The sequence below is a fragment of the Paenibacillus sp. 10L310 genome (assembly GCF_056395745.1).
This window is the reverse complement of sequence record NZ_JBFTKC010000005.1, coordinates 1-381,845: the sequence shown is the minus strand read 5'-3', so window position 1 is coordinate 381,845 and position 381,845 is coordinate 1. Positions and strand designations below refer to the sequence as shown.

Here is a 381,845-nt window from a genome sequence, read left to right as displayed (position 1 = left end):
AGGGGTTCCACACGTACCCATCCCGAACACGACCGTTAAGCCCTCTAGCGCCGATGGTACTTGGACCGCAGGGTCCTGGGAGAGTAGGACGCCGCCAAGCAATCTAAAGACACACTTGATGATATCGAGTGTGTCTTTTTTATTTTAATGTAATTCAATAGTTGTGATTTGACTTGTTATATACATAAAATACTGGCGTTCCAATCCTTAAAGCTGTGATACAATAGGTGAGGTCTATATAGAAAACGGAAACACGCATAAGTACGAGGAGGAACAGTGAACACGATGAAATCAGCCCCGTTTATTGCTGTGGAAGGTCCGATCGGAGCGGGGAAAACAACGCTGGCAACGATGCTTTCCCATGAATTGAATCTTCCGTTAGTTAAAGAAATCGTAGAAGAGAATCCATTTCTGGCTTCCTTTTATCAGGATATCGACGAGTGGAGTTTCCAATTGGAAATGTTTTTTCTGTGTAATCGGTTTAAACAACTGGAAGACACGGGCGTTCATTATGTAGAGCAGAATACCCCAGTCATTTCAGACTATCATATCTATAAAAATATGATTTTTGCCGATCGTACCTTAAAGGGAACGAAACGGGATAAATATCGTCAAATCTATCATCTGTTAACAGATGATCTGCCAAAGCCCAACCTGGTGCTCTATATTGAAGCTGAACTCGATACGTTGATGTACCGCATTAACAAGCGTGGACGCTCATTTGAGCAGGATATGGACCCGGCATATATGGAACAACTGATCGTCGATTACAAAACAGGCATGGATTATCTGGCAAATAGCTCAAATCCGCCAGTAATCATTAAGGTCAATGCAGAGCAACTCGACTTTGTGGAACATCCTGAACACTTCAGGCAAATTGTTAATCAGGTAAAGGAGTATATCATATGAATAACTATGGCATTCCTACGAATGCATTAATTACAGTAGCAGGTACGGTTGGAGTGGGTAAATCCACGTTAACGGCTGCGCTTGCACAGCGTTTGAATTTCAAGACTTCTCTGGAACAAGTTGATCATAATCCATATTTGGAGAAGTTCTATCATGACTTTGAGCGTTGGAGCTTCCATCTGCAGATTTATTTCCTGGCAGAGCGATTCAAGGAACAGAAAAAGATTTTTGAACTGGGTGGCGGATTCGTACAGGATCGTTCTATCTATGAAGATACGGGCATTTTTGCACAAATGCATGCAGATCAAGGAACCATGTCTGCTACAGATTTCGAGACATACAGCAGTTTATTTGAAGCGATGGTAATGACACCGTATTTCCCACATCCAGACGTGCTGATCTATCTGGAAGGCAGTCTGCCTTCGATTTTAAACCGTATTACGGAACGCGGACGCGAGATGGAGATTCAGACGGACCGTTCGTACTGGGAACACATGCACGAGCGCTATTCCGTGTGGATTGATCAGTTTACAGCTTGCCCTGTGCTGCGTCTGAACATTGATGAGTATGATGTGCATGATCCGGCATCGGTGGATGCCATTTTGGCACAGATTGCAGCTGTCATTCAGCCTTCCAAGGAAGTGCAAAGGTAAGATAGAGAGAGCTTTTCAATGTAGTTTTCTCGGTTACATTGGTTATATCTATGATACAGATATGGACAACATCCCTTCTACGGCTATTATGCTGTTGGAGGGGTGTTTTTTTATGTGCCAAGGGAATGATTATGAGAGGTTTGTGGACAAAACTAAAATGATATTCGAGCGAATAAGGAAATGGATGCTTAATATATCTTTTCTATTATGTAAATACATGGCACCAAAAGTAGAAAAATGTTGAATAATAAGTCTTTTTGTGGTTTCATAGGAAAGGTGAATTCTGGAAAAGAAGCATATGCATGACTCAGGAGGGAAAGACAACGTGGAAGAGAAACAAGGAGTTAAAATCGGTATGCCGATCATTGGTGGCTTAATTGCAGCCATTCTGGGAGGCATCGTATGGGCAGCTATTGCTGCAATGACCGATTATGAGGTGGGATTAATTGCGATATTGATTGGAGCGCTCACGGGTTACGCAGTTGTGTTGTTCTCCAATAAACAAATTGCGACGGTACATAAGATTATTGCCGTACTGTTTGCACTTGTCGGTATTTTGTTGGGGAAATATCTGACGGTGGTTTATTTTACTTCCGAACTGTTTGGTGATGTAGGCGTGATGGAACTTGTGTTTGATAGCGAGATGATCAGTGCGTTTGTGGAAACCTTCCAGGAGTACTTCAGTCAACCGATTGATTTGTTATTCATCGTGCTTGCGATTGTGTCTGCATGGCAGATTCCTGGCCGGATGGCGAGAACCAGTCTAGCTACGGATGCATCCTCATCGGATCACGCACCAAGAGCTTAATCGGATAGACGGTGGACGCTTGGTAGTAAAATGAAGAACGGTTGACAGGAGAAACTAATGCTCATTATCCTAAGCATCTGGTGAAACGATTATATCGAAGGGCTGGGAGCAGAAGAAAAACGTAGTAAAGAGCATCTACTTTAAAAGATATTTATAAAGTACTCAGAGTGAGCAACAGTTAGGCTTGTTCACATTGCGGCTGAGATACTTACATACATAGGGACGATACGCCTGAGGGTGTACGTCCCTTTTGTGTATACACCAGGTAGGGGGATATTGCTCATAACTTTTGCAACAATTCGGATCGATTTAAATTACTTACCACATAACTCTAGTAAATATTCAGCATGTTCATAAGGTTAATTACAAGAACGATATGGTCACCTCAGGTGGTAGGTTCAAATATCCGAATGGTCATTTACAGCGAATAAAGCTGATGACGAGAGATTACTTTTACCACTAGAGGACAGAGCTCTAAGTTCCAGACTATCGTTTACAGTACACATCTGACGACAATGAGAGTTGAATAATACTGTATGTGGTTGAAGACAGGGCTATATTATTTGTTTTGGTCAGCAAATACAGCCATAGCATCTCTCATAAATACTGCCAAACCATCGCCAAACTGATCAATATTACGCGTGAAGCGTTCATCGTCCACGTACATCTGACCAAGTCCTCTGAAGGCTTCAGGCGAGTAGCTTCCCATCTGATTCAGCCAGGTGTACCATTCTTGAATACCGGCCTGTGCCTCGGCAGATGCTGGTTCTGTGTGACGAAGTGCGGCCAGACTCTTGTAGATTTCGTTCATTTTATCGGACAGAGCCTCTTGCTCTGTGGTTGATTTACTGTGCAGCTTCTGATTTGCGTGATCGACGGCATGGTCTCCCCAACGTTCCCGCGCTTCTTGTTCATACGGATTCTGGCTAAAATCAAATCCTTCGAATTGTTCTTTGGCTGTCATTTTAATTTCTCCTCTCACGTGTAAAACCGTTCTATCAATGGTAGCAATCATCTGGTCCAAGCGTTGACGCTTCTCCAGCAGTATAAGTCGATGCATTTTAAGTGCTTCTTCCGGATTGAAGGAGGGGTTGGTTATAATGTTTTTGATCTCCTTCAGAGAGAAGTCGAGTTCCTTGAAAAACAATATCTGCTGCAACCGTTCCAGGTTGGCATCTGAATATAATCGATATCCGGCAGAAGTTACTTCGTCCGGTGTTAACAATCCGATCTCATCATAGTGATGCAGTGTGCGCACACTGATCGAGGCAAGTTCGGCAACTTCTTTTACCTTCATGGCCATGTGTGAAACCTCCTTACAACACCGATTGTACAGTGTCACGTTACGTGAGAGTCAACCGTTGAAAATGAAAAAACAAGATGCGAGCATGGAAGCTGCATCTTGATCTTGGATTGATGACAGGATGTGACTGGATATGACTGAATTTTTATAACATTCAGTCACTGTAGGGGAGCGGCTGTGCTTCTATGTCGAAGACATGGGTTGCTGCCGCGCCGCGGGGGTGTTTTGAGGCTCCTCTGTTATGGAGAGGAGCGTGAGCAGTTGTGGGTTGCACCATGTATGCGGTGCAGCCCACGGGGCTGGCAGTGCAGGGAGAGCAGGGCTACGCCTGCATCCCGCGAACTGCCGCAGCGAACTGCGCAGCCGCTACGCGCACGTCGGCCGCGCCCGCGATGGCGGAGATGACGGCTACTCCGTCGGCTCCAGCCGCCATCACGGCGGTCGTGGTATCGGGCGTAATGCCGCCGATACCCACAATCGGAACTGCGATGCCTGCGGCGCGCAGTTCCGCCACCCCTGCGGGGCCCAGCACAGCGTGGGCATCCGCTTTGGAGCGCGTCGGGTACACGGGCCCGACGCCAAGGTAGTCGGCGCCCGCCTGCAACGCACGGCGCGCCTCATCCACGGAGTGGGCGGATACGCCAAGCATCCGCCCATCTCCAATGCGGGCGCGCACTAGCGCCGCGTCCGCATCATCCTGGCCGACATGCACGCCGTCGGCCTCCACCGCTACAGCCAGCTCCACATCATCGTTCACGATGAACGGGACCCCGTGCTGGCTGCACACCTCGCGAAGCCGCATCGCAAGCGTGATGCAAGCTTCGCCAACCAAGGCGCCAGTTCCCTTTTCACGGAACTGGAACAGCGTAATGCCGCCAGCAATGGCCTGGCGCAGCACTTCCACAGGGTCTTGCTTTGTATTGACGCTGCCCATCACTAAATACACCTGCATCGTGCGTCGTACCGCTTCTGCATCCCAAGGGTGCATCACTGCTCACCCCGCTGTCTGCGCTGATACGCAAAATGATTTGTCGGCCCATGTCCGGCCCCAATCCCCAGCTCATCTTCGATGGCTGCCTGAATGAATGCTCGCGCGGTCGTAACGGCAGCCAGAACAGGTGAACCCTTGGCTAACTCTGCGGTGATGGCAGCAGAGTATGTGCACCCCGTTCCGTGTGTATGACGTGTTACCACACGAACATTCTCCAGATAATGAAAAGACTGCCCATCGTAGAGCACATCCACGATCATGCCACTTCCTTCATCATGACCACCTTTGACCAAAGCATACGTTGAGCCCATCTGTACAATCCGTCTTGCGGCTTCTTCCCGCTGGCTCAGATTGGTGATAGACATCCCGGTAAGCAGTTCCGCTTCCGGGATATTGGGTGTTGTGATCAGGGCATGGGGCAACAGCTCCGTAACCAACGCCTTTACAGCTTCCTGCTGGAGAAGGGGGGCGCCACCTTTGGCTACCATCACAGGGTCGATGACCAGATTAGCCCAACGGTATTGCTGCCATTTCTCAGCGACTAGACGAATAATCTCGGCACTATATAACATGCCGGTCTTCGTTGCGGTTGGTTGAAAGTCTTCGCCGGTCGAGTCCAATTGCTGGGCAATGCCATCGTAAGGGATGGGAAAAACGCCCTGCACACCAGTTGTATTTTGGGCAGCAATAGCGGTGATAACGGTCATGCCGTATACACCAAGTTCTTGGAATGTTTTCAGATCGGCCTGAATGCCTGCGCCGCCCCCGTTATCGGAGCCTGCAATGGTTAGCGCTTGAGCAATACTCATACTGCACCTCCACGGATCTGACGGATCTGTGCGCGTTCTGCCAAGAGGTCTGGTGTTACTTGTGCCAGTTGATTCAACAATTCAATCTGGAAGCTACCCGGCCCCTGATGAGCTGTCCGCTCTGCCGCCAGTTCAGCTGCTACACCATAAAACGCTAGCGCTTCAACAACACTGCCTAGAAGATCGGCTCCTGATTCCGCTATGGCTGTAAAAGCGCCAATCACTGAACTGAGCAGACAGCCAGCACCTGTGACCTGAGTGAGCAGGGCATGACCATTACTCGTGAGGAATGTGGATTGTCCATCAGTAATAATATCTTCTTTTCCGGTAATGACCACGACACAGCCAAGTTTATGCGCTGCCCGCTCCGCAATGCCGATTCGGTCGCCCTCACCTGATCCTGCGTCCACACCTTTAATACTCCAACTCTCACCGATGACATTAGCGACCTCTGCCACATTGCCGCGCAGTACCGTGAGACGAAGTTCACGAATGAGCATCTGCACGGTTTCCGTGCGATAGGTGGTTGCGCCAGCTCCAACCGGATCAAGCACCACAGGCACGTGATGCGCATTAGCTGATTGGCCTGCCAGACGGATTGCCTGAACGACTTTGTCATCGAGTGTACCGATGTTGAGTACCACGGCTCCTGACATCTTGGCGACATCAGCGACCTCTTCATGAGCATAGGCCATAAAAGGGGACGCACCGAGTGCAAGCAGACCATTGGCTGTGAAGGGAGCCACGACAAGGTTAGTGATATTGTGTACCAGCGGATTTTGCGTACGAACACGTTCCAGATAAGACATATAATTTCCTCCTTGTTTTGAAGTAACCCGATCGGCGGAAGTCCGATATCTGGAGTCACTCAACAGAATAATTGGATATGAGTTCCCTTGTTGAGTTGGGGCGCAGAGTCTAACAACAGCCAGATGCATTAATGCGGGAAAAGCAGAAACGTAAAATCTAAATCAATTTCATAACTCACTAAAATGGATTTTTGGAACTGGATATAGACAAATTGAATCATTCTGATCGATATCTAGCGAAACAGTAAAAAACGAAACGATACAAAATACAGAAAGTGAACCCAGGGTATTTCTCCAAACTCAGGCAAGCAATACTGTGATGGATGTTAGCATCCAACCAGTGTCTTGAAGTCCAGGCTGGTCGATACCCAACTGATTGGGGCACGATCGATCGGGGCACGACTGGTCAGACGATGTTTCTAAAGAACACAGGACGTCTTATTTGGCTGTCAGGTCCTCCTTTTGAAATGTAAGGAACATCAGACACGTTATTCCCAGAATCTCCTGACCAAAACGCTGCAAACAGCTATTTATTCTGATATAACATGTTTCAGGTTCTTTAGATTTCTGCAACCGCTCCAAATCCCTGAATAGGACGCCTCAGATTCGTTAGCGGTCGTAGCATGCTCTGTTTCGATCAAGTTAAGGAGCGTTTCAGCTCCCAGTAGGCTTGAAGATAAGCGCTAATTACATTACCAAATACATATCAACAAGCCACCCAAACGCATATCAATCTGCCCAGATGCACATCAAGCCAGTCAAACGCATATCAATCTACCCAATTGCACATCAAGCCACTTAGGATTGTTATAAATAAATTCTGATACTCCGATGCTTGCTTCAGGCCAATTCCATTTCGCAAAACTTCATGCATTGGATCCTACGTTTTGCTAACTTTGCTTTTAATCCCCTTGCTTTCATTCCCTTTATGATCAATCACTTTTCCTTCATTTACGTTGCTCTCCTTTATTTACTCTCAGTGCAGATTAATAAACGCATCCTCGGCTTTCACCGATTCAGGAATCAAATCCTGTTCAACGAGCCATGCACGTACATTTTCCCACGATTCCATTTCCTGCCGACCAAATGGTTGGCCTTCTTCATTCATGAGTGGTAGCAGAATTGCCAGGCTTTTGGTTTCGATCTCCGGGTCAAGCGGTGATGTTTCATTCTCATGAGCGAGCAGAATACTCAAGGCTTCTTCTGGATGCTCAGTCACATATTTCTGTCCTTCCTGGACCGCTTTGACGAACCGGGTAAGTTGGTCTTTTTTCGCTTCAATGCCAGCTTCACTTGCAGTCAGGACCAATTCATAATAATCAGGCACACCATAATCGACGGGGTTAATCGATTTCATGGCATGTCCTTCTTTCTCCAAAATCAATTGTTCATGGTTAATAAAACCACCCATAATCGCATCCGCTTGTCCGGAAGCCAGCGAAGGAATCAGATCGAACCCAACGTCGACCAGATTTATGTTGTCGGGATTGCCGCCATCCTTACTGATCATCGTGCGTACCATCGCTTCGTACAGAGGAATGGAGGAATAACCAACAGTCTTTTCTTCAAGATCTTTGGGTGAACTTACGTTGCCATTCGCTTCGGTCAACAGATGCACTAGGGGGTGGCGAACAACAGCAGCAATGGAACGTACAGGAATGTTCTCGCCACGCGCGAGCAAGATTTGGGGCTGGTAACTTAGGGCCAGATCAATTTTTCCGGCAGCAACAAGTTTGAGCGAATCATTGGTATCCGCAGGCATCTGAATATCGACATCCAGATCTTGGTCTGCAAAGTATCCTTTTTCCTGAGCCACATAGATGAAGGAGTGTACTGCATTCGGGTACCAGTCGAGCATGATAGACAGTTTATCTTTGGTGTCTGATGCTGGTTCGGTTGCAGACGGATCTGTTTGCTGTGTATTGGTTGCCGAATCTGTTGTTGGCGTATTTTGGCTATTGTCTGTGGTGCTACATCCGCTAACGATCAGCAAAAGGCTAATGAGTATGATGGGAAGCAGGGAGTATATACCTTTGTTATTCATAAATGAAGTTCCTCATTTCATCGTTTTGATTTGTAGAAAATGGGCAACAGCATGTTAACGATAATGTGACAATGAACTGATTGAAGATGTTGCTGAAATTGTGCATAAGATATGTTTTGTTTTGAAGAATGTAACTCTTGTATTTACATCAAATTTCTATCTAAGTATTATCCAACTTTTCTGTTGCCTCCATGACGATGACGCCGTATGCTAAACCGTTTCTCCAGCCAGGCAATCAGTACAAACAAAACGATCCCAAGCAGGGATAACAGCACAATAGCGGCAAACATCGCATCCGTGTTCATGTTGCTGGACATGCGGCGGCTGAAGTATCCGAGACCTTTGCTGCCACCGAGCCATTCGCCAATCGTTGCCCCAACCACGCAGTACACCACAGACATCTTTAGCCCGGAGAAAAAAGAGGGAAGTGCCAGCGGAACCTGGAGTTTGCAAAAAATATCCCACTTGCTGGCGCCCATGGTGAGCAGCAGTTCACGCTGCTCTGGATCGCCTTGGCGGAGTCCATCGTAGGTACTGACCACAATGGGAAAGAATGCGATTAAGAACACCACGGCGACTTTGCTCCACAACGTGTAACCAAACCACAGGATAAATACGGGGGACAAGGCAATCAACGGTATGGTCTGACTGATCACGATGAAGGGATACAATGCCTTTTCAATCGATCGGTTCATATGCATGCCTGTTGCCAGCGTAATTCCAGTCACTATGGACAAGACAAAACCAACAACAACCTCCATAAAGGTAGCAGGCAGATGGATGGTCAACAGCAGACGGCGATGTTCAACCAGTGAGCTTGCGATGGCCGTGGGTGCAGGAATGATGAAGGAGGGCACCCATCCCATACGCACAATCACTTCCCAGATCGCCAGTAATAAGAACATGAGCATAATGAACAGACCATATTGGGAAAACGACCTCGAGAGCCACTTTAAACACCACGTCCAAACGCTAACCTCAGCTCTATCATTTTGCATGTAATTGTTCCTCCAGTTGTTGCCTCATCTGCACGAGAGCCAGTTCGTAGATCATGTCCGAATGCCTTGGGCGTGGTAAAGGAACCGTCATCTCCCGCAACTGCTGACCTTGCCCCCCTGGAGTTAACAGAATGATACGGTCACTTAACAGCAGGGCTTCTTCGATGTCATGTGTAATGAACAGCACGGTTTGGCCAAAGCCCTCCCACAGCTCCAGCAACCAGCGATGCATTTCTCGTTTGGTTAGTGCGTCGAGTGCACCGAAGGGTTCATCCAGCAACATGAGCTGCCCGCCTGTAAGCAAGGTACGCAGCAATGCCACCCGCTGCCGCATGCCGCCGGATAACTCATCTGGATAGGCCTGCTCATAACCGGACAAGCCGAACTTTGCCAATCCTGCGATGATATCGGCTCGTAGTTTGTCCTTGTCCTGTCGGCCTGGTGCCAGCTCGGCAGGTAGCATGCAGTTCTCCATGACGGTACGCCAAGATAACAGCAGATCTTTCTGCGGCATATAGGCGACTCGTCCGAGCCGTTGTCCGTGCGGTACATCAGCAATATCGATGGTGCCGACGGTTGGCTCATGCAAGCCTGCGAGTAGCTTGAAGAGCGTGCTTTTACCTGATCCGCTGGAGCCGATGAGCGAGACAAATTCTCCTTGTTGAACCTGAAGCGACACATTGGAGAGCACAGGGGAATCCTTTTTTTCGGGAAAAGCAAAGCTTACGTTGTGAATGGTTACATGGTTATCCATCTGATCCTCACCCCCTTGATGTCAGACTACTGCAATAACAACGGCATCCTATACTCTGCAAAAGGAACAAAAAAGACCCACCCATTTCCGGAGAAATGAGTGGGTCTGTAAGTTAAATCCGCAATTTATCTTCACATACATGAAAAAATTCCGCTTACTAAAAGGCCGCTCCACTTCCCTCCGCTGGTATGATCCAGATCAGGTTCAAAGGGTCCGAATAGTCATATTCGTCTCAGCCGCAAGGCTCCCCTAGTGCAAAAGTTCAAGATATGCAGTTGTGTGTTCAGCATATATCACTCGAACATGAACTGTAAAGAGGCAGCGTGATAGAATTCTTGAGATGAACTTGGAGTCAGACCCGAACAACTGAACAATTTACCTGGGCTCCCTAACCCGATATAATAGTGGTGGCGCATATTGGCCGGATCACAAATGCAGGCGGGATTGTTCTCCCTCCGAAGCAGAATGGGGACCCGAGTTGAAAACGTTCAAAAAAGTATATATTGAGATCACGAGTATCTGCAATCTGGCATGCAGCTTCTGTCCGCAGACACAGCGTGCCAAAGGATTCATTGACCCTGAAGTCTTCAACAATATACTGGATCAAGTTAAACCACACACCAATCATATTTATCTACATGTCAAAGGTGAACCCTTGTTGCATCCCAAAATAGATCTGTTGCTCGATTCCGCACATGAGAAGGGACTCAAGGTGAACATTACAACGAATGGTACACTGCTGCCCAAGACTCAGCATAAATTGCTTGGCAAACCGGCGCTGCGGCAGATGAATTTCTCCCTGCACAGCTTCGATGGGCATGAAGGTTCAACAGATCGTGACGGATACCTGCGTCATATTTTGTCCTTTGTACACGAGGCCGTTAAGCACAATGTCATCATCTCATTCCGACTTTGGAATCTGACGCAGGATAACTTCACAAATGCTCAGATGAATCGAAATCGGGAGACCCTTGAAGTATTGGAACGTGAATTCAATCTCGACTTCCGCATTGAGGAAAAAGTAGTCCCAGGCAGTGGGGTCAAAATTGCCCCGAATGTATACCTGAATCAGGACCATGAGTTCCAGTGGCCAAGTCTGGATGCACCTGAAGATGATGGCAAAGGCTTCTGCCATGCATTGCGCAGTCAGGCAGCTGTGCTTGTAGATGGAACGGTGGTTCCATGCTGTCTCGATGGCGAGGGTGTGATTAACCTGGGTAATGTGCATGAGAAGTCATTCTCGGAGATTATTGAGGGTGAGCGAGCAAACAATCTGGTATATGGCTTCTCCAAACGTGAAGCTGTGGAAGAGTTGTGTCGAAAGTGCGGTTATCGTCAGAGATTCGGAGCCTGATATCTTATATGAGCAACCAGGAAGCCATTCAAGATCACACATTTGGAGACAAATGTAGTGGTCTTTTTTTGTTATTGGGGATTAAGTGAGGGGTACAAACGTTACAAATGAGCATACCAGAGGTTGATATGAGCATATTGCTTGAGAGACCTAGCATGCAAAAAATGCCGATATGACAGGGATTGTACGATGTCATGATATATCTGATCTAATGATTATTCTAGTTACCTTCCTTATTTGGTAGGATTAGGTTGTTGGTCGGACAGAGGTGCACCTCTGGCAAACTTCCAGTACAAGCCCAGGCTGTACATTACCAAAAAACGAGAGAATAAGGGAGGAATAAAGTTATGAAAAAAATGTTGACGTTGTTACTGTCCGCTGGTTTGGTTGCTTCTATATTTGGTGCAGTTCCGGCTGCGGCTGCGCCTACGGTTGTAAATTCAACTATTATTGTTCCAAAGGGCACGACCTATGATGGTCAAGGCAAAACATTTGTAGCTAATCCTTCCACACTTGGCGACGGATCTCAAGCAGAAAATCAGAAGCCAGTCTTCCGTCTGGAGGCAGGGGCCACGCTCAAAAACGTAAACATTGGATCACCAGCTGCTGATGGTGTTCACTGTTATGGCAACTGTAATATATCGAATGTGGTCTGGCAGGACGTGGGCGAGGATGCACTGACATTGAAGTCTGCCGGAACGGTTAACATTACCGGTGGGGCAGCGTATAAGGCTTATGATAAAGTGTTCCAGATGAATGCAGCTGGAACAATTAACATCAAAAATTTCCGTGCAGATGATATTGGCAAACTGGTTCGCCAAAATGGTGGAACTTCCTTTGCAGTTAACATGACGCTGGATAACTCCAACATTTCCAATGTAAAAGATTCGATTATGCGTACAGACAGCAGCACATCACAAGGGAAAATTACGAATACCCGTTATTCCAAAGTACCAACGTTGTTCAAGGGGTTTGCTTCAGGGAAAACGAGCCAGTCTGGGAACACGCAATATTAGACAGAAGATTGAATCGCTGGAGTTGGTAAAAGTTTAAGCTCTGCTTGTAATTTGAAGTTAAAATATAACGCCAAAAAGAGCGTTCCAAGGTCATTGTTACAATGACTTTGTGGGACGCTCTTTGTAATGCAGATGTCATAGTATAGTTCTGCTGAGCAATGTTTTATAGAGGATGCTCAAATTATTGCTCTCCCGGAACTTCAACGATGACTTTGCCTTTCTCGGGGACAACAGAACCGGTATCAATAGAGTCCAATTTGTTCATGATTTCGTAAGAGGTTTCTTCAAGCATGCGAGAGTACTTAAATGATACGAGTGTTTGACCTGCTACGGAAGGACGAGTCCCTGCTTCAGCAACGGCTTTGTTTTTAATAAAGAACAGGTCACCGATGGTTCCGGCATTTTTGCTGATGTTAGCCTGCCATTGTAGCAGTGCACTTCCATTTTTAAGGATATAATAACTGATCAGATCGTTATCCTCAACAACGAAGAAACGATCTTTTTTGTCTTGTTCAAAAATGTATTCAATGGATGAATCCACTGGACCCAAAGGGTTGCGAATGTCCAGACGTGCTTGTCCCAGTTCAGAGAAGCGTGGCAGATGCAGTGCGGCTTCACGCGCCACAGTCAGATCGGAACTGTTATATTCTTTTACAATCGTAGCATCGGTAGTGTAAATGTAGGCTTCCTTGGCCTTCTGGTTCCACTGCACCTTGGCACCAAAAGCTTCACCGATGGCACGGAGCGGAAGCATCGCTTTACCATTCACCAGAATCGGCGCTGAGGATAATGTCGCATTCTGACCGTTTTTCTTCATTGTTTTGCTGTTAGGTGTAAGGACATACTTATCGCTGCCTGTGCTAATGCTGATCTCTTTTGTTTTGTTATTGTAACCAAACGTATAGTTGCCGAGGAATTGAAGCTCCGTCAATGCCACGTACGTAATACCCTGCCGTATGACAACATCATATTGGGCTTGAACATTGTTAATATAAGCTGTCGGTTTAGGTTTAGTTGTTGCGGCTTCCGCCACAGTGGATGAGAGTAAGGCAGGTGCCGTGCCTGCGGTGAGTATCGAAGCGGCAAGGACCATTTTCCATGTTTTAAGTTGCCAAACAGAATTGTAATCTTTCATCACTATCAATCTCCCTTCTAATGTTTAAGACGGACTACATAACCTAAATGTTTCATATTATGGGAAGTGAACCATCAGATACTTTCCCCTGTTACCCCAAATGAAGCATGATGATTTTTCTAGGGATTGCCACAAATACCCATCTGATGTACATTAGAAGCAATGAAATAAGTGAACCGGGAGCTCAATGAAGTTGGGCTGAGAGAGTGGCCTTGTGCTGCTGACCGTACATCTGATCTGGGTAATGCCAGCGTAGAGAACATGGATTTGCGATATGTAAGGGTGAATTGTGGGAATGAACGTGGATGAACAACAGACCTCTTTGAACTGTGGTGGTGTATCTGCCAGGGCGGAGGGGTGCTGGTTGATATTACGTATTTTCGACATCCATCCAATACATCATTGTGAAGATTGTCCACTGTGCGTGAGGCCTGCCCGGAACCGGGGAGGCTTTTTCGTTTATTTTGATAACCCCCACAGGGAACAAAGGAAGGACGTAGAGAACATGGCAACAACAGCAGGGAACAAGCGATTGAAACTAACGGATATTCTGGTAACCATCGTGATCGCAGTAGTGTTTGGGGTGATTTACAAGATATGGGGACCTACATATGACTTGATGAAACCATTTGGCGTTCATGCGGAGCAGATGATCTACGGCATGTGGTTTATGGCGGGCACGTTTGCTTTTGTTATCATTCGTAAACCAGGCGTGGCTATTCTTGCCGAAGTTGCGGCATCAACGGTAAGTGCTTTTCTGGGTAGTGAATGGGGCATGTCCACACTTGTATACGGTCTGTTGCAAGGATTGGGAGCCGAGATATTCTTCGCCGCATTTTTGTATCGCAAAACCAATCTGTTTGTCACCTGTCTTGCAGCCATAGGAGCCGCAGCGGCTTCGCTTTTGCTGGATTATCAGTACGGGTATATTGATTCACTCTCGGCCTGGAACTACACGTTATTTATCGGATTCCGCTTCATCGGAAGCATCTTGATTGCAGGAGTGTTCGCTTATTATCTCGCCAAAGCATTGGAACTGACCGGTGTGACACGCTCACTTAGACCGGTATCCAAACAAGATTATGAGGCGCTGGATTAGATGAGCGGAGAGGAGAATTCGCAAGCGGTAAGTGTAACTAATCTAAGATGCAAGTTCCCGGGAGAGAAAGCCTTGGTATTTCAAGGCTTGTCTCTTTCTGTGCGTCAAGGAGAGAAAGTGCTGTTGCTTGGCCCAAGTGGCTCCGGTAAATCGACGTTATTGCAAATTCTGAGCGGTCTGATACCACGTTCGGTTGAGATTCCGATGAAATGTGATGATATTCAGGTTCCCGCCCAAGCAGGAGTGGTCTTTCAAGATCCGGATACCCAGTTCTGTATGTCCTTTACGGATGAAGAGATCGCATTTGTTCTGGAAAACCGAAATATTCCGCGTGAAGAGATGCCTGCTCTGATTGAATATTATCTGAAACAAGTGGGGTTATCCTTTGAACAGAATCGTGTATTGATCCAGTCCATGTCTCAGGGGATGAAGCAGCGTCTTGCGATTGCTTCGATGCTTGCCATGGACCCGGAGGTATTGTTTTTGGATGAACCCACTGCACTTCTGGATGATGAGGGGACTTCCCAGGTATGGGATACCGTCAAACGGATCGCCAGTGACAAAACGATCATCATCGTTGAACACAAAATAAACAAGATTGTGGATATGGTCGACCGCATCATTGTATTATCACCTGAAGGAAAGATTGTGGCGGATGGGCCAGCACAGCAGGTATTTACAGATGAACGGGGCAAGCTGAAGGCTTATGGAATCTGGTATCCGGGTGTGTGGGATGAGCACGAGCAGGCAGCTAAGGAAGAAGAGGGAAGTACTTCTGGAGAGCTTCAAGTGTGTGTGGACCACGGCATCTCAAGTTTGGAAGCACAGCAATCGTCTGGCTTATCCGATACACCGGGTATATCCCTCATCTCTCACGTCTCATCCTTATCACCTGTATCACCCGGCTATCTGCCTGCACTGGACTTGCAACAGTTCACCGGATGGCGTGGGAAAACACCCTTCATTCAGGTAGAACAGGCCAAAGTATGGCATGGGGATTGGATTGGTATTGTCGGAGCTAATGGAGCTGGCAAGAGTTCATTGTTGTTATCTCTGATGAGTATCCTGAAAACAACAGGTCATTATGAGGTGGACGGTCAGCCTTCTGGCAAAACGGAGCAGCTTGCAGATCGAATTGCGTTTGTATTTCAGAACCCGGAGTTTCAATTTGTGACCAACACGGTCGCGGAAGAAGTGGAATTCTCATTGCTGGGGGGCAGGCTGACAACGGAAGAAAGACTTGTCAGGACTGATCATATGTTGAATCAATTTGGGCTAATAGCCCTCTCCGAGCGCCATCCCTACCAATTATCGATGGGGCAGAAACGACGCTTGAGCGTTGCCTCTGCACTGGTGAGAGAGCAGCGAATACTGCTGTTGGATGAACCTACTTTTGGACAGGATGCCCGCAATACGTTTGCCATGTTAGCACAGCTGGAGCAATTGCGGAGAGAGGGAACAGCCATTGTTATGGTTACCCATGATCGTGAAATCGTAAAAAGATATTGCACCCGAATCTGGATGGTAGATGAGGGGAGGTTATCTGATGCAACTGTCGTTTCCTCACCGTGAAACCTGGCTTCATAACGTCAATCCGGGATTAAAGATGATCATTCTGACGATGATGTTTGTCATCGTTATCCTCATTCACAATCTGAATGTAATGACCAACGTTGCGATGGCGATGATGTTATTACTGTGCTGGACAGGTCATCCGTGGTACAGATTGATACTGTACGCATCACCATTCATTCTGGTGTTTATCTCGACGTCTACAGGTATGATGATGTTTGGTAAGGGCGAGACCACATGGTATAAGTGGGGACTGATCCACATAACCGAAGAGAGTTTCTATCGCGGTCTACACTTGGGTTTTCGCTCGTTGACTATGGCCGCGGCTGGGTTACTCTTTGGTCTTACGACCAAGCCTGTCAGACTGTTTTATTCTCTGATGCAGCAGTGGAAGCTTCCGGCGAAATACGCCTATAGCTTTCTGGCCGCGATGCGCATGATCCCCATTTTGCTGGATGAATTCCAGACGCTCCGTTACGCGATTCGTATTCGTGGAACACAGCAACGTGGCTCTCGCTGGAATGTGTATCGTACACTCAAGCGTTACGCTATTCCGCTGCTGGCACAGAGTATTCGCCGTGCACAGCGAATGGCGGTAGCGATGGAAGCGAAAGGGTTCACAGATGGCGCGAGCCGCACGTATTACATTCAGATTGGCTATTCGCGAGCTGATCTGTGGTTTGTATTTTATTATATGCTCACCTTAACAGCGGCTTATTACATCGGGATTACCTTTCCTTATCATGCTACGATGGTGGATGTAAGGTAATACGGGCAGATAGATAGAAATATATTGAGGTAAACGGTAACTTTTTCCTTTTTACTGCGTCTCTATTGGAAATAACTTCTAATGAATGGGGATGAACGAGAGTGAAGACGGGTCCTGACTGGCAGAGAACGGGGTACAAATGGATTACCATGACTGGATTATCAGCTGTGCTGTTGACGGGCTGGATGCTGCTGGATTCCAAAATGGTCGCCCTTGAAGGACAAGCTTTGCCTACAACGCCACAAGCATTGGGGGCAAGTTCCCAAGTCTTAACTGCAAAGTTAGCTTACAAACAAGGAGACACCGTTACGCTTATTAATGACATCCCTCTGTTCAAAAACAGAAGGGACGGCAGTGTGGCTGCTGACAAGCTGGGGATTGAATACTATACAACAAAAAACGAAAAGTATACGTTGGCCTCGGTTCGAGGTGAGTGGGTGCAGCTTAAGTCAACCGATCATGGAGACTTTTGGCTGCCAAGTTGGTATGCCCTGAAGGAGAGCAGAAGTATGACGGAAACAGCTCCCCAAAGCTTCACACTCCAATCAGGCAGCAAGTTGTATCTGGTTCCAGATAGTTCTACAACTTGGTCTAGTGAGAAAGCGCTAACAGATAAGGCTGTTATTGTTGCAAAGTGGAAAGGCTGGTATGGGGTCTCCATTGCCCCACGAGTCTGGAATAAAGAATCTTTCACGTATCGGCCAGGACTCTTCTGGATCAAGGCACAGGCTATAGAACAGCGGATGAATGTGGCTGATGGCTGGTTCATTCAGGAGGCATCGTTGCCAACTTCGGTTATACGCCATCTGACAGATATGAAGCTGAACAATGCAATCACCTCCAAACAAGTGGCTGGGTGGTTAGGCGAACCGGATTGGAAAGAGAGTTCAAGCAATTTGAATGATACTGGTTATGCAATGAGTATTGGGCAGACCTGGAGATATGAGCGGGAAGATGCACAATTTCTGGTCACATTCAACAAGAATGGCAAGGTGGTCAGGACACGCTGGAATCTACCACAGGATGAACGAAATGTTGTGGTTTCTGATTGGAACATCAGTCGGGCCGATGAATATGGGTTCACGACAAAAATGTATGGCACAACACTGCCAACGACAATCCCTTGGAAACCGGTATGGACCAACCAGGGGGATATTAACTACACTTTTTTACAAGCAGCCACGGATGACGTGCTCCTGATGAAAGGCGATGACGGTGGATTTAGCGGAGGTTACTACGAAGGTTCCATATATGCCCTTGACCGACATTCCGGCCAGCAATTATGGGGGATTAACGGGGGTTTTGGAAGACAGCAGGCAGAGGTGGATGCAGAGCGCAAATACGTTACAATCTACACCGATTATGACCCTGATAAGAAAAAATACGTGGATCGTATTCGTCATCTGAACTTGAAGAACGGAAAGGTCATGTGGACGTACACTCCTAAGCAAAATTTTAGACTAAATGGCATCACCGCTGCTAAGAACGTTGTGGTTGTGGATAACCCGGTTGTTGAGAGCTCAAGCAACAGTTGGTTAACGGTTCTGGACAGTGCAAACGGAAAAACATTGTGGACGCGAAAACTGGCTACAGGTTATGAATTATTGAACAAGAGTGCAGATGACCCCTATGTGTTGTATTGGGAAAAGAATAAGCTGGTTGCAGCCGATCCGCAATCAGGGCGAACCGTATGGAGCTTAAAGGGCAAACGATCCACCATAGAACAATTTTGGAATGATCCATATACTGGTGGAATTGAACGTCTTGATCCCTTTGCAACCACGAATGCTGAAAGATGGCTATCACTAGATAATCAGTGGCTTCTGCTTGATCTGAACACGGGGAAAAAGCTTGCCCAATTCCCTGCTCGGGTAGGACAGAGATTTGAGGAGCTGAATGATGGCATGTTGTTGATCCGTGAGAACAAGAATGGCAATCATTACGGAGAATATGAAGATTTTATAACTACCCTGTATGATGCCAAGACAGGCAAAATACGCTGGACGCTCAAGGGCAAGATTGAACGAGGACTGGTGGAAGAGGATCAGTTGTATGTGATTAAGAACGGTTATCCAGCGGCTGTGGATTATAAAACGGGGGAGACGCGTTGGAATGCCAAAGATACGATTGCAACACTAAGGCATCCGACGAATCAGGGAAGTTATCTGGTCATTGATGATCAGTTGCTGTTGCCCATGGACGAAAATCTTCTCGTGATGAATAAAAAGAATGGAGCACTGTTAGGTCGTATACATGACGTTGTGATGGGAAACCCGGAGCACCGGGACCGGGATGCGAAGAATGGAATGATTAACCGGATCGGTAATGAAGTGTATGTGGGTTCGTCCAATGGACGTTTTCGTGTATATGAAGCCAGCCGCCTGCAGGAGGCAATCTCACCTTAAAAGCTTGTCTCGTAAGGGATGTTGATTTATTATAAATGAACAGGCTTGCTCGCGCTCCGGTTATCGGCTGTGCGGGCTTTCTTCATGTGTTCTTGAAGAACCATGCATGATCATTCACGGGAGGACTCTCCATGATCTCATTATATGGTGTAAGCAAACGTTATAACGAGCGCGGTTCCCGTGCAGATCAGGGATTCGAAGCATTAAGCTCGGTGTCCCTCGAAGTGGGACAAGGAGAAATACATGGCATCATCGGATCGAGTGGTGCAGGCAAATCCACGCTTCTGCGGATGCTCAACGGATTGGAAAAGCCGGATGATGGTGAAGTTGTTGTGAATGGGCAGCACTTGACCCAGATGAATGAACAGAGTCTGCGTCAGGCACGAAGATCCATTGGCATGATCTTTCAACACTTCAATCTTGTCAGTAACCGAACGGTGAGTGGCAATGTCTGCATGCCATTGGAGCTTGCGGGTATGCCCCGTGCGCAGCGAGTTGAACGTGGACTTGAGGTGCTACGGTTTGTTGGACTGGAAGACAAGGCGGGTCAATATCCTGCTCAGCTTAGCGGAGGACAGAAGCAACGTGTGGCGATTGCACGAGCGCTGGCCAGTCGTCCGGATGTGCTGCTCTGTGATGAACCGACCTCTTCGCTGGATCCACAGACCACGAACGGTATCCTGGATGTGCTGCGTCATATCAATGAAACGCTGGGCGTGACCATTGTTGTAGTAACGCATGAGATGGAAGTGGCTCGCAGACTATGTCACAGGATATCCGTCATGAAGGATGGGCGACTCGTTCGTACGTTGTCTAAAGCGGAAGTGAGCAGTATCCCTGCTCCGCAGCCTGATCTGTTGACCTCCTTGCTTGCGGGTGACGAATACGGGATGACAGGTTCGTCTCTGTTCCGTCAGGCAGAACAGGAGGACAAGTCATGAGGTTACCTGAGTCTGTGCTGAAATATCAGCATGAGATATGGCAGGCGATCGGAGAGACTTTTGTCATGGTGGGTATCTCCATTGCGGCAGCTGTTCTGATTGGGTTACCTCTGGGTACACTGCTGTACTTATTCCGGAGAGGACAACGGTATCAGAATCAAACGCTGTCCTTTGTACTCGGCAGTGTCGTTAACATCGTTCGTTCGTTTCCGTTCTTACTGCTGGTTGTATTCATGATTCCATTCACACGGATTGTTGTGGGAACGTCCATAGGTACGTTGGCGGCAACCGTGCCACTCTCGGTCATTGCAATTGCCTACTACGCCAGACTGGTGGAACAAGCATTGCTGGATGTACCGAGGGGAGTGGTTGAAGCTGCTGCTTCCATGGGGGCATCGACGATGCAACTTGTGGTGAAGTTTTTGTACGTGGAGGCACGATCTGGTCTTGTACTGGGACTCACAACAGCTACGATTAGCTTCATCTCCTACTCGACGGTGATGGGTATTGTAGGTGGCGGCGGGGTTGGTGACTTTGCCATTCGCTACGGTTATCAGCGCTTCGAAACGGAGATTATGGTATTTACGATCATCATTATGATTATCCTGGTACAGATGATCCAATTCACAGGTAGCAGACTGTCCCACTGGTTGGATCGCAGATCCTGAACGGTTGGACCGTGCATTGCATTATTAAGAATAACCAATACAGATTATACGATGAGGGGTAGACATGAAATGAAAGTGAAAATGATGCTTATGTTGCTTGCAGTAATGCTGGTTGTCGCTGCTTGTGGCAAAAAAGAAGAAACACCTGCGGCTGAAGGAACAAAAGAAGATACACAAGCTGCACAAGAAGTTACGCTAAAAGTAGCCACGTTGATTCCACCGATGACAGACGTACTGGATATTGTTAAACCGCTTTTGAAGGAAGATGGCGTCAACCTGGAAGTTGTTGTGCTGTCAGATAACGTTCAACCAAATACGGCACTCGCGAATAAGGAAGTGGATGCAAACTTCTTCCAACACGTGCCTTACATGACCCAGTATAATGAAGCGAACAATGCCAATCTGGTGGCTGTACAGCCTATCTATAATGCCATCTATGGCGGCTACTCCAAAAAGTACAAAACGATTGAGGAATTGCCCGAAGGTGCAACGATTGCAATTGCAAACGATCCTTCCAACATTGGTCGCTCTCTTGTGATGCTGGAGCAGAACGGGTTGATTAAGCTGAAAGAGGGCGTAGGTTTTAACGCCACACAGGCAGACATCACCGAGAATACAAAGAACTTCAAGTTTGAGGAAGTGGACTTGTTGATGCTGGCTCGGATGATGGATGATGCTGATCTGGTAGCCATGACACCGGCATATGCCAGTCCGCTCGGTCTTACACCGAAGAAGGATGCACTGTTAACCGAGAAGGATGATTCCCATTTTGCAATTACCATGGTTGCCCGTGAGGATAACAAGGACTCCGAAGCGATCCAGAAGCTGGCTAAACGCATGGCGGGTCCAGAGGTCAAAGCCTTCTTCGAAGAGAAATATGCAGATATTGCGATCCCGGCATTTAAATAGAGAATACGTTGGTCCAATGTAAATAACCTTTAGATCTGAGCGATAATGCTTGGATCTTTTTTTGTCATCCGAGTGCTTATTAACAAGTATTTAAAAATTTAACAATTTGGTCATATCCCCGGAACACTTTATTTAATAGTTTTTTCGTATAATTTGTTTGAAAATAGTTCTTTTGGATTATAAATTAAGAGATTTGTTCGAGTTTTGTAGTGTAAAGAGTGTTTTTCACAAGAAGTGAGACCTAGTTTTTTGAAAAGATGGTTTACAATCTATGAGAGCTATACAAGAGCTATATAAGTTGTATGAATCATTCAGCAAGTGGCAGGTTGTTCTGTCATCGGAGTGGCAAGTGTAAATAATCACTAGTTCAACTTATAAGTAGATCAAGTAAAACTAAAATTTATCTGGAAGAGGTAGAGAAATTTGTCCCGAAAAAATAGCAAATCGACCTGGTTCAACAAGATGCATAAGAACTTTAAGACCAAGCTGGTGGTGTCCTTTATTGCTTTCCTGGCCATTCCTTCGTTAAGTATTGGAGTTTTATCGTATAACAGTGCAAAAGATGAAGTGGAGAAGCAAATTTTACATAGTGCGATGGAAAATGTGAACCTTGCCAGTGCAACGATAGATCTTTCAGTCAATGCCAAGCGGAACCACATTGAATATTATGCGAGTACACTCGCGGAGCAATTGCGTCAAGAAGATGCCGAGGTTCGGGTTGTGAACGAATTGAAGGGGTATGCCGCACAGAACAAAGATATCATCACCATAGGTGTAGGCACAGAGGCAGGTGTGTATCTGATGTCCTCTGATGCGGAGATGCCTGAAGATTACGATCCGCGAACAAGACCATGGTACACAGAAGCGATGGGTACTCCACAGCAGGTCATTGTTACAGACCCTTATGTTTCTGCCGAGACAAAAGAGATTACCATTACGATTGCGAAGGCACTGGAAGACCAATCTGGTGTGGTCCAATTGGATCTCAATCTGGCGGACATTAGTCAATTAGTTAGCGGAATTAAAGTTGGAGAAAAGGGACATCTGATTCTGCTGGATGCCAGCGAAAAGTATATCTATCATCCGACGATGCAACCTGGAACAGATGCAACAGAAGATTTTTGGACACAAGTGTATACGAATGAATCCGGTAATTTCAACTATACCTTTGATCAGGTTGATAAGGTCATGTATTACGCCACGAATGCATCCACGGGATGGAAGGTCGCTGGCACCATGTTCTCCTCTGAAGTTGAGGATGCCGCTGCACCTATTCTGAATCGAACGATTATGGTCATCGTTTCTTGTCTTGTCATCGGAATTTTGATCATCTGGCTGGTGATGCGATCGATTGTTAAACCGATCCGTCAGTTGAAGGATCAGGCGATTCAGGTGAGCGAAGGGGATCTAACCCAGACCATAATAAGTACAAGCCATGATGAAATAGGTGAACTGAGTGAGGCTTTTGGCAAAATGCAGCACAATCTGCGTGTGTTGATTCAAAATGTGGAGAACAGCGCCAGTCAGGTAGTCATCTCATCGGATGAAATGACTCAGAGTGCGGAATCAACCAGTGCAGCCAGTGAGCAGGTAGCGCGAGCCATTCAAGAAATTGCGAGTGGTGCGGAGAAACAGACCGAAGGTATTGAACATAACCATCAGGCCATGAATGAAATTACGATTGGTATTACAAGAATCGCCGAACGTTCCATACATGTCGCTGATTTGGCGAAACATACAACCGTACAAGCAGAAGAAGGCGGCAACACCGTCAAGCAGACGGTGAGTCAGATGCAATCGATTCAAGAGACAGTAGAACAGACAAACCAATTGATTCAGGCGTTATATGAACGATCACACCAAATTTCAGCGATCACGGAGTTAATCGGAAATATAGCCAAACAGACAAACCTGCTCGCGCTGAACGCATCCATTGAAGCTGCTCGTGCAGGTACACATGGCAATGGATTCGCAGTTGTAGCAGCAGAGGTTCGCAAGTTGGCAGAGCAATCCGGGCAGTCCGTCAATGAAATCACCGTGCTGACTACGGCGGTACAGGAAGATATGGCTGCTTCCGTTCGCATGATGGAGAAGGTGACTTCAGAGGTTGGAGAGGGCATGGACATCTCTACAGAAGCGATTCGGAAGTTTGAACGTATTCTGGATAGCATGCGGGAAACGACACCTCAGATTGAAGAGATTGCTGCCACATCGCAAGAGATCACAGCAGGTGTGCAGGAAGTATCTGCTGTATCCAATGAGTTGGCAGGCATTGCGTCAGGCAACGCCGCAACTTCCGAAGAAGTGGCCGCTTCCTCAGAGGAGCAACTGGCAGCGATGGAGCAGATTTCTTCCTCGGCTCGTGGCTTGTCTACCCTGGCTGAAGAGCTGCAGCGTCTGATTAGACAGTTTAAGTATTAAACGGGATCGTAGAAGAGAGTATCATACAGGGACAGCATCACATCATGTTTCATTAGAGGGAGTGGACAACCATGCAACTGGAACTCAAAGCCTTCTTACTGCTAACGGATGCGGTCATGATTACAGATGAGGAGGGTGTGATTCTGGATGTGAATTCCGTTTATGTAACCAAAACAGGATTCTCACGGGAGAGCACCATAGGTCAGCCTGCCCGATTGTTAATGGATACCCACTGGAGAGGAAATCAGACCTGGTCCGGCGTAGCCAAACTGATGAAGGCTGATCAGGAAGTGTGGGAAGCCCAAGTTACGATTACATCGGTTCATTTGGATGATTCTCTTTTTTATATCAGCATATTTAATGATGAATTTTCATGAAAAAAAACGTTGTTTGGTGATAAGGGGATGTTAGCTGAAAGTAGTAATTATTTTCAAAAAAATGGTCAATATCGTCAATTGAATAAGGGAGCACGGCATACTATGATTTGTGTACTGAGGAACTGCGACCATGAATCTGACAACATTCATTGAATGCATGAAATCCTGAAGTCGTAATGTGGACGGTGACCATTTGCTACGCGATCTTGTATTAAATTTCACGCTAATTTTGATCTTTGTTTTCCTAATTCATCACTATCTGAACCATACAAATGCTACCCGTTCAACATCCATCACGACTCGGATCATTATTGGTATTACGCTGAGCATGTTGGGCACGGCGCTCTATTATTTCTCTATTGTGCTTGAGGATGGTACATTGTTGAATTTCCGGGCCATTGTGTATCTGCTTGCTGCTTATTTTGGTGGGAGTGGCTCTGCTTTCGTTACTTTTGCATTCATGTGGATGTTTCGGATTAATATGGGGCGTAATCCCTTGTTGGAGAACTGGCAGTATGCGTTGACAGAGTTATTATTTGTTGTAGCCATATGTCTGATCTTTAAGTATATCAGGGGATTTATACAGAAGTGGTTGTCCGGAGCGTTGCTGTTGATTACTGTGTATGAGTTTTCTGCACTAAAGACCAATTCCCCTTCTCTGCTAATGATGGGGCAGATTCTCTTTTTTCAATGTATCTGCCTGCTCTCCGTTATATTATTCCTGTATTATCTGAACCAAAATCATCGATATAGGAGATTGGTCATTCAGAGGGATCAGGAAATGCTAGAGATGCTTCGTATGCAGCCGGGTTTTACTTTTAAAATCCGAAAACAGAACGGAAAATTCGAGTATCTTGTGCTTGAGGGAGAGATGCTCTCCCGACTGGGCTTGGATATGAGTAGTCTGAAGCAAGATTACAAACTGGGCACATTGGATATTTTACCTCAGGAAAAGGTAGAATTTCTGCGAAAGCAGTTTAACCGGGCATGGGAAGGGGAGTCTTTCTTTTACGAGATTGAGCATGGAGGTTACTATTCGCTGGTGAACGTTCGCCCTCTGCGAGAAGAGGGTGTGGTGAAATATGTCGTGGGATATGGACTTGATATTACGGAGCACAGAGCGGTTAAACGAAGGATTCAAGAAAGTGAAGAGCGATATCGAACACTTGAGCGGGTGTCGGCAGACTGGCTTGTCGGTTTGGATAACAACAGATGTATTGTGTCGGTGAATCAGAAATTTCTGGATGTTCTCGGTCTCGGCAGGCAGGAAGTGATTGGGCGTCAGCTTGAAGAATTGTTGTTCATTGAGCAGCTGGAGAACTGGTTGTTCGTTTTCCAAAAAGCCTTACATCACAATGTACCTCAGGATACGGAATTGAGTCTCATTGTTGGAGAAGGTCATGAGCAGCATGTTCGGGTTCACCTATCCCCTGTTAAAGTATTAAACTCGAGTGAGAAAATTAAGGCAGTCATTCATGACATTTCGGATCACTATAGACGTGTTAAGGCCGACAAAGCAAGCCAGGCAAAGAGTGAGTTTCTCGCATTCATGAGCCACGAGATTCGTACCCCACTGAGCGGTATTATCAACTTTTCGTTGTTGCTTCAACGGACAGATCTATCTCCACAACAAAAGGATTATTTGAGTAAAATCAATGCGTCCTCCCAAACCTTGCTTGCCCTCGTAAATGATATTCTTGATTTTTCGAAAATTGAGGCAGGCAAGCTGATGTTGGAGAAGGTCTCTTTTTCACCAGAGGATGTGATCAAACGTGTGGCAGATCAGATCGGTGTGGCCATCGGGCACAAAGATATCGAAGTGATTTTTACAACCGATCCTGATCTGCCATTAACGGTGATTGGTGATCCGTTCCGACTTGAACAGGTGTTATTGAATCTGCTCAGTAATGCGATTAAATTTACGGAGCATGGATATGTAACGTTGCAGGCAGAGGTTCTTTCATTGGAGGCGGAGCGAGTTCATGTCCGTTTTGAGGTACAGGACACGGGAATCGGAATGTCACCCGAACAATTGGAACGGCTCTTTGTCCCGTTTACTCAAGCGGAACCCTCGACGTATCGAACATATGGTGGCTCTGGTCTTGGGCTGGTCATCTGTTACCTTCTGGTCACCTCTTTGGGAGGAAGCTTGCGGGTGGATAGTGTTTTGGGAGAGTACAGTCTGTTTTCATTCGACTTGATATTTGAACTTGCAGATTCGGAAGAAGAAGAGAGTTTCTCCCTGCAGACACACCCTCTCCTATATGGTGCGAATGATGTGGTTATCATTGAAGATGATGAACGGATGGGGGCAAATTTGAAGCAGCTGCTCTATTCATTCGGGATGAATCCGACGCTGTATACTTCCTTGAACCATATGATGGAAAGTGATTGGTATGTCCATCATGTAGATGGGGCAAGTTCCATGATCATGATGATGGATATGGATGCAGAGGAGACCGTCAACGGATCGTCATGGGACAGTTTCATGAAGCGAATGAATCAAACCAAATTTCAAATGGTGGGTTATACCCATGCTTTTAGTGAAAATGCCCTGTGGAGTGAGGAGAGATCCTTTCGCCCGGATCTCATGATGATCAAACCGATTACACGTCTGGGATTGTTCGAAGTATTACTTGCACTTCAGGGTGAAGGGCCATTGGAGAAAAAGCGGATGATAGAAGGTGATGAATCCTACTTGCTTAAATCCAAAGGGCACATTCTGGTCGCTGAAGATCATGAAATCAATCAACTGGTCATTCGGGCCATGCTGGAACATACCGGATTCAAGGTGACACTGGCAGACAGTGGCACAGAGGTTTTGAAGAAATTGGACGAACAAACATGGGAACTGATTCTGATGGATCTCTATATGCCAGATATGAACGGAATTGATGCAGCGCGACACATTAGGAAGATGAGGAAATATGATCGTACACCCATTATTGCGCTTACAGCGAATGGTTTAAAAAGGGACCATGAATTATATCTTGAAGCAGGTATGAATGCCATCCTGACTAAGCCCATACATGAACAACAGCTCGCAGACATTTTGGAAATATGGATTGATCTAAAAGGCATAAGGGAGATCAATGGAATTGATGCAGATAAGGCGATCAGACAGATGGACGGCAAACCGCATATTCTGCAATATGCGCTCACGAAATTCAGAATGGAGTATGGCTCGTTTCAGAAAAAATTGGCGATTCAGCTTCAGCAACAGCAGATTGCTGATGTAATTCGTAGTGTTCATTCTCTTCGAGGCGTAGCTGCGAATCTGCATGCAGTGGACCTGATGTGTGCGGTTCTCCAATTGGAATCGCTCTTGTCCCGTCCGTTATTCAAAGATGAGGAACAGCGTTCAGTATTGGAGAAGGTACAACAGGAAATTGATAAAATTACCGAGTCTCTTCCATGGTGATCGGAATGAAGCTATGTTGTTTTAAGGTGTGAACTTATATCCGACCCCCCAGATGGTTTGAATGTATTGGGGGTTTTTTGGATTGTCCTCAATTTTTTTGCGAAGCTTGGTAATGTGCACATCGATGGTGCGATCATTAATGTACGCATCAATACCACGAATGGCTTCGATCAGGGCATACCGACTGTAGACTTTGCCAGGATTGAGGATAAACAGCTTCATGATCTCAAATTCGGAGAACGTCATCTCCACGCGCTGGTTATTCAACAAAACAGTTCTTCGGGCCAGATCGAGAGATATTCCGGATTCCTGTTCAGTGACAACAGAGCTGTTCAATATAGAGTAACGACGCAATACGGCCTCAATACGTGCCTTCAGCTCCTGCATGCTGAAAGGCTTACATACATAGTCATCAGCCCCATCTGTTAATGATCGAATACGCTCAGAAACTTCGGTTAAGGATGAGATGACAATGATGGGGATTGCCGTATGTTGGCGCATGAGAGAACTAGGATTCTTATTACCCGAATCAGGGAGCATCAAGTCAAGAAGCAGGATATCAGGCCGCGCTTGAAGCTGTAGAAGACCATCTCTTGCGTTATCGACACGGATAACATCATACCCTTCACCTTGCAAATACAAGGATAATGTATCGCCTAACATGTTGTCGTCCTCTATGATAAGCACTTTCGTCATGATATTCCTTTCTGAACCCCCTTCTTGAAGAAGGACTAAGATCCATGGATTACTTAATATACCTGATATTTAAAACATGCAACATGAGGATGTCAAGGCTCTAACATGACTCCAAGAAGGTGAGAGACTCCGATTTAATGCTTGCCAAGATGTGGATCAGCTTCACGCTCGATCAGGCGCATCAATTTACGCTCGGTAGCGCTCTCTGGCGCAGGGGTGTAGACACTGCAACGCAGATCGGAACTACCCTGAACCTGCAACGAAGTCAGATCAAACAACATTTTGCCTGCTTTGGAATGCCTGAATTCGATTAATACGTCCGGGGCACTACTGACGCTGCTTTGTTTCCAAAGGGTATGAAAATCGGGATGTCTGTTCATCATGTCATCCAAAAATAAATTATACCATTCATCATCAACATACTGGCCATAGTAAGCACGAAAAATCGCCAGAAATCCGCTAACAAAATCCTCCCAGTTCACCGCGAGCCTGCGAAACTCCTTTCGATCAAATAACAGACTGATCATATTCCGTTGTTCGGGGGCAATCTGTTCAAAATCCATAAAAACATGCCGGGCTGCATCATTCCAGCCGACAATGTAACAACGCCGATCCGAGATCACGGTAGGACAGTGATGAAGCTCTTGCAAAATTTTCTGCAAAGAAGGGTGAAGTTGAACCGGTTCTTCTTCTAGTGTTGGCAGCTCCGTATGATGCTCCATGGCGAGCGAAAACAGATACTTTCGTTCATCGGCAGTAAGCCTCAGTGCCGAAGCAATGTTGTCCAACACGGAATGGGATACCTGAATATCCCGACCTTGTTCAAGCCAGGTATACCATGTTGTACTCACTCCTGCCAGTTGGGAAACCTCTTCTCTCCTCAGCCCAGGCGTTCTTCTCCGACTTCCAGTGGGTAAACCGACCGATTCGGGAGAAATTTTGGAACGCTGTGTTTTCAGAAAAGTGGACAATGCCTGCAACCTGACATCGTAGTTCAATCCATCACCTTCAATCATCGTTATCATGGTAGTCATTATACTATTATAATTGACAACTTGTAATAGGATATTCAAAAGTGCACTATTAGTGGCAGAGCGTAAGAGTAAGGTAGACAACAGCGCTGAAGGAGGATGGACATGGAACGAGTCGTGATTACAGGAATGGGAGTTATCTCTCCTTTGGGAAATGATGTAGATACATTCTGGAATGGATTAATTGAGGGTAGATCAGGTGTATCACCTATAGAACATTTTGATACAGCTTCGTACAAAACCAGAATGGCAGGAGTGGTCCGTGATTTTGATGGTGAAGAGCGTTTTGGACGCAAGGAAGCAAGACGTATGGATCGATTCGTTCAATTTGCTGTTGCTGCTGCGGATCAGGCTGTATCACAATCGGGTCTTGTGATGGATGAAATGGACCGTGAACGGGTAGGTGTATATATTGGTTCAGGCATAGGCGGCATCCAGACATTGATGGAACAAGGCAAGGTCCTGTCAGAACGGGGACCTGCGCGAGTCAGCCCAACACTGGTACCCATGATGATCTCCAATATGGCTGCGGCTATGGTCAGTATGAGGTTTGGTTGCTGGGGACCGACATTATCGCCAGTAACAGCTTGTTCCATTGGCAATACAGCCATTGGAGAGGCTTTCCGGTTAATTCGTCATGGAGGAGCCGATGTCATTATTGCTGGCGGGACAGAAGCGGCTGTAACGGAAGTGTCACTGTCAAGTTTTGGTAATGCGACAGCGTTGTCTACACGAAATGAAGCGTTCCAAGCAGCCAGCCGTCCATTTGATGCAGGGAGAGACGGTTTTGTCATGGCGGAGGGTGCAGGAATTCTGGTTGTGGAATCACTGTCTCATGCTCTAGCAAGAGGGGCGAATATTCTTGCCGAAGTGATTGGATATGGTGCCAGTTCAGATGCGTATCATATGGTAGCTACCCACCCGGAAGGACGGGGTGCATATCTGGCGATGAAAGCATCACTGAAAGAAGCTCAGATTGGACCTGAGGACATTGATGTAATTAACGCTCATGCCACCAGTACGGAAGCAGGTGATCTGTCTGAGACAAGAGCGATTAAGCAACTTTTCGGGACAGGTGCCTATGATATTCCGGTCACAGCGAATAAGTCCATGACGGGACATATGCTTGGTGCAGCAGGTGGAGCAGAGGCGATCTCACTTATTCAAAGTCTGCGGCATGGCATCATTCCTCCAACCATCAATCAGGAGCAGAGGGACCCTGAATGTGATCTGGATTATGTACCAAATGAGGCAAGAAAAGCAGAGTTGCGGATTGGGATGTCTAATTCCTTTGGTTTTGGCGGTCATAATGCGGTTATTGTTCTTCAAAAGTATTCATCTTAAGCAAAAAAGTAGCTTTAAGCAGAAAGAACAGCGTAGCCCCATCGGGCTGCGCTGTTCTTTGCTTACTTCGACTTCGGGATCATCCACATACACCGTACCATTGGTTAACGGCCGAGTGGTTGCTCAGGAAGAAAGGGATGTCGATTCCGTCATGCCTTTGTTACCTCGGCTCAACCAGCTCACACGCCAGCGGGATTGCATGAAGAGAACCAGGAACAGGGAAGCTGCTGCAATCAGGCTAAGAATGACAAAACCTGGTGTATAGGATTGATAGCTACTATACAGTTGACCGAGAATCAGCGGCAGTGCATACCCGCCCAATCCGCCAGCGGCACCTACAATACCTGTCATCAGGCCAATCTCATTGCCGAAACGTTGGGGAACCAGTTGGAACACAGAGCCATTTCCGGCTCCCAGACACATCATACCGAGGAACAACATGACTACTACAACAGGAAGCGGTGGCATGAAGGATACTCCGATTAACATGATGCAGGCTCCTGTGTACAGGAAAGTCAACATACGGGTTCCGCCAATTTTGTCCGCCAGATAACCCCCTACAGGCCGGAAGAAACTGCCTGCGATTACACAGAAGGTGGTAATGTCAGCGGCGCGAACTGGAGAGAGCCCATACTGGGTGTTGAAGAAGATGGTGAGATAGTTACATAATCCAACGAAGCCACCAAAGGTCACACAATAGAAGGCACAGAATACCCAAGCATCTTTTTGTTTAAGCAGACTTCCATATTGGGACAATTTCTTGGGTTCAGGCCGGTTAGGGCTATTCTTGGCAAAGATAGAAAAGAGGATGAATACAATAACGATCGGTATAATAGCAAGTCCGAACACAACTTCCCAGCTGCCAAAATGCGTAGCCAAGCGATTGGCAAACAACGTCGCGAGTACGGTTCCGCTGTTACCCGCCCCGGCAATACCCATGGCCAGACCCTGATGCTCCTTGCCATACCATTGGCCTGCCAGAGGTAGCGCAGCAGCAAAGGAGGCGCCTGCGACACCAAGCAAGAGTGCCACCACGTACAGTTGGCTTAAAGAGTCGACCCATAACCAGCCGAGTAACAAAGGAACTAAGGTGACGAGCATCCCGATCTGTGCGGTCAGTTTCGGACCAATATAATCAGACATGAAGCCAAGCACAAGGCGCAGGATGGAGCCGCCGAGAATAGGCAATGCGACCAGATTGGCCTTTTCCAGCGGAGTCATCGGATAATCCAACGCTATGACAACTGCGAGTGGACCAAGCATCCCCCATATCATAAAACTGATGTCAAAATACATAAACGCCCCGAAGAGGGTGGGCTTATGCCCGCTTTTCCAAAAACTTTTGCTCTCCATCATCCATCATTGCTCCTCATCCAATTGAGATCTTCGTGATTTGTCTATGTGCTTGTTAAGGCAGAAAAAGGCCGCAATTCGTCCAGATCTGAACGATTTGCGGCCCCGTTGCCGACAGGCGGTACACGTCATTGTGTTCCCGCATCTGAGTTGATCACAGCACTGTGATTTTGATTCAAATTATAATCAAGAGAAAATGTGTATGTCAATAAAAATTACATGAGATTTTAAATAATTCATTTTTTAATCGTCATTCGCATTTTTAATGTTAATTTAGTTGACATTAGATTGAGATTCCCTTAATCTGAATCTAATATGAATCCACACAAAGGCGTGTGGATTCCGGAGGCAACGGTGCCCTTTTCCGAATCATGGAGAAGGGATTTTTCTGTTTATTTTCAGGAGTGAGAGAGATAGGGGGCAGCCCATGAGCAGAAGCAAACTGGTGATTATCGGGAATGGCATGGCTGGAGTGAAGTGTGTCGAAGAGATTATCGCACTGGAGCCTGATACGTATGAGATTGTAATCTACGGCAATGAACCCCGTCCCAACTACAATCGGATCATGTTATCGAAAGTATTGCAGGGTGAGCATTCGTTACAGGATATCATTATCAATGATTGGACTTGGTATGCCGAGCATCATATACGGCTATGTACAGGTGAAACGGTACACCGCATTGATACCCGTGGAAAATATATAGAGACGGAATCCGGACTAAAAGAAACCTATGATGTCCTGATTCTGGCGACAGGGTCTTCACCTTTTATCCCACCGATTCCGGGAATTGATAAAGAGCGGGTCATGTCCTTCCGAACGATTGACGATTGTACGCGCATGTCTGATTATTCCAAAACCTATCGCAAGGCCGCCATCATTGGTGGCGGATTGCTTGGGCTAGAGGCTGCGCGCGGGTTACTGCATCTGGGCATGGAAGCTGTGGTGGTCCATAACGCACCTTACATTATGAATCGGCAGTTGGATCAGAAGGCTGCCGTGATGCTTCAGGAGGAACTTGAAGGGCAGGGTATGTCCTTTCTTTTGGCCAAAAATACGCAAAAAATCACCGGACGATCGCAGGCGCAGGGGCTGCTCTTCACAGATGGTTCCAAGCTTGAAGCTCAGGTTGTCATTGTCGCTGTAGGGATTCGGCCAAATGTGGATCTGGCCAGACGAAGTGGAATCGCAACCAATCGGGCAATTATGGTAGATGACTATATGCGCACCAGTGTACCGGATATCTACGCAGTTGGGGAATGTGCTGAACATCGGGGAATCAGTTATGGTCTGGTGGCCCCCTTATACGAACAGGGGAAGGTGCTCGCACGTACACTCTGTGGACAGGAAACACCTGAATACAAAGGATCTATTCCCTACTCACAGTTAAAGGTATCGGGGGTTGATGTTTTCTCAGCGGGTGAGATCAGTGGGGAAGGCATGCAGACCGCAATTCAACATCTGGATGGCATTCAAGGCACATATAAAAAAGTGCTGATGCAGGCTGGCAAAGTGCGTGGAGCCATTTTATTTGGAGATACAACCGAAGGAACGGCATTGCTTGGACTTGTGCAACGGGGTGCAGATGTGGCGGAATTGGCTCCGCGTGAAGGGGCTCGGGACCCGGCTGAGATGGCTGCTGCGGCATTACCGGCTCAGGAGACCGTATGTGCCTGCAACAATGTGACCAAGGCTGCGATAATGAAGGCCATTCAGGAACAGGGTCTCGAAACGGCAGATCAGGTGAAGGAGCAGACCAAGGCGTCAGGTTCATGCGGTGGCTGTCGCCCGATGGTGGCTGCTCTGTTGAAACATACGCATAACCTGAAAAATAACGGGGGTACTGGCGTGGTAGCCACACCAGACAAACCTGCTCCAATGCCTGTGTGCAGTTGTACGGCGCTTGGGCATGCAGAACTGAAGGAAATACTGGCTGACATCGATGTTCTGGAGACAGGGCTACCAGAGATATCTTTGATCTTGCAGAAGCTGGGTTGGGGTTCGGAGCTTGGTTGCACGGTATGTCGCCCCGTAATTCATTATTACTTACAGGTATCCGGTGGAACGATGGTTGTTCGAGATATCGAAGGTCACTCAGAGGTTCAGGTGCGCTGGGATGATCAGATCCCGATGTCATCCTATGCGAGAGATGCCAGGGGGTTGGCTGCACAACTTCGTGAGAGTTGGATCGGCGCTGCGATGCCGTCGCCGGTGAATATGGGAGTTGCACCAGGGCCCGGTTCGTTGGTGAGCGCACTGGTGCAGGATATTGGCTTGCTGGCTTCACCAGCTGGATGGGAGATCTACGCAGGCGGTAATGCAGAGCATCCGGTCAAACAAGGTGGCTTGATTGGGGTGGCTGAAACAGAGGTGCAAGCGGCCACACTCGCATCAGCCTGTCTTCAATGGTATCGCCAAACCGCTTGGTATGATGAGCCGTTATGGGCATGGACGGAACGATTGGGATTCATGTCGATTCGGGAAACGATGCTGGATGACCAGTTACAGAAGGAACTTGCAGCTACACTTCAAGCTGATATATAGATGAAAGGCGGGGATGGAAAGATGGGATTATCCGTGAGTTCAGAACCAACAGCCTCCAAGCTGTATGTAAAGGAAACCCAGTGTCCGTATTGCAGTGTGCAGTGCAAGATGACTGTTGAAGAACTGGCTGCACCTGTTCCAGGCCAGCGTCGTGGTGAGTATACGGTTCAGGGTGTCCCGAATGAAGCCTCTCAGGGCAGGTTGTGTGTGAAGGGTATGAATGCACATCAACATGCGCTCAGTGGTCAACGATTAATGCATCCGCTCATTCGTCGTAATGGCGAGCTTGAACCCTGTTCCTGGAAGGAGGCCATTCAGACCATCGCAGAGCGGTTTCAGGACTTGAGGGATTTATACGGAGCAGATACGGTCGGAGTATACGGAGGCGGATCTCTGACCAATGAAACAGCCTATCTGCTCGGTAAGTTCGCCAGAGTTGCATTGGGGACAAAATATATCGACTATAATGGACGGTTCTGTATGTCAGCTGCGGCTTCAGCTGGAAGTAAAGTGTTCGGGATGGATCGTGGGTTGACGTTCCGACTGTCTGATATTCCCAAGGCGGGCTGTATTGTACTCGCAGGCACCAATATTGCAGAATGCCAACCTACCCTGTTGCCCTACTTCAATCAGGCCAAGGAGAACGGGGCGTTCATTATCGTTATTGATCCACGCAAGACGGCAACCGCTGCCATTGCCGACCTTCATTTACAGGTGAAGCCTGGCATGGATGCTCTGCTGGCGGACAGCATGTTGAAGGTGATTATGGATGCCGGATTGGTGAAGCCTCATTTTATAGACAAACGAACGCATGGTTACGATCAATTGATACAAGGGTTGGCTGATCTGCAACTCGAACAGGCGGCACAAGCGTGCGGGGTTGATCTGGCGCTGATTCGTCAGGCGGCGATGGCATACGGTGAGGCAGAGACAGGCATGATCATGACAGCACGTGGTGTGGAGCAGCAGACGGATGGACATATGGCAGTGAGACACTTTTTGAACCTGGTGCTGGCAACTGGCAAAATTGGTAGAGAAGGCTGCGGATATGGTGCCATCACAGGTCAAGGCAATGGGCAGGGCGGACGGGAGCATGGTCAGAAGGCTGACCAGTTACCGGGTTATCGATCCATTGAAAATGAAGCCGATCGTGCCTATGTGGCATCCGTCTGGGGTGTGGACCCTGCAAGTTTGCCAGGCAAAGGGGTATCCGCCTACGAGATGATGGAGAAGGCCCATGATCAGGAGATTCGGGCGTTGCTTGTAATGGGCTCCAACCCGGTCGTATCCAACCCCAATGTGCGTTTGGTGGAAGAAGGTCTGCGCAAGCTGGACTTTCTGATCGTGGCAGACATGTTTCTGTCCGAGACAGCGCGAATGGCTGATCTGGTTCTGCCGGTTACATCTTATATGGAGAATGAAGGTACATTGACCAATCTGGAGGGGCGTGTTCTGCTCCGTGAACAGGGGCGGCCTGCGCCGGGAGAAACGCTTGATGATTGGGATATATTATGCCGGATTGCCGCGCAATTGGGTAGAGCTTCTTATTTTGAATATGACACTGCTGAGGATATCTTTAATGAGCTTCGGGTGGCGAGTCGTGGCGGAGTGGCTGATTACTATGGCATTACCTATGAGCGTTTGCGTAACGAGAAAGGGGTATACTGGCCGTGTTCTGCCCTGGAGGATCAGGGAGAAGGGCTGCTGTTCGGTGAACGATTCGCTCACCCGGACGGCAAAGCGGCATTCACATTTGAATCCAGCCCAGGCTGGAATGATATATCTTCCGAGTTCCCCTTAATTCTCACCAATGGGCGTGTGCTACCTCATTATCTTACAGGGGTGCAGACACATCGAAGTCCGGCACTGGCAGCTCGTGAATTGGAGAACTTTGTTGAACTTCACCCGGCTACCGCTGCCCGTTATCGTATTCACGATGGAGAGTGGGTAGAGATTCAATCGACGTACGGAAGCTTCACGGTTCGTTCGCGCATCAAGGATTCCATTCGGGAGGATACCTTGTTCGTGCCGATGCATTGGGGCGGCATTCAGAATGTGAATCGGGCCACCAGACCAGAGCTAGATCCGTTCTGTCGGATGCCTGGGTTTAAGACAGCAGCTGTAACCATTCGACCGTTGCGTCTGGCGAGATGACTCATAAAATTACAGGTTACCGGCGACATAAACTGTTCTGATGTTAGCTTAGCGGCTGCGCAGTCCATATTTATATGAGACTGTGCGGCTTTTTTTGCGTATATGTACGCAAGTAGGCCCTAGTTCCGTGGTTCCACGTAAACATGAGGATTGGCTCATGAATATGGATTGAATTTTAGTTATGATGTTCATTAGGGGTACATATGTACGTGTTTTATATTTTATTTAGAGGCAGATAGTCATTTCGAGTTTAGGTTATTCCGCATCGTGGTATAGATATCGGGGCTTATGGAAGCTTCTTCAAATAGAGCAGGATAAGGGAGGGAATGCAGTGAACGTATGGATAACGGTAAAAAGTCTGGGCAAGCGCAAGCCGGTACTTGCCAAGCAAGCTGCCGAACTTCCGGAAACAACTCATACGTTAAGGCAGCTCATTGAGAACATGGTGGCTGTACAAGTAAAAGCGCTTCAGGACAAGAAACAACAGGCAGAATTGTTCGCCTACCTGATGCCGGATGATATTGACGCGCAAGGAGCGGTGGGGAAAGTCGGGTTTGGCGCAGTATACAATGAGGGTGTTCCTGATCTGGAAGTTGCGATGGAGACAGCTATAACCGCATATGAGGATGGGTTGTACAAAGTGTTTCTCAACGATGAAGAATTGCAGGAACTGGATGAGTCACTTGTTGTAAAAGACGGAGATAACGTGGTGTTTATTCGTTTTACAATGCTAGCCGGACGTCTGTGGTAGAGAACGATGAAGGAGGAGAACAGGATGAATCAGGAAGAGCAAGTACAGGTGTATATGGATGGATTGCAGGAAAGAGCCAAGTCGTTAACAGGGGTACAGCTTGAGCTGGCAGGCTATGTTGTGGAGATCGCCGGGTCTACGTATTTACGTGGAGACGAAAAGATGTTTTTGAATACGGATAAGTTGCTTGGAAGGTTGGCTGCAGAAACACAGAAACCATTATTCGAGCCACTACTGGATGTGCTCCAGCATCTGGCGAGCGAGTCATTGGTTGCACGATTCCGTTATATCGCAGAGCGTGCGACTCGTTTCCCATACAGTAACAACTATGAACGCCGCCCTTTCCGCACATCCGATCCGGAGCAGCATGTAGAACAAGTCATCCGTAAACTGATGGGATTGTTCCGTATGGAAATGAAAAATTTCTCGCTGGAAGAATATGTGTCACTTCGTGAGTACAAGCTGGATTATTTGCATGAGATCCGTTGGGTCCTGGCGGATTGTATCGCTTATGAACTGGATCATCAGGGCGGAGATATGAAGCAGGCGCTACATGATATTATCTATGGTGACAATCAGACGGCGCTGTTAACCCATGAAATGATCAAAGGTATATTCATGAGCGATCAGGCGGATGCCTATCAGATGGTGGGTGAGCTACTCGTTGCAGCAAGGTTGCAGGAAGGGCTTCGCCAAAGCATTGTGGAGCGGATGGATGAAGGGACACTGGAAGCCTATATTTACATATTAAAAATCATTATCGACAACAACCTGATTCGTTTCAGTTCCGTGGTAAGAGCGCTTGCCGTATGGACGGGGATCGGTATAGAAGCAGCCAACCAGCGTGTTGCGGCACAGTTGATTGAACAGGCCTATCAGGCGCTTGTGCAACCAGAAGTACGCGAGGCCTGGCAGCAGGAAGCTAACGCCAACAAACTCTTTATCAGTCTTTGGGCGACAGCGGTCATTGAAGAGAATGAATTGAAGAGCAAGATAATCGAGATTATGGATCAAGGTCAGTTATATCAGAAGATTGTTGCTCAATATGTACTGGCTAACAGCCAGAACAGGGAGCTTCGTTTGGACATTGCACGTCGTTATCTGGAGGCGCAGGATACCGAGTTGATGCACTGGATTGTGACCAACTATGATGCGATGTATATGTACAACTGGAGTTTCGAGAATGGAGAGAATCAGCGTAGCGTCTATGTGTGGCCATTGCCTGCTCTTGGAGATAAGGGCTTGCGGCGTCAGGATTTTGATCGGTTCAAACAGATGCTGGCTGCCATTCCAAAAGGCGGGTCAGGTGGACCATCGGGTGTACTTGAGTATGTTCACTACCGGATTGATACGGATGATGTAGTCAAAAAAATGTTATATTTGGCCGCTTATGATATGGACCCGGAATGGATCGGGGAGGTCATCGCAATCAAGGACCGTTTAAGCCCGGAACTGCGCGGAGAACTGTTGTCCCAGTTTGTTCAGCATCCCGATAATGAGGTGCAAAGACAGTTTGTGTTTGAGAGTTTGTCTGATAAAAGCATCAGTAATCGGGAGAGTGCACTCGCCAAAGCGAAGCTACTCACGTTGACGGTTGATGAGATGAAACAGATGGAGGCGTTGATGAAGCTCAAAACAGGCTCACTTCGTCAGAAGGTCATCCATGTATTGTTACTGCAACCCGTGGACCAATTGGAGGTCTCGCTGAAGCGACTTTTGCAGGCCAAGAGTGAACTGCAGCGCTTGGGTGCGCTAGAATTATTGACCGAGATTGCGGCAGATCCAGAGCGGATAGATCAGCAGGAGCAATTGCAGCCATTGGCGCAGCTGATTGAGACACCCACTGCCAAGGAACAGAAACTACTGGATAAGCTGACTGATCAGGGGAGTCGTTACACAGTTTCTAATGGATTTGGTTTATTTGATCCGAAGCGACGTGAGCCATTGCTGGATGAGAAGCGTGATCTCAAGGGCCATAATCCGAAGGATATCTTTACACTCTCTCTGGATAAGACCAGACCATTTCTGGAGGGACTTAGTGAATTAGTGCATGAACACAGGGATTATGAGTATCAAGTGGAATACTACGCTGGCTATAAAGACACATTGTTAGTCGGAGCGAGTCTTCGCTCCAAGGTTCCGTATGGAGAGCGGATTGAAATGAAGCAGATGGAACAGTTCCCGCTTCATGACGTATGGGAGAACTATATTCAACATGCCGAGTTCAACAGTGTGGAACTGATGCAGCTATACATGGCTATACAGCTCGGGGAGTTCAATGGCAATTTGAGCGACCATTACAGTTATTTCCGTGAGCAGTATGACTATGACGAATTGCAGAAGATTCCATTATTGGAAGGCTGGCGCAAGTCGTTTGCCGAACGGATCTATCCTCTGGATGACATCGAAAAGCTGCAGCAGATGCTGGATTCGTTAACGTATAAGGATCAGGTAGTGGCACTGATATCGGCGGCATTTCAAGATAGCGATCCGATCGACACGTTTGAAATAGCTGAGAAAACCTGGGCCTCCATCATCGCAAGTATGCCTGCTGATCGACTCGAAAAAGAGTCAGGCATGCTTCATATTCTGACTGGACCTTGGAATTATGTAGTTCGTGGCAAAATCCATGACGATAACAGCTTCAAACGTTTCTTCCAGACAGCTTACCAGTTCACCAGTCTTGTAGAGAGTAGTCAACCGCTGTCTTTACTGTCACTTGAAGATTTCCTGCGTGCGTACCAGTTGAACCTGATTGATGATCAAGAGATATATCGACAGGTGCTGGTCGGTGGGAATCGTCTGTTGTTTATTCGGGACTTAACATCCACTCGTACAGAAATGATCGCGAGTGATCCGAAGCTTGTTCAATTGCGAGATGCGGTGGTCGATCGCATTCTGGAGATTGAGCTGACCCGGGGAGAACTCTCTACAGAAGTAAGCACACTTGCCATGAAACTGGATCGAATTGAAGGCATGGAACACTGGGTACATCTAGTCTCGGCGATGGATCAGGATACATTTGTCCGTGGATATATCTATAGCTATGGAGACAACACAACACGTAAAGAGACGTTTAGCTATTTAATTCAGAATTGTCATCCACGGAATGGAGAAGATGATAAGCGTCTTGGGGAGTTGCTCCATAAGTATCCGGTGAATGAGAAAAAATTGCTGGAAGCAGCCATGTACGCCCCGCAGTGGATGGAGATTGTAGCGAAACATCTGGGATGGGAAGGTCTTCGCAGTGCAGCCTGGTATTTCCATGCCCATATTAATGAACGCTTTACTGCCGAGAAAGAAACCATCGTGGCCCACTATTCTCCAATCTCACCACAGGACTTTAATGAAGGTGCGTTTGATATCGCTTGGTTTGAAGAAGCCTATGCTGCTGTCGGGGAGGAACGGTTCAATCTGTTATACGATTGTGCCAAGTACATTTCCGGGGGATCTAATCACCGCAGATCCCAATTGTTCGCAGATGCTGCACTGGGCAAGCTTCGATTGGACGATATGCGTGAGTCCGTGTCAGACAAGCGAAACAAGGATCATTTGTTAACCTACAGTTTGATTCCATTCGCTGTAAATCGCGAACAGGATCTGCGTGAGCGATACGACTTCATTCAGAAGTTCCTGATGCAGAGCAAACAATTCGGTGCGCAACGCCGTGCCAGTGAAGGTGTGGCATCACAGATTGCACTGGGCAATCTTGCTCGTAATGCAGGTTATGCCGATGTTACGCGGCTGATGTGGGACATGGAAGCACGTAAGTTGGATGAGATGAAATCCTTCTTTGAACCTCATGCATTGGATGCTGACACGACGGCACAATTGGTCATTGATGAGGAAGGCCAACCCGAGATGGTTATCGTTAGCAAAGGGAAGACACTCAAATCTGTACCTGCCCGGTTCAAAAAAGATGGATATATCGCTGAACTGAAAGAGCTGAAATCGGATCTGGTGGATCAGTATCGCCGGGCACGGCAGGAGCTGGAACGTTCGATGACTGCTGGAACGTCATTTACACGTGAGGAAATTGCCAGTCTGATGCAAAATCCGGTTATACAACCGCTGGTAAGAACACTTGTCTTCCAGTCAGGTGACAAGACTGGAAGATTCGATGTATCGTCCAGTGGTTTGGTTGCTCCAGGGCCGGAGGGTACGATCCAGGCACTATCGGAACAGGATCAACTGTTGATTGCTCATCCGCTTCATCTGTATCAGAGCGGAAGCTGGAGTGAATTCCAGCGGGATCTGTTCACCCGTCAGGAGCGTCAGCCGTTCAAGCAGGTATTCCGTGAGCTGTATCTTCCTAACGAGGACGAATTGGCTAATGGTACGGTGTCTCGCCGATATGCCGGGTATCAGATTCAACCGAAAAAAGCAGTAGCTCTGCTTAAAGGACGCCAATGGACTGTCAGTTATGAAGAAGGTCTGCAGAAGGTAAGTTATGAGCATAATCTGATTGCGAATCTCTATGCTATGGCAGATTGGTTCTCACCAGCAGATACCGAGGCACCTACCTTGGAGACGGTGCAGTTCTACGATCGTAAGAGCTACAAATCTGTAGCGCTGCAAGATGTGCCGCTGACGTTCTTCTCCGAAGTTATGCGTGATATCGATCTGGTGGTCAGCGTTGCACATGTGGGAGGCGTAGATCCGGAAGCTAGCCTGACAACAATCGAGATGCGCCACGTCATTGTGAACGAATCGTTGCGTCTGCTGAAGATCGACAATGTACGTTTGGACGGGAATTACGCACGAATTGATGGTGAATTAGGTGAGTATGCTGTTCATCTGGGGAGTGGTAATGTGTTCAAACAAGCCACAGGTGCACTTCATATCGTACCGGTGCACAGTCAGCATCGGGGTCGAATCTTCCTGCCATTCCTCGATGAAGATCCGAGAACAGCTGAGATTCTGTCCAAGGTGATGTTGCTCGCCGAAGATAAAAAGATCAAGGACCCGCAGATTCTTGCACAGTTACAGAACTAGAAGTGATTGAACAGAAGTGAGCCGTCCCTCTTGGGGCGGTTTTTTATTTGCTACTCCGATTTCAATGTAACTTCGAATCTCAATATAACGAGTGTAGAACAAGAATCATGGATGGAAAGTGAACAATATGGAACAATTCCAACATAAAGGCAGCTGAAGAACCTGTTAAAAGGGACCTCAGCTGCTTTTATATTTTTGGATATTTCAATGGACCGGATTGGTTCCGTTTACAAATAGACTTAGGACCCAGAGTGTGTCGATATATTCCTTAATCTGATAATTAATTGCATTAATTGGTTGATCGGGAGTGGGTCGAACCGACTGTTTTTAAAAGTAAAGAATTTGTTCGAAAGTAGTTACGGAAATGTAAATAATTCGTTTTCTTGTTTTGTTATCTGAATTGTTAATATGGTGATTCCAAAGAACTAGGCTTGTTCTAATCGGTCATTTACCAAATTTAAGGGGATGTAATTCATGATCATGTCGGCTATCGTTAGAAAGCGAAATCTGCTGACTTGCTTGCAGGCTGCAGTTTCAGAAGCCATGTGCAGGACGACCTGAATGCTTGAAAGACTGGGATCAAGCCAGTTCGCATTCCCTTGTATACATGTATTCAATATGTGCACAAGAAAAATGATCAAGAGAGAAGGAGAACTTACAACATGAACAGAAGACTCAATCTGATTTTCCTCAAACGATGGTTTATGTTATTAATCATCGTGGCGGTTGCGGCTATGCCGCTGCACGCCTTCGCCGCGGAGGCGGAATCTGGGGCCAATCGGCCTTGGATGAACAAATCCTTGTCTGCGGAGGAACGTACCGAGCTGCTACTCAAGGAGATGACGCTGGAGGAGAAAGTTGGATTCGTAACCGGTAAAGTAAATAACTATTATGGTTTCTATAATGATGGATTGGAGCGCCTCGGCATTCCGGCATTACAGATGGCAGATGGACCCGCAGGAGTACGTGTGGCTAACCCGGATGTGCAGGACAAAAAGTCCACGGCATTGCCTGCACCCATCGCGCTTGCCGCTTCCTGGGATACCAATCTGGCCAAGAAATATGGCGATCTAATCGGTAAGGAAGCACATGATACAACACATAATGTAGTGCTCGGCCCTGGGCTGGATATTGCACGTACACCATGGGGTTCCCGGAACTTCGAATCTCTCGGAGAAGATCCGCTACTGGCTTCCGGCATGGGTGCAGCGTATGTGAACGGGATTCAAAGTAATCCGGTAATCGCTACTGCGAAGCACTATATCCTGAACAACCAGGAGACGGAACGTTTCACGACCAATGCAACAGCAAGTGAACGTGCGATTCAGGAAGTCTATGCACGTCCGTTCCAGGCGATGGTCGAAAAAGCGGATCTTGGTTCAGCAATGTGTTCATTTAACCAGGTGAACGGTACATATGCTTGTGAGAACAAGGAGATGCTGACCAATGTCCTTCGGGATCAGTTTGGCTTCGAAGGGTTTGTCATGAGTGACTACGGTGCAAACTTCAGCACAGCCAAGTCCGCCAATGCGGGTCTGGATCTGGAGACACCGGGAGAGCCTTACGGCAAATGGGGAGACAAATTGCTGGAAGCCGTGAACAATGGCGAAGTCAGCGAGCAAACCATTGATGAGAAGGTTAGACGCATTTTGCTTCAAATGTTCGATAAAGGGCTGTTCGATAACCCTGTAACGAATACACAAATCAATGCCAAGAAAGACGGCAAACTGGCACGTGAAATTGCAGAAGAGAGCATGGTTCTTTTGCAAAACAACGATAATGTGCTGCCGCTGTCCAAGAAAAACGTGAAATCCATCGCTGTCATCGGTCCGGATGCAGATAACGCATCGGCTACTGGTGGAGGTAGCAGTCTGGTTAATCCGACGTATACTGTAAGTCCGCTTCAAGGCATTCGTAACCGTGCTGGTAACGGTGTGGATGTAAAATATGCTGCCGGAACGGATCCTATCTCCGCAGGAGATGCATTTAATGGACCATCCGCCGTACCTTCTACTCTTTTATCACCAGCGGATGCTCAGGAAAGTGAAAGAGAGTATGGTACAGATCGTGCGGAATACGGTCTGCGTGCTGAATACTGGACGAATAAAGATATGGAGGGTAATCCTTCTTTGGTCCGTACAGATCATCAGGTCAACATGAATCTTGGATTCTACAACTATGAAGGTTTTAACGCACAGTCTTCCAAGCTTCCAGTGACACCTACGAAATTCAATGCCAAAATGTCTGCTCGTTGGACAGGGGCGATCACAGCACCTCAAACGGGTGAATATAAACTGTCCCTGACCAGTCTAGGTTCTGCGAAACTGTATGTGGATGATAAGTTACTCGTAGACAATCAAGGTGAAACATTGAGTACAACGAAGAAAGAAATCACATTCAAAGAAGGTGAGTCCCACAATATTCGAATTGAGTATCGTACGGATTTCCCGGTACAGACTAATCATGATATGGGTGCACAGGTTCGTTTTGGCTGGGAAGCTCCAGACGACGCTGTGGATATTAAAATGCAAAAAGCAGTTGAGCTGGCGAAAAAATCCGATGTTGCCGTCGTGGTAACTCGTACGTATGACAGTGAAGGTTACGTCGACCGTTCCGACCTGGAGTTGCCGAATAACCAGGAGCAGCTGATCCGCAAGGTAGCAGCAGCCAACCCCAAAACGATCGTGGTGCAAATGAGTGGTCGCGCTGTTGAAATGGATTCCTGGCAAAAAGAAGTGCCATCCATCGTTCAGGCTTGGTATGCAGGTCAGGAACAAGGTAATGCGGTGGCACGTGTGCTGTTTGGTGATGTGAATCCATCCGGTAAGTTGCCGGTGACGTTCCCATCAGATGATTCCCAGACCCCGGTATCCACTGCGGAACAATTCCCGGGTATTAACGGGGTGGGCAACTATTCCGAGGGTATCTTTGTAGGGTATAAAGGATATGACAAAGAAGGCATGACACCGGCATTTGCTTTTGGACACGGACTGTCGTATACCGATTTTAATTATCGTAATCTGCATGTGAAAAACACTGGTAAAGGCGATAAGGAAACCGTAGAAGTATCCCTCAACCTGCGTAATACCGGTAAAGTTGACGGTGCAGAAGTTGTACAGGTCTATGTTGGCAATCTGCCAACCAAAGTCGAGACCCCGGAGAAACAACTTGCTGGCTGGGCGAAGGTTGATCTGAAAGCAGGCAAGCAACAACGGGTCAACATTCAACTGGATCGCAGCGCATTGTCCTACTGGGATGAAACATCCCATGAATGGGTAATGCCTAAGGGTAAAGTCCAAGTGTATGTTGGCAGTGCATCGGATGATATCCGTCTGACAGGCAGTGTGAATATCGGAAGCAAGTCCGGTAAATAAAAGTTCAATAAGGGAGATTGGAAGGTTGTTCTCCCAGTGAAGTTATTTCGTTAAATGCAGTTTGTTCTACTTCATATAGATTAGGAAAATGAGTCGTGGCCTAGTGGCCGCGGCTTTTTCCACAATGGAAGGAGAGTGAAGCATGATAAACATAGGTTGGCGAGAATATCCCAAACGATGGATGATCCTGTTGATCGTTGCTGTTTGTTTTGTCGGTATAGGAATCTGGCTTATCTTCAACCGAAGTGAACAACCCGCTCCGCCACCGGTTGTGGACAAACAGAGAACGGCCGAAGTTTGGTTAACCACGGGAGATCAGCAAAATCTGCTTGCACGACAGAAGCCCATTCCAATTACCGATCACCATGATGCAGACACAAGTTCTTCAGTTTCTTCAACGCAGGAGACAGACATTTCTTCGTCGGCGTTCACCATACAGATTGACCCGGACAAGACGTATCAGACCATGGATGGTTTTGGCGCAGCGATGACGGGTTCATCGGCACATCTGATCAACGAGCTCCCAGAGGAACAACAAGAGCAACTGCTGAAGGAACTGTTTACAACAGAAGGGCTGAACATGGATATGGTGCGTCATACGATTGGTGCCTCCGATTATTCGGTAGATGGAACAGGTGTGGCTTCGAGTTATACCTATGATGATATCGAGTCTGGCAAGGACTATGACATGGAATCCTTTTCGATCGAAAAGGATCAGGAAGTTGTGAACATGCTGGAGCGTGTAGCTGATTTGAAACCGGATCTTAACGTACTGGGCACACCGTGGACGGCCCCGGGCTGGATGAAGTATGGGGAGAAGACCACTAACGGTTGGTATCTGGATTACAACGATCCTCAGGTGTACGAAGCGTACGCAAGATATTTTGTGAAATATATCAAAGCTTATCAGACAAAGGGCATTCCCATCTACGGGATCACGTTGCAAAATGAACCGGAGTTCACCTCGGACAAATATCCCAGTATGAGTATGGGCGCCGAAGAACAAGCGATGTTCATTCGGGATTATCTCGGCCCGGCTCTACAGGATGCGGGACTGGATACGCGAATCATCGCGTATGATCATAACTGGGATCAGGCTGTTGAATATACCGGCAAGGTGCTTGGTGATGAACAGGCTGCTGCATATATCGATGGATCTGCTTTCCACTGTTATGCAGGTGATCCATCTGCCATGTCGGAAGTGCATGAGCGCTTCCCGGACAAAAATATCTATTTTACCGAATGTAGTGGTGGGGAGTGGAGTCCAGATTTTGGCGAGAATCTGAGCTGGCAGATGTCCAATCTCATCATTGGTGCACCTCGTAACTGGGCAAAAAATGTGCTGCTCTGGAACATCGCACTCGATCCGCAAGGTGGACCTACGAATGGTGGCTGTGAGAACTGTCGTGGGGTTGTGACGATTGACCCGGACAGTGATGAAATCACTAGAAACGTCGAGTATTATGTGTTAGGCCACATCAGCCGTTATGTACGTCCGGGAGCTGTGAGAGTTGCTTCCACGCAAGAACAGGGCAAGATCGAGAACGTAACCTTCCGCAATCCGGATGGAACGATGGTGCTGGTTGCAGCTAACACGGGTGAGGCAGAAGTTTCCTTTGATGTAGTCATGAGCGGAGATTCGTTTCGATATATACTGCCTTCCCAATCGGCAACAACCTTCCGTTGGAAGCCAAAAACGGGGGTAGAACGTTGACTCAAGATTGGAAATTATGGGTACAGATTGAATGATGGACATGGTAAAATAAACGTAGAGTTATTTCAAATTTGATGTATTAAACAAGTCCGATCCCAGGATCGGGCTTTTACATAACCTTTTACTTTTAATAGAAAAGGAGCATACGTTGGACATGTTAGTCGCTGCATATCGGGAACAGGATCATGACAAGTTGGTCGAGATTTGGGAGAGTTCTGTTCGGGCAACACATTGGTTAACCACGGGATATAAATGACCACGAAGAGGAGTGTGCAGGATGACACAGATCAAGGTGACACCGGAACAACTGGAGACGGTCAGTGGGCAGTTCGCTCAGGCACATCAGCAATTATCGGGCTTCATGTCCACATTGGACGGTAAGATGAGTGTCATGCGCAGCAACTGGGATGGCATGGAGCGTGAGCGTTTTTATAACGATTATTCAACGGCTCAAGGCACGATGAAATCTGTTCTGGAACTGGTTCTGTCCATTCAGTCGGAGCTTAAGAAGATTGCCGAGCGTTTCCGCACGACAGATGAAGAGGCGGTGAGCCAGGCAATCATGACGGCGCTGACCGCAGCGCGGGCGCTATCAACCATGGGCAAAAATAAAGGCGATGATCTGGACAAAACGCCAGGTCCACCAAAGAACATGGATGAATGGGATGAGAAGGATGCCGAGAAATACCAGAACTATGAGGAAATGCTGAAGAAAGCCAAAGAGATGGGTGATGAAGAACTTGCGCAACAGATTCAGGCCAGCATGAACATCATTCGGCTTCAGTATGAAGATGTAATCTATCAGACTGACCCCAATACGGGCAAGACGATGAAAATAACTGAGGATTCCATCGTAGGTACGTATCAGGTGAAAAGCGACAAGGGCGAAACAACCACCATCAGTCTGGATAAACAGGGCAATGTGGTGGACTATAGCAAGGATACGGAAAAGTATAGGTATTCGGAGCAAACGCACACGACCAGTCAAGGCGAGCATCTCTTTGGCAAAGCAGCACAAACGGCTACAGCCTACGGGATTGGTCTGCTGCTCACAAGCAAGACGGGCTCTGCCTTTACAGAACATGCCACTGGACTTGGTTCTTCCTTCGTCGCGGACAAATTCCTGTTCTCCGTGCCGGAAGAAGGCGAGACACGTACGATGATTTACCGTACCAATAAGGAGACGGGCAAAATTGAGAATATGATCGTGGTCACGCGCGGCGACAACGATATTGAATATACTCCGTGGCGGGAGTACTTCTAAGCCACGGATGGGGTTGGCAAGCGGGCAACACAGGGCAACCTGATTGCGGCCTGCTTGCCGACCCACCCCCCTGGAGCCATGTGATTGTGTATCACATGGCTATGCGTGTGGAGGGCAGGCGGCTTATCCGTGAGCCTGCCTATAGAGAAACACCCCGGCAACCTTCTCCCTGAGATGGGAAGGTTGCCGGGGTGTTTTGGATTCTTCTTACCGATTAGCCACGGTCGAAGGACCGGGCCGGAAGGATGGCTTTTTTTGCCAGAGATTAATGTGTCTCTTCATCCAGAAACGGTTTGTTCACCGCATAATACATGAAGCCCATCAGCAACACACCGCCCACGAGATTACCCAAAGTCACGGGAACCAGGTTGTGGATCACACCTTCAATTGAGATCGTCCCCGGATGATTCAGCACGAGTGCAATCGCGAACGTACACATATTGGCGATGCTGTGCTCGTATCCCGAGATGAAGAAGCAGAACACAAAGAGCATCATGGCAAACATTTTGGCTCCATTCTCCTTCATGAACATCGGGACAAAGAACGCCATACATACAAGCCAGTTACACAGAATTCCGCGGAAAAAGAGTTGCATGGTTGGAACTTCCATTTTGTGTTCTACCACGCTTAACAGAAAACCATTCACCTGAGACGAGTCGAACAATCCGGTCAGGTAGATTAACAGGGCAAACACAGCTGCGCCCATCAGGTTACCGCTATAACTCGCAATCCACAGCTTGATCACTTCGAACCAGCGCAGTTTCTTGCGCAGCGCCGCATACGTGTAATAAAACGTATTGCCCGTGAACAGGTCACCCCCGCCATAGGCGATCAGAATGATGGCCGCGCCAAACGTAATTGCCGCCATCGGATAGGTAAATGGGGACTGCTCCATATAAAAGAAGTTACCTGTCTTAAACGCCACGATGACGCCGAATCCGATAAACATACTGGCCAGCATGGAGCGTGCAAGGTACCTGATTAAACTTTGTTTGTAAATCTTGTGTTTCTTCAGAGCTAGTTGTTCCACGTTGCGTAAAGCTTCCGTTTCCATAATTCTCCTCCAATAGCATGGTGTCTTGCTTACCATTATAACGAAATTATGGAAATTGGGGAGGGTAAACTTGGTTTATTGATTATTACTTCCTTGTTTCGAATGCAGTACCCATATTGCAGAAGAGCCAAAATCAGGGTGTTCATTGTTGTTATTATGATTTAAATCAGACATGTCAGACATATCCTATTGTTCACCTCCTGAAGAATATTAAGATTGGGGTGGAAGCAGGATGGGACGGGCAGCCAAGGCTTCTTCCACAATCTGTTCAGGTTTCAGGTCTCGATCATCCCAGAAAATCAGATTACTGATCTCCGCATGTGGAACCTGCTGCTGTAGCTCCGTTAACATGTCATCCAACTCGGCTTCCGTTCCTTCAGAGTCCATCAGTTTGCGAACCAATTCTACCAAATGTAATCTATTGTCCATATCGATACCTCCTGAATGATTCATAGTGTGAACAAACTAGTCATTCCATGGGTTGATTCAATGGATCATACGTAATGAGCGCCGGAAAAAAATTGGGCTCAAGCATCAGACTAATGCGTTGTTCGTCTTGATCAGTATAAGAAATGATATAGTTTCCGAAATGAGACTCGTAGATGAAGTCTTGGAATTGAAAGGAATGTTCGGGATACTTTATCTTCACATATAACGTAGTAACTCCTCGGGCTAAGGTTTCTTTTAACATAGGAATTTGGGCCAAAATGATAATAGTAATAAGAACAATTAGTATACGTTTAGCGAGACGGGTCAGATGGATTCACCCCATTATCGTTAATCAATTTTCAACAATTCATGAAGGCCCATCTCAAAATAGATATCACTCCATAAGGATAGCGAGATTACCAAATTGCTCGCCTTTTTCCATACGTTCGAACGCTTTCGCTGCGTCCTGTAACGGATATACGCCATCAATTACAGGGTGTATGTCATGTTGCTCCACCCATTGCAGCATCTGGATAAACTCCTCACGGCTGCCCATAGAGGTGCCGATCAGACTGATCTGCGGGAAGAAGATAGAGCGAATGGGTAGGGTCAGATCATCCCCCGAACTTGCACCATACATCACGATACGTCCACCTGGTCTGATTATATCAAAATATTTTGGGAACATGGCTTGTCCGATGCTATCCAAGATGATGTCCACAGGTTCCAGATCGTTCTGCGTACTCCAATCGGCATGACTATCCAATGCATGGGTAGCACCCAAGCGCAGTGCCTCATTTCTTTTGGCTTCACTTCTGGAGGTGACGGTCACCTTGGCACCTGCCGCAACCGCCATGAGCAGGGCATAGGTTGCTACACCACCGCCAATACCGGGAATGAGCACATGTTCACCTTTCTTCAATACACCGCGAGTGAATAAGGCGCGATAGGCCGTCAGGGCTGAAAGGGACAGCACACCTGCTTCCTCCCAGGATAGGTGGGCTGGCTTAGGCAGGGCATTTTCAGCAGGCAACGTTATATATTGAGCCAGTGTTCCATCCATAGGGCCACCAACAATATCGGGTACGGTGGGCACTTCAGATGCATGTTCCCAACCGAGCGTAGGATGGATAATGACTTCATCTCCTATCGCGAACCCTCTTACGCTTTCGCCAATCGCTACGATAATACCTGCTCCATCGGAACCGGGAACGAGTGGGATGTCCTGAGGGCCGCGTCCTGCCATGATGAATAGATCCCGATGATTGATACCAGCGGATTTTAATTGAATCTGCACTTCCCCGGCTTCTGGTGCCCGAGAGATTGACTCTGTATATTGAAGACCTGCAAGGCCGCTCTGGGCCGAATGGACAATAGCTTTCATGTTCAATATTCCTCCTGTCTATGTAGCCAGACTTCACTACTGAGCCTCATTGTACAGACGGAGCAGATTCACGTAAAATGAACAAAAATGATTGTCAGTATCATTAAAAATAATAGATAAGCACTTTGCATGAATCGGATGATGCAGAATGCTGATATAACGACGAGCAGGTGATCAGAGTATGGATGCAGGTGATTTGAAAATATTTCAGGCGGTTGCCCGCGAAGGTAGTATCAGTAAAGCTGCGCTCTCACTTAATTATGTGCAGTCCAATGTAACAGCACGGATTAAACAGTTGGAGACCCAACTGCAAGTACCGCTATTTCATCGTTCCAATCGGGGGATGTCGCTTACACCAGCAGGCGAGAATCTGCTTGGGTATGCGGATAGAATATTAGAATTATTATATGAAGCAGAGCAGGCCACGCAAGTGGGTAACCCACCAGCTGGCATGCTTCGTCTGGGTGCCATAGAGACAGCAGCTTCTACTTTTCTGACGCCGCTCTTGGCTGAATATACTTCATGCTACCCGGAAGTACAGCATTCGCTTGTCACGGGTGGGACCCATGAACTGAACCAGAAGGTTATCCAACATGAATTGCATGGAGCCTTAATATATGGGCCGATTGATCATCCTGAGCTGAATTATATGAAGATGTATGACGAGGAATTGGTGTTGATCGCTGAACCTGGAGTACATGAGATGTACACGTTATTGTCCAGGCCGATGTTGTTTTTTGAGATCGGATGCACTCATCGCACTCAGGCGGAATCCTTTTTGAACGATCAGGGTATCCACACGCTTAACATCATGGAATATGGAACACTGGACACGATTCTGAATGGTGTATCTGCCGGGCTCGGCGTATCATTGCTGCCACGTTCTTCGGTTACCAAAGCAGAATTAAGAGGTGAGATCGCGGTGATGTCTTTGCCTGATCCCTATTGTCGGTTGGAAGTAGGATTTGTGTATTCCCGTGGTGAACATATATCTAGTGCACTCAGCGCTTTGGTTGAGATTATTACAGAACCAGACCTATAAGAGGTTGTTCAAAAGTCCGTTTATGAACATGCACTATAAAGGAGTGAGTGATCTTGAAAGAAACTGCGTTAACGTTGGGTGATGCATTTAATCAGGCAGACTTTATTGTAGGTGGTCATGGCAGTCGCCAAGTGAAGGTACTTCAGAACGTACTGGACCAGATCGATGGGGAGTTGTTCAGTGACCACTACGGGAACGGCCCACTCATTGAAGAATTTCAGCAACAGATGGCTGACGTTCTTGGCAAGGAATCGGCGGTATTTTTTCCAAGTGGAACGATGGCACAGCAGATTGCATTACGGATCTGGTGTGATCGTAAAGGGATAAAGCGAGTAGCTTACCACCCTCTGTGTCATCTTGAAATCCATGAGGAAGACGGACTGAAAGAGTTGCATCAGATTGAATCAATTTTACTTGCGGACAAGGATCGTTTGATTTGTTTGGAAGATGTACAAGCGCTTGATCAGGATATTGCCTGTCTGCTGCTGGAACTTCCGCAACGTGAGATTGGTGGGCAATTGCCAGCGTATGAAGAGTTGGAAGCGATCTCGGCCTATCGCCGTGAACGCGGGATTAAGCTACATCTGGACGGGGCACGCCTGTTTGAGATCACTCCTTATTATCAGAAAACGCCTGCGGAGATTTGCAGTTTGTTTGATACGGTGTATGTATCCTTTTATAAAGGCATTGGAGGTATTGCGGGGGCTATATTGGCGGGTGATCCGGATGTGATGCAAGAATCGAAAGTATGGAAACGTCGGCACGGCGGAGATCTGATCGGCCTGTATCCGTATATTCTGAGTTCTCAGTATTATTTCAATGAACGGATTGGCAAAATGGAGTTGTATTACAAGCAGGCTCAAGAACTAGCCTTCTTACTGAATGCGTGTCACGGGATACATACCTTACCCGAGGTACCGGTATCGAATATGTTCCATGTGCACTTTGCGCTCGCTGCTGCCGATGTTGAACCAATTCTTGTGCAAATGACTCAACAGTATGGCATAGGAATGACTTCATATCTGAACAAAACAAGTGGAAACAGCTGTGTCTTTGAACTGTCTACGGGTGATCGTTATGAGAAAGTTCCTCAGGACAAGCTGCGTGCAGCACTGGAATGGCTGGATCAAGAGTTGCGTAAACAGGTGAGATAAGAAGTTGATTTTAATGCTCGACTCTTGTTTGGGTAAGGTGTTGCGCTTCAAGGAGAACTATTGAATTCACAACGGCTGATCAGTGGAGAAAGGTATCTTAAGGGGGAGTTCAAGTGACGTCGATAGAATTGGAACCGATTCGTGATCTTTTGGTGAAGGCCTACGATACAACAATGGGAGATGGGTGTACTCCTGAGAAACAACAGAGCATTGAGGATTTTGAGCAAAAGCATAATGTAAAACTGCCCGCAGCGTATCGCGCACTTTTACTTGAGTTCGGTGCATGTAACTTCGGCGACCCTGCCTTGTATTCGGTGAAAGAACTGAGCTGGGCTTATCCGGATTTTTTGGAAGTATACCGTGAATATGAGAAAGAATACGAGCTGCCAGCTGACCTCCAGCCTTTCCCGATTGGTGGATTTGGTGAAGGAAGTATGGCTATACTGGATCAAAATTCAGGCAAGGTGCTGATGTTGATCCACGATGCAGGGGAAACTCCTCTGCGGGAGATTGCTGTGGACTTTAATGAATTGATGACGATGCTGGCTGAGTCGGCAATCTGGGTTCAGGAACAGATGAATTAACAAGGTAGACGGAAGGATGCGCAATCGGCTTATGGATATTCGGAAGTTAAGATACTTTATCACGGTGGCAGAAGAACTTCATTTTCACCGTGCAGCGGAAAAATTAAATATGACGCAACCACCGCTGAGCCAGCAGATTCAGAATTTAGAGGATGAGCTTGGCGTGAAGTTGTTGGAGCGCACCAGAAAAATGGTTCGTCTCACCCCGGCAGGTGCGGTATTTCTGGAACAGGCCAGGCTAATTATGGCCCAGCTCGAACGATCCATTCAGCTTACGCAAAAAGCAGATCAGGGCATCATCGGGCATATAACCATAGCCTTTGTGGATTCGGCTTCGGGGAGCATTATGGTGGATGTTCTTAGGAAATTTCGCGCTGCGTATCCTCAGATTGAATTGACGCTGCGTGAGATGACTTCATCCCAACAATTGCAGGCACTGGAAGACGGACAGATCCATATTGGATTTTTGCGATATCAGGAAGATACTCGTCATGTCTCGTTCCGCCCCTGCCAGATGGAAACGTTGATTGCTGTATTGCCAGATCATCACCCGAAGGCTTCTCAGACTCAAGTTTCAATTCGAGAACTGGCGGATGAAGATTTTATTTTATTCCCAAGGCATCTGGGTTCTCCGTTCCATCGTCTCGTTTTGGATTATTGCAGGGAGCATGGCGTAGACCCTCGAATTACACAGGAAGCGATCCAGATGTATACGATTGTGAATCTCGTTGCGGCGGGCATGGGCATTTCCATTGTCCCGTCATCGGTGGATGTGTTCCAGCGAAAGGGTGTAGTCTTTCTCCCATTAGAAGAAAATCCGCCCTCCGTACCGTTGTATACGGCATGGCGGACGGATATGAATCAGGAAGTAGTGTCCCGCTTTATGGGCATTGTTGATGAATGTGTTTAACCCGTCTTGGCTGGATCACGCTCAATCCACGGATTCAATATTTCATCAATACGAGTCATGATCGCAGGGTCCAGTTTCACACCAGAAGCTTTTACATTCTCCAATACCTGCTCCGGCCGGGATGCACCGATAATGACGGAACTAACATACGTATGCTGAAGAACCCACGCCACAGCGAGTTGGGGGAGAGTTAGACCAATCTCTTTAGCGAGTGGAACAAGTTGTTGCACAGCGGTAAGAACATCTTCACGTAACCACTGACCAGCCAGTTTATTGAAAAAGGGTGCTCCTGCCTCAGCAGCTGCACGTGATCCGGTGGGCAATGCTGCGTTAGGCGCATATTTGCCTGATAGTATACCCTGAGCAAGAGGAGACCATGTGATCTGTCCCAGTCCTGCTTGATCGCTTGCAGGTACGACTTCTTGCTCAATCACACGCCACAACATCGAATATTGGGGCTGACTTGCAATGAAGGGGACATGAAGTTCCCGCGCCAAAGCGGCTCCTCTTGCAATCTGATCTGCGTTCCATTCACTTACGCCAATGTAATGAACTTTGCCCTGACGCACCAGATCGGAGAATGCCAGAAAAGTCTCTTCCAGCGGAGTATTGTAGTCATAACGGTGAGCGTAATAGACATCGATATAATCCGTCTGTAGCCGCCGCAATGAACCATTGCAGGCTTCCATGATGTGTTTACGTGAAAGTCCGCGGTCATTATGACCTGTGCCGGTTGGGTGACAGACTTTGGTGCATAGTTCAATACTTTCTCTTCGTATATCCTTAAGAGCCTGTCCTAACACGGATTCAGCCTTGGTATTTGAGTATACGTCTGCGGTATCAAATGTGGTAATACCTGCATCCAATGCGGTTCGCACACAAGCTTCTGCTATTCCATCCTCGACTTGCGCTCCATGCGTAATCCAGTTGCCCAGTGAAATCTCACTGACGGTTAATCCACTGTTTCCTAATTTGCGATATTCCATTCATGTCGCCTCCCTAAGTCATCTGGACTCCATTGTAACAATGGCAGATTAATAGGTGAAATATCTTTTAACCTCATCTTTGATACGAAAAAAGTATCAGTGAATCTACATTTTCTCCTGGAGGTATTTGCGATAGAGAGCAGGCGTAATTTCCTCGAACTTTTTGAATATTTTGATAAAATATCCCGATTCATTAAATCCCAGCTCATCACTGATCTGTGAGACAGGCATGTCGGTGACCTCCAGCAATTGTTTGGCCCACTTAATTTTGAGTTTAGCCAGGTAGGTTGTGAAGTTTTCACCCGTTTCCTTGGCAAACAGTCTGCTGAAATAACTCGGACTCAGGTGGCATAGATCGGCCATTTGTTTGAGTGAAACTTGTTCACTCTTGTGACTGTGAATGTATTCAAAAGCAGGCTGAAGCACCGGGCTGGAGCTTTCCGTGTCACTTGGGCTGTTCTTCAGATAAGCATCCGCTATCGCATTGGTCATCTCTTTTTTGATCGACTCGATATTACGAATGGAGTAACCCGGCAGAATGGTGGAGAGGTTTAGAGTCTCCTGATTGCCTGAAGCTTTTTCGAACATTTCAACTAACAGATTTTTGTTTAGCGCTTCTTCCACAATGTAGTTGCAGAGCAGGGATAACATGTTAGAGATTTTCACAATCTCTTCATAGGTCATCACAGGTAGCTGGGCGTAATCATCCTTTAATTCCTCCAGCTTGGCTGCATGCATGGGTACGTTTTTGGACGTGACAATTTGCTCCAAGTCGCTACCCTTTTCCGGATCGGCGAGTTTCACTTGTCCTGCCATGACGGCGCCGATATATTTGCCATCAATCGTGATCGGAATCGCGATATCTATAATATTGAAATGGCATAAATACACATAAGGTTCATTCAATCGAACGGCTTCCAGACCACCGCGTGAATCACATTTTTGACAGTAGGGGAGAAGCTCCGGGTCTTTACGGACATTCTGGCAGAAAGCCTGACAGCTGCTGTGACTGGTTACGGGAATGCCTTTATAATCAACGGTGAGGATCGCCAGTTTGGTTACTGTTGCGAGAGAATCTTGTAGACGCTTCCATTTATTTAGGTCCAGAATTTTATTGATATGCAGATATTCTTTGATCATTGGTGCAACCTCCATAGGCTAACCAGATTCATAATTTAGGCCGTTAAAAGTTAGCAAGTTGTACATATTAAGATGTAATGATGACGGGTAATGTATAATGGGAGGTCAAAATTCAACCATCTCATGACAATAAGATACCATGATTGTGCCAAAAAGCAAAAAATTACGATTGTAAATTATAATAATTTGTTATCAAAGTCCACTGTAAACCTGTTGCTCATGCGTTATATTAAGGTCAATTGTAAGAAATTAAAATTTGATGTAATCACTACACTATTTCATATCCTTAGGAGGCATATAATATTATGAGAAAAGCATTTATCAGCCCAACCAAATATGTACAAGGCGAAGACGAGTTGTTGAACCTGGGGTACTTTGTTAAATCCTTCGGAGAATCTGCTTTGCTGATTGCACATCCAGATGATGTACAGCGTGTCAAAGCAAAGCTGGATGCAACAGCCGAGAAATTTAATATTACGTTTGTTGAAAGCGGTTTTAAAGGGGAATGTTCCCGTGAGGAAGTTGCTCGTCTGCAAGCGATCGCGAAGGAAAAAGGATGTGACTCTACCATCGGTCTTGGTGGTGGTAAAGCCATTGATGCGGCTAAATGTGTAGCTGAAGGCGAAGCACTGATCATCTGCCCAACGATTGCGGCAACAGACGCACCAACAAGTCACTCCGCTGTATTGTACACACCGGACGGTTCTTTCGATGACTATGCTTACTTCAAACAAAGCCCAAGTGTGGTTCTCGTTGATACAACTGTAATTGCCAATGCACCAACACGTTTCCTCGTATCCGGTATGGGAGATGCGCTCTCTACATACTTCGAAGCAAGAGCAACAGCAAAATCCTATTCCCGTGTAAACGCAAGTCTGCCAATGGGTTCCCGCGAAGGATATACCCCATCTGCAGTAGGTACCAATGCGGCGCTTGCACTGGCAAAACTGTGTTATGAAATGTTGCTGACTGACGGTGCAAAAGCAAAAGTAGCCAGTGACAGCAACGTCGTGACTCAGGCGCTGGAAAATATCGTTGAGACCAACATTCTGTTGTCTGGTCTTGGATTCGAAAGTGGCGGTCTGGCCGCAGCACATGCAATCCACAACGGTTTGACTGTTCTGGAAGGCACACATCATTTCTTTCACGGTGAAAAAGTATCCTTCGGTACAATCGCACAACTCGTCCTTGAAAATGCACCAACCGAAGAGCTCCATGAAGTCATGGACTTCTGTCTCGAAGTGGGACTGCCGATCAGCTTGGCGGATATCGGTGTAGATACGATTAGTCAGGAAGAACTGTTGAAAGTGGCAGAGATCGCTTGTATTCCGGAAGAATCCATTCACGCCATGCCGTTCCCAATCACCGTTCCTGAAGTAGCTGCTGCCATTGCAGCGGCTGACCGCATGGGCCGTGAGTACAAAGCAGCTCGCCGGGAGGTAAAATAATGAAGAAAATTATTAACCAGGCCGAACATGTTGTTATGGAAATGTGCAACGGGATTGCGCTTGCACACCCGGAGCTTGAATTTCTGAAAAAATATAAAGTCATTAAACGCAGAGAGATTCAGGCCGATAAAGTCAGCCTGATCAGTGGCGGAGGCAGCGGACATGAACCGGCTCACGCTGGTTATGTGGGTAAAGGCATGCTGGATGCAGCGGTGTGTGGAGATGTATTCGCATCTCCTTCCCAAATCCAGGTGTATCAAGCGATCAAGGCAACAGCCAGCAACAAGGGGACACTCCTGATCATCAAGAACTACAGCGGCGACATGATGAATTTCAAGAATGCAGCACATCTGGCTGAAGAAGATGGCATCAACGTACAGTATGTACGTGTTGAGGATGACATCGCTGTACAAGACAGTTTGTATACCGTTGGACGTCGCGGTGTTGCCGGAACTGTACTGGTTCACAAGATTGCCGGAGCAGCGGCCGAAGAAGGCCGCAGTCTGGCAGATGTGAAATCCGTTGCTGAGAAAGCAGCTCAGAACGTGCGCAGTATTGGTTTTGGATTCACATCCTGTACGGTGCCCGCCAAAGGCACGCCTACATTCGAAATTGCTGAAGATGAGATGGAATTCGGCGTAGGGATTCATGGTGAGCCAGGGATTCGCCGGGAGAAAATCGTATCGGCTGATGAATTGGCAGGACGTATGGTCGAAGCATTGCTCGCAGACATGAAGCTGGATAAGGATGCATCCGCTGAGATTGCGGTGCTCGTGAATGGTTTTGGTGCAACGCCACTGCAAGAACTGTATCTGCTCAACAATTCCGTTCAGCGTGAGCTTGCTGGACATGCAGGTCTGAAGGTCGCTACTACGTTTGTAGGCAACTACATGACAAGTATCGATATGGCGGGTGCGTCGGTTACGATCCTGAAACTGGATGATGAACTAAAAACGCTGTTGTTCAAGGAAAGTGATACACCTGCATTTAAAGTATCCGGCCCTCCAGCAGCACAAGTGGCGTATTCCGAAGCGCTGGAAGCTGTTGTGGGTGAAGACGCTCCTGTATCTTACGAAGTGGAGACGGATGCATCAGCTGCGGTCATCAAAGGCAATCAATTTTCACTGGACAATGTCGTCTATCTGATCGATAAAATGGGTGAGATCATCATCAAGAATGAAGTACCATTCTGTGAATTGGATTCCCATGCCGGTGATGGCGATTTCGGTATGAGTGTGGCAAAAGGCTTCCGCCAGTTGAAACGCGAATGGAATCACATCATTAACGAAGATAAAAAAGACATCGGATCATTCCTCGATGCATGTTCCTTGGTCATCATGGAATATTGTGGCGGCGCATCCGGCCCAATCTGGGGTTCGGCATTCCGTGCGGCTGGCAAAGCAGTAGGGGATAAACAGCAATTAAACGTTGCTGAATTTGCTGAGATGATCCATGCAGCGGTGCAAGGGATTCAGTCTACAGGAGAACGTTCCTTCGGACGTGGTGCCGTTGTAGGTGATAAAACCTTGATCGATGCACTCGTTCCGTGTGCCGATTCCTGGACTCAAAGTGCGGAGTCTGGCGATGACTTCAAAACAGCATTTGCCAAAGGTGCAGCAGCCGCCGTTGAAGGTGCGAAGAAAACCGAAGACATCGTGGCACGTATGGGACGTGCAGGTGCCGTCGGTGATCGTAGTCTGGGCTACCCGGATGCTGGTGCGTATGCGCTGGGTGTTATTTTCACAGAATTATCTGAGTCGATGAAATAAGAATGTTGGTGAAAAATCAGATCATTTCGATGAGAAATATAAAAGTATAAAGTGTTCTTACCGCAAAAGAAGTATCACACAGTGATGCTTCTTTTTTTGTATTGAAATGTCGATTTTTATGCATATAAATACATACAATGGAATATTTGGTTCATAATTTCGCCATGAATTAAAACAATTAGGTTGTTGAAAATGCCTTCTAACTTGTTATAATATAACCTATTGATATTGATAATCACTATCATTTGTTGTTTTGTTACTCAGCACTACAGTGAAAAGGGGTTAAGTTTTTCTCTAAAATTTACGTCTGAGGAGGTATATGATACTGAGTTTATCCAACACAGTACGCTGCGTTGGAATCCAAATTTTCTAAATCTAGGGGGATATAAATTAAATGAGAAAGTCTATTTATTCAAAATTAATGTTTATCATGGTTGCAGCTTTAACTTTGGTGTTGGCAGCTTGTTCAAGTAATGAACCTGCTTCGACGGATACTGCGAATACAGAGGCTGCAACTTCCGATGCTGCTGCTACAGCCACAACAGTTGAAATTACGGATGCTCATGGAACGGTAACTGTGCCTGTAAATCCAACGAAGGTCGTTGCTCTGGATAACAGAACATTTGAGACTCTGTCCACTTGGGGCGTCAAATTGGCAGCAGCGCCGAAGGATGTAATGCCTGCGGATTCACCATATGTGGCGGATGAATCGGTACAAAATATTGGGAATCACCGCGAACCAAACCTTGAACTATTGGCATCAATACAGCCTGATCTTGTCATTGTTGGTCAACGGTTTGCTAGTTACTATGAAGACATCAAAAAATTAGTACCTAATGCAGCAGTGATCGACCTTAATATTGAGCTTGAAGAAACAGCATCACCTGGAGAAAACTTTGTTAATGGACTTAAAGATGCAACAACCAATTTGGGAAAAGTTTTTGAGAAGCAAGAAGAAGCTGCCCAACTGATTGCTGATTTTGATAAAGCTATTGAAGAAGCTAAGGCCGCTTATAACGGTGAAGATAAAATTATGAGTGTTGTCGTTTCTGGTGGAAACATCGGTTTCTCGGCTCCTCTTACTGGACGTGTGTGGGGACCATTGTATGACATTTTCGGCTGGGTTCCGGCACTAGAAGTGGACAAATCTTCTTCTGATCATCAAGGTGATGATATTTCTGTTGAAGCGATTGCCCAAAGTAATCCAGATTGGATTTTCGTACTGGATCGGGATGCAGCTGTATCTGCTGAAGAAGGTGCCGTTCCGGCTCAAGACGTTATTGATAACTCACCTGCTCTGAAAAACACCACTGCTATTACTCAAAAACAAATCGTTTATGCTCCAAACGATACGTACACCAATGAATCCATCGAAACTTTCTTGGAGTTGATTAACAACCTTACGAAAGCTTTAGCTAAACAGTAAAAAGGAGTATGCTGCAGTGCAGAAAAATTTAATACCAAAATTAGCTGGGGTTGAGAATTCTCAACCCCAGCGTCATAATCCGAAAAAGCTATGGACTATACCTTTTATCATTGCGATTATAGCCACTATTATTTTAGGCATTACCTCACTGCTTATTGGAGTCTACGACATACGAGGACAAGCGGATGGAATGGAGATGTTCTTCATTACTCGTGTCCCAAGAACTGTTGCATTAATGCTTACCGGTGCCGCCATGGCAATGGCAGGACTGGTCATGCAGCTTATTACACAGAATCGCTTGGTGGAACCTACGACAACAGGAACAATGGAATGGTCAGGACTGGGGATCATGTTTATTTATCTGGTCTTTCCTGCTCCGAGCTTAACGCTAAGAATGACTGGTGCAATCATTTTTTCTTTTATAGGAACGATGATTTTTTTTATGTTTCTAAAGAAAGTTAAGCTCCGTTCGTCCTTAGTTGTCCCGATTATTGGAATGATGCTTGGAGCTGTCATTTCTGCATTTTCAACTTTCGTGGGGCTTGTGTTCCAAATGACTCAAAATATCGAAAGCTGGTTTGCAGGCTCCTTCTCATCTGTGCAAATTGGCAGGTATGAATATTTATGGCTTATTGTATTGGTGACTATTCTTATATTTGTTTTTGCTGATCGGCTGACACTAGCCGGACTAGGGGAAGATGTCGCTACCAGTCTTGGCGTAAATTATGACAGGATCATTCTTTTGGGTACTGCGCTTATTTCACTAGCCGTTGGAATCGTTGCAGCGGTCATTGGGAACTTGCCTTTTCTAGGGTTAATTGTCCCCAATATTGTCTCCATGTTTAGGGGTGACGATCTCAGGAGCAATTTGCCATGGGTGTGCTTATTAGGGATGGGCAGCATCATTGTGTGTGATATCCTGTCTCGTGTCATTATTATGCCTTTTGAAATACCTGTCTCGATGATCCTTGGAACAGTGGGAGCCGTCGTATTCATTGTCATTTTGTTAAGACAAAGGCGGTCAACAAGGAGGGTAAGATGAGCGACTTAGCAAGTAGAAATCCACTAAATATCGAAATCGATTCTAGCCGTCGTCCTAAAAAAAGATCAGCTAGAGCCTTCCGTACCAAGAAAGAAGAAAAGCGCTATTGGATTTTGCTGATAACATTAATTGTTCTGGGCGTTTTTGCATCAGTTGGACTGCTGATTTATAATAATCCGGTCCCAGTGTCTTCGCCTTCTTTCATACCTGTTGTTACAAGAAGGGTAGTTGCTCTGGTTTCAATGCTGATCGCTGCAATTTGCCAAAGTTTATCCACGGTTGCTTTTCAATCGATTACGAATAACAGAATTATAACTCCGTCTCTTTTAGGTTTTGATGCTATTTATTCAACCATTCATACGAGTACTATATTTTTCCTTGGTGCTACGGTATTTGTGAATTTTAGCGGTGTGGATTCCTTTTTATATCAAGTTGTTGCAATGGTCATCATGTGTTTAATCCTTTATGGATGGCTGCTTTCCGGAAAATACGGAAATTTACAACTTCTGCTTCTAGTCGGTATTATCATTGGGACCGGGCTGAGATCCGTATCTTCATTTATGAGAAGACTTCTTGCACCGTCTGAGTTTGATATTTTGCAGGCAAGAATGTTTGCTTCCGTGAATAATGCGGATTCTGCCTATTTCCCGATTGCGATTCCTATCGTCATCATTGCAGCAATTCTGCTGCTTGCTAATGCCAAGAGGTTAAATGTATTGTCGCTGGGTAAGGATGTCTCGACTTCTTTGGGAACTAAACATCAAAGTAGTGTGATTTATACACTGGTCCTGGTTTCCATTTTGATGGCCATTTCGACGGCTTTGGTTGGACCACTTACATTCTATGGATTTTTAGTTGCGATTTTGAGTTATCAGGCCGCGCAAACCTATGATCACAGATATGTTTTCCCAATGGCACTGGCGATAGGGTTTGTGATCTTAACCGGTGCATACTTTGTTATGAATCATGTTTTCAATGCCCAAGGTGTTGTTTCCATTATTATAGAATTGGTTGGCGGACTAACATTTTTAATTGTGATTTTAAGGAAGGGTTCTTTATGATACAGATCAATAATGTCAAAAAAACCTATGCAGCCGAGGTAGAGATAGGCCCTTTGAATATTCATATACCCAAAGCCGGTCTTACTTCTTTAATTGGACCCAACGGTGCGGGGAAATCGACGACACTTCTGATGATCGGAAGACTTTTGGATTTGGACGAAGGTCAGATCAAGGTTGCCAATATGGATGTTTCCACATCCAAATCAAGGGATCTGGCCAAGATTATAACGGTTTTACGACAAGAAAATCATTTTGTCACAAGGCTTACCGTTAGACAACTTGCCGGATTCGGACGTTTTCCTTATTCTAAGGGAAGATTAACGGATGAGGATGAAGCTATTATTTCTAAATATATTGATTTTCTAGACTTAACTGCTCTGGAAAATAGATATCTAGATGAGCTTTCTGGTGGCCAAAGGCAAAGAGCCTATGTAGCTATGGTGTTGTGTCAGGAGACGGAATATGTACTTTTGGACGAGCCTTTGAACAATCTGGATGTTGCGCGTTCTGTTCGAATGATGGAGCATTTGAGATATGCCGCTAATGAATTTGGAAGAACCATTCTGACGGTTATGCATGATATCAATTTTGCCGCCAAATATTCGGATCGAATATGTGCCATGAAAGATGGTCAAATCGCCGCTTTTGGAACCGTAGATGAAGTGATGGACCCCGAAATTTTAACAGATATTTTTGAAACGAAAATTGAAATTATTGATGGTCCTTACGGGCCGATAGCGATCTATTAGCTACAAGATTTAATGAAAAGTTGTTTGTTAAAATGGTTTTCAGAAAGTAGAGTGATTATTCACTCTTCTTTTTTTTATTAAAGTCGAACAAGACAGTTTGAAAGTTTATCTTAAAAACATCATAGAATGATAAGCCTTTACCAGAAGCATCTTCCTGCAAACGTTCCTTTCTCGATTAATAGCTATTTTCGCTCACAGAGTAATCTTTTGGATAGAAAAAGGGGATACTCTATGCCATAAATTGGCTTGAGGGTTCCAGATAGTGTAATCTGGAGATTATGAAAACCCATTTGAACGAGAAGGGATCGGGATGATTCAATGACGCAAAAAATCTATTATGACTCTGCTTATACAAGAGAGTGGCATACAACGATTACAGGCAGAGTAGACAAGGAAGACGGCGTATATGTCACGCTGGCGGAGACTGCTTTTTACCCGCATGGGGGCGGACAACCTTGTGATCTGGGACAAATTGGTGGCATCGCTGTTCTGGATGTGAACATTGAAGATGGCGAAGTATGGCATAAGCTGGAACGCACCCCTGAAGAGACTGAGGTACATTGTGAGATTGACTGGGAGCGCAGATTCGATCATATGCAGCAGCATACGGGTCAGCATTTGTTATCGGCAATCACTCTAAAGCTGACTGAAGCGATGACCCTCAGTTTCCATCTCGGTACGGAGTATGACACGATTGATGTGGCTACGGCTGAACTGGGAGCGAATCAATTAACCGCCATTGAACAAGAAGTGAATCGTCAGATCTATCGTAACGCTCGCATCAACACGTCTTGGGTTACAGCAGAAGAGGCTGCACAGTTACCATTGGTGAAGCAACCTACGGTAACGGAAGACATTCGCATCGTCGAGATCGAGGGTGTGGAGTATAACGCCTGCGGTGGAACGCATGTGTCGGCGACAGGTGAGATTGGGATCATCAAACTGTTGAAAACTGAAAAAGTGAAGGGCGGTACCCGCATTTATTTCAAATGTGGAACAAGGGCCCTGAATGAATTCACATCCACACAAAACGTGCTCAATAGCATCATGGTTAAATTAAAGACCAGCAAGGACGAATTGTTGGAGCGTATTGAGAAAATGGAACTGGAGCAAAAGCAGTTGCAAACTGAGCTGAATGCAGTGAAAACAACCAATGATGCCTATTATGCGGAGGAACTTCTGGCCGCTCGGCAAGGGCTGGTAATTGCTCAGGTCTTTGAAGACAAATCGCTCAAGGATATGCAGAGTCTTGCTACCAAGCTGACGGCAGACCATGAAGGCCTTGTTCTGTTCGCCAGCATCTCAGAGGCCAAAGTGGTTCTTGCACAGAACGGACAGCCGCCTGAATGGGCTTGTGGACCTTTCTTCAAAGGTAATCTTGGAGCCTATCAAGGCAAAGGTGGAGGTAGTGAAAAGATGGCTCAGGCAGGCTTTGCCAGCAGTGAAGATGCGCTTGCCTTTTACGAATTTACCAAGGACCAGTTGGGACATCACTGATTCGTATTTTCCTTTATGGTACACGCAGGTATTTAAATATGGAGTAAGGGACAAGCACGTCACGTTGTGGCGTGTTTGTCATGGCATGATGAAGCGAGCAGATAGTAGAGGGGGTGGAGGGATGACAGAACGAATTCCGTGTATACGGGAAGGGTGTGCAAATACCATTTTACCAGCAACAGCGTTGAAAACGGGTGGTTATTGTATGCCTTGCAAGCAGGAGATGGAAAGCGAGGAGCGTCAGAGATACATTGAAGCGAATCGACGTGACGTGAACTTGTATGCAGGTATTACAGACCCAGTCGAAATTTTGAAAATCATGCACAAACCTCAGGTTCGCGATCCACTAATTCGTTATACGCTCTATGAACAATCCGAGGAACAGGTATATCTATCTTTGTCTGTAGAGCAACAAGATCAGATGAAGGATTACGCGATGCAACGGATTTGTACAGGTGATGAAGATACGGGCAAAGACATTCTGGTATATCTGGTCTGCTACCATGATATATCGTTGACTGCCGAAATTCCTGAGGTGCTGGAACAAGAGATCTATTATCCTGCCATTTTGTATAAAAGTGCCTCGGGTGAGGTTCGTGATCATCTCTTACAGCAGGTGAATACCGATGATGAGAATCGGAACCACATATTGCTCATGCTGGCCCATATCGGAGATGATGTTGTCGTGCGGCAGTTCCGGCAGTGGAGACAATCTCCTCCATCTTGGGCGAACGAATTATACGTGGCACCTGAGCATTACACCACTGAAGCTGGTTGGGAGCTTACAAAAGACGGGCAGCGCAGGGAATTATTCATCACCCCAAGTTATTCACTCTATAAAGTAAAAGAGAATGAAGGACCTAACGTGGAGTTAACCGGAAGTTCACTATCGATGCTGAACCCTAGCACCAATTGCTGTCCATGGTGTGGCAATGCGTTAACCACCTTAATTAGTCTGGATGTTAAGCATCCAGCATTGAATGACGTTTCTTGGCATGCTCAGCAACTTCAGATACAGACTTGCGTGATATGCAGCAGTTACGGTGTGGTTTACATGGAGCTGGACGTAGCAGGAGAACCGTTATGGAGTTCACATAATGTCATGCCTGCGGGAATGGAAGAGATTGACCTGGACGACTATGGTAAACTTGCACCGGATGTTGGCCAGAAGTTTGGGATTGCGAATGCATCGCGTCATGCATTCCATGCCAGTGAGTGGGCGATGGAGCCATCGTTATCTCAGGTCGGCGGCCATCCGGGATGGGTTCAAGATGCGGAGTACCCAACATGTCCACGCTGTTCCACGAGAATGAAAGCTGTCGCACAACTGGACTGGGGCGAGGTTGAGAAATATGGTGAGGGTATGTATTACATGTTCATATGTGAGCCATGTCAGATGACCGCCGTATCGTACCAGCAATCTTGATGGTGGAAGCTAGTATAAAACATTATAAGCAATTATAAGCAGTCATCTTATTATGATATTACACCGCTTTTAAGGTTGGAATGACAGTAGTAGACAGACTATAACCAAGGGGCATCCCGAAGTTCTTGGAACTTCATGGGATGCCCCTTTGCCCTGCGCAGGATGGATGTGAGATATCTTTGCTATAGCCAGTCGTTTATGCTGTTTATTTAGCCGCCAGAGTGAGAATGGGTTATTTTTTCTACGTGCAGAGGCCGCTTGTCGTACTCACACAGTCTAACGAACCTAGCACATCTTATTGGGTGAATTTACAGCACTGTAGAATTCTAACGAATCATAGCCACTCTATTTCTCCAATTGTCATGGTTTTTCGAAGAAAATCGAAGGGGGTTTCTGTAATAAGACTGCTGAGATTCGTTAGAATTTCATATGTTTTTAAAACTGCGATATAAGGTATGTCCGATTCGTTAGCGCTTGCCACAAATCTAAACCTAACCCTAAACTCACCCCATACATACCACCCGCACATTACGGCCCACACCATACGTTTCGCACATTACTACCTAAGTTACTACTTCGGCGTATGTGCCTCTTCACTACACCCGTCTACAATTCCGCAGATGCCTGCTTTAACAAATCAGCCAACCATTCATAGTCCGGCGTATCTTTTTCCTTGAGTTTGATCGTTTTTCGTTCTTCCGGGCCTTCAAATATCCCATCGGGGAGATCGAGTCCAGTTGCATTGAAGATGGTGAAAGACATGGCTTGTTTGGAAGGCGAGATGACCGCAGCGTACTTTCCGTTTTTCAAAAAATGAGGTTTCTTGTATTGTACGCGTTCTTGTACGTCAGGGATGGTATCATGCACTAACTGGCGCAATTGTTCAGCGACATGTACTTGCCAGGGGATCTGAATCTGTTCAATAAACGCAGTAACTTCTGCATTTTTGGTCATACTTGTTCACCCTCCGTATGGATCTGATTGTGTGTTTCCCATTCTGGTCTTAGGATTCCCATCATCAAGCGGTCATAACGCTTACCATCACGATATACAGCTGAGCGTGCCCGACCTTCCAACTGAAAACCAACCTTTTCATAGGAACGGATTGCTTTGGCATTGTAGGCGATGACATCGAGACCAACTCGGTCCAGATTCATCTCATGGAACGCATATCGTAAAATAAGATTCAACGCTTCCGTGCCATATCCCTTGTTGCGATGTTTGGCAAGTCCGATGCCAATGGCAAGCTGTCCGCAGCGGTTGTTCCATTCAATGCCATGAATGACGACAAAACCAATCAGCGTATCCTCTTCATGCGTGCGAAGTCTGAAGTAAACTTCCTTGTTCTTCGTTTCGCCCTCATCCTCCAACTGTTTCTCCGAATAGGGAATGGCCAGGTCAGTATCCACATTCCGAAGGTACTCCGGGTCTTCGTTCCATTGCAACATGGTCTGCACGTCTTCAGAGCGTGGTGGCGTCATCTTTAATCGTTTGCTATAAAACAGGTTATCCGTAGTGAGTGTCATAGGGTTCTCCTTTAAATTAAGTTAAGCTTGCTTCACCTTAGTTCCACGTTTAACTCTATGTATATTTCGCAATAGACCTCGCCCCTTTGGCATATGATAGCCTCATCATACTGGAAATTATAGGTGAATCACAATAGCGTATTTCAGTGGATATAAGTAACCTCTTGTGATAAAACCTAACACGGTAGTAAGATAAAATGATTGATATACATTCAGTGATAAAACCAATAAAAATGTCGGCGGGAGTGGTACGTTATGGAGATCAAAGTGGATGATTTGAGTGGAGTCCAAGTTAAGGCTTTAATTGCGGAGCACTTGCAAGGGATGGCAGCAGATTCGCCTCCAGAAAGTATTCATGCGTTGAATCTGGACGGACTCAAGGAGCCCGAAATTACTTTTTGGTGTGCTTGGGAAGGGGACGACTTGCTCGGCTGCGGGGCTATCAAAGAACTTGATCCAGAGCATGCAGAGTTGAAGTCGATGCGTACCGCTTCGGCTCATCTGAGAAAAGGCGTAGCGAGAAAAATTTTGGCGCATATTATGGAGGTTGCCACAGACCGTGGTTATAAGCGAATCAGTCTGGAGACGGGTTCAATGGATTCATTTATCCCGGCACGGAAGTTGTATGAAGATTTCGGATTTGAATATTGCGAACCATTCGCGGATTATGTATTGGACCCGAACAGCACGTTTATGACGAGAGCAATTTAAATGGATTTACATGAGAAACCAGTATTCTGTTTTTTTACAGGACGCTGGTTTTTTAATTTTGCAACATATTGTACATTTTAAGAGATGGAAAAAGAGTAGAATAAACTAAATAATACAGCATTAAAGTAACGTGGCCTTATGACGAAGAATGTGGAGGGAGTCGTGCATGATATATTGGTGGTTCGATGATATGAATCCGCTTTTTGCTGTCTTGGTGTTATGTCCCATCATTGCAGCGGTGCTTGGAATATGCAGTTATTTTGCCAAAGGGTTTAGACTTTGGGGAGCGCTGATTATATCTTTTATGCTGCCTTTGTTGTATATCGCGAGTAGTCTTTCAACAATGGGTAGTAACATAGGCGCTTGGTTCATCTATGGGGCAGTGTACAGTTTGATCAGCTGGATTGTACATAGATTGCTTCATGCGATTGTGGGGTATAAAACATAGGTTATGTCCATATATGTTTGGGATGAATTGGCCATAAGGAACTTCTGGGCTGATTGATGGACAATAGGGTATACTGGACATTATGTCTATGAAACAAGACAGCATTACAGACGTTTTTTACATCAGGAGGACTTGAATTGGCTCAGACAGAAGGAACACTACAAAAGAAGCTTAAACCAAGACACATCAGTTTTATGGCTATGGGTGGTGTCATTGGAACGGGAATTTTCAAAGGCAGTGCAGAGACGATTGGACTCGCGGGTCCGGGCGTTATTGTCACATACATTTTTGCCGGATTATTGCTGCTGGTTGTTATGGCCGCGATGGCGGAGATGGCTACGGTGTACAAGAACAAAAATATGAAAGACTTCGTGCAGGAGGCATTTGGTAGCAGAGTTTCCTTTGTTATGGGATGGATGTACTGCTTTCTATGGTTATCGGTGTGTGTCATTGAGGTGATTGCCGCCGGGAGCTTTTTGCAGTATTGGTTCAGTGAAGTACCGCTGTGGATGCTGAGTCTGGCTTGTGCAGCGTTCATTATACTGGTTAATCTGTTAAGTGTAGGTGTGTTTGGGGAATTTGAGTTTTGGCTGGCCGGGATCAAAATTGCCATGATCATTATTTTTATCTTCCTGGGTGCAGGATTGATCTTTGGCATTATCCCAAGTGATAACACGCCATATCTGCAAAATTATACGCAAGCAGGCGGATTCTTCCCGAACGGATGGTCATCGATCTTCTCGGCACTGCTTGTGGTCATGTTCTCCTATGGGGGATCGGAGCTGATTGGTCTGACCCTGACCGAGACGGAAAATGCAGAAAAGGTTATGCCCAAAATCGTGGGCAATTTCATGCTCAGAATTATTCTGTTCTTCACCTTGCCGATTCTCATCATCTGTGGTCTTATCCCATGGAATGAGATCGGGCCGGAGAGCAGTCCATTTGTTCAGGTGCTTGCATCCACGGGACTGCCGGGAGCAGCACACATAATGAACTTTATTTTGGTGACTGCCGTTCTGTCTGCTGCGAATTCAGGGATCTATGGTGCATCCCGGATGATGCACTCCATGGCAGTGGGTGGGGAAGCTCCGAAGGCATTGTCACAGACGAATCGCAATGGTAGCCCTGTTAACACACTTCTGGTGTGCTCAGTGGTTTTGCTCGGAGGTTCCTTGCTTGGCCTGTTCGCGCAGGATCAACTGTTCCGCGTATTGCTCGCAGTTCCGGGGTTTGTCGTAATCCTTGTGTGGATCTGTATTGCCTCATCACAGTTGAAACTGCGGAAGAGATATCCGGTTCAACCGACCTTCAAAGTTTGGGGATTCCCTTATATAACCGGAGTCGTGGTACTATGTCTTAGTGTGATTGCGGTGATGTTTGTGTTTGATGAAGGGAATCGGTTCAGCATTAGTATCTGTCTTGCCGTGCTCGCGTTGCTGATTATCTGGTCCCTGATTCGATTCAGAAGGACGAATAAACAAACAGTTTAGTATGAATGGGTAGTATACAAATGTAGAACAACACGACATCTCGGCGCTTGTGCCGGGGTGTTTTTTTGTAGGCACTAAGGAAACGATTTTATTTTGGAACTAGAACCTCTGTTTTTGTTATAACTGGGACAAATTAGGGGTAATACGAACTAGATAAATAAACCGGCAGTCTCTACGAAATGATCTGTGTTCACTTTATAATAAAAGCCCATCTGTACATATGAATCTTATAGCATTCTAAACAACAAATGTTCGTATAACAACGAAATATATTTAGAACGAGGTCTCACATGACAACGATAAAAGTAACTCCTGAACAGTTGATATCTGTCTCGAAACAATTTACAACAGCTCAGAATCAGGTTTTTCAGATGAATAACATCTTGAAACAACATTTATTCGAAATCGAAAGACAGTGGGATGGTAGTACGAAGGAAAGGTTTTATGTTGATTTTATAGTTGCGCAGCGGGTGATGGATGACTTTGTCTCACTATCTTTATCCATTGCGAAGGAGCTTGAAGGGCATGCGGAGAAATTCAGACTTGCTGATCAGCAAGATGTACAATCCTATGATGCGAGTTGCGCACCACCACCGCCAGATGAATGCAGGGCACCAGCAACCGACACCCGTCATGCTTTTCAGAAGTCTGCTGATAGTTTAGTCGAATTGGGACAAGCCTTTATGCAATCTGCGGATGATCGATATCAAAAGCGTTATGATAGTGTAGGTGGTTTTCTGGATTATTGGACATTTGGTATTCCAAGTGGTCTTGTTCAGGGGTATGTAGACAGGGCGGATAAAGCATTCAACTCCCCGAATGATGCTGCCAACTGGCTCACGTTTGGTATCCATGGGACGATACGGGAAGCTACCTTTCCGACCAATGCCTGGTCCAGTGAACACTGGGCAAATATGATTGGGTTGGGAGGTCTAATGGTTGGAGGGGGTTATGCCTCCACGATGATCAAGCCGCATAATCTTCTGACTTCGTCGGGAGGCGGCGCGAAGATTAATTCATTCAATCGTCCGCCTGGTACAGGGCAGTTAACAGGTAGTTTTAATGGACATAAAGATCAACGCCTTCGAGTTCTGGATAACATTGCTGAGAGTAAAAAGGCGAGAGAATCCTCTAAGTTTTCCGACTATCTGGAGAAGGAAAAAGAGGCGGGGACAGGGGATTATCGACAAATTTCATCAGATGGTTTAAGAAATGAAATAGAACTAACAGATGCTCAGAAAACTGAATTGGTTAGTTACTCTGTAAGATTAGGTTTTCCGGAAGAGAATATAGTATTTCGAGAACATTGGAATACCGGTATGATGTATGACAGACTGTATATCAATACAGATGTTTTACCAGCAGAGTCTCTTGGAATAGGCACATTAAGTGCGAATACACGTGTTTCGGGTAGAGCTACTATAGCTCATGAGATTATTGGACATTATGAAGCGTTTAAAAGCGGAAAAGCTTTTGAACTATATAATCTTGATGATGCAACGTATGCGCGAAATTTTGCGTTGGACGAAGCACAAGCCAGTATAAGAGCAGCGAGATTTGCCCCAGAGTTAACTTCTATAGAGAGAATGACACTACTCAGAGATGCGATTACGAGATTGAAAAATGCAGATCTCCGTGTAAAGGATGTAAAAAACGAACTTTATATTCAACATAGATAGAAGGAGAAGGGATTGTAAATATGTATAAATTAATGAATGTTGGAGATATTTTTGAATCGTCAGAATATGGAACTATTTTAGTGGGAATCAATCCTGATCTTGATAATCTGAGCCATGATCAAATTAAAAAGCGAATCAATAATTATATTTTTATACGAACACCCGACAATAAAGAATTTTCAATAGAAGTGGTTTCAATACAAATCTCAAGTTCGTTAATGAATAAAAAAAGCATTGGTATATGTGTTGGTAAATCAATAAGCCAATCCGAGATCCCTATTAACTCAGTAGTGTATACACAAAACTCCTAATACTGATCCAATGAACAAAGCTACCACGGCCATGATAGCGTTTTTATGTAAACCCAATATTTTCTTGCCTAATTCGACATATTCGTTTACTATTTTCCCATACATAGTGCTTCAAGCATGCGTTTTTTGGGTAGCGCCTAGTCAAAAAGGCTTGGGTTCACGGGAGAGGAAGAGGAGCGGATGATTGGTTTTTTTAGAAAACGTTTGGTTGTGCGCATTGTTGCAGTAGTCACACTGGTCATTACGATTATAGCCGTTGGAAGCATGCTGTTACAGGTGGCCAATATGAAACTAGCTGCGCAGGAGGCCATTTCGAGTTACAACATCCAGATTGCTCAGAGTTATGTGAATCAGCTGGATACAGCATCTTATGCCGAGTTTGCCAAGGACCCCAAGGAGAATGACGAATTCTTGAAGATTCGTGATGAACTGGATGACTTTCGCGTAAGCATTGGTGCAATGTATGTGTATTTCGTCAAAATAGATGACAAAGGTACGCCACTTATTATGGTGGACGGTATGAAGGATACAGATAAAGCCTCACCGATTAATGAAGTTACGGATGTCCCTCAGGAGGCTGTTCAGAAGCTGTTGCAGGGGCAAACAGCCAGTTCTTCGATCATTAACAATGAGGAGTACGGCGACTATATTTCCTCTTACGCTCCCATGCTGGATAGTAATGGCGCTGTAACAGGTGTAATTGGGATCGATACGGCGGTATCGGTGATCGGAAGTATAGAATCGGATATTATGAAATCGAGTATCCCTTTCTATGCCTTGTTGCTACTAATTACACTTATAGGCATTGCTGTTGTCACGTGGTTTATCGTAAGAGGACTGCGGCCACTTCAACCGCTGAAGGCGAGTGTGGAAAAAATGGCACAGGGTGAGCTTGCAGAAGCGAACCAAATTTTGACGTCGTATCGTTTGCGCAGCCAAGATGAGATTGGAACAACATATCAAGCGATGATACATATGTCCGGTAACTTGAATAAGATTGTGAGTAACATGGTTGAAGGCGTAGTAGTAACCACAGATATTTTATCGGAATCAACGAAGGAATTTAATCGCAGTACCGAAGAGATGCTTGAGATGGGCAAGACGGTTGATCAATCTGTCGAACAGATTAGGCAGGGTGCACATACGCAGAAGCAGGGTGCAAGCGATAGCGCGCATGCGATGGAAGAGATCGCAAAAGGCATAACGGATATATCCGAATCCTCGATGGTTGTATCGGATGCGGCATCAAGTGCGCTTTCTACGGCGGAGTCCGGTAAACAGAGCATGACACTGATGAAAACACAGATGGAGAGCATCTCAAATGTCTCAAGTGAAGTTGTAGCGATGGTTCAGGTGCTGAACAACTACTCCCAGGAAATTGGTGGTGCCCTGCACACGGTTCGTGACTTTGCGAGTCAGACGAAGCTACTTGCGCTTAATGCATCCATAGAGGCAGCACATGCAGGAGAACACGGCAAAGGTTTTGCGGTTGTGGCGGATGAAGTTCGGAAGCTTGCTGAGGCCTCAAGCACATCCATGGAACGGATCTCCGACTTGCTGCTTCGTATTCAACAAGAATCACAGCAGATTGGCTCACAGATGGGGGTTACTGCAACCGAGATTGGAGAAGGGGTTACAATTACCGCAGAAGCGGAGCAAGCTTTCGCTCATGTAGTTGACGCGTTCCAACTGGTAACCAGTCGCATTCAGGAAGTCTCCGCTGCGGCAGAGGAAATCTCGGCAGGTTCGGAAGAGGCCGCAGCCTCCGTCAATACGATCTCGCAGATCTCAGCCGGGGTGTCGGATCATTCGGATGAAATCTATCGCTTAATGCGCGAACAGTCGGCCATGTTCAACAGGGTGGCACAGACCTCCACCATGCTGGAGCAGCAGACGAACGAGATGAGTGAAGCTGTACGTAAAGTTAAAGTATAGTTTGAGTAAGGTGTAGTAATAGTAACGCAAGAGATAGTCAGAAAAGTGTTCCACTCTTGGAGAAGTTGGTGTTCATCCCAAACTTCCTTCAAAGGGTGGAGCACTTTTTTAGATTTAAACTTTTAAATGATCCAGTTCTATCGCCTGTCTGAAGCGTTGGGCAAATCGTTCTGCGGCTACGGCGGACTCCTTGGACTCCGTCTGCACGAAGCCAATCTGCATTTTCGGTTGATCGATTCCAGCGATCTCTACCATCTTCACCAGACCTTCTTTCCATAAGGGATTTTGGTGAAAGGAAAAGTCGTGACCAATCGTGGCGGCAATATCGTTTCTTAACACCATGTTGATGGCTTCTGAATTATTTGTTTTAAACAGAATGGACAGAGGTCCATGATCATAGGTGAATTCCTTGATGAAGTCTTCGATGAAACCATCTCGATACAGTGCCAGCTTGTGTTCTTTTAATTGATCCGGTGTAACACGGCTGTGCTTGGCAAGTTCAGACAGGTGATGAGTACCAACTACCAGCTTGCCCGAATACATGGGACTGAAGTGAAGTCCATCGAATTCCCGCAATTGTTTGGCATAGATCGCGATAAAGCCCAGATGGGTTTTGTTGTTGCGAATATCTTCAATAATTTCCATGGACCCTTTCTCTTCAATGGAGATATTAAGTTGCGGGTGCTCACGCTTCATATCCGCAGCAGACTGGACAAGATAGGGCATAACACTTGGAAAAGTAGCCACATGAAGCTCTCCGCTAAGTGATGAGGCTTCTGCGTTCAGGGATTTCAATTCATCAATCCGCTGTAAAATATCCAGTGCCTTGGCAATGAATTGTTTGCCTTCGGGAGTGGGATGAGTTCCCTGCCGCGAGCGTTCGAATAGGATGATACCCAATTCTTTCTCCAGACGATGCACCGATTGGCTGATCGCCGATTGTGTGACATGTAGATGTTCCGAGGCGGCGGAGAATGATTTCGTTTTCGCAATTTCAACGACATATTCGAGCTGTTCCAGATTCATGATTTCATCTCCGTTTAGCATTAATACAACTAATGTTAACATTAGTATCTATAAATATGAATAATACATGAACAGCGATATAATATATAGACAATCATACAAAGGGGATGAACTTCATGAAAGCAGCAGTATGGTACGGCCATAAAGACGTGCGTGTGGAAGAGCGGGAGGTTCCGGTTGCTCAAGCGGGTCAAGTCAAAATCAAAGTGGAATATGCAGGGATCTGCGGCAGTGACTTGCATGCCTATCATCATGGTGTAGGAATTCAAGAAGGCGAGAATCATCCGCTCTCAGGACAGAAAGCACCGTTGACATTGGGTCATGAATTTGCAGGAACCGTAAGTGAATTGGGGAGTAATGTAAGCGGTGTCAGTGTAGGGGATCGAGTTGTGGTTGAGCCGTTGTACCATTGTGGAAAATGTGACTACTGTATCCAGGGGCGTTACAACCAGTGTACTCAATTTGGATTCGTTGGACTGAATGGTGATGGTGGTTTTGCAGAGTATGTTGTTGTTGAAGCATACATGGTTCATCCCATCCCGGATAACGTAACTTTCGAAGAAGGTGCGCTTGTAGAGCCTACAGCCGTAGCCTTTCACGCGGTTCGTCACAGCAAGCTGAAAGTGGGGAACAAAGTAGCCGTATATGGAGCAGGTCCAATTGGATTATTGACCATTCTGTCTGCCAAAGCAGCAGGAGCCTCTGAAATCTATGCAGTCGATGTATTTGAGGAACGTCTGGACCTGGCAGCCAAGCTGGGAGCGATTCCGGTGAACAGTGCCAAAGTCAATGCAACAGAGGTGATCCTGCAACAATCGGGCGGCATTGATGTAGCTTATGAAGCAGCGGGTGTGCAACCAACGATGGATAGCGCCATTGCGGTTGTCAAAAAAGGCGGAGAAGTTGTTGTCATCGCAGCGATTCCAAATCCGCTTCAAGTGAACTTCTTCGATCTTCTGGTCAAAGAAGCGAATCTAACGGCAACGCTGGCATATCGCCACATTTTCCCTGAAGTGATTTCATTAATTGCTGAAGGGTCGCTCGATGTGAAACAGGTCATCACCAAGAAAATCAAACTGGACGATATCGTGCAGGAAGGGCTTGAGCTGTTAATGAGCGACAAGAGCCATGCGAAGATTTTGGTGGAGATTGGCGGTTAAAAAATCAGTAGCGAAGTGTCATTTCAAATGTTGATTGATCATTTATAAATGTAAAACAGACCGTCATGAAGATGATCGGTCTGTTTTACATTTCATTCTCTGCTCCCTGATCCCGTGTTGCTGTTAACCTCCACTAGGAATCATAACGGTAGCAGATCGCCTTGCCCCCGCTACTCTCGGAGCTGAACTCCTTATCCTCTGTAAATCCGAAACGCTCATATAAACGGATGGCATTGACCATCTGACCGCCCGTATATAAATACACCGTATTTTTGCCCATTTCTTTGGCAGAGTCTACGCATTGCTGGAGCAATACTCTGGCAATCCCGTGACCTCTCCATTTTGGATCAACACCCAGCAGCCGAATAAACGGATAATCGATTGGCAATTCAAAGTTTGGATAAGCGTTGCGTGCTGTTTCGAATAATTGGACTGTACCGACAATCTGATCATCAATTTTCGCGATCCATAATTGTGTCAGGTACGGATTAACCACAGACTCTCGAATATCTTTTAGGTAGGCCTCCCATCGTTCATTTTGCTCAAAAGTCTCCCGATACTCGGCATAACTTGCAACAAGGATATCTACAATCTCTGGATGGTCTGCTTCTGTGGCAGGATGAATCGTAACGGCAGCCGTTGTCATCTTATAATTCCTCTTCTCTTATGGGTTAAGTATGGAATATAGTTTTCTTGCATTTTACCATAACGGATTCAATCCGATTCATTCAAATTTTCTATAGGTAACTCAGTCATTTCTATAGATCGTAGCGCATCAGCGATTGAGCTGTGTGGAATACAGATGATTGCGATATTCGGTTGGCGTATTGCCTTCGTATTGCTTGAACATGCGCAGGAATAGCTTGTAGTCGGAGAAGCCGCACTGTCCGGCGATTTCTTTTACACTGGCATTGGTGTTGAGCAGCAATTGTTTTGCCCGGCGAATACGTTCTGTGAGGATATAGGTTTTGAGTCCAGTACCTTTCTCGCGTTTCACCATTTTGGAGATATAGTCTTTGTTAAAATTAAAATTTTCCGCAATCTGACTCACCGTGATGTTTGTATGCAGATGAATATCGACCCACTTGCAGATATGGTCCACAATCGCATTGTGCGGACGATAATCCGCCTCTATATTCCGCTCCAGTTCTCTGAATAACAATAACAAAGCAGCGTTGGATTCCTCCGGTGAGAAGGATGACACATGCAGCAACTGCTTGAATAACTGATTGGCCATGGAAGGTACCTGAATGGTGGCATGTGTCCTAAAGCGACTGATTTCTGCCTGCAAGGCATCATAGTGAACCCAGTAGAAGCTCACGGGGGCGTCGCTGATCTGGTAGCCATAGTGGGTGCGACCAGCGCGCAGAAACAACAGATCGTTGGCACGAACTACATATTGTTCCTCTTCCTCCGCGATGTACATCTCACCTTCCAGCATCAAAATGATCTCATGCACAGGCATGCCGCGTCTCATGTGGCTCCAGTTGCCTTCGGATATGAACTTGCCGCACAGGTAATGTTCCAGTGGCTTTTGCATAGGACGGATTTATCCACCTTTTCTTGGATTATGAGTCTGATGTAATTGTATTTTATTTGATAATATGAGGATATTCAAGCTTTACAGTAGATTGATGAGTATTAGTCATATGGAACAGAACACGGATTTTACCCCTTAAGAATGAATGGATATCTATTACATCCCGAGAAGGAGTGAGTGTAATGATTGATACGAAAAAAGGATTTCTGGGACCGGAACATGTAGATCTGTTAAATGGTGTGTTTCAAACATCACAAGAGGTGGGGGAGCGTTACCTGTTATCGCTGGATATTGATCGATTCCTGGCTCCATGCTTCGAAGCGCATGGTTTACCTGCCCGAAAAGAGCGCTACGCGGGTTGGGAGGCACGTACCATCAGCGGACATTCTCTCGGACATTATCTGTCTGCCCTGGCTGTGACGTATCAGGCAACCGGGAATATCACGTTAAAAGAAAGACTGGATTATGCGGTCACCGAACTGGCGAGAATCCAGCAGACCACGGGGAGCGGGTATATCGGTGGTTTGTCCGAAGAACCTTTCCACATGGCTTTTCGAGCAGAGAATATCGGTGGATTCAATATCGGTGAATACTGGGTTCCCTGGTACAGTGTGCACAAAATCTATCGCGGCCTGATTGACGCCCATAAACTCACTGGCAACGGACAGGCACTTGATGTAGTTACTCGATTTGCAGACTGGGCGGTCGAAGGATTGCTCCCGATGACAGAAGAACAGATGCAGACGATGCTTCAAAGTGAACACGGGGGCATGAATGAAGTATTCGCACACTTGTATGGGATTACCGGTAAAGCCTTATATCTTGAGATCGCTAACAAGTTCACCCATCAATTGATCCTGAGACCCTTGGAGCACAAACAGGACGATCTTCAAGGCAAACACGCCAATACTCAGATTCCTAAAGTGATCGGTGCAGCCGAGATCTACAACCAGGATCACTCCCGCGAGAGTTACCGGACAGCGGCAGAATTTTTCTGGGATACGACCATTCATCATCGTTCCTATGTATTTGGTGCGACGAGTATTTCGGAGCATTACGAAGCAAAGGGCATGGAGAGTCTTGGCATCAAAACAGGAGAGAGCTGTTGTACTCACAACATGTTACATCTAACGAAGCAACTCTTCGCCTGGAATCACGATAGCGCCTACATGGACTATTATGAAAACGCCATCTATAATCACATCCTTGGCACGCAGGACCCGGATACGGGGAACAAAACGTATTTTGCATCAACGCTGCAAGGCCACTACAAAATCTATGGAACTCACGACACCGCCTGGTGGTGCTGCACAGGATCAGGTATGGAGAACCCGGGCAAATATGCCGAGGCGATCTATTTTGAAGATGAACAGGACCTGTACGTCAACCTGTATATCGCTTCCCAGCTGGATTGGACGTCTCAGGGAATATCCCTGAAGCTCGAAACCGACTTTCCTTATTCGGAAAAGGTGACCCTGACGATCACCGGAGGCAACGCCTCGGCTCATCTAAGATTACGCGTGCCCTCATGGCTGCAACAGCCAATGACGGCAACCGTCAATGGGGATACGGAACATCCGTATACACGGATGGAACCCGGCTATCTTTCCATCGAGCGCACATGGACAACGGGCGATGTCATCACCATCACACTGCCGATGTCACTCCGCCAGTACACTGCCCGGGATGATTCCCACAAAGTGGCATTCCTGTACGGCCCGATAGTACTCGCTGGTGCACTAGGAAATGAGGGTCTTCCGGAGGATACGATTGTGGACGAAACAGCTCTAAATCCCAAGACTGCACCTGTACCTGTGATCTGGACGGAGCAGGATGATGTACGAGAGTGGATCAAGGTTGTGGATGCAGACACGTTAACATTTGAACTTAGCAAAGATGTTACTTCCACAGGCGAAGCCGTGAAGCTCATTCCGTTCTATGATGTGCATCATGAGTTCTATACGGTCTATTGGCCGCTTAACGATGCGGGAGATGCACTGGAGAAGCAGTTAAATGATATCACCATCGACAGAGTACAGCCTGACGGCCAGCAGGATGAGATTGGACATCATCTGGATAGCAATTGCCGTGGGGAGCACCACAACGGTTCAACCACAGATGGCCGTAAGAAGTTGCATATGTGGCGAGAAGCTTTTGGCGTCAGTGGGGCTTACTTCAGTTACCAACTGGCAGTGGATCGTGAGGCAACCAATTATCTATGTGTGGCCTATTGGGGCGGAGATCATTCCGCGTTTAAACGGGAAGGTAAGTTATATGACAGACAATTCGCCATTACCGTGGATGGAACACTCATCGGTGAGCAGCGAATTCATATGAACAAGATTGGCGAAGTGTTCTATGTGACCTACGATATTCCTGAGGCCGTAACATCAGGTAAAGACAGCGTTAAGGTAATGTTCCAGGCGAAGGGCGACAATGGATGTGCCGGGAAAGTTGTAGAGGTGCGCACCACGCGAAGCAAACCGGAATCCATCTTTTCGTGATAAGAGGCATGGTGTGAAAAGGCGCAAACACAATGTTATAATGAAAACAAAAATACGGTTAGTTGGAAGAGGAGGATCGAAGTGTGGCAAAACCCGACAATAAAGGTACTTATAGCTTTCAGGATTGGTTAACATGGGAAGGATCATGGGAATTAATTAACGGCAGAGCTTTTAATATCTCGCCAGTACCTACTTCATCGCACCAGTTTATTGTGGGTGAGCTGCACTTCTCTTTGCGGACTTTTTTTCAGAATCGGAAATGTTTCGTGTTTGTTGCCCCTTTTGATGTGTATTTTAGCGAAAATGAACAATATGACCTACCAGATCAAGTTGTACAGCCTGATTTATCGGTAGTGTGCTCCAAAGACCAGATATCCAAAAGTGGCTGTCACGGTGCGCCTTCTTTAATTATCGAGGTGTTATCGCCTTCGACTGCGTTAAAGGATTTTAACGAAAAATTTAACTTGTATCAGAAATATGGTGTGAACGAATACTGGATTGTTGACCCCGGCAATCAGACCGTCCATGTATATACATTGGAAGAAGGCAGTTACCAGAACCGTCATCTGTACACAGAGCAAGAAACGATCCAATCCGTGTTGTATCCTGAACTGGAGGTTCCGCTTCAGCATTTGTTCAGGCTAAGCTCGCACGACATTAATATATAAACAGATCAAAAGCTTGTCCCTCGATTGATGAGGGGCAAGCTTTTGTTGTGATATGCTTTTGGAGGAAACATCACCGTTAACGAAGTTGAACATTAATTAAGATACATCTTCACCAGGTTAAGCAGCTCTTGTTCCGTGACATGGCCCTCCCACACGGAGACGGTATATCCATAGGTCTGACCTGTTTTTGCATCCTGGTTCACCCAGTTTATTCCTGAAGGAGAGCCATCAGAGTCCTTTGTAAAGATCATTTCAGTGCCCTTCACGGTAAACTTTTCTTTGATCAGATCAAGTTGATCGTCCCAGTAGGAGGTAGCTGTTCCATGTCCTACACCGTAATTTACAGTCGTCACCGCTATTTTTTTATCCCCCTGCTTGTAAAAGCTGCGGATATGGCGGAAATCGTCAGCGAATTCAATCGGCATCATTGCATAGTCCGTATTGGACGCCAGGGCTTTCTGGCGTAGTTTCTCTGCAATATCGGCCTCTTCTTCCGAGGTCAGGGGTTTCACATCCGTGATCGGTGACATGAAGGCTTCGGCCCATTCAAACGTGTAATCCCCTTCGATTTTATCCAATAGCTTAATATCTGAGTTGTTAACCTTTTTACGCAGGTCTGCTGCATTTTGGAAAATAAAAGGGGTAAAACGCATATCCAATTGATGGTCAGGGTTGTGTGATGCGACATAAATGAGCATGGCGGTTCCTTTATCCAACTTATCATAAGCCTGATTTGCTATGCTGATCCGCTTGCGTTCTTTATCTGAATAATTGGCTATAGCAGGAGCCTCTGATATTGATTTTTCCTGATAGACGACCTCTCCATGACTGTTCTTTAATGAATGATACTTCACTGCTGCAAAACCAGAAGATACCGTCAGCAGCATGCCAGCCAGCACCAATAAACTCACTTTATATTTCACGTAGAACCTCTCCTTTGGTTTGGATTCAGATTGTAGCCTGTGCATCACGCTACTCGTCAGATCCGTCTTGAAATTCGGTGTGTTATGAAAAAGTTCTCTCAGATCCTGATCGTTGTTGTACTCCGTTTTCACGGGGATCATCTCCTTTCGCCAGTGCGTAATAGGTACGGAATTTGGCTGCGGTACGCTCATATTTTTTCCGCAGACTTGGACTGTTCCGCTGAAGAATCTGACTAATCTCCTCATAGCTTTTATCCTCCACACATCTTAGAATCAACAGATTGCGTTCCTCAGCGGATAATCTCGACATCGCCTTCAGCACATATTCATCGAAATAGTTCGCTTCAATTGCCAGATCCACATGTGCATTCTCCTGATCTTTGCGGTAGAAGAGGGGAAGGTATCTTGTTAGCTTTCGTTTGCGTATGACATCAATGCACTGGTTATAGGCGATTTTGTATAGCCAGGCTTCCAGGGACAGGTCGGGTTTAAACTTGTCAAGTGAGCGATAGGCTTTGAGAAATACCTCTTGCCCACTGTCCTCAGCCTCTGTGCGGTGTCCCAGCATGTGATAACAGTAGCGAAAGATCGGTTTTTCATATCGTTGCACAATGATCTCGAATTTCTCTGTCCGCCCTTTTAGCACCTCAACAACGATCTGATGTATGTATGAATAATCCATTGGTTTAGTTTCACCCCCTTACACTCCTTACTACGTATCACCTATCAGCGAATGTGACAGTTGAGTATAAATAGATAGATACAGCTGTATAAAAAATGACACGCCCGCCAAATTTTCACGTATTACCGGATAACTTTTCTTTTTCTCCCACCGATGGTTCCACATAAACGGATCAATTTCCAGAGGTTACAAAATCGGTTCCACGTTGTCCCTGTAAAGATGAAATGGGATAAGCCCAAACCACGTATATTATGAGTATCCAAATATCCAATCATATCCACCTGAGAGCGTTAACATCATGTACAATAAGAATAAGTTGAACAGGAAAATTACGACATGAAGCACCAATATATAACATGAAAGGAGGTCGGATGATTGAACATGATTAAGTACATAAAATTGTTGGGGTTGGTCCTCGGTATTGTGGCTGTGAATGTTCTCGCATTCTCACCTGGCTTTATCGGGCTGAATTTCGAGGAGGGTGCATTCACAACTGCGCTATCCGTTACCCTTCTGTTTGGCAGTGCAATGGCACTCTTATATGGAAGTTACACCTTGCTGTTCAGACAACCGGTAGTGCTGCCCGTGAAGCATATCGAAACGCATGAAGATTATGTGGAAGCACTATCTTTTTATAGACGCATCAAAGTCCTCGAAGAAGATATTACGCTGGGGCTGTCTCAACTTAGCCGGATGAAAAAGAAAAAAGAAACCCTCCTGAACGTGCTTCATCAACGGTTTGATCCCGGAGAACTGAGCTACAAGAAATTTGCTTCGGTCACACTGGAAGTGGAGAAGCTGTTGTATCTGAACATCCGCAGTGTGCTGAACCGGTTGAATGTATTTGATGAAGCTGACTATGCCAACATGATGAAGTCCAAATCCTCCACACTTCCCCAGAAACTTTTTCAAGAAAAAACCAAGGTATACAACGATTATCTGTCTTATGTAAAAAATGCATTACACACCAATGAGGAAATTTTGCTCAAGCTCGATCAGTTGTTACTCGAGATTTCACGCCTCGACAGCTTTGAAGCCGGAGATATTGAACAGATGCCTTGTATGCAGGAGATTGATCAGTTAATCAAGCACACCAAATTATACAGACAGTGAGGGGTTGCTCGTATGGCCAAGAAGGGAAAGTTTTTTTTCATATCGATTGTAATGCTGGTACTTGTATTTGGTCTGGTCTATGCAGGGATTACACTGACGTCGAACTTTGGCAAGTCGACCACACAGGTGAGCACAGAGAATGCAGGTAAGGAACTGGGGAAACTGTATGCGGACATTGCGCCAGCGACGGCGGAACCGGTCAAAGGACAGATTGATCTCGACCCGGTCGATGTGGCAGAATCACTGCCGGATATCTCCAAATTTGCAATTGCCGTAGAGAATACAACAAATGATTACGTCGAAATCTTCTCTTCCCCAGAGAAGTCGGGTAGCGGGGTAGACGGCTGGTTAACCGAAGTGGGCGAGGAGTTCAACAAAGCTAATATTACCGTTGGTGGGAAACAGGTATCAGTCAAAATCCGCAACATTGCCTCCGGTACGGCCACCGATTATATCAAGTCTGGTAAGTATATGCCGGATGCATTCACACCTTCCAATGAACTATGGGGCGAGATGGTTGAGGCTAGTGGGGTGAAGACAGAGATGGTATCCGAGCGATTGGTCGGGAACGTTCCGGGTATTGTTATTTCCAAAGCGAAATATGATGCACTAGTTGATACGTACGGCTCCGTTAATGTAAAAACCGTAACCGAAGCCATTGCCAACAATGAACTCGCGATGGGATATACCGATCCATTTGCCAGCTCCACAGGACTTAATTTCCTGGTGACTGCACTGAATACGTATGACAGCGCCAACCCGCTTGGCGAGAAGGCCATTGAAGGGTTCGAAAAATTCCAGACGAATGTACCGTTTACAGCATCGACAACGATTCAGATGCGGGAAGCTGCCAAGTCAGGCAGACTGGATGCCTTTGTACTCGAATATCAGACGTATGTGAATACCGCTGATCTGAAGAGTGGATACGTCTTTACACCATTTGGTGTGAGACATGATAGCCCGCTGTATGCATTGGGACAATTGCCACAGAACAAACAGGAAATCATCCAAAAGTTTGCAGAATTCGTAACTCAAGCGAAGTACCAACAATCGGCAGAAGAGTTTGGCTTCAACGGTTTGCAGGATTACAAATCCGAGCTGGCTACCGTGGATGGCGGCACGTTGTTGTCTGCACAGAAAGTATGGAAAGAGAAGAAAAACGGTAGTAAACCAATTGCCGCCGTGTTCGTGACAGACGTGTCCGGAAGCATGGACGGCGAACCGCTTAATCGACTGAAGGAGTCCCTACGCAAAGGTCAGAAGTACCTGGGCACTGAGAATAGTATTGGCCTGGTTTCTTATTCTAGCGGGGTAACCGTGAATCTGCCGATTGCCAAGTATGATACGAACCAGCAGTCCATGTTTGTCGGTACAGTTGATAGTCTGCAAGCTGGCGGCGGTACGGCGACCTTTGACGGGATCGTGGTGGCGATGAAGATGCTGGAAGATTATATGGCCGCTAATCCAAACGTGAAGCCGTTGATCTTTGTCCTGAGTGATGGCGAGACCAACGAAGGTCATACCCTGAAGGATATCCGGGATTTGGTCGAGACGTACAAAGTACCAATCTATACGATTGGGTACAACGCGGACATCAAGGCTTTGGAGAGCATCTCCAGCATTAACGAGGCTGCAAGCATCAATGCCGATACCGACGATGTCGTATACAAGATCGGTAACCTGTTTAACGTACAGATGTAATCTAAAGGGGGAACTGTAGATGTCATTTTCAATGGAAATACCGAGCCAGAAGGAAATTCAGAAGGTGATCGAAGAAGAAGTGAAGCCCGTGCCCGCCGAGGTCGCGGAGCTTCAACAAGTGGCAAATGCCAACGTAGAGATGATCATGACACTGGATCTCGAATCCCTGGAGAAGCGCAAAGAAATTCTGCAATCCATTGACGGCTTTGGCATGAATACGATGAGATCCTCTTCTGAGAAAAACGCCTTGCTTCAAGTCTCTGTTGGACATCTGTCCAAGACGGGAGACGAGGGCGGTCAGGTCGCCAAAGGCTTGACCGAGCTGCATATGCAACTGAAGGATCTCGACCCAAGCGTGGTCGACTTTGCCAAGACCGGTTTCCTTGGGAAATTGTTCAATCCGCTTCGCGCCTATTTCCTGAAATACCAGAAGGCTGACGCAGTCATCGCTGACATCGTAACCTCTTTGGATAAAGGCAGATCTACCCTGCGTAACGATAATACAACGCTGGAGATTGAACAGCAGAACCTGCGGGAACTCACCAAACGACTGCAAAAGGAGATTCAGCTTGGCGTGCTTATGGATGAGTCCATCGATGGCCAGATCGAAGCGGCCAAGGTCCGCAATGAAGACCCTGAAAAAGTCCGGTTTATTACGGAAGAAGTGCTGTTTCCGCTCCGTCAGCGGGTCATGGATCTTCAACAAATGCTGGTCGTGAATCAGCAGGGCATCATGGCGATTGAAGTGGTCATCCGCAATAATAAGGAACTGATCCGAGGCGTAGACCGTGCGAAGAATGTAACCATCTCTGCATTGAGAATTGCCGTTACTGTAGCGAGTGCTTTATATAATCAGAAGATTGTATTGCAGAAAATTGAGTTGCTGAACCAGACAACCAATGATCTGATCGCCGGAACATCCAAGATGCTCAAGGATCAGGGAATTGCCATCCAAAAGCAGGCGTATGAAGCCAGCATCTCCGTGGATACGATGAAACAGGCGTTTACCGATGTGCTGTCGGCGCTCGATTCGATTAGTCTTTATAAGCAGGAAGCTCTGCCAAGAATGCGTGAGACGATTAACCAGTTCCGTGAACTTGCGGATACCGGCGAGCAACAGATTCAGCGGTTGGAGAAAGGGCAAAAGCTGGGGCTGTAGTGAGCAGATTAAGGCCAAGGACATAATCTGCCGGAAAAGACTCCCTCGGGAGTCTTTTTTTGATGTCAGCTTTGTATAATTCATGGCATTGCTCGCGGGTACCGAATTTCGACGAAAAGAATCATTCTGATCTACTTATTGCTGATGGGGAGTTGCTTAGTCTTTTAATCCAACAATTGATGGAATCTCCATATACAATTATAGCCAATTGAATTAAAATTAAGTAGGTTTGTAGTCGGGGAGTTGGACTAAATATATACAGAAATAGAGGGATACGATGAAGGGTCAGAAGGTGTTTGCCATACTGCTGGGAGCGTCTATTGTATTGAGCGGTTGTGGCGGGATTGAGATTACCATTAAGGAAGAAGGGAAGAGCCAAGAATTACAGGAGACAACCAAACCAGTTATACAGTCAGATGTAGTTCAAGGCGGAGAGCAGGTAGAGCTAGCGGTTGACTCGAAGAGTGAAGCTCAAACGGAAGTTAACAAGGTTCAAGAAGATACGGCTCAGGAAATAGCAGTAGAGAAGCTTAAGGAAGAAGCAAGCTACGCTGTGTCTGAGACGTCAGCAGAACAAAGTATTGATTATCTGAAGCCAACGTCTTCAGAAATAAATCTGCGCGTTGCACCTAGTATCAATGCAAGATCAGTAGGTATCCTATACCAAGACGATGAAGCTGTATATTTGCACCGCAAAAATTTTGACCCCTCGGACGGTCGTACCTGGTATCAGGTAAGTATTTCGGATGGAAGCATCGGATGGGTGAGCAGTAAAGTGGTGAAGCAATCGGATGGTCGTTATTACGAAGGAAATGCGTATTCCACATCTAAAGCGCAGTTCGTGACCGTATCGGTGGCCCATGCAAATATGCGAGATATACCTTCGATCAACGGATCTGCTGTTGCCGTTGTGGACAAAGGAGATCAATTGGAACACTGGGGCGGTTCCGTTTATGATCCATCGGATGGTCGTACGTGGTACGAAGTATGGACAAGTAGTGGGAAGTACGGATGGATTAGCGGCAAAGTAATCACTTGGTAGACGGGAGACTAGAATCTTTATATACCAACTTTACAAGAGATTCATATTAGCATTTTGCTACATTCACACAGTCTAGACGGACCAGAGCCTGAGGAGCACCAGCTTCTTTGCTGAATTTACTCACTAGGATATGAGAAATACATATATGGAAGATACATCCGCAAATTACGGTTGAACGCAGGGTAACCTGCCGATTCAACCGTTCTTTTTATTTTGACAATATGGATCAACGGCTAAGAAGGAGACTTCTATACAGGGGGACGCCTTAAAGTGTTATCCGGCTTGTAATGGATGATTTTGAACAACTCCTCGGCCATGTAGGTGGGGCTGTGCTTGAAATCCTGTCTGATCCACTCCATGATCATGCCAAATATCGCATGAGATTGGTAGCTTGCCAATATTTCATGGTTGATGTGCGGAGGGAAGATATGATTCAGATCCTGTAAAGCGAGATCCCGAAGAACATCACAGATCATGCGCTGGAAGTTGGAGGAGGCCTCAGATTTCACAACCAGTGTGTAGAATTGTGCGTGTTGGTGTACATGCTCAAATATAGTGATCGCCGAAGAGGGCATCAGATTGACTTCGAACTCTTCCTCATCCTGATAAGGTTTGCGGAAAGAAGTTACCAGATCCTGAATCACATCATCGATAATTTCGTTGAACAGGTCTTCTTTGTACTGATAATGCCTGTAGAAAGTTCCCCGATTCAGGTCGGCTCGCTGCACAATATCCGTAATCGATATTTCTTTAAAGGGATGTTTTTGCATCAAATGGATGAGTGCATCCTTCAGTGCAACCTTTGATTTCTTGATTCTTCGGTCCATCGAATTCATAGTTTCAGACATCTATTTCCTCCTCGCTATATAAGTTGAACTAAAAAATATTTACACTGGCCACTTCGATGACAGAACAACCTTCCGATCGCTGTTATCCCCAGATTTTTTGATTCCTATTATAAATGGTAAATCCGGGGATAGCATATGCTTCCGATGCAGCTTTCTTCCAGAAAGCTTTTAGGCGAACGCTTACGCTTCTTCAGGTTATTTCTGTCCTCTCCGTTTCGTGTAAATGTTTAGTTCAATTTATATCGTTCACTTTAAAGTACATTCGGGCTTATAAGTGTTGTTTAACGTACAACTGGACAAGCTTTTACTGATTGAAGTGAAACGCTATGACTTATTATACTAAGAGTAAGAGTTAATGAACATTTGTTTGTTAACTTATTGTAAACGAATACACAAAGGAGGATACATGGAATGAAACTTCAAGATAAAGTTGCAGTTGTTACAGGTGCTGGTTCAGGTATGGGGAAAGCAATTGCCACGTTGTATGCTCAAGAAGGCGCGAAAGTCGTTGTATCGGATATTAACGAAGAATCCGCACAAGCGGTAGTGAATGATATTAAGGCACAGGGCGGAGAAGCGATTGTCGTTCTGGCCAATGTAGCTAAAGAAGAAGATGTGCAAAATCTGATCGATACGACGGTGAGCACATACGGTACAGTAGATATTCTGGTTAACAATGCGGGAATTATGGATGGCATGGAGCCTGCAGCTGATATAACGGATGAGAAGTGGGAGAGATTGTTTGCTGTGAACACAACCAGTGTGATGCGGACAACACGTAAAGTATTGCCGATTTTCCTGGAAAAACAAAAAGGTGTCATCGTGAACATTGCTTCGGCAGGTGGATTGCACGGTGGACGTGCGGGAGCAGCTTATACGGCGTCCAAACATGCGGTCGTGGGCTTCACCAAAAATACAGGGTATATGTATGCTGAGCAAGGCATTCGCTGTAATGCGATCGCTCCAGGCGCTGTGGCAACCAATATCAGCACATCCATGACAGGTATTAGTCATTTCGGTGCAGGGCGGCAACAGCTTGGGATGGCAATCAACCCACGCATCGGGACAAGCGAAGAGATTGCCAAAGTGGCTTTGTTCCTTGGATCTGACGAGTCCAGCTTCGTGAACGGAACTGTCGTTACAGCAGATGCTGGCTGGAGTTCGTATTAATCCATTCAAGCACAGTCGAGCATGGAGTACGGAACTAGTGTGTGAATTAAGGAAGCCGCATGAGTATATGCGGCTTCCTTTTTTTGCACCTATGCACCTACGTACGGTGGATAACAGCATCATATTCCGTGTAGGACAAACGTTTGCATTACTACACGGAAACCCGAAATGAATCAATCTGAGGGTGGCCTTGGCTTGGAAAAGAGTGAGGATTCACGCACGATCAGACGATGGGGGATAATGACCGGATTATGAAGCTGTGGTTCCCCACTAAGAAGTTTTAACAATACCTGAACGGCTGTATAACCAAGCTGATAAGTCCCGATGTCGATAGAGCTTAGGGGTGGAGAAGCCAGTTCCGATAATGCAATATTGTTAAAACTGACCACACTGATATCTTCAGGCACCAGATAATGAAGCTCGGCAAGAGCTCTCAATACCCCAAAGGCCACGTTGTCATCGATGACAACAATTGCGGTGGGTCTGTCCGGCAAGGACATGAACAGCGACATCGCTCTGAATCCACTTTCCTGCAGAAATTCGCCTTCCACAATCCAATCACTATCCGCATCCAGCCCGGCTTGGGCAAGCGCTTTTTGGTATCCTAACATACGATCATGCGATAACGTAATGTCCGGAGGACCGCTGACAAATCCGATTCGAGTATGTCCCTGAGCGATTAGATGATGAGTCGCATCATAAGCGGTCTGCACATTATCGTTATCCACCATGGGGGCATTTGGATGAGCTTCACTGCGACCGATTAACACAAAAGGAAACTTTTCCGCTTCCAAAAATGAAATGATGGGATCGTCTCGCTTGGACCCAAGCAGCAAAATACCATCGACCCTTCGGCCGTGCACAAGGCGTGATATCGCATGCAGTTCATTGTCAGATGATGTTTCGGTTGTTAGCAGCAATTCATAATTCATTCGGGTGGCATGTGTGATAATACCTCGCAGCAGTTCCCCGAAAAAGTAATTTTGAAACAACTCTTCTGCAGGACGCGGAAGCATAATCCCAAGGGTATGTGTTGTTTTGGAAACCAGGCTCTTCGCGATGATGTTGGGATGGTAGTTCAATTCTTTCATAATTTGCTTCACTTTGAGAGACGTTTTGGTGCTGATTCTAGGATGGTTGGAAATCACACGTGACACTGTAGAAGGGGAAACACCCGCCAATTTGGCAATATCCTTGATCGTAATCATGTAAAAAAATCCCTTCTGAACAATCGTATAAATATTCTCCTATGGTAATCCAAAGGATACGAGAAATCAATTGCTAACTGCCGAGTAAGGGATGCACGTGAAGTGAAATTAAGGAAGAAAGAGTCAGAACAAGGAAACAGGAAATTACTGTAGGTAGAAGAAGTAAATTGGTTAAAATTGAGCAAATATGGCTTGTGCAAACGTTTGTGCAAATAAAGAACGTTATTGTATGATGTGATTGTTATTGTAGCGCTTACATCAGTGGATTTACATACTTCTTGACTTGTTTACCCCTACATATTTAACCGAGAGGTCATCTTGTCTCCCATTTGAGCAAACGTTTGTACAAAAGAGGGTATGGGATGCAAAACCTGACAACATACGCAGACAAAAGGGTGAAAAGCGCGAACTTTGTTGGACCAAGCAGAGGGAAGGGGACATTTTACATGAGAAAATGGCAAGGGGCAACATTGTCCGTCATGATGGCTTTTACACTGGCTGCGTGCTCTACGGGAGGCGGAAGCACATCTCCAACTACGACAGGTGAGAATCCGGAGGAAGTTGTTCAACTGACAGCCGAGAACCTTCAGCCTGAAGAAGGTGCAACCCTGGTCATCTGGGAGGACAAAAATCAAAGCAGCTTTATTGAACAAAGAGCCAAAAAATTCGAAGAAAAATATGGGGTAACGGTCAAAATGGAGGAATTACCTCCAACTGATCAGGTAACCAAGCTGACGACGGATGGCCCGGCGGGTCTGGCGGCAGATGTCGTTGTTTTCCCACATGATAAGATTGGTAGCGCTTCAGAGGCGGGACTTATTCTGCCCAATGACATATTCGAAGCAGAGACCGCAGAGAACACCAGCGACAACGCGCTGAAGGCAGTGACGTTCAAGGATATCCTGTACGGCTATCCGTACAGCGTGGAGACCTACGCCCTTTTCTATAACAAGGCACTCTATCCAGAAGCTCCGAAAAACTTTGATGAGATTATCAGTTTCGCCAAGACGTTCAATAATGTGAAGTCCAATCAGTATGCGCTGATGTGGGAATTGCAGCAATTCTACTATAACTATGCATTCCTGGCTTCACAGGGCGGTTATATTTTTGGAGACAACGGGATGGATAGCACGGATCTCGGTCTGAATAACGAAGGAGCCCAGAAGGGTGGACAGTTTTTGCAGACGCTGAAGTCGGAAGTGCTGCCGCTCAAGATGGGTGACGTGAACTATGATATCAAAAAAGGATTATTCTCCAGCGGCAAGCTGGCTATGGACATTAACGGTCCGTGGACCATTGCCGATTATCGCAATGCAGGTATTGATTTTGGCGTTGCTCCGCTTCCGGCAATCGATGGCAAACCGATGACCTCCTTCTCAGGTGTTAAAGCCTATTATGTAAATGCATTTACACAATACCCGAATGCGTCGAAGCTCTTGGCAGCGTTCCTTTCCAATGAAGAAGCTCAGATGGAGAACTTTGACCTGAACGGTACACTTCCTGCGAACAAAAACGTAGCTGCTGATCCGAAGTTGCAGGAGGACCCGATCAATAAGGCGTTTTTGGAACAGTTCAACAACTCAACACCGATGCCTTCGCTTCCTGCCATGGACAGCGTATGGGGACCAATCACTTCGGCCATTACGGATATATGGGATACCGATAAGGACGTGAAGGCATCGCTGGACAATGCTGTGAAACAGATCCAGGAAAGCCTTGCCACCGTCCAATAAGGACGAACGACGAGTGCGAAGATATGCATAAGAGCTGCATAATTGAACTTCATATTTACACCAAAACGTAGAGGACAGAAGAAAGCTGAAGAAGTGAAACTAAAAACTTTCTGAAAGAAAGCTACTTCGGAAGCATAGGCTCGCCTTTATCACCCATCGGAAGCTTGTTCTGTCATCGGAGTGGTCAGTGTAAGTACACTTTTGTTCAATGTATACAGGTTAGCAATAGGCAGGGAGGAGAGAGCGAATGCAACAGCAGCATGTCCCGGTGCCTGTTGGACCGAACAGGGAAAGACAGCACCGGATGACAGCGGCCATATGTTCCATCATACTGCAAGGTCTTGGACAGCTGTACAATCGACAATGGATTAAGGGAATTTGTCTACTGTTACTGGAGGGAGCGGGGCTTGCGTACCTGCTTCCTCGCCTGTCACAGGCTGTATGGGGCATATGGACACTGGGGGAAAATACACAGCGTTTTGTCAAAGTGAATGGGTCTACTGTACTTCAAAGGGGAGACCATTCCATCTTTTTGCTGCTTGATGGCATTATCGTACTACTGGTGTTTTTTGTGTTTATTCTGATCTACATCCTGAATATCCGGGATGCGTACGTCACGGGACTTGCCAGGGAGGAAGGCAAGCAGACCCTGGGCGCAGCGGCTTCGCTTCGGAACATGATGGACAAAAACTTTCCGTATCTGTTTCTGTCCATCCCGGCGCTGGGCATTCTTTTCTTCACCGTTATGCCCATCCTGTTTACGATCACGATTGCTTTTACCAACTATTCGGCCCCGGATCATATTCCGCCAGCCAAACTCGTGGACTGGGTGGGCTTCAAGACGTTCAGTGATCTGATTCAATTGAAATCCTGGAGCCAGACATTCTACGGTGTACTCACTTGGACGGTCATCTGGGCCATTTTGGCTACAGTCACCACCTATTTTGGCGGCGTACTTGTGGCACTGTTGATTGAACAGAGGGGCATACGCTTCAAAAAGCTGTGGCGGACGATCTTTATTTTGCCTTATGCGATCCCACAGATCATCTCCTTGCTGCTTATGCGTAATTTGTTCAATGGTCAGTTTGGTCCGATCAATACGTACATGAGAGCATTTGGGCTGGAGGGATTACCCTGGCTGACAGATCCGTTCTGGGCCAAGGTCACCGTTATTGTCGTCAACATGTGGATTGGTATTCCGGTCAGTATGGTGTTGATTCTGGGTGTATTGACGGCCATCCCTCGTGATCTCTACGAGGCTGCCGAAGTGGACGGAGCATCCGCGTTTCAGAAGTTTCGGATCATTACGATGCCGTTCATTCTTTTTGCCACAACTCCGGTACTTATCATGCAGTTCGCCGGGAACTTCAACAACTTCAATGTCATCTTCCTACTGACCAACGGGAATCCATTACGGGGAGACTACCAGTACGCAGGGGCAACGGACCTGCTGGTAACCTGGCTCTACAAGCTCACACTCGACAATAACAAATTCAACATGGCTTCAGCGGTAGGTATCATCATCTTCCTCATTATCGCTTCATTCTCTATCTGGAACTTCCGCCGCTCCAAATCATTCAAGGAGGAGGACATGATTCAATGAAGACACGTAATAATCCGCTGCGTTTGGCCCTGAGTTATGTGCTGTTGCTGATCATCGCCGTTGTCTCCATCTACCCGGTGCTCTGGATATTTCTCTCTTCTCTGAGACCTGGTGCGGCATTGTTCAGTGAACGGTTGTGGCCGGAAGCATTCACGCTTACTCATTACGGTGAGCTGTTCAATAACCCGTCCTTTATGTACGGCAGATGGTATATGAATACGCTGAAAATTGCCTTTTTCACGATGATCTTCTCCACGTTGATGGTGACACTTGGGATGTATGCCTTGTCCCGCTTCCGCTTCCGTGGACGTAAAACGATTCTCTCCACCATGCTGATCCTCGGGATGTTCCCGAGTTTCATGAGCATGATTGCAATCTATATCATTTTGCTGCAAATTAAATTGCTCGACACCCATGCTGCGCTCATCCTGGTCTATTCATCAGGAGCGGTACTGGGCGGATTTATCGTCAAAGGATTCTTTGACACCATCCCGCGTAGCCTGGATGAAGCGGCGCGTATGGATGGTGCAAGTCATCTTCGGGTATTCACCAGCATCATCCTGCCTTTATCCAAGCCGATGCTGACTTATGTGGCACTAACCAGTTTCACCGGTGCGTGGATGGACTTTATCTTCGCCCGGCTGGTGCTGCGGACGAAAGAGAACTGGACGCTTGCGGTGGGTATGTGGGATCTGGTCAACCGTTATCAGGACAGTAACTTTACGATGTTTGCTGCGGGGGCGGTACTGATTGCTATTCCAATTACCCTGCTGTTTGTTTTCCTGCAACGATTCCTGGTTCAGGGTCTGACGGCAGGAGCTTCGAAAGGGTAATCCTGTGCCATAACAGCATAGTCAGCCGCGATACCTGCGGCACGCCAACCAGGCACTTCCGTGATGTCATGTCTTTATCGACTGGCAATGCTGCGGAAGTGCCTGGTTCTGTATGGGCTCGAATGATGATAAGGGAGGAACGTGATGTATGGGCATGAACTCGTCCAGTGAGCCCGAGATTATCGGATACCAAGATGGACAAGCTGCATTGCATAATACCAAAGCTCCGCGAACACTATGGCGTAATGTTACCTTTCGGAGGATATTGTACGGCTATGGCATCTCGGTCTTTGGGGATTGCTTCAATGGGATTGCGATCAGTCTGTGGGTGTTACAGACCACAGGCAGTGCAAAGAGCATGGCGGCCATACAGATCTGCAATATGGCTGTCAGTTTTCTGTTTGGATCGGTGGCGGGTACGGTTGCAGACCGATTGGATCGCAGGAAGCTGATGCTGACCTCGGATGTATTCCGCGGTGTGATGGCTGTGCTGATTGCGATTAGCCTGTTCGGTTGGCATGCTCCGTTTCCGGTGGTGCTTCTGTTGCTTTCACTCTCCATGTTTTCAAGCCTGTTTCAGGCACCTGCATTCCATGCCTCTGTAGCAAGTATGGTTGGCAGAAAACATATTCAACAAGCAACTGGAACCATTCATATGGTGGATAATCTTGCCCGAATCAGCGGACTAGCGGCGGCGGGAGTGGCTGTTGCTGCTTTTGGCGGATTCGTTGCCATATTAATTACAGGAGCAACCTTCCTGTTGTCCGCAGTCTGTGTACTGATGGCAGGTCGCTTTCCAGAGGTACAGCGATCCGTTAGTCAGCAGACCACGTTTGCTCAGGAATGGCGTAGTTCGTTTGCCTACATCTATCGGAATCCTTTGATCCGATCCATCGTATTGCTCAATCCGTTGCTGATTTTATTTTTCATGTCGGCGATGATGCTGGTTCAAGTGATGGCGGTCAAGGTATGGGAGGCTAATCCGGTGCAGTTTGGATTAATTGAGACCTGTATTCCACTCGGATACATGATTGGCTCTGCGCTGCTGATTGCTTCGGGGAAACGATTGAAGCGAAGAGGGAGATGGGTGTTTATCGGTCTGATTGTGTTGGGGCCGATTTATATTTTTTTGGCGAATGTATCCTCTCCAATCATGGCGTTGCCGTTCATCGTGGGCGGAGGTGCGATGTTCGCGTGCTGTACGATGCTCACCCAGATTATGCTGAGGACAGCCGTTCCGGACGAGCTGCAAGGAAGGGTCTATGGTGTAGTTGGAACAATCACCAGTACGGCGCCCATTCTGGGATTGACGGTTGTCTCCGTATTGGCAGATCAATGGGGGGCAGCTTCTGTGCTGCAAAGCGTGGGCATATTACTGCTGGCGACAGGTATTCTGGCCGCTACAACATTGAAGTCGATCCGAACCTATCAATGACATGTATGATACATCAAATTGATATGAATTGAACCCACATGTACACATTCAACAGAGAGAGGATAGAAGCAATCTAAGCAACCTCGCTAGGTACAGCAAAACCCGGAGCATACGCTCGTTAGCGTAACTCCGGGTTAGCTTATAGACGGATTATCTTATTGCCAGTTTACATTGACTGTGGCTGTACCGCTGGTTGGTGTGGTGAACGTGTGGTTGGAACCACCTTCCCACGTGATGGTCGCTCCATTTTTCTTGAAGAATTTGAACTCCAGTTGTTTCCCGGCGGGTACGCTCACATCATAGTACCAAGTTGGGTAGGCGTGGATGACCTGATTGAAAGCAGGGCCGATAGCTGTTGTGCCCGTACTCCAGTTGCCCAGTTCTGCCACGTTACCTGTCAGATAGATGTTCTGACCCAGTGTGGTGGACGCATTATTAATGACAAATCGTACAGTGACCTGATCACCCGTAAGAATGGTAAAGTTGTTATACGCATTGCTGTTAACACCGTTCGCAGCTACTTTCACAGCATAATTGCCTGCGGCTACCGCTGGGATCGTCACTTTGATCTGCGTATCTTCCCAGGATGTGATCGCAGCACCGGTAACGGCTGTTGTACCGAAGTATACGGTACCTTTGGTGGAGCCAAATCCACGTCCGCTAATGGTAACGACATTACCCGGTTTGCCCATCACCGGACCCACATGCCCGATGGTTGGTGTTGTTTCGCTCGTTGTATACTGCCAGACCGCGGTTGCTCCGGCTGCCAATGTGAAGGAAGAGACGTTGCCATTGGTGGAAGTGATGTTATTACCGTTCAGTGCACCGCCCAGTACATCGGTGTAGTTGCCTGTTGGCAGTGAAGTGCTTAGATTCGCAATGCTTGCTGGTGTGGAGAGATTACGGTTCACCGCAACAACAGCTACACTTTTTCCAAATTTGCGTTCATAAACGTACACATCATTATTGATCCAGCGTTGCTGAGTAGAGCCATAGGCGATTGCTGGATTGGATTTGCGCAGAGGGGCCAGTTTGCTGATCACGTTGAAGGCAGTGGTTGTTTTGGAGAAGGAAGGCATTTTGGCACGATTATCAGGGTCCCCGTTACCAGTCAGATACTGCTCGGTACCATAATAGATGGCAGGTACGCCGCGTGAAGTCAGCGTGAAGGCCAGCGCTTGTTCCAGACGACGGTTGTTGACGGCACTTGTTTTGAACCGATCCATATCATGGTTGTCGATGAACGTGACCTGGTCATTCACCTGATTGTAATCTGCCGCTGTGCCTGTAATCATCGAATCCAGAGCATACATGTTGGATGTGTTATCCCGGAAGACGTCACGTACGGCAGAGTTAAAGCGGAAATCAAGCAGGCTCATCCCGGATTCGTTGGCAAATTCCGTGTTATCCGCATCAGATGCAGCAGATCCCAGGAACCATTCACCAAAGGTGAATACAGGTTTATGTGCATAGATGGAGGACATCCAGCTCTTTTGCCAGCCGAGGGGCATATGTTTGACCGCATCAACACGAATGCCGTCCACGCCCATATCAAGCCATAGCTTGATTGCATCTTTGAAATATTGATCAATGGTACTGTTATTGTGATTCAGGTCAGCGAGGTCATAGAGGTTTTTGTAGATACCATTCTCCAGGGAGGAAAAATCTGAGCCGCCGTTGTGATGGAAGTAACCATTCGTATCATTCGTGTATCCGCCAACAAGATTACCGTTATCGTATAACTTGCCATTCTCTGCAAAGGATGTATCGGTCTCCATGGCAGGAGATGTGTGGTTCGGTGCAAAGTCAATGACGATCTTGATACCTTTGGCATGAGCGGTTGTAATCAGATTTTGAAAGTCAGCCATCGTTCCGAAATACGGATTGGTCTTCTTGAAATCACGTGCCCAGTAGCCATGATACGCTGTGTTGATTACGCCGCCGTAGTTGATCGTGGCGAAGATATTTTCGACCGGTTGGGAGATCCACAATGCCGTAACGCCCAGATCGCTAAAATAGTTATCGTTGATTTTGTTGATCAAACCCTGCCAGTCGCCTCCGCAATACAACTTCAGGTTACTACAAGTAGCATCGTAGGCAGCTCCGGTAGGATTGTTGGAAGGATTTCCGTCCAGGAAGCGGTCCGTAAAGATCTGATAGATGACGTCTGTACTAAAGTTCTGCTTGTTGGTAACCGCGGTATCCGCATCGGCATAGATCGCTGAAGCAGGCAGATAGGGAAGTGCGCCCCCTGCAAGTAAACTGAGTGCCAGTGTTGTGCTGAGGAGTACACGTTTGGCCATTTGAAACATAGTAATCCACCCTTCTCGTGAATGTAGTAGTTTAGATAAACAACCAACCCGGCTCTTGAATAATAGCGCTTTCAATACAGCGAAGTGTTACGCAGTGGATTGAAGACTTCCCTCCTTTTGACACGCCAACAACCCCGGCATCTCCTTCGGGAGTTACCGGGGTTGTCCTAAACCGCTCAGGTTTAAAAGCATGGCCCTCGAGTTATGATCACAACGTTATCGTAAGAAATATTGGATCTTATGTCAATAACTTTTTTTGGAGCATTTATTTTCTATTTTTATGTTTACAAAAGCACGTCCGGGGATTTAAACTATTCGCAGATTCACAATATAAGGGCTATGTATCCCGGGACACTTACGTGTTTTCTAGGACAACCCCGTCTCTTCTGAGGCGGGGTTATTTGTATTATGCAGTCGAATTGGGAGAAGAGAGGCGGTTGATGATCGTTGAGTACCTATTCTGTCATCGAATGTTTGGAAGGCATTCAGGCGTCGCGGCTGGGCAATATCCGCAACATTTATGTGTACCTCCCGCCCGGTTACCATGAGCAGGCAGCTCGGCATTATCCGGTTCTGTACGTTCATGCGGGGCAGCGGGCTTTTGGTCCATCCGGGCCAGGCAATGAAACATGGAATATGGACCAGACAGCAGACGGTCTTATTTCCTCCGGGCAGATTGAATCACTGATTATTGTGGGCATTACGCATGTCCGTCCAGTCACGCACAACGAATTCTATCACTTCGTCGCTCCGGAGAGAGAGGCCGTGAGTGTGGGGTGTTCAGGCATCGCCTATGAGCATTTCATCATTCATGAGCTCAAGCCGATCATTGATCATCGTTACCGGACGTTCCCGGACAATCAGAATACCGGGCTGTTAGGTTCATCTGCCGCGGCGCTTTGTACATTGCACATGGGGATGCGAAATCCGGATGTTTTTGGAAAACTGATCATGATGTCGCCATTCTATGTAGATGTGCAGCTGGACGAAACATCGGAGAGCGGACTGTTGGAAGAAAACATGTATCGCTTGCCAGAAGAGGTACCCGACGTTCGAATGTGGATGGATATTGGAGATATGGAAGGATTGTTTCTGCCTTCTCAGGTCAGAAGGGTAGCTCATCAATTACTTGAACGCGGAGTAGGATCGTGTGAGGAATTGGCATTTCTGGAACAGCAGGGTGCCTGCCATCAGGAAGGTGACTGGGGAGCACGCGTTCACCTCCCGTTACTGTACATGTTCGGCCACGTGGGTAAGCCCTCCTCGCTCGAACTGCTTGGAAGGGATGTCATCGGACTACAGGGTGGAATAACCGTGTGTATCAATGCACAAATGCACTACGAGAGTGGGTTGGTTCAGAGTCTGCTGCATGGGAATTATACTTCGAGTGACCCGAATGTGCTTCAGGTTCATGCGAGTGGAGAGTTGGTTCCTGTCGGTATTGGAAGTGCATCCATCACGCTGACTGTGGGGGAACTGTCTGCTACACGCATCTATACCGTCGTTCCTGAATTGTCAACTCACGTAGAGGTCTGCATTCGTGCAGAGGTAGCTCCCGACGAAGACTCGGAGGAAACGATATATGGTGGGATGGGTATGAAGCTTGTCCGTTCTGGTAAAGGTCGATATGAAGGTAGTTACCGAGTCCCGCGTGATAGTGGGTTCTCCTTCCGGTTTACACGTGGTTTCCGCCGTTTCGAGACCGATGTGGATGGCAAACCTATTGCCAATCGGGTATTTCGAGCGACAGATGATATGTCTGTGCATTACCTAATCCAATCCTGGGGCAGTACGTCAGCCAAAACGGGAACAGGAGGCCCAAAATGATCATTCCTTCATTCGCTCCAGTGCTGGACATTCCTTATTATTATCCCTGCAATTTTCCTCTGATTCATGAAGTGCTCCATCGACAAGGATCCATCACAAGTCTTGCACTGCTGGCGGCAAGTCGGTTGTACAGCCTTCCTTCGTGCGGGGATAACGGACTGGTGAAGCCTTATTTTCACAAACTGGATTATGTAGAGCCAATCTGGGAGATGTATGGTCAGCGACAGCTGGAAAGCTTCGAGGAAGGCAAGACGCAGATCCGGCAGTATATTGGCGAAGGTGGGCTTTTTTTGGCTACAGGAACCAGTTATCACCTGCCTTACTGTGAGGATTATCAGAATCCCGAGTACATTCGCAAACATGTGAAGCAGGGCTCCCGACTACATCTGGTAGACCATTGGATTGCTGTATATGGTTTGGAAGATGAGCATGTTCACGTCTACGATCCCGTGCCCTCCAAGTATAAGGGAAAGGTTACTCAAAAGGCCTTTCATGACTTCTGGAAAGGTAACCAAAGCATACCTGAGCTTGCGCAGGCCAAACGCAAAGAAGAACTCCGAACGTATGGAACCATGGACATTCGGGCGACTGTGAAGCTGGACTCTGACGGTTACCGAGACATGTTGATCCAGGCGTTAACAACGCAGATTGAAGAATTTCTGACAGGCCGGACGATTACGCAAGGAAAGCGGAATTTTCATTTTGGACATGCGGTGTCTCTGCGACTCTTAGATGCACTGCATGGGGCGAATGAAGGGGATCAGGCCAAAGAAATGTTAATATCGGGTCTGCTGTTTGATATGCGATGGAGTCGATATTTTCTTCGAGATCTTCTTCAGGAGTCTGTCTTATGGCTCGGTTCTCCATTTGATCAATATGCGAGAGAATTCAGCGAGATCATTGTACGTTGGGAGAAGGCCTACAATATGCTTCAGGTCAGTCGGATAAAGCAGCGTGAGCAGTGGAAAGTACAGCTAACAAGTGTAATTAAAATGTTGGTCACCGATGAATGGCAATGGTATGAGTCACTTCGACAGTCCATACCTCAGGCAGATTGCTTCCCACGTCAGGCCGTGTTCATGATTGGACAAGAACACAGGGAGGATTTGCTCCGTATCGTATTGGATAGTTGCCGGGAGTTAAACGCGTACCATAATACAACGATTCCACTTGGTGAGGGTGGTAACGCTCCACTGTACGGACGAAGTGGGCAACTGGATTCGCTGGAACTCGTGTCATTGCTTGCAGTGGTAGAGCAGGGAATCGAAGATCGATGGGGAACGGGGATGGGAGCCGCACTGGCGGAGATGGCTGCTGCTTCCATGCCTGAAAGCCCATATCAGACCGTGGATTTACTTGTTGATTATCTCGCACAGCAATGGGCGCCTGACGGTAAGGAGGATGCAAGATGTTGAACCAATTCTTGCTTGAACGATTCGCGGAACAGGGACAGCAACCTGCGCTGATCTGGAAAGATCAGGAGTACAGCTATCGGTGGCTGCTGGAACAGGTTGGCATCATGAGTAAGTGGATTACAGCAGAAAAGCTGACTGGGCAACTTGTAACGCTGGAGGAAGACTATTCTCCCTATGCAGCGGCAGCATTGGTTGCTTTGCTCGGACAAGGGTGTATCGTGCTCCCCATGGATCGGAACCTGGTTGAAGCCAAACGAGAGGAATATATCCAGCTGGCACAGGTGAAGTGGCGTTTGGGCGTTGAAGAAGGCAAGTTGTGCATTCGGCAAACATGTGAATTATCTGGAGAGGTTCCTGTGTTGTTATCCTCGCTGGCACAAGTAGGCGTAGGCGGACTTGTACTCTTTTCATCCGGATCAACCGGAGTGAGTAAAGCGACTGTGCATCGTGCAGATCGGCTGTTACATGGTTTTCGGCGGCAGGTTCGGCCTTTGCTAACGATTCCTTTTATGATGTTTGATCATATCGGCGGTGTGAATACAATGCTACAATCCCTGTCCAGTGGGGGCTGTCTCTGTATCATTGCAGATCGATCTCCCGAAGAAGTGTGCCGAACGATTGAGAAGTTTCGTGTGCAGGCTCTTCCGGTCTCTCCAACATTTATGAATCTGTTGCTACTGGGTAGAAATGATGAGGGGTATGATCTGTCGAGTCTCGAGGTTGTGTCATACGGATCGGAAGTGATGCCTGAATCCGTACTGGCAGCCTGGAACCGGAGATTTCCACAACTAAGGACGATACAAGCCTATGGCATGTCTGAACTTGGCATTCTGCCAACCCGCTCCAAAGAGCCAGGCTCGCTACTGTTTTCCATTCAAGATGAAGGGGTCAAGTACCGGGTGGTGGAAGGAGAATTGCAGATCCATACCGAAACTGCGATGATCGGATATTTGAATGCGCCTTCACCTTTTACAGAGGACGGGTGGCTACGTACTGGGGATGAAGCTGTGCTGGAGCAGGGTTACATTCGTATTCTGGGACGTCGTTCCGAGATCATTAACGTAGGGGGACGGAAAGTGTATCCTGCCGAGGTCGAGGGTGTTCTGGAAGAGATGGAATGTATTGAAGCGGCTGTAGTTTCGGGAGAACAGAGTGGTATCACGGGTCAGAGGGTGAAGGTGACGATCCGGCTGGCTACAGAATGTACTCTCACCGATCTGCGGCGATCCATCTGGGAATATTGTCAGGACAAGCTGCCTTCATACAAGATTCCGCAGAAAATTGTAATTACACAGGGAGCGCTCGTAAGTTCAAGAATGAAGAAAATACGAAAACCAATGACTTCGACACCCTTCGCCTCGGCTGGGAAATAGGTCGCTGCCTCGAAGAGTATCATCTTGCTTGAATCGGTATCGCTAACGAACCTCAAACATCGTATTGAGGGGATAATCAAGAAAAGTAAAACCTAACGAATCTCAGTAACGTTATTGCTTCAAAAATACGGCTTCTGGTCTCGAAAATCGACGTATTGGACGAAATAAGGTCTCTCTGATTCGTTAGGCATTTAACCCGCGTATAATGAAGCGAATAAGGTGTGCTGGGTTTGTTAGAATATGACTTATAAGATACAGAAGAGGCTGTCCTTGGTCGTAAATATGACCTGGAGGACAGCCCTTTGAAGTTATTTTCCCTTGTTAGCTGTATTTATCTCAGGCCTCAGCTGGTTGTTTCACCTCAAGTTGCATCAGGGAGAATCCGTATGCTTCCAGATCGAGGGTCAGTTTATTTTGCCGAGCTTCCACGGTGTTTGATGTGAACAGATTTCGCCAGACGTTACGATCTCCCAAGGGGAGTTCAAGGGTGCATGGTTCATCACCCGCATTAAGAACAAGAAGCATACGCTCTCCCGTATGCGAATCCAATCGGTCGATGGCAAGACAAGGGTCTCCGGCTTTTGCATATACAATCTTCAGTTCTGTGCTGCGCAGGGCAGGGTGCTCTTTACGAAGGGCAATGGTACGGGTGAAAAATTCCAGAAGCTCGCGATTCTGCTTGGTCTCATCCCATTCCATACACTTGCGGCAACCCGGATCATATCCCCCATCAAGTCCCACTTCGTCTCCATAATAGATACATGGCACACCTGGATACGTAAGCAACAACGTAACGGCAAGTTTCATCTTGCGCTCGTCTCCATCACATAAGGTCAGCAGTCTGGGGGTATCATGGCTTCCGAGCAGATTGAAGGCCGCTTCCGTTACAGGCTGTGAATAGGCTGCGAGCAGTTTGCCGATCTCATTGGTAAATGCGAGTCCGTCGAGCTTGCCATGCACCGTATAGTCCAATACCGAATTGGTAAACGGATAATTCATCACGGCATCGAACTGGTCTCCCTGAAGCCACATGAGCGAATCATGCCAGATCTCACCGAGCAGATAGGCGTCAGGCTTAATGGCTTTTACCGTCTGACGGAATTCGCGCCAGAACTGATGATCCACCTCATTCGCCACATCGAGCCTCCAGCCGTCAATGTCCATCTCCTCTATCCAGAAACGACCTACCTCTAGCAGGTATGCCTTCACTTCAGGGTGTTCCGTGTTCAGTTTCGGCATGAGCGGTTCAAAGGCAAAGGTGTCATAAGTCGGTATGCCATCCTCCACACGTGGCGGCCAGTCCTTGATATAGAACCAATCTGCGTAGGGGGAAGAGGGACCATTCTTCATGACATCGACAAAAGGAGGGAACTCTCTGCCGGAATGATTGAATACCGCATCCAGAACGACACGTATGCCGCGCTGATGACAGGCATCCACGAACGCCTTGAACTGTTCATTGGTTCCAAAGTGAGGATCAACCTTCATGTAATCGCCTGTATTGTATTTGTGATTCGTCGTGGCTTCGAACAACGGACAGAAATAAATGGCATTGATGCCGAGCTGACTTATATGATCCAGATGATCCAGCACACCTTGGAGGTCGCCGCCGAAGAAGTTCACCGGTGTAGGTTCTCCTCCCCAGGGTTCAGCATTTTTGGGACTGAGGGATGGATCGCCATTGGCATAACGTTCAGGGAAAATCTGATAAAACACAGCGTCCTTAACCCAGGCAGGCGGTTCAAAAATGTCGACCGGATTCATAAATGGAAAATCAAAGAATTCGAGTGGATGATCAGGCAGCGCCTGCTCGAATCCACGCTCCGTCATCCAGACTGATTCCTCTCCCTGAATCAGTTGGAAACCATACCGTAATCGGCGATAGGGAGGTGAAGTCTCAGCTTCCCAATAATCAAACATTTCATCCCGGGCAAAGATGTGCATAGGGGTGTGTGTGATCGTCCGATCCCAAGCATATTTGTCTCCGGTAATCGCAATCACCGCATCCAGATCCCCACGTTTGGACCGAAGTCGCAGGTGCATGGTCGAGCGGTCATAAGCATAAGACCAATTGAGTTTGGGGCGGTGGTAAATGGCTTCAAGAATCACGTGAATCACTCCTCGTCAGATGATGAATTTCAGATAAAAGTGGCCATTAAACGCAAAAAAAGGCACAACCTCAATTGTTCACGAGGTTGTACCTTTCGGCAGCATAGCCTTTTGATTATAGTGCTATTATACGAACTAACGCAGCAAAAGAAAACACTTTTTTTCCTTAAATTTCAAATTGTTTTATTCGAAATGTAGGACGCACATCTGCAATTACTGTTTTTTATAAATCAAATCCAAGTTTATTGGCGTATGCAGAGAATTCTTTGTGAAATTTCTCGATATTTTTCTTGCCGGTAGCAATTTTGGCATTGGCTTGTTTCAGGACAGCGCTGTTTACCGTTGTTTTGGAGACAGATTTTTTTGCGAGTTGGAATCCTTCCAGCTGTGTATAGCTACCTTTGATCAAGTTGGCATGGATTTTTTGCAATTCCGCATTTTGCGGTTTGATCATCTTCAGCTTGGATACATATTTGGTGTAGTTAGGAATCGCTGTATTGGTCAGTTTCAGGAAAACGGACTTGCGATTGGATGATGTAATGTAAAATCCACCTCCCAAAGCATTGAAGGCTCTCTCCTCATATACCGATGCCATATCCAACTGATCAAGGTAGCCCAGGAAATCTTCTTCTTCGACTGTAGGGATCGGTTCTTGTTCTGACGTGTCAATTTCTTCATAGTATTCGTCTTCCGAATATGTAGTGGTTGAGTCATCCGCAGCAGCGGCATAGGACCCTACAGGTGCGAACACCCCGCCGAGCAAGACAAAACTCATAATGATTGATAGTACCCATGATTTCTTCACGTGTTAATATCCCCTATCTATAGATGTGATTTTATTCCAATGGATAATCTAACATAGTACAACAAGAAATTACAGGAATTGTTTTACAGTAAATTCATCAGTCAAACGCATATGAATGAATAATGAGTCACTAGCAAAAAGGACATGTATTAGATGAAACTAAAAGTAAAAAGAGAGATTTGTATATTTCGTAGGTAAGAAAAAAATTACATATATGGTTTGTGTGTAGGCGTATTGTATCGATATATATTGTATTGGTTTAGTTAATTTTTCTTTATTTAATGTTGTTTTATGAAGTTACAGAGTTCGACAGGAAGTGAGAAGTTTTTCCAAATAAAATGCTTGTATAATGATTTCATCTCCATTACAATACAATTGATAATGAGATTCAATATCATTTAGAAAAAAAAGGGGAGACGGATTTCATGTATAAAGTAAAGAAAAAGCTATACATTTATGCAGCACTTATTCTGATGATTTCATTACTTGCTGGTTGTGCTTCGGGTGGAAGTGCCGAGACTACGAATACGTCCAGCCAAGCTGCAAGCAGCAATGAGAGCAATAATGAAAGTGATACAACTGCCAGTGCGACTGAAGATCAGACCCGAGTGATCAAACATGCCATGGGCGAAACCACAATCAAGGGAACCCCGCAAAAGATCGTGACACTGTTCCAGGGTGCGAATGATGTCGTTGTTGCACTTGGCGTGAAACCGACAGGCGTGGTGGAATCCTGGGTTCAGCAGCCAGTCTATGAATATCTGAGAGCAGATCTGGACGGAGTTCCACAAGTAGGACAGGAATCGCAACCCAATCTGGAAGAGATCAACAAGTTGAAACCCGACTTGATTATTGCTACGAAGATCAGACATGAAGAGATCTATGAGCAACTGTCGCAGATCGCACCAACGGTAGTGACGGAGACGCTTTTTGACTGGAAAGAAACGGTGAAAACTGTTGGGGAAGCGATGAATAGGGTTGAGCAATCGGATAAATTGTTGTCTGATTGGGATGGCCGTGTAGCTGATTTCAAAGAGAAAATGGGGGATCGTCTGCCAATTGAAGCAACCATCACGAACTTTAGAGCCGATCAAGTTCGTATTTTCTACATGGGATATGCAGGTAAGATTCTGAATGAACTTGGGTTCACCAGACCTGCCGGACATGACGCAGACACATGGGGAGTTGAATTGACTTCCAAAGAAAACATTCCAGATATGAATGCAGACATGATCTTCAACTTCAATTCAGGCACAGAAACAGATGCCATTCAGAAAAATTATGATGATTGGACCAGCAGTCCACTGTGGAAAAACCTTGATGCAGTCAAGAACAACCAACTGGTTCAGGTCGATGAAGTGGCCTGGAACATGGCAGGTGGATACACATCGGCCAACATGATGCTGGACGATCTATATAAGCAGTTCAACCTGAACTAACTAACAGGAGCAGGACCTGCCATGCACCAGAACATTCGTTAACGAAGTGTATGGGCTGGCAGGTCTTTTATCATTTTACAGATGAAAGAGTGAGAGTATGTTTCCCCTTTTTACAAAGGCAAGCGCCAAGATCTATGGACTGGTTGGTTTATTCATATTACTTCTACTTGCTTGCCTAGCCAGTATGATTCTGGGACGTACGCATATCACGTTTCAGATGGCATGGGAAGCACTGCAATTCTATGACGAGAGTTCTGTGGAACATGTGGTTCTGCTGACGGAGCGGTTGCCACGTACAGTTATTGCTGCTGTTGTAGGAGCAAGTTTGGCCGTGGCGGGTGGGCTGATGCAGGCATTGACACGTAACCCACTGGCATCACCGAGTGTGTTCGGAATTAATTCTGGTGCGATCTTTTTTATTGTTATTGCCATTGTTGTATTGTCCGTATCTTCGCTCACCACCATGATGTGGTTTGGTTTTGCAGGGGCTGCTGTAGCCGCGGCAATTGTATATGGGCTAGGTTCCCTCGGTCGTGATGGCCTGACACCGATCAAGATTGTACTGGCGGGGACGGCAATCTCCGCGTTATTTGCCTCGTTCACACAGGCCATTCTAGTGCTGGATGGAACCGGATTGCAGGATGTACTGTTCTGGCTTGCCGGTTCAGTAAGTGGTCGGACATTGGATATGTTATATCCTGTTCTGCCGTACATGACAGCCGCAGCTATTGTCTCTTTGTTCATGGGCAGAGCCATCAATCTGCTGTTGACGGGTGACGATATCGCCAAAGGCATGGGACAGAATGTACTTTTAGTCAAGGTGCTCATGGGAATTGTTACGGTATTGCTGGCGGGTGGTTCGGTTGCCGTAGCCGGTTCGATCGGTCTTGTCGGACTGGTTGTCCCGCATATCATGCGTGCACTGGTGGGAAATGATTACCGCTGGCTCGTTCCTTACTCTATTGTAGGGGGAGCGATTCTGCTGCTGTCCGCGGATGTGGTTGCAAGGTTGGTGATCATGCCGCAGGAAGTTCCACTCGGTGTCATGACTGCACTGATTGGCGGACCCTTCTTCGTGTATATTGCCCGCAAGGGGGTGACGAAGATATGAGGAAGCTGTTGACTTTTCGCAACAAAAAAGACACTGTCTCAGTGCAAATGGAACGAAAATCACTGGTTGTCATCGGTGTATGTATCCTCTTGTTCCTGATGGCAGGAGTGGTCGGTACCAGTGTAGGCAGTGACTTTATTTCTCCGCTGGATGTGCTCAGAACGATATTTGGTCTGAATGCTGGAGAGCATGACTTCGTCGTGCTGACCTTAAGACTGCCACGGGTGTTATTATCTCTGCTCGTAGGAGCAGCCCTCGGTATGTCAGGCGCACTTCTGCAAGGCATTATCCGTAATCCGCTGGCCTCACCGGATGTCATCGGCATCACCGGCGGCGCGGCCGTTGCAGCTGTAGGTTTTGTTACGCTGTTAGGTGGAGCGGTAAGTATCAAGTTGTTGCCATTGTTCGCCATCGCTGGCGCAATTGTGACGGCTTTGATCATCTATGTGCTTGCCTGGAAAAAGGGAGTCAGTCCGATCCGTCTGGTGCTGATCGGGATTGGAGTGTCAGCCATTACCGGAGCTGGAACGACCTTTATGCTGATCCTGAGTCCATTCTACACGGCAGGTCAAGCCTATATCTGGCTGACAGGAAGTGTATACGGAGCATCGTGGACCGATGTCCGAACGATTTTACCGGTTATCGTAATTGTTATACCGCTGGCGATCTGGTTCGCTCGCAGCCTGAATGCACAGGAGTTCGGGGATGATCTGGCCACAGGGCTGGGTGTAACTGTACAGCGGCATCGTTCAGCGTTGTTGTTATGCAGTGTACTGCTGGCGGGAATCGCCGTTGCGGTTGCCGGAACCATTGGTTTTGTAGGCTTGATCGCTCCACATATTGCCCGAAAGCTGGTTGGACGGATGTTTGGCAGTATGCTGATTGTGTCTGGACTGGTTGGTGCTCTGCTTGTATTTGCGGCAGATCTGATTGCCCGCACTGCCTTTCTACCGCTGGATGTTCCCGCAGGGGTATTCACCGCAGGCGTAGGCGCACCATTTTTCCTGTATTTGTTGTTCAAGAATCGAAATCAGTTTTGAGGAGGAGAGAGCTGTGAGTATTCTGGAAGCCAAGGAGCTTACGATCTCCTATGGAGCAGATCCCATTATTGAAAATTTGAACCTGACCATTCCCAAGGGACAGATTACCGTCCTCATTGGCAGCAACGGCTGTGGCAAATCTACGCTGTTGCGTACGATGGCCCGGTTGCTGAAATCCAGCTCCGGTTCGGTGCTGCTGGATGGCGAAGAGATTGCAAAGCTGCCGACCAAGGAGATTTCAAGGCGCATGTCCATCTTGCCGCAGGGTCCGACCGCTCCAGAAGGATTGACAGTGAACCAACTGGTCAAGCAAGGACGTTATCCACATCAAACATGGCTGAAGCAATGGTCTCGTGAGGATGAGCGTATGGTCAAGCTGGCACTTGAATCCACACATCTGACAGAACTCGCGGATCGACCTGTGGATGCATTGTCCGGTGGACAGCGTCAGCGTGCCTGGATTGCGATGACACTTGCGCAGGGTACCGAAACGCTGCTATTGGATGAACCTACAACCTATCTGGATATGACACATCAGATTGATATCCTCGATCTGTTGTTTGAGTTGAACGAACGGGAAGGACGCACGATTGTTATGGTACTTCATGATCTGAATCTGGCATGTCGTTATGCGCATCACATTGTGGCTGTTCACAACAAGTCGATCTACGCAGAAGGCAAACCGGAAGATATTGTTACACAGGACATGGTCCGTAAAGTCTTCCAGATGGAGTGTGAGATTGCGGTTGATCCACTGTTTGGCACACCAACCTGTATCCCGCATGGAAGGGGAAGGAAGCCGAATGGAGAACAGCGTTATACACAACTGGCTTGAGGATCAAAAAGTTGGTTTTTGATTCGTTTAATAGTTATTCAAAACTCCACATCAACTCCATTGTATGATCATACAGATGACAAATAGGCAAGCCGTTGGTAAAACCATGTCCCAGGCTTGCCCGGTTTGTTGTGCCTATTATTCGATAAAAGCATACCTGCATCGACTCAAACCTACACTAAATTCAATCTTATTTTTCCTTAAAAGTTTATTATTGACAATATAACTCGAATTGCCATAAAATAGATTTTATATGATATTGATAATCATTATCAATATTGAATTACAATAAAAATTGATGAACGTATGAGCAATATAAGTTTAATTCAAATTTCACACGTTAACGGAGGGGGCAGAACAGATCTGAAGAAGCGTAGCGTGCGCCTTTATCACCGGATTTCCCCTTTGTAAAGGGGTTCAAAAAAATCTGGGGATAACAGCGATCGGAAGATGGTTCTGACCGCGCAGTGATTTCGTGTGAAAACTCTATTCAACTTATATAGGAGCGAGTACCTTCATTCGATCGAGGAGGATTTTCAGTGTTTCCGAAAGGGATTCATAATCTGCAAAACCGACTCATTATAAGCAAAGCGAGAGAAATGGGCATCACCTGTGAGCCACTTCTTGAGGGATGCGAAGATTTCCTGAAGCTGTCTGTAGGGGACCAAGAGATCATCATTAACAAAACCAGATCTCATCGTCTGCCGTTAATCGCTGGACTGCTCGCGAAGAACAAGCAGGCATGTAATATGTTATTGCATGAACAGGGCATGCCTGTACCGTCATTTATCGTGATCCCGGAGATGGGAAGCGAAGCAGCAGATTTTCTGGAAAGGCATGGCTCCATTGTAGTGAAACCGCTGGATGCGAGCAGCAGTATGGGCGTGACGCTGGATGTGCGTACTGAAGAAGAACTGGAGACAGCCATTCAGCTTGCGAGTGTCCACGGCAGCAGCATTATGTTACAGCAATATGTGACCGGGATTGATTACAGAGTGCTGATCATCAACGGAGAAGTGGCGGCTGTGAACCAGTATCGGCCTGTCTATGTCGAGGGAGACGGAACTTCAACCGTTCGGGCGTTAATTGAGCAGTTGAATCAGGAACGAATCGAGATGACGCACATTGGCGAGTATGAAGCGTTTCCCGAGGTTAATGCAGAAACGGAACGACTGCTGGAGGTATTACATGCACAAGGGACAACACTGGATGAAGTTCCTGCCGCGGGAAAAGAAATCGAGTTATACAATCTCCGCAATTCTGCCGCCGGAAAAATCAGTGAATTCTACAAGGATTGTACCGAAATCATTCATCCCGAAAATGCCCGGATGATTATTCAGGCGGCAAAGACTCTTCAGATCGATGTAGCAGGAGTTGATGTTCGTTGTCGTGATATCCGCACCCCGATCTCCAGAGATCTGGGAGGCATCCTGGAAGTGAACGCCTTGCCAGATCTGACACACCATGTCTTTCCCCATGGTGGAACAACTCGTGATGTGGTTCGGTTATACCTGGAATACCTGTGTCAGGAGCAACTTGAATATAAGATATATAGCTTATAACAACGTATAGATGACAATATATGACGGATAACGGAAAACAGATAACGGATACCATCATTTAATTCGGACCTCACCATGATTTTGAACCAATACCAGGTCATATGCAAAATGTAGAACAAGAATCACAGGCAGCAGGTTCAGCCTGAATCGATTATAAGGAGCGTTAGAGGGCTATGTCAGTAGAGATGCAGACGGAATATCTGAAGATGCAAAATGAGAAGGAATCCAATGCAAGATCGTACCCGAGACATTTCCCACTTGTCATTAACAAGGCCCATGGGGTGAAGATTACCGATACGGAAGGCCGCATATTCTACGACTGCCTGGCTGGGGCAGGAACATTGGCGCTGGGGCATAACCATGACACGGTGGTCAACGCCATTCGCGATGTCCTGGATCAGCAGATTCCGCTTCATACACTGGATCTGGCAACACCGCTGAAGCTTTCATATATGCAAGAACTATTCTCCATTCTTCCGGCAGAGATGCGAGACAAAGCCAAAATCCAGTTCTGTGGTCCAACGGGGGCCGATGCAGTTGAAGCAGCCATTAAGCTGGTCAAACATGCAACAGGTGGCAAGTCTATTCTTGCCTTTCAGGGAGGTTATCACGGTTCGACCCAAGCGACGATGTCGATGAGTGGCAACCTGAGCAAGAAACAACATCTGCAAAGCCTGCTGCCCGATGTACATTTCCTGCCGTTTCCTTATGAATACCGCTGCCCATTTGGTGTTGGTGAAGGCATGACGGCCCGGTTAAGTGCACAGTATATCGAGAACTTGCTCGATGATTGCGAGAGTGGGATTGCCGCACCGTGCGGAGTCATTGTGGAGACTGTTCAGGGCGAAGGCGGGGCGATTCCGGCAGACATTGAATGGCTGAGGGAGCTGCGTCGAATCACAGCAGAGCGAAATATTCCGCTCATCATCGACGAAGTGCAGACAGGCATTGGACGGACAGGCCGGATGTTTTCATTTGAACATGCCGGAATCATACCCGATGTAATTGTCTGCTCCAAAGCAGTTGGCGGAAGTTTGCCGATGTCTGTTGTCATTTACCAAGAAGAACTGGATCAATGGCAACCTGGTGCACACACAGGTACGTTCCGTGGCAATCAGCTGGCCATGGCTGCGGGACTTGCTACACTTCGCTATATCCGGGAACAGGATGTTCTACACAACGTGCATCTGCGAAGTGAGCAGTTCATGAATCAACTGAATGCATTGAAAGAGCGGTATGCAGAGATTGGTGATGTGCGAGGCAGAGGACTGATGATTGGCGTTGAGGTGGTTGATCCAATGGGACGCAAGGATCGTCTGGGACATTATCTGCCTAATGGTGCGCTGGCTGAGTCTATTCAGCGTGAATGTTTCAAGAATGGATTAATTGTGGAACTGGGCGGGCGTCATTCAGCTGTTGTTCGTTTTCTGCCGCCGCTGAATATTACGGAACAAGAATCGAACGCGATCCTTGCGATCTTTGAGAAATCGGTAGCTGAAGCGATTGCCTTAGCAACAGCCGCATGCTGAAGCTTTCCCTGATGAAGAGGCATGCAGTATTACTCGCGATTCTGATCGGTGCCTTTTCGCTGGTACTGACCAACAGTGCATTTAACCTGCTGCTGCCTTATTTTGTGCAATATTATCAGATCTCTACGACAGCAGGCGGGTGGATTATCGCGCTGTACATGCTGGCTATGACGTTAACGATGCCGCTGGCTTCCCTGATCGTAGACCGACTGGGGCGTAAGCAGACGTATATGTTGGGCATCAGCATCTATGGACTGTTCTCGGTGGCAGGTGCGTTGTTTTATCACTCTATTGAGGTACTGTTGCTGGTTCGTTTCATGCATGGCGTTGCCGCGGGGCTGATGATTCCGTTATCACTTGTGTTGCTGTTTGATGTATACGGACCGGAGGTACGAGGGCGAATTACCGGAGCGTGGGGCTTGCTGCTTATGTTGGCTCCGGCTGCCGGGCCTACGCTGGGTGGATTCATCATTCAGTATGGACGGCTTGAAATGCTGTTCTGGCTCAATGTGCCACTGGCTATATTCTCGTTGATTGGCTGCGGTCGAGTCATTCAGACCTATATCCCTGCCCGCAGGAAAAAATGGCATCCAACCAGTGTCATGCTGCTGATCTGTGCGGTAGGTGCTCTTAGTCTGGGAGTACAGTTGTACGCAAGTCCTGTCGTGGCAGTATGGGTACCGTGGATGCTGATTGCGCTCGGTGTGGTGTTGCTCATTCGTTTTGTCCAGACCGAGAACGGTCGGAAGGAACCACTTATCCGGTACCAGTTACTGCGACGTAACGCCGTCTTTCCGCTGACCGTATTGATCTCGACGATTCAAGATTGTGTCATGTTTGGCGTAATCTTTGCATTGCCACTATTGTTCCAGGATGTCTTCCACCTGTCGCCTGCCTTATCTGGTGCGTTATTCATTCCCTTGTCGATCTGTACAAGTCTGTTCATGTGGATTGGCGGCAGCTTGCTGGATCGTGGTCGGTCCATGCATTTTATCGCATGGGGGACGTTGCTGGTTTCGATATCGATCTTATCGTTTGCGGTTCTGCCCATGGGAGCGTCAATATGGATCATCGGGATGCTCATGGCGTGTCGGGGAATTGGCGTTGGTCTGTCAGGCATGAGTATCTCTGCAATTGGTCTGCAAGCATTACCGGACGAAGATATGCACGAAGGGTCGGTGTTATCAACCACGATTGAACGGCTGGCTTCTTCGTTTGCGGTGATGGGCTTGACCTTGTATTACGATATGCGTTGGCAATGGCTTGCCGGGGCAGGAACGTCCATGGAGATGGCAAAATGGGGAGCACTTAAAGAGATCTGTATCGGACTTGGCTGCGCCATACTGCTTACACTTCCCCTGGTCTTACTTATAACCCGAAAGAAGGTTGGCATCATTGTTCGAGATGGAAAACAAGCTCCGGTCTGAGGCTGAGCAGCAGGCCCATGAACATTCGTGCAAACTGCTGTTGAACTGTTACATCCGTGAGCTTGCGCTAGAAAAAGAAAGCGATATTCGGATTAATCCAAATACGCTGACGTACACTGTTGCTTTTCAAGCCAGTAGGGTGAAGGTGACAGGACGCTTGTCTTATTACTCTGCCATAGGGGAGCATGAATACCTCAGCATGGAATCTGGCGGGGAAGCGGTGCATTATGGCGACCTGGTTCGTTGGATCACATCTGAGCTAAGCGGAAATGGGGAACAGGGAGCGAGTTCGGATCAACATGGAATGAAGAAAAGTGTGATGGAAATGAAGCGTTCACTTGAGGTGGATATTGCACATCCAAAGGGCGAGAATACGAATCGTGTAGATGCGACGTATGCCAAAGATTTTGCACAAAAGGTAGATAACAGTGTCGGTAACCTTACGTTGTATATCGAACAAGCAGCCGGTCTCGACATCCATGACTATCGCACATCTGAACAGTCACTGTTGTATGGTCATCCGTTCCATCCGTTTCCGAAGAACTCCAAAGGCTTCAGCGAGGATGATGTGCAGAAGTACAGTCCGGAGTTACGGACATCATTTCAACTCTGTTATATCGCCGTGAGACAGGATGTCTACGTGCAGGAATGGGTCGATGACGAGGCGGCAATGGATTTGCATGACCTCCTGCGGAGCCTTGTGGAGCCTATTTTAAAAGAAAAGAGTGAAATGTATGGGCTGCTGCCTGTCCATCCATGGCAATACGCATACATATCACGGTTGACCGAGATACAGTCCTATTTTCGAGATGAAAAATTAATCCTACTCGGTAGTGCGGGGCCAACCGTCTACCCAACTTCTTCAGTCCGTACGGTTTATGTTCCCGAATGGAACTGCAATATCAAGCTGTCACTGAACATGCAGATCACGAACATGATTCGCACCAACAGTGCTGAGCAGATGCACAGAACACTGGATGCCTCCAAGTACGTCAGGCAGCATGACTGCTTCGGTGCTGAACCGAACACACATATTGCGTATGAGACGGGTGTAGCGACTTGTGCTTTTGAAGATGAAGAGTTAACCAGTCTGTTTACGATAGCTTATCGGCCCATTGAGTTTGATGTTGAGAATACGTATGTCTTATCCAGTCTGGTTGAAGCACCACTTCCCGGGATGCGTTCTAGGTTGATGACGATGCTGGGTGGTGGACGTGACATTGCCGAGCGTTGGCTGGAACGATATCTGGCATGTTCGCTGCTGCCGATTGTAAGGGCGGCGGGAGAGAAAGGTATTCATTTTGAAGCCCATTTGCAGAATACCCTTGTGACCTTAAAGGATGGGTTGCCTGTAGATTTTATCGTCCGCGATCTGGAAGGGGTCAGTGTGGATGAGGAACTTATAAGTGAGCAGGATCGTGCTACGTCCGATTTATTATTTTATTCGCGAGAGAAAGCCTGGGCGCGGACATCGTACTATTTTATCGTCAATCATCTGGGGTCTCTGATTCATGCGATGGCGCGAGATGTGAACGTCCCGGAGGAGCATTTCTGGAAACAGGTACGTGAGGTACTTGTGGAGGAGCTGGAACGAACGGGCAATGCATATGTACGACATCTGCTGACAACGGATGCATTTCTGGCCAAACAAAACTTGGTGAGTTGTGTAAGAGGGATCAGCCAGACCCCGGCCTACGTGCCGGTGAGCAATGTAATGAAACGAATGGGGAGTGAAGTGCGTGGGAGTCGTGAGATACAGGGCTGAAGCAGGCGGCAAGACAGAAGCAGTCTACTTGGGGGTACAGGAACGGATCATGCGGCAGACGCTGGAAGCGATGTGGTTCGAAGGCATCTTGGACAGTCATGTAAGTGGGAGCGAGTGGAGAACCAGCGGCCTTACATCTTCCGGCGATTCTGTAGCGTACACGTGTGAAGCGGAGCGGAAGTTTTCGTTCGGCCGGGTGAAGGTGAAGAAGGATTCGATTCAAAGGGATGGCGTATCCTGCACCGATCTGGATCTGTTTTTGGAGGAAATCGTACTGAACGCGTTGAAGGGTGCAAACGTCACGGCTTTTATCCAGGAACTACTCGAAACGATGGCAAAGGACAGCCAGTGCCAAGCTATATTGCCCTTGAACATTCCGAATGAAGATCGGCATTATGATGCGCTTGAAAGTCACATGACCGACGGTCATCTGTACCACCCGAGTTATAAGTCGAGGCTGGGATTTTCTTTGAAAGACAATCTGGCCTATGGCCCTGAATTTAACTCGAAGGTTTCATTAGTCTGGGTTGCTGTGAAAAAAGAATTTGCTCAGACCGCTGTATCCGCGGGTTATAGCTCGGAAGAACTGGTGGGACAACATCTGACCGCAGAGGATATGCAGCGATTTCAACAGATCCTGCAACAACAAGTTCGAACGGACATGGGCGAGAACGCCAACGCATATGTGGCGAGTGTAGATCAGCTTGGGAGCAGTGCCGAAGTTGGTGAGAGCGTTGGAGAGACAATCCAAGCGAAGCTTCATGGGGGAGTTCGTGAAAAGAGCGAAACAGTCCGTAGCTCGGGTAGGGAAGACGGCAAGGTTGGCATAGGAATAGGTTCTGACATTGGTGATCGATATGTATTCATTCCGGTTCATCCGTGGCAGTGGGAGCATCAGTTGGAGTCGGTATATACCCGTCAACGGATGGATGGGGACATCGTATATCTCGGTCCATCGTCTTCGCCCTATCGTGCACAGCAGTCGATCCGTTCACTGTCAAACCGGGTGAACCCGGAAGCCCCATACATCAAGCTGGCTCTCAGCATCACCAACACGTCGAGCACACGTATTCTGGCACAGCATACGACCCAGAACGCACCGCTGATCAGCGATTGGCTGGATGAACTTGTTCGTGAAGATGAGCTGTTGCAGCAGGCGCAGTTTGGCATTTTGAAAGAAATCATGGGACTGTCGTTCCGTTATGAGCAGTTACCTGTAACTCAGTATGGACGAGCTTATGGCACACTCGGTGCGATCTGGCGGGAGAATGTATCGGTTCATCTGAAGGAAGGCGAGACCGCATGGCCGCTGAATGCATTGATGTTGGTGCAGCCGGATGGTGTTCCATTTATTCAGGATGCTGTAGAACGACATGGTGTGGAAAAGTGGAGCGAGGCCCTTGTTCGCACAGTTACACTGCCGATTATTCATTTGCTCTATGCACACGGGATTGCGCTGGAATCTCATGCTCAGAATATCATTTTGGTACTGGAAGATGATCTGCCGAAACGAATCCTTATCAAGGATCTGCATGATGGCGTTCGCTATGTACCAGATCAACTGTTACACCCGGAACGGGCACCGAAGCTGAACCCGGAGCCAGAAACCCACCGCAAGTTCAATCGATATTCCTTCATTTATGCTGGAGATGTGTCGGAAGTCCGTGACTATACCTATGACGCATTCTTTTTTATCTGCATGACGGATATTGCGTTGGCTTTGGAGAAGTTTGGGTTGTCCGAGGAAGCGTTCTGGCAGCTGTGCGCAGGTGTAATTGTGGATTATCAGAAGAAGCACCCGGAGTACACGGAACGGTTCGTTGCATTTGACCTTTTTGCCGAAGATGCACTGATCGAAGAGATGACCAAGCGCCGTCTGTATGGGGATGCAGAGTTATATTTCCGCAAGGCGAGTAATCCGCTCAAGATATCAAAGGATACACTTGAATCAAAGAGGACACCCGAATTAAAGGGAATCGTCGAATGAGGATTAACACGCTGAAGGAAAAAATTGCACGCAAAAAGCCCGTATACGGCCTTTTTGTATCCATACCACACCCGGTCATCATTGAGATGATCGGACATGCGGAATATGATTTTGTCATTATTGATCTGGAACATGCCGCAACATCGATGGAATCGGTGGAAGAGTTGATCAGGGCGGCGGAACTGGTCGGCCTAACCCCGTTGGTACGTATCTCGAAGGTGGAGCGAGCGGAGATTCTTAAAGTGCTGGACTGTGGCGCACAAGGCATCGTCATTCCGCATGTCGAGCAACTGGAGCAGGTGGAAGAAGCGGTTCGTCACGCCTACTATCATCCGGTTGGCATGCGGAGCTTGAATAGTGGTCGTCCCGGTGTATTTGGGAAATATCCGCTCACAGAATACATTGAAGAAGCGAACGAACAGGTGATGGTTGTCCCTATGATTGAAAGTGCGGAGGGCGTGCGGCAAAGTACACAGATTCTGTCTCACCCTCAGGTGAGCTTTGTATTGGAAGGTGCGGCTGATCTGTCGCAATCTCTCGGTGTGCCATGGCAGACCGAGCACCCGGATGTGAGACGTGCACTGGATGAATTGCATGCTACCGCTCGGCAGTGCGAAGTACCTTATGCAACGGTCACTAGAGGCGTGGAAGACATGTCGCTCTGGGGTGAGCGGGGAGTACATATATACGTGCTTGGTGATGATCGGAATACGGCGTTTCGGGCGTATGCCCAAAAACGGAATGACTACAGGAATGCGGGTGGGCAGATATGAAACCTGGTGTATGGCATGCGATAGATGAACTGCAACGCGGAATGGAAGACCCGGTATGTGCGTATGTCTATGATCTGGCTGGCATTCAGGAACAGGTACATCAGATGTTGGATAACATGCCTGGGAACACACAGTTGTTCTACGCCATTAAGGCGAATCCTGATCCGCGGATCATTGAGGCGCTGCTTCCATTGGTGAAGGGCTTTGAAGTGGCTTCGATTGGAGAGCTACTCAAGGTTAGAGCGGTAAGTCGCGAGGTTCCAATTCTGTTTGGAGGTCCGGGGAAAAAGGAGAGCGAACTACGTCTGGCGATCGAGCAGGGCGTGAGCTACATCCATGTGGAGAGTCTGTTGGAACTTCGGCGCATCATTGCGATTGCGAAAGAGCGAGCGAAGGATCAAGAACATGAGCAAGAGCACGTGCAGGGGAGCAGGCAGAAGCAAGAATGGGAGCAGAAACCGGAGCAGAGATATACGCAAGCATACGGCGAGGAACTGATGCAAGAGCAAAAGCAAAAACAGGATCAAGAACACGAGCCGAAACACAAGCAACAACAGAAGCAAGCGCAGGAAGTGCGAATACTGCTCCGAATCAACCTGCGGAGCAGTACGTTACCTCGGACGAAGATTGTCATGGGCGGTGGGCCGAGTCCTTTTGGAATCGATGAAGAGGCGTTGGAAGAAGCCATTGAACTCATTCGTGTGGAAGGCGCGGGTGTGGTTCGGTTAAGCGGGTTCCATTTTCACTCCTTGTCCAACAATATGGATGCAAGGCTACACGCCGAGATGATCGAGTTGTATTTGCAAAAGGTGGAACAGTGGCAGCAGCAGTATGATCTTCCTGTGGAAGTAGTGAATGCAGGAGGTGGATTCGGTGTCACGTATGATGGCAGTCCCGGATTCGACTGGCCCTTGTTCACTTCCCTGCTGGAGCAAAGTGAAGCCAGAGAGCGCCTTGCTTCAAGCGGAGGTCAGCTGTATTTTGAATCGGGTCGACTGCTGGTGGCAGACCACGGGTATTACGCAGCAGAAGTTACGGATATCAAAACTTCTCATGATCAGTATTTTGCCGTGTTAAGGGGAGGTACGCATCACAATCGTCTGCCTGCTTCATGGGGGCATAACCATCCGTTTCAGATTATGGAGACGGACCGTTGGAAGCATTCATTTGCCCGTCCAGAGGTAAGAGATCGTCGAGTCCATATCGTAGGTGAGCTATGCACACCCAAGGATCGCATGCATTCTGATGCGGAGGTAGCACTGCTGCGCGTGGGAGATATTGTTTTGTTTGAAAAGTCTGGGGCTTATTGCTGGACCATCTCGCATCATGATTTTCTGGGGCATCCGCACCCGGCATTCCATTATCTAACGGAGGACAATAATCATGTCAACACTGATGAAACGTTCCAGTCTGCAATCCGCTGAACGCCGGATTATGGCGGATCTGATGAATTCATTTTTGTGGGAGCAATTAATCCCACTGGAGGATCACCCATTCATTGATTTTGCCGAAGCACCTGCACCGTTCCGTCGATTGTACAAGGGATATGACAGCGAAGAGCATAATCAGAATGGGGCTTCTCATGTCAGATTGCATACGCAAGGTGTACTGTGTCTGGTTGAAGCAGGAGTAAGACAGGGGACTCAGTGGATTCAGGGTTCACCGATCTACGAGGAGAAAACTGATGGAAGCTGGGTTCTCCTTGATACTCCGGCAGAAGTTGGACGTGCGGTGTTACAGAGGGCTTTGTCGGATAAGGCCTATGCGCAGCCTGGGGTGGCGGAATTCCTGGTTAGTCTGGACATTGCTGTGGAGCAGTATGCTTTGGGCTGGGAACAAGTCCAGTATCTGTACGCTAACGTCCCGGCTTCTGCGTATGAATGGTTTATCAAAGGTGAACGCGTTGCGGCATTGCGGGATCGTCCATTTCACCCATCGTCCAAAGCCAAGGTGGGATTCAACGCAGAAGATGTAACTCGGTATGCAGCGGAATTCGGGAAGGCGATTTCGCTGCGCTGGGTGGCTATACGGCTGGATGCCGTGCAGCAAGGGTGTGAAGATGGATTGTCCATTTTGGATATGTTAGACGATGTTCAGCGCGGAGTGGTGGAAGCCGAGTTTGCCCGTAAAGGAATCACGTTGGACGAATATCTACCGATGCCTGTTCACCCGTGGCAATTGGAACATGTGATTCTGGCCCGCTTTACTGGAGAGATCGAAGAGGGTAGCATTGTCGTATTGGACATAGAAGCGGGCGACGTACAGGCCACATCCTCTCTGCGCTCGATGGCTCCGTCAATTGAATCCACCCTAATGCTCAAGCTACCGGTTAGTGTGCTGTCTCTGGGGGCTGCTCGTTATCTTCCGGTAGTCAAACTTCTGAATGGTCTTGCTGGAGAACGCATGTTAAGGCAGGCCGTTGCTTGTGACGAGACGTTGAAGGACAAGGTGTATATGTGTGAAGAGCAGAACTGGTGGGGCTTCATGCCAGAATCCATGGGACTGTTCGATGATCATCCACGCCATCTGGCTGCACAGATTCGTGTGTATCCGGCTGAATTGCTTAATGAAGCCTACAAAGTCATTCCAATGGCCGCACTGGGTGTGAATCTGGAAGGGCATCATCTGTTGACGGAGATCCTGTGTGATAACTTGAACGGCGCGGATGTCCTCGACTTTTATACCAGCATAGCTACAACGTTTTATGACGTCGTGATGCGTCTGTTCAAGGTGGGCGTTGTACCTGAGATCCATGGTCAGAACTGTTGTCTGGTGTTGAAGGATAACGAGGTAAAAGGTCTCTTGTTCCGCGATCATGATTCCGTGCGTTTGCATCAGCCTTATCTGGACAAACATGGCATTGAAGACCCTGCCTATCATATTCGTCCAGGCTACTCGAACAGCCTGTATAACGAGACGATCCAGAAGCTGATCTTCTATGTGCAGTCTTTGGGGACGCAGGTGAATCTGGCTGCGATCATGGAGGCACTTAGCGAGGTGTATCACATCCCGCAAACGAAGTTATGGGAGATCACGGAGCAGGCTTGGAAGGAAGCGCTGCAACATGTGCAGCTTCCCGAATCCGACCGGGCCGCGCTCGCTCATGCGATATTCGAGAGCAAGGAGTGGCCCGTGAAGTTAGTTGTCCGTCCGCTGCTTGAAGCGGATGGGGTGCCTGGTGCGATGCCATCGGGCAAAGGCATAGGGTGGAACCCTTTTTACAAGGGATAGAATGCAGAAGGTGGCCCGCTTGATGGGTTGCCTTTTTTGTTTGTTGTCATCGAAAGTTACAATGCTTGGAGGGAATAAAACGTTCATCATTATGGCTAAAAATCTTATGAAAAGGAGTTACAGGAAAGAGACTGATGGTATAATCGGGATATGTGTTATAGTCTTACTTGTGTATTACCGAAAAGGTTTTCGGAGAAAGCGACATTTACTGTTGTAACCGCAATCATAATTTACTTCAAGAAAGTGAGAAACTAACATGAATCAGAAGAGGCTTTTTAATGATGGATGGCAATTTGCGAAAAGCAAGCTGGACGTTACGGAACCTGCGGTTCTGGTGTATGAACCTGTGGAGCTTCCCCATGATTGGCTGATATATAATACGCTTGAACTGTATGAGGACAGCATTGGATGGTACCGTAAGACGTTCCATTACACGAAGGATGAGCAGCAGCTTCTGCTCTGTTTTGATGGCGTATACATGGATTCTTCGGTGTATGTGAACGGGCAGCTGGTTGGGGAGTGGAAGTATGGCTATTCCGCTTTTGAACATGAGATCACGAATGCACTGGTGGAAGGCGACAATGAGATTGTGGTCAAAGTAGTACATCAGAGCCCGAACAGCAGATGGTATTCCGGGGCTGGAATCTATCGCCATGTGTGGCTGAAAACTAGAGACCGCAACCATATTGTTACGGATGGAATCTATGTATCCATCAAGCAACAGACGGATGGCTGGCAGGTGGAAGTAGATACGGAACTGAACCTGGAACAGAATCAGAACGCAGAGTTGGTGCATACGATCCGGAATGAAGGTCAGGTGGTGGCATCGACGAAGACGAATGTTACGGCTTCGCTGGGTGAGAATGCGGTCGCATTGGCAGATAGCCAACAGATCATTGTGGAGAGTCCAAACCTGTGGAGCCCGGATGCACCGCATCTGTATGAACTGGTGACTGAGTTGCGATTGATCTCGGAAGATCGGACAGTTGAATCGGTATCACAGCGCATTGGATTCCGGGATATCAAACTTGATGCCAATGAAGGGTTCCACCTGAATGGGGTCAAGATGAAGCTGAACGGCGTGTGTGAACATCACGATCTTGGGGCGCTGGGAGCTGCGTTTAACCTGACGGCATTGCGTAGAAGATTTGTTTTGCTCAAAGAAATGGGCGTTAACGCCATCCGTACCGCGCATAATATGCCTGCCAAAGAGTTCATGGAACTTGCGGATGAGATGGGTATGCTGGTTGTGTCTGAAGCCTTTGATATGTGGGAACGTGCCAAAACGCCATACGATTATGCGAGGTTTTTCCCGGAATGGGTTCATACGGATGTGAAGAGTTGGGTGAAGCGTGACCGTAACCATGCCAGTCTGATCATGTGGAGTATCGGGAACGAAATTTACGATACCCATGCGGATGAGCGTGGACAGGAAGTCACTCGCATGCTGATGGATTATGTGCTGGAATTTGATCCAAAAGGTAATGCTGGCGTGACGATTGGTTCGAACTACATGCCTTGGGAAAATGCACAAAAATGTGCGGACATCGTGAAGCTGGCAGGTTACAACTACGCGGAAAAATATTACGACAAACATCATGAAGAGCATCCGGACTGGATCATCTATGGTAGTGAGACGTCTTCGGTGGTGCAGAGTCGTGGCATCTATCACTTCCCGTTCGAACAGCCGATTCTGGCAGATGATGACGAGCAGTGCTCGGCTTTGGGTAACAGTACGACCAGCTGGGGCGCGAAGTCGGCAGAATACTGCATCTTGGCAGAACGGGATACACCATATTCGCTGGGTCAGTTCCTGTGGACCGGATTCGATTATATCGGAGAACCGACACCGTATCATACGAAGAATTCGTATTTTGGACAGTTGGATACGGCAACGTTCCCGAAAGACTCTTATTATATCTACCAAGCGGCTTGGACGGATTATAAGAAAAGTCCGATGGTTCACCTGTTCCCTTATTGGGATTTCAGCCCGGGTCAGATTATTGATGTACGCGTGTGCAGCAACGCGCCGAAGATTGAGCTGCAACTCAACGGTAAAACCATTGGTACGTACGATATCGATCATGCCAACGGAACACAGCTGTCTGGCTGGTGGAAAGTGCCGTACGAAGAGGGCGAGCTGAAAGCGATCGCTTACGATGAGAACGGCCAGATCATTGCAACCGATGTGCAAAGATCCTATACGGATGCGAAGAAGATTCGTCTGCAAGCGGATCGGGAGCAGCTACAAGCGAATGGCACAGACCTTATTTTTGTAGAAATTGATGTGGAAGATGAAGCGGGTAATCCGGTTCACAATGCGAACAACCGCGTGCAAGTTCAGGTGACTGGTGCAGGACGACTGCTGGGTCTGGATAATGGGGACAGCACCGACTATGATCCCTACAAAGGGTTGAGCAGAAGACTATTCAGCGGCAAGCTGATGGCGATCATCGGAGCGACAAATGAAGCTGGAACGGTACGGATTGAAGTTTCTTCCGAAGGGTTGGAAGGAGCTACGGCTGAATTTGAATCTCTACTTGTGGCGGCTGAACTTAATGATGAGAAACAAGTACAATCTGTCTTCATGAACAATGAAGAACGTCCAGTGCTTACGGGGAATGCTCAGGAAATTCCTTTGCGGAAAATCGAGATCATCAGTACTGCAGGACAGTTGCTCGATCCGTCCAACCCAGAGCTTACTGTAACCGCCAAGCTGTATCCAGAGAACACCTCCTACCGCGACATAGAGTGGGCTGTTGTGAACGATGCAGGAATTGAATCCAACATTGCCAAAGTGGAAGCTGTTCAAGCAGAAACCGGCGATAACGGTGGGCATCAACATGCGGTGAAGGTATCGGCTATAGGTGACGGGGAGTTCCGGCTTCGCGCAACCAGTACCAACGGTACGGATAAAACGAAACTCATCTCCCAGCTGGAGTTCAAGGCGGACGGTCTCGGTACAGCCTACAAAGATCCATACGGCTTCATCACGGGTGGACTGTACGATTACACCAAAGGTGAGGTTGGTAACGGCAATGAGCGCGGGGTAGCGACAAGTCGGGATGGAGAGACGCATGTAGGCTTCCGTAATATTGACTTTGGACCGTACGGCTCCGATACCATAACGATTCCTATCTTTACGTTGTCCACGGAGGACTACTTCATTCAGATCTGGGAAGGTATGCCGGATGAAGAGGGTAGCACGATGATCGCGGATGTGGTGTATGACAAAGAGTCCATCTGGAATGTATACCAGGAAGAGACATACCACTTATCCAAACGCCTTAGCGGGATCACGTCGATCTGTTTTGTACTGAAGCAGAAGATTCATATTAAAGGCTTCTCCTTCGAACGTCAGAGTCGGGCCTTTGAACAGAATGCGGCTGCATCCTGTGATCATCTCTACGGAGATACGTTCAAAATTGAAGCTGATCGAGTAGAAGGTATCGGGAACAACGTGTCGCTGGAGTTTGAAAACTTGGACTTTACGGCAGAAGGCACATCCAAGCTCGTGATCTACGGTCATTCACCAATTGATAAAAATACGATTCATATTCGCTTTGCAGGTGCGGACGGACAGAGCAACCAGCTGGTTGAGTTCACACAGTCGGGTGGATATGAGGAGCGGGTGTTTGAGCTTGAGCAAGTGACAGGTGTGCAAAAGGTAATCTTTATCTTCTTGCCGGGAAGTCAGTTTGACTTCGACTGGTTCCGATTCGAGAAATAAATGTGATCGAAATATAAAACCCCTTCAAGCAGGCATCGGTTCATGGGAACGTGGATCTGAATCGCTTGCGTGAAGGGTTTTTCTTGTATGTAGGTGTGAGAGAAAACATCAATGAAACTGCTCTGCTTCAACTGAGAGATCTAAGTGATGACCTATTCTGCTATAAATGTACAACTTAATATCCGTGTCTTGTAATGCAAGCAGGTTGATCGTTTTAACACTATTTCTGCTGATAGATGTTTCCATAGGTTCACTTCCTTCATCTACATACATCTTCACATATACCGTTTGGTTGCTGTTGTTTCCAACTGATATGTTGGCATGTGTCCCATTCGAAGCAACCATTGTGAAGCTGCCGTTGTATGCGGAACGACCTTCATGTTGAGTTGGGGCAATGAGCAGAACAGAAGTAGATGTTGGGACGGAGCGCTCCATTTCATGGGCTAGTCCGGTTGATTGCCACTCATTTGTTGAAGTTAGAGCCGCTGTACTTGCTGAATGAGTGGATAGTAGTACAGATAGAGCCAGTGCTACACCGAGCATTGTTTTTAAGGTCATTAAATTAACCCCCTACTGAATGATAAATCACTAAAATTTTAGTTCCTGTTTATACATTTCTATGATTCTAAACGTTCGGGACAACGAGGGAGTTACAGATAAATGACAAATTAAGCATAATCATGCAACAAAGGATAGTATTGAACCGTTTCATAGATGAGGTGTTGGAATGAGAAAAAGTATGCTTATCCTATCGTTAGCTTTAATGCTGTTAACTGCCTGTCAGGCAAATGATCCAACGACGGATTCTCCAGTAATCACGAAATCATTCCCAGAAATTATTGAGCCTCATAATCCAGAGCAAGCGGAGCAAAGCGGCGATGTGGTTGTGCTTCATGGAGGCATACGGAACGAAGATAAGTGGGACACATTTATGAAAAATGTGAAGAAAAAACAGCAGGATCAGGTTCGTGTAACGATGTATACCATTGAAGGTGGGCCCATTATCCAGGAATTGATCTATGATGGTACAGCTATTCAATCGACTTACGATAACTCAAGGGATGCCTACGGCTCCAAACAGGGAATGAAGACTGACACCTGCAAAGGGATCGGGACAATGAAGAGTGAGCAGGGACATATTTTTTACGTGTTAACCGGGTGTGAGAAGGAAGAGAACCCTTTTTGGATGCCTAAGTTGTAAATGAACCTTCTGGGCCATGGTATATACGATTGGCAATTTCGGCGTAGGCTAACTGTTCTCCATCGGTAAAATGATGGGTTCGATCTACCTGAGCCGAAGATGTTCATGGCTCAGGCATATGGGGTGGAGCTTTCCATTACCCAGGTGCTGGTAATGCTCGGCGTGCTGATGCTGATCTCCAAAGGCCGCTGCCGGAGTTACCGATTCCGGGTTCGTAACGTTGCGCGCAACGTTGAATAAGATTTATTTTGAGACAATCGGCTCCATGAGATTGCTTTTTACAATATTTGTTTGTTATGCTTAACTACATAGAATTGCATAGTAGGTGGTGTATGAAGCTGAGAAACGAAATGATTAAAGGATACATCGACGGAATTGTACTGTCAGTACTGAATAAGCAGGATGCATATGGATACGAAATATCCAGAACGGTGAATGACGAGACAAATGGTCAGTTTGATCTAAAAGAAGGCACGTTGTATCCGGCACTGAAACGTATGGAGGCTAATGGATACATAGAGGGTTATTGGGGAGAGCAAATTAGTGGACCACGGCGGCGATATTACCGAATCACCCCGGATGGCCAAACTCAGCTCAACACATTGAGGACATCATGGACGGAGAACATCAAGATTATTGATATATTCTTGGGAGGGGATCTGCATGGAAGTCATTGAACAGTATTTGGATCAAGTACTTCAATTTACGTTTTTAACGAAGAGGGAAAAGTCTGAATGGAGAGAAGAAATGGCCGCTCACCTCTATTCCTCGGTGGATCATCTAAAGCGTCAGGGGTTGGGAGAGAAGAAGGCCATCGAACGTTCCATTCAACAATTTGGCTCTATCTCAGAACTGCGCAAAACGGTAACCAAAGAAACGTATGGATTCAACATGAAAATGATTTTTGGCTGTGCCTTAGCAGGTTTGCTCCTATTCATTGTAACACTGGCGGGTGGACTAATCGCGAATCGATATGGTGTGCATAATCGGTATATCGAATTGATGCCTATTTTTTGGATTACGGTGTGTGCGTTAGGTGCCTGTCTTGTGTTTACGCGCAAACGTGTGGATCGCCTTTGCCTGTTATCTGTGCCCCTGTTATTCACTTTAGGGTATCTGCAAGCTTATTTTCAGGTGATGTATCATTATTGGGGTGAAGGACTTACGTTTAATATGTTTGAAAAGTTATTTTTTAGTGGCGTGCTCCATACGTCTGGTGGATTGGAGTCCACCTTATTCGCCTCTATGTTCTTGGGTGCACAGGCACTCATTATGTTTGCGATAAGTAAAAATAAGTATATATCCATTCTTCCTTTTGCCTTTTCCATCATGTATACCTTTGTTCATATGCTGATGTTTAGTCTCTATTATGTATTTTTCGCCTCAGAACAGTTCAGTTCCGCGGTGACTCAGGGGTACAGCGTTTTCCTGAGTGGGAATATGCAGCGAGTGGTGGAGATGGGGATGAGTTTGACCATGGCAGTAGCGTTGTTTGTAGTATTCCAAGGCTGGAGCTATTGGACGGCAAAAAGGAAATTGAGCTCCGCTTCATAAGGGGCTTCATCTTGCCTCATAATTAGACAATGAAGCCATGCTGGCAAGACAAAGGACAACTATAGCAGAACTCTTGTCTTTTTTATTGGGCTTCCCTCATAGTTATTCGCACACTCTCCGAATGTGCTAAGGACATAGTATAGGGCATATATACTGTGTGCCTTGGCCTAAGGAGATGACCACTTTGAAGTATCTGAACAAGAGGACAGCCACCCTCAACAAATTAAGGCCCAGTCGTTCTACGTCGAAATGCAGAAAAAAACACTTGGGAAAACGAAAGAAATGCCATATTATCCGCAGGTCTTATCGGAGAAAACGCTGCGCACTGAAGCGTCCATTAAGATCACAGAAAATGGCCCGTGACAAAAAAGTCATGGCATTACCGAGAGGAGGAGGCAGCAACCCGGTCTGTTGTGAGCCGGGCCCCCTGCTCGCTCCGTTGAAACAACATGAATTGGAGACTGTGAGTCTCCCTGGAACGCAAGGTGTGGCAGGTGCCCAAGGCCCCGCAGGCCCTCACGGCGGGCCGGGTCAACAAGGGCTTCCCGGAGCGCAGGGTCCTGTTGGTCCTCACGGCGGGCTGGGTCAACCGGGAGTTCCGGGAGCGCAAGGCCCGGCAGGTCCTCAGGGTGAATCGGGTCAACGGGGAGTTCCCGGAGCGCAAGGCCCCGCAGGCCCTCAAGGTGAATCGGGTCAACCCGGAGTTCCCGGGGCGCAAGGTCCGGCTGGTCCTCAAGGTGAACCAGGTCAACCCGGAGTTCCCGGAGCGCAGGGTCCCGCAGGTCCTCAGGGTGAGCCAGGTCAACCGGGAACTCCCGGAGTCCAAGGACCAACGGGTCCCCCAGGTGAGCAAGGTCCGCCGGGCACCGTACCCGGAATTGAAATCATTCCTACGGCAAACCGTTACTTCTATTTTCCGGATACCGATCTGGATTTGTCGGCCTCGGTTATAATTCCTGCCACAGAATTCACAAATGACGATGGCGACAGCATAACCGTATTTGCCGGGGTTGGACTTACTAGTTTCAACAATCTTTATATAAACGGGATTGTACAACCAGGAAACTCATACAGTGTAAGTGCGGAGAGGTTGTTTTTTTCGTCACAAAACGGTGTGATCTTTGCAGGGACACCTATCACTATAGAGATAATTATAATAACAGCCAATATCATAAATGGTTAAAATTGGTTGTAGTTGCTGGTTCCTTTGCCTTCACTACTCCCAAACCTACCACATATACTATGTTAGGTAGGAGGTGAGAAACATGCCACTTGTGACACCATTTCAGAACAGTTTAAGATTTGTTGCAACCATTGGTGATGGGACCGGCACTGGGGCAACGTTTGCCATTGCTGCGACTGCTTTTACAAACGACGCTGGTGTAGCTGCAACCGCATTTCCAGGCACCTACAACTACTACAATCTTTATATTAATGGCCTTATGCAAACAGCAGATACCTCCTCGGCTACGACGACTACAATTACAATTCCCGGTGGAGATGCATTAAATGATGGGACTCCAATTGTCGTACAATTTGTAGTGTCTTAAAGAAGATCTAATCATGCTGTATCGTTATCTTGTGCGACTTCTATCTGTGATAGAAGTCGTTCTTTTTGTACAAGTTACCCAGTCGGTTCAACGGCATTCATCCATGCATTAATGTGCAAAAATAGTTACCCAAGGACGTTGCCCAACTACCGGATAACCTCTGAGGAAATGATCCTTCCGTTTGATTCCAATCTTCCTTCCCACTTGTTAAAATTTAGGTGCATAAACTAAGGCCAGGTTGGCGGGTGATAAGGAAATGCAGCGAATCGAGGTACATCCCGATCTATTAGAGGAAAAAGCCCGGTTGGTCCAACAGAAGAAACAGGAACGAATGGTCTGGGAACTGGAGAAATCGATCTATATGTTGCAGTCCGATTGGTCTGGTGTGACAGGAGAGCGATTCTTTTGGGATTTTATGCAGGTGAAAGAAGTGTTCCCAACTACACTCGGACTGTTGGACGAAATCCAGAAAGAGTTTACGTTTATAGCAATGAACTTCAGAACAACGGACGGCTCAGGTGAGGTTGCGCTGTACATTCCAGAAGAACTAAAGCGAAATTTCGCTGTAGGGCTGCTTGATAAATCAGTAGGAGAAACAATAACGGGAATGGGCCAGACGGCAGAAGCTCTCTTCGAGAACCCGTTCAGTATATTAAGCAGTGTGGCATATGCCATGACAGTGGGCAAAGTTGTTGACGTTGGGCGTGGTATTCAATTTGCATGGGATACCGCCTGGGGCACGGGAACGGCAAGGTCTGACATCGAGCGGTTTATGGATGAGCAGAAGAAACAGATTGATGAGAATGGAGCAGGGTATTACGGTGGGGCGATGACAGGACAGGCTTTGGCGTATGTTTTGTTTGGCAAAGCTTTTCGTTCGAAGGACGACATTGGGTCGGGTGGAAATAAGAAGGAGCCTCAAAAGGGAATTGACAGTCCCAGAGATCTAATAAAGCCAAGTGGATCACCTAATCCAGAAGCCTTACCAAGTGGAGCGAGAACAAAAATTCCAAATAATGCGGATAAGGCGACTAAACAGTCTTTAGAACTAGAAAATGATGCTGCTGATCAATTGGCGAGAAGTGGATATCGGATTGAACAGAACCCTAAAGTTTTAGATAGTGATGGAATTGATTCCAAAAGAGATCCCGATTTTAGAATTGAAGGGCGTATATTTGACTGTTATGCACCAACTGAGAATAAAGGTATTAGAGGTATTTGGAGTGAGGTTCAAGAAAAGGTTGTTATTAAACAACAAACCAAGAATGTGGTGATTAATTTAACAAAGTGGTCTGGAGATGATTCTGCGTTGCTTAAGCAATTTAAAGAATGGGAAATCCAAGGTTTAGAAGAAGTTATCGCAATCAAAAAGGACGGTAAGATCATATCGGTATTCCCTTAAAGTAGAGGAGACAAGTTTATGGAATATTCACTGAAGTTGAATGGAAAACAAGATCCTTTATGGTTGAAAAGATTAATTGAAAGTAAGAATTTTGAAGTGAATTATATGAACCGACAACACAATGCATTGTTCATTCATGAGTTTGATCTAAGCGGTGGTTTAAAAATTACTGTTTATGATAATAATTTTCCAGCTGATCATCCAGCAGCTTCTTATGAAACTATGTTTCAAGAAGAGGATTTTATTTATCAACAAACAATATCTTTTGAATTGGAGAATAATCAACAATATGAATTATGGTATAAAACGATGTACGAGATTTCTTTTTCTGTTATCGGATCACTCAAAGTAGATGGGGTATTCTATCACACATCTGGAGAAGAGATATTTTTCTTTAAAAAAGGAAAGTATACGTTCAACGGAACATATCTTGAATTACTCCAAACGCATTACGGAGAACTTCTCGAAAATATTGAGTATTCAGTTTTTATGAAATCTCTCAACTGAATTACAGATAAATAATGCATAAAAGCAATTCTACCAGACAAACGTAGAGGTTCATTTTTATGGAATGAGGATACTAGCAAGTACTACGAATATGAGATTAATTGCTGAATGTTGGGGTGAAACAGAATGTTATTGGAAAATGCAGTATCCAAATTAAATAGTATAAATTGGGGTTCAGTAGGTACTGGTGTCTCTGAGAAGGATACTAACCTCGGCTATGAATTTCTCAGAAGAATGGCTCAGTTTTATAAAGCGGAGCAGCTGAAGCCTATGCCACCTGCATTTACAAATGTGGCGAAACTGCTAGGAGATCAAGAAGAGGAATTAGATATTTCAGCTTATTGTAGTTCAGAGGCTGTTGCTTATTTGAATCAAAACTCATATGTGAAAAGAATATTTGAATACTATTTACAGTTGGCGAAGTACGCAGAGAATAACACGGGCATTAGTCAATATCTAGACATTTATGAACCGTTAATTAAACTTTTTGAAAGGGGCGGCTCTTTTACCATCAAACCACTCTCTCTAGAAATTATACAAGTCTCACATTTCCCACTAAACAATTGGTATGAAAAATTTGTGGAGAAAGATCCGATTGATATTAATAATTAATTGTATTCATACAAACAGCACTCCTACCAAATTATAGTAGAGGTTTGTATGTAATAGTAGGAGGAGATTAAATGGCAACTGACTGCTCCTTGAAATGTGAAGAAGTTGTGTTGACAAAAGAAACTCTGATTGAGAAATTAACTAAGATCAATATTATTTGTGATGAAGTAATACAATTAGACAAAGGATTAAAAATTGAGGAAACAGTAAATAAAGTTGGATTTTCAATTGCTTTAATTGATACTTCAGCTAGTCCATTTGGTTACGATTCAGAGTTTCTTGCCAATGATTTTAAATATAATCAGAGTTTAAATTTCCGAATAGATAATGACTGGGATAGTATAGAGGCAATTATCCGCATTCTTGTACTTGTCTTTGAAATAATCGATTCGACGGAAAGTAACCTTTTGTTTCTTCTTAATGATAATGAATGTGTTTATAGAATTGATGGGATTCTAAGAATTAATAACGAAGACGGTTTTTGGGATCGAGTAGAGTACAGAAGGTTTATTGAAACCAGAGAATATAAAGATATGTAGAAGATTTTTAGTGAGATCAATTCAACAGGATTCTACTCATCGAATAGAGGAGGATCAGTACATGGATTACGAATTATTTCTACGATCTAATTTAGATCTTAATTCTTTAGGGAAGCTGTTAGAAAGATATACCATTGAATTTGTTAACGGATCAGTTTCATTTAATAGTAACGATGAAGAAATAGTAATTGGATCTAATTTTTTCTCTTTGACTCTTGAAATTGAAGATATTTCTGACATAGCTTTTGTTAGAAATCATTACAACTTAGATGTTAATGTGTGTATTAGGGTTCAGTTATTTGATAATACATTTTATGAAGGACTTGAGCATTTATTTAAAATCATAGGAAACCTTATAGGAAATACTAGTGGAAATCTTTTATTCCTAGAAGATGGTTCTACTCAACTACTTAGAATGGAGAATGGTCTGTTGGCGGTTAATAATCAGTTGGATGAATATCAAACTAAATACCTAACTCCAAGCCTTCTTCTTTTACTTGACCGTCCTTATATTGAAAAGGAATTATCAAGTTAAAAAAAGCAGCAGGTAATGAAATAATGATACTACTCAAAGGCACTTCTACCAGGCAAACGTAGAGGTGCTTCTTACTATTAAAAACTTAGGAGAACAAATTGCTATGATATCAATGAAACGATTTGTAATGATTGGATGCTGCATTGGCCTAGCATTATTGCTTGTTCTAACCTATAGCTTTTATAAAGAAAAAAGAATGTATGAACAGTATCTAACGATGAATGTACGACAAGATATGGTTGATACGAAAAGTGCGATTATAGATAATGATATTTTATTCGACCAAATACTTAAGAATGAGAAAATAACAAACGAGATGGTGGAGGATGGAGAACAAGGCAGCCAGCTCTATTACAACTTTACAGATATGACGCAGATTATGGATAAGTATAACTTAATGAATCTAAGTTTCAGCGAAGAAGCCAACTGGCTGGTAAAACCCCCAGCTTTGCTCACAAACGATCTAGGTCTAGATGACATATTACCCCCTACACTTCAACGTATGCGAATGACGTTCGAGAGGCTGGATGTAACCAGTTATCCTGTAACACCTGAACTTAAAGCCAGGATCGAGGAGTATCAGCAGTTAAACCAGCGATGGCTGAACATTGTTGGGGATTTTGAATCCAAGGAGACTAACGAAAATGATTGGCCCCAAATCTTGAATGATCTGGAGCAAGAGACCCGAAATTATTTTCAAGAGAATAATGTAGATTTCGTTGGTGATGACGTTTGGAGAGACGCATTAAATCCAAGGTACGAATGAAGAAATATCTGCAGAGCTGACCGGATCGAACGGGTGGAAGTCAGTTAATCGTTTCATCAGCTTTATACGCCGGCAAAACAGTCATTTTGCCTAAATACAAAGTGCACTAACACGCAAAATATCTGGCTAGTGAATGTTTCCTGCCTACTGCATCTTTAACGAGGAAATGATCCTTCCGTTTGATTCCAATCCTCACTCTCACTTGTTAAAATTTAGGTACATAAACTATGGTCAGGTTGGCGGTGAAGATAGGATGCAACGTATTCAGGTACATCCCGATGTGTTGGACGAGAAAGCTCGATTGGTCCAGCAGAAGAAACAGGAACTGGAGCGAATGGTCTGGGAACTAGAGAAATCCATCTATATGTTGCAATCCGATTGGTCGGGTGTGACCGGAGAGCGTTTCTTCTGGGATTTTATGCAGGCAAAAGAAGTGTTCCCGACTACACTCGGGCTGTTGGACGAAATCCAGAAAGAGTTTACGTTTATCGCAAAGAACTTCAGAACAACGGATGGCTCAGGCGAGGTGGCATTGTACATCCCAGAGGAGCTGAAGCGCAATTTCGCTGTAGGGCTGCTTGATAAATCAGTAGGGGAAACAATAACGGGAATGGGCCAGACGGCAGAAGCTTTCTTCGATAAGCCGTTCAGTACATTAAGCAGTGTGGCATATGCCATGACAGTGGGCAAAGTTGTAGACGTTGGGCGAGGTATTCAGTTTGCATGGGATACCGCTTGGGGTACGGGAACGGCGAGGTCTGATATAGAGCAATTTGTGGATGAGCAGAAGAAACAGATTGATGAGAGTGGAGCAGGATATTACGGTGGAGCGATGACAGGTCAGGCTCTAGCATATGTATTGTTTGGCAAAGCATTTCGTTCGATGGATGATAAGCATACCGATCTGGGTGGGTCGGGTGGAGGAAAGCCGGGGCATGGGGAAGGAAATAAAAGGACGGGTAGAACTCATTATTTAGAATCTGTTAATAAGTTTGAGGATCAAATTCGAAATAAACCCTTGGAACACGGGCAATTTTTTGATAAGAATGGTAATTTAATAGGAGAAACGGTTGTTGGTACTGAAAAGTCTATAAATATAAGTAACCATAAAGATGTAGCTAAAGATACGGTATTTACTCATAACCATCCAACTAACGGGCCTTTCAGTCTTGAGGATATAGCCACTGCAATAGATTTTAATATGGCTGAGATAAGAGCTGTTTCTCCAAATGGTACTAATTTGAGTATGAAACGAGGGGCAGAAGGTTGGAAAGAAAATGCAGAAGACATAGGAATTATATTCGCTAATATTCAAAAAGAGCTAAGAAGTGATCTAAAAGCACAAGAATATTTCAAAACTGGTAATAAAGATGCAGTGTGGGATATGCTATTTGACAGAGTTGCCAAAAAAATAGGTGGGGAATATACAAAACATTAAAAGGTAGGTTAAACAATGAATAAAGAATTTCTTTACACTAAGCCCTATGTTCCCGGGATAATAGACGATACACCAGTGGATCTCGAATCGTGGTTTCTAGATGATTCAAGAGAGAGGATGGAAGAGAAATTAAGAAATATTTCTCTGAATGACCTAATCATTGAGTTAATTAATATATTTAAAGACGGAGATCCGAATTATCAAGTTCTCTTAGGGTTATTAGGAGAAAAAGTGGTTAAGGAGGATAGAGAAGACAAGATTGTTTATTGTCTAGGTGATATTTTGCGTGCTGACGACGATATAAAGAGAATCGAGATTGAAATTGATGATAAGGGTCTGAATATAAAGAAAATGAACATTTTTGTTATTCCAGCCGCGCTTTTGGTACTTCAAAAGGAGATAACTAGCCTTTGTGCTGATATTCAAACTCAAAAAACAAGCGATTATTTATCAATCTTTATTAAAGATAAGATGGTAACCGTATTTTCAAACTAAGAGAGAAGACTGTCATACTAACTTATAATCCTAAGTGATACAGTGAAAAGATGATATGAGTTGCGCACATCTATACACGATTTAAAGTCACATCATTAAGCACTTCTACCAGACCACAAGTAGAGGTGCTTTTTCTATGAAATCAAACAATTAATGAAATCTTCCACAGATTGGTCGATAATATAGAAGAAGCAACTTTCAGCTACATATACATAGAGAACTATCCACAACCTTCCTAACTCTCGCGAGGTACATTCATGAAACAAGGCATATATGAACAGCTTATCAACACAATCACCAAGCATGAGATTTCGGCGCTGGACCCGGATGTGTATAACATTGGCACCGAGAAGCTGGATGCAGAGGAAGCACGTAAACTGCTGTTCACGTATTTGGCGGCGGTGACCCGGTGAGCGCTCAAGATTGTATGGGAACAGACGGAAGATAAGCCAGCAGTGTTGGCGCAGATCCGAACGTGTAATGAGATTATTGCTACCCTGAAAGGCACACTGGGGGAAGAAGAGTACAACGAATTGCAACTGGATGAGCAGGGGGAAGTGTTGACCCATGTGTATTCCAAGCTGAACAGCATTCGTGCGGGAGTATAAGGAAGTGCAAGACTATACGTCTCCATTTGTTTTCTTGGGCGAAGCGGATTATGTAATTCATGAGGGGAACAAACCGATGTGCATTGTGTGGCGGTTGCGGGAAGAGATACCTACGAAGATGGTGGCGGTGGCGAATAAGTGTATTGTTTGACAGAGTACTATAAAGAAATCGGACATGTTAAGCAGGCTTTTGTTCTAATCATATTCAAACATGCGTAGGCCGCTTGGAAATAATACCTATAAATCTTAATTTTGTACCTTAAGAACCATAAGTGTGGTATATTTATCCTATAAATAGTCATTTATTGTAGATTAGTGCTTCCTTTTTTAACTTTATGTATGCGGGACCAAAGCATGGTCTATTACACAGTAAACAGCGTATGATGACAGACATGGTTCCTACAGGAGAACTATGTCTTTTTTTGTGGAGATTTATAAAAATGTGTTTGGAGGATGGGGCATGTCTACAAATACTCATTTCATTGATGTTCTTAAGCGCTGTAAGCAGTCTTCGAAGGAAGCTGTAGAGAATCTTGAGGGATTTAGTGAATTTAAAAAATATATGCATGTTCAAAGACCGGTGGAAAAGGAACTTGAAAACTATATTTTAGAAGCCAATCAAACAAATGAACCACAGTTAATATTGGTGTGTGGCGGAGTGGGCGATGGTAAATCACATATCTTATCTTACTTAAAAGATAAGTATGATTTTTTAGCCGATCCAGAACGATTTTATTTACATAATGATGCAACGGAGAGTTTCTCTCCTCGGAAAACTTCAATTGAAACGTTGGCCAAGGTACTAAAGCCGTTTTCAGATCAAGAGATTGGAACGGGTCCGATTATAACCATTGTTTTAGCCATTAATCTGGGCGCTCTGAATAACTTTATTGATGCAGAGGAAGGAAAGGAGTTCACTCGGCTTAGAGAATATGTACATGCAAAGAGAATTATGGAGTCTGTAATTACAGAGGAAGTGTCTCAGGATGATCACATTTTCAAATATGTGAATTTCAGTGATTATCACATGTATGAGCTAACGGAACATGGTCCTCGTTCCAGTTACATTAGAGGAATTTTACAAAGAATTACTCAGGATACAGAACAGAATCCGTTCTATGAGGCTTATCTAAGAGAGAAGGCTGAACATCCCGAGGTTGTTTTTAAAAATCCTATTATTCAAAATTATGAGTTATTACAATATGAGGATATTCAAGACAAAATTATTGATTTATTGATTCAAGCGATGGTAAAAGAAAAGCTTATTATTTCGACTCGGGCTCTGCTGGACTTTATATACAATATAATTGTTCCCTCCTCAATGGATAATGTAGATCATGAGAAGTTAATGGAATTAATCACACATCAGGATTTTCAATCTTATACGTCATGTCTACTTCCTTTTCAGCTATTTGATCGTGAAGATGCATCTGCTATACATCAAGCCATAAATCATATCAATCCAACACAATATCGTACTGAGTTACTTGATCAGCATTTGATAGATTTTAAATCTAGAAGAGACGGTGCATATTTGTTTAGCCTATATATTGACGTTAATAGGGCGCCGTATTTTGCAAAATCTCTTGTTCCACACTCCCCGTGGAAAGAAGAAGACAAAAAGAGTATTCCATTTAGAAATGAGTTAGTTAAGTTATTTGTATACTTATACTATTTAGTTCCAAAAGAAAAACACGACTCATTTAAAGATCAGGTCTATGATCAATACATGAATTACTTATTTCATTGGAATAGAAGATCTTGGAATATGCTATCCAAGCTCTATAGAGAAGACGTTCGTGATGCAATATATAAATGGAATGGTGAGGGACATGGCGGACTTATATATGTTCAAATTGGACAACCACAGACGCATTATTACGCTTTACAGAAGCTCGAAATCGAACCAGCGCTTGAACGAGTCGAATCTAGAGTAGAAGAGATATTAATGAAATTTCTTCCAATGTTAACGATTGCTTTCAGACCCAAAGGCGGAACTCCGGTCGAAATCGATATTGATTTCTCACTATATTCCTTGTTGATTCGAATCAAGAATGGTTATCGACCGAATAAGAAAGACAAGTTCCAATATATCAAGTTTGTTGAATTCATAGATCAGTTGAGTAGTAAAGGAAACGACAAAAATGAGCTTATTTTTGAAAGTAAAAAGTTCGGCAAGTCCCAGCGTTATAGACTAACTTACGATGAGTTATTCGACCAATATTCATATACGGAGATGTGAAAATATGGAGTATAAGTTGGATTTAGAAACCATTAAGGACAAGTTCAAATTTGATTCTTCCATTAGGCATAACCCCAAAATTCCTGTTGAACTCTTACCTTACAACACAAAATTTAAAGATATGCAATTCAACCTTAAGGAAGTTGTAGGCGAGTTTTTGCGTCTGGTTGGGCAAAAGAAAATGTCCTCAGAAGCGAACCCCGATCAACTAGTCGAAGATGTACTAAAATCCATTGAGTTCAAAGATATAAATCAAAAAAATGAATTCAAGCAGATGATTAAAACTTTATTCATTGACGAAAACAATCAACTATTTTTATTCCATCCTCAGACACTTTATTATATCAATACAGTTGAGAACGAGAACAGAAAGTTGGCCGAGTTTCTTTATGCGGTTTTATGGAATGAAAAAGCTGCATGGGAAATCAGTAAAGAAGAACATCAGACGGATGATTTGATGAGTTCGTTAATATTCAAAGCTTTACCAGAGTTGAAAAGTGAGGAGGCACAATCACGAAAGTTTGCTGTGTTATTACCAGAAATCTCTGAATTATTTGCTGTAGATTTTGAATGGCTTTCTACGAAACAGGATTTATTCACTCAACAATTTGAGAAACTTCTATCTTACTATTATTTTTTCTATATGACTCAAATGTCTCGTAGAAATGAAACTCTGTTTGCCAAATACGAGAAGAGCATAGTGCCCATTTATTTTACATTTGAAGAAGAAGAAAGACTATCGAAAACTAGAGTTAGTTACGAATACGGATGGAAAAACATTGAGCGATCGATTAATCGTATGTTTACTCATGTGAATTTTCTGAAAATGCTTAATATTTCAGTTGAAGGAGTAGGGAAGTTACTTTCCTATCAAGAGATCTCCGAAATACTTCGTTCAGGTACATATGAAGAAACTCTTGCGGTCGAAGAAGATGTAGATAAGTTGAGTGAACAATATCGTGAGGGACTATCCGATGTAAAGTGGAGTCAAATGAACTTAAATCCTGAAACTTATGACCTGCCTGTATTAAATAAATTATCTGCTTTATTTCAAATGATTGATTACCAGTTTAATAATTCATTTCGTTCCAAACCGTATAACGAATATAAGACGTGGTTTACTCATTTTTGTCAGAGAACATTCCTCAAATCTAGGGGGAGATCAGGTAAGATGTTAATTCTGGATACAGATTATTTATTATTCTTTACTAAAGTTATCATTAAAGATGAGCCTAAAATCAGATTGAAGAAACTATTTGAACAATTCGAAGTGAGAGGAATTATTTATGATAGAGATACTCAAGTTTCCATCATTGAGTATTTTGAAAAGTTGAATTTGCTAGAGAAAAAAAGTGATAGTGGGGATGCTATTTATGTCAAAGCATTTTTATAGTTATCTTGCTCATCTCGTAGATCGTTTTTTGAGCGAGGTCAATATTCAGGCAGGAGAAAAATATCATATTCAATTTGAACGTGAAGAACAAGTCGTAAATCTAGTAAATCAAATTAAGGACATTAATCGAGTTAGTCCGTTCTCAATGTCAACTGAGGATGGATTCTATCAATCGCACACTTTAAATTATGATCAGTCCAAGGTATTAATCGCATCAAATATTGAGGAGATCACGCCAGACTTTCTTACAACATTACGGAATAAAGTTGGCACACATGAAGATCCTTTTAAAGATTTGGCTATGCTTTTAATCCACAATTCAAACTTAGATAGTTTGGTTCAGGGAATGACTTCGTTTGCAAAAGAAGGTATGCCGTTTCATATTGATTCAATTGAAAAAGATTTGCAAGAAATGATGAAGCAATCGAATCTATCCTCAGAAGAGAAGCAAATTCTTAACTTCTCGATTGAGTCCATGAAAGCTCAACAGGGACTTCATGAGAGAGTAAACTTGTTTGACTACGAGAATATACTTACTGTGCTGAACAATGAAAAATTGAATAAGCATGAATATAGAAACTTTGGGATTTTTTATGATGCAGAGCTTTTCAATACTCCTAGAACTCTTAAGGAAATTAAAGAAAGATTAAAGGAAAACCATTCGTTATATAGTGACGTTGAAATAGCCCATCAATATGGTTCTGCTGAGGTCAGCCTGGAGCGGCATTTTGATGATCAGGGGATCAAGGTTTTATCCGAGTCTGAAACGTGGCAGGATGTTGATTTTGGTTTGGTAAGAAGATCGAATCAGAAAAAATTAGAAGGAAAAGGTTTGGAGTATGTAGAGGCTGGTAAGAAGTTGACCTTGGAAGGGTTAGAGTATTGGGAGAGAGCCGATGGCGAGACCAAGAGTAAGCAACGTAAACGAAACATTATCGTATTCAATCCTGATCAAAAAGAACATATCTCATTAGAGTTTACATTTAATGATTTTATCAAAAATCAGTATATCAATGAAACTAAAATTAAACAGCCAATACAGGTGGAACAAGCAGGTAAGAAGATCCGCGTACACTTAAAACATGAAGTTGGACAGACTACATTTTATGGTGTGAAATACAAGACAGAGGTGTCTCCAGCCTATGAATTTAGAATTACAGTGGTTGAGACACAGTCCAAGCTTCTTCAGACGATACAAACGTCTTATGCCATTACGTTATCAAAATCCAAGGGTTCGTATCTTTTAATTAATTCAGATGCGGAACATTGGTTTTTCAATAAGGATGCTTCAGAAATCACCAAAGTTAATTTAACAGAATCGCACAGCACATTTGACATTACTGAGGAACAGGAATTAGTTGTTTCTCGCAATGATGAAAATAATAGTGATGAAGAAATGATTTATTTTAACATCCAGCTTCCTCATACAAGTATTCCATTTGCTGTGCAAGATTTAGTTGAACGACCTGTTCCTATTGGTGGTTTTAGCGTGTGGAAGCTGAAACGTGAAAAGCAAGAGCACTTTACCTATCGCATAGAGAATGAAAAGATGAAGATCGTGCAAGGAACGAGGGAGACTTTTGCTCAAGGAGAATTCAAACGTAATTTAGAGAGGGAACGCAAACTCTTAGAAACCAATCATTTGTTTTTTCTCGAAGATAACTTAGGAGAGATTGTTCCGCAAGCTATTTCAGTTTCTGAACCGTTAAAAGAGGCATATTGCGATTTATTACGATACTTTAGAACTAACGATTTACTCCCAAGTTTAGCCTATTTCGATGAAGATTATACTGTGCTAGCCCGTAACTATATAGATGTGTATTTACAGGAGCTTGAACAATTACAAAACGGTCAGTCATTAAACCAGACCCAAAGAGATCTTGTTTTAGTTGGAACGATTCAGAAAAATCATATAAACCCAGAATGGCTATTTACACCATTACATCCTCTACATTTGGCTTACCAATTACAATTAAATCAATTGGTTGGTGACGAGTCAATCAATGATGAGCTGTTGCATTCCATGAGATCTACGAATCTATTACCGTATGTTAATTTCACTTCCAAACTGTATAAGGCAATTGAGATGAGTGATTCGTATGAGTGGGCTTCTTACATGGATCAAAGTTTACCAAGATTCGAGTCATCCAAAACCTTTGTGAATAAATTGGTTCAAGAAAAAATTGAAGAATTTACTGGTCATTTTGGATATCTTTTTGAATTAGATCGTCGAGCCCCGCTTAAAATTAATACGATTAATATGGGAGACTGTCAGGAAATCCTTCAAGGTCTTTTTGAATACTACAAGAAGCAACTTAAAGATAACTTGGAAAAAGGGAACCTACTCCCTATTGAAATTCACATCTATGCTGAAAAAGGAATCAACAATGTTTTTGAGGAGATGTCACAATATACAGATGCAGAAGAGATTGCCAAACAGTTCAATCTCAAACTGGAATTGGATGGATATCACGCAGAAGAATTGTTAAATGTTTTCCGAGACAAAGTGAAGTTTTATTCTAAAAATGTGGATACGGATCGTTACGAGTACAGTCATGTTACTTTCTATCAGATGAATAAAATCGAGCAGATTGCTACAAGCAATGCTTCGGAGATTATTACGGGAGTTTCATTATTCGGACTTGTTTCAGGTATTCCTTCTGTATTCATCAACGAAGATTACAAAACGGGATTCGGAACGAGATATTATCCGACACAAGAAGCTCCACTATTGAAAATGGTACCGAAATTAAATTCTTTACTGAGAGTTGCCCGAACTCTTGATAATTACCAAGAGGATATTAATATTGTTACTGCGATCTCTGCAGATCATAAACAGCAACTAGATCAAGTCTACGATTCAGCCCATTGGGTTACTTTTATTGAGCCAAAAGTAGACTTGAGTTTTTTCAAGAATAGTGATGCTAAAAAAGAGTTGCTAGTTATTCATTACAGTGATCAATATACATCCTCTAGTGGTTTTGATGCGATAACTGTTACCAGAAGATCTAAACAATATCAGCGTTTAATTAAAGAATTCCTTGGACATCAGAGGCTGTATGTAGACGATCATGTGTTGCCTCCAATTATCAATTTCTTTAATGCTATTAATGGCAATTGGCTACTTCGTCTTTTGGCTCAGAAGAACTATTTTCCAAAGGAAAAAATCAGTATTCTTTCTGCAGTTAAACTATCCCTTGCTGCATATGCACACAGCAATATTATATGGATTCCAATCTCAATGGAAGAAATTCTTAGAATTTCAGGTGGGACTGGCCTAAGACAATCCGAAGGTTTATTTTCTGCTAAAAAATTGGGTAGATTCGGTTCTTATAGTGATGATCTGTTATTGATTGGTGTCGAACCTTCTGACCAAGAGATGTTTGTTCACTTTTACCCCATTGAGGTCAAAATAGGATATAACGGTGCTAACGTGCAAGATAAAGCGATAAAACAAGTAAAAGAAACTAAGCAGCTATTAATGGAGTTCTTAACAGGGGATGAGAAAAATTTTCAAGCTGTACTATATCGTAATTTCTTTATTCAACTAGCGATTGCAAGTGCGGAGAAAATGAAGCTCTATTCAGTGTGGCCTGAACAATCATGGAGTCAAATTACGGACCATGATGTTCGCGAACGTCTTCTTAATGATAACTATACGATTGTAGATACGTTAGATCAGTATATTGGTCAAGGTTCAGTAATCTCATTTAAGAAGGATGTCGTATTTACCGATATCAAAATGAACGATAATGTGATGGTTTATGACTATCCTGAACAGAGTGGTTATGAATTTATACTCAAGAGTGTTGAAGAGATGAAGGAATATATACAGAGTAATCAAGGGGATTTGTCCCCTGAGCAATTGCTGAGTAATTTATATAATTCTTCTAAACGTTATGAAATAGCACAAGATAGTGAGGAATCGATATTACTTGTTGCTGAAAATAGTGAACATTATGGAGCCGGATTGGATGAAGTGGCAGCCACTGCGCTTAAATCGGATGAGAACTTAAGTGATTTAGAAACAAATAATATGGATTCTCAGAGATTTGTAGATTCTCAAGAAACGACCAAACCACTAGAAGTTTTATTCGGACATAATGCAACTTCGAATGAAGATGTTAAATGGTTCCCTACTTCAACGGATAAGATTATGCACACCAATACAGGAATCATTGGAACGATGGGAACGGGGAAAACACAATTCACGAAATCATTGATTACGCAGTTAAGTCGTAATAGCTATGATAACGTGAATCAAACTCCCATAGGTATTTTGATTTTTGATTATAAAGGTGATTATATCAAGCCTGATTTTACTGAAAAAACAAATGCTAAGGTATATAATCTATATCATTTGCCGTTTAATCCCTTATCTTTGTATATGGCAGAACCAATAAAACCTTTATTGCCCCTTCATACAAGTAACTCTCTTACAGACACAATTGTAAGGTCTTTCAACCTTGGACAAGTTCAAGCAATTACGTTGAAGGATTTAATGATGGAGGCATACGCCAATAAAGGCATTATAAAAGGGGATCCCATGACTTGGAATTTACCCGCCCCCACTATGAGTGATATATACGAACTTTATGCTGGCAAAGAAAATTCTAAAATTGATTCCCTGTATGCGGCACTGAAAGAGCTATATGAAACCGAAGTTTTTGAAACGGATTCCTCCAAAACTATCTCATTGTTCGACATGATTGATGGGATCACGGTAATTAATTTGTCTGGATACAGTGAGAGTATTCAAAACCTTGTAGTATCCATTACACTTGATGTCTTCTACAACCAAATGCAAATGTTTGGACATAGTGCAATTGATGGAGCTTATCGTGAAATTACGCGAATGATCTTAGTTGATGAGGCGGATAATTTCCTCAGTAAAGACTTTACTTCGATTAAAAAGATTCTGAAAGAAGGAAGAGAGTACGGTGTAGGCACAATCTTATCTACACAGTTCTTGAGCCATTTTTCAACATCAGATAACGACTATGCGAATTACATTTTGACCTGGATTGTGCATAATGTGTCCGAAATGTCTGCCAAGGAAATTCGAATGGTGTTTAGCACTCAGAGTAAGTTAGAAGAGGATAATATTATGAGCCGGATTAAATCGCTTCAAAAACATTACAGTATTGTGAAGGCTGGATCAGGGCAACCGGTTTGGATGCGGGATAAGGCATTTTGGGAATTGTAATAATACCATGGAGTTGTGCTACTTAAGCACAACTCCAAATAAGAACATGAAGAGAGGGAATTATATGGGAGTAAAGCTTGATGTTGTACCTTATAAATGGAATGATCATATGTGTTATATTGGTAAAGTAAGATATAGGGAACTGGAAAGTATAGTGGATATTCGATCAGATATCTCAATGAATAGAAAGATAGATGAGAGGAGAGTAGATAAAATAAAACAGTATATTTTAAATGATATACCAGCAACATTCTTTCCGCCCACTATACTTAATAGCAAAGCTGTAATTTCATATAAAGATCAAAATGTTTTGGAAGTTAAGCGGGGAAGTTTTACTGTTATTGATGGGCAACACAGAATAAAAGCAATCATTTCACTTATGAATGAAATAGGAAGTGAGCAAAAAGATTTACTGAATAGAATGGAACTTCCCATTTTTATTGTTGAGGGATTAGAGGATTATCAGCATAGAGATCTTTTTTATATGATTAATGAAACGCCAAAAAATGTAGAGAGCAATGTCTCGGAACGATTTGCTCCCAAATTGGAAAATCTGTTGGGATTAAAGTTTATCTCAAACAATAAAATATTTCTTAATTGCATAGAATGGAATGAAAAACAGTCAAGGGAGAAAATAGTATATTTACATATGACGGACTGTATTCGAGAATTAAATCTCATCTTATATCCTTTATTAAAAGATTGGTTTGATTGTGATAGGGATCTAATTTATCAAGAGGTAGGATACTATAAAATAATTGAAGAATATTGGCTTCGTTATTTCGAATTAATTAATTCTCTTGAGCCAGATGAGCAAGGTTTTTATAGGAAGAAAATCACTTTAAGAGCATTAATTGAAAACTTATCAATCAGGATAAGAGAGAGTCAAGATGAATTACAAGCAAGAGTAGAGGATAAAGAAATCCTCATGGACCAAATAAAGCGAATTATTACAAGTTCATTAAATGAAATGATTAACAGAATGCCAATTAGATATGCAGGAGTGGAGAATGTCCGGAAAGATGTATATAAATCATTAAGGAATTATCTTTATTTTAATAGCTTACTCCAACCATATTCTGAACAGATAAGAGATAGCCTTATCATCCAGCAGATTATGGAAAAAATCTTCGAAGCGTTTTATGATGAGAGAAAACTTTTAACTTTATCTACCATTGGACATGTAAACGACGAACAAATATTTGAGGAATATATCACAAAAATAATAACAAATAAAGAGGGTTTCATTGAATATAATATTAACGCAATTAAAGAAATAGCAGCTACTAAACAAACAATAATGGATGAGATTTTAAGATTGAGCAGAAAGGAAGAGTGACATGCCAAAGACTAAGAAGAGTTATTTAATGGGATATAAAGAATTTCAGACAAGTCTGGTTGTTTCGTGTAAACCAGGCTATAGTGAGAAGACTTTACACGATATATTTGAGACCGGAAATTTTAATGAAGAACTTCAAGTTCTACTTGATAAAGATAGTAATATAATATTTATTACAATGTATCCGAAAGATAACAAAGAAAAGAAGTTTGATACAAATAAAAAAAGATATTTAGAGAAAATAAAAGTTGTTTGTGATTACATTTCAATTATTTATGATAACCAAACTATTGATTATATGAGAAAAATTTCTGAAAGTGTATATGTATTAGAACGTGAGTTTCGTACCTTAATAGAAATTATTTTCTTAAAGGCAAAAGGAGCAACTTGGTATAAAGATTATTTCCACAATAAGGAAAATGAAAAGAATAGAACGATTAATCGAGATAATATTTTAGATCTAATTGATAATCCACTCGATAATTTAGATTTTGTCCATTTGAAAAATTTTGTGGAAGAAAGAATACGATTTTCTAGTTCTAGCATTTCCGACAGATTGAATATTATTGAAGATGTATTGACCTCAAATAATGCTATCGGTGGCACACGGGATGACATAGATACTATGTTAGATGAGTTGAATAAAATAAAAGAGCTAACATATTCTAAAAAAACAGAACTTAAAGTTTCCGAATTGTACAAACATATCACTTCAGATCTAGCAAAAGAGTGGGGAGAGCTTTACAATTTCAGGAATCCTTGGGCTCACAATCATTGCTTGATGACAAAGAGTGATCTTGTAAAGTATGAGGATCTAGCCTCTTCAGTGTTGAAGAAAATAAGAACTGAAATAACTTTATTGAGTTTATTGAATTCAGACAAAGAATTCGTGCTAGGAAATGATAAGTTGAAACTTTCCATAGCTCATTTTCCGAGTTTAGGAACTTCATTCTGTAGAATGAAGTTGGAGTTTAACAGTAGAGGAACTCAGCATATCTTGGAAGTTCATGAAGCTACATATGTGGAGTTTTTCGAAATTGTTGGTATATTATCGAAATTCTCCGAATTCAGCGATAGCCTCGATTTAGAACATCTTAAGATGAACCCTTTTATTTTAAATAAAATTAAGGAATATGGTAATAAACTTTTCTGTGATGAGGAGTTGTTGTCAAAGATAGATGATAATCTCATAGAACTAGAGAAGTTATTGAGTGAATATGATGAGAAATATGAACTAAAGAAGTTAGAAGGAGCAATGTTCACCATGAAAAATGACGTCGATCAACTTTTGAATAAAATTTTTAAACAAAACTGATAAAAGGTCACGAGTTAGAGAACCATGAACTAATCTCTAACTCGTGACGAGAGTTACTTAATCTCACTAAATAAGTCCAATTCAGCTTCGCCTATATCAGCACTCAACGTAATTCTTATTGTCTGACGAACTTCTTCCAATGTTTTCCCAGCGGCACTTAGGACGTGGCTTGGTTTACTCGAACTGCAAGCCGAACCGGAAGAAAGTGCGATGAAGCTAGATAATTTCTTCAGCAACAACTCATTGTTTACTCCGATAAATTGAAGGCTAATTAATCCTGGGATTTTGTCGTGATTGTCGCTATTAAAAGCAATCTTGTTACCTAGATTAGTCTTAAGTAAGTCAACAAGATAGTTTTCTAATTGAGTTAGACGCTTGACGTTTTCCTCTAGCTTCTGAGATGCTAACTCAGCAGCTTTTCCCAATCCAACAATATTGTGTACAGCCAAAGTTCCACTCCGATAGTTGTTTTCTTGTCCTCCTCCGTGAAGTAGGGGCGTTAAGCGAGTGAAAATCTCTTTAGATTGTTTCCGAATGATGGCGGCTCCGATTCCTTTGGGGCCGCCTATTTTGTGTGCTGACATAGAGAGGAATCGAATTCCACTATGCTTCCGCAAATTAACTGGTATTTTACCTATAACCTGAGTTGCATCAGTGTGGAAGAATAAATTATTAGCTGTAAACAATTTAGAAATTTCACCAATCGGATTCAATGACCCAATCTCATTATTTCCCCACATAAATGAAGTAAGAAGAGGCTGGAGTTGAGTAACTGTTTCTTTGACATTTTGAAGATCCACTCTTGCAAAAGTATCGACATCAAGTAACCTCGTTTTGTACCCGCGTTCACCCAAAAATTCTACTGTTTCCAGTACAGACGGATGCTCAGCAGAAGAAGTTAGCAAATAATTAGAAGAGCTGCCTTTATGACTGTAATAATCAGCTACACCTTTAATAATCATATTGTTACTTTCAGTAGCACCACTTGTAAAGACAACCTCGTCTGGGTCACATCCTAATAGTTGTGCAACTTGTTCTCGAGCGGTAGCCACAGCTTTCTTAGCATTCTCTGCAAGGGAATAAAATTTGCTGGAAGGATTACCGTATTCCTCTTGGAGATAAGGGAGCATTGCTTCCAAAACGTCAGGGTGTATCTTTGTTGTAGCGCTATTATCCAGATATAACATTGAGATCACTACTTTCGTTAAGATAACAAGTTACGAATAAATTTCTCATAATTGCCTGCCGTTTTATACTCTGAAGCTAACAATCGTATTCCACGTTCCAAGTGAGCGTTAAAATATGCAGGAAAAAACTCCTCATCTGTTAATTCACGACCTGCGGCCTGTGTAATCATTGCACGAAAGGCATAGTCATACTCTCCGGTAACGGTGCTACGGTTCAACACTAATCCGTCTGTAAAATCTTTTGTAATAGGCACAATCTGAGTAGTATTTCTAAGAGATAAAGCAACAGCGTAACGGATTAGAATATTAGGCGTGATTCCGGTGGAAGCATGGAGTTGCGTGAGAGTCTCTTTAGTATATTTTGATGTTTTTAAAGTAAAATTCATAACTACTGTACCGCCTCTCTAATGATATCAAAGTAGCGGTCTTTTACGATTACTGCGCTTTCTTGAGAAGCATCGTATTCTAAGGTGTAACAGCGTGTTGTAATTTCTTCAATCACAGGAAACTGTTCCGACGTTATTTCAGAATCAGTTGTAAACATAAGGACTTGTTCTCCGCAACGAGGGATAAAATGTTGAATAAGTGACTTTTTGTGATCCTGGTCAAGTCTACCCATTAAGGTATCGAACACAAAAGGTAATTTCCAACCTGATACTCTAAACATCGCTAGTATGACCGTTAACATAAGCATTTCTTTTTCGCCAGCAGATAGGCGCTCTTTTGAAATTTCTTGATTCATTAGGTTAAATAGCTTTAATTCAAAAGTGGTATGGTCTATATGAATTCGTTTTATGAAATCTTTTTTACGGAAAAGAACATCAATCATACGTACAGTTTCATTAGCTACATCATCAAGTTTTTTGCGCCACTGCCGTTCTCTAAAGCGCTGACTAACTGTCAACAATTTCTCAGTCATTTCATACGATTTTTCTGATTTATGGTATTCTCTAATTTTTTCTTCTACTTTATCTTTTTGAGAGAGTTTAGCGTGCAAGCTTTCAGAAAGATTTTGAATTTCAGACCCAAGTTGTTCTATTAAAATCTTGTTTTGTTCAACTTGTTTTGTTTTTTGCTCGATTCGTCCAAGAAGTTCTTTAAACTCACTGGCCTGATCATTCATTTCTAATTTAGTTCTTAGTTCCTGGGCTTCTTTTAACAACATAGCATTTTCATCAAATCGGTTAACATAATTAATGATGTTAAGTCCTTCAAGTTGTTTATTCAAATTATGAATTTCGCTACGTTGTTCAAACGATGCCCGATGTATTAATTCCGCTTGATCGGGTTTGATTAAATTCAATATACCTTCAAGTACAGCTTTTGCTTCGGAACTAGCAATTTCTTTGTTTCCTGAAATACTAGCACTAAGAAGCGCAGTCAGTTTATTTTGTTCGATTGTGTTCGCAACATATTCATATGACTCATATTGTTTCTCTGCGTTCAACTGATGATCAACTTGCTGGAGCTGTTTTCTTGCTATGAAAAAGGGGAGAAGGGACGAAACAAAATGACGAACATGTTCTGAATTTGTTTTTCGTTTGTTTTCAATCATATTGATCCGAGAAACGACGTCTTGCCTTTTTTCTTGAAGTAATCCGCCGTGAATTTCGAAATCTTTTTTATCCTGTTTAATTGTATCATTTAAGTTGTCGATCTCTTCTGAGTACAGAATTGAGAACTGTTGCTTTTCTTCAATTGTTGTTTTGAGTTGATCGATTTCAATCTCAAGTTTCTCAAATTGTGCAACTTCTTCTGCTGCACTGGCATTTTGCTGAGCATATTGTATTCGGTATGTGTTCAGATCCTTTTCCAAATTTACGAATAAATCCAGATTAAATAGAATCTTACCTGACTCTTTCAAGTACTCTGGAATTTTTTCTTCAGAAACAATACGCGAAATATCCTCACCATCAAAAAGGCAAAGTTCAAATAATTTTGGAGGCATTTCTTCACGTAATCGACTCTGGAAATCAGAAGTTTGTTGAGCAGATAAGAATTGATTATCACGTTTAACTGCAAAACTCTCACGAATACGATCATTTTTTATTCTCCAGCTTCTTACTAATGAATATTCATGTAATTCGAAATCCTCAGTGGAACTGTAATCAAGAGTAATCTGAAATGCGTCAGTCACATTCTCATTAATTGCTTTACGATTCAGTAATGTTCTAATTTTACGATAATAGGGTTCATTATCAGTAACAAAACCATATGCCATAGATCCAAATAAAACGATTCTTAAAGATTCTAGTATTGTCGTTTTACCAGCACCATTTTTTCCACCAAGTAGTATTACGTTACGGTTAGCCATTGTACGGAAATCAAATTTATTGAGCTCTCCATGGTAAGCACCTATATTTCGGAGAGCCAGTTTTTGAATGTGCATCGATTATTTATCCACCTTTATAAATGTAAGAAATCTTGTCTGAGTGTTTTATCAAATGCCTGGAATAGTCCTCTTCTTACTTTTACACCGGAGTATTCTTTCTCAACAGATATTAATTCTTTAAGAAGATTAAGGTTGACTCCTTCTTCTTGACAAAGAGATTCAAGATCGGTAACTTGGTCTTCTTTGAATACAGGACGATCATTTTGATGCCAATCGTAAACTATACCTGTTTCTTCTTCGACGATCAGAGGAAGTCGATCTTCCCACTGTAGATCGTCATGCCAATATTTCCGAATCGCCTTAAGCTCTTCAAATGTGATTAATTCAACGTTAGGGTCATGCATTTGGCGAATTTCTTCTTGAGTTTGTAATAATTTTCGAAGAATTTCTTCCCGAGCTTTCATTGTGAAAGGACCTACACCAAAACGTTTAGGAAGAGCATCTGGATTCTCATCATCAACGATTAAAATATCCAATTCCTCCACAGAAGCAAGGTTAATTTTATTTTCTTCAATATAATGCTTCATTTCAGATTTGTAGATTCTCGGATGACTCAAGTTATCAGGATCTATTCCGCCTAAATTTGTTGTCAGATAGACTTCGCCATTCATACGATGTTTTTGTCTTTTCGTACGGTCTTCACGTATTTGAACAAGGAAATTTCTAAAATCATATAATGGACGTAACCAATCTACACCGTTATTAATAAATCCGCTTAACGCCTTATCTTCATTAACAACTGTACATGTCCAACACCCAAAACGACTGTTTCCACAAGAACCTGCACTTTCTTTTATCTCTTTGTCTACCACGAGCGGGCATTCACTACTTGAATCTTGATAGAGCTGAAGCAGTTCATTATTATCATCACCCCATGGTGACTCATACTGCAATAAAAATTCCCATACATCATCAAGAGTGTAGGAGCGAATCGGAGCAAAAACAAATGCGTTTCGAAGTGTAGAGTGACGCATTAAATTTGAACCTTCTATAGTATGAGACTGCATTACTCCTGCTCTTGTAGAACTTTCGGAATCTCGAACTCCTAGTAACATAACCACTTCACCAAACTGATCTACTTTATCAAGAATGAAGCGGTTAGCAGGCTCGATTTTCAAACGATCCGTACACCATCTGAACTTTTGACGAGGAGTAGGATAACCTTTTCCAATAATAGAGGCCCAAAAGGTTTGCTCAACTTTTGGACGTACCTTGTGTGTTTCAATAGGCAAACCTACAGCGAGTGCTTTATTTTGTATGCGTCCAAGAGTTCGCGTGATTTTGTCTATAATTAAAGGAGTTTCTACTTGAGTATCTGATGAAATGACGTACACTTTTTTCTTCAGAAGAGAAGGTTCTAGCTCAGATAAGGCTTGAAAGACTAGTTGTACAACTGCCGTTGAGTCTTTTCCCCCACTGAAACCTACGACCCAAGGCTTCTCATCTGCTAAATAGACTTCTTTGACTAGTTCTTTGGCTTCAACGAACTTGCTTCCAGTATTAAATATATTAAACATCAGTAGATGTACCTTCTTTTATTTTATTTTCAATTTTCTGCTCGGCTTCTGTTAAGGGGAGCCCTAGTTTAAATTTTATGAGATTTGCAGTCAATTGAATGGTCTCATTTGTCTTGTTAATACGTCCGGTTTGTCCATAAGCACGGCCTAACCAATCCGCTTTATTATCGCGGCTCCAGTCGATTTTGGATAGTTCTTTTACGTACAATTCCCATTGATCTGCATGATAACGATAAAGATAGTGCCCGACTATACCAATAGCTTCGAGAAATACACCATGCGCTACAACCGAACCAATACGAAGATCTCTTGGCGAGGTTCGCTTATTGAGTACATCTTGCCATTCCAATATAGAAACACAAAGTAGAGCCCAGAACTCAGAAACAAATTTTTTCTCGGGTTCTGAGATTAACTCACCTTTGCGCTTACCTAACAGTTTACAGATCGTATTGAAAATGTGATTCAGAGCAAACAATTTAGGAGAGTTTTTGGACAACGACACTTTCTCACGATCCGTATATCGCTCCAATAAAGGAATTTCAATAATTAAACTTTTAGTGATCAAAGATAGTTGATCACGGTGATCGTATAGAATTCCGATTGAAGATGTGGTATTCACTGCATGACGATTCAAATCCGAAAACATTTGCTGAGAGCGCAGAAGTCCAAGGTCATGAAAGAATACTACGGATATCGTTTCGTCACCAAGTTCAGGCGAAATTTTGAGAGCTTCTTCAATAGCTGCACGTCTATGTTGACCGTCATTAATGAGAAATTGAGCATCTAAAGAAATATTTAAATAACCAAGATCCTTAAACTCTTCTGATTGTGGCTGAAAAATTAGCTCGCCGTTTACTGATGCAGTTAACGAAGAGAAAATATAATCTTTAGGATTCTCAAGAATATAGTTCGTAATATCCGGAATTCTTGATTTATTCATTAAACGTTGTGCACGGTGGTCGGCCGGAATTTCCTCTTCATCAAAAAGGAATATCCTGGGTATTAATTTTAATGGGCACATTACTGTATAAAAATCTCTTCCAGCTTGAATCCCGCGAATCGCTGGAAAACTATAACTGAAGTTCATAGGCATCCCCCTGTTTTACGTACGTAATAACGTAGAATGTATATTGATTTTATCGTAAGACGAACAAATGTTCAATGTCTAAATTACATAATAAAGTAAATATAGTACGTAATTACGTGAATAAAAGATGAAGGAATAATGAAAATAACGAGGTAACATTCCGGTCGTGTACGATCGGCGTGCTCCTCGTTATTTTAGTTTTTATCATAAGTATCGAAGATTTCAGTAATTATATTAAGCACCATTAAAATGTGCTTAGGTTCATGGGTTCTTAATAGAGAAATGATCTTAGTAATATTGGAATCATCCTGCGAGAGATCTTCACGCTCCTTAACGTATGTAAACAGTTCAAATACCCCGACATCTAAAGCGGCAGCAATCCTTTCAAGATTTTTCAAAGATATATTTCGTTCTGCTCGTTCAATAAAACCAATGTAACTTGGATTAAACCCCGCATTTTCAGCTAATGCTTCTTGAGACAGATCTCTAGATTTTCTTAGATCTCTTATTCTCGCGCCCACTAATTCTAAAAGTTCGGACATATGAACACCTCTCTTTAATTAGAAGTGTAGAGAAAGAATCATCGTTAATTAATCGATAGATAATAAGTAATTTGTATTTAAAACTACTATGTAGTAATATTTGTTTGTATCTTGCCCGAAAGTTAAAAAAATTATGCAGAGTGTTCAAATGTAGTGTGGATTCTAAACTAAAATATTGAGGAGTTGATTACCTTGAATCACGCTTACTCCTACACGAATCGGCAGAATGATGAATTTGAATATCAACGACTTTCCCAGTATCACATCAAACTTGCTGCAATTATGCGTAATCACAATCAGTTCAAAGCCTGCCTCATTCTCTGCGATTGGGCTCTAGCCTCCATGATCAAGGCGCTATATATCTATAAGTATCACTCAGTACTTCCACCCAAGGAACTTACCATGAACGAAATCTTGCCACTAGTGCATACGGACACTGAACCCGGATTGGATATCGCTTTGTTCATCGGTACGATGCAACATATATCATCCCTAGCAGATTACCCACATGACCAGCCAATAGAACTGGACAACATTGAAAAGCTTCTTCAACGAACAGAAGAGATATTGGACGAGTTAGCCACTCGATTGGAGGATGATTCATCAGAGTAAGATGTTTTTTTAATTGATCATTTGGGTTAAATGTTTGATTTATCTATGTTACGCTTACAAGATGACATCATCCAAATAAAGGATATATGATGCAGAGATTACAAAGGATGCTCTTTGCTTTGCATCTGGAAAGTAGGTGTACATATTGAAAAGAGTAATTGCTATCGCGTTTTTCATATTATCTATATTGGAATTGGTTACTCTAATCCTAATTGGTAAAAGCATGATGATTGGGTATATGGAACCGAGTACGTTTAGCGGGATAATTTCATTCCCACTAGGCGCTACGTACCTCTCGATCTGGATGTTCTTTTCACGGCAAGAGTTTACCGGAGGACGAGTCGCGGCACAGATCAGTTTTACAGCGGCATTGTTGACGTTGTGCCCGTTAGTGTGTTTGTTGATCATTTTCTATTAGATAAAGAGATTAAGAAGATTTCCTTTGAATTAGGACCTATGAAGTACGTTGTTGGAAATATTGTTATGGTGAGAAAGGAAAAATCAGGATGTTAGAATTATGTATATACATCAAGCTTCTGCTAACATGGTAAAATCCTATTTCAAACGCGGAGAATGATATGAGTACAATTAAAGTAACACCGGAGGAGCTACTGCATGTATCTAAACAGATTGAGCAGGGCAGGCAGCAGTTGGAAGGAATACGTAATGACCTGACCGCACGGATCGGATTCATCCAATCTCAGTGGGCGGGAGCGACGCAAGAACGGTTTTTCTATGATTTTCAGCAGTCACGTCCTGTACTGGATCGAGCACTGGAAAGTATGGTGAAGTCCTCTGAGGATCTAATGGGGATTGCCGAGAGATTCGACCAAGCAGATCAGGAACAAGTGAGCTTGGGAGCCGTTGCTGGACAGATTGTTGCCCATACAATGATGAACCATAATACAGGTAACCCAGAAGAGCAACGACGAATGGTATATAATCCTTTGTTTGCAGTTAACATGCCTGCCAGTGAAGCGGAGGATGGGATGCCAGGGCAAAAAGAGTTTGTTAAGTATTGGGGAAATGGTGGCAGTTATGAAGAAATGAGAGCTGGACCGAAGCAACAGGAGTCTAGTGGTGGGGATATATATGATGAACAGATCAGCGCATTTAAGGAAGGTCATCATCCCATAACTGGAGAATCCACACCTGCATGGCAAGCAGCAGTTTCTATAGGAGGTTTACAGACTGCTAAGCTCGTGTTGGCTTTTACAGGAACGTATAATAAGGGTTATAAGGTTCCGAAAGAGGGATTAAGATTACCGAAAGACAGAAAAGTAACGCCTAGTCACCTTCAAACCAAAATATTGCACGATAACCCAATGGTCAGCAAAACGAACAAAGGATTAGAAGTGGAGTATACTAACCAAGCTGGAAACAAAATCGTTTGGGTAGAGCACAATCCCAAAAATATTACCAATGCTATAGAAGCTGCAAAACATAGCCGAGACACAGGGAAAGCTGTTGAAGGAAAAGTTGGTGAATTTGTAGATCGGCATGTCGGGGTAACTGGATTTGGGGTGGAAATTAAAAATGCAGAAAATAAATTAAGAGTTACGGATTTGGATGTTGTAACGAACTCACAAATTATTGAAGTGAAAAAGTCAGCGGGAGCAGTGAAAACAGACCAAATAGATAGATTAGTGGATATGAATAATAAAGAATTTTTCAATTACAAGAAGAAGGAAGTTATTTTATATATAGACGCGCCACTAGAAAATACGGGTCGTATTGCATCTGAGAAAATCGATTATATTGAGAGCAAGGGTGTCAAAGTGGTTAACTCGTTAGAAGAATTAAGGGAGGTACTGAAGTAATGGCATCTGCTTTTGTTTTAGTAGAAGAAAATAGTAATATTCCCATTGAGCGTTTGATCCAGGATATACAAGAAGCTTGTCTGGATGCAAAGTTAACTTTAGTTTTTGGAATTGAAGATACAGATTCAGAACAGAACATGAAACATTGCTCCTTGGGAATAACCTTTTCAGACCAAGAAGAGTTGGGCCATAGTGAGCAAAAGAATAACATCAGAGTCGATGTATATGATGAACCTGTTCAATATCAATATAGAGAATTGGAATGGAGAGATGATGGGAGAGTATATTTTAACACGCTGATTTTAGATGAAGTTTATCAAAATGAAGAGGTTACTCTAATCTTTCTATATCATTTTCTTATGAGACAGCCACAGATGGTTATATGGATCGAAGAAGACTGGATATATACCTTATCTGATCTGGAGAAAATTCTGAAAACTACAATTCATTCCGAATGGTGTTATGTTAATCCCGATTCGATTTGAGTATTATGAGACATAAAATCAACAGCCCATGATTCGTACTCTCAAGTGAGGTGGGCATCGTGTCAAAAAGTATTTATCTAAAAAGCAAGAAAGAGGTGCTTGCACCGGAACTTATGGCGTATACCTTGGCCAAATTAGGTTCGTATGAATGGAATAGAACAGAGATGTATAATCCGAATCGGATATATGAGAATCCTGCGGGTTTTTATTTTAGATTCCACGACGCTGATCGGCTTTACGAGCAATTAAAGCATTGTATTCAGCACTTTAAGGGCAACCTTGAGTGGACGATCTATGTAAGTCCTTTAACCAAAAATCAAAATTATGTCATTGAGCCAGCGGATGTGCATCATGCTAAACAAACTGAGGTATATCAGGTGAATTTGGAACTTGAGGAAGTGCTTCAAGATTCATATAAAGAAATCTGTGAGCAAGCGATTCAAGATATCCCATTGTTATGTAACCATATTGAGCAATGGTTCGACTTGAAACATAAACAACTATACCCACCTACAATACCGAATTAAAAACATTAGGATAGAATTATATGATGTAAGAAGGTTTGGCTATGGAACGCTTGGAAATGATTTTAATTGAGTTTAGCAAAAACAGCCTAGATCGATTCATTAAGAATGATTTGAACATTCAGGTGGATCGGATCAAAAGTTCTCACTTTTATGATAACCATAGTGAAAGCGATATTGAATTTCAGCAAATAGAGAGCTTCAAAGAGATTCTTTCTCCTAAGGGGACGGGGAATATATTATTGTCTCAGCTTAACCTGGGTCATACCTTTAACGACGTGATGATTGTATTTTCATTTGATGAGGAATCTGGAGATATCGTTATGAATTTTCCTGAAGAGGAATTGTTCAGTGGAGAAAATCCAGAGACGATGTTAAAAGCTCAGAGGTTAATAGAGTATATTCTTGATATTAAGAAGAAGTATGCAATTGAGAAAGTTAGAATCGGTTATGAACCAGCTATGGATGATGACACTTGCTTGGTCGAGATTGATAAAGAAATGATGGATACGAATGCTATTGTTGCGAAACTTTTGGGGTAGAATCCTTCTGACTCCAGAGCGGGAGTCGAACAATCGGACATACGTATAATCGAGAGCCCGCTTTAACTCGAATATGAGTAGTCATGGGTTGTTTTTATCTCATCATTCCATCCCAACTACTTTACAAAATCAACCCATCGCTCTTCATGGCAAATGGTATAATGGCAAAAAGGGAGATTCTGGCGCAAAGCTGGAAAACCTCCACAGCAGAAAGGATGTTATACCACATGCCTACATACAACAAATTGGTGCGGGACAAGATCCCGCATATTATCACATCCAGCGGTAAGGAATTACGGACGCGTATTCTTGACCGGGAGGAATATAAGCAAGAATTAAGAACGAAGCTGAGTGAAGAGTCTGAAGAATACATGAGTGCAGCGAGTGATCAGGAAGCTTTGGAAGAACTAGCTGATATGCTGGAGGTCATCCGGGCGCTGGCGGAGGTGCATGGAGCGAATGCGGCGCAATTGGATAAGCTACGGGCGGACAAGGCTGAGGCACACGGTGGATTCCAGGAGAGAGTGTATCTGATCGATGTCGACGAAGCTTAACGTTAAACTCATTACAGATAACTTGGCAGACGAACACATTTCCCGGATGCAGCATGCATCCGGGATTTATATTATGACGTCCTTTATAATGCAGTCTGGTGTAAAGTTGCTTGCTCCGCATTTGAAACGGGCCAGAACGTGGAGCCGAGGTGCGAATGCTCGCAGGAGATTATCTGTACATAACACAGCCAGAAGGATTGCGGGCGCTGTGTAAGGTTGATCCACGAATCGAGACACGGCTGTGGCGAAGTATGGGCACTTCTTTTCACCCGAAAGCGTATCTGTTCGATCATGACAACGGGGAAGGACTGCTGATTGTCGGCTCGTCTAACTTTTCGTTCACGGCGCTCAAGACGGGGTATGAATGGAATCTGGCGATGAATGCGGAAGCGGAGCCGTATACGTTCCAGATGGCTTTGGACAAATTCATGCAGAGCTTCTACCACGAGACAACCTTGCCGGTGAACCCGGATTCGATTGCGCTGTATGAGGAAGAGTACCGCAAATATCACCAGAAGAACCCGGAGATGATCCAGCGGATCATGGAGATGGAAGAAGCAGAGTTCGGGACGGGGCTACCTGAGGACAAAGAGGAAGAAGCCGCCGAGCTGTCGCTTGCCCCGATTCAGCCGCGCTTTGCGCAGTTGGATGCGCTCGAAGCACTCCATGGCACGATGGAGGAACAGTACGACAAAGCGATGGTCGTCATGGCGACCGGGCTTGGTAAAACATATCTGGCGGGTTTCTTCGCGGAGCGGTTCAAGCGAGTGTTGTTTGTGGCGCATCGGGAAGAGATTTTGTTCCAGGCGAAGAAGTCTTTTCAACGGATCATGCCCGAGCGCAGTCATGGGATATATAACGGACAGTATAAGGATGGAACCGCGGATTGTGTGTATGCTTCGATCTTTACGCTGAGTATGCAGAAGCACCGGGATGGGTTTGCGGTGGATGCCTTTGATCTGATCGTGGTGGATGAGTTCCATCATGCGGCGGCGAAGACGTACATGTTGGTGATTGAGCATTTTCAGCCTAAGTTCCTTCTGGGCATCACGGCTACCCCGGATCGGCTGGATGGCAAGGATGTGTATGCGCTCTGTGACGGGAATGTGGCGTACCAGATGCATTTTATTGAAGCGATCCGGCGAGGTTGGCTGGCGCCATTTCAATATTACGGAGTATTCGACGATACGGACTATTCGCAGATCCGTTGGATCGGGACGAAGTATGATGAAGAACAGCTCATGGCTGTTCAGTTGCAAGAGGAGCATGTGGAAACGATCTATGCGGCCTGGCTGCGGCACAAGCAGACGAGAACGATTGGCTTTTGCTCCTCGATCCGGCAGGCGGACTATTTGGCTGCGTATTTTCGCAGTCAGGGGGTGAAGGTGCTCAGTCTACATTCGCGCACATCGGAGATGTCGCGGGAGGAAGCGATCCGGCAGCTTGATGAGGGTGAGCTGGAGGTTATACTGACGGTGGATCTGTTCAATGAGGGGACAGATATTCCGCGTGTGGATACGCTGTTGTTCGTGCGTCCAACCGAGTCGCTTACGGTATTCACCCAGCAGGTGGGGCGTGGTCTAAGGCTGGCAGAGGGCAAATCGCATTGTGTCATTATCGACCTGATCGGGAATTACCGCAATGCGGATGTGAAGCTGAGTCTGTTGGATGTGCGTGGAGACGAGGAACGAAGCGGGAAAGCGATGGATTCGGGTGTGCCTGAAGTTCCAGCCAATTGTGGAATTCATCTGGAGACCCGGGTGGTTAATCTACTCCAAGAGCTAAGCCGCAAACGGCTGCCACGCCGCGAGAAGCTGCATCAGGATTTTCTGGATGTGAAGCGAGAACTGGGGCGTATTCCGACGTATCTGGAGCTACACCTGATGGGGCGTTCGAAGAGTATCGGGTATCGGAGCGAATTCGGTTCCTATGTTGGATTTCTCTATTGGGCGGAGCTGCTGTCCCCGACTGAGGGAGAGGTGTACGTCCGCCATGAGGCGTGGCTACGTGATGTGGAGAAGACACTCATGAACAAAAGCTACAAAATGATCGTGCTGCTGTACATGCTGGAGCGAGATGAAGTCCACTGGATGGACCCAATCACGCCGGGGGAGATAGCAAGGTTCTTCCATACGTACCTGACGGAGAAGGAGTACCGGAAACGGAAGGACTTTTCGGACAAAGGTAAACTTGCGCTATGGGAATGGAATGAGAAGACGACAACGGAGATTGAGAAGTTGATAATTGAAATGCCCATGTCCAAGTGGAGTGGGGCGAAGGGCAGCATGACGCGATTCGAAGATGGCGTGTTCTCACTGAATGTGCAGGTGAAGGATGCCGAGGAACAGGCGGTGTTATATCGCTGGACGAAGGAGATTTGTCAGTATCGTTTGCATGCGTATTTTGAGCGGGGACAATAGAATAATGCAAGAAAAGGTACTTTGAATAAAATCACATTTAACATTATTAAAGAATATGCAAACGGTGTACGAGTTGGTAATATACCGAACCACAAAAATAAAGTAAAGAGAAGTGGAGAGGGCCAAGCATGGTTCCCTAAGGAGTGGACATCGGAAGATATCAAAAAGTCAGGTGAGCATATAGCAAATCTGCCTGAGAATAGAGTTAAAGGTGATGGCGAATGGATGTTTGGAAACTATAACGATGTTAGAGTGGGAGTGATCAAGAACGATGGACAGATCGGAACGATTACTCCAGATAACTCAAGACAACCGTGAGGAGAGCGAACCATGGTAGACTACAGTGAAAAAGTTATCTCATTAGAAAAGAAGAGAAAAGATTTACATCCCGACGATCCAGCTATTCAAACGATATGGAATGAGATGGTAGACATTCTAAAAGAGAATGAGCAGAGTGCCATATCATTTCTAAATCAATGTGTAGAAAAAGATTTATATTGGCTCAGTGAGATATTTGAAGATCTATCTTCTGAATTCCAAAGTCGAGCATTTATAGATTGTCTTCTTCAATTGCAAAAGAAGTATCCTGATCTGGATATGGAGCAGGATATAGAATATGCGATTCAATCCATTGAGGAATAATAAAAAAATAAGCCTATTTCAACTCCTATACGGAGTAGTCATGGGCTATTTTTATATCCTCAATCCAATCGACTACTTTACAAAATCAACCGATCCCTTCAGTTGAAAGTATCCAAGCCGTGAAATCTATAATTTTGTTCCTGAAGTTGCAGATCTTTATTTATTCTATCGCATTTCAGCATAATCATATGACATCTGGTTACGGGCTACCGCCGCTTCGCAGGCGCTTCTTCCAAGTTTTTTTTAACTTTCCTACGACCATACTTCTGACATAGATGATAATTTACAGAATTTCATGATGAATTACACAGCTTAGTGTGTACAATAAAAAACATTATTGGTAATATTATGTACATATTTGCGCTTTAAATTCTTGCTGTTCGAATTTTCCGGATTATGAGATAACAACATTTTGTAGTGGGAGGTTTTTTTATGAGAAGGACTTTTGTATTCATTCTGACTTCAATGTTGTTACTTGTGGCATGCTCAAACTCAGGTCATAATGAACTTCAAAGTTGGGCATTTGATGTCGTAACTTGGGAGAATGGGATTTACAAGGTGACAACTGAAACTGTTACTACAACTGATGTGGAAATCGAAATTGGAACAATTAAAAAATACTCTACAAATGAAAGTAATAAATTACCGAATCTGTTCTCCAACAAGTATAAAAAAGGGACAAAATTATTTAAAGTAAAAAATGTAGAGACAGACGATTATATTGCAGTAAAAGATAATGAGACTTACTATAGAGCAGTAAAGATGGATGGAATGAATACAGCGGCCAATTAAGGCCGCTGTATTCATTCCATCATTTTAATGTGTAGATTCCTCTATAAGTGTCAATTCAGAGATGATCTTAAGACTTTGTAAATTTATAAGCTGCTCATTAGTTCCCACTTTAAAAATACTCACATCCTCATTGATTGGAATATACTCATTGTCGCCAATTTTCTTTAAATAGAGAATTACACTATCATTTTCAACAAGAGGAGTTGTTCCATGATATTTGACTACAACATTTTTATCTTCACCACCCATTTGATAGAGTGTGACTTTTTGGTTGAGTAAAGCAGAATCACCCTTTAGAACTTTTTGGATGTTTATTTCGGACTTTTGCTTATAATCATAAAAATTCTCACCCGTTACAACTGTACCGTTTTGGGCTGTTACTTTTGCCTTTTTGATGGGGCGTTCGAAGAGTATCGGGTACCGGAGCGAATTTGGTTCGTATGTTGGGTTTCTCTATTGGGCGGAGCTGCTGTCCCATGCTGAGGGAGAGGTGTACGTCCGGCATGAGGCGTGGCTGCGTGATGTGGAGAAGACTCATGAACAAAAGCTACAAAATGATCGTGCTGCTATACATGCTGGAGCGAGGCGAAGCCCACTGGATGGACTCGATCACGCCGGGGGAGATGGCAAGGTTCTTCCATACGTACCTGACGGAGAAGGAATATCGGAAACGGAAAGACTTTTCAGACAAGGAAAAGCTTGCGATCTGGGAATGGAATGAGAAGACGGCAACACGGATTGAGAAACTGATTATCGACATGCCGATGTCAATGTGGAGCGGGGCGAAGGGTAGCATGACACGATTCGAGGATGGCGTGTTCTCGCTGAATGTGCAGGTGAAGGATGCGCAGGAAAAGGCGCTACTGTATCGTTGGACGAAGGAGATTTGTCAGTATCGTTTGCATGCGTATTTTGAACGAGGGAACTCAAGTTGAACAAAAAAACCAGACTACATACCGTTTTGTGGCATGTAGTCTGGTTTCTATTTTCCATTTCTTGTTTTCCATAACGTATAGATACACAGGGCAACGAGTAAAAACGCAGGGATAATAACCGGTTGAACTGAATTACCTATCGGCATGGAGCTAGCAAGTGAAACGACGTAACTAATTAGTGTAACTCCAATAAATAATGCTGCATTGAAGATGAAAAAATGTTTTAAAGGTTTTTTCTGAAATTGATACATTACAAAAATGAATACAATCACGAATATAATGAGGAACGCAGATTCTGAGATCGTTGTCCATCTTCCGGTTTGGCTTATGGAATTAACATCATCCTTGGTTAAGATGCCTTCAGATAGCCATTTTTGGGATTGACTTAATCGGGTATTCTCTAAAAATAGATAGGCACTGTAACTTATAAGCATTAGGACAGCGTATATAAGTAAAAAGAGTGTTGGTAGCTTTTCACTTTTTGTTTTCATGTATGGTCACCTCTTTACTTAATAAAACTGACATCCCTATTTAAGGCTGTAGTACGGAAGGATATGCGTTCATAGTATCCGTATGAGTTCCAAAATCGAGATTGACTCCTAATGGAAGATCTCCTATAGATAATCCGAGTACAGCTCTCATTTTATACCTTGCATTGAAGGTAGCTGTAGATCCAGAAGAGGAATTATAGGTATAGATGTCTTCTAGAGCCGGAGAAAACATAGCTCCGAAGTTTGCTGTGGTTAGGCTGATTTTAGGTCCACTAACAGATGTTACTTTAAATGTACTTGTATTATAAGAGAAATTACCTGAAAGAGTAACGACCCACTCTTTTGTGAATTTGTCTCTTGAATCTTTTGCAATGTGATAGAATCTCTCCGAGACATTCTCTCCCCTGATGTTACTTAGAGCATTAACTTCTAAGCCTGATTCTTTTAAGTTGTCTAATGGAGTATGTTCTCTATATGATAAAAACCAGTTGTTTTCTATAATTATATTTTGTATTGTCCGATAATCTGCTGCTTCATAAGGTTCACTAGTAACTTCGATAAAACGATCTGTAACAACTGAACCTTCAAGATCCTTAACTGTAAAATCTTCGGTATTCTCAAATGCAGTATCTATAAAATTGGTAAATAGACTACTGATTTCAGAGTTCTCATTGCTTTCCTCAGTCACATTTGCAGAAGCTGAATTAATAGTAGTAGACGACAATACTAAGGTCAATGTTATCACTAAACTTAAAAATTTCTTCAATTAATCATCTCTCCCTAATATACCTTGAGTTGGTTTATTCGTGTTGGCCAACATTAATAACCTTAACATATAAAATTTCCATATGATACCTATTAAGTGGAATTTATATACATTAATACAAAAGGACCAGGAAAAAAGGATTGAATTTTTTAGTATACTTTCGTAACTGTGAATTTTAAATCGGAAGATTGTGTTTTTTAGTGGATAATCAAGCTATAGCAAGTATAGATAACTAGAATTAGAGCGAAGTGAAGGATTATACCAGAGGGACGCTACATTCAAGTGAACCGGTACGAAAGGACGTTGCGCAATACGGTAGGGGAGACATTTACTGCCCGAAATCTGCTTTTGAAACCATCCTAATACTAGGAAACGGGATTTAAAGGTCTTCCCCCACCCTTCACATAAACCATAATCGCTTCATACAAAAAACTCAAAAAATCCTCATCGCCAAACTGATCAAAATAACCCGCATAGCGACGATCCGTCGTATAGGCTTCTGCGATACATCTCAGAATCTCAATATCACAGACCATAAACTGCTCCAGACAACTCTTCCATTCTCCCACTAGCTCTTGCACCTCACCAGAAGCAGGGGACAGATCCTGATGCTTCGCCAATTCCCGAAATACTTGCTCCATATTGACCGAGAACTGCTGGTAGGCTTTTTCTTGTTCTTCCACAGACAGCTGGCTCACATTAGCTTCGAATTCCTGATATTTCTCGGTATCTCCATATATAAACTTCGCCTCGGATTCATATTGTTCTTGGATGGGCAGAATGGGAGAGTCGTCAAACAGATTAAGATGAGAGATATCCGTCCCATCTACATACTCATCCAATTGATGAATGATGGTTTCGAGCTTTTGTTTGCGTTGAACGAGTGTGCTGCGGTGCTCTCTTAGGATATCTTTTTGTTCTTCTTTGGAAAGTTGCATCATGGCCGCAATGTCTTTTAATGAGAAATTCATTTCTTTGAACAACAGAATCATCTGCAGATTCCCGAGTGCCTCTTGATCGTAATACCGATAGCCATTGTCTTCGACTTTGCTCGGTTTTAATAGATCTGTTTTATCATAATAATGTAATGCACGTTTGGTGATGCCAGTAATTTGAATAATATTTTTAACGGTGAAATAGGGTGTCTTCATTCCAAAAGTCCTTTGTTTCAGCAAGGATGACACTTGCCGGAGTAATGGTTGCTTGGGTAATCGGTGTACCTGTTTTGTTCAGATAATATTGAATTAAGTGATAACCGCAAGCATAGCCAGCCGCATAGGGCATACCTACGGGCGCAAAGTTTTGCATGATGGCAAGTTCATCGCCGTATAGATACGGATTAATTTGGTCAAAACCGGTGACATACAGCTGATCTTTTATCTTTGGTTTAATTACTTTATTCAAAGTCTCCATATCCGTTTTAGCTACCCAGGGGCCTAGCAACTCTTCTCCATACAGGGATGTCGCAAAGCTCTCGGCCAACCCCTCACTAACAACCATTTCCCCAAGCGTAATCTGTGGATTCCACTGAATATATTGATATCTCACATTATGATTGCATTCATGGGCTAACACGGATTGCATACGAGGTAGAGTATACCTATTGGGGATCAGGTTCGCAATAATATAACCCGGGATTCCACCATCTCCGCTGATGCCTTCGTTCATGGTGAGTGAAGGACTGTTCTTGTCGCCTAATAAAATCGTATATAGATATTCGGAGACCGATAGCTCAATCCCGTGATCTGTAAAGGTGTATAGACTCGTACAAACAGCTTCATGACACTGTTGCCAAAATGTTTCAGACGAGATCGCTGCTAACGATTCGTTAATCTCAGGTGTGATATCTGCGGGAGCGATATTCATAAAGTTATTCATCATGATCACATCGAAGCCGTGAGGCTCTTGAGAGCGAAACGGGATCTGTTGAATGTTCCATTTGTTCATGAATGGACTCATCATTCGCTCGCGGTATAACTCCACTTTCTCATCGGGTGTAGCCTGAATGATTTCCTCATAGATTTGATCTGAACGTAACGCGGTAATCTTCATCCTTAATCTCTCCTTCATGTAAGCTTGAGATCATTATCAAGTATGACCTAACGTAACAGTCAAGCGTTGATGTTAGGCTTCTGGTTCTCTGAATGATTCTTCATCTTCATTGCGAATATCAGGGCAGACAGGAGATAGATCAGGCTTAACAAGAGATAAGGGAGTTGCAGCGAGAATACACGATCAAATGTTGTTTCACTAACCCGCACCAATAATCCGCCGAGAAGCGTACCAATGGCACTGATCCCAAAGGACAAAAAGCGAAACACACTTCCGACCCGGCCAAGCATCTCATTAGGAACGGAACGTTGCAGGATGGAGGAACGGGTAACATTGTAGACAATAATGAAAAATGCAGCACAGAAGTACAGGCCGCCTACCATATACGCATTTGTAGAAAGACCCACCACACCGTAGATCATTCCCATGCACAAAATGGAGGAAATAATCAATTGTTTTGTACTCCATCTCTTACGCATATAAGCAACAGCCTGGCTCCCTACAATGCTGCCGATTGTTGCAATGGAGATGAGGATACCAAATGCAAAAGCATCCAACTGAAGCACATCTCGTACAAAGAAAATCTGAGTAGCCAGAATGATCGAATACATCAGCGTAACGGTGACAGACAGAATGGCTAATCCGCGGAGAAAACGATCATGATAGACATATTGAATACCGGACCACATCTCACGTTTCCAATTCTTCATCGGGCGAACTTCCTTCTTGGTTGTTTCCGTATCCCCTGGGTAGAAGTTTCCCTTCAAACTGATTAAAAAAAGCAGAGCAACTACAGCCGTTACGGCGTCTATGGCAAAAGGAAATACAATATGCAGGGTTATGATAAACCCTCCCAGAGCAACGCCCAGAATATCACTTGTGATTAACTGTCCGGCGGTGAACTGCCCATTCGCTTTCTCCAATTTACTTTGATCTACAAGTTGTGGGATTACCGTCTGCACCGTACTGTCGAATACAACTCGGCTCAGGCCAATCCCAAACATGAACAGAGCTAGAATCGGAATGCTCACCCATCCTCCCCAGATGCATAACGTCAGTCCAAGCAGAAGGATCATTCGCGTAAAGCCTGCCCCAATCAGCATATGTTTGCGTGAGTAACGGTCGATGAGGACACCTACAGGAAGACTGAATAGTAGCCAGGGTAAACGAAGTGCCGTCATGGTGACAGAAGCATACAGTGTATCGCTTGTAAGGGTTGATATGAGCCACGGAACCGCAGCGAGTGTAAGTCCATCACCCAAAAATGTAAGCGAAAATGCACCGAATAACTTGGTATAGTTCGACTTGATTTTCATCGTTCCCTCCATCAATAAGATGTTAAGCATAGCAACTTTGAGGTTGGAAAATAATGTGTTTTCACTTAAACCAAATTTAAGTTATTCTAAAATGGTTTTCAATCCTATTTTTACAACAAATAACTTCACAAAACGCTTACAAACTTTCAATTCTACCCTACCTTTTCCGCTACGAAGCTGAGATAATGGGAGAGGAATAAGGCATGAAACAGATGCGACAACCATGTTCACCAACAGTCTAAAAATAAAAGCTGCATATCCATAGGAGGATTATTAATGACGACACAACCATTGAATCTGATCCAATCCACGGAGGGCCAAGCGTTGCTTGCCCAAATGTATGGACAATCACAAGTAGAAGAACAGACTGCACGTTACACAAAGCTGAACGCAACGTTCGAAGAGTACTTCGGCCCGCAAGAGGGAAGCAAGTTGTTCAGCGCAGCAGGACGCAGCGAGATTGGCGGCAATCATACGGATCATAACCATGGTAAAGTGCTGGCGGGCAGCATCACACTGGATACACTTGCGGTGGCTGCGCCAACGGCAGAATCGGTTATTACTTTTTATTCGGAAGGCTACGACAAGAAATATGTAATCGATCTCACGGATCTCACGCCAAATACGGAAGACGATGGCACAACAGCATTGATTCGCGGTATGGCTGCGGGATTCGGAGAGTTTGGACACCAGGTTGGCGGCTTCCAAGCGTACATCTCCAGTAACGTATTCTCGGCATCAGGACTCAGTTCATCGGCGTCATTTGAGATGCTGATCTGTACGATTTTGAATCACTTCTATAATGATGGAGCACTGGATGTTGTGACCTTGGCCAAAATAGGTCAGTATGCGGAGAATCACTATTGGAACAAACCTTCCGGTCTGCTGGATCAGATGGCTTGTGCGTACGGCGGACTGATTGCCATTGATTTTGAGAATCCTGCACAGCCGGTTATCGAGCCTGTTCAATGGGATTTCCAACAGAACGGTTACTCATTGGTCATTGTGAATACAGGTGGTAACCACGCCGATCTGACGGAAGATTACGCTGCTGTGCCATATGAGATGAGAGCGGTTGCTCAGGCGCTGGGTAGTGAGTATGTTCGGGAAATTACAGCTGACGCAATCTACGCCAACCTCAAGAAGGTTCGTGAATCTGCTGGGGATCGTGCCGTGCTACGTGCGCTTCATTTCCTGGAGGAAAACAATCGTGTCGATGGTCAAGTTCAGGCGTTGCGGGATGGACGTTTTGCTGATTTCTTGAAACTGATTACGGCGTCCGGTAACTCATCATGGAAGTGGCTGCAGAATGTATATCAGAGTGGTGCTGTGAAGGAACAGGAGATTGGCATCGCGCTGGCACTGACCGAGAATTATCTGCAAAACCTGGGTGATGGCGCTTGTCGTATTCATGGTGGTGGATTCGCAGGGGTTATTCTGACGATCCTTCCGAACGAAAAAGTAGAAGAGTATATGTCCTGGATGCACGACATGCTGGAAACGCCGATTATCGTCGTTAATGTGCGTGCACAAGGCGCGGTATGCTTGAATGCATTGATCGCTAACGCGAGCTAAATAACACTCAGTTATATAGTTCTAACATGATTCTACGAAGTCCGGGCTATGCCCGGGCTTTTTGGGTTGTTCATTTTTTTTTAAATCCTCAAACTTTGAAGGTCTGTAATGTGTTATTTAAGTAGTGGCTATATCTCAATAATGTTCTCATGGGAGGAAGGATCAGATGATTACACCTACAGTGGCTGGGCAGGAAGAGGCTCAATTATACGAGGAGTTGCGGCGTGCGATCGATGAATTCGAAGAGGGCGAGCAGCGGCAAATAGTTCTGAGTCGGATGGTCAGACAGCTCAGGTTTGCCAAGTGGCGCAAAGATCGGATGCGCAAGGTTGATACATACTGCCAAAGGATCAAGCCCGCGACACTTTGGATCATATTAGCCACAGGCGCACTTGCACCAGTCTTGTTATTTAGCATGTTCATCTGGGTTTCGTTGTGGGTGGAATGAAGCTGTAAAGAAGAGGAAAAAGTGTGAAAGCCAGGCGCTGACTGTGGTGGTGTAAAGTGAATTACTGTGTCTGCTGCTCGTAATCCAATTGATGAATCAGGAGGGCTTCATATTTCACGTATCTGATTCGAGTGAGGAGCTAGCATTATGAGTGTATAGGCAGTGACGAGTGTAAAGATGTATATAGAGCGTCGCTGCCTGACAAAGTTATAAACCGTTACTTTCACATATTTATGCAAATTACTGAAATTATTCTGGTAACAACGTCCTATAACTTGTAATGTGTAAGATTTAATGCCTGAAATTTATAAAGACTTTGTGCTCATTTCTTATATGTCGTATACACGATTCACAGAAGATGGACTATAATGATTCTACTTCTTTGGAAAAAAGAGGATAAGGTTAGCTATGAAATCCCTACTATTACATATGAAAGAGCCATGTATCTGTACAAGGCCCTAAAGTTTTAAAAGTTAAAATTTCTTATAAACTACTTAAGAGGTTTGATGTCTTCGGGCACTGAGCCTGTTTTGACTTCATAAGTATCGTAATCTACCATTGAGAATATTTCTTGGGTCTTATTTCCTTTTACGTACCCTGTCAGTGACACCGTATGAGACAAGTCAGACGGAATGAACTTGTGGCCTGTAAATTGAACATCAATTCCATAGGTCTCTTTAAAATAAGCTTGGCTTGCAATCTCAGCTTTTTGTACAATTTCTTTTTGCTCGTTCGATATGCAACCGCAAAATACAGTGATACTTAAACAAATCATTATTAATAGGGTTAGAGGTGTGCGATATTTTTTATTGAGCACATCTACCACTCCTTGTTGGAACTTATTTGATTTTCTTGTCGAGTAACTCTTTCGGTACAACAGCTGTTTGAACTTCAAATGTATCATAATCAATTAGGATAGTGATTTCGGTTTCCTTATGATCTTTAACATGTCCACTCAAACTAATATTGTGGCTAAGATCTTTCGGCATAAATTTATGATCAATGAATTCCACTTCAGTATTATAGTGATTAATGAAGTATTGATGACCCACTTGAGTGGCTTCTTCAATAATCTTGTCTTGATTCGTTATAGAGTTACATCCTCCCAATATAAGGGATAATATTATAAGAGTAAAAGATACAAATTGAATATTTTTTAAAATAATCTTTAACCTCCTATATATGTTAACTTAGTAGATTATAATATACTTTAACTTTTTAGATCAGTAAACAGAGAAGAGTTTTTATGGATACCTATATAACTGATAAAACATATAAGGAAATTTCGGAACTGCCTTAACTTAATTTGTACGAAGGAGAGAAGATTTCGTAATCGCTGATCAGCAACGACTGATACAACAGGAACGGAAGATACGTACGATTCATGGAAGGTTGCAGTAGGATACAGTAATTGTCTCAATCTGCTCATAAGTAAATAGTTAGGTAGGAAGTAATCCTCCTACCTAACTATTTACTTTCCTTGGGTAAGCAGTGCTATAACTGATTAGTGTATATCAGTAGTATTCCTGTTCAATGTTTGAATTTTCTCTTGGATATACTGGTGGTAATCGCGGAAGCTGCTGATGTGATGCAAAGAATCGGAATTCTCAGACTGGATCTTAATTTTACCGTCCTGAGGCAGATTTTTCATCTCGGCAATGACGGATTTGGAACCTTGGATATCACCGGACATGTCCTGGATTCGCTGTAATAATGCCGGATGTCCTTCATGTTGGAGCATTTCGGCGAGCGGTCGCATTTCCTCCAACTTTTGGCTCGACCGTTCAAGTGTGGTCATCACTTTGTCTCCATCTGTACTTGCGCTAAGCGAGACCATTCGGTGAATATGGTCTTTCTCCATACGTTCAAGCGCCTCAAGATGGGAAGCTTCCAGTCGTTTGGGATCGCTCCAACTCTCCGAACGAACAGTGTCATTCTGTTGCTGGGATGTATTATTCGCAGTGCCATTGCCACAGCCCCATAACAGAGTTGAGCAGGTTAACACGGCTCCAACGGCGATGATACTTTTTAACCTCATGCTGTCACTCCTTCGATAATTTCCTGAAGGTAGTATGAGCAATAATATCCAAAATCATGCTTCATCTGTTCATTTCTTTCTCATAATTAACAAAGGCAAAGAACGAGCTAACTGTATGTATCATTGCAGTTTAGACGGATCTTACTTTTTTGGATTGCGGCTATCGATGAACCACCCCGGTCCTGTCACACTGATGACTTCCCGTGTGTCATAGTTATATGAAACGGTAATGTGCTCATCTTCATGACCCGTTACATGACCATACAGGTACAAGCGGGAGTGGATCGAAGGGTCGTCAATATCATGACTCGTGATGACAAAGTCTGCGTCGAAATAATCCTTAATGTATTGGATACTGACGGGTGTAGCTTTTTCAAGAATGTTTTGCTTATCTGATGTGGACAGGCTAGAACATCCTCCTATTGCAAGTGTAAAAACAAGTAAGAATATAGCCAAAAGTTTTGTTTTCATCAAGCTTTCATTCTCCTATTTGGTGATAAAATCTAACGACACTTTTATTCTAATTTTTCTGCTAGTACAATTGCAACGGAATGTAACGAGGTGAGAAGTTTTATGAATCTTTATACTAATAACATCTGGCGCTGGACCATCAATCTTCTGTATCCGGCCATTATATTTGTCTTCCAGAGCTGGGGGCCAATATTGGATTCATGGATTATGCCCATCTTGTTCGTCGCGGTGTTCTGCTTTCTATGGAGCGATGTGAAAGACTTGTTCCTCTCGACAGGATTGACATGGTTTATTGCCATCCCGTGTTGGTGGTATTGGATTGAACGTCCGAAACCATCGTTCGGTGCAGAACATTTTGCCGCACATCTATGGTTAATTGTACTTATGTATATTGTTTTTGTGCTCATTCCTCAGACCTTAATCCTGACTACTCGGTTGCGGGTGATGCATTATTATAAGAAGTGAAAGTTAGTTGAGAGAAGGCGGCCGTTGGCCGTTTTTTTAAATAAAATGAACGCATGGGAGAGAGTTCATTGTTAAGCAAAGATATAACAAGAAATAAAGAAAGAAGTTTCTTGTACATCATGATTTTCACCTTAATGTACGGTCTGACATTACTGATCTGGCCGTTGATCGCATTTGCCACTGTTATGGATCGTTGCATGGATGCTGGTAGATTACTTCGGTGCAGCACTATCTGACATACCATTTCTACAATAATTTATTGTTTATAAAGATTCAATTTTAAGGAGAGGTTAATCTATGCCCAAGACAAGCAACCGTAAACGGGTAGCGTACGTGTTGTTCTTTGTACTGGTCGCTCTGTTTTTGATACGCTCTTGTGGTCCGCAGGACATCGACACAATCTTAAGCGAAAAAGGTATTCCCCCAGAACAGGTAAAGCTAGTTACAACTATTGAACCGCGAACACAATTGGTTTTATATCAAGATCTCACTACGAATAACCTGACTCCTGCTTTGATCCAGCAAAAGATGTGGTTCTCCGAACTGGCCAGAATGGGCGGTGGTCTGCAGGATAATCCTTCCGAGCCGCTTACTTCTCATATATCAGGATACGAGGAGTCTAAAGGCAAAATGATCTATATTATATACGGGTATCTCCACGATGCTGACATTACTCAGGTGCATATTCGCTACGAACCAAATCTGGCATCTTCACGGTTAGAAGCGGATATCGTGAAATCGTCTTCCAATCAATCCAACGGCAGGTTGTGGTATGCGGTAATCCAGCAGCCGATTCACGAGATGATATGGGACATAAAAGGATTAAATGATGAAGGTCACATCATATACTCATCTCTCGATAGTGAGGATTAGGAAGCAGGCTGGCTTATGGAATGGAAACTTCGCTGTCATAGATCCGCATGACCCGAACTACAAACGAACTACCTCCATCTACACAAACACCCCTTATCCGGCTGCATACCGGACAAGGGGTATTTCGCGTTCTTGCTATACTTTCCGTTTATATTTCCCTGTATATGGGATGGTGAGATGGATTTTCAGATCTTTAATCGAGTCTTCGGTAAGCATCATCTTGCTCCCATTGTTTGATAACTTACGCCAGAGCTTTGGATTTTTGCGATACAGCTTCTCCTGAAGACCGTAAATATCCACACCACGCTCAAGGCCGTGACGATAGGTCTGCATGATCTGCTCCCGCAACTTCACTTCACTAATCTGGATCATCTTCTCATAAGAGGTGGGCACCAGGTATTCGTACAGGGCAGTGAGGTAGTGGGCATCAATGTTGAACGTAACGTCTTCACCCTGAATGACAGGTTTAATTTTGATCTTTGGTAATCCTACACTGAGCGCCCCGTAGATCGTTCCATCCTTCTGGACAAGTAGAGGGGCCCGCCGCATGTCTTTGATTAGCCAGTGATAACCGGGAAGCTGACTGCGTGGGAAATATTCAAAGTCATAGCCAGTCTTTTCGAAAAAGGCCCCTTCCACCAGAAACAAATCATGTTTTTTCTCATTCTCAGCCCACTGGGTATCGTTCAATGCAAGACTCGGCAGATACGTCGTGGTAGCGGGATCATTATGTGTTGCAATGAGCTTAAAACTAAGCACAGGCGGGTACAACGATTCTTCCATATAAGTGGGGAGCGGGTTGTGAAGAATGCTGTCCAGTGGCGACATATTATAGATGGACGTTGCACTCAGGATTTTCTCCAGAGGCTCTCGTGTTCCATACACCCAGGTTGTATAACGGGATTCTGGAAACCGTCCCAGCATGTCGAACACTTCTTTGATATGTTTGCTTGTCAGCACACCTTCGGCCATAACGATGGCTGTCACATGTCCCCAAGCCATGTGTAATTGAGCCGTACGGAACAGTTCGTTCAGCGCCAGACTCATGGTTTTCCCTTCGGCATGTCCGACCCATACAGGCGGTGTATCTGCACTTTTGGTTGAACTTTCACTTTTGGCGACACTGGCAAAATCCAGCGTTTGCACATACAGGTGATACATGCCGTCCTTATAATCAATCCCAAATGCTTTGGCGTAGTCTACCTGTTGAATCTCAAAGGCACTCCAGCACCCACTCGTCATCACGCACATCGATAGGCTTAACAAACCCAGCAAACATCGCTGTAACAAACGTTTCATCGTTCGTTCCCTTTCTTGCGGGGCTCCTGGGTCTCGAGATAGACGGGTCTTCGTTTACCTAACCCCTTTGGCAGTTTGAATAATGAAGCTATCGCTTGTTTGAAATGAAGCGGTGTTAACGGCGTGAGATATGGAATACCAAATGATTTGAGATCGGTCAGGTAGATGAGGAACATAATCAACGACAGGATGAACCCATAGATGCCGAGGGATGCCCCCAGGACAAAACAAAGGAACCGCAGGATCAGCACAGAACTGGTCATGACCTGATTCACAATGGTTGCTCCAGCTACGACGGTAACTGCGATGATGACAATCATGAGGGGAGAGACCATGCCGGCTCGAATGGCGGAATCTCCGATAATCAGACCTCCAACGACAGTTAGTGTCTGGCCGATGGCACTTGGCAAACGCACCCCTGCCTCACGGAACAGCTCCATCAGCAGCATAATGAGAAACATCTCCATTCCCGATTCCATCGGAAGTCCCATGCGTCCAACCGAGATCGTCGCGACTAGAGGAAAGGGGATCTGATCCATATGAAAGGATGTCAGCGCAATATAAAAGCCAGGCAGGAACACGGTGATCATCAGGCCAAGAAAGCGCAGCATCCGTCCTACGTTCACAGGCAAGAAGGGAAAGCTGGCATCCTCCGGGGATTTGAGCAAAAGAAACAGATTGACTGGCCCAATAATGGCGCTGGGATTGCCGTCTACAATGAGGATAAAACGTCCATTCAGGAGACATTCTGCAGCAAAGTCAGGCCTGCCCGTATAATGGGTGACGGGAAACAAAGTAATCTTCGAAGGCGACAGCAATTCTTCCAGTTCATTGGCGGTCAAGATGCGTTCGGTCTCAATCTTACGCAACCGATCCTGGACGTCTTCGATTAGCTCCGGATTGGCGATATTCTTGATATACATCAATGCCACCTTGGTTGCAGAACGTGTACCGATCAGTTCGATATTGCAGGTCAGTTGGTTCGTACGCAGACGGGTGCGTATCAAGGCAACATTGACGGCAAGGGGTTCAATGAACCCATCTCTTGCCCCGCGGATCGAAACTTCGGTGGTCGATTCCTCCGGTGTTCGAGTAGGGATGTTAGATATATCAATACTCCACATGGTTTGCAGGGAAGGAATACAGATCAACATATGACCTTCAAAAACACGGAGAGACATCAGTTCGGTGCCATATGCCGGGTCTTGCAGATCCATTCGGGTCCAATCCAGGCTGATGCACTTTTCAATGTCGGATGTACGGATAAAGTGTGTATTTTCATATGTTCGTTTGAGTTCCGGGAGAATAATATCGTAGATCGCTTCACTATCTACCATACCGCTGCAATAGGTCATAAGGAGTTGCATCGGAGGTTCTCCGATCATATGACTATTGATGATGACATCATCAGATCCGGCAAAAAAGGTGTTCAGGTTATGCTCGTTCATTCGGAACGGTTCAACGTCACGATTATTTTTGGGCTGGGTTGAGATCGGCATGATCGGGAGCCTCCTTGTCTTTTTTATGGATTAATGCAGCAATCGTTAATATCACCGTAACGGCGGAGACATAGGCGAGCATGACCGGGAACTGAATATGGTCCACATAATAGTCGACGTAATCAATGCGCCACCATTGCATCGCCATGAAGCTCATAATGACGGTAATGGTAAGAATGGCGATATATCGTTTCTTCGGTCTGCGGAAATTCAGCAGATCCACGATGAGATACATGGATATGGCAACCCTTGCGAAGGAACCACTAAGCCACTGATAGATGGATAGAAAATCAACGTGTTGCAACAGTTTTCCAATATTCACAAGTTTCCATTGCTCATAGGGACTGTTTCGTTGTTTGGCTGCTTCTTCAGGACCGAATTCCACGATGGCCCCGATGGTTGGTCCGATCGCCATACTGAGCATAAACACGCCGAGGATCAAAACATACCACCAACGAATTTTGCCTTTGACTTCATGTTGGAATAACATGAGAATCCAGATTTCCATAAGCCCGGCAAGGGAGTAGATCATGCCCCGCCACACGGGACCCATGCCGTTCTCCATAATCGGGAACAATAGACTGTAGTCTTTGTATTTCATATTGGCGGACATTACAAAATAACCTAGCAAAATTACAAAGGGCAGCAGCAGACTGGAAGTCATCGCAATGGAGCGTATGCCTTTAGCCGCTGCCCACGCAGCAACCAGTGCTCCGCCACCTGCCAGAACATAGGGAGGTGTGAATTGAAGATACGTGGATACGGTCCAGTTGGTTGTCTCATACAACGTATGTGTGCCAAGCGTGAACAGCAGAATGGAAGCGGAGATTCGGAAGATCCAGGAAGGGACCGCCCCGAATTCTCGCGTAATCCAATCTGTTAATCGCTGTCCACGTACTCGCCGAATGATGATATACATCATGCATAGAAACAACATGAAAAAAGGGCCAGCCGCCACGACAGACAACCATCCGTCTCTGCCGCCAGCTTCGAGTATTGCTGGGATAGACAAGACATGGCAGACCAGTCCGGCACTTAATAAAATGATGGAAAAGGATAACCAGATGGTAATTTGACCTTTTTCACGACTCATGCGAATCCTCCTTTCCAATGAAGGAAGTTTCCGTTAGGTTGTACAGCATACAGGAAGTTGATTCCTTTTTCAGATTTTTTCACAGAAAGCTGCAAGCGATATGGACGGACTACGCAGAAAGCTTTAACATACAGATATAGCAATGTCGAAGACAAGCACTGAGCGAAGCATAGAGAAATAGGGAGGAAACCTGCGATGACAAATACAACGAAGGCACCTGGAGAGACAAAAGTTGGCTTTATTGGTACAGGCGTGATGGGTAAAAGCATGGCTGGGCACATCCAGCAAGCGGGATATCCGCTGCATGTGTACACGCGAACTGCTGCCAAAGCGGAAGCATTGGTGAAGGAAGGTGCCGTATGGCATGACACACCAGGCAAACTGGCTGCCGCGTGTGATGTCATCATCACAATGGTGGGGTATCCGAAAGATGTAGAGGAGATCTATCTCGGTGAGGATGGTCTCGTAGCCAGTGCCAAACCGGGTTCATATCTGATTGATATGACAACATCCAGTCCGCTACTGGCTGCACGAATCTTTGAAGCTGCGGAAGGCAAAGGACTGCATGCACTGGACGCGCCTGTGTCGGGCGGTGATATCGGAGCGCAGAACGCCAAGCTTTCCATTATGGTTGGTGGTAGTTCGGAGGCCTTTGAAGCCGTGCGTCCGCTGTTTGAGCAGATGGGCACCAACATTGTGTTGCAAGGCAAGGCGGGAGCCGGACAGCATACCAAAATGTGCAACCAGATTGCCATTGCCTCTGGCATGATGGGTGTATGCGAAGCACTCGCCTATGCCAAGACATCTGGTCTGGACGCGGAGACCGTGCTAAAGAGCATTGCTACCGGTGCAGCCGGAAGCTGGTCGCTCAGCAATCTCGGTCCGCGCATGATCGCAGGCGATTATGAGCCTGGATTCTATGTGAAACATTTTATCAAAGACATGGGAATTGCACTGGAGTCTGCAAAAGCGATGGGCATGAAAACGCCTGGGTTGGCTTTGGCCGAATCTCTGTATCAGGAAATAGCGAATAATGGTCTGGAAGAGAAGGGTACTCAGGTGCTCTACACCTATTATCTTCAGGCTTAACAACCAAGAGAACAGCAGCGTATTCTTTTTCTATTCAGGAAAGGGTTGCGCTGTTTTTTTTAATTTTGCGGCTTGTTTATGCGTCTAAAGTCACGAAATTGGTTAAATATTCATATGTACTTTGCGTATTGGAGAGATTTTGATCGTTTTCCCTTTATTTTTACCCTGCTTTATCCGACATAAGTAATAGAAGTTTACATAATGAATGTGTCAAAGGATGTTATTCCTCCTGTAATGGTCACCCGTAACCCACACTATAATAGAACGGAGCTTGCCCATGTTCAAGAAAATCCTGTCTCTGTTCAAGACACAACCAGAGCTTGCGAACCAGATTACAGCCTCCGCTTCAGCGTTACCATCAACGACAACCATTCCCCCGCGTATGGTCCGTAGTAAGCGCAAGAAAAAGGCGGAAGGGGATTGGATACGCCAGCCGGAGGAGCCTAGTACAGCAGATCAGCTGATAGGTCTTCCAAGTCAATATAAAGTGCTGAACGATCTGCTCGTTACCAATCCGAAGTCACGCTCCGGTTATTCGCAGATTGATCATGTTGTGATCGGCCCTCGGGCAATCTTTGTGATTGAAACCAGAAATCTGACGACAGGTGAGATTCGCGGTGGAAGAAGAGAGGCCAATTGGTCGGTCAGCAGCAGCCGGGTCAAAATGTACAATCCACTTATGCAGCATCGTGCACATGTGGAAGCCATCCATGCACACCTTGGAGACTACAAAAGAGTACGTCTCGTCTCTATGGTGACCTTCACCAACCGGTGCCGCATCAGTGTTGATCCTGCTGTGAGGTATGTGAATTCGGATGAACTGATCATCTACGATCATGAATTGGTGGAAACGATTCAGCGGAAGACGGAACGACTTGAGAGTGAGGTTCCCGAAACCGTATATCAAGAGAAAGATATTCAGGCGATCTACGCTCTGTTATCATCGGTTAATTCCACCGATCCTCAGATTCGGTCAGAGCATATGGAGAAGGCTAAAGGGATCAAATAGTTACGCTTCACGAACACTGTTGTCCATACGGGCGGCAGTGTTTTTGCGTTGCGGTGGTAGTTAATGCGCGCCTAGTAAAAGGCTTTAGACACAGGTATATCGTCGTATACAACCGGTTTTTAACTTATGATAGAATGTAGACCATGTCCAATTGTGTGAATCAAGCATGTTATATGAAAGGATATTTTTGTAAGTAGGTGTTCAAGTCTTGGAGCCAGAGGTTAATGGTTCTCAGGAATATACATACGATAGGGGAAGATTATACGATGAAATGGAATTATATGATAAAGACGTTCACAGTTATGCTTGGTTTGGCAGCGATTCTGACAGCTTGTGGTGGCGGAGCGAAAGAGACGTCATTGCCGGAGTCTGCTTCCGGTACAGAAGTTGCTTCATCAGAAACAAGCAGCCCAAATGCTGCTGTAACAGAAACCGCAGCAACCGGTTCGAAGGGGAGTGAGGAGACAGGTTCAACTACAGAAGAATCTTCTTCAACTGACGACGGCAAGATTGGAAAGGACTCCACACTGGAAGAGTTGAAGCAGCAGTATGCCGATAAACTTGGTTATATCCGTATCCCGCTTACAGATCATCCGGTGCGTCGAGTCAGTGAGGAAGGTTCCAAAAATATTAATGTGGCCAACTATAGTGATGCCGTTGTGGACATGAATGCAGAGGTTCCAATTCATTCCGATTCGCAGCGGTTAATTGATGATGCCTTTCCATTTTTCACAACCGTACAAGCACCTGATGAATCTTATATAACTTGGGAAGAAGCAACCAATCTGGAGCGTGCCTTGGTGAAAACACTGTTTATCGCCCGTGAAGGTCTGCTAATTACTGAGGATGCGATGAAAAATAAGGATTATAGCAGCACATCGTTCCAGGATTCGATGGATTTCTTCAGAGTTACAGCGAAATTTGAATCCATGGCACCTGTTGCACAGCATCCGCGTGACATTACGTTGAGTACGCTATACGACAAAGCACGCACGTCATGGGGCAAGCTTGCTGCGATGGACCCGGAGCAGGATGAAGCGGCGTTTGCCGAGATGTACAAGACGACGAGAACCGATGCCAATAATGCCATGGGGTTGCTTAATGTTCTCTTGTCTACCAATGAAGAAGAACGGGTCAAAGAGATCTACGGGGAATAAAAATGCCGTGATCCAGAGTTAATATGGAACATCCCGGTAACATGTCTGGATCACATGCCTTCAAACTCTGACTACCGCTTGAAGCGGGGTCAGGGTTTTTCTGGTTTTTTCCAATAGGTGTATGATATGTTTTTAGGAGTAAGACATGTACGGAATATAGGTGAGGTGTGTGAAAGATGTGGTGGATGAACTTTTGTAAACGCTTTAAATTTAAAACGAAGCTAATCTTGTTTTTATCTACCGCAACGGTCTTAATCTCCGGAATCACAGGGTTGATCACCTATCGCATCCATATCGACCTGTTCAATGAAGAGGTCAGTCGCCAGTATAGTCTTACCGCAGAGCAGATTCTTGCACGTCTGGATTCGAGGGTACACGACATGTATAAAGTCACCGATTATATCACACTGAATCCCTCCGTAAAAAATGCCATCAAAGCACAGACCTCTGGCATCTCGTCCTATGATCAGATGAAGCTGGAAGATGAACTGGATGATCAGTTGTATCAGGTAAGGCTGGATGCACCGGAGATCATGGGGCTCCGCATATATGACCTGAAGGAAAACATATTTAATCTCGGCGCCTTTGCTGGCTCATTTCAACAGATGGATCCTTCCTATCTGGCAGAGATGGTTCATAGACTGGAAGGAACGGGCGGCGAATATGGTTGGAATCGTTTGGGGCCGGATGCCTTCTTGCAGGAGGAACAATCCAATTGGATTCTGGCGGGACGATTAATGCGGTCTGTTGATCTGGAGACCTATGGCGTAATGCTAATACTGTTTAACACCTCGTTGTTCGAATCGTATCTCAAAGATCTGCGACTGAATGAGGAAGTTGCTGTCTACTTGTTTGACGCAGATGGTGAGCTTCTATATGCCTTTCATAATCAGGATGCGGATCCACCCCCACTTACCGAGCTAAGCCTAGGGGCGACGGAGATCAGGGACGAGCAGGGAACAACCCAATTGTATACGAAGCAAACGGCAGACAAAGCGGGCTTCACCCTGGTCAGCAAGGTCTCACTGGCTCAGATTCAGAACAAGGGAAAGATTATTGTAAAAGTTGCTGTGTTCTCTGCGGTAGCCAGCATATTTTGCTCCTGGTTCATCATTACCGTAATTAGCGGCAGACTGTTGCGTCCACTTGCGAGTCTAGTCAACGCGATGAAAAGAGTGCGTGATGGACAGTTCGATACACGGGTACGGATCGAGACACGGGATGAGCTCGGTTTCATCGGTGAACGATTCAATGCAATGGCTTCCCGGATTGATACGCTTATACATGAAGTGTATGAGCGCGAACTCAGTGAAAAAGAAGCTGAACTCAAAGCTATTCAGGCCCAGCTGAATCCCCATTTTCTGTATAACACCTTGAGCATGTTTTTCTGGAAGTTCTATATGCTTGGTGATGAGAAATCGGCTCGCCTGGTCACTGCCTTGTCCGAGATGCTGCAGTATACGCTGGAACCCGTGCAGCAACTAACGACCGTACAGGATGAGATGAAGCAAATAGATCACTACCTGCAGATTCAGCAGGCCCGGTATCAGGAAGCCTTGTCGATTGAAATTGCCGTTCCTGCTGAATTGTTTCGCTGTCAGGTGATCCGACTGTTGCTTCAGCCCATCGTGGAGAATGTTTTTGTTCATGCCTTCTCGGACAAAAGGAACAACCGCCATCTGGAGATTCGTGGCTCGCGGCATACCGGGCATGAAGGAGAGCCGGATCTGCTCATCATTGAAATTTCAGATAACGGCTGCGGCATGAACGCATCGGTCATTGAACGCATTATGAAGCCAGTGGCACATGCCGATGAGGAACGTCAGCACATTGGCATGCGGAGTGTACTTCGAAGAATTGAGTTGATTCACGGTGAACCCTACGGTGTACAGATCGAGTCGACTGTGGGAGAGGGTACGCTAGTACGTCTTTGTTTGCCTTATCAGATCGGTGAGGACTTATGCCGGGAAATTCAGGTGACTGAGAGGAGTAGGTTCTGTTGAATGGACGTATGCTTGTAGTGGATGATGAAGCATTATTTCGTCAGGGTCTGATTCATCTGGTTCGCAATAACCCCCTCGGTTGGGAGGTTGTTGGGGAAGCGGCCGATGGAGAAGAAGCGATACAGGCTGTACACAGCTGCACACCTGATCTAATCATTACGGACATCAACATGCCTGTGATGGATGGTCTAGATTTGGCTGAACGCATACACGAGAGTGGACTGGACATTATGATTATCATTTTGACAGGTTATCGAGAGTTCGAATATGCACAGCGTGCCATCCGATATGGAGCAATTGAATTTTTGTTAAAGCCGTTCTCGCTCGATGAAGCATGCCAGGTGTTACAAAAGGCACATGAACGATATCGCCGAAAACAGTCCGACATTCGGATCAGGGAACAATACAGCCAGGTGGACCGTACCGAGAGACTGCGAGAGGAACTGACTTTGTTGCTGCTCCACCATCAATTCGGATCGATAATGAATCGGATCGAGATGTTGCTGGAAGAAGCGTCCGGGATGAGCTTGTCACAAGGCAAAGCGGAGATTCATATGCTTATGAAGGTCATGACGGACTTACTGGTACAACAGCTTCAGCCTCAGGAATCCAGTGGTATGGACTCAACTGCCCCAGATCCACTGCTCTGGATTCATACCATACCTGAAGTCATCGCTTGGGCCAGATGCAAGAGCGAAGAGTGGGTGGATATGCTGATGCGGCTAACTCAGGAACAGCAGGATCATGTTGTTACACGTGTTATACAGTATATTGAAATGAACTATTCCAGCACATGCACGTTGCAGGCCGTGGCTGCCCATGTTCATGTGACACCCAACTACTTGAGCCATTTGTTCAAAAAAGAAACAGGACAAGGCTTCAGCCAATATGTCAGCAAGCGCCGAATTGATAAGGCGAAGCTACTGCTGCACAGCACTCGGCAGAGCATGGCAGATATCGCGGAACTGACCGGGTTCGATAACTCCAGTTATTTTACAACTGTATTCAAACAGATGACGGGGGTATCGCCCCGCGAATATCGCAAGCAAGTAGCCAAGTGAAGTGCCCGGTAGCAATCCCCCTTGAACTGCTGCAGGGTCACAATTAAAGAGAAGCCTCCTCTTAATATCTGTTTGTTTCCAAGGGCAACCCCACCATGTGGGGTTATTTTTGCGTAGAAAATTATAAAAGGATCGTTAAATAACAAATGTTTACGCTTACATTTTTATCTAAAATACAACTATAGTACATCAACAGCAGAGAGGAGTGATGGATGTGAAGGGGGAACTGACCGCAGGTCCGCCGTCTGGATTACAACCGCCGGACAGTGAAATGAAGCATCGGATTCGGCAGCAGCGGCTTCGACGATTCAAGATGAATATACCGTTAATCTTGATGTTTGTTCCGGTGATTATGTTCTACCTTACCTTTCGTTATGCACCCATCGGAGGGCTGGTCATGGCCTTTAAGGATTACAACTTCTATGATGGGCTGTGGAACAGTCCATGGGTGGGCTTTCAGCATTTTCAGACGCTGTTCAGTGATCCGCGCACGGTGGAGATTATTCGCAACACCTTGTTCCTCAGTCTGTTAAGCATCATTATCGGGTTTCCCATTCCGATCATTCTGGCCATTATGCTAAATGAAGTGCGAAACATGGCCTTTAAGCGAACGGTGCAGACGGTGGTCTATATGCCACACTTCTTTTCCTGGGTCATCATTGCGATGATGATCATGACGGTTTTCTCTTTGGAAAATGGGATCGTCAACCGCTGGGTCGAGGCCTGGACGGGAGCGCCTTATCCGTTCATGTACAACAAGGGTTCGTGGGTAGCGGTGTTTGTTGGCTCAGGGATCTGGAAGGACATGGGCTTTAATGCCATCATTTTTCTCGCGGCACTAACGACCATTGATCCGAGTCAATACGAGGCTGCACAGATGGATGGGGCCAGCAAAATGCGCCAGATCTGGCATGTCACCCTTCCGGGTATACGCTCTACCATTATTCTCCTGCTGATTTTGTCGATGGGGCGGGTGATGGAGGTCGGATTCGACCAGGTGTATATGCTTCAGAATTCCAATGTCAATGAGATAGCAGATGTAATCAGTACCTATATCTACCGCACCGGTCTACAGGGAGCACAGTTCAGCCTGACAACAGCGATGGGATTGTTCGAATCACTGGTTGCATTTATCCTCATTTTCAGTGCAAATTATATCGCGCGTCGATTTAACGAAGGTTTGTGGTAGGGAGGGAGAACAGCATGAGAAAAACCAAAGGAGAAAAAGTCTTTTATCTAATCAATTATGTATTGTTGTCATTGGTTGCCGTCAGCTGTATCCTGCCCTTACTGAACATTGTTGCTTTGTCATTTAGTGATGCGAGAGCGGTTGTTTCAGGTCAAGTGGGGTTATGGCCCGTCGATTTCACCTGGTTCTCCTATCACAGCCTAATTACGGGAACGCCGATTCTGAATGCATTCTGGAACAGTGTGGAGATCACATTGATCGGTACAGGGCTCAGCATGGCGGTGACGATTATGGCGGCATATCCGCTGTCACGTAGACATTTTTACCACCGGCGCTTCTTTACGATGGCGATGGTGTTCACGATGATTTTTAACGGTGGACTCATCCCGACTTATTTGGTTGTGCAAAATCTCGGTCTTGTGAACAGTTACGGCGCGCTTTGGCTACCGGGTCTGGTAAGCACGTACAACATGCTGATTATGCGATCTTATTTTGAAAATCTGCCGGGGGAAGTGGACGAGGCTGCGCGCATCGATGGTTGTGGTGAACTGGGGCTTTTGTTCCGAATCGTGTTGCCATTATCCAAACCTTTGCTGGCGACTATTGCTCTCTTTTACGGCGTGGGTTACTGGAATTCGTTCATGAGTGTGATGATTTATATCAATGATACGTCCAAATACAACATGACCGTGCTTGTCCAAAATATGATTATGTCCAATCTGAATGTACAGGATTTTACCGATCCAACGATGATATCGAATCTGACCCCGGAAGGCATCCGGGCAGCAGCTGTCATTGTGATGGTCATACCCATTTTGGCTGTGTATCCGTTCTTGCAGAAGTACTTCGTTAAAGGGGTCATGCTTGGATCAATTAAAGGTTAAAGCAGGCTGTGGGTTAACCCGCATGGGTTCATATTACAGGAGAGAAAGAGGGTCTTATCTATGGCGTTAACGATGAAGGCATGGATGAAGTCGGGTCTCGTTCTGGGCTTGATCGGTGGTTTGCTGGCGGGATGTACAGGAGGTAAAGGTAGCGAACAGGCGGAGGGCGAAGGCAACAGGGGGAACATTACGTCAACGATCTATGATCGGGGCGCGGTCCCAAGCGGCATGGGTACGATCGAAGATAATATGTGGTCCAAGTGGATTAACGAGAATGGCCCGGCTAATGTAAAATATACAGCAGTTCCCCGCTGGGAATCTCAGTCGAAACTTAACGTATTATTCGCTTCTGGCAGTGCACCGGATATCATTTTTGAATTCGGTACGCCCATCCGTAACACTCTGTTTAATCAAAAACAGCTGATGCCACTGGATGAGTTGATCGAGAACTCGAGTGTGGAATACAAAGCCTTGATGGAGAAATATCCCCAGCTCAAGAAGGCTGGCATCAAAAGCGATGGTAAGCTCTATGAAGTGGGACGTATGAACGAGGTGTTTCCACTAACGAGCTTTTTTATTCGGGAAGACTGGTTGGAAAAGTTGAATCTGGAGGTACCGACCAATGAGGAAGAGATGCTGGCGGTAGCCAAGGCATTCACGGAGAATGATCCCGATGGAAACGGAGCTAAGGATACATACGGCATCGGTGGATTTCAGTTCGGCGATACAGCGGGTCTGTTCCGCTATATGTACAACGCCAACTGGGTGAATGTGGAGGACGGGGAGATGGTGGTTGGTCCCAACAACATGAAAGAAGCCACGGCATTCAAACGTGCATTATATGAAGCAGGAGTGGTGGATAAGGACTTATTGACCGACAAGGACGGGGCCAAGGCAAAGCAGGATTTCCTGAATGGCAAAATCGGTATGTACGCGGCCATGACTTCGGATTATACCGGGTTTGCAGCGAAGGAACTGGATACACTGATGCAGAATGTTCCTGAAGCCAAATTAAAGGTCATCGCTCTGCCAACAACGTCCGTAGGACAGCACACGATGGTGTGGAATAACCCGGTTCAGATGACTGCAGCTGTAAATTCACGAGCCAAAAATCCGGAAGCAGTTATGCAATATATCGATTTTCTGACCAAAACAGAGTCAGGTCGAACCTTCAAAAATGGATTTGAAAACACGCATTATACGCTGAACGATCAAGGCTGTCCGCGCATCTCGGATCAGGAGAAATATAAGCAGGAGATCAGCTGGGCAGGCGATTACGCCATGTTGTACAGCCGTCTGGAGGAAGGCAAATGCGGGTACACAGAAATGCTGTTCAGCGAAGAGATCCCATCGCAGAAGGAAGGACTTCGACTATTCAAGGAAGCGCGTGAGGTATACATGACGGATCTTCCTGTAGGAGAGGGTGTTACCCATTCGGAACATATGCCGCAGCTACCCAAGGAGCTTCAGGTGAAGTTGACCAATGTGACAACAGCGATCAACGATATCTTTACCCGCTCCATCATTGGCGGAAGCAAATATACAGTCGAACAGGCTGCAACGGAAGCACAGCAGAAGTGGGAGCAAGGCGGGGGCCCGGAGATTGAAGCATGGTACAAAGACTGGTGGAGCAAGGAAAAGGATAATGTACTAGTCTGGGACGACTTCTATGAAATCTATGAACAACAACAGGCTGATTTTGAAAAATCGGAATAAATTCACGGATTCAAATCATTCATGAAATTTATAATTTTGGTGTTGGTAGAAATAAGCGCTCTGATCCCCTGATCAGAGCCTTTTTATGTTTGGGCTTCAAATAGGGGAATATTTGACTGAAAAATGAAGTGAATAGAAAGTTCTCGCATCTCGCTTGAAACTATATCCAGAACAATGCGTATCATAAGGTATTAATTGTTTTTTAATGTAGAAAATTGCCGTATTTCAGAGTATAGTTAAGGAATAATTTAACTTATATTCAACATGATGTAGATATGAAAGTTACTGAAAAATCTTGAAAAGAATGTACGGAACACCAGGTTGAAACTATTGGAGGTTGAGTATGAGTTCATTTAAAAGCTGGTTAAATTCAACAAAACAAGGACTTGAAGAGCAAGTCAAAAAGTTTAAAAATAAAGATTTTATGGATGCCGTGGTTGCAGGTTGTGCACTGGTTGCTTTTGCAGATGGTTCCATTGATGAAGCGGAAAAGAACAAGATGGCCGGTTATATCAACCTGAGTCAGGAATTGAAAGTATTTGATATGGCTGAAGTGATTACACGCTTTAATCATTATGTCGCGAACTTTGAGTTCTCTCCAGAGATCGGGAAGCAGGAAGCGCTGAAAGCTATTGGGAAATTCAAAGCCAAGCCGGATGTAGGACGCGTTATTGTGGGTGTATGCAGTGCGATTGGTTCAGCTGACGGCAACTTTGATGATCAGGAGAAAAGAGTCGTTGCCGAGATATGCATCGTACTTGGACTGAACCCGAGTGAATTCAATCTCTAAGTAGCTATTTTACATATGAAGGGAGGTGAAAATCAGTGGCAAGCATTAATTTGGTCAAAGGACAGAAGATTGATTTAACCAAAGGCAATGCAGGACTTACTGAGGTGATTGCTGGTCTCGGTTGGGACCCGGTAACTGCCAAAGGTTTCTTTGGAAGAAAAAAACAAGCGGATATCGATTGTGATGCATCGGCGATCATGTTGAATGAGGAAGGCAAGTTGGTGAAGGACTCCAACCTGGTTTGCTTCCACAACAAGCAAAGTGCATGTCGTTCGGTTATCCATTCAGGTGACAATCTAACAGGACAGGGAGACGGTGACGACGAACAGATCAAAATGGATCTGTCCCGTATTCCTGCTGATGTTCATAAAATATTAATCGTTGTTAATATCTACGATTGTGTCAATCGCAAGCAAGATTTTGGCATGATTGAGAAGGCTTATATTCGTATTCTGGATGGTAAAAATTCCAGTGAGCTCGTGAAGTTCAATCTTTCCGAAAACTACACAGGTTCAACAGCGTTGATCTGTGGTGAATTGTATCGTCATGGAGGCGAATGGAAATTCTCGGCAATTGGAGAGGGTTCCCATGCGGTACATATCAACGAACTCGCTCGCAGGTACTCCTAAGTACAAGATTTAACCTAAATCGACAATAATCCTGATATTCATATGTCACGATAACTACAATACACTTAAATAAGCGAGGATGATCATACGATGGCAATTAATCTCTCTAAAGGTCAAAAAATCGATCTGACTAAAACGAACCCAGGTTTGACAAAAATCACAGTAGGCTTGGGCTGGGATACCAATAAGTATGATGGCGGAAAAGACTTTGACCTGGATGTATCGGTATTCTGTGCCAATGCAAACGGTAAAGTAGAAGGCGAGAAAAACTTCATCTTCTTCAACAATCCACAAAATGAAAATGGTTCTGTTGTTCACACCGGTGACAACCGTACAGGAGATGGCGATGGTGATGATGAGCAGATCAATATCGACCTGCCTAACGTACCCGCGAATGTAGAGAAAATTGCATTCTCCATTACAATCTACGAAGCTACAGAACGTAGCCAGAACTTCGGACAAGTCTCCCGTGCTTATGTGCGAATCGTCAACGAAGCAAACAGCGAAGAACTGATTCGTTTCGACCTGGGAGAAGACTTCTCCATCGAAACAGGTGTAGTTGTTGGTGAATTGTATCGTCATAGCGGCGAGTGGAAGTTCAGTGCCATCGGTAGTGGTTACCAAGATGGATTGGTTGGATTGACACGCGACTACGGTTTGCAATAGGACGTACAGTACGACTTACAGGATGGGAAGAACCGTCTCCTGGACGGTTCTCCTTTTCATTTAATCACATATTTTGGAAAGGTGGAAAAACAAATGACGATCAGTCTTGCCAAAGGACAACGTATTGACCTGACTAAGACGAATCCGGGCCTTACCCGTGTGGTGGTTGGTTTGGGTTGGGATACAAACAAATATAGTGGTGGAGTCGACTTTGACCTGGACGCTTCGGCTTTTTTGTTGTACGAAGATGGAAAAGCCAAAGGTACGGATGACTTTGTTTTTTACAACAATCCAAGCGGCGGTGCGGGTTCAGTGACACATACCGGTGACAATCGTACGGGTGAGGGTGACGGCGATGATGAACAAGTTGTTGTTGACTTCAGCAAAATCCCTGCGCACATTCACCGGATCGGTATTACGGTAACCATCTATGATGGAGATGGACGAGGGCAGAATTTTGGACAAGTCTCCAATGCTTTTGTTCGTGTTGTAGATGCTGCAAGTGATCGGGAAGTGCTTCGTTTCGACCTCGGAGAGGACTATTCCACAGAAACAGCTGTGGTGTTCTGTGAGTTTTACCGTGCAGGTGCAGACTGGAAATTCCAGGCGGTAGGCAGTGGCTTCACAGGTGGACTATCTGCTTTATGCAAAAATTACGGGCTGGATGCACAATAACATAACTTGGCATAGAAAGGTGAATCTGCTATGGCGATTTCTGTCGTGAAAGGCCAGAAGAGTGATCTGACCAAAACCAATCCGGGCTTGTCCCGTCTAACGGTAGGCATTGGTTGGGAGGCAGCCTCGGGTGTAGAGCTGGACACATCAGCATTCCTTCTGGGTTCAGACAATAAAGTGGCTGGAGATGAAGATTTTATCTTTTATAATCAACCCTCTACCTCGTTCATCACGTACATGGATGGTGGACAGGTTGGTGGCGAGAAGAAACAATTCGCCATTGATCTTGGCAAAATCCCTGCCCGAATTGAGAAAATCGCCTTCAGCCTGACGATTCATGATGGTGAAGCACGACGCCATCATTTTGGACAGGTTCAGCATGGTTTTCTACGGTTTGCCAATGCAGCTACAGGTCAGGAAGTAATGAGATATGATCTGGGAAGCGGTTTTACAGTGGAGACCGCGATTGTCATCGGTGAATTGTATCGTCATAACGGAGAATGGAAGTTCAATGCAATAGGATCGGGTTTTGCAGGCGGATTGAATGCACTCTGCGCTAACTTTGGTGTGGATGTGGATGGTGGAGCGGACCCTGCACCAACGACTTCAACCGTTCCTCCGACAGCTGTACCGACTCCACCACCCCCGGCGCCCGCACCAGAACCGACGCCTGCTCCTGTGAATTCGATCAATTTCAGCAAAATTGAATTGAAGAAGAAGGGCGACACCATTAACCTCAAGAAAAATGCGGGGGGACTTGGTGAAATCCTGATTAACCTCAACTGGAATCAACAGGGTAGCAAAGGGTTATTTGGTCGCAGCAAGAGTGTGGATCTGGACTTGGGCTGCCTGTTCGAGATGAAGGATGGTACACGAGATGTGATTCAGGCATTGGGACAAACGTTTGGTTCACTCAACCGTTTCCCTTATATTGCACTGGATGGGGATGACCGGACGGGATCGGTTAAGACGGGAGAGAATCTGCGGATTAATGGTGCCCGTATCTCGGAAATTGAGCGCATCTTGGTATTTACCTATATTTATGGTGGTGTGGCCAACTGGTCTCAAGTAGACGGTGTGGTAACTATCCAGCAGAAGGATGGCCCGGATATCATTGTCCGAATGAATGAATACGGGAGCCCGCTTGGCATGTGTGGCATCGCGATGTTACGCAATGTGAACAATGAGACATTCAGTATTGAACGAATCGTGCAGTTCTATAATGGGCATCAGGCGTTGGACGAGGCTCATGATTGGGGAATGCAGTGGGTTGCGGGAAGAAAGTAATCATTTGTATTTATTCAATATATAAACGCTGTATCGGTCAGCACCATTGCAAGGATACTGTTGACCAACGTTATCCTCGATAATAGACCATCAATCCCTCCAGACTAGGAGGGATTGGTTTTTATGCCCCGACAGCTGGAATCAACTATTGCAGATTGGCTATTGCCAAAGGTGCGAGGAGGAGACAACCCTGAAATATTTTAACTTTTTGAGTCTGGAAGAAGAAGATACTTTATTTTTCTCTTCACCCGTCTCGTTCAATCACCGGACTTCCAAAGATCTACTGGCATATGCTGTTGGGGCTGCTTTATATATGCCCGCGACGCGCACACATATCGCGGACGACATTATGAATGGTAAACATGAAGGTCTGACGACCATTATTATTGATCTGGAGGACGCTGTGGGTGACGACCAAGTAGAGTTTGCCGAGCAGTGTCTGGTACAGCATCTAACTCAACTGATGACTTATATGGAGACAGGCATGCTGAGTCAGGATCAAATGCCTCTTCTGTTTGCTCGTGTACGTTCACCACAACACTTGGAACGTCTCATTGATACGTTGGGAGAATTGGTGTCCATGCTGACAGGCGTGGCATTGCCCAAGTTTTGTGTGGGCAATGGAAGAGCCTATTTCGACCAGATCCGCAGTTATAATCAACGGAAACCGGATCATTATCCCGTTCTCTATGGAATGCCTATATTGGAAACGGCTTCAATTATATATCGGGAGACACGTTGGGAGACCTTACTGGGCCTTCGTAACATCCTCGATGAAAATGTTGAATATGTGCTCAATGTACGCATTGGTGCGACCGATTTCTCCAGCCTGTTTGGACTACGCCGAAGCCCGGAATTGACCATATACGATATCGCCACGATCCGTGACTGCATCTCGGATATTATCAATCTGTTTGGACGAATGGACAAGCCGTATGTGATCTCAGGTCCTGTCTGGGAATATTTCAGTCAGCGGGAGCGCGTGTTCAAACCTCAATTACGACAGACTCCATTCGAAGAAACCCTGGGCAAATCTGGGCTGCATCTGAGAATGAAATATATTACGAACACAATGGATGGATTGATGCGTGAAGTCATGATGGACAAGGAAAATGGAATTGTAGGCAAAACGATCATTCATCCTTCTCATATTAAGCCCGTACAAGCGATGTACGTTGTTACACATGAGGAATATTCCGATGCCCAAGACATCATCGCCCGTAATGACGGTAGCCTGGGTGTGTTCAAAAGTAATTACTATAACAAAATGAATGAGATTAAACCACACTTGAGCTGGGCGAATCGAATTCTAATCCGATCACAAATATATGGGGTGTTACATGAACAGCAGCATTTTGTCGGGCTCTTGCCCAAGCACGAACAACAACATAACTACGTTCCCAATTCTTGATCAATTCAGTCTGAACGTTCAGGTTACACATAACCCGCTGCAACTTCCACTAGAATCTCTATTTTCCATGGCTGCACGCATCAATAAAAAACGTTCATTTCTGTTTGTAAGCAAACTGCTGGGCAAGCACATCCCGGTTAACCCGTATACCTCGCTTCTGAGTGGCGCGGCATTGGCTGTTCTGTTATATGAGCACCTGACTGAAAAGACGGAAGAGACGAAAGTTCAGATCACCGAGTGGAAACGGGAAATGGTCGAGGGGCTGATTGATCCCCAACAAGCCCGGCAAGTGTACAACATGCTGTTGCAAGAAAGCTTAAGTTTGCCGGAAACGATTCGTTTTGTTGGTTTTGCCGAGACAGCGACAGCGCTGGGTCACAGCATGTACGAGATGTTTGCTGATCAAGCTTCCTATATTCACACCACTCGCGAATATGTTCCAGCGATGCATCCAGATATTCAATTTGAAGAAGAACACTCCCATGCGATGGCTCATCGTTGTTATGCGTTGGATCATGAAGCCTTTGCAGGAGAGGGTCCGATTGTTCTGGTGGACGACGAGATTACGACGGGCAAAACGACGTTGAATATCATTCGGGATATTCAGGCCAGATACCCCAGGAAGCAATATGTGATTGCTTCGCTGTTGGACTGGCGTACGGAAGCGGACGAGAATCGATTTGCCGAGCTGGAAGCTGAACTGGGGATTACCATTACACCGTTAAGCCTGTTGAAGGGCCGTATTGAAGTAGTGGGTACTCCACAGTTGGAAGCAACACAGCAAGATGAGCAGCTATCCCGTCCTGCCGTAATGCTTCAAACCTCTACCGTTGCCGATGCCTTCGATCAGCTGCACGCTACTTCGGAGGATGGTGAAGGTAAACGTAGCACAGCGAGCTACGTCCAGCATACGGGCAGGTTTGGTATGCAATCCCGTCATAATGGCGAATTGCGCCAGGAGATTAGCCGGATTGCAGAACGGCTTCGGACGCAGCGTACGGGAGAACGGACTTTGGTGATGGGAACAGGGGAGTTCATGTACATTCCGATGCGTATTGCTGCCGAGATGGGAGAAGGCGTGTTGTATCAATCCACTACCCGCAGTCCAATCCATACACATCCGGCTCCAGGATATGCTGTTCGTAGTGGTGCCGGATATGCCTCACCGGAAGACGCATCCGTTCGTAACTTTATCTATAACATCGCCCCGGGTCAGTATGACGAGATTTTTGTTCTGCTGGAGAGACAGATGTCCGAAGAACGAATGGAACCGATGTTGAAGGTACTGGGGCAGTTGGGGTGCGGACACATTCATATCGTATATTGCGGCTTGCCAGAGAAGACAGGGGACAACGAGCAATGAACTTAACTACACTGGAGCTAATCAGACAACGTGAGATTCCGTCTCCCGAACCGATGGGCAGTTATGCTGCATCGGACGTTGTATTCCTACTGAAGGATATCAGCCATGTTGATCTGGAAAAGGGAACGGGTGAACGGGAGCAGGCGATCCAATCCGGGGTTCATTATTCGGAGATGTTACCCGTGGAATACCAGCCCACAGCAGAATACATCGAGCTGTTCCATCAGACGCTGGAACAATCCGCTGCAAGAACCGCACGTCATACCGCCATCGTGGCTGAGAAGATTGTAGAGCGCAGGGGACTGAATCTGGTGCTGGTATCTCTGGCTCGAGCCGGAACACCTGTGGGCATCCTGATCAAACGTTATATTGAATTGAAATACAAAGTGACGATTCCGCATTATAGCATTTCAATTATTCGTGGCAAGGGTATGGACGAGAACGCAATTTTATATATTTTACAGCAACATGGTCTGGAAACAGCTATTCAGTTTGTAGACGGTTGGACAGGCAAAGGGGCTATTCACAAAGTGCTGAAAGAGTCCTGTGACCACATGGAACGGACTTATGGCGTAAGTCTTGATGATGATCTTGCTGTGTTGGCTGATCCGGGGCAATGTTCAGGAACTTTTGGGACAAGGGAAGATTATCTTATTCCTAGTGCTTGTCTGAATTCCACCGTCTCGGGACTCGTGAGCCGTACAGTACTTCGGGATGATCTGATTGGGCCGGCAGATTTTCATGGGGCCAAATGGTATCGTGAATGGTCCTCTGACGATGTGTCGACCCAATACGTGGATACTATCGCTCAGCATTTTCCGCAAATGATGGATCTGGCGGAGATTCAAACGGAGGACAATGCTACTGGTACTTCGGAAATCACCTGGAAAGGCTGGCAGGATATCGAGTCCATTCAGCAATCCTTTGGTATTGCGAACATCAATCTGATCAAACCTGGAATCGGAGAAACAACCCGGGTGTTACTGCGCCGTGTCCCTTGGAAGATTCTTGTGGACCGTCTGGATAATCCGGATTTGCAACATATCATGATGCTCGCCAGAGACAGAAATGTGCCGGTTGAGGTATATCCGGGATTAACCTATTCCTGTTGCGGCATTATTCAATCCCTGGGAGGTGGAGGAGAATGATGATCTACGCAAGTGATCTGGACCAGACGCTGGTGTACTCCCGTCGTGCGCTCCGTATTCCCGAAGATACACCGGGACTTGTTCCCGCAGAGTGGATTAACGGCAAGTTGTCCGCTTTTATGTCAGCATATGCACTGGAGCGGTTGCAGTCTTTGCCACAAGACATTGTATTTATGCCGGTGACGACACGTACCGTGGAGCAGTACCGGCGCATTCATATTTTTCAGAGCGAATGTATTCCGAAATATGCGGTGACGAGTAATGGTGGCAACATCATTGTTGACGGTCAGGTAGACGATGAATGGAATCTGCATATGCGTTCTTTGCTTCGTCAGCAGGCAGCTACTCCCGAAGAGATCCTGAATTTATTTGACGATGTGCTGAGCCCGGAGTGGGTAATTAATCAGCGATTGTGTGATGAGCTGTTCTTTGCATTGCTAATCGAACGTGACAAGCTTCCAATGGAGCATATTGCGGAAAAGATTCGGGTGTTAGAGACGCTGGGATGGGAGAGTTCGATTCAGGGGCGGAAGCTCTATCTGGTGCCTTCGGCCGTGAACAAACGAGCTGCAGTGGAGCATATTAGGCAACGCATTGGCGATGTGCCTGTGATTGCTTCGGGTGATTCCTTGCTGGATCGTTGTTTGCTGGACTTTGCGCACTACGCCATTGCTCCGTCTCACGGAGAGTTACATGTGGAGAGACAGCGTGTACCTGAGCAGATACCGTATCAATTTACGGAACAATTCGGTGCTTTTGCAGCAGATGAGATTCTCGATTACGTTCACCGTATTCATAACGATCAACAGACCCAGATAGACCATGCCGAGATAAGGGAGACCGTATAAATGAAAAAAATGAAGATTTACTTCAACCGTTGGTTCTCTGTAACGTATCATTATATGAATGCGATTCGGGACAATGAGGACGGTATGGAATTTGAGATCTACGGTACTCATCCTGATCCTGGACATATGGCATTACAGGGCTGTGATGTTGCAGAAGTTGAACCGCGTCTAACGGGCCGGGAGTATGTTGATTTTTGCCTCGCCTTTTGCCGTCGTCATCAGATTGATGTGTTTATTCCACGCTGGAACATGCTGGACATCAGCAGACATATCTCCCTGTTCGAAGAGATCGGTACACGGGTTATCGTATGCTCGGACACGGAATTGCTGGAACAATTGATGGAGAAAGACCGCTTCTATGAATCGGTGCGTGAGAAGGGCATTATGGAGATTCCGGATTATTTCACGGTCAGTAATGCTGCACAATTCCAGCAAGCCTATGAGGCGCTACGTGCACGTGGACATGATGTATGCTTCAAACCATGTAATGGTGAGGGTGGTATGGGATTCCGAGTGATTAATAATGAACGTGATCCGTTGCAGGAGTTGTTCGGATACGCGCTTAACTCCATTTCGTATGAAGATGCCCTGCGTGCGTTCTCTTCTGCTCCGTCCTTTCAAAATGTCATGGTGATGGAGGTACTGGAAGGATATGAATACAGCATTGATTGTCTTTCGGATCGCAATGGGAAACTATTAACGGCTATTCCGCGTAGAAAAGAAAGAGGACGTTTACGCTTGCTCGAAGAAAACGAGGAATTGCTGGCGATTGCCCGCAATGTGGCAGAGGTATATCAGATTCCTTATAATTTTAATATACAGATGAAATATCGCAAGGATACACCGAAGCTACTGGAGATTAATCCGCGTATGTCTGGTGGGTTGCACATGTCTTGTCTGTCGGGCGTGAACTTCCCGTATCTGGCGGTCAAGTCTGCACTTGGCCATGATATTGGACCACTTCATCCGAAGTTTGGCATACTGGGAAGTCATATCGAACAGCCATTTATAATCGACGTTCAGAAGGTAAGCGGAGTACACCTCGTCTAGCTGAGAATTTCCCTCAACATTGACACCTTCTGGATGGTTTTTTTACAATACGGATGAGAGGTTATTCAAAAAGTCCATCTTCTCGGTACTGAAAATCAGACTTTTTGAATATGCACTGTATGTGTTGTTAAGGCAGGAGGACAAGTAATGTTACGGAAAACGAAGATAGGTATAGGCGCATTGGTCGGTTATGGTCTCGCGGCGATCTCGAGTCCCTTTCTACCGGATGTCATCACGTGGGCAATTCCGGCACTGGCAACTGTGGTCGGAGGATTGATTCCTTCACGTTCCACGCCACGTACACAGGTCCAGGGTTCGTCATCAGCCCCTGTACCCATTACAGATATCGGAAATGAACCATCCCGCTTGAATGGTGGACAAGCACCGAGCACAGTGCCAACAGGGGCGCGAGAAGCTTCTCTGGCAGAGCCCCAACCGAGTTCCACTCCCGCACAGCATGCAAGCACAGAACAAGCGAAGCCTTCCCGGACTGAACCAGATCCTGTATTTGATCCGGTGATTGAATACCTGGAAGTTCTGGAGGATATGATCATCTCCGAAGGTCAGAAGAACGAGCTGGATAATGAGATCGTGGAGAAATCATTGGCGTTGTTTGCCCGTTTGCAGCGTGTGATTCCTTCCCTTCAGGAACTAAATAACGGAGATATCAACCATACGGTGCGCAGACTGATTTTAAAAGACCTGAACGGTTTTATTAATCCATTTTTACGTTTAAGTGGAGAAGCCAAACGCAACAATCGGCGTATGCTGCTGAATGGTCTTCGAGACGTGGATTCCAAGATATCGGATATTGTATCAACGATTGAACATAAAGACTTAATGGAGCTCCAGAACAAAGCGGAACTAATACATCAACGGTATAACAGCTCTGAATTATAGGAGGGATTGGCATGGCAACGGAATGGGCTCAGTTGAAGCAGGAAGATGAGCAACGGATTAACCAGGAAGCAACACAGCTTATTCAGAAAGTGTCCCAAAGTGATCCGGCTCATCTGGATACCTTAATGGATGATATCGGCAAGTTGGGCGTGAAAACACAAGAGAGAGCAGGACAGACTCTCAAGTTGCTTGATCGCCCAGTCAATGAATTGATGTCCGGGAACCGGGCAGAGGTATCAAACATGATCCTGAAGCTCCGTGATGAATGTGAGAGTTTGCAGCAGAGTAAAAATGTGAGTTTTGTCGGGAAGTTGTTACGTAAAAGCCCGCTGAAAAACTATGTATACCGTTATCAATCCGTTCGCACGAACATTGATGCCATCATTAACGGGTTGCGGGACGGCAAGGACAACCTGGAAGAAAGCATCGTGAACATGCGTCAATTGAAACGTTCTTCCATTCAGGAGATCTACAATCTGCAGACCAAAATCTCTTTTGGTAATCAATTGAAAGCATTGTTCGAAACCGAGATTGCCAAGCCTGAGAACGAGAATCGTAAAGCACATCTGGAGCGTGGGTTGCGCAAAGTGGTAACACGTACCCAATCCATGACAGAGATGATCATGCTGTACAATCAGGCGATCGCAGCTACAGACATCATTAATGATAACAATGATAAGCTGATTGATTCCGTTAATAATGCCATTGATAAAACAGCGAATCTGATCACCGTTTCGGCCATGATTGCGATGGCTCTTAATGATCAGGAGAAGGTCATTTCCGCTGTGGAAGCTACGAATAAGACGATTGAAGATCAATTCAAGGAAAACGCCAGATTGTTGAAGACAACGACTGAGAAAACAAATGAACTGTTGTCCAAACCTGCGATGTCCCTTGAAGCGGTCAATCAGGCGATGGGTGATCTGATGTCTGCGCTGGATCTGTCCGAGCAGTCTAATCGCCGGATCATCGAGAGCTGTAATGACTATACCAACAAGATGACAACCCTTAACGCTAAAATGAGCGATCGACTGGGTCTGGAAGGGCCGAAGGTTGTTGCCATTCCGGAAAAAAACAAACCGGATTCCAGTGCATTAGGATCTTTCCTGGATTAGGGTAGGACTCGCTGCATATCGTATCGAGATTGCTACATGGTTTTATTTTCTACGAGGGACGCCGAGTGCGTCTCTTTGTTTCATTTATTTGATAGAATGAAGGTAAAATCTGGGGTTGTGCGAAGGAGCTTGCTGAACATGCTGGACTTTTCATTCGAGATTATTGATGAGACCAAGATTAATATTCAATACAAATATGGCAGTGAGTTCTTTAACTTTAACCTGTATTATGCAAACGGGGAGTGGACGCTACATCCTTTTGACGGCATACTGATCCAAAACCGTGAAATGTGCAGTCTGATTGTATCGGAGCTACTCCGTAACAAAGATTTTCATGTCATGTTGGCTAAAGAGAAAATCATCTTATCCCAATTACGCACCAGTGTTAACCTCCAGTCCAATGAGCCGGATGAATGGGTAGCAGATCGGAGAAACGCAGATTATTCCAGTCCTGATGATGAGTTGATGGATTACATAGGGAACCACAGTTTCGAAGACATATTACAGCTTGAGCAAGAACAGATTGAGGCCAAAGTGCAATTCTTCCAACAGATCATTCAGAGAATGTTTATGGAGGGGCTTGGACCGGAAGATGCTGATTTCATCAAAGTTCAGGCCGTGATTCGGATATATAAGGAGACATACGATCGTCTTGGTGAGTTGAATGATCATAATAGGGGTGATCGTGGACGCAGAAGATGGTAGGATGTAAAGGTGAAAAAAAGGTTCATCAGCCATAGGCAGATGAACCTTTTTGTTCTTCTGATATTCAAGGGAGATGAATGGTTTGGATATGATCGGTATGCATAATTAAAGAAGTCCCATCCGCTTCTACCAACGCAAGCAAGTGGCTGTCTGCACTCTTCAATAACCCTGCTCGGTAAGGCTTGCAACCGAGGTTGAGTACAACAAGTTCACCTATCATTTTATGAAGTTGCTGATCGAGTGTACGGGAGAGTGACATGGACGAAGGTTGCATAGGGAAATGTTGCTTACTAAGGGAATAGGGTGTGCTGTTAGTAGGGGAAGGAATAATATACTTCAGATGATTAATGGAAACATAGATAGAATGATATAACGGAGAGTAGAACATAAAGTAGTCATTCATAATATTTGTAATATAACCATGCAATGTTTTCCCTCCGATGGAGATTTCACTGAAACGTCCACGGGCGTTCATCAGCATTTTGCGGTAAGAGATGTTGGTGTGATCCATCTCGGGGTCGGGTGTTGGCAAAACTATACTTGAATCATCTGCCGTATTGACATGCATGGATTGAACATGATGAAGTGGAATATAAACAAATCGCTGATTTCCGTAGACTACAATCAGATCCTGGCCTACATCAATGATCTCACCCTGGATCGGTAGTTTACAGCCAGACAGCTCCAATTCGACGGATTTACTCAGCCAATGCGTAAGAAGTTCCACAGTATTCCTCCTCTCAATAGAGAATAGATGTCCAAATATATAGTGAAATTAGGCTAACAATTAGACTTATTGGTATCACAATAAAGGTAACTTTCATATACTGTTTCCAGGAGATTCGAATATGATGGGTCTTTAATATATACATCCAAATTAACGTTGCCAAGGTGCCAATAGGCGTCAGTAAGGCTCCGATATCACTTCCCAGAATGTTGGCAAGATACGCAAGATGCAGTTGAGATTCACTTAGTGGAAGATCTGTAACAGCAAAGGTCCCAATCATGACGGAGGGCAAATTGTTGAATAGATTGGAAAGCAGAGTGAGCATTAACCCCGACACAGCAATGATGCTGGCATTTCCTCCTTCTATTATAGGTTTCATCCACTGAATGATCGATGCGGTCATGCCTGCTCGGTGAAGACTATCCACAATAACATAAATGCTGAAGGCAAAGAGTAGAATGTGCCAGGGCGTTTGTGTTATCACATCTTTGAGTCCAGTCCGGGTGCGATACCAACGCACAGCGAGCATGAGAATAACACCAGTGATTGCAACTACCTCCATACGTATACCGACTTGCTCAGCTAGAAAATATCCTGCACGGATAAATACAACGATACCAATACAGACACGGAACAGCCACCAGTCTACTTTATTCTCGGATTCAGTTGTCTGAAGCGGATGATATCCTGAACCTGATGAAGACTGCAGGGATACAGGGAAATGATGAATAACTTTGGGAATACTTCTACGAAAATAATAGAACAGCAGTACAGTCATCACCATGATCGCAAGCATGGATGGCACAAACATCATCTGAGTATAAGTATTCAGATTTAAGCCAACCATTTGCAAAGCAATCAGATTTGCCAGATTACTAAGTCCAATTGGCGCACTGGAAGCCGTAGCGATTAGCGCACCGGAGATCAGGTAGGGTAACTGTTGATGCATTTTCAGACGAAGTATAGAACAGATTCGAATAATTATCGGAGTTGTGATCAGAATACTGCCATCATTGTTGAAGAAGATGGTCATGAGAAAACAAAGTAATAGAATTAGCCAGAACAATCGAAAGCCGGAACCTCTTGCTTTCTCAATCATATTCAAAGCGATCCAGCGAAAAAAACCGATGCTATCTAAAATAATCGACATGACAATGGTAGAGAGGATTGTTACGGCTGCACCAGATACGATCCCGAAGATTCCAACAATGTGAGCATAGCTGCTCACTCCAGTTAAAATAAGAAGAAGGGCGCCAAGCGAGGTGGGTATAGATTCATTCAATCCGCCAGGACGCCACATCAGGAAAATGACAGTGATGATAAAGACCCCGAAGGTTAACCACAACTGGTAGTCAGGCATTTACTGTGATTCACCTCCCAGGGGGAGAAGTCCTGACGAAGCCTGAAGCAGATGTTCATGGGATGGAGTGGGCCTTCCGGGTGCAACGATCCAGTAAAAAGGCACACCAATCAAGACTAATGCGACGAAGATCAACATGATAATTCCCCCCTTTAAGCTGGTAGATAACTTAAGTTGTCAGTTTATTTTATTTACTTCTTTTTATTGCCGGATTTGTTACCACGGGATTGACTGCCTTGGTTGCCTTGATTGCCACGCGACTTGTTACCACCAGATTTATTTCCTTGGGATTGGTTGCCTTGAACTCGTTGCCCCTGAGAACGATTGCCTTGGTTGTTCCGTGACTTGTTGCCGCCGGACTTATTACCCTGGGATTGGTTCCCTTGAGCTGCTTGGTTCCCTTGAGAACGGTTGCCACGAGACTGGTTGCCTTGAGCCGCCTGATTACCTTGGGCTGCTTGGTTCCCTTGACTTGTATTACTACTGTTGTTGTTGTTGTTGTTGTTCCCACCACCACGTACGAGGGATACAGATTTCACATGTTGCATCGGAATACGAACAATCTCCTGATTTTTCAAAGTCATGATCAATTGGTTCTGGTTGGCATCGGCCAGGATGCCTTCCACTTTTTCAGGTCCTCCCCGGTTAATCTGAACACGGCGGAAGCGGAGTGCTTGCATAACGCCTAAAAACGTGTTGGAAGGAATAGGGTTCCCCATGGTTGCATTTCGGTTACCACCGGAACGGCCTGTATCTGTTATGCTTTTGACATGTGATTCATTAACGTAGACAATCCCTTCTTTGCAGTTCATTGCCATGTAGTCCCAGCGTACGTCCGTAAGTGTACCTTGTATTGAATCAGGTCCTCCCCGGTTAATCTTAATCTCTCTTCCCAACAAACCTCTTATTCCTTGACCATTCATAGACATTGTGTTTGACCCCTTCCATGATATAAGTTCAGATGGACAGAAATGGTGGATGTAAATGTGATCCCTTCCATTCGTCATTCGTGTCTGTCTGTAGTTTAAGCATATGTGACATGCTTCTTGGAGGGACTAGCCAGTTAACTATATTTATACCATTTCAGCTATAATCTATGAAAATGATGTAAATTTATAGATTAATAACTCGGTTATTCCGCATTATGACAAGTGAATTGGGATGTGATAAGTATCAGGACTGTGCATTCGCCCGTACGACTTTCTGTGCACCTGCATAGGATGATGTAAGAGCCTACGGGCGAATCTTACAGGTATTCGAAAGGCGGATGGAAATGGCTCTACCTGTCTACCATATCAGCTTGTCTCCAACCGAATATCAACAGTTAACGTCCAATATATGGTCAGAGACGTTTGTGAACAGCACGATGCAGATGGACGGTAAGCCGTTTCCGATCCGGCTTCGATACCGTGGAGGACATACACGCGGTTATCCCAAAAAATCATTTGAGGTTCGTACATCCAGCCGAACGTATCATTTTAATGCGGAGTATGATGATCCTTCGTTGTTGCGCAATGCACTTTCTTTTCGTTTTTTTGAGTCGATTCGTGTACCCGCACCGTCTACACAACACTGCGTACTCTATCTGAACGGGCAACTTTTGGGTGTATACCTGCGGATCGAAGGGGTGAAATCCTTCTTTTTTCGTCAAAGGAAAATCCCTGTGCGCAGTATCTTCTATGCGGTGAATGATCATGCTGGTTTTAGGATGAATTCGGAATCCTCTTCAACAAGTACCGATTTATTGTCCGGATACAGCTTAATTCGTGGCAAAGATGTGGATCGCACAAGGCTACGTAATTTTATTCAGCAGTTGAACACAAAGTCCAGGTTGGAATTGTTTCGTTTTTTACAGTCGAGGGTGGATACAGACAATTATTTACGCTGGTTAAGTGGAGCTGTGCTTACAGGGAACTTCGATGGATTTCATCAGAATTACACATGGTATGAGAAAATCAAAAGCGGAAAATATGGCATCCTGCCTTGGGATTATGAGGGTACTTGGGGGAGGAACTGTTATGGAACTCGAGTTGACCCCAATCTTGTTCGAATTCAGGGGTATAACAGACTTACCGGACGATTGCTGGCATTCCGCAGTTTCCGTCAACAATATAAAAAGCTGATGCGCCAGCATCTGATGAATGCTTTTACAGAGAAGCGAATTATGCCCTTGGTGAATCGGTTACACAATGAGATTCGGGAAGATGTCAACAAAGATCCTTACATGAAATGGCCCATGGATGTATTTGCAGGTGAACCGGAAAGAATTCGCGAATATGTGGTGAAACGTCGGGAGTATCTAAGTGAAAAACTACATCAGCTGTAAGCACTTAACTAGCGTGGGGAAGGGAGACCTTCCTTTTTTTACTGCCAAAATGAAGAGAAGTTTATTGTATTGGGAAAAGTAGGGTAATAAGAATAGAAGCGGCATTGTAAAATACGCTATAATAACCATATGTGTACATAGAAATGATTACATATTGGACGCTGTGGAGAAAACAACATGTCTAATGGAGGCTCTGAGCTGGAACGTGTTATCGGTTTAGGGTGCTCCGAGCCGGAGGAATGCTTATGATCAAGCTGTTGTACTACTTGAAGAAGTACCGAGTTGCCGCGATTGCAGCCCTGGTCATGATGTTAATTGAGCTTGCGGTGGAGCTGGCTCAGCCTTATCTGATCTCCAAGATCATTGATAACGGGATTCAGCAGGGAGACCTTTCTGTCGTCTGGTTGTGGGGCGGTGTGCTGGTTGGCAGTGCTGTTGTGGCTTTTGCTGCTGGAATTGCCAGTTCGTTCTTTGCATCCCATGCAAGTCTGGGGTTCGGATACGATCTGCGGGAGAAGTTGTATGAGAAAGTGCAAACGTTCTCTTATGCCGTCTTTAACCGGTTCGCGACATCGTCCCTGATTACCCGTTTAACGGGGGATGTGACCCAGGTCCAGGACACGGTCTTCATGAGTCTGCGATTCATGACACGTGTGCCCCTGGTGGTGATTGGTAGCATGATTATGGCAGTGATCGTGAACCCGAGGTTGGGTCTGCTACTGGTTGTCATGGTGCCTGTACTGCTCATTGTTGTGGTGTGGATGATCAAAAAAGCAGCGCTGCTGTTCCGCAATGTGCAGCGCAGACTGGATGCCGTCAATGGAGTCATCCAGGAGAATCTGACAGGCATTCGGCTGATCCGTGTCTTCGTACGGATGGGCCATGAGATCGAACGCTTTGCCGGATTCAGCGGCAAGCTGATGAAAGGCACAATCTCCGCGCTGCGCTTGACGGAGACCACGATGCCGTTCATGTTGCTGATGATGAACGTTTGTATCATCGCCGTGTTATGGTTTGGACGAGTCGACATTGCCTCCGGTAATGCAACCGTGGGTGAAGTGGTCGCCGTCATTAACTACCTGCTTCGCACAATTGGTGCCATGTCTGCGTTGTCATGGATTCTGGTAACCTTCTCGAGAGCAAGCGCTTCGGCGCAACGGCTGAATGAAGTGTTTAATACGGAGGACACGTCGGAGACTGAACAGACGATATCAACGTCTGCACCATCTGCTGGATCTATGAAATCTTCGCATTTTCCGCAATCTGTATACCCGGCGAAGAAACAGCGCGCTGTGCAGGGAGCGGTTGAATTCCGCAGTGTAGGCTTCAGTTATCCGAATAGTGAAATTACAGTACTGGATAACATCACATTTACGGCAAAAGCGGGGGAGCGTATTGCCATTATGGGAGCAACAGGCTCAGGCAAATCTTCGCTGGTACAGCTTATTCCGCGTTTATACACAGAGGATCAAGGAAAGGTACGGATTGATGGTGCCGATGCATCAGAGCTGGATCTGTCCATGCTGCGTGGTGCGATTGGTTATGTGCCTCAGGAGGTTGTCCTGTTTACCGGTTCCATACGGGAGAATATTGCCTGGGGTCAGGAAGATGCTACCTTGGATGAGATCGTGGAAGCCGCGAAGCGCGCGCAGATCCATGAAACAATTGAGAATTTACCAAACGGTTATGATACATTGCTGGGTCAACGGGGAGTGAATCTCTCCGGTGGACAGAAGCAGCGACTTTCCATTGCACGAGCACTGGTACGTAGACCAAGAATTTTGATTCTGGACGATAGCACAAGTGCGCTGGATGTGGCTACAGAAGGCAGACTGCTCGATGCGCTGGAGGAATTGTCGTGTACCACGTTTATCATCACCCAGAAGATCAGTTCAACCACTTCGGCGGACCTGATTCTGCTGCTTGATGATGGACAACTCATTGGGCAAGGAAAACATGAAGACCTGATGGAGTCGTCAGAGCTGTATCGTCGAATCCATGAATCACAATACGGGGAGGGTGCACAGCATGTTCAAAGCATTCATTGAGCCTTTCCGTCAGCCACCGCCTCCGATTGATCCGGAGACGTTACGGTCAGGCGGTGGTCGCAAACCCAAGGCACGGGCGAAGAACTGGTCAGGTACGCTAGGTCGTATCTGGACCTATCTGGCACGTCGCAAGGTTAAGCTGTCCATGGTACTGTTGATGGTGTTTGCCAGTTCCGCACTCGCTTTGCTTGGCCCTTACATGGTAGGGGTGGCCGTGGATGATTTCATCGCGGGGGAAGCCGGGGCAAGCTGGACTCGGTTTCTGATTGGATTAACCGCAGTGTATGTCTTGTTCTCTCTTACATCCTGGTTACAAAATATATGGATGATCGAAATTGCACAGGAAACCGTGTTCCGCATGCGGTATGATCTGTTCTCCCATCTGCACAAATTACCGATTCCATTCTTCGGTAAACGCCAGCAGGGGGAGATTATGAGCCGGGTGACCAATGATATCGAGAATGTCAGCGGTACGTTGAACAGCTCGGCGATCCAGATTTTTTCGAGTGTATTAACACTGCTCGGAACGTTTGGGGTTATGCTCTGGCTCAGTCCGCTACTGACCCTGCTTACCTTTATCGTTGTGCCTCTGATGGCCATCGGCATGCGTTGGATTACGCGCAGAACGGGACCGCTCTTCAAGGAGCGGCAGCGCAATCTCGGTGAACTTAACGGTTACATCGAAGAGACTTTATCCGGGCAGCGGATCATTAAGGCATTCTCCCAAGAGGAGCGAGTGATTCGCGGTTTTGAGGAACGGAATACCCGCATCCGGATTTCCGGTTTCTGGGCACAGACGATCTCTGGTTTTATCCCGAAACTGATGAATGGATTGAATAACCTGAGCTTTGCGATTGTGGCGGGCATCGGTGGTATTCTGGCGATTCAGGGTTCGGTTACAGTCGGGGTGATTATTATCTTTGTGGAATATGCCCGTCAATTCACTCGTCCGCTGAATGATCTGGCGAACCAGTGGAATACGTTATTGTCCGCGATTGCGGGGGCTGAGCGCGTATTCGAGGTGCTGGACGAAGATGAGGAAGCGAAGGATGAAGGGGCAGCGATATCTCTGGACAAGGTAGAGGGAGCCGTTCGCTTCGACAAAGTATCCTTTGGATACGATGAAGGACGTAACATTTTGCATGAGATCAGCTTTGAAGCCAAACCGGGTGAGATGATTGCCCTTGTGGGTCCGACCGGAGCGGGGAAAACAACATTAATTCAGCTGTTATCCCGTTTCTATGATCCAACAGGTGGCACATTAACGGTAGATGGTCGCGATATGACCACCATTCGGCGTGAGAATCTGCGGTCACATATGGCATTTGTGCTACAAGATTCATTTCTGTTTCAGGGCACGATTCGAGAAAATATTCGATTTGGCCGTCTGGACGCAACGGATGAAGAGGTGGAAGCAGCCTCCCGGCTGGCGAATGCCCACTCCTTCATTGTGCGAATGAAGGATGGATACGACAAAGTGCTCCAGGCCGATGGGAGCGGCATTAGTCAGGGGCAGAAGCAACTACTCGCCATTGCCCGGGCAATCTTGGCAGATCCATCGATACTCGTACTGGACGAAGCGACGAGCAGTATTGATACTGTTACGGAGATTAAAATCCAGGAAGGGCTGCAACGCCTGATGCAAGGCCGTACCAGCTTTGTTATTGCCCACAGGCTGAACACGATCCGTCAGGCCGACCGGATTCTGGTGCTGAAGGATGGGCAACTACTGGAGCAAGGCTCGCATGATGCATTGCTGGAACAAGGCGGTTTCTACAGCGAGCTGTATTACAGTCAGTTGCGTAAAAAGGCGCAATAGTCATTTTGGATAATATGGGACATGTATTAGAGAACTTGTAGGTATGTAAAAAGAGCAGGGATGAGGGCACGATGCTCCTCAATTCTGCTCTTTTTGCATATTCCCTTGAAGGAAAATGGAAAACGGAACTGTGATTGTATGTTAAAATAAGAATATATTGGAATAGGTCCGTTTTTGGACGGTTGCCAGCGGTTTTGAAGCATGAGAATGAATTTATACACGTATGCCTGTAGTCAGTCATGTGATGCATTAAAAGAGAGGAGGGCAATGCGGAATGGAATTTAAATTTGGGAATGCTGCTCTTCTTCTTCCCCCTTTACACATTACGATTATCGCAATCATTATTATTTTCATTCTAGTAAGGTGGAGCAAGCAGTTAGAAACAAGACGTTTTACGGTTTTCTTTTACTTTTTGATTAGTACGTTCATAACGCCAATTTATTCTCAAAGTACAACAAATGGTGTCTTTGAGCTATGGATCCCCGCAGGGTTTATTTTGGTTTTCTTTTATTTGATTCGTAGCGAAAGATATCATCCATCTAAAATGAAAGCGAGTATCTTAGGATTTTCAATAGCGTTATATCAGTTAATTCTTCAATATGTCGGATAACGGGACGTGACAGGACAGGATAAGATAATTCAACAAGAACAAGTAAGCAATAGGTTGAAAACAAAAGAGCAGATCCTGATCACAGGACCTGCTCTTTCTCATTTAACTCCCAATAACTTTCCAGTTATTAGCCTGCTCCACCGTTAACGGTTGGTGTCTGCGGATATAATCCTCCACCAGTGCGGCCATGTCCGTGGCACCTTCGTGCAGTACCTTTTTGCCCAGATACATTGCATAATCCCCGCCGCCAGCAGCACGGTAGCTGTTCATCACCACAGAGTACATGCCATTCATGTCCATTGGCTTGCCTTCATGTTCAAACTTCACAACTCGACTGCCAACAGGTTGGGAGATATCCAGCTCGTATTCCATGCCAGCCCACATATCGTAATTATAATGTTGTGGTTTGGGTTCCATATAAGCCGGATTGACTGCCACCTCACCAGAAGCATTCACTTCAAAGTAACGTGCCGTTTGTTCCAGTGCCTCCCGGATATCCTGACCACTCAACTCCAGCAGCGTCAGAGTATTAGGATAGATGAAGTTGGATAACACGTCCCGAACGGTGATGTGACTCCCGAAACCGCGAGCTTCTTCACTCAGCATGGCGGTATTGGAGAGCTGCGCTCCAGTCGCTTCCATCTGCACTTGATGTACAAAAGCAATGAATGGATGTGCCTTGAGTCGCAGAGCCGTAGCATTGGTGATGGATAAATCCCCAGCCACCTCGCCAATAGGTTGATCAAGCCATGCTTGTGCCTCAGTTTCCAGCTCTTCCGTCAGTTTCATGACGGTTGCATCAGGTTCAACCTCATGATGTTCATCCAGAAGTAACAACCGAGCCTGCTTATCTGTAATCTGCCACTTGCCGCCCGATGATTGTTCCAACTGAAGGGATACATGCCCCGCACCATTTCCACTGAATCCCGGCTGAATGACGGTTACACCATGAATATTAGCGGTAAGCTGACGATGCTGATGTCCAGTAAGCAACACATCGATGCCTTCGATGTCCCGGCAGATGGCATAGCCTTGATTTTCCCCAGTTAACCGTTCGGTGGGCTCGCCTGTCTCCAGATCACTCTCAAATCCACCGTGATAACTGACAACCATTACATCTGGTTGTTCATGCTCATGGATATAGCTAACCCATTTACGAATGGTCTCTAAGGCATCAAGGAACTGTAAACCCTCAATATTTTTCGGGTGCTCCCAGTTCGGTATGTAGTGCGTAGTTGCGCCCAAGAGGGCAATTTTAACACCCGTAGACAAGGTTTTGATTAGATACGGAGGACCGAAGGCAGGTACGTCTGGTTGCTCATTTTTTACAATATTGGCAGACAGCCAGGGGAAATTAGAAGCTTCAACTGCTCCGCGCAACAGACTCTGACCATAGTTAAACTCGTGATTGCCCATCACCGCAGCATCATAACCGAGTTCATTCAGTACCGTTATGAATGGATGCACCTCGTTTTTGGAAACCTGTGAAGCTGCATAGGAGGCCAAGGGTGATCCTTGCAACAGATCCCCGTTATCCACCAGCATCAATTCAGGTGCACGTTCACGTTCCTTGCGAATCAGGGAGGCCAGCAGGGCAAGCCCAGCCGGGCGGTAGGCATTGGTATTGTAATGAATGGGACGGATCGCCCCGTGCAGATCACTGGTATACAGAATATCGAAGCTTGCCGTATGGTTTGTGGATGTCATTTTACAATCTCCTCTAATATATAAGTTCAGATATATGGAATTACTATAAAACGGAGAAGAATGAATAGCTTGAAGAACCGAAGTATGCGCCGTTATCTCCGATGTTCTTCCTATATCTTCAACCATAATGAGCCTATTCTAACAGATACAAGTCGCGCTGACAGCCTGACAGGAAACTTTACAAAACTCCAAATTTCGTTTCACATCGCGCTAATATTTGGCAACTATAGTAGATAAGTACTGAAAAATAGAAACTCTTTGGAGGGTGTTCGTTTGAAGAAGTCTGCTTTATTTTTACCATTGTTGATTTTGGTTCTGTTTCTGAGTGCTTGTGGGTCTAGCAGTAGTACAACAGGTTCGGCTAACGGGGATAATTCGAGTTCGAATGCATCCGGTACGTCTACGGCAGAGACAGAGAAAGCTGTCGAAGGTTATGTGCCAACTGAACTGACGGTTCAATTTGTTCCTTCCCAGAACGCAGATACGCTTGAAGCCAAAGCGAAACCGCTGGAGAAGTTGCTTGGTGACAAACTGGGCATTCCGGTAAAAGTCAGCGTATCCACCGACTACAACACAATTATTGAAGCAATGGCTTCCAACAAAGTAGACGTAGGTTTCTTGCCTCCGACAGCTTATGTACTGGCTAAAGAAAAAGGCGCTGCGCAGGTTATCTTGCAAGCACAACGTTTCGGTGTAAATGATGAGACAGGTGCTCCAACCGAAGAGTTGGCGGATTCCTATAAATCCATGTTCATTGTAAAAAAAGACTCTCCGATTCAATCCATCGAGGACCTTAAAGGTAAAAAAGTGGCTTACCAAAACGTAACGTCTTCCGCAGGTTATGTATGGCCAGCAGGTCTGTTGCTGGACAGGGGCATTGATCCATTAAAAGATGTAACACCTGTAACGTTGAAAGGTCATGACCAAGGTGTTATCGCTGTATTGAACGGTGACGTTGATGCAGCAGCTATTTTCCAAGATGCCCGCAACACGGTAGCTAAAGACTATCCGACTGTATTTGAAGATACACGTGTACTGGCGTTCACTGAGCCTATTCCTAACGATACCATTGCCGTTCGTACAGACATGAATGCAGATTGGACTGCGAAGATCAAACAAGCCTTCATCGATATCGGTAAAGATACTGAAGGTCACCAGATCATCAAAGAAATCTATACGCATGAAGGTTATGTAGAGTCCGATGATAGCAAGTTTGAGATCGTTCGTCAGTATGGCGAAAAAGTGAAAGGTGAATAATTCTGATCTAAAAGTAGTTCGGGATCTGTTCACTTTGTAGTAGCTTTCTTGGATGGGAACAGCTTAATCGTAGCAATGGACAGGCCAGTTCAGCGTGATCTACGCTGCGCTGGCTTGTGCCATTATAGCAAGGACTCATGTATGGTTGATCATTATGAATGAAAGAAGGATATTGTCATGATTGAGCTTCATAACGTTACCAAAACTTACGCTAACGGTACCAAGGGCCTGGATAATATTAATCTGAAATTTAAGCAGGGTGAATTCATTGCTGTTGTGGGTCTGTCCGGTGCGGGTAAATCAACGCTCTTACGCTCCATTAACCGACTGCACGACATTAGTGAGGGCGAGATTCTGATTAACGGAAGTTCCATCACGAAGGCACAAGGCAAACGGCTGCGCATGATCAGACGTGACATCGGCATGATTTTCCAGAGTTTCAATCTGGTAAAACGGTCCAGTGTACTACGTAACGTACTCGCTGGACGGGTTGGATATCATTCCACTATGCGTACCATTATGGGTCGTTTTCCAAAAGAGGATATTGAACTGGCATTCACTGCGCTGGATCGTGTGAATATTTCGGAGAAAGCTTATTCCCGTGCAGATCAGTTGTCTGGTGGACAACAACAGCGTGTGGCTATTGCTCGTGTACTGGCACAGGAAGCAAAAATCATTCTGGCCGACGAACCGGTTGCTTCACTTGACCCGCTTACAACAAAACAGGTCATGGATGACCTGAAACGCATCAATCAAGACCTTGGGATTACGACGATCGTCAACCTTCACTTTATTGATCTGGCGAGAGAGTATGCGACCCGTATTGTCGGATTGCGAGCAGGCGAGGTGGTCTTCGACGGCCCGGTAGAAGAGGCAACGGATGAGCGCTTTGCAGAAATATACGGCAGACCAATTCTGGCTGACGAATTGTTGGACAAGCAGGCTGTGCATGAGCAGGGAGAAGTTGTGGTATGAAGGGGCAGTCCAACGTTCCACTTCAGAATTCAGGCGGAGTGGGGAAGGAACCTGGTTCCAGCCCGGCTCAGGTTGTGAATCGCCCAAAACCGCCTGGGCGTACGAAACATTTGCTCACCTTAGTGATCATTCTGCTCCTTCTGTGGGCCAGTGCCAAGCAGACGGATGCCAGCTTCACGGAGTTGTTTGAAGGTTTTCCCAACATGCTGGATCTGCTGAAGGAGATGTTCCCGCCCCGGTGGAGTTACTTTGATAATATCGTGCAAGGCATGCTTGAAACGATTCGAATGGCCCTTATTGGGACAACCATTGGTGCAATTATTGCGATTCCAGTCTCGATTATCTGTGCCGGTAACCTGATGCCAAGTCGCTGGATCTACTATCCGGCGCGCTTTCTGTTGAACCTGATTCGGACCGTGCCGGATCTGTTGCTTGCTGCTTTGTTCGTTGCTGTGTTTGGTTTGGGGCCAATCCCCGGAATCTTGGCACTGGCTGTGTTCTCGATAGGTCTGATCGCGAAGCTGACGTATGAGACGCTGGAAACCATTGATCAGGGGCCGCTGGAAGCGATGACGGCTGTTGGTATGAACCGGATTCAGCTCATTGTATATGGCGTGGTGCCGCAACTGGCTGCCCAGTTCACATCCTATGTGCTGTATGCCTTCGAAATTAATATACGTGCTGCTGCCATTCTGGGACTGGTGGGAGCCGGAGGGATTGGACTCTACTATGAGGCCACACTTGGTTTCCTGGAGTATGACAAGACCAGCGTAATCATTCTGTTTACCCTCGTCATCGTTCTGGTCATTGATTATGTAAGTACTAAGCTGCGGGAGAAATTGCTATGATGAAAAATGAAACAAGCCGCATCCGGCCTAAACCACGGAAGAACCCGCTACGCTGGGTCATTGTGTTACTGTTAATCCTTGTGTATGTCTGGGCGCTTGCCGGTGTACCGTTTACTGGTTTCAAGGAAACTGCCGCTCAGATTATGAAAGCCATTGTAGCCGGAATTTTCTCACCGGACTGGGAGTTTGTATATTTGCCTGAGGGAGAAGACCTGCTGCGCGGACTGCTAGACACGTTGGCAATCTCCGTACTAGGTACTGTAATCTCGGCCGTGCTCTGTATTCCATTTGCCTTCTGGTCTGCCCGTAACATGAGTGGGCATCGTTCCATCTCGGGTGCAGGCAAAATGGTACTCAGCTTTATTCGCACGTTCCCTGAGATTATCATGGCCTTGTTGTTCATCAAGGCAGTAGGCCCCGGATCGTTCGCAGGGGTACTCGCCCTTGGGTTGCACTCCATCGGCATGTTAGGCAAGTTGTACGCAGATGAAGTTGAAAATATCGACTACGGCCCATCCGAGGCGCTGCTTGCCTCCGGAGCCAATCGTATGCAGCAGTTGTGGTTTGCCATCCTGCCACAGGTTATGCCTGGCTTCCTGAACTATACATTGTATCGTTTTGAGATCAATGTACGTTCCGCGACTATACTGGGTGTAATTGGAGCAGGGGGTATCGGTACACCGCTGATCTTTGCGTTAAGTACTCGGAACTGGCCGCGAGTAGGTATAATCCTGCTGGGTATTATCGTGATGATCACGATTATTGACTTGATCTCGGGGTATATTCGTAAGAAGCTGGTGTAGAGTTAATGTGGCGCTACGAATATATTAGATGATAAATTAAGATAAGTTGATAGCGTAAGAAGAGAGGGCTATTCGGTGCCGAATATTGGCAGGGATAGTCTTTTTTTGTGTCTGTAAATAAACATCGGTGCGTTCTTGTTGCTCAGCTAACCTTTGAGGAATAAGAGGATTCCAAGAATATTTATAAGAATGATTGAATTATTTTCCAAATCCATGTAATATTAATAGGTTTCTATATAAAGGGAATTAAGGATATTAATTATTACTCCTGCTAGATACCCATACAAGAAATGAGTTTTTCGAAAGGAAGGTGACCTATGGAAATATTTTATTTTATATGGATTGTATTTATGGTATTGATATTGCTGTACAGAATGATCTTTCAGAAGTTTAAAAAACATAACAGAGAAAATATTGGGCTCAGTGCAATCCTGATCATTTTCACGGGAAGCAGTTATACGTTTACACAGATGAACTTGATTTTTGTCATTAGTGTCATCGCCGTGGCCGTTTATTGTGCTGTATGGAACAGCATTCTATTTGTTAGAAATGGCTATGAGCCAGAACGTTTGAAATGAATGAAAAAAACCGAAACCATGTTGCCCTGTGAATCAGGCAATGTTGGTTTCGGTTTTTTAGTTGCTTGGTTAAACGTTAGGCTTCTTTAATGAGACTTAGCTAGCCAAAGGCAATGCTTTAGTAACTTGAACCGTAATTGTCTCTGTGCTGGTTACGCCTGCAGCGTTGATCAGCTCAGCACGATACGAATACGTTCCGTTAGCGCGACCGGACAATTCAGTTGTAGCACTTTGGGAAGCTGGTGTTGCTGCGTTCAACGCCTGTGTATCAATCAATACATCATTCTCATAGAGACGGTATTCGGTTGCATTTGTACCCCACCAGAGGTTCATGGATACGTTGTAGTTGCCGTCACCATCCCAGTTGTTTTGGGACAACGTAGCTTTGCCTGGAGCGGCATTGGTTACTTGTACCGTCAGCACATCACTGCGTGTTGTGCCTTTGTCATTGGTCAGCTCGGCTACGTAAGTATACGTGCCGTTGGCTTTGCCTGTAATGGCGGTTTTGGAGGACTGAGCCGATGGTGAAGCTGCAGTCAACTTCTGCGTATCGATCAGAACGCCATTCTCATACAGTTTGTACTCGGAACCATTTTCGCCCCACCAGAGGTTCATGCTTACGTTATACGAACCTTCGAACAGGCCAGAGGTATATCCATTATCAGAAGAAAGCACCGGTTTACCCGGTGCTCCTGCAGCTGGAGTGGAAGGCACTTCGCCGCCACCTTGCTCTTCAGCAGGTACAAAATCATTCAAGCCTCTAGGTTTCAATTGATATACATCTTTGAAAATAGCGGAAACGCCTGTGATATCGATTTTGTCACCAGCAACATAAGGGAAGGCAGTCTCTGTTACACCTGTACGGGTGTCTACACGGATGTGTGTGCTCGTTCCATCTGCTGCTACCGCGTCGAATTCAAAAGATCCAACTGGTGTAGCACTGATGATATTCTCAATCGTTACATTTTTCAATTGAACCAGTTGACCTTGGTTCGCATCTGTAATTGCAGTAACCTCGATTGGAGCAGGTATAGAAGCCGTACCTGTTTTCTCAATCGCAACGATATCGGTAAGCTCGAACTCGCTGTTATAGATGGTTGTTGCTGCTGTTACTTTCACCTTGTCACCAGCATGGAAGCCGCTAGTGTGCTGGAATACGTAGATTCCAGCAGTTTCATCTTGAAGATAGAAGGCTTGTCCACCAAATGCACCCGGCTCTGTCGTCACAACACCTTCGATAGTTACGGTAGTGCCAGCAGCTTTGGTGCGTGCTTCAGCAACTGTGATAGCTGCTGGAATCGGTCCTTCTTCTTCCGGAAGCTGTTCTGCTGGCACATTGCCAACAGTCACGGCATTGGTGATCAGGTTGCTGCCATTCAGACGCAGACGCAAGCTGGCAGCGCCAGTTGTACCTGGTTTGATCCGGACGTTCAGATCTTTGATCCCGCGACCTTGGCTGTCCGAGGTTACACTGAATGTGGAACTATAGCCGTACGAAGTTGGCCAAGTACCACTTTCATTCTGGATCATGGCGACCTGTGTTCCACCAGTCAGATAGATACCGGCACTATAACCGGATACGGTTGTGTTGGGAGCCATGTTCTCCACAACTACACGAATCTGGAAGTCTTCTGCATTCGGAAGGGTATCCTGTTTCACGAAGCTGTATGCAGCGTTCGCACTGGATGCAGGGCCACCGTAAGAACCAGCTTTGAATGTGGAACGATCGTACCACTTGTATCCGGCAGCAGGTGCGGACCAAGGTTCAGCTTGTGGTTCTGTGGAAGTAGCCGGCTCTTCGAATGGCAACAGCGCTGTAGCTGTGTCCAGTTCAAGTCCGTTCACTTCAGTTAGGCTTGTGTAGTTCTCTTGTGTAGCAAGCCAGTTTACGGTGTTCACGAGCAACACGGCATCATCGGCTTCTTTAAAACCGTCATACGTTGTTTTGCGTGTGCCTGTCTCTTCACGCAAGTATTTTGGTGATGCATCTTCTACTGGAGAGGAGTCACCGATGAAGGCAGCTTTACCTGCGCCCAGCTTGGATACAGCCACGTAAGGACCTTCTTCAATCCCGCCGCCGTTGTAGACACCTTGGTCTACCGCGTTATTCCATTTTGCGTTGGTTTTTGGCAGGTACACAATACCTTTTGCCTTTTCCGGATCGGTGATTGCAAGTGTTGAACCGGCGTGCATGGCTACAGCCGATACGCCTTCTGTGATGCCGAAAGCTTGATCTGCCGGTACAACGATATTGGCGTTGATATCGCCAAGTGCGTTATAGCGGAAACGTACGCCGAAGTTATCGGACAACCAGTCCGAGCCGGTTACATTTTGCATCGCTTCAGAATTACGCTCATCGGTGCTCATACCTTTGGCCGGATCTTCGAATGCTCCCCGACGATAGCCGTTGATGACTTCAGAGCCATCCCAGCGGTTTTTATTACGGTCTGCATTATAGTGATCTCCAACAAAGAAGATGCTGCCGCCCGTTTCAACATATTGTTTCAGTGCTGCTTGTTCGGATGTTTTGAAAGGAATTTGAGGCTCTGCAATAACGAATACGTTATACTCTTTCAGATCATCATAGGTAAATGGAGTTGTCTTGCGAAGTTCTTTGACATAGTAACCATCATTCGCGAGTGCATTCCCGAAGTCGGAGAAACCTCCATCAATGACCCAGTCTGCAGCTCCAGCCGTTTGGCCGTGAGAGTTGTCGAACAATACTTTTTTACCTGCATTTTGGTTCACAACCTTTGCCTGGATGAACGGTGCCGGGTCTGTCGGTCCTTCCGCATGAACCGACGCATCTCCATTCCATAATCCGACCTGAAGCGGCAAAGCCATGGACAATGCCAGGAGTGATTTTAAAAATACTCCTCGCATACCTGTTAATTTACCCAACCAAATCCCTCCCAAATATTAGTTGATTCATGAGTTCGTCCATATTCTACCACATGAAAATCTCACATAGTCATAACAATTTGTAAAAATTAACTCGATATTTGTAAAATTGGGTCTTTTGACATATCCATAGGTATTTCGGTCCCGTCATAATCCATTCATTTCTGCGTGCATATTGATTTTACGCAAATAAAAAGCCATCTCTTATGAGATGACTTTGGCCCGAATTCGATTGACGGCATGGAAGACAGAGGATTTAATCATGCCTTCACTGCGATTCACCAGCTCTGCTGTTTCCTTAATGGAGTATCCATGGATGAGGCGAAGTTCTAATATTTTACGATGTTCGGTGTTGTTAATATGGGAAACAAGATCATGAACACCTTCGCTAATTTCAAGGTGGGATGTATCGACGTGATGGGTAGGTACCTCCAGACGACTGTCTCGTCTGAGTGTACGGGTTCGCCTGCGGAAGCTGTCCATCGCCAGGTTACGGGCAATGCGTTTGAGATAATAGAGAATGCGATCTTCAGGGATATCCAGGGTAACGTTCATTAGTCGAATGAAACAATCCTGTGCCAGATCTTCTGCATCTTGCGGTTGTTTGACGATATGGGATAGATACCTTGTGATTTCTGATTTATAGTTGATATAAGCATCATTAATTTGTGTGCTGTTCATATGATGTGAATCCCCCTTGGATACAGATCAGGCTTGGGTCCGGTCTGGTATGAGTCTCTTTATGATCCAAGTATATCGGGAGGTTGTTTCCAAAAGGTTCAGAGTTGTATCGGAGTTGTAACATTTCGTGCTTCCCTCTATTCAAGCATACGGCTTGGGATACAAAATATAGGCAGATGAAGGAAATTCATAGAGCAGGGAGATTACGAAAGTATCATGAGACAAAAAGAGATTTTAATTATTGAGGACGAGGAGTCCATTCGCGATATTTTGTCCTATTCGTTACGTAAGGAAGGATTTGAGATCAAGGAAGCAGCTACGGGAAAAGAGGGTCTGGATCTGCTTCGGGATTCGAAGCCGGATCTGATCCTGCTGGATCTGATGCTGCCAGATATGAGCGGTTTTGATGTGTGCAGGCAACTATCTGTGAACTCCAAGATACCTGTCATCATGATCACTGCGAAGTCGGACATGCTGGACAAGGTACTTGGCATGGAGCTTGGGGCGGATGACTATATCACGAAGCCTTTTGATATCCGTGAGGTGGTTGCGCGAATTCGGGCGATTTTTCGCCGGATTGATCTGATCAGCGAGACACTGGAGAATCAGTCCTATGAGGTGGTAAGGCTAGGCAAGCATATTGAGATCCGCAAGGATGAACGGGAAGTGTGGAAAGACGGGGAACGGGCAGGACTCACGAATAAAGAATATGATCTGTTGTTATTTCTCGTGACCCATCATCGTAAGGTGCATACACGTTCTGAACTACTGGACAAGGTATGGGGATTTGATTTTGCAGGGGACACCCGAACAGTGGATATTCACGTGCAACGGATTCGCAAGAAACTGGATAGTGGTGTGCAAGGCATTTCGATGATTGAAACGGTATTCGGTGTGGGGTACAAGCTGAATATTCAGGTACAGACATGAAGTGGACGATCCAGTTCAAAATGGTGGTGCTATTCTCGGTCATTGTATTTATCGGATTCTCCGTCCTGTTGATTCTGTCCAATAAGGTAGCCCAGGAGAATATGTATCGGGAAGTGCATGAGGATATGGTGCAATCCAAAAGAAATCTGGACATCGCGCTGAATCAGTACTTTCTGATACATAACAAACGCATGAGCAGAGACTCGCTCGAAGCAGGGAGTCGCGAGCTCGCGGAGCAGATTGGATCAGCCGTTGGTGGGGAGATTATAGTATATCGCCCCGATGCTTCGCCATACGAATCTGTTGGCAGCGAGGTTAACGTTGCTAAGCGGTCTGACCATCCTGATGTGGAGGAAGCCGTACATTCCCGGATTGCTTACACCACAGTTGTGGATAAGGGTCGGGTCACAGCCAGTCTGTCCTTCCCTCTCCAGATGGATCAACAATTGATTGGAATCGTACAGATGAAGAAGGATTACACGGAATTGTTCAAACGCAACCTTCGTTTTCAAAATACAATCAAGTTTTTTGCAGCAGTTATTTTCGTATTTGTATTTATCGCATCCATCTTTATTTCCCGGAAAATTACACAACCCATCCGTGTACTCACGAAACGTTCTGCGGAAGTGGCCCAAGGAAGTCTGAATGCGGACATTCAGATTACAACCAAGGATGAGATCGGTGAATTGGCTTCAAGCTTCACCGTCATGATTGATCGGGTTCGGGAGCAGATTGATGTGATTGAGCGAGAGCGGGACGAAGTGAAGCAAGTACAGGCGAGAAGCAAAGTCTTTTTTGACAATGTGACACATGAATTGAAGACACCCTTAACGACGATTCTGGGATACGCCCAGATTTTACGGGATAATGGATTTACCGACCAGGACTTTTTTGACAAGGGCATGAATTATATCATCAAGGAAAGCCAGCGTCTCAACACGATGGTTGCGGATATTCTGGAGGTCTCGGTCTCCTCTGCGGTCATTCAGGCATACCGGTTCGAACGTATCGATATATCAGATATTATTCGTGAAGCTTGTGAGGACATGTCGATTAAGGCGAGCAAGTACAATATAGGCATTCACTATGAGCTGGAGGAACATCAGTATTTACAGGGAGATCGGGATAAGTTGAAGGAGGTCTTCCTCAACATCCTGGATAATTCGGTCAAGTACAGTGATGTGAACTCCATTATCGAAGTACAATCCTTCCGGTTAGGTGATTCTATCGCTATTGTGATCCGTGATCAGGGGGAAGGAATCGGTGCTGAAGCGCTACAACATGTATTTGAACCCTTTTACCAGGATAAAGGAATCAACAGGGCCGAGAAAGGCAGTGCCGGGCTGGGTTTATCTATTGTGAAGAACATCGTTGAGCGTCATGGAGGAACAGTACAGATGAAGAGCATCATGCGGGAAGGGACACAAGTGAATATCAGTCTTCCGGGGGAAATGAACGCATGAGACATCCTGGATTTTGGCGTAAAAACCGTGACAGATTGATGCTGTCAGGGTTGTTGATCGCATTTGTCAGCGGGATTTTTGGGATTGGGAGCCTGTTCAGTCTCGGAAATCTCAAACCAAGAACGGTGATTTTGCCAAGTGAGCAGTTCAACAGCCGTCTGGCACCACCACCGAGCAGTACGATTCAGATCGAGTCGGCTACCAAGATTCCAAATGACTTTGCGATCTTTGATTTTGAAGTGTTAGACCGGAATACGATTATATTTAATCAGCCGGAATTTTCCTATTCAGGGCTCAAGTTGTCTCTCCTGCATCTGGATGATAAGGAAGTGAAGAACATTGCGGCTAATACGGATTACGGTGTAACGATCAGCCCGGATCACAAGAAAATCATTTACTCCCAGTATCGGGCAGGTCAGACGCAGAAGACAACGTATGAGTATATAATACAGAGCGGGGAACGTCGCAAGCTTCCGTACGACAACTCGTATTATCGAGTGTTTGTAGGGAATGAATCCTACATCGGTCAGGATGATCTGTTATTTAAACAAGTTGATCTGAGCCAGGGGACGAGTCATGTCATCTACACGTATGAAGAGCTGATGAGCATGTTCACAGGACCAAAACAAGGGAAAGGTTCGAGTGATACGTTTATCGTTATGGATGTGTTGCAGGTCAGTGAGGATCACCAACAGTTTTATATACTGGTGATGCTGAAAGACAAGTATGCCATCTATCGTGTATCGCTTGAGGATGAGCATGAAGTGAAGGCGTATGCTGCAATGGAAGACATCCAACAGTACAAGTTGCTGAAAAATGGTGACATGCTCATCCAGGGAACGATGAATAAGGTTCAGGGGCTGTATCGGTATCACGCATCGGAGGAGCAGTATGATCTGTTATTACAAGGTTCGATCTGGAGCTTCGATCTGGATGCAGATGAATCCCGAATAGCTTACTTTTTCCCGATGGACAGTCAGAATCAGAAAAATGAGTTGCATGTTGCCTACCTGAATGACAGCAAGATTTCGTCGGATACGGTGATCTATCGCAATATTGATAACTTCATCAGTCTGAAATGGAATGACGATGAATTATTTGCTGTAAGCAGCTCAGTGGATAAAAGTGAAATGTACCGCTTTAGTTTCAGAGCCTGGTAAGCTGCGGAAGGTATACGAATATAAGACCTTGGTCTGATGGGGCGATAGCTGCTCTGTGGACAAGGTCTTTTTTTGTTATGACATGTTACAAGTTGGATACAACTCCGGCCAGCCCGGATACATCTCCACCCTATAATGATAAGGGAATGTGCTACACGAATCTATACATACAAGTTCAAAAAAACTGGTTTTCAGTACCGAGAAGATGGGATGAAGCTAGAAATGGAGTAGCAGAGCGTAGGGAAAACTACGTGAGCAACGGACATTTCGGCTGAATTCTATATTCGATGTTGATGATGTCATTAGACATCCTTCGTAATCAAAAGCGGGCTTTTTTGAACAACCTCTGTACATATTTAGCAAGTAGAAAGGAAGACATGTAGCAATGCTTCAAGTTGAACAATTATCCCATTCGTTCCGCAATGGCCAGGGAACCGTGCCGGTGCTTCAGGATATCAACCTGACGATTGGAGAAGGCAAGATGGTAGCCCTGCTGGGCAGTTCTGGTTCGGGTAAATCCACACTGCTGAATCTGATGGCGGGGCTGATGAAACCGGATCAGGGCAAGATTCTAATTGCGGGACAAGATATTGTACGTTTCAGTGAGAATCGCCTGGCTGAGTTCAGGCGCAGTCATATCGGGTTTATTTTTCAATCCTATGAACTGCTGTCCAATCTTACGATCCGGGAAAATGTAGAGTTACCCTTGGTGTTTATGGGGATAAGCCCTTCGAAACGCAAAGCAAAAGCATTAAAGCTGTTGGAACAGGTTGGACTGGGTGAAAAAACAAAATTGTTCCCGTCCCAGTTGTCGGGCGGTCAACAACAACGTGTCAGTATTGCACGTTCGCTCATTACCGAACCCTCGGTGATCTTTGCAGATGAGCCAACGGGAAATTTGGATACCGAGACGGAGGAAGAGATTATTGCGATTTTGCAGCAGCTAAACCGGGATATGAATACAACCTTTGTCATTGTGACACATGAAGCAGAGGTCGCGGAGCAGATGCAAGTTGTGCTTACACTGCAACATGGAATATTGGTTGAAGAGGCTGTAAGGGAAGTTTGAGGCAAAAGGAGAGGAAATGTGAGAATACGGGATGTAGCACGTATGGCCTGGGGACAGATCATTCGCAGAAAAATGGTCACACTGCTGTGCATGATGGGGCTGTCCATCGGTTCTGCCGCCATGATCATTGCACTTAGTGTGGGGCAGTCCGTACAGACCTATAGCGAGAAAACATTAAACGACAATTACAGGATGGATGAAATTACGATTACGCCTAATGAGGGCATTCGTACCGGCAACGGCAAGGGGAATGGTCAGACATCGAAGTTTGAACGGGGAGCATTGACGTTGGAAAAGATTCAGATTATCCAAAGACTACCCCATGTTGTTGCCGTGGCTCCCATGTTAAAGCTGGATTCGCTGGAAATGGTGCTTCCGGATGGTCGCAGCACGTATGTTGAGGTCATTGGTACCCAGCTGGAGACCCTGGGCGGGTTTGGATACAAGTATGCTGAGGGACGTGGGGCAGAGGATGGTCGTATGGCGGTAACCAGTTATGGGGCTGCATTTGGACTCGTGGACCCCAAAGTAACTCAGAAGTTATTCGAGCAGTTGAATGCTGATCCATATAACAATGAGCTTTTGGAGCAGTTTACGGAAATGTCTGCGAAGCAGGATCAGTTGGTGCAGCAGCGTATTCAGTTTCGATATGAAGATTATGCGAATGCGAGTAAAACCAAAATAAGTGGTTCTATACGCGTGTCTGGAGAACTGATGAAGCCTTCCAACATGGATGATATGAGCGCTCAAAACGATAAAAAAGTATATCTGCCGCTCGATACAGCTCGTGCATTGCAGGATGAGCTTGGATTACAGCAGGCCGACAGCAGTGCGGCCAAGCATCTTAACTCAGCTCTGGTCAAGGTTGAGGACAAACGTTATGTATCCCAGGTGGAAGAACAGATTAAAAAGCTGACGTTAAACACACAGAGCAATCTGTTCCAAGAGGAAGCGATGGCAGGTCAATTGGCGATGTACCAAAAAGCGGCATTGGGGATCGGTGGTTTTATCATGCTGCTGGCCTCATTATCCATTATTGTAGCGATGATTATGTCTACGCATCAGCGTCGTAAACAGATTGGTGTGATGAAGGTGCTGGGCGCAAATCTGTGGCAGATCCGTCAGATGTTTATTACGGAAGCAGCGATGCTTGGATTAATGGGCGGCGTGGCTGGTGTGGGGATCGCCTTTGCTGCCCTCGGCGGGGTGAACAGTCTGCTGGCGAGTCAGATGGCAGATCAGATGAATGGTCCGATGACCGTCGTTATTCAGCAGTCGGCTCTGCCACTTGGCATCGTTTTTGCTGTTCTGGTTGGCATTGTATCAGGTATATATCCGGCAATCAGCGCATCTCGGACCAATGCATTAACTGTGATCAAATCAATGTAATTTTATCAGCGAAAGGGAAATTGGGCACATGAAGAAATGGATTAAAATTATCATCACCGTTGTACTTTTGGCAGGTGCAGGGTACTGGCTGTATGAAAAGTACAAGCCAAAACCGGAGGCGCCTATAGAGATTCCACCCCCGATTACCTTTGATGTGACACAGGAAACGATGACGCAAACGATACAGGTGAAAGGGAAATCCGTATACACCGATCAGACGGATATCTTCGCTCCGTATGCTTCCAACATCAAGCAGTGGCACGTGAAAAGTGGTGAGCAGGTGAGCAAAGGCGATATCCTGTTTAGCCTCGATACTTCCACGTTACAAACGGAAGTAGAACAGTTGCAGAGTGATCTGGAGAAAGCTCAGCTGGAAAACAAGATGAATCAGGTTACCCTGGATCAGGCGAATATGAGTGAGTCCCTTGGCGTGACGGAAGAGGAGCGCAAGAAGGCATTTGCAGATCGGGAAGGTAAACGCCTGACGAATGAATTGAATCAAAAAGCGTTGGCCCTCAAGGAGAAGGAGATACAGAAAAAGCAGGCAGTAATAAGTAAGTCTGTTGTGTATGCTTCCGCATCCGGTATATTTCAGATGAATGAAGAGGATAGCAAGACACGTGCGGTGACGGAAGGACAGCTGATCGGGTCGATTACAAACATCAGCAAACTGAAATTTATGACGATTGTTGGTGAGGAAGAAATGTTCAGGCTCAAGGTGGGCATGCCGGTTAAGGTGCGAATGACAGCGCAGAAAGACCTGCAATTCACCGGGAAGGTAAGTAAGGTGTCCAAATTCGCACGCAAGAGTACCGATACGGACCTCAAGCAAGCTTCACAGTTTGACGTGGTCATTGATCTGAAGCCGGACGCCAGAATGTATGGAGGCGTGAGTCTGGAAGGCGATATCGAGACAATGCGGAAGGATAAAGTGACGGTAGTGTCAAGCCTCGCGATCATGCGGGATCAGACCGAGCCTTACGTACTGTTAGACAAAGGCAATGGACAGACCGAGCCGCTGACGATCCAGGCTGGAATGGAATCGGGGGACAAGACGGAAGTGGTTAGTGGCTTGAAACCGGGAGACATTGTCGTTTTGCCTTAGATGTAGGAATATAAGAACGAGACATTATATGTAGTGACTAGCTAGACGAGAGGGTTAATTCGGCATTGTAAAACACGAGGTTCATTGTGGCAGATTGCCAGGATGGACCTCGTGTGTCTTTTGGAGCAAGGGATGTCCAGATTCCTGCCTGAATTATGGAAAAAAATATAATTAAATTTATATAATTCAATTTACAGTAAAATTTACATGTCGTATAATCAGAACATAAGGAGGTGACACCGAACATCATGTTTGTAGATGGATAGGCGAAGACCTTTTTTTTAACCGTTTGAAGAAAGCGCTTACCCAATTTAGGATTCAGACATCCCATAAGTCATTGTTCACACTTCTTCATGTCTAACACACGTTCAACCACACCCACCATATTATACTCATTCACATGATTCGCCCTCACACACCATTTGTTTGCTCAAGATTCCAGTGATACAACCATTTCTTTTGGAGGTGATACAACCAACTCATCCGAACGTTCTCTTCGTGCTAAGCATCATAATGACACAGAGGATCAGACATGAGTACAACCCAATCTAACTAAAGGAAAGGTGGAACTATGAAGACTAAATTGAAAACCAAATCGAGAGGTAAGAAGATCCTGCGGAAAGGTGTAAAACAAATGCTTGCAGCAACGCTGCTCGCGGCGGGGATTTTCCCTGGACTGTCTCCAGGCTTGGCTCAGGCGGCTGAAGCACATGTGGATAATCCATTTGTAGGGGCAACCGCTTATCTGAACGAGGACTATTCAGCTCTCGTGGATACGTCCATTGCACTGACCAACGATGCGTCGTTGAAGGCCAAGATGGAGACGGTCAAATCGTATCCAACCGCAGTATGGGTTGACCGGATTGCTGCAATCTATGGCGGGACGGACAACGCTGGTCGCAAAAGTGTAGAGCAACATCTTGATGCCGTTCTCGCTCAAAAGAAACCGGGTACGCCTATAACGGCTTCATTTGTTATTTACAATCTGCCCGGACGGGATTGTCATGCACTTGCATCGAATGGTGAGCTTCCACTAACACAGGCGGCACTGCAGACCTATAAAACGGATTATATTGATGTGCTCGCAGATATCTTCGCAGATCCGAAGTATCAGGATATTCGTATTATTGCTGTCATTGAACCGGACAGTTTGCCTAACCTTGTGACCAACCTGAGTACACCAGCTTGTGGTCAAGCCAGCTCAACAGGTATCTATGAGGCAGGTGTGAAGTATGCATTGGACAAGCTGCACGCCATTCCAAATGTGTACAACTATCTGGATATCGGCCACTCCGGCTGGCTTGGATGGGATAACAACCGTTCTGCAGCAGTCGCGCTGTATACAAGTGTTGTGCAAGGGACAGCCGCAGGTCTGAGCAGTGCAGATGGCTTCATTACAAACACAGCGAACACTACACCGCTGGGGGAGCCGAACCTGTCTAACCCTGATCTCAATATCGGTGGACAACCGATTAAATCTGCCAAGTTTTATGAGTGGAATCCTTATTTTGACGAAACCGATTTCACCGCTGCGCTGTATGCTGATTTCGTACAAGCTGGCTGGCCAAGCAGCACAGGTTTCCTGATTGATACTAGCCGGAATGGGTGGGGCGGGGTAGACCGTCCAGCATCTGCTACGGGCAGCAACATCAACGATTATGTGAATTCTGGACGTGTAGATCGTCGGGAGCATCGGGGGAACTGGTGTAATGCCAGTGGTGCAGGCATTGGTGAAGCACCTAAAGCTGCACCAGGACCAGCGCATCTGGATGCTTATGTATGGGTGAAACCTCCGGGTGAATCCGATGGCTCCAGCTCCGAAATTCCGAATAACGAAGGCAAAGGTTTTGACCGGATGTGTGATCCAACCTTCACAACTCGGGATGGTGTATTAACAGGTGCATTGCCTAATGCTCCGGTATCGGGTCACTGGTTCCATGATCAATTCGTGGCACTGGTGAAAAACGCATTCCCTGTACTTCCTGCAAGTAACGGTGGAGGTAATCCTCCGGGCGGAACAACAGCTCCGGCAGCACCAGCAGCATTGACAGCTTCTGCCGGTAACGCTCAGGTCTCCTTGACGTGGACTGCTTCCACAGGGGCTACAAGTTATAGTGTGAAGCGGGCACTGAGTGCATCAGGTCCATTCACAACAGTTGCAGCTAATGTAAGTGGAACATCTTACAGCAACACCGGTCTGATCAATGGTACAACCTATTATTATGTGGTAACGGCAACAAATGCAGTAGGTGAAAGTGTTAACTCTGCAACAGCAACAGCTACACCTGTTGCAGGTGTAACAGCGCCAGCTGCACCGACTGCTCTCACAGCAACTGCAGGCAATGCACAGGTGAGCCTGACGTGGACCGCTTCTACAGGTGCAACAAGTTATGATGTGAAACGCGCGCTGAGTGCAGCAGGTCCGTTCACAACGATCGCGGCGAATGTGAGTGGTACGTCCTACACCAACACTGCCCTGACGAACGGCACAACGTATCATTATGTGGTAAGTGCAGTGAATGCAGCAGGGCAAAGTGCCGATTCCGCTGTAGCTTCCGCGACACCTCAAAGTGTCGTTGTACCAACGAGTGATCTTGTCGTGCAATATCGTGCTGGAGATACCAATGCTCAAGATAGCCAGATCAAACCGTATTTCAACATCAAAAATCTGGGTAGTACTGCTGTGAATCTGAGTGATCTGAAGATCCGGTATTACTTCTCCAAAGAAGGCTCGGCTGCGATGGATTCTGCCATCGATTACGCTCAAGTTGGCGGAGCCAATATCCAGCGGACCTTCACAGACTCGTACGTTGAGCTGAGCTTCACATCTGGCGCTGGCAGCATTCAGGCTGGTGGACAGACTGGAGACATCCAGCTTCGTATGTACAAAACAGACTGGTCCAACTTTGACGAGACTAATGACTATTCCTTCGATCCAACGAAAACATCCTATCAGGATTGGAACAAGGTAACACTCCACCAAGGTGGAAACCTGGTATGGGGCATGGAGCCTTAAACTTTACTTGTAACTGTCTTAACCGCGATCCTCAGTGTGTTAGAGGATTGCGGTTTTTTGCTATGCATTACAATGTATTTAGAATCGCTTGAAGATCCGAAATTAGGATGTGAGAGCGGATGTATTAAGATGGGCTGTCCTCTGGTTATGAAAATGATCAGGGGGCAGCCCTATTTCTGTTCTAACGAACAGAGGGCACGCTATTTAGTTGAATTGATGCATTTGAAAATTCTAACGAATCGTAGACACGCTATTCAGTTAATTTGGGTGGATTTTGATCCCCTTAGACCCGTTTTGGTCCAAATAAGATTGCTGAGATTCGTAAGGATTCGTTGTTGGAGTATAACGCCCCAATAGGGTGTTTGAGATTCGTTAGAAAAACTTGGCGGTGAGCTTAAATCATCCTTCCGACTGAAGCGTCATCGGGTTGATTTTCCAAATGACTCCTAAAAACACTGATTATTAATCGTTTTGGACGGATATTTGCCTAGGGTCTAGCAGACAGGATGTCTATAATAGAACCCGATGGGCGGGATCACCTCGCTCGGATTGGAAAGAGAATGGAAGGGGGACCGCACTCTGGTAGTCGGGCAAGCTGATTTCTCTTTTTTAATTTTGTAAGCGTAATCATTTCGGGTTGAAACCTTCTTTCGAAGAAGGCCTCTATGAATTATCGAACGTCTAATCATCATCGATGTGTACAAGCGTTACCCATTCTGTCTCAAGGAGCGTGAAGGTGGATGAACTCAGAAACAACAGCGCCGGTACATAAGGGATCGGTGTCAGGTCGGCAATCCGGTCGCAGGAAGGCTCGTATGCCACTTGCAGCCAAGGTGCTCTCTTCGGCACTCAGCGTAGCTTTGCTCATTGGAGGAACCGCTGGGATTACCGGAGCGGAAGCTTCGAACGGTAATGGGGGGACGGAGGCTGGCCTGCAATCACATAAGGGGGACAGTCACGTGAAAGAGATTCAACTGGAATATCTGGATCGGGGTTTGGTGGCTGCATCGACCTCTGAAGGTGTTTTTCTCAGTTGGAGATTGCTTGGTGACGAGGCCACAGGGTATAGCGACAAAGGGCTGACAGGTACGGACTTTAACGTCTATCGTGATGGCAAAAAGATCGCTACCGTCACCGACAGCACCAACTATGTAGATGCCGCGGGCAAATCTTCTTCCCGTTATGAAGTGGCAGCGGTGAACAAGAAGGGGAAGGAGAGCAAACGCAGTGCATCCGTCAAACCTTGGGCGAACGGGTATGTGGACATTCCACTGCAAAAACCCGCCGATGGTGTGACGCCTGCGGGAGAAGCTTATACGTATTCCGCCAATGACATGAGCGTGGGTGATGTGGATGGGGATGGTCAATATGAGTTTTTCGTCAAATGGGACCCTTCCAACGCCAAGGACGTATCGCAAAAAGGATATACAGGTAAAACCTACATTGATGCTTACACCTTGGACGGTCAGTTGTTGTACCGGATCGATCTTGGGGTCAATATCCGTGCAGGTGCTCATTATACACAGATGCTCGTTTACGATTTTGACGGGGATGGCAAGGCTGAGATGATGTTCAAGACCGCGCCGGGCACGAAGATTATCAAATATAACAAAAAAGGAAAAGTGACATCCGAGAAATACATTACACTTCCGAAGCAGGATCGCAAGGCAGGGTACTCAAACGAAGATGATTATCGCTTGAGTGCTGATGGGTACTACGATCATATGGTGGATATGTTCAGAAACTGGCATAAGCACGACGAGGTTGTAAAGGGGAACTGGCCTGCGACATTAGAAGAAGCTTTTGGAATCGAGAAAAAATATAATTACCCATTATCTCAGCAGGATGCCGAGGGCCTGGCTGACTACTTCATTGATGTATATGCGGTAGAACGCAGTAACCGCAATGAGCTGCGCAAGTTCGAAGGTTTTATCGTGGATGGTCCTGAGTATGTTACGGTATTTGAAGGCAAATCGGGCAAAGAGCTGGAGACCATCCCATATGAACCTGAGCGTCATGATGATGGCCTGATGTGGGGCGATTATGCCATGGCACGGATCGAACCTGGGAATCGGGTGGACCGTTTCCTAGCCGGAGTGGCTTATCTGGACGGCAAGAAACCATCTGCTATATTTGCACGCGGATACTATACACGTTCAACGATGGTTGCCTACAATTGGGACGGCAAGAAGCTGAAAAAGGAATGGAAAGTGGACAGCGGTTGGACGCCGATGAAGAACCCGTTCAATGACGGACCGCACGGCGTAGATGGTACAGATCCGCAGTACGGCTCCATTACAACTCAGGGAGCGCACTATTTCAGTGTGGCGGATGTGGATGGTGACGGCAAACAGGAGATTATCTATGGCTCCGCCACGATTGATCATGACGGCAGCGTGCTGTACAGCTCAACAGACCTGATGCCTGCCGAGAGTGCTGCACCGGGAACGATTGCCCGTCTGGGTCATGGGGACGCACTTCATGTGGCAGATATCGACCCGGATCGTCCGGGACTTGAAATTTTCATGGTTCACGAGGGTGGTCCGTGGGCGCCATACGGCTACTCCCTGCGTGATGCGAAGACCGGAGAAGTAATCTATGGTGGGTACACGGGGAAAGATACCGGTCGCGGCATGGTGGGTGATGTTGATCCGACTCGCCGTGGGCTGGAGACATGGGCTGTAGGTTTGTGGACAGCTAAGGGTGAGAAAATCAGTGATCAGGCGCCGGGCACAAATATGAATATCCGCTGGGCTGGTGATATGACGACACAGATCGTTGATGGTGCGATTGATGTTACACCAACCATCAAAGACTGGAATCGTGGCACGTTGCTGACGGCAACAGGCACATTGACCAACAATCACACCAAAGGTACACCTTCTCTTGTAGCTGATATCTTCGGGGATTGGCGGGAAGAGATGCTGGTGAGAACCACGGACAGTTCCGCGATTCGTATCTATCTGAGTACCGAGAAAACGGACCGCAAGTTGTACACGCTGATGCATGATGCGATGTATCGGGTGGGCATTGCCGGACAGAACAGTGGATACAACCAGCCTTCCTATCCGTCCTTCTATATGGCATCGGATATTGACTGGTCGAAAGTAACGCTACCTAAGTTCTACACGCCAGGTAAGGGCGGAAAGTAAGCAGACCGGATGAGCACTGCCTAGCAATAGCACTACAACATCTGAGCCTGTAACGTAAAGCAGCGTTGGCATTTTTAAGAATTGGCATCGAAGCTTAAAAGCTCTGGAATCCCAATGTGTCTCGCACATGGGGGGTTCAGAGCTTTTTTACATTGGAATCTGCGGGTAGAGCTTGGCGCGTTCCCAGCCATCCATGTTACATTATTCTTTTACATCGTTAGAGTCTAGATGCACGGTAGAAGCAAACGCTTCAATGGTGCATTTACCTTGATCATGGATCAATGTGGTGATGGAGCACTCGGGGATCAATTGGTTCTGCATAGCTATAAAATCGGAATGCCAGACGTTAAGCTCGCGCTCGGTAAAGGTTTGCACCAGAAAATCAGTAATAAGTCCACCATGTGTAACCACAATAATGTTACTGTTCTCTGGCTCTTCATTAGCTAATTCGGTTAGGAGGGAGGCCAGACGTTCACCTGCCTGTTTGGCCGAGTCTCCCACGGGTGGAATGTAATCTGGGTCAGACGTACATCGATCCCACATCGTAATGAATTCTTCGAATGACTGATCCGGGCAATCGCCCCAATTGGCACGTTCGCGCAGGCGAGGATCTTCGGTTATATGGGAATGGGTGTGGCGGGCAATCATACTTGCTGTTTCTTGGGCTCGTCGAAGTGGGCTGGTCAGGATTTTAGTAACGGGAGAGGTGGCTTTGGCAAAATGAAGTGCTGTGACTTCGGCTTGTAAAACCCCTTCCGAAGTGAGGGAGACATCCCCGATTCGTCGTTCTTTGAGACCATGTCGCACCAATTGAAAGGTGGTACTCATGAGTGGAAACCTCCTTAAGTATAGACAGTTTGCATAAAGGATTAGATAGTATGCTAATTATATATTTATCTAATTAAGTAATGCAATGATGGTTTTAACGAAGACAGTTTATATTCAACCTACAGAATTGCTACAATGGAGAAAAATGAGGATTGATCGTGTAGAAATGGGGGTATGGACATGAGCATCACAAAGCGCTGGACAGGAAGCCTGTATCAGGAGGAATTGCGAACAGAGGATTGCGGGCCGCGTTTCTACGCGTACTATTACAAGCAATGGGACAACTATCGTATGTCCTATCACCATCATGATTCGACGGAGATCATGTATATTATTTCAGGAATGTGCCGGGTGGATGTGCAGATGTCGGATGGGAGTTCGGAGCAGACCGTTTTGAAAAAAGGGCAGTTCATTATGCTCGATGCAGGTGTCCCGCACCGTTTGCTGGTGGAAGATGGTGTCCCTTGCCGGATGCTCAATGTGGAGTTTGGTTTCTCCACCTCGTCTCCCGGACAGCTATCCATCCGCCAGCTTGCGCTGGAAGAGGAAGAAGTCCACACTCTACTCACTAATGCTTCGCCATATCTGGTACTGCCTGACCCGGAAGAAGTGTATCATATTATGAAAAGTCTGGTACTGGAACTCGATCAGCGTGGTCTACTGGAGCAAGGAAGATCAACTGTGCCGATGAAGATCATTCCACTAGAGGAAAGGTCGCATCACCGGGAAGCCCGGAATCTCTCGTCCCACGAACAGGGTATGCTGGTGCGTACGCTGTTCGTGCAGTTGCTGGTCCGTGTTGCACGTCTGCGCGGAGAAATGAGCCGGAGTGCGCCAGATCAGGCGGAACTGTACGTCAAACGAACCATTGAATTCATGCATCACAATATGGATCGCAACATTCAGATGAAGGATATTGCGGCAGCAGTTAATCTGCATCCAGGCTATTTACATCGTATTTTTCGTCAGCACACGCAGCGCACACCTACCGACTACCTGACGATGCTTCGAATGGAAAAGGCCAAGATGCTGCTTCAGCAGACCAATATTCCGATTTCGGAAATCTCTGACTATGTTGGAGTAGGCAGTCGTCAGTATTTTCATATGTTGTTCAAAAAATATACAGGTCGTACGCCGGTTGAATTTCGCTCCTCTATGGAACGACATGTCAGTCAGTACCCGTCCGATGAATGAGCCGATTGCAGTTATTTCGAATACAACTGGATTATTGGAGCTAGCGCGTAAAAGTTAGGATTTTTGACAACAAGATCTTGAACAGGTCATGATTTTGATAACGCTTCCCTATATGCGGTTGGTACAATGATTTCATGAAGAGAGTCATTAACCGAAGCGAAAGATTCGGATTAAGGGAGGACATAGGGATGTCTTTTAAAGTGGCGTTTGTCGGGGCAGGAAGTATCGGATTTACACGGGGATTGTTAAGGGATTTGCTCACGGTACCCGAGTTTAACAACATCGAGATTGCGTTCTGCGATATTAGCCAGCACAATCTGGACATGGTGACTGAGCTGTGTCAGCGGGATATCCGTGAGAATGGATTGAATATTCAGATTCAGCCAACAACGGATCGGAAAGAAGCGTTGAAAGATGCAAAGTATGTACTGTGTACGATTCGTGTTGGGGGACTGGAAGCATTTGCAACCGATGTGGACATTCCACTGAAATATGGGGTAGACCAATGTGTCGGCGATACGCTGTGTGCAGGCGGGATTATGTATGGACAACGCGGAATTGCTGAGATGCTGGACATCTGTAAAGATATTCGTGAACAGAGCGCACCGGACGTGCTGCTCTTGAACTATTCCAATCCGATGGCGATGCTCACATGGGCATGCAACAAGTACGGTGGTGTACGGACGATCGGACTGTGTCATGGCGTACAGCATGGCCATCATCAGATTGCGGAAGCTTTTGGCTTGAAAAAGAGCGAAGTGGATATTATCTGTGCCGGCATCAACCATCAGACCTGGTATATCCAGGCATCTTATGAAGGTAAGGACCTTACAGGAGATCTGCTCGAAGCTTTCGAGAAACATCCGGAGTACAGCCGCACCGAGAAAGTACGGATTGATATGCTGCGGCGCTTCGGGTACTACAGTACGGAATCAAATGGTCATCTGAGTGAATATGTGCCGTGGTACCGCAAACGTCCGGAAGAGATCAACGAATGGATCGACCTCGGCAACTGGATCAACGGAGAGACGGGTGGATATTTGCGGGTGTGTACCGAGGGGCGCAACTGGTTTGAAACTGATTTTCCAAACTGGATGAAGGATGAACCGATGCAATTCATTCCGGAAAAACGGGGCGAGGAGCACGGTTCATACATTATTGAAGGGCTGGAGACGGGACGTGTCTATCGAGGACATTTCAATACCGTTAATCATGGAGTAATCTCGAACCTGCCGGATGATACGATTATTGAGGCACCGGGATATGTGGATCGTAACGGCATCTCCATGCCACATGTAGGCGATCTGCCCCTTGGCCCGGCTGCGGTATGTAATGTGAGCATTTCCGTGCAACGTCTTGCGGTTGAAGCCGCGGTGAACGGAGACGACAAATTACTTCGTCAGGCATTTATGATGGACCCGCTCGTGGGTGCCGTATGTAATCCAAAAGAAATCTGGCAGATGGTCGACGAGATGCTCGTTGCACAGGCCCAGTGGTTGCCACAGTATGGTGACGCTATCGCTGCCGCAGAAGCGAGACTCGCTGCTGGCGACCTTATTCCAACAAAGGAATATGAGGGTGCTGCTCGTCTCAAAGTGAAAACGGTGGAAGAGATGCAACAGGATCGCGATGCTGCGAACAAAAATGCGGGCGAATCCGATAAAGGAAAAGATCGCGAGAAAGTGCAGCAATAGATAAAGGCAGGATGTACAACAACGAAATATAAACGGAATATGAAAATTAAGAAAAATGAATAAGAAATATAAAGAGTAGACGGGGCCCTCTCCAGTATTGGAGGGGCCCTGTTTGATTCTATTTTTTCTCAACGACACGAACCACAAACGTAAAAAAAGTATCTCCCAGGCTGATCTGTGAATCTTGAGGGGAAGACCAGCGGATAAAAGCCCCGTAATAATGTGTCCCTGGTTCCTTGGGAAGTTGGAAGGTCCCATTCGTAGAAGAAATGGATGGATTGCGGTTGTCCACATATTCAGAAATACTTATCTCATCCGGGGGGACATCTGTACCCATGTCTATGGATAAATCCTCACCGGCAAAAACGTGCACCGTACTGTTGTCTTCAAAAATTAGGCTAGCGTAATCAACGCAGGTGCCTCCCCAGCAATAACTGCCCTGTATAGCAGGAATAGAGATGCCGCTTTCGCTCTGAATAGTTGGCGTAGGCAGTTTCTGAGGTAAGTTGGACTCCGGTTCCTGAACCTGTTTTGATCCCATTTCGACTTCCTTTGTACTATGACTTGGAGTAGAATTACAGCCGGATAATATCAGCATAGTTGAAAGAAAAACCAATGTGGTCAATGTTCTTATCGTATTGAAGAATTTTATTTCATCCACCTCCCTAATATTTTCCAGACGAAAAGCGAGAGAGAAATGTTGCTAATCAATGAGTGGGTACGGAGTTGAAGGGGCTACAAAATTGGGATTTCCAATATGCGAGAAGCTGGTAGAACCGGCACAAGTGAAAGAGGCTTTTTCACAGATTGTTGACAATTAAGCTGTATGAAATAGAAGGAAATAGGCAAGAGACTCGACTCTTCTCCCATGCTATGTTATTATAAATCTCTGATAACGTGGTAACGAACTAAAGCGTTTGGGTTTTGGTTATAGACATGGAGGGGTTCGAGAGATGAGAAAAAAAGCGATTCTACTATTATTCATTAGCATATGTGTATTGATTGTGGCTGGTTGTTCCAGTTCCGCAAGCAAAGACGATAACACGATTGTTGTAGGAATTGATGATAAGTTTGCTCCAATGGGTTTCCGGGACGAGCAGAACGAAATTGTTGGTTTTGATATTGATTACGCAAGAGCTGCAGCGGAGAAAATGGGTAAAGAAATCACATTCCAGCCAATCGACTGGTCTTCCAAAGAGTTGGAGCTGAATAGCGGAAGGATCGACATGATCTGGAACGGGTACACCATTACAGATGAGCGTAAAGAGAAAGTGCTCTTTACGAAGCCATATCTGGAAAACAGTCAGGTAGCTATTACACTGGTGGACTCGCCAATCACGAAGCTGGATGAGCTCGATGGTAAAAATGTAGGATTGCAGGCTCTTTCCTCGGCGGCAGACGCCCTCGCAGCAAGCCCTTTGAAAGACAAGGTGAAAACATCAGAATTCAAGGATAATGTACTTGCACTGACCGATTTAAAAACGACACGGCTGGATGCAGTCATTATTGATGAAGTGGTTGCGAGATATTACATGTCCAAGGAAGAGGGAAAGTACAAGTTGTTGGACGAAGCCCTTGCTCCGGAGCAATATGGTATTGGGATCAAAAAAGGCAATGAAGAACTGCTGAATCAGCTGCAAAAAGCACTGGATGAACTTAATGCAGATGGCACTGCAGCCAAGATTTCCACCAAATGGTTGGGTGAAGATAAAGTTCTGAAATAGACAGGTGTGACACCTGAAATATGAGTTAAAACAAAATGACCCCGTATTCCACGATGGAGCCTATGAAGCTGCCGAGGAGTGCGGGGTTAACAGATTAGAGGAGACATAATAATGAGTTGGGATTATATTTTTACCGTGATGAAGCCGATGCTGGAAGGGGCTCAGATGACGATTTTCATGTTTTTGGTCGCTATCGTGCTCTCTGTGCCATTTGGTTTTGCGATAACGTTAATCATGCGAAGTCGTTTCAAACCCCTGGCCTGGATCGCCCATATGTACGTCTATGTTATGCGAGGAACGCCGCTATTGCTGCAAATTTTCTTCTTCTGCTTCGGTCTGCCGCTGTTGCCTGTAATTGGCGAATATTTGGTGTTTGATCGGTTTGTTGCGGCAGCGATTGCGTTTATACTAAATTATGCGGCATACTTTGCCGAAATCTTTAGAGGTGGACTGCTCTCCGTAGACAAGGGACAGCATGAGGCAGCTAAAGTGCTGGGTTTAACGAGACGGCAAACGATGATGAAGGTCATTATCCCGCAGATGATCCGCGTGGTATTGCCTGCAACGGCCAATGAGTCCATTACACTGATTAAGGATACGGCATTGTTGTATGCAGTTTCTGTGCATGAGTTGTTGTATTATGCTCAAGCGGCAGTGAATCGGGATGGGCAGTTGATTGCTTTTTTCATCGCTGCGATCATGTATCTATTGATGACTCTGGTACTTACTTTGCTGTTTAAAGGATTGGAGAAGCGGTTTTCATTTGAATAAATTAAATCTGATCAATCAAAGGACTGTCTGCATATGACACATATAATAGAAGTAAATCAGTTGAGAAAATCATTCGGTACACTTGATGTGCTGAAGCAGGTATCCTTCTACGTGGAACCAGGTGAAGTAATTGCCGTCATCGGGCCTTCAGGTTCGGGAAAAAGTACGATGCTGCGTAGCCTGATTCATCTGGAGGATATTTCGGGCGGAACGATTCGCATTCAGGATCAAACGTTAGTCGATAATGGCCGTTACGCGGGTGCCGCGGAGATACGCAAAATTACGGATCGCATGGGCATGGTGTTTCAGCATTTTAACCTCTTCCCGCATCTGACTGTGAGGGAGAACTTAGAACTCGCACCAAAGACGTTGAAAAAAGAAAGCTTGGTAATCATCCGGCAGCGCAGTCTGGAATTACTCGGCAAAGTAGGGCTGTCGGACAAGGCTGATGTCTATCCGGTCAATCTGTCCGGTGGACAGAAGCAACGTGTAGCTATTGCCCGCGCGCTCATGATGCAGCCCGACATTCTGCTGTTTGATGAGCCGACTTCGGCACTGGATCCCGAACTGACGGGAGAGGTACTGCGTGTCATCAAACAGCTGGCACAGGAAAATATGACGATGATGATCGTCACGCATGAGATGGGCTTCGCCCGTGACGTTGCAGATCGTGTATTTTTCATGGATAACGGCGAGATCGCAGAGGCAGGTCCACCAGAACAGATCTTCGGCAATCCGAAGCTTGCACGTACCCGGACGTTTTTGCAGCGGGTGGAAGTGGAGAGGTAGAAGAATGAACGTAGAGGTAGCCAGGTGCGAATGCCAAGCTCACATGAAATCCCTGGGAGATTCGCACCTCAGAATTTGTCGAAAGGATCATTTTTGTTCCCTTATGGTAATAAATACTTGAATATTCTGGATGTGGTAGATTATAATAATTAGCTCGATAAACGAAAACACGTAATAAGTATATACTCATATGCTGCTGTTACGTGTTTTTTCGCTGTCGCACTCCGTATGGAGTGCGTGGATTGAAATCTTTTCACCGCTAGCAACCCGAACCGCATTTGCGTCGCACTCCGTATGGAGTGCGTGGATTGAAATCAAGATAACGATGTTTGACGTGTCTGATTTATCTGGTCGCACTGCGTATGGAGTGTGTGGATTGAAATAAATGATCGCTTCCCAATGTTTACTCGTATGTAAGTCGCATTCCGTACGGAGTGCGTGGATTGAAATTTTTAACTGACCAGTACCGTCATCGAGCTTATGTGGTCGCACTCCATATGGAGTGCGTGGATTGAAATCATTAAGATAATGATCAAGATAATCGAAACATGGAGTCGCACTCTGTATGGAGTGCGTAGATTTTAATCGGTGAAGTGAAGAGTGGAATTAAAGGCAAGGTTATTTCAGATCTTTTTGTTATGTTTGAACTCCTCATCCTGAAACTGGATTAATATACCCCCTATATATACATACTTCATATTGTTGTTCGATAAAGTAAATATTTTTAATATAATTGGGGTATTTACAAAATATGGAGCATGCTTTTCCAACTAATCAAGTATAATGATGTTACTTAACAAAGAAGGAGGATATACTTTGGATTATCGCCAGAATGAAGTAGATCGATATTATAGTGATACAGTTCCACCACCAACTTATGTAGTACCAAAAACAAACGGCAAGTCCATAACATCTCTCGTCTTGGGGATTCTGTCCGTCACCATTCCTTACGTGGGAATTTTAATAGGAATCGTCGCGATTATATTTGCATCTTTAGCCTTCAAAGAGATCAGAGTTCGCATGGAGCAAGGGAGAGGGTTAGCGATTGCTGGTCTTGTCTGTGGAATCATAGGTACAGCCATTTATGTATTACTTATTTTGCTTGTACTATTGTTTAATTTCGCTATCTCAAGTTCTGAAATTTACTCTACATACTAGAAATATGAAGTTAGCAAACTTAGATTGTATCTTAAATTAAAAAAGCAAAGGCGCACTTTAACTCACACCTCTTGTTGACCAGAAGAGAGTGGGGCTTAGGTACACGCCTTTGCTTTTTATTTTACTTTTTACAGGTGAAGTGCGACTTCACTGCTTACGTTTTCGTTCTCCGTGGTGTGATGCATCAGGAAATAAGTTAAGGTTCCTCCCAAACCAATCACTGCAAAGATGCACAGAATTCCGATCTGATCCCAGGTTATACCGAAATGTCCACTCGAAATGACAGCTTTATAACCGGTTACCGAATAGGTCATGGGCAACCATGGATTGAACACTTTCAACCAATTTGGAATCAGTTCGAGCGGGAAGGTGCCCGCGCTGGTAGTAAGTTGGAAGATTAACATGAGAATTGCCAGGAAGCGTCCGGGATTCTCCAGCCAAGTAACCAAAGCCTGAATGATGTACATAAAGCTCAAGCTGGTCACAAAGCTGAATAAGAGGAATAACGGAATGCTTTGAACCTCCAGACCTAATACGGACAATACGAGCCAGGAAGCGAGAAGGGACTGGACAGCACTCATAATCGTGAAAGCAAGTGTTCTACTCACAAAACGATTCCAGCTACTCGTATCGGTAACCGTACTGCCGCGTGTGGGTACAACTAGCGTTGCAATTAATGCGCCGACAAAAAGCCCCAATGACAGGAAGTATGGCGAGAATCCAGTACCGTAATTGGGCACTTCGTTATGTTTATGCTCATCCACCTGAACGGGCTGTGCATACATCTTCACAAGTTCATCCGTCTTTTTCACACTGCTCGTTTCAGCTGCCGCTTCATTTAACTTGGTGGCAAGTTCGCTAGAGCCGTCGGTTAATTTGGCAGTGCCTTCTTTTAATGTTCCCGCACCATCATCCAGCTTGCGGGAACCGTCGGCAATGGTGATGATTCCGTCTGAAAGCTGGTTCATACCGGTAACCAATTGGCCTGCACCTACATTTAACTGACTCGAACCATCTGCAAGTTTGGCTCCTCCGGCTGCTGCTTCGGTCAACTTGGTGTTAAATTGTTGAAGGCCCGTTGCAAGCTGCTTATGTCCGGTTGATAATTGTGTTGCTCCTTGTAAAAGTTGCTGTTCACCCTGCACTAGCTGACTGCTGCCTTGATGCAGTTGCTGTTGCGCAGCCTGAAGGCTTTTGCTGCCTTCCACTAATTGCTGTCCACCTTGATAGACCTGTTCGCTGCCAGCGGCAACGGCCTGACTTGCTGCCAGTAATTGCTGAACAGCCGGGTTAGCGGCAAGCTCGGGACTTGCTTCGGCTAATTGGGCAAGCCCTTGTGCAACGGCCTTAGCACCTTCACTTACTTTGCTGCTGCCTTCCACTGAGGTTTGCAATCCGGCTACCAGCTTCGCACTTCCTTGTTCGGAAGCTTCCAGTCCAGCATCCAACTTAGCCGCGCCTTCTTGAGCGGACTGAATACCTGCCTGTAACTGTTTGCCGCCCGTTTCAGCCTGCAATGCACCGTTACCCAGTTTCGTGCCTGCTGCCGCCAATTGGGACAATCCATCCGACAGGGAGCTGGCTCCTGCATGAAGCGTACCGATTCCTTGTGCCAAGGTAGCTGTACCCTCTTTTAATGGTGCCATACCTGTTTCCAATTTGTCGGTTCCATCCGCCAGTTTGGACAGGTTCTTTTTCAAAGTAGAGGCACCATTATCCAGCTTGGCTGCGCCCTCGTTGATCTTGCCAGCACCATCTCCGGCATCCGATAACCCGCTAGAGATCTTCTCCACCTGATCCAGTAACGTTTCGGTATACGATTCAGTTACTTTGGCGGAGACTTTGGATTTGATCTGTTTGACCGCAGTTCCACCAATCTGACCCGCGAGGAAGTTGTATCCTTCATTGGGCTCATAGATCAACTCCGCTGGTTGTGGGTGATCCTCCATCAGAGTGGTAGCTTTTGCTGAAAAATCCTCGGGGATCACGATGGTCATATAATACTTGTCGTCTTCCATACCTTGCTCCGCTTGTTCCCGTGTCACGAATTTCCAGTCGAAATCATTACTTTTTTTCAATTCATCGACCAGATTCTGACCGACTTCCAGCGATTTGTCATTGTAGGTTGCGCCCTGATCCGTGTTGACCACGGCCACAGGCAATTCATTCATTTTGCCATACGGGTCCCAGAATGCATTGAGGAACAAACCGCTATACAGCACGGGAATGAACAGTACAACGAGAATTGGAATAAATACTTTTGGTTTCTTGAAGGCGGACTTCAGATCCTGCCCAAATACGTGGAATGATTTCATCATGTTCTCTCCCCATTATCACGCTACTCCGTTATATATCTATCTCTAATATGTTTTGAATCTAGTACATGCCTTTTCTAGGTGGGGGATAAGCCATTCTTGAGAAAGAGGCCCACAAAATCCTTGATCTGATCTTTGTGCAACGTAGGATGCGCTTTGTTCCAATCTGAGGTTAAGGTGACATACAGCTTCAACAGGACAAAAGAAACCAGCTTGGGATCATCCCTCCGAATCTGCTCTAACTCCATGGCACGGCTGACCTGACGCTCCAGATATTCAAGAATGGCTGTCTCCACTTTTTGCAAACCTTCCTTGGCTTGCGGTGTACCGAACTCGTTAACCTCCTGAAAGAGCTTGATTAACAGCTCATGTTCCTCCCGATACTCCAGCAAAGAATCCATACTCATATGCACGTTATCCAGAAAGGAGTTCTCTTCCTTCACCGTTTGCTCCGTAATCTGTCTCATATCCGCAATGATCGAGCGCAGAATCTCGCTGAACAGATCTTCTTTATTTTCGAAAAAAGTATAGATCGTTCCCTTGCCCACATTGGCAAGTCTCGCAACCTGCTCCATCGTTGTGGCTTTGTAGCCAAACAGTGCAAAGGATTTCTCGGCAGAATCCATCACCTGTTGCCTTCGATCTATCGTTTTGATCACATATACACCTCCTTGTAAGTTTAAAGGATAATGGGTAAGGTAAACCTTATTTTTGACCGATTTACTATTGTGGTCAGTTGGTCGTTAACAACTGTAGCACTTGAGCAGGGAAGGTGGATGTGATCTTTGTCATAAACGGATAGGACAGGTGCGAATGTGATGCTCACATGAAAACCCTGGGGGATTCGCACCTCAGAATTTGTCGAAATGGGCAAAATTGTTACCTTAAGGCAACATGTAGTCATAATTTGATTGAATAATGATATGGAAAGTCATAGAATAATAGTGAAAAAACGTGTTTTTAATGGTTCGGGTTGTTGAGATACGTGTTTTTTCGCTGTCGCACTCCGTATGGAGTGCGTGGATTGAAATAACAAGAAGAAGCCGGGACATCAACCGAAAGAGGCAGTCGCACTCCGTATGGAGTGCGTGGATTGAAATCAGCAGATAAGCGATATATTCAGTAGCCTTGGCGAGTTGCACTCCGTATGGAGTGCGTGGATTGAAATCTCTGTTATCCCCGGTGGGGTGAGCTATTTGCTAATGTCGCACTCTAAATGAGTGCGTGAATTGAAATACGACAAGCCTTGGAAGCGAGCTGCACAGCGTTGGGTCGCACTCTATACGAGTGCGTGGATTGAAATAAACCAAGCGCTTTTATGGGTTATGTGTTCAGTCGCACTCTGTGTAAGTACGTGGAATGAAATCTTTGTAGTAGCGTTGTTACAGGTACGGGTGTCTGATCGCACTCCGTATGGAATGCAAATCGAATCCCTAAAAAAGTCTTACCTTTCTCATCTCATGCTAAGCATGGATAAGTGGGTAGGACTTTTCTATTTCAGAGAAATAAAAAATATTAAGTATAGAAAAAATACTGAAAACTGAAATGTGCTATTAAATGCAGCATATTTTAAGATCTTTTGTTAAACAATAGATTTGACCTGTGGTAGAAAAATCAATATAATGTTATTAATTGTAAAATAAGGAGGAAGGGTATGTCGAGGTATTATGATGGATACGGATTAGACTCGACTGTGACACTTCTCAGAATAGCTTATGGTCTTGACAACTGGAGAGAGGTCGTTAAGTTAGGTGAAACACTTTATGAAGAATCACTTCGTATATATAATTTACAAATGTTGACTAAGGAACAGGACATCGTTGAAATACATACGCAACGGGCAATAGTATATTACATTGGATACAGTCGTTTGATGCAAGGAATAGCGTATCAAAAACTACTAGAGTTTGATAAAGCTAGGGAATGCGTATTACAATATAGTGATTTTCAGTGGATTAAATTGACTAATCAAGAGACACTTAATGAAATTGAATTTTATAGCGATATAGCCAAGATCAATTTAATGGTTTTGGATTTACTTGAGGGTAATGCTACAAAGCTTGATGAATACGTAGCTTACATTCAAAAGTCAAAAGGTGAGATCATGTCTGGAATATTAACTCTCCTTGAAGCCAATCGTTTAAATAATTTACCTATTCAGGAGTTTGAGTATCTATTTGAAAAACATCGTTTGATTAGTGATACTACCATAATGACTGATATTGATGTTTCTTATTATCTAAAATTTAGTTTTGAGTTGGCGATGTACTATAGCCGAAATGGTAATGACTCCGATGCAATCGACATCTTACTGAATTGTTTGGCAATATCTCCTAAAATTAATCAGAATAAGATAAAATATGTAGCCTTTTTTGAAAAAATCAGAGAGCAGGCTACACATGCACAGATTAACACTTACAAATCTATCTTAGAGGGGATGTTATGATGAAGAAAAGAAATGCTCTAAATATGGTGTATTCAATTGTTTTGGCAACGTTAGCAGTACTCCCAATTGAGAGTATAATGCAGTTATTTAATCATGGCGTTGGTCATTAATTTTAAATAATCTACTGAATACAGAAAATCTGTCCAAAGTATAAACTATACCCTAAAGAGTAGACACTTTAAAAAAGTTCTCTATGGGGTATTTTTGTTGTATGCCACGATTTAGGATTAACTCAGGAGTAAAAACATTTATGCGTTACTTTCTGCTATCGCACTTTATACGAGTGCGTGGATTGAAATTTCCTTCCTAGGTAGGTTGATTGGTGCCCACTGTGGTCGCAATCTATACAAATGCACTAAAGTGGCAATCACAAGTCAAAAGACTTACCATCATCTACACTAATCTGTAGCATGAGGTGAGTTTTTTTATATTTGATTTGAATACAGTTTTGACTTAGCTGCAAAAGTATTACTGCCTTCATAAAAAATTACATAATATTCTAAAAATACAGGGTTTACAGAAGGGAAATGTATTTTGGTGTCGAAATTTACAATGTGAGTCTTTTTGCCTATGGATCTGGGATTAATGTCATGAAATTCAGTGGAGGTGAAGTGGTGTGACCTATATTGCGCATATCTGTCAAAAGGATGGAAGAATACAAACCGTTCAGGATCACTTAGTAGAGGTTAAGCAAGCAGCGGAGCAGGCTGGAGAGAAGATCGGCGTTAAATATTTGGCAGGCATTGCTGGTCTTCTGCATGATATGGGCAAAAATACAGATCTTTTTCGAAACTACATTCAGGAAGCTGTCGCAAACCCGGATGCCCCTCCTCGCAAAGGTTCAGTTGATCATTCGACTGCTGGTGGCAAGCTGCTGCACAGCCTTTACCATGGAAGCGGCACAACGCTGGAGTCAAAGTACACAGCGGAGTGGATTGCCAATTGTATTATCTCCCATCATCAGGGTCTAAGAGACTACATATCACCTGATAAAACTTCACCTTATATGGAGCGAGTCATTTCCAAGGAACTAGATCAATATGAGCAAGCGAAAGAAGAATTTTTCAAACACAATGCCCCAGACCTACTCAACCATATGTTTAAACAAGCGATTGAGGAGCTTCAACGATACATAAAGATCATCAAAGAGCATAAACTTCCGCCGATTGCAGGAGCACTGCTTATCAAGTATATGTTTAGCTGCCTGATCGACGCGGATCGAACGAATACAAGGCGATTTGAAGAAAATGAAACTTTAGCAGAAGAAATCAATTACAAGACTTTTTTTCAACAAAGCTATGAATTACTATCTCAACATTTAAGCAAGCTTGAGCACAGCAGTATAGTAGACACACCCATTAATCGATTGCGACGTGAAATGTCCCGGCAATGCGAACAATTTGCATATCGTCCATCAGGAGTGTACACCCTTTCCATACCAACAGGCGGGGGGAAAACGCTTGCCAGTATGCGCTATGCGCTAAGACATGCCATTGAACATAACAAACAGCGAATTATATATATCGTTCCGTACACCACCATCATTGAACAAAATGCGGCTGAGATCCGCCATATTTTGAAGAACGATGACATGATTTTGGAACATCATTCCAACGTGGTGGATGACAAGGATGACGAACGCCATGAGGGCGACGAAGGGGAAACCCTGGATTTGCGCAAAAAGAATCTCAAGCTTGCCCGTGATCATTGGGATCGGCCGATTATTTTTACGACAATGGTTCAGTTTTTGAACACCTTTTATGCCAAAGGAACCCGAAACGTCCGCAGATTACATCAGCTTTCCAAGGCAGTCATTGTATTTGATGAAGTGCAGTCGGTTCCGGTTCATTGTATCTCCCTCTTTAATGCTGCACTGAATTTCCTGCATGTGATTGGGAGATCCAGCCTGTTGCTCTGTACGGCTACTCAGCCTGCATTGGATTTTGTGAAGCACAAGCTACATTTCTCCAAGCAACCGGAGATTATTCAGAATTTAGATGAGGTCGGCCGAAGCTTCAAACGAGTTGATTTACAGGATCTTACGCGGGAATCACTTTCGGGCTGGGGTGCAGAGGAAGTCTCTTCTTTTGTCCAGGAACAGATGAGGGAAGTGGACAGTGTGCTGGTCATTTTGAACACAAAAACAGCGGTCCGTAAACTGTTTGAACAGTTAAATGAGGTGGAATGGCTGAGAGAGAGTGGCGTACAGGTGGTTCATCTGAGCACCAATATGTGTGCAGCACATCGCAAAGAGGTTTTATCCGGGGAGTATGGCGTAATTCCGAGATTGGCAAAGGGTGAACGTATCATCTGTGTGAGTACACAGCTTATTGAGGCGGGCGTGAATATCAGCTTTGATTGCGTGGTTCGTTCCTTGGCTGGATTGGACTCGATTGCTCAGGCGGCTGGACGATGTAACCGGCATGGGAAAGATAAGGTTCGTAATGTGTACATCATTCGCTCATCGGATGAGGTATTAACGAATCTGCCTGAGATTCAAATTGGTGCCGAGAAAACGGAACGTGTGCTTCAGGAATTCGAGGATGACCCGGGTTCGCTCGGCGATGACTTGTTATCTTCAAAGGCAATGTCCCGTTATTTCGAATATTATTTTAACGATATTGGAGACAAAATGCATTACCCCATTCCTAAGCTTGAACAGAACTTGTTTGATCTGATGGACCGTAATCGTTATTACGTGGATGCCTATAAGAAGAAGCATGATTGTAGGCCAGAGGTTGTGAATCATTATGCGATCGCTACGGCAGAGAAGTATTTCGAAGCCATATCCACGAACGCCACGCCCGTAATTGTTCCTTATGGTGAAGAAGGAAAAGAATTGATTCTGGACTTGAATGGAGCAATTGAACCTGGTGAAATGAGTCAGTTATTACGCAAGGCTCAGCAGTATACGGTGAATATCTACGACCATGAACTCCGTGCATTGGAGAAAAATGGAGATGTGAGACCTCTTTTACATGGGCATGTTCCTGCATTGAGAGAACCAGCATATTCCGATGATTTCGGCGTGGAATCTAAGGGTGAAGGTGCTTGGGAACCTATGATGATCTGATCATTTGATTCATTACATCTGGGAGATTCATGATAGATGTTTCTCCCTCCTATACCCCATAGAAAGGAGCTGAAATGTTGAGAAATCAAATCGAATTTGAGGTTTCGGGAAAATATGCGCTATTCACCGATCCACTGACCAAGTTGGGCGGAGAAAAATTCTCTTATCAGATTCCTACATACCAAGCCCTCAAAGGGATTGTTGAATCTATTTACTGGAAGCCAACGCTGACCTGGATTGTAGATGAAGTCCGTATTATGAATCCAATTCAGACCGAATCAAAGGGTATGCGTCCGATTGAATATAGCGGGGGCAACACACTGGCCTATTACACCTATCTAAGAGATGTGCGTTATCAGGTGAAGGCTCATTTTATATTTAATCCGCATCGTGAAGATTTGGTACATGACCAGAACGAACATAAACATCACAATATCGCCAAACGAGCAGTTCAGGTTGGGGGACGAAGAGATATCTTTCTGGGGACCCGTGAATGTCAGGGGTACGTTGAACCGTGCCAGTTTGGTGAAGATGACAGTTTCTATGATCGTATAGGTGAGCTTGATTTTGGCACGATGCTGCATGGAATCAGTTACCCGGATGAAACAGGAAGCAATGAGCGAGAGGTTCGTCTGTGGAAAGCGAAAATGCAGCATGGTGTCATTCAATTTATCCGTCCGGATGAATGCACATTGGTGCGCAAAGTGGGAGAAGGTACAGCTAAAATATTCGATGCAGGGAATATGCAATCTGTAGATGATCTTCATTCAGAATGGTTTGGAAATGAGGTGAGTGAATGAGTTGGCTTGCCAATTTAAGCAGAACGTATGATGATCACGCTAAGGTTGTCGGACAATTTGAAATGAAGAAAAATGGCAAGGAATACGCTCTGATTCCAATCTCGCACACAACACAGACCGCCCATATTGAAGTTCATCTGAATGGAAAAGGAGATATCGTAAATGCCAAAGTGGTAGAAAAGAATGATGGCAGTACGATTATTCCTTGCACCGAAGCTTCCGCAAGCCGAACGAGTGCGCCCGTACCGTATCCGCTTTTTGACAAGTTATCCTATGTTGCAGGAGATTACACTCAGTTCTGCGGAGAGGTCAAGGGAACACCATATCAGGATTATTTAAACCAACTGAAGGCTTGGTGCGAATCTCCCTTTAGTCACCCTAGAGTACAGAGTGTACTTCACTATGTCAGCAAAGGTACACTCATCGCTGATTTAGTGAACAGAGGCATACTTCATGTGGATAGCCAAGGTAAGCTGCTGGAGAAGTGGATCGCAGGGCCTGGCGACCAGGAAGGGAAAAAGCCTGACATCTTCAATGTCATCGCAGCAGATCAGAGTGGGGCATTTGTTCGATTTGCTGTAGATATTCCAGGAGAACCCGAATCCAGATTATGGCGTGATGCTTCGGTACAGCAGTCTTTTATCCATTTTTACGAGATGAGTTTGCAGGACAAGGATATCTGTTTCGTGACAGGTGATTACCTACCAGTTGCTGATAAACATGCTTCTCGCATACGTCACTCAGGAGACAAGTCCAAGTTGATCTCAGCTAACGACTCTAGTGGATTTACGTATCGGGGGCGTTTTCGTACCAGTCGTGACGCAGCTGTAGTAAGCTACGAAGCTTCACAGAAAGGGCATAACGCTCTGAAGTGGCTCATTGATCGACAAGGAACCACCATTGATGGCAAAGTGTTTCTGGTGTGGGGAAGCACAAGTCTGGATATGCCAGAACCTCAAGAAGATGCATTTAGCTTGTGGGATGAGGATGATGAGGAAGCATTTGCTGGCGGGGACACAACGCATAAGGAGTTTGCTTTGCAAATCAGGAAGGCGATTGGCGGTTACCGATACGATGGGGAGTATAACTCTAAACATGAAGTGACTTTGATGACACTGGATGCGGCCACACCAGGGCGAATGTCGATTATGTATTATCGGAGTTTAGATCAGAACGAGTATTTGGATCGAATATTAGCTTGGCATGAGAGCTGTTATTGGTTACATCGTTATCGGAAAAATAAAAATGACAAACCCGTCTCGTTTGTTGGGGCGCCTGCGACCAAAGACATTGCATTTGCAGCCTATGGTCCACGAGCCAGTGACAAGGTAGTTAAGGGATTAATGGAGCGAATGCTCCCATGTATCATAGATGAGCGACCCATTCCGCTGGATATCGTTCGCAGTTCTATCCAACGTGCATCCAACCCGGTAGGCATGGAAAATTGGGAGTGGGAGAAAACACTGAGCATTACTTGCGCACTTGTTAATAAGAAGGAGGGGTATGGAGTGAGTCTGAATACAGAAACAACGGATCGTAGCTACGTATTTGGCAGAATGCTTGCCATTGCAGATGTATTAGAGAGAAGTGCTCTGGGTAAAGAGGAAAAACGAGCGACAAATGCCATTCGATATATGAACGCCTTTGCACAACGACCAGGCAGAACTTGGAGCATTATTCAATCTAATCTCCAACCTTATCAAGCGCGGATGGGGACGGGTGCCAGATATTATAATTCGTTGCTGGATGAAGTTGGAGATAAACTACAGTTGGAAGATTTTACAGACAAGCCACTTACGGGATTATACTTACTAGGCTTCTACAGTCAGCGTAACGATTTATATACAAGTAGGAAAGATAAAGAAGCCGCAGCTACACTTGATAAAGACGATGAAAACCAATTGAACGAACAAGGGGATAACTAAATGAGTACACTTGATCACAAAATCGATTTTGCTGTTGTACTGTCTGTTCGTAATGCCAACCCGAATGGTGATCCATTGAATGGAAACCGTCCTCGTCAGAACTACGATGGCTTAGGAGAAATCTCGGATGTATGTATCAAGCGTAAAATTCGTAACCGCCTTCAGGATATGGGAGAGTCCATTCTGGTGCAATCCGATGAAAAACGGAATGATGCTCACCGTTCCATTAAAGATCGTGTCGATGCCAATGAGAATGTACAAGAGCATGCCAAAGGTAAAAAGGCAAATAAGGATTTGTATGCAGAAGCCGCTTGTCAGTCCTGGATTGACGTACGTAGCTTTGGACAGGTATTTGCTTTTAGCGGCACAGATGTATCTGTGGGGATTCGGGGTCCGGTATCGATTCATACAGCGGTTAGTTTGGATCGGATTGACATCTCAAGCATGCAGATTACGAAGAGTGTTAACTCTGTCACAACAGCTAAAGATCCAGACAAAAAAGGTTCAGACACGATGGGCATGAAACACCGCGTAGATTTTGGAGTTTATGTTTTTTATGGAAGTATCAACACGCAACTGGCAGAGAAGACCGGATTTACATATGAAGACGCGGAGAAAATTCGTGAATCACTGAGAACCTTATTCGAGAATGATACGTCCTCGGCCCGTCCTGATGGTAGCATGGAGGTTCACCAGTTATATTGGTGGGAACATAGCTCCAAAATGGGGCAGTATTCATCTGCGAAAGTACATCGTTCTCTGCAAATTGAATTGAAGCCAGGCGTAGCAGAAGCAAAGTCCTACGATGATTATAATTATACAGTGGTGCCGCTGGAAGGCTTGGCAGTCCAAGAATATGAAGGACTATAACGAAGAGGATTATCTGCTGCTTTCGGGGATTCAGCATTTTAACTTTTGCAGAAGGCAGTGGGCATTAATTCATATCGAACAGCAGTGGGAAGACAACGTGCGCACCATTGAGGGGGATCATTTGCATCGAAAGGCAGATCAGCCAGCGCTTCGTGAAAAACGGGGGGATAAACTGGTGGTTCGTGCACTTCCGGTACAATCGAGAGAACTTGGGATCACAGGCATCTGTGATGTGGTTGAATTCATTCGTGATCCATCTGGAGTTCCACTTGCGGGAGAGGAAGGGTTATACCTTCCTTATCCTGTTGAATACAAACGCAGCAAGCCCAAACGAAATGATTCGGATCACTCCCAATTGGTAGCACAAGTCATATGTCTCGAAGAAATGCTCGTATGTGATATTCCCAAGGCCTATTTTTATTATGATGAGATCAAACATAGGGTTGAAGTCATAATTACTGCGGCAGATCGGGAACGAGTGAAGGCAAGTATTCAAGAGATGAGACATTATTTTGAACGGAACCATACACCCAAAGCCAAAGCAGGACCACACTGCCTAAGTTGTTCTTTGAACAATATATGTGTGCCTGATATCTTGAACAAACGCTCCGTTTCAAGTTACATCGAAAGCAGGTTGAATGAATGAAAAAGCTGCTGAACACCTTATTTGTAACATTACCCGATACATACCTTGGACTGGATGGGGAAAACATTGTGGTGAAGCAGGAGGAAGAAATTCTTGCTCGCTATCCGCTACATAATTTGGAGGCCGTTTGTACCTTTGGCTATGCTGGAGTAAGTCCAGCACTGATGGGGGCTTGTGCGTCACGCAATGTTAGTTTGACATTTATGACACGAACGGGGCGATTCCTCGCACGGGTGATTGGTGAGGATCGAGGAAATGTGGTTCTTCGCAAAGAACAGTATCGTATCTCGGACGATGAGGTGCGTAGTGCGCGGGTTGCTCGTAATATGATTACAGGCAAGTTGTACAACAACAAGTGGATTCTGGAACGAGCCACACGGGATTATGCACTACGTATCGACACGGAACGAATCAAGAAAGTTACGGAGTCGCTAGGCGAAACGATGAAGCTGTTGCGCGAGGTGGAGCAATTGGATATATTGCGCGGATTGGAAGGATCGGCTGCCGTGCAATATAACTCTGTGTTCGATGATCTGATTCTCCAGCAAAAGGAGTCATTTTACTTTTATGGACGCAGTCGGCGACCTCCCTTAGATAAAGTAAATGCGTTATTATCCTTTGCCTATACCTTGCTCGCTAATGACATGAAGTCTGCACTTGAATCTGTCGGACTTGATGCATATGTCGGTTTTTTGCACAGGGATCGTCCTGGCAGAGCTTCTCTTGCATTGGATATGATGGAGGAACTTCGAGGAGTGTACGCAGACCGATTTGTACTTTCTCTCATTAATAAGAAGGTAGTTAACGATAAAGGTTTTTATGTGAAAGAAAATCTCGCAGTGATTATGGATGATGAGACGAGAAAGAAAGTGTTAAAAGCATGGCAAGAACGCAAACAGGAAAAGATTATGCATCCGTATTTGAATGAAAAAATACCTTGGGGGCTTGTACCCTATACTCAAGCATTGCTATTGGCCAGGTATATACGGGGTGATCTGGATGAATATCCTCCGTTTCTGTGGAAGTAGGTGTGATGATTGCTTATTTTGATTACGTATGATGTAAGCACGATAGATAGTGAAGGCCGTAGAAGACTATCTAAAGTGGCGAAAAAGTGTGTGGATCACGGTCAGCGAGTACAAAACTCAGTGTTTGAATGTATACTGGATGCTGCCCAGTTTAGACGATTAAGATTCGAACTGGAAGAATTAATTGATAAGGATACAGATAGTCTCCGATTCTATAACTTAGGTGATAATTACAAAAGTAAAGTTCAACATGTGGGTGCCAAAGATTCCTATGATATGGGTGATCCGTTAATACTTTAGCAGGTGCGAATGCCAAGCTCACATGATTTCCCTGGGGGATTCGCACCTCGGAATTTGTCGAAAAGGTCTTTATTGTGACCTTTTGGCAATGATTTATGATCGGAAATTTGTGATAACCGTTTTAAAGAAGTAGAACTATCGAAAATACGTTAATAGTTATTCTTCAAGCATAGTTATTACGTCACTTTTCGCTGTCGCACTCTGTATGGAGTGCGTGGATTGAAATCATTGTCCTTCTTCGTTGCAAACCGTGTAAAAGGGTCGCACTCTGTATGGAGTGCGTGGATTGAAATAATGAAACGGTAGGAATTGTCATTTAGTGTTAACCGTCGCACTCTGTATGGAGTGCGTGGATTGAAATAACCTATTTTCAAGTCGTTTGACCCTTTGCGTATCGTCGCACTCTGTATGGAGTGCGTGGATTGAAATTTCTAACGAAGCCCAACCAGCCTTAGCGGTCGAACGTCGCACTCTGTATGGAGTGCGTGGATTGAAATAGTCCAAAGTTAGCCACCACATGATTGTTCTTCCGGTCGCACTCTGTATGGAGTGCGTGGATTGAAATATTCCCTCAATAAGCATATTGATTTGTCCATCTTCGTCGCACTCTGTATGGAGTGCGTGGATTGAAATTGAATAACCTGCTCTATATGCAGCCCTTAACTCAGTCGCACTCTGTATGGAGTGCGTGGATTGAAATACTATAATAGTCTTAATTTTATCTTTTGCCCTAGTCGCACTCTGTATGGAGTGCGTGGATTGAAATAATTTAGCGTGTTTTACGTTGTGCTCGATGATATCGTCGCACTCTGTATGGAGTGCGTGGATTGAAATTTTTCGATATTTGCGAGGGCATATCCGGACATAGTCGCACTCTGTATGGAGTGCGTGGATTGAAATCTTTATACTCCTATTGAAAGCACCTAAAAAATAAGGTCGCACTCTGTATGGAGTGCGTGGATTGAAATATCTCCTTTTCTAGCTTTATCAAATCCCGCTTATCGTCGCACTCTGTATGGAGTGCGTGGATTGAAATCCAAATGTTTGCCCACGCTGTCTAACGCACTACGAGTCGCACTCTGTATGGAGTGCGTGGATTGAAATAAATTACCCTGTCCACAATTGAAGGCGAATGATACGTCGCACTCTGTATGGAGTGCGTGGATTGAAATTTGTAACGACTGCCTTGCAACAATTTGGCGTGGTGTCGCACTCTGTATGGAGTGCGTGGATTGAAATGTTTTGCTGTTACCCATAGGCAACAATCCGATAGGGTCGCACTCTGTATGGAGTGCGTGGATTGAAATATTATATTTGTATTGAGATATCCACCAGTCCCTAGTCGCACTCTGTATGGAGTGCGTGGATTGAAATTATCCGCTCCTTTGTGTGGTGGGAAGGGAGGGTAGTCGCACTCTGTATGGAGTGCGTGGATTGAAATCCACAGCTTGCGAAGTATGATCCGAAGCTAGTTGAAGTCGCACTCTGTATGGAGTGCGTGGATTGAAATCGTTTATGTACCTACCGACAAAATCATACGAACCTGTCGCACTCTGTATGGAGTGCGTGGATTGAAATACTCTTCGTATCCTGCTAGTATGTGTAGTCTACCAGTCGCACTCTGTATGGAGTGCGTGGATTGAAATTTCCGCACTCTCAGACATGGTAGAACGGAAATTTTGTCGCACTCTGTATGGAGTGCGTGGATTGAAATGGCTAACACGGCGAATCTGATCGAACAAATCAACGGTCGCACTCTGTATGGAGTGCGTGGATTGAAATTTAATTAGTTTCTTACCCTCCACATAATCACATAGACGTCGCACTCTGTATGGAGTGCGTGGATTGAAATATATGCGGTCATACCTTCAATCCTCCGTTTCCGAAGTCGCACTCTGTATGGAGTGCGTGGATTGAAATTTACGCATGTCATCGTAAGGCATCGACGTCGTGCCGTCGCACTCTGTATGGAGTGCGTGGATTGAAATCCGTAATTACCAATCCGCCAGAAGAACGGATGAGGTCGCACTCTGTATGGAGTGCGTGGATTGAAATTACATGTACTACCAGCAGTCAGGCGCAGGCATAAACGTCGCACTCTGTATGGAGTGCGTGGATTGAAATCTTATAAAGATGTGGACTTCTCAAACAATCGACTGTCGCACTCTGTATGGAGTGCGTGGATTGAAATTGTTTCGGCTCCAGCTCGTGAATGTAGAACACACGTCGCACTCTGTATGGAGTGCGTGGATTGAAATAGGACGCTGTAGAGAACGGTCATCCAGCTACATGTAGTCGCACTCTGTATGGAGTGCGTGGATTGAAATCGGCCTCTAACCAAGGAGGGATACAGATGGCAGGCGTCGCACTCCGTATGGAGTGTGTAGATTAAAATAATAGCATTCAACTGAGCTGAACTGCCTTATGTATCGCACTATGTGGATTGAAATTGGATAAACCCAATTGTGAAATTATCAGTAAATTAAGGTTGCACTCCGTATGAAGAATGTGTATCGGAATTTGAAGGTATCGCTGAGTCTGATGCAATTGTCGGTGTCGTACTCCGTATGGAGTGTGCGGATTGAAATTATGTAGGGAAAGTAAAGGACCCCAACACCCTTTAGTGGCACTCTATATGGAGTGCGTGGATTGAAATTTCAAGCTCCTTGCGGACCCGATCGCGTTCAACGAGTCGCACTTCCTATAGTGTGTATGAATTGAAATTTTGGTAGGAGGAAGAGCATGGTTTCGGTATCTAACTGAGCTCCTAATACGAGTAATGAATTCACAGATGGCTGAGCTGTTTGTGTTTTTTGTATGGCAACGGTTAGAACTACGATTACTACATAAGCTTTGCTACCTGTTTTTTGGAGTAATCCAGAAATGCCGCTTGCATGAATGAAGTACACGAAGGAGCATATTGACCCAAATAACTGTTCCCTGTTCTTAGGTGTTTATTGAGTTGAATAGCTGATCGTAAAAAGCTCGTAACTATGTCTTAGTTAAATTCGTCTACTAGGTTGAGGTGATTGATCATGAAACCATTTAAATATTGGAGCCAGCGTTTGAATATACTTTTAATTCTAGTCATTATTGTTGGCTGTGGAACATCAAATAAGGGTGAAATAACATCCAAACCCCAGGAAACGATTACGAAAGAAGTTTCAAAGGAATCAACGAAGCGATGCCTGGGAACCCTTGAATGGATTGATTTTCTGATGATTCATAATGTTACATATTTTCAAAACAACGAAGGGGCCAAAGTGGTACCTGCAGAGCAAATTGGGGATAGGGTAGGGGAAGTAAGCTACATGCTGAACGAGCATGCGTGTGCGGATCACGTGACCGAGAATGGTGATGCGGCATATCTTCCAATTGGAACTGTTATATATGAACTGAAAGGTTATAAGTCGCATTATCGCGTAGTAGCGAATAATAAGGTTTACGAAGCAAAAGAAAATCCCAATGCTAAGACAATGGGAGACCTGATGGACATTAAAGACAAAGTGGAAAAAGTCAGCCTTGAAAGCGGGAACGATGGCAGCCCAATCGGTGACTTTCCCCAGGAAGCCGCATCCGAATTCATGAACGAGCTTTTGCCGTTGCGATATGTTGGCTTTGATGAGGTGTATAAGAAATCCAAGCATGAGACAGGGATTTTTTTACGTGTGCACCTTCAAGATGGAACATCTTTTCGAATGGTTTATTATCCGAAGGCGAATGCTTTCTCAGCAGGTGCATTTGGCACAGCAAAGTTACAATCATTAATCGTTTCTCAGAGAAAAGAAATTAAAGCAGCTGCAGGATTATAGTGGATTGGAGGTTCAACAATCAGTTGATGACACCACTGTCTGTTAAATGATACCGGGAAGGTATAGAGCCTACCCTGGTAACAACAAAAAACCAAGGCTTTGAGTGTAGTCACTCATGAGCCTTGGTTTTTTTACTGTGTCGTATTCTTGTTCTCTATATCCTATTAATTCTATTCTGCACGTACTTTAAAGAATGAGATCAGTTCTTGTAGTTGCTCGGATACAACCGAGAGTTCATCGGAGGCACTCACAATGGCTGCCATGGAGGCTTCCTGCTCATCAATTGACTGCTCAATTTGTTTACTGCTGCTTGCTGCCTTGCTGACATTGGCAGACAGTTCATCGGCGGTGGCAGACATTTCCTGTGTGCTTGCCGAGATTTCTTCAGTAGAACTGGAGATATCCTGAATCTGGTTTGCAACTTTATTTGTAGCAGTCAGAATATTCTCGAAGAATACACCAGTCTCTTGGGTAACTTCCAAGCCTTTGGTAACTTCCTTGGAACCCAACTGCATCGCTTCGGAAGACTGCATGATATCCCGTTGAATTTCTTCAATTAACTGTCGAATTTGCTTCGCTGATTCCTGCGATTGCTCTGCCAGATTACGTACCTCACCTGCAACCACCGCAAAACCTCTTCCTTCTTCACCTGCGCGGGCTGCCTCGATTGAAGCGTTAAGTGCAAGCAAGTTGGTTTGTCCAGCAATCTCCGTAATCACGTTAACAATGTTGCTAATCTGGTTCGAGTTGTTTTCCAAAGACTGAATCGAATTTGACGTATTTTGCACCGCACCGGAGATCAGGCGCATCTGCTCAATGACTTGTTGCATCACCACATTACCTGTGCTGGAGCGCTGCTCCATGCTGAGTGCTTCATCTGCCACATCGGCTGAGCTACTGGCGATCGTCTGCACTACCGTTGACATCTCTGTCATGGCACGTGCGTTCTCCACAGTGGCTTTGTCTTGTGACACCAGTCCAGTAGATATTTCTCGAATATTGGTGCTGATGGATTGAATGTTAACATTATTTTTCTCGGAAATGCCCAGTAGTTGTTTGGAAGATTCCGAGAGGTGATGTGAAGCATTCTGTACTTTATAGATGGTTGTATTGAAGCGATGGATCATCGCATTAAACTTCTCGTTGATGATACCCAGATCATCTCGTCCGGTATCGATGGTTACGTCCAGATTACCCGTGCTGACTTCTTCGATACCTTTCATCAGATTGCGGATCGGAAGCAACGTTCTTTTCAGCAAAATGAATTGCAACACCATGAACAGGATCAGGAAACCGATCAGGAACATCAAACCGTACGTAAGCAGTTTGTTCAGGCCTTTTGGAACGGCACTTGCATCTACATCGAAGTAAAGAGCAGCATACATGGAGCCATCTGCGTTATTAATCGGATAGATCAGAGTGGTCCAAGTCCCGTACTCATCCGTGTAGAAATCACTGAAGGCAGGTTTTCCGTCCTTTTTCATCTGTTCCAGCACTACGACGTTATTCTGAGGCAGCGGGTACATGGCACCTGCGGGCAGATTACCTTCCTCAAATGGTTCCAACAGATTCGTTGGAATCGCGATGATGGACGTTCCGTTTCCTTGCTCAAGTTCTGAACCAAAAATGTACGCTTGCGCGATGTTTGGATAGAATTCATGGATGGAATCGAGATAAGTTTTCATTTCCAGCTGTATAGGACCGGAGTAGCTTTTTTCCTTAGCCGCTTCTGCCACTTTGGCAGTGTCGAGATCATCGTACCATTTCTGGGTGATGACGGTAGCCTGGTCGTGCAATTGTTCAACCAAGATGTTCTTTTGCAATTGATACGCGGCAGTAATCAGAATTACACCGATCAACATGATGCTGCCGAATGAAATCACCAAATTTTTGATGAAGAAAGGCATGGTACTCCAGCGAAGCTTATTAAACAAGATGGTTCACTCCTTCTACGATTGTGACGAAGGACTTATCCTGGGTGTTGTACACGCTATGTAATTGTTGACTTAAAAACTGTGAAATCGTCCCTAAATATCCTGTCTGATCAAATTCTTTTTTGTTTCTAAAAGCTTTTCGTAATGGGTTTTACTATTCACGTATATGAACTCCAGGTAAGTTCTACTCTTCAGATATATCGTTATATAGGCATATTAATATTAGATATTTGCAACAAAATAGGACTTATGAACCGGTTCCAAGGTTATAATTGCGCTTTTTTTCATTATATTTCTTGTATATCCATGAAAATTTCATAGTGATACATATCATTTTTGATCGCGTTTAAGATTCACTAAAGGTTCGTCCCCTACCATGGTTACATAAGCCTCAGTTGCTTAACAGAAATCCAAGAAGGAGGATTCATCATTTGAATATTTTATTACGAAAAGTTGCAGTAACGGCATTGTCCGTGACGATGGTAACGACATCTTTTGGTCTGATCGGAAGTCCGAATGCGGCATATGCTGCAGAGAGTACAGCGACAACCACAAGTGCAGGCGTGACGCAAGCTTATGAATCGTTGTTTCAGACGGATAACGTTATTGATGTGAATGTAACGATTGATGATGCAGACTGGAAGAGCATGCTCGAGAGTCCGCTGGATAAGGATTATAAGAATGTGAGTGTGGAAGTGGACGGCAACAAGCTGGACAATGTCGGTTTCTCCACCAAGGGCAATCTGACCCTGAAAGCTGTAGCCTCAATGGAAGATTCGGACCGTTACAGCTTCAGACTGAAGTTTGATAAATACGACAAAACACAAACCCTGCTTGGACTGGATAAAATGGTACTAAACAATAACTACGCCGATCCGTCGTACATGCGTGAAGTTCTTCACTATGAAGCACTGCGCAGCATTGGCATGGATGTACCAATGACGAACTATGTTAATTTGTACGTTAACAGCGAGCTGGTTGGTTTCTATACTGGCGTTGAAGCAGTGGATGATAGCTATCTGGAGCGCAACTATGGTGAGGATTACGAAGAAGGCGTCCTCTATGATACGGATGAGAAGAGTTATCTTCAATATGAAGAGGGCAGTGACTACAGTACAATCACCAAAGATTTGGGTACAGATAAAGACAAAGCCAAATTCAAAACCTTCATCCAAACGCTGAACGAGATGCAAGAAGGTGAAAAAGGGGATATTGAAAATGTACTGGACGTGGATTCGGTGCTTCAATATATTGCAGGCAACATGGTTTTTGGCAACTATGACAGTTATAACGGCGACAAAGGACACAACTACATGCTCTACAGTGATGCCGCTGGCAAGTTCACCGTTGTTCCTTGGGACTTCAATATGTCCTTCAACGGGTACTCTGGTGGAGGCGGACGTGGCACAACAACCGGATCAACCACGACCAACACCAACGCGACAAACGTATCTGTGGACGAGCCGGTACTAGGCATTAACATGGAAAATGTACCGATGATTAATAACCTGCTTGCTGTGCCGAAGTATAAGGAAAAATATTTGAGCTACGTCAATGAACTGACGGACTACATGGAAGGCATTCAGGATCGTATCACTGGCCTTGCCGATGAGATTCGTCCTTATGTGGAAGCAGATCCAACGAAGTTTTATACGACAGAACAGTTTGAATCCAACATCGCTTATTCTGCAAATGCAGACGCGGCAGGTGGTATGGGCGGTACACCACCAGCAGGATTTGAAGGCATGACCCCACCTGAAGGTTTCGAAGGAATGACTCCTCCAGATGGAACAACACCTCCAACTCAGCCGGGTACTGCAACCGGAAACGGTACAACAGATGCAACAACGGGTACAGATAATACGCAGACACGCCCTGGTGGTAACTTTGGCGGTGGGGGCGGAGGCATAGGCTCCATGGCAGCCGGGTCACTGACGACATTTGCACTGAACCGTCTTGCGAATCTGCAAGAGCAACTTGGACGTGAAGTAACGCCTTTGCCTGAGACTTCGGAAGAGACAGGCTCGAACACCTCATCCGGAACAACCGACAAAACCATTACCGTAACTCTCGATGGTAAATTGATCACATTCCCGGATCAGGACCCGCTGCAGCAAAGTGGCCGAGTGATGGTGCCTGTGAACGCAATCCTCGAAGCAATGGATGCAGAAGTGACTTGGGACAAAGCGGCGAAGACGGTAACAGCGGTTCTGAATGATCAGACCCTTGTGCTCAAGATCGGAAGTAGCACCGCAACCGTAAATGGAGAGACACTTGAAATTGATGCACCAGCGATCATTCAAAACAGTCGCACACTTGTGCCTGTACGCTTCAACTCAGAAGGACTGGGACTTACCGTGGACTGGGATCAAACCGCTGCACAAGTAAGCCTTACATCCAAATAAGAAATATCTCCTGCAGATCAACGTTAGTATGGAGAACGAGAAAAGGGATTCGATGGTCAGATCGAATCCCTTTTTGCTCTGTTTTGTCAGGTTAGACGGAGCGAACATCCAGCAAAATCCGGCCTCGTCCATGTCTGGCCTCACTTTTGGCATGCGCTTGATTCGCTTCACTTAAAGGGAAGATAGAATCAATCTCTGAGCGGAGGGAACCGTTAGCGATTAGCTGAGCGATTGTGTACAGATCCTCTGATGTCGGGAATTTGGAATTAAACTTGGCTGTAACGCCATACTGCGCTGCTTTTTCGGCAGAAGGCAGTTGAGTTAACGATACCAGTCGGCCCCCAGGTTTCAGAACACCCCATGAGCGATCTTCGATCTCTCCACCAACAGCTTCAACAACCAGATCTACATTGCTTACCAGCTCTTCAAACAAGGTTGTCTTGTAATCAATTACTTGATCGGCACCCAATGAAGTAACAAAATCAACATTGGCACCAGACGTGGTAGCAATAACATGAGCGCCTTTCCATTTTGCCAGTTGCACTGCGAATTGTCCGACACCGCCCGCAGCAGCGTGGATCAGAACGGTTTGCCCGGCTTCCAACTCACCTTCGGTGAACAGTGCTTTCCATGCAGCTTCAGCTCCGCCTTTAATGGTCGCAGCATCCTCAAAACTCAGGTCGTCTGGCATATGCACCAAATCCGTAGCAGGAGCCATACCATACTCGGCATAACTTCCGTTCACATTACCAAAAACGCGATCTCCCGGCTTGATGGTATCGACACCTTCTCCCACGGACTCAACGATGCCTGACATGGCCGTTCCGGGTGTATAAGGCAGCTCTTTGACAAACACGTTCTGCAACCAGCCGTTACGAATCTTCCAGTCCAGTGGAATGGCTCCAGCATACTGAATGCGTACCAGAACTTCGCCGGCAGCTGGCTGGGGCTTATGGACTTCCTGTTCGAACTGTAATGTATCGGGTCCTCCGTATTGATGAATTTGAATAGCACTCATTTTAGATGTATGCATTGTTCACACGCTCCATTCGTTAAGGAAATTTAGGATAGGGATGAATCAATCTGTGCAGCAATTTTCTGTGAAAGAGATAACAGTAAGTTCTTTTCTTCCTCGGAGAGGCCAGCTGTGGTGATCTGCTCCACTTGGCGCCAGGCGTTATTCACTTGATCCTCCAGTGCGCGTCCGGCTTCTGTCAGGGATACAATGGTCACCCGTCCATCTGTTTTGGACCGACTCCGAGTAACGAGACCGGCATCTTCCAGACGGCGAACAGACTTGGCTACGGTTGAGTGGTCCAGGCGAAGGGTGCGACCCAGAGAGTTTTGGGATTGATGATCTTGGGCATATAACTGCATCAGCATAATCTCTTGACCGGGAAAAAGCCCGGTATCCCGAATCAACTGCGCAGCAAGCCCTTTGTGAGAGCGCGCAAGAGCAAAAATGCTAAAACTGATGGGATAGTTCGCTACTGCACTGAATTCCTCATTATTTAATTCCTGGAGATTATCAGGCTTTTTGAAATCATCTTTGGCTGTCATCATGTACCTCAACTTTCTTAATTATGTTGTCGGAAACATAAATATAACACTTGAATATGTGGTTGGCAACATAAATTGAACTAAACAGTTACATGAAACGTAGAGGACAGAAAGAACCTGAAGAAGCGGAAGGTTCGCCTAAAAGCTTTCTGAAAAGAAAACTTCATCGAAAGGTTGTTCTGTCATCGGAGTGTCCAGTGTAAATATTCTTTAGTTCAACTTATAAAGCTCTTCTAAATTTCTAGACAGCAGATCATTCTCACATAATTACGGAGAAAGCGGAAAAACTTTGATTTTTAATTTCGATTACTGTGATAAAAGTCACTGAAATATTATAAATATTGTGAACACTCCTACCGATAAGACTATAGTGATATTCGAAACTGAATCGAAATTGGCTCGAATATCCCCACAATTACATAGGGAAAAGGGTGGCTCACACACATGCGAAGCATGAGCATCGGTACCAAAATCAGTTTGATCGTTATCAGTATATTTATCGTCTTCTCTTCAGCCGTGGCGGTAAGTGTAATCCTGGAGATGAGGCAGGGGATCACGACATTTGCTACAGAGAAGGCAAAGCGAGATTTGGAGATGGCGAATAGTATCATTACATATAAGCATCCAGGAGATTGGGCCATTAAGGACGGACAATTATTCAAGGGAGATACCGCGCTGGAAGGCAACTTTGAACTGGTGGATGAGATTGGAGAAGCTTCTGGTGACACGGTGACGATCTTCCGAGGTGACGAACGTGTTGCAACAAATGTCATGGTGGACGGAAAGCGTGCTGTTGGCACGAAGGTATCGGACGAGGTCGCCCAGACCGTTTTGCAGCAAGGGGAAAAATACTTCGGTGAAGCCGTGGTTGTGGGTCAGAAATATCAGACGGCCTATGAACCAATCAAGAACGCATCCGGAGAGATTATCGGAATTTTCTATGTTGGCGCTTCTCAATCGTTAATTGATGTGATTATCTCCTCGTTCCTCAAGACATTCGTGATCGTATTCCTGCTTGCAATGTTAGTCGCAATTACCCTGATCCTGCTGTACGTTCGCAGGGTGAGAGTAAGAATCGAACGGGTATCCGTAGCGATTAAACGTGCGGGTACGGGCGATTTCACACAGCCAGTTGTGGACAACGTCCAAGACGAGATTGGCATGCTGGGCATGGGATACAATGAGATGAGAAGTAATCTCCAGGTCATCATTCAAGGAGGACTTCAAGCTGCGGAGAAAGCAGAGCAATCGACTGGGCTGCTACTGAAGATTGCGGACCAAACGTCCAAAGAATCGGCGCAGATTGCATCCTCCGTTGAACAAGTCGCACAAGGAGCCGAGAGTCAGACAATTAGTACAGAAGAAAATCTGCAGGCCATGGAAGAAGTGGCGATAGCCGTACAACGCATGGCGGACAAGGCCTCCAGTATCTCGGATTCTGCTTTGTATTCACGCAAACAGGCTGAAATAGGAGGTGAAGCGGTGCAACTTACCGTTCAGCAGATGTCTACAATTGAATCTTCCGTTACCAAAACGGATGAAGTCATTCGTATGCTGGAAGGGAAGTCGGCACAGATTAGCCAGATGGTTTCCGCCATTCATGAGATTGCAAATCAAACGAATCTGCTTGCCCTCAATGCATCCATTGAAGCAGCAAGAGCAGGGGAGCATGGCAGAGGATTTGCCGTCGTATCTACCGAGGTTCGTAAACTGGCTGAACAAGCCGGAGACTCTTCAGATCGTATTGAAGAACTGGTCGAAGCCATGGAACAAGATATGCAGCAATCGCTATCGGCCATGTCTAGAGTGAAGGACGAAGTACAGGAAGGACTGCGCTTGACCCGGGAAACGGAGCAAAACTTCAGCCTGATCCGGGATACAAACCTACGTATTGCTACAGAGATTGAGGACATGGCTGCGACAAGTGAAGAGATGTCCGCAGGCGTGGAACAGATCGTAGCTTCTGTGCATGAGATCGCTCGCCATGCGCAAACGGCTAGTACCAATTCACAACAGGCTGCCGATTCTGTTCATGAACAGCTCAAGTCGGTAGAGCAGATCAAGGCATCTGCGGCTATTTTGTCTGATGTGTCGACAGAGCTGCAGACCTCACTTAGTCCGTTTAAGATTTAAAATCTGTTACAATAGGGAAAAGGAGGGACTTCATATGGCCCCTGATAAAACAAAACTTTTCCCGAATGAGAATATCCGTACGGTATGTTACATTCAAAACCTGCCGCCGCGTTCCAACGTGGACATCGGTGATTATACGTATTATAGTGACAACACAAATCCGCCAGAGCAATTCTATGACCGGATACAGCATCATTATGACTTTATTGGTGATCGCCTGGTCATTGGCAATTTCTGTGCAATTGCGGAAGGTGTGACATTCATTATGAATGGCGCGAATCATCGGATGGAGGGTATGACCACGTATCCGTTCAACATTTTTGGTGGAGGATGGGAGCGTGTGACACCTACACTGGAACAACTTCCATATAAGGGTGACACGGTACTGGGCAACGATGTATGGCTTGGACAAAATGTAACGATCATGCCTGGTATCACGATTGGAGACGGGGCAATCGTTGCCTCCAATTCAACCGTTGTTAAGGACATTGAACCCTATACGATTGTTGGTGGTAATCCAGCCAAGACTGTTAAAAAGCGTTTTGACGAAGAGACGATTGCACTGCTGCTGGAATTGAAGTGGTGGGATCAGGATGAGGAATGGCTGGATACGCATTTGGAACGTCTTGTCTCTACATATGATCTACAGATCTTGCGCGAACTTCTGAACAGCAAATAGGATGGATGTGCATTGTGCTTAAAAGACAAATAAGCTGGTTCCTGACGGAGCCGGCTTCCAAGCAAATCAGGCCCTGGACCGTTTTGAGCGGATCAGGGCCTCTTGTTGTCCAAGATGAAATGTTAATTTAACGGGTGGGTGGTCGTAGGGTAAAATCAGACTTTGTTGATGGGGGCTTCAAATGAGTGTGATTTTCTGTATGATCCGAGTTTGTCTGTTTGCCTGAATAAAAGTTAATGATATCATCAACGGTAGTAAACACGACATTTAAATCCATATTATCATTGTGTGTTTGAATAAAAACCTCTTTTCAATAAGTTGTTGCGTTGTTTAATTTAAAGCTTCTTTCATGCTTAAGCCTGCTGTGAATACAGGAACTTTACCTGCAGGTAGTTGAATTTCTTTGCCTGTTTTCCGGCTTCTTCCCGTTCTTGCCTCACGCTTCTGCACTTCAAATTTCCCGAATCCGACCAGTTGAACTTCTTTGCCTTCTTTGAGAGCTTCGAGAATCGAGTCCAGTACAACGGTTACAGCTTTTTCAGCATTCTTCTTGGAGAAACCGCCAGCCTTGGCTACTTCTGTGATCAATTGTTCTTTATCCATGGGGAATACCTCGCTTTCAATCTTGGGATGTGAAATCTTTTCTTTACTGTGTAACATATGTGTAAATAAAAAGCTGCCTTATTAATAAGGCAGCTTTCATATAATTAAAGTTTAGTAACGTTCTCAGCTTGTGGTCCACGGTTACCTTGAGTTACTTCAAATTGAACGCGTTGACCTTCGTCCAAAGATTTGTAACCTTCACCTTGAATTGCACTGAAATGAACGAATACATCTGTTCCTTCTTCAGTTTCGATAAAGCCGAATCCTTTATCCGCGTTGAACCATTTCACTGTACCTGTTTGCATGTGATTCCTCCAAAAAATAAGTTTTTAGCCGATCATTATGACGAGTATAATTTAAAATTGACACTCACCTGGTGCATTTAAACCACGAACTTGATGTCCGCTAATGTATCGATTAATATGATAATACCATGTCCGCTAATATAAGTCAAGATTTGGAGGTATTTTCTAATGAATCAGTCATCAGGGGTTTCGGTGCAGCGGGAACCGACAGTAGAGGAATTCATACATATGCTTGCTAAAGAGGGGGAATTGCATCCCAAAACCGTGAAGGAATATGCAAGTGATCTGAAGCACTTTATTGAATGGTACAAGGAAAGCACCATGCTCAGCGCAGAGTTTTCACTGCGAATTGAAGATGTGGATACATCCACTTTAGTCAGTTATCGTGAAGATGCTCACCAAGTTATGTTATTGAAACCAGCCACCATTAACCGGAGATTGATTACGCTGAAGCGTTTTTTCAAATGGGCTGTCTTGGAATCCAGGCTCAGTCATGACCCTTCTAAACCATTAAAATTCATTCCGGAAGACAAAGTAAGTCCACGTCGAATGACATTTGAAGAAGAGCAGGCATTTCTCGCGGCAGTGGAGTATGGTAATTCCCTTCGTGACCAGACCATCCTGACCCTTATGTTTCACACAGGCTTGCGAACGATGGAGGTATGCAACCTCAAGCCTCATGATATCGAAATTGCTAGACGAAGCGGTCACCTGACTGTGAGCGCCGATAAACGCAACGTGCAACGTAAGATCCCTTTGAATATGCAGTGTGTTGTCATATTGAATCAGTACTTATCTGATCTTGCTCCCGATCGTGCGTATCTTTTTCCTTCAGAGAAGACAAATGATCGTTTAACGGAGAGAGCATTGCGCCACCTGATTAAAAAAGTAATGATAACAGCAGGTCTGGAAGGACTGAGTTCACACGACCTGCGTCATCGTTTTGGCTACGCCATGGCTGAGCATACGCCACTGCACCGTTTGGCCGAGATAATGGGACACACCAACCCAGATACAACAATGATTTATTTTAAAGCATTAAGTACGAATCATCGTAAAGAACAAGAATGAAGACTGAATTATAGTCAGAATGAAAACACCTCTTATTAGAAGTACTTCGAAATTTTCCGTGTTTATATTACTTTAACCTACCTTTAGCATTCATATACGATCCTTCACATTTCACTTAGGCACTGCCCGACAGGGTTGCCTTACCTCTATTGAAGAAAGCGATTACATATCCCTGATAATATTGTATATTATGATGGCAACCTTGGAACAGATCAACATGAGCCCTGTGCATTTTGCTTCAATTCGGTGACAGAAAGAAATCAAATGGATCACAATGCTACATATATATTCGTTGATAGGGCATAAGGCCGGCATCAAAAGGGAGGAATCCAAACGTGTACCGGGTACTGCTGGTGGATGATGAAGAAGATGTGCGTGAAGGACTTGTTGTAGAGGTCGATTGGGAAGCGCTCGATCTGCGGATAGTCGGTTTGGCTGAGAATGGGCGGGAAGCATTGGAGATGGCGGAGAGGGTAGAGCCGGACATTGTGGTGACGGATATCAGCATGCCATTCATGAATGGTCTGAAACTCGCACAAAGATTGAGGAAACGTAATCCACTCGTGAAGGTGGTCATTTTGACTGGATATGATGAATTTGATTATGCGAGGCAAGCCATCTCGTTAAGTGTGGACGAATATCTACTGAAGCCGTTCTCGGCAGGACATCTCACAGAACTGCTCACAAGACTGCGCGCTCAGATGGCGGCTGAAGTGGCTGAGCGTGAAGATGTACAGCAGCTGCGTGAGCACTATCATACCAGTTTGCCTTTATTACAGGCAGATCTGATGGCGACCTTGCTCCATCGGCAGAAATCCTCAACATATATTCATAGTAAAGCCAAACAATGCGGATTGGATCTGACAGGAGAACGCTATGGGGTGTCCGTATTGACACTGCATATAGATGGAGATGTGCAAAAGGAGAAGTCTGAGGGAGTATTCAGCGAGCCCCCACAGCGACATAACAAAACAACATCCGAGGTAGCGGATCAGTCTGAGATATTCATTCCCGGAGGTTCCTTGCGTCAATCTGAGGATGCTGAGCTGAAACGCTTTGCGGCACTTAACATTGCGGCAGAAGTTTGGGCGGAGCATGGGGCTGGTCATGCCTTTATGCATCAGGAGACGATTGTCCTGCTCTATGTGGATCGTACGGGCGGTACAGATGGAGTGAAGCGGCAACAGAAGGCATTGGAAAATGTGATGCGCAGCATCAACCACTATTTACGTATCCCGGCTACGGTGGGCTCTGGTCAGATTGTGGATACACTCGCGGATGTGAATCATGCCTATGAAGATGCCCTGCTGGCATTGGATTATCGGCTTGTGCCCGGGACAGATTCAATCATATACATTGCGGACGTGGAGCGACAGACGGCGGGCAAGCTGCGGTTCGACGAGTTGAAGCAGCAGACGTTGACACGATGCCTGAAGGCAGGTACACAAGCAGAGCTGGAGGAAGCACTGGCGATCATTTTCCGGGAAATTACAGTGGAACACGGGCGAAGTGATATTCAGCTCTATTTAATTGAAATATTAACAACAGTATGGAAGGCAGCACAGGCATCAGGAGAAGCGATGGAAGACATCTTTGGTGCAGGGTTCCAGTTGTATGCGGATTTGTTCCGACTGCCGGGACTCACTGAGGCACAGAAGAAGGTACAGGAGGTCTGTCTACTCGTACAACATCGCATTGCGAGCGGACGCCAGCATGTATACAAAGATATTGTCGAGCAGGCGTTAGTTTTCACGAAAGAGCATTATGCCGACCCGGACCTGTCCATTCAGAAGGTGTGCGGGCATTTGCATATCAGCTCCGGTTATTTTTGTGGCATTTTCAAAAAAGAAGTACAACTTACCTTTCTGCAGTACCTAATGCAGATCCGAATGGAGGCAGCGCGTGAGCTGCTTCGCTCGACCGAGCTGAAGTCGTTTGAAATTGCGGAGCAGGTTGGCTTTGCCGAACCCAATTACTTCAGTTTTTGTTTCAAAAAACATATTGGTGTCTCGCCCAAAGAATATCGTAAACAGGCTTCCCAGGCGGCAAGTGAAGGTTCGATCCGATGAAGTTCTTGTCCAGATGGGTGAAGTCCATGGGACCTCAATTACGCTCTCGTCTGCGTTCGTCCAGAGTCAGCAGTATCCGGTTTATTATTACGTGGTCCTTTTCCGTCTTCATCGTCTTGGTGCTGACCATCATGGCGATGCTTCTGCATGACAAGTTCACGCAGGCTGCCGAGCGAAGTGCGGAACTCACGACGAGACAAATTGTGGATCAGGTCAGTTATAACTTGGAGGATTACGTCCGCAGTATGTCGCATCTGTACCGTGCCATTGAGGAACACATGCTGCGTGACGGGACATGGGAAGGGGAACTGGTGGACAAACAGCTTGACACACTGCTCAGCAGTCGTGAAGATATCATCTCGATTACTCTGCTTGATTCCACGGGGAAATTGCTCAAAAACCGACCTACAGCCGAATTAAAAACCAGCGCCCATGTGACACAGCAAGGGTGGTTTCAGTCTGCGCTTCGTGTGCCGGATCACCTGAGTTTCTCGTTACCTCATATTCAGAACATGTACACAGGCCCATATAAATGGGTCGTTTCCATGAGCAAAGGCATAACGATACGGCAAAATGGTCAGGATCGGCAGGTTATTTTGCTGGTCGATATCAATTTCAAACAGATGGATGAACTGAGCCGTCGGGTCAGTCTGGGGCAACGAGGATACGTGTATATCATCGATGAGAGTGCGGGCAATATCGTGTACCATCCGCAGCAACAATTGATGTATATGGGACTCAAAAGCGAGAATATCGAACAGGCTTTGGTGGCTTCCGGCAGTTACGAAGATGAAGCAGATGGGCAGAAAAGGCTGAATACCGTAAAGTCCGTTGCCAATATCGGGTGGAAAATCGTCGGTGTTGCTTATTTGGATGAGATTATGACAACGCGTCAGGAAGTGAACGGATATCTCATTCGTGTATTGGTCGTTGTACTGGTACTGGTCATTCTTGTCTCGCTGTTCTTATCCTCGAGTCTGACTCGTCCGATTCGGCGAATGGAGCGCAAGATGAAGGCCGTGGAGCGAGGGGATTTCAACGTGGAGTTGCCTATTGAAGGGCCGCTGGAGGTGGAACGACTATCTCGTCGCTTCAACCTGATGGTCAATAAAATTCGCACCCTGATGGATGAGATTATCCATGAACAGGAGCAGAAGCGGCGTCTGGAGCTGGAAGCCTTGCAGGCCCAGATCAATCCGCATTTTTTGTATAATACGCTGAATTCAGTAGTGCGCATGGTAGGTATGAGCCGCAATGAGGAAGTGATCACGATGATCACGTCTCTCTCTCGCCTGTTCCGCATCAGTCTTAGTCAAGGTAAAACGATTATCACGATCAGGGAAGAGCTGGAACATGCGCAGCATTATTTGACGATTCAGCAGATGAGGTTCAAGCGCAAATTCAACTTTACGATTAAGGCAGATGATACGCTTCTGGATTGCCTGACATTAAAGCTGGTGCTCCAGCCCCTGATTGAGAACGCCATTGTTCATGGCATCGAGTACCACATGGACGAAGGAAGTATTGAGGTTGATGTTTATTGTGAGGACAACAAGCTGGTGTTTCGCATTACAGATAATGGGGTCGGCATGACGGAAGAACAGATGTCGGGATTATTGAGTGGCAGTCCGGTTGTCAAAAGCGGTGCAGGATCAGGCGTAGCTGTACGCAACGTACATGACCGAATCCGGCTCTATTATGGGGAGGCATATGGCCTTGAATTTGCAAGTGAGTTGGAAGAAGGCACCACGGTCTGGGTTCGGATTCCCATTCAATCGCAGCAGAAGGAGGGCGAGCCTAATGACAGACAACCAAGTGGATAGGAACGATGCCCATAGAGTTAAAGGATTGAATATTCGTACGTTTTGGAAAAAGGTTGCTGCGAGCTTCCCTGGAATCCGGAAATGTCGGTTAGTAACCCAGACAGCTGCAAGCTGCTGTCTGCTCATATGCAGCGCCTGTGGCTTATCGAGTCCCGATGCTACGACAGTACCGCCACGTATCGCGCTGATTACGCCAGCTGGGACAGGGGAACTTGCGGAAGCTATCCGGCTTGGCGCCGAAGCAGCTGCCAAAGAGAACGGAGCCGAACTGATTACCGTGGAAGCATACCCTTCCGATGGTGATGTGTACACGCCTGCCATTCTGGATTCTGCTGGAAGTGAGATGCAGGTCAAACAGGCAAATATCAACAGCCATACGTTGTCTCGCAGTGGGCGAGAGCAGGCTCAAGTGGAGGCCGCCGCATCGGCTCTGAAGCAGGGAGCATCAGCTCTATTAGTCGATCCTTTGAGCGAGAAGGCGCTTAGCGACATTGTTCAGGAGGCGCAGGCAATGAATTCAGATGGAGCCATCATTCCGGTCATAGTGCTTAACGATGAATTTCCCGTGAAAGGCATCACCAGCGTCATCTCCATGGATAATGTGGAGGCTGGACGGCAGGCAGGGCAGGCCATGGCGGAGCTGTTGGAAGGGAAAGGGCATGTTGCCTTATTGGGCCCCGACCCTCTTAATTCTGGTCTGATTCAGAGAGAGCAGGGGGTTATGGAAGCCTTGGAACAGTATCCTGATATTCAAGTGGAACCCAAATCGATATGTAATACACGAGATGGATGTTGGCAGACTGCGAAGCAATTGCTGGACCAGCAGGAGGTGGATGGACTCATTACTCTTCAGGAACCGGCTTCCCTGGGAGCAGCCGATGAACTGAATCGACGCAAATCTGCGGACAAGGTAAGGATTGTTGGATTTGGCAGTGAACAACAGCAACTGGAGCAATTGCAAGAAGGGGTCTTTGATCATCTCATCGTCCAGAATGGATACAGTGCAGGTTATCTAGGATTGAATCAAGCCGTTGCGCGGCTGAACAATCAACAGGTGCAAGCGAGAGTGTTACTTGAGACCAAGCTGGTTAGTACAGACAATATGTTCTGGATGGATAACCAGAAGCTGTTGTTTCCTTTTGTACAATGAACCAATGCTGGAACGAATACTGAATGAAGAAATTAAGGTGTTTGTTAACTTGAGGAAGATTTCGATAGAACAGGTGAAGATATTGTATTCGAATTTAATGTAAACCTTTTCATAATAAAGACATCGGTGAAGCCGAATGAACTTGGGGGAGGTCATTAGGATATGAAGAAAACATGGATGACACTGTTGATTACGGCATGTATGGTTGTGGCGGCGGGGTGTAGCAGCGGCGGAGACAGTGCAGGTGGAAGTACGGGAACAGATACAGGAGGCCAGACAGCAGCCGGTACGGAAACGCCCAAGATTGGTGTTGCCATCTACAAATTTGATGATACATTCATGACGGGTGTACGTAATGCCATGACCGCAGCAGCGGAAGGTGTCGCGACTTTGGATATCGTGGATAGCCAGAATGCACAGCCGACCCAGAATGAGAAAGTGGATCTGTTTGTGTCCAAGAAATACAATGCAATGGCCGTGAACCCGGTGGACCGGACGGCGGCAGGTGTCATCATTGACAAGGCTAAGGCAGCGAACATTCCAGTGGTATTCCTCAACCGTGAGCCGGTGGCTGAAGATATGAACAAATGGGATAAAGTGTACTACGTAGGAGCAAAAGCGGAGGAGTCCGGTACGATCTCCGGTCAGCTGATTGTGGATTACTGGAAAGCACATCCGGAAGCGGACAAAAACGGCGATGGCAAACTGCAATACGTCATGCTGAAAGGGGAACCGGGTCACCAGGATGCAGAGCTTCGGACCAAATATTCGGTTCAGGCGATCCAGGATGCCGGTATCGAAGTGGAAGCACTGGCGGAAGACACGGCGATGTGGGACCGGGTGAAAGGTCAGGAGAAAATGCAGGCGTTCCTGGCTTCCCATGGTGACAAGATTGAAGCTGTTCTCGCGAACAATGATGACATGGCCTTGGGAGCCATTGAGGCATTGAAAGCAGCCGGATACTTCAAGGATGGCAAATCCATGCCGGTGGTAGGTGTGGATGCAACAGCTCCAGCCATTCAGGCTCTACAGGATGGCACAATGCTGGGCACGGTGCTTAATGATGCCAAGAATCAGGGTGCAGCCACGGTGGCACTGGCTTCCGTACTTGCCAAAGGTGAGACACCAACAAAGGAAAATACCAAATACGACATTACAGATGGTAAATACGTCTGGATTGCATACAAGAAGATTACAAAAGACAACATCGCCGACGCCCAATAAAAGCACGAGACAGGGACGTCCGACATTCGGGTAGCGTCCCTTTTTTGACGGTCATATGGAAGGGAGGAACCAAGATGGAGTCACCTTACCTGCTGGAGATGAATGGAGTTTCCAAAGCATTTCCGGGTGTGCAGGCACTAAGTCAGATCACATTGAAAGTAAAGCCGGGGACGGTTCACGCCTTGATGGGAGAGAATGGAGCGGGGAAATCCACACTTATGAAATGTCTGTTCGGCATGTATCACCCGGATGAAGGAACGATACGTATCGAAGGAAAGGATGTGGATATTCCGAATTCCAAAGCGGCACTTCAGCAAGGCATATCCATGATTCATCAGGAGCTGAATCCGGTCCCGCATCGTCCGGTGATGGAGAATATATGGCTGGGTCGTTTTCCGATGAGGGGAATACTGGTGGACGAGAAACGGATGTATACCGATACGCTGGCCCTGTTCAAGGACTTGAACCTGGATATTGATCCGAAGGCTCAGGCGGGAACACTGTCTGTCTCCAAGATTCAATCCATGGAAATTGCCAAGGCGGTCTCTTTTCAATCCAAAGTCATCGTCATGGATGAGCCAACTTCTTCCCTGACAGGCAAGGAAGTGGATCAGCTATTTGCCATTATTAATGAACTGCGCAGTCGCGGCGTATCCATTATCTATATTTCACACAAGATGGAGGAGATCCTAACGATCTCGGATGAAGTGACGATCATGCGTGATGGTTTCGTTGTCGGGACATGGGATGCTGCTGATCTAACGACAGATCTGATCATTACGCGTATGGTTGGCCGTGATCTGGACGAACGTTTCCCGGAACGGACGAACGTACCCGGTGAAGTGATATTAAAAGCCGAGGGTCTGACATCAAGCCAGTCCAAATCGTTTTGTGATGTATCTTTTGAGCTGCGAAAAGGAGAAGTGCTTGGCATTGGCGGCCTGGTTGGAGCACAGCGGACAGAACTGATTGAGTCCTTGTTCGGACTGCGCGGACTCGCTTCGGGTACCATTTCAATTCATGGGCGCAAGGTGAAGATTAATTCCCCCGCAGCAGCGAAGCGTCATAACATTGCGTTGCTCACGGAAGAACGAAGAGTCACAGGAATCTTCCCGGTGTTGTCGGTGTATGAGAACACGATCATTGCCAGTCTGGGGCGCTACCGAAATCGCGTGGGCTTGCTGGACGAGAAAAAGGGCCGCGAAGAGGCACGTGAGCAGACGCAGAAGTTCAGAACCAAAATGCCTTCAGTTAACACGCTGATTCGAAACCTGTCTGGCGGCAATCAACAGAAAGTTCTGTTAGCGCGCTGGTTGCTGACCGACCCGGAGATTCTGCTACTGGATGAACCGACACGTGGAATCGATGTAGGGGCCAAGTTTGAGATTTACACCATTATTACGGAACTGGCTCGTCAGGGCAAAAGCATTATCATGATTAGCTCAGAGATGCCCGAACTGCTGGGTATGTCGGATCGCATTATGGTGATGAGCGAAGGGCGTCTCACCGGAATCGTGGATGGAGCCGAGGCAACAGAGCAGGATATTATGAGGCTGGCCGCGCAGCAGCGGATGGCTTAGTCAGGAGGGAAACAGATGAACACACAGATGATCAATCAAGTGAAACAATATGTAACACAACGCGCCATCTTTATTGTACTGATCCTGCTCATTATTGGTATTGCGATTGCCGATCCGAATTTTCTGGCCTTCTCCACACTGCGGGACATCTTGCAGCAATCCTCTACACGGGCCATTATTGCGCTCGGCGCCGCCTTTATCCTTGTCACGGGCGGGGTCGATCTGTCCGCTGGACGGGTGGTTGGTCTGACAGCGGTTGTATCGGCATCGATGCTACAAATTGACGAGTATGCCAATCGCTTCTTCCCCGATCTGCCCCACTTATGGGTGGGTCTGCCGATCCTTGTCGGGATTACCGCAGGTCTGTTTGTGGGATTGGTAAATGGACTCATTGTCGCCAAATTACATGTGCCACCTTTTATCGCAACACTGGGTACAATGGTAGCCGTGTATGGACTGAACTCCATTTATTTTGATACGGAACCCAACCAGTCACAGCCGATCGGAGGATTGAGACCCGATTTTACCGTCATTGGCTCTGGATACATTGATCTGGGCGGGGGTTATTCCATCCCGTATATTGTCCTCATTGCTATTGCGGTGGCATTAATCTGCTGGGTGATCTTTAACAAAACACGTCTCGGCAAAAACATGTACGCGATCGGCGGCAACATTCAGGCAGCGCATGTATCCGGGATTCATGTGGCACGCAACCTGGTTGCCCTGTATGCCATTGCGGGTGCGTTGTATGGCCTGGGTGGTGTACTTGAGGCAGCACGCACAGGTGGAGCAACAAACAATTACGGTAACATGTATGAGCTGGATGCGATTGCCGCATGTGTGGTAGGCGGCGTATCAACGGCGGGTGGTATTGGAACAGTACCTGGGGTAATGGCGGGTGTACTGATCTTCGGGGTCATTAACTATGGTCTGACGTTTATCGGTGTGAGTCCATACTGGCAGTTGATTATCAAAGGATTGATCATTGTTGCTGCGGTGGCTTTTGATATCCGTAAGTATATGGCAAAGAAATAAGATGAGCCTCAAGAGGTTACACCAGTCACTCCGATGACAGAACAACCTTCTGATCGCTGTTATCCCCAGATTTTTTGATTCCCTTCTAAAGAAGTGAAAATCCGGGGATAGCATATGCTTCCGATGCAGCTTTCTTTCAGAAAGCTTTTAGGCGAACGCTCCGCTTCTTCAGGTTATTTCTGTCCTCTACGTTATCGTGTAAACAATTTGTTCATCTTATATGGAAAAGCAGCAAAGAAGCCAGCCCTCGGGATATAGAGAGCTGGCTTTAATTGTTTAACCATTGACCATCCAATCGATAACGGAGATAACTGGTCCAATGATGCATAAGAGCAACATGAATCCGGCGACGTTATAAGATACACTTGTGCCATAATGTGAACGATTTTTTTTGGCGATCAAGAAGGCTGGAATCCAGAAGAGGGCTGCTACTACAAAAGGAATGTGAAGTCCTTGAGTTCCGTTGCTATAAATAGGTATGTTTATTAAGTTAAAAAGATAATGACTGATCATAAAATTTGTTGTGCCCCATTGAAAATTAAAGGCGAGACCCATCAATAGTACGAGTAGAGAGAGCGTTCCGAGGCCCAGTGGTTTTCGTTGTGTTGTCATGTGATATCCTCCATAACCAAGTATTTATCCTAAATTAATCCATTATTGTATTGTACCACAATAATGATTTATGCGAAGAGGAATTGTTTCACTTTTGTTGATTACAATTACATCATATGTCCTATTGCCTTCATAATTTATACATTCGTGCGAATTTGGCGAGCCTCCACTAATCGACAACATCAGCTAATCATAATCGATATAATACATGTACATAAGTTATTTGATGTGAGTTTTATGTCAAAGGGGGCGAGGCTGTTTGCTTAGTTACACGATGAAAATGGTGATATTCCCGCTAGGTTGTCTGCTTGTCATTTTGTCCTCTTATGTTCTCAGGCTTACCCCTAATATGGCAATAATGTCACTTTCGGCGACATTATTGGTAGCAAGTATTTATGGGGAGAGACGATATCCTGTGCTGCGAAAATTTCAGTGGATTTTTCTCGGGATATTCCACTATTTCAGTGAACTGAACTGGTGCAACATGCTGTATTATATGCTCATTATTTCAATGATCCAGGACAAACCAAGGTTGGCACAGACCTTGCCGATTTCGTTGCTGCTTATGCTGCAATATACGTTGATTCGGCTTTCGTATGTGCCTGTAGATACATATGCTTTGCTGGTTTCGTTATTTGACCTGTTAACCTCGGTTGTTATCATTTTTTTGTATCATACCTTAATCAACAGTGAGGTCGAGAAGCGCAGGCTTCGGGAAAAAAATCGGTTCCTGACCCTGCATGATCCGCTTACCGGACTGTTGAATTACGAAGGTTACATGGAGGTGTTACATAAGACAGTAGAAGAGCAACGGTCTTTTTTGCTTGTCCTTTTGAACGTCAATAACTTTAGCGGCTTTAAAAAAGAGTCAGAAGATCCTTGGTGTACGGTAATCACAGGTACAGGTCAGATGATCAGCAATCATTTCACCGAGGCCTATGGCATATCCCGGTATGCAGGAGACCGATTTGCAGTCGTTTTGCCAGAGATACAGGATGTGGAAGAACGAATGTCGTCACTGTTATCCGTGCAGCTTCAAGGACTCCAGGTAAGCTACAGCATCTCCCTGTACCCGGAAATGTCGGATTCGTTGCAGCACTTTATGACGGTTGCCGAAGATAGGCTTCTTCAACAACAGCGTAGCAAATGGCTGAAAAATGAAGAAGAAGTATTTCGTTCCGAAAGACTAAGGGCTGTGGGTGAACTGGCCGCAGGTATGGCTCACGAAATTCGAAATCCGCTTACCGCAATTCGGGGATTCCTGCAGTTGTCACGTGGACAAGCGTTTAATATCGCGCCATGGTATGAAGTGATTATGGGTGAGGTGACGAGAGTAACCGATCTGACAGCTGAATTTTTGCAGTTTTCCAAACCACATGCCAATCACATGAAGCCTGAACATTTGGGTCACTGCCTTGAACGAGTGATGTCTTTGACCGAGTCAGATGCGGCATCCCGAGGGCATCAAATTACGCTTGAAATGACTAATGAGCCAGTTGTGATCATCATGGATCGAGATAAAATTGTGCAGGTATTGATCAATCTGATTCGTAACGCTTTTGAAGCAATGACAGACCCTGGTGAGGTCCATATGGATTTGTTGCAGGACGGAGACGCAGTGCTCATTTCAATTACAGATACAGGAAGCGGCATTCCGGAAAATTCGCTATCCACCATCTTTAATCCATTTTATACAACCAAAGAAGAAGGTACGGGACTTGGACTTGCGCTCTGCCAGAAAATCGTTCAGGATCACAATGGTAAAATTACCGTCCATAGCGAAATGGGGGTTGGCTCCACCTTCACGCTTCATCTGCCAATGGAGACTTAAATCATATAAGAGATCCAAAGATAGCAATTAAGTAGTCATTAGACAAAAACATAAAAACGCCGCATGGGTCCAGAAGAACCCCGTGCGGCGTTTAATATTTCGATTAATAAGTTGATGTGTGGAGACTACATTGGTTCAGATCATTTTAGCTATATAAGAGTGTGTCTGCAAATTCAAGTAAGCGATATGATGATGGAGGTCAGCGTATAAAAGTCTGAAGTTCAAGCCGGTTGATCCTGGCGAATGGTTAGTCGATTTTCTAAGGAACATAGGACGTCTTATTTGGCCTTCAAGTCCTTACTTTAATTTGTAAGAAACTTCAGACACGTTATTTCCCAACATCCCATGAAAAAACGCTGAAAATGGCTGTTTATTTGGATATAACGTGTCTCAGGTTCTTTAGATTTCTGAGGGAGCTTCAAAAGCTTGAATAAGGCGCCTCAGATTCGTTAGTTTACGCTCTTGCTCTGTTCCAACCGTGAGCTGGACGATGTCCTCAAGCCCGCCCGGCACGGAGTGGAGCTTTTCATTTGGAATAGAGAAAATCCACTTTTGTGGCATATTGATCGCTTGTTCGCACGCGAAGGACATGTTCTCCCACATTCAGGATACAGCGCAATTACTTGCTCCATACGCGCTAAGGTCCGCTTCGGCATGGAGTAACTTTGCAGAGTCGCTTTAGTTCGACTTATTGAGCTGTCCCTGATGTAACTGATAGTAGAATCCTTGTTGCTTCATCAACTCATCATGGTTGCCCCGTTCAGCGATCTGTCCATCATCAATGACGAGAATCTGATCGGCTTCATGAATCGTGCTCAGTCTGTGGGCGATGACAAAGCTGGTACGGTCTTTCATTAAAGTGCGCATCGCTTCCTGAATGTGCATCTCCGTACGCGTATCAATGCTGCTTGTTGCTTCATCCAGAATAAGAATGGCCGGATCAGCCAGAATTGCCCGGGCAATGGTCAGCAGTTGTCGTTGTCCCTGACTCAGGTTGCTTCCCCCGGAAATGATGGGGGTGTCGTAACCTTGTGACAGTTTTCGGATGAACGAATGTGCATTCGCCAGCTCAGCCGCTTGCCTGATCTGTTCATCGGTTGCGTCGGGCTTGCCGTAGGCGAGATTGTCGCGAATGGTACCCGAGAACAGGTAGGCATCCTGAAGTACAATGCCGAGTTGCCGACGGAGTTGATCCTTCTCCAGTTCCGAGATGTTACATCCATCGATGGTAATCCATCCGCCTGTAATCTCGTAGAAACGGGGTAACAGGTTGATAATGGTCGTTTTGCCTGCGCCGGTGGGTCCAACAAGTGCAATCATCTCACCAGGTTTTGCAGTAAAACTGACCTTCTTCAAAATGTCTCGCTCCGCACTGTATCCGAAAGAGACGTCTTCAAATACCACTTTACCTTGAATCTGGTCCAGTTGTTTCTTCTGTTCCTCTACGTATTCGCTAGGCGTATCCATAATGTGAAACACACGTTCAGCACCTGCAATTGCAGCCTGAATCAGATTGTACTGATTGGCAAGATCGTTGAGCGGCCGCTCAATCTGGCGGGAGTAAGCGAGAAAGCTGACGATCAGTCCGATGGACGTCATTTCATGATAAGCCATCCATCCACCTACAGAAGCCAGTATGGCAAACCCGATATTATTCATCACGTTCATCGTAGGTCCAACCAAACCCGAAACGGTCTGGGCCTGTGTGCTGGATGTGCGCAGTTTCTCGTTCAAATTCTCAAAATGTTGATGTGCCTGATCCTGACGGTTATAAGCCGCTACGACTTTTTGTCCAGCAATGGTTTCCTGAGCATACCCATTAAGCTCACCAAGCAATTTCTGCTGGGCTGTGAAGTGTTTACGTGTTCTTGACGCGATCAGGCGAGTGGCGATGGTAATCAACGGTACAGTCACCAGACTGAGCAGGGTAAGCCGTACATCAAGTGCAAACATGATCGACAAGGAGCCAACGAGCAGGATGGCACTGGACATCAATTGAGTTACGCTTTGATTCAGCGTTGTAGATACGTTATCGATATCATTGGTCGCCCGGCTCATCAGATCCCCGCTTTGATTTTTATCAAAAAAATGGATAGGCAGCTCTTGCAGTCGGGAGAACAACGCATGTCGCAGATCCTTAACGGTCAGTTGGGACACACCAATCATGACATAGGATTGAGCCCACATCAGGAGTGAGCCAAGGACATACACACTCAGCAAAAGAAGACATTCCTTCAGCAAACCCGCGGTTACCTTGGGCACAATATGTTCGTTAACGGCACGGCCGAGAAGGTAAGGTCCTGCCAGATTGAGCAGTGTTCCAAGAGCCGTCAGCACTAATGCAGCAATGACTCCTTTGCGATGACGTCCCATATACGACCATACCCGGATTAGGGCATGGCGAGCATTTTTCGCTCGGATTTTGGGAACAGGTCCTCTTCCCGCTGGTCCGGGTCTTCCGATGGGAGGCACGACCGTTTGTTGTATGGAGGAAGATGCAGGTTTAGCCAAATTGAACATCCTCCTTCCGTTGCTGCGAATAATAGATGGCTTGATAGTGTGATGAATGAGCCATAAGGTCATCATGTGTGCCTCTGGCAACGATCTGTCCTTCATCAATGACATATATACAGTCTGCATCCTTCACGGAGGAGATCCGCTGTGCAATCAAAAAGGTCGTGCTGTCTTTCATCAAGGACTGCAAAGCCTTCTGAATGCTCGCTTCCGTACGCAGATCAACAGCACTGGTGCTATCATCCAGAATCAGTACTTCCGGTCGCATGAGCAGGGCGCGTGCAATGGATATCCGCTGTTTTTGTCCACCGGACAGATTGACCCCGCGTTGACCCAGCTCCGTGTCATACCCATCTTTCAGTTTCATAATAAAATCATCCGCTGCCGCAGCTTGTGCCGCAGCACGCAATTCAGCATCCGTTGCACCGGGCCGGCCGAAACAAATGTTATCCCGGATGCTGCCGCTGAACAGGATGGATTCCTGTAGCACAATGGACACACGGCTGCGAAGATCCTGAAGATCCCAGTGGCGAACGTTCACTCCATTCACGAGCACTTCACCCTGCGAAGCATCGTATAGACGGGGAATCAGCTGCACCAGCGAGGTTTTGCCTGAACCTGTTGAACCGATCAGGGCCACTTTCTCACCCGAGCGAGCCTTCAGGTTAATGTCAGTGAGTGCATGGTCTCCGTCATAACGGAAAGATACGTCTCTGAACTCCACTTGACCGCCTGTGTGGGAGGGAAGAGAAGACGTTTGGTTTCGGGACTGATCACGAGTAGACGGGGATGACTGTACATTCCCGGAGTTATCGGTTCCCGATTGAATATCCGGCTGTGTATGTAACACCTCGTTGATCCGTGTAGCTGATACCTTGGCGCGGGAGAAACTCATCATCATCATGCCGATCGACGTGAGGGACGAGAGTACAACCGTGACATAGTTGATAAAAGCAATCAGATCCCCGGCAGCAATATCGCCTCCCACTACCTGGAAACCTCCAAACCACAGCACCGCTACAATGGTAGCGTTCAGCATCAGGCTGAGTACGGGTGCATTCAGTGTGACAATACGCCAGGCTTTGACGGCAGTTGAGGTGTAATCTTCATTGGAGTGTTTGAACCGCTTTTTCTCCAGACGCGCACGTGCAAACGCCTTGACGACACGAATGCCGGCAAGATTCTCCTGAAGCACAGCGTTGACCTGATCAAGCTTGCTCTGCACACTGGCGAACAGCGGATAGGAAGCTTTTATCAGAATAAATAAAATAATAAACAGCACCGGTACAGTCGCAATAAGAATTAAAGCCAGCTTTACACTGATCGTAAACGCCATGATGATACTACCGATGATTAGCATTGGTGAACGGATAAACATCCGTAGCAGCATCTGTACAAAGGTCTGCATCTGGGTAATGTCACTGGTCAGACGAGTGATCAGAGATCCTTCCTGAAACGTATCCAGATTGCGGAAGGAGAAGGTTTGAATATGGTCAAACAGTTCTTGGCGCAGATCTGTGCCGTATCCAACGGCAGCTTTACTTGAATAGAGTGTACAGCCTGCGCCGCCAACCCAGCCGATTAACGCAACAAGTAGCATGATCAGACCTGTAGTTATGATATGGGGCAGATTCCCTGCAAGTACACCATCATCCACGATGCTGGACATCAGCTTGGGCTGGAGCAGGTCCATGGTAACCTCAAGTACCATGAGCAGCGGGGCGACGATTGCCGCCGACTTATACGGGGTCAAGAATCGTTTTAACGTCCACAATAGGGAATCACCTCAATCTTCATAGCATAAGTGAATCAATTTCATAATACCTTTAGCTGCTTCAATCGCGAATCTGTATTACCTCAAGCTTCACGCAGGTTTTGAAGCATACGCTGTGCAAGTGCAGACATGATCTCGGATTCTTCCGGTGTAAAATCTTTCTGGGCTTGCTGTTCCAACTCCTGAATCACTTCTCTCAATTCTTGTAGCGCAGAGCGCCCTTGATCCGTCAGGTATACCCGCAAACTGCGCATATCTTTCGGGTCTGCTTCACGTCTCACATAACCGGATGATTCCATGCGCTTGAGCATCACGGTTACCGTTGCGGGACTGCGCTGAAGTTGTTCGGCCAGGTTTTTCTGGGATTGACCATCTTCCCGTTCAAGCTGGAACAGCAAAGGGGGCTGCCCCGGGTATAACTCGGGGTGGTTCACAAGTTTCTCATGAACCTTGTAGCGTTTCAGTTTCACGAGTTCGGATAGCTGTCCCATTAACCGATCATTTTGGACTGGGTTCATATCATCTACTCCTATCCTTTTAGTTAGTCGACTAAATAAATCTTAAGTTCGATTTGACATATCGTCAAGTGAATACAGATCATTTATTTAGGACTGGAAATATTGACCTGACATAAAATGATGTGATAAATTGATATTATCTAATTGTTAATAACACAATGTTAATAACAGAATGGAGTTTGGTTATTATGACTTACGAAGGTTCCTCTGGAGGAAAAACTCCCGATTACCGGGAGCATCAGGATCAGGTACATATCAGTGAACAACAGTTTCTGGAAACGTATAATGCTGGTGATTACGAACGTCCTTCCGTCACCGTGGACATGTTGGTCTTTACGATTCGCAGTGAAGCTCAGGAGAATTATCGCAAGCTCGCTGAACCCGAACTCCAGTTACTACTAATCCGGCGGGGTGGTCATCCCTATCTGGGCCAATGGGCGTTACCGGGCGGATTTGTCTCCATGCAGGAATCATTGGAAGATGCTGCTCGGCGGGAATTGTTGACGGAGACAGGGCTGGATGATATTTATCTGGAGCAACTGTATACCTGGGGAGATGTGGAGCGAGATCCGCGTACACGGGTCATCAGTTGTTCCTATATGGCGCTGGTCGATAGCAGCGAGCTGGAGCTTCAGGCTGGCGATGATGCCAGTGAGGCCAATTGGTTTCGGGTGGAGCAGCGGCTTCTGGAAGAGAAGCGCCATATCCATGAGCGTGGACGTGTGACAGAACGCAGATTGCAGTTGATTTTGACCAATGGAACAGAAGAGTTATCGGCAATTGTTGAAACGAAAGAAACGATAGAAGGAAAAGTACGAAGCCATCGTTTGACGTTGGGGGAGGTTCAGGGGATTGCATTTGATCATGCCAAAATCATTCATTATGCACTTGAACGTCTGCGATCCAAGATCGAGTACACGGATATTGCATTTAATCTGATGCCGGAGACGTTTACGCTGACTGCACTTCAGAAAGTACATGAGATCATCAGTGGCAAAAAACTGCTGGCTGCCGCTTTCCGGCGTAAAATCGCCGATTGGGTTATTGAGACGGGAGAGTATGCGAGCAGTGCCGGTCATCGACCATCACGTTTATACAGATTGGACCCAGAGAGGCAGACACCCTGAAAAGGGGAAGCATCAATGAACACGGACGAAGTGATTCAAGCCATGGGCGGGATCACTGCAACCATGAGGAACAAGTAAAGAGGGGATATGGATGGAAAAGTTTACGTTTTTCTGGCGGACTGCATCTCCGTTCTCGCAGTGGCACCCGGCGGATTTTACCATGAACGGGGTTCACTACACGAGTGCGGAGCAATACATGATGCACCAGAAAGCGCTGCTGTTTGGCGATCAGACCATCGCAGACAAGATTCTGAAGGCAAGCTCTGCTTCGGTGCAAAAAAAGCTGGGCAGACAGGTCGCAGGTTTCGACCAGACTTTATGGGAAACGGAATGCCAGCGCATTGTCTACGAAGGCAATTGGGGCAAATTTACACAAAACAAAGAAATGCTAACCGCGCTGCGTGCCACCCGTGGAACGACTCTCGTGGAAGCAAGTCCGGATGATCGCATCTGGGGTGTGGGACTGGCGGAGGAAGATCCGCGTATTCGGAATAGAAGAACATGGCGGGGAACCAACTGGCTGGGTGAGATTCTCACCCGTCTAAGAGAAGATATAGGAAGTGATTCAGATGAGTGATAAGCAACAGTATAAGAACAATAGCAGTAATAACAAGAACAGCAGTGGACGTTACAACAACAACAACAACAACAACAGTACACTTGATAGATCAACGGGTATTACCGGCTCCAATCCACGTACCATGCGGGCCAGTATCGCACAGCAGACGCTGGCTATTTTGGATGAAGGGCAATACGTAAATGGGTATGATCGCAAGGTTGAGATAGGTATTGATGTGCAGCAAGCCATTCGGGATTCGGTATTATATCGTCCTTCGGAGCTTTCCACACTCAGGGGGAAGTTCCGTACAGAAGCTCACGCAGAAACTCATTCGGTAGCCTCATCAACTGAAGCTGAAGCTGCATCTGTGTCAGTGCGCATTGAGGTTACTGGAGAGACTACACTTGGAGCGGCTTCACGTTTGACGGTAGCTGAAGGAAGAGAAGATGTGGTCTGTCTGAACTTTGCATCGGCGAAAAATCCTGGCGGCGGTTTCCTTGGTGGAAGTCAGGCACAGGAAGAGAGTCTGGCCCGAGCGACAGGACTATACCCGTGCATCGCCCAAATGGATGAAATGTACGAGTACAATCGCAAACAGCGATCAGGTCTCTATTCGAATCATATGATCTATTCTCCTGATGTTCCGGTGATCCGTGATGATGAAGACCGACTGCTGGACCAATATTATTTATCATCCTTCATCACTGCGCCAGCGGTGAATGCGGGTGTGGTGAAAGAGCGTGGAGAAGCTGATGATCTACAGATTGAGTGCGTGATGAAGGAACGCATCCGTTATATTCTGGACGTGGCTGCTACGAATGGTCATCGGACGATTGTTCTCGGTGCATATGGTTGTGGAGTATTTCGTAATGAACCGGCAGTGGTGGCGAAGTATTTTCACGATGTGTTAGTGGGAGAGGGATTTAAGGACTCCTTTGAACGAATTGTATTTGCTGTATATGATCGATCCTCAGGTCAGCGAACATTAAAGGCATTTCAACGTTTTTTGACAGAGGCCTAATAAAAAAATATGGGATATAGATTGAATGAGAGCGCGTGAAAAGGAGATGAATGCCATGCAGTTTCATGAGAGAGAACAGGATTTATTTGAACTGGGGGATGAGTACACGCTTGCGCACTGCATATCAGCCGATGCAAGGATGGGCAAGGGCATTGCGGTACAGTTTCGGGAGCGATTTGGTTTGGAAAATCTTCAAGAGCAGGCCAAACAGGAGCCGCTTGAGATTGGACGATGTTATCCGGTAGGACGGACGATGAATCTGGTCACCAAGGTAAAGTTCTCCAATAAGCCGACGTATCAATCGTTGACTAATGCGGTAGAATCCATGCGAGACGTATGTGTGATGGATGGCATTACGAAACTGGCTATGCCCCGAATAGGATGCGGGTTGGACAGGCTGAAATGGGAGAAGGTCAGTCCGATTATCCAGGAAACTTTTGCCAATACGGATGTTGAGATCATTGTCTGTACACTGTGAGCACACATGGTAGAAGAGGATGGACTACAGCTTGCTGGCAGATCCAAAGCAAAAAACCTCAGCTTTGAGGGGAATAGAGCGTCCGTATGATTCATACAAACGCTGTTCCGATTTCAAAGTGAGGTTTTTTGTTGTTTTTATAGTTGATGGGTATCAGATGTATCGGACACTTTATTTTTTGGAGAACATTTCTTTGGCTTCATCCATGGCCATTTTATTACCGATCGATGAGTAATCCAGCCAAGGTTGTGCACCAATCGGGTAGACATGGCCGGCTTTGACTGCTTTCAGGCCTTGCCAGATCGGATTGTTTTGTAGCTCCTTGAACATGGTCTGGGCTTCATCATCCGAATTCACAACTACAAAGATCGCATCTGCATCATAGTCCGGCAATATTTCACGGGAGACGACTTGATACGGTTTAGTCGAATCGATATCTGTGATCCCTTTGGCAGGAGTCAGACCGAGATCCTCATACAAAATGGGACCCATGGGACGGCGTGTACTGAATACACGTAATTCTTTAGCAGTAACACGGATTGCCATCACAGTCCCATCACCAATCGTGTCATGAATCAGAGATTTCACTTCTTCCGTTTCGGTTGCGTAGTCCTGAATGTATTGCTCGGCTTCCTTCTCGCGATTTACGAGTTTGCCAATGTCTTTCAGATGGTCGCGCCATGTACCGTCATCCAGATTGAAGACATGCACCGGAGCAATTTTTTCGAATTTGGCAATATCACCACCGGAGAATTCTTCGTCCAGATAGATCACATCGGGTTTCAGGGCAAGCAAAGCTTCCATATCCGGGTCTTTAACCGGACCAAGTGGCGTTGTATTTTGAAGTTGATCAGCAACATGGGACAGGAAACCTTTGGCTTCGCCACCGATAACGGAACCAACCGGAGTAATGCCGAGAGACAGCAGATCATTGGTCAGATGGATCGACATGGAGGCAATACGTTGCTCTCCCGAACTTGCACTGTTGTCTTGATTCTTGGTTGAAGTATCCGTGGACGAACCACCAGAAGCAGATGATGAATTATTGGTCGTTCCACAGGCTGCAAGCACAAGCACCAGACAGATACTCATGACAAGCATAAGATTTTTCTTTAACATGGGTAATCACATTCTCCTTGAACATCTCTTGGATGTCTTTATTGTTTTTTTGAAAAAAAGATCACTTGCTTCGTACTAAAAGGTACAAAAAGTAAGGTGCACCAATCGCAGCAACCACCACGCCTGCCGGAATGGCATTAGGCTGAAAGATCGTTCGCCCGATTGTATCGGCGCTCACCAGAATAACCATACCGATAAGCCCGGCGGCTGGAATCAGATGCCGATGCATCGGACCGACAAGCCTACGCGCCAGATGTGGTGCCGCCAGACCGATAAAGCCGATTCCACCAGCCATTGATACACTAACGGCAGACAAAGCCACGGCACAGAGCAGCAAAATAATACGCTGGGATCGGACAGGCGTTCCGATACTGGTTGCGGCAGCATCTCCAAGATTGAAGGCATCGAGCGTTTTGGATCGACTCCAGATGTACGATATACATAACACCACCCAAGGAAGCAACGCTTGCACATGAATCCAATCCCGGCCCCAGACGCTTCCTGCCAACCAGCGAGCGGCAAAGGAATAGGTGTCTTCATCCAGACGCAGGGATAGGTAGAGTGTCAAGGCATGGAACCCGGCCGCTACCGCGATTCCCACCAGAATCAGCTTGATGGGTGATACGCCGTTATGGCGATCATAAGATAACAGCATGATGATCAGGGCAGCGGCCACACTGCCTGCAAAAGCAAACAACGGGATCAGCAAGGCCACAGAGCCATCCATCGTAAAGGAGAGACTAACAAACACCATTAGTCCAAATGCAGCCCCTGCATGTAATCCCAGAATGCCCGGGTCCGCCAATGGATTGCGGGTGATCCCTTGCAAGGCTGCTCCGGCAATACCAAGTCCCGCTCCGGCCAGTACAGTTACCAGGATGCGAGGCAGTCGGTAATCAAACAGTACAATCTGATCATCCGAACTGCCATTACCAAACAAAGTCTGTAACACAGCCGCTGGGGAGAGACGAATGGTTCCCGTGTTCAGGCTGATCACAATAACGGCAATGGCTATGCAGAGCAGCGTGATACTGACGACTATCGAACGTTTACCTCGTGAAGGTGTATTAAAATTCATCGCTACAAGGCCCTCCTTTCTTTACGGGCCAGATAGAGGAAGAAAGGTACACCGACAAAAGCGACCATAATGCCTACCGCGAGCTCCTCGGGCGGGTTCACGATGCGTGAGCCCAGATCAGCGAGCACCAGTAATATCGCTCCAAGCAGAGAAGACATCGGAATGATGAGTCGATAATCCACACCCACCAGTTTGCGTGAGATATGAGGGATGACAAGTCCGACAAATCCAATCGAGCCTACTGCCGACACGGACACACCAGCCAGCACAACAACCGCTGCGAGGGCGAGAAACCTCGTCCAGCGCAAGTTAATCCCGAGATTAATCGCTACTTCTTCACCGAGTGACATAAGGGATACACGCCGGGCGAGTGGCATGATCAGTACCAGCGTCACGAGCAGCACGGGAAGGATTAACTTCAGATGCCGCCATTCTATTCCGCCAAAACCTCCCGCATACCAGAAGGCCAGATCCTGACTCAGGTCAAAATAAATGGCAACACCTGTGCTGAGCGAGGTTAACATGGCTGCAATAACCGCTCCGGCAACGGTCAGTCTGATGGAATTCAGACCACCAGGTGCTGCCATTCCAAGCAGGAAGATAAGCAGTGTGCCCAGAACAGCTCCCACGAATGATAAAAACATAATCCAGCCGTATGGCAGTCCGGGACAAAAGGCAAAGCTCAGTGCTACGACAAAAGTGGCTCCAGCATTAATGCCCAGAATGCCCGTGTCTGCCAGCGGATTACGCGTAATGCCTTGCATTAAAGCTCCTGCAACGGCAAAGGCAGCGCCGATAATAACTGCGGCAAGGACACGAGGCAGCCGCAGCTCATGAATAATCTGATGTGGTGTCAAAGCTGGGTTGTACTGAAATATGGCAGCCCATACGGTTTCCAGCGTTAGCCCTTTGGCACCTAAAGAGATTGCGACAAACATACTTAGCAGCAGTATGGCTATGGCAGACAAAAACGTCAGCCCAACGGTCACTGCAGATTTTCTTGAATTAGACGGACGATGTGGCAGTCCCGGATGTTGAATACGGGTCACTCCTTTGGTACCAACAACGTATTTCATTGTTATTGATTATCATTATCAATTAGTGATCATTATAGAATCTTAATTCAGGCCCGTACATGGCATAAATTAAGATTCTGGAGATGGACATTTTTTAGATTACAAAAGTGAAGGTTTGTTCGTCAACATAGAGAGCGCTTCATCGAGCTGGATGTTGATGGAATATGGAGCATATACGACCCATGAGTTCCAGTCGATGAGATGTACACGTCCGTTTTTTACCGCAGGATGGCTGTTCCACAGTGGATTCGAAGCCATCTCTTTCAACAGTGTTGCCTTTTCATGCATAGAATTAATCGCCAGTACCAGCACATCTGCCTCAAGTCCGTCCCATTCTCCTGGTGTGAAGGGCAGCCAGTTGAATCCAACGCCGGGAGATTTGCCAGCCAGTTCGGTCTGAATGCGCTGAGGAGCGGCCAATTGCAAGGTTCGATAAAAGACATGTCCAAAGTTCCGATGGCTGTACATCCGTGGACCTTTAGGTGTTAACGTGCCAACGGCAACGGTGATGTCCCCGACGAATTCCTTGATTTTTTTGCGTGCACGCTCTGCCTTGCGTTCATGTCGATCCAGCCAATCTGTGGCTGCTTGGGTACGATCCACAATGGATGCAATCTGATGCAGATGACCGAAGACGTCTGTCTGGTTCCAGGGAATCGTGATGATGGGCGCGACATCGCCAATATGCTCCATCGCTTTGGCAGCTGCATTGTCCTTGGTCAGAATCAATTCAGGATTCACATCAAGAAAAGCCTGACGTCCCTGTTCCCAAGGTTCATAGGCGTGGAAGGGCAACGTCAGCGATTTGGGCATATGAGGAAGATGGCCTTGGATCTGAGCTGCGCATGGCGTGATGCCAAGTGTCATCAGGTGGTCCGTGTATGGATAGGAGAGCGACACGATATTTCGGTGGACCTGCTTCGAATAGGAAGTTGGCGCATAACCGGCATGGTTTCGGAAACGTCGGCTGAAATAAAATTCGTCACGGTAACCCACTTCACGAGCCACATCACGGATACGCAGATCTGAAGTAAGCAGCAATTCCTTGGCTCGGTTCATACGCAGATGAGTGATGTACTCAATCGGATTTTTCTGCATGCGGCTCTTGAATAGCTGCGAGTAATAGGACGGGTGCATGTCAGCCAGTTCAGCCAGCTTCTCCAGCTTGATCTCGTGCATATAGTTTTCGCGCATGTATTGCAGGGTGGACCTGAGCCACTGTTCGGGTTCATCCTGCCCAGCCCCCACGTCAGTCTGGTCTTCTTGAGGCCAGAGCATATGTAACAGTTCCGTCAGGAAGAGCTGTGCTTTCAAGCCCCTTTCCAAACCTTCATTGCTTAATTGTGTAAGCTGTGCGGCAATGCGCTGTATACCGTAAAATGGGCCCTGAATACAGCCTGTAACAGGTGAACTGAGCTCACGTTCGTAGATTCGTCTGGCTTTTGTTTTCTCCGTAGCCCGATACATATCAAAGTGAATGATATACAGTTCAATATCATGGTCTTCATCACTAAACAGTTCAATTGCAGTTCCTGGTAGGGACAGACAAGCTGATTTGCGAACCACGTGAGATTTGATTCCATTCATGATCAGTTGGCCTGTGAATTTGTGCATGTATATGAAGGTATGATGAGCTAGCTCAGCTGTGGACCAGCGCCATTTCCCACGGGTTATAATATGTTCTGCCTGACGAAGTTCGATCAGGGTATCATTCAGGAAGGCATCCAGGCCTGCCCGGGTTGAGGATTCCTTTTCTGCGTTGGGACTTGTCTGCTGATGCAACGTGTGTGGATTCATGCCGCTGTGGGCGGTACCGGGGATGGTAGTCATGTTGCTATGCGACCTCCTCTCTTTGGAAAAGTTTAGGTAATAATTGAATCTGGAACGTACCATATTTTCTCGGACATGAAGGTCTATCTTAAACGTCTATTGATGCGTTTTGCATGATGTAGTTAATACTGGCTGCCTTGTCAAAAGCACGTTTGCAGTATAGCCAGATGTTTTATGAATAGCACAGGGTATATGATCCCGTTATCAGATGTGATCGATAGTTTAACCAGATTGTCGCTAGTTACAAGTATGTTTACGGACAAGACTTCTTGGCCCTAGTCTGCTGATAATCTTAGCAAATCTACTGGAGAATTGAAATGTACACAGATATGTTCGAGGCCCTGATGAGCTTGAAGTCTATTGAAAGCACATAATCGAAATCGTTTTCTGACGTAAGCGTTTCTTTTTGGTAAAATAAAGGGGATAACATGTTGGCCTGATCTGAATCATGAACCTTTTCAACTCAAATTGCAGTAGGGAGGCTTTAATATGACAGAAGTAGTGGGACGGGACAAAGTACGCTGGGGCATTATGGGCACGGGATGGATTGCATCCCAGTTTGCAAGGGATCTGGAGCATGCGGGAAACGCTGTGAAAGCAGCGGTAGGTTCACGGACAGCGGGAAGTGCGGAGAAGTTTGCAGCTGAATATGGTTTTGCATGCGCTTACGGTTCTTATGATGAAATGCTGCAAGATCCTGAGGTAGATATTATCTATGTGGCAACACCTCACCCTGTGCATAAGGAGAATGTAATGGCTTGTCTGGAGGCAGGCAAGGCGGTGCTATGTGAAAAGCCGTTTACGATGAACGCGCGTCAGTTGGAGCAACTGGTGGAGACGGCACGGGAGCGTAACCTTTTCCTGATGGAAGGGATGTGGACACGATTTTTGCCGCCGATCGCTCAAGCCAGAGCCTGGATTGCAGAAGGACGAATCGGTGAAGTACGTTTGCTTCAGGCAGACTTTGGATTCCGTGTCGGCTGGGAGCCGGAAGGAAGATTGCTTAATCCCGATCTGGGTGGGGGCGCTTTGCTGGATGCAGGGGTGTACCCGATCTCCTTTGCATCGATGATCTTTGGTGAACAGCCCCAGCATGTATGGAGTACAGCCAATATCGGTGAGACGGGTGTGGACGAGCAATTTTCCGTGTTGTTGTCCTATTCCGAGGGACGTTCTGCATCACTGAGTGCTGCCATTCGTCTGAACCTTAGCAATGAAGCGGTCATATACGGTACGGAAGGCAAGATTCGTCTTCCTTTATTCTTGGCGGGTAAAGAAGCCTATCTGCATGTGAATGGTCAGGACGAGCCGGAGAAGTTCACGGATGATCGAACATGTATTGGTTATGCTTTTGAGGCAGAAGAAGCGGGACGTTGTATCCTCGAAGGTCGGACGGAGAGCAACACCATTAAACTGGACGAATCCTTGGAAATCATGAAACTGATGGACACGATTCGGGGCCAGTGGGGATTACGTTACAAATCGGAGTAAACAGACAGGAGCTGACGTGTGATGGTGAAGATTCTGATATCCGGGTTTGAACCTTTTGGCGGGGATGCGGTGAATCCGACGGGGGCATTAATGGATGCTCTTGCAAACGAAGTGATCGAGGGTGCTGAGCTAAAAACAGTACTGTTGCCCGTGCACTTCGATGAATGTGCAGACCAGCTGATCGCAGAGATGGAAGCCTATCGGCCAGATGTCGTTATCGCCTGTGGGCTGGCCAAGGGCAGAACATCCATCACACCGGAGCGGATCGCCGTGAATGTCAAAGATATTCCGCCAGGCTCCTACGCGGATAACCAAGGACAGCGTCCTGTGGACGAGCCAATTGTAGACGGTAGCCCGGACGGTTTGTTCTCCACGTTGCCCATACGTGCCATGGTGAATGACATGTCCGCAGCAGGTATTCCAGCTACCGTGTCCAATACAGCAGGTACATATATCTGCAACAACACAATGTACCGGGTGCTGGATCACATTCGAGTAGGGCAGCTTCCGATCCGTGCAGGATTTGTACACTTTCCCGCCTCAACAGAGATGGCTGTGTTGAAGCCTTCCGTCCCGTCGCTGCCTATTCCGATGATGCTGGATGCACTGCGAATTATGATTCGTACGGTTGTGGCTGAATCTTAGGGGATGGTTACGATCGTTCGGCTGCGGTTGCAGCAGATCGTAGGTGACGGTTGGTTGGATTCGTAGACCGTAGTTGTGAGAGGGAGAGTAGTGAGTTGGGGTGATGGAGGTACAGTAGGGTTCAAGATGACGTGGAGAGCGTGTAGTTGCATGGTTTTTGTCTGCTTCGATCTTGGGTTGAGCAGAGTGATAGATATGAGTATAAATATGAAGTTGAACATAGAGTGAAAAAAGAGCTGTCCCATCGTCTTAAGTCTGACGTTAGGGGACAGCTCTTTCTATTTCGTGTGTCATGTGTCTTGGGTAGTGTAGTCCAACATGGTTAGTGAGGTCACTAGTTTGCAACAAGTATCTTGATGAAAGTTTGTTGCCTAGGTAAAAAACAGACTCTAAAACCGCAAACCGCAAACCTCAAATCCGAAACCCATTAAGGCTTATACAACTGTTGTTGGAAAGTAGGAATTCAGCAAAACAGGTACGGGGCAGTTAAAGGACAGACTCCGATTCGTGCCCTCCTGAATGCGACCTTTACTAACCCTAAGTAACTAAGCTCTTAAGAAACAAGACGCAAGGACACCACCATCACCCTGGCTAGCTAAGTGGTTTGTATCCACGAAAACCCCGAATAGACTTCTACGAAGCTTACTCCTCAGAACACCTTGGAACGGACTCAAACGAACCGAGCACACGCTATTCTAGGAAAATCTGCACATACCAATTTCTAACGAATCGTAGGATCGTTATTGGGTGGAATGAAGCGAATTTGTTGGTGATATGACCGATTTCTAACTGAATAGAGTGTCTGGGATTCGTTAGAATTTTCGTAGCATGATATTTGGCTAAATAAGGTGCACTGGGTTCGTAAGAGAAAAACCTTCGAATTTGTAGCACCCTAAGTCTATTTTTACAAACCATTTCGATTTCGAATACCTAGGATAGGCTTCTAGGAAGCTTGCTCCTCAGAGCGTCTTGGAACGGACTCTAACGAACCGAGCACACGCTATTCTAGGAAAATCCGCACATACCAATTTCTAACGAATCGTAGGATCGTTGTTGTGCGAAATTATGCGAGTTTGTCGGTGATATGAACGAGATTTAGCCGAATACGGTGTCTGAGATTCTTTAGAATTCTCATACCACGTTATTCGGCTAAATAAGGTGCGCTAGGTTCTTTAGATATAGATCGAAGAGAAACTAACTCAAATTAAATCAAAGTTAGATTCGCAACAGATCAAGGTCGAACTCGGGAACGAGTCCTTCTTTCATGGCGCGGCCAAGCAGTGCAGTGATTGCACCGTAACCATCATCACCCAGGTTGGCGCTGAACTCGTTAACGTACAGGCCGATATGTTGTGCAGCTACGTCAGGGTCCATTTCTTGGGCATGTTCCATAACGTATGCTCTCGACTCATCCGGGTGCGCCCATGCATATTCAACGGAGGCGCGTGCCCATCCGGCGAGGGCATGAGCATCCATGTTGCGACGTGCGATGATCGCTCCAAGCGGGATCGGAAGGCCTGTGTCGCTTTCCCACCAGTTCCCGAGATCTGTCATTAGTTTGAGATCATAATTCTGGTACGTGAAGCGTGCTTCATGGATGACAAGTCCGGCATCGATCTTGCCGTCACGAACAGCAGGCATGATCTGGTCGAATGGCATGACAACAATCTCGCCTACACCGCCAGGAACATTTTGCGCTGCCCACAGACGGAATAATAGATATGCTGTCGAGCGTTCACTTGGCACAGCAACCCGTCGTCCAGACAGATATGCTGGATCGGTCGTGCCATTTGCGGTCAGAACCAAAGGACCACAGCCTCTGCCAAGTGCGCCTCCAGCAGGAAGCAGAGCATAGTCAGATAACACGTATGGCAGTGCTGCATAAGATATTTTCATCACTTCAGGTGTGTCGGGTCCATCCGGATTTGCTGCCAGACCATTGGTAATATCAATATCAGCATAACGGACATCCAGCTTAGGTGCGCCCGGGATTAACCCGTGCACCCACGCGTGAAAGATAAATGTATCGTTTGGACAAGGGGAAAATGCAATTTTCATGATGTAATAACCTCCCGTAAAATGGAACTTGCGGCCCGGAGCGCATCGAGGGCGTCCTTGATGCGCCAAGCGTCGCGGTCGCGTGGACCGACCGCGTTGGATATGGCCCGCAGTTCGAGTGCTGGCACGCCGAACTGCTGGGCAGCTGTTGCCACGCCGAAGCCTTCCATGCCTTCGGCGGCGGCATCGGGCACGCGGCGCAATAGCTCCGCGGCCGTCTCCGCTGTTCCGGTCGCCGTGGACACGGTGACCGCAGTGCCTCCGCTGACAGCGAGCCCAGCCCGCTGCAGTTCATGGCGCAGGCGAGCGGCAAGCTCTGCGTCCGCCGCCACAATGGACGAGCCGAATCCGAGCTCGTCCACACTAAGGAAGCCGTCTGGCGTCTGCGAGCCCAGATCGGCAGCAACCATGGCGTCGGCTACCACGAGGGAGCCGACGTCTGCCCGGCCGGGGAACCCGCCGCCGATGCCGGCACTGATCACCAGCATGTAGGCTGGTGATCCGGCTCCGGCAAGGGGCCCCGGCCCATCCGATGTGGCAGATGCCTGTGCCACATCGGATGGGCTTGGCGCAGTGGAACCCTGCGCCAACGCCCTAGTGCTTGCAGCCACTACGGCATATGCCAATGTAGCGGCTGTTCCCGCAGCTGCCGAGGCTGGGCCAACGCCCGCAGCGATGACGTCAAATCGTTCCGCGGCCATGTCTCCCAAACCACGGAGGACCGCATCTTTCTCCGCATCAACCGCGGTTACAATTAACACACGTTGTGATGAATTTGCTTGTACCGGACTAGTATCTGAAGTCGTTGTTGCCCCGCTTAATTCTCCCTGTTGGTCACTAGTCTCGAATGAGGCGTTCGCTTTATTATTCTGATTTTTATCCTGTCTATGTTCATTCATCTCGGATTCTCCTTATGAGGTATTAGAAGTGTAACATATGCCTCCATAGTATCTTTCTTACAGCAAGTTTCTAGTTACACTTCTTAGGGTTACTACTTACTTCTATATTTTCGTGTAAATGTATAGTTCAGCTTATATAAATGGAATTCGGGCATATATTTGTCCACTACAAAAGGACATTTATCTTGATTTTGTCTTTCAAAGAGTGGACACTTTTTCTAAAAAGATACTATATCCATCCATGAATATGAAACACTACATATAGATGTTTTCAGATATAAAATTAAAAATAATCTATATGTAGAATATCAATTCCGAGGTGCTTTCTCATGTACTTGTCCACCCTTTGAAAGACAAATATGCAATATGTATGCTCAGTGCGGACAGCACGAGTTGGCACTCCAAACGAACAGATAAACGATTGAAAAGGCTGGAGTCTGCCCGACCCATCCAACGCGACTCATATATAGCCTTAGGATTTTAGACCAACAAGCCAAATGAATAACGGTCCAGTCTACACTCGACCACTGCATAGTAGCTTATTTGTGCAAACCCGAATTTAAAGCAAATACACAGTTTTACTAACTCTGATATAGCTACCCACTTTAAGGCCTACCGTTTGTGCAGACAATAGATCTATAACGCGAGACAACACAACACAACAAACGCATAACAGACCTAACAATCAATCAGATTAAACGCGCACAAAAAAGTAACAAAGATAAAGTGATTATTGAACAATATTTCATCCCCATCATAACGGAAGGGGAAAGACCTGAACAACCTTTGCATGTAATTCTGTCAAAAGCGGTCAAGCAAAGGTTGCGGGTAGCCGTATCACTTCAAGTAGCCACATTGCTTCAGATAACCGTTTTGCCTCACCTCATGTGAACGCCACCCTGATCGTGCCGCGTCCTAAGCCGGAATGAACCTGCTTCCCAAAATTATATATGTCATTTAAACCATATGATCTATCTTTATTAACGTACTCCCAATAAAACAAGAAGTCAAAGTCAACGGTTGACAATTCGTTTTAACTGTATTAATAATAGTAGTACAGTTAATACAGCTAAGAGTTGAATACGTACAGCTGTACAGCTTAGGTAATGCCTTTTTACAGCCAGATAACTACACATACACCTCAGATACAGTCATTTAAACCCATAGGTTATTCACACATTTACAGAAAGGAGGTGCGGGATGTTCGAATTAGATGTACGCAGCCGTAAGGCGATCTACGAGCAACTAGTGGACAAAGTCAAAGAAATGATCGTATACGGTATTCTAAAGCCCGACGAGCAGCTTCCTTCCGTTCGTGCGTTATCCACGCAGCTGACCGTGAATCCAAATACGATTCAGAAAGCGTATCGTGAGCTTGAACGTGAAGGTTACATTTATTCTTTGCAGGGAAAAGGGAGCTTCGTATCATCGTCAGTGGAACATCCGAATGAAGCCATGAGAGATGAGATCAGAGAGTCTCTGGTGAAGTTGATTGCAGAAGCTTCGTATTCCGGTTTGACCAAAGCGGATATGACGCTTTTGTTTGAGGAAGCGATGGCCCGTATAGAGAAGGAGGAGCCTCATGATTGAGCTGAATCAAGTCGTCAAAGCATTTGAACAGGAAAAGGCAGTGGATGGCGTAACGATGCACATACATAAGGGGTCGATCTATGGTTTGCTTGGTTCCAACGGGGCAGGCAAGACATCGTTGCTCAAAATGATGGCTGGTATTTACCGTCAGGACAGCGGGACTGTTCGTATCGAAGATAATGAGATTTATGAAAATATGGATCTCAAAGGCCGCACAATTTTTATGGCAGATTCACCCTACTTTTTCCCGCAATCTTCAATAACTCAGATGGCTGCATTTTATCGTTCGGTATATCCGCGCTGGAATGAGGAACGGTTCAAGCAACTGGCTACCGTGTTCAAACTGGATGTAAAACGCAAGTTACATCGCATGTCCAAAGGCATGCGCCGTCAGGCAGCCGTATGGCTGGGACTTAGCTGTATGCCTGAAGTGCTGCTGATGGATGAGCCGATTGATGGCCTTGACCCGGTCATGCGTCAGCAGATCAAAAACTTGCTGTTCCAGGAAGCAGCTGAGCGTCAAGTAACTATTGTCATCTCGTCCCACAACTTGCGTGAGATCGAAGATCTGTGTGACCATGTGGCGATTATGCACAAAGGCCGAATTATTGTAGAGAAAGATCTCGATGATCTGAAGGCGGATACGCATAAAATCCAGGTCGCTTTCCGCCACCCGGACCATGCCAAAGCCATGGATGAGCAGATTGATATTTTGCATGAAGAGAAACGGGGAAGTGTATCCCTGTACATTGTCAAAGGTAACCGACAACAGGTAACGGATCAATTCCGTATACATGATCCGTATCTGCTGGATATACTGCCTTTGACGCTCGAAGAAATCTTTATTTACGAAATGGAGGACGCAGGGTATGATATTCAACCGATTGTTCTGTAACCGGGGCATCCTGATCCAAAATTTCAGACAACATGGATGGATAGGCATTTTATATCTCATCACATTGTTGTTCTCACTTCCGCTATATATTGGAACACAATATATAGAAGTACCTCTGGAAATCACCAGTCTGTTTCAGGCTAATGAAATTCATCTGGTATTTGCGCTGACCTTTCCTGTCGCCATAGCGCTGCTTCTCTTCCGCTATATTCAGACTGGTGCGCCTGCGGACTTATACCACAGTCTGCCCTTACAGCGTAAACATCTGTTAACGATGAATCTGTTGACGGGATATGTCATGATTCTGCTTCCGATCTGGATAACCACCGGGATTACCGGGTGGGTATGGGCGGTGCTCGATCAACCATCCTATATTTTCAGTGGTCATGATATCTGGATGTGGGGCGTGACGATGAGCATCTTCTCATTGTTTATGTTTACCCTGACGGTTGCCGTGGGAATGTGTATAGGCCAATCTATTCTGCAAGGACTTACAGTTTTTGGTCTAATATTAATTCCGGTGATCTTTTGGGGAGTTTATGAGCTTCATTTACAACGTTATTTGCTTGGCTTTACGTACAATAATTCGAGTAACTTTAACATGGAAAAAACATCCCTGCTCTTCCGAATGAGCTCTATGGGTTATTATCCTCCAGAATGGGGGGAATTGGGAATTTATGCAGCTATAACTTGTATACTCTTCGTGTTGTGTTATGTGCTGTATGCGAGAAGGCATGTAGAATCGGCGACACAAGCAATTACGTTCAGGATCGTCAAACCCATCTTCCGTTTTGGATTCATGTTCACATTGGTATTGTTAGGAGGTGCCTACTTTACCAGAATTGCTCCTGAAGGATCAGGTGTATGGGGTATCTTTGGTTATCTGCTCGGTGGCGTGGTTGGTTATATTGGTGCTGAGATGATTATACGTAAAACATGGCTCATCTGGAGCAACAGGTTACTCCCCCGGTTTGCAGTATATGGCATCGTGGCAGGATTAATTCTGTATATCCCTGTGGCCGATTGGAACGGTTACGCTAATAATGTGCCCTCAAAGGAAAATGTACAAACGGTACGACTTGGAGGAGACCATTACATCTATGTGAATGGAACAAGTGTAAAACTGGATGATGACCCGTTTTATTCAGATACTCCGGGTTATGTGGATGCTGTCCTTGCACTTCATCAGAAAATTGTGCACTCTGATCTGCCTTTGCTCGAAAGAGTACGTAATCAGAACAGCGGTCAGAACAGAAGTAACGATGAATATGTATTGATCGACTACCAACTCAATAATGGGAAAACGATGACACGTAGGTATCAGATTCCCGAAGAAGAATTCAGGCAGGAATTAGCAGAGGTGAAACAGTGGGAAGATTATAAATCAACGACTTATGACACCTATGCATTGGATGGAGATGTTCGCAGTATTGGTATTCGATCCAGTCTCAACTCGGAGCATAAAGTCTTCATTAGCGATCCGAAGCTGATTCGCGAATTCAAGGAACTGTTAAAGTCTGAAATACTCAATCAGACATATGAGGACCAGCTATCCTCTTGGGAGTCGTTCGCTTCGATAGAAGTCAACCAGGATTATCTTGATGAAGCATCTTCCAAAGAAAAGCTGGATCGACCTAGCCACAGTGTGAGTTATCAGTTCAAGGCAAGCTATGGCCGCTTGATGGAATGGCTCAAACAGAACAATCTCTATGATCAACTTACGGTATCGGCTGAGGATATGGCTTCTGCCCAATTTGTTAAACAGGAGATTGATAATCCAGGTAAATACAGAATGGTGTATCCTGAGCCTAATTTTGTGGATGTAAATATCGATGGTAACAGACAGGTCGCTACCAAAAATAAAAAAATAATCAGCGATCTGCTACTGCGACAAAGAACCGGTTTTTACACCGATCAGGATACGGTCTACCAAATTAAGCTTAACTCGGTAAGGGGGCCGAACATCTATATGATGTTGAAAGAAGAGGATCTGACCGAGGAAATGAAAGCTATTTTGGTCAATCAATAAGCTGGGCTGTATCAAGTTGTTAACTATAAGCGGGAAGGGTTCTCCCGTTGATCGAAAGTTTTATTCAACCAGTGAAACCAGATTTACTTGACCAGACACAGTGAATGGAATATATTAGAAAAAGGAAAGGTTCGAGCGACTCGTTCAATCGAATCTCATATGGAACGGCTTATGAGGGAAGCACCCGTAAGAGCAGGCAAATGCCTGACTTGCGGGTGCTTTTTTGTCGTTCGCTGATTTCGTTGGCTATTCTGCTAAATATTGTAGAAGAAAGGGTGTAGAGACGCATGCAAACAGAAGCATGGAAGGAAACGATAAATGAACAGGAGGCCATGGTATGTTGTTCCCTATTGGAACGATCAAGCTCTCATAACTTCATAGAACATCACGGTTTAGTAGAAGAGAAGAAGGGGCGACAGCATATCGAAGATATATCTACAGAAGAAATAGCTTTAATGGAGACGAGTGACATTCTATTCCCTTCTCCAATAGCAGGTAGCCATAGTCACATGATGGAACAAAGTAACGTACGGCATCGTCAATTGCCATCGATGACTCATCTTATTTTCGGATCACGCCTGCTTATAGGGCTTGTGATTCTGTTCAGTGCAGGCACGATCTATTTTGCTTCTTCAGTGGAGGCTGCTGGCATAGATCTTGGCGTAACAGCGCAAAAAGCATGGGATTCCGTTTTGAACAAAGCCGACGCACAAACCAAGTTAACGTTGAAGCAAGCATACGAGAAAGTGGGGAACTGGAAGGCTCAAGAGCAGGTTTGGGAACAAAAAATAAAGACACTTCATGCCGCCAATACCGCGCAATTGGAGCGATTACGTGTAGAAATAAGACAAATCGATGATGCGAAGGTCGCAGCTCTAGCTGAAAAGGTAAAGCAAACCCAAGCCCGATATGAACCACTATTCGCCCTCTATAGTTCAGTCAATAGACAGTTGGATGCAGCCAAAGCCATCAAAAATAAGGAATGGAGTGCAGCAATCCGCACTCAGGCAGAGACGTTGAGACCCGTTGTGAAACTTGCCAGAGAAGACATCCGGATCAAGAAAAAGGAACTTGCTGAAGCACGCAAACGGAAGAGCGCTGAAATAAAACGTTTACGAGCTATGCTAGCAGGGGCCGACTCCGCGAAGAAACAGATTCAAACGGCTAAAAAACAGGCGAGTCTGGCAAAAGAACGATATTCCAAAGCTCTACAACAGTTCAAACAGAGTACAAAACAAAGCCAAACGTCACGTGTACTCAGCTCATTGAACACCTTGGCGTCTGCAGCAGAGAAGTGGGCAGGCACAAAACAACATATCCACACACTGGAGCAAAAAGTATCCACTACGTATGTGAAAGTCAGACAGGAAATCGCCAAGAGACCCAAATAAGAGGAAACCCGGTCCTCTCCGCAACGTACACAACTTTAGATGTAAAGACGCTTCGATGATGATGGAACGAGGTGAAACTATTGCAGTCCAAGTTGGAAACGAAACGTACGAGGGCAAAAGGTTTTAAACGTAAACGTTACTGGATTCCCAGCGTTGTACTAATTTTGATCATAGCTTTTATTGGGATTGGTACACAATGGACACCCAAAATAACGGTGTTTTTATTAAAATCATTAATTGAAACTACTAATACAGACACAAATAGCAAGGACACTATGCTCTTGGATGGGATAACTCGTGTTGCGGATGTACCCTATGCAGACGAAGGGCGTAATGACAGTACGCTGGATATCTATTATCCTTCCGTAACATCGGAACCTTTGCCTGTCGTGTTGTGGGTTCATGGTGGTGGATGGGTCTTGGGTGACAAAAAGGATATCGCAGATTATGCCGTACAATTAGCCAAACAGGGTTACGTTGTGGTCAGTATGAATTATGCGCTCGCACCAGATACGAAATATCCCATTCCCGTGATCCAGACGAATCAGGCTTTGACTTACGTGAAGAACCATGTCAGTGAGTATAAGGGTGACCCGGAAAACATATTTCTCGCAGGCAATTCGGCAGGTGCCCAGATTGCAAGTCAGACTGCGGCAGTGGTGACCAATCCATCTCTCGCCAAGCTGATGAACATAACACCAGCCGCCCAGCCGGAAGAGTTGCGTGGGGTTCTGCTATTCTGTGGTCCATACAATCTAAGCACGGTAGCCAATACAGGCTTTCCACTCATACGGACATTTCTGTGGTCATATACGGGAGTCAAAACATTCGAAGACTATCCACGACTGCATGAAATGTCGACCGTGCTTCAGGCCACAGCAGAGTACCCGCCTGCATTTATTACCTCAGGCAATGATGACCCGTTGACCAGTCAATCGATTGAGCTGGCACAAGTATTGAAGCGCCTTGATGTTGAGGTGGAAACCTTGTTTTTCTCAAACTCATCAGAGAAGCTGGGACATGATTATCAATTTGATCTGGAGAGTGACGCTGGACAACAGGCGATACATTCGGCAGTACGATTCATGCAACAGTATAGTCGATGAGCAGACAAGTCTGTGGTACACTCGAAGCAAATGAGGGCGCAGGAGGAGAAGTATGGCAGATAAAGAAGATTTGACTCGGTTCGGGGTGGCGTTTCCTACACCTCTAATTGAGCAGTTTGACCAGTATATTGAGGAACAGGGATACAAAAACCGATCTGAGGCTTTCCGTGATCTTGTTCGCAAAACATTACTGCAACCTTCTGCACTGCAATCCGATCAGGATGTGGCAGGCACCATTGTGATGGTCTATGATCACCATATCAGCGATCTTCCCATTCGTTTGATGGAGCTGCAGCACGAGGCGCATCATGACATCATTTCCAATATGCACGTGCACCTGAACCATGACCAATGCCTGGAGGTAATTGCCATACGGGGTAACCTGGGACGATTGCGTCATTTGCATCAACAGATCCAGGTACAAAAAGGTGTTTTGTATGCGGAGCTGTCTGTGACTTATGTAGATGAACTCAACAAACTGGCTCATGCTCAGAGTCGTCAGGATGGCAACCCGGATCAAAGTCTGGATCATAATCACAGTGCGGGGCAGCATGGTCACAGTCATCATCATCATCGCTCTGCAGATTAAATAAATAAGAGTGAAATTTTGAAAAAGTAAGTGAATGTAATTAAAACAGACTCTGGGTTAGACATGAGATGTAACTTCATCGTAGACAGCAGAAAAACAAACTCCCACGTCTACGATGAGGGGAGTTTTGTTTTGTCTAAACGAAGTTTTGTTTCTTTAGAAATTAAACTACACGTTGTACAACGCTGTCTTGAGCTCCAATTCAATCCGAATGTAGAAGCTAAACATTTTAAGGTAAGCAAGAATTCAGTACAGGATACAGAGTACACGGATTGGACAATACTCAGGGGATTGTTAGTAAACCTGCTCATAAAGGGAAAAGATGCTCTCCTGTGATTAAAGAGCTTAAAAAAATAGCTCAAAAACGTATTGCATAATGGAAAAGAAGTGAAGCGTCTTGTTTCATAGGTACTCATCCCATGCAGATAATAAACTCGTGATGGATACCTTGAAAAAGGCGTACGCCAAACATTCAGGTGAGCTGCCTATGAGCTAGGGTGACAGAGGCGTTCAGTACGTACACGTCTCATGAGTAGAACCATCTTCAGTTGAAGTACGGATAAACGAAGAGGAAGTTTCGTGTAAGTAGCTGTCTGGATAACCAACCGACTGAATGATTCTGGGGAACTTATAAGTTATAAAGTTATTATCCTACGAAGTATGGCACCTACGAAGATCTTTATAGCGCCGTTAACAGGTATATTACGTAACTAAAATAACTACCGCACACAGAGAATTTGGGAGGTATATATCCGAACGAATACCAACGTGCTGCATAAAAAAAGATGCCTTAGCGCGTCAAACGAGCTAAGGCATCTCAATGAACTCATTTTTTGTTTTTAACTGCTACTTTACAGGGAGCAGTTCAAGATGTAGGTGGCCTTCTGTAATTAAATTTGTTCTAGGATTTATGATTGTACAAATGCTCAATGATAATATTTTGTAATTTATTGCTGTACCGTATCTCAAAATAGTTAAGACACAGTAAGACAATTATCAGAACCAGCAGAACAGACACAATTTTTTGGAATTTACTCATTACCAATTATACCCCCACATTGAATGTGTTACTTAAATCGATCAATGGCACTGTGCCATTCCGAAACATGACTGACCTGTACTCCGGTGTAAGTAGATGCAGGATTTGCTTTCCAGCTGCTACCTAATTCAAGTCTATCTGATCCTTGGAGATTCTTTAAGAAACCAGGTGTGATTATCCACTTTGCTGTATCTGCACTTGTGTTCTCTGTGACAGAAATGTTGGGATTACCATCGTAAGTAAAACTCCACTCTAAACCCCACGGATACGCAAATGAAACTGTGTAAGGTCCACTACTTGAGGTTTTAGGAGAAGCACTATATAAATCATCTTTTGCGTAAATGACATCATGAGTAACTGTTAACTTCTTGGAATTGGTAGAGCCCAAGTTTGTTTATTCGAATAATATCTTTGATTGCGAAATAATCAAATTTTGGATCTGACTCATTATTTTCTTTGTACAGAAACCATTGAGTAACCATTTCACCACTATATTGTCCATAAAGGCCGACAACAGTCCTAATATCAGTTGTATTACTTTTTATAATAGTAGCAGAAGGAGTAATTTGATTCGCTCTTTCTTCGTGATTGACGATTTGATTTAAAATAATTGATGCATCCGTAGGTATTTCGTTTCCGTTTTCATTCATGTTTTGATAGTTAAGCAACAACAATTTATAGTTTTATCCTCGAGTGTATAACCCACAATCTCTTGTTCGGTTGTTTCTCTTAGGCCGCTTTTTAGTTCACCTTCGTTTTGTTGAACATCATTTAATGACGAGCGATCTTACTTCCCCCCTCAGCTTCATTACTTACTTTAAACTCTAACGGTTGGTTTAAAAGCTCCTCATATTTCCCCGAAGTCAGCCCACCATATAAGTAAACCTTTTTCCCGCCTTGAAGTGCTTTTTGTAAGAATGATCTCATTTCAGGGTTGATTGCAAATTCCTTTACATCATATGGGAAAGAGCTGTAATCATTAAGGTCATGTAAATCAGAACTAGGTTTCTCTAGTACAATGTTTGACTGTGCCACGTTTTTGCTAATTTCTTCAGTGGTAGCAAAAAACAATCCTTCTTTTGGTTCAACAGAAACAGGAGCTCATATAAAGATGAGCTAGTCACTTAGAAAACATAAGAGATGCAGCCAATCTTAATCCAAATAATTTCACCTTACTCTTAGACATTTTTTCACCATGGTTTTTTATGAGCAGGAAAATAATAGTGTGTAATATATTGAACATTCTATCTTTTTCCAACTATTATAATATATAACAACAAAAGAGTGACGAAATTTTTATAATTAATTAATTTTTTTATGAAAATTCTTTTTCTTTTTGGTTCCGAAACCTTAGTGCATCATCCGAGCTATGACATCTCAATGAACAAATCCTTTTAAACTGTCTATTTAAAGGGAGCAGTTCAAGAAGCCAACCGTCTGTTTTTTTTGTTTGTTATAATACCTGACTTTATAGAGCGCTACAAATGCTCGGTTATACAATTTTTTATTTATTAATTCTGAAATATGAAAAAATATGGATTATGAAGTTAACTTTGTTGACATATGATTTGTATTTTGTGCTACAATTTCTCTAAAAAGTAACACGAAAAAAGGGAGTGAAGCACATATTTAGAGGGGGAACGACCAGAATGGGCAGATTTTCATGGAGATGGGGAAAACGAAAAGGTAGAACAGGATTAGGCATTTTGCTTGTATGTTCCATAGGTTTATCTGGTTGTGCACAGAGCACAGCGCCAACAGCTTCATCAGCAGAGAATGGACAGTCAGTTCCAACGTCAACCAAAGACGAATTGGTGCTGGCGGTTGGCACCGAGCCGGAAGGTGGGTTTGATCCAACAACCGGATGGGGGCAATATGGGTCACCACTTTTCCAGAGTACCTTGCTGAAGCGGGATGCCAAGTTACAACTGGTTAACGATCTGGCTACGGCATACTCAGTTAGTGAAGATGGCCTGACCTGGACGGTTACACTCCGGAACGGTGTGAAATTCTCTGATGGGGAACCCCTGACGGCTGAGGATGTAAAATTTACGTTTGAAACAGCTGCCAAGAGTGGGTCCGTGATTGATCTGACCAATATGGCTGATGTACAGGCACCTGATGATAGCACGGTTGTATTCACATTGAAGTCGCCGCAGTCTACATTCATCAGTCTGCTGACGACACTTGGCATTGTGCCTGAACACGCCTATGGGGCTGATTATGCAGAACATCCGGTCGGATCAGGACCGTACAAGCTGGTTCAGTGGGACAAAGGACAACAGGCTATCGTTGAGGCCAATGAAGAATATTACGGTAACAAGTCTGCATTCCACAAACTCACCTTCCTCTATCTGGATGAAGATGCGGCCTATGCCGCTGCACAGGCAGGTACGGTGGATATCGCTGCTATCCCGGCAGCGTTTAGCAAGCAACAGGTGAATGGCATGACATTGGAGGCCGTGAAAACCGTAGATAACCGGGGCATCATGTTCCCCATGCAACCTGCTGGTGCCAAGTCGGGCGATGGTCTTCCCGCAGGGAATGATGTGACATCCGATCTGGCCATTCGCCAAGCGGTGAATGTCGTGATTGATCGTGAGGCTTTGGTTGAGGGTGTACTGGAAGGGTACGGTCGTCCAGCGTATTCCGTCAGTGATGATCTGCCTTGGAGCAATGCAGAAGCTGTATTTACAGATGCCAATCTAGAAGAAGCGAAGCGCATTCTAGCGTCTGGTGGCTGGGTGGATGCGGACGGTGATGGTATCGTCGAGAAAAACGGCGTTAAGGCTGAGTTCAGTCTGCTTTATTTTGCAGGTGATTTAACAAGACAATCTCTGGCACTGGCTGCTGCGGATATGGTAGCCCAGGCGGGAATCAAAATCAATGTTGAAGGCAAAAGCCGTGAAGAGACAAAAAAGATGGCTTACTCCAACGCTGTATTATTTGGTTGGGGCAGTCATGACCCTTTGGAAACCTATAACCTCTATAGCAGTACTCATAAAGGAGAAGGGTATTACAATGTGGGGCTGTACAGTAATCCTGTCGTGGATTCTTGGATGGACAAAGCCCTTCAGGCCACCAGTGAAGAAGAGGCATTACCATTCTGGCAGAAAGCGGAATGGGATGGAACAACAGGTTTCAGTTATCAGGGTGATGCGCCATGGGCATGGCTCGTAAATATAGATCATCTGTATCTGGTTACGAATGGACTGAACATTGGCGAGCAGCAGATCCACCCCCATGGTCACGGCTGGCCGGTGACAACCAATCTGGAGGAATGGTCCTGGGATAACAGTACAAAGTAGGAAACGTAAAGGTAGTTTTAGCCTGAATTGGGGAGAGATTGGATGACAGGCAGGAATGGATGGGCCAGATTTGTTGGTTTTAAAATGTTGCGACTTGTATCTCTATTGGTTGGAGTCAGTGTGTTGTCTTTTATATTAATGCAATTCTCTCCTGTTGATCCGATCGAAGCCTACATTGGTGGAGACATGATCAGGGTAAGCGCCGAACAGCGCAGTTTAATCGAAGAACGTTGGGGATTGAATGAATCTCCCGTGGAACGATTACTAACCTGGGGACAAACGCTGATTCAGGGAGATCTGGGGACATCAATGATCTACAGACAGCCTGTAGCGGATATTATCCAGGAACGATTCATGAATTCTGTCGCACTTATGGCTGTAGCTTGGATATTATCCGGCATCATTGGTTTCACTCTTGGTGTAGTTGCCGCCATGAGACGGGATTCGAAGCTGGATCGCCTGATCTGTTGGTATTGTTATACGCTGGCTTCCACGCCAGTATTCTGGATTGCGCTGTTGTTGCTGATGGTATTTGGTGTGTGGCTTGGATGGCTTCCGGTTGGGCTTGGAGTACCCGCCGGGATGTCAGCTGATCAGGTTACATGGGGAGATCGGGTTATTCATATGATTTTGCCAGCGTTGACTCTCAGCCTGACCGGGGTAGCCTCTATTGCTTTGCATACCCGGCAGAAGCTCACAGATGTGCTCGAGTCAGATTATATTCTGTTTGCGAGAGCGCGAGGTGAGCGTGGATTTCAGCTGTTCCGTCGACATGGGTTCAGACATGTTGTTTTGCCAGCCATCACGCTGCAGTTTGCTTCGTTCAGTGAACTGTTTGGTGGGGCTGTGCTTGCAGAACAGGTTTTTTCATACCCCGGCCTTGGTCAGGCGACGGTTCAGGCGGGGTTGCGTGGAGATGTTCCACTGCTGCTTGGACTTGTGATGTGCAGTACGATTTTTGTTTTCACAGGTAATATGGTTGCCGACATTCTGTATCGCTTGATTGATCCACGGATGAAGGAGGAGCTGATGTCATGAAGCAGACGGTAGAACGCTCCTCCGAGCAGACGACAGAAACAGCCAAAATACAGAAAGTGAAAACTGCGAATCAAGAGGTACGGTACAACATTAATACCGGGTCTCTACAAGCTGGGAATGGAACAGGAACCTCACGCCCATCGAGAAAAGATTATACGGCTGCCAGAGACCGAAATTTCCGCAACCCTCGCCAAAGAGCGGTGATCTGGGGAAGCCTCGCGGTGATCTGGATTGCCGTTGTGTGGTTGACGGGCAGACTGCTTCCGGCTGGTTCTACGCTGACTTCACTAATGGATCGGAATTTGGCTCCAACCTGGGCGCATCCATTTGGCACAGATTGGCTCGGAAGAGATATGTTCATGCGTACGTTAAAAGGATTGGCAACCAGCATTCAAGTGGGATTGCTCGCTGCATGTGGTGGCGGATTGATCGCACTGCTATTGGGTTTGGCTGCCGCTTCAAGCAAGGCTGCTGACCGGGTAATCTCATGGATTATCGACCTGTTCCTGAGTGTACCTCATCTGGTATCGCTAGTTATGCTGGCCTTTGTATTCGGTGGAGGTTTGGCAGGAGTGGCGGCAGCGATTGCGCTGACGCATTGGCCGAATCTGGCCCGGATTGTAAGAGCGGAGATGATTCAACTGAAATCCGCAGAATACATTCAGGTTTCACACAAGTTGGGCCAATCGAGGTTACAGATTGCGGTGCAACATATGCTGCCACATCTGGTTCCACAACTGTTCGTGGGCGTACTGCTAATCTTTCCCCATGCGATTCTGCATGAGGCAGCCATTACGTTTCTGGGGCTGGGGTTGTCCCCGCAACAACCGGCAATCGGAATTATTTTATCAGAGTCGATGAGATATTTATCTGCTGGTATGTGGTGGCTCGCCTTTTTCCCCGGACTGGCATTGTTGCTGGTTGTTCGTGCGTTTGATGTATTGGGCAACAGTCTGAAGACATTGACGGGTACAGGTAGTTCAAGGGAGGTGAGGTAAATATGGCTCTGCTTGATATTGAGGGAGTGTCGGTGTCATTTCGGCGCGCTCGTGGCTGGTTTGGGCACGAACAGACTTATGTCATTCAGAATCTGGATCTTTCCATAAACGAGGGCGAGATCGTGGCTGTTGTAGGCGCAAGTGGATCGGGTAAAAGTGTGCTGGCGCAAGCCATTATGGGTATTCTGCCTGCCAATGCCAGGTTGGAAGGTAGAATTAGCTATAGCGGCGAGCCTTTGACCCCAGAGCGGCAGCTTCATCTGCGTGGTGATGAACTGATGTTGATTCCACAATCCGTCAGTTATTTGGACCCACTGATGAAGGTGGGAAGGCAAGTTCAGCCGGTAACCCTGGATTTGGGACGGAAGAGCCGCTTCATAGCTCGATCCCACTTGAAAAAGACGGAGCAGGAGCTGACGGATCGTTATCATCTTCCTCAAGGAACGGCCGAGAAATACCCGTTTGAGTTGTCCGGAGGTATGGCAAGGCGGGTGTTGATGGCTACAGCGACCTCAGGTCAGCCCAAGCTGATCATTGCAGATGAGCCGACACCAGGCATTCATTCCGAAGTACTGGCCGAGACGATGAGGCAATTTCGCGAGCTTGCAAATGAAGGCGTAGGCATTCTGTGGATCACCCATGATGTCACGACAGCCCTGACGGCAGCGGATCGCATCGCTGTATTTTATGCGGGTACCAATGTAGAGGCGGCGCAGGTGGATGATTTTAAAGGGAATGGAGAACGTCTGCGTCATCCATATACTAAAGCGCTCTGGAATGCGTTGCCGCAGAACGGATTTCAGCCACTTCCAGGCTCCCAGCCGTTGGCAGGTCAAGAGATCACGACAGGATGTTCATTTGCTCCCCGATGTAGCGTAGCAACCGTTGCATGTACCCGCGAACGTCCAGAACTTCGTAAGGTACGGGGCGGAGAAGTGAGGTGTTTCCATGTCACTTGAAGCACGGGACGTGAGTTACCGTTATGATCCGAAATCGTGGGTGTTCCAGCAGATGAATATGCAGGTGAAACAAGGCGAAGTCGTTGGCTTGTGGGGACCAAGTGGCTGTGGAAAAACAAGCCTTGGACGCATCCTTGCAGGATATGCCGAACCTGTGGCAGGGCAAGTCCTTTTGGATGGGAACACACTTCCTCGTACAGGAGTATGTCCCGTTCAGCTGGTGTTCCAGCACCCGGAGAAGGCTGTGAATCCAAGCTGGCGGATGCGTCGTGTACTTCAGGATGCGTCTGTGCAGGATGAACAGTTGCTCGAAGCTTTGGGTATTCAGCAGACCTGGTTGGACCGTAGGCCGACTGAATTATCCGGTGGAGAACTGCAACGTTTCTGTGTGGCGCGGGCGCTTGGCACAGCGACACGTTATGTGATCGCAGATGAGATGACAACGATGCTGGATGCAATCACTCAGGCACAGATATGGCATACCGTGATGGAAGTGGCTCGCCAGCGTGATCTGGGGCTATTGATCATAAGCCATGATCGGGATTTGTTGAACAGGTTGTGCGACAGAATTACACCGATGCCGATATCGATGTGACTGTAATTTTAATTATGTTTTGAATAAATAAAATGATCGAATACAAATGGGGTGCCCCTTGTGAAGTCATTGACCATGAATATGAGTCATGGACTTGACTACGGGGCACCCCTTTTTCTATTTTGACAAATATTCACCATTTAACGAACAGTACACGTTTTGTTCGCAACGTACATAGATGTAACTGGCAGCTTATTTGCCCGACACATTGCTTAACAACACAGATAACCTGCGCATCGCCTCTTCAACCGTGGAACGTGGACAGGCTACATTAATGCGCATGAACCCTGTACCCTCTGTTCCAAAGAAGCTCCCGTCATTGAAAGCAAGCCCTGCTTCATGAAGAAGCATATTGCATAGTTGTGCATGTGGGATATTCAGCTCCCGGAAATCCATCCATAACAGATAGGTCGCTTCGGGCAGATGCATCTTAATCTGAGGCATATGTTCCGCAACATATTGCTGTACATACGCCATATTTCCACGGATATAGGCAAGGCACTCATCCAGCCATTCCTCGGCATCATTGTAAGCAGCTTCGGTTGCGACAGCCCCCAGTGTGCTGATATTGGCAAGTCCCATCGTTTTTACACCCTGCGCGAACGATTCCCGTAACTTAGCATTGGGGATAATGATGTTGGATGTGCAGAGGCCAGGAATGTTGAACGTTTTGCTTGGAGCCGTACAGATGATACTTAGATCAGAGACGGCGTCCGAGATCAGGGTCAGTGGTGTATGAGTTCCGCGCTGATGAACAAGATCGGCATGGATTTCATCTGAAACCATCAGTACGTTGTATTGCAGACACAATGACGTAAGCCCTTCAAGCTCTTCACGAGTCCATACCCGTCCAACCGGGTTATGAGGACTGCACAGAATCAGCATTTTGACCCGACCGGTCTGTAAGTTGGATTCCAGTTGTTCCAGATCCATCGTGTAATGACCGTTATTCTCTACCAAAGGATTGGTGATCAGTTCACGGCCCTGACCACGTACTACTTCATAGAAGGGAGCATACACCGGGGTTTGGATGACCACTGCATCTCCCGGTTGAGTGAATCGTTGTACAGCAATGCTGAGTGCGGGCACAATACCTGGAGTGAATACAATCCAGTCATCGTTAATTTTCCAGTTGTGGCGCCGTTCCATCCAGCCTGCAACAGCTGCATGATACGCTTCAGTCCGTACTGTATAACCAAAAATCCCGTGCTCCATCCGTGTTTGCAGGGCCTGAATGACGGATGGTGGAGCAGCGAAATCCATATCGGCCACCCACATCGGAAGCGCATCAGCAGCACCGAATATATCCTCAAGCGCATCCCATTTTTCTGATCCGGTAGAGATCCGGTTAATAGACTGATCAAATGTACTGTTATTGTTATTCATCGTATTTAATCCCCCTTGAGTTCCGGTCCTTCGACCACAAATCGACAAATAATTATCTAATACATTGGTTAATTTCGCAACTGTTGTGCATGTATGATTAGCTTCATATATATGGTCCGGAATTCAGGACTTTATTCATATAAGAACAACTTAACGAGCGAGAGTACAGCGGGAATACGACAAAGACTATTTTTGTACGCCCTTGGTCCTGTTTTGTTCATATATTATTTACAACCTCTTGTCAGATGCTATTATATTGCTAACATTTGGTGGAACAACGGGCTGTTATCCGAATAAGCTCGTACCCATACATGATGAGCATAACTACATGAGTCTTTCGCGTACATCGAGCGATCGCTTGAATCGTATTATGCATAAGGCTGACATTTGAACTCAGGAGGCGTTTAGGGATGAAAAGCAAAAAGTGGTTGATTGCTGCGGGTGTGTTTGGCATGGTGTTAACCGGATCGGCAGGTGTATATGCAGGTACACAACTGGAGACAATCAAAGCTTATCTGAACCATGGGCTCGCCATCGAAGTGAACGGACAGAAATTTACACCGACAGGTGACCAGGGCAAAAAGCTTGCGCCAATTACATATCAAGGCAGTACATATCTCCCCGTTCGTTCGATTGCTGATGCGTTAAAGACCGAAGTGAAGTATGATTCCCAAAACAATAAAGTAAGCATCGGCTCTTCAAGCTCTTCTGGTGGGTCAACATCCACAGGCAACAGCGGATCGACATCGTCCTCAACAGGTACTAACACACAGGCGGCAGGAGTGAAGTCCAAGTATCTTCCGGCTGATTTCCCATTACCGAAGGATGCGAAGGCAACAAGTCTCATTGAGAACATAATGGATGGTGACAAAAAAGTAGTGCTCACGTACACAACCAAAGAAACGTTGCTAACCGTTGGAACATCCTACAAAGACTACTACCAGACCAAAAATTTGAGTCAGAACACTCAGGATATCCAGGCAGACGGCTTCAGCATCGTGGGTCGTGAAGATGGCAAATATGCCGTGACCATCACAGGTTCGGTGTCTGCAACCAACAAGGATCTGAATGAAATCACCGTAGTGTGGGGCGAAGAGTAATCCTTCCTTCTATAAAAGGTGAACAGCAAAAGCCGCCCGTTGAAATCATAACAGATTTCATTGGACGGCTTTTAGGGTTGAATCCATATCTGGTTCTATACTCTGAATTAATAGTCTAAATATTAGTCCGTTACAGGTACTCGTTGAACCATCCGGCAATATGCTCCAAACGGCGTACCCTCAAGTGAGGGTGACCTCCACGGGACAACTCGTGGTTTGCCCCTGGGAAACGAACAAGTCTTGTGGTCTGCCTGCGCCGTTTTAATGCAATGAACAACTGCTCGGCTTGTTCAATTGGACACCGCAGATCCTGTTCGCCATGCAAAATGAGCAGCGGAGTACTGACGTTTCCGACATAAGCGAGCGGGGAATGTTTCCATAGTTTTTCCGTGTCATCCCACGCGTTACCGCCAATCTGGTCTTCCGTGAAGAAATATCCAATGTCACTTACACCGTAGAAGGATAGCCAATTGGAGATGGAACGCTGGGTAACAGCCGCCTTAAAGCGGTCCGTGTGTCCAACAATCCAGTTGGTCATGAAGCCACCATAACTGCCCCCGGTTACGCCCAATCGTGATTCATCGATAAACTCATACTGGGACAGGGCATAATCCACACTCTCCATGAGATCGCGATAATCGCCACCGCCATAATCTCCGCGACAGGCGTCTACAAACTGCTGCCCGTATCCGAGGCCACCGCGTGGATTGATATACACAACAGCGTAGCCTTGTGCGGCGAGAATTTGGAACTCGTGCATAAACGTAAAACCATACATCATGTGCGGGCCGCCATGAATCTCCAGAATGGTCGGGATTTTGACCCCGTCAACCATGCCATGAGGTTTTATGATCCATCCTTGCAGCCGCAGGCCATCTGAGGAATTAAACCAGAAGGTTTCCGGTGTACTAAGGTGGATCTCATCCTCAAGCTGTGGATTGCTGCGGGTGAGCTGAATCGGTTCTACCTCAGGATCTTCTGGTTGTTCATATATATATAGATCACCAGGATTTAGTGTATCGGCTACAGCGGCAACGATCTGCCCGTTTTCCAACTCGGCAAATTGATAAATCTCCCGTTCGTCAGGCCATATATAGTCGGCACTGCTGCCGTCTCGAGCGAATTTGGCGATGCGTACACTACCATGGATAGTCGCCAGACAGAAGATTGAAGAACCATCCCTGCTGAATACTGGCCCCGTGGTTGTCAGATGTGATCGCATGTCGCCAACAATGCTGTGATTCAACTGTACGTCCCAATCGGTGCTCAGACATACGAGTTCACCACCTGATATTGGAAGGGTGTACAACTTCACAAGCGTGGCATTTCCATAGGAACGGTCACTGGCGAGCAGTGCAATGGATTGTCCATCCGGTGCAAAGGCCATTCGGCTGAACGTATACCCTTCCGGGGTCAACTGCTGCACATCCGATCCGTCTGCCTTGGCAAGGTACACATGATTAGTCAGGGTGTAATCATTATGGTCCTCGCCTTCTTCAGGCATCTGCGCAATCCAAGCGATGGATGTTCCGTCCGGGGACCAGGCGTAGTCTCCAACGTCATAATGACCTGTAGTTACAGGAATTGCTTCCGCATCGATTGGTGCGAGAGCGAAGAGGTGGGAACGTCGACCGTTCCACAATCCACTGGCATCTGACTTCATGCGAATCCGGTCTACGACATGTTCTTGCAGCAGTTTGGGTTTATCGTTTATAGGATCTGTATGTTCTGATTCTTCATCTCCGCTCATATCCACGGATGATTTCACAAGTATGGTATGACCATCTGGTGACCAGAGCAGGGAACTGACGCCATGTTTCAGGTGACTGATTTGCTGTGCTTCTCCGCCATCTGATGCGATAATCCAAACTTGGGATTTCCCATCAACCTCTCTTAAAAAGGCCAACTGAGACCCATCGGGCGACCAGGCAGGGGAATGATCCTTCTCACCAGAGGTAAAGGGCCTGTCCTTCTGACTCCCCAGATGCAGCAGTCTCAGGTGAGAACAATAACCGTCACGTGCTTCATTCGTTTTCCGGCTTACATATACCAGTTGTCCGCCTTGAGGGGACGGAGTTGGATCATTAACCCATGTAATCTGATAAAGATCTTCCGATGTTATGCCGCGCTGACTCATCATTGTTTGTCCTCCCACCATGAATTAGAATTGGTTAATTTCCTAACCTTTCCATTTATATTAACGGAAAGCTAGGGACAGGACAATAAGTGTAATGAAGGAGGAGCAAGACATTTAACAATGTATATTAATTGAATTAAATATTTGCACGTAACGTAGAGGACAGAAATAACCTGAAGAAGCGGAGCGTTCGCCTAAAAGCTTTCTGAAAGAAAGCTACATCGGAAGCATAGGCTATCCCCGGATTTTCACTTTGAAAAAGTGGAATCGAAAAATCTGGGGATAACAGCGATCGGAAGGTTGTTCTGTCATCGGAGTGACCCATGCAAACATTCTTTTGTTCAATTCATATAGGTGTGTTAAAAGGATTTGCTCGAAGGATGACGAATCCTAATGTTGAATAAGCGCAGAAATGACGAAAAATGGTCTTAATTTAATGTTTAACACTGGTTAATTTGGTTTAATGTACAATGCAATTCCTGTTCTACATTCAGCTATTTGGTTCATAGCCATTCGTTTATATAGAACTCGTATGATTCAGTCGCAATGGAGGAGGAACGTCAAGTTGAGCACATCCTATGAGCAACATGTGGAATATCCAAACCGGAAACGAATGGCGTGGCTCACGGCAGGGGCAGCACTTTTTGTGGCAGCCGGATTTTTTTTGATTTTTGATCGTTCTTCAGTTACGAATGATTCCATCCTTTCGGATGTGATTGGACTTCTATCCATTTTGTTTTTTGGGCTATGTTTCTGTTACAGTCTGGTAAAGATGATCAAGAAGGAACCTTCTTTTGTAATCGATGAGGATGGGTTTGTGGATGCATCTTCTTATACCGCAGGAGGAGCAGTGGCCTGGAAAGACGTTGAGAATATTTTTATGTATGAATTGATGGGACAGAAAATGATCGGGGTCAAGTTGCGGGACGAGAAAGCCTTTCTGGATCGCCAGAACGGGATGAAACGCAAATTGATGACGGTCAACAGCAATATGGTCGATGCAACCATCAGCGTTGCCCAAAGTAGCCTCACAGTGCCACTGGATCAATTGTATATCATGATGATGAGCCACTGGAGACATGTGAGTGATAACATGATTTATGATTCGTATAATCGTCGTTAGAGAGGTCAGAATGTCCATAAGTCTTCAGAATGGAGGAATATAGATGATGCATGGTAATCAAACACGCACGATTCTACTTCCGGATGGAACTGCCCTGCCTGCGATAGGACAAGGCACATGGAACATGGGAGAGAAGCAATCCAGCCAGCAAGAAGAAGTACGGGCACTGCGTTCCGGTATTGAACTGGGAATGACCGTGATTGATACGGCGGAGATGTATGCAGAAGGTGGGGCAGAAGTTGTTACGGGAAAGGCCATCGCGGGCTATCGTGATGAAGTTTTTCTCGTATCCAAAGTGTATCCCCATCATGCGGATCGCAAGCAGATGATTACTGCTTGTGAGCGTAGTCTCACGCGTCTTGGTACAGATCGTCTGGATCTGTATTTGCTTCACTGGCGTGGAGGAGTACCGCTCGAAGAGACGGTTGAGGCTTTGGAACAATTGAAGCAATCCGGTAAAATCATTCGCTGGGGTGTATCAAACCTGGATACAAGGGATATGCAGGAGTTATGGAGTCTGCCAGAGGGGTCTCAGTGCATGGTGAATCAGGTGCTCTACCATGCAGCTTCGCGTGGTATTGAACATGATCTGCTTCCCTGGATGCGGGAACGGAGCGTTCCTGTAATGGCGTATTGTCCACTGGCACAGGGTGGCAGACTTCGAAGTGAATTGTTGGAGCATCCAGTCATTCAGAAGATTGCGCAGGATCGAGGAGTTACGACTTCGCAGATCGCATTAGCCTGGGTGATCAGGGATGGAGATGTACTGGCGATTCCGAAGGCGGTACAGCTGAATCATGTGGCAGACAATGCAGCAGCAGTGAATATCATTTTGACACAAGAGGAACTCGCCCGTTTGGATGAGGCATTCCCTGCACCTAAAGGAAAAGTACCTCTAGATATCGTGTAGCTGGCTCTTTTTTATTGGATAAGCATATGAAAAAGATAACAATACGATTAATAATGTTATGCAGAGCAGATCTTCACGATCTGCTCTTTTTTTTGTCTGGATACCGATAGCAGAAGCTTGCCCATCAATTGAGAGAATATATATTTTAACAAATGGGCTTTACAACACTATTTCACTAGTGTACTATGTAACTAACACACCAGTACAGAGGGGAGCGAGAGCTTTGTGACTATAGAATTTGATAACAATTTACCAATCTATCTGCAGATCATGCAGTACATCAAGAGACAGATTGTAACCGGGACACTTCAGGCAGGTGACAAAATTCCTTCGGTTCGTGAACTGGCGGCTGAACTACAGATCAATCCAAATACAGTACAACGGACATTTCAGGAGCTTGAGCGGGAAGAAGTGGTCGAAACCAAACGGGGCTTGGGCAGATATGTGACCAGTGAGGAGCGGAAGATTATGACGATCAAAAAAGAGATGGCCGGTGAATTGCTGGAACGCTTTCTGACCGGAATGCAGGAACTGGGGATCGAAGAGCAGGATATCTTATCCATCGTAGCCGATGCCGTTGCGGAAGGAAAGGGAGGAACAACGCATGAGTAACATCCTTGAACTGAACCAGATCAATAAAACATATGGCAATAAGAAAGCGCTCAGTAATATTACATTGGATATTGCTCCAGGACGAATCGTAGGTCTGCTGGGTAGCAATGGTAGTGGAAAAAGTACGCTCATGAAGCTGGTTGCAGGTTTGTTGCATCCGAGCAGCGGAACGATTCAAGTTACAGGTAAGCCTGTTGGGCTGGAGACGAAGACGCTGGTTTCATTTATGCCGGATCGCCCATTAACCGAGAAGTGGATGAGAGTGCGGGATGCGATTGCGTATTATCGCGATTTCTATGCTGATTTTGATGAGGAGAAGGCACGGGAGATGCTGGACTTCATGAACCTTGTCGAGAGTGACCGGGTACGGCATCTGTCGAAAGGGATGAATGAACGACTACAACTAACACTGGCACTTTCTCGTAAGGCTCGTCTGTATTTGCTGGATGAACCGATTGGCGGAGTAGATCCGGTTGCGCGAGGCAAGATTCTGGATGCGATCGTCAAATTCTATGATGAAGAGAGCAGTCTGATCATCTCCACGCATCTTGTGAATGATATCGAACGGATTTTTGATGAAGTTGTCTTTATTCGCGAGGGTGAGTTGGTGATGCGGGAAGAAGTGGAAACGCTCCGTCTGAAATATGGGAAAAGTGTGGATGAGATGTTCAAGGAGGTCTATGCGGAATGATGACATTATTGAAGTATGACTTTAGAAGGAACTGGAATACACTGCTGGCTGGGCTAGTTATTTTGATTATCGCTCAAGTGGGGCTTTCCCTTTTCGTGTCTGAGGTCACAGGGATTGTGCTTGGCATTATGGGTTATGTTGGAGTTGGTGTGGCTATTTATGTGAAAATGATCAAAACATACACGTCCAATATCCGCTCTTATAATCGCCGCCTTTTACCCGTAACGGGCCTGTCACATGTGTTGTCTCCCTTGATCTTTGGAGCCCTTTGCGGGTTGGGGTTAGTCATTATATTCGCGACTCATGCCTACATCTATATCTCAATGAAGCTACGAATGAACATGGCTACCAATATTGATCTTTCGGGTCTGCATGTTTCGGATTATATTAGTTTGTTGCTGTTTAGCGCATGGGTTATGGTATTCATGACCGTCATTATCTTCCTTTCGATCTCGATTGCAGGCAGCTTCCGTTGGAGAACGGGGCCATGGATTGGAATCGTTGCATTCTTTGTCCTCGTTAATCTGCTTGGCTGGTTGGAAAATATCATTACGACAGGACGCTTCAGTCCAAATGAGATGTTCCGGTATACGGAAGAAAGTACAGGTATTGCAATCACAGCCAATGGTGTACTATGGTCGGACGGCATGTGGGGAAGCATTGTATTTGAAGTCATTGTGGCGGTCATCTTGGTGTGGGCTACCATTTACCTGAACAACAAAAAAGTGGAAGTCTGATAACAGGATAACTTGAACGTGATGCGAGCAACCAGGGTTGCTCGTTTTTTTACATCCAGTAATAATCCACTTTTTGAATCCACTACCATTAATTATACGTATATATAGATATATTGTGTGCTCGATGCGAGATTAGGTTAAAGAGAACAAAAGGATATGTAAGGGAAAGGAGAAAGCGTTATGGAACTATACTTCAGGGATAACTTTTTTAACGCAGGTTACACCGAGATTATGAATCCAAATCAGGAACAGGCAGGGCATCTGGATTTGAAAAGTGTCTTTGGTTCTTCGCTCGATGTATCGGATAACACGGGATTGGTCTGTAGCGGCAAATTTCGCATGTTAACGAATCGTTGGGATATCACTGCAGCAGATGGGAGACATCTGGGTGTGTTGCGGGCCAGGTTCAGTTTCTTTAGTAAAAAGTATGAATATGACGCAGGATCACGAGGTACATATGATGTGTCTGCTCCAGCTTTTTCGCAGGAATATGATATAAGTGGCAGTGGTGGCCGCATCGTGGCCAGTTTCCGTCGCACCAGCGGCTGGTTTAGTTCAGGGGCATTTGTATTAGATAACCAGTCTGAACAACTGGACACGTATGAATTAATTGCAGTGGTCATGGGCGTGCACGCGATTAACAAAAGACGGAACTCGGCAGCTAGCAGTGGAGGAACGTAGTACAGGAGCGTATTAACCGTCATCTGAGCAAAGGCAGTCCCTTCAAGACTCGCTTAACCTTGTTCATAGCAATGTGTTGGACACTGGAAACGATTTTAAGTGGAACGGAGTAAAGCTGGTTGCCACTTCACGATATTTTACGAGCAAACAGGTATACCAAAAAGGTTTGGATGAGATTATCCAGACCTTTTTTTATATGGGTTTGCTTTTGAGCAATAGTTATGGTTAACCCAATCTTACAAAATCATTGACCATCGGCTTTCGCAAGGGAGCCTTCCTCACGTTAACGGTGCTGAACTTCATTGGAGCATTCGGAATGCGTATCAGGATCTTTTTCCGCATAACGGGCTAATGCCTTCGCAGCTGTTTCCGACATTCGCTCCCGTAGCACTGTGTGGTCAGCAATTCGAACCCGTTTGCCGAGAAAACGCATTTTGGATAAGACGTAATCCATCTCATTGCGCGGAACGGTCAGCTCGATCCGATATGTCTGCTTGGCTTCCAGGTACTCGACCTGTTTTTCGAAGCAGGAGAAGGCATAGAGGATTCGGGACAGTTCCTGATTGAACTCGGGCAGTACCTCGATGGTGATGGTCGTTTTGCGCTTCTCCGTTATCGCAGCAATCCGGGCAGTGTAACCCGAAGCGGTATCCAGTTCAACCGGTTGGGCTTCCACGGTAACGATGCTGTGCAGCTTGGTCGACATTAGTTTGTCGAAGCGAGGCGCATACCATAGCACGTACCATTCTTTTTTGACCATTGAATACTCCAGTTTGTACGGGAAGCCGAATTCATCATGGCTCGTGCGTCCATTGCGGACACGACCCGTCATGCGAAATCCCTGATGATGCAGAATGATTAGCCGTAACTGTCGAAGTAGTGGGTGAGAGACACTGTTTTCTTCGCTTTTGGCTTTTTCAGTCAGGTAATCTTGAAGGTTCAGGTCCTGCTCACCATTCAGCATGTTGTACATTTTATCCAATGTAACAGGGCTCAGCGCTTCTCTCGCAGCAGGGTGATTCAGCATCATGCGAAGCCAGGCCCGTTCCTGTGAGGTCCAGGTGAACAGTCCGGTTTCATTCAGTCGTGTCATCATCTGGTAATTGAACATCTTCTCGAACAGGTTCATAATATTCCGCAATCTCCTTCCATTCCTTGATCATCTCCTGGCGTAGTCTCTGAGGCGCGATTACTTCGCAGCTTGAGCCAAAACTCCGCAACCACGGTTTGATCTCGGTGGTACCGTTGACCTGGATTTCGTAGAGAAAGGTATGATCCGTTTCGGGTATAATTTTGCCCCATTGACCTTGCAGACGAACCCGATCCAGAATAAAGTTGCGCTGACCACGCTCCGGGTGGAAAAAGCGAGCTTGAACCGTCACGGTATTTCCCGTATCCACGAGCCAACTGTAGCGACTAATGTCGGTCCACTGCTGCTTCAGTTTGAGCATGTATTGCTCTTCTACTGAATCCTGTTCCTCCAACTGTGTTATGCCTTCCATGCGGAATTTCACAAAGCCGCGCCGGCCCTGATATCCAATTACATACCAACGACCATACTGATGGTCATAGATCACTTCAAGGGGCACGATCCGGTTGGATCGACCACCTGCTTCCCGTTCAAAGCGTGGATTCGTATTCTGTGAACTGTAGCTGGATGGTTTTTTCGGTGAATAGTATAGGAACTGCACACGTTTACGCTGACGAATCGCACTAAGTAGCGTGTAGAGATGAGCTTCGTCCAGGATACGAGAATAATAGTGATACTTATAGATATAGGGCTCGGTAGCTTCTTCTTGCGGGAAACTTGCCGTAATTGCTTTTTTTAAACTGTCGCGCAATAAGTACCCCTGTACGGAAGGAACCTGGGTGTTCGCCATCATATCCACAAAATCATACAACTCCAGCTGTTCCTCCACTGTCAATTCGGTAAGGACGTCCTGTTGTAAAGCATATCGATACGGTCTGCCACCCGGCTCTTTTCGGATAACCCCAACCTCTTCCAGATACTTCAGATCGGAACGAATGGTTTTCTCGTCAGGTAACGCCAGATCCTCCGGCAGATCAGCACAGCAGGCGTCCAGCAGTTCCATCGCGGTCAGGGTTTTATGTTGTAAGGTATGCAAAAGGACAGAAAGCCGCTGAACTTCAGTCTCTTTCATCGACTTGGCGCGGAAGAGGAAGAGCAACATAGGCTCTGCCGACTCCCCGTATTGGAAGCGGACGAGATCTGCCATTTCCAGGCTTGCTTCGGCACCTGAACGCTGGTCAGCGACGGTCTGCATGATTTCTTTTAATCTGCGATTGGTTTTATCAAAGGTATGTACGGATATGCCAAGCCGCTCGGCATATTGTTTGCGGTTATATGCACCGCTTGTTAGGGATAACATGCGTAAGAACTGAATTTCTTTGTCAAAACTCTCTCTTGCCATGAACATTCACTCCTTGTTATCCCTTCATTGTAGCAGGATGAGCGGAAGGTTTCATTTTAAACTTATGAAGGTTGACTCCATTTCAGAAAATGATTCGTCGCCATACTTTCGCCATGTTCGCGTGCAGATGTGTGAGGCATAATAAGGTTGTGAAGCGGGGCAGCAACAAACTCTGCGGATCAAGGTTCCGAGGCGCCAGGGAGGGTTACTTCGACTGTTAATCGACCAGGTCGTTGGTTCGAATCCAATCGCCGCCGTACATGGCGGTGTAGCTCAGCGGTAGAGCGGGTATTATACCTTCCCACCTTTTTCCTCGGAACATTTTATTATGAAAGAACAGCAAATAGACTCACACCGGGAGGTCATGAGTGATGAGCAGAGCGAAACAATTATTTAATCAACCTCAGCCAACGACACGTAATCATGGGGGCTACGGAGCCTATGAGCGATTGGTGGAGGAACAATATATACAGATGTTGATGACCAATACATTGAACAATACGTTTTATACAGATACACAGCAACTGATGGACGATGCGATGGTCAGTCATCAGGAGATGGCTGAGGTCGATGCAGGGTTTATGGCGCGGGCGCTGGTCTATGCTCGTAATGAAGGTTTGATGCGGTTACAGCCTCTATACGGGCTGGCACTGCTGTCCAAAGTGGACCCAGATCAGTTTGCGAAGATATTCTCCAAGGTGGTACAGACACCGGCTGACTTGGCCGATTTTCTGACGATTCTAAGAGGAACTGGTCGGGGACAGGGCGGGCGAGCGGTTAAGCGTCAGGTGAGTCAATTTTTGAACGGCATTACTGAATATTGGGCGATCAAATACAACGGGCGTGGGCGTGGATACAGTCTGGGCGATATGATCGCTACAGCACATCCCAAGCCGATAGATCTGAAGCAGCAAGCCTTATTCCGTTATTTGCGCGGGCATGAGGTGGATCTTACGGAACTACCGCAGTTGCAGGCGCTTGAAAAGCTGAAAGCTACTCCAAACCCGGCAAGCCGGATGCATCTGATCGAGAAAGGTAAACTGCCGTATTCGGTGGTCACCTCGATCATGCAACCGACACGTACGGTGTGGGAGGCGTTAATGTCACAGATGCCGACTTTTGCGTTGCTGCGCCATCTGAATGCAATGGATCGGGCAGGTGTTTTTGAAAAATCGAAAAATATCGATTACGTAACAGGTCGTCTAACGGATGCAGAAGCCCTGCGTAAGTCGCGCATCTTGCCTTTCCGATTCGCCAGTGCATATGAAATGATTGCGAGAGAAGAGTTGCGGGATGCTTTGCGGCAAGCGGTGGAGCTATCCATTGGCAACCTGCCAACACTGCCGGGAAGAACCGCTATTTTCCTGGATCGCTCCGGTTCCATGCAAGGGGATTATTTGCGGATTGGTTCGGTGCTGGCACTGGCGCTTTATAAACAAACAAGAGGTAACGCGCTGTTCTGGTTATTCGACCATATGGTTGAGGATGCTCGTCCCAAGATGGATGAGAGCATCCTTTCCCAAGCTCACCGTATTCGCGCACAAGGTGGAACAGATACCGGTCGACCGGTGCGGGAACTTCGGGATATCGGAGAAAAAGTGGATCAGATCATTATGATCACCGATGAACAGCAGAATGAAGGCAGCCCGTTATATGCTGAGCTTGAGCGATATCGCCGGATGATGAATCCCGAGTTGAAGGCATTTATTGTGGATATAGCACCTTATCAGCAGGCCATGGTACCGCCACGGGATGGCAAAACCTTTTACATCTACGGTTGGAGTGAAACGGTATTGACGTATATTGCCGAGACTGTGGCAGGATATGATACACTTGCGAACCGGGTGAGAGAGATAGAGATTTAGATTGGGAAATTTGGAGGCAACTGACGATGACCTATGTTCATGAAGAAATGAAAGACACGATCAGACAACAGCTCAAGCAGATTGAACAGGAGGAGCAGGTACGGATCATCTATGCCTGTGAATCAGGCAGCCGGGCGTGGGGGTTTCCTTCACAGGACAGTGATTATGATGTGCGTTTTCTGTATGTAAGACCGCTGGAATGGTACTTGTCGATTGAGGATAAAAGGGATGTTATTGAACGCCCAATCAGTGACCAGCTCGATATCAATGGTTGGGATCTGCGCAAGGCGTTAAAGCTGTTTCGCAAATCAAATCCACCACTCTTGGAGTGGCTGCAATCCCCCATTCAGTATGATGAACAGTATAACGTGGCACAGCATATCCGTGCGCTGTCACCGTTGACCTTCTCGCCCAAGTCCTGCATGTATCATTATCTGAATATGGCGAAGGGCAATTTCCGCGATTATTTACAAGGGGACCAGGTGAGGATTAAAAAGTATTTCTATGTGCTGCGCCCCTTACTCGCTTGTGGCTGGATCGAACGTTATGATGCGATGCCACCGATGGCATTTGAAGAGCTGATTCAAGAACTTGTACCTGCGACTACACCGCTATATACGGAGATTCATGAGTTACTACGCCGGAAAAAGGCGGGCGAGGAACTGGATCTGGAGCCGCAGTTGCCCGCAATACAAGCTTTTTTGACGGAGAAGATCGAGCATTTTGAACAACTGGCCGGCCAGATGGAGAATGAGCGGATTATTCAATTTGAAGAATTGGACCGGATTTTCCGTTTTGCATTACAAGAGGTGTGGGGGAACAATTAGGACGTTTCTTCTCACTCAGGCAAGCGATTCGATGATGAATGTCCGCGTCCGAACGTTTTATAGTCCAGGTCGGCTGGCTGATTGTGACGAATTGCAATTGCTAGGGAGAGTATGTTCTAAGGAACACAGGACGTCTTATGTTGCCTCAAGGGTGATTTTTTAAAATGTAAGGAACATGGGACACGTTATTGTCCGAAAAAGTCGGATAAAAGGCTGGAAAATGGCGGTTTAGCCCCATATAGCGTGACTTGGGTTCGTTAGGTTTCAAGGGGGCTTCTCATCATGAAATAAGACGCCAGCGATTCGTTAGCGCTCCATCATGTACTTGTGCTGCTCTGGCTCCGGGACGTTTAAGAACGCTTGGGCTTTCAGCAGGTTTGCAAGAAACGCACTAGTGCGTGACGACATTTTTTATATATAAGGAGGAGAACTGATGCATCTGATCTTAAAAACAAGCGGCGCTGACGCGGGGGTTGTATCCCATTTGTTAGCGAAGAATCCGCTGAATATATATGACCGAGTAGACAAAGGTGTGCGTGTAAGAATGGTGTACACCACGGCTACAGAGAACGAAACAGAAGTGCTGATTCATGCCGAGCCTGATCCTGTGGATCTGGTCAGAGGTACACCTGATGGATATGACATAACGCAATATATCAATGATCGTGAGTTCGTGACCAGCAGCTTGTTCTGCTCCTACATACGTGGGGCGCTAGGGACGGCCTTGAATGGTAAGCCCAAGGAAGACTATGTGCAATGGGTAGGGCATGCTTTCGAGTTGGAACTGACCTTTGGCCCAGTGGCTTCCGATCTGCCGGATCGAGTTGTGGAAGAATTATTCTCGCCATTAGGATACGCCGTTTCGGTGGAGCGTGGAGAACTATCGTATTCATTTGATCTGAAAAATAAAAGCACGGTTCGCCATATCATCCTGCGTGGACGTAATACGGTACAACATGCACTGCGTCAGCTTTTTCTACTGATTCCAGTGCTGGATAATTACAAACATTATTTCATCAGTGAAGATGAGATCGATAAAATCAAACGGTATGGTGAAGGGTGGCTGGATGCTCACCCACTGAAAGAACTCATTGTGAAGCGTACGTTGCGTTTTGCCGAACTGATTCGGCAGTATGAGCGACAAGAGGGTGCTTTGTCTGCGTCTCTTGGACAGGAGAGAGGAATAGGTCACATCTCGGAAGCGATTATTCAGGAGAAAAAAGCAGGGCATCGGGATGAAGGAGAAAAAGAGTATCTGGGGTCCGAGTCCGATAACGATGAGATGCAACTGAATGCAGATCCTAGAGGTCCAGGTGAAGGTACGGATGCAGATACAGAGATAGAAGATGGTGATGCAAAGATTGCTGATGTAGATACAGGTACAGCTGGAGGAGATGGCGGGCAATCTGAACAATCTGAACCTCCTGTGCGGCTAAACGAGTTGCGTTATCGTGCGATTACAGATGTGGTTGAAGCGTTGCCAGTCAAACGGAGCATTGTTGATATGGGAGCGGGTGAAGGCAAGCTGTCTGCCCGTTTGGCGTACATTCCCGGTGTGGAGGCAATTCTGGCCGTTGAACCTTCCGGTCAGTCGCGGCTCCGGGCTATGGAGCGCTTCGCGAAGCTGGAGGGTCGTTCTGGAGTGGTGGCTATGCCGGAGCCAATCATCGGTTCACTGTTTTATTTTGACGAGCAGATGCAAAACCAGGACGTTATGATTCTGTGCGAAGTGGTTGAGCATATCGAGGAATATCGTCTGAACGGAATTATGGATACAATCATGAACGATTATCAGCCAGAAGTGCTGCTGGTCACTACACCAAACAAAGAATATAACGAAGTGTATGCAATGGAGCAGGAAAGTTTCCGTCACCATGATCATCGCTTTGAATGGACTCGTGCGGAGCTGGCTTCCCGGTGTGAGGAATGGACGCAGCACGGGAACTATGGCTATGAAATTAAGGGTATCGGTGAGCATGTAGAGGGCTATGGACAACCTACCCAACTGGTCATTTTTGAACGGAGAAAGGAGAGTCTATCATGAGTGGAAAAACGGGTTCTAGTGAAACAGCTAGTGTGGGCAGAGGACAGCAGGATCGGAAAAATGAGATGAAGGAAAGACAGCGGGAGATCCGTCTGCCCTATGCAGGTATCGTCGTTCTTGTTGGCCCGTCCAACAGTGGCAAAAGTACGATGTTGGATCGTCTCGTTGCAGAAAGTGTCATTCGCCGCACAGAAGCCGTCTCGTCAGATCAATTCCGCATGCTGGTTGGAGATGATGAGTATGTGGATTGGAAACACCGTCCCCGCAGTGAAGCGGATGTGATCTATGCGGAGTATCAGCAAGTATCGGCCAAAGCATTTGAGGCGATGGAGGCGATGCTGGCAACCCGCTGCCGTCTGAACAAGCTGACCTGGGTGGATGCGACACATCTGTATCCCGAGGATCGCGAGCGCCTGATTCAGGTGGCAAGAAAGGCTCATGTGCCTGTGATTGCTGTGGTGCTGGATATCCCTGAAAAAGAGCTGCTGGAACGTGATGCCCAGCGGGAGTATCCGCGTGGACGTCAACGGGTGAAACAACAGGTGCAGCAGTTCAAGCGCACATTACGCTCGATCCGTGAGGATGGCTTCGATGCCAGTTATGTGCTGAAGCGGCCGGATGAGATTACGTTTGTCCGCACATCCAATCCACTGGTGACCGACATGGGTACAGGTATTGATATCATCGGAGATATTCATGGCTGTTACGATGAAATGATGGAAATAATCGTGCGTCTCGGGTATGTGGACGAGGATGGAAGTGGTCTGTACCGTCACCCTGAAGGACGGAAATTGGTTTCCGTTGGTGACGTAACGAGCCGTGGGCCAGAATCATTAAATTGTCTGTTGTTCTGGCAACGGCATTGTGCCGCCGAGCTCGCCTACATGATTGACAGTAATCACGGCTGGAAGATCGCGCGTTATCTGGATGGTCGTGACGTTACGTTGAGTCATGGTGACGAACGGGTGGAGATGGAACTGCTACAGTTTGAGCGGGAGCAAGGCCAAGAGACAGCAAAGCGAGTACGTGCAGAGCTTAGGGCATTTCTGCTTGATGCACCATCTCATCTGGTCTTTTCCCGGAACGGGGTAAGACAGGTGGTTGTAGCACACGCGGGAATTCGAGATCATTTTATCGGAAAACAGTCCAAACGCATTCAGGATTACTGCCGATATGGCGATGTGGAGGGTACGGATGAGCAGGGTCGGCCTGTGCGCAAGGATTGGTACGTGGATCACAATTCGGGTGAATGCATCGTCTGGGGACATGATCCCCGTCCATATCCTACGATTGTGAATGATACGGTCAACATTGATCAAGGTGTCGTTTTTGGTGGCATGCTCACTGCTTGGCGAATGCCAGAACGTGAGGCAGTCAGTGTTCCGGCGAAGCAGGATTATGCGAGGGATCCGGATAGTCCATTAAAGCGCTGGGAACAGCGGCGTTTTGCTCCGCCCAACATACGTAAGTTTAAGGAGGGTTTCACGGTTCAGACAGCATCCAAACTTGATGTATCTGTGCACGGTGAGGTGGCGAAGACGGCGATTGATACGTTTTCCCATTATACTGTGCCTCTGGAAGAACTGATTTACATCCCGCCTACGATGAGTCCTCCGCCGGGTGTCTGTTCTGTAGAGGGATATCTGGAGCATCCACAGGATGCGTTCCATTATTATCGTTCACAGGGCGTTACCCGTATGGTTGCCGAGAAGAAACACATGGGCAGTCGGGCCATTTTGCTTCTTTTCCGCGATGAGCAAGCTGCGGTGCAGCGAGTGGGTAGGCCGATGTTGGGGAACATTGTGACCCGGACGGGCCGATCCTTTTTTGACCCTTCGACAGAGCAAGATGTGCTTTCCAGATTACATGTGGACTTGACCGTAGACGGTTATTTTGAGCGTCATCAGACGGAGTTTGTATTGCTCGATGCGGAGATTGTACCTTGGAATCTAAAGGCGCGTGAGCTGATTGCTTCACAATATGCACATGTGGCCGAAGCCTCGCTCATGGATCGCTCTACAGTGCTGGACAAACTGCGCGAAGCTCAAGCGGCAGGTCGGAATGTAGATGACTGGTTGCAGGAGACAGCAGGTAAACTCGCTAATGCCGAGACGTTCCGCGATGTATTCCAGAAATACTGCTGGGATGTGGAGGATATCGGGGACATACGGATTGCACCGTTCCACACACTGGCACATAGCACGGGAGCATTTTGGGAGCAAACGCATGAATGGCATATGGAGCAGAACCGTGAGTTCGCCCGGATATCGACCATGATGATGGAGACGGAATATCGCGTGATCGCAAGTGAGGCAGATGAAGCGGATGTCATTCTTTGGTGGAATGAGATTACGGCGGAAGGACATGAGGGGATTGTGATCAAACCCGAAACATTCCGCGCCTGGAATAATAACAAAATGATTCAGCCTGCGATTAAAGTACGAGGACGTGCATATTTGCACATCATCTATGGGATGGACTACCTGGCACCCGAGAATCTGTCCCGACTTCGTAAACGCAAAACGTCCAAAAAAGAACGTCACGCCTTAATGGAGAGTGCTTTGGGCATGGAGGGGATTGAGCGCTTTATACGCAGAGAGCCAGTGGAACGAATTCATGAATGCGTGCTGGCAACGCTATCGCTGGAGTCGGAGCGAGTAGACCCGCGTTTGTAAACTGTTATATGAAAATAATTTTTGTTATTCACCTATATTGTATGGGTAATTATGGTATGATACTCTGGCCAAACTAATTGCTGGAGGTTATCCGTATGCGTATCAAAGTAATAAGCAGTTTGCTTGCCATTTTCATGATTTTTGCTACCGTTGCGTCTGCTCACCCGGGAAGAACAGATGCAAATGGGGGACATACCTGTCGAACCAACTGTGCAAAATGGGGGCTGAAACAAGGGGAATATCATTATCACAACGGAGGTTCTTCTTCGAGTTCCAAATCTTCCTCTACAAGTTCATCCAGTTCAGGAAGTACCAAGAAAAGTAATAAGTCTTCAACGGCAACCCAAAAGAAAGCCACTCCTAAACCAGAATATATCAAGTCTGCTGTTCAGGTGAAGGTGAATGGTTCCAAGGTTATTTTCACCGAATCTCCAATTATAATGAATAACACAAATCTCGTACCTCTGCGTGAGATGGCCAAAGCAATGAAAGCCAAAACGTCTTGGGACAGTAAGACTCAGACCATTACCGTTACCAAAGACAAGTACAAGCTAATCTTTACCTTGGGCAGTAAAAAGGTGAAGGTTAACGGGAAAGAAGTCACCCTACAGGCAGCACCCAAAGAAATTAAGGGAACGACGTATATTCCCCTCAGAGTTTTGGTAGAAGGGCTTGGGGCATCCCTCACTTCATCTGGTAATACGCTGACGGTGAAAGTCAAATAATAAGAATAAGAATAAGAATTCATAAAGAAGCAGGTTCGGAGTTTATCCGGCCCTGCTTCTTTTTTGTATATGAACTTCGTTAAAGCGAAACCTCATCAGGCCATTTTACTTGGCGCTGCAACTTTTGACATGACCTGGATCAGTTGGTATGAGCAACGGCGCGAATCTCAATCAGTTGATGAGGGAAGGCCAGACCCGATGTCCCAACCATTGTAACAGCCGGACGATGAGTACCAATATACTCTTTATACACAGCAACACATGGCTCAAGATGCTCCTGCGGGTGAACCAAAAAAATCTCCAGTTCAGCAATGTTCGACTTGGTCACGTTAAATCCTGCGAGCACGCGATCCAAGTTATCCAATGTCTGGCGGACCTGTGCTTCAATATCATTGACACCAATAAACGTTCCCTGCATATCATGCGAAAATTGACCTGCAATGTAGATCGTACCGTTAATGCTGTATCCCTGAGCAACGCTGAATGCCTCTTCCCACGGGACCCCGTGGCTATATATTTGAGCTGTAGTCATAAGTTTCTCTCCTTTGGAAATTCAAGATATGGTTAGTATAAACGGAGAAAAACGACTTGGGCAGTACGCACTTTCATGACAGTGACTATCCATTGGGATAGTGTAAACACGGTGTTTGTGAGCCTAACGACTCATTTCAGAGAATCTTTATATCAGGATATTTAATTTAGGTATAACTAACTTAAGTCCTATATCCTTCCACTAGAATCTGGGTAATAATTATAGTAGGCAAGTGATTAATGGAATCTCATAACGTAACGATAGGGGGTAACCTGTATGGCATCTGTGATTCTGCTGGTGAAACAGACGGAGGACGATGAGAAGGTTATTTATCGCTTCGGACCGAATGAGCGAAAGATGGGGCTCATTGAGATGAATAAGATTAAGGAAAGTGTGAAGGAACTGGAACCTGTCCAGGTGGATGGGGTAAGCCCGAGTTTTTTCTTTAACCGAGCCGCGCAGCGACTGGTACGATGTTTATTCAGGGAAGGCGGCAAGTTCCCGGAACGAACGACGTTTGAATCATAGTCCTATGGCAGGCTGCATGACAAGTAGGCTGAGCAGGCAGTTGAGAGTTCATGGGTTAAATAATGGAAGAAGTCCAAGAGACCAAAGGTGGTGGCTCTTGGACTTTTTTTTGCGTGTGCTACACATTTAAGTATGGGAGACAGGGACCGCGAAGAGATCGATCCATTCTCGCAATTGTTTACGAAAGGAGGAATTGGTGTGCTGGTCAATCTCGATGTTAGAATCACTTTCGCTGGTGGAATCTCTGTTAGTCATGCTCCAGATACCTTGTTCGGTATGAAGCAGCAGGAGAGCTTGATCAGGCAGAGGAATTACATCTTCGGCATAATTGATGATGCTGAGGTTATCCACACTACGACCAGAAGCTTCAAAAGAGTTATGCCATACCTTCAATAACTCGCGTGTTTCTAGAGGAAGCTCCCAATCATCCATGAATCTATCTAAAAAAATATGGTTTTCCTCGTTCGTCAGGACAGTCCATTGTTCCTCCGTTATCGTGAACTGAGTAGGTTTATCAATGAATGGTTTGTGTTGCCCTATGTAAAATCGGAACAACTCCTCTTCCCATTCCTCAGGTTCTGTCCAGGTGAACAAATGCACACGTTGATCTACTGCCAAATGATAGAGGTATGTATCGTTGTTATCCGTACTTTTGTGAATGGTTAATACCTTTTCTTGTTCAAGGCTGTCTGAGTACGCTCTAATCATGCTGCGGCTTTGGGCAAAATGCATAAGCATCTTCAAAAACTCCGACTCGATCTCTATCTTGGTATCTTCCATATGCAAGATTAGCCCCTTGGATAAAAGACCGTGAGAGGCAGCCCTTAGAACGAGTTCCCAGTGTTGTTCAGATAACTCGCCATACATCGGTTTTAGGAGACCGGCTGCAATGTCCTCTGCGCCAAGTGTGGCCAGCGCAAATCCAAATTCTTCAATGGATAAGGTAACAAGTCGTTTATTCATGAGCTTAACCGCCTACTTTCTATGTAGATTGATAGATACAGGTTACTTTTTTTAGAAGGTCATTTGTGCTCATTCCAGGTTTTTCGAAGTATTTTAAGAATGTCACTTTCCTGATGTTTCAGTAGACTATACGTATATATTTTAAAGCTCTTTCCGTCAACCATTTTGAATAAGTAATAGGATGGAGTAGGTTGAATCCATTTGTTTAGTCCCGGAGCTACGAAATCAATGGTGCGTATATCCTTCCAAGATAACTGTTTTCCTGCATTTGTCTTAATGCCAGACAGGTCGAAGGAAAATAAGATGTTTGTACCAAATATTCTCGTGATGTTCCAGATAAACAGACGCCCCACAAACCAAAAGCTTAAGAATGCCGCACTAGTAAAGTGCAAGGTTTGAAGAACGCTGTTGTCACCATAGATAACATCACCAATCAAGACAAATCCAGCAATGATAAAAAGAGCAGATATCAGCGTATGACGAATTGCATATTTGCGTTGGTATGTAACGAACTGCATGGATACCTCCTAAGTATTATTTGAAGAGTTTACTAACCCATCTAATCCCTTTTTCAGCCGCTGAGGCTATATGTTTTCCGGCATAACTACCTATAGCTCCGCCTACATAAGCTCCAACTGCTGTTCCTGCAGGCCCGGCGAACGATAATAGGGTCCCGCCAACAATAGCCCCGGCTCCTGCAGAGGCAGACTTGATCACGATATTCGATGTGGACACGGCGAGATCCGTTTTGGTTAATGTTCCTTCCTTATACTTGGAGACCGTTTTAACCCCTTCATCCCAAACATTAAGTCCTACGTTGATGGGGAACAGTTTTTTGCTTATCATTGTAGGGATTTTGGAAATTTTCATACCGTATTGACCTTTATTCACACCGGCAATAACATTGCGGGTCCATTGACCGAAGCTGTTGGCTTTGTTGAAACCAAGCCCGATATCACCTACTTTTAATTTACCTGCAAGTCGATCAAAGCCCTTTAATCCTTTCATGACCAGACCCGGGCTGCGGAATTGTTTATCCAGTTTACGTGCCATGTTGCTCAGAAAGGAATTTCCCTTTCCCTTCACCCACGGAGCATTATGGACTTTGGCACGGCTAGAGTTCCGGGGATCTACTTTGAAATGAACCGTTTTGGAGAGTACCATGGACGTAGCCATAGCAGAATATAGTCCTGTTCCAATCAGGCCTACATTCCCATGAATCCCATTAATTATATTCCAAGACTTACTTCCTTGATCATATATATCCGATAGCGTCGTTTTTACATCTTTCCCAGAAGCGGATTGGCTTGTACTGGTCTGTACACCATGCTCCTGAGATTGATCCGCTTCTGAGAAACGAGTTGCGATGGTATGTAGTTCCGTGCCAATCGCAGAGACTGAGCTAGAGAATCTTTCCATTTGCCGATGTGCCACCTGAAAGTTCTGAAAGAAACGCTCTTGTGTGATTCCTGACCACTGGCTCTGTAATGTACTTATATGTCTGCTTAAATTGTTAATCATGCTACGACTATGTTCCGAAGCTTGAGCAAATTGGTTGGAGATTACCTGAAGCTGCTCAGGCGGTACAATAATCCTGGTCACGACATTCACCTCGTGGAAGATAAAATTAAGAATTTCTACAGATTATGTATATATGAAAAATGAAACGCTGTGAAATATTTACCCATTAATTTTAAAGGTCGAAACGTTTATTCGCAACGGCTAATAAGCAATTGACGCGCAAAACAGTCCTTTGGTTGGGTTAAATAAGTGCTCTTCGTAAGACTTTGTTCCTGCAAGTGGGACGAACAGTATAAACAAAGAAGCCCACAACCACCTATAGGGGGCGTGGACTTGTAAATTTGATTTTGGTCTTAACGGAGGTATGTACTTACGCACATTCCTCATCTAGAACGTTTTGGCATAAGAGATCAGTGCCGTAATGGTGATGATATTAAGCAACGTTGAGATCAGCACCGTCTGGGCTGCAAAATCGGGTTCGTTATCGTATTCTTCCGCAAGAATGGATGCGTTGACACCCGTCGGCATACCGGAAGCGATAATAAGTGCCTGTGCAGCGATACCTTCCAACCCAAGCAGTAGCACAATTGAAATCCCGATAGCCGGGCCAATCAGAAGACGCAAAAATGTGCTAATATACACATCAAGGCGATACAGTTGAATTGGATATTTTACAATCTGTGCCCCGAGTGTCAGAAGCGCCACGGCAACCATACTTTGCTGCGCATAGGTCAGTGGCATGGATAGGAACGTAGGCAAGGGAACCTTCCACATGTGTAACAGAATCCCCAGCAAGAGTGCATACGGAACGGGCATTTTAAGAAATCCAATAATCACGGCACGGTAATTACCTTTGAGCTTCGCGCCCTGAATGGACAACACACCATAGGTGAATGTCAGTAATGCCTGCAAAGACATGACCAGTGCCTGAATGGAAGAGGCGAGTGGATCCCCGCGGAATACCAGTGCATTGATGGGCAGTCCATAGTTGCCTGCGTTATCCAGCATAATACTGTTGTTGAAAGCAGCCTTCATGCCTTTATTCATCCGAAGTGAGCGCGCAAATACAGAACCTACAATATAGAGAATCAATACATATATCGCGTAAAAGAGTGTCACGGTCCCAAGCAGTTCGCCCGACATATCCGAGTGGTACATGCTCATAAAGACGGCTGCGGGGGTAATACAATAGAAATTGATTTTGGCGAGGGTGTACAAGTCCAGCTTGAACACCTTTTGCATCCAGGACCCGACGGCGATCAGGAGAAAGACGGGCAGGACGACTTCAAGCATGATGTCTGCAATCATTAGTTCAGCTTCCTTTTTCATGAAAATTTCAATCCGATTTCGAAAATACTTTGCTTATTATATCATTTTATACACACACGAAAGATTTAATTAGCTAAAAAAGATAAGGGGGCTTCCCATCATGATTCCAGATCATCTGGATGTTGGTTTATCGATATTGTTTATAGGCTTCAATCCGAGCATTACGTCTGGAGAGACGGGTCATCATTATGCTTACAAAGGAAACCGGTTCTGGCGCATTCTTGAACGTTCGGGATTAACCCCGCGTTTATATGATGCACAGGAGGATGGAGAGTTGCTGAAGCTGGGATATGGATTCACGAATATTGTGGCCCGTCCCACCAGAGGTATGGAGGATATTACGAAGGAAGAGTACGCAGAAGGACGACAGATTTTACGGCAAAAGTTGGAGAAATACCGACCGGACATCGCTTGTTTTGTCGGAAAAGGTGTATACACCCAGTACAGCAAGCGCGCCAAAGTGCAATGGGGATTTCAGGACGACCCGGTCGTCAAGGAAATTCAGGAGTTCGTCGCTCCGTCGTCCAGTGGACTCGTGCGCATGTCGATGGATGAGATTGTGGCGATCTATTCCCAGCTTGCTGATTTTGTTGCGGAGAAGAACAGGGAAGATTAGGAGGCAAGTAAGCAGAGTTCACCCAGTCGGCTTTGCCGATAAGGGCGAATTCTTTTTTTGGATAAAGTGAGAGGTTTCGGGAACGGCTTCCGTCTATATAGTACAGAACCATGCATGGAAGCTGTAGAGAAGGGGGATTACATGACTCAACAGATACCGGAGGAGGAGCTTATTCAGCGCATTGTTGCAGGGGATAAGCAGTTGTTCTCCGTGCTAGTGGATCGATATAAAAATAAAGTCTACGGCATCATGCGCGGAATGGGCGCGAGTCATCCGGATGCACAGGATCTCGCTCAGGATACGTTCATTCGTATCTATCGTTATCTCCCGTCGCGGCGGGAGGGAAGCAGTTTCTCGTCGTGGGTGTACACCATTGCGGTGAATCGGATGCGGGATTTTATACGGGAAAAGAAACCCGTCATGTCTCCGGTCGATCAGAGGATCGAACCTGTCAGTAATGAAACACCGGAAAAACGTGTGCTGCATAAAGAGATGCAGCGTGAGATATATCGACAGCTCGAACAGTTACCTGAATCGTATCGCCTGGTGTTATTACTGAAGTACACAAACGAGTTGAGCTATGAAGAGATTGCAGACATTACAGGTATGAGTTCAACCAAAGTGCGCAACGCCCTTTATCGCGGGAAAAAAACGCTGAGGAAGCAAATGGAACGCAAAGGAGGTTTAGCTACGTATGAAGCCTATTTCAAAGGATGAGGATCGGTTGTGGGAGGAGCACTTGTATCGTGAGGAGCCGGACGTAGATTTTACGCTTAAGGTCATGCAGAAGTTGGATGGCGTGTCTATGGAAAGTGGAGAAGATCAGTATCCATTCGTGAAAAAATCCATGAGAGCGCATTGGATGCGTCGGACTGGAATCGCTGCAGCGGCAGTTGTGATTCTTGCGGGAGGGGCCTGGTTTGCTTTTGAACGAACAGCAGAGCCAGCACAACCCGCGGTAAATGCTGTGGATCAGCGGCTTGCCGACATACCTGTACCAGAAGAGATAAGATCTGCTTATCTGACGGACGATTACAAACGTCTGAAACCACTTGATCTTGTAATTAACCCGAATATTCAAATTCTAGATCAGGGGTATACGCTCAAGATTAGCGATGTCCTAGTGGATCGTTCACAAATTATTATTATAACAGAACAAAGCGACCCTAAAGGCAGCGCGATACCGGCTGTTTATCTGGATGCGGGAAGAATTCATGTTACAGATGAAAAAGGGAACAGTGTTGCTTCCGTGGCGGTAGATACGAGACTTAGCAGTGGGAAGTATCAAAGGTTTGTATTCCAACTGAATGATGATATTCCAGATCACGTATTTGTACGGGGGGAATTAAGTTATATAAAAATCCCTGATCATTTTAATCTTGATACTGGAAAAATTACAGCAAGTAATACAACGGTGGATTGGAGCTTCCAATTCAACATCGATATGACCAAAGCCAAATTAATGGCTGTTGAGGCTCCCATGGACAACACCTACACTACTCCTGAGGGCTTGAAACTGGATATGACACAGCTTGTACGCACGCCAAACGGGACCCGCCTTGACATGAACATCAGTCTGGAAGATCAACTTCGTGCCAAAGTCGGAGAGAATTGGGCGGATGATATGGATTTAATGTATCATATCGAAATTCCAGAAACGAATGAGTATCGAATTTTTAACGAGAACAGACCCAATGCCCGTCAAGCCAAATTTCGGTTCCGAGATATGAGTAGACTGAGTGAGGATAATGATGGTCAGATGAGGCTTTCTGAGACATGGGATCCTGCTTATGTTACGGTGGATGCGAAGAAGATTCGCTTTGTCCTGGATGGCTATACCATCCCGGTGTGGGAGGAGAAGTCCGTGGAAGTGGATTTAGAAAAGATGCGTCAGGATGCTGAATTCTACACTTACGTACTACAGCTTGAACAATTTGGAGATAAAATTTTGTTTTCCAAATATAATTATTGGCCAGTGCAGCAATCATTAAAGCTACCGGAAGGAAACTTTGAAGGGAACTCTTCTCTTGTTTTGGAGGGATTAGGGACTTTTCAAAATGATATTAATGGAGATCAATGGGTGGCTATAGATCATGAAGGAAAGGAGTATCCCGTTGAAGTGATGGGAACTACAAATCAGCCTAATAAAAACGAAGAATACATCGTAGGTGATCTCAGGTTGATTATCCATGGTTTTAAAAAAGAAAATGGAACGAAATTCACTTTGAAGCGAACCGCAGTTAACCGAGAGTTCCGTGATGTAAATTGGGAAGTGGACCTTCCGTCGTACAATAGCTTGCCTTGGATAAAATAACGACTAATACAATTCTCAGACATGAAGTAAATGAAGCTTCGAATGAATGATATAAGGATGGGTGGATGGATCAGTAGATTTAAGTGTGAATTTAAAAGAAATATAAGCATATAAGCCTAATATACGAAAGAGACCCTGCATAATATGCGGGGCCTCTTTTGTATGCACCAGATTTACGGGGAATACGAGTACCTAAAGAATTCATCTTCAGAAAAGAGCGGTTACCCTTTCCGAATTATGCCGATTCCCTTGGAATCAACGTAGTGGATAACATAACCGTTTCTTTTGGCGTCCCCGGGCGTTCGATCCGGCGTTGTAAAGCTTCAACGGCACGCTGTCCAAGTTCCTCTTTACACAGATTAACTGTGGTCAGGGGCGGGGAGGACGTAACCGCAGAGTGTACATTGTCGATACCGATGACAAGACAATCTTTAGGCGTGGAGATGCCCATCTCCTGTAATTTATGCATCCATTGCAAAGCAATATCATCATTAACACCAATCCAGGCATCGGGACGTTTGTCATCTGGCATGTTTTGAATGGCGGTAGCCAATTGGTTAACCCATTCGCCGTTCTCATACGGAATATTCCATTCTCTGAAGCTGGTCGTATGACTGGTGTCCACATGGAAATGGTTCAGAGCCAACTCAATCCCGATTTTCCGCTGGGCGAAACTCGCAGCACGACCATCATCTGTGATAAGGCCGATCCTTCGGCAATTCATAGACATTAGATATCTAGCCACGGTGATGCCAGCTTCCAGATTATCATGGCTGATCGTATCACAATTCAGCAGGGGTTCCTGATGATCTACCAAAATAATAGGCCGACCCGTCTGAGAGAGTCGTTGCAGAACCGTATGAGGGAAAGCCCCCATGACAATAATCCCGGCACAACGTTCCCAGTCCAAGTGAGGAGCAATAGCTTTTTCGGGAGAGGTGTTCTCGTCCGTCACTCCGAGTGAGGGAGATACAATGGCATGATGCCAACCACGCTCATTACAGGCGGAGATCATGCCTGACAGAACACGTTGCCAGTAGTGAGGTTCACCGCGGTTGAGCTGATTCATGCATATGAGAGCAAACGGTGGATCGGACGGATCTGCATGGTTTGCAGTAGCAGGACTATTGTTAGCACCCGGAGTACTTTGGCGATATCCTAAAGCCCGAGCGAGTTCCAGTACCCGTGCGCGTGTTGCTTCACTGACACCCGTCTTGCCACTGAGTGCGCGGGAGACGGCATATTTGGATAATCCGAGCTGGTCAGCCAGCGTCTGAATGGATACTTTGCGTGACATATCATTACTCCTTCATTTGACGATCATCTTCTGACACAGTACACTTACAAATAATAATGTTATTATAAATTATCATAACAAAAATAACAATATAGTTATAAGGAGACAACATCCATGGAACAGTTCAGATTACCGAAAATCCCTATGCCGCATCTGGAATTGCCGCAAGCTGTGCAGGATATTCTGACTGAGGCGGACGAGCGTTTGCAACATCGACCGAGATTGCTGACTCAGTTTCGCAATTGTTTTCCGAATACACTGGAAACGACCACGAAGCTATTGGAGGATGGGACAACCTTTGTGATTACAGGGGATATTCCCGCCATGTGGTTAAGGGATTCCGTAGAGCAGGTTATGCATTATGTTCCGCTTGCGAAGGATGACGAGAAGTTGCAACGTATTATCGGAGGCCTGATCAAACGGCATACGTTCTACGCTGATATGGATATCTATTCCAATGCGTTCAATGAAACGGCGAATGGATGGCATTGGGACGCCAATGATGAGACGGAGATGTCGCCCTGGGTGTGGGAACGGAAGTTTGAGCTGGATTCTCTTTGTTTCTCCATGAAGCTGGCTTATACATATTGGCGGGAGACGGAACTTACGGATATATTCGATGAGCGCTTCAAGAAAGTGATGGAGAATATCGTACAACTATGGGAGACGGAGCAGCATCACGCAGAGCGTTCATCTTACCGGTTCATGCGGCGCAATTGTCCTGCCCATGATACGCTGCGTAATGAAGGATTGGGTATGCCGGTGAATTATACGGGGATGATTTGGTCCGGATTTCGTCCGAGTGATGATGCCTGTGATTTTCATTATAATATTCCGGCGAATATGTTCGCTGCGGTAACCTTGCGCCAGATGGGGGAGATCGCGAAGTGGGTGTTCCGGGATAAACAACTGGTAAGCCGGATGGCTCGTTTGGAAGAAGAAATACGACACGGTATTGCCCTGTACGGTACTTACCGTCATCCAGAGTATGGGCAGATTTATGCCTATGAGACGGACGGTTACGGCAACTTTTGTCTGATGGATGATGCGGGCACGCCGGGACTGATGTCCATTCCGTATATGGAGTATGCTTCGATTGAAGACAGGGTGTATCAGAACACACGGCGATTCATTTTAAGTAAGGAAAATCCGTTTTATTATGAAGGGCGGGTAGCCAAAGGTATTGGTAGCCCCCATACCCCTCCGGGATATATCTGGCACATGGCGCTATCCATGCAGGGTCTGACTGCAGACAATGACGAGGAAATGCTGGCGATGATTGAACTACTGGAGAACACGGATGCAGGTACTGGATATATGCATGAGGGTTTCCACGCCGATGACCCCAACACGTTCACTAGACCATGGTTTGCTTGGTCCAACAGCCTGTTCTCGCAGTTGGTGTATAAGGCAATGAAAAAAGGAATTCTTTAAAATGATGAAAGTTCCAAAAAAATTGCTCACTGCTCGTGAAGCAGCCGTTCCGGTTACGAATCGTTCTTTTGATCGCTGTTATCTCCGGATTTCCTGATCGACTTTTGTAAAGTCGAAATCCGGTGATAAGCGTATGCTTCCGATGCAGCTTTCTTTCAGAAAGCTTTTAGGCGAACACTTTGCTTCTTCAGAATCGATTTCGTCCCCTACACTACTTTCACTATCGAGCGCGACTGTTTTTGAACGATATCATTTTTAGAATAGGAGAGTAGGTAAAAAACAAGAAAGCCCAAACTGCTGAACTTTGCAGTTGGGCTTTGTTTAATATGAAAAACACAGGCGCTTCGCTATGTGTTTTTCAGTAGATCGGCGATGAACACTTTCTGTCCTGTGCGGGCGCTTTCCAGGGAAGCGAGGACCATGGCCATGCTGAACTGGTTATCACTGCAATCGGTCTCAGGCAGTCGGCCGGATTCCAGTGCGGCGAACATGTCTTCGAGACAGCCGTGATGTCCTGTTTTGTCCATGACAGGCAGTTCCGCTTCAATCCGCTCACTTGGCTGGAAAAAGGATGGTTTGCCGTCAGCATCCAGGCTTTGCGCAGTAACTACTTCAGCATAGATGTCATCATGACCATCCCAGATGGCGGTACCTTTTTCACCGATTACGCGCCAGCTTGCTTCCCATGATGTGGGTACACCTTCTGCGCACCAGGACCCGCGATAGTTGAATACGGACCCGTCGGACATCTCAAATATACATAACGCCATCGCATTGCCCTGATACCAGGAACCTGGAGGATTGAACTCATGGCAGTACACAGATACCGGGTTGGCTCCGAGAATATACCGTGCCTGATCAAACGTATGTATCGCCATATCGAGCAGCAGTGGACTATCCATCAGATCACGGAATCCGCCGAAGTGTGGCCCGAGGAAAAAGTCGGCTCCTGCGTAACCTACCTGCCCTATAGCTCCGCCGGAAATGAGGTGCTGGTAGGCGCGGATACGCGGATCAAAACGACGATTCTGCATGACAGCTTGAATGTGTCCTGTGCTGCGAGCGGTTTGCACAATATCTGTGCAGTCTGAGAAGGACTCTGCCAGTGGTTTTTCGCCAAATACATGGCATCCTTCCTTCAAGGCTGTCATGGCAATGCCGTAATGACTCGCCGGAATCGTGACATCGAATACGATATTTGCACCAGTCGTTTGAATGGCTTCACGGATATCGGTGAACGTGGGGCAGGTGAGGCCATGTCTTGTAGCAAAAGCAAGGGCTGTCTGTTCATACAGATCGACCAGTCCGACGATTACTGTATCTGGCCTTTGCAAGGCATAGTCCGCCCACGTGTTTGCCATGGCACCGCAGCCAGCAATAATTACCCGATAAGGATGAGTCATGTTCTCATCTCCTTTGCATGGATTGTGTTATACAGCCTCGCATGGTTTCCTATACCGGATTGGGCACAAAATCGCCGCCGCGGCATTGTTTCAAATATCGCAATGCATGCACCTGTCCGGTCATTTCGAGTTCGTCTTTGTAGACGGGATCATGCCAGCCTTCAATATCAATCGTGCCTTGATAGCCGTTCTGGCGCAGAATGGTGATAATGTCTGCCCAGTTGTTATCCCCGAAGCCGGGTGTGCGGTGCCAGACAAATTCACGTGGGCCATGCACGCCATATTCCTTGACAATATCCCAGGCAATCGTGGCATCTTTGCCATGTACGTGGAAGACTTTATGAGCCCATTTGCGTAGCTGTGGAATAGGATCGATCAGGCTGGACATTTGATGGCAAGGCTCCCACTCCAGGCCTACATTTTCATCCGGAACAGCATCGAACATCATCTCCCAGGCCGTTGGATTATGTGCGATGTTCCAGTCGCCTGTCTGCCAGGTGCCTCCCATATCACAGTTTTCAAAAGCAATCCGTACACCCCGGTCTGCTGCCCTACGTGCCAGTTCACCAAATACTTCCTTGAACCGGGGGATGGACTCGTTAATGGGTTGATCGGTTAGACGTCCGGTAAACCCGGAGACGATATCTGCACCGAAGAGCTGTGCGTGATCGATCACTCGCTCCCAGCTTGCCAGTGTATCGGCGTTGTCTCCGGCTCCAGTTAGCGGATTACCAAATACACTCACCGCGGAGATGACAATACCTTGTTCGTCCACGATTTCACGGACACGTTTGGCTGTCTCTGCCAAGTCCAGGTCACCAGTTGTTTGCCAGAAGGTCAGGTTAAATGATTCGAAGCCATGTTGCATGATCTGCGGGATAACGCGGACGGCGTCCTGCCCGCCTACAAGGGTACCGATGCGTAATGATTTATTCATGGTTGTATTTCACTCCAATATTGGCTTATAGTACTTCGTGACACACTCATTATAGCCGTGGATTAACGGGATGGCTCTAAACAATCTTGTGTAATAATAGTCGGATCTTGTGAAGAGGGGGAAGAAGTCGTGCTGGATCTGAAAGCGCTTCACGAAAATACCCGAATTGACCATAAATCACATCCATTTCAGCTGTTCCAAAATCGGTGTTCAGATATGAAAGCTGAAGAGTGCATTTTGTATTTGCATTGGCATGAACATTTTGAGCTGATTATTATGCGCAAGGGCAGTGCGCTGTTTCATATTGATAGCAAACCTTATGTGGTTCGAGCAGGTGAGGTCATCATCATTCCTGGAGGTACATTACATGTCGGATATGCTCTGGATGAGGGGGATGTGCATTATGATTCCGTTGTGGTCAACCGTGCACTGTTCCATGATTTCACTCATGATCCTGTGCATGAGCAATATGTCGCGCCGTATTTGGAAGGAAGAGTGAGATTTCCGGTCAAACCGGCAGAGGAAAATACAGCCTGCACAGGCTATTATTCTCTGCTGAATGAAGCTGTGGAGGAAATGGCGTTACAGCCCCCGGCTTATCAGCTCGTGGTGAAGTCCAAGTTGCATGCCTTGTTCACCCTGCTTGCGCGAACCTTTATGCCGCAGCAGCTACCGGATAAAACGGTCGGATCGTATTTTCCAAACCGCGAACGTTTCAAACAGTTGATTGCACAGATTGAAGCGGACCCCACAGGTAAGATGTCTGTTACGGAAGCGGCAAGTCATGTGGGATTAAATGCGTATCACTTCTGCAAAATGTTCAAAAAGCTGACCGGACGTACCTTTGTGGAATACGTGAACGGTTGCAGGATGAGTGAGGCAGAGCAACTATTGCAAGGCAGTAGTCTGACCATTACAGAGATCGCCGCCAGAGTCGGCTGCGACAATGCCAACTATTTTACGAAGTTATATAAACAGTACAAGGGCATGACCCCCTCACAGGGGCGGGGGAGAAAAGAAGGTTGAGTACGGCCAGTTTACCAGTAGTCTCGAATAAAATGTCTATAACGAAGGTTGTAGCCATATGCAACTCGCAATCACAAATGTGAGCAGAAGCAGAAGCAGAAATAGAAGTAGAAGTAGAAGTAGAAGTAGAAGTAGAAGTAGAGCGCACAACAGTGATTACCTTTACAATAATCATGCGCATACGCACATATACAAAGAATAACCCGGATAAAGGCCTCTTCAAGGCTGTTATCCGGGTGGTTTTGATTCAATCATATCAAGACAATCATCTATGTGTACAACGTGCTTATTTCATAAATCTGGAGAACAGACGATTGGCTTTCTTGGCGAGGTCGTCCATTTTGACGTTGGCATGATCGAACTGATTGTATCCCCATTTGATCGTTTGCAGCATGCGTGGAGATATGGGCGTTCCTTTGATCCGCGGATAGATGTTGTGATAAGCCCAGACGAGATGCTCCCAGCGATTGTCATTGCCGTCCTGGATATACTCGGATACGTCAATCACTTTCCCGCGTCCATCCTGAAGTATTACATTTTTCAGATGAATGTCGCGAGGGTTCAACCCGCGGCTGCGAACGGCTTCTCGCGCTGCGTCCACATCGAGCATTACCTGCTCGGGGACAGGGATTCCTTTTTCCAAACATTCCAGCAAGGTATCCCCGGGTTCAAAACTGATCACGAGTACATTCCGGCCGCTGCCGTAATAGGTAGGGAAGTATGGCAGACCTTTGAGCTGTTCGTATACCTGTTTTTCATTTTCGAGTTTGTCCAAGGCATGATCCGAGTACATCTTGAAGGCATACTGCGGCAAGCCGTCATACGAAAATACAGCCGCATCCGTACCTGTGCCAATGCAATTCAATCCTTCTACATCGCCGATGATGTTCACGAGCTCATTCCGGTCGCTTCCGATGACTTGGATCTGTTGTAATGCTTCTTCCGCCTGGAACCAATCCGGTCGATTCATGGGTGGTGCCTCCTTTTAGGATATGCCTGTACAATTTTTTTTCATATAATCATTTTCTAACGAACGGAGTAAGTCTTATTTCACGTAAATCGGCAGATCTGAAAATGTAACGAATCAGAGACACGCTATTGACTCATTTGCTTGCAATAAACACGTTCTACAACCGAAATAAGACTAATTAGCTTGTCTGGGGTTCGTTAGATTCCGTAAAACCTCGTGATCCACGTGATAAGGTGTGTGAGATTCGTTAGCGCCAGGCCCGCACTGTCCCCGGGCTAGACCCGTACTAGCATCCAGGTCCCGGATTCGTGCCCTCTATAGAGTATATTATGCGTTCTGCTCCGCAATTTCATCTTTTGGTGATGTTACTATATAAACGATACGGATCGAATCGGAAACGGTTGCGTCAGAAGAAAATAACGGAAGCACGCTTGCGGCAAGATTGCCCGGGCTTTATACTGTGAGCATCAAGGGATCTTATGCAGATCCGGCATACAGAAAGGCAGATTACTTATGGCACAATACCCGCAGTGGTCTTATTCGCAGTCGCGGGCGAGTATGTTCGATGAGTGCCTGCGCAAATATTATTATCATTATTACGGTGCCCATAACGGCTGGAAGAAAGACTCTGCTGATGAGATGCAGGTTCGTCTGTACCGTCTGAAACAGCTCAGTAATCTGTACCTTGTCTTCGGGGACCTCGCGCATCGGATGTGTGAGTCGGCGGTACGCAGCAGGGAAGAGGGCAAAGATAAACCGCGTGAACACTTTCTGGAACAGACGATACGCAAGCTGCTGAATCAGGCGTATGTGGAATCCATGGACGCGGATCAGTGGCGACTGAACCCCAAGAATCGCACGATGCTGTCCGAGATCTATTACGGGGATGACACGTTGAATGATCGGATCGCCACGATTAAGGAACGGGCTTCGGCCTGTGTCGGTAACCTGTACCAGACGCTTACGTGGGAGGACTTGTCCCGAGCAAGTACGGACATTCTGGAGATCGAGAAATGGGATACCATGATGCTGCACGATACGCGTGTGTATGTGAAGATGGATTTATTGTATCGACGCAGTAACGGCAATATTGTCATTGTGGACTGGAAGACGGGCAAGGAAGATGACTTCTCGGATCAGCTAATGCTGTACGCGTCCTATGTGAGAGAGCATTACCGGGTTCCCTTGGAGCAGATTGAGCTGCGAGTGGAGTACTTGTTAACCGGAAAGCACCGAGAGTTTACCGCAACGGAAGAGGATATACAGAAGGTAGAAGAGAACGTAGGGCGTTACATCGAGGAGATGCGATCCTGCGTGGAGGATGAGTATTACAACCGTCCCAAGGACGTCACCTACTTTACGGCGATGCCTTCGCACCGGTCCTGCAGGGACTGCAACTTCCGCGAAGTATGCAGTGAGCGAGCAGTCTGAAGCGCCAAAACCGGAGGAACCAAAAGGCCTTAAACCAACCAACAAGCTATCCTATATGTGAAAAAAATCAAGAAGCGCAAGCCGGGAACATCATCTACCCGACTTGCGCTTCTATTGCGTTCCACAGGCCTGGCGACAAGACGCCGGGTGGAACGATCATAGCAAGATTACTGGACAGCGGCGGTATTCTCCAGCGCCTGACCCGCAGGAACATAGGCATGCCCGAGATCCCGGGCAACCGCCTCATACGTGATGTGTCCATTCAGCACGTTAACCGCGCTGCGAATGGACGAACTGCCGCGAATCGCGGCGGCTGCACCGTGGTTGGCCAGCTGCAGCGCATAAGGCATGGTGGCGTTGGTCAGCGCCACCGTGGACGTACGCGGCACGGCGCCCGGCATGTTCGCCACCGCGTAGTGCACGACGCCATGTTTCACATAGGTCGGTTCATCGTGGGTTGTGATATGATCAATGGTCTCAACGATCCCGCCCTGATCAATCGCCACATCCACAATGACCGAACCCGGTGCCATCGTCTTCACCACTTGCTCGCTGACAAGCGTTGGCGCCTTGGCGCCCGGAATCAGCACCGCACAGATCAACAGATCTGCCGCCGCAACAGCTGTTGCGATGTTGGACGGGCTAGATACTAGCGTGTGGATCTGATTGCCAAAGATATCATCCAACTGCCGCAGACGATTCAGATTCAGGTCAAGGATGGTCACATCGGCGCCAAGACCAATAGCAATTTTGGCTGCATTTGTTCCCACCGTTCCGCCACCAATAATGACCACTTTCCCCCGACTGACGCCGGGTACACCGGACAACAGAATGCCCTTGCCACCTTCCGTTTTCTCCAGTAACTGTGCTCCGATCTGGGAGGCCATACGGCCTGCAACTTCACTCATAGGGGTTAACAGGGGGAGAGCGCTGTTGACCTCCAGCGTCTCATACGCAATAGCCGTTACCCGGCTTTTAATAAGGGCTTTGGCAAGCTCCGGTTCCGCTGCGAGGTGCAGGTATGTGAACAGAATCAGTCCCGGACGAAAATATCCATATTCACTGGCAAGCGGTTCTTTCACCTTGATGATCATATCGGCTTCGGTCCACACGGACTTGGCATCCATCCGAATCTCGGCGCCCGCAGTTTGATATTCATGATCCGTGAATCCACTGCCGTTCCCCGCGCCTTGTTCAATCAGTACCTGGTGACCGGCTCTGATGAAATCAGCAGCCCCGGCCGGAGTCATTGCTACACGATTCTCATTGTTCTTGATTTCTTTGGGAATTCCGATTCTCATCACCATGCACCTCGTCCATTTATTGGTTGTTAGCTTATACTACAAGTTTATGACTTGGATAATCGTTTTGCACCTTACTTGATGTCTAATCTTTAGAAATTGAACTCAACATATTGTCGAAAAAGACTGTTCAGGACATTTGTCCATGGATTATAATGTAAGAAAAAATAACACGAAGAGGGATCGCCATTGCGAAATGACCGTGTGTTTACGATCAAAGATATCCTTGCACGTCCGGTATTTGGCCGAGCACGACTAGCGGCAGGGAAGGATGGAGTGAACCGTCAGGTTGGCTGGGTTCATGTATTGGAGATTACCAATGTATCTCCATTCGTAAGCCCCCATGATCTTATTTTATCCACTGGACTGTGGCTTCAATCGGAAGAAGGGCGCGAAGAGTATCTGCTTCAGCTCATTGGCAGTGAGGCAGCCGGGCTGTGTGTGGAGTTTGGTACCAGCATATTCGGAATCCCGGAAGAACTGATTGAACTGGCGGACAGACACCAGTTTCCGCTGATCGTATTTGAGCAACCGGTCCGTTTTGTCGAGATTACACAGGATATTCACTCTCTGCTCATTAATCATCAGCACCAACTGTTGAAAAGTCTGGAAGCCTACTCCCGCCAGCTTCAGCAGCGTACATTACAGAGTACGGACATGTCTGCTGTGCTGAACCTGTTGCATGAATACGCTGCAAAACCGGTGGTGTACATCTCGTCTATGGAGCCGGGTAGCTTTGTGCCCGAACTTGCTCCGGAGATGGAGCAAGCAATCTATACCTGGTACGAGCATGAGGTAGAACATCTGGATTTGAATGATTCAGATACCGAATTATGGTTCCACATCGACGAAGAGAAGGCTCTGCTGTGTCATCCGGTCGTCTGTTTTGGCCAGGTATTTTCGGCTGTAGGCATGATTGTGCATCCCGCAGCTCCAGTCGAATATCTCAAGCTGTTGCTCGATTATACGGCGAAGGCAGCGGCAGCGCTCACGCTTCGCTCCCAGTTTCTTGAAGAGAAGATGGTCCGCAATCAGAACGAGCTGATCCAGGATCTGATGAATGGCAACATCCATCAGGAGGAGCAGGCCCAGACCCGAATGGGACTTCGTTTGCTGGTGAAGGGACAGTACTGGTTTGCAGGAGGGGTCATCGAGATTGAGCATCGATTGAAGGGTACAGGCCGGGAGAGAATGGAAGCGAATCATCAGGATGTTCTTGTCCTGCTGCGTTCCCTGCTCAAGAAGAACAATCTGCCTAGCCTGATTATGCTGAAGAACAACCAGGTATATCTGTGCTGTGCAAAGGAAGTGGTAACGACTGCTGCACGTCATCAACTGCTGCGATTGCTGGAAGGGATTGCCCAGGACGTGAAACGGTTTGCCAATCGTAATTTGAAACAGGTTATGATTCATGTGGGATTTGGCAAGTTACGCAGCCGTTTGACCAGCCTGCCGGAGAGCCTTCAGGAGGCCTATCAGGTGATCGAAGTTTCGAGATCGGTAGATTCGATGGAACATGTTCACTTTTACGAACGTATGGGTATATATCAAATGTTAAAGGCATTACCCCAATCCTTCCTGCAACCCTTTGTCCAGGATCACCTGGGTATGTTGATTGAACATGACCAAACGCATCACCTGCGATTGGTAGAGACGTTGGATGCTTACCTGCAGAACTTTGGTTCCAAACGGGATGCAGCTGCCCAGTTATTTATTCATCGGCAAACGTTGTACAACAGACTGGAGAAGCTGGAAGAACTGATGGGTCCAGGTTACATGGATCAAGGGAGAAGAATCTGTCTGGAGATGGCGCTGCTCGCGCACGCGATGATTGAGAATGGGCAGTGGCAATCCTCTTGATGAGGTGAAAGGGATGCAAGACAGACTGTGCACCCATCTTACACTACCTTGAGCACAGTCTAGCAGTTTCTACTAATCCGCCGGGTATGTTGTAATGAAGCAGGCAGGCGTTGCAGAGTGGAAGTGGAGCGTCGGCCCCGATAAAGCTTCACTTGACCGGAGGATGGTGCCAGTGATAAGGAAGAAGGTGCAGCCAGCCGATATGGGGGGGATGACCGGTCAGGGAGTCCTTCCGGTTCTGCGATGTTGTCCTCCATTGAAATGCCACTTTGGTGTAGCCATTCATTAAGTCGTTTGGGATTGATTCCGAGTTGTCCGCTCAGATTACAGATATCGAGGTTTATTCTCACACAAATCCGCCTTTCCTGGAATATCGGGCTGGTAGTAGGGTATGAAAGGGAAGCATGAATTCGAGATCAGTAAATGCTCATGTACATGTTGGCTGTGCTTGATTGGCGGAATGATCCATTATGTTAAGAAGTAGCGCGGAGGGGTCTATGTATACCTTGTAAAAACGTTTCCATGTCCGCTGTTTTGAATATTTACTATAAATTGGCTTTTAACAAGATTCTATCATTTCACACCCAATTGCGCGTCTCAATATAGTCTCAATTTTGTGAGAGAAAAAAGTATATTAAAAGTACCAGTATCTAGTACGGAGGACATATATGGGAAACAGTAGTGAGGCTCAATACGACAAATATGTTGAGGATGGCAAACGGTTCATTGGTCGAACCAAGGAACTGACGACACTGGAGTGGTGGTTCAATCATCCGGAAGCCCCATTAACCATATTTTCAATTACGGGCATGGGAGGAATTGGTAAATCTTCCTTGCTTTCAGAGATGTTATCTGTCTCTCGGGATCGAGGTGCGACGGCAATATGGATGGATGGTCGATCATGTGGGGCAACTCCTTCCGTTTTTATGGATTATTTGTCCTCTACATTAGGCTTGGAAACAATGGATAGTGAAGGATACCCGCGACCATTGAGTCTGCTGAGAGACACATCGATCGAGAAGAGATTGGTTCTGGCCGTGGATAATTATGAAGAGCTTGCTCTGTTAGAAAGCTGGTTCATGGAAGTCTTTGTATCCAAACTTCCGTTAAGAGGGATACTTGTCATTCTTGCATCACGCCCGGAACTGGCGTCCACCTGGCGGACACATCCCCGATTACATCAGAGATTTATACAGATGCGGCTTCAACATTTTACAGTTGATGAGATTATGGAATACATCACGGTGGCAGGCTTTCTGAATCAGGGGATGGCGGGTACCATTACGCGAATGACCGATGGACATCCGCTGGGGCTGGCCCTTGCTGTAGAAGCTGCGGATCAGAGGAGGAATCTTCCACAGTCCGAATGGGCTGAACTGTCCCATATGATCAGTGCTCGATTATTATTGGAACTTACGACACCCCGTCTGCATCCTGTAGTGGAGGTACTAACACTGCTTGAGACAGCCAATCAGGAACTATTATCATCAGTACTGGATATGACCGTGACAAAAGAAGAGTACCACATGCTGAGACAGATGTCGTTTATCCGTTCCGGCCCGGATGGTCTTGCCCTGCATGATATGGCCAGAGTACATCTACTACGAGATTTTCGCCAGCGTGAGCCTCAGCGGTTGCAGACCATGCGTATCAAGATCGTGAAGCTGCTGAAACCACTGCATGAGCAGGCGGGTCCACATGAGCGTCGCCAGATCGCCCGGAAGATGCTGTTGCTGTGTCAGGAATCCATGCTTCAATACCGCAAGTACGCGGATGTGTCCCGTGATTCCTTGTTCTCACCTCTCGAAACGATGAGAAGCGAGGATCTGCCCGTTCTGCACAGCCTGTTACAGCAATGGTGCGAGTACAGCGTGGAACCATGGCAGGCGGTATCCTATGGTCCCTTCCTGGATGAACTGGCGCACCGTTATCCCGAAGGAATCGTATTAATGCGTGACAAGCTTGGGGAGACAATCGCCATGTTCATTACCATTCTTGTACATAGGGAGAGTAGTGAGTTATTACTAAAATATTTTCCAAATGAGATGTATGAATGTTTCACACCACAGGAACTTGAAAACGACCCGGATCAGAGTGATACGCACTTTGCCTTGCTGGCTGCGGCAAGAGATGATGTGCCTGGTTATACACGAGAAGAACTGGTGGGATACATGGCACTGGATCGACTATCTCTACTGGGTGATGGGGCACGAGCGATACTCGTTGCAACGAATCCTCACCTGAAACTATTTTTGCAGAGCATTGGATTCCAGATGCGAAGAACCCGCACCCGTGTCTGTGACAGATTCGAGGACCAGGCGGACATACTTGATTTGGATTTGCGTAGCGGGCAATTCGGAGAGTGGGTCATGTCTCTGCTTGATCCGGAATCAACAGAGGATCGTATACAGCCGGAAACAACGGAAGTGGATGGTGTCATCTGGACTGAACAGGATGTTCGCAAGATGTTGGGGGATCTTCGTTCCCCGGGAGAATTACATGAATATGCTGGCAGGGTTAGAGGAGTAAAGGATGGAATCCAGTTACAGCTGTATGTCATGGATCTGTTAGAAGGCAGAGTACATGGCCTATCTCCACAGGATCAGATGCTGTTATATGCGGCCTACTGGACGCATGCTGGCAATCCAACTGCCGCAGCCCAGACGTGTTCCATGAGTCGGGCGACATTTTATCGCCATCTCAGAACAGCGCTGACTCGCTTGGCGCGGATTTTGTAGGGTTCTATTCATTCATCATACCGATAATGACGATAAGAAGAGGCTGGTCATAGACCAAGCCTCTTCATGCGGTTATAGAGCGTTGCCCTGGAGATGCCAAGTTGCTTGGCGAGAATTCGTTTGTTACCACTTGCTGCTTTCAGATATTGAATTAGAAGTTGCGCCTCATAGGTGTCCAATTTTTGCTGGTAGGTAACACCGGAGACAAGTTCGGAATCATCCGAGGGATCTGATTCGTCCACATTTGCAACTGTTCGAGGTTCTTGTTCTGCTCCTGCCGAATCCTGACGTTGCTGATATTCGTTGTTGGCATGTGAATGAATTCCGGATGTCAGTTGAATTTCGGACTGTTCTTGCATGGTGAGGGAAGTGAGGGTATCGGGTAGATATTCCTGCTTCACCTCACCATCTGTCGTCAGAATGGTCAGGCGTTCGATCACATTTCGTAATTCACGTACATTGCCTGGCCAATCATATTGGAACAGCAACTTGAACACTTCAGGTGGAACCAACTCAATATGACGGTTATAGAGCAATGAGAATTCTTGAAGGAACGTCTGGGTTAATTCATATATATCTTCCTTGCGCATACGCAGAGGAGGGATGACAAGGTTAATGACATTCAGCCGATAGTAGAGATCTTCTCGGAATTGATTACGGGCAATCATACTCATTAGATTCTGGTTGGTTGCTGCGATAATCCGGCAGTCGGCCTGTTTCATACGCGTTCCCCCCACAGGAAAGTAACTCTTCTCCTGCAACACCCGAAGCAGTTTCACTTGCAATTCCAATGGCATCTCACCGATCTCATCCAGAAAAAGAGTACCCCCTTCGGCAAGTTCAATCTTGCCCTTTTTGCCTTTGGGATCCGCTCCGGAGAAGGCGCCTTTTTCGTAGCCGAATAATTCACTTTCGAACAAGGAAGCGGGAATTGCCCCACAGTTAATAGCGATGAACGGTGCAGTCTGCAATTCACGGAGATCATGAATGGCTTTGGCGAATAACTCCTTGCCTGTGCCGCTCTCCCCGAGAATAAGTACGGTTGCTGAGGTGGTACTGATCTTGCGAATGGTCTCCATGCACTGCTTGATGACCGGGCTGCTGCCCTTGATTCTGGCAAATGGATCTAATTCGGGACGTAGCCGAGCAACGGCTTTCTCCAGGTGCTGGACTTTGGAGGTCATATGTAATAGTTCCTGATGTAATCGGATTTCGGTTGTTATATCCACTTCGGCAGCAACTGCACCCACAATATGTCCATCCAGTTGGACAGGACGAGCATTAATCAGGGCGAAGAGGTCGGGCCGTGGCTGATGCTGTTTGCGATAGACCGTTTCGCCGGTATACAACGTCTTGAGAGACTGTAGCCGATCTGGAGGAAAAAAGTCCGCCGCGGGTTGTCCGATAATATCATTTTTGCTGATCGAAAAAACATGCTCCGCGCCAGTTGTCCAGTAGGCCACTTTGGCATCTTCATTAATTAATGTCAGAGCTGAACCCGCTGTCTCCAGTGTGGTCTCAAAATAAGCTTCTATTAGGCGATGCGCATGCATCATGGCATGCAAAACATCGGATACGGCGATATATCCCAATAGGGGGCCATCATCCTGAATGAATAGAAAAGAAGATGTGTCGAATAAGCAGAAGGCATCTACCAACGATGTTGAGGACGGAATGGTAAGTGTGGAGAGGTCTGTATCCAGAATATCCATATCCGTACGCAATAAAGACATTAATTCTGGAAGTAAATGTTTCATCGGTATCACCTCAGTTTCGGCATAACTTTCAGAACTGTACCTGTTACAAGGAACTTTTATGATCGGAGTAAATGGAAATATTTGAGTGAGATAGTTATCCATATTATAGCTTTCAAAGTGAAGTGTGTATAGATTTTTTGACATGAATCATACATAAGACAATCGGAAATAGTGTTTAATTTGTTTTGTACAACTAGAATACGCTTTCAATCTGAAGCGAAAGTGAAGCATTCATGAACATGACAGTATCAGTTCGTTAATCTCAACACATTCACTGGGCAGGTTAAGTGATTCTATGTGTTGACTCTCAATTTGTCCACAACATTAAGCATCGTCTGAATAATACTATACCAAGGACTGAAATGAATGAATTCAATCGAAGGAGGGTGATGAAATGGCGATTCTATCAACTGGGCCCATTGAGAATAATATTTCAGGGGTAACGGGAATCCGACCAACTCAATCCGTTACGGTCAAAATCGATAACCGGAATGCGACAGAATTATTCACGGTGCTTCTTCGGGGCTATTACCTTAATGGAGTCAGAACATTATATGTAGAAGAACTGCTCAATGTATCACCTAATCAGGTCATAACCAAAGAGTATGATGGGAATTTTGACGCTTTTGAGTTTGTATTTTCAACCTCAGACACGGCTGCTGAAGAAGCACAAATATCCGTATGGGGCAAAGATGCCGCAGGCGAATTAGTCGCGGCTCACCGGTTGGTATCTCAGGAGTTGTTGGGAGAAACGCTGAGCACAACGGGTGTAACTGGAGCCACAGGAGCCACGGGAGCAACGGGCGTCACGGGAGCTACTGGAGTAACAGGAGCCACGGGCGTCACTGGAATTACGGGTGTGACAGGAGCCACTGGATTTACTGGAGCAACAGGAGTTACAGGTGTCACTGGTGCAACGGGACAAGGTTTATCCTCATATGCTTATATTTTTAATACTTCAGCCCAGACTGTAGCTACCGAAGCAGATATAACCTTTGATAGTAACCAAAATCTTACGAATATTACGCATACACCTAATACCGCTGAGATTATTATTGGGAATGCTGGGGACTACGCGGTATTTTTCATCGTTGCAGGTGTACAGGCGAACCAATTCACCCTTTATCAAAACGGAGCCCCTGTAGGTGGTAGTGTATATGGTTCAGGAGCTGGCACTCAACCGAATCCAGGAATGGTTATTATTACGGCTGCTACCGGTGATGTGCTGACATTGCGGAATCATTCCAGTGCATCCGCTGTTGATTTGCAAACCCTGGTGGGCGGATCACAGATCAATGCCAATGCCTCTATCCTTATTCAACAATTAAGTGGTTAACTTTTAAATAATAAATGGGTGTGTCCAGAAAAATAGACATTTAAAATTGTGGTCCTATCTCATAATTAGTGGTTGACAGTCTTCGGGCGCAAATCATGGGAAGTTCTCACTTTAATAATTTTCGCATTAAAAGAGTCATAATATAAAGTCTAGCCACTTGAGCGGCTAGACTTTAGCTTAATTAATAGTTAAGTTCTCTCATTAAAAACATTATTACCGGCTAGGATTCCTGTAGAGCTCATAACCATCCTCTAGAACGCTGAAGTTCGTTAAACTTAGCATTTTTGTTTATCGCTTTAATATGCGGTGGGGTCGTTAGCGCTTGGAGCGAGAGAGCCCCTTTTCGTTATTGTATAACTTGGTTTACAGCCTTGGTTTAAATGCATCTCGATGTTCTCTCAGGAATGCATCAAGTGAACGCGGCGCTCTGCCAAGCAAGCGTTGGACCGTATCCGTCGGCTTCTCTGGCACAACGGAAGACATCGTCTGAATTTCCACAACGTGGTCTGCAAGCCAAGGAGGCATCTGTCCATGTTCGATCAGATCCGTTCGAAGCTCCTCGGGTTTGAGGTTGAAGAATCCGATCGGACGATTGAACAGGGTGGACATTTTATCTGCAATCTGTGCATAAGTGAATGCTTCGGAACCGGTAAGCGTATAGATGCGGTTCACTGGTTTGTCTCTAGTCAGCACTTCTGTGGCAATATCTGCGATGTCTCGGCAATCGATGAAGTTGCACGGGGAATCTCCAATGCAGCCGAAGAATACATCTTGAGTTGTAATGGTTGGTGCGAGTCGGAGCAGATTTTGCATAAAAGCATAGGGCCGCAGCATTGTATATGTCATCCCGGATTTCACTAGAGCTTGCTCGATTTGTTCATGCCAGCCTGCTACAGTTACTGGTGAACGTTCGTCATATGCTGGGCTGGATATTTTCACGACATGCTTGACTCCCTCTTGCGCAGCCATCTGAATAATGGATGTCTCTAGTTCCACTTGTTTAGGGTTGTTGGATAACGCTAGAAATAGTTGACTGGTACCCGCCAAAGCTCTGCGCATGGATTCGGAATCATTTGCATCGGCAGCACAGATTTCAATCCCGGACAACGCCAAGTCCGCCATTTGTTGACGAAGCTTATCCGGCTTTCTACTTACTGCCCGAACGGGAATACCTCTTTCCATCAAACGTCTCAAAAGTACATTTCCAATCATGCCTGTTGCTCCAATAATAGTAATCATGTTTCAATCTCTCCTTATAATGAACTTGTTTATTTGATAATGTAAGCTCGCCAGCGCCATGTCATGATCGTACAAGCTATTGCACCGGACAATGGAAAATCGAACCCAATATGATCCAACCAAGCCCATGAAGAACTCGGGTTTACGATCTGCAATACATTAGAAATCCCCCACGCCGCCACCAAGCCAAACCCTGCGCCTGCAAGTGCCAAGCAGCCCACGACAATGATTCGGGGGGCTTTTGCCACCCACCGTGTGCGGTTCTTACGGTTACGAAGCCAGAGTCCGGCCCATAGAGCCATAAGCAGAGACGCCCCTCCAATCGTTGTTAAAGCTCGTAACTGAAGGACTTCATCAGCGGTAACGATTCCCCCGATGCTTGCCATGATGGCAGGAGACAAGTAGGCCGGGATTAATTCACGCCACAGCACAAAAGGTTTTGGGGGAGGATTAGCAGCTCGGTTTGGATAAGCTTCCTCGGAATGAATGGGGTCATTAAGGTTAACCATATCACTACTCCTTTTTTGTTTAGAAATCACTGATTTGCTTTCATCTATAAGTAATTAGGAGCCTAACTATATGGCGATGAAAATGGGCTAGTTGAACTAGCCCGGTTCACCTTTCTTCGTTATGCTCCTAGGATTTTGGTTCGGAGAAGTCGTGTGACTCATCTGTAAGTGCAGCAATACCTTGTGTTACACGCCCCAGCAGGTTGAGAAACACACTCCTTTCCTCGATCGTAAGTAATCCAACCATCGCTTCCAGTCTGGCAAAATGTTCTGCAGCCATATCCGTTAGTTTCTTCGCACCTTTGGCGGTCAAAATGACTGACTTCTGACGACCATCAACGGAACTCGTCCGACGAGCAACCAGTCCGTCGCGTTCTAAAATCTCGATTAGACCAGTTACGGTAGCACGGGTTACACCCAGATTTTCCGCCAGTTGGGAGGGCAGTTCTTCTCCTTCGTGATCTTCAAGATCTGCCAACAGACGATATCGTCCTGTCGATAAACCAAATCTGGAGAAATGGATTTCCGCAGCATGCCCAAGTTTGGCTCCTGCTACCATCAGTCTGGATGCGACAAGCACGGCTTGTGCATCCACGTCTAATTGATAGCGATCAACCTGACGCTTCGTTTGTACTAACGAAGGGATGAGGTACATATCAGTTGTTGATTTGTTTTGATTGTCCATACGTATAGTATGGTGCCTAACTATATAGTTGTCAACTTTTGTTTAGACCATTCGTCAAGTTGGATGCTCTCGTAAAGTGTTCGTACTGAAAAAACCATGTGCCCAGAAAGAAAGAGGCGACATGGTTTTCTTTTGTCTTTTTTCATAAATATTGATCCAGCTGGAAAATAACTATCGGAACATATTCTTAACGACCATCCAGAGATTAGCCGGTTTTTCGGCCAAACGGCGGGTATAGTACGGATACCACATGGTGCCATAAGGTACGTAACAGCGAATGCGATAACCTTCTTTGGCGAGACGTTCCTGTTCGCTCATGCGCAGACCATATAACATCTGGAATTCAAAGGCATCCGGCGAGATTCCCCGATCCTTGGCGTATTGTTTCGTCCAGTTAATGATGTGATCATCATGCGAGGCAACCGCAGTGTATACACCCTGATCGAGGTGATTACGAATCATCGTTTTGAATTGATGAATGACTTCAGAAGTATTCTGATAGGCGACTGATCCGGGTTCTTTGTAAGCACCTTTAACCAGTCGAAGCCGGATGCCTTCCCGAATCATATCACGTGTATCTTCTTCGGTACGATGCAGGTAGGCTTGCAATACTGTGCCTGTATTATGCAGTCCTTCCGAGTGCAGTCTTCGCACAATATCCAGCGTTGCTTGAGTAAATGGACTATCCTCCATATCAATTCGGACAAAAAGATCATGCAATTTGGCTTGTGCGGCAACGGTACGTATATTTCGATAACCCTCTTCCGGGTCAAGTGCGAGGCCCATCTGGGTTGGTTTTAGCGAGACGTTGGAGTCTACGCCTTCACGTGCAGTGCCTTCTACCAGGCGTACATACTCATCCCTGTACAATGCCGCTTCGCTCAGGCGGGTGATGCCTTCACCCAGATGATCGAGCGTAGCCATAATGCCTTTGTTATTGAGTATGCGGATCTCTTCGAGAGCTTCTTCCAAGGTGTTTCCTGCAATAAATTTGCCTGCCAGCTTCTTACCATATCTAATGGACAGGTTCTCTACAGCTTTGTTGCCTGCCACGGTTAATAAGGTTTTGCGATATATTTCCGTTCCCACACTCATTTTCGTTTCCTCCTTCAGCATTGTGCATCCTTAATTCAAGCAAGAAACGTGCCAGATTTGGCGATGGTCTACTATTTTTCATGGAAATTTTAACTTTATAAAAAGGAATCAAAAAAATCTGGGGATAACAGCGATCGGAAGGTTATTCTATCATCGGAGTGGCCCGTGTGAATTTTCTTTAGTTAAATTTAACGAGAAAAATATTTCAGTCTCAACCGGAGTTGGCACGGATTTTGCTACATATATTTGGTGATGAGTAACATGCAAAATAATTCAGGCGAGCAGCCAGCGAATCCCACATCCTGAAGGAGGAATCATTGATGAACATCCCTTTTGTTAACGAACCATTCACACCCTTTGCAGTCCAGGCGAACCAGGAAGCATTTGAAGACGCACTTCGTCAGGTAGAAGCTGAACTTGGGCAGGAATACCCGATTATTATTGGTGGGCAAAAAATAACAAGCAGCCGCACGTTAACTTCCGTGAACCCCGCAGCCAAGAATCAAGTTGTCGGAACGATCCATCAGGCAGATCAGGAATTGGCCGAAAAGGCCATTCAGACAGCAGCGGAGACATTCCACACATGGAAACATACTGACCCGAATGAACGGGCTCGTTATCTATACAAAGCAGCTGCCATTATGCGCCGTCGCAAGCATGAATTCTCCGCATGGATGGTTTATGAAGCCGGCAAGACTTGGCCTGAAGCCGATGCGGATACAGCGGAAGCCATTGATTTTATGGAATTCTATGCTCGGGATATGCAGCGACTGAGTGAACCGCAGCCTCTCGTGCGGATTGCAGGGGAAGATAATGAACTGAGTTATATACCGCTGGGCGTTGGTGTTGTTATTCCACCTTGGAACTTCCCACTGGCGATTATGGCAGGTATGACCTCTGCTGCACTGGTATCCGGCAACACGGTGGTATTAAAGCCCGCCAGCACAACGCCGGTGATTGCCGCGAAGTTTATGGAGCTGCTCGCAGAAGTTGGTCTGCCGGATGGCGTCGTGAACTTTTTACCAGGACCAGGTAGTGAAGTGGGTGATTATCTCGTAGATCATGCGCTCACCCGTTTTATCAGTTTCACCGGTTCCAGAGATGTAGGACTGCGAATTAATGAACGTGCAGCACGTACAGCTCCAGGTCAGAAGTGGATCAAACGGGTTATTGCAGAGATGGGCGGCAAGGATTCCATCGTAGTAGACAGTGACAGTGATCTGGAACTCGCGGCAGAGTCCATTACCGCTTCGGCATTTGGTTTCTCAGGACAGAAATGTTCGGCGTGTTCCCGTGCCATTATTCATAAGGATGTATATGATGAAGTATTGCAAAAAGTGATTGAACGGACACAGAAACTGACGATGGGCAGTCCACTTGAAGTTGGCAGTCAGGTTGGGCCGGTTATCGATGACAAGGCATATGCAAAGATCACGGAATATATTGAAATTGGCAAGGGTGAGGGGCGTCTTGTGCACGGTGGCGGTACAGGGAACGTTGAAGGTTATTTCATTGAACCAACTATAATTGCCGATGTGGACCCGAAAGCCCGAATTGCTCAGGATGAGATTTTTGGACCTGTGCTTGCGTTCATCAAAGCAGAATCTTTCGAGGACGCTTTGGATATCGCTAATAATACAGACTATGGTCTGACCGGCGCGGTGATCTCACGAAATCGTGAACATCTGGAACAGGCAAGACGCGAATACTTTGCGGGTAATCTGTATTTCAACCGGAAATGTACCGGAGCACTGGTGGGCACACATCCATTTGGCGGATTTAACATGTCAGGCACGGATTCCAAGGCAGGTGGAAGAGACTATCTGCTGTTGTTTACACAGGCGAAGCTGGTATCCGAGAAATACTAAGACAGGAACTCATGATCCAACTAAAAACTTCTTACATTTGCTTGAATAGTATGCTATTATCCCTGCGAATCCTTTTGTTCGTATAAGAAACACAGATGCTTATTGCCGAAGGCATAAGGAGGGTAACGGATGTTAGGTGTTCAGTTGGTACAGGAACAACGTATTCGGCTGTCCATCACGCCGGAGATGAAACAATCCTTTCATTTGCTAACCATGTCTGGCCAGGATCTGACCCGTTACTTGCTGGATACAGCGGAGGAAAATCCAGTACTTGAACTGGAAGAACAAGCTGCGCCTCTCGCCCGGATTCCGCGGCGAATGGATCAGCGCAGGTATGATTCCTATGATCCCCTGCTTCAGGCCAAAGGTGCCGAACCTACTCTGGAACAATTGCTGATTGCGCAAATTCGAGTGATGACAATTCCAGACGAATTGGAAAATATGGCCGTATATTTGGCAGGGTGCGTTAATGATGATGGTTATCTGACGGTTGAACTGGCAGAGGTGCAAGCAACACTTGAGCTTCCGATGAGCAAGATTGCAGCGGGACTGGAGCTTCTCCATTCGCTGGACCCTGCTGGTGTAGGGGCGCGGAATCTGCAAGAATGTCTGTTGCTCCAGATTAGACGTGATCCATCAGCAGCGCTGAATGCGGAGTGGATGGTGGAAGCGGGAATGGAAGCACTGGTTCCTTTTCACCCAGGTAGAACAGGGAGACGATTAGGCATGACTTCGCAGGAAGCTCAGATTGCCTATGACTATATTACACGTCTCGATCCCAAGCCCTGTCGATCCATCGGATGTACAGAACGGCCACATTACATTATTCCGGATGCCATTGTTGGGTTGCGTAACGGTGAGGTCCATTATAGTTTGCATGCAGCAGGTAATCCTCGGGTATCGATGAATGAAGCGTGCTTCCGCTGGATCAGGGAAGAGGCTCCGGACACAATCTGGTCTACCCGCGTGGCAGAGGCGAGAGCTATCATTCGGAGTGTACACTTGCGGCGCAGAACTTTAGTGCGTGTGCTGGCGGCAGTGATGGAAGAGCAGAAGCACTTTTTGGTCAAAGGCCCATCCGCGCTAAAACCTCTTAATCTGGCTGTTATTGCAGAGAAGATTGGCATGCATGAATCAACGGTAAGTCGTGCGGTGAACGGTAAATACATTGAGACCCCACATGGTGTATATGAACTCAGGGCTTTTTTTACCTCGGGAATCAGTACAACGTCAGGGGATAAAACATCAGCATCAGCGGTGAAACGTAGATTAAAAGAAATCATTCGCACGGAACAGGCTCAGCGTCCATACTCGGATAGTCATTTGGCCACATTGCTCGCCGAGGAGGGGATTGTCATCTCCCGCAGAACGGTTGCCAAGTACAGGGAGGAACTTCAGATTCTGCCTTCCCTTGAGCGTAAACGGTGGGCTTAATCGAATAGCTGGCTTCTTATCATCTCTGAATATAAGAACCCCCGCAAACCGGATAAACGGTCTGCGAGGGTTCTTGTTAATTATTTGTGTTTGGGTTACTGCATTAGTTTTCCTGATTACCTACAAACGTTCCATATTACGCAGGAAGTGTTCTCCGGCAATCCCTGGTGTAGTCATCTGTTCCGGATGAAGAATCTCTTCCAGTTCTTCCGGTGTCAGCAATCCGCGTTCGAGAATAATCTCTTGCAAGGAAAGTCCAGTCTTGAGCGCTTCCTTCACGATGGAAGCTGCCACATTATAACCTAAGTGCGGGTTCAACGCCGTAACCACACTGAAACTTTGCTTCATGATTAATTCGCAGCGCTCACGGTTAGCTTCCATCTCTTCAACTGCATAACGCGTGAAAACATCGATGCCGTTATTCATAATTTTCAGCGATTGCAGCAAGTTGAACGCAATAACTGGGCCCATGACATTCAGCTCGAATTGACCGGCTTCACACGCCATACAGATCGTATGGTCGTTCCCCATCACCTGGAAGGATACCTGGTTAATGACTTCTGCCATAACGGGGTTGACTTTGCCCGGCATAATGGACGAACCTGGCTGACGCGGTGGCAGGCGCAATTCATTGAATCCTGCACGCGGACCTGAAGCCATCAGGCGAATATCATTACAGATTTTGGAAAGGCTAACCGCACATACCTTCAGCGCCGCTGAAAGTTCCAGATAGGCATCTGTGTTCTGCGTTGCATCCACGAGATCCTCAGCTGTTTGTAGTGGAAGTCCGGTAACATCAGACAGGTGCTCTGTAACCTTGACGATATATTCGGGTTTGGCATTGAGTCCTGTACCTACCGCAGTTGCACCCATGTTAATGGTAAGCAAGCGGCGATTGGCGAATTCAAGACGCTCAATATCCCGTCCGATTACACGGGCATAAGCTCCGAATTCTTGTCCAAGGCGAATAGGTACGGCATCCTGAAGATGGGTACGGCCAACCTTGACCACATCGTTAAATTCCACTTCTTTTTTACGGAACGCATCCTGTAGTCTCTTCATGGTAGCGAGTAACGTCTCCGACAGTCGGTACGCCGCAATGCGCAGTGCTGTAGGTACCACGTCATTGGTGGACTGGGACATGTTCACATGATTATTGGGATTGCAATGGAAGTAGTCTCCCTTGCTTTTGGTTAACAGTTCCAGCCCGCGGTTGGCCAAAATTTCATTCATATTCATATTCATGGAGGTGCCTGCACCGCCCTGAATGGAGTCTACAATAAAATGATCCAGATGATGGCCTTTCATCATTTCTTCAGCTGCCATGACGATCACATCGCCAATCTTGCTCGGCAGCATCTTCAACTCCATGTTGGTAATCGCTGCTGCCTTCTTCACCGCAGCCAGAGCGGTGATCAGCTCCCGGTGTACCGGAACGCCGGTAATCGGGAAGTTTTCCACGGCCCGTACCGTCTGAATTCCGTAATAAGCATAAGCCGGGATTTCTTTTTCACCGATAAAATCTTTCTCCGTCCGTGTGGACATAGTAGACATCTCGTTCGCCTCCAGTGGCATCAATAAAAATAGTTCGGCTCCAGCGTTGCTGAAGCGCACTCAGTATATCATTTAAGCAAAATGGATGCCAATCTAAATCATTTGGCCTCTTGTGCCGATAATAAATAAAATTAGGGATATCCAAGCTTGTCTTATACATTATGCGCTATATGGTAGAGAAGTCATGCATGAACGGCAAGTATGAGGGGGAATAGAACGTTTTCAGTGATGTATATCACATGAAATTTGGTACTTGATTGGTAAAATAGGAAAAAAGGACTACGGGGTGTACACATGAAATGGACTTTAGGAGCAAAGACTGTCGCAGGTCTGGTACTGATTTCGATTATTACCTACGGAACTAGCGGCTTTTTTATATTTTTTGTCAAAGACTGGATTACATTAGATATTCCGAATTGGGTATACATATCGATTATTTTGATCATGGGAGTATGCTGGAACGGGATTCTGGGATGGTTTGCCTCACGTTGGCTGACTCGTCCAATCGTTCATCTGTCCCGGGCTGCACAGCAGGTGTCAGCGGGGGATCTGACAACCGAAATTCCACAGCGACGCACGCAGGATGAACTTACCGTATTATATGATGCTTTTCGCGCAATGGTTTCTAACCTTCGAAGCATTGTAAATGATATTGCAGACAGTACAAGAACGACTTCACAGAACGCACAGTCTCTGAGTGAAGCAATTACCCAGGCCGCTGAACAGATCGAGATGATGTCGGATGCGGTGGATCATATTGCGGTAGGCGTAGAAGAGCAGAAGGTCACTTCCCATCAATCTCTGATCACTGCGGATGAGATGTTGAACGATTTCCAGCGTATGCATAGCCAGTCCATGGATATGACAGAGATGTCGGGTCAGATGGAACGATCGGTGGATCATACCAAACAGACTTTCTCATCGTTGATGAAAGGGATGGACGAGCTGGCCGAGTCGCACAATCGTTCCCGCGATATTATGCTGTTGCTGGAGAAGGAAGCCTCCGATATCGAGGTAATTACCCAGTCTGTCAAAAACATCGCAGAGGAAACAGGGTTACTTGCCCTGAATGCTTCCATTGAGGCTGCACGAGCTGGCGAAGAGGGTTCTGGTTTTGCAGTAGTGGCGCAGCAGATCCGCAAGCTGGCAGACGAAAGTAAGGAATCGGTACACCGTATTAATGAGCTGATTAGTCGTGTGCAAGAGCGGATCAGGGAGACAGCCCAACTGTCTCATGAGCAGCATGGTCTCGTGGTTAATGAATCGGAGCGGACCGTCTCTGTGGATCAGACATTGCATGAACTGACAGGAACAGTGGAAGTATTTATGAAGGGTGCGCATGATATCGGTTCCAAGATTGCAGAACAGACCGGTCGCGTGGAGCAAACGCACGGTCATGTGAAGAAGATCCAGGGGAAAGCCGGATCGTTCTCGGATGAGGCGAGACGAATTATGGATGCCGCACACGAAGAGACAGCCATCATGGAGGAGATTTCATCCTCGGCTGAAGAACTGAGACAATTAACCGATCGGTTATTGGACAAAACCAAAGCATTCCGGATGCAGCCTTAAGCTGTGTTCGGGATTTTTTTTGTTTTTGGAGAACAGTTTTGGCATGAGAATTTGCTTATTCTGGTTAAAGCCGAACGTTCTTTCGTGAAAACGAAAATATGTAAAGATTATTTTATGAAAGATTAACAAATTCGCAACTTGCAGGCGATAAATGAAGATATAATAGGATTATCACAACAGATAAAGGAGCCCAGTATATTGAAAACTTGGACAGGTATCCTGCTGATGATTATTCTGGCGGTAGCTACGATTAGTACAACTTCGGCTGCCAGAACCATGAATGAATCGCAAAAACAGCTTAACATAGATGATCAATCCAGCCAGACCGAAGTGGTCGAGGCTTCCAATATAGATGAACTGCATGACACAGCGAAGACAACACAGGAATCCATTCCCGTGAAAGAGGAATACGTTTCGGTAGCTCCAGAGAATGAGAACGTCAGATTATACCCTATGAAAGTTGAGGGTTCAGGATATATATATAACGGAATGATTTTGGAAGTGGACGGCAAAGTGCAAGAATTTAGTGATTGGCAGGGAGAAGGCGGGTCTTACAAACCCGAAGTGCACGAGCTGGATCTGAATGGAGACGGCCAGAAAGAAATTATCGTTTTGTACACGGAAGGTCATGGAACAGGTATTTATTTGGGACAAGCACGTATCATTAATCCGGTAACGCTGGAAGAGATGAAGATGCAATCTCTGGATGAGATTGCGAAACAGCATGTGAAGTCAAAAGTTACGGTTAGATCAGACCGTGTGGATGTTGATGTCGCCGTTGATGGCGTTCAAACAGAACCTTTACGGATCGAGGAAGATACGAGTGGCGGCGTATATAACGAAGAGTTGGGATTCGGTGGAGTTACCTATTACAGTGTAGAGGATGGCCAACTTGTCGTATCAGCAGCAGGATCTTACGGTGCGGCTTTATATGCGGGTGATCTGACATTCACTTATGAGTATCAAGATGGCGAGTGGAAGGCCGTAGATTTGAAGTACAGCATGGAAGTGTATGAAGAAGAATATTATGAATCTTTTGATTGATATCATCCTGTTGATATCGTAGTGCATCGGGAATTGAAAGTTCTCAAGTGTGGAGTTAAGTGAACATCTGACAAGAATATTTCCTTTCTTCGTATACGGAGAGTAGGAAACAGGGCGAGGCTGAAAAAAATGGGGACATACAGCCTCGTTTTGTGTTGCCCGGAAATAGGCACTGTGTACTAAAAACGTAGGAAACAATTGACATTATCACTTTAGTCGTTTAAATGTATAAAGGACAAATCATTTTAACATTCAGGAGGGATTTTGATGAAGAAAAAAGTTGTACTGGGTTTGATGGTAGGCACATTAACAATTGGGATCGGAACAGGTGCACTCGCAGCAACAGGACTGGAACAGATTAAAGCCTATCTGAACAGCAAGATTACGCTAAAAATGAATGGTACCACGGTGACAGCCAAAGATGCCAATGGTAAAACAGTGTTGCCTATCACTTACAACGGAACGACTTATTTGCCTGTGCGTGCTGTGGGATCTTTGCTAGGGACAGAGATCACTTATGACAGTGCAACTTCATCCGTCCTGATTGGCGGAACGAATGGATCTGCGCCCGTAACCAACGGAAAAGTAACGCTGAGTGCACTTGGAACAACGGTGTTGGGATCTACCGCATGGCATACCAAAGATCCTGCGGAGACTACTTACAAAGGCAAGGATTATAAAGATGTTTATCTGCATAATGATCCTACGAAACAGGGGGATGATATCCAGATTAATACGGGTAAAAAGTATTCTTCTCTGCACTTGGAACTTGCCGCACTGAAAGGAAAACAGGAGATTCATATCTATGATCAGGATCTCGCGACACTCAAAAAGTTCAATATCACTCCAGAAAGCGGTATGATGAGTCTAGATGTGGATGTTAAAGGTACAGACGCTGTCTATGTAGAGATTGTATCTGAAGATCCGGGTTCGGCTCTGTTTGTACCGCTCACAACATCGTATCTGACGAAGTAAAACACAATCTGCAAGTTTGCGACCTTACAGAAGGGGCAAGGCAAGCATAAACATAAAAAAACGATGATTCACTAGGCGATTCCTGAACCGTATCCGGTATTCAGAGTTGCCTGGTGAACATCGTTTTTATTTTCTTTTTGTTACGAATATTAGCGGATCATGGTATCCAGTGGTTTCAGGTTCGCTTCAATCTCGGCGCGGCGACCTTCAAGGAATGGAGGCAAAGCAAGCGACTCTCCCAGATGCTCCAATTCTTCGTCTGTATCAAATCCCGGACCATCGGTTGCAAGTTCGAACAGAATGCCGTTTGCTTCACGGAAATACAGGGAGCGGAAGTAGAAGCGATCTACAAAACCGGAGTTAGGGAATTGGAAGTTACGAACCCGTTCCACCCATTGTTTCAGTTCTTCTTCGTTATCCACACGGAATGCAACATGGTGTACGCTGCCACGTCCAGGACGCTCTTGGGCAAGGTCATTCCGTTCCTCAACATGCACTTCGGAGCCGCTGCCACCTTCACCGGATTCAAAAACGAGTACATCAGGTTGACCTGGAGTAAAGGCAGGGTAACTCCCTTTGGCTCTGAAACCGAGCAATTCTGTAAGAACCGGAGCGGAAAGGGAAGCATCTTTTACCGTAAGATGGATAGGGCCAAGACCTACAATGCCATACTCGGCAGGCACAGGACTCTGATCCCATGGTTTACCACCAGCGACACCTGTGTTGTTTTCATCCGAGACCAGAATCAGACGTTGACCTTCAAAGTCTGTGAACGAGAGCGTGGCACGACCACCCCGTTCAACAATCTCTCCATGTGGGACTTCGAATTCGTCAAAACGCTGCTGCCAGTAAGTCAGTGCTGCATCACTTGGAACGCGCAGTGACGTGCCAGATATACTGTTCACACCTTCACGTGTCTGTCCGGCCATCGGAATCTCGAAGAAGGTAAGTTCGGTACCCGGATTGCCTTTCTCATCACCATAGAAGAGATGGTAGACGGATACGTCGTCCTGGTTGACCGTTTTTTTGATGAGGCGCAGACCCATGATGTTGGTGTAGAAACGATAGTTCTGATCGGCATGTGCTGTAAGAGCGGATACGTGGTGAAGTCCTTTGATTTGCATAATAATTCCTCCTAATTTAGGTTATACGTTCAACTAAGGATTATTTACACTGGCACTCCGATGACAGAACAACCTTCCGATCGCTGTTATCCCCAGATTTTTTGATTCCTTTTTGAAAGGGGAAATCCGGGGATAGCATATGCTTCCGATGTAGCTTTCTTTCAAAAAGCTTTTAGGCGAACGCTCTGCTTCTTCAGGTTATTTCTGTCCTCTCCGTTATCGTGTAAAAGTTCAGTTGAACATTTTTTGAGTTTATTTTAATTTATTCTTTATTAAGAAAGTTACTAACTTTTCGTTTGTTTTGTTTCTGGATTTATCTTAACATAAAGATATTTAAATTACAATGCTTATTTAGAATTCCAACTGGACAGTACTTTCATTCAATGGCAAAATGAAAAAGTTAACATTAAAGAGAGATAATGTTGGTGAGATCCTTGTAAAGGAGAGAAGAGATGTATGGCGTATCCACCATGGCTGGCCCCTTATGATGCAGAGCCGTTTATCCTGTTCTCCACTTCACATATCGTTTCGATTAGCGTAATTACAGCAATGATTGTACTGATGTTTTTGCTTCGACACCATCTTCGATCATGGTCAGAGAGGGCACGCCGCATACTGCGGATTGTTCTGGCCTGCATCATGTTTGCCTGCGAAATCGTGCTGCAACTCTGGTATGTGTATGGAGGGATATGGAGCCTGCAGACTTCACTACCACTTGAACTATGCAGTCTGTCTCTGCTATTATCGGCGTTGCTACTACTGACACGCAGTCGACTGTTACATTCTGCACTGCTTTTTGCAGGCATTGCTGGAGCCCTTATGGCGATCCTGACGCCTAATTTGGGTTATGGTTATGCACATTTTCGATTCATTCAATTTTTCGTTGCTCATGCCTGTATCATTCTGGCTTTACTCTACATGACCTGGGTGGAACAGCTGCGACCTAGCTGGAGATCTGTAGCAGGTTCGATGATATTTGTGAATGTGGCAGCACTAATCGTATACATTGTAGATGTCATGCTTGACGCGAATTACATGTTTTTGAGACACAAACCGAGTACACCCTCGGTGCTTGATATGTTGGGTCCGTATCCCATGTACATCCTTGGGGAAGAGATACTTGCGCTAGTCTTGTTCTCGCTAATGTACATTTTGCTCTTTGCCATCCCAGATCGGTTGAAGCATCGTGTGAAAAAAGGTAAAAGCTCCGCGCTATAGGGATAATCCTAGTAGTTGCGCCTGCGCCGCATTATAAACTCTTTATATAAAACATCCCGCAGTAATCTGAACGGATCAGATTGCTTACGGGATGTTTTGACGTTGTCCCTGAAAGGGGCCAACTTGTATTTATATGTTTATCCACGGAGCAGAGATTCCGCACCATCCACATAGATTCGTGTACCTGTAACATGAGAGGCTTCATCGGAAGCGAGGAACAGAACGAGGTTCGCCACTTGCTTCGACGTTCCAGGTTCGCCCTTGAGCGGATGTTCGTGACCCTCAGGAAATTCAACAGGAATCTGTACTTCTTTCAGATCATCCGACGGGTAGGTGTTATCATCAATGTTGGTATCGATGGCTCCTGGGCAGACGGCGTTAACACGGATCTTATAACGAGCCAACTCCAGTGCAGCCATCTTGGTAAACGCAGTTTGTCCCGCTTTGCTGGAAGCGTATGCAGAGAAACCGATCCCTGAGAAGACCCGGTTACCGTTGATGGAACTGGTGATAATGATGCTGCCGCCATGTTCTTTCAGATGGGGAATAGCATATTTGACGGTTGCGAAGGTTCCGCGCATATTAATCTCCATCGTCTGGTCCCAGTCCTCAATTTCCATCGTTTCAATCGGGGCCATTGTTCCGTTAATGCCTGCATTTGCAAATATAATATCCAGTTTACCCGCTTCAGCCGCAGCCTGATTGATCGCCTTCTGCACATTATCCGGTTTGGAGATATCACATTCGATCACATACGCTTCTCCACCAGCCTTTTCAATCGTCTGCTTGGTTTCCTCCGCATTTTCGGGTGTGCGATCTAGCATGTACACTTTGGCCCCATGCTCGGCGAATCGAATAGCAGTAGCCTGACCAATACCGGATCCACCTCCGGTTACAATCGCGACTTTGCCTTCCAAACGTTGTTCTGTCATCTCTGATCCCTCCATGAGTTAGATTATCGTTGTACGCTCTACTTCTAACATACCCGGCTCAAGATGCGTGAATCATATGTGTATATATCAAAAAGAACAGGACCGCAATGCGGCCCTGTTCTGTGAGCAGATCATCTTCATGATCTGTCTGCTGTAATATTATTTTGCCATGTGAATGGTAGGAAACACCCTCAGGTCATGCCCTGGTTTACTTATGTTTCTTCCAGTCCATTGCACTGTTATTGAGCAAATATTCGAAATCGTTATCCCGGCGCTTCTGCTCCGCTTGGCGAGCTTCTTCTGCCTGCTGACGTTCCTGCTCTTTAAGAGCCGCTTCGGCAGCCTTGGCTTCATCCGCCTGAGCTTTCAGCTTCTCCAGCACATCACTGCTAAGCAGATCCTTCAGTGTTGTGGGTTTATCCTGTGCTACTGCTGCTTTGGGAGCAGGAGTGCGTTTTTTGGATTTTGCCATAGGAAAATCTCCTTTCCAAACATGAATCAGGTTCCATTTATCGTACAGTAATCATAGTATATCAGGTTCCCGTAAAGCATTCCATGAATCTCCGGAACAAAAGCAGGAAAACGAGGGTTGCGTGACGAATGAAAACGGGTATAAAATCATATACTATTACCGATACTGCGACTATTCCCTGGAGAAAGGAGTCGTTGTTCGTGGAAGTAAACCGTGGTTTACTGAAAGGGCTTGCATGGGGCGTTGCCTTTAGCTGCCCGTTATGGATTGCGATTATCGGCTGGTTACGTTTGATGGGATGGATGTATTGAGGATGATGCCGGAAGAGGTCATTTTTTATAAAGTCATATATGTAACCGCTATCATTAAAATCAATAAATAAAGCTCTGCCTTGCGAGATACGCGCAGGACAGAGCTTTTGTTTGTTTAGAGTTCCTTACAAGTCATAACCATGGAATATCATCCGTTTGGCATGGATGTTAATTAAGGCATTTTTACCGGTTCTGGATACTCCAGACCGTGGGTGTCTACCGTAACTTTTTTCATAACTTGATCCGTAACGGGTTTGTCACCTTCACCTATTTCCTGAGCTGCAATGTTATCCACAACTTCCATACCTTCGGTCACTTTTCCAAAAGTAGCATAGGCATTATCCAAATGATCCGCGTCAGCTAACATGATGAAGAATTGGGAGCCTGCGGAATCCAGATCTCCATCTTTTCGTGCCATGGAAATAACTCCGCGAGTATGATTCAGGTGGTTTTTGTGACCGTTGGATGTAAATTCGCCCTTAATCGTGTATCCCGGGCCGCCCGAACCGTTACCATTTGGGTCACCACTTTGAACCATAAAGCCCGGAATGACCCGGTGAAAGATCAGGCCGTCATAGAACCCTTTATTCGCAAGGGAGATGAAATTATACACCGTGTTGGGCGCAATCTCGGGATAGAGCTCAATAACGATCTTTTGACCATCCTGCATCTCAATGGTAGCCATCGGGTTTGGACCTTCAGGTGCGGCCGGGACCGGCGCTTGCTCGGCACTGGTTGCAGGGCGTCCGCAACCACTAATGACGATAAGCAGCATCGCAAGAACGAGCGATACTGCGGTTGTTTTTTTCCACCGTAAAGACATGAAAACGTTCCTCCTTGCATCTCTGCATTATATATTTTCTCCAAATCATATTTGGATATTTACCCAACTATCATACCGTTTTTGTGGACAGGATGGCAATGTAATACATGTGTTTGTGGTGAACAAGGGATGGCCTTCATGGAATGATGGGTGTAAAATAAGGAAAATGCTTCCGCATCGGGGACGTACGGGTCTGTTCCGTCCGCTCCAATATACGGCAGTCCCGGCGTCAGTAACGGAAAGGGCGTGCGGGTATATGAACTTCTCGTGGAAGCGCAATCTGGTCATATTGTGGATTGGTGTATTTTTTTGCAGCACCGCCTATTCGATCTCGATTCCATTTCTGCCTCTGTTTCTAAGTGCTGACTTGGGGGTTCGTGATCACCTGGAGTTATGGTCAGGACTGGCATTTGGCATTACGTTTCTCGCCAGTGCACTCGTGTCTCCGTTCTGGGGATCACTGGCTGACAAATACGGACGCAAGCCCATGCTGATCCGGTCGGGATACAGCCTCGCCGTCTTGTATTTAATCAATTATTTCGTGCAGGACCCGTATTCTCTGATTGTTGTTCGATTGTTTCAGGGTCTGCTTGCAGGGTTTGTTCCAGCAGCGATTGCTCTGGTAGGCACAAATACACCTGAAGAGAAGACTGGTTATGCACTTGGTATTATGTCCACTGCAGGAGCCACTGGTGGTATTATCGGACCGTTAATTGGTGGCTTGGTGAGTCATTATTATGGCAACCGGAATGCTTTTTTGTTTTCGGCTATTGTTGTGTTAGTCTCCGCGATCATCGCAACCTTCTGGGTAAAAGAAGAGAACTTCAATCGGAACAAAGCGCGTTCCCACGTCATGGATGACATTCGTGAAGCAAGAGCGAATCGTTTGTTTATGACGGTGCTTGGCATGATGGGCATATGTACGTTCTCCGTCATGATTCTGGAGCCATTATTGACGGTCTATGTGATGGAGATGGGCGTTCAGCCGGATCGTGCCTCACTCAGCTCGGGTATTATTTTCTCAGCGGTGGGGGTAGCAACAGTTATTATGGCGCCGCGTTGGGGCAAGATTGGTTCAAGGATTGGATACGGTAAAGTGTTGATCATTGGACTGGTTGGTGGGGCTGTAGGGAATCTTCTGCAGTTCTTTACAACAGGTTATATCGCTTTCGGCATTTTACGATTTGTGTATGGTTTATTCTTTGCGGCTGTATTTCCAGCAATTAACGCCATGATTGTGCAGGCTACCGCATCGAGTTTCCGGGGCAGGGCTTTTAGTCTGAATCAATCCGCTGCCCAGATCGGGACGATGGCGGGACCGATTATTGGTGGTGTACTTGGGGGCTGGCTGCCGATACGCTGGATATTTATTATTAATGGAGTGGCATTGATCATCACTGCGATTGTAGCGAAGTGGTCAGGATTGGATCACAAACTGCTCGTGGCAAGTAAGGTTTCCGCTAAGCGTTGATGCCGAATTGCAAAGAGAAAGTGAACTTACAGGTAACAAAAAAGATGACGCTGTGAAATTACGAGGCCACTGAAAAAGTCCAACATCCTATAAACAGATATCCCTTCTCATTTTTTTGAGGAGGGATATCTGTTTTCCTGTATAATTAATTGATTAATTTCAGGTGGTGTCTCGGATGATTTCTAACCAACAATCTTTTAACCTTAGTCC

Annotated in this window: 315 protein-coding genes, 1 rRNA gene, 3 pseudogenes, 1 CRISPR repeat array and 1 riboswitch; of the genes and pseudogenes, 217 read left to right on the top strand and 102 right to left on the bottom strand. The window is 45.9% G+C overall.

Features of this window, described 5'->3' with window-relative positions; all coding sequences use genetic code 11:
* The 4 genes from rrf to AC1DE7_RS15365 form a co-directional block, all read left to right on the top strand.
* A 5S ribosomal RNA gene (gene rrf, locus AC1DE7_RS15380) occupies nt 1-100 on the top strand; the annotation flags it as partial.
* 185 nt (nt 101-285) lie between these two features.
* Nucleotides 286-909: a deoxynucleoside kinase gene (locus tag AC1DE7_RS15375; RefSeq protein WP_477534738.1), complete on the top strand. Its 624-nt coding sequence runs from the start codon at nt 286-288 to the stop codon at nt 907-909.
* On the top strand, nt 906-1,562 hold the full coding sequence (locus AC1DE7_RS15370) for a deoxynucleoside kinase (RefSeq protein WP_036672670.1): 657 nt from the start codon (nt 906-908) through the stop codon (nt 1,560-1,562). Before AC1DE7_RS15375 ends, AC1DE7_RS15370 begins: the two co-directional genes overlap by 4 nt.
* Before the next feature lie 325 nt (nt 1,563-1,887).
* Nucleotides 1,888-2,370 (top strand): hypothetical protein, encoded by a 483-nt coding sequence (locus tag AC1DE7_RS15365; RefSeq protein WP_053061447.1) that lies wholly within the window; start codon nt 1,888-1,890, stop codon nt 2,368-2,370.
* Between the two features lie 559 nt (nt 2,371-2,929).
* Here AC1DE7_RS15365 and AC1DE7_RS15360 read toward each other — a convergent pair.
* The 4 genes from AC1DE7_RS15360 to thiM all read right to left on the bottom strand — a co-directional run bounded on the left by AC1DE7_RS15360 (nt 2,930) and on the right by thiM (nt 6,282).
* Entirely contained in the window at nt 2,930-3,673 is a 744-nt protein-coding gene (locus tag AC1DE7_RS15360; RefSeq protein WP_127550532.1) for a MerR family transcriptional regulator, read from the bottom strand.
* A 322-nt stretch (nt 3,674-3,995) separates the two neighbouring features.
* Nucleotides 3,996-4,661, bottom strand: a complete 666-nt coding sequence (gene thiE / locus AC1DE7_RS15355) for a thiamine phosphate synthase (protein ID WP_477534737.1) — start codon at nt 4,659-4,661, stop codon at nt 3,996-3,998.
* Nucleotides 4,661-5,473 (bottom strand): bifunctional hydroxymethylpyrimidine kinase/phosphomethylpyrimidine kinase, encoded by an 813-nt coding sequence (thiD, locus tag AC1DE7_RS15350; RefSeq protein ID WP_477534736.1) that lies wholly within the window; start codon nt 5,471-5,473, stop codon nt 4,661-4,663. The genes thiE and thiD overlap by 1 nt, the downstream gene beginning before the upstream one ends.
* The gene (thiM, locus tag AC1DE7_RS15345; protein ID WP_036672665.1) at nt 5,470-6,282 is read right to left on the bottom strand and encodes a hydroxyethylthiazole kinase; all 813 of its coding nucleotides are present in this window, start codon (nt 6,280-6,282) and stop codon (nt 5,470-5,472) included. Before thiM ends, thiD begins: the two co-directional genes overlap by 4 nt.
* A gap of 323 nt (nt 6,283-6,605) precedes the next feature.
* On the opposite strand from thiM, the gene AC1DE7_RS15340 reads away from it, so the two are divergent.
* The gene (locus tag AC1DE7_RS15340) at nt 6,606-6,755 is read left to right on the top strand and encodes a hypothetical protein (protein ID WP_179087934.1); all 150 of its coding nucleotides are present in this window, start codon (nt 6,606-6,608) and stop codon (nt 6,753-6,755) included.
* Nucleotides 6,756-7,258: 503 nt separating this feature from the next.
* Here the strand turns inward: AC1DE7_RS15340 and AC1DE7_RS15335 are convergent.
* The 3 genes from AC1DE7_RS15335 to AC1DE7_RS15325 form a co-directional block, all read right to left on the bottom strand.
* Nucleotides 7,259-8,326, bottom strand: a complete 1,068-nt coding sequence (locus tag AC1DE7_RS15335) for an ABC transporter substrate-binding protein (RefSeq protein ID WP_477534735.1) — start codon at nt 8,324-8,326, stop codon at nt 7,259-7,261.
* Nucleotides 8,327-8,493: 167 nt separating this feature from the next.
* Complete coding sequence (locus AC1DE7_RS15330; protein WP_477534734.1) at nt 8,494-9,324, bottom strand: ABC transporter permease; 831 nt, start codon at nt 9,322-9,324, stop codon at nt 8,494-8,496.
* The gene (locus AC1DE7_RS15325; protein WP_477534733.1) at nt 9,314-10,078 is read right to left on the bottom strand and encodes an ABC transporter ATP-binding protein; all 765 of its coding nucleotides are present in this window, start codon (nt 10,076-10,078) and stop codon (nt 9,314-9,316) included. The genes AC1DE7_RS15330 and AC1DE7_RS15325 overlap by 11 nt, the downstream gene beginning before the upstream one ends.
* Before the next feature lie 158 nt (nt 10,079-10,236).
* Nucleotides 10,237-10,339: riboswitch (TPP riboswitch) on the bottom strand.
* A gap of 217 nt (nt 10,340-10,556) precedes the next feature.
* Between AC1DE7_RS15325 and AC1DE7_RS15320 the strand changes: the two genes are divergently transcribed.
* On the top strand, nt 10,557-11,432 hold the full coding sequence (locus AC1DE7_RS15320; protein WP_127550517.1) for a radical SAM/SPASM domain-containing protein: 876 nt from the start codon (nt 10,557-10,559) through the stop codon (nt 11,430-11,432).
* A gap of 347 nt (nt 11,433-11,779) precedes the next feature.
* A complete protein-coding gene (locus AC1DE7_RS15315) occupies nt 11,780-12,448 on the top strand; it encodes a pectate lyase (RefSeq protein WP_036672662.1) in 669 nt (222 codons plus the stop codon).
* A 181-nt stretch (nt 12,449-12,629) separates the two neighbouring features.
* On the opposite strand, the gene AC1DE7_RS15310 is transcribed toward AC1DE7_RS15315, so the two are convergent.
* Nucleotides 12,630-13,583 (bottom strand): copper amine oxidase N-terminal domain-containing protein, encoded by a 954-nt coding sequence (locus AC1DE7_RS15310; protein ID WP_477534732.1) that lies wholly within the window; start codon nt 13,581-13,583, stop codon nt 12,630-12,632.
* Between the two features lie 505 nt (nt 13,584-14,088).
* On the opposite strand from AC1DE7_RS15310, the gene AC1DE7_RS15305 reads away from it, so the two are divergent.
* From AC1DE7_RS15305 to AC1DE7_RS15260, 10 genes are all read left to right on the top strand, one after another.
* Entirely contained in the window at nt 14,089-14,682 is a 594-nt protein-coding gene (locus AC1DE7_RS15305) for an ECF transporter S component (RefSeq protein ID WP_036672660.1), read from the top strand.
* Complete coding sequence (locus AC1DE7_RS15300; RefSeq protein WP_477534731.1) at nt 14,683-16,254, top strand: ABC transporter ATP-binding protein; 1,572 nt, start codon at nt 14,683-14,685, stop codon at nt 16,252-16,254.
* Entirely contained in the window at nt 16,229-17,023 is a 795-nt protein-coding gene (locus tag AC1DE7_RS15295; RefSeq protein WP_315371101.1) for an energy-coupling factor transporter transmembrane component T family protein, read from the top strand. The genes AC1DE7_RS15300 and AC1DE7_RS15295 overlap by 26 nt, the downstream gene beginning before the upstream one ends.
* A 101-nt stretch (nt 17,024-17,124) precedes the next feature.
* On the top strand, nt 17,125-19,428 hold the full coding sequence (locus AC1DE7_RS15290; protein WP_477534730.1) for an outer membrane protein assembly factor BamB family protein: 2,304 nt from the start codon (nt 17,125-17,127) through the stop codon (nt 19,426-19,428).
* 131 nt (nt 19,429-19,559) lie between these two features.
* Nucleotides 19,560-20,369, top strand: a complete 810-nt coding sequence (locus AC1DE7_RS15285) for a methionine ABC transporter ATP-binding protein (protein WP_053061448.1) — start codon at nt 19,560-19,562, stop codon at nt 20,367-20,369.
* On the top strand, nt 20,366-21,037 hold the full coding sequence (locus AC1DE7_RS15280) for a methionine ABC transporter permease (protein ID WP_047841707.1): 672 nt from the start codon (nt 20,366-20,368) through the stop codon (nt 21,035-21,037). Before AC1DE7_RS15285 ends, AC1DE7_RS15280 begins: the two co-directional genes overlap by 4 nt.
* 69 nt (nt 21,038-21,106) lie before the next feature.
* Nucleotides 21,107-21,946 carry a MetQ/NlpA family ABC transporter substrate-binding protein gene (locus AC1DE7_RS15275; RefSeq protein ID WP_036606157.1) on the top strand — a complete coding sequence of 280 codons (840 nt, stop codon included), beginning with the start codon at nt 21,107-21,109 and terminating at the stop codon, nt 21,944-21,946.
* Between the two features lie 423 nt (nt 21,947-22,369).
* Nucleotides 22,370-24,367, top strand: a complete 1,998-nt coding sequence (locus AC1DE7_RS15270; protein WP_477534729.1) for a methyl-accepting chemotaxis protein — start codon at nt 22,370-22,372, stop codon at nt 24,365-24,367.
* Between the two features lie 71 nt (nt 24,368-24,438).
* Entirely contained in the window at nt 24,439-24,744 is a 306-nt protein-coding gene (locus AC1DE7_RS15265; RefSeq protein WP_036672654.1) for a PAS domain-containing protein, read from the top strand.
* Nucleotides 24,745-24,922: 178 nt separating this feature from the next.
* On the top strand, nt 24,923-28,165 hold the full coding sequence (locus AC1DE7_RS15260) for a hybrid sensor histidine kinase/response regulator (protein ID WP_477534728.1): 3,243 nt from the start codon (nt 24,923-24,925) through the stop codon (nt 28,163-28,165).
* Nucleotides 28,166-28,186: 21 nt separating this feature from the next.
* Here AC1DE7_RS15260 and AC1DE7_RS15255 read toward each other — a convergent pair whose 3' ends face one another.
* Together AC1DE7_RS15255 and AC1DE7_RS15250 are read right to left on the bottom strand one after the other, a co-directional pair.
* On the bottom strand, nt 28,187-28,861 hold the full coding sequence (locus AC1DE7_RS15255; RefSeq protein ID WP_076253483.1) for a response regulator transcription factor: 675 nt from the start codon (nt 28,859-28,861) through the stop codon (nt 28,187-28,189).
* 134 nt (nt 28,862-28,995) lie between these two features.
* Nucleotides 28,996-29,859, bottom strand: a complete 864-nt coding sequence (locus tag AC1DE7_RS15250; RefSeq protein ID WP_091034663.1) for a helix-turn-helix transcriptional regulator — start codon at nt 29,857-29,859, stop codon at nt 28,996-28,998.
* Between the two features lie 138 nt (nt 29,860-29,997).
* Between AC1DE7_RS15250 and fabF the strand changes: the two genes are divergently transcribed.
* Nucleotides 29,998-31,236, top strand: a complete 1,239-nt coding sequence (gene fabF / locus AC1DE7_RS15245; protein WP_477534727.1) for a beta-ketoacyl-ACP synthase II — start codon at nt 29,998-30,000, stop codon at nt 31,234-31,236.
* A gap of 123 nt (nt 31,237-31,359) precedes the next feature.
* On the opposite strand, the gene AC1DE7_RS15240 is transcribed toward fabF, so the two are convergent.
* Nucleotides 31,360-32,589 (bottom strand): nitrate/nitrite transporter, encoded by a 1,230-nt coding sequence (locus AC1DE7_RS15240; RefSeq protein WP_477534750.1) that lies wholly within the window; start codon nt 32,587-32,589, stop codon nt 31,360-31,362.
* 427 nt (nt 32,590-33,016) lie between these two features.
* On the opposite strand from AC1DE7_RS15240, the gene nirB reads away from it, so the two are divergent.
* From nirB to AC1DE7_RS15205, 7 genes are all read left to right on the top strand, one after another.
* Nucleotides 33,017-35,131, top strand: coding sequence for a nitrite reductase large subunit NirB (gene nirB / locus AC1DE7_RS15235; RefSeq protein WP_127550499.1), 2,115 nt, complete (start codon nt 33,017-33,019; stop codon nt 35,129-35,131).
* A gap of 21 nt (nt 35,132-35,152) precedes the next feature.
* Nucleotides 35,153-37,285 carry an assimilatory nitrate reductase catalytic subunit NasC gene (gene nasC, locus AC1DE7_RS15230; protein WP_477534726.1) on the top strand — a complete coding sequence of 711 codons (2,133 nt, stop codon included), beginning with the start codon at nt 35,153-35,155 and terminating at the stop codon, nt 37,283-37,285.
* A gap of 331 nt (nt 37,286-37,616) precedes the next feature.
* Nucleotides 37,617-38,036, top strand: a complete 420-nt coding sequence (locus AC1DE7_RS15225) for a hypothetical protein (RefSeq protein ID WP_101314605.1) — start codon at nt 37,617-37,619, stop codon at nt 38,034-38,036.
* A gap of 24 nt (nt 38,037-38,060) precedes the next feature.
* The gene (locus tag AC1DE7_RS15220; RefSeq protein WP_127550495.1) at nt 38,061-43,031 is read left to right on the top strand and encodes a DUF4132 domain-containing protein; all 4,971 of its coding nucleotides are present in this window, start codon (nt 38,061-38,063) and stop codon (nt 43,029-43,031) included.
* Nucleotides 43,032-43,693: 662 nt separating this feature from the next.
* Nucleotides 43,694-46,405, top strand: coding sequence for a glycoside hydrolase family 3 C-terminal domain-containing protein (locus AC1DE7_RS15215; RefSeq protein WP_477534725.1), 2,712 nt, complete (start codon nt 43,694-43,696; stop codon nt 46,403-46,405).
* 142 nt (nt 46,406-46,547) lie between these two features.
* Nucleotides 46,548-48,119, top strand: coding sequence for a glycoside hydrolase family 30 protein (locus AC1DE7_RS15210; RefSeq protein WP_477534724.1), 1,572 nt, complete (start codon nt 46,548-46,550; stop codon nt 48,117-48,119).
* A 277-nt stretch (nt 48,120-48,396) separates the two neighbouring features.
* Nucleotides 48,397-49,383, top strand: coding sequence for a WXG100 family type VII secretion target (locus AC1DE7_RS15205; RefSeq protein ID WP_340031973.1), 987 nt, complete (start codon nt 48,397-48,399; stop codon nt 49,381-49,383).
* 265 nt (nt 49,384-49,648) lie between these two features.
* On the opposite strand, the gene AC1DE7_RS15200 is transcribed toward AC1DE7_RS15205, so the two are convergent.
* The 3 genes from AC1DE7_RS15200 to AC1DE7_RS15190 form a co-directional block, all read right to left on the bottom strand.
* Complete coding sequence (locus tag AC1DE7_RS15200; protein ID WP_036606169.1) at nt 49,649-50,437, bottom strand: formate/nitrite transporter family protein; 789 nt, start codon at nt 50,435-50,437, stop codon at nt 49,649-49,651.
* Between the two features lie 210 nt (nt 50,438-50,647).
* Nucleotides 50,648-50,866: a bacteriocin immunity protein gene (locus AC1DE7_RS15195; protein WP_477534723.1), complete on the bottom strand. Its 219-nt coding sequence runs from the start codon at nt 50,864-50,866 to the stop codon at nt 50,648-50,650.
* A gap of 394 nt (nt 50,867-51,260) precedes the next feature.
* Nucleotides 51,261-52,250 (bottom strand): quinone oxidoreductase family protein, encoded by a 990-nt coding sequence (locus AC1DE7_RS15190; protein WP_477534722.1) that lies wholly within the window; start codon nt 52,248-52,250, stop codon nt 51,261-51,263.
* A 181-nt stretch (nt 52,251-52,431) separates the two neighbouring features.
* Between AC1DE7_RS15190 and AC1DE7_RS15185 the strand changes: the two genes are divergently transcribed.
* The 4 genes from AC1DE7_RS15185 (at nt 52,432) to AC1DE7_RS15170 (ending at nt 55,940) form a co-directional block, all read left to right on the top strand.
* Complete coding sequence (locus AC1DE7_RS15185; RefSeq protein WP_101314612.1) at nt 52,432-53,292, top strand: LysR family transcriptional regulator; 861 nt, start codon at nt 52,432-52,434, stop codon at nt 53,290-53,292.
* Nucleotides 53,293-53,345: 53 nt separating this feature from the next.
* Nucleotides 53,346-54,446 carry a threonine aldolase family protein gene (locus tag AC1DE7_RS15180; protein ID WP_477534721.1) on the top strand — a complete coding sequence of 367 codons (1,101 nt, stop codon included), beginning with the start codon at nt 53,346-53,348 and terminating at the stop codon, nt 54,444-54,446.
* Nucleotides 54,447-54,559: 113 nt separating this feature from the next.
* Complete coding sequence (locus tag AC1DE7_RS15175; protein ID WP_127550479.1) at nt 54,560-55,030, top strand: SMI1/KNR4 family protein; 471 nt, start codon at nt 54,560-54,562, stop codon at nt 55,028-55,030.
* Nucleotides 55,031-55,061: 31 nt separating this feature from the next.
* Nucleotides 55,062-55,940, top strand: a complete 879-nt coding sequence (locus AC1DE7_RS15170; protein WP_127550536.1) for a LysR family transcriptional regulator — start codon at nt 55,062-55,064, stop codon at nt 55,938-55,940.
* On the opposite strand, the gene AC1DE7_RS15165 is transcribed toward AC1DE7_RS15170, so the two are convergent.
* Nucleotides 55,937-56,926 carry an aldo/keto reductase family protein gene (locus AC1DE7_RS15165; RefSeq protein ID WP_253505796.1) on the bottom strand — a complete coding sequence of 330 codons (990 nt, stop codon included), beginning with the start codon at nt 56,924-56,926 and terminating at the stop codon, nt 55,937-55,939. The genes AC1DE7_RS15170 and AC1DE7_RS15165 overlap by 4 nt on opposite strands.
* A gap of 105 nt (nt 56,927-57,031) precedes the next feature.
* Nucleotides 57,032-58,066, bottom strand: a complete 1,035-nt coding sequence (locus tag AC1DE7_RS15160; RefSeq protein WP_036606178.1) for a PocR ligand-binding domain-containing protein — start codon at nt 58,064-58,066, stop codon at nt 57,032-57,034.
* A gap of 305 nt (nt 58,067-58,371) precedes the next feature.
* Between AC1DE7_RS15160 and AC1DE7_RS15155 the strand changes: the two genes are divergently transcribed.
* The 8 genes from AC1DE7_RS15155 to AC1DE7_RS15120 all read left to right on the top strand — a co-directional run bounded on the left by AC1DE7_RS15155 (nt 58,372) and on the right by AC1DE7_RS15120 (nt 68,484).
* Nucleotides 58,372-59,514: a glycerol dehydrogenase gene (locus tag AC1DE7_RS15155; RefSeq protein ID WP_017690500.1), complete on the top strand. Its 1,143-nt coding sequence runs from the start codon at nt 58,372-58,374 to the stop codon at nt 59,512-59,514.
* Nucleotides 59,514-61,283: a dihydroxyacetone kinase subunit DhaK gene (dhaK, locus tag AC1DE7_RS15150; protein WP_405158587.1), complete on the top strand. Its 1,770-nt coding sequence runs from the start codon at nt 59,514-59,516 to the stop codon at nt 61,281-61,283. Before AC1DE7_RS15155 ends, dhaK begins: the two co-directional genes overlap by 1 nt.
* 394 nt (nt 61,284-61,677) lie before the next feature.
* A complete protein-coding gene (locus tag AC1DE7_RS15145; RefSeq protein WP_127550473.1) occupies nt 61,678-62,709 on the top strand; it encodes a siderophore ABC transporter substrate-binding protein in 1,032 nt (343 codons plus the stop codon).
* 31 nt (nt 62,710-62,740) lie between these two features.
* Complete coding sequence (locus AC1DE7_RS15140; protein WP_372238406.1) at nt 62,741-63,751, top strand: ABC transporter permease; 1,011 nt, start codon at nt 62,741-62,743, stop codon at nt 63,749-63,751.
* Nucleotides 63,748-64,812 (top strand): iron chelate uptake ABC transporter family permease subunit, encoded by a 1,065-nt coding sequence (locus AC1DE7_RS15135; RefSeq protein WP_477534720.1) that lies wholly within the window; start codon nt 63,748-63,750, stop codon nt 64,810-64,812. Before AC1DE7_RS15140 ends, AC1DE7_RS15135 begins: the two co-directional genes overlap by 4 nt.
* Entirely contained in the window at nt 64,809-65,561 is a 753-nt protein-coding gene (locus tag AC1DE7_RS15130; RefSeq protein WP_101314621.1) for an iron ABC transporter ATP-binding protein, read from the top strand. Before AC1DE7_RS15135 ends, AC1DE7_RS15130 begins: the two co-directional genes overlap by 4 nt.
* A 318-nt stretch (nt 65,562-65,879) precedes the next feature.
* Nucleotides 65,880-67,058 (top strand): alanyl-tRNA editing protein, encoded by a 1,179-nt coding sequence (locus AC1DE7_RS15125; protein ID WP_282319332.1) that lies wholly within the window; start codon nt 65,880-65,882, stop codon nt 67,056-67,058.
* A 121-nt stretch (nt 67,059-67,179) separates the two neighbouring features.
* A complete protein-coding gene (locus tag AC1DE7_RS15120; RefSeq protein ID WP_477534719.1) occupies nt 67,180-68,484 on the top strand; it encodes a DUF1963 domain-containing protein in 1,305 nt (434 codons plus the stop codon).
* Nucleotides 68,485-69,090: 606 nt separating this feature from the next.
* Here the strand turns inward: AC1DE7_RS15120 and AC1DE7_RS15115 are convergent.
* Nucleotides 69,091-69,438, bottom strand: a complete 348-nt coding sequence (locus AC1DE7_RS15115) for a DUF1801 domain-containing protein (RefSeq protein WP_477534718.1) — start codon at nt 69,436-69,438, stop codon at nt 69,091-69,093.
* Nucleotides 69,435-70,010, bottom strand: a complete 576-nt coding sequence (locus AC1DE7_RS15110; protein WP_174806482.1) for a GNAT family N-acetyltransferase — start codon at nt 70,008-70,010, stop codon at nt 69,435-69,437. The genes AC1DE7_RS15115 and AC1DE7_RS15110 overlap by 4 nt, the downstream gene beginning before the upstream one ends.
* Nucleotides 70,011-70,265: 255 nt before the next feature.
* Here AC1DE7_RS15110 and AC1DE7_RS15105 point away from each other — a divergent pair, with 255 nt between their 5' ends.
* The 6 genes from AC1DE7_RS15105 (at nt 70,266) to AC1DE7_RS15080 (ending at nt 76,584) form a co-directional block, all read left to right on the top strand.
* Nucleotides 70,266-70,721, top strand: a complete 456-nt coding sequence (locus AC1DE7_RS15105) for a GNAT family N-acetyltransferase (RefSeq protein WP_477534717.1) — start codon at nt 70,266-70,268, stop codon at nt 70,719-70,721.
* 166 nt (nt 70,722-70,887) lie between these two features.
* On the top strand, nt 70,888-71,169 hold the full coding sequence (locus tag AC1DE7_RS15100; protein ID WP_127550457.1) for a hypothetical protein: 282 nt from the start codon (nt 70,888-70,890) through the stop codon (nt 71,167-71,169).
* Between the two features lie 137 nt (nt 71,170-71,306).
* Nucleotides 71,307-72,659, top strand: coding sequence for an amino acid permease (locus AC1DE7_RS15095; RefSeq protein ID WP_076253463.1), 1,353 nt, complete (start codon nt 71,307-71,309; stop codon nt 72,657-72,659).
* Nucleotides 72,660-72,949: 290 nt separating this feature from the next.
* The gene (locus AC1DE7_RS15090) at nt 72,950-74,338 is read left to right on the top strand and encodes a WXG100 family type VII secretion target (protein ID WP_477534716.1); all 1,389 of its coding nucleotides are present in this window, start codon (nt 72,950-72,952) and stop codon (nt 74,336-74,338) included.
* Nucleotides 74,339-74,370: 32 nt separating this feature from the next.
* On the top strand, nt 74,371-74,649 hold the full coding sequence (locus tag AC1DE7_RS15085) for a hypothetical protein (protein ID WP_477534715.1): 279 nt from the start codon (nt 74,371-74,373) through the stop codon (nt 74,647-74,649).
* A gap of 210 nt (nt 74,650-74,859) precedes the next feature.
* On the top strand, nt 74,860-76,584 hold the full coding sequence (locus AC1DE7_RS15080) for a methyl-accepting chemotaxis protein (RefSeq protein ID WP_477534749.1): 1,725 nt from the start codon (nt 74,860-74,862) through the stop codon (nt 76,582-76,584).
* Nucleotides 76,585-76,698: 114 nt separating this feature from the next.
* Here the strand turns inward: AC1DE7_RS15080 and AC1DE7_RS15075 are convergent, their stop codons facing one another.
* The gene (locus AC1DE7_RS15075; protein WP_036606191.1) at nt 76,699-77,610 is read right to left on the bottom strand and encodes a LysR family transcriptional regulator; all 912 of its coding nucleotides are present in this window, start codon (nt 77,608-77,610) and stop codon (nt 76,699-76,701) included.
* A 116-nt stretch (nt 77,611-77,726) separates the two neighbouring features.
* Here AC1DE7_RS15075 and AC1DE7_RS15070 point away from each other — a divergent pair, with 116 nt between their 5' ends.
* The gene (locus AC1DE7_RS15070; protein WP_477534714.1) at nt 77,727-78,770 is read left to right on the top strand and encodes a 2,3-butanediol dehydrogenase; all 1,044 of its coding nucleotides are present in this window, start codon (nt 77,727-77,729) and stop codon (nt 78,768-78,770) included.
* Between the two features lie 133 nt (nt 78,771-78,903).
* Here AC1DE7_RS15070 and AC1DE7_RS15065 read toward each other — a convergent pair whose 3' ends face one another.
* On the bottom strand, nt 78,904-79,416 hold the full coding sequence (locus AC1DE7_RS15065; RefSeq protein ID WP_076319355.1) for a GNAT family N-acetyltransferase: 513 nt from the start codon (nt 79,414-79,416) through the stop codon (nt 78,904-78,906).
* A gap of 129 nt (nt 79,417-79,545) precedes the next feature.
* On the bottom strand, nt 79,546-80,310 hold the full coding sequence (locus AC1DE7_RS15060) for a helix-turn-helix transcriptional regulator (protein WP_477534713.1): 765 nt from the start codon (nt 80,308-80,310) through the stop codon (nt 79,546-79,548).
* Nucleotides 80,311-80,492: 182 nt separating this feature from the next.
* On the opposite strand from AC1DE7_RS15060, the gene AC1DE7_RS15055 reads away from it, so the two are divergent.
* Entirely contained in the window at nt 80,493-82,814 is a 2,322-nt protein-coding gene (locus tag AC1DE7_RS15055) for a beta-L-arabinofuranosidase domain-containing protein (RefSeq protein ID WP_477534712.1), read from the top strand.
* Between the two features lie 83 nt (nt 82,815-82,897).
* Nucleotides 82,898-83,482 (top strand): Uma2 family endonuclease, encoded by a 585-nt coding sequence (locus AC1DE7_RS15050; protein WP_477534711.1) that lies wholly within the window; start codon nt 82,898-82,900, stop codon nt 83,480-83,482.
* Nucleotides 83,483-83,574: 92 nt separating this feature from the next.
* On the opposite strand, the gene AC1DE7_RS15045 is transcribed toward AC1DE7_RS15050, so the two are convergent.
* Both AC1DE7_RS15045 and AC1DE7_RS15040 read right to left on the bottom strand, forming a co-directional pair.
* On the bottom strand, nt 83,575-84,537 hold the full coding sequence (locus tag AC1DE7_RS15045) for a DUF4367 domain-containing protein (protein ID WP_477534710.1): 963 nt from the start codon (nt 84,535-84,537) through the stop codon (nt 83,575-83,577).
* Nucleotides 84,488-85,087, bottom strand: coding sequence for an RNA polymerase sigma factor (locus AC1DE7_RS15040; RefSeq protein ID WP_076213273.1), 600 nt, complete (start codon nt 85,085-85,087; stop codon nt 84,488-84,490). Before AC1DE7_RS15040 ends, AC1DE7_RS15045 begins: the two co-directional genes overlap by 50 nt.
* A gap of 381 nt (nt 85,088-85,468) precedes the next feature.
* Between AC1DE7_RS15040 and AC1DE7_RS15035 the strand changes: the two genes are divergently transcribed.
* From AC1DE7_RS15035 to AC1DE7_RS15020, 4 genes are all read left to right on the top strand, one after another.
* On the top strand, nt 85,469-86,200 hold the full coding sequence (locus AC1DE7_RS15035) for a hypothetical protein (RefSeq protein WP_477534709.1): 732 nt from the start codon (nt 85,469-85,471) through the stop codon (nt 86,198-86,200).
* A gap of 12 nt (nt 86,201-86,212) precedes the next feature.
* Nucleotides 86,213-87,901, top strand: coding sequence for a vWA domain-containing protein (locus AC1DE7_RS15030; protein WP_477534708.1), 1,689 nt, complete (start codon nt 86,213-86,215; stop codon nt 87,899-87,901).
* A 19-nt stretch (nt 87,902-87,920) separates the two neighbouring features.
* On the top strand, nt 87,921-89,060 hold the full coding sequence (locus tag AC1DE7_RS15025) for a toxic anion resistance protein (protein WP_477534707.1): 1,140 nt from the start codon (nt 87,921-87,923) through the stop codon (nt 89,058-89,060).
* Between the two features lie 277 nt (nt 89,061-89,337).
* On the top strand, nt 89,338-90,102 hold the full coding sequence (locus AC1DE7_RS15020; RefSeq protein WP_477534706.1) for an SH3 domain-containing protein: 765 nt from the start codon (nt 89,338-89,340) through the stop codon (nt 90,100-90,102).
* Between the two features lie 248 nt (nt 90,103-90,350).
* Here the strand turns inward: AC1DE7_RS15020 and AC1DE7_RS15015 are convergent, their stop codons facing one another.
* Entirely contained in the window at nt 90,351-90,950 is a 600-nt protein-coding gene (locus tag AC1DE7_RS15015; RefSeq protein WP_477534705.1) for a TetR/AcrR family transcriptional regulator, read from the bottom strand.
* Nucleotides 90,951-91,361: 411 nt separating this feature from the next.
* On the opposite strand from AC1DE7_RS15015, the gene AC1DE7_RS15010 reads away from it, so the two are divergent.
* Nucleotides 91,362-92,120, top strand: coding sequence for an SDR family oxidoreductase (locus AC1DE7_RS15010; protein ID WP_353882259.1), 759 nt, complete (start codon nt 91,362-91,364; stop codon nt 92,118-92,120).
* A 173-nt stretch (nt 92,121-92,293) separates the two neighbouring features.
* Here AC1DE7_RS15010 and AC1DE7_RS15005 read toward each other — a convergent pair whose 3' ends face one another.
* Nucleotides 92,294-93,328 carry a LacI family DNA-binding transcriptional regulator gene (locus AC1DE7_RS15005; protein ID WP_477534704.1) on the bottom strand — a complete coding sequence of 345 codons (1,035 nt, stop codon included), beginning with the start codon at nt 93,326-93,328 and terminating at the stop codon, nt 92,294-92,296.
* Between the two features lie 446 nt (nt 93,329-93,774).
* Between AC1DE7_RS15005 and AC1DE7_RS15000 the strand changes: the two genes are divergently transcribed.
* The 4 genes from AC1DE7_RS15000 (at nt 93,775) to AC1DE7_RS14985 (ending at nt 98,932) form a co-directional block, all read left to right on the top strand.
* Complete coding sequence (locus AC1DE7_RS15000; RefSeq protein ID WP_477534703.1) at nt 93,775-95,061, top strand: sugar ABC transporter substrate-binding protein; 1,287 nt, start codon at nt 93,775-93,777, stop codon at nt 95,059-95,061.
* A gap of 247 nt (nt 95,062-95,308) precedes the next feature.
* Nucleotides 95,309-96,664 (top strand): sugar ABC transporter permease, encoded by a 1,356-nt coding sequence (locus AC1DE7_RS14995; protein WP_047841752.1) that lies wholly within the window; start codon nt 95,309-95,311, stop codon nt 96,662-96,664.
* Nucleotides 96,661-97,497, top strand: a complete 837-nt coding sequence (locus AC1DE7_RS14990; RefSeq protein ID WP_017690474.1) for a sugar ABC transporter permease — start codon at nt 96,661-96,663, stop codon at nt 97,495-97,497. Before AC1DE7_RS14995 ends, AC1DE7_RS14990 begins: the two co-directional genes overlap by 4 nt.
* Before the next feature lie 148 nt (nt 97,498-97,645).
* Nucleotides 97,646-98,932: an MFS transporter gene (locus AC1DE7_RS14985; RefSeq protein WP_477534702.1), complete on the top strand. Its 1,287-nt coding sequence runs from the start codon at nt 97,646-97,648 to the stop codon at nt 98,930-98,932.
* 155 nt (nt 98,933-99,087) lie between these two features.
* On the opposite strand, the gene AC1DE7_RS14980 is transcribed toward AC1DE7_RS14985, so the two are convergent.
* The gene (locus tag AC1DE7_RS14980; protein WP_477534701.1) at nt 99,088-101,235 is read right to left on the bottom strand and encodes an alpha-amylase family glycosyl hydrolase; all 2,148 of its coding nucleotides are present in this window, start codon (nt 101,233-101,235) and stop codon (nt 99,088-99,090) included.
* Between the two features lie 456 nt (nt 101,236-101,691).
* On the opposite strand from AC1DE7_RS14980, the gene AC1DE7_RS14975 reads away from it, so the two are divergent.
* From AC1DE7_RS14975 to AC1DE7_RS14965, 3 genes are read left to right on the top strand one after another with little or no spacing between them, the layout of a single operon-like run.
* Entirely contained in the window at nt 101,692-103,071 is a 1,380-nt protein-coding gene (locus tag AC1DE7_RS14975; protein ID WP_477534700.1) for an alpha/beta hydrolase-fold protein, read from the top strand.
* Entirely contained in the window at nt 103,068-104,486 is a 1,419-nt protein-coding gene (locus AC1DE7_RS14970; protein WP_477534699.1) for a cysteine peptidase family C39 domain-containing protein, read from the top strand. Before AC1DE7_RS14975 ends, AC1DE7_RS14970 begins: the two co-directional genes overlap by 4 nt.
* On the top strand, nt 104,480-105,859 hold the full coding sequence (locus AC1DE7_RS14965) for an ANL family adenylate-forming protein (protein WP_477534698.1): 1,380 nt from the start codon (nt 104,480-104,482) through the stop codon (nt 105,857-105,859). Before AC1DE7_RS14970 ends, AC1DE7_RS14965 begins: the two co-directional genes overlap by 7 nt.
* A gap of 336 nt (nt 105,860-106,195) precedes the next feature.
* On the opposite strand, the gene AC1DE7_RS14960 is transcribed toward AC1DE7_RS14965, so the two are convergent.
* Both AC1DE7_RS14960 and AC1DE7_RS14955 read right to left on the bottom strand, forming a co-directional pair.
* A complete protein-coding gene (locus AC1DE7_RS14960; protein ID WP_477534697.1) occupies nt 106,196-107,968 on the bottom strand; it encodes an alpha-glycosidase in 1,773 nt (590 codons plus the stop codon).
* 223 nt (nt 107,969-108,191) lie between these two features.
* Nucleotides 108,192-108,773, bottom strand: coding sequence for a hypothetical protein (locus tag AC1DE7_RS14955; RefSeq protein ID WP_047841757.1), 582 nt, complete (start codon nt 108,771-108,773; stop codon nt 108,192-108,194).
* Between the two features lie 425 nt (nt 108,774-109,198).
* Here AC1DE7_RS14955 and AC1DE7_RS14950 point away from each other — a divergent pair, with 425 nt between their 5' ends.
* The 13 genes from AC1DE7_RS14950 (at nt 109,199) to AC1DE7_RS14890 (ending at nt 129,202) form a co-directional block, all read left to right on the top strand.
* On the top strand, nt 109,199-110,212 hold the full coding sequence (locus AC1DE7_RS14950) for an ABC transporter substrate-binding protein (protein ID WP_047841758.1): 1,014 nt from the start codon (nt 109,199-109,201) through the stop codon (nt 110,210-110,212).
* Nucleotides 110,213-110,309: 97 nt separating this feature from the next.
* On the top strand, nt 110,310-111,323 hold the full coding sequence (locus tag AC1DE7_RS14945; RefSeq protein ID WP_036606207.1) for a FecCD family ABC transporter permease: 1,014 nt from the start codon (nt 110,310-110,312) through the stop codon (nt 111,321-111,323).
* Complete coding sequence (locus AC1DE7_RS14940; RefSeq protein WP_036672592.1) at nt 111,320-112,363, top strand: FecCD family ABC transporter permease; 1,044 nt, start codon at nt 111,320-111,322, stop codon at nt 112,361-112,363. Before AC1DE7_RS14945 ends, AC1DE7_RS14940 begins: the two co-directional genes overlap by 4 nt.
* Before the next feature lie 13 nt (nt 112,364-112,376).
* Complete coding sequence (locus AC1DE7_RS14935) at nt 112,377-113,198, top strand: ABC transporter ATP-binding protein (protein WP_253505842.1); 822 nt, start codon at nt 112,377-112,379, stop codon at nt 113,196-113,198.
* Nucleotides 113,199-113,737: 539 nt separating this feature from the next.
* Entirely contained in the window at nt 113,738-114,760 is a 1,023-nt protein-coding gene (locus AC1DE7_RS14930) for an ATP-grasp domain-containing protein (protein WP_253505844.1), read from the top strand.
* 173 nt (nt 114,761-114,933) lie between these two features.
* A complete protein-coding gene (locus AC1DE7_RS14925) occupies nt 114,934-116,289 on the top strand; it encodes a diaminobutyrate--2-oxoglutarate transaminase (protein WP_253505846.1) in 1,356 nt (451 codons plus the stop codon).
* Nucleotides 116,283-117,716: an MFS transporter gene (locus AC1DE7_RS14920; protein ID WP_253505847.1), complete on the top strand. Its 1,434-nt coding sequence runs from the start codon at nt 116,283-116,285 to the stop codon at nt 117,714-117,716. Before AC1DE7_RS14925 ends, AC1DE7_RS14920 begins: the two co-directional genes overlap by 7 nt.
* Entirely contained in the window at nt 117,694-119,481 is a 1,788-nt protein-coding gene (locus AC1DE7_RS14915) for an IucA/IucC family protein (RefSeq protein ID WP_477534696.1), read from the top strand. The genes AC1DE7_RS14920 and AC1DE7_RS14915 overlap by 23 nt, the downstream gene beginning before the upstream one ends.
* A complete protein-coding gene (locus tag AC1DE7_RS14910; RefSeq protein WP_477534695.1) occupies nt 119,456-121,468 on the top strand; it encodes an IucA/IucC family protein in 2,013 nt (670 codons plus the stop codon). The genes AC1DE7_RS14915 and AC1DE7_RS14910 overlap by 26 nt, the downstream gene beginning before the upstream one ends.
* Nucleotides 121,465-122,241, top strand: coding sequence for an HpcH/HpaI aldolase family protein (locus AC1DE7_RS14905; RefSeq protein ID WP_477534694.1), 777 nt, complete (start codon nt 121,465-121,467; stop codon nt 122,239-122,241). Before AC1DE7_RS14910 ends, AC1DE7_RS14905 begins: the two co-directional genes overlap by 4 nt.
* Nucleotides 122,238-123,665 (top strand): type III PLP-dependent enzyme domain-containing protein, encoded by a 1,428-nt coding sequence (locus tag AC1DE7_RS14900; protein ID WP_253505855.1) that lies wholly within the window; start codon nt 122,238-122,240, stop codon nt 123,663-123,665. The genes AC1DE7_RS14905 and AC1DE7_RS14900 overlap by 4 nt, the downstream gene beginning before the upstream one ends.
* Nucleotides 123,625-125,472: an IucA/IucC family protein gene (locus AC1DE7_RS14895; RefSeq protein WP_253505857.1), complete on the top strand. Its 1,848-nt coding sequence runs from the start codon at nt 123,625-123,627 to the stop codon at nt 125,470-125,472. Before AC1DE7_RS14900 ends, AC1DE7_RS14895 begins: the two co-directional genes overlap by 41 nt.
* Nucleotides 125,473-125,728: 256 nt before the next feature.
* Nucleotides 125,729-129,202 (top strand): glycoside hydrolase family 2 TIM barrel-domain containing protein, encoded by a 3,474-nt coding sequence (locus tag AC1DE7_RS14890; protein WP_477534693.1) that lies wholly within the window; start codon nt 125,729-125,731, stop codon nt 129,200-129,202.
* Nucleotides 129,203-129,310: 108 nt separating this feature from the next.
* Here the strand turns inward: AC1DE7_RS14890 and AC1DE7_RS14885 are convergent, their stop codons facing one another.
* Nucleotides 129,311-129,760, bottom strand: a complete 450-nt coding sequence (locus AC1DE7_RS14885) for a hypothetical protein (RefSeq protein ID WP_076253431.1) — start codon at nt 129,758-129,760, stop codon at nt 129,311-129,313.
* 169 nt (nt 129,761-129,929) lie between these two features.
* Between AC1DE7_RS14885 and AC1DE7_RS14880 the strand changes: the two genes are divergently transcribed.
* The 21 genes and pseudogenes from AC1DE7_RS14880 to AC1DE7_RS14780 all read left to right on the top strand — a co-directional run bounded on the left by AC1DE7_RS14880 (nt 129,930) and on the right by AC1DE7_RS14780 (nt 151,904).
* The gene (locus AC1DE7_RS14880) at nt 129,930-130,403 is read left to right on the top strand and encodes a DUF4362 domain-containing protein (RefSeq protein ID WP_405158615.1); all 474 of its coding nucleotides are present in this window, start codon (nt 129,930-129,932) and stop codon (nt 130,401-130,403) included.
* Nucleotides 130,404-130,502: 99 nt separating this feature from the next.
* Nucleotides 130,503-130,638 (top strand): annotated as a pseudogene (locus AC1DE7_RS14875) (cation:dicarboxylate symporter family transporter); the annotation flags it as partial.
* 97 nt (nt 130,639-130,735) lie between these two features.
* The gene (locus tag AC1DE7_RS14870) at nt 130,736-131,080 is read left to right on the top strand and encodes a PadR family transcriptional regulator (protein WP_315938067.1); all 345 of its coding nucleotides are present in this window, start codon (nt 130,736-130,738) and stop codon (nt 131,078-131,080) included.
* Nucleotides 131,067-131,957 carry a permease prefix domain 1-containing protein gene (locus AC1DE7_RS14865; protein WP_477534692.1) on the top strand — a complete coding sequence of 297 codons (891 nt, stop codon included), beginning with the start codon at nt 131,067-131,069 and terminating at the stop codon, nt 131,955-131,957. Before AC1DE7_RS14870 ends, AC1DE7_RS14865 begins: the two co-directional genes overlap by 14 nt.
* Nucleotides 131,958-132,330: 373 nt before the next feature.
* On the top strand, nt 132,331-133,140 hold the full coding sequence (locus AC1DE7_RS14860) for a DUF4183 domain-containing protein (protein ID WP_477534691.1): 810 nt from the start codon (nt 132,331-132,333) through the stop codon (nt 133,138-133,140).
* Nucleotides 133,141-133,222: 82 nt separating this feature from the next.
* Nucleotides 133,223-133,507: a DUF4183 domain-containing protein gene (locus tag AC1DE7_RS14855; RefSeq protein WP_036606220.1), complete on the top strand. Its 285-nt coding sequence runs from the start codon at nt 133,223-133,225 to the stop codon at nt 133,505-133,507.
* A 256-nt stretch (nt 133,508-133,763) separates the two neighbouring features.
* Complete coding sequence (locus AC1DE7_RS14850) at nt 133,764-134,909, top strand: CdiA C-terminal domain-containing protein (protein ID WP_477534690.1); 1,146 nt, start codon at nt 133,764-133,766, stop codon at nt 134,907-134,909.
* A gap of 18 nt (nt 134,910-134,927) precedes the next feature.
* Nucleotides 134,928-135,416 carry a hypothetical protein gene (locus tag AC1DE7_RS14845; RefSeq protein ID WP_477534689.1) on the top strand — a complete coding sequence of 163 codons (489 nt, stop codon included), beginning with the start codon at nt 134,928-134,930 and terminating at the stop codon, nt 135,414-135,416.
* Nucleotides 135,417-135,542: 126 nt separating this feature from the next.
* The gene (locus tag AC1DE7_RS14840) at nt 135,543-136,028 is read left to right on the top strand and encodes a hypothetical protein (protein ID WP_477534688.1); all 486 of its coding nucleotides are present in this window, start codon (nt 135,543-135,545) and stop codon (nt 136,026-136,028) included.
* Nucleotides 136,029-136,099: 71 nt separating this feature from the next.
* Nucleotides 136,100-136,567: a SitI3 family protein gene (locus AC1DE7_RS14835; RefSeq protein ID WP_282319287.1), complete on the top strand. Its 468-nt coding sequence runs from the start codon at nt 136,100-136,102 to the stop codon at nt 136,565-136,567.
* Between the two features lie 61 nt (nt 136,568-136,628).
* On the top strand, nt 136,629-137,102 hold the full coding sequence (locus AC1DE7_RS14830; RefSeq protein WP_477534687.1) for a hypothetical protein: 474 nt from the start codon (nt 136,629-136,631) through the stop codon (nt 137,100-137,102).
* A gap of 103 nt (nt 137,103-137,205) precedes the next feature.
* Nucleotides 137,206-137,868: a hypothetical protein gene (locus AC1DE7_RS14825; RefSeq protein WP_127547383.1), complete on the top strand. Its 663-nt coding sequence runs from the start codon at nt 137,206-137,208 to the stop codon at nt 137,866-137,868.
* A gap of 253 nt (nt 137,869-138,121) precedes the next feature.
* Nucleotides 138,122-139,306 (top strand): WXG100 family type VII secretion target, encoded by a 1,185-nt coding sequence (locus AC1DE7_RS14820; RefSeq protein ID WP_218034857.1) that lies wholly within the window; start codon nt 138,122-138,124, stop codon nt 139,304-139,306.
* A 15-nt stretch (nt 139,307-139,321) separates the two neighbouring features.
* Nucleotides 139,322-139,801: a hypothetical protein gene (locus AC1DE7_RS14815; RefSeq protein ID WP_127547379.1), complete on the top strand. Its 480-nt coding sequence runs from the start codon at nt 139,322-139,324 to the stop codon at nt 139,799-139,801.
* Nucleotides 139,802-140,058: 257 nt separating this feature from the next.
* A pseudogene (locus AC1DE7_RS14810) lies at nt 140,059-140,400 on the top strand (NgoFVII family restriction endonuclease); the annotation flags it as partial.
* Nucleotides 140,401-140,413: 13 nt separating this feature from the next.
* Entirely contained in the window at nt 140,414-140,560 is a 147-nt protein-coding gene (locus AC1DE7_RS14805) for a hypothetical protein (RefSeq protein ID WP_164783228.1), read from the top strand.
* A gap of 309 nt (nt 140,561-140,869) precedes the next feature.
* A complete protein-coding gene (dptF, locus tag AC1DE7_RS14800) occupies nt 140,870-142,651 on the top strand; it encodes a DNA phosphorothioation-dependent restriction protein DptF (RefSeq protein ID WP_164783227.1) in 1,782 nt (593 codons plus the stop codon).
* A 4-nt stretch (nt 142,652-142,655) separates the two neighbouring features.
* Nucleotides 142,656-144,044, top strand: a complete 1,389-nt coding sequence (dptG, locus tag AC1DE7_RS14795; RefSeq protein WP_477534686.1) for a DNA phosphorothioation-dependent restriction protein DptG — start codon at nt 142,656-142,658, stop codon at nt 144,042-144,044.
* Entirely contained in the window at nt 144,025-149,250 is a 5,226-nt protein-coding gene (gene dptH / locus AC1DE7_RS14790; protein WP_477534685.1) for a DNA phosphorothioation-dependent restriction protein DptH, read from the top strand. The genes dptG and dptH overlap by 20 nt, the downstream gene beginning before the upstream one ends.
* 64 nt (nt 149,251-149,314) lie before the next feature.
* On the top strand, nt 149,315-150,589 hold the full coding sequence (locus AC1DE7_RS14785; RefSeq protein WP_477534684.1) for a DNA sulfur modification protein DndB: 1,275 nt from the start codon (nt 149,315-149,317) through the stop codon (nt 150,587-150,589).
* 1 nt (nt 150,590) lies between these two features.
* Complete coding sequence (locus AC1DE7_RS14780; RefSeq protein WP_341343830.1) at nt 150,591-151,904, top strand: hypothetical protein; 1,314 nt, start codon at nt 150,591-150,593, stop codon at nt 151,902-151,904.
* Between the two features lie 53 nt (nt 151,905-151,957).
* On the opposite strand, the gene AC1DE7_RS14775 is transcribed toward AC1DE7_RS14780, so the two are convergent.
* The 6 genes from AC1DE7_RS14775 to AC1DE7_RS14750 all read right to left on the bottom strand — a co-directional run bounded on the left by AC1DE7_RS14775 (nt 151,958) and on the right by AC1DE7_RS14750 (nt 158,629).
* Nucleotides 151,958-153,091 (bottom strand): cysteine desulfurase family protein, encoded by a 1,134-nt coding sequence (locus AC1DE7_RS14775; protein WP_477534748.1) that lies wholly within the window; start codon nt 153,089-153,091, stop codon nt 151,958-151,960.
* Nucleotides 153,092-153,108: 17 nt separating this feature from the next.
* Nucleotides 153,109-153,477, bottom strand: coding sequence for a DNA sulfur modification protein DndE (gene dndE, locus AC1DE7_RS14770; protein ID WP_127547363.1), 369 nt, complete (start codon nt 153,475-153,477; stop codon nt 153,109-153,111).
* Between the two features lie 2 nt (nt 153,478-153,479).
* The gene (dndD, locus tag AC1DE7_RS14765) at nt 153,480-155,480 is read right to left on the bottom strand and encodes a DNA sulfur modification protein DndD (protein WP_477534683.1); all 2,001 of its coding nucleotides are present in this window, start codon (nt 155,478-155,480) and stop codon (nt 153,480-153,482) included.
* A gap of 17 nt (nt 155,481-155,497) precedes the next feature.
* The gene (gene dndC, locus AC1DE7_RS14760; RefSeq protein ID WP_477534682.1) at nt 155,498-157,000 is read right to left on the bottom strand and encodes a DNA phosphorothioation system sulfurtransferase DndC; all 1,503 of its coding nucleotides are present in this window, start codon (nt 156,998-157,000) and stop codon (nt 155,498-155,500) included.
* The gene (gene dndB / locus AC1DE7_RS14755; RefSeq protein WP_477534681.1) at nt 156,993-158,087 is read right to left on the bottom strand and encodes a DNA sulfur modification protein DndB; all 1,095 of its coding nucleotides are present in this window, start codon (nt 158,085-158,087) and stop codon (nt 156,993-156,995) included. The genes dndC and dndB overlap by 8 nt, the downstream gene beginning before the upstream one ends.
* Nucleotides 158,088-158,281: 194 nt before the next feature.
* Nucleotides 158,282-158,629: a helix-turn-helix domain-containing protein gene (locus AC1DE7_RS14750; protein ID WP_477534680.1), complete on the bottom strand. Its 348-nt coding sequence runs from the start codon at nt 158,627-158,629 to the stop codon at nt 158,282-158,284.
* Between the two features lie 192 nt (nt 158,630-158,821).
* Here AC1DE7_RS14750 and AC1DE7_RS14745 point away from each other — a divergent pair, with 192 nt between their 5' ends.
* The 10 genes and pseudogenes from AC1DE7_RS14745 to AC1DE7_RS14700 all read left to right on the top strand — a co-directional run bounded on the left by AC1DE7_RS14745 (nt 158,822) and on the right by AC1DE7_RS14700 (nt 167,020).
* Nucleotides 158,822-159,241 (top strand): HEPN domain-containing protein, encoded by a 420-nt coding sequence (locus AC1DE7_RS14745; protein WP_477534679.1) that lies wholly within the window; start codon nt 158,822-158,824, stop codon nt 159,239-159,241.
* A 578-nt stretch (nt 159,242-159,819) separates the two neighbouring features.
* Nucleotides 159,820-161,061, top strand: a complete 1,242-nt coding sequence (locus tag AC1DE7_RS14740; protein ID WP_477534678.1) for a WXG100 family type VII secretion target — start codon at nt 159,820-159,822, stop codon at nt 161,059-161,061.
* Nucleotides 161,061-161,546, top strand: a complete 486-nt coding sequence (locus tag AC1DE7_RS14735; RefSeq protein ID WP_315370777.1) for a hypothetical protein — start codon at nt 161,061-161,063, stop codon at nt 161,544-161,546. Before AC1DE7_RS14740 ends, AC1DE7_RS14735 begins: the two co-directional genes overlap by 1 nt.
* Before the next feature lie 59 nt (nt 161,547-161,605).
* On the top strand, nt 161,606-162,073 hold the full coding sequence (locus tag AC1DE7_RS14730) for a hypothetical protein (protein WP_477534677.1): 468 nt from the start codon (nt 161,606-161,608) through the stop codon (nt 162,071-162,073).
* 41 nt (nt 162,074-162,114) lie between these two features.
* The gene (locus tag AC1DE7_RS14725) at nt 162,115-162,612 is read left to right on the top strand and encodes a hypothetical protein (RefSeq protein ID WP_477534676.1); all 498 of its coding nucleotides are present in this window, start codon (nt 162,115-162,117) and stop codon (nt 162,610-162,612) included.
* A gap of 227 nt (nt 162,613-162,839) precedes the next feature.
* A complete protein-coding gene (locus AC1DE7_RS14720; protein WP_340983358.1) occupies nt 162,840-163,166 on the top strand; it encodes a nucleoside triphosphate pyrophosphohydrolase in 327 nt (108 codons plus the stop codon).
* Nucleotides 163,150-165,586, top strand: a pseudogene (locus tag AC1DE7_RS14715) (DEAD/DEAH box helicase family protein). Before AC1DE7_RS14720 ends, AC1DE7_RS14715 begins: the two are co-directional and overlap by 17 nt.
* 21 nt (nt 165,587-165,607) lie before the next feature.
* A complete protein-coding gene (locus tag AC1DE7_RS14710; protein WP_405158623.1) occupies nt 165,608-165,904 on the top strand; it encodes an EndoU domain-containing protein in 297 nt (98 codons plus the stop codon).
* Nucleotides 165,905-165,916: 12 nt separating this feature from the next.
* Nucleotides 165,917-166,228 (top strand): hypothetical protein, encoded by a 312-nt coding sequence (locus AC1DE7_RS14705; RefSeq protein WP_076253414.1) that lies wholly within the window; start codon nt 165,917-165,919, stop codon nt 166,226-166,228.
* A 432-nt stretch (nt 166,229-166,660) separates the two neighbouring features.
* Nucleotides 166,661-167,020, top strand: a complete 360-nt coding sequence (locus AC1DE7_RS14700; RefSeq protein ID WP_017690437.1) for a hypothetical protein — start codon at nt 166,661-166,663, stop codon at nt 167,018-167,020.
* Nucleotides 167,021-167,044: 24 nt separating this feature from the next.
* Here the strand turns inward: AC1DE7_RS14700 and AC1DE7_RS14695 are convergent, their stop codons facing one another.
* Nucleotides 167,045-167,269: a hypothetical protein gene (locus AC1DE7_RS14695; protein ID WP_076253412.1), complete on the bottom strand. Its 225-nt coding sequence runs from the start codon at nt 167,267-167,269 to the stop codon at nt 167,045-167,047.
* A gap of 287 nt (nt 167,270-167,556) precedes the next feature.
* Between AC1DE7_RS14695 and AC1DE7_RS14690 the strand changes: the two genes are divergently transcribed.
* Nucleotides 167,557-167,955, top strand: a complete 399-nt coding sequence (locus AC1DE7_RS14690; RefSeq protein WP_405158624.1) for a hypothetical protein — start codon at nt 167,557-167,559, stop codon at nt 167,953-167,955.
* A 47-nt stretch (nt 167,956-168,002) separates the two neighbouring features.
* Here the strand turns inward: AC1DE7_RS14690 and AC1DE7_RS14685 are convergent, their stop codons facing one another.
* The 5 genes from AC1DE7_RS14685 to AC1DE7_RS14665 all read right to left on the bottom strand — a co-directional run bounded on the left by AC1DE7_RS14685 (nt 168,003) and on the right by AC1DE7_RS14665 (nt 172,580).
* Nucleotides 168,003-168,446, bottom strand: coding sequence for a hypothetical protein (locus tag AC1DE7_RS14685; protein ID WP_076253410.1), 444 nt, complete (start codon nt 168,444-168,446; stop codon nt 168,003-168,005).
* Nucleotides 168,447-168,486: 40 nt separating this feature from the next.
* Nucleotides 168,487-169,212, bottom strand: a complete 726-nt coding sequence (locus AC1DE7_RS14680; RefSeq protein ID WP_477534675.1) for a hypothetical protein — start codon at nt 169,210-169,212, stop codon at nt 168,487-168,489.
* Between the two features lie 365 nt (nt 169,213-169,577).
* Nucleotides 169,578-170,363: a MerR family transcriptional regulator gene (locus AC1DE7_RS14675; protein WP_127547345.1), complete on the bottom strand. Its 786-nt coding sequence runs from the start codon at nt 170,361-170,363 to the stop codon at nt 169,578-169,580.
* Entirely contained in the window at nt 170,338-171,264 is a 927-nt protein-coding gene (locus AC1DE7_RS14670) for a DUF2268 domain-containing putative Zn-dependent protease (protein WP_127547343.1), read from the bottom strand. The genes AC1DE7_RS14675 and AC1DE7_RS14670 overlap by 26 nt, the downstream gene beginning before the upstream one ends.
* 59 nt (nt 171,265-171,323) lie before the next feature.
* Nucleotides 171,324-172,580 carry an MFS transporter gene (locus tag AC1DE7_RS14665; protein WP_164783224.1) on the bottom strand — a complete coding sequence of 419 codons (1,257 nt, stop codon included), beginning with the start codon at nt 172,578-172,580 and terminating at the stop codon, nt 171,324-171,326.
* Nucleotides 172,581-172,856: 276 nt separating this feature from the next.
* Between AC1DE7_RS14665 and AC1DE7_RS14660 the strand changes: the two genes are divergently transcribed.
* Together AC1DE7_RS14660 and AC1DE7_RS14655 are read left to right on the top strand one after the other, a co-directional pair.
* Nucleotides 172,857-174,155, top strand: a complete 1,299-nt coding sequence (locus AC1DE7_RS14660) for a galactokinase (RefSeq protein ID WP_477534674.1) — start codon at nt 172,857-172,859, stop codon at nt 174,153-174,155.
* Between the two features lie 166 nt (nt 174,156-174,321).
* Nucleotides 174,322-174,603, top strand: coding sequence for a hypothetical protein (locus AC1DE7_RS14655; protein WP_036672575.1), 282 nt, complete (start codon nt 174,322-174,324; stop codon nt 174,601-174,603).
* Nucleotides 174,604-175,093: 490 nt separating this feature from the next.
* Here the strand turns inward: AC1DE7_RS14655 and AC1DE7_RS14650 are convergent, their stop codons facing one another.
* From AC1DE7_RS14650 to AC1DE7_RS14635, 4 genes are all read right to left on the bottom strand, one after another.
* Nucleotides 175,094-175,420 (bottom strand): DUF1433 domain-containing protein, encoded by a 327-nt coding sequence (locus tag AC1DE7_RS14650; protein ID WP_477534673.1) that lies wholly within the window; start codon nt 175,418-175,420, stop codon nt 175,094-175,096.
* A gap of 22 nt (nt 175,421-175,442) precedes the next feature.
* Nucleotides 175,443-175,592 carry a hypothetical protein gene (locus tag AC1DE7_RS14645; RefSeq protein ID WP_308599590.1) on the bottom strand — a complete coding sequence of 50 codons (150 nt, stop codon included), beginning with the start codon at nt 175,590-175,592 and terminating at the stop codon, nt 175,443-175,445.
* A gap of 515 nt (nt 175,593-176,107) precedes the next feature.
* Entirely contained in the window at nt 176,108-176,641 is a 534-nt protein-coding gene (locus AC1DE7_RS14640) for a hypothetical protein (protein ID WP_477534672.1), read from the bottom strand.
* Between the two features lie 141 nt (nt 176,642-176,782).
* Nucleotides 176,783-177,112, bottom strand: coding sequence for a hypothetical protein (locus tag AC1DE7_RS14635; RefSeq protein ID WP_255319786.1), 330 nt, complete (start codon nt 177,110-177,112; stop codon nt 176,783-176,785).
* A gap of 102 nt (nt 177,113-177,214) precedes the next feature.
* Between AC1DE7_RS14635 and AC1DE7_RS14630 the strand changes: the two genes are divergently transcribed.
* Complete coding sequence (locus tag AC1DE7_RS14630; RefSeq protein WP_076253400.1) at nt 177,215-177,577, top strand: hypothetical protein; 363 nt, start codon at nt 177,215-177,217, stop codon at nt 177,575-177,577.
* Nucleotides 177,578-177,874: 297 nt separating this feature from the next.
* Complete coding sequence (locus AC1DE7_RS14625; RefSeq protein ID WP_127547333.1) at nt 177,875-178,450, top strand: hypothetical protein; 576 nt, start codon at nt 177,875-177,877, stop codon at nt 178,448-178,450.
* A 135-nt stretch (nt 178,451-178,585) separates the two neighbouring features.
* Here AC1DE7_RS14625 and AC1DE7_RS14620 read toward each other — a convergent pair whose 3' ends face one another.
* The 3 genes from AC1DE7_RS14620 to AC1DE7_RS14610 are packed head-to-tail and all read right to left on the bottom strand — an operon-like array spanning nt 178,586 to nt 182,341.
* On the bottom strand, nt 178,586-179,749 hold the full coding sequence (locus tag AC1DE7_RS14620; RefSeq protein ID WP_477534671.1) for a Ger(x)C family spore germination protein: 1,164 nt from the start codon (nt 179,747-179,749) through the stop codon (nt 178,586-178,588).
* Nucleotides 179,746-181,248, bottom strand: coding sequence for a spore germination protein (locus tag AC1DE7_RS14615; RefSeq protein WP_477534670.1), 1,503 nt, complete (start codon nt 181,246-181,248; stop codon nt 179,746-179,748). The genes AC1DE7_RS14620 and AC1DE7_RS14615 overlap by 4 nt, the downstream gene beginning before the upstream one ends.
* Nucleotides 181,220-182,341, bottom strand: a complete 1,122-nt coding sequence (locus tag AC1DE7_RS14610) for a GerAB/ArcD/ProY family transporter (protein WP_477534669.1) — start codon at nt 182,339-182,341, stop codon at nt 181,220-181,222. Before AC1DE7_RS14610 ends, AC1DE7_RS14615 begins: the two co-directional genes overlap by 29 nt.
* Nucleotides 182,342-182,536: 195 nt before the next feature.
* Between AC1DE7_RS14610 and AC1DE7_RS14605 the strand changes: the two genes are divergently transcribed.
* From AC1DE7_RS14605 to AC1DE7_RS14505, 21 genes are all read left to right on the top strand, one after another.
* On the top strand, nt 182,537-183,430 hold the full coding sequence (locus AC1DE7_RS14605; RefSeq protein WP_477534668.1) for an NAD(P)-dependent oxidoreductase: 894 nt from the start codon (nt 182,537-182,539) through the stop codon (nt 183,428-183,430).
* Between the two features lie 277 nt (nt 183,431-183,707).
* Nucleotides 183,708-184,439 carry a nuclease-related domain-containing protein gene (locus AC1DE7_RS14600; RefSeq protein WP_405158632.1) on the top strand — a complete coding sequence of 244 codons (732 nt, stop codon included), beginning with the start codon at nt 183,708-183,710 and terminating at the stop codon, nt 184,437-184,439.
* A 266-nt stretch (nt 184,440-184,705) separates the two neighbouring features.
* Nucleotides 184,706-185,596 carry a hypothetical protein gene (locus AC1DE7_RS14595; protein ID WP_477534667.1) on the top strand — a complete coding sequence of 297 codons (891 nt, stop codon included), beginning with the start codon at nt 184,706-184,708 and terminating at the stop codon, nt 185,594-185,596.
* A gap of 227 nt (nt 185,597-185,823) precedes the next feature.
* Nucleotides 185,824-187,599: a cache domain-containing sensor histidine kinase gene (locus AC1DE7_RS14590; RefSeq protein WP_477534666.1), complete on the top strand. Its 1,776-nt coding sequence runs from the start codon at nt 185,824-185,826 to the stop codon at nt 187,597-187,599.
* Nucleotides 187,596-188,660 (top strand): response regulator transcription factor, encoded by a 1,065-nt coding sequence (locus AC1DE7_RS14585; RefSeq protein WP_127547327.1) that lies wholly within the window; start codon nt 187,596-187,598, stop codon nt 188,658-188,660. Before AC1DE7_RS14590 ends, AC1DE7_RS14585 begins: the two co-directional genes overlap by 4 nt.
* Before the next feature lie 271 nt (nt 188,661-188,931).
* Nucleotides 188,932-189,849 carry an ABC transporter permease gene (locus tag AC1DE7_RS14580; RefSeq protein WP_047844113.1) on the top strand — a complete coding sequence of 306 codons (918 nt, stop codon included), beginning with the start codon at nt 188,932-188,934 and terminating at the stop codon, nt 189,847-189,849.
* 14 nt (nt 189,850-189,863) lie between these two features.
* Nucleotides 189,864-190,733, top strand: coding sequence for a carbohydrate ABC transporter permease (locus AC1DE7_RS14575; protein WP_036606256.1), 870 nt, complete (start codon nt 189,864-189,866; stop codon nt 190,731-190,733).
* Between the two features lie 60 nt (nt 190,734-190,793).
* Nucleotides 190,794-192,449, top strand: a complete 1,656-nt coding sequence (locus tag AC1DE7_RS14570) for an extracellular solute-binding protein (protein WP_083669860.1) — start codon at nt 190,794-190,796, stop codon at nt 192,447-192,449.
* A gap of 343 nt (nt 192,450-192,792) precedes the next feature.
* Entirely contained in the window at nt 192,793-193,239 is a 447-nt protein-coding gene (locus AC1DE7_RS14565; RefSeq protein ID WP_036606259.1) for a tellurite resistance TerB family protein, read from the top strand.
* Between the two features lie 35 nt (nt 193,240-193,274).
* Nucleotides 193,275-193,868 (top strand): TerD family protein, encoded by a 594-nt coding sequence (locus AC1DE7_RS14560; RefSeq protein WP_101314690.1) that lies wholly within the window; start codon nt 193,275-193,277, stop codon nt 193,866-193,868.
* Between the two features lie 90 nt (nt 193,869-193,958).
* On the top strand, nt 193,959-194,534 hold the full coding sequence (locus AC1DE7_RS14555; protein WP_036606264.1) for a TerD family protein: 576 nt from the start codon (nt 193,959-193,961) through the stop codon (nt 194,532-194,534).
* A gap of 93 nt (nt 194,535-194,627) precedes the next feature.
* Nucleotides 194,628-195,209, top strand: coding sequence for a TerD family protein (locus AC1DE7_RS14550; RefSeq protein ID WP_036606267.1), 582 nt, complete (start codon nt 194,628-194,630; stop codon nt 195,207-195,209).
* A gap of 30 nt (nt 195,210-195,239) precedes the next feature.
* Complete coding sequence (locus AC1DE7_RS14545; RefSeq protein ID WP_477534665.1) at nt 195,240-196,496, top strand: TerD family protein; 1,257 nt, start codon at nt 195,240-195,242, stop codon at nt 196,494-196,496.
* Between the two features lie 190 nt (nt 196,497-196,686).
* Nucleotides 196,687-197,907, top strand: coding sequence for an HpcH/HpaI aldolase/citrate lyase family protein (locus tag AC1DE7_RS14540; RefSeq protein WP_477534747.1), 1,221 nt, complete (start codon nt 196,687-196,689; stop codon nt 197,905-197,907).
* Nucleotides 197,908-197,974: 67 nt separating this feature from the next.
* Nucleotides 197,975-199,270 carry a phosphoribosyltransferase family protein gene (locus AC1DE7_RS14535; RefSeq protein WP_477534746.1) on the top strand — a complete coding sequence of 432 codons (1,296 nt, stop codon included), beginning with the start codon at nt 197,975-197,977 and terminating at the stop codon, nt 199,268-199,270.
* Entirely contained in the window at nt 199,267-200,418 is a 1,152-nt protein-coding gene (locus AC1DE7_RS14530; protein ID WP_477534664.1) for a cysteine protease StiP family protein, read from the top strand. The genes AC1DE7_RS14535 and AC1DE7_RS14530 overlap by 4 nt, the downstream gene beginning before the upstream one ends.
* Entirely contained in the window at nt 200,418-201,266 is an 849-nt protein-coding gene (locus tag AC1DE7_RS14525; protein WP_340030206.1) for a hydrolase, read from the top strand. The genes AC1DE7_RS14530 and AC1DE7_RS14525 overlap by 1 nt, the downstream gene beginning before the upstream one ends.
* Nucleotides 201,267-202,316 (top strand): ATP-grasp domain-containing protein, encoded by a 1,050-nt coding sequence (locus AC1DE7_RS14520; protein ID WP_477534663.1) that lies wholly within the window; start codon nt 201,267-201,269, stop codon nt 202,314-202,316.
* Between the two features lie 147 nt (nt 202,317-202,463).
* Nucleotides 202,464-203,216 carry a hypothetical protein gene (locus AC1DE7_RS14515; RefSeq protein WP_477534662.1) on the top strand — a complete coding sequence of 251 codons (753 nt, stop codon included), beginning with the start codon at nt 202,464-202,466 and terminating at the stop codon, nt 203,214-203,216.
* An 11-nt stretch (nt 203,217-203,227) separates the two neighbouring features.
* A complete protein-coding gene (locus tag AC1DE7_RS14510) occupies nt 203,228-204,331 on the top strand; it encodes a toxic anion resistance protein (RefSeq protein ID WP_340983339.1) in 1,104 nt (367 codons plus the stop codon).
* 138 nt (nt 204,332-204,469) lie between these two features.
* Nucleotides 204,470-205,036, top strand: coding sequence for a hypothetical protein (locus AC1DE7_RS14505; RefSeq protein WP_340019396.1), 567 nt, complete (start codon nt 204,470-204,472; stop codon nt 205,034-205,036).
* Between the two features lie 64 nt (nt 205,037-205,100).
* On the opposite strand, the gene AC1DE7_RS14500 is transcribed toward AC1DE7_RS14505, so the two are convergent.
* The 4 genes from AC1DE7_RS14500 to AC1DE7_RS14485 are packed head-to-tail and all read right to left on the bottom strand — an operon-like array spanning nt 205,101 to nt 208,052.
* Nucleotides 205,101-205,763 carry a DUF2642 domain-containing protein gene (locus AC1DE7_RS14500; protein ID WP_340983338.1) on the bottom strand — a complete coding sequence of 221 codons (663 nt, stop codon included), beginning with the start codon at nt 205,761-205,763 and terminating at the stop codon, nt 205,101-205,103.
* Between the two features lie 13 nt (nt 205,764-205,776).
* A complete protein-coding gene (locus AC1DE7_RS14495; protein WP_036606287.1) occupies nt 205,777-207,123 on the bottom strand; it encodes an arsenic transporter in 1,347 nt (448 codons plus the stop codon).
* Nucleotides 207,124-207,261 carry a hypothetical protein gene (locus AC1DE7_RS14490; protein ID WP_161799422.1) on the bottom strand — a complete coding sequence of 46 codons (138 nt, stop codon included), beginning with the start codon at nt 207,259-207,261 and terminating at the stop codon, nt 207,124-207,126.
* A gap of 53 nt (nt 207,262-207,314) precedes the next feature.
* Complete coding sequence (locus tag AC1DE7_RS14485; RefSeq protein WP_340983337.1) at nt 207,315-208,052, bottom strand: LSm family protein; 738 nt, start codon at nt 208,050-208,052, stop codon at nt 207,315-207,317.
* A gap of 344 nt (nt 208,053-208,396) precedes the next feature.
* Here AC1DE7_RS14485 and AC1DE7_RS14480 point away from each other — a divergent pair, with 344 nt between their 5' ends.
* The 4 genes from AC1DE7_RS14480 (at nt 208,397) to AC1DE7_RS14465 (ending at nt 213,926) form a co-directional block, all read left to right on the top strand.
* A complete protein-coding gene (locus AC1DE7_RS14480; RefSeq protein WP_340983336.1) occupies nt 208,397-209,449 on the top strand; it encodes a CotH kinase family protein in 1,053 nt (350 codons plus the stop codon).
* Nucleotides 209,450-209,694: 245 nt separating this feature from the next.
* Nucleotides 209,695-211,497: an ABC transporter ATP-binding protein gene (locus AC1DE7_RS14475; RefSeq protein WP_036606290.1), complete on the top strand. Its 1,803-nt coding sequence runs from the start codon at nt 209,695-209,697 to the stop codon at nt 211,495-211,497.
* Complete coding sequence (locus tag AC1DE7_RS14470; protein WP_074093724.1) at nt 211,478-213,316, top strand: ABC transporter ATP-binding protein; 1,839 nt, start codon at nt 211,478-211,480, stop codon at nt 213,314-213,316. Before AC1DE7_RS14475 ends, AC1DE7_RS14470 begins: the two co-directional genes overlap by 20 nt.
* A 274-nt stretch (nt 213,317-213,590) precedes the next feature.
* Nucleotides 213,591-213,926 carry a hypothetical protein gene (locus tag AC1DE7_RS14465; RefSeq protein WP_340983334.1) on the top strand — a complete coding sequence of 112 codons (336 nt, stop codon included), beginning with the start codon at nt 213,591-213,593 and terminating at the stop codon, nt 213,924-213,926.
* A gap of 102 nt (nt 213,927-214,028) precedes the next feature.
* On the opposite strand, the gene AC1DE7_RS14460 is transcribed toward AC1DE7_RS14465, so the two are convergent.
* Nucleotides 214,029-215,633, bottom strand: a complete 1,605-nt coding sequence (locus tag AC1DE7_RS14460; RefSeq protein WP_340983332.1) for a bifunctional metallophosphatase/5'-nucleotidase — start codon at nt 215,631-215,633, stop codon at nt 214,029-214,031.
* 258 nt (nt 215,634-215,891) lie between these two features.
* On the opposite strand from AC1DE7_RS14460, the gene AC1DE7_RS14455 reads away from it, so the two are divergent.
* From AC1DE7_RS14455 to AC1DE7_RS14435, 5 genes are all read left to right on the top strand, one after another.
* Nucleotides 215,892-216,890 (top strand): phosphate/phosphite/phosphonate ABC transporter substrate-binding protein, encoded by a 999-nt coding sequence (locus AC1DE7_RS14455; RefSeq protein WP_373865020.1) that lies wholly within the window; start codon nt 215,892-215,894, stop codon nt 216,888-216,890.
* 177 nt (nt 216,891-217,067) lie between these two features.
* Nucleotides 217,068-217,865, top strand: coding sequence for a phosphonate ABC transporter ATP-binding protein (phnC, locus tag AC1DE7_RS14450; protein WP_076253378.1), 798 nt, complete (start codon nt 217,068-217,070; stop codon nt 217,863-217,865).
* Nucleotides 217,862-218,713, top strand: a complete 852-nt coding sequence (gene phnE, locus AC1DE7_RS14445) for a phosphonate ABC transporter, permease protein PhnE (RefSeq protein ID WP_036672541.1) — start codon at nt 217,862-217,864, stop codon at nt 218,711-218,713. Before phnC ends, phnE (AC1DE7_RS14445) begins: the two co-directional genes overlap by 4 nt.
* Nucleotides 218,710-219,516, top strand: coding sequence for a phosphonate ABC transporter, permease protein PhnE (phnE, locus tag AC1DE7_RS14440; RefSeq protein WP_100526573.1), 807 nt, complete (start codon nt 218,710-218,712; stop codon nt 219,514-219,516). Before phnE (AC1DE7_RS14445) ends, phnE (AC1DE7_RS14440) begins: the two co-directional genes overlap by 4 nt.
* A 317-nt stretch (nt 219,517-219,833) precedes the next feature.
* Nucleotides 219,834-220,094 (top strand): hypothetical protein, encoded by a 261-nt coding sequence (locus tag AC1DE7_RS14435; RefSeq protein ID WP_076253377.1) that lies wholly within the window; start codon nt 219,834-219,836, stop codon nt 220,092-220,094.
* A 96-nt stretch (nt 220,095-220,190) separates the two neighbouring features.
* On the opposite strand, the gene AC1DE7_RS14430 is transcribed toward AC1DE7_RS14435, so the two are convergent.
* Nucleotides 220,191-222,977, bottom strand: a complete 2,787-nt coding sequence (locus AC1DE7_RS14430) for a DUF5689 domain-containing protein (protein WP_477534745.1) — start codon at nt 222,975-222,977, stop codon at nt 220,191-220,193.
* Nucleotides 222,978-223,199: 222 nt separating this feature from the next.
* Nucleotides 223,200-223,676 carry an RNA polymerase sigma factor gene (locus AC1DE7_RS14425; RefSeq protein ID WP_340983328.1) on the bottom strand — a complete coding sequence of 159 codons (477 nt, stop codon included), beginning with the start codon at nt 223,674-223,676 and terminating at the stop codon, nt 223,200-223,202.
* 216 nt (nt 223,677-223,892) lie between these two features.
* On the opposite strand from AC1DE7_RS14425, the gene AC1DE7_RS14420 reads away from it, so the two are divergent.
* From AC1DE7_RS14420 to AC1DE7_RS14385, 8 genes are all read left to right on the top strand, one after another.
* Nucleotides 223,893-224,606 (top strand): response regulator transcription factor, encoded by a 714-nt coding sequence (locus AC1DE7_RS14420; protein ID WP_036606313.1) that lies wholly within the window; start codon nt 223,893-223,895, stop codon nt 224,604-224,606.
* Nucleotides 224,603-226,069 (top strand): sensor histidine kinase, encoded by a 1,467-nt coding sequence (locus AC1DE7_RS14415; RefSeq protein ID WP_477534661.1) that lies wholly within the window; start codon nt 224,603-224,605, stop codon nt 226,067-226,069. Before AC1DE7_RS14420 ends, AC1DE7_RS14415 begins: the two co-directional genes overlap by 4 nt.
* Entirely contained in the window at nt 226,066-227,229 is a 1,164-nt protein-coding gene (locus AC1DE7_RS14410) for a hypothetical protein (RefSeq protein ID WP_477534660.1), read from the top strand. The genes AC1DE7_RS14415 and AC1DE7_RS14410 overlap by 4 nt, the downstream gene beginning before the upstream one ends.
* A 385-nt stretch (nt 227,230-227,614) precedes the next feature.
* Nucleotides 227,615-228,298: an ABC transporter ATP-binding protein gene (locus tag AC1DE7_RS14405; protein ID WP_036606319.1), complete on the top strand. Its 684-nt coding sequence runs from the start codon at nt 227,615-227,617 to the stop codon at nt 228,296-228,298.
* Between the two features lie 18 nt (nt 228,299-228,316).
* Nucleotides 228,317-229,687 carry an ABC transporter permease gene (locus AC1DE7_RS14400; RefSeq protein WP_477534659.1) on the top strand — a complete coding sequence of 457 codons (1,371 nt, stop codon included), beginning with the start codon at nt 228,317-228,319 and terminating at the stop codon, nt 229,685-229,687.
* Between the two features lie 28 nt (nt 229,688-229,715).
* Complete coding sequence (locus tag AC1DE7_RS14395; RefSeq protein ID WP_127547285.1) at nt 229,716-230,792, top strand: efflux RND transporter periplasmic adaptor subunit; 1,077 nt, start codon at nt 229,716-229,718, stop codon at nt 230,790-230,792.
* A gap of 571 nt (nt 230,793-231,363) precedes the next feature.
* Nucleotides 231,364-233,808, top strand: coding sequence for a glycoside hydrolase family 6 protein (locus AC1DE7_RS14390; RefSeq protein ID WP_174806446.1), 2,445 nt, complete (start codon nt 231,364-231,366; stop codon nt 233,806-233,808).
* Between the two features lie 815 nt (nt 233,809-234,623).
* Nucleotides 234,624-236,960, top strand: coding sequence for a rhamnogalacturonan lyase (locus AC1DE7_RS14385; RefSeq protein ID WP_477534744.1), 2,337 nt, complete (start codon nt 234,624-234,626; stop codon nt 236,958-236,960).
* A gap of 201 nt (nt 236,961-237,161) precedes the next feature.
* Here AC1DE7_RS14385 and AC1DE7_RS14380 read toward each other — a convergent pair whose 3' ends face one another.
* The gene (locus AC1DE7_RS14380) at nt 237,162-237,788 is read right to left on the bottom strand and encodes a histidine phosphatase family protein (RefSeq protein WP_477534658.1); all 627 of its coding nucleotides are present in this window, start codon (nt 237,786-237,788) and stop codon (nt 237,162-237,164) included.
* Between the two features lie 180 nt (nt 237,789-237,968).
* On the opposite strand from AC1DE7_RS14380, the gene AC1DE7_RS14375 reads away from it, so the two are divergent.
* Nucleotides 237,969-238,982: an AraC family transcriptional regulator gene (locus AC1DE7_RS14375; RefSeq protein WP_477534657.1), complete on the top strand. Its 1,014-nt coding sequence runs from the start codon at nt 237,969-237,971 to the stop codon at nt 238,980-238,982.
* A 188-nt stretch (nt 238,983-239,170) separates the two neighbouring features.
* Entirely contained in the window at nt 239,171-240,676 is a 1,506-nt protein-coding gene (gene melA, locus AC1DE7_RS14370) for an alpha-galactosidase (RefSeq protein ID WP_477534656.1), read from the top strand.
* Nucleotides 240,677-240,794: 118 nt separating this feature from the next.
* On the opposite strand, the gene AC1DE7_RS14365 is transcribed toward melA, so the two are convergent.
* Entirely contained in the window at nt 240,795-241,217 is a 423-nt protein-coding gene (locus AC1DE7_RS14365) for a hypothetical protein (protein ID WP_477534655.1), read from the bottom strand.
* Nucleotides 241,218-241,629: 412 nt separating this feature from the next.
* Here AC1DE7_RS14365 and AC1DE7_RS14360 point away from each other — a divergent pair, with 412 nt between their 5' ends.
* The 4 genes from AC1DE7_RS14360 (at nt 241,630) to AC1DE7_RS14345 (ending at nt 245,118) form a co-directional block, all read left to right on the top strand.
* Entirely contained in the window at nt 241,630-242,400 is a 771-nt protein-coding gene (locus tag AC1DE7_RS14360) for an amino acid ABC transporter substrate-binding protein (RefSeq protein WP_127547273.1), read from the top strand.
* A 111-nt stretch (nt 242,401-242,511) separates the two neighbouring features.
* Nucleotides 242,512-243,171 carry an amino acid ABC transporter permease gene (locus AC1DE7_RS14355; protein ID WP_017690366.1) on the top strand — a complete coding sequence of 220 codons (660 nt, stop codon included), beginning with the start codon at nt 242,512-242,514 and terminating at the stop codon, nt 243,169-243,171.
* Between the two features lie 33 nt (nt 243,172-243,204).
* Nucleotides 243,205-243,960: an amino acid ABC transporter ATP-binding protein gene (locus AC1DE7_RS14350; protein WP_477534654.1), complete on the top strand. Its 756-nt coding sequence runs from the start codon at nt 243,205-243,207 to the stop codon at nt 243,958-243,960.
* Nucleotides 243,961-244,776: 816 nt separating this feature from the next.
* A complete protein-coding gene (locus AC1DE7_RS14345; RefSeq protein WP_477534653.1) occupies nt 244,777-245,118 on the top strand; it encodes a DUF4190 domain-containing protein in 342 nt (113 codons plus the stop codon).
* Between the two features lie 128 nt (nt 245,119-245,246).
* Here AC1DE7_RS14345 and AC1DE7_RS14340 read toward each other — a convergent pair whose 3' ends face one another.
* A complete protein-coding gene (locus AC1DE7_RS14340) occupies nt 245,247-247,433 on the bottom strand; it encodes a YhgE/Pip family protein (RefSeq protein WP_477534652.1) in 2,187 nt (728 codons plus the stop codon).
* A gap of 77 nt (nt 247,434-247,510) precedes the next feature.
* Complete coding sequence (locus tag AC1DE7_RS14335; RefSeq protein ID WP_477534743.1) at nt 247,511-248,089, bottom strand: TetR/AcrR family transcriptional regulator; 579 nt, start codon at nt 248,087-248,089, stop codon at nt 247,511-247,513.
* Nucleotides 248,090-249,087: 998 nt separating this feature from the next.
* Here AC1DE7_RS14335 and AC1DE7_RS14330 point away from each other — a divergent pair.
* The 9 genes from AC1DE7_RS14330 to AC1DE7_RS14290 all read left to right on the top strand — a co-directional run bounded on the left by AC1DE7_RS14330 (nt 249,088) and on the right by AC1DE7_RS14290 (nt 262,333).
* Complete coding sequence (locus tag AC1DE7_RS14330; protein ID WP_017690356.1) at nt 249,088-249,879, top strand: hypothetical protein; 792 nt, start codon at nt 249,088-249,090, stop codon at nt 249,877-249,879.
* A gap of 616 nt (nt 249,880-250,495) precedes the next feature.
* Nucleotides 250,496-252,952, top strand: coding sequence for a CRISPR-associated helicase Cas3' (gene cas3 / locus AC1DE7_RS14325; RefSeq protein WP_477534651.1), 2,457 nt, complete (start codon nt 250,496-250,498; stop codon nt 252,950-252,952).
* 77 nt (nt 252,953-253,029) lie between these two features.
* Nucleotides 253,030-253,752, top strand: coding sequence for a type I-C CRISPR-associated protein Cas5c (gene cas5c / locus AC1DE7_RS14320; protein ID WP_074096759.1), 723 nt, complete (start codon nt 253,030-253,032; stop codon nt 253,750-253,752).
* Nucleotides 253,749-255,677: a type I-C CRISPR-associated protein Cas8c/Csd1 gene (gene cas8c / locus AC1DE7_RS14315; protein WP_338707890.1), complete on the top strand. Its 1,929-nt coding sequence runs from the start codon at nt 253,749-253,751 to the stop codon at nt 255,675-255,677. The genes cas5c and cas8c overlap by 4 nt, the downstream gene beginning before the upstream one ends.
* The gene (gene cas7c / locus AC1DE7_RS14310) at nt 255,678-256,547 is read left to right on the top strand and encodes a type I-C CRISPR-associated protein Cas7/Csd2 (RefSeq protein ID WP_074093751.1); all 870 of its coding nucleotides are present in this window, start codon (nt 255,678-255,680) and stop codon (nt 256,545-256,547) included. It begins immediately after the preceding gene.
* Nucleotides 256,534-257,193, top strand: coding sequence for a CRISPR-associated protein Cas4 (gene cas4, locus AC1DE7_RS14305; protein ID WP_477534650.1), 660 nt, complete (start codon nt 256,534-256,536; stop codon nt 257,191-257,193). The genes cas7c and cas4 overlap by 14 nt, the downstream gene beginning before the upstream one ends.
* Complete coding sequence (cas1c, locus tag AC1DE7_RS14300; protein WP_074093753.1) at nt 257,190-258,221, top strand: type I-C CRISPR-associated endonuclease Cas1c; 1,032 nt, start codon at nt 257,190-257,192, stop codon at nt 258,219-258,221. The genes cas4 and cas1c overlap by 4 nt, the downstream gene beginning before the upstream one ends.
* Nucleotides 258,222-258,230: 9 nt before the next feature.
* Nucleotides 258,231-258,521: a CRISPR-associated endonuclease Cas2 gene (gene cas2 / locus AC1DE7_RS14295; RefSeq protein WP_026081267.1), complete on the top strand. Its 291-nt coding sequence runs from the start codon at nt 258,231-258,233 to the stop codon at nt 258,519-258,521.
* Nucleotides 258,522-258,714: 193 nt separating this feature from the next.
* Nucleotides 258,715-260,916: a CRISPR direct-repeat array (repeat unit 33 nt; unit sequence GTCGCACTCTGTATGGAGTGCGTGGATTGAAAT).
* Nucleotides 260,917-261,556: 640 nt separating this feature from the next.
* Nucleotides 261,557-262,333 (top strand): hypothetical protein, encoded by a 777-nt coding sequence (locus AC1DE7_RS14290; RefSeq protein ID WP_477534649.1) that lies wholly within the window; start codon nt 261,557-261,559, stop codon nt 262,331-262,333.
* 170 nt (nt 262,334-262,503) lie between these two features.
* Here the strand turns inward: AC1DE7_RS14290 and AC1DE7_RS14285 are convergent, their stop codons facing one another.
* A complete protein-coding gene (locus AC1DE7_RS14285; RefSeq protein WP_127547408.1) occupies nt 262,504-264,240 on the bottom strand; it encodes a methyl-accepting chemotaxis protein in 1,737 nt (578 codons plus the stop codon).
* Between the two features lie 458 nt (nt 264,241-264,698).
* Here AC1DE7_RS14285 and AC1DE7_RS14280 point away from each other — a divergent pair, with 458 nt between their 5' ends.
* Entirely contained in the window at nt 264,699-266,672 is a 1,974-nt protein-coding gene (locus AC1DE7_RS14280; RefSeq protein WP_477534648.1) for a CotH kinase family protein, read from the top strand.
* 91 nt (nt 266,673-266,763) lie between these two features.
* Here AC1DE7_RS14280 and AC1DE7_RS14275 read toward each other — a convergent pair whose 3' ends face one another.
* Nucleotides 266,764-267,690, bottom strand: a complete 927-nt coding sequence (locus AC1DE7_RS14275) for an NADP-dependent oxidoreductase (RefSeq protein WP_477534647.1) — start codon at nt 267,688-267,690, stop codon at nt 266,764-266,766.
* A gap of 44 nt (nt 267,691-267,734) precedes the next feature.
* Nucleotides 267,735-268,232, bottom strand: a complete 498-nt coding sequence (locus AC1DE7_RS14270; protein ID WP_477534646.1) for a MarR family winged helix-turn-helix transcriptional regulator — start codon at nt 268,230-268,232, stop codon at nt 267,735-267,737.
* Nucleotides 268,233-268,676: 444 nt separating this feature from the next.
* On the opposite strand from AC1DE7_RS14270, the gene AC1DE7_RS14265 reads away from it, so the two are divergent.
* On the top strand, nt 268,677-270,365 hold the full coding sequence (locus tag AC1DE7_RS14265; RefSeq protein ID WP_477534645.1) for a methyl-accepting chemotaxis protein: 1,689 nt from the start codon (nt 268,677-268,679) through the stop codon (nt 270,363-270,365).
* A 34-nt stretch (nt 270,366-270,399) separates the two neighbouring features.
* Nucleotides 270,400-271,044: a Vat family streptogramin A O-acetyltransferase gene (locus AC1DE7_RS14260; protein ID WP_017690335.1), complete on the top strand. Its 645-nt coding sequence runs from the start codon at nt 270,400-270,402 to the stop codon at nt 271,042-271,044.
* Between the two features lie 330 nt (nt 271,045-271,374).
* Here the strand turns inward: AC1DE7_RS14260 and AC1DE7_RS14255 are convergent, their stop codons facing one another.
* Nucleotides 271,375-271,647, bottom strand: coding sequence for an HU family DNA-binding protein (locus tag AC1DE7_RS14255; RefSeq protein WP_036606368.1), 273 nt, complete (start codon nt 271,645-271,647; stop codon nt 271,375-271,377).
* 104 nt (nt 271,648-271,751) lie between these two features.
* Nucleotides 271,752-271,952, bottom strand: a complete 201-nt coding sequence (locus AC1DE7_RS14250) for a cold-shock protein (protein WP_017690333.1) — start codon at nt 271,950-271,952, stop codon at nt 271,752-271,754.
* A 168-nt stretch (nt 271,953-272,120) separates the two neighbouring features.
* On the opposite strand from AC1DE7_RS14250, the gene AC1DE7_RS14245 reads away from it, so the two are divergent.
* The 7 genes from AC1DE7_RS14245 (at nt 272,121) to mglC (ending at nt 281,904) form a co-directional block, all read left to right on the top strand.
* Nucleotides 272,121-273,023, top strand: coding sequence for a tyrosine-type recombinase/integrase (locus tag AC1DE7_RS14245; RefSeq protein WP_477534644.1), 903 nt, complete (start codon nt 272,121-272,123; stop codon nt 273,021-273,023).
* A 335-nt stretch (nt 273,024-273,358) separates the two neighbouring features.
* Complete coding sequence (locus AC1DE7_RS14240; RefSeq protein WP_477534643.1) at nt 273,359-275,092, top strand: response regulator transcription factor; 1,734 nt, start codon at nt 273,359-273,361, stop codon at nt 275,090-275,092.
* A 26-nt stretch (nt 275,093-275,118) separates the two neighbouring features.
* Entirely contained in the window at nt 275,119-276,915 is a 1,797-nt protein-coding gene (locus AC1DE7_RS14235) for a sensor histidine kinase (RefSeq protein ID WP_477534642.1), read from the top strand.
* Nucleotides 276,893-278,065 (top strand): substrate-binding domain-containing protein, encoded by a 1,173-nt coding sequence (locus tag AC1DE7_RS14230; protein WP_477534641.1) that lies wholly within the window; start codon nt 276,893-276,895, stop codon nt 278,063-278,065. Before AC1DE7_RS14235 ends, AC1DE7_RS14230 begins: the two co-directional genes overlap by 23 nt.
* A gap of 162 nt (nt 278,066-278,227) precedes the next feature.
* The gene (locus AC1DE7_RS14225; RefSeq protein ID WP_036606548.1) at nt 278,228-279,289 is read left to right on the top strand and encodes a galactose ABC transporter substrate-binding protein; all 1,062 of its coding nucleotides are present in this window, start codon (nt 278,228-278,230) and stop codon (nt 279,287-279,289) included.
* Between the two features lie 74 nt (nt 279,290-279,363).
* Entirely contained in the window at nt 279,364-280,869 is a 1,506-nt protein-coding gene (locus AC1DE7_RS14220) for a sugar ABC transporter ATP-binding protein (protein WP_477534640.1), read from the top strand.
* A gap of 15 nt (nt 280,870-280,884) precedes the next feature.
* Nucleotides 280,885-281,904 (top strand): galactose/methyl galactoside ABC transporter permease MglC, encoded by a 1,020-nt coding sequence (gene mglC, locus AC1DE7_RS14215; RefSeq protein WP_017690326.1) that lies wholly within the window; start codon nt 280,885-280,887, stop codon nt 281,902-281,904.
* Between the two features lie 276 nt (nt 281,905-282,180).
* Here the strand turns inward: mglC and AC1DE7_RS14210 are convergent, their stop codons facing one another.
* Entirely contained in the window at nt 282,181-282,516 is a 336-nt protein-coding gene (locus tag AC1DE7_RS14210; RefSeq protein ID WP_282319223.1) for a hypothetical protein, read from the bottom strand.
* A gap of 415 nt (nt 282,517-282,931) precedes the next feature.
* Here AC1DE7_RS14210 and AC1DE7_RS14205 point away from each other — a divergent pair, with 415 nt between their 5' ends.
* The gene (locus AC1DE7_RS14205) at nt 282,932-284,347 is read left to right on the top strand and encodes an ATP-binding protein (protein WP_051449843.1); all 1,416 of its coding nucleotides are present in this window, start codon (nt 282,932-282,934) and stop codon (nt 284,345-284,347) included.
* Nucleotides 284,348-284,746: 399 nt separating this feature from the next.
* Here AC1DE7_RS14205 and AC1DE7_RS14200 read toward each other — a convergent pair whose 3' ends face one another.
* The 4 genes from AC1DE7_RS14200 to AC1DE7_RS14185 form a co-directional block, all read right to left on the bottom strand.
* On the bottom strand, nt 284,747-284,950 hold the full coding sequence (locus AC1DE7_RS14200; protein WP_477534639.1) for a hypothetical protein: 204 nt from the start codon (nt 284,948-284,950) through the stop codon (nt 284,747-284,749).
* A gap of 75 nt (nt 284,951-285,025) precedes the next feature.
* Complete coding sequence (locus AC1DE7_RS14195) at nt 285,026-286,867, bottom strand: ABC transporter ATP-binding protein (RefSeq protein WP_477534638.1); 1,842 nt, start codon at nt 286,865-286,867, stop codon at nt 285,026-285,028.
* The gene (locus tag AC1DE7_RS14190) at nt 286,851-288,635 is read right to left on the bottom strand and encodes an ABC transporter ATP-binding protein (RefSeq protein WP_477534637.1); all 1,785 of its coding nucleotides are present in this window, start codon (nt 288,633-288,635) and stop codon (nt 286,851-286,853) included. The genes AC1DE7_RS14195 and AC1DE7_RS14190 overlap by 17 nt, the downstream gene beginning before the upstream one ends.
* Before the next feature lie 83 nt (nt 288,636-288,718).
* Entirely contained in the window at nt 288,719-289,153 is a 435-nt protein-coding gene (locus tag AC1DE7_RS14185; RefSeq protein WP_477534636.1) for a MarR family winged helix-turn-helix transcriptional regulator, read from the bottom strand.
* Between the two features lie 188 nt (nt 289,154-289,341).
* On the opposite strand from AC1DE7_RS14185, the gene AC1DE7_RS14180 reads away from it, so the two are divergent.
* The 4 genes from AC1DE7_RS14180 to AC1DE7_RS14165 all read left to right on the top strand — a co-directional run bounded on the left by AC1DE7_RS14180 (nt 289,342) and on the right by AC1DE7_RS14165 (nt 292,338).
* Complete coding sequence (locus AC1DE7_RS14180; RefSeq protein WP_174806449.1) at nt 289,342-290,280, top strand: NUDIX domain-containing protein; 939 nt, start codon at nt 289,342-289,344, stop codon at nt 290,278-290,280.
* 91 nt (nt 290,281-290,371) lie between these two features.
* A complete protein-coding gene (locus AC1DE7_RS14175; protein ID WP_036672465.1) occupies nt 290,372-290,857 on the top strand; it encodes an NADAR family protein in 486 nt (161 codons plus the stop codon).
* Nucleotides 290,858-290,981: 124 nt separating this feature from the next.
* Complete coding sequence (locus AC1DE7_RS14170) at nt 290,982-291,860, top strand: TIGR02452 family protein (protein WP_477534742.1); 879 nt, start codon at nt 290,982-290,984, stop codon at nt 291,858-291,860.
* Nucleotides 291,861-291,885: 25 nt separating this feature from the next.
* Nucleotides 291,886-292,338 carry a macro domain-containing protein gene (locus AC1DE7_RS14165; protein ID WP_308601005.1) on the top strand — a complete coding sequence of 151 codons (453 nt, stop codon included), beginning with the start codon at nt 291,886-291,888 and terminating at the stop codon, nt 292,336-292,338.
* Between the two features lie 171 nt (nt 292,339-292,509).
* On the opposite strand, the gene AC1DE7_RS14160 is transcribed toward AC1DE7_RS14165, so the two are convergent.
* The 4 genes from AC1DE7_RS14160 to AC1DE7_RS14145 form a co-directional block, all read right to left on the bottom strand.
* Nucleotides 292,510-293,457, bottom strand: a complete 948-nt coding sequence (locus AC1DE7_RS14160) for an iron-hydroxamate ABC transporter substrate-binding protein (RefSeq protein ID WP_253506027.1) — start codon at nt 293,455-293,457, stop codon at nt 292,510-292,512.
* A 61-nt stretch (nt 293,458-293,518) separates the two neighbouring features.
* A complete protein-coding gene (locus AC1DE7_RS14155) occupies nt 293,519-294,535 on the bottom strand; it encodes a FecCD family ABC transporter permease (RefSeq protein ID WP_340389278.1) in 1,017 nt (338 codons plus the stop codon).
* 2 nt (nt 294,536-294,537) lie between these two features.
* Nucleotides 294,538-295,611: a FecCD family ABC transporter permease gene (locus tag AC1DE7_RS14150; protein WP_477534635.1), complete on the bottom strand. Its 1,074-nt coding sequence runs from the start codon at nt 295,609-295,611 to the stop codon at nt 294,538-294,540.
* A gap of 99 nt (nt 295,612-295,710) precedes the next feature.
* Nucleotides 295,711-297,441 carry a helix-turn-helix domain-containing protein gene (locus AC1DE7_RS14145; RefSeq protein ID WP_477534634.1) on the bottom strand — a complete coding sequence of 577 codons (1,731 nt, stop codon included), beginning with the start codon at nt 297,439-297,441 and terminating at the stop codon, nt 295,711-295,713.
* 489 nt (nt 297,442-297,930) lie between these two features.
* On the opposite strand from AC1DE7_RS14145, the gene AC1DE7_RS14140 reads away from it, so the two are divergent.
* Both AC1DE7_RS14140 and AC1DE7_RS14135 read left to right on the top strand, forming a co-directional pair.
* Nucleotides 297,931-298,932, top strand: coding sequence for a Gfo/Idh/MocA family protein (locus tag AC1DE7_RS14140; protein ID WP_477534633.1), 1,002 nt, complete (start codon nt 297,931-297,933; stop codon nt 298,930-298,932).
* A 21-nt stretch (nt 298,933-298,953) separates the two neighbouring features.
* Nucleotides 298,954-299,577, top strand: a complete 624-nt coding sequence (locus tag AC1DE7_RS14135) for a pyroglutamyl-peptidase I (RefSeq protein WP_477534632.1) — start codon at nt 298,954-298,956, stop codon at nt 299,575-299,577.
* A 1,215-nt stretch (nt 299,578-300,792) separates the two neighbouring features.
* Here AC1DE7_RS14135 and AC1DE7_RS14130 read toward each other — a convergent pair.
* Nucleotides 300,793-301,635, bottom strand: coding sequence for a 1,4-dihydroxy-6-naphtoate synthase (locus AC1DE7_RS14130; protein WP_017690309.1), 843 nt, complete (start codon nt 301,633-301,635; stop codon nt 300,793-300,795).
* A complete protein-coding gene (locus tag AC1DE7_RS14125) occupies nt 301,632-302,534 on the bottom strand; it encodes a futalosine hydrolase (RefSeq protein ID WP_477534631.1) in 903 nt (300 codons plus the stop codon). The genes AC1DE7_RS14130 and AC1DE7_RS14125 overlap by 4 nt, the downstream gene beginning before the upstream one ends.
* 1,200 nt (nt 302,535-303,734) lie before the next feature.
* Between AC1DE7_RS14125 and AC1DE7_RS14120 the strand changes: the two genes are divergently transcribed.
* From AC1DE7_RS14120 to nikR, 6 genes are all read left to right on the top strand, one after another.
* Complete coding sequence (locus AC1DE7_RS14120) at nt 303,735-304,124, top strand: GntR family transcriptional regulator (protein ID WP_036606399.1); 390 nt, start codon at nt 303,735-303,737, stop codon at nt 304,122-304,124.
* Nucleotides 304,117-305,019 (top strand): ABC transporter ATP-binding protein, encoded by a 903-nt coding sequence (locus AC1DE7_RS14115; RefSeq protein WP_076251238.1) that lies wholly within the window; start codon nt 304,117-304,119, stop codon nt 305,017-305,019. Before AC1DE7_RS14120 ends, AC1DE7_RS14115 begins: the two co-directional genes overlap by 8 nt.
* Nucleotides 304,994-307,048, top strand: a complete 2,055-nt coding sequence (locus AC1DE7_RS14110; RefSeq protein ID WP_127547216.1) for an ABC-2 transporter permease — start codon at nt 304,994-304,996, stop codon at nt 307,046-307,048. The genes AC1DE7_RS14115 and AC1DE7_RS14110 overlap by 26 nt, the downstream gene beginning before the upstream one ends.
* 287 nt (nt 307,049-307,335) lie before the next feature.
* On the top strand, nt 307,336-308,439 hold the full coding sequence (locus AC1DE7_RS14105; protein WP_477534630.1) for a hypothetical protein: 1,104 nt from the start codon (nt 307,336-307,338) through the stop codon (nt 308,437-308,439).
* Nucleotides 308,440-308,531: 92 nt separating this feature from the next.
* Entirely contained in the window at nt 308,532-309,545 is a 1,014-nt protein-coding gene (locus AC1DE7_RS14100) for an alpha/beta hydrolase (protein ID WP_477534629.1), read from the top strand.
* Between the two features lie 52 nt (nt 309,546-309,597).
* A complete protein-coding gene (gene nikR, locus AC1DE7_RS14095; RefSeq protein ID WP_477534628.1) occupies nt 309,598-310,134 on the top strand; it encodes a nickel-responsive transcriptional regulator NikR in 537 nt (178 codons plus the stop codon).
* A 1,386-nt stretch (nt 310,135-311,520) separates the two neighbouring features.
* Here the strand turns inward: nikR and AC1DE7_RS14090 are convergent.
* Both AC1DE7_RS14090 and AC1DE7_RS14085 read right to left on the bottom strand, forming a co-directional pair.
* The gene (locus AC1DE7_RS14090; protein WP_164783214.1) at nt 311,521-311,823 is read right to left on the bottom strand and encodes a hypothetical protein; all 303 of its coding nucleotides are present in this window, start codon (nt 311,821-311,823) and stop codon (nt 311,521-311,523) included.
* A 121-nt stretch (nt 311,824-311,944) separates the two neighbouring features.
* Nucleotides 311,945-312,244: a hypothetical protein gene (locus AC1DE7_RS14085; protein ID WP_127547205.1), complete on the bottom strand. Its 300-nt coding sequence runs from the start codon at nt 312,242-312,244 to the stop codon at nt 311,945-311,947.
* A 578-nt stretch (nt 312,245-312,822) separates the two neighbouring features.
* On the opposite strand from AC1DE7_RS14085, the gene AC1DE7_RS14080 reads away from it, so the two are divergent.
* From AC1DE7_RS14080 to AC1DE7_RS14060, 5 genes are read left to right on the top strand one after another with little or no spacing between them, the layout of a single operon-like run.
* Nucleotides 312,823-314,481 carry an ABC transporter substrate-binding protein gene (locus AC1DE7_RS14080; protein WP_477534627.1) on the top strand — a complete coding sequence of 553 codons (1,659 nt, stop codon included), beginning with the start codon at nt 312,823-312,825 and terminating at the stop codon, nt 314,479-314,481.
* A 42-nt stretch (nt 314,482-314,523) separates the two neighbouring features.
* Nucleotides 314,524-315,519: an ABC transporter permease gene (locus AC1DE7_RS14075; protein ID WP_477534626.1), complete on the top strand. Its 996-nt coding sequence runs from the start codon at nt 314,524-314,526 to the stop codon at nt 315,517-315,519.
* Nucleotides 315,516-316,517: an ABC transporter permease gene (locus AC1DE7_RS14070; RefSeq protein ID WP_477534625.1), complete on the top strand. Its 1,002-nt coding sequence runs from the start codon at nt 315,516-315,518 to the stop codon at nt 316,515-316,517. The genes AC1DE7_RS14075 and AC1DE7_RS14070 overlap by 4 nt, the downstream gene beginning before the upstream one ends.
* A 2-nt stretch (nt 316,518-316,519) precedes the next feature.
* The gene (locus AC1DE7_RS14065) at nt 316,520-317,476 is read left to right on the top strand and encodes an ABC transporter ATP-binding protein (RefSeq protein ID WP_477534624.1); all 957 of its coding nucleotides are present in this window, start codon (nt 316,520-316,522) and stop codon (nt 317,474-317,476) included.
* Nucleotides 317,466-318,071 (top strand): ABC transporter ATP-binding protein, encoded by a 606-nt coding sequence (locus AC1DE7_RS14060; RefSeq protein WP_477534623.1) that lies wholly within the window; start codon nt 317,466-317,468, stop codon nt 318,069-318,071. The genes AC1DE7_RS14065 and AC1DE7_RS14060 overlap by 11 nt, the downstream gene beginning before the upstream one ends.
* Nucleotides 318,072-318,263: 192 nt before the next feature.
* Here AC1DE7_RS14060 and AC1DE7_RS14055 read toward each other — a convergent pair whose 3' ends face one another.
* On the bottom strand, nt 318,264-319,457 hold the full coding sequence (locus AC1DE7_RS14055) for a MalY/PatB family protein (protein ID WP_477534622.1): 1,194 nt from the start codon (nt 319,455-319,457) through the stop codon (nt 318,264-318,266).
* 410 nt (nt 319,458-319,867) lie between these two features.
* Here AC1DE7_RS14055 and AC1DE7_RS14050 point away from each other — a divergent pair, with 410 nt between their 5' ends.
* Nucleotides 319,868-320,557, top strand: a complete 690-nt coding sequence (locus AC1DE7_RS14050; RefSeq protein WP_051446988.1) for a stalk domain-containing protein — start codon at nt 319,868-319,870, stop codon at nt 320,555-320,557.
* Between the two features lie 130 nt (nt 320,558-320,687).
* Here the strand turns inward: AC1DE7_RS14050 and AC1DE7_RS14045 are convergent, their stop codons facing one another.
* On the bottom strand, nt 320,688-322,697 hold the full coding sequence (locus AC1DE7_RS14045; protein WP_477534621.1) for a S9 family peptidase: 2,010 nt from the start codon (nt 322,695-322,697) through the stop codon (nt 320,688-320,690).
* Between the two features lie 562 nt (nt 322,698-323,259).
* Between AC1DE7_RS14045 and AC1DE7_RS14040 the strand changes: the two genes are divergently transcribed.
* The 6 genes from AC1DE7_RS14040 to AC1DE7_RS14015 all read left to right on the top strand — a co-directional run bounded on the left by AC1DE7_RS14040 (nt 323,260) and on the right by AC1DE7_RS14015 (nt 327,448).
* The gene (locus tag AC1DE7_RS14040) at nt 323,260-323,817 is read left to right on the top strand and encodes an STM3941 family protein (protein ID WP_338707918.1); all 558 of its coding nucleotides are present in this window, start codon (nt 323,260-323,262) and stop codon (nt 323,815-323,817) included.
* A gap of 46 nt (nt 323,818-323,863) precedes the next feature.
* Entirely contained in the window at nt 323,864-324,727 is an 864-nt protein-coding gene (locus AC1DE7_RS14035) for an aldo/keto reductase (RefSeq protein ID WP_477534741.1), read from the top strand.
* Nucleotides 324,728-324,952: 225 nt separating this feature from the next.
* Nucleotides 324,953-325,339 (top strand): GntR family transcriptional regulator, encoded by a 387-nt coding sequence (locus AC1DE7_RS14030; RefSeq protein WP_036606428.1) that lies wholly within the window; start codon nt 324,953-324,955, stop codon nt 325,337-325,339.
* The gene (locus AC1DE7_RS14025) at nt 325,332-326,030 is read left to right on the top strand and encodes an ABC transporter ATP-binding protein (RefSeq protein WP_477534620.1); all 699 of its coding nucleotides are present in this window, start codon (nt 325,332-325,334) and stop codon (nt 326,028-326,030) included. The genes AC1DE7_RS14030 and AC1DE7_RS14025 overlap by 8 nt, the downstream gene beginning before the upstream one ends.
* Nucleotides 326,027-326,767 (top strand): hypothetical protein, encoded by a 741-nt coding sequence (locus AC1DE7_RS14020; protein ID WP_339197522.1) that lies wholly within the window; start codon nt 326,027-326,029, stop codon nt 326,765-326,767. Before AC1DE7_RS14025 ends, AC1DE7_RS14020 begins: the two co-directional genes overlap by 4 nt.
* A 180-nt stretch (nt 326,768-326,947) precedes the next feature.
* Entirely contained in the window at nt 326,948-327,448 is a 501-nt protein-coding gene (locus AC1DE7_RS14015) for an LURP-one-related family protein (RefSeq protein ID WP_036672424.1), read from the top strand.
* Nucleotides 327,449-327,731: 283 nt separating this feature from the next.
* Here the strand turns inward: AC1DE7_RS14015 and AC1DE7_RS14010 are convergent, their stop codons facing one another.
* The gene (locus tag AC1DE7_RS14010) at nt 327,732-328,577 is read right to left on the bottom strand and encodes a WYL domain-containing protein (protein WP_477534619.1); all 846 of its coding nucleotides are present in this window, start codon (nt 328,575-328,577) and stop codon (nt 327,732-327,734) included.
* Nucleotides 328,525-329,880, bottom strand: coding sequence for a helix-turn-helix transcriptional regulator (locus AC1DE7_RS14005; protein WP_076319436.1), 1,356 nt, complete (start codon nt 329,878-329,880; stop codon nt 328,525-328,527). The genes AC1DE7_RS14010 and AC1DE7_RS14005 overlap by 53 nt, the downstream gene beginning before the upstream one ends.
* A gap of 371 nt (nt 329,881-330,251) precedes the next feature.
* Here AC1DE7_RS14005 and AC1DE7_RS14000 point away from each other — a divergent pair, with 371 nt between their 5' ends.
* The 5 genes from AC1DE7_RS14000 to AC1DE7_RS13980 all read left to right on the top strand — a co-directional run bounded on the left by AC1DE7_RS14000 (nt 330,252) and on the right by AC1DE7_RS13980 (nt 338,016).
* Complete coding sequence (locus tag AC1DE7_RS14000; protein WP_477534618.1) at nt 330,252-331,745, top strand: TROVE domain-containing protein; 1,494 nt, start codon at nt 330,252-330,254, stop codon at nt 331,743-331,745.
* A 26-nt stretch (nt 331,746-331,771) separates the two neighbouring features.
* Nucleotides 331,772-332,572, top strand: a complete 801-nt coding sequence (locus AC1DE7_RS13995; protein WP_477534617.1) for a nucleotidyltransferase domain-containing protein — start codon at nt 331,772-331,774, stop codon at nt 332,570-332,572.
* A 433-nt stretch (nt 332,573-333,005) separates the two neighbouring features.
* Entirely contained in the window at nt 333,006-334,616 is a 1,611-nt protein-coding gene (locus tag AC1DE7_RS13990) for a 3' terminal RNA ribose 2'-O-methyltransferase Hen1 (RefSeq protein ID WP_477534616.1), read from the top strand.
* A gap of 65 nt (nt 334,617-334,681) precedes the next feature.
* Nucleotides 334,682-337,291: a polynucleotide kinase-phosphatase gene (locus tag AC1DE7_RS13985; RefSeq protein ID WP_477534740.1), complete on the top strand. Its 2,610-nt coding sequence runs from the start codon at nt 334,682-334,684 to the stop codon at nt 337,289-337,291.
* Nucleotides 337,292-337,386: 95 nt separating this feature from the next.
* Nucleotides 337,387-338,016, top strand: a complete 630-nt coding sequence (locus AC1DE7_RS13980; RefSeq protein WP_127547173.1) for a copper amine oxidase N-terminal domain-containing protein — start codon at nt 337,387-337,389, stop codon at nt 338,014-338,016.
* A 139-nt stretch (nt 338,017-338,155) separates the two neighbouring features.
* Here AC1DE7_RS13980 and AC1DE7_RS13975 read toward each other — a convergent pair whose 3' ends face one another.
* Nucleotides 338,156-338,548 carry a RidA family protein gene (locus tag AC1DE7_RS13975; RefSeq protein ID WP_127547171.1) on the bottom strand — a complete coding sequence of 131 codons (393 nt, stop codon included), beginning with the start codon at nt 338,546-338,548 and terminating at the stop codon, nt 338,156-338,158.
* A 276-nt stretch (nt 338,549-338,824) separates the two neighbouring features.
* On the opposite strand from AC1DE7_RS13975, the gene AC1DE7_RS13970 reads away from it, so the two are divergent.
* The gene (locus AC1DE7_RS13970) at nt 338,825-339,076 is read left to right on the top strand and encodes an RNA-binding protein (RefSeq protein ID WP_076251279.1); all 252 of its coding nucleotides are present in this window, start codon (nt 338,825-338,827) and stop codon (nt 339,074-339,076) included.
* Nucleotides 339,077-339,202: 126 nt separating this feature from the next.
* On the opposite strand, the gene AC1DE7_RS13965 is transcribed toward AC1DE7_RS13970, so the two are convergent.
* From AC1DE7_RS13965 to AC1DE7_RS13950, 4 genes are all read right to left on the bottom strand, one after another.
* Nucleotides 339,203-340,039 carry a hypothetical protein gene (locus tag AC1DE7_RS13965; protein WP_477534615.1) on the bottom strand — a complete coding sequence of 279 codons (837 nt, stop codon included), beginning with the start codon at nt 340,037-340,039 and terminating at the stop codon, nt 339,203-339,205.
* Between the two features lie 59 nt (nt 340,040-340,098).
* A complete protein-coding gene (locus tag AC1DE7_RS13960) occupies nt 340,099-340,557 on the bottom strand; it encodes a hypothetical protein (protein ID WP_477534614.1) in 459 nt (152 codons plus the stop codon).
* Between the two features lie 16 nt (nt 340,558-340,573).
* Complete coding sequence (locus AC1DE7_RS13955; protein ID WP_477534613.1) at nt 340,574-341,641, bottom strand: WXG100 family type VII secretion target; 1,068 nt, start codon at nt 341,639-341,641, stop codon at nt 340,574-340,576.
* A 306-nt stretch (nt 341,642-341,947) separates the two neighbouring features.
* Nucleotides 341,948-342,868, bottom strand: a complete 921-nt coding sequence (locus AC1DE7_RS13950) for an AEC family transporter (protein ID WP_017690279.1) — start codon at nt 342,866-342,868, stop codon at nt 341,948-341,950.
* 121 nt (nt 342,869-342,989) lie between these two features.
* Between AC1DE7_RS13950 and AC1DE7_RS13945 the strand changes: the two genes are divergently transcribed.
* The 3 genes from AC1DE7_RS13945 to AC1DE7_RS13935 all read left to right on the top strand — a co-directional run bounded on the left by AC1DE7_RS13945 (nt 342,990) and on the right by AC1DE7_RS13935 (nt 345,819).
* Nucleotides 342,990-343,505: a mismatch-specific DNA-glycosylase gene (locus AC1DE7_RS13945; RefSeq protein ID WP_211081847.1), complete on the top strand. Its 516-nt coding sequence runs from the start codon at nt 342,990-342,992 to the stop codon at nt 343,503-343,505.
* Between the two features lie 141 nt (nt 343,506-343,646).
* A complete protein-coding gene (locus AC1DE7_RS13940) occupies nt 343,647-344,222 on the top strand; it encodes an RNA polymerase sigma factor (RefSeq protein ID WP_047841872.1) in 576 nt (191 codons plus the stop codon).
* A complete protein-coding gene (locus tag AC1DE7_RS13935; RefSeq protein WP_477534612.1) occupies nt 344,200-345,819 on the top strand; it encodes a hypothetical protein in 1,620 nt (539 codons plus the stop codon). The genes AC1DE7_RS13940 and AC1DE7_RS13935 overlap by 23 nt, the downstream gene beginning before the upstream one ends.
* A 235-nt stretch (nt 345,820-346,054) precedes the next feature.
* Here AC1DE7_RS13935 and AC1DE7_RS13930 read toward each other — a convergent pair whose 3' ends face one another.
* The gene (locus AC1DE7_RS13930) at nt 346,055-347,116 is read right to left on the bottom strand and encodes a LacI family DNA-binding transcriptional regulator (RefSeq protein WP_477534611.1); all 1,062 of its coding nucleotides are present in this window, start codon (nt 347,114-347,116) and stop codon (nt 346,055-346,057) included.
* Between the two features lie 114 nt (nt 347,117-347,230).
* On the opposite strand from AC1DE7_RS13930, the gene AC1DE7_RS13925 reads away from it, so the two are divergent.
* On the top strand, nt 347,231-348,550 hold the full coding sequence (locus tag AC1DE7_RS13925) for a glycoside hydrolase family 125 protein (RefSeq protein WP_339189364.1): 1,320 nt from the start codon (nt 347,231-347,233) through the stop codon (nt 348,548-348,550).
* A 347-nt stretch (nt 348,551-348,897) separates the two neighbouring features.
* Here the strand turns inward: AC1DE7_RS13925 and AC1DE7_RS13920 are convergent, their stop codons facing one another.
* Nucleotides 348,898-349,953, bottom strand: coding sequence for a Gfo/Idh/MocA family protein (locus AC1DE7_RS13920; RefSeq protein ID WP_127547153.1), 1,056 nt, complete (start codon nt 349,951-349,953; stop codon nt 348,898-348,900).
* 49 nt (nt 349,954-350,002) lie between these two features.
* On the bottom strand, nt 350,003-350,890 hold the full coding sequence (locus AC1DE7_RS13915) for a sugar phosphate isomerase/epimerase family protein (protein WP_076214488.1): 888 nt from the start codon (nt 350,888-350,890) through the stop codon (nt 350,003-350,005).
* A 129-nt stretch (nt 350,891-351,019) separates the two neighbouring features.
* On the opposite strand from AC1DE7_RS13915, the gene AC1DE7_RS13910 reads away from it, so the two are divergent.
* Nucleotides 351,020-351,916, top strand: coding sequence for a helix-turn-helix transcriptional regulator (locus AC1DE7_RS13910; RefSeq protein ID WP_036606463.1), 897 nt, complete (start codon nt 351,020-351,022; stop codon nt 351,914-351,916).
* Between the two features lie 286 nt (nt 351,917-352,202).
* Here AC1DE7_RS13910 and AC1DE7_RS13905 read toward each other — a convergent pair whose 3' ends face one another.
* Complete coding sequence (locus AC1DE7_RS13905) at nt 352,203-352,886, bottom strand: serine/threonine protein kinase (RefSeq protein ID WP_477534610.1); 684 nt, start codon at nt 352,884-352,886, stop codon at nt 352,203-352,205.
* Between the two features lie 513 nt (nt 352,887-353,399).
* On the opposite strand from AC1DE7_RS13905, the gene AC1DE7_RS13900 reads away from it, so the two are divergent.
* Nucleotides 353,400-354,317, top strand: coding sequence for a PD-(D/E)XK nuclease family protein (locus tag AC1DE7_RS13900; RefSeq protein ID WP_477534609.1), 918 nt, complete (start codon nt 353,400-353,402; stop codon nt 354,315-354,317).
* Between the two features lie 167 nt (nt 354,318-354,484).
* Here the strand turns inward: AC1DE7_RS13900 and ald are convergent, their stop codons facing one another.
* The gene (ald, locus tag AC1DE7_RS13895) at nt 354,485-355,618 is read right to left on the bottom strand and encodes an alanine dehydrogenase (RefSeq protein ID WP_127547145.1); all 1,134 of its coding nucleotides are present in this window, start codon (nt 355,616-355,618) and stop codon (nt 354,485-354,487) included.
* Between the two features lie 189 nt (nt 355,619-355,807).
* On the opposite strand from ald, the gene AC1DE7_RS13890 reads away from it, so the two are divergent.
* Nucleotides 355,808-357,478, top strand: a complete 1,671-nt coding sequence (locus tag AC1DE7_RS13890) for a PucR family transcriptional regulator (RefSeq protein WP_477534608.1) — start codon at nt 355,808-355,810, stop codon at nt 357,476-357,478.
* Nucleotides 357,479-357,537: 59 nt separating this feature from the next.
* Here the strand turns inward: AC1DE7_RS13890 and AC1DE7_RS13885 are convergent, their stop codons facing one another.
* Entirely contained in the window at nt 357,538-357,828 is a 291-nt protein-coding gene (locus tag AC1DE7_RS13885) for a hypothetical protein (RefSeq protein ID WP_282319177.1), read from the bottom strand.
* A gap of 318 nt (nt 357,829-358,146) precedes the next feature.
* Here AC1DE7_RS13885 and AC1DE7_RS13880 point away from each other — a divergent pair, with 318 nt between their 5' ends.
* On the top strand, nt 358,147-360,216 hold the full coding sequence (locus tag AC1DE7_RS13880; protein ID WP_477534607.1) for an ATP-binding protein: 2,070 nt from the start codon (nt 358,147-358,149) through the stop codon (nt 360,214-360,216).
* Nucleotides 360,217-360,263: 47 nt separating this feature from the next.
* On the opposite strand, the gene AC1DE7_RS13875 is transcribed toward AC1DE7_RS13880, so the two are convergent.
* On the bottom strand, nt 360,264-361,973 hold the full coding sequence (locus AC1DE7_RS13875) for a sigma-54 interaction domain-containing protein (RefSeq protein WP_477534606.1): 1,710 nt from the start codon (nt 361,971-361,973) through the stop codon (nt 360,264-360,266).
* 394 nt (nt 361,974-362,367) lie between these two features.
* On the opposite strand from AC1DE7_RS13875, the gene AC1DE7_RS13870 reads away from it, so the two are divergent.
* Complete coding sequence (locus AC1DE7_RS13870; RefSeq protein WP_477534605.1) at nt 362,368-363,309, top strand: BclA C-terminal domain-containing protein; 942 nt, start codon at nt 362,368-362,370, stop codon at nt 363,307-363,309.
* Between the two features lie 363 nt (nt 363,310-363,672).
* Here the strand turns inward: AC1DE7_RS13870 and AC1DE7_RS13865 are convergent, their stop codons facing one another.
* From AC1DE7_RS13865 to AC1DE7_RS13850, 4 genes are all read right to left on the bottom strand, one after another.
* Nucleotides 363,673-364,548 carry an SDR family oxidoreductase gene (locus tag AC1DE7_RS13865; RefSeq protein WP_036612068.1) on the bottom strand — a complete coding sequence of 292 codons (876 nt, stop codon included), beginning with the start codon at nt 364,546-364,548 and terminating at the stop codon, nt 363,673-363,675.
* Between the two features lie 29 nt (nt 364,549-364,577).
* On the bottom strand, nt 364,578-365,057 hold the full coding sequence (locus AC1DE7_RS13860; protein WP_036612071.1) for a hypothetical protein: 480 nt from the start codon (nt 365,055-365,057) through the stop codon (nt 364,578-364,580).
* A 127-nt stretch (nt 365,058-365,184) separates the two neighbouring features.
* Nucleotides 365,185-365,742, bottom strand: coding sequence for a MarR family winged helix-turn-helix transcriptional regulator (locus AC1DE7_RS13855; protein WP_047841886.1), 558 nt, complete (start codon nt 365,740-365,742; stop codon nt 365,185-365,187).
* Between the two features lie 171 nt (nt 365,743-365,913).
* On the bottom strand, nt 365,914-366,837 hold the full coding sequence (locus AC1DE7_RS13850) for a proline dehydrogenase family protein (RefSeq protein WP_477534604.1): 924 nt from the start codon (nt 366,835-366,837) through the stop codon (nt 365,914-365,916).
* A gap of 320 nt (nt 366,838-367,157) precedes the next feature.
* Between AC1DE7_RS13850 and pruA the strand changes: the two genes are divergently transcribed.
* Nucleotides 367,158-368,705: an L-glutamate gamma-semialdehyde dehydrogenase gene (pruA, locus tag AC1DE7_RS13845; RefSeq protein WP_477534603.1), complete on the top strand. Its 1,548-nt coding sequence runs from the start codon at nt 367,158-367,160 to the stop codon at nt 368,703-368,705.
* 129 nt (nt 368,706-368,834) lie between these two features.
* Complete coding sequence (gene rpoN / locus AC1DE7_RS13840; RefSeq protein WP_477534602.1) at nt 368,835-370,139, top strand: RNA polymerase factor sigma-54; 1,305 nt, start codon at nt 368,835-368,837, stop codon at nt 370,137-370,139.
* Between the two features lie 120 nt (nt 370,140-370,259).
* Here the strand turns inward: rpoN and AC1DE7_RS13835 are convergent, their stop codons facing one another.
* The gene (locus AC1DE7_RS13835; RefSeq protein ID WP_036672373.1) at nt 370,260-371,693 is read right to left on the bottom strand and encodes an aspartate ammonia-lyase; all 1,434 of its coding nucleotides are present in this window, start codon (nt 371,691-371,693) and stop codon (nt 370,260-370,262) included.
* A gap of 294 nt (nt 371,694-371,987) precedes the next feature.
* Here AC1DE7_RS13835 and AC1DE7_RS13830 point away from each other — a divergent pair, with 294 nt between their 5' ends.
* The 3 genes from AC1DE7_RS13830 to AC1DE7_RS13820 all read left to right on the top strand — a co-directional run bounded on the left by AC1DE7_RS13830 (nt 371,988) and on the right by AC1DE7_RS13820 (nt 375,284).
* The gene (locus AC1DE7_RS13830) at nt 371,988-373,265 is read left to right on the top strand and encodes a methyl-accepting chemotaxis protein (RefSeq protein WP_036612082.1); all 1,278 of its coding nucleotides are present in this window, start codon (nt 371,988-371,990) and stop codon (nt 373,263-373,265) included.
* A 198-nt stretch (nt 373,266-373,463) separates the two neighbouring features.
* Nucleotides 373,464-374,309, top strand: a complete 846-nt coding sequence (locus tag AC1DE7_RS13825) for a hypothetical protein (protein ID WP_477534601.1) — start codon at nt 373,464-373,466, stop codon at nt 374,307-374,309.
* A gap of 267 nt (nt 374,310-374,576) precedes the next feature.
* Nucleotides 374,577-375,284: a stalk domain-containing protein gene (locus AC1DE7_RS13820; protein ID WP_477534600.1), complete on the top strand. Its 708-nt coding sequence runs from the start codon at nt 374,577-374,579 to the stop codon at nt 375,282-375,284.
* Between the two features lie 149 nt (nt 375,285-375,433).
* On the opposite strand, the gene AC1DE7_RS13815 is transcribed toward AC1DE7_RS13820, so the two are convergent.
* Nucleotides 375,434-376,408, bottom strand: coding sequence for a ring-cleaving dioxygenase (locus AC1DE7_RS13815; RefSeq protein WP_477534599.1), 975 nt, complete (start codon nt 376,406-376,408; stop codon nt 375,434-375,436).
* Nucleotides 376,409-376,864: 456 nt separating this feature from the next.
* Here AC1DE7_RS13815 and AC1DE7_RS13810 point away from each other — a divergent pair, with 456 nt between their 5' ends.
* On the top strand, nt 376,865-377,626 hold the full coding sequence (locus tag AC1DE7_RS13810) for a YwaF family protein (RefSeq protein ID WP_477534598.1): 762 nt from the start codon (nt 376,865-376,867) through the stop codon (nt 377,624-377,626).
* 137 nt (nt 377,627-377,763) lie between these two features.
* On the opposite strand, the gene AC1DE7_RS13805 is transcribed toward AC1DE7_RS13810, so the two are convergent.
* From AC1DE7_RS13805 to AC1DE7_RS13795, 3 genes are all read right to left on the bottom strand, one after another.
* Nucleotides 377,764-378,558, bottom strand: a complete 795-nt coding sequence (locus AC1DE7_RS13805; RefSeq protein ID WP_036612094.1) for an SDR family oxidoreductase — start codon at nt 378,556-378,558, stop codon at nt 377,764-377,766.
* A gap of 208 nt (nt 378,559-378,766) precedes the next feature.
* Nucleotides 378,767-379,030, bottom strand: coding sequence for a YqkE family protein (locus tag AC1DE7_RS13800; protein WP_036612099.1), 264 nt, complete (start codon nt 379,028-379,030; stop codon nt 378,767-378,769).
* 483 nt (nt 379,031-379,513) lie between these two features.
* The gene (locus tag AC1DE7_RS13795; protein WP_477534597.1) at nt 379,514-380,164 is read right to left on the bottom strand and encodes a peptidylprolyl isomerase; all 651 of its coding nucleotides are present in this window, start codon (nt 380,162-380,164) and stop codon (nt 379,514-379,516) included.
* Nucleotides 380,165-380,420: 256 nt separating this feature from the next.
* Between AC1DE7_RS13795 and AC1DE7_RS13790 the strand changes: the two genes are divergently transcribed.
* Nucleotides 380,421-381,635 (top strand): MFS transporter, encoded by a 1,215-nt coding sequence (locus AC1DE7_RS13790; RefSeq protein WP_477534739.1) that lies wholly within the window; start codon nt 380,421-380,423, stop codon nt 381,633-381,635.
* Nucleotides 381,636-381,845 lie beyond the last annotated feature (210 nt).

Coding starts and splice junctions, on each gene's coding strand:
- AC1DE7_RS15375 (WP_477534738.1), top strand. CDS start 286: ATGAAATCAGCCCCGTTTATTGCTGTGGAAGGTCCGATCGGAGCGGGG.
- AC1DE7_RS15370 (WP_036672670.1), top strand. CDS start 906: ATGAATAACTATGGCATTCCTACGAATGCATTAATTACAGTAGCAGGT.
- AC1DE7_RS15360 (WP_127550532.1), bottom strand. CDS start 3,673: ATGGCCATGAAGGTAAAAGAAGTTGCCGAACTTGCCTCGATCAGTGTG.
- thiE (WP_477534737.1), bottom strand. CDS start 4,661: ATGCACCCTTGGGATGCAGAAGCGGTACGACGCACGATGCAGGTGTAT.
- thiD (WP_477534736.1), bottom strand. CDS start 5,473: ATGAGTATTGCTCAAGCGCTAACCATTGCAGGCTCCGATAACGGGGGC.
- thiM (WP_036672665.1), bottom strand. CDS start 6,282: ATGTCTTATCTGGAACGTGTTCGTACGCAAAATCCGCTGGTACACAAT.
- AC1DE7_RS15340 (WP_179087934.1), top strand. CDS start 6,606: ATGTTAGCATCCAACCAGTGTCTTGAAGTCCAGGCTGGTCGATACCCA.
- AC1DE7_RS15335 (WP_477534735.1), bottom strand. CDS start 8,326: ATGAATAACAAAGGTATATACTCCCTGCTTCCCATCATACTCATTAGC.
- AC1DE7_RS15330 (WP_477534734.1), bottom strand. CDS start 9,324: ATGCAAAATGATAGAGCTGAGGTTAGCGTTTGGACGTGGTGTTTAAAG.
- AC1DE7_RS15325 (WP_477534733.1), bottom strand. CDS start 10,078: ATGGATAACCATGTAACCATTCACAACGTAAGCTTTGCTTTTCCCGAA.
- AC1DE7_RS15315 (WP_036672662.1), top strand. CDS start 11,780: ATGAAAAAAATGTTGACGTTGTTACTGTCCGCTGGTTTGGTTGCTTCT.
- AC1DE7_RS15310 (WP_477534732.1), bottom strand. CDS start 13,583: ATGAAAGATTACAATTCTGTTTGGCAACTTAAAACATGGAAAATGGTC.
- AC1DE7_RS15305 (WP_036672660.1), top strand. CDS start 14,089: ATGGCAACAACAGCAGGGAACAAGCGATTGAAACTAACGGATATTCTG.
- AC1DE7_RS15300 (WP_477534731.1), top strand. CDS start 14,683: ATGAGCGGAGAGGAGAATTCGCAAGCGGTAAGTGTAACTAATCTAAGA.
- AC1DE7_RS15295 (WP_315371101.1), top strand. CDS start 16,229: ATGCAACTGTCGTTTCCTCACCGTGAAACCTGGCTTCATAACGTCAAT.
- AC1DE7_RS15285 (WP_053061448.1), top strand. CDS start 19,560: ATGATCTCATTATATGGTGTAAGCAAACGTTATAACGAGCGCGGTTCC.
- AC1DE7_RS15280 (WP_047841707.1), top strand. CDS start 20,366: ATGAGGTTACCTGAGTCTGTGCTGAAATATCAGCATGAGATATGGCAG.
- AC1DE7_RS15275 (WP_036606157.1), top strand. CDS start 21,107: ATGAAAGTGAAAATGATGCTTATGTTGCTTGCAGTAATGCTGGTTGTC.
- AC1DE7_RS15265 (WP_036672654.1), top strand. CDS start 24,439: ATGCAACTGGAACTCAAAGCCTTCTTACTGCTAACGGATGCGGTCATG.
- AC1DE7_RS15255 (WP_076253483.1), bottom strand. CDS start 28,861: ATGACGAAAGTGCTTATCATAGAGGACGACAACATGTTAGGCGATACA.
- fabF (WP_477534727.1), top strand. CDS start 29,998: ATGGAACGAGTCGTGATTACAGGAATGGGAGTTATCTCTCCTTTGGGA.
- AC1DE7_RS15240 (WP_477534750.1), bottom strand. CDS start 32,589: ATGGAGAGCAAAAGTTTTTGGAAAAGCGGGCATAAGCCCACCCTCTTC.
- nirB (WP_127550499.1), top strand. CDS start 33,017: ATGAGCAGAAGCAAACTGGTGATTATCGGGAATGGCATGGCTGGAGTG.
- nasC (WP_477534726.1), top strand. CDS start 35,153: ATGGGATTATCCGTGAGTTCAGAACCAACAGCCTCCAAGCTGTATGTA.
- AC1DE7_RS15220 (WP_127550495.1), top strand. CDS start 38,061: ATGAATCAGGAAGAGCAAGTACAGGTGTATATGGATGGATTGCAGGAA.
- AC1DE7_RS15215 (WP_477534725.1), top strand. CDS start 43,694: ATGAACAGAAGACTCAATCTGATTTTCCTCAAACGATGGTTTATGTTA.
- AC1DE7_RS15210 (WP_477534724.1), top strand. CDS start 46,548: ATGATAAACATAGGTTGGCGAGAATATCCCAAACGATGGATGATCCTG.
- AC1DE7_RS15205 (WP_340031973.1), top strand. CDS start 48,397: ATGACACAGATCAAGGTGACACCGGAACAACTGGAGACGGTCAGTGGG.
- AC1DE7_RS15200 (WP_036606169.1), bottom strand. CDS start 50,437: ATGGAAACGGAAGCTTTACGCAACGTGGAACAACTAGCTCTGAAGAAA.
- AC1DE7_RS15195 (WP_477534723.1), bottom strand. CDS start 50,866: ATGGACAATAGATTACATTTGGTAGAATTGGTTCGCAAACTGATGGAC.
- AC1DE7_RS15190 (WP_477534722.1), bottom strand. CDS start 52,250: ATGAAAGCTATTGTCCATTCGGCCCAGAGCGGCCTTGCAGGTCTTCAA.
- AC1DE7_RS15185 (WP_101314612.1), top strand. CDS start 52,432: ATGGATGCAGGTGATTTGAAAATATTTCAGGCGGTTGCCCGCGAAGGT.
- AC1DE7_RS15170 (WP_127550536.1), top strand. CDS start 55,062: ATGGATATTCGGAAGTTAAGATACTTTATCACGGTGGCAGAAGAACTT.
- AC1DE7_RS15165 (WP_253505796.1), bottom strand. CDS start 56,926: ATGGAATATCGCAAATTAGGAAACAGTGGATTAACCGTCAGTGAGATT.
- AC1DE7_RS15160 (WP_036606178.1), bottom strand. CDS start 58,066: ATGATCAAAGAATATCTGCATATCAATAAAATTCTGGACCTAAATAAA.
- AC1DE7_RS15155 (WP_017690500.1), top strand. CDS start 58,372: ATGAGAAAAGCATTTATCAGCCCAACCAAATATGTACAAGGCGAAGAC.
- dhaK (WP_405158587.1), top strand. CDS start 59,514: ATGAAGAAAATTATTAACCAGGCCGAACATGTTGTTATGGAAATGTGC.
- AC1DE7_RS15145 (WP_127550473.1), top strand. CDS start 61,678: ATGAGAAAGTCTATTTATTCAAAATTAATGTTTATCATGGTTGCAGCT.
- AC1DE7_RS15135 (WP_477534720.1), top strand. CDS start 63,748: ATGAGCGACTTAGCAAGTAGAAATCCACTAAATATCGAAATCGATTCT.
- AC1DE7_RS15130 (WP_101314621.1), top strand. CDS start 64,809: ATGATACAGATCAATAATGTCAAAAAAACCTATGCAGCCGAGGTAGAG.
- AC1DE7_RS15125 (WP_282319332.1), top strand. CDS start 65,880: ATGACGCAAAAAATCTATTATGACTCTGCTTATACAAGAGAGTGGCAT.
- AC1DE7_RS15120 (WP_477534719.1), top strand. CDS start 67,180: ATGACAGAACGAATTCCGTGTATACGGGAAGGGTGTGCAAATACCATT.
- AC1DE7_RS15115 (WP_477534718.1), bottom strand. CDS start 69,438: ATGACCAAAAATGCAGAAGTTACTGCGTTTATTGAACAGATTCAGATC.
- AC1DE7_RS15110 (WP_174806482.1), bottom strand. CDS start 70,010: ATGACACTCACTACGGATAACCTGTTTTATAGCAAACGATTAAAGATG.
- AC1DE7_RS15105 (WP_477534717.1), top strand. CDS start 70,266: ATGGAGATCAAAGTGGATGATTTGAGTGGAGTCCAAGTTAAGGCTTTA.
- AC1DE7_RS15100 (WP_127550457.1), top strand. CDS start 70,888: ATGATATATTGGTGGTTCGATGATATGAATCCGCTTTTTGCTGTCTTG.
- AC1DE7_RS15090 (WP_477534716.1), top strand. CDS start 72,950: ATGACAACGATAAAAGTAACTCCTGAACAGTTGATATCTGTCTCGAAA.
- AC1DE7_RS15085 (WP_477534715.1), top strand. CDS start 74,371: ATGAATGTTGGAGATATTTTTGAATCGTCAGAATATGGAACTATTTTA.
- AC1DE7_RS15075 (WP_036606191.1), bottom strand. CDS start 77,610: ATGAATCTGGAACAGCTCGAATATGTCGTTGAAATTGCGAAAACGAAA.
- AC1DE7_RS15070 (WP_477534714.1), top strand. CDS start 77,727: ATGAAAGCAGCAGTATGGTACGGCCATAAAGACGTGCGTGTGGAAGAG.
- AC1DE7_RS15065 (WP_076319355.1), bottom strand. CDS start 79,416: ATGACAACGGCTGCCGTTACGATTCATCCTGCCACAGAAGCAGACCAT.
- AC1DE7_RS15060 (WP_477534713.1), bottom strand. CDS start 80,310: ATGCAAAAGCCACTGGAACATTACCTGTGCGGCAAGTTCATATCCGAA.
- AC1DE7_RS15055 (WP_477534712.1), top strand. CDS start 80,493: ATGATTGATACGAAAAAAGGATTTCTGGGACCGGAACATGTAGATCTG.
- AC1DE7_RS15040 (WP_076213273.1), bottom strand. CDS start 85,087: ATGGATTATTCATACATACATCAGATCGTTGTTGAGGTGCTAAAAGGG.
- AC1DE7_RS15035 (WP_477534709.1), top strand. CDS start 85,469: ATGATTAAGTACATAAAATTGTTGGGGTTGGTCCTCGGTATTGTGGCT.
- AC1DE7_RS15030 (WP_477534708.1), top strand. CDS start 86,213: ATGGCCAAGAAGGGAAAGTTTTTTTTCATATCGATTGTAATGCTGGTA.
- AC1DE7_RS15025 (WP_477534707.1), top strand. CDS start 87,921: ATGTCATTTTCAATGGAAATACCGAGCCAGAAGGAAATTCAGAAGGTG.
- AC1DE7_RS15020 (WP_477534706.1), top strand. CDS start 89,338: ATGAAGGGTCAGAAGGTGTTTGCCATACTGCTGGGAGCGTCTATTGTA.
- AC1DE7_RS15015 (WP_477534705.1), bottom strand. CDS start 90,950: ATGTCTGAAACTATGAATTCGATGGACCGAAGAATCAAGAAATCAAAG.
- AC1DE7_RS15010 (WP_353882259.1), top strand. CDS start 91,362: ATGAAACTTCAAGATAAAGTTGCAGTTGTTACAGGTGCTGGTTCAGGT.
- AC1DE7_RS15005 (WP_477534704.1), bottom strand. CDS start 93,328: ATGATTACGATCAAGGATATTGCCAAATTGGCGGGTGTTTCCCCTTCT.
- AC1DE7_RS15000 (WP_477534703.1), top strand. CDS start 93,775: ATGAGAAAATGGCAAGGGGCAACATTGTCCGTCATGATGGCTTTTACA.
- AC1DE7_RS14995 (WP_047841752.1), top strand. CDS start 95,309: ATGCAACAGCAGCATGTCCCGGTGCCTGTTGGACCGAACAGGGAAAGA.
- AC1DE7_RS14990 (WP_017690474.1), top strand. CDS start 96,661: ATGAAGACACGTAATAATCCGCTGCGTTTGGCCCTGAGTTATGTGCTG.
- AC1DE7_RS14985 (WP_477534702.1), top strand. CDS start 97,646: ATGGGCATGAACTCGTCCAGTGAGCCCGAGATTATCGGATACCAAGAT.
- AC1DE7_RS14980 (WP_477534701.1), bottom strand. CDS start 101,235: ATGGCCAAACGTGTACTCCTCAGCACAACACTGGCACTCAGTTTACTT.
- AC1DE7_RS14970 (WP_477534699.1), top strand. CDS start 103,068: ATGATCATTCCTTCATTCGCTCCAGTGCTGGACATTCCTTATTATTAT.
- AC1DE7_RS14965 (WP_477534698.1), top strand. CDS start 104,480: ATGTTGAACCAATTCTTGCTTGAACGATTCGCGGAACAGGGACAGCAA.
- AC1DE7_RS14950 (WP_047841758.1), top strand. CDS start 109,199: ATGTATAAAGTAAAGAAAAAGCTATACATTTATGCAGCACTTATTCTG.
- AC1DE7_RS14945 (WP_036606207.1), top strand. CDS start 110,310: ATGTTTCCCCTTTTTACAAAGGCAAGCGCCAAGATCTATGGACTGGTT.
- AC1DE7_RS14940 (WP_036672592.1), top strand. CDS start 111,320: ATGAGGAAGCTGTTGACTTTTCGCAACAAAAAAGACACTGTCTCAGTG.
- AC1DE7_RS14925 (WP_253505846.1), top strand. CDS start 114,934: ATGTCAGTAGAGATGCAGACGGAATATCTGAAGATGCAAAATGAGAAG.
- AC1DE7_RS14920 (WP_253505847.1), top strand. CDS start 116,283: ATGCTGAAGCTTTCCCTGATGAAGAGGCATGCAGTATTACTCGCGATT.
- AC1DE7_RS14915 (WP_477534696.1), top strand. CDS start 117,694: ATGGAAAACAAGCTCCGGTCTGAGGCTGAGCAGCAGGCCCATGAACAT.
- AC1DE7_RS14905 (WP_477534694.1), top strand. CDS start 121,465: ATGAGGATTAACACGCTGAAGGAAAAAATTGCACGCAAAAAGCCCGTA.
- AC1DE7_RS14900 (WP_253505855.1), top strand. CDS start 122,238: ATGAAACCTGGTGTATGGCATGCGATAGATGAACTGCAACGCGGAATG.
- AC1DE7_RS14895 (WP_253505857.1), top strand. CDS start 123,625: ATGTCAACACTGATGAAACGTTCCAGTCTGCAATCCGCTGAACGCCGG.
- AC1DE7_RS14890 (WP_477534693.1), top strand. CDS start 125,729: ATGAATCAGAAGAGGCTTTTTAATGATGGATGGCAATTTGCGAAAAGC.
- AC1DE7_RS14885 (WP_076253431.1), bottom strand. CDS start 129,760: ATGACCTTAAAAACAATGCTCGGTGTAGCACTGGCTCTATCTGTACTA.
- AC1DE7_RS14880 (WP_405158615.1), top strand. CDS start 129,930: ATGAGAAAAAGTATGCTTATCCTATCGTTAGCTTTAATGCTGTTAACT.
- AC1DE7_RS14870 (WP_315938067.1), top strand. CDS start 130,736: ATGAAGCTGAGAAACGAAATGATTAAAGGATACATCGACGGAATTGTA.
- AC1DE7_RS14865 (WP_477534692.1), top strand. CDS start 131,067: ATGGAAGTCATTGAACAGTATTTGGATCAAGTACTTCAATTTACGTTT.
- AC1DE7_RS14860 (WP_477534691.1), top strand. CDS start 132,331: ATGGCATTACCGAGAGGAGGAGGCAGCAACCCGGTCTGTTGTGAGCCG.
- AC1DE7_RS14855 (WP_036606220.1), top strand. CDS start 133,223: ATGCCACTTGTGACACCATTTCAGAACAGTTTAAGATTTGTTGCAACC.
- AC1DE7_RS14850 (WP_477534690.1), top strand. CDS start 133,764: ATGCAGCGAATCGAGGTACATCCCGATCTATTAGAGGAAAAAGCCCGG.
- AC1DE7_RS14845 (WP_477534689.1), top strand. CDS start 134,928: ATGGAATATTCACTGAAGTTGAATGGAAAACAAGATCCTTTATGGTTG.
- AC1DE7_RS14840 (WP_477534688.1), top strand. CDS start 135,543: ATGTTATTGGAAAATGCAGTATCCAAATTAAATAGTATAAATTGGGGT.
- AC1DE7_RS14835 (WP_282319287.1), top strand. CDS start 136,100: ATGGCAACTGACTGCTCCTTGAAATGTGAAGAAGTTGTGTTGACAAAA.
- AC1DE7_RS14830 (WP_477534687.1), top strand. CDS start 136,629: ATGGATTACGAATTATTTCTACGATCTAATTTAGATCTTAATTCTTTA.
- AC1DE7_RS14825 (WP_127547383.1), top strand. CDS start 137,206: ATGATATCAATGAAACGATTTGTAATGATTGGATGCTGCATTGGCCTA.
- AC1DE7_RS14820 (WP_218034857.1), top strand. CDS start 138,122: ATGCAACGTATTCAGGTACATCCCGATGTGTTGGACGAGAAAGCTCGA.
- AC1DE7_RS14815 (WP_127547379.1), top strand. CDS start 139,322: ATGAATAAAGAATTTCTTTACACTAAGCCCTATGTTCCCGGGATAATA.
- dptF (WP_164783227.1), top strand. CDS start 140,870: ATGTCTACAAATACTCATTTCATTGATGTTCTTAAGCGCTGTAAGCAG.
- dptG (WP_477534686.1), top strand. CDS start 142,656: ATGGAGTATAAGTTGGATTTAGAAACCATTAAGGACAAGTTCAAATTT.
- dptH (WP_477534685.1), top strand. CDS start 144,025: ATGTCAAAGCATTTTTATAGTTATCTTGCTCATCTCGTAGATCGTTTT.
- AC1DE7_RS14785 (WP_477534684.1), top strand. CDS start 149,315: ATGGGAGTAAAGCTTGATGTTGTACCTTATAAATGGAATGATCATATG.
- AC1DE7_RS14780 (WP_341343830.1), top strand. CDS start 150,591: ATGCCAAAGACTAAGAAGAGTTATTTAATGGGATATAAAGAATTTCAG.
- AC1DE7_RS14775 (WP_477534748.1), bottom strand. CDS start 153,091: ATGTTATATCTGGATAATAGCGCTACAACAAAGATACACCCTGACGTT.
- dndE (WP_127547363.1), bottom strand. CDS start 153,477: ATGAATTTTACTTTAAAAACATCAAAATATACTAAAGAGACTCTCACG.
- dndD (WP_477534683.1), bottom strand. CDS start 155,480: ATGCACATTCAAAAACTGGCTCTCCGAAATATAGGTGCTTACCATGGA.
- dndC (WP_477534682.1), bottom strand. CDS start 157,000: ATGTTTAATATATTTAATACTGGAAGCAAGTTCGTTGAAGCCAAAGAA.
- dndB (WP_477534681.1), bottom strand. CDS start 158,087: ATGAACTTCAGTTATAGTTTTCCAGCGATTCGCGGGATTCAAGCTGGA.
- AC1DE7_RS14750 (WP_477534680.1), bottom strand. CDS start 158,629: ATGTCCGAACTTTTAGAATTAGTGGGCGCGAGAATAAGAGATCTAAGA.
- AC1DE7_RS14740 (WP_477534678.1), top strand. CDS start 159,820: ATGAGTACAATTAAAGTAACACCGGAGGAGCTACTGCATGTATCTAAA.
- AC1DE7_RS14735 (WP_315370777.1), top strand. CDS start 161,061: ATGGCATCTGCTTTTGTTTTAGTAGAAGAAAATAGTAATATTCCCATT.
- AC1DE7_RS14725 (WP_477534676.1), top strand. CDS start 162,115: ATGGAACGCTTGGAAATGATTTTAATTGAGTTTAGCAAAAACAGCCTA.
- AC1DE7_RS14720 (WP_340983358.1), top strand. CDS start 162,840: ATGCCTACATACAACAAATTGGTGCGGGACAAGATCCCGCATATTATC.
- AC1DE7_RS14705 (WP_076253414.1), top strand. CDS start 165,917: ATGGTAGACTACAGTGAAAAAGTTATCTCATTAGAAAAGAAGAGAAAA.
- AC1DE7_RS14700 (WP_017690437.1), top strand. CDS start 166,661: ATGAGAAGGACTTTTGTATTCATTCTGACTTCAATGTTGTTACTTGTG.
- AC1DE7_RS14695 (WP_076253412.1), bottom strand. CDS start 167,269: ATGGGTGGTGAAGATAAAAATGTTGTAGTCAAATATCATGGAACAACT.
- AC1DE7_RS14690 (WP_405158624.1), top strand. CDS start 167,557: ATGAACAAAAGCTACAAAATGATCGTGCTGCTATACATGCTGGAGCGA.
- AC1DE7_RS14685 (WP_076253410.1), bottom strand. CDS start 168,446: ATGAAAACAAAAAGTGAAAAGCTACCAACACTCTTTTTACTTATATAC.
- AC1DE7_RS14675 (WP_127547345.1), bottom strand. CDS start 170,363: ATGAAGACACCCTATTTCACCGTTAAAAATATTATTCAAATTACTGGC.
- AC1DE7_RS14670 (WP_127547343.1), bottom strand. CDS start 171,264: ATGAAGATTACCGCGTTACGTTCAGATCAAATCTATGAGGAAATCATT.
- AC1DE7_RS14665 (WP_164783224.1), bottom strand. CDS start 172,580: ATGAAAATCAAGTCGAACTATACCAAGTTATTCGGTGCATTTTCGCTT.
- AC1DE7_RS14660 (WP_477534674.1), top strand. CDS start 172,857: ATGACGACACAACCATTGAATCTGATCCAATCCACGGAGGGCCAAGCG.
- AC1DE7_RS14655 (WP_036672575.1), top strand. CDS start 174,322: ATGATTACACCTACAGTGGCTGGGCAGGAAGAGGCTCAATTATACGAG.
- AC1DE7_RS14645 (WP_308599590.1), bottom strand. CDS start 175,592: ATGCCGAAAGATCTTAGCCACAATATTAGTTTGAGTGGACATGTTAAA.
- AC1DE7_RS14640 (WP_477534672.1), bottom strand. CDS start 176,641: ATGAGGTTAAAAAGTATCATCGCCGTTGGAGCCGTGTTAACCTGCTCA.
- AC1DE7_RS14635 (WP_255319786.1), bottom strand. CDS start 177,112: ATGAAAACAAAACTTTTGGCTATATTCTTACTTGTTTTTACACTTGCA.
- AC1DE7_RS14630 (WP_076253400.1), top strand. CDS start 177,215: ATGAATCTTTATACTAATAACATCTGGCGCTGGACCATCAATCTTCTG.
- AC1DE7_RS14625 (WP_127547333.1), top strand. CDS start 177,875: ATGCCCAAGACAAGCAACCGTAAACGGGTAGCGTACGTGTTGTTCTTT.
- AC1DE7_RS14620 (WP_477534671.1), bottom strand. CDS start 179,749: ATGAAACGTTTGTTACAGCGATGTTTGCTGGGTTTGTTAAGCCTATCG.
- AC1DE7_RS14615 (WP_477534670.1), bottom strand. CDS start 181,248: ATGCCGATCTCAACCCAGCCCAAAAATAATCGTGACGTTGAACCGTTC.
- AC1DE7_RS14610 (WP_477534669.1), bottom strand. CDS start 182,341: ATGAGTCGTGAAAAAGGTCAAATTACCATCTGGTTATCCTTTTCCATC.
- AC1DE7_RS14605 (WP_477534668.1), top strand. CDS start 182,537: ATGACAAATACAACGAAGGCACCTGGAGAGACAAAAGTTGGCTTTATT.
- AC1DE7_RS14600 (WP_405158632.1), top strand. CDS start 183,708: ATGTTCAAGAAAATCCTGTCTCTGTTCAAGACACAACCAGAGCTTGCG.
- AC1DE7_RS14595 (WP_477534667.1), top strand. CDS start 184,706: ATGAAATGGAATTATATGATAAAGACGTTCACAGTTATGCTTGGTTTG.
- AC1DE7_RS14580 (WP_047844113.1), top strand. CDS start 188,932: ATGAAGCATCGGATTCGGCAGCAGCGGCTTCGACGATTCAAGATGAAT.
- AC1DE7_RS14575 (WP_036606256.1), top strand. CDS start 189,864: ATGAGAAAAACCAAAGGAGAAAAAGTCTTTTATCTAATCAATTATGTA.
- AC1DE7_RS14570 (WP_083669860.1), top strand. CDS start 190,794: ATGGCGTTAACGATGAAGGCATGGATGAAGTCGGGTCTCGTTCTGGGC.
- AC1DE7_RS14565 (WP_036606259.1), top strand. CDS start 192,793: ATGAGTTCATTTAAAAGCTGGTTAAATTCAACAAAACAAGGACTTGAA.
- AC1DE7_RS14555 (WP_036606264.1), top strand. CDS start 193,959: ATGGCAATTAATCTCTCTAAAGGTCAAAAAATCGATCTGACTAAAACG.
- AC1DE7_RS14550 (WP_036606267.1), top strand. CDS start 194,628: ATGACGATCAGTCTTGCCAAAGGACAACGTATTGACCTGACTAAGACG.
- AC1DE7_RS14545 (WP_477534665.1), top strand. CDS start 195,240: ATGGCGATTTCTGTCGTGAAAGGCCAGAAGAGTGATCTGACCAAAACC.
- AC1DE7_RS14535 (WP_477534746.1), top strand. CDS start 197,975: ATGGCTGCACGCATCAATAAAAAACGTTCATTTCTGTTTGTAAGCAAA.
- AC1DE7_RS14530 (WP_477534664.1), top strand. CDS start 199,267: ATGAACTTAACTACACTGGAGCTAATCAGACAACGTGAGATTCCGTCT.
- AC1DE7_RS14525 (WP_340030206.1), top strand. CDS start 200,418: ATGATCTACGCAAGTGATCTGGACCAGACGCTGGTGTACTCCCGTCGT.
- AC1DE7_RS14520 (WP_477534663.1), top strand. CDS start 201,267: ATGAAAAAAATGAAGATTTACTTCAACCGTTGGTTCTCTGTAACGTAT.
- AC1DE7_RS14515 (WP_477534662.1), top strand. CDS start 202,464: ATGTTACGGAAAACGAAGATAGGTATAGGCGCATTGGTCGGTTATGGT.
- AC1DE7_RS14510 (WP_340983339.1), top strand. CDS start 203,228: ATGGCAACGGAATGGGCTCAGTTGAAGCAGGAAGATGAGCAACGGATT.
- AC1DE7_RS14505 (WP_340019396.1), top strand. CDS start 204,470: ATGCTGGACTTTTCATTCGAGATTATTGATGAGACCAAGATTAATATT.
- AC1DE7_RS14495 (WP_036606287.1), bottom strand. CDS start 207,123: ATGCCTGACTACCAGTTGTGGTTAACCTTCGGGGTCTTTATCATCACT.
- AC1DE7_RS14490 (WP_161799422.1), bottom strand. CDS start 207,261: ATGTTGATCTTCGTCGCATTAGTCTTGATTGGTGTGCCTTTTTACTGG.
- AC1DE7_RS14485 (WP_340983337.1), bottom strand. CDS start 208,052: ATGTCTATGAATGGTCAAGGAATAAGAGGTTTGTTGGGAAGAGAGATT.
- AC1DE7_RS14480 (WP_340983336.1), top strand. CDS start 208,397: ATGGCTCTACCTGTCTACCATATCAGCTTGTCTCCAACCGAATATCAA.
- AC1DE7_RS14475 (WP_036606290.1), top strand. CDS start 209,695: ATGATCAAGCTGTTGTACTACTTGAAGAAGTACCGAGTTGCCGCGATT.
- AC1DE7_RS14470 (WP_074093724.1), top strand. CDS start 211,478: ATGTTCAAAGCATTCATTGAGCCTTTCCGTCAGCCACCGCCTCCGATT.
- AC1DE7_RS14465 (WP_340983334.1), top strand. CDS start 213,591: ATGGAATTTAAATTTGGGAATGCTGCTCTTCTTCTTCCCCCTTTACAC.
- AC1DE7_RS14460 (WP_340983332.1), bottom strand. CDS start 215,633: ATGACATCCACAAACCATACGGCAAGCTTCGATATTCTGTATACCAGT.
- phnC (WP_076253378.1), top strand. CDS start 217,068: ATGATTGAGCTTCATAACGTTACCAAAACTTACGCTAACGGTACCAAG.
- phnE (WP_036672541.1), top strand. CDS start 217,862: ATGAAGGGGCAGTCCAACGTTCCACTTCAGAATTCAGGCGGAGTGGGG.
- phnE (WP_100526573.1), top strand. CDS start 218,710: ATGATGAAAAATGAAACAAGCCGCATCCGGCCTAAACCACGGAAGAAC.
- AC1DE7_RS14435 (WP_076253377.1), top strand. CDS start 219,834: ATGGAAATATTTTATTTTATATGGATTGTATTTATGGTATTGATATTG.
- AC1DE7_RS14430 (WP_477534745.1), bottom strand. CDS start 222,977: ATGCGAGGAGTATTTTTAAAATCACTCCTGGCATTGTCCATGGCTTTG.
- AC1DE7_RS14425 (WP_340983328.1), bottom strand. CDS start 223,676: ATGAACAGCACACAAATTAATGATGCTTATATCAACTATAAATCAGAA.
- AC1DE7_RS14420 (WP_036606313.1), top strand. CDS start 223,893: ATGAGACAAAAAGAGATTTTAATTATTGAGGACGAGGAGTCCATTCGC.
- AC1DE7_RS14415 (WP_477534661.1), top strand. CDS start 224,603: ATGAAGTGGACGATCCAGTTCAAAATGGTGGTGCTATTCTCGGTCATT.
- AC1DE7_RS14410 (WP_477534660.1), top strand. CDS start 226,066: ATGAGACATCCTGGATTTTGGCGTAAAAACCGTGACAGATTGATGCTG.
- AC1DE7_RS14405 (WP_036606319.1), top strand. CDS start 227,615: ATGCTTCAAGTTGAACAATTATCCCATTCGTTCCGCAATGGCCAGGGA.
- AC1DE7_RS14395 (WP_127547285.1), top strand. CDS start 229,716: ATGAAGAAATGGATTAAAATTATCATCACCGTTGTACTTTTGGCAGGT.
- AC1DE7_RS14390 (WP_174806446.1), top strand. CDS start 231,364: ATGAAGACTAAATTGAAAACCAAATCGAGAGGTAAGAAGATCCTGCGG.
- AC1DE7_RS14385 (WP_477534744.1), top strand. CDS start 234,624: ATGCCACTTGCAGCCAAGGTGCTCTCTTCGGCACTCAGCGTAGCTTTG.
- AC1DE7_RS14380 (WP_477534658.1), bottom strand. CDS start 237,788: ATGAGTACCACCTTTCAATTGGTGCGACATGGTCTCAAAGAACGACGA.
- AC1DE7_RS14375 (WP_477534657.1), top strand. CDS start 237,969: ATGAGCATCACAAAGCGCTGGACAGGAAGCCTGTATCAGGAGGAATTG.
- melA (WP_477534656.1), top strand. CDS start 239,171: ATGTCTTTTAAAGTGGCGTTTGTCGGGGCAGGAAGTATCGGATTTACA.
- AC1DE7_RS14365 (WP_477534655.1), bottom strand. CDS start 241,217: ATGGGATCAAAACAGGTTCAGGAACCGGAGTCCAACTTACCTCAGAAA.
- AC1DE7_RS14360 (WP_127547273.1), top strand. CDS start 241,630: ATGAGAAAAAAAGCGATTCTACTATTATTCATTAGCATATGTGTATTG.
- AC1DE7_RS14355 (WP_017690366.1), top strand. CDS start 242,512: ATGAGTTGGGATTATATTTTTACCGTGATGAAGCCGATGCTGGAAGGG.
- AC1DE7_RS14350 (WP_477534654.1), top strand. CDS start 243,205: ATGACACATATAATAGAAGTAAATCAGTTGAGAAAATCATTCGGTACA.
- AC1DE7_RS14340 (WP_477534652.1), bottom strand. CDS start 247,433: ATGAAATCATTCCACGTATTTGGGCAGGATCTGAAGTCCGCCTTCAAG.
- AC1DE7_RS14330 (WP_017690356.1), top strand. CDS start 249,088: ATGTCGAGGTATTATGATGGATACGGATTAGACTCGACTGTGACACTT.
- cas8c (WP_338707890.1), top strand. CDS start 253,749: ATGAGTTGGCTTGCCAATTTAAGCAGAACGTATGATGATCACGCTAAG.
- cas7c (WP_074093751.1), top strand. CDS start 255,678: ATGAGTACACTTGATCACAAAATCGATTTTGCTGTTGTACTGTCTGTT.
- cas4 (WP_477534650.1), top strand. CDS start 256,534: ATGAAGGACTATAACGAAGAGGATTATCTGCTGCTTTCGGGGATTCAG.
- cas1c (WP_074093753.1), top strand. CDS start 257,190: ATGAAAAAGCTGCTGAACACCTTATTTGTAACATTACCCGATACATAC.
- AC1DE7_RS14290 (WP_477534649.1), top strand. CDS start 261,557: ATGAAACCATTTAAATATTGGAGCCAGCGTTTGAATATACTTTTAATT.
- AC1DE7_RS14285 (WP_127547408.1), bottom strand. CDS start 264,240: ATGCCTTTCTTCATCAAAAATTTGGTGATTTCATTCGGCAGCATCATG.
- AC1DE7_RS14275 (WP_477534647.1), bottom strand. CDS start 267,690: ATGAGTGCTATTCAAATTCATCAATACGGAGGACCCGATACATTACAG.
- AC1DE7_RS14270 (WP_477534646.1), bottom strand. CDS start 268,232: ATGACAGCCAAAGATGATTTCAAAAAGCCTGATAATCTCCAGGAATTA.
- AC1DE7_RS14265 (WP_477534645.1), top strand. CDS start 268,677: ATGCGAAGCATGAGCATCGGTACCAAAATCAGTTTGATCGTTATCAGT.
- AC1DE7_RS14260 (WP_017690335.1), top strand. CDS start 270,400: ATGGCCCCTGATAAAACAAAACTTTTCCCGAATGAGAATATCCGTACG.
- AC1DE7_RS14255 (WP_036606368.1), bottom strand. CDS start 271,647: ATGGATAAAGAACAATTGATCACAGAAGTAGCCAAGGCTGGCGGTTTC.
- AC1DE7_RS14250 (WP_017690333.1), bottom strand. CDS start 271,952: ATGCAAACAGGTACAGTGAAATGGTTCAACGCGGATAAAGGATTCGGC.
- AC1DE7_RS14245 (WP_477534644.1), top strand. CDS start 272,121: ATGAATCAGTCATCAGGGGTTTCGGTGCAGCGGGAACCGACAGTAGAG.
- AC1DE7_RS14235 (WP_477534642.1), top strand. CDS start 275,119: ATGGGACCTCAATTACGCTCTCGTCTGCGTTCGTCCAGAGTCAGCAGT.
- AC1DE7_RS14230 (WP_477534641.1), top strand. CDS start 276,893: ATGACAGACAACCAAGTGGATAGGAACGATGCCCATAGAGTTAAAGGA.
- AC1DE7_RS14225 (WP_036606548.1), top strand. CDS start 278,228: ATGAAGAAAACATGGATGACACTGTTGATTACGGCATGTATGGTTGTG.
- AC1DE7_RS14220 (WP_477534640.1), top strand. CDS start 279,364: ATGGAGTCACCTTACCTGCTGGAGATGAATGGAGTTTCCAAAGCATTT.
- mglC (WP_017690326.1), top strand. CDS start 280,885: ATGAACACACAGATGATCAATCAAGTGAAACAATATGTAACACAACGC.
- AC1DE7_RS14210 (WP_282319223.1), bottom strand. CDS start 282,516: ATGACAACACAACGAAAACCACTGGGCCTCGGAACGCTCTCTCTACTC.
- AC1DE7_RS14200 (WP_477534639.1), bottom strand. CDS start 284,950: ATGTGGGAGAACATGTCCTTCGCGTGCGAACAAGCGATCAATATGCCA.
- AC1DE7_RS14195 (WP_477534638.1), bottom strand. CDS start 286,867: ATGTTCAATTTGGCTAAACCTGCATCTTCCTCCATACAACAAACGGTC.
- AC1DE7_RS14185 (WP_477534636.1), bottom strand. CDS start 289,153: ATGAACCCAGTCCAAAATGATCGGTTAATGGGACAGCTATCCGAACTC.
- AC1DE7_RS14180 (WP_174806449.1), top strand. CDS start 289,342: ATGACTTACGAAGGTTCCTCTGGAGGAAAAACTCCCGATTACCGGGAG.
- AC1DE7_RS14175 (WP_036672465.1), top strand. CDS start 290,372: ATGGAAAAGTTTACGTTTTTCTGGCGGACTGCATCTCCGTTCTCGCAG.
- AC1DE7_RS14170 (WP_477534742.1), top strand. CDS start 290,982: ATGCGGGCCAGTATCGCACAGCAGACGCTGGCTATTTTGGATGAAGGG.
- AC1DE7_RS14165 (WP_308601005.1), top strand. CDS start 291,886: ATGAGAGCGCGTGAAAAGGAGATGAATGCCATGCAGTTTCATGAGAGA.
- AC1DE7_RS14160 (WP_253506027.1), bottom strand. CDS start 293,457: ATGTTAAAGAAAAATCTTATGCTTGTCATGAGTATCTGTCTGGTGCTT.
- AC1DE7_RS14155 (WP_340389278.1), bottom strand. CDS start 294,535: ATGAATTTTAATACACCTTCACGAGGTAAACGTTCGATAGTCGTCAGT.
- AC1DE7_RS14150 (WP_477534635.1), bottom strand. CDS start 295,611: ATGAAATACGTTGTTGGTACCAAAGGAGTGACCCGTATTCAACATCCG.
- AC1DE7_RS14145 (WP_477534634.1), bottom strand. CDS start 297,441: ATGACTACCATCCCCGGTACCGCCCACAGCGGCATGAATCCACACACG.
- AC1DE7_RS14140 (WP_477534633.1), top strand. CDS start 297,931: ATGACAGAAGTAGTGGGACGGGACAAAGTACGCTGGGGCATTATGGGC.
- AC1DE7_RS14135 (WP_477534632.1), top strand. CDS start 298,954: ATGGTGAAGATTCTGATATCCGGGTTTGAACCTTTTGGCGGGGATGCG.
- AC1DE7_RS14130 (WP_017690309.1), bottom strand. CDS start 301,635: ATGAAAATTGCATTTTCCCCTTGTCCAAACGATACATTTATCTTTCAC.
- AC1DE7_RS14125 (WP_477534631.1), bottom strand. CDS start 302,534: ATGAATGAACATAGACAGGATAAAAATCAGAATAATAAAGCGAACGCC.
- AC1DE7_RS14120 (WP_036606399.1), top strand. CDS start 303,735: ATGTTCGAATTAGATGTACGCAGCCGTAAGGCGATCTACGAGCAACTA.
- AC1DE7_RS14115 (WP_076251238.1), top strand. CDS start 304,117: ATGATTGAGCTGAATCAAGTCGTCAAAGCATTTGAACAGGAAAAGGCA.
- AC1DE7_RS14110 (WP_127547216.1), top strand. CDS start 304,994: ATGATATTCAACCGATTGTTCTGTAACCGGGGCATCCTGATCCAAAAT.
- AC1DE7_RS14105 (WP_477534630.1), top strand. CDS start 307,336: ATGCAAACAGAAGCATGGAAGGAAACGATAAATGAACAGGAGGCCATG.
- nikR (WP_477534628.1), top strand. CDS start 309,598: ATGGCAGATAAAGAAGATTTGACTCGGTTCGGGGTGGCGTTTCCTACA.
- AC1DE7_RS14090 (WP_164783214.1), bottom strand. CDS start 311,823: ATGAATGAAAACGGAAACGAAATACCTACGGATGCATCAATTATTTTA.
- AC1DE7_RS14080 (WP_477534627.1), top strand. CDS start 312,823: ATGGGCAGATTTTCATGGAGATGGGGAAAACGAAAAGGTAGAACAGGA.
- AC1DE7_RS14075 (WP_477534626.1), top strand. CDS start 314,524: ATGACAGGCAGGAATGGATGGGCCAGATTTGTTGGTTTTAAAATGTTG.
- AC1DE7_RS14070 (WP_477534625.1), top strand. CDS start 315,516: ATGAAGCAGACGGTAGAACGCTCCTCCGAGCAGACGACAGAAACAGCC.
- AC1DE7_RS14065 (WP_477534624.1), top strand. CDS start 316,520: ATGGCTCTGCTTGATATTGAGGGAGTGTCGGTGTCATTTCGGCGCGCT.
- AC1DE7_RS14060 (WP_477534623.1), top strand. CDS start 317,466: ATGTCACTTGAAGCACGGGACGTGAGTTACCGTTATGATCCGAAATCG.
- AC1DE7_RS14055 (WP_477534622.1), bottom strand. CDS start 319,457: ATGAATAACAATAACAGTACATTTGATCAGTCTATTAACCGGATCTCT.
- AC1DE7_RS14050 (WP_051446988.1), top strand. CDS start 319,868: ATGAAAAGCAAAAAGTGGTTGATTGCTGCGGGTGTGTTTGGCATGGTG.
- AC1DE7_RS14045 (WP_477534621.1), bottom strand. CDS start 322,697: ATGATGAGTCAGCGCGGCATAACATCGGAAGATCTTTATCAGATTACA.
- AC1DE7_RS14035 (WP_477534741.1), top strand. CDS start 323,864: ATGCATGGTAATCAAACACGCACGATTCTACTTCCGGATGGAACTGCC.
- AC1DE7_RS14025 (WP_477534620.1), top strand. CDS start 325,332: ATGAGTAACATCCTTGAACTGAACCAGATCAATAAAACATATGGCAAT.
- AC1DE7_RS14020 (WP_339197522.1), top strand. CDS start 326,027: ATGATGACATTATTGAAGTATGACTTTAGAAGGAACTGGAATACACTG.
- AC1DE7_RS14015 (WP_036672424.1), top strand. CDS start 326,948: ATGGAACTATACTTCAGGGATAACTTTTTTAACGCAGGTTACACCGAG.
- AC1DE7_RS14010 (WP_477534619.1), bottom strand. CDS start 328,577: ATGAACCTGTTCGAGAAGATGTTCAATTACCAGATGATGACACGACTG.
- AC1DE7_RS14005 (WP_076319436.1), bottom strand. CDS start 329,880: ATGGCAAGAGAGAGTTTTGACAAAGAAATTCAGTTCTTACGCATGTTA.
- AC1DE7_RS14000 (WP_477534618.1), top strand. CDS start 330,252: ATGAGCAGAGCGAAACAATTATTTAATCAACCTCAGCCAACGACACGT.
- AC1DE7_RS13995 (WP_477534617.1), top strand. CDS start 331,772: ATGACCTATGTTCATGAAGAAATGAAAGACACGATCAGACAACAGCTC.
- AC1DE7_RS13990 (WP_477534616.1), top strand. CDS start 333,006: ATGCATCTGATCTTAAAAACAAGCGGCGCTGACGCGGGGGTTGTATCC.
- AC1DE7_RS13985 (WP_477534740.1), top strand. CDS start 334,682: ATGAAGGAAAGACAGCGGGAGATCCGTCTGCCCTATGCAGGTATCGTC.
- AC1DE7_RS13980 (WP_127547173.1), top strand. CDS start 337,387: ATGCGTATCAAAGTAATAAGCAGTTTGCTTGCCATTTTCATGATTTTT.
- AC1DE7_RS13975 (WP_127547171.1), bottom strand. CDS start 338,548: ATGACTACAGCTCAAATATATAGCCACGGGGTCCCGTGGGAAGAGGCA.
- AC1DE7_RS13970 (WP_076251279.1), top strand. CDS start 338,825: ATGGCATCTGTGATTCTGCTGGTGAAACAGACGGAGGACGATGAGAAG.
- AC1DE7_RS13965 (WP_477534615.1), bottom strand. CDS start 340,039: ATGAATAAACGACTTGTTACCTTATCCATTGAAGAATTTGGATTTGCG.
- AC1DE7_RS13960 (WP_477534614.1), bottom strand. CDS start 340,557: ATGCAGTTCGTTACATACCAACGCAAATATGCAATTCGTCATACGCTG.
- AC1DE7_RS13950 (WP_017690279.1), bottom strand. CDS start 342,868: ATGATTGCAGACATCATGCTTGAAGTCGTCCTGCCCGTCTTTCTCCTG.
- AC1DE7_RS13945 (WP_211081847.1), top strand. CDS start 342,990: ATGATTCCAGATCATCTGGATGTTGGTTTATCGATATTGTTTATAGGC.
- AC1DE7_RS13940 (WP_047841872.1), top strand. CDS start 343,647: ATGACTCAACAGATACCGGAGGAGGAGCTTATTCAGCGCATTGTTGCA.
- AC1DE7_RS13935 (WP_477534612.1), top strand. CDS start 344,200: ATGAAGCCTATTTCAAAGGATGAGGATCGGTTGTGGGAGGAGCACTTG.
- AC1DE7_RS13930 (WP_477534611.1), bottom strand. CDS start 347,116: ATGTCACGCAAAGTATCCATTCAGACGCTGGCTGACCAGCTCGGATTA.
- AC1DE7_RS13925 (WP_339189364.1), top strand. CDS start 347,231: ATGGAACAGTTCAGATTACCGAAAATCCCTATGCCGCATCTGGAATTG.
- AC1DE7_RS13920 (WP_127547153.1), bottom strand. CDS start 349,953: ATGACTCATCCTTATCGGGTAATTATTGCTGGCTGCGGTGCCATGGCA.
- AC1DE7_RS13915 (WP_076214488.1), bottom strand. CDS start 350,890: ATGAATAAATCATTACGCATCGGTACCCTTGTAGGCGGGCAGGACGCC.
- AC1DE7_RS13905 (WP_477534610.1), bottom strand. CDS start 352,886: ATGAATCGACCGGATTGGTTCCAGGCGGAAGAAGCATTACAACAGATC.
- AC1DE7_RS13900 (WP_477534609.1), top strand. CDS start 353,400: ATGGCACAATACCCGCAGTGGTCTTATTCGCAGTCGCGGGCGAGTATG.
- ald (WP_127547145.1), bottom strand. CDS start 355,618: ATGAGAATCGGAATTCCCAAAGAAATCAAGAACAATGAGAATCGTGTA.
- AC1DE7_RS13880 (WP_477534607.1), top strand. CDS start 358,147: ATGGGAAACAGTAGTGAGGCTCAATACGACAAATATGTTGAGGATGGC.
- AC1DE7_RS13875 (WP_477534606.1), bottom strand. CDS start 361,973: ATGAAACATTTACTTCCAGAATTAATGTCTTTATTGCGTACGGATATG.
- AC1DE7_RS13870 (WP_477534605.1), top strand. CDS start 362,368: ATGGCGATTCTATCAACTGGGCCCATTGAGAATAATATTTCAGGGGTA.
- AC1DE7_RS13865 (WP_036612068.1), bottom strand. CDS start 364,548: ATGATTACTATTATTGGAGCAACAGGCATGATTGGAAATGTACTTTTG.
- AC1DE7_RS13860 (WP_036612071.1), bottom strand. CDS start 365,057: ATGGTTAACCTTAATGACCCCATTCATTCCGAGGAAGCTTATCCAAAC.
- AC1DE7_RS13855 (WP_047841886.1), bottom strand. CDS start 365,742: ATGGACAATCAAAACAAATCAACAACTGATATGTACCTCATCCCTTCG.
- AC1DE7_RS13850 (WP_477534604.1), bottom strand. CDS start 366,837: ATGAGTGTGGGAACGGAAATATATCGCAAAACCTTATTAACCGTGGCA.
- pruA (WP_477534603.1), top strand. CDS start 367,158: ATGAACATCCCTTTTGTTAACGAACCATTCACACCCTTTGCAGTCCAG.
- rpoN (WP_477534602.1), top strand. CDS start 368,835: ATGTTAGGTGTTCAGTTGGTACAGGAACAACGTATTCGGCTGTCCATC.
- AC1DE7_RS13835 (WP_036672373.1), bottom strand. CDS start 371,693: ATGTCTACTATGTCCACACGGACGGAGAAAGATTTTATCGGTGAAAAA.
- AC1DE7_RS13830 (WP_036612082.1), top strand. CDS start 371,988: ATGAAATGGACTTTAGGAGCAAAGACTGTCGCAGGTCTGGTACTGATT.
- AC1DE7_RS13820 (WP_477534600.1), top strand. CDS start 374,577: ATGAAGAAAAAAGTTGTACTGGGTTTGATGGTAGGCACATTAACAATT.
- AC1DE7_RS13815 (WP_477534599.1), bottom strand. CDS start 376,408: ATGCAAATCAAAGGACTTCACCACGTATCCGCTCTTACAGCACATGCC.
- AC1DE7_RS13810 (WP_477534598.1), top strand. CDS start 376,865: ATGGCGTATCCACCATGGCTGGCCCCTTATGATGCAGAGCCGTTTATC.
- AC1DE7_RS13805 (WP_036612094.1), bottom strand. CDS start 378,558: ATGACAGAACAACGTTTGGAAGGCAAAGTCGCGATTGTAACCGGAGGT.
- AC1DE7_RS13800 (WP_036612099.1), bottom strand. CDS start 379,030: ATGGCAAAATCCAAAAAACGCACTCCTGCTCCCAAAGCAGCAGTAGCA.
- AC1DE7_RS13795 (WP_477534597.1), bottom strand. CDS start 380,164: ATGTCTTTACGGTGGAAAAAAACAACCGCAGTATCGCTCGTTCTTGCG.
- AC1DE7_RS13790 (WP_477534739.1), top strand. CDS start 380,421: ATGAACTTCTCGTGGAAGCGCAATCTGGTCATATTGTGGATTGGTGTA.